This is a genomic window from Mycobacterium sp., from assembly GCF_002863225.1.
GTDB lineage: Bacteria > Actinomycetota > Actinomycetes > Mycobacteriales > Mycobacteriaceae > Mycobacterium.
On record NZ_PKEK01000040.1, the window covers coordinates 1 to 330967 of the forward strand.

Genomic DNA, 330967 nt, shown 5'->3' on the forward strand with positions numbered 1-330967 from the left:
CTCAAGACGCGATCGGCCATTGGTTACCACTCCTCTTAATGTCTTCTCATTAGCTGGCGCCCTGATCAACGTCGGGCCCGGCAGGGTAATTCCCGGTCGTGCGGGTGACCCAACGGTCCATGATACCGGGATTCACCGGGCACCCCGACTAAAGTCGGCCCCGTGACACGCCGTGCCCACCCACAGCCGTGCCGCTGGTGCGGCCGCGACGTCGCCGACAGCGGGCTGGGGCGGCGCCGGCAGTATTGCCGCCGGTCGTGCCGACAGCGGGCTTACGAGCAGCGAGCGTCGATCAGCGGAGCCAAGGGCGCGGTGCTGCCCGCCGATGCCGTGGTGCTGTCCGCCGACGAGGCCGCCGACCTGTCCGACCGGGTCTACCAGGTGCGATGCGCGGCCGAGGACGTCGCTACTGCCCTGGACGAGGGTGCGGGGACCTCCGAGCTCCGCGAGCTGTGCGACGCCCTGATGCGGGCTGCCGCGGCGGCCGACGGATGGCGCTGACCGGGCTTAGGCTCGGCTGACTTGTGGCGGGTACAGTCTCGCCATGGATCGCTGGGCACCGGGATCAGGTGCGGAGCCAGGCCATGGGCGGGGTGGGCGAGTCGGCGCCCGCCGACGATGTTCGCGGGCCGAAGGGCAGTTGAGTCGCCATTCGTGCGGCGAGTGACTCTGTCCCTTATCCAGGGCCGCATTTCTGAGTTGAGCGACGACCGACGTTAGGCGAGGGGTAACGACATGGCTGACCAACTTCAGCATGCAACCGAGGCGTTGCGTAAGGCGCTGGTCCAGGTCGAGCGGCTGAAGACCAAGAACCGCGCGCTGCTGGAGCGCTCCGGTGAGCCGATCGCCATCGTCGGTATGTCGTGCCGGTTCCCCGGCGGAGTCGATTCGCCGGACAGCTTGTGGGACATGGTCGCTGACAAGCGGGACGTGATGTCGGAATTCCCCACCGACCGCGGCTGGGATCTGGACGGACTGTTCGACGACGACCCCGACGCTCCGCACAAGTGCTACGCCCGTTCCGGTGGCTTCGTCGACGACGTGGCCGGTTTCGACGCCGGATTCTTCGGGGTGGCCCCCAGCGAGGCGCTGGCTACCGACCCGCAGCATCGCATGCTGCTGGAGCTGTCGTGGGAAGCGTTGGAGCGGGGCGGAATCGACCCGACGTCGTTGCGCGGCAGCGCCACCGGAGTTTTCGCCGGCATCATCGTGCAGGGCTACGGCATGCTCGCCGAAGAGATCGAGGGTTACCGGCTGACGGGCATGACCTCGAGCGTGGCCACCGGCCGGGTGGCTTATGTGCTGGGGCTGGAGGGCCCGGCGGTGTCGGTGGACACCGCGTGCTCGTCGTCGCTGGTCGCCCTGCACATGGCGGTGCAGTCGCTGCGGTCCGGGGAGTGCGACCTCGCGCTGGCCGGCGGCGCGACGGTGAACGCCACCCCGACGGTGTTCGTCGAATTCAGCAGGCACCGCGGGCTGTCGCCGGACGGCCGCTGCAAGCCGTTCTCGGGCGCGGCCGATGGCGTCGGCTGGTCCGAGGGCGGCGGAATGCTGGTGGTGGAACGACTTTCCGACGCTCAGCGGCTGGGCCACCGGGTGCTTGCGGTGGTGCGCGGTACGGCGGTCAACCAGGACGGCGCCTCCAACGGGCTGACCGCTCCCAACGGCCCTTCCCAGCAGCGGGTGGTACGCACCGCGCTGGCCAACGCCGGATTGAGCGCAGCCGATGTGGACGTGGTCGAAGGCCACGGCACCGGAACGACTTTGGGCGATCCGATCGAAGCCCAGGCGCTACTGGCCACCTATGGCCAGGACCGGGCCGGCGCACCGCTGTGGCTGGGCTCGATCAAGTCGAACATGGGTCACACGCAGGCGGCCGCGGGAGTGGCGGGCGTGATCAAGATGGTGCAGGCCATGCGCCACGAGACGCTGCCGGCGACGTTGCATGTCGATGTGCCCAGCCCCCATGTGGATTGGACGGCCGGGTCGGTATCGCTGCTCACCGAGGAACAGCCATGGTCGGCCAATGGGCATGCCCGTCGCGCGGCGGTGTCGTCGTTCGGAATCAGCGGCACCAACGCCCACGTGATCATCGAGGAGTCCCCGTCGGTCGAGCCGACCGAGAGCGCGGAGCCGCAACCGTCCGTGCTGCCGTGGGTGCTGTCGGCCAAGAGCGCCGCGGCACTTCAGTCGCAGGCTCAGCGTCTCGCTGAATTTGCCGGCAGCCGTGCTCAATTGGCTGCTGGTGACGTGGCCTGGTCACTGGGCGGGCGGTCGACTTTCGAGCACCGGGCCGTCGTTCTCGGCGACACCCGCGACCAGCTGCTGACCGGTCTGGGTGAATTGGCGCAGGGGGTGCCGGGCGGATCGGTGATCACCGGCCGGGCAGTACCGACCGGCAAGACCGTGTTCGTATTTCCCGGCCAGGGCTCGCAGTGGATCGGCATGGGTGTCGAACTGCTCGACACCGCAACGGTTTTCGCCGAGCACATCAACGCCTGCGCGCAGGCCTTCGACGAATTCGTCGACTGGTCGTTGATCGACGTCTTGCGTGGTGCACCGGGTGCACCGGGACTGGACCGCGTCGACGTCGTGCAGCCCTTGCTGTTCGCGGTGATGGTCTCGCTGGCCGAGCTGTGGCGATCGATCGGGGTCCGCCCGGACGCGGTCATCGGGCATTCCCAGGGTGAGATCGCCGCCGCCTACGTCGCCGGTGCGCTGTCGCTGCGCGACGCGGCGCGGGTGGTGACGCTGCGCAGCAAGCTGCTATTGGCGCTGTCCGGTCGCGGCGGAATGGCGTCGCTGGCCTGCGGAGCCGACGAAGCGCGAGACCTGTTGGCGCCGTATGGCGATCGGGTCAGCATCGCCGCCGTCAACGGCCGGTCGGCCGTCGTCCTCTCCGGCGAGGAAGCCGCACTCGACGAGATCGTCGCGCTGTGCGTCGAGCGCGAAACCCGCGCCCGTCGCATCGACGTCGACTACGCGTCGCATTCGATCGCTGTCGACGAGATTCGCGATGAGCTCACCGAGGCGCTGCGCGGTATCGATCCGCAATCGGCGCGCACCGTGTTCTTCTCCACCGTGACCGGCGCCGTCCAGGACACCGCAGATCTCAACGCCGACTACTGGTTCCGCAACATCCGTCAGACCGTGGAGTTCGACCAGGCGGTGCGCACCGCCGCGCAGAGCGGCTACCGGACCTTCATCGAAACCAGCCCGCACCCCGCGCTGATCGCCGGCATCGAAGACACCGCCACCGACGGGGGAGCGGAGGCGGTCGTCGTCCCGACCCTCGGCCGCGACGACGGTGGCCTGCGGCGCTTCCTCAGCTCGGCCGCCCAGGCCTTCGTTGCGGGCGTCAAAATCGACTGGCGCGCTACCGTACCGGCGGGCGGTTTCGTCGAATTGCCGACGTATGCCTTTGAGCGCAAACGCTTCTGGCTTTCCGGGGACGGTGCCGCGGTGGACGCCGCCGGCCTCGGCCTCGGCGCCGGCGAGCATGCCCTGCTGGGTGCCGTGGTGGAACTGCCGGACTCCGGCGGCGTGGTGCTGACCGGCCGGCTGTCGTCGGCCACCCACGGCTGGCTGACCGACCACGCTGTCGAGGGCGTTGCCGTATTCCCGGGTGCGGGTTTCGTGGAGTTGGCGATCCGTGCGGGCGACGAGGTCGGCTGCGGGAGTGTCGACGAACTGAACCTGCAGGCGCCGTTGCTGTTACCCGCGTCCGGCTCGGTGTCTGTGCAAGTGGTGGTCGGCACCGCTGACGAATCCGGTCAGCGCAGCATGTCGGTGTTCTCAAGGGAGACCACGGATTCCGCCTGGAGCTGCCATGCGACGGGCATCCTGTCCTCACGCACGGTCGAACCGGTCGCCGACCTGTCGGTGTGGCCACCCGAGGGGTCCCTCGCCGTCGACGTCACCGACGGTTATCAGCGGCTCGCCGAGCGCGGCTACCAATACGGCCCGGCGTTCCAGGGTTTGACCGCGTTGTGGCGGCGCGGCGACGAATACTTCGCCGAAGTGACCCTGCCCCAGTCGGCCGGCGGGGTGAGCGGATTCGGGGTGCACCCCGTGCTGTTGGACGCGGCGCTGCATGCGGCCGCTGTCGCTCACTCCGGCAGTACCGACGTGGTGCTTCCGTTCTCGTGGCAGGGCGTGTCGTTGCACGCGGCGGGGGCGTCCGCGGTGCGGGCACGGATCGCGCCGTCGGGTCCGTCGGCGGTCTCCGTGGAACTGGCCGACGGGCTGGGTCTGCCGGTGCTGACCGTGTCGTCGATGGTGGCGCGACCGATTTCCCAGCAGCAGTTGGCGGCGGCGATCTCCGGCTCCACCGGCGATCGGCTGTTCGAGCTGGTGTGGTCGCCGGCATCGTCGGCATCGCACGCCGAGACTCCGGCCTACGAAGTGTTCGAATCCGCTTCGACCACAAGCGATTCCGTCTCCGCGAGCTACGAACGGGTGCACACCGCGCTGGCGGCGCTGCAATCCTGGCTGGCCGAACACGACTCGGGCGTGTTGCTCGTGTCGACCCGCGGCGCGGTGGGGTTGCCGCGGGAGGACGTCACCGATCTGGCCGGCGCAGCCGTGTGGGGTCTGGTGCGCTCGGCGCAGACCGAGAACCCGGGCCGCATCGTGCTGGTGGATTCCGATGCACCGCTGAGTGATTCGATCATCGCCCAGGTGCTGGCGGTGGGAGAGCCGCAGCTGGTCGTGCGCGGCGAGACGATCTACGCCGCGCGGGTGCGCGGCAGCCGGGCTGTCGACGGCGTGCTGGTGCCACCCTCCGAAGGACCATGGCGCCTGGGCCTCTCCACGGCGGGCACCTTCGAAAATCTGCAACTGGAGCCGGTGCCCAACGCCGACGCGGGCCTGGAAGCCGGGCAGGTCCGGGTCGCCCTGCGATCCATCTCCACCAACTTCCGCGACATCATGATCACGTTGGGCATGTTCACCCATGACGCGCTGATCGGCGGTGAGGGCGCCGGCGTCGTGGTCGAAGTCGGCCCCGGCGTCACCGAATTCGCCGTCGGCGACAACGTCTACGGCTTCTTCCCGGACGGCAGCGGCACGCTGGTCGCCGGCGACATCCGGCTGCTGCTACCGATGCCGTCGGACTGGTCCTACGCCGAAGCCGCCGCGATCTCGGCCGTGTTCACCACCGCCTACTACGCCTTCGTCCACCTTGCCGACGTCAAGCCGGGCCAGCGACTGTTGCTGCACGCCGGGACCGGCGGTGTGGGTATGGCGGCTGCACAACTGGCCCGCCATTTCGGGCTGGAGGTCTTCGCAACCGCCAGCCGACCCAAATGGGACACCCTGCGCGCCATGGGTTTCGACGACGACCACATCGGCGATTCGCGCACCCTGGAATTCGAGGACAAGTTCCGCGCCATCGTCGGCGACCGCGGCTTCGACATCGTGCTCGACTCGCTGGCCGGTGAATTCGTCGACGCCTCGCTGCGCCTGGTGAAGCCCGGCGGGGTGTTCCTCGAGATGGGCAAGACGGACATCCGCGACCCCGGAAAGATTGCCGAGGAGTATCCCGGCGTTCGGTACCGCGCCTTCGACCTGTTCGAGCCCGGCCGCAACCGGATGCACCAGTACATGCTGGAACTCGGTGAACTCTTCGACGCCGGCGTGCTGCGCCCGTTGCCGGTGACCACCTTCGACATCCGGCGCGCACCTGCCGCGCTGCGCTACCTCAGCCAGGCGCGTCACACCGGCAAGGTGGTGCTGAACATGCCGGACGCATGGGCGTCCGGAACCGTGCTCATCACGGGTGGCACGGGTATGGCGGGGTCGGCAGTGGCCCGCCACCTGGTGGCCAACCATGGTGTGCGAAACCTGTTGCTGCTGGGCCGTCGCGGCCCGGATGCGCCGGGTGCGGCCGATCTGACGGCGGAGTTGTCGGCCGCCGGCGCCGAGGTGTCGGTGGTGGCGTGTGACGCCGCTGACCGTGCCGCGCTGGCCAAAGTGATCGCCGATATTCCTGTGCGGCATCCGTTGTCGGCGGTGATTCACGCCGCGGGAGTGCTCGACGACGCGGTGCTGACGTCGCTGACGCCGGAGCGGGTGGACCCGGTGTTGCGGGCCAAGGTCGACGCGGCCTGGAATCTTCATGAGCTGAGCCAGGATTCGAACCTCTCGGCGTTCGTGATGTTCTCCTCGATGGCGGGTCTGGTCGGGTCCTCGGGTCAGGCGAACTACGCCGCGGCCAACAGCTTCCTGGACGGCTTGGCCGCCCACCGCCGGGCGCACGGCTTGCCGGCTACCTCACTGGGCTGGGGCCTGTGGGACCAGGCCAGCGAGATGACCGGCGGACTCGACGACGCCGGCCGGGCCCGCCTGGCCCGCACCGGAGTCAAGGCCCTGGCATCTGCCGACGCGCTGCAGCTTTTCGACACCGCGATGGTCATCGACGAGCCGTTCCTGCTCCCGGCCCACATCGACACCGCCGCACTGCGGGCCAACGCCGCCGTCGTGCCGCCGATGTTCATCGACCTGATCAACGCACCGACCCGCCGCCGGGTCGACGATTCGCTGGCCGCCAGCAAGTCCAAATCCGCTCTGGCGCAACGTATCCACGGCCTGCCCGAGGAGGAGCAGCACGCGGTGCTGCTGGACCTGGTGCGCTCGCACATCGCGACCGTGCTGGGCACCACCACGCCGGAGGCGATCGATCCGGACAAGGCGTTCCAGGAGCTGGGCTTCGACTCGCTGACCGCGGTCGAGATGCGCAACCGGCTCAAGGCTGCCACCGGGTTGGCCCTTTCGCCGACGCTGATCTTCGACTACCCGACACCGAGCCGGCTGGCCTCCTACTTCCGCACCGAGCTCGCCGGCGTTCCGCAAGAGGTCAAGCAGGTGCCCGCGATGCGGATCACCGGCGACGAGCAGATCGCGATCGTCGGCATGGCGTGCCGGTACCCGGGTGGTGTGAACTCGCCGGAAGACCTGTGGGACATGGTCATCCAGGGTCGCGACGTCATCTCCGAGTTCCCGAACGACCGCGGCTGGGACCTGGCGAATCTGTACAACCCCGACCCTGACGTCGCCGAGACCTGCTACACCCGGGTCGGCGGGTTCGTCGAAGACGTCGGCGACTTCGACCCGGCATTCTTCGGCATCGGTCCGTCCGAAGCACTCGCGATGGATCCCCAACAGCGGATGTTCCTCGAGTTGACCTGGGAAGCGTTGGAGCGGGCCGGAATCGAACCGACCACACTGCGGGGCAGCGCCACCGGTGTGTTCGCCGGCCTGATGACACAGGGCTATGGCATGTTCTCCGCGAAACCGGTGGAGGGTTTCCGCCTGACCGGCCAGCTGTCCAGCGTCGCGTCCGGCCGGGTGTCCTACGTCTTGGGACTCGAAGGCCCCGCGGTGTCGGTGGACACCGCCTGCTCGACGTCATTGGTGACCCTGCACATGGCCGCGCAGTCACTGCGGTCGGGAGAGTCGGACCTGGCCCTGGCCGGGGGTGTGACGATCAATGCCACGCCGGACATCTATGTGGAGTTCAGCCGCTGGCGCGGTCTGTCCACCGACGGGCGGTGCAAGGCGTTCGCCGGCGCGGCCGACGGCACCGGATTCTCCGAGGGCGGCGGAATGCTGGTCCTGGAACGACTTTCTGACGCCAGGCGCAACGGCCATCCGGTACTCGCCGTCGTCAGCGGATCGGCGATCAACCAGGACGGCGCCTCGAACGGGTTGACCGCGCCCAACGGTCCCTCCCAGCAGCGGGTGGTGCGCTCGGCGTTGGCCAGCGCGGGCCTGACCGCCGCCGACGTCGACGTCGTCGAGGGCCACGGCACCGGGACCACGCTCGGCGATCCGATTGAGGCGCAGGCGATTCTGGCGACCTACGGACAAGACCGCCACCAGCCGCTGTGGCTGGGGTCGATCAAGTCCAACATGGGCCACACCCAGGCCGCGGCAGGCGTCGCCGGGGTGATGAAGATGATCCTGGCGATGCGCCACGAGGTGCTGCCGGCGACCCTGCATGTGGATGCGCCCAGCCCGCATGTGGATTGGTCGATGGGTTCGGTGCAATTGCTCACAGAGCCACAGCCGTGGCGGGCCGAATCGGCCAACGGCCGGCCACGTCGGGCCGGGGTGTCGTCGTTCGGCATCAGCGGCACCAACGCGCACGTGATCATCGAGTCGGCTCCGCCGATCGATCAGGCCGCCGAGTCGGTGGTCGCGCCACCGGCCGTCGTTCCGTGGGTGCTCAGCGCCAAGTCGACGGCGGCGCTGGAATCTCAGTCCTCGCGATTGGCCCAATTCGTCGGTGCCCGAGACGAATTGACGGCAACCGATGTCGGCTGGTCACTGGCCGGCCGCACCGCATTCGAGCATCGTGCCGTCGCGCTCGGCGCCGGCCGCGACCAACTGCTGGCCGGTCTGGCCGAGCTGGCCGACGGCCGGCCGGGTGGCTCGGTGGTCACCGGCACCTCACTGCCGGGCAAGACCGTCTTCGTCTTCCCCGGCCAAGGCTCGCAATGGCTCGGCATGGGCATGGGACTACACGCCACCTACCCGGTCTTTGCGGAGGCGTTCAACACCGTGGTCGGTGAGCTGGATCGCCACCTGCTGCGCCCGCTGCGCGAAGTGATGTGGGGCCACGACGAAACCCTGTTGAACACCACCGAATTCGCCCAGCCGGCACTATTCGCCGTCGAGGTTGCGCTGTACCGCCTGCTGCAGTCGTGGGGAGTGCGGCCCGACTTCGTGATGGGCCACTCGGTCGGCGAGCTGACCGCGGCGCACGTCGCCGGCGCACTGTCGCTGGAGAACGCCGCGCTGCTGGTGGTGGCGCGCGGCCGCTTCATGCAGGCGCTGCCGTCCGGGGGCGCCATGATCGCCGTGCAGGCCACCGAAGACGAGCTGCGCCCGCTGCTGAGCGATGCAGTCGGTATCGCGGCGGTCAACGGCCCGTCGTCGGTGGTGGTGTCCGGTGACGAGGGTGCGGTGACCGCGATCGGCGAGCAGCTGCGGGCCCAAGGCCGTCGCATCCACCGGCTGGCGGTGTCGCATGCGTTCCACTCGCCGCTGATGGAGCCGATGATCGGCGAATTCAAGGCGGCGGCAAGGGAACTGACGGTCAACCCGGTCAGCATCCCGGTGATCTCCAACGTGACCGGCGAACTCGTCGGCGAGGACTTCGCCTCGGCCGACTACTGGACTCAGCACATCCGCGCCGCGGTCCGATTCGCCGACAGCATCCGCTTCGCCAATTCGGCCGGCGCCACTCGATTCCTGGAAGTGGGACCCGGCGGCGGCCTGACGGCCTCCATCGAGGAGTCGCTTGCCGAGGCCGCCGGAGACGCGGTGGCGTCAGTGCCGTTGCTGCGCAAGGACCGTCCCGAACCCGACAGCCTGATGACCGGCGTGGCGCAGGCATTCGTGTCGGGCATCGGCGTGGATTGGCAGGCCATGCTGCCCGGTGCCGGCTTCGTCGAGTTGCCGACCTATGCGTTCGAGCGACGTCGTTTCTGGCTGTCCGCGGACGACGCCGCGGTCGACGCCGAGGGCCTGGGCCTGTCCGCCGGCGAGCACGCCCTACTGGGTGCGGTGGTGGATCTGCCGACGTCCGGTGGGGTGGTGTTGACCGGTCGGCTCGCCGCGGGGTCCCAGGCGTGGCTGTCCGACCACGCGGTCGGCGGCGTTGTCATCTTCCCGGGAGCCGGCTTCGTCGAGATGGCCATCCGTGCCGGTGACGAGGTCGGCTGCTCGGTCGTCGACGAGCTGACGCTGGCCGCCCCGCTGGTGATCCCCGCGACCGGCTCGGTGGCGGTGCAGGTCGTCGTCGACGCTGCCGACGAGTCGGGCGGGCGTGCGGTGTCGGTGCTTTCGCGCGCCGACGCACACTCGGGCTGGGCGCTGCACGCCGAGGGCATCGTGCGACCCGGCGCGGCAGCGCCGCACGCCGATCTGGCCGCCTGGCCACCGCCCGGTGCGACACCGGTCGACATCGACGGTCTCTATGACCGGTTGGCGGCGAGCGGCTACGGCTACGGCCCGGCGTTCCAGGGTCTTACGGCGATGTGGCGTCGCGGAGACGAGATCTTCGCCGACGTGTCGCTGCCCAGCGACGCCGGAGTGTCGCCGATCGGATTCGGGGTCCACCCCGCGGTTCTCGACGCGGCGCTGCACGCGGTGATCGTTGCGACCGAGGCCGAGCACGACGGCAAAGACGGTGTCCTGGTTCCGTTCTCGTGGCAGGGCGTGTCGTTGCACGCGTCCGGGGCCTCGTCGGTACGGGCACGCATCACGCCCTCGGGCCCGTCGTCGGTGTCACTTGAGCTCGCCGACGCGCTGGGCCTCCCGGTGCTGTCGGTGGCGTCCATGGTGGCGCGGCCGGTGTCGCGGCAGCAGCTGATGGCCGCCGTCTCCGGCTCCGGGCCGGACCGGATCTTCGAGGTGGTCTGGTCGCCGGCGGTATCCGGATCTCACGTCGACACACCGTCCTACGACGTGTTCGAATCTCAGCCCGGTGACGACGATGCGCTGGCGTCCACCTACCTCCGCACGCACGAGGCGCTGGCCGCGTTGCAGACGTGGCTTGCCGAACACGACTCCGGGACTCTGGTGGTGTCGACCCGCGGTGCGGTCGGACGCCCGGGGGAGGACGTCACCGATCTGGCCGGTGCCGCCGTCTGGGGTCTGGTGCGTTCCGCGCAGACGGAGCATCCAGGCCGGATCGTGCTGGCGGATTCCGATGCGCCACTGAGTGATACGACGATCGCCGCATTGCTCGCAGCCGGCGAGCCGCAGGTACTGGTCCGGGACGACACCGTTTACACGGGCCGGGTGCACGGCAGCCGGGCAGTGGACGCCCTGCTGGTGCCGCCGGGTGACGGCGCGTGGCGGCTGGGCATGTCCACCAAGGGCACCTTCGAGAACCTGGTGCTCGAGCCGATCCCCGACGCCGACGCAGCACTGGACGCCGGTCAGGTGCGGGTGGCCGTACGCACCATGCCGGCCAACTTCCGCGACGTCATGATCGCGCTAGGCCTCTATCCGGACGAGGACGCGGTGATGGGTGTCGAGGCATCCGGCGTCGTGATCGAAACTGCTTCGGACGTCACCCGTTTCGCGGTCGGCGACCGGGTCACCGGTTTGTTCCCCGAGGGCACCGGCACCCAAGCCGTCACCGACGCGCGCCTGTTGATGGACATTCCCTCGGGATGGTCCTACACCGAAGCGGCGACCGCCCCGGTGGTGTTCGCGACCGCCTACTACGCGCTGACTGCGCTGGCCGAGGCGAAGGCGGGCCAGACAATCCTGATCCATGCCGGGGCCGGCGGTGTCGGAATGGCCGCGGTGCAGCTGGCCCGCCACTTCGGGCTGGAAGTATTCGCCACCGCCAGCCAGGGCAAGTGGGACACGTTGCGGGCGATGGGATTCGACGACGCTCACATCGGCGACTCCCGCTCGCTGGACTTCGAAGGCAAATTCCGGGCCGCCACGGGTGGTCGCGGTGTGGACGTGGTGTTGGATTCGCTGGCCGGCGATTTCGTGGATGCGTCACTGCGCCTGGTCGCCCCGGGCGGGGTGTTCCTCGAGATGGGCAAGACCGATATCCGTGAGGTCGCGGAGGTCGCCGCGGAGTACAGCGGTGTGCGTTACCGCGCCTTCGACTTGTTCGAGGCGGGCGCCGACCACATCGAGCGGATGCTGACCGAATTGGCAGCGCTGTTCGAGGACGCGACGTTACGACCTTTGCCGGTCACCACTTTCGACGTGCGGCGGGCACCCGCGGCACTGCGGTACCTCAGCCAGGCCCGCCACACCGGCAAGGTCGTCCTGACGATGCCGGACGCGTGGGCGTTGGGCACGGTGGTGATCACCGGTGGTACGGGTATGGCCGGTTCGGCGCTGGCACGTCACGTGGTCGCGAATCACGGCGTGCGCAACCTGGTGCTGATCGGCCGTCGCGGGCCGGACGCGCCGGGCGCCACCGAACTGGCGGCGGAGCTGTCCGCCGGCGGGGCCGAGGTGTCGATCGTCGCGTGCGACACCTCCGACCGGGCGGCGCTGGCCAAGGTGCTGGCCGACATCCCGGTGCAGCATCCGCTGTCGGCGGTCATCCACACCGCAGGTGTCCTGGACGACGCGGTGGTCACATCGCTGACGCCCGAGCGGGTGGACGCGGTACTGCGGGCCAAGGTGGACACGGCGTGGAATCTGCACGAGCTGACCAAGGACACGAACTTGTCGGCGTTCGTGATGTTCTCGTCGATGGCCGGCCTGGTCGGCTCGTCGGGCCAGGCGAACTATGCCGCCGCCAACAGTTTCCTGGACGGCTTGGCGGTGTACCGGCGCAACCGCGGTCTTCCGGCGATCTCGCTGGGCTGGGGTCTGTGGGATCAGACCAGCAGCATGACCGGTGAACTGGGCGCCGTCGACTTCGCCCGGTTCGCGCGAGACGGCATCGTTGCGATGACGTCCACGCAGGCGTTGCAACTGCTCGACACCGCGATGGTGATCGACGAGCCGTTCCTGCTGCCGGCCCACATCGACATCGCCGCGCTGCGAACGAAGTTCGACGGTGGCACCCTGCCGCCGATGTTCGTCGATCTGATCAACGCACCGGCGCGACGTCAGGTCGACGACTCGCTGGCCGCGGCCAAGTCGAAGTCGGCGTTGCTGCAACGCCTTGACGGCTTGCCGGAGGACGAGCAGCAGGCGGTGCTGCTGGATCTGGTGCGCTCGCACATCGCGACAGTGCTGGGCAGCAGTACGCCGGAGGCGATCGATCCGGACAAGGCGTTCCAGGAGTTGGGCTTCGACTCGCTGACCGCGGTCGAGATGCGCAACCGCCTCAAAGCCGCCACCGGGCTACCGCTTTCGCCGACGTTGATCTTCGACTACCCGAACTCCACGGCGCTGGCCGGCTACTTCCGCCAGGAACTGGTCGGGGCCTCGGCCGAAGTGGCGGCCAAAGCCACGCCCGGGGAAGCCGAGATCCAGCGTGTGGTGGCGTCCATCCCGGTCAAGCGGCTACGCCAAGCCGGCGTGCTGGACCTGTTGCTCGGCCTGGCCAACGAGACCGATGGTGCCGAGACGGATCAGGACAAAGAAAAAGACCTGGCGACGATGGATCTCGACGACCTGGTCAATGCCGCGTTCCTCGACGACGACGACTAGCGCATGAGGATTGCTGTCACCGGGGCCAGCGGGGTGATCGGCCGCGGCGTCGTCGGGCGCCTGCTCAGCGCGGGACACGACGTCGCGGGCCTGGCCCGCCATCGGCCCGAAAGTTGGCCCAGTCAGGCGACTTTCGTTCAAGGCGATATCCGTGACGGTACGGCGGTTCGCCGAGCGGTCGCGGGCGCCGAGGTGGTCGTGCATTGCGCGTGGGTCCTCGACCCGGCCGCAGATCGACGCTCGGACGCCGAGGTCACTATCGGTGGCACGCAGAACGTGCTCGACGCCGTCGCGGGCAGCGGCACCCGGCGGCTCGTCTTCGCGTCGTCGGCTCATGTCTACGGTCCCGGCAGGTTGCTGTCCGAAAGCCAACCGCTGCAACCGGTATCGCCGTTCGGCCGGGACAAGGCACGCGCGGAAGACCTGATCGCGAAGTCCGGCGTGGAGTGGGTGACGATCCGCGCTGCGGCGATCGTCGGTCGCGGCGTCGACAACTGGGTGCGGCGAGCCCTCGCCTCAGCGTTGTTTCCCGAGGCGGCGGGTCGCACCCTCCAAGTCGTGCACAGCGACGACGCGCACCGCGTCTTCGTCCGCGCAGCCGTCGACCGGGATGTCGAAAGCGGGGCGGTGAATCTCGCCGCGCCCGGAGAGCTCACCCTCGGCGAGATCGCCGAGACCCTCGGCCGGCCGCTGACGCCGCGGCTACTCCGCAAGCTGAGCGCGACGGCCGAACTCGACCTGTTGCTGAGCGCGCCGTCACTGAATACCGCTCTGCTGCAGGATACCTGGAACGTCGAACCCGGCTGGACCGGACGCGACTGCCTGCACGACGTCGCGCTGGCCGTGCGCGGTCACGTCACCGTCGGCCCCTGGTCGACGGCGCTGCCGTGGCGGTTGACCCATGTCCAGGACATCCCAGCGGTCGACGTCCCGGCAGCCGACGGCGAGGCGACGCAGATGGCCGGCCCGGACGGCGGTAACGGCGAGTTCGACACCCCGATCGACCCACGTTTCCCGACGTATCTGGCCACCAACCTGTCCGAGGCTCTGCCCGGGCCATTCTCGCCGTCGTCGGCGTCGGCGACGGTCAAAGGACTGCGCGCCTCCGGTGCCGTCATCGCCCGACGCCTGCGTCCGGGCGGGCTGATCCAGCGTGAAATGGCCACCCGCACGGTCGGAGTGTTCGGCCACCGGCTCTACGGTGCCATCACCACCGCCCATTACACGGCCGAGGTCGTGCCTTTCGTCAAGCCGGAGACGGTGGTTCGGCAGAGCCAGTTCTTCGGCCCGAGCCTGACCGCCATGCCGATCCACGGCGAGCAGCAGCTTCCGCCCGAGGCGGGCAGCGCCACCGGGCCGTTGCGCACCGTTCGCAATCTCGGCGTCTTCGGTGTCAACCTGGCCGGGTTGGTGATCGGCGCGAATCGCGACACCAGTGACTTCGTCGGCGACATCGCCTGGCTGGAAGAGATTGCCAGCAGCGATCTTTCACAGCTTCCAGAAGCCCGCTTGCAGAGCCTGATCCTGTTGGCCCGGGATCACGTCATCGACGGCTGGGTGCTGGCATCCGGGTCGTTCATGGCGTTCGCGGCGCTCAACACGATCTTGCGCGGATTGAGCGGACGCGACATGGTGTTGCCGGTCGGTCAGGAGCTGGCCAGTGCGGGACTGCTCAGCGCGGTCTACCGCATCGCCGACGCCGCTCGGCGTGATCCCGAGGTCCTGGGAATTCTGGCCACCACCGGCGACCACCTGGATGAGCTGTCGACGAAGACGCCGGAGTTCTACCGGACCCTGCGCACCGAACTGGCAGCGTTCGGACACCGCGGTCCGGCCGAGCTGGAAATGCGATCGTCGAGCTATGCCGACGACCCGGAGTTGCTGCTCCGCATGGTGGCGAAAGCTGTTGACACGCCGTTGCGTTCAGAGACGCGCCGCCTGAAGATCCCGTTGCAGGCACGCCCCCTGGCCGCTCTCGTCGCCCACCAGGTCCGCGACCGCGAAATCCGTCGTGACCGCCTGGTGCGGGCAAACTGGCTGCTGCGCAACCTACTTCGCGAGCTCGGTCGCCGACTGGTGGATGCGGGAACGCTCGAGACCGTCGACGACGTTTTCTACCTCCTGGTCGACGAACTCGACGCGCTGCCCGCCGACGTTGCAGAGGTGGTGGCTCGCCGTCGCGCCGACCAGGTCCGGCTCGCCGACGTCCTGCCGCCCGCGGTCTTCAGCGGCGACTGGCAGCCGACGTCGGTCGCGGCGGCCGCGCTGTCGCCCGGGCAGACCCTGACCGGCGCCGGGGTCAGTGCCGGCCGGGTCCGCGGCCGGGTCCGCATCGTCCGGCCGCAGACCATCGACGACCTGCAAGCCGGAGAGATCCTGGTCGCCGAGGTCACCGACGTCGGATACACCGCCGCGTTCTCCTACGCGGGCGCGGTCGTCACCGAACTCGGCGGGCCGATGTCACACGCGGCGGTGGTGGCGCGCGAATTCGGCATTCCCTGCGTGGTCGACGTGCACGACGCGACACGGCGGCTGCCGCCCGGTGCGCTGGTCGAGGTCGACGGCACGACAGGGACGATCGTGGTCCTCGAGACGGACCTGCCGAGCGTCACCTCCTGACGTTCGCTAACGTCAGGTAGATGCACGAACACACGGTCCGCGTGACTACCGCCGCCGGCACCGTCGAAGGCTTCACCCGCGACGGCGTTCACCGCTGGCGATCCATCCCGTATGCCAAGCCGCCGGTGGGGCCGCTGCGATTCCGGGCACCCGAGCCGGCCCAGCCCTGGCGGGGTGTGCGTTATTGCCACGGTTTCACCAAATGCTCCCCGCAGGAGCATCGCTACGCCATGCTCGGCGTCGGCAAGTACCAGGCGATGGGGGAGGACTGCCTCACCCTGAACGTCACGGCACCGGAGACGCCACGTTCGGAGCCGTTGCCGGTGATGGTGTTCGTGCACGGCGGCGGATACATCATGGGCAGCTCGGCCACACCGATCTACGACGGTGTCGCGCTGGCCAAGCGGGGCTGCGTCTATGTCTCGGTGAACTACCGGCTGGGCGCGCTCGGCTGCCTCGACCTGTCCTCGTTGTCGACACCGGACGTGACCATCGACAGCAACCTCTATCTCCGCGATTTGATCCTGGCGCTGCGCTGGGTGAAGGACAACGCGGCCGTATTCGGCGGCGACCCCGCCAACGTCACGATCTTCGGCGAGAGCGCCGGGGCCCACGCCGTCGGCGCACTGCTGACCGCGCCCGATGCCGAAGGGCTGTTCGCGCAAGCGATTTCGGAGAGCCCCGCCAGCGGCATGACCCGGTCCACCGACATCGCGGCGGAGTTCGCCAAGCGCTACGCCACCCTGCTGGGCGCCGATGCGAGCAATGCCACCGAGAAATTGATGACGGCAACGCCGGCGGAGCTGGTCGCGGCGCAGAACCGGCTGATCAACGACGGTGTGCGGGAAATGTTGGGCGCGTTCCCGATTGGCCCGGTGTTCGGCGACGACGTGTTGCCGCTGGATCCCATCGGCGCCATGCAGCAGGGCAAAGCGCACCGGGTTCCCCTGATCGTCGGGACCAACGCCGACGAGGGGCGTCTGTTCACCCGCTTCCTGCAGTTGCTTCCGACGAATGAGCCGATGATCGAGGCACTCCTGGCCGAGGTCGAGCCGGCCGCGCGGGATCGCATCACCGAGGCCTACCCGGACTACCCCGAGCGCTCAGCCTGCATCCGACTGGGCGGCGACTTCGCTTTCGGCTCCGCGGCGTGGGGGATGGCCGAAGCCCACGGCCGCTACGCACCGACGTACCTGTACCGGTACGACTACGCGCCACGGGCGTTGCGTTGGTCGGGTCTGGGGGCCACCCACGCGACGGAACTGTTGGCCGTTTTCGGTTTCTACCGCACCAGAGTCGGCGCTTTGCTGACAGCGCCGGTCGATCGACGTTCGGCACTGCGCGTCACTCGCGAAGTGCAAAGGCGCTGGCGGTCATTCAGCCGCACAGGCAACCCCGGCGACGACTGGCCCGCCTACACCGAGGCCGACCGCGCGGTCCTGGTATTCGACCGCAAGTCTCATCTCGAGTACGACCCGCATCCCGAACGGCGGCGGGCCTGGGAAGGCTTTTCGCTAGCGCGATGACGGTGGATGTGATTTCGTGAACGAGTCATGACACTGCACCCCGACAACGTCGTCGAGCGGCCCGCTGACCTCACCGCTGCGTGGCTGACCGCTGCCCTCGGCGCCGGCACCGTCACCGACTTCAGCACCCAACGAATCGGCACCGGCCAGATGAGCGAGTGCTACCGGGTTGAGCTGACGTATGCCGACAACGCGGCGGCCGACCGTCCGAAATCGGTGGTGCTCAAGGTCGCGGCCACCGATCAGATGAGCCGCCAAACCGGGCTGACGCTGGGCCTCTACGAGCGTGAAGTGTGCTTCTATCGCGACATCGCTCCGCGCCTGCACGGGCCCGTTGCGCCTTGCTATCACAATGCTTTCGATGCGGCGTCCGGGATCTTCGACGTGTTGCTCGGTGACGCTGACCCCGCGGTGGTCGGTGACGAGATCCGCGGCGCGACGACCGCGCAGGCGCATACCGCCGTCACCGAACTCGGCCGTCTGCAAGGCCCGTTACTGGGCGACCCCGCGCTGGCCGACGCCGCCTGGCTCAACCGCGATACGCCGGTCAACCAGGGGCTGATCGCCGCGCTGTTCGCCGGCTTCGTCGACCGCTACGGCGAGCAGATCTCCCCGGAACATCGCACGGTGTGTGAGCGGTTGGTCGGTGGGTTCGACGACTACCTGTCGGCCGAGGCAACCGAAGACCGCATCCACGGACTGGTCCACGGTGACTACCGCCTGGACAACATGCTGTTCGGCGCCGAGGGTGCCGATCGCCCACTCACCGTTGTCGATTGGCAGACGGTGACGTGGGGTCCGGCGATGACCGACCTGGCCTACTTCCTCGGTTGCGCGCTGCCGGTGGCGGATCGGCGCGAGCACTATGACGTGCTGCTCGACGGCTACCATCGCGCGCTCGGCCCGGACGCGCCGATCAGCCTCGCCGATGTTCGCGAAGGCGTACGCCGGCAGAGTTTCTTCGGGGTGATGATGGCGATCGTCTCGTCGATGCTGGTGGAGCGCACCGAGCGCGGCGACGCGATGTTCATGACCATGCTGGCGCGGCACTGCGAGCATGTACTGGACACCGACGCACTGGCAATCCTGCCGGAGCCGACCGCGGGCGACTCGATTCGCCCGTCGGCGGACGACGAGTCGGCGCACAGCCCGACCGAGGAGCCACTGTGGAATGAAAGCTGGTACGCCGACTTCGTCGACGCCGCACAGGGACTCGGCGGCTGGCTACGGCTCGGTCTGATCCCGAACCAGCAGACGGCCTGGTTGCATGCCGTGTTCTGCGGTCCGGGCCTGCCCACCGTCGCCGTGGTGGACTTCGAGGTTCCGTCGCCCGCCGATGCATGGCAGGTGCGCACCAAGGCAATCGATTTCACGCACTCGGTCGACAACCCGCTGCACACCTATCGCGTGGCGCTGACCGGACGTGGTCAGTCCTACCTCGACCCGGCGGCGTTACTGCGGGGTGAGCAGGGCGAGCCGGCGGAGGTCACACTCGAGCTCGAATGGGTCACCGACGGGACGCCGTATCAGTACCGGGTCGCAACTCGTTACGAGATCCCCTGCACGGTAACAGGATCGGTGACCGTCGACGGCCGGCGGTATACCCTCGATGCGGTGCCCGGGCAACGGGACCACTCATGGGGAGTGCGGGACTGGTGGAGCATGGACTGGCTCTGGAGTGCGCTGCATCTCGACGACGGCACGCATGTACACGGGGTGGACCTCAAGATTCCGGGTGTTCCGACGATGTGTGTCGGATACGTCCAGGATCGCAGCGGCGCGGTCACCGAATTGGAAACCATCTCTCCGATTCAGACATTCGACGCCGACGGGCTTCCGATCGCCGCGACGCTGGCCGTCAACCCAAGTGGGATCACTGCGACCATCGACGTGCTCGGGCACGGGCCACTACGCCTGGTCTCCAAAGACGGTCGGGTCAGCCAATTTCCGCGGGTCTGGGCGACGGTGAGCACCGCAGATGGCCGGGCCGGTGTGGGCTGGCTGGAATGGAACCGCAATCTGCCCGGTGCCTGACGAAAAGCGTTGTGCAGCAGGCACGCCCATCGTAGTGATGGGCGTGTCCGGTTCCGGCAAGTCGACCGTGGGCGCGGCGCTCGCCGGTCGCCTCGGTGTACCATTCGCCGACGCCGACACCTTTCACCCGGCGGCCAACCTGGCGAAGATGTCAGCCGGTTCGCCGCTCGACGACGACGACCGATATCCATGGTTGGCCGCGGTGGGCCAGTGGCTGGCCGACCACGACGGCTGCGTCATGAGTTGTTCGGCGCTCAGACGCCGATACCGCGACCAATTACGTTCGCACCGAACGAATATCGAATTCCTGCATCTGGCCGGTTCCGCAGAGCTGATCAGTCACCGGCAAGCCGGGCGGGCCGCGCACTTCATGCCGTCGTCGCTAATGTTGTCGCAGTTCGAGGCGCTGGAACCCCTCGAGGATGACGAACGCGGCCTGACCGTCGACGTCGGGCAAAGCGTCGACGCCGTCGTCGACTCGTTCGTGCGGTATCTGTCGGCTAAGACCTGACCACCTGAGTGCCGCCGGCCAACTCGTCGTGCTTGCCCTGCTTGGTGGCACTGCCGCTGATCGTGGCGGCGATCACGACGTAGGCGATGAAAGCCAGCAGCGGACCGAGATAGGGCACCACCGACAACAAGGTGAACGAGTTGCGGATGGCCGACTGGGTGACGTCGGGTCTGGGAGCACCGCCTGGCCCGTGGACGGACAAGCCCAGCAGCCGCTTGCCCGGACTGGCGCCCTGGCTGACTTCGAACAGGACGAAGTACCCGAACATCAGCACACCGGAGAACAAACCGGTGACCAGCCACCAGTAGTCGCCGTCGAGGAGAAGCAGGGACGCCAGGAATACGACGACGTTGACCAGAACGCCGTCGATCAGCCGGGCGAAAAATCGTGCGCCGAGCCCACCGGCCCGGACGCCCGATGCCTGCGAGGGGTAGCTGAAATTGTGGTCGAAATCAGCTGATGTCATGACGGACTCCTAGCGGCGGTGGCCGCCAATGTACCCGGGTCGATCCAGTCCGTCGATCGCGCCGATCAACTCCAGCGGCGCGCTTTTTTCCGTCCACGCTGAGCGAGTTCTTCGCCGCGTTCGCGTGCCACGTCAGCGAACTCGCTGCCGCGTTCGCGTGCGACCTCCGCCAGTTCGCTGCCGCGCTCGCGGGCAACTTCAGCGAGTTCGCTGCCGCGCTCGTAAGCGCGTTCACCGATTTCGGCGCCACGGTCACGGGCGATGTCCGCCCATTCGCTGCTGCGGTCGCGGACAGTCTCGGCGAGTTCCTCGCCGCGTTTACGCGCGCGCTTACGGGCCTTCTTGACCACCGGCTTGCTCTTCTTGGCGGCGGTCTGGGCCCAGTCGGCACCTCGCTCGGCGGCGGTGCTCGCGAGATCGGCGCTGCGATCGGCGGCCGTGCTGGCCAGTTCTTCACCGCGTTTGCGGGCTGCCTCGACCACCGGCGCACTGCGCTCGGCCGCCGCACTGGCTAGTTCCCGTCCGCGCTCGGCGGCCGTGCTGGCCAGTTCTTCACCGCGTTTGCGGGCTGCCTCGACCACCGGCGCACTGCGCTCGGCCGCCGCACTGGCTAGTTCGCGTCCGCGCTCGGCGCCTGCGTGTAGACCGTGCGAGATCCGCTCGGCAAATTCGGAATCGAGCAGCGAGTCGTCGGACCCGGTCAGCGGCAGAGCCGAGGACACCGCCTCGGTCAGCCGGCTGGCGGCGCGCCGCCCACGCCATCCCAGGGACGGCTTGCCGGCGGTGTCGGCCGACGCGATGATCAGACCGCCCAGCAGGCTCAAATCGGTGAGCAGGGCACGGCGTTTCTCGGTCTTGCGTTGCGGGTCACTCTCGGTCCAAAACAGATGTCCGCCAAGGCTGCCCGGGATGACAGTGATTGCGAGCGCCGCGGACGCGATCCGCGGCAGCTTTCCGGTGGCCAGAAGCACTCCGCCGCCGACCTGGACGGCGGCGTTGATCCGCGCAGCCGTTTCGGGGTTCGACGGGACCTTGTCGCCGTACGGCTCCGGAAGGTTGCGCAGCGCCGCGACGGTCGGCTCCGTTGCCTCGAGGGTGATCGATGGGTTGCGCAGCGTCTCGATGCCCTGGCCGATGAAGACTGCGGACAGCAAAGGACGCGCGATTCTACGGATCAACATGGCGGGCTTGTTCCCAGATTCGGCTGACGGCAAACCGCGATATTGAACGGATTTACGACCCCGGTGGCGGCGCGTGGCGTCGCGCCCAGAGCGGCAGTAACACCCAGAATCCGAGTTGCCCGGCGATCGCGAAGGCACCGGCGACGACGCCGGCGCTCACGCCGGCCACCGCACCGAAAATGATCACCGTCACGCCGGTCAGCGCCAAGCCCATCAGCAGCAATCCCGCGTAGGCGAACCGGTGTGCCGCGGAGACCAGGAACTGGGTTCGGTGCCGGCGAAACAGCATGCGATGCATGCCGACCGGTGCCTCCAGCAGCACCGTAGCGCCGACCGAGCAGCCCACCGTCGCCAGATACACCACCCGCATCATGGTGCTCAAGACGTCGAAGCGGGGCTGGAACGGCAGCGTCAACAGGAAGCCGGTGAGCAACTGGACGCCGGTCTGGACGACTCGCAACTCCTGCAGCAGGCTCAGCCAATTGCGGTCCAACCGTTGGGTTTCGGTCTCCGATCGCGCCGTGCTGTCCCAGGCCTGATCGCGTTCAGGGTGGTCGACGACGTCCATGACCGTCGATCATGCCAGCCCCGGGGGTTTCCCTATGGCTTCTGGGCCGGCAGCAGGAGGCGCGCCGATGCCTCCAACGTGTCGGCGATCTCCGAATAGGACGCGTAGCCCATGCCGGCTCGCACCAGCGCCCCCGCGTACAGCAACTCCAGTGATTCGACGAGCTCGGCGTTGTGTCCCGCACCCAGGGCGGTGACCAGACGCTGATGTATCTCGCGCCCGACTCGGAGCCGCAGATGCTCGACCTCGGGGTCGGTGCTGAGCAATGCGTTGGTGACCGCACCGGCCAGCGCCGGCTCGTCAGCGACCAGCAGCGCAATCTGGCGCAGCACGGCGATCACCCGCACCGACGGATCAGGCGAGTCGGTCGGCGAGACGGCACTGGATGCCAGCCGCCGCCAGAACACCTCCGCCACCAAGTGCTCTTTGGATGAGAAATAGGTGTATGCCGTGGCCGCACCCACACCCGCCTCTGCGGCAACCATGCGAATCGTCAAGCCGGAGAAGCCTTCTCGGCTCAACACATCAATTGCGGCGTTACCCAGCCGGTCGACGGTATCGGCCTGCTTGGCGGTCAGGCGCCGTCTGGTCGATTCCCGAGACACCGGGTTGGACACGTGTCCGGACACTACTACACCGGGGTGAACGCGGCAACGCGTGCCGAGACGCTGATTCTGGGCCGCGACAGCACTGCCGCAAGGGTTCGACTACGGCCGAGTCGAGGGAGCGAGAAGTCCGGTCAGACGCACTCGAGTAGGCCGAGGCGGTTGCGGAATTCGGCGGCTCCCGCGACAAGGGGTGAGCCGGCAATTTCCAACCAGGCCTCGCGCATGCCTTGGCCGTAGCTGATGTCGTCGAACAACACCAGGCCGCCCGGCGCCATCAGCGGCTGCAGGATCTTCCACTGATTGATCACGAAGTCATAGGTGTGGATGCCGTCGACGAACGCCAGGTCGATCCGGCCCGGGATGTCGCGGATGTGGTCTTCGAAGGCGCCCCGCGTCAGGGTGAAGCGCTGCGACACCTCGCCGATGGCGCTTTCGGCGATCTGCGCCCAGTCCTCGTTGATCTCGTAGCTGTACAGGTGCCCGAACTGGTTTTCCTCGAGGCCGGCCGCGAAGTACATCCCGGACACCCCGAAGCCCGCGCCGAATTCGACGATCGTCTCCGGCCGCCGCTGCGTCACCAGCCATGCGTACAGGTCGCCCTGGAATGACGGCGAGCTGACATCGCGCGGGCTGAACCTGGCGTCCGGCAGATCGTATTCGGCGGCTATCGGTTGCCGGCCGAGACGCTCGTGGTTGGCCGCCAGAATGGCCTCGATCCGGTCCTTTTGCGGCGCGGGTGGATATCGGCGGCGCAAATTCTCGATCCAGCCACCGCGTGAGACCCATTTAAACGAGCGGGTGAACATCACCGAAGTCTAACGGTGAAAACGACGTATCCGCGATTGCGTTAACCTTCACGCGATGACGCCTTCTCCGAATAGTGCAGCCGCCGACCAGATCACCAGCCGATTGTTCGCGCTGGCCGACCGGGTCACCGGCTTCATGCCCGCCGACGAGGGCCAAGTGCTGTACGACGTGGCGACCCGCTACCTCGACAACGGTGTCGGCGTGGAGATCGGGACCTACTGCGGCAAGTCGACCGTGCTGCTGGGTGCGGCGGCACGCGCGCGCGGCAGTGTGCTTTACACGATCGACCATCACCACGGTTCCGAGGAGCATCAGTCCGGGTGGGAGTACCACGACGCGTCCCTGGTCGACCCCGTCACCGGACTCTTCGACACGTTGCCGTCGCTGCGGCACACGCTCGACGAGGCGTCGCTGGACGACAACGTGGTGGCGGTGGTCGGCAAGTCGAGTGTGGTGGCGCTGGGCTGGCGCTCGCCGCTGCAATTTCTGTTCATCGACGGCGGTCATAGCGAGGAAGCGGCCCGCAAGGATTACGACGGATGGGCCAGATGGGTCGGCGCCGGAGGCGCGCTCGTCATTCACGATGTCTTCCCGGATCCGCGTGACGGCGGGCGACCTCCGTACGAGATCTATTGCCGCGCACTGGAAAGCGGCGCATTCACGGAGCGGTCCGCGACCGGGTCGATGCGGGTGCTCGAGCGCACCGGCGGTGACGCGGGGGAGCCGGTTTAGCGATCCGACTGGCTCGCGGCGCACTCGCAGTCGTAGTCGCTTTCCAGGCCGCGCGGCAGATCGGCGCCACGGAAGATGCCGTTGCCGGCGGTGGTGCGCGACAGCGCGTCGGCGGCGAGAATGACAGCGGCGCCGGTCCAGCTGGTGCGCTCGACCGGCCAGCGCTTTCCGTCGCTGAACACCAGCCCGGTCCAGTACGAACCGTCCTTCTCCCGAAGGTGTTGCATGGCGGCGAATTGCGTCATGGCCGCCTCGCGGTCACCCATCGCGTCGAGCGCCAGCACCAGTTCGCAGGTCTCCGCACCGGTCACCCACGGCCGGTCGTCGACGCACCTGATGCCCAGTCCGTCGACGACGAAATCGCCCCAGCGGTCGGCGATCCGGGCCGATGCCGCGGTGCCGCGCAGTGCCCCACCGAGGATGGGGTAGTACCAATCCATCGAATGGTGCGGCTTCTCGGTGAACGCCGACGGATGCACCGCGATCGCATGGCCCAGGCGGCCCAGGGCGAGCTCCCACTCCGGCTGCGGCGAGTTGACCAGATTCGCCAGTGCCAGCGCACATCGAACGCTGTGGAAGATGCTCGCGCAGCCGGTGAGCAGAGCCTCCGGTAGCGGACCGGAAGGGCTTCGTGCCCAACAGATTTCACCACCCTCGAGCTGCAGGTCCAACACGAAGTCGATGGCCGCGCGAACGGTCGGCCACATGCTGGCCGCAAACGCCGGGTCGCCGGTCACCAGCACGTGATGCCAGACGCCGACCGCCACATAGGCGCAGAAGTTGGTGTCGCTGTTGGCGTCCTCGACCACCCCGGCGCGTAACTGAATCGGCCAGGACCCGTCGGCGCGCTGGCGGCGGCGACACCAGTCGAGGGCACGTCGCGCGGGCTCGATCAAGCCCGCCGCGGTGAGCGCCATCGCGCATTCCACGTGGTCCCACGGATCGGTGTGGCCACCTTCGGACCAGGGAATCTCGCCGGACGGATACTGCAGCGCTGCAATGGATTCCGCCGTCTGACGGCATTGCTCGGGAGTGAGGACGCCGTCGACGCCCGGAATTTCAGACCAGCTCAACGGCAGACACCGGCTTCTCGAAGTACAGCGCGACGCTTTTGCCGATCAGTGGGTTCAGCGTCGACTCGGCCAGCCTGGTTAGCAGTGGCCGTTGCATCATGTCCCACACCAGCACCTTGTGGTAGGCGGCGACGGCGGGATGATCCGACTTATCCACTCCGACAGCACATTTCAGCCACCAGAAGGGGGCGTGCAACGCGTGTGCGTGGTGGGTGTGGGTGAAAGTCATCCCGCGATCGGTGATCTTGCCGCGCAACTCGTTCGCCCGGTAGATCCGGATGTGGCCACCCTCGTTGCTGTGGTAGTCGTCGGAGAGCAACCAGCAGACCTGTTCGGGCAGCCAGCGCGGCACGGTGACGGCCAGCTTGCCACCGACCTTGAGCACCCGGATCAACTCCGCGATGACGGCGTCGTCGGCCGGGATGTGTTCCAGGATCTCCGAGGCGATCACGCAGTCGAAGGTCTGGTCGGGGTAGGGCAGCGACCGTGCATCGCCGACGACGGCTTCCGCCCGGCCTGACGCCGGCACCTCGCCGGCCTCAGCCATGCCGCGGAACATCGTGGCGACATCGCTGATCTCGCCGGCGTCCTGGTCGAATGCCACCACGTCGGCGCCCCGCCGATACGCTCCGAAGCTGTGCCGACCGGCGCCGCAACCGACGTCGATCACCTTGCTTCCCGGCCCGACGCCGAGCCGATCGAAATCGACTGTCAGCACAGCTCGCCCACCGCCGCACCGGGGTCGCGGACGGTTCCGCCGCGGGCGATGGCCTGCTGATAGACGCGCACAGTCTGGGCAGCCACCGATTCCCAGCTGAAGACTTCCACCGCGCGACGCCGACCGGCCGCTCCGAGTCGTTCGAGCTCGTCGGGAGAGCCCAGCAGCTCGCCCAGGACGCGGGTCAGTTCGGCCGCATCACCGGGCGGAACCAGTCTGGCGCAGCCCCCGTCGGCGCCCAGCACTTCGGGCAATGCGCCCGCCCGGCTCGCCACGATGGGTGTACCGCTCGCCATCGCCTCGACGGCGGGAAGCGAAAAACCTTCGTAAAGCGAAGGGATGCAAGCAATTTGGGCGGATGCGAACAGCCCGGCCAATTCGCCGTCGGAAAGGCCGCTGGAGATCCGGACGATGTCCGAGATGCCCAGCTCGGCGATCAGCTTCTCGGTGGGGCCGTTGGGCTCCAGCTTGGCGACCAGTTGCAGCTCCACGTCGTGGTGATGACGCAGCTTCGCGACCGCGTGCAGGAGGTGCCCGACGCCCTTGAGCGGTACGTCGGCACTCGCGATCGCGATGATGCGACCGGGCACTCGCGGTGCGGCCACCGGTGCGAACAGCTCCGTGTCGACACCCAGCGGCACCACGTGCAGCTGTTCGGGACGCACGCCGAAGTCCGTCGAGATATCGGTGGCCGACGACGTCGACACGGTCAGCAGCTCGGGGATGCTGCGAGCCACCCGCTCCTGCATCGCCAGGAAGCCGTACCACCGGCGCAACGTGGGCTTGCGCCACCAGCGTGCGGCGGCCAGATCCACCACCCGGTCGCGGGTGATCGGGTGGTGCACCGTCGCCACGACCGGCAGGCCCTGCGCGGCGATCTTGAGCAGACCGACACCCAGGCTCTGGTTGTCGTGCACGACGTCGAAATCGTCGTGCCGATCGGCCAGCAGTCGCGCGGCCCGCAGGCTGAAGGTGCGTGGCTCGGGAAAGCCGGCGGTCCACACACCGGCCAGTTCGAGCAGGTCGATGCGGTCCCGGATTTCCCGGGGATGCGGGATGCGGAATGGATCCGGCTCGCGGTACATGTCGAGGCTGGGTACCTCCGTGAGCACCACCCGCGGGTCGAGTTCCTCAGGGTAGGGCTGGCCGGAGAACACCTCGACGTGGTGTCCGAGGTCGACCAGGCTCCGGCTGAGGTGCCGTACGTATACGCCCTGGCCACCGCAGTGCGGCTTGCTGCGATACGACAACAGCGCAATCCGCATACTCACGCCCGATCTGGTGTCGAGGTGCCGACAACGGGCACGGGGAAAAGTTCGGGCGACGCGTCAACGGACTTTCTGGACACGTGTCTGGACTATAGTTTGACAAACTACCTGATGCAACGCGCTGCTGGCGGCGCTGATCCAGCCGATCCTACCCAGCTGAATCGTCGCAGTGACACGGGCACCAGACCGGTCGGCGATAACGTGGTGGCATGCGCGCGCTGGTCGTCGTCGACGTTCAGAGAGACTTCTGCGAGGGTGGCTCGGTGGCCGTCACCGGCGGGGCCGGTCTGGCGAGCGCCATCGCCGGTTATCTGGCCGATGGTGCCGATTACCACCACGTGGTGGCGACGCGGGATCTGCACATCGACCCGGGCGACCATTTTTCTGCTCACCCGGATTACATCTCGTCCTGGCCGCCGCACTGCCGCGCCGGCAGTGTCGGCGCCGAATTCCATTCCCCGCTCGACGCCGGCCAGTTCGAGGCGGTGTTCGACAAAGGCGCCTACGACGCCGGCTACAGCGGGTTCAGCGGCCACGACGACGGCGGGACGCCGCTGGCCGATTGGCTGCGCAGCAGAGACGTCCATCAGGTCGACGTGGTGGGCATCGCCGCCGATTACTGCGTGCGACGCACCGCCGAAGACGCGGCGGAGCAGGGCTTCACCACCAGGGTGCTGGCTGACCTGACGGTGGGTGTGGGGCAGGAGTCCACCGCGGCGGCGTTCGACGCCCTGCGCGCCGCGGGCGTCGCGATTGTGCCCGGCCGGTGACCGGCCCGACGGAGTCGGCATTGCTGGCCGCGGTGGAGCAATCGCCGGCGGCGGCCGCCGCACACGACCGCGCCGGCTGGGTGGGCCTGTTCAGTCGTGACGGTCGTGTCGAAGATCCAGTCGGCTCGAGGCCGCACACCGGACCGAACGAGGTCGGCGCGTTCTACGACACCTTCATCGGGCCGCGCGATATCGGGTTCCATCGAGACCTCGACATCGTCCGCGGTACGTCGGTGATCCGCGATCTCGAACTCGAGGTCCGTATGAGCTCGGCCGTCACGATGAGAATCCCCGCATTCCTGCGTTATGACCTGAGCCAGGTCGACGGTGACTGGAAGATCGCGCTGCTGCGCGCCTACTGGGAGTTGCCGGCAATGGTCGTGCAGTTCGCGCGCAACGGCGCATCGGCGCTGCCGGCCGGTATTCAACTGGCCCGTGGCCTGATGCGCAATCAGCGCCTTCGCGGCGCGATCGGTTTCGGCGAAGGTTTCCGGCGCGTGGGTTCGCGGCAGAAAACGCTGGTCGACACGTTCGTCAACGCAGTGGGACGAGGTGACAGCTTCGCCGCCCTGCAGTCATTGTTGTCCGGTGCGACAATCACTTTCGGCGACGACGAGGCTGCCGACGTGGCCGCGCTCATCGACCGATGTCCGGGAGCGACGGCGACGAAAGTGATCGCCTCCGGCACGACCGTCGTCGCGTCAGTCGGGGCAGGGCACTGGCGCGGTGTCCTGTTCGCCGATGTGGCCAGGCGTGGCACCGGAATTCGGCAGGTGCGCTATTTCCCGCAGTGACACCCCCTGCGGGCGCCGCCTGCGCCAGCGCCACCTGTGAACCAGGCATCCATCACTGCGAGCCGGAGAGACACCACGAACACCACCCTTGGTCGCGGTAGACCTTTCGATCGGCGGACCCTGCTGCGCGGTGCCGGCGCGATCGGCGCGGCGTCGCTGGCGGCGATTCCGACCGCCTGCAGTCCGGACGATGACGCGTTGACCTTTTTCTTCGCGGCCAATCCCGAGGAGGCGGACGCCAGGCTGCGTGTTGTCGACGCCTTCCAGCGCAGTCACCCCGACATCAAAGTGCGGACGTTGCTGTCCGGTCCGGATGCGTTGCAGCACGTGTCGATCTACTGTGCCGGCGGAAAGTGTCCCGATGTGCTGATGGCGTGGGAGTTCACCTACTCCGGATTGGCCGAGCGGGGCGTACTGCTCGACCTCAACACGATGCTGGCGCGCGACAAGATGTTCGCCACCGAACTCAAAGCCGACAGCGTGCCATCGCTGTATGAGACGTTCACCTACAACGGGGGGCAGTACGCATTCCCGGAGCAGTGGTCGGGAAATTTCCTCTACTACAACAAAACCCTGTTTGCGCAGGCCGGTGTGCGCCCACCGCCCGGCCGGTGGGACGAGCCGTGGAGCTTTGGTGAGTTTCTCGACGCGGCCAAGGCTCTCACCAGGCGGGACCACTCCGGCCGAGGCACGCAGTGGGGGTTCGTCGACACCTGGGCTCCGTACTACACGGCCCTGATCTTCGGTATGAACAACGGTGTCCCGTGGTCGAATCCGCGGATCAACCCGACGCACCTCAATTTCGACGAGTCCGCGTTCATCGAGGGCATTCAGTTCTACGCCGATCTGGCCAACCGCCACCGGGTCGCACCGACCGCGTCGGAAGCGCAGTCGATGGCCACCACGGACCTGTTCACCTCAGGGCACGCGGCGATGGCATTCGGTGGGCATTGGCGATACCAGACCCTCGACCGGGCCAAGGGCCTGGATTTCGACATCGGCGTGTTGCCGATCGGGCCGAAAGGCCGTGCTGCTCATACCAACATCGGGACCACCGGGCTCGCGATCGCCTCGAGCAGCTCACGGAAGGAGCAGGCTTGGAAGTTCGTCAAGTTCGCCACCGGGCCGGTCGGTCAAGCGGTGATCGCCGACTCGGGCTTGTTCGTTCCGGTGCTCAAATCGGCGATTCACTCTGCTGGTTTCGCGAAGGCGCACAAGCGGATCGGTAATATCAGCGTGCTGACCGGTGGGCCGGGTCATGCCGCGGGTCTCCCGGTAACCCCCGCATGGCCGAAGATCGCCGCGCTGTTGGACCGAAACGTCAGCCCCGTTCTGCGCGGTGCGCGCCCCGCGACGACATTGTCCGACGGGCTGTCCCGCCACATCGACGAGGTGCTCCGAACGCCATGAGCCAGCTCGACACAGCCGCCGCCCCGCCCGTGCCAGAACGCCGGCCATCGGCCCGACGCGCCCGGGCCGGGCGTTTGTTCGTCGCGCCGAACCTGGCTGCGGTCGCGGTGTTCATGGTGTTCCCGCTCGGATTCTCGCTCTACATGAGCCTGCACAACTGGGACATGTTCACCCCGGCAAAATTCGTCGGATCAGCCAACTACCGAAGCCTTTTCACCGAGGACCCGCTGTTCAGCATCGCGATGCGCAACACCGTGGTGTACGTCGTGGGCACGGTCGTTCCGACGGTACTGATCAGCCTCGCGGTGGCCGGCGTGCTCAACCGAAAAATCAAGGGCATAGCCATCTTTCGGACCATCATCTTTCTGCCTCTGGCGGTGTCGTCGGTGGTGATCGCCGTCGTCTGGCAGTTCGTCTTCAACACCAACAACGGTCTACTGAACATCATCCTCGGCTGGGTCGGCATCAGCCCCATCCCGTGGTTGGTGGATCCGAAGTGGGCCATGACGTCGCTGTGCATCGTGAGCGTCTGGCGCAGTGTGCCTTTCGCGACCGTCATCTTGCTGGCCGCCATGCAAGGCGTGCCGGAGAACCTCTACGAGGCGGCCCGGCTCGACGGCGCGGGGGAGTTCCGCCAGTTCGTGTCGATCACCGTGCCGTTGATCCGGGCAGCGGTGTCGTTCGTCGTCGTCATCTCCGTCATCCACGCGTTTCAGGCCTTCGATCTGGTCTACGTCCTCACCGGGCGCTACGGGGGGCCGGAGACGGCAACGTATGTCCTCGGCATCATGCTGTTCCAGCACGCTTTCGCGTTCCTGGAATTCGGATACGCCTCCGCTCTGGCGTGGGTGATGTTCGCCATCCTGCTGGTGCTGACCGTGGTGCAGCTGCGGCTGGGACGTCGTCGCGCGGCCCAGGAGGAGAAGTCATGGGCGTAGCCGGACGGGCAATCAGACCCGGTGTTCTACGCGCTGTCGCGGTGTACACCGCGTTGACCGTGATCGCCACCTGCGCGCTATTCCCGATCCTGTGGGCGGTGTCCGGTTCGTTGAAGCGAAGCGGTGAGATAGCCACGCCGACACTGTTTCCCGCAGATCCGCAGTGGTCGAACTATCGTGAGGTCTTCGCCGTCATGCCGTTCTGGCGGATGTTCTTCAACTCGGTGCTGTATGCCGGCTGTATCAGCGCGGGGCAGGTCTTCTTCTGCTCGCTGGCCGGGTATGCGTTCGCGCGGTTGCGATTTCGGGGACGCGACACCTTGTTCGTCCTCTACCTGGGCACCTTGATGGTTCCGCTGACGGTCACAGTGATTCCGCAGTTCATCTTGATGCGTATCGCGGGATTGACCGACACACCGTGGGCGATGATCGTGCCGGGCCTGTTCGGCAGTGCGTTCGGCACGTATTTGATGCGGCAGTTCTTCCGTACCCTGCCCGACGAACTCGAAGAGGCGGCGATCCTTGACGGCTGTACACCGTGGCAGATCTATTGGCGGATACTGCTCCCGCACGCCAAGCCCGCGGTGATGGTGCTGGCGGTGCTCACCTGGGTCAATGTCTGGAACGATTTTCTGTGGCCGCTACTGATGATCCAGCGCAGCAGTATCGCGACGCTCACGCTGGGCCTGGTCCGGATGCAGGGTGAATACGTGTCGCGATGGCCGGTGCTGATGGCCGCGTCCATCCTGATTCTGCTGCCCCTGCTGCTGGTGTATGCAATTGCCCAGCGCGCCTTCATTCGCGGTATCGCCGTGACCGGGCTGGGCGGATAACGCATGGCCCCGGTGACATTCGAGCAGGCGACGCGACGGTTCGCCGGTACCGACCGGCCCGCTGTCGACCGACTGGACCTCAGCGTTGGTGATGGCGAGTTCGTCGTGCTGGTCGGACCTTCCGGGTGCGGCAAGACCACGTCGTTGCGGATGATCGCGGGGCTGGAAGCGGTGGACACCGGGCGGATCCTGATCGGCGACCATGACGTCACCGATGACGATCCAAAGGACCGTGACGTCGCGATGGTCTTTCAGAACTACGCGTTGTACCCGCATATGACGGTCGCGCAGAACATGGGTTTCGCGCTGAAGATCGCCGGTGTGCCCAAGCGCGAGATCCGGCAGCGGGTGGTGACCGCGGCTCGACTACTCGACCTCGAGCCGTACCTGGATCGGAAGCCGAAAGAGCTTTCCGGAGGCCAGCGTCAGCGGGTGGCAATGGGTCGCGCGATCGTCCGTCGGCCCCAGGTCTTCCTGATGGACGAGCCGCTGTCCAACCTGGACGCGAAATTGCGGGTGCAGACCCGCAATCAGATCGCCGGACTGCAGCGCAGGCTCGGCGTCACCACTGTCTATGTCACGCACGACCAGGTCGAGGCGATGACGATGGGCGATCGCGTCGCGGTATTGCGTGACGGCGTCCTGCAACAATGCGCAGCACCTCGCGAGCTGTACCGGAACCCGGCCAACGTGTTCGTCGCGGAGTTCATCGGATCACCGGCGATGAATCTTCTGACCGTTCCGGTAGCCGATCACCGTATCGCGCTGGGACCATGGTCTACCCCGGTGCCGCGCGGAATCGACAGTGCGACAGGTGAACTCGTGATCGGAATTCGACCGGAGCATCTGCGGATCGGTGCGACCGGGGTTGAGATGGAGGTAGACCTCGTCGAGGAACTCGGCGCCGATGCCTATTTGTACGGTCGAATCTCCGGTGACGACAACGTATTTGATCATCAGATCGTCGCCCGGACCGACGGTCAGGACCCGCCGCAGCGGGGCGCCCGGATTCGTCTGGAACCGCAGCCGGGGCACGTTCACTTCTTCGGCCTCGACGGTCGCCGGCTGTCGTGACGCCGGCGACCGTGACGGCGCTCTAGGCGGGAATCAGGGTCCCGATTCGGTCCAAGATGGTGGGCACGCCGGCGCCGGTGTCGCCACGCTGGCACACCCGGGCCGCGTAGATCACGTTGTTCTTGACCCGTGCGCCGTGTGAGCATCCCCAGCCGTCGGCGTTGTTGTTCGTCAACTCGGTGTTGTGCCAGTTCGCGCTGGCGGGATCGCCGTTCTGGACCTGGAATTGCCATGTGGTGGCGGCATTGTCGGTAGGCCGGTGCACTGTCACGTTGTTGCACTGGTCCACGGACTTGAACGCGTTCTGGAACGCCGCCGTCGCGGTCGCAGCGTCTGCGTAGGTGGCTATCTCCTGCTCCACGACGTGCGTGAAGTTGTCTTTGCTCTCCTGCTGGCGCAGTGCGCGGAAAGTGGTGAAGTCGTTGCCGACCGCCGTCGTGTTGAGCCCGAACAGTGCGGCACACCTCGATTGGTTGCCCAGGGCATACGGTTGTAACGGGGTCTTGAACTTCTGCTCGTAATTCAGTGTCGCACTGAGGATTCCACCGGTCTCGTCGAGAGGTAGCAGCAGTGCGTCCACCTTGCCGGGCACGACAATCGCCGGCGGGGCAGGGGTGGCCGGAGCCGGTGTGGACGACGGCGCCGCTGCCGGTGCGGTGGGGTCACCCGCTGCCGCCTGCTGCGAGGTGGCTGTCGGCGCCGGCTTGTTGACCGTCGGATCGATGGTGTCTTCGTCGTGCTTGGGGTGGCAGCCCACGGCGGTCAGCACAATGAGGCCCGCACACGCGGAGGCAAGTTTGACCCGCTTCATTGAATTCGCCCTTTCGTTTCGTTCACGCTCTGCGTTCGGGGGTTGACTACGTCGCATCTCAAGACGGGAGTCCGCCCACTATTTGGTCCATCATTTGGCTGACCGCCGGCCCCGCATTGCCCATTTGGCAGACCTGGGCCCGCAGGATCGAGTTCTCGGCAGCATGCAGATCGACGTAGCAGTTCCACCCGACCGGATCGCCTTGGTACAACTGGCCTTGATGCCATTTCGCGTCGTCGCCGGAGACCTTCGGCGGGAAGAGCTGCCACGACGGCTTACTGGGACTGTCCGTGACAACCACGACCGAATTGCAACCGGCGGCTTGTTCGATCCCTTTGCTGAATACGCTCCGCGCGGTTTGGGCGTCCGGAAAAGTCGCCACGGATTGGAGCACGATGTAGTCCGGGGACTCCTTGTCGTCCTCGAACATGGTGATACGGAACAGATTCAGATCCGAACCGTAGAATTTGGTGCCTTGGGTGATGAGTGGGGCGCACTCTTGGTGTTGGTCGAGCTGGACTTCTTTGGAAGGGCGCTTGCCCTTGAGTTGGATCGGCAGATTGGTACCCAGAATGTCGCCCGCGGTGTCGGCCGACAGCAATACCGAGTCGATGTTGGATCCGGTCACTTGGGCGGCTGACGAATCAGCTACTGCTGCCGGTGTCGCACCTATCAGCACGGTGAGCGCGGCACAGCCGAGTGTGAAAAGTTCGCGTTTCATCGAGATACTTACCTCCTTTGATCTCAAACCCTAACGTCCGCGCGCGCCGACCTGACGCACTAATTCCGAGGCGCTGCGCCACGGAGCCTAGCGACCGTTTACGCAGCTCGCGGGCACACCGAGCGAAACCTTCGCCTAATCAACAACTCTGAGACACCCGCCGCGCGGCGGTGGTCTCACGGCTATGGACTATTTGGGGATCGAGCCGGCAATCTCGTCGGCAACCTGCCGGGCGACGTCCGCCGGGTTGCCGTATTGGCAGACTTTGGCGGCCAGCAACACGTTGCTCTGCGCGCGGAAATCGACGGCGCAGCGCCACGTGTCAGGTTGGCCCTTGTTCAACTCGATGACCGCCCACTGCGCACTGTTGCCGTTGATGGACGGGTTGGGCAGTTGCCACTGCTTGTCGGGTTGGGGGGTGGGGACCCGAGCGCCATCGCAACCGACCAGACCCTTCAGCGCGTTCTGGAAAGCCGCTGATGCCGCGCCGGCCCCCACATAGGTGGCGACCTTCTGGTCGACGATGTGCTGGAAACTGTCCTTGGACTCTCGGGAGTCGGTCTCGCGAAATGCGGTGTAGTCGACGTTGGCTCCGAACGACGACGTATCGAGGCCCACGAGGGGACTGCAATGCGACTTGTCTCCGTAGTCCAGCGGGTCCGGCGGGTAATAGAATGTGCCCGTCTCGCCCAAATTCGCACCGAGGATCTTGCTGACCTGCGGAACGCCCACGATGACGGACTTGATTTTATCCGGACCGAGAAAGTCCGACGGCGCCTTGGGAGCCGGCTTGTCCGGGGGTGGGATTCGAGCGCTGATTTGATCTACGGCCGCCGCAGCCGCTGGGCTGCCATTCGCCCATGCGCACAAAAACGCTTCGATGATGACATTGTTCTTGACCCGCGCCTGGTGGTCACAGCGCCACCCGTAATTCTGTTGCTGGTCGGTCTGCTGGAGTTCACCGAACGTCACCACGTCGCCGTCGAATGAGCCGGCAGCCATCAGCTTCCACACGGTGGGTTTGGACTTGTGCGAGATCGTTGTTCCGTTGCATTTGCCCAGCGACTTGTAGGCATTGTGAAACAATTCGCTGGCTTTGGCCGCGGTCTCGAATGTGGCGACGTGCTGGGTGAACGATCCGATCAGGCTGTCGCCCTTGATGCCTTCGCTGCGTGCTCCGCGGTACGCGGTGAACTCGCCCTCTCCGAGAGCATCCTTGGTGATCCCCATGACCAGGGCGCAGTCCGGTTTGTCGTAGTCGCTCGACGCCATCCCCGGCGACGCGAATTCCGTTCGCTTGTCGAGCGGCAGCCCGGCTAATTCCACCACGTCTTCGGTGGACAACTGCAGGTTCTTGATGCTGTTGGCGGACAACGGCTTTGGAGGAGGTGCCGGACTCTCGGGTGCGGCGTCCGGGGAGTGCTCCCCAGTGACCTTCTTCGCCTGCACCGGAACGCCGGCCGTCGTGTGAGTGCCACAAGCCGCGAGCCCCAGCACGATTGCCGCAGCACTGGTCACCGCCAGGAAGCGACGCCGTCGTTCAAGCAACATCGGTGCGGTCCTCTCGTCGTACCAAGCGGGGAGCAGGCTGATGTTAGCCTGCTGAACAAATTTGTGGGATTCATATGACGTTGCTCGCGGTAGCGTAAACGGCAGGGCGTGAGCAAAATTCACCGAATCCGCGCTGAGGCGGTTTGGATGTGAAGTACTTTTGCCGATGGCCGGCACGCATGCCCGATCATTAGTCGAGGGAGTAGCGGTGATTCGACTGTCGCGCTCAGCCGGCGCCCCGGTGAATCTCGTCAATCGCTTTGCCGGCCGCGTGGGCCCGCGTCTAACGGCACTGTCGGTCGTGGTGTACCTGGTCTTGGCCATCGGAGCCGGGCCGGTCACAGCCACCTACCCGAGAGTGATCTCGGGACCGATGACATGGCTGCTGAGTGCCTCCAGCGACTTGGGCCCGGCGCACCAGCAGCGCATCACGCTGGCCGCGTCACTCCAGCACGCGGCGCGCCCCGACACATTGATCGGCTGGACGCAGCACCATCACCTGGACGTGCGGTGGCAGCCGGGCGCCAGCTGGGCCTACATCGAGGGTCGGCCGGCCGACCTCGGGACCGCGTTCGACGTGGCGGTCCATGACTACCGCAGCCGCAGCGGCCAGGTCTTCTACGCGGCGGCGCAGGAGCCGTCGATTCCCGCCGCGCTGACCGGCGAGGTCAGCGAACTGGGCAGCATCCTGGGTTACCAGCTGATGCACCGTGCGCAACCGCCGCACATCCCCACCGATGTTCCGCGCGGCGGGCTGCGGCCGCCGGCGTTGCTGCGCACGTACAACGCCGAGCCGCTGGCCCGCTCCGGGTTCACCGGCACGGGGCAAACCATCGTCTTCTTCGAGATCGACGGCTTCAAGCAGGCCGATCTGGATCAATGGGCCGACAAGCTGGGCTCGCCGCGATTCACGCCGGTGCTCATCGGTGGACAACCGGGCAAGGTTCTCGGTGAAACCGAGATGGACCTCGAGGTCGTCCATGCCATTGCGCCCGACGCCAAGCTGGTGGTCGTCAACGCGTTGGCATTCGGTGGTTCGACCAGTTACGCGCAGGCGGGCCAGATGTATCAGCTTGCCGACCGGCAGTTCCCCGGCGCGGTATGGAGTACCTCGCTCGGCATCGGGTGTGACCGGATGGCCACCGCCGCCGACCTTGCGCCGGTTCAGGCCGCGGTTCAGATCGCGGAGTCGCACGGCACATCGGCGTTCATGTCCAGCGGTGACTCCGGCGGCCTGGAATGTGCTGATTTCAACGGTGATTGGTCGACACCGCCGGGGGAGAACGATCAGGGGGTCAACGCCGTCGGGTCGGTTCCGGCGATGACCGATGTCGGGGGAACCACACTGAGCACCGACGCCGCGGGCGCCTGGGTATCCGAAGCCAGTTGGTTCGACTCGCCGATGTCGCAAGGCACCGGCGGGGGAGTATCGCGCTTGTTCCCCCGGCCCTCGTGGCAGAAGAGCGTCTCCTCGGCGTGGGACTCCACCCACCGATTGACCCCCGACGTCGCCGCCGACGCCGACCCCTACAGCGGTGTCAGCATCCTGGTCGACGGCCGCTGGATGGCCGGTGGAGGAACGTCGCAATCGGCGCCGATCTGGGCGGCCTTGACCGCGCTGATCAACCAATTTCTGCAGGCCAACGGCGGTCAGGCGGTGGGTGACATCAACCCGCTGCTCTACCGTGTGGCCGCGGGCGCCGCGCGCCCGGCCTTCCATGACGTCGTGATCGGCGGAAACGCCGTCCACATCGCGGTCCCGGGCTACGACCTGGTCACCGGGCTAGGCACCCCCGACACCGACAACTTGGCGCACGACATTCTCGACATTCAGAAGGGTGCGCCCCAATGACGACGAGTAATGTTGCTGCCCTACAGCATTCAGAAATTGTGCGATGCAGGGTGTGTCAGAGCGACGTTCCCGACGGTGCGTTCTGCGGTTACTGCGGCGCCCACCTCTACCAGCAGCCCGGCAATGGTTCCGACCGTTTGCGTCCCGATGCGTACGCGGCCGAACCCAACGAACAACTGGTCCGGCTGTCGTTGATCAGCACGCTTTTTCCGCACCTTCTGCCGCGATCACGGACGGCATTCCGGATAGCGTTGAGCCTGCTGATCGCGGCGTTGATCGTGGTCGCGCTCCTGCGTTGGCAAGCCGCGCTGGTCGCGATCAGCGTCTTCGGTGTTCCGGTGCTTTTCATCGCCTATCTCCGACAAACCGGTGTCCGCGGCGACCTCGGAATACGAACCACCGCAATGACATCGGTGACCGGGCTGGGGCTCGGAGCGGGCTGGGCATATCTGACAGGCCGGCTCTTGGCCGATTCGTACCTCAACGTGCTGGGGCCCGGTCACAGTGGTGTGCGGCTGCTCGCGCAGGGCTTGAGCATCCCGGTGCTCGGGGCGATCTTGATGGTCGTTCCGGTGGTTCTCGCGCGCTTCCTGCAACCCGCGAGTCGAGAGTCTCTCGACGGCTACGCAATTGGGGCGCGGGCGGCCTTGTTCTTCACGGCGGCCGCCGTCGCCGTTCGCGCCGCCCCCCAGCTCTCCAACGGGCTCGTGGCGCGCCACAAACCTGTCGCGGTCCTGCTCATGCAGGCCGGGGTCCAAGGGGTCGCAATGCCCTTGACCGCAGCGGCCGTCGGGGGTCTGATCGGCGTTGCACTGTGGTTCAGCCGGCGCGGTCAGCCGCAGTCCGGGCCGCAGCGACCGGCGGTCCTCGCCGCGTCGGCCGTCGGCGCCGTCGTCTATGCGGTCCTCGGGGTCGTCGACGTCGCGAATCTGGCGCCCACGGTCCAGCTTGGACTGCACCTGATCGTCGCGGCTATTGCGTTGGTGTTGCTCAGAATTGGCCTGCATGCTGCGCTGCTGCATGAGCAGCCCGACGCGGCGCACGGCCAGGCCGCGTTGTGTTTCCACTGTCGCCACGCGGTGCCAGACATGCCCTTCTGCCCGAATTGCGGCGCCGCGACGCGTGCCGCGAGCCGGGCCGCGCGCAGTGCCCGCGGTGCGGCGCTCGACGCGTCCGCCGGACGGCCGGCGGGCGGGCTTTATCCCGGTTACGGCGTGCCGCCCGGTGCCTACAGCGCACCCGCGCCGCGGGTGACGTCACCGGTGGGGTTGACCGCTGTGGTGGCCGCGACGCTGGCCGTAGCAGTCGCCGCCGTCTCGGCCATTTCCGTGACGGTGACTCCGGCCGCAGCGCACTACGCCTGTCCACCGGATTGCGGAAGGCCGCCGATCGGCCTACCGGTCGGAGCTGATCCGGACCAGGGCCCGGCACCGGAGCCACCGGCCCTGACGCCGCCGAGCCAACGGCCGGTGGCAGTGCAGACCTACCCTCGATTCACTTCCAAAGACGGCGCGTTCTCAGTGGCCTACCTTCCAGGTGCCGACGTGACGAAAAGCGATGACGGCATCACGTTGACCTTCGGCCGGTTGGACGGCGAGATCCGGCTGTTCGGAACGCCGGCGAACAATCGCACGCCGCGTCAGATCGTCGAGCAGTACATCCAGAAGAATTACCGAACCGCGCAGACGGCCTACCAGATTCCCAACGCAATGGTCGGTTACGAGCCGGGCTACGGTGAGGTGGATGACTTTTCGCTGGAGAACCCAAACGCGGTATCCAACCGCGGTCGACTTCTCGTCATGACCGCAGTCAAGAACGGATTGGCTCTCGTCGCAGTCGCCGAGGGTCCGATGGTCCGGTTCACGCCGCGCACCTCGGCGCACCCGTCGGCGGTCAACATGATGATCGCGCAACTGCTGGGCAATTCGGTCAACAGTTTCACCTGGAACAAGCCGGCCGCCCAGTGAGCCGCTACCTCCGACGGGTTGCCGCATTCGCTGCAGTGGTTCTCGCCTGCGTTGCCGCACCGGGATGTGCGCGCTCCGTCGACGGCACGCCGGTGAGCCCGTCCGATGCCGCCACCGCGTTTCCACCGTCGTTGCCGACGCAGAAAAGCCCCCCGCCACCGCGATCCACCTACTACGACATCACCCGGCTGAGCCAGCTGGAAGGCCAGTTTCCACCGGGATTCGACCGCGTGCAGAACACGACGATAGCCACCCTGGGGCCTGACGCCGACAAGTTCTTCGCCGTCGGGGTCGGCGACATCGTGAAGATCGACCCGCCCTTGTGCCGGTCGGTCCTCCAACCGGTGAGACCGCCGCAGGATGCTCAGTACACGATGATCGGCGGGCTCGGGCAGGGGGCGATCCTTGTCGGTGCCGTGAGTTCTCCCAAGTCGCTGGGCAAAGCCGTCGTCCCGAAGGGATGTGAGCAGGTCGCCGTCACCCAGCGGGTGCAGGGACGGCTGGTGGTTTCCAACGTCACCCGGCAACCTGGGCCTCCGATCGACGGCGTCGTCACCACCGAGTCGATCGCTACGACCGCAGAAGGCACCGCAAAGTCCTTCGTCTTCTCGGCCTTCCTCAGCGAGACCGTGGCCGTCACCGCTGAGGGTATTCTTCCCGGAAATCCCGACGCGGAAGATCTACTGAGCGGCATGCTGGTCAAGGCCGTGAACATCATCCGAGCGGCCTAACGGAATGACGGTGGATTGGTCGTGACGCCCGCGCACTTCACGCTGGTCGAGGGTGGCGGGTACGAGCCGACGCCGTTCGCGGGAAGTCATTGGGGTGACGACCACCTGAGCGGACCCGCCGTCGTGGGGTTGGCGGCACATGTGCTCGAAAGTCATTGTGGATCAGATGCTTCATGCCCAGCCGACTGACCGTGGATTTGTTCCGGGCAGCTCGAGGTATCGCGACCGCAGTCAACGTCCGGGTGGTGCGGGACGGCAGACGAGTACGCAGCGCGGAGTGCGAGGTCGTCCAGGACGGCCGGCTGGTCGCCCGCGCCGGCCTGCTGCAATACCGGCGGTCGCAGGCGCCGCCGGGACGACTGTGGAGCGTGCCGACGGTGCTTCCGTTTCCGCCGGACATCGAAGACGGCGCGCAAACGGCGCTGCACAGCGACACCGCCGATTGGAGTCGGTCGCCGGGTGAACATCAGAACGATTCGCGAAAGCGCTTCTACAACAGCGCCATTGACGTCGTGGCGGGACAACCCAACTCGCAGTTCACTCGCGCCGTGATGGTTGCGGAGGCGACGAGCCTGGTGACGAATCTGGGGACCCGCGGGGTGGGCTACATCAACGGCGATTTGACCGTGGGATTGGCGAGGCTGCCGGTCGGGGAATGGATCGGCGTGCAGGCCGATTCACACTGGGCGGCAGACGGCGTGGCGGTCGGCACGGCGACGCTGTACGACACAACCGGTGCGTTCGGGTCCGGCATGACGACCGCCGTCGCCAATCCCGACGCCCAGATCGACTTCGCCAATGACCCGTTCCCCTTGAAGATTCCCTAGAGCGCTCAGTCGCAGGAGGTTGCCGTGACCGGTCAGCGGACAATTTTCAACCATGTCGGGCTGTGCGTATCCGACACCGCACGCTCGCGCCGCTTCTACGAGGGTCTGCTGGATTTCACCTTCTGGTGGGAACTCGCGCCGCCCGACGAGGGTACCGGTCAACTGCTGCAACTGAATCCGCCGATCGGATTGCATGCCACATATCTCGTTCGCGACGGTCTGGTGCTCGAACTGCTGGCGTACTCCCACCGGAACCTGCGGGCCGGATCGCATCGAGTGCTGGATCAAGTCGGCCTCACTCATCTGTCGCTGTCGGTGTCAGACCTCGGCGCGGTCTTGGCGAACGTCGATGAATACGGCGGATCCGTTGTGGCCGACAGTATCTCCGACCAGTCGGCCATGATCCGCGACCCGGACGGTCAACTGCTCGAATTGCTGTCGGACTCCTGGCTTGCCGTGCTGCCCCCACGTCCGAAGTAGCCGCAACGGGTGCGCGAGGCACGGTCGACCGATCCCGGTCAGCCGCGCTGTGACAACTCCAGGGCGGCGGCAACGATCGGCCGCGCCCACTGCGGGGTCGACGAAAGGTCCTGCGGCGCAACAACTTGGCCGCCGCGCAAGTGCAGCACCAGGATCGGGGTCGGTGCCTGCCCCGCGGCGGGATCCGCGGTCGCTGAGTTGTCGTAGATCCGCAGTTCGGTCAGCACCGGCAGCAGCCTGATCAGATTGATCCGGCTGTGCCGGTAGCGGCGTCGGATCGCGGCCTCGGGGATGTCGTGGCCGCCGCCGCGGACGCGCTGGAGGACCCGCTGGATATGGGCCTCCGGGGTGTCCAGACCGACGAAGACGAGCCGGACTTCGATGCCGCGCCCTGCAGCCTCGGCGAGCAGTGCCGGCATCGTGTTGCCGCCCAGGGTGGTCTCGAAGGTGAAGTCGAGCCCGTCGTCGATAGCGCGTTGCAGCAGCGCGCGGCCCTGTTCCCAAGCCGCTGCGTTGGCTTCGGTCTGGCTCAGCTCCGGGCGGGTCTCGAGGATCGCCCGGGCAGCCTCGTCGGGGTTGTAGTACTCACCGCCCTTGTCGCGGATCGTGGCGCCGACGACGCTGCTCTTGCCGGCGCCATTGACGCCGGCCAACACGTAGATCTGCGATGGCGCTCGGGGAGGGCCGGGCACGGGCTGCGCTGATCTGCCGCGGCTACGCGGTACGCGCCGCCTTTACCGCCGCGGCACCCATTTCCTCCGGCGAGGCGTCGAACGCCGCCGCGACCCCCGCCTTGGCCTTCGGCGTCTGCATGGTGGCGAGCAGGTCGTCAAAGCGCCCGCTCAGCTCGTCGAGCGCGGGAGCGGCCGACGCAGTCAAGGCCTCGAACTCGGCGTAGGACAGCAGCACTGCTCGCGGGGTGTCGTGCTTGGTGATCACCACTGCACCGTCGACCGCGGCCTGCTCGAAGACGCTGCCGAACTCGTTTCTCAGGCGACTCGCCGACACTGTCGGGACGTCGACCAGCTTGCCGTCACGGTTGCGGAACGAAACGGTCATAGCGCCCTCCTAGCCGATGAGTATGTCCGTCAGCTTAGACCTTTTGTTCAATTTGTGTGTTTTGTACATTTCAGGCGGCACCGGCGTTGGTCCGCGACAGGCTTGCGTTTTTGCGATCATCGCCGCCGGCTCGCGCCCGTACTGCTTTTGACGCTGCTGGCCTCCGGATGGACGTCCATCCAGCAGGATGCGTGCTGGTTATTCTGATGCCCACGCCCGTCTCGATTGATATCGCAAGGAGTCTCGATGCCGAGAACCCAATGGTCTGCTCGTCTGTCCCAACGGCTGTTAGAGACTCGTCGCTCGACGGTATTCGTTTTCGGCGCCTTGACAACGCTCATCAGCGTCTTGACCTTGGGATGTTCGGCATCCGGTCCATCCGGTGGAACTCCAGGCGCCAACAAGCCCGCCGAATCGAACGCCCCGCAGGGGACTAACGTAAACAGCTTCAGCGGACCAATCGTTTCGCACTGCGCAGTACATTCCAAATCCACTTCCATCGGCAAATTGAATGTCGACACAGGCGAACTCGTCGATATCGCAACGTTTCCCATCGCCTGCTCGTCAGGCGGCAGCCAACTGCGCAAGCTCGAGTTCAGCCAGGATTACCGCAAGGCGGCACTGCCCACCGAGGCGTTCGAAAGACACGCAAAGTATTACGACTCCGGCAGCAAGAGCGTCGTCGACGTCACCAACATAATCGCGCCGCCATCCCGGGGCGACTTTGGCGATCAGCAACAGCCCGACCATCGCAACGCACAGTTCGACGATCAAGGTTTGTTCGTCTTTTACGACGCCAGAGCAGATGAGTTCGACTTCTTCGACACCGCTGCAAAGAAAGTCGTTCGCACCAGTAAGAGCTACATTCCTCGATTCGTTGAGTCGATCGCGGACGACCCGCGCAACGTCCCCCCTGAAGGTCGACAGCCCAACGGGGAACACTATCGACTCTGCCAACCATGGTTGTGGGTTATCGACAACACGCGGTATCTCCGGGCGGTTAGCGAAAACAGCAACCACTACCTCGTGATCGATGCCAAACCAGGCCCCGGCACCACGCCGCTGCAGTGCAATTCGTCCGCAGGCCAGCGGATCACACCGCCGAGCACCGAGATTTCGGATGCGGCAGCTGACCCCACTGGGTCGACCGTTTTATTCATGGTTTTCAGCAAAACCAATATGAAGGCGTGGAATCTCTATCAAGCGAACCTGAGTGACCCCGCACAACCGAAGCAGATCAAGATTCCGGGCGGCATCCTGGAACACGCAAGATATGACGGTGGTCAGAGCGTCTCGATGATTGACTGGAAGTGAGCCCCGCTACGGGCTAAAAATGCTGTCCGACAGTTGGTTCGCGCCTAGCTGCAGTCAGCGTTACGGGGTGAAATCTACGCGTTTGTGCGGCCGCCGCTTGCCGGGGAGGAAAGCCGGGGGAGATGGGGGTTCGCGGCGAGCATTACGACTCCAGCTGATCGAACATCAGCAGCGGGTCGATCCCGAGCTGCTTGGCGATATGTCCGGTGTCCCAGTACTCGCGCCAGCAAGAAATCAACCCGTCTGTCACCTCGAAAATAGCCGCGACATTGAACGTCACCGGCTTTCCGCCGATCATGTTCACGTCGACCCGCTCCACGACCACGGTGTCGCCGGAGGAAACGACTGCACGGATTTCGCTGCCGTCGACCATTCCGGAGGACAATCCGGACTGCTGCTGTAGGGCTGCCCGGGCGGCGTCACGGCCCCGGACGACGGGTGACAACGGGACGTTGAGTTGCCAGACGAAGTCTTCATGCAGCTTGGCTGTCATCGCATCGACGTTCATGGTCTCGCCGTAGGCGGCGTGTACGAAGTCCAGGACCAGTTGCTCGTTCTGATTGAGCGAACGATCGATACTTGCCGTCATTCGGGTCCCTCCGGGTCCGGCGGCCGCGGCACTCCGCAGGCACTGACCCGATTAAATCAGGCAATTTACAATCCGTCTCAGCGATGCGCCGACCGAATAGCCATGCGAGAAAAGAACTTTCGTCACAGTGACGTATTTACGTCAGCCCCGGCGGTGGCGTGACGGGGAAGTGTTCTATCCCGGTGCTTGTGTGCAGAGGGTGCCGCGGGCGAGGTGTACTACCGCTGCGGCCTGATCCGGGTTCACCCCGGCCTGCGCGGCGACCGTGCCGATAGCGCCTTGCACGCCTTGCCCGGTGTAGAGCGCGCGGCACGCTTGCATACCTGCTTGCAGCACGGCGTCATCGTCGCCGGGAAATCCTGCACCGCGCGCTTGGTTGATGAACCGCTGTTGTTCCGGTGTGATCGGGATCGGCCATCCTGATGCGGTACCGGCAGCGGCGGCCATCAGCACGCCGGCCCCGAGTGTGGCTGCCGCCAGTCGAACGACTTTGTTGGTCACCGTGGCCATGGAACGTCCCCGTCTCTCTGTCACGGCGGCATGCCCGACATCACATTCACACTAACCGGAAGATCGCACCGGTCGACGCGGCAATTACCGGCACGGAGGTTGTGTACACGTTGCGCCGCAGAACAATTCGTCACAGTGACGTATTAATGGTCGCGCCTGTGCTGCTCGGGGTACCGGTCGCGAAGCGCGATCCGAACGCTGACACGCAGTCACGTTGCGCGTCGGGACGGCCATCGCGAAGCCGTCGTGTGCGCCAGCGTGTCGTGGAGTGGAGTTACGAAAGTTGAGGGCTCCACAGCGCCGGGGTGTGGTGGGCGGGCGAAAAGTCCGACAACTGGCGGAAGTTCACTCGCGGGCTGACGGCGTGAACTGCACTGCATTGTGCCGATAAGCGACATTATGTCAACTCAACTACTGCAAAATGCGGCTGATGGATCCTCGTCCGTCCCCCTGCGACTACGGCGCTGCCCGCCGCTACCGAGCGACCGGCCACCGCGCCGCTCACAGATTGAGAACGACGCGTAGAGCCGCATCGACGCGATACGCACGGATTGAATATCGAGGATTACCGGTGAACAGCTCCGTATGCGTCGATGTTTCAGCGACGGAGCCAGCCTGGCATTGAGTCGGCATCGGCGCCCTTCAATCGGACCGCCTTGGTCCCGACGCACGAGAAGGCGGACGCGATCGAAGCCGCTATAGTAAATGCATATACCTTTTGAGTTTACGGGAGTCATCGAGGAGGCATCAACCATGACCGACACCAAGCTCGACATCGCGTTCTGGGATTACGACCGCACGCGGGCACTCGTCGACGGCACGGCGCACATCGACGGCGTCGACGCCACCTTCCACAGTGGGCGCATCGTGACCGAGATCTTCGAGAAGATGATCCGCGACCGGGCGTACGACGTCTCCGAACTGGGCATGACGTACTTCCTGCGCACGATGGAATTCGACGACCCACCCTTCCTGGCGATACCGGTGTTCCCCGTTCGTTCCTTCCGGCACTCGGCGATCTACGTCAACACCGCCAAGGGCATCACTCGGCCGCAGGACCTGGCGGGCAAGACCATCGGAGAACTCGCCATCTACGGCCACGACGCCGGGATCATGCCCAAGGGCATCCTGTCCGATGAATTCGGGTTGACCCCGCAGCAGTGTCGCTGGGTGATCGGGGGCATCGACTTCCCGCTCAATCCAATCGACTTCATCCCTCAACCCCACCCCGCCGACGTCCAGGTGAGCCGAGCCGCCCCCGGCGCCGATCTGGGGGCGATGCTCGAGGCCGGTGAGATCGACGCGCTGATCTCCGCCGACGCCCCAGCGGCCCTGCTGAGCCACTCGCCCACCGTCGGCCGCCTGTTCCCCGACTACGACGAGGTGGAACGCGACTATTACCGGCGCACGGGCATCTTCCCCATCATGCATACCGTCGTCGTGCGCAAGGAGTTGGCGCTCGCGCGGCCGGATCTGATGCGCGCCGTTTATGACGGTTTCCAGGCTGCCAAGGAGGCGATGTCGGACAAGCTGGTCGCCGGCATGACGTTCAACAACATGCAGACGATGATCCCGTGGCTGAGCAAGCTCATCACGGAGGACCGCAGCCTGCTCGGCGAGGACTGGTGGCCCTACGGCATCGCGGCCAATCGCGCCGCACTCGACGCCATTTTGCGGTACCACCACGAGCAGGGCATCACTGCCCGTCGATTCACCGTCGACGAGGTGTTCGTCGCGGGCCTGCTAGACACCTGACGGGAGTGAGATACATGAAAGTCGTTGCCTTAGAGGAACACTTCGCGACACCCGAGATCATCGACGCGTGGCAATCAGTGCCACCCGAGGTGCGCGACTACGCCGTCGAGATGTCTGGAGGGGTCGACACGCGGCGCCGACTCATCGATCTCGCCGATGAGCGGATCGCCCACATGGACGACGCCGGCATCGACGTGCAGGTGCTCTCGGTGACCACCACCGGGGTACAGCACCTCGACCCGACCAGCGCGATCCCGCTGGCCCGCGCCGCCAACGACCTGATGGCCGAAACCGTTCGCGCCCGCCCCGATCGGTTCCAAGGGTTCGCGACGCTGCCGACCAGCGCCCCGGCCGACGCCGCCAACGAATTACGAAGGGCCATAACCGAACTCGGGCTGAACGGCGCGATGGTATTCGGTCGCCACGACGAACGCAACATCGATCACCCGGACTTCCTGCCGATCCTCGAAGTCGCCGCCGATCTGCGATGCCCGCTCTACCTGCACCCGCAGTCACCCCCTCCGCCGGTGCGCCGGGCGTACTACGAGGGCTTCGACCACGGGTTCGTCACCGCGTTCGCGACCGGCGGAATCGGTTGGCACTACGAGACGGGCCTCCAAGCCCTGCGTCTTATCCTGTCGGGCGCTATCGAGCGCCTGCCCGACCTGCAACTCATCCTCGGGCACTGGGGCGAAGTCGTGCTGTTCTACCTCGACCGCATCGACATCCTCACCGGGCCGGCAGGGTTGCCGCGCAAGGTATCCGAGTACTTCACCACGAACGTCTCGGTAACCCCCAGCGGAATCTTCAGCCAGCGTTACCTGCGGTGGGCGATCGACATCTTGGGTGTCGACCGGGTGTTGTTCTCCACCGACTATCCGTTTCAACTCAGCCCGGACGGTGCCGCGCGGCAATTCCTCGACGACGCCGACCTGAGCCCGGCCGACCGCGAGAAGATCGCCAGCGGCAACTGGGACCACCTCTGCTCGGAAATTCAACGGCTGTGACCGCGTTCGGCACGTCCACCACCTGGGCGGAGCAATTACGACCGATCCCCGCCACCGATCGTACGGTTGCCACATGAGCGCAGATGCCGATGCAATCTCAGAGCTGTTCGACGAGATCTCCCTGGGGGCGCCCGAGCGGGCCGTGGGTTTTGTCCTGTGGCGCGTGTTGCATCGCTACGTCCGCGAGGTCAACCGGGCGTTGGCCTCGCTTCAGCTGACCCATCTTCAGTTCCAAACGCTGGCTCTCACCGCATGGCTCGGCCGCTCGGGTGCTCCAGCCAGCCAGGCTGAGATCGCGAGGGCGGGCGACGTTCAAAAGATGCAGATCTCGAACATGATGAAGGCACTCGAACAGCGCGGACTCGTCACCCGACCGCGCAGTTCGGTGGATGTGCGCGCCAGGAGCGTCGCTGTGAGCCCGGCCGGACTCGTCGCACTGCGCGCGGCACTTCCCCGGGTCATCGACGTTCAGCGTCGGCTCTTCGGTGAGGACGGCCTGCCCGACGGAGAGCTGTTGCGAGCGCTGCTGCGCGCCGAGCAGAAGGCGACCGACGAAGACGCACCCCGTTAAAACTGCTGGCACCTGCCTGGTATCGGCACACAGGATCGTTTCTCGACGAGGACCCGAACATGCTGCTCCCCCGCTTCGCCCTGGAGGATTGGTTCGCCCGACACAAGCCCGGCTGCGCCGTGAACATGGGCAGCTCGGACGTTGAACCGATCTCCGTCGCCGACCTGCTCGACCACGGAGCCCGCCTCGACGACATACCGCTCGGCTACGGCGGACCAATCGGCTCCGCCGAACTGCGAGAGCAGGTCGCCGCCCTCCATCCCGGCGCCGACGCATCCGACGTGCAGTGCACGGCGGGCGCGACCGAAGCAGTCTTCGCCCTCTACGCCGCGCTGCTCCGCCCCGGCGACCATGTCGTCGTGATCACCCCCGCCTACCAGTTGCTGGTCGACCTGCCGGCGACGCTCGGCGCGTCAGTCTCCGCGGTAGCACTGGCCCGCGACGGTGACCGTTGGGTGCTGCCGTCGGCGGCAGTTGCGGGCGCCGTCCGCGACACCACCCGCGCCGTCGTCGTGAACTCGCCGAACAACCCGACGGGTTGGACCGCCACCGACGCGCAACTGACCGAGCTGGCCAACCTCGCGCACGACGCCGGCGCAGTCCTTGTCAGCGACGAGGTCTACCGCGGCATCGGGCCGGCGACGTCCACCGCGGTGCAGTTGCACAGCAGCGCCGTCGTCGTAGGGTCGGTGTCGAAGACCTACGGCACCGCCGGGCTGCGGGTGGGGTGGTTGATCGCTCGGGACGAAGAGCTGCGCGACCGACTGCGCACCGTCCGCTACTGGACCACCCTGTCGTCTTCGCCGGTGAACGATGCGCTGGCCGTCCAAACCCTGCGCGCCGCAACGAGACTGCAGGCCCGCGCCACCGACATCGTCGCCGGCAACGTCGCCCTCGTAGGCGACTTCATCGACGGCAGGGACGACATCGACCACGCCCCGCCTCAGGGTGGCACCACCGCCTGGGTCGAGCTACTCACCCACGACGCCGAGGTCGTCGCCCGGCGCCTCGCCGTCGAGCAACAGGTCTTCGCGGTGCCTTCGAGCGCCCTGCGTACACCGGGACACCACCTCCGCATCGCCTTGGGCCGCACCGAACTCGAGCGCGGACTGCACGCACTCAATCGCGTACTCGACGACACTCTGGCTCGTCGTTGATCGGGCATTGCCCGGTTGGGTCAGCTGCGACGCCGGCGAGGATGTCGGCGACCCAGGTCGCCGATGGTGTTCGACCCCGCTGGCGCGCCTTGCACTGGCCCCCAGAACATCACGCCCAGTTCGGCTTAGGGCTACCAGTTATGGGTTGATCGTGTTGTCGCCCACCTGCCGGCCCAAGACGTATTCGACGGCAAACGGCGATCCCGTGTCGATGTGGTTGTAGGGAGCCAGGCTGTTGCCGGTGTCCACGACCAGGGTCGGCCCGGTGGGACGGATTGATCGACACTGTGATGAGCAGCCGTCCACACACGGCAGACTGTTGACGGCCTCAATGCAAGGCCTGGCCCCCCGGATGAGTGGTCTGCCAGATCTGACCACCAGAGTGATCTTGCTCCGGGCACAACGAGTGCATGGCGTCCGCGACGAACACCGCCGATTGGTTGTCATCGAGACTGGTTTGCTCGTGCACGGCCGAATCGACTTGATCCCCGTTCATGGTGGCGAGCAAATCGCACGCACTATGTGCCGACTTGAGCAGGACGTCGTCAGACGGACCCGCAATACCGTCCACCTTCAGCTGACGCAGTAGGTCGTCATCGGGTGTAGCGCCCGCGACGGGAGCGAACATAAGCGCCACCCCAGTCAAAGCCCCTGCCCATGCGAGCTTCAACTGCGGTCTCCGTCTCTGGATCATGGCGTATTCCTAGCACGTCTTATTTCGTTCCCGGGCTGCTTCGAGCCCCGGGAGTGCTGGCGGCTTACTGTGCAACTCGTCGCCAATGGAAGCCGGCCCGCGGTCAGTCCGACAACCAGCGGGCAGCCGCCTCGGCGGTGTCTTCTGGCGCCGTGTTGAACGCAATCGGTGTATCGGGCGCGGTCTTGCGCACGGCGTTGACCACCACCTCGAGCAGCCAGGTGCTCCTCGGTGGAAGCCGGATGCCGCCACCGATCACCACGCAGTCATAGTGCGCGGCGGCTAAGCGCTGCTCCAACATGAGGCCGCCGGCTTCGTCGGGTGAGATCATGCACGGCTCCCCTTGCCAGCCCCGCTCCCCGATCTTGGCGAGGCCGACTGAAATGCCGGCGTTGATTTTCTCGGCGTCGAGACCCGGCGGAAGGGCGGGATCGGTGTAGTCCACCGTTTCCGGTAGTTGCCCGACAAACAACACTCGTTTCATCCCTGTTGCTCCTTGTGTTTGATCCGCGCAGACGTCCCACTCGATGCAGTTGACATATCAACCCGTCTCACCCTAAACGTGCGAGTTGAGATGTCAACCCGTGGGATACCATCGGTCGCATGGTGAAGCGTGCGGGCCTCTCAGGTGACGAGTTGGCGGCGTGGCGCACCTTCGTCGAGATGTACCACCTTCTCGAACGCCATCTCGGCGCCCACCTTCAACGCGAATTCGGCTTGTCCAACGCCGATTTCGAAGTTCTCGTCAATCTTTCGGAGGCGCCCGACGGGCGGATGCGCGCGTTTCAGCTGGGCCGGACCACTCAGTGGGAGAAGAGCCGGCTGTCCCATCAGCTCACCCGCATGGAAAAGCGTGGTTTGGTGCGGCGCGAGGCGACCACCGCTCGCTACCCCGAGATCGTGCTCACCACCGAGGGCCGAGCCGCGATCGCGGCCAGCGCGCCGGCCAACGCTGCCCGCGTCCGGGAGCTGCTCATCGACGTGCTCGGCCCGGATCGCCTCGCGACGTTGGGTCAGACATCACAAGACGTGCTTGCGGCGATGAGTCGGCACATGTCCACCGACTGCACGCTGCGACGCTGCTAAAGCCTTGGCGCGCATGAAATTTGCGCGTGAGCGTCTAGTACGTCCAGCTCCCCTGCGGGGCGACCACGAACCCGTGCTCGGCGTAGTGCCGATCGGGAGGATCAGGAGTGTCAGCAGCCCACGTCGCCGGTCTGCTGGCTCGACAAGCGAACGAGTCCGTGGTCAGAACGGCACAGACGACGCCGTTATCGGTGGCGAGTTTGCTTCCCACCGGCAGAGTCGGGTACGAGATTGGCTGCGCGTCGATCTCCGTGGTGGTCCGATCGAGTGTCCCCTGCTTGGTCAACGACACAGAGATGGTGTTCGACCCCGCTGGCGCGCCTTGCATTGGGCCCCAGCACATCACGCCCAGTTCGGCGATCATGCTGTCCTGGCAACGTTGCCCGCCAGGTGTGGAAAAGGCCCAACCTGACGAACTTGGGTGCGCGCCTTGGACTCGATAATCTGCTGCCACGACCGGGTGACGAGCATCGACGTCGGGGAATGCCGTCGGCGACGCGAGCGCCGGTCCTTCGACGGCCACACCCAGCGTCCACAGCGACAACGCCGACACCAGAGTCATTCGACGCATGCGAAGACCGTACGCCGTGAGACGCCTTGTCGTGCTCGTAAGGCGGCGGTAGGCCCCCGCAAGGTGCCGGGGTCCGCGGCAGTGGTCAGGCGAGTGAAAGGAACAGCTTTTCGAGTTCGTCCTCGGTGAGACGCGGGCCGGAGCCTTTGCCGGTGATGCAGTGACGCATGCCAGAGGCGACGATTTTGAAGCCGGCTCGATCGAGCGCTTTGGACACCGCGGCGAGTTGGGTGACGACGTCTTTGCAGTCACGGCCTTGCTCGATCATGGTGATCACGCCAGAGAGTTGTCCCTGGGCTCGGCGTAGTCGGCTTAGCACCGCGTCGATGCGTTCAGTGTCGTCAATCATGTAGGCCTCCAACAAGGTAGGGATCCCACTGTACCCCGGGGGGTATAACGTCGGGCGGCGCCGTGAGGCCCGTTGCCGTTCCAACTTACTAGATATACGGTAGGGGGTATGGTATCAACTTGCAACCGGGCGGGAAGAGAGTCGTCGGAACGAGCGATGCAGCTATAGCGAAATAGATGGTCAATCAGAGGATTTCAGTCAGTCTTGCAATCTGGTAGCGAGGAGCAATGATGATCGACACAGAATCAAGAGATGGCGTTGACGATGTGGTGACGCTGTGGCTTGACCCGGTGTGCCCGTTTTCTTGGAACACCGCTCGTTGGTTGACAGACGCCGCCGACAAGGTCGGGTTCGGCGTCGACTTGCAGTTGATGAATCTGGCTGTTCTCAACGAAGGTCGCCAGCTGCCGCCTCCCCAGCAGGCACGCATGAACGATTCGCGCGTGGTGGGGCGATTGATGGCCGCGGTGCGCGAGGAGGTCCCCGCGTCCGCTCTGGCCGCGGCATATTTCACGTTCGGCCAGCTGTACTTCGACCAGTCAGCGCCCGTCGATGGTCGTCTCGTCCAGGAAGTGGCGAGTGCAGCGGGCGCCCAGCGTATCGCCGGCACCGTCCTTGATGACGCCGCTTGGGACAGCGCGGTCCGGTTTGCCCACGAAGCCAGCCAGAGCGCGCTCGGAGACGTCGGTGGCAGCCCGTTGATCACGATCGGCGGGCATACCGTGTTCGGTCCGGTCTTGAGCGCAGTACCCGACCCCGACCGCACACTGCCGGTGTTTGAGGCAGTAGCGGCGCTGGTGGCCACGCCACAGTTCGCCCAACTGCAGCGGCCGCGCACCCACCCCTAGATCAGGTGACCGCTCGTCGCCGCCGCACCACAGGCTAATTCGACGGTGACGAGTCAGAAGACCCGTGAAAGTAAAGGAGCGGACATGAGCAAGAAACTGTTGATCCTCGGCGCCGGTATCGGCGGATTGAGCGTCATCAAGGAGATCTGGGAGTCCGGCGTGAGTCTCGACGACCTCGACATCACGGTCGTTGACGAAGATTTCGCCCACTTCCTGGGTTTCACGTTGCCTTGGGTGATGCGCGGGTGGCGCGACCGTGACAGCGTGCCCATCCGACCCAGCGCCACCGCATTGGCAAGGGTTCGGAAGGTCACCGGAACCGTGCAAGCGATCCACCCCGAACGGCGCACTGTCACGTTGGCAGGGCGAACCGAGCTGGGTTTCGACGCGCTCGTAATCGCGACCGGAGCGCGAAACGCGATCGACGCCGTTCCGGGTCTGAGCGACGCCATGGCCGCCGGCACCGCGGTGCACTACTACACCGCCGATGCGGCAACGCGCGCCAATCAGGCGCTTCGCGGCTTCACCGGCGGTGACCTTGTTTTCCTGGTCACCTCGCAGCCTTACCGCTGCCCGGTCGCACCCTATGAAGGTTCGTTGCTGGCCGCAGACTTGCTTCGCGACAACGGAATACGTTCGCACACAGCGATATCGGTGTACAGCCCGGAAAAGTACCCCATGCCGTCGGCCGGCCCTTTCGCCGGACCAGAACTTGTCGAACTGCTCAACCGCCACGGCATCGCGTTCTTCGGCGACCATGCTGTCGACCGGATCGATCCGGACCGTCGACAGATCCACTTCCAGCACGGCGGCACAAAAGTCTACGACCTGCTGGTTTTCATCCCGCCACACGAACCCGCTGTCACGCTTGACGGGCCGGGATGGATCAGCGTCGACGCCATCACCATGCAAACCCACCACCCCGGCATCTTCGCCATTGGCGACGCCACTGCCATCGCCTCCCCCTCCGGGCGGCCGCTGCCCAAGGCGGCGATCTTCGCCAAAAACGGCGCCAGAGCCGCGGCGCGCAACGCGCTGCACCACCTCGGCCTGACCGAGAGCGTTACCGCGCTGTCAGGAAAGGGCTATTGCTACGTCGACACCGGCGAGGGCAATTCCGCTCTCGGACAGGGTGACTTCTTCACGATGCCCCACCCTGCAATCCACCTCAGCCCACCGTCAGAAACCCTGCACCACGACAAGCAGGACGAGGAACGTGACTGGCGAGCAGTGTGGGAAGGTGAACACAGCGTCGCCTAACCCGATGCCAGTAGGGCCCAACCAGTGCGCAAGGCGCTCGGGTGCACAGTCGATGGCTCGCGCCGTTCACACAACCCGGCGTTTCGCTTGCGGCTCAGGCGATTCGGTCGACCGGCTCCGCGGAGATACTTGATGTGTCGGACTCCGGTTTAAGGTGCCGCCACCAGCATTCGATGTAGATGAGCATCGCTATCGCCAGTGCGACAATCACCCACAGCACGACTGCGACATCAACCCATGCGCCGAACGGCGGCGCCCCGGGCAGGGCGTTTCGCAGCGGCATGACCGCAAAGAGCATCGCCGCGAGCCAGGTTGTCATGGGTGGCTGGAATTTCCGCCGGTCTCGCGCCGTCTGAATCGCAACGATCAACGCCAACGCGGCAAGTGTGAGGAGCACGGTCACGACCACCACGGCAACGACCACGTGGCTCAGCGAGCGTCGCACCGTCAATCGGTAGGCCTTCTGGCCGGGGATCTGGCTGGCGCTGACGATCAGACCCGGCACGTGGTCGATGAACGTTATCGGTACGAGTTCGGTTGCGTTCCGCCCGGCGTCGTCGTGTATCACTTGCACTTCGATTGGCCCGGAATGGTATTGATCAAACGGCCAGCGTTCGGGGTGCCCGGCAAGGGTCAAGGGAACCGGGAAGACGCCAGGGAGGGTGCCCCGCGCAAAATCGCGGCGGTTGGGCTGCGCTGCGGATCTAATGGCGAGAACGAGGTCTTCTTTGAGTCGGTGGGTGTGCGGATCCAGGATCTCGGTTCCGGGGGTGACGGCCAGGTTGGCGACGACGCCACCATTGGTCGGTTGCATCTCCTCAGCGGTGAAGGTCGCAACGGTCTGGTCGCTGTTCTCCGTGGTATCTGCGAGGTTGTTTGCCGCGACATTCTGCACCGTGCCGGCATAGAGGTGGATCGACGTGACGTATATGCAAACGATGAGCACGACCAGACCCGCGATGCTGTACTTCGTGAGACGCTTTCGGCGCATTGTCGTTCTCCCCCAACGGAACACGGATACTCAGAGTTATTCGCTTCCGAGCGGCACTCCCGCCAGAAATGTAATTCAACAGTCGCGTGTGCGCGCGGTAAAAGGCGCTACAGCCCGGACGGCACGACCTTTCCGTTGACCGTCACCTCGACCTGGCCGCTCTTGGTGTCGTACTCGATTCGGCCGTGTTCGAAATCAGACACCAGCAGATCGCCCTTGGCGACCACGTCGCTGACGGGAAAGCCCAGCGGACCTGCCGAGCCGTTTTCGCCGGTGACCTCGGGGGCGCCGTCCGGGGCGCGCTGGATGTTCCAGGCCTCCCGAATCCTGCCTGTGGTGATGTACGCCGGCGTGCCGGCCTTGTCGTCCTTGGCGGTGATCACGCCGCCCTGGAACTGCTGGAACACCAACCCGCTCTCCCGTGTCCCCGCGTTACGGTCACCGGTGAGGGGCTTGCCCAGCGCGTCTTTCTGATTCTCGGTTGCCGACGAGTATTTGGCGGCGATCGGCCCGGTCAGGGTCACCTCGACGTTGCTCTCGCCCATGATCTTGACCGCGGTGGGCTGTGCCGGGGTTGTCGATGTTGTGGCGACGTTGGTCCCGGCCTGGGGCGGCGCCGACGCGTCGACGTCCTTGCCATGGCCGCAACCGGAAGCGATCAGCACAACGGCGGTCAGGCCGACTGCGGCGTGACGATATGCGGCTGTTCTCAATGAACTTCCTCTCGCGTGGTGCGGTGGTCCGCGTCTGACGAGCCGCTGACCGGCACGCTCACGGGCTTTGGTTGCTCCGAACCAACTTACGACGCGGCATACCCGGCGAGGCGGCGCACCACCCGGACCTACTGGAAGATCGTCACCCGGTGACGTCCGCGCCCGATGCGACGGCACTGTTCGATCCGACCCACCCCGGAGTGCGCACATGGCGCCCGGTCGAGGCATTCCACGTCAGGTACTCCGACATGTCCTCGTGGCGTCCCATCATGGTGGTCGTCGCTTCGAGGACCGTCTCGCCGTGCTCGTCCGTGCAGACACTTCGTGTCGTGACGATGTCAGCACCGAATCGTTCGTTGACAGACTCCACGTACATCGTTCCGCGGAGAACATCGCCGGCCACGATCGGTCGGTGATAACGAAAGCTCTGGTCGACCTGGATCATCTGGATCTCATCCATGCCCAGGTCGACGTTACTCAGAAAGTGCCGTTGGATCAGCGCCGCGAAGATCGCCGGGAACGTCGGTGAGGCGACGACTGCTGAATAGCCCAATTCCGCCGCGGCGGCGTCATCGTGGCTGGCGGGGTCGGTCGCCTTCACCGCCGCCGCAAAGACGCGGACGTCCTCCCGGCCAACGACGAACGGATGGGGGTATGGCCACGCCATGCCTCGAATATCGGTTTTCAGGGCCATTGGCACGACCCTACGGCGCTCGGCGCTGAATAGCTGCTGGACACGATTTATTGCGGTCGAACACGCGGGCTCGTCGGGCTCGGCATGCCTGGGCCTAGACCGGGTGGGTCACCGGGTGATGAGGGCGGAGTGGAAGTTGGTTGCCCACGCCTGCTCGAAAACGGCGATCGGAACATGTTCATCACGCCCGCTGCTGATGCCGCTGTCGTTGAGGTGGACGACGCCGGATCGGCTGTCAATCCCGGTCACCACGACGAAGTGATCCCCCCATTTTCTGTCACCGGGTCGGTTCCACAGAATCTCTGCATTGACGACGGCGATGATCTTGCCGCCCATCCCGAGCGTCCGCTTCAGAGTATCGAGATCGGTCTGTGTGCTCTTGACTCCAATCCCGTAGTGTTTCAGCAGAATTGGAAGGTCTCGGACGTCTGTGAAGCCTGACGGCTGCCAGATCGGGCCGGAATGCGTTGTGCTCGGGATGCTTTGGGCCAACTCGTCGACCTGCTGTTCGGTCGGTTGGCGCCCGGTGATTTCACCCACCACATCGGCTACCGCAACCTCACCACAGTCGAGACCGTGCTGCCGATGCCAATGGGCCGCCGCGGCGGCGGGGTCGCCGTACAGCCCTGCTGCTCGATTGGCGTTGAGAACGAGATCGCCGAAGCTAGGCGAGACCGCAGCGGGTGATGCCCCGGGCGAAATAGCCGCGATGGCGTACAGCAGCGGCATGAATGCGAGCGCGCGCACGGCGGCAAAGAGTGTCGTCCGGACACCGTTCAGCGAACTCGCCATCGTCGTTCCCCGTCACGTTCTGCTCAGTTGCCAGACCGTTCTCCGCATCGGAAAACCGGTGTAGCTGCGCAGAAGTGTGGCCAATCCCCCGGCGCAGCGATACAGGGATTTCCCTTGCACTTCCTGCGGAGAATAAGCGGGGTCTCGCCGTCGACGGTGTCGACACACCGAGAAGACCCGTCACGACCCCGCTGGACTGAACGCCCAGCCTCGGCTTCGCGACGGATCAGCTCATGCGCACACGGCGGTCGGACAGCGCAGCGCTAGCCGGCCTCAGGACGGGCCGTCTCCCCCGGATCCCAGCCGCTGGGAATCATCGGGATGGTGGGCCCGCCGCCGAACTCACTGCGGGCCAAGGTGGTCAGACCGGACGCTGCGGCCGTTTCCTTGGTCGCGACGCCGGCGAACCCCACGGTCCCTGCCCCGTGTTGGGACGCCTCTGCCCTCGGCGCCGCCCAATCCGGATCTACGCCGACATTCATATCCATGAACTCGTCGCCATGGTCTGACTGGCGCGCTCGCTGCCGCCGCCGGGTCCGGCCGGCCTGGCGGGTAGCGGCCGCAGCGGTGGCAGCGGTCGAATCAGGCTCTTTCGCACTCCTTTTCGCACCAGCGGCAGCACCCGCGCCCATGCCTGAACCGAACCCGATGCTGGGTGGCGCAACGGCGAACGGAGGAATGAACGGCGACGCGCCGACAGCGGGCTGGGCAGTCGGCAACGTGCTCGCGACCGTGCCGGACGACGGTGTCGGTGCAGGCGTCGACGCCGGAGCAGCACCGGGTGCCGTCACGGGGGCCGCCCCGATAGACGCGACCGGGCTGAGCGGGACCGGCGCCGGCGCACCGGCCGGTACACCTGAGGGCGCGGGCGGGGGCGCGAGTCCGGCCAGACCCGCGAATCCGCTCAGTGCGCCCAACGGAGCGACGGCGAGCAGCGCCGGCACCAGGTACAACCCGGGCTGCGCCGGAAGCAGACTGGTGAGCTGCGCAATGTGAGTGGGCCAGTCGAGCAGCGTGACTTCGGCGATGAATTGGAAAGCGGCCGTTGGATTTTCGGCCAACAGCGACCCGAACTGCTGAAAGTCCGAAGACACCTCGAGTGAGCGAACGACCCACCACAGCGGATCCGCCGCGTTGGTGTATTCGTCAAAAGGCACGCCGTTGAGCGTCCCCTCGAGCGGGTCGTATTCGAGGTCGACCAATCGCAGTAGCTGGGCGATGAGCCGGTTGAACGGGCTGTCGAACCCGTGGTCGTGGTCGTGGTGGTCGTCGTCGCCACCGTGGTCGTGGTCGCCGTCGCCATCATGGTCATGGTCGTCGTCGTGTTCGTGTTCGTGGTCGTCGGCTTCGGCCTTCATGATGGGTGGCGCCGGCTCGGCTTCCGGTGTGGACGCCACGGCTGCGCTCGAAACGGCTTGATACGTGGTCATGGTGGCGGCGGCCTGGACCCACATCCGTACATAGTCGGCCTCGTTGACCGCGATCGGAATCGTATTGATACCAAAGAAATTCGTAGCGAGAAGTGCACCGTGGACGATGTGGTTGGTCGCCAGTTCCGGCAAGGTCGGCATCGCGGCGACGGCGGCGGTGTACGCCGATGCCGCCGTCTCGTGCTGAGTGGCCGCGACCGCGCTCTGTGCGCTCGCCTCTGTCAACCACGCCAGGTACGGGGCGTGTGCGGCCACGTAGCTTTCAGCGCTCGGCCCCTGCCACGCCCCGGCCTGCGTCGAGGCCAGGACGGCGCTGAGTTCTTCTGCGATCGAGGCGTATTCGGCACTCATCGTGGTCCATGCCTCGGCGGCGGTCAGCAACGAAGCCGGCCCCGCGCCGCTGCTGAGCAGCGCTGAGTGCACCTCCGGTGGCGAGGCCATCCAGACCGGTGCGGTCATCGTCGGAAGTCCGCACTCCGCGCGGCGATCAACGCGGCTCCGGTCGGCAACGTCATGTCCGGCAGCTCCTGGGCTGGGAGGGTCCACTGGTCGCCGAAACGATAAATGACAATGGTTGTCGTTATCAATGACCTGGACGGTCCTCATGCCAAAGGCATAGATATGGCCTATGTGCGGGACCTGAGCGCCGGTTGTCTCTGTTGACCAGCGCAATCACCGGCCGCCTCACCGAAATTCGGCAAGTTGCGCACTATTCGGGCTCTGCCACCACGGTCTGCCAGCGGGCACGCCGCTGATCATCGGTCTGGTCCCACCACGGCGGGGTGCCGCGCTCCCCCAACGCGACCTTCGTGGCGTTCACTCCCGCCCGTGCTGAGGACTCGTCCGGCGTCCCCCGCGCACGGCGCACCTCGCGCCGCCAGGCCATCAATATGCGGACGAGTTCGGTTCGCCGATCCTCCGGAATCGAGGGATCGGTGGCCCGCCACTTGCGACCGTTGACGACGATGTAGCGCCCGTCGTCGGTCCTCGCCGGCTCGGCCATCAGTCAGCCGCCCGCGGTGGCTCAGTCGACCCCGCGCCCGCTGGTCTTCTGCAGTTCATCGATCAAGCTCGATGCCTCGGCTTTGGTCAGCCCGTCCGGGATCTCCCGTCCGGCCTCTTGGCCCAGCGTGTTCAGATAACTCCGCTGCGCACCGGTCATCGGCTCGTCGCCGGTGACCCAGTCGGCCGGATCCTTCTCCGCGTTCTCTTTCGGTGCCTGTTGTGCGTCGTCGCTCATTTCGCGATCACCTCCGACCTCGGGATAACCGTCGCACACACGTTCGAAACATCGGAAAATTCGTGGACGTCCGCTCGGACCCGTTGATGGTTACCCTGACGACATGGCGGCATCGTGGAGCAATCGGATCAAGTTCGCGCTGGCGGGCGAGGTTCTCGAAGCGGCCAACCCGCTCCTGCCGGGACGCCCGCACCGTCGCGTTGTCGACATGGTGGCAGATTCCGGTTCGTCACTCGACGTACTGGAATTGTGCGCGGGTACCGGTTTCGCTTCGCGACTCTTGTCTCAATTGCGGCCCACTGATTCGATTGTCGGAGTAGATATCTCGCCGGAGATGGTCAAGGTGGGCCGTAAGAAGCTGCGGGCGGCCGGCGCATCGAACGTGACCTTGACCGTTGGCGACGTCTCCGAACTGCCATTTCCCGATGCATCATTCGATGCGGTGATGTCGGTGTTCGGCCTGCACGAGGTGCCCGAGCCTGCCCGCAGTTCGGCGATAGCGGAGTCGATGCGGGTACTTCGTCCCGGCGGCCTGTTCGCCACCGTCGATCTCGACCAGCCTCCGTTCCCGGCCAATCTGCTCAGCTTCGCTTACCTGACTGTGATGGAGCCCCGGCACGCGAAAGGTGTTTGCGGCGAGGGCCTTTCCCGATCGCTGACATCGGCCGGATTCAGGATTCAGCGACATCGGTCAGCCCGTGGTTTCGGGATGGCCCAAACACTGCTGGCGACAAGCTAATCGATGGGCCCGTCATCGGTGCGAGCGGTCGCACGCATTCTCCTCGGCGCATGCCTGATCTTCGCCGGGATCAGCCACCTGAGCTTCGCGCGCAACACTTTTCGCGCACAAGTGCCGCCCTGGTTGCCGCTCGACGCTGACTTCGTCATCATCGCCTCGGGCGTCGTCGAGATCCTGCTCGGAGCCGGCCTGATAGCACTGACGCGGTGGCGGGTGCCGGTCGGCTGGATTGTCGCTGTCTTCTTTGTTCTGGTGTTCCCCGGCAATATCTCTCAATTCGTCACTCACACAAATGCTTTCGGACTGGACTCCGACCTCGCCCGGGGCATTCGTCTGGTGTTTCAGCCACTGTTGGTGGTGTGGGCGCTGTGGTCTACCGGGGCATGGGCGGCCTGGCGTGAGCGCAGATCGCGAACAGCAACCAGCGGACCAACGCACCCTGATCGGTGACGTCACGCGGCCCGCGGTCGACAACGAGATGCACCTCAACCGCTGGGTCGACGAGGCGTTCGCCCGCCCGGATGTAACGTGACCACCGTGAATGTCTCCCGGATGTATTCCTCGGCTGGGCTCGCGGCCTGCGCCGCAGCGGCCGTCATGGCCGTCGCCGCATGCAGTTCGGACAAACCGGCATCGTCGCCGAGCACGTCGTCTCATGGCGCACCTGCCATGACCGCTGCCGAATCACCGCCCGCGACCGCCGACTCGGGCTGCCCCACCCAGGCGCCCGCCGAAGAGGGCAACCCGGAGTGGTCGTTCAGCGGCGCAACCGGCAGCGTCGGAGTGACCGGGTCCACCGACAAGGCCGCCCCACGGATCACCGTGACCCAACCGTTCAGCGTGACCGAGACCGAGGTGCACACCCTGCGCGCCGGAGACGGCCCCGTCGTAGCGCCGACGGCTACCGTTCTGGTCTGCTACATGGGTGTCGACGGGCGCGACGGCAAAGTGTTCGACAGTGCGTATGAACGTGGCACCCCGGCCCAGTTCCCGCTGGACGGCGTCGTGCCGGGCTTCCAGAAGGCGATCGCCGGGCAAAAGGTCGGTTCCACTGTCGCTGTGGCGATGAGCCCGGGTGACGGCTACCCCGAGGGTCAACCGCAGGTCGGAATACAAAAGGGTGACAGCCTGATTTTCGCGATCAAGATTCTCACCGCCGGCAGCTGAACTCCGGCGCGTCGAGACGCTGTTCGAGGACGGGCGACGGCTACGGTCTGCGGGTAGATCGGTTCACTGTGGGTGGGCCGCAAGGTATTCCGCGGCCGGGATCGGTGATGCGGCGGCATATCCGATGGGCAGCAACACATCTCCGGCAGTGGTCCGACAGTAGACGTCCCACCGGTAATAGCCGCCGAACGCGGCGGGATCGCTGCCGATCAGTGCCGCATACTGGTTGACCGCGCGCACGTAGTCGCTCGAATGGTTGTAGCGGTAGAGAGCGTGATCCCGGTCGGCGGTGAAATTGTTCGCGGCCAGATAACGGCCGGCGGCGATGATGCTGTCGTGCGGTGAGTGGATGTCGCCGCCCTGTCCATACGCAGCGAAGGTCGAGGGCAGGAACTGCATGGGGCCCTGGGCGTCAGCGGTGCTCACGCCGTCGATGCTGCCCAGTCGCGTTTCGACCAGATTGATCGCGGCCAGATAATTCCAGGCCACCCCGGTTTCCGATTCCGCTTGGTGATAGAAGCCCAGCAACTGGTCGGCGGGAGCGGGAGCCACTATGCGCCAGGCCGGCAATGTCGTGCGGGCCGGGGTGATCGCGTTGAGTGCACGTCGGGCGTCGACATTGCGGTCGTAGACGTCGAGCAGTGCGGCGGGAATGCGCGGTCGGGTGGTGGCGTCCCAGTCGGGGTGCAACCCGATCGCACGGTAGGCGGCTTGCTGGCGATGCGCGGCCGCATCGAGCGTGGCCTCCCCCGACGACGGATCGCGCAACGCGTGCTCGTCGCTCACCAGATCGTCGGCCACCTGTGCGGGACTCGACGCCAGCCGCGGCTGTGCACCGTCGGGCGGCTTCGGGGCTGCCGCGATCGTCATGGTGGTCGGCGGATTCGGATCCGCCGCGGCACGTGGCGCCGGTGGCCCGGGCGGATGTGCACAGCCGGCCAATACGAACAGGATGACGCCGAGCATCGGCAGCGCGATCGTGCGGTGACGGCCCATCATGTGCTTCCTGGCTAGACAACCGCTGACAGTGCGGCACTGCAAATCAAATCACGGATCACACGGACGCCGCGGCGAGAACCCCGTCGATGTCTGCACCTGGACCGCTTCGCCGGCCCCATGCACCGATAGCTGGATATAGTCTAATATATCCAGCATGACGTCACCGCTGCCGCGCCGCCTTGCCGAGCACCCGACTGTTCGAAAAGTGATCGCCGACCGAGCCGATCGACCGCAACGAAGCGAAGTTCTCGACGCCGACTGGCTCAAGTCCACCTGCTTGGCAGCCGGTGCCGACGACGTGGCGTTCGCGTCAGTGGACAATCCCGACCTGGCCTCCGAAGTTCCCCATGTCCAGCAGGCACTCCCCGGCGCGCGAAGCTATATCTCGTTGGTAGTCAAGATGAATCGCGAGAACGTCCGGTCGACGGCGCGCAGCGTGGCCAATCAGGAGTTCCACCGTAGCGGTGAGATTCTCAACGAGGCGGCGCGCGAGATCACCCGCATCCTGGAGGATCGGCGTTACCGCGCGCTGAACCCGTCGGCCACTTCCCCGATGGAGATGGACCGGTTTCCGGGCCGCATCTGGGTGGTGGCTCACAAACCTGTCGCCGTTGCCGCCGGGCTCGGAGTCATGGGGATCCACCGCAACGTCATCCACCCGAGGTTCGGCAACTTCGTTCTGCTCGGCACCATCCTCGTCGACGCCGAGATCAGCTCTTACGGTCAACCGCTCGACTACTCGCCCTGCCTCGAGTGCAAGCTGTGCGTGGCGGCCTGTCCCGTCGGGGCAATCGGCAAAGACGGCGCATTCGATTTCTTCGCCTGCTCGACGCACAACTACCGAGAGTTCATGGGCGGCTTCACCGACTGGGCGCAGACGATCGCCGACAGCGCCGACGCTGAAGACTTCCGGACCAAGGTCACCGATTCCGAGAATGCCTCGATGTGGCAGAGCCTGTCGTTCAAGCCCAACTACAAAGCCGCCTATTGCCTTGCCGTGTGCCCAGCCGGCGAAGACGTCATCGAGCCGTACCTCGACGACCGCAAGGAATTCATGGACCGCGTCCTCAAACCCCTGCAGGACAAACGGGAAACGCTTTACGTCCTACCGAACTCAGCCGCCAAGGAGTACGCGGAGAAACGTTTCCCGCACAAGCCGGTGAAGGTCGTCGACGGCGGAGTCGCCGGTCGCAGCCAACGGTAGTCGGCTCAGGGCACGTCAGGCGGCGGCCAGTGCGAGCCTGGGGACACGTCGCCCGGCTCGCCATGTTCGCCGCGGGCCAGCGGCACCCACTGCTCGGTCGGAGCGGGCTGCTCCGACGACGGGAAGTCGCGCAGCATGCCGGAGGGTTGAGCGTCCCATTTCGCGAACGTCAACGGTGTCTGCAGCCATGCGTGAAGGAGGTTGTATGTCGCTTCGAGGGACTCGATATGGGTGCGCTCCCAGCCGTGACTGCCGTCGAGACCGAAACCGACCAGCGCGGCACGGGTGCCCGCACCTGCCTCGATTGCGGCCGCCGCATCGGACCGGTAGTAGCGGAAAACGTCTCGCGCGTAAGGGATTTTATGTTCCTCGGCGAGACGGCACAGCTTACGGGTCAGGTGATAGTCGAATGGGCCGTGCAGGTCGGCCATCGGAATCGTCACGCCGTCCTCAATGGAGTGCTGGCCCGGGGCGCAGACGGCGTTGTCGACCGAGACGAGCTCGGCGACGTCGGCCGGAAGCCCGTCGCTGGCACCGTGGCCGACTTCTTCGGTGATCGTGACCATGATCGTGGTGCGGTGCGGGAGCACCACTTTTCGTTCGGAGAAGTTTCGTGCCAGAGCCAGCGCGACCGCAACACCGGCCTTTCCGTCCAGGTGACGCGAGACGATGAAACCGTCGGCGGCCAGCTCGGGGCTGGTGATCAAACCGACGAAGTCCCCCACCGCCAGGCCGAGCTTGACAAGATCTTTTCGCGAGGAGACCTTGCGGTCGATGCGGACCTCGACGTGCTCCCAGTCGGTCGGCTGAGTGTCGATCTCGTCGCCGAAGGCGTGGCCGCTGGCCTTGAGCGGCATCACCGTGCCGGTGATGAACTCATCCGGGTCGTCGCTGAAGATGCGCACGCGGGCGCCGGTGGCGAAGCGGGCCGAAAAGGTGCCGACGGGGATCAGCTCGAGCCGCCCGTTGTCCTTAAGCGCGCGCACCATGCAACCGATGGTGTCGGCATGGACGACGATGGCGCGGTCAGTGGTCTCCGACTTTCCGGGAAGCTCGGCGATCAGCGCGCCGCGGCGGGTCAACGAGAAGGGCACACCGAAGTCGTTGAAGATGTCGCCGATCAGTTGCATCACGGCGTCGGTACGCCCGGACGGGCTCGGTGTTTGCAGAAGAGCCAGCAGCGTGTCGATCATCCACGAGCGGTCGGACTCGGGCATGGCCGCGGTTTTGCCCACGTTGTCTCCCTTGTGCTTGTTCGGGATTTACTTCCAATCAGCACCGTTGCTGGAGAGTCGGGTCCGTCCTACTACCCCGACACTTACCGTCGAACGTAGTGGTCAGGTTTCGAGACCAACCTGTCGGGTGGAAGCCCGACGACCCGGCGTGCCGGACGTGGCCGAGCAGCTCCGCCCGTCGATCCGGCGGACACAGGAAGCAGCGATACGCCTTCGAGGGCTGATCTTCGACCGCAGGTGTGTGGCTGGCACTATGGCGACATGGCTGTCACCGAATCTCGCGAGGTTGTCATCGAGGCGTCGCCCGACGAAATCCTGGACGTGCTGTTCGACCTCGAGGCATTGACCGAGTGGTCGTCGACTCATCAGCAGGTCGAAATACTCGAGCGTGACGAGCAGGGGCGTCCGACCAAGTCGCGTCAGGTGGTCAAGATCGTCGGCGTCACCGACGAGCAGGTGTTGGACTACTCGGTTCACGAAGACGGAGTCAGCTGGACGCTGGTCAGCTCCAAGCAGCAGCGCGCGCAGCAGGGTCGTTACACCCTGAGTCCCAACGGGGATTCCACCAAGGTCAGTTTCGAGCTGACCGTCGACCCGACCATTCCACTCCCGGGATTCCTGATCAAAAAGGGTGCCAAAGGTCTGATGGAGACGGCTACCGATGGGCTGCGGAAACGGGTTCTCGCGGTCAAGCGCCGCGACGCCTAACTTGGTGGCCCGAACCACCTGTTGAGCGCGCCGACGAGTTCGGGCTCGCCGTCACTGCCTGCCCACGCCACATGACCGTCGGGCCGCACCAGCACCGACGTCGGGTTGCCGACCACGCCGAACGCCGGAATATCCCACACGCCATCGTATTTCGCGTCGACGACGACCACCTGGTCGCTCCAGCCGGGAGCGTCCAGACGACCCGGCTCGCCGAAGTTGATCAGGGCTGGGCGACCGCCCTGGAGAAGTGTGAATACCCGCAACGGGCCGTCGGCGGTGACGACGTCCAGATCCGGCATCCGGCGCCCGACCAGGGGATGTTCAGAGCCCAGGTCGTAGCGGATATCGAGCCCTGACATCATCGCGGCGAAACGCCGACGCGGCTCCTCCATCGAAAACAGATCAGACATGATGCCGTGCAACGCTTTTGCGCGGTCGTCGGTGGGGTGACGTAGCAGCTGCATCTGAGCCATCGTGTTGCGCAGCACCCGCGCGGCGATCGGATGCCGTTCGGCGTGATAGGTGTCCAGCAGACTGTCCGGCGCCGACCCGCCGGCGACCAGGGCCAATTTCCACCCGAGATTCACCGCGTCCTGGACGCCGGTGTTCAAACCCTGGCCGCCGATCGGATGATGCACATGTGCGGCGTCACCCGCGAGGAGGATCCGGCCGTCTCGATACGCCGTAGCCTGCCGGGCCATATCTGTCGACCTGGAAATCCAAGCGGCACTGTGTATTGCGTAATGCGGCCCGTATATCGCCGTCACCGCCTCGCGCAGCTCCGCCAAGGTCGGATCGCCGGCGCCGAGGTGTTCTTCGGTCACCATCACCCGAACGGGTCCCCCGTCGGTCGGTTCGCTGAGTGCGTGGACTCCCACCGCGTCGTGACGAATCCCCCACTCGGGGTCGCCATCGGCGTCGAAGGTCATCTCGACCTCGGCGAGCAGATAGCTCATCGTCGGGTCCCACCCGGGAAAGTCGATGCCCGTCGACTTTCGTACGACGCTGCGCCCGCCGTCGCAGCCTGCCAGGTAACCGGCTCGCAGTCGTCGCCCGTCGGACAGTCGAATTTCGACCCCGTCGTGGCCCTGCCTGGCACCGGTGATCTCGCATCGGCGGTAGATCGGGACGCTCAACTCACCGACCCAGTCGGCAAGGATGCGCTCGATCTCGTTCTGCCACAACGCAAGTCCGTAGGGATGCCGGGTTGGAAAGTCGCTCATGTCCAGCCGGATCTGAGCGAACCCGGTGAGCTGCGCCGGTTTACCTGACGCCAGAAACCGATCGGCGATCCCGCGCTGGTCCAGAATTTCGATGGTGCGTGAATGTAATCCGCCCGCGCGCGAGCCGACCAACTCCTGATCGGCCCGCCTTTCGACAATGGCCGCATCGATGCCGGCCAACGCCAATTCTCCCGCCAGCATCAGCCCGGTCGGTCCTCCCCCGGCAACGATTACGGCATGTTCCGGGCCTGCGTCGACGCTCACTGGCAATCTCCTCAACGTGCGAGTTTCGGCTTCGGCCAGCCATTTTGGAGTACAACCCCGGTCTTGCGGCAAGCCCACGGGTGCGCTATATGTTGAAGGTGAGGGCGAAAGCCCTTTTTTCATGTGCGCGTGGTGCGCTAATCGGTCTGCTTAATTCTTGACCAACTCCAGATCAGGTCTTGACTGACTCCAGACAAGCGCGGCATATTTGGGTTCGTGTCGTCGACGTCGACGGATTACCCGGCACAGCTTCGGCTGGCCGATCTGCGAGTGACCAGACCCCGGGTCGCTGTGCTCGAAGCTGTGCATGATCATCCGCACGCCGACACCGAGACGATTCTGTCGGCGGTTCGCGAAGGACTGCCCGACGTCTCTCGCCAAGCGGTGTACGACGTTCTCAACGCGCTGACCGCCGTCGGTCTGGTTCGACGAATTCAACCGTTGGGCATGGTGGCCCGGTACGAATCGCGCGTCGGCGACAATCACCATCACGTCGTGTGCCGATCCTGCGGCGTCATCAACGACATCGACTGCGCCGTCGGCGAAGCGCCGTGCCTGACTCCGTCGGACGACGACAACGTCTTGGAAGGCTTCGTTCTCGATGAGGCCGAAGTCATCTACTGGGGCTTGTGCCCCAACTGTTCGACAGCTTCTCCCCGATCACACCCGTGATCACAGCCCGTCACACCCACCGCTGAAAGGAAAACTGTGTCATCTGACGTAACCCACAAGGGCAGCGAAAGCGAGAACCCGGCACTGTCCGCACCAGAGCCGAAATCGCATGCACCACTGACGAACCAGGACTGGTGGCCGGATCAGGTCGATGTGTCGAGGCTGCATCCCCAGGTGGCGCAGGCAAATCCCTTCGGTGACGGATTCGACTACGCCGAGGCGTTCGCCGGTCTCGACGTCGACGCGCTCAAGGCCGACCTGATCTCGGTGCTGACCACGTCGCAGGACTGGTGGCCGGCGGACTACGGCCACTACGGGGGCTTCTTCATCCGGATGAGCTGGCACGCCGCGGGCACCTACCGCATCTACGACGGCCGTGGCGGCGGCGGTCAGGGTCTGCAGCGTTTCGCCCCGCTGAACAGCTGGCCGGACAACGGGAACCTGGACAAGGCGCGGCGCCTGCTGTGGCCGGTCAAGAAGAAGTACGGCAACAAGGTCTCCTGGGCTGACCTGCTGGTGCTCGCGGGCAATGTCGCCCTGGAGTCGATGGGCTTCAAGACCTTCGGGTTCGCCTTCGGGCGCGAGGACGTGTGGGAGCCCGAAGAGATCCACTTCGGTGAAGAGGGCGAGTGGCTGGGCACCGACAAGCGCTACTCCGGAAAGCGGGATCTGGCCCAGCCCTATGGTGCGACCACTATGGGTTTGATCTACGTCAATCCCGAAGGGCCGGAAGGCAAGCCGGATCCCGTCGCGGCCGCGGTCGACATCCGCGAAACGTTCGGCCGGATGGCGATGAACGACGAGGAGACCGCCGCGCTGATCGTCGGTGGACACACCTTCGGTAAGACGCACGGTGCCGGCGATGCCGAATTGGTCGGGCCTGAGCCTGAGGGCGCTCCGATCGAGCAGCAGGGGTTGGGCTGGAAGAGCTCCTACGGCAGCGGTAAAGCCGAGGACGCCATCACCAGCGGCCTCGAGGTGGTGTGGACTCCTACACCGACCAAGTGGGACAACACCTACCTCGAGACGCTGTACGGCTACGAGTGGGAGCTGACCAAGAGCCCCGCCGGCGCCTGGCAGTTCACCGCGAAAGACGGCGCCGGTGCGGGCACCATCCCCGACCCGTTCGGTGGGCCGGGTCGCGCCCCGACGATGCTGGTCACCGACGTCTCGATGCGCGAGGACCCGATCTACCGCGAGATCACCAGGCGGTGGCTGGATCACCCCGACGAGCTGGCGGATGCTTTCGCCAAGGCCTGGTACAAACTGCTGCACCGTGACCTGGGACCGATCTCCCGATACCTCGGCCCCTGGGTGCCGGAGCCGCAGCTGTGGCAGGACCCGGTGCCGGCCGTGGACCATGAACTGGTCGACGACAACGACGTCGCGGACCTGAAGAAGAAGGTCCTCGACTCGGGTCTGTCGGTGCCGCAGTTGGTGAAGGCCGCGTGGTCGTCGGCGGGCAGCTACCGCAACACCGACAAGCGCGGCGGCGCCAACGGTGCCCGCATTCGCCTTGAGCCGCAGAAGAATTGGGAAGTCAACGAGCCCTCCGAGCTGAGCAAGGCGTTGGCGACGCTGGAGCAGATCCAACACGACTTCAACGGCTCCGCCAGCGGCGGCAAGAAGATCTCGCTGGCCGACCTGATCGTGTTGGCCGGGTCTGCGGCGGTCGAGAAGGCGGCCAAGGATGCCGGTTACGAGATCGCGGTGCACTTTGCGCCCGGTCGTACCGACGCCTCGCAGGAGCAGACCGACGTGGAGTCGTTCGCGGTGCTGGAACCGCGCGCCGACGGGTTCCGCAACTACGCGCGGGCCGGCGAGAAGGCGCCATTGGAGCAGCTCTTGGTCGAACGGGCGTACCTGCTCGGTGTGACCGGTCCGGAGCTGACCGTGCTGATCGGTGGCCTGCGGGCACTCGGCGCCAACCACGGCGGCAGCAAGCACGGTGTGTTCACCGACAAGACGGGTGTGTTGACCAACGACTTCTTCGTCAACCTGCTCGACATGAACACCGAGTGGAAGCCTTCGGAGTCCGCGGAGAACGTCTACGAGGGTCACGACCGGTCGTCGGGTGCGCTGAAGTGGACCGCGACCGCCAATGACCTTGTGTTCGGCTCGAACTCGGTGCTGCGCGCGCTGGCCGAGGTCTACGCCCAAGACGACAACAAGGGGAAGTTCGTGGAGGACTTCGTCGCCGCGTGGGTCAAGGTGATGAACAACGATCGGTTCGACCTGAAGTAGATGCCGGACCGTTCAGCACGGCGCTGCGCCCCGCGAGCTTCGGTTCGCGGGGCGCAGTCCTGTCGCGCTCCACACCAGCGCCGACGGGTCCCGGATCCTGCGGTGGCATTATGAGACCGTGAGCCTGCTGGCACGGAACAACGTGCGGATCGCCGGGGTCGAGGGCGGTCCCGCGATCATGCTCGCGCACGGCTTCGGGTGTGATCAGAAGCTGTGGCGACTGGTCGAAGCCCGGCTGGCACCGAGCTTCCAGCTGATTCTGTTCGATCACGTCGGTTGCGGTGCATCAGACCCGTCGGCCTGGAACCCGAAGCGTTACGAGGATTTGCAGGGATACGCCGACGACATCCTCGGTATCGTCGACGAGCTGGACGCGCGTGACGTGACATTCGTCGGTCACTCGGTGGCCGCGATGATGGGGGTGCTCGCCGTCGCGACCGATCCGACCCGCTTCGCCCGGCTGGTCCTGCTCACTCCCTCGCCCTGCTACCTCGATCAGGGTGACTATCGTGGCGGCTTCTCCCGCACCGACATCGACGACCTCCTGGACTCCCTCGAGAGCAACTATCTGGGGTGGTCCAGGTCGATGGCGCCGGTCATCATGGGTACACCGGACCGGCCTGAGCTTGTCGACGAGCTCACTGACAGCTTCTGTCGCACCGACCCGGCCTGCGCCCGGGTGTTCGCGAGGACCACTTTTCTGTCCGACAACAGAGCTGACCTCCCTCGAGTAACGTTGCCCACGTTGGTGATTGAATGCGCGCAGGACACGTTGGCGCCCCGCGAGGTCGGCGCGTACGTCCAGCAACGGATCGACGGCAGCAAGTTGGTCACACTCGATGCCGTCGGCCACTGTCCACAGCTCAGTGCTCCGGACGCTACTGCTGACGCCATCGCCGCATTCGCCGGTGCGACGTGACGACAGAGCCGGTCCTGAGTGAAAGCGCCGGGGACCTCTACGAGAACGCGCCTTGCGGCTACGTGGTGGCGGGTCCCGATCGACGCATCGTCAATGTCAACACCACGCTATTGACCTGGCTCGGATACGAGCGAAACGCGTTGATCGGCAAGCCTTTCACCGATCTCCTCGCGGTCGGCAGCCTGATTCACTACGAGACGCATTTCGCGCCGCTGCTGCAGCTGCAAGGGCAGCTCGCCGGTGTGACCGTGGATTTGAAGACCGCTGACGGTAGTCGACTTCCGGTGTTCGTCACGGCCAACGTGAAGTCCGACGGTGACGGCCGGCCGGTCTTGCTACGCATCACGTTTCACGACGCCGGCATCCGACGCTCGTACGAGCGAGAGCTCCTCGACGAGCGTCAGCGGGTCGAGCGCGAACGTGCGCGGGTCCAGATCTTCGCCCGGACTCTGCAGCGAACGTTGTTGCCGCCCTTGCTTTCACCCCCGCAGGGACTGGATGCGTCAGCCCTTTACCACGCCGCCTCGGTCGACGACGTCGGCGGAGATTTCTACGACCTGTTTCCCCTGGCGCAAGACAAATGGGCCTTTTTCATCGGTGACGTCAGCGGCAAGGGCGCCGGCGCCGCTGCGGTGACCTCGCTGACCCGTTACACACTGCGGGCCGCAGCGGCGTTCGACGCCGATCCGATCGAGGTGCTGCAGAACCTGCACACGGTGCTCAGCCAGGAGTTCCGTGACACCGTAAACCAATTCGCCACAGTGGTTTTCGGTGTCCTCACGCCACGCGACGGCGAATTCGACGTCCAGCTCGCCAGCGGTGGCCATCTGCCTCCGCTGGTGCTCGGCGCGAACGGTGAGGCGCGCTACACCGACACCGTCGGCGGACATCCCGTCGGGATACCCATGGAGCCGCGGTTTGTGGCCACTCGGATCCGCCTCGGGGCGGGTGACACTTTGGTCCTGTACACCGATGGATTGACGGAGGCGCGGGTCGGCAGCGGCACCGAGCGTTACGACTTCCACGGAGCACTGTTGGAGTTCGCCGCCGAGCACGCGCCGGCCACCGCCTCGGCGATTGTGGCGGAGATCCAGTCGTTGCTGGACGGCTTCGGTTCAGGTCTGGAGGATGACGTCGCCGTGTTGGCGCTGGGCGTTCCGCGATGAAGTGTGTGCTGGCAGCCTACGGAAGCCGGGGTGACGTCGAGCCGTGCGCCGTGGTCGGTCGGGAGTTGCAGCGTCGCGGTCACGACGTCCACATCGCGGTCCCGCCCAACCTGCTCGCTTTTGTCGAATCGGCTGGGCTCTCCGCTGTCGGCTACGGGCCTGACTCGCACGCGCAACTCGACAGCGCGGCCGGCTTCTTCGGAGGCCACGTCGGCAACCCCTACGGCGCGTTGCCCGAGATCGTGGAACGGGTCAGCCAGGTCTGGTTGGACAAAGGCACGGCGCTGGCGTCGCTCGCCGACAACGCCGACGTGATCGTTGCCGGGATGAATGAACAGCGGCTCGCCACCAATATTGCTGAATACCAGCAAATCCCGTTGGTAGCGCTGCACTTCTTTCCGTCGCGCATTCATCCGGCCGGAGTGCTGCGGTCGCAGCTGGCCGCGCGCTGCGAGCAGCCCCTGCGTCGGTCGTTGAGCTTGCCCGAGACGTCGGAGCCGATGGCGCCGCTGCTCGAGATCCAGGCCTACGACGAGCGCTGCCTGCCCGGTCAACCGGCCCAATGGGCCGAACCCGGCAAGCCGTTCGCCGGGGCGCTCACCCTGGAAGCGCCGGCCGATGACGACGCTGGGGTGTCGTCGTGGATCGCCGAGGGTACGGCTCCGGTCTACTTCGGGCTCGGCAGCACGCCGATCTCACCTCCCGCCGACATCGTCGAGAAAATGATCGCGGCCTGCGCTGAACTTAACGAGCGGCTACTGGTCTGCTCAGGGCCCAACGAGCTGTCCGAATACGACCACTTCGACCACGTGAAATTCGTCAGCGCGGTAAATCACGCGGCGATCCTGCCCGCGTGCCGGGCGGCGGTGCACCATGGCGGCGCGGGAACGACGGCGGCCGCGATGCGCGCCGGGGTACCGTCGCTGATCCTGTGGCTGTGGCTCGACCAACCGGTGTGGGCGGCCGGGGTCGAGCAACTGAAAATTGGCGCGTCGCAGAGTTTTTCGGAGGCTACGGTGGATTCGCTGATCGTGAATCTGTCGTCCATTCTCAACCCAGATTGCATCGCCCGCGCCCGCAACATCGCCACCCAGATGATGACACCGCACGAAAGCGCCTCGTGCGCGGCTGATCTCGTCGAGAGCGTCGCGCACGCCGCCTAACTCACCGATCCAGATCCCACTGACCATAATCGGGGGCCAGCACTTCGTCGACGTCGATGTGTATGCCACCAAGCAGCGGTCCTGGATTGGACGCGCTGTTGACGATCTCCTGGTAGAGCACCGCGCCGGGCTCACGTTGGCCATGCGACCACGTTCTGGTCTGCCACGCCCACCAATGTCCCGGGGTGCTCGAACGGCCGATCACACCGTCGTTGATCGACCAGCGGCAAACCTGTGCGTGGCCGTAGATGCCGGTCCGCTGCGGCCCCAGCACCGAGTTGATGCCCCGAAACCAGTTGACTGCCAGGTTGTTCCACGTATCTACGTTGATGTCGTCGTCGACGCTGAAGAATATCGGCGCCGAATTGCTGCCGCCGGCCGCGTTGTGAAGTCCCAACGCGGTATGTGCATCGGCGACGCCACCGTCGAATCCACGGGTGAAGTCGGACGGCGCCGTCCCGCCAGGTTTGCCGTACTGGAAATTGCTGACGATGTGTAAACCAGCCCCGCACAGCGCATCCGCGTACCCGCGGGTCAGAGGCTTGGCCTCGAAGTGGGCGCCCGGTCGCGGCTCGGACACATAGTTCACCACCCCGATGTATCCGGCGGATTTGATCTCCTCCGGTGCTATGCGGCGCTCAGCGAAGTCGATCAGCCGGGGATTGTCGGCGCGGGCCGTCGGCACGCCGAGGGTTACGCCGAGCGGAGCCATACTCAGCGCCGCAGCGTATTTGGCGAAATCGCGCCGCGAGAACATCGCCGGCCGCCTAGTGCGTGAGCAAGGCGGCCGCGCTCCACGGTCGCTTGCCTGGGTGTCGTGGATCGGGTTGGGGTCCCCACGCGGCCGGCCGCATGAAGAACGGCAGACGGCGGAATCGATTGGCCGCCAACAGCAGTGACTCGGCCTCCAGCACCTGCCAGCCGAGGTCCTCGAAGTAGGCCAGTCCGTTCTCCGGCGCGAATTTGAACGGCGCGTTCTGCAGCATTCCGGACATCTTCTTGTTCATCATCTGCTTCAACCGGGCGCCGCCGAAGTCCAGCATCCACCACTTCACCTCGGCGCGTTGGAACGAGGTCGAAAGCGCCGCCACGTCTTCGGCATCCAGATAGTGCAACAGGCCTTCGGTGAGCACTAGAGCTTTCTGGACGCCGTCGAGGGCTTCGTCGAGGAACGCTTGTCGGGCCACCGGGTCGGCCAGATCGACGGCCGTCCGGGTCAACTGGCACCGCGGCGTCTGGTCGGCGAGCAAATCCGTCTTCTCATCCAGTAGCGGCGCGAGGTCGGCTTCGATCCAGGGGAAGTTCGACGGCAGATCCAACCGGTACGGGCGAGTGTCCAGGCCGGCGGCCAAGTTCAGCACCCGGTCGCACCCGTCGGCGATGGCCGCGGCGATGGCGTCGTCGATCAGCTTGGTCCGCGCGACCAGCCACCAGCCGCTGCGACTCGTCATCGGCGTCTCGGCGACGATCGCGCGACCCTGCTCCCCCGCAAGGCGCTCGGCGAGCGGATCGTTGAAGAGCGCGTCGCGCCGCGCCGATTCGGTCGCGCGGTACAGGGCGGTCCACCTGGCCGTGTCGGAAACGTGAGTGATCAAATGTCCGGCGTCTGCCATACGTTGCGTTATAGCACTCGGTTGCTGGTGGAATCCGGGTCGGGTCGTGTACAAGGGTTGGATGGACGTTCCGGCTGACGGGGCCGCCGATGCGTCCGCGCTGCGCGAGGCGATGGTCCGCCGGTTGCATCGTCGAGCGGTGGTGACGGCGCAGATCACGGTGCCCGCGGTACCGAGCCTGATCGACGAGTACATCAAGATGTGCGACAACATCTTTGCCGCCTCAGGTGTGCACTACACCGCCGAGCAATCCGCACAGTTGCGCTCGGTGCTGACCGCCGAGTTACTCAAGGCGTACACGGCCTCGTCGCGTTCGAACATCGTGATCTCATTTCACGCCCCGTTCGGCGTGGGGATGAACTACCGGGTCACAACGGAATCCGTCACATTGGGCGGCGCTTACGACGGTTGGGTGGACACCCGTGAAGGGCCGCTGTTCGGTACCGAGCCGGACGCCAGGGTGTGGGCGCTGGCCGGCGAGCTGGCCGATTCCGGTCGCCATCCGGTGCTCGACATCGGTGCCGGAACAGGCCGCAACGCGTTGGCGTTGGGGCGGCGTGGTCATCCGGTCGATGCGGTCGAGATGAGCCCGAAGTTCGCCGAGATCATCCGGGCCGCGGCCGATCGCGAGTCGCTGCCGGTGCGGGTGCTGCACGGCGACGTCTTCGAGACGATGCACGGGGTGCGCCACGACTATCAGCTCGTCATCCTGGCCGAAGTTGTCCCGGACTTCCGGACCACCGGCGAACTGCGCGGAATCTTCGAGCTCGCCGCGGACTGCCTGGCGCAGGGAGGGCGCCTGGTGTTCAACGCTTTCCTGGCGCGTGAGGGCTACCAACCGGACGACGCGGCGCGTGAACTCGGGCAGCAGTGCAACACCATGATTTTCACTCGAGATGAATTAGCCTCCGCGACAACCGCTTTGCCGCTCTCGCTGGTCGACGACGTCTCGGCCTATGACTACGAGAAAGCCCACCTGCCCGACAGCGCCTGGCCGCCTACCAGCTGGTTCGACGGGTGGGCCAACGGCCTCGATGTGTTCGACGTCAGGCGGGAAGAGTCACCCATCGAGTTGCGCTGGCTCGTCTACCGAAGAGGGTGACGCGCACACGAGACAGAAGTCAGGGCTGCGTTCGAGACCGGAGCGACGACGTTGGCTTCTGTTTCGCGGCTCAGACCGCGCTCGAGGCAGCCAACGCCGCCGCTGCTAAGGTGCTGTGCCTATGCCGGAGATGGATCGTCGCGCCCTGCTGTTGATGACGGGAGTCGGTGTCCTGGCAGCCGCCGTTCCCGTTCCGGAGGCGCGTGCCCACCCCCGTCTGCCGGCAGCGCCCGCGGGCGGCTACATCTTCTCCGACGAGTTCGACGGCCCAGCGGGCTCGGCGCCCGACCCGTCGAAGTGGGCGGTGGCCAAGGCCCGCGAGACGATCAAAGATCCGACGCACTGGGAGCTGCCGGAGAACATCGGCCAGTACCGCGACGACCGCCGGAATGTGTTCGTCGACGGCAAGTCGAACCTGGTCCTCAAAGCCGCCAAAGACGGGCCCACCTTCTACAGCGGCAAAGTTCAGAGCCACTGGCGGGGCGGTGTCGGCCACACCTGGGAGGCGCGGATCAAGTTCGACTGCCTGACCGCCGGCAGTTGGCCCGCTTATTGGCTGGGCAACGACGACCAGGGCGAGATCGACATCGTCGAGTGGTACGGCAACGGGAATTGGCTGCCGGCCACCACCGTGCACGCCAAAGCCAACGGCGGCGAGCATGTATCCGAGAGGATTGCGGTCGACAGCGCGTGGCACACCTGGCGCTGCCAGTGGGATGCAACCGGCATCCGGTTCTGGAAGGACTACAGCGAGGGCGCGGCGCCGTATTTCTCGGCGCCTGCGGATGCGCTGCCGGACTGGCCGTTCAACGGACCCGGCTACACCGTCTACCCCGTGTTCAACCTTGCGGTCGCCGGGTCCGGCGGCGGCGATCCCGGCCCGGGCAGCTATCCGTCGCAGATGCTGGTCGACTACATCCGGGTCTGGTAGCGGGTCTCAGGCAACGAAAACGGGGCGAACCCGAAGGTCCGCCCCGCCATCGATTGAGATCAGAAGCCGTTGCAGGTGGCCGCGACGTTGTTGAGTACTCCGTAGGCCGCCGGCGCCTGAACTGGGTGTTTGGCCGCTTCTTGGTCAGCCAGAGTGCGGCGGGTGTCGGGTGCCGACGCAAGGTAGTTGCGCAAGAAGCTCTGCGCGTCAGGACTCTTGTCGAGCAGACTTGCATAGCCCGGGTTCTGCTGTAACAGCGCTGCGTGTACCTGGTTGTAGTTGCACGTGGTGTTGATCGCCTGCTCCGACAGCCCGTCGGCGGACGCGATCCCCGCGCCTACGAGCGCCGACAAGGCCAGACCGCCGACTACACCAGCCAGTTTGCTCATTGAACGCGTGACCATATGTGGAACACCTTCCGGATTACGAACCGCCGAACCTCGGCGTCGAGATCCTCAGTTTACCGGAAGGATTCGCACACCAACCTCCTCGAGTGTTGGACTCATAAACCTCACAGGTCACACTTAGCTTCGCTTAGTCCAGGTACTTTTCGAATATGACCGATGCCCCGGCCCGCAATCTGGCGGTCGACTTCTACCGCGTGTGCGGGGTGATCCTGATCGTGCTGGGTCACTGGCTGGCCGGATCGGTGACGTATCGCGACGGATCATTCGGTCGGCAGAATCCGCTGGAGGATCAGCCGTGGACACAATGGCTCACCTGGATATTCCAGGCGGTGCCCACGTTCTTCGTGGTCGCCGGCTACGCCGCCGCAGTCTCGTGGAGCCATCGGCGGGCCGACGGTGCCATGTCGGGGCGCAGTTGGGTGCGGCATCGCCTCGCCCGGGTATTGGGCCCGTCGGCGGTCTACGTCGCGGCGGTGTCGGTGATCGTGGTGGCCTTCGAGATCACCGGCACGGCGGGGACGCTCCTGGAATACGCCGGCTGGGCAGTGGCCATGCATCTGTGGTTCCTCGCCGTATACCTGGTGTTGGTGCTGCTCACACCGACAGCCATTGCGGCACAACATCGCTGGGGACTTCGGGTGCCGCTTGCGCTCGGGGTGGGCCTCGTCGCCGTCGACACCGCTGCCCTGGCCGGCCACGTCCCGTATCTGAACTGGCTCAATTACCTGCTCTGCTGGGGGCTGCTCTACACACTCGGAATCGCCTGGCGGAGCGGGTTTTTGGCCGGTCTCAGGCCGCTGCTTCTGGCGGTCGGATCGGCGTGCGCGCTGTGGCTGCTGATCTGGATCGGTCCCTACCCGGTCAGCATGATCGGGGTCCCTGGGCAAACCGTGCAGAACACCGAGCCGCCTTCGACCGCGATGCTGGCGTTCGGCTGTGCGCAGGCCGGGCTGGTCATCGGCCTCGCGCCCGCGGTCAACCGCGTGCTGCGAACGGCGGCTATTCAGCGAGTGTTAGCGCCCGCCAACGACAACGTGATGGCTCTGTATCTGTGGCACATGATTCCGGTGGTGCTGGTGGCGATCGTCGCCTACCCGGCTGGGTTGTTGCCGCAACCGGCCGAAGGCGGCGTCGACTGGTGGCTCGGCCGACTGGAATGGGTGACCATCCTGGGCGTGGTGACCGCCGCCGAGCTGGCGTTGTTGTGGTGGGGTCGACGCATCTTCGCCGCTCCCCTTCCCGTCCTTGCTACCGCCGACCGGCGCTTGGCCGCACCGCTGCTGCCGGCCGGCGCGCTGATGGCCGCCTACGGCCTCGGGGTGTTGGCGGCGCAAGGCTTCGCGCCGGACGGGCATTTCCCGTGGCTGACCGCAGGGGTGTTCGCCGCCGGAGCTCTGCTGGTCGCAGTGTCCTCGCACGACCGGACCGCCGTCGCGGCAGTTCAGTTGCGGCAGTGAAACTTTGGCGGCTACCCCGCTGACACGAGGTAGCCGCCGTCCGATTCAGGACGAAGCTTTGAGCGCTTCCAGTGCCGCGTCGTAGTTCGGCTCCTGGGCGATCTCGGGCACCAGTTCCTCGTAAGCGACGTTTCCGTCGGCTCCGATGACCACGACGGCACGGGCGAGCAGACCGGCGAACGGTCCGTCGGCGATGGTTACGCCGTAATCCTGACCGAAGCTGTCCCGGAATGCCGAAGCGCTCTGAACATTCTCGATGCCCTCTGCGCCGCAGAACCGCGCCTGCGCGAACGGCAGGTCGTTGGAGACGTTCACCACCGACACACCGCCGGCGGCCGCACTCTCGTTGAACTTGCGAACACTGGTGGCGCACACCGGGGTGTCGACTGATGGAAAGATGTTCAGCAACACCGGCTTACCCTGGAACTGCTCGCTGTTGACCGCGCCGAGATCGGATCCGGTCAAATTGAAAGCGGGGGCCGGGGCTCCGACCGCCGGCAGGTCACCGACGGTGTTGATGGTGTTTCCGCGCAAAGTTATCTGTGCCATGCGCACAGTCTGCCAACCACCGCGAAGAGGTGTCGGGTCGGGGCCGATCCAACGACGTCGAACCGGCCGCGCGCCACGCGGGTTGGGCTGCAGGTTCCGGGGTCGTCTCTATATATTGTCTGACTGTGCCAGAGATGAATCGACGCAACGTCATGATGACGTTGGGGGCCGGCGCGCTCGCCGCCGCCATCCCCGCTCCCCAGGCCCGCGCTTACACTTCCCCGCGGGTGCCAGCACCGACCGCACCTGCGCCCGGGGCGCAACCCGGCGCCTACCTGTTCCACGACGAGTTCGACGGCCCCGCCGGTTCGGCCCCCGACCCGTCGAAGTGGGCGGTGTCTTCTCACCGGACGCCGATCAAGAATCCGGTCGGTTTCGACCGGCCTGAGTTCTGGGGCCAGTACCGCAACAGCCGGGAGAACGTCTTCGTCGACGGCAACTCCAACCTGGTTCTGCGTGGCACCAGGGAGGGCAACAAGTTCTTCGGCGGTCTGATCAGTGGTAACTGGCGCGGTGGCATCGGCACCACGTGGGAGGCCCGGATCAAGCTGAACTGCCTCACCGGTGGCGCCTGGCCGGCGTGGTGGTTGTCCAACGACTTCCCCGGCCGCGAGGGTGAGGTCGACCTGCTCGAGTGGTACGGCAACGGCGAGTGGCCGGCCGGCACCACCGTTCATGCCGATCCGTTCGGCACCGCCTTCGAGACCCACCCGATCGGGGTGGACGGCGGCTGGCACACCTGGCGCGTGACCTGGAACCAGGGTGGTTTCTACTTCTGGCAGGACTACGCCGACGGTATGGAGCCCTACTTCACCGTTCCCGCGACCGGCATCGAGGATCTCAACGACCCGATCCGCAAATGGCCGTTCAACGACCCGGACTACAACCTGTTCCCGGTGCTGAACCTCGCGGTCGGCGGCTCGGGCGGCGGCGATCCCGCGTCCGGTAGCTACCCGACCGAGATGCTGGTCGACTGGGTGCGCGTCTTCTGACCCGTGCCGGTCAGCGCCGTGACTGTCGCACCTTGTACGTCGACGGCCACGAATGGCGGGTCTCGTCGCCGACCAGCGCCGTCCCCTTGCCTCCGACTTTGACGGCGTACGCCTCTTCGCCCGCGCCAACTTCACGGTTGGCGTGCTCTTGGGCCAGGTAGTACAGCTCGTCGATGGTGGCTTCGTGATACGCGACGAACGTGGTCTTGCGTTCGATGTCACCCGCCGCGGCGGTCATCCAGTCAGGCAGGATGCGGGTGGCCAGCGCCCCTAGGCCCAACAGCGTGAACGGCACCACCCAGTAGCCGAGGTACGCCACGGGAGTGCGCGCATCCAGCGTCGAGGCGTCGGCGGCCACGATCGGTGGAACCGCTGAAGACACCGTCGCGCCCGCGAACACCGCGGTCCAGATCCAGGTCAGCCGGGTGGTGATCTGGCTGAACACATCGCTGTTGACCACGGCAGGCGGCTGATTCGCCGCCGCATACTCGTGCGGGAACGAGGCCCCGAACTGCCGCCCGGCCAGGGTGACCAGCAAGATCCCCGCGAAACTCAACGGCAGCGCCCAGCCCTGCATTACCGGCCGGCTCGCCAGCAGGGTTGCCAGCGTGATGATCAGAAACGTTGTGCCAGAGCCAATTTCCAGCGAGCGTCGAGGTGTGCGGGTGAGGTATCCGGCGACCAGGCCGGCGATGGCGATCGCGAAGGCGACCACAGCCGCAACGAGCAGCGGTGCATTGCCGACCAGTACCCAGTAGACGATCCACGGCGCGAAACCCAACAGAATGCCCACGATCAGCCAGTGTATGAGCGGACGGGCATCAACGGGTGTGTCGGGGTGGCCGAGCGGCCAATATGTTGCGGCCTGCGCTCGGTGGCGTTTTGAAAGCCGTTCAGGTGGTGAGCTTTTGCGCCAGCTCCCACGCCGTGTCAGCCATCTGACGGTAGCGCTGGCGATATTCGTCGGTGCCTGCCCGAGAATCCGCCGCATTGCCGTCCAGGCCCCGGCGCCACACCCCGGCGGTGATCGACGCCAACCGGAACATCGAGAACACCACGAAGACATCCAGCGATTCCGGCAGCGGCCGGCCGGCGTGCGCGCAGTAGCTCTCCAGGAATTCTCGCTGGTCGGGAAGTCCTGTGCCGGACAGGTCTTCACCGAGGACGCCGCTCAGTCCGCCGGGTCCGCCGGGCACGTGATAGGTCACGCAGAAATATCCGAGATCGGCCAGCGGATCACCGATCGTCGACAGCTCCCAGTCCAGCACCGCGACCACCCGCGGTTCGGTCGGATGCAGCAGCACGTTGCCCAAGCGATAGTCGCCGTGCGCGATGCAGGCCGGTTCGTCGTCCGGCGGCAAGTGGTCGGGAAGCCACGACGCCAGCAGATCCATAGCCGGCATGTCTTCCATCCGCGCGGCTTCCCACTGCCGCGTCCACAGCGCCACTTGGCGCCGCATGTAGCCCTCCGGCCGACCGAAACCTTCGAGTCCGACGGCCCGCCAATCGACGCTGTGCAAGGCCGCCAGGACCCGCGCCAGATCCTCGTAGACCGCGGCGCGGTGCGCGGGAGTCTCGTCACGCAGCACCCGATCGGGAAAGACCCGTCCTGGAACATGATCCATGACGAAAAATGTTGTGCCCAAGATGGATTCGTCATCGCACAGCAGGCGCATGCGCGGTACTGGGACGTTCGTCTCGGCCAAGGCGGCCATCACCCGATGCTCGCGCTCCACTTCGTGGGCACGAGGCAGCAGCTTGCCGGGCGGCTTCTTCCGGAGCACGTACTCGCCGCCCGCGGTGCGCAGGTGAAAGGTGGGATTGCTCTGGCCGCCCTGAAACTGGCGCACCTCCAGTCGGCCGTCGAACTCGGGCAATCGACCGCGTAGATAGCGGCCCAGCGCCGCTTCGTCGAAGCGATGGGCGGGCAGCACCGGCACCAGCTCAGCGACACCCGCCATTCGTCACCCCTTCGATCACGGCTGCGAGAACCCTACCGAGGAGGGAGAAATACCTTGACCCGTTTCCGGCACCGAGTCATCGTCGACGCTACCTTCTGGCGGTTCGCTCTGGATTAGGGTCCGGCTATGGATATCTCATGCGCCTTCGCCACCTCATCCGACACTCCGGCGCACGTGGAACTCGCGGAAAGCCTCGGCTACCGACGCGCCTGGCTCTACGACTCCCCCGCGCTGTATCCCGATGTGTGGATGATCCTGACGCGATGTGCCGAGCGCACATCGCGGATCGGACTGGGGCCGGGCGTGCTCGTCCCGAGCCTGCGGCACCCGATGGTCAACGCGGCCGCGATCGCCGAGCTCGTCGCGGAGGCGCCCGGTCGCGTTGCAGTGGCCGTCGGGTCCGGCTTCACCGACCGCTTCTCGTTGGGCAAGCGTCCGCTCCCGTGGCGACAGGTCGCCGACTACGTCCGCTGCCTGAAATCGCTCCTTGCCGGCGAGACCGTCGAATGGGACGGCGCCAAGATCCGGATGATGCAGCCGGCCGGCTACGGTGCCGAGCGACCGGTCGATGTTCCGTTTCTGATCGGCGCGGACGGGCCGAAAGGCCTCGCCGTGGCTGCCGAGCTGGGCGACGGCGTGTTCTCGGCGGCGGTGCCGCAACCCGACGCGGTCCACGCGGCGGACTGGCGTGCACTGCTGTCCTTCGGGACTGTCCTCGACGAGGGCGAGGACGTGACGTCAGCGCGCGTGGCCGACGCGGCGGGACCCGGCGCGGTGGTGATGTATCACGCCATCTACGAACGCGGCGGCGCAGCCGCGGTCGACGGGCTGCCGGGTGGGCAAGGATGGCGGGCGGCGATCGAGGCCCAGCCGGCAGACGAACGGCATCTCGCGATTCACGAAGGACACCTGGTCCGGGCCAACGCGCGCGACGAACCCCATGTCGCAGACCTCATTCCGATGGCCAGCGCGGCATCGCTGACCGGCACGCCCGACCAGGTCGCCGCCTGGGTGCAGGACCTCGCCGCTGTCGGCGTGACCGAAATCGCTTACCAGCCGGCGGGATCCGATATCGAGCGCGAGTTGCGCGCCTTCGCCTCCGCTGCCGGCATCTCCGGCTGAGCGCCACATCTGGCCTCGGCCGAGCGGCTAATCCGACCGGATCTCGTCCTCGTACTTCTTGGCCATGTGTGCCACCGCGTCGATCTGGGACTGCGCGAGGCCTTCGCGAACCTCGCTGGCGCGCGCCGCGGCATCCAGGGTTGGCTGTGCCTGACCCTGGAAATGCGGCATCACCTCGGCGGCGAACAATTCGGCCGAACGCCTGGTCGCCGACGGGTTCGCCCACTCGTGACCCATCTGCAGCATGCAGCCGAAACCACCCGACTGGTCCCACATCCGCTGAACCTGTTCGCGCGCCCGCTCGGGTGTTCCGATCACGCCGGCCCCGTTGTCGTTGATCACATCGATCATCTCGTCGATCTGTTCGCCCGGCATGGTCATCTGCGGGAAGGCCGCAACTTTTTGGAAGTAGTTGAACCACGGCGCCAGACCGAATTTCACGTCTTCGCGTGCCTGCTTGTCCGTCTCGGCAATGTGAAACGGCCCGACCAGGCTCCAGTTCTTGCGGTCGACGGCCGTGCCGAAAGCGGCGGCGCGCTCCTCGACGATGTCCCAGTGATATTGCAGGGCATTGAAGCCGTCGACGGTCAGTGTCGCCCCGATCGACAACAGGCCGATACCGTGCTTGCCGGCCAGTCGGGCACCGGTCGGCGAAGCTACGGCGGCGACCGCCAGGGGGACGCCGCCTTCGGAGTACGGGGCGAGTTGCAGGCGGGCGTCGTGCAGCTCGTGGGTGGGCGTTTTCGCCGACACCGTCTCACCGCGCAGCAGCCGCACAAGAATGTCGAGGTTGGTGTCGAGCAATTCGCGGGTGTCGGTCGGGGTCAAACCGATCATCGCCGAGTCACTGGGCAGTGACCCCGGCCCGACCCCACCGATCACCCGTCCGTGGGTGAGGTGATCAAGCATCATCAAGCGATCGGCGACCCACAACGGGTTGTGGTACGCGAGCGATAAGACGCCCGTGCACAACGTGATCCACTTGGTCCGCTCCGCCGCGGCGGCGATGAAGATCTCGGGTGACGCGATGATCTCGCTACCCGCCGAGTGGTGTTCGCCGATCCAGGCCTCGTCGAAGCCGAGCGCGTCGAGGTGCTCGATGAATTCGAGGTCTCGCTGCATGGCCAGCGTGGGGTTGGTGCCTGCGCGGTGGAATGGCGCGATGAAATACCCGAACCTGAGCTTGGCCATGAGCGGTCCCCTAGCAGTCGCGTTGCTCCGACCTTAGTCCCGTCCGAGCGTCGGGACTAAGGACTCGGAGCCGCGATTTGCCGAATCAGACCGGGCGAGCGTCAGGGGATGTGGACGTTGACGCTGGGTCCGCCCGGGATGCTGCCGCCGCCGCCACCGGGGCCGCCGCCACCGGTCGGTCCGCCGGGGATGCTGCCGCCGCCGCCACCGGGGCCGCCGCTACCAGTGGGTCCGCCGGGGATGCTGCCGCCGCCGCCGTTGGGTCCGCCACCGCCGGTCGGTCCACCGGGGACGCTGCCGCCGCCTCCGTTGGGTCCGCCGCCACCGGTACCACCCTCGGTGCCCCCGCCGCCGCCGGGTGCTCCGGTCGGGGCAACACTCGACGACGGTGTCGTGGTCGTCGTCGTGGTGCTCGACGGCCCACCCTTGTCGTGGTCGCCACCGCATCCGACCGCCAACGTGAGTATGGCAGCGCCGGAGAACAGCGTCATGGACATCCGCGCAGACTTCATGTGCAATCCCAACTGTCGACTTGTGCCCCCCGAGGTACCCGTGACCGCGGTGCTCGAAACGCCCCGATTTCGTGCGGCGATCAGCCTCTGCGGGACAGCTGGGCATGGATCAGCGGGGCGATTTTCTCCGCCATGTAGGCGTGTCCGGCGTCGTTGGGGTGCACGCCATCCGGGCCGATCAACTCGGGCCGGCCGACGAACCAGCCGTCGCTGATCGGGTCGATGAACGTCGCGCCGAAGTCGTGGGCCTGGCCGCTGAGAATGTCGCGTATATAGAGGACGTCGGGCGGCGGGTCCGAGTCCGTCCACGGCGGTCCGATCACCAGCAACTTCGCCGAGGGCGCGATCCGTCGGGCCGCGTCGAGCGTGTCGTGCGCCATGGCCGTCATCTGCATCGGGTCGACACCGTGATCGTTGCGTGAACCGAAGAACACCACCAGCGCGTCATCGGGGTGGACGGCGCGGTTGGTCAGGTCCTCGAAGACGCTGCCGTGGTCGCCGCGGACCACGTAGCCCGCCCTGCCCTCGGAGGCGACTTCGGGCGCCACCTGAACGCCTTGGCGAGCGAGCGTCGACCACGTGCGATTGGTCCAGGTATTGGCTCCCCAGCCGCCTTCGTCGGTTCCGGTGGTGTAGGAATCACCGATCACCGCGACGTGGTCGATCGGAGTCCCGCGGGCGACGGTCTCGAGTTCGCGCGGTGCGGCCGGACCGTGGGTGACCATCCCTGCCGCGAGAGCGGCGACGACAACTGAGGCCAGCGGACCGACCGTTACCTGCACTGCCCCACCACCTCGGCCGCGTGTCACATCCGTACAAGCGGAATCGTAAAACCTGACGCTGGAATTCGCTGTCGACGCGCTGGCATCCGACCGGGCACCGCGTGGATGCCGTTCAGCTGACTGAGCCCTGTCATGTCGACGGAGCGCGGGACGCCAACGTCCTCGCGCCACGGGAATCGTACTCGATCGTCGTGTGGCGCAGTATCGCTCGCGTTACTGCGGCCTCAGCCGGCACGCGCCGACATGGTTTTCGGGCGGCCTTCGTGGGACCCGTCGACGGACTGCAACTTGCCACCTGCGAGTTGGGCGGCGGCGTCGGTCCCGGTCTGGGGTTTCCCGTCGCCGACCATTCTGCGCATCCACCGGCGCCCTGGTTCCTCGACGGCGTGGTACAGCAACGCTGCGGCGATGAAGGTGATCGCCAGCACCGCGGCCAGCAGGAGTTTGCCGCCGGTGCCGAACAGCGTCAGCTCGAATTGCTCGGCGGTCCACGTCCATGAGGTGTGCGCCAGTTCGTGAACCATGTACAGGCAGAACGAGATCTGCCCGCCGTACACGAAGGGCCGGGTGGACAGCAGCGCGGGCAAGCTGCCGGTGCCGATCGCCAGCGTCATGACCAATGGCACGAACAGGATGTCGACCAGGCCGCCGGTGTCGGTGACGCCGTGCAACGGGTGCGCGTCGGACCAGTAGAGGAAACCCACCACACCGGCGATGAGCAGCACGGAGGCGTAACCGGCGGCGCGGCGACCACGATCCGTCGGTCGCAGTCGGCTGACCGCGGCGGCGACCAGCGCTCCGGCGGTGAACTGCATGACGATGCGCGGCAGCCAACTCCAGGGCGTGTAGAACTGGCCCGTCACCAGCAGCGACACCACCGGCGGCAACGAGGCGGCGATCGCCAGCCACATCAGGCTGCGGGCCCGCGTCGCCCGCGCCATCCGGAAGACCACCAGCACCAGGAGGCCGAACAAGAGGTAGGCCAACCATTCGGCGCTGATCGACCACGCGGGCCCGTCCCAGCTGGAGTTGTCGAAAAACGGCTGGAACCACAACTGGACCATCAGAACCTGGCGCACGTAGCTGATCGCGGTGAACCGGTAGATCTCCTGGGACGGCACGTGGCCGACGTGCAGCGTGAAGATGACCCAGAGCGCGGCCAGGTGCAGGGTGACCAGATACACCGGCCAAACCCTGGCCAGGCGCAGCCAGAGGAAGTGCAGGGTGGCGCGCGTCGACCAGGACCCACCCATCCGGTCGAGGTAATTCCAGGTCAGCACGAACCCGCTGAGAATGAAGAACAGATCGACACCTTGAGCCCCGCAGTTGAGCACCGGTGTCAGTGCGTCACGGAACCCGGGAACGGCATCGCGCAGCAACGGGCGGAAGTGAAACAGCACGACCCAGACGGCGGCGACGATGCGAAGTCCGGTGAGGGCCTTGATTTCTCCGCTGCGCACAACAATCTTTCCGTGAGACCACAAGCTTTTCGTTCGCCGCTGCGCCGGTTACTACGGCGTTGGCAGGTTATCAGTGCACCAGGGCGATCGCGAGTCGCCCGCCCGGTGCGCCTCGAAGCGAATACGCAGGCAGAGACGTGGAAGGGACCATTCCCCGGATGCGTTGACACGGCTAGCGTCAGCACCGAGTCCATCGTTCCAGCCCACAGGAGAAGCTGTGCCACTGTCATCCGTCGACCGGACCGAAGGCCGAGCATGAGGATGCGCCGCACCGAACAGTTCGGCATCGAGCACCCGGTTGTGTCGGCTCCGATGGCGCTGATCTCGGTCGGCAGGCTCGCTGCGAGCGTCGTCGCCGACATCGTCGCGCGCGCCGCGCTTGTCCTGGGCCGGGCCGCCGACGTCACCAAGAAAGGTTGAACCACGATGGATCTCGCATCGGTCGACGAACTGCTGACCACCACCCGCTCGGTGCGTCGACGTCTCGACCTGACCCGGCCGGTCAGTCGGGAAGTGATCATGGAATGCCTGCAGATCGCGATGCAGGCGCCGACGTCGAGCAACGCGCAGGACTGGCGGTGGCTCGTGATCACCGACGCCGGCAAGCGGGCGGCGATCGCCGAGATCTACCGGAGTATCGGCGAGCACTACCTGCCGCGGCTGGCGGCGTCGGAGTCTGATCCACAGACTCAGCGGGTGCTGCGCAGCGCACTGAGCCTCACCGAGACACTCGCCGACGTGCCGGTGCACGTTATTCCCTGTCTGCAGCGGCGATTCGACGGCAACGATCTCGTCGTCGCCTCCTCGGCCTGGGCGTCGATCATTCCGGCCGGATGGAGCTTTCTGCTCGCCCTGCGCTCCCGTGGTCTCGGATCGGTCTGGACCACAATGCATTTGGGCAGAGAACGGGAAGTGGCCGAGCTACTGGGCATTCCCGACACGGTCACCCAGGCTGCGCTGTTCCCCGTCGCCTACACGATCGGCCGTGAATTCCGGCCGGCGTCGCGGCCGCCCGCGGAGACCGTGACGTTCTGGGATGGCTGGGGCGAAAGCTGACTTAGCCCGGTTATGTTGCGGGCGGGTGAAATCGTTTCTTAGCAAAGTATTAAAGCCTGCACCCAGTGACCTTAGAGTAGGCAATTAGCGTCTCAAATAGATCGGGGTCGTCGCTGATCCTGACAATGCAGTAGCAGTATTTGGGATGGGGGAAGTTTTCATGAAGGACCCGATTATCACGCCAGCTTCGTATTTGGCGCCGCGACACGCCCACCTTCCTGTGAACTGCAGTGGCGCCGCTGTGCGCGCCCAATGCCGCCACCTCGCGACTGTGGTCACCATCACCGGTGCCGTGGATGCCAGCAACGTCGAGCAGGTCATCGATTACGCCCAGCGCTTCAACCTTCCGGACAAGCCGTTCGTTCTCGATCTGACGGGCCTCGAGTCTTTCGGGCCGCAAGCCGTGCGACTGCTGTACGCGGTCGACGACGCCTGTGCCGCCGCCGGATTGGAATGGGCGGTCATTCCCAGCCAGGCAGTCAGCCTGACCCTGCTGGTGACCCACGAGGACGTCAGCTTTCCAACCGCGGCAACGGTCCACGAGGCATTGCAGTACTTCGCCGACGCCACCAGTGCTCGGCGTCGTCTACTCCTGCCGCTCTTCAACAAGACCGCTTAGTCACGCGTTCGCGCGGCGACGTACGTACCGCAGAGTCCGTATGCTGCTATCTGTGACGTCTAAGTCGACTCTTGCCACTGCCTCGGTGCTGACCGCTCTGGCATGGGCCGCGTCGGTGGGCACGGCCGTCGCCGACCCCACGCCCGCACCCCCGGGACCTTCCCCGGCTCCCGCGCACCCGGCCGCGCCGGCCGCCGCTCCAGCCGCCGCGAAGACGACGATCGATCACGACGGCGTGTACAACGTCGGCACCGACATCGTGCCCGGTGTCTACACCTCGGCCGGTCCGGTCCCGAACGGTGTCTGCTACTGGAAGCGGCTCGGCGAGGACGCCAAGCAGCCGTTGGACAACGCGATGAGCAAGAAGCCGCAGATCGTGCGGATCGAAGCCACCGACAAGACGTTCAAGACGAGCGGCTGCCAGGCCTGGCAGAAGAACGACGCCGCCGTCCCCGACCCGGGTAAATCCCCGGAGCAGGCCGGGTTGGGCCTGGGCATTCTGAACTCGTTGATCGGCGGCGGAAACACGTCGCCGCCGGCGAATCCCACACCCTCGACCCCGCCGAAGTAGTTCGGGGCCGGTCCAGAGCGTATGCAGACCGTCGAGTACACCGCCGGTCGGCTGGCGGACATTTTCGGCGATCCTTCGCAGCCCACAGTGCTGCTCTGGCATGGGCAGCAAGCCGACGCTCGCTCGTCGGTGCGGTCTCTCGCGGAACTGATTGCCGCCCGCGGCCGCTGTGTCGTCGCCGCCGACTGGAACTCCCACGCCGCCGATGGCGGCCGGGCCGATCTGCTGGCCTCGCTCCACTACACCCGGGATCGCGCTGCCGAGCCCGATGATCTGGTGCTCGTCGGATGGTCGATGGGCGGTCTCGCCGCGGCGGCGCTGACGATCCGGGCATCCGAACTCGGCGTCACGCTCGCGCACACCGTCTGTCTGGCCGGCGCCTTCATGGTGCCCGACCCCATTTTCCACGAGCTTCCGGCAGCTCAACTCCGGGACACCGAGCGTCCAACCCCGTTCACACTGCTGCACGGATCAGCCGACCGCGTCATCCCCGTCTCGGTGGCCGACGACTTCGCCGCGGCGCTGCGGGCCACCAACTGGCCGGTGAGTGTGGTCGAGTTGGCCGCCGATCACGGGTCGATCGCCGGCGCCGCTTACGACCCGGACGCCGAGCGCTACCACGCCGCGACCGACGCGCAGTCGCTAGCCGTCGCCGCCGACGTGGCGGCGCGTATCGCCGACGCCGGCCGGCAGAGCGACTGACTGCGACAGCCAGGCACGCAGCTTGGCGTAGACCAGCGGGTGGTTGAGCAGGTCGAAGTGATTCAACCCGGTCAGAATCAACCCCTGCTCCGCCGCAAACGGGACGAGTCGCGTTTTGCCAACGCCCGTAGCGCTTTTCGTTCGAACGAGATGGTCGCCGGCGAGCAACCCGAGCAGCCGCGGCGACACGGTGGTCGACACGTAGTGGTATGTGGCGTGCGGCAGGAACGGCGCCTCGCCGCAGCGGTCGCGGAGGAATTCGTCGGGGTCGGCGTCCAGCCAGTCCTCGTCCAGGCAGGCGCCGAAGCGCAAATCCTTCACCCCGTCGCTGCGGGCGTTCAAGAAGTCCGCGATGGCCCGGGTTTCGGGTAGCTTCGCCAGCGCCCACGCTGCGATGTTGACACCTTTTTCCAGGTCGGCGCCGAGGTGCGGCGACCCCAGGCACACCACCCGCGTCACATCGTCGGTCCAGGCATGCTCCTGCTCCGTGCCGTAGTGGCATGCGCTGCGCGCGACCAGTCCGCCCATCGAGTGGCCCACCAGTACAAGCTCGGTGACGGGGACCGGCCAGTGAGCGTGCAGGAGCTCCAGAATGTCGGCCATCGTTCGGCCGTTGACGGAGATGTGTAGTCCGCTGTTGTAGCGCAACAGTATTGGGCTGTAACCGAGCTCTTCGTGCAACCGCTCCCCGTAGCTGCGGCCGTCGTCGGTTTCGCGTGGTGCACGCGACCACGCCCGCTCGGTCATGCACCAGCCGTGCACGAAGACGACCACCCGCCCAGTCGCAGCCGGATACGCCGCCGCCAGTGCCTCGCTCGTCAGAGCCACCGATCTGCCGTCGTGGCGGACCACCATCGCGCCGGCCAACGGATTCTCGTGATCGGCCAACTCGTCGCCGTAGATGCCGTTGACCGCGGCCAGGAACGCGCCGACGGAGTCGCTGCGTGACTCCAGTGGCTCGTCGACCTCGTTGCCCCAGATCTCGCTGGCCACCAGCCCCGCCACGCGGCTCGCGCCACGCAACCCCCGATCCACGCCGGTGTAGATCGCGCCGGAAATTCCGTCGTGGATCGTCCTGGTCGGTGCCGCGGACGGTCCGATCGAATTGAAGACGCGGGTGGCGATGCCGGAGTGCATTCCGCGTACCAACGCCGTCAGCACCGTCGAGGCCTCCCCTGCCAGTTCGCCGACAGCACGGATATCGCTGCGTTGCATATGGCCCCCTCCGGGGTCGACAGATGTCAAGATGGCCTGGCAACCTCGCTAGCTGCTCGAATCCCGTCCTGGATTCTCCCCTGAGCTGCCAGTTTGTTGAGTCAGTATACAAACGTTTACTGTATTTACCAGTGGCTGAACTCGTTGGCCGTGACCTGGATGCGGCGCAACGCCTGATAGGAGCCTGATGGACGCGACCTTTTCGCTGGAATTGCCCGACGAAGTGGTGGAAGTCCGCGACTGGGTGCACGAGTTCGCCGACACGGTGATCCGGCCCGCGGCCGCCGAGTGGGACGAGCGGGAAGAGACTCCGTGGCCGATCATTCAAGAGGCCGCCAAGGTCGGGCTCTACACCCCGGACCTGTTCGCGCAGATGGCCGGCGAGGCCAGTGGGTTGGGTATGCCGACGGTCTTCGAGGAGATGTTCTGGGGTGACGCGGGTATCGCGTTGTCCATCATGGCCACCGGGTTGGCGGCGGCCGCCCTGGCCGCCAACGGAACCCCGCAACAGATCGGCGAGTGGCTGCCCCAGATGTTCGGCAGCCCCGGCGATCCTCAACTGGCGGCGTTCTGTTCCTCAGAACCCGGCGCCGGCTCGGACGTCGGTGCGGTTCGCACCCGGGCCAAGTACGACGAAGCCTCCGACCAGTGGATCCTCAACGGAACCAAGACGTGGGCGACCAACGGCGGAATCGCCAACGTCCACGTCGTGGTGGCGTCGGTCGAACCCGAGTTGGGCACCCGGGGTCAGGCGACGTTCATCGTGCCGCCCGGAACGAAAGGCCTGTCGCAGGGCCAGAAGTTCAAAAAGCACGGCATCAGGGCATCGCACACCGCCGAGGTGGTGCTCGACGACGTCCGCTTGCCCGGTGAGCTGATTCTCGGCGGCCGCGAGAAATTCGAGGGCCGGATCGCCAGGATCAAGGAAGGGCATCGCACCTCGAGTCAGGCCGCGATGATGACCTTCGAGCGGACCCGTCCTACCGTGGGTGCGATGGCTCTGGGCATTGCCCGCGCCGCCTACGAGTACGCGCTCGAATACTCCGGTCAGCGCGAGCAGTTCGGTCGCAAGATCGCCGAATTCCAGGCTGTCGCTTTCAAATTGGCGGACATGAAGAGCCGTATCGACGCATCCCGGATGCTGGTGTGGCGGGCCAGCTGGATGCAGCGCAACAACAAGGCGTTCACATCAGCCGAGGGATCGATGGCGAAGCTCTACGCCAGTGAGACCGCGGTGTACGTCACCGATGAGGCCATTCAGATTCTCGGTGGCAACGGTTACACCCGCGACTACCCGGTCGAGCGGATGCACCGAGATGCCAAGATCTTCACGATCTTTGAGGGCACCAGCGAAATTCAGCGACTGGTGATCGGCCGGGCGCTGACTGGTCTGCCGATCCGCTGACACCGGCCCCTAGTGAGCGGCGTGCGCCTCGTCGGCGGCGCCGTTGAGGGCCAGCCCTTCGTCCCAGTCGGTGCCGTCGTGGCCGTCGACATGCTCCTCGGCGGCCGGCGGCCCGGCCTCGAACTCACCTTCGTCCAGCCCTGCCACCACCCGGATCGCCGCGATCAACTGTTCGACCAGCGGCGTCTCCGCGGCGGTGGGCGTACCGCCCTGCTCGAGCTCGTCGGGCAGTTCACGCCGCAGCCCGAAACCGTTGGCCGCCTCGTGCGCGGACAGCTTCGCGTGTACGCGGGCGTTGTAAAGCTGTTGTCCCAGAGTTGATCCGGGCGCGTCGGCCGCGCGCTCCATCAGATCGTCGTAGCGGCGACGGACGTCGCTGAGCGCCATCATCACGGTGGGAGACGGCCTGCTGTGGCTTGCCGCCTCGGTCAGCGCGGCGCGTAGCTTGCGCATACCGGAGAGCACGATCTCGGCCCGCTTGTGGAATTTCTTGTCTTCGGGAAACGGCAGCGAGTCGATGGCCGCCCGGTACATGTGCATCGCCGCGTCGGCAAGGTTCACGATGGTCTGCGCTTCACCTTCGTGCTGATCGAATTCGCCCATAACCCCTCAACTCGTTGATGGTGTCGGCTCAGTCCGCGACAGGCCGCCAACACTTCCGCTCCGACAGCTGCTCGGAAGAGGTTATGGGTAACAGCGTCGACTCGACAACAGTAGTGCGCTCCCGGTTGATCGGCAGCCCTGTCTTCGTCGTGCCAGAACGCGGGTAACCCGCGTCCGCGCCACGGGCCCGTGTAACACTGCCGTAATGGCATATTCGATTGCTCGCCCCAAGCTGGAGGGCAACATCGCGGTCGGCGAAGACCGTCAGCTGGGTTTCGCGGAATTCGGCGATCCGCAGGGGCGCCCGATCTTCTGGCTGCACGGCACTCCCGGCGCTCGTCGGCAGATTCCGGCCGAGGCCCGCGCCTACGCCGAGGACCATCACATTCGCCTGATCGGAATCGACCGGCCGGGTATCGGATCGTCGACCCCCCATCAATACGAAAACGTCCTTGCTTTCGCCGACGATCTGCGGACGGCCGCCGACACGCTGGGCATCGACAAGATGATCGTGATCGGGTTGTCCGGGGGCGGTCCCTACACGCTGGCCTGCGCCGCCGCGATGCCCGAGCGGGTGATCGCCGTCGGAGTGCTGGGCGGGGTGGCGCCGACCGTCGGTCCCGAAGCCATCGGCGGCGGACTGATGGCACTCGGCTCCTACGTTGCGCCGCTGTTGTCCGTTGCCGGGCTTCCGATCCGGCTGGCGGCGGCCGGTTTCATCCGGCTGCTGAAGCCGGTCGCCGAGCCGGCGCTGTACCTGTATGCCGGGGTGTCCCCCGAGGGTGATCGCCGGCTGCTGGTACGGCCGGAGTTCAAGGCGATGTTCCTCGACGATCTGCTCAACGGGTCGCGTAAACAGTTGGCGGCGCCGTTCGCCGACATCGTCGTGTTCGCCAAGGACTGGGGCTTTCGACTCGACGAGGTGAAAATCCCGGTCCGCTGGTGGCACGGCGACCGCGACCACATCGTCCCGTTCGCCCACGGGCAGCATGTCGTCAGCGGGCTGCCCGACGCGGAGCTCTACACGCTGCCCGGTGAAAGTCATCTCGCCGGTCTCGGTTTCGCCGAAGAAATCCTGCGCACGATGATCGAGTTGTGGGACAGCATCGAAGAGAAGTGAATTCCGGTGTGCGACCAACACCGTCGCACGCCATGTGGTAAACGGTGCGAGTGCCTGCAAACCAGCCGCTCACCAAAGATCAGCGCAACTCTTTCATCGCCGCACTGCTGGGCTGGACGATGGACGCCTTCGACTACTTCCTCGTGGTCCTCGTCTATGCCGACATCGCAAAAACGTTCCACCACACCAAGGCCGAAGTCGCGTTCCTGACCACCGCGACATTGCTGATGCGCCCGGTGGGTGCGTTGCTGTTCGGACTCTGGGCCGACCGGGTCGGTCGGCGCCTCCCGCTGATGGTCGACGTGATCTTCTACTCGGTGGTCGGATTCCTGTGCGCCTTCGCGCCGAACTTCACCGTGTTGGTCGTCCTGCGACTGCTGTACGGGATCGGAATGGGCGGCGAATGGGGTTTGGGCGCAGCGCTTGCGATGGAAAAGGTCCCGGTGGAACGCCGGGGATTCTTCTCCGGCTTGCTGCAGGAGGGCTACGCCTTCGGCTATCTGCTGGCAACGGTCGCGTCGCTGCTCGTGGTCGATCAGCTCGGGCTGTCCTGGCGCTGGCTGTTCGGCCTGAGCGTCATTCCGGCGTTCATCAGCCTGATCATCCGCTACCGCGTGCAGGAATCCGAGGTCTGGGAAGCCGAGCAAGCCCGAATGAAGTTGACGCGCACCCGGATTCGCGATGTCCTGCGGGACGCCGCTGTTGTCCGGCGGTTCGTCTACCTGGTGCTGCTGATGGCGGCGTTCAACTGGATGAGTCACGGCACCCAGGACGTCTATCCGACGTTTCTGTCGGCCACCCACGACGCGGGGGCTGGGCTGTCGCACGCGACCGCGAAATGGATTGTGGTGACCTACAACATCGGTGCGATCGCGGGCGGGCTGATCTTCGGATCGCTGTCCCAGCGTTACGGTCGACGCCACACCGTGGTGTTCTGCGCGGTGCTGGGCTTGCCGATCGTGCCGCTGTTCGCCTACTCGCATTCGGCGGCGATGCTGTGCCTGGGCTCGTTTCTGATGCAGTTCGCCGTGCAGGGCGCCTGGGGTGTCATCCCCGCGCACCTGACCGAGATGTCGCCGGATGCCATTCGCGGCTTCTATCCCGGTGTCACCTACCAGCTGGGAAACCTGCTGGCGGCGTTCAACCTGCCGATTCAGGAGCGGCTGGCCGAGACCCGCGGCTACCCCTTCGCGTTGGCCGCGACCATCGGTCCCGTGCTGATAGCGGTCGCCGTGTTGACGGCGATCGGCAAAGACGCCACCGGAATCCGCTTCGGCAGTAGCGAAAGTAGTGCGACCGGCGTGGTGGACGGCCGATAGGCTCAGCGGTATGTCCGGCGGCCTCAAAGGCTTCATTCGCGGCGAACTGGCTCAGCTGAAACTTCCGCAGCTGTGGCACCTGGTCGCGGGCGCGATCATCGCGGTGGCCGCACTGTTCGGCGGCCTGGATGACGTGGACGCCAAACCGGTCGTGTTCAACGTCGGCCAGCCCTACAGCGACGGCGAATTCACCCTCACCGTCAAGAGGGCGCTGCTGTTCGACGAGATTCGTGCGGGCAAACACGTGGTCGCCGCGGCCAAGCCCGGATACGACTACCTCGCGGTGGCGAGCACCGTCCGCAACGACGGACCGATCCGTGGCGGACTGAGCATGGGCGCGCGCGACGAAGAGTTCGACCTGCGGGAGCCGCACAAGGAGTACGTCGGAGCATTTCGGATCGCCGACGCGTCGATCGTCTCGTCGCTGGGCCCCAAGATATCCGACGATCTGTTGTTCGTCTGGAAGCTGCCGAACGGTGAGGTCAAGCCCGGTTCCCTTGTGACGCTGCGGGTTTGGAAGAAAGAACTGCGGGAGATGATCGTGACGTACGGCAAGGACTGGCTGTCCAGCGAGACCAGCTCCGCGCAGATCACCTTGCCGGTGGTGAAGCGATGAGCAGCGTTCGCGACAGGCTCGCGCGTCGCGCAGTCTTGCCGCTGACGGCGGTGCTGGTCGCCGCTGCCGCGATGTTGTGGCACCATCTGCCGGTTCCGACCCAGATCTACGCGCCGTTCGACGTACACGGCAAGCTGGGTAGCCAGGTGCGGGGGCGCGCACTGGCCGTCACAGCCACCGGGGTTCGGATTGCACCGAAGGCCAAATTCCCTCTCGGCCCGCATTCCACGAGCACGATGTCGGCGGCGGGACTGTGGCTGGTGGTCGAGGCAACGGTCTCGGCGGACAAGTCGTCGACGCTGGTGTCGGCCGATCTGGTGCTGGGCACCAACACTTATCTGGTGTCCCTGCGCCCCGCGCCTGGCTTCGCTGTCCGGATCGACCCGGGCCTGCCGCAGCACGGCTACTGGGTGTTCGACGTGGCGCCCGAGCTGATCCAGCCGTCAGTTGCCAAGCCGTTTCAACTGCGAGTGTGGCCCAACGCCGAGGAACGGCTGACCAGTCGCATCGTGGTCGATCTCGACAGCCAACCCCCGGCGCGCGCTGACTTCGTCACCGTGAAGCCCTCCGTGATCGGTCCGGCCGAATGAGCCGACTCTGGGTCCGGAACCTGATCGGTCTCGCGGTCGTCGTCGCCGCGCTGGTCGTGCTGTGCGTGGTCGAGCTGTACCCGGAGTGGTCGTCGTATCGGCGAACCGTCGAGCCGGAGCGCGTCATCGGACGCGGCGGCAGCGCGGAACTGTCCGGGCAGTCCTGGCATCTCGGCGCGGTCCACCGCACCGGCACTCTGCCGAAAAGCCCCTACCGGCCGTCGATACCGAAAGGCGCGGTGCTAACCGTCGTCACCATCGAGCGGACGGGTAGCCCCGGCCCCCAACTGTGCGTCGGTTTCCTCACCGACGGGCGGCGGCGGTGGAGAGACCAGACGAACTCCGGGACCTCCTACCCCGTCAGCCGAGGTGCCACTCCATTCTGTAGCCAGCCCGGCCCGGTGCAGTTCAACTTCCTGCTGCCCAGCGACGCCACCCCCACCGCCGTCGACATCACCGACGCGAACTCCGCCATCCTGCTGCGCATCGCCCTCTAGGCGCGCGTTCTGCTCGGCCAGCTGCGCCCGGGTGGCATGGGTCCAGCAGTAGCCGAACGCGGTGGCAATCAGAGCTATGCGCAGCGGCACCACAATGAGTTGGGATATCAGGTCGAGCGTCGGCATGAACGACGTCCAGAAACCCCAGTCCTGCGGGCCGATCACCCATTCCATACCGCGGACCAGGTAGCCGTGATTGTTCGACGGGCCGTAAAAGCTGCCCACCACGTCGAGCCAAGCCAGCACCACATACGCGAGTACATAGCACGCCAGCGCGACCGGACCGCCGTGCAGGATCAGCTTGGCCGAGTCGACGATCGGCTGATACCGCCCGGTCTTCGACTTCGCGTAGTCGGACACTTTGCCGCGCAGCGACGTCGGCATCACCGACCAACTCCGCTCGAACCGTCGCGCCGGCAACAACTTTTCGAGAAATACCGCGCTGCGCTCGCCCACCGTTCGGCGCGCCGCGGCGCGCCAGTCGGCCTGCGTCGAGACCCCGTAGACGATGCCGATGACGGCAAGCCACATCAGCGGCACCCCCGCACCGCCGAACACCGTCTTCACCGTCCACGTCAGGCCGTGCCAGCCGACCTGCAGGGGCTTGACGTGGCTGAACAGCTCGGCGCGAGTGCTGGTGAACCACACCACGATTCGACGTTTGGCCAGCCAGCCGGCCGGGTTGACCAGAAACGTGAATCCGGCCGACAGCGAATAGCTCAGCACCAGGAAGATCCAGAGCGAGTCGATGTAGATGCGTACCGCGGTCAGCCATCGCGGTAGCCGGCCGGCGAAGTAGCGCAACGGGTAGCGGATGATCAGCGCTCCGCCGATGACGAAAAAGGTGGTCTTTGGCACCTGCAGTGCATGGGTGGCCGCGCCGCTGAACGCCTCTTCGATCTGGTAATCCAGCGAACGCGCCATGTAGGCCAGCCAGTCCTCCTTGAACAGCTGCCACGCCAGGTAGATCGCAAAAAACGGCGCGACGATCGAAGAGAACAGGTCGGCGCTGCGAAGCGAAGGCGTCGGCAGGTCGGCCAACACCGGCACCCCCGGGCGGACCACCAGGAACATCGCCACGTAAGACCCCAGCGTGGCCAGCCCGGCGAACGGCATGATCATCGCGGCCCAGAAGGCGTGGTCGTGGCCGACGTAGGCGGCCCACTCCACCGCACCCTTCCGGGCCAGCATCCCTACCAGGTAGCACGCCGCTATCTGCGGCCAGTAACGCCACGCCAACGCAAATGGCCGAAGCAGGTAGGACACCCGGGTCATGTTATCGGTGGTTGGCGGCCGCGCTCAGCGCTTCTCTCAGTAGGTGCATGGCGACCGTCGTCGATCGTTCCCGGATGTCGGTACGGTTTCCGGGCAGCCGAATTGTCCGGGTCGAGGGTGCGCCGCCCGCCAGCGCGACGGTGAAACAGACGGTGCCGACCGGCTTGTCCGCCGTTCCCCCACCCGGCCCGGCGATCCCGGTGATCGCCACAGCCGTGTCGGCACCGAAGCGGTGCAGCGCCCCGGCGGCCATCGCTTCGGCCACCGGTTCGGATACCGCGCCGTGTGCCTCGATCAGTGCCGGGTCCACCCCGAGCAACTCGGCTTTCGCGTCGTTGGCGTAGGCCACCAGTCCCCCGGCCACATACGCCGACGAGCCGGGTCGTTCGGTGAGTCGAGCCGCCAGCAGGCCGCCGGTGCACGACTCGGCTGTCGCGATCCGGCGTCCGGTCAGCAGCTGCGCGATCTGGTCGTCGACCCGCGAGCCGTCGTCGGAGAAGATTTGCGCGCTGTGGCGCTCCCGCAGCAGCTCGGTCAACTCCCGATAGGTGTCGGCGGCGCCGGGTTCGTAACGGGTGACCATTTCGACCTCACCCCGGCGCAGACAGGTGGTGATCTCCAGCGCGTCGAATCCCGGCACGTCGTGCTCGGCCTGCCGCAGAGTCTCGGCCAGCCCGGATTCAGGTAGTCCGAACATCCTGATGGTGTCCTGCCGGTACACCGTGCGGCCGGCGATCGCCTGCTGCACTTCGGGGACCTGCACGGCTGTTTTCCACATCGGCTGTAGTTCGCGCGGCGGACCCGGCAGGACGACGATGGTCGGCTTACCGGGAACGACGACGCCGGGCGCGGTGCCGACCGGTTTCATCACCACGGCCCCGACGGGGACCATCGCCTGCTTCCTATTGGCGGCGCGGATCGACTCGAAATCGCCGGAACCCAGGCGCGACATCAGTTTCTTCAAGATCTCGGCGATGGTGTTTTCCAGCTCGACGTCCAGCGCGAGTTCGCGTCCGCTGAATTGCGCGACGATGGCGACCGTCATGTCGTCGGCGGTCGGTCCGAGCCCGCCACTGGTGACGATCAGGTCGACACCCTCGTCGGCCAGGAAGCGCAGCTGGGCCTCGATGTCGGAAGCGCGGTCGCCGCAGATCGTGATGTGGGCGAGTTCGACGCCCAGCTCCAGCAGCTGTTCGGCCAGCCACGGACCGTTGAGGTCGGCCACCCGCCCGGTCAAGACTTCGGTGCCGGTGACGACAATGCCTGCGCGTGCGCTCACTGCTACGACCTTAGGCGCGAGTGTCCGGCTCCGTGGACAGGTGCCGCTCGACCGACGCGGTCTTGCTCGTCATCGCGTCACTGACGCCGGATCGCCAGTCCGCCTTGATCACGACGCTGACCCGATCGGCCCGCGCCTTTACCGCCTCGACGGCACGCTCCACCACCGCCATCACCTCACCCCAGGTGTCACCCTCGATCACGGTGAACATCGCGTCGGTCTTGTTCCGCAGCCCGGAGGCCCGGACCACCCGGACGGCTTCGGCCACGATCTCGCCGACACCGTCGCCGACTCCGAGCGGCGTGACCGAGAACGCGACCAGCACTGACATCTAGCGAGCGTACCCACGGCCCCGCGGCGTCGGCGCCATGGCAGCATCGGGCCATGCGGGTTCTGGTGCAACGGGTCGCATCGGCAGCGGTGTCGGTGGACGGCCGGGTGGTCGGCGCGATCCAGCCCGCCACCCAGGGCCTGCTGGCACTCGTCGGGGTGACCCACGACGACGACGCGGTCAAGGCTCGACGGCTCGCTGAAAAGCTCTGGCAACTCAGGATTCTCGATGACGAGCGCTCCGCCTCCGACATCGGCGCGCCGATCCTGGTGGTCAGTCAGTTCACCCTCTACGCCGACACCGCCAAGGGGCGGCGGCCATCGTGGAATGCCGCCGCGCCGGGCGCGTTGGCCGAGCCGCTGGTCGAGGAGTTCGCGCAGACGCTGCGGGGCCTGGGCGCGCACGTCGAGACCGGGCTCTTCGGCGCCGACATGCGCGTCGAACTCGTCAATGACGGCCCGGTGACCGTTCTTCTCGAACTGTGACAAGGAGATTCGATGACTGACAAGTGGGCGGGCGACCGAACCGACGACGACACCTGGGACATCGTCACCAGCGTGGGCTACACCGCTTTACTGGTCGCGGGTTGGCGAGCATTGCATGCGGCGGGTGATCAACCTCTGGTGCGCGATGACTACGCCAGGCATTTCATTGTGGCTTCCGGCGACCCGTTTCTGAACAACGCTCTGGCCGCCCCTGGTGCAACCGAGGGCGCGGCGACCTTTCCCCGGTTGTACGGCGTCCAGACGCGGTTCTTCGACGAATTCTTCGTCGCCGCTGCGGGTCAAGGCATCCGTCAGGCGGTTATCGTGGCGGCCGGTCTTGATTCACGGGCCTATCGACTCGAATGGGCTAGCGGCACAACCGTATTCGAGATAGACCAGCCGAGGGTCCTGGAGTTCAAGACCGCGGTGATGAAGGAGCATGGGGCAAGCCCCGCTGCCGAGCGGCGTGACGTTGCCGCGGATCTGCGCGGCGACTGGTCAATACCGTTGCGGGCGCAGGGTTTCGACCCTGCACAGCCGAGCGCCTGGTCGGTGGAGGGCATCTTGCCGTACTTGACCGGCGAGGCGCAGGACACGCTGCTGCGCCGGATCACCGAACTCTCGGCGCCGGGCAGCCGGCTGGCGATCGGGGCACTGGGCTCCTGTCTCGACCAGGAACGGCTCACGGCGCTGGAGGCGAGCTACCCCGGGCTCAACGTGTCCGGCGAGGTGAACTTCTCCACCCTGACCTACGACGACGCCACGAAAACCAGTCCCGCACAATCGCTTGCCGCTCAGGGCTGGGCGGTCGATCCGGTACGGACCAACCCGGAACTGCAGCGCGAATACGGCCGGGCGCCGTCGCGGGTCGACATGCAAATCGACGAGATCATGCATTCGCAGTACATCAGTGCGACGCGGTCAGCCCCGAAGGGGGCCTGATGCAATTCTGGTCCGGCACACCGTTCATGGACACCGTCGACGCGCTGGCGATCGCCCGCATGCTCGACGAGTCCGGCTACGACGGGGTGATCTGTGCCGATCACCTGATCTACCCGCGCAACCTGACGTCGCCGTACCCGTCACCGGCCGGGGTGCCGCCGTGGCAGCCCGAAACGGCGTGGCCCGATTCGTGGATCATGATCGGTGCGATGGCGTCGACCACCCGGCAATTGCGGTTCTCCAACGCCATCTACGTCGCGCCGTCCAGACCACTGGTCGAAGTGGCGAAACAGGTGGCCACCGCATCGGTGATCTCCGGAGGCCGGGTGTCGCTGGCCGTCGGCGCCGGCTGGATGCGTGAGGAATTCGACCTGCTGGGGCAGGATTTCGGCAACCGGGGCAGACGGCTCGACGAGATGATCCCGGCGCTGAGGGCGCTGTGGCAGGGCGGCTGGGTGTCCTGGAGCGGTCGTTACTACCAGGTGCCCGAGCTGATGCTCGAGCCCCATCCACCGTCTCCGGTGCCGATCCTGTGCGGCGGCGAATCGGAGACGGCGCTGCGCCGCGCCGCGCGGTTGTGCGACGGCTGGGTCGGCACCGCGTACGGGTGGGACGACGCGGTTCGCTACGTCCGGAAGCTGACGGCATTACGGCACGAATACGGCCGCGCCAGTGAGCCTTTCGAGATCATGCTGGCACTGCTCGAGGTGCCGTCGGTCGACCTGTTCCGGCGCGCCGAAGATCTCGGCATCACCGCGGTGATGTGTGCGCCGTGGATGCGCGACGGCGTCGAACCGGGCAACCGGGACGGCTGCCGCGCCGCCATCGAGCGGTTCGCCGAAACCGTGATCGCGAAGTGCCGCTAGCGGCGAAGCGCGTCGGCGGTCAGAACTTGTGCGGGACGTCGTTGACCAGTCCGCCGTCCATGACGAACTCGGCGCCGGTGGAATACGACGACTCGTCGCTGGCCAGGAACAGGACGAAGCTGGCCACTTCCTCGGAGACACCGGGACGGCCGAGCGGCACGGTGACCATGTCGTCCGGGAAGTGCTTGGTCATCGGGGTGCGGATGAATCCGGGGTGGATCGAGTTGACCCGGATGTTCTGCGACGCCAATTCCAGGGCGGCGGATTTGGTCAGCCCCCGGACGGCCCATTTGGACGCGACGTAGGGGTGCACCATGACGGCGCCGCGCAGTCCCTCGATCGACGAGACGTTGATGATCGAGCCACCGCCCGCGGCCTTCATCGGCTCGACGACGGCCTGGATGCCGTGGAAGGTGCCGTTGAGGTTGACGTCGATGACTTTGTTCCACTTGTCCACGTTGAACTGACCCAGCTGGCCGAGCGCGACGATGCCGGCGTTGTTGACCAGCACGTTGAGCTTGCCGAAATCGTTAACCGCGGTGGCCACCGCGGCTTCCCACTCGTCGGGCTGGGTGACGTCGAGGTGGACGTAGCGGGCGGCCTCCCCGATCTCGTCGGCGAGTTTCTTGCCGTCATCGTCGAGAATGTCGCCGACGACGACCTTGGCGCCTTCGGCCACCAGGGCCCGGGCGTGGGCGGCGCCCATCCCCCGAGCGCCACCGCTGATCAGTGCAACTTTTCCGTCCACGCGTCCCATGCCGCGTCACGCTACAGCAGTAGATTCCGCGGTTAGAACCTGTTCCACCTTCGGCCCGCGGGGCCCCGCAAATTGCGCACTTTCACCCGGGTGGTCCAGCATGCCTGTTCCGTACTAAACTAGAACACGTTCCAGTTCGCCTACGCCGCTGTAAGCAACCAGGTAAAGGATCTCGCGCATGCACACTTCCATCTGCGACGAACTCGGCATCGAGTTTCCGATCTTCGCGTTCACGCACTGTCGCGATGTCGTCGTCGCGGTGAGCAAGGCCGGCGGCTTCGGCGTGCTGGGGGCGGTCGGGTTCACTCCCGAGCAACTGGAGATCGAGCTCAAGTGGATCGACGAGAACATCGGCGACCACCCGTACGGTGTCGACATCGTCATTCCGAACAAATACGAGGGCATGGACTCCCAACTGTCCGCCGAGGACCTGGCCGAGTCGCTGCGCAAGATGGTGCCGCAGGATCACCTGGACTTCGGCAAGAAGATCCTCGCCGACCACGGTGTGCCGGTCGAGGACAGCGACGGCGACAGCTTGCAGCTGCTGGGCTGGACCGAGGCGACGGCCACCCCCCAGGTCGAGGTGGCGCTGACGCACCCCAAGGTGAAGATGATCGCCAACGCGCTGGGCACCCCGCCGCCGGACATGATCAAGCACATTCACGAAGCCGGGCTCAAGGTCGCGGCGCTGTGCGGCTCGCCCTCGCAGGCGAAGAAGCACGCCGACGCCGGCGTCGACATCATCATCGCGCAGGGCGGTGAAGCCGGCGGTCACTGCGGCGAGGTGGGCTCGATTGTGTTGTGGCCGCAGGTCGTCAAGGAGGTCGCACCGGTCCCGGTGCTGGGCGCGGGCGGTATCGGCAGCGGCCAGCAGATCGCCGCGGCGCTGGCGCTGGGCTGCCAAGGGGCCTGGACCGGGTCGCAGTGGCTGATGGTCGAGGAATCGTCGAACACCCCGGTGCAGCAGCAGGCCTACGTCAAGGCCGGCAGCCGCGACACCGTGCGCAGCCGCTCGTTCACCGGCAAGCCGGCCCGGATGTTGCGCAACGACTGGACCGAAGCGTGGGAGGCGCCGGACAACCCGAAGCCGCTCGGAATGCCGTTGCAGTACATGGTTTCCGGTATGGCGGTGCGCGCGACGAACCGCTACCCCAACGAGTCCGTGGACGTGGCGTTCAACCCGGTTGGACAGGTCGTCGGGCAGTTCTCCAAGGTCGAGAAGACCGCGACCGTCATCGAGCGCTGGGTGCAGGAATACCTCGAAGCGACCAACAAGCTCGACGAGCTGAACGAGGCCGCGTCGGTCTGATCACTCGTCGTCGACGGCGCCGGTGATGACTTCTTTGGTGCGCTCCACCGCGTAGGTGGCGATGTCGATCGAGTTGTGCACGATGTCGCCCGCGCCACCGGCGATGTCGCCCTTGATGATGTGGCCGGCGTTCTCGACGATGTCCGCGGACCGCTCGACCGCGTTCGTGACGATGTCGCGGGCGGCGTCAATTGCGTCTTTCGGCCTGAAGGCCATGGCTGTCTCCTGAGTCTTTAGGGGAAGTGCGTGATGCTGGTGTCGGACGGGAACCCGCCACCTTGGCCGTTCGGGGCTCCGCCGCCAGTCAGCTGACCGATCTGCCAACCATGCTCTGTACAGAGCATCGGCTGCCCGTCGGGGCTCTGAGCCGAGGACCCGCGCGGGTTCTCGCACTTGGCGCCGACCTGTTGCACCCCGTAGAGCGGGTAGGTGATCACCCAGTACCCCGTCTGCGCCGCCGGGAACTGGTTGATGATGAAGTGGCACGCCTCGGCCTGACCGCCGGGGCCGCGCCCGAAGATGAACCGCTCGTAGTTGTCGCAGGGCGCGCCGAGCGATGCGTCGTAATTCATCCCCGGCACGTCGCCGTCGAAGTGCCCGTTGTCGGCCAGGGCAACCGGCGCCATGCCGACAGTGGCGCCGGTGATCGCAGCGGCGACGAACAGTTCGCGAATCATGACCCACCTTCGATGTTGCGTCACCGGGCCACTCTGTGAGCCCGCGACTGGAGGCAAGCATAGTCAGTACCCCGGGTGCCACAAGGCTGTTTCGCCCGACGGTCCGCTCAGTGCCGAGCGGGCCGGTAGGTGCAGATCAGGACGCCGGTGGCGGTGGTGGTCGCCGAAACCAGCTCGAGCGCGTGGACGGCACCGTCGTCGGGGAAGAGCCGCTTGCCGCCACCCAGCAGGATCGGTTCGATCATCAGCCGGTACTCGTCGACCAGGTTGTGGGACACCAATTGCGCGGCCAGTGACGGGCTGCCCATCACCTGCATCACCTTGCCGTCGCGCGCCCGCAGGTCGCGGACAGCTCCGATCGCGTCGTCGGACGAAAGCAGCGTCGAATTGGGCCAGCTCAGGTCCTCTTCGCTCAACGTTCGGGACGCGACGTACTTCGGGATCTCGTTCATCCGGTCGGCGAACGGGTCACCCGCCCGGTCCGGCCACGCCGCCGCCATCGCCTGCCAGGTGCGTCGGCCGAACACCAGCGCCTCGGTGGCGTCCATCAGCTCGCCGACTGCCGGCCCCATGGTGTCCGGGTCGAAGTACGGCATCGACCACCGGCCATGCCGGAAGCCGCCGTCGTCGTCTTCGCCCTGACCGCCGGGCGCCTGCACTACTCCGTCGAGGCTGATGAAGTCACTGACGACAATGCGCATGGGTGAGGCCTTTCGTGGTTGGTAGCCGGCAGTAGTCCAGACCGCGGATCGCGCCGAAACTCATCGCAGAATGCCGCGAGAACACGTTCCATTTCGTCCCTCGGCAATCGGCTGAAGGCCGTTCCGTCTCGGCTGTCGCGGTGCTTTACTGAGCCAGAACGCCTCGTATTGCAAGCCGTTCCCACCCTAGGAGTGCCACCGATGCCGACTCCGAATCTTCCACACGGATTCGATTTCACCGATCCCGATGTCCACGCCGAACGCCTCCCGGTCGAGGAGCTCGCCGAGCTGAGACGGACCGCGCCGATCTGGTGGAACGAGCAACCGCTGGGCGCGGGCGGATTCGACGACGGCGGCTACTGGGTGGTGTCCAAACACAAAGACGTCAAAGAGATCTCGCGACGAAGCGACGTGTTCTCCAGCCTGCAGAAGACCGCGCTGCCGCGCTACAAGGACGGCACCGTCGGCGAGCAGATCGAGCGGGGCAAGTTCGTCCTGCTCAACATGGACGCCCCGCAGCACACCCATCTGCGCAAGATCATCTCGCGCGGCTTCACACCCCGGGCTGTCGAACAACTCCGCGACGACCTGCGCGAGCGGGCCCGCCACATCGTGGCGAACGCGGCGGCACACGGGTCCGGCGATTTCGTCGAGCAGGTGTCATGCGAGCTGCCGCTGCAGGCCATCGCCGGGTTACTGGGTGTGCCGCAGGAGGACCGGATGAAGCTGTTCCATTGGTCCAATCAGATGGTGGGCGACCAGGATCCGGAATTCGAAACCAACGATGCCATCACCGCGTCGGTCGACTTGATCATGTACGCCATGCAGATGGCCGCCGACCGTGCCCAGAACCCCGGCGAGGACATCGTCACCAAGTTGATCGAGGCCGACGTCGACGGCCACAAGCTCTCCGACGACGAGTTCGGATTCTTCGTCATCCTGCTCTCTGTTGCCGGTAATGAGACAACGCGCAACTCGATCACCCAGGGCATGATGGCCTTCACCGACTTCCCCGACCAGTGGGAGCTCTACAAGAAGGAACGTCCCGCGACCGCCGCCGACGAGATCGTTCGATGGGCCACCCCGGTCACCTCGTTCCAGCGGACCGCGCTGCAGGACTACGAGCTGTCCGGAGTGCAGATCAAGAAGGGTCAGCGGGTTGTAATGGTCTACCGGTCAGCCAATTTCGACGAAGAAGTGTTCGACGACCCGTTCACGTTCAACATCCTGCGGGACCCCAACCCCCACGTCGGCTTCGGCGGGACCGGTGCGCACTACTGCATCGGGGCCAACCTGGCGCGAATGACGATCGACCTGATGTTCAACGCGATCGCCGACGCGATGCCCAATCTGGAGTCGGTCGGCACACCGGAGCGGTTGCGCTCGGGCTGGCTCAACGGCATCAAACACTGGCAGGTCGACTACCACAGCGATGCCGCGGCCAAACACCCTGTCGCGCACTAGGCTGCGAATATGCCGTCACACAAAGCAGTTCACGTTAAGTCCGCGGGCGCAGCGTTGGAGCTCGCGGATGTCGAGACGACACCGCCGGGTCACGGAGAGGTGCGCATCAGCGTCAAAGCCTGCGGTATCTGCGGGACCGACGCCCACTTTGTGTCCGGTGACTTTCCGGGTCTGTCCTGGCCGCTCACCCTGGGACACGAGATTGCCGGCACCATCGCCGAAATCGGGCCGGGTGTCGAGGAATTCGCCGTCGGCGACCGGGTGGCTGTCGGCTGGTTCGGCGGAAACTGCAACCACTGCGCCCAGTGTCGCAAGGGTCAGTTCATCACCTGTTTGAACGGCAAGGTGCCGAGCTGGCACTACCCCGGGGGCTATGCGGAATCGGCGACGGTTCCCGCCACGGCGCTGGCCCGCATCCCCGCGGAGCTCTCCGACGCCGAGGCCGCGCCGATGGGCTGCGCGGGCGTGACGACCTACAACGCGCTGCGACACACCAAGGCGCTGCCCGGCGACCGGGTGGCGATCCTCGGTGTCGGCGGTCTCGGCCACCTGGGAATCCAATTCGCCCGGGCAATGGGTTTCGAGACCATCGCGATCAACCGCGGCACCGCCAAGAAGGAGGACGCCCTCGAACTCGGAGCGCACCACTACGTCGACGCGAGCGACGGTGATGTTGCCGAGGCGCTCAACGACCTCGGCGGCGTGGCGGTGGTACTGGGCACCGCCGGAGCCTCGAAGGCGATGGCTGCCACCGTCGGCGGGCTACTCCCCTTCGGCGAGCTCATCACCATCGGTGTCACGCCCGAGCCGTTGCCAATCAGCCCGCTGCAGCTGATCACGCCGGGGCTCAGCGTCGTCGGTCACCCGTCGGGCACTGCCAGCGAGATCGAGGACACGATGCATTTCGCGGTGCAGACCGGGGTGCGGGCCTGGATCCAAGAGCTTCCGCTGTCTCAGGCCGCGGAGGGTTATGCGGCGCTGGAAGAGGGTCGCGCCCACTACCGCACTGTGTTGACGGTTTGACCCGAGGCATCCCCACCGCCGAATGGAGCCTCGACGGCTCCGATGGTGACCTGCTGATCCACACCGGCGTCGTCGGCCCGGCCGCCGCGATCGGACATCGGCTGACGCTGGCGATGCGGCACTGGCGAGCGACGGCGCGGTGGGCGGCCGACGAGCTCGTGGGGGCGGAATTGACCGTCGAGACCGCATCACTGGAGGTCGTCCGTGGCAAGGGCGGCGTCACCCCGCTCTCCGGACCGGAGAAGATCCTGGTGCGCAGGAACGCGCTGAGGACGATGGACGCGAAGCGCCATCCCCGAATCGCGTTCGAGGCCAACACTATTGACAAGACCGAAGATGGTTACCGGTTGACCGGCACGCTGACGATCCACGGCTCGTCCCGGGACCAGGTCGTCGACGTGCGCACCGACGACCAGGGAGCCAACTGGTGGTTGTCCAGCGAGACCACGGTCTGCCAGTCGGATTTCGGCATCAAGCCGTACTCGCAACTACTGGGCTCGCTCAAGGTCGCCGATGACGTCGTGGTGAGCCTCACCGCGAAACGCGCCAAGCGGGCCTGACGGAGGGATCACGATGCGGATCGGCGTGGTGTTCCCGCAGACCGAGATCGGCGCCGACGCGGGCGCTGTCAGGGCATACGCCGAGCAGGTCGAGGGGCTCGGGTTCGCGCACCTGCTCGCCTACGACCACGTGGTGGGTGCCGACACGTCGATACACGCCGGCTGGACCGGCCCGTACGACATGCACGACACCTTCCACGAGCCATTGGTGACGTTCGGTTACCTGGCGGCGGTCACCAGAACTCTCGAGCTGGTCACCGGAGTCGTGATCGTGCCGCAGCGTCAGACCGTGCTGGTTGCCAAGCAGGCCGCCGAGGTCGACCTGCTCAGCAGCGGACGACTGCGCCTCGGAGTCGGCCTCGGCTGGAACAAGGTCGAGTATGAGGCTCTGGGAGAAGACTTTTCGACCCGCGGCAAGCGCTGCGACGAGCAGGTCGAGTTGATGCGCAAGCTCTGGACCGAGCCGAGCGTCACCTTCGACGGCCGCTATCACCGGGTGACCGGCGCCGGCATCGCGCCACTGCCGGTCCAGCGGCCGATTCCGGTGTGGTTCGGAGCGTCCTCACCCCCCGCGTTCCAGCGGGTCGGCCGACTCGGCGACGGCTGGTTTCCGATGGTAGGTCCGGGACCCAAGCTCGAGCGGGCCCGGCAGCTGGTGGCGCAGGCGGCAACCGCGGCGGGCCGGGATCCGGCCCTCATCGGTATGCAGGGTCAGGTCTCGTGGACCGGCAGCACCGACGATCTCGCCGAGGGTCTGCGGACCTGGGCCGACGCGCGCGCGTCACACGTTTCGGTCAACACCATGAATGCCGGGCTGGCCTCGGTCGACCAGCATCTCGCCGTGCTCACCGTCGCGGCCGAAATCGCACGGGATATCGCAGGTTAGGGGGCCGGCGCTCCGGGTGGCGGAGGCGGCGGCTGCTGGTCGGGGTCCTGCCCGTGCAGGCGTTGCAGCAGCTTGGTGAGCAGGGGATGCGGGTTGGGCTGCTCGGGCGGTGGCGGCGGTGCGACCGGAGGGGGCGGCACGGGCGCAACCGGAGCCGCTGCCGGGACAGGGACCGGCGCCTGCGCCACGACCGGTTGCTCGACGATCGGCTCCTGAACGGGTGCCGGCTTCGGCGCCGGACGGGCCGCGGGTTTGGGGGGTGCGGCCGGTGGCGGAGCCGGAGCCTCGGCGATCGGCGCGCGGGCGGCGATGTGCGCCACCGGGCGGGCTGGTTCTGAGGCATGGACGGGCACCAGATGCTGGCCCAGCGCCAGCGAGAGCGACGCCACGAACGTGACCGCGCCGGCGGCCAACATGGTGACCGCACCGGCATAGGAGCGACGCTGGCCCGCCTCGTGGTCCTGCCGCCAGTTGTTGACGGTCTCGAGCATCTCGGTGTCGGTGAACTCGGTGCTCTGCGCCGATACGAGCGCGGCTCCCCGCGCCAGTGCCAGCTCCGCGCCCACTTGGGTGATCACCGGGACGGGCAACGACTGCAGCTGCGCAGACAGCGCGCCGACCTCGTCGGCGGCGCCGACGATCACGACGCCACCCGGCTGCCAGGAACTACGGTCGAACAACGCGGTCAGCCAGAGGATCAGATGCCCGGGCCCGCCGGCCAGCTGCTTGACAGCCGTCTGGGGCTCGCCGTCTTCGGCGTCGACCATCACCACGATCGTCGAATCGCCGTCGAGTACGCACACTGCGGCCTGGTCATACCCGACGACCGGGGCGATGGCACGGGCCAGCATGTCGCACGCATCGTGCAGGCGGACGGGGACGATGTTGTCGAATCCAGCGTCCGTCAGCGACTCCACCAGCAACGCCGCTTCGGCGGCTGATGCATCACTCCACGTGACGCCGACGACGTGCAGGTGTTGATCGAACCCGGCAGCCGCGGACTGCGCGTCCAACACCGCTGCGCTGGCCTGTTCGGAGGTGTACACCGCCTGCAAGCCGGCGGTGGGGTCGACGTCGAAGTCGTCGTGGTCGAGGATGGCGCCGTCGGCTTCGTGGCCGTCCACCAGCACCCATCCGACTGACGTCGATGTCAGCGACAGTCCAACTACCGTGTCCAAGTCTGCACCTCAATCGCGACCCTGAGCCCGTGCGCCGCAACCGGCGACCAGGTGAGTAGATGCGCTGGTTCGCGGGCGGCGGAAGGACCGGGACTGCGTGGTCTCGTCGGTCTACCTCGGGTGACCCTACGCGGTCATCGCGACCAATTGCGACCCGGGGACGAGCGGCTCACCCGGGCTGCCGACCCCCGAAGTTTTGCCAGAATCAGCCGAGAGTTGCCTCTGGCAAGGGCTCCGCGCAGGTCGTGTGCGTTGCTGCGAATTCGCCACACCTTTGCGTCTTAATCGACATATGGACAGCCGCACTGTAAATTTTGCCGTAGTGCGTGACGCCGTCGACAAGGGGCCTGATATGGCATATGTAAGCGACAAGATGCGCGGCTGGGCGCGGCGACTTATGGTCGCCGGCGCAACAGCAGCCGCCCTACCAGGGCTGATTGGCCTTGTCGGTGGAGCGCCGACAGCCAATGCATTCTCCCGGCCCGGGCTTCCTGTCGAGTACCTGCAGGTCCCGTCGGCGTCGATGGGTCGCAGTATCAAAGTCCAGTTCCAGAGCGGCGGCAGCGGTTCACCGGCGGTGTACCTGCTGGACGGCCTGCGGGCCCAGGACGACTACAACGGCTGGGACATCAACACCCCGGCCTTCGAGTGGTACTACAACTCCGGCCTGTCGATCGTCATGCCGGTAGGTGGTCAGTCGAGCTTCTACACCGACTGGTACAACCCGGCGTGTGGCAAGGCCGGTTGTTCGACCTACAAGTGGGAGACGTTCCTGACCAGCGAACTGCCGGGCTATCTGTCCGCGCAGAAGAGCGTGAAGGCCAACGGCAGTGCCGCGGTCGGCATCTCGATGGCGGGGTCGTCGGCAATGAACCTGGCGATCTACCACCCGGGGCAGTTCGTCTACGCCGGTTCGCTGTCCGGATACCTCAGCCCGTCCACCGGGCAGGGCGCGATCGGTCTTGCGATGGGCGACGCCGGTGGCTACAAGAAGGAAGACATGTGGGGGCCCGACAGCGACCCCGCGTGGCAGCGCAACGACCCCACCGTCAACGTCGGCCAGCTGGTCGCCCACAACACCCGGCTCTGGGTGTACTGCGGCAACGGCACACCGAACGAACTGGGTGGCGACAACCTGCCGGCTAAGTTCCTGGAGAGCAACTTCATGATCGGTGGCAACAAGAAGTTCCAGGACGCCTACACCGCGGCCGGCGGTCACAACGCCGTCTTCAACTTCCCGCCCTCCGGCACACACAGCTGGGAGTACTGGGGCCAGCAGTTGAACGCCATGAAGGGTGATCTGCAGGGCACGCTCGGCGCGCACTCCAGCTAGACATCTGAAAAAGACTGCGCCCGACGGTGATCCGTCGGGCGCAGTCTTTTTGTCGGGGGCCGGCTCAGTGCAGCCGGTCGGTGATGTCGACCCACCCTGCTTTGGCGCCGCGATGGTCGGTCACGTCGCGGCACTGGCCGTAGATGCGGGCCACACCCTGGGTCGGTGTGTCGGCATCGAAATACAGGACCGCGTTGACCCCGTCCTTCGACAGGTTTCGCTCGACGAGGTGTTGATTGGACGGCAATCCCTCCCGCCAGCCCCGCGCGGCCAAGGCGGCGGATGCGTCGCGCAGGTACTGCTCGGCGGTGATGTCGGACGGCAGCTGAAAGTTCATGTACACGGCGCCCTGATACGGCGGATCGTCTCGGTTCTTGCACGACATCAGTAGGTAGCCCGCGGTGGGCCGGCGCAGTCGGGCGACAGCGACGATGTCGCGAGCCTGCTCGACGACCTCGGATTGAGTCCGCGCGTCGTCGGCCGGCGGGCCGGGGTGCTCGACGGCGTCGTTCGCCGAGGCATGCAGCCGGTCGATCGCCAGATACACACCGCCGACGAGCACGGCCGTCGACACCAGGGCGACGGTCAGTGCCCGCACCGCCGGCGAGCGCGGCTCCGACGACGGGTCAGGCATGGGTGATCCCGCACCGGGCGAGCGCTGAGGCGTCAGCCCCCGAGCGCCGCGAGCAGCTCTTTGATCCGGGCCGCTTCTTCGTCGGTCGGGGTCTCCTCGGCCTCGATGGCGTCGAGAAGCTCCGGCGTGAGCCCGGCGCCGTTGGCGGTCTCCTGCGCCGACAGCTTCGAGCGCCGCCGGACGACGTAGAGCTGCTGACCCAAGGTCGCCCCCGGCGCTTCGGAAGCCAGCGCCATCAGGTCGTCGTAACGGGTCCGAACTCCGCTGAGCGACACGATGACCGACGGTGTCGCGCGACCGCGCGTCGCCGCCTTGGTCAGTGCGGTCTGCAGTTTGCGCAGACCAGACAGGATCACATTCGCTCGACCCGAGAACTCCGGGTCGCTGGTGTCGGGCAGTGCGTCAATGGCGGCGGAGAACATCTGCATCGCCGCTTCGACCAAGCTGACGATGACGGGTGCTTCACCGTCATCCGGGCCGCCGTCGTTCTTGGACCGCTTCGTGCTGTGGTAATCGTCGATGGTGATCACTCCGTCTGAACGGTGATTGTGAACGCTTCGAAACGCTAGAACGCTAGCGCGGATCGATCTTCCGGACAAGGTTTTGCCCTGTCACAACACCCTGACCGGAAGATGGGACCAGCCGGCTTCGTGTGACGAATTCACCCGAACGCAGTCGTCCCAGCTGACTTGGTAGCGCGGCATGAAGTCCAGAAGGTGGTCGAGCGCGACCGCGGTTTCCAGTCGCGCCAGAGCGGCGCCCAGGCAACTGTGCACGCCGTATCCGAGGCCCAGATGCTGGGCCCGTGTGCTGTCGCGGTCGATGTCGAACAGATCCGGGTCGGCGAAGGCCTCCGGATCCCGGTTGGCCGAGGCGTTGCACAGCAGCACGGGTTTGTTCGGCGGGATCGTCACCCCGTGCAGCGTCACCTCGTTGAGCGTGCACCTGACGTTGTAGAGGATGGGGCCGTCGAATCTGAGCGCTTCCTCTACTGCTGCAACGATTTTCGTGCGGTCGTCGAGCAGTCGCTGCCATTGGTCGGTATGTTTTGCCAGGAGCGCAATCGTGCTGCCGATGAGCTTGGTGACGGTCACCGCGCCGGCGCCGCCCAACAGCATGATGAAGCTCGCGATCTCGAGGTCGTCGAGATTGCTCACCTCGCCGTTGTCTCGCGTCACCTCGGCGCCGATCAGGGTGCTGATCATGTCGTCGCCCGGTCGCAGCCGGCGTTCTGCACCAGATTGTGGTAGAAGCCGAAGACCTCGAGCAGCGTTGTCGTGAAGTCGTCGTCGCCCGCCCGCGAACTCATCGTCTGTTCGGCCTGCTTGCGCACCCGCTGCGCCGACTCGGCCGGGACCCCGGCCATCTGGGTGATGACTTCCGCGGGGAACGGGGCCGAGAAGTCCTGCACCACGTCGAATCGGCCGGGTTCTGCCGCACCGAGGTATTTGCGCACGATGCCGACCACTGTTTCGCGCAGATTCGAGATTGCTCTCGGGGTGAATGCGCGGCTGACCAGCGCACGCATTCGACGGTGGTCCGGTGGATCCATGAACAAGATCAGGTTGGGCGGCACCTCACCTGATTTCACCATGGCGAGGTCGTAGCCGCGCGCCGACGAGTAGGTGCTGTGATCGCGGTAGGCCTCCGCTACATCGGCATGCCGGGTGAGCGCGTAGAAGTCGAGTTCGGCGTTGTAATACACCGGCGAGTCGTCGCGCAGCTGCCGGTAGACCCTGTGCGGGTCGGCCAGAAACTCATCGGAGTACGGGTCGAAGTCCAACTCGCACTTCCCATCTCACTCGCCGGCGGTTGTCAGTCATGGACAGTGGCATTGCGCAGCGATCCGTGTCGCGGCAGACCGAGCGAAAGCCGGCCGACCTGATGCAGCAGCGGTACGGGCAGTAGTCGGTTGACGATCAGATTCGTCCGGGCATCGAGGCCGACGCCGTGCCGTGCGAACGGAGCGCGCTCGGTGAGGGCGGTGGCCAGCCGTGGTGCGAATCGCCGAGGGTGCCGTTTGAGTAGTCGGACCGCCCGACGGCCGTTCCGGTCGATCCGGGCGTGCAGGTCGGCATAGGGTCCGGTTTCGTCGCGGTACACCGGACTCTCGTCGGTGATCATGTCGGTGTCGAACGTTCCGGCCACCAACACCGTCACACCCAGCCCGAACGGGGCGATCTCGTTCGCGAGCCCCTCGGCCCAGCGTTCCAGTGCGCTCTTGGCGGCCGAGTACGGCGTGGTCTCCGGCAGCCCGCGGGCGCCGGCCTGACTCGAGACCACGACGATGCGGCCACGTCCTGCCGAGCGCATCCCCGGCAGCAACTCGTTGGTCAGCGCGACCGGCCCGAACACGTGCGTGGCGAACATCTGCTTCCACACATCCATCGGCAGTTCCTCAGAGCAACCCGCGGCGGCGATGCCCGCGTTGTGGACGAGGCCGTCCGGCGATCCCACCGCCGCTTCGATGGCCCGGGCGGCGGACACGATGGTCGAGGCGTCGGTCAGATCCAGGCGGATGGCGATCATGCGCGGATCGTCGGTGAGTGCGCCGGTCGCAGTTCGCAAAGCCGCGAGTGCGGTATCCGGTGAGCGGACCGCGGCCACAACACGCCAGCCCAGCTGATACATGTGTGCGGCGCAGGCCAGGCCGATGCCACGCGACGCGCCCGTGATGACGACGCTCGGCGGTTGACTCATCGCCCGAAGCATACTTCGATTGGTAGTCGGACTAGCCTTTTGTCGGAATACCCGGGGGTGGTGAACGTGGGTCATGGCATCGCGACCGATCCGGCCCGCCTCCCGGCGGGTCCCGGAGCGCCAAAGATGTTGCAGGGCCTGGTCTTCGTGACGGGGAGGCAGAAGGCGCTGGCGGCGGCGCACCGACGGTACGGTCCGTGCTTTTCGGCCAACGTGCCCGTATGGGGCAAGGTCCTCGTGCTCGGTGAGGGCAAGCTGATCAAGGAACTGCTGTCCATCAACAGCGAGCTGGTCGACAATTCGTCCGGTCTGGACACGGTGCTGCCGGCCGGTTCGATGGTGCGGCTCTACGGAGCCGAGCATCGCCGGCGTCGCAAACTGCTGGCCCCTTCGTTCAACGGCCGCCGCATGCGCAACCACGAGGCCATGATCGAGGAGGAGGTGCTGCGTGAGATTGCCGGCTGGCCGGAAGGCCGCGAATTCGCCTGTGCGCCCTCGATCAGGCGGCTGACACTGAATGCGTTGTTGCGCGCCGTCTTCCACGCAGAAGGGGGCGACCTCAACGAGCTCAGGGAGATCATCCCCCGGATGTCGCTGTGGACGTCGCGTCTTGCGGTCATGCCACCGGCCGTCCGCAAAGACCTCGGTCCGCGCAGCCCCTGGGGCCGTTTGCAAAGGGACAAGAGGCGTTACGAGGAGATCATCGCGTCGCTGACCGCATCGGCTCGTCGCGACCCCGACCTGGCTGAGCGCAGCGACGTGCTCGGCACCTTGCTGCAAGCGCGCTACGAGGACGGCACGCCCATCGACGACGCGCACATCGCCGACGAACTCTTCGCGCTGCTCGGTGCCGGCCACGAGACCACCTCGGCGTCGATCTCCTGGGCGGTCGAGCGGCTGCGCCGGCACCCGGACGTGCTGGCCCGACTGGTGGCCGAAGAGGACTCCGGCGGCCACGAGTTGCGCCAGGCGACGATCTGGGAGGTGCAGCGGACCCGTCCGGTGATCGAGATGATCGCCCGCACTACGATGAGTCCGATCACGTTGGGCGAGTGGGTGATTCCGGAGAATTCGATGATCTTGGTGGACATCGCGGGCGCACACGCTGCCGAGCAGAGTTTTACCGATGCCGACAAGTTCGACCCGGATCGGTTCGTCGGCAACCCGCCGGAAAGCGCTTCGTGGCTGGCGTACGGTGCCGGAATCCGGCGCTGTGTGGGGGCGGTGTTCGCCAACATGCACCAGAACGTCACACTGCGGGTCTTGTTGCGTGAGATCGACATTCGCGCCTCCATCGCACCGGATGAAGGTCGTCGCTATCGCGGGATCACCCCGGAACCGCGCCGCGGCGCGCTGATGGTGATGGAGCGTCGCCGCGCATGAAGACGACGACGCAGCGACTCAGCGGCTTCGACGCCAGCCTGCTGCACCTCGAAACACCGGACGTACCGATGAACGTCGCCGGGGCCATCGAGGTGGACACCTCGACGATGAAGGACGGGTACAGCTTCGAGCGATTCCGGGACCACCTGAGGCGTCAACTCACGGCGATGCCCGAGTTACGCGCGAAACTCGCCGACAGCAGGCTGAACCTCGACACCCCGGTGTGGGTCGAGGACGACGCGTTCGACATCGACAACCACCTACGGCGCGCGCGCATCCCCTCGCCCGGCTCCCGGTGCGAAATATCCGATCTTGCAGGCGAACTCATCGCCACCCAGATGGATCGCGACAAACCGCTGTGGCGCATGTGGGTGCTGGAGGGGGTCTCGGAGGTCGACCCGCGTGACGGCGGTGCGATCGTGGTGCTGTTCGAAATGCAGCATTCCGTTCTCGATGGGACCAGCGGGCCGGCAATGTGGTTGCGGCTCAGCAGCGACCAGATCGATGCACCCGAACCGCAGCCCCTGCCCGGGTTTCCCCACGTCAGCCGACGTGACATCGTCCTCGATGGTCTGCTGAGGTTCCTGCTGCGACCCTGGCACCTGCTGACCAAGGTGTTGCCCGCACACTTTCGGGTTGCCGCGCAAGCCATTCGCCGCACCGCGTCGGGAAGAGCGATGCCGCGCACGTTCACCGCGCCGAAGGCCTCGTTCAACGGCAAGGTGCACGGCCCCCGCAACGTCGGCTACGTCAAGCTGGACCTCGCGGAGGTCAAGTCCGTCAAGAATGCGTTCGGGGTCACCGTCAACGACGTGGCGATGGCGCTGGTCTCGGGAGCGGTCCGCAAGTACCTCGTCGATCGCGGCGCGCTGCCCGAGCAGTCATTGATCGCGATGGCGCCCATCGCAGCGGTTCTGGAAACGGCCGACGACATGGGCCGCAACAACATGACCGCGATGTTCACCCCGTTGCACACCGAGATCGCCGATCCGGCACACCGGTTGAAGGCGATCGCCGAGGCCGCCTCGATCGGAAAGGAGCACGGCGCGGAACGCCGCACCACCCTGCTGCAGGACTGGGCTAACTACGTCGCGCCGGGCGTTCTCGGGACGGTCATGGGCCTCTACGCGCGCAGTGCACTCAGCGAGCGTCGGCCCCCGTACAACATGTCGATCTCGAACGTGCCGCTGTCACCTGTTCAGCGATATCTGATGGGCGGGAAGATCATCGCGATGTACCCGCTGGGGCCACCGTTCAACGGAGTCGGGCTGAACGTCAGCATGATGTCGCTCAACGGCAGCCTCGACATCGGGTTGGTGTGCTGCCCGCACCTGCTCCCCGACATCTGGGAGCTGGCCGACAACGTGCCGGTGGCATTGGCGGAATTGCTCGCGGCGACCCGCTGAACATCGCCGTTTCCGCGCACCGGCCGCCCGCGGGCGTGCTTTGATCAGCCCATGCAGGGATCTGCGACAGTTCACATGGCGGCACCGGCGGACCAGATCTGGGACCTGATCACCGACGTCCACAGCATCGGCCGCTACTCCCCCGAAGTGTTCGAAGCCGAGTGGCTGGATGGGGCCGGCGGACCGGCGCTGGGCGCCCGCTTCCGCGGCCATGTGAAGCGCAACGAGCTCGGCCCGGTGTATTGGACGGTCTGCCGTGTCACCGCGTGCGAGCCGGGCCGCGAATTCGGTTTCGAGGTGCTCGTCGGAGACCGCGCCGTCAACAACTGGCACTACCGGCTTGCGCCTGCCGGTGACGGGACCGACGTCACCGAGTCGTTCCGGATGTCGTCCTCGCCGTTCGTCGGCGTCTACTTCTGGCTGTTCGGTGGCTGGCTCAGGCAGCGGCGCAACGTCCGCGACATGACCAAGACGTTGAACCGGATCAAGGAGGTGGCGGAGGCATGAGCGGACAGTGGTCGCGCGAGGAGATCGACTCGGCGTTCGAGCTCCACAAGCAGGTCGTCGTCGAGATCGGCTCCAGCTGGGACTGGTCGCGGTTCGCCGATCAGTTCACCGAGGACGCAACCTACGTCGAGCACACCTACGGCACGCTGCACGGCCGTGAGCAGATTCGCGACTGGATCGTCTCGACGATGAGTGTCTTTCCCGGCAGCGAGATGCCGTTCTACCCGACGTCCTGGCACTCGGTCGATGTCGACCGCGGCTGGGTGTTCTGCGAATTCCAGAACCGGATGCGCGATCCCGGCGACGGCAGCGTTCACCAGGCGGCCAATCTGTCAGTGCTCAAGTACGCCGGTGACAACCTCTGGAGTTACGAGGAAGACGCCTACAACCCGATGAACTTTCTGCCGATGGTGCGCTCGTATGTCGAGCGCAGTCACGCAATGGGCACCGCATCCGAGGACGCGCTGGCGTTCGCGAGCAACATGAAGTGGGAGCTGGGCTGACAGCGCACCGCCGGAGCGGGTCGTAGGCTGGGCGCCAGCACTGCCCAAACGATGTGGAGGCCTGATCGGTGGCAATCGAACTGAAGCACAGGTTGCACTGGTTGTCGTTGCACGGCTTCGTCCGCGGTGCCGCGTCGCTCGGTGCGCGGCGGGGTGATCTGCAGGCCCGATTGATCGCCGACCCGTCGGTCAAGGCGAATCCCGTGCCGTTCTACGAGGAGGTGCGGTCGCGCGGCGCGCTGGTGCGGACCCGCCTCGGTCACATCACCGCGGACCACGCGATCGGGCACGAACTGCTGCGATCCGACGAATTCCGGGTGGTCTCGATCGGGTCGAATCTGCCCACGCCGCTGAGCTGGCTCGAGCTGCGGACCCGCGACCAACTGTTGCACCCGCTGCGTCCGCCGTCCCTGCTGGCTGTCGAGCCGCCCGACCACACCCGCTACCGCAAGACGGTGTCCTCGGTGTTCACCCATCGCGCGGTTGGCGCGCTGAGGGACGGGGTCGAGAAGACTGCGGAGTCGTTGCTGAACGAGCTGTCTCGCGAGCCGGGTGTCGTCGACATCGTCGACCGGTATTGCTCGCAGTTGCCGGTGGCGATCATCAGCGACATCCTGGGAGTGCCGGAGGTCGATCGGCAGCGCATTCTCGAATTCGGTGAACTCGCCGCGCCCAGTTTGGATTTCGGACTCCCCTGGCCGCAGTACCGCAGTGTGCAGCGTGGGCTCGCCGGCTTCAACTTCTGGCTGGACACCCATCTGGACAAACTGCGCCGGGATCCCGGCGACGACCTGATGAGCCAGCTCATCCGCAAAGCGGAAAGTGGTTCGACGGAAACATATCTCGACCGCGACGAGCTCCGGGCGGTCGCCGGGCTGGTGTTGGCGGCGGGTTTCGAGACCACGGTGAATCTGCTGGGCAACGGAATCCGAATGCTGCTCGACAAGCCTGAACACCTACGCACGCTCAGCGAGCGCCCCGAGCTATGGCCGACCGCCGTCGAGGAGATCCTGCGGTTGGAGTCCCCCGTCCAGCTCACAGCGCGAATAGCGCTGAGCGACACCGAGGTTGCGGGCCAACCGGTTGGCCGGGGGGAGCTGGTGATCATCTACGTCGCCGCGGCCAACCGCGACCCGGCCGTCTTTCCCGATCCCAACACGTTCGACATCGAACGTGACAACGCCGGCAAGCACCTGGCGTTCTCCGGCGGTCGGCACTTCTGTCTGGGTGCGGCCTTGGCGCGCGCCGAAGGCGAAGTGGGACTGCGGGCGTTTTTCGACCGCTTCCCCGATGTGCGCTCCGCCGGGGCGGGCAGTCGCCGCGACACCCGCGTGCTGCACGGCTGGTCGGCTCTGCCGGTCGCGCTGGGGCAGGCCAGGTCGATGGCCGCGCGCTAGCCGCTCTTCTTGCCGCCGAAATAGCATTCCAGCGTCGTGGTGCACACCAGCTGACCGTTGCGGTTGAACATGGTCCCTTGCGCCAACCCGCGACCACCGATACCGCTGGGTGAATGCTGTTCGTAGAGAAGCCAATCCGACAGATCGGGCGGATGGTGAAACCACATCGCCAGATCCATCAGGGCCGAGAAGCCCGGTCCGAGCGGCGTGGTGCGGCGCGCGATCATCGCCGACTCCAACAGCGTGCGGCCAGCGACGAAGGCGGCCAGACAGTCGGCGATCACCGGATCGGCGGGGGCAACGCCGTTGGGGCGCCACCACATTCGCAGGCGTGCGGGCGGTGGTTCGTCGATGTCCGCGGCGAGGCGGGCTGACGGATCGACATATCGATAGTCGATCGGCTGCTCGCGGACCCACCAGCCGTCGCGCTCGTCTGCGATACCGCGGTGCTGCTCGGCGAAGTTCGGCACCGATTCAGGGTCTGGGAGCTCCGGCGGAAGCTGCTGGTAGACAATGCTTTCGACGGATCTGCTGAACGACATGACCCCCTCCAGCAGGATCGAACCGAACTGGCGCGCGGTCACCCGCCGCGCCGAGAACGTGCCACCGTCGTGCAACGTGGTGACCTCGAAGTCGACCGGCCGGCGGGCGTCACCGGCCCGCAGGAAGTACATGTGCATGCTGTGCGGTAAGCGGTCGGTCGCTGTTCGCGCGGCCGCCATCAAGGCCTGCGCAGCGATGTGACCGCCGGAGATGTGGTGCGCGATTTCGTCGAGTTGCCGGCCGACGAAGAACTCCGCGTTGACTTGGTCGAGATCGAACGAGTCGAGGATTTGGCGCAGCGTGATGACGGGCGGCGGAGAGGTCACGCACGCATCATGCCGCTAAGACAGATAGCGACCAAACCAGTCCAGCACCCGATGCCAGGCATCGGCGGCCGCGGCCGCGTTGTAGCGCGGTCCGCCGTCGTTGAAAAAAGCGTGGTCGGCGTCCGGTTCGATGACGATGTCGTGGATCAGGCCGGCACGCTCGAGCGCGGCTCGCGCCGACGGCTCCGAATCGGTGACGCGTTTGTCTCGGGCGCCGTAGAACGCCAGCACCGCGGTGGCCTTGTCGCCACTGAAGTCGGGGTTGTCCGGCAACGGGCCGTAGAACGGGACCGCCGCCGACAGGCGGGCATTGTGGGAGGCCAGTAGCTGCCACACCAGCCCCCCGCCAAAGCAGAAGCCGACGACCGCGATCTTGCCGCCCGGCACGCGGTTCTGTAGTTCGGTGATGCCGGAGTTCAGGTCGGCGAGAAACCGGTCCTGCGGCGCGGCGGCCAGCGCGGCGGTGGCTTTGGCCGGGTCGCTGAACGTGCCGGTGCCACCTTCTTCGGAGAGCAGGTCGACGGCCAGCGCCGAGTAACCGGCGCCGGCGAACCGTTCGGCCACCGAGCGGACCCAGTCGGTGAGGCCCTTGTTCTCGTGGATCACCAAGACCCCGCGGCGGGCGTTGTGGGATTGCGCCCACGCGCCCTGCAGTTCTCCGCGGGGTCCGCCCCAGGTGATCGGCTCGGTGGGCAGCGCCTGCTTCGCGCCGGGTGGCTCGATACCCTCGCCGGCACTGGAGTGCAGCGGTCGGGTTTCGTGGTCGGTGCAGCCGGCGATCAATGCGGCCGCGGCACCGCTGCCGAGCCCGAGCAGGGTCAGCCGGCGCATGGCTTCGCGTCTGGTCAGCAATCCATCGACGTGGTCGGTGGCGATCTCTTCGGCGATGTATCGCTGTAAGGACGTCATCAACGCGAGTATGCGCCAAAACCCGCCGTTGTGCGCGGATGACGCTGCCGCACTGGGTCAGTCGAAGCTGCTGGGGTCGGCAACCGGGATGAGCAGATGCGACGGCGTCGCGCCGCCTTGGTGCAGTCGGTAGGTGCCTCCCGCCAGAGCGCGGCGCGCGGGCACGGTCGGCACGAGGTGCGGAAAGTCGAAGGTGGTGACGGTCAGCCGCAACCGGTGGCCGGAGTCGAGCATGGCTGCGGTCGGGAAGACCTCGATGTCGTATTGCGTGAGCTCCCCCGGCACGACCGGCTTGACCGCGGCGCGAGTGCTGGTGTGATGCGGCTTGAGGACGGTGCCGTCGGGCAGATACCACGTGCGCTCCGGGTCCAGTTTCCGATGCGAGCCCAGCAGCGCCCCCTGGGTCAGCGGTCGCGACGAGCCGTCCGGTGCGACGTCGTCGATGTGGGCCACCCACAACGATTCACTGGTGTCGGCGGTGGCGTGCAGCGTCAGGGTGATCGGCCCGGCGATCAGCGTCGGCGTCGCGAAGGCCTCGGTGGTGTAGGTCAGCGCACCGCGCTGCAACCGCCGGTTGTCCTGGTCGTAGCGGATGTTCTTTCCGCGCTGACTGCGGATGAAGCTGGTCATCCCGAGTGTCCACTGCTCCACGCTTCGACCGGCCACCGGGCCGCGGCCCACGTATTTCACTGTGGCCGTTGAGGTTTCCGCGGAACTGTCGGCGGTGAGGTGACCCCCCTCGGACAGGTAGAACCGGGTCGGGGTCGCTTGGTCCAACGGATAGTTGCGGGCGTGGAACCAGCGCGCGCTACCGACGGGCTGAAAGGTGAAGGGATCCCCGGAGATCGCCGCATCGTCGTGGTCGTTCAACCAGTGATCGAACCAGCGCAGCTGAATCGACTGAAGGTGCAGCCCACCGTAATTGGAGACGTGATACCAGGGGCCCATCAGCAGCCGCAGATTCTCCGAGACCGGCTGGCCGGGTTGCATCGGCTGCTCGTCCGGCTGGCCCGCGAAGGCGCGCTGCAGTGCGGCGTAATTCAGCGGAACACCGCGCTGGAAAGCGTCATGCCAACCGCCGACCAAGAACACCGCCACGTTGTTGGCGACGATCTGCGGGAGCACCATGGCGGGGCGCAACGCCTCCCAGAATTTCTCGTCGAACGCTGTCTCTCCGCCCGCCACCGCGTCGGCGATCAGCGGGCGGAAGTAGCCGCGCTGTGCTCGCCCGCGCTGGCGAACCCCGGCAATGCCACCGGCGCGGGGCCGGGCGTGCTTGCCACGATTGATCACCTCCAACGCCGGGTTGACGACATTCAGCAGGCGGTACACCCCGCCGTACGCCCGCACAGTGCGCAGGTGCGGTGCTCCGCCCATGGCGGCGGCGTCGCGGTAGAAATCACGTGCGGCCATCACCGGGAAGATCGCTTTGAGCGGCGAATCCGGACCGACAGCGGCTGCGGTGAACAGCTGATTGATCCCCAGGTAGGACACCCCGAACATGCCGACCCGTCCGTTGGCGTTGGGCAGCTTGGCGGCCCATTCGACCAGCTCTACCCCGTCCTGCGTCTGGCGCTCGCCGAACATCTGGAATGCACCCTCGGAGACACCGCACCCGCGGACGTCGACCATCACCTCGATGTAGCCCCGCTTGATCAAAAACGGGGTCGGGCCGCCGCCGATCTGCGCGGCCGGCGGCGGAGCCTTCTTGCCGTACGGCGTCAACGACATCAGCACCGGGAAGGGTCCGGGCGCGGGCTCACCGGAGTCGCGGTCGGTGGGGTAATGAATGTCCACCCTCAGCTGCACACCGTCGCTCATCTTCACTGCGACGTTGTGGTGAATGCCCACGCCGTATTGCGCCGCTCTGGGTGTCCAGTCCGGCAAGAACGGCGATGCACTGGTCTCGCGGGCTCGTGTGCGTCGTGATCGCAGCTTGAGCATCCCTGTCCTCCTGGCGCGCCTCGTTGCCTGGGCAGACTGTAAAGAAGCGCGGACCTTGCCCGGCACGGGGGTTGCCTGTCAGCCTTAGTCCATGTCAGTCGACGAAACGGTGCTCGGTTTGTGGAAGGCCCTGTCGGGCCGCGACTGGGAGGGTGTCAAACGGTTCTTGTCCTACGACTGCGTCTATGTCGACATGCCGGTGGGGCCGACCTTGGCTGCGCGCGGACCCGACGACATCGTCAAGCGACTCAAGGTCGGGCTCGAACCGCTGGCCGGCTATGAGAACCACGACGGGGTGCTGCTGTCCAACGGCTCCGACGTGATGTACGAGCATTCCGAGACGTGGAACTGGACGAGCGGGGAAACCGCTGTGCTGCAATTTGTTTCGGTGCACCGCGTCGACGGCGGCAAGGTGACGCTGTGGAAGGACTACTGGGACATGGGCGGTCTGACCAACCACGCCCCGGCGACGTGGATGGAAGACCTCGCGAAAGCGGACACGTCGTGGATTTTCGACGCGACCGGGCTGATCTGACCTTCGGTGCCGTGTTGAAGGTTTATGGGTGTGTGACGCAATAGGTTTCGTTCTTCAAACCATCGGCGAGATCTTCGATCCTGAATGGCCGATCGAGCCGCGCGTGTAGGGCGGCGGGATCTATCAAGAGGCTGATTTCAGCGGTCTGGCGTGCGAAAAGCCTTCCGATGTAGGGGTATATCCGGCGCATTGCGGCTCGCTCCGCAGCGGTGCAGCGTGAGGCGCAGTAGCCCACGTGCCCGATTTCGTCGGTGAGGATCTCGCTGTAGAGCAGTTCGATGCGTTCGGAGACCACTGGCTCGTCGGCGAAAAGGCGGATACCAACCCGTCGCAACTCGTCGAACATGATGCAGCCGGCCATCTCTGCGGCTCCGACAAATAGAAAGCCCAGGCGCGGCGGCATAAACACGCCTGTCTTGACGAACTGTCGCATCACGAAGGGTGGCGGCACCACCTGAAAAGTCAGATCGAAAACGTCGAGGGCGTACGCGAGCAGACGGGTGTGGTAGTGCTCCTCGAGCTCCAGATAGACGTTCTCCGGCGGCAGATTCTCATCACTGTTACGCCCGTAGGTCTCGCCGAGCCCCACTCCGAATCGTTCGGCCTGGTTCAACTTCGCCGTCGCCAGCAAGAACAGCATCTTGTCGTCCAAGCCGGGTTCCGGCCGGCGCCGGCGCAAATTACGTAGGAATACGTCCCGGTCCGCAGGATGGGCGGAACGAACAGGGTTCACCTCGAGGTCGTGAAAGAACTCCTCGCGGTTGGCGAGCTGCCTGTTCAGTAGGTCGGCTTTGCCATCGCGTTGGGCGAGAAACTCCCGGTAACCTTCGACCGTGCCATTCATCGGTTCTCCATTCCTTTGACAATCGTTGTCACGTAACGACTCAACAGCGCAGCGTCCTCGACGCCGGTAGCCAGTAATGCGAATAATCCGGTGAGAAAGAACGTCGCCAGTTCTGCTGCGTCAGCCCCCGCGTCGATTTGGTCGATCGATTGTGCGCGGTCGAAGATTTCGATCAGGTACTCGGCAAGTGGATGCTGTGTCAGCTGGTCCCCGACTGGATGCGACGACGAAAAATGCAGGCCGAGCATGTCTCGAAATATCTTCGCGCCCAACCGTTTCTGAGCATCAAGCACGTGCTCTACCAGCTGCGACAGCACCGACTCCAGGTCGGCGTCGGCCTCGCGGAGCTCGGCGACGATCCGAGCCTCCTCGTTGCGTTCCAACTCGACCAGTACGTGCACTTTGGTCGGGAAATGGAAATAAAACGTTCCTCTGACCACGCCGGCAGCAGCCGCAATGGCCGCCACGTCGGCCATTGCCAATCCGCGTCGGGCGATCTCGGCGAGCGCAGCATCGAAGAGGCGGCTCCGGGTTTCGAGTCGGCGCGCCTCGCGGACGCTCGTCGTGCCGGGCGACTGGGCCGCGGGGGGTGCGTCCGTCGAGGGCATGTCGACACGTTACGCCCACTAATTGACGATCGTCAATGACGGTCGTCAACGATTGCCACGAGTTCTGCGACAGCGTTTAACGCGAGATCAGCGAACTTCTCGGCCTCAACCGCCCAGTTCGGCGATCTGCTTGAGTCGCTTGAGCGTTTCGCCGACGATCCGGTTCACCTGTCCCACCGCGACCCGGTCGGCGATGTAACCCCAGATCCCACCGGGCGCCTGGTAGGACAACCGGAATATCACCTTTGTCTGACCATTCCCCGCGTCGCGCAACCGAATTCGGCCGCGCAGCGTGATTCCGGTGATGCCGACCCAGGCGAGGTCCCGTCGCTCGTCGAACTCCACGACTTCCATCAGGCCGCCGACGGGCACGGAGCCGATCTTCCAATGCACGTGGTAGCGGGCGCCGACGCCGAGCGCCTGATCGTTGGCGCTCTCCCAGCGTTCCAGCCGGGACATGAACGACGGATAGCGGTCCGGATCGCTGACGATCTTCCACACCACGTCGCGGTCGGCAGCGATGACGCTGCTGCGGTCGACGCGCATCAGCCGATCACCGGGAATCGCCGCCGCGAGGCGAGCCGGTCCACGCCGCCCTGCAGGCTGGCCATCACCTTGTCGTGCACCGCCTGATCGTCACCGTCCACCTCGATGGGGTGCTGCACTTCGATCGCGATTTTCGTCGGCAGCGGGATGTGCCCGGCCAGGTCGCTGATGTTCAAGCCCCACGGGAACGCCAACGAGATCGGAATGCTCTTGAGCCGCAACAACTTGTCCGCCATCAGCAGCTTCGCCAACCACTGCCCGCGGGAGATGAACAACGCAGCCTCCTGGCCGCCGACGCTGGCCACCGGCACGATAGGGACGCCGGCTTCCCGGGCCAGCTTGACGTAGCCCATCCGGCCGTCGAAATCGACCTTGTGGCGCTCCCACGACGGTCGAAAGACCTCGTAGTCACCGCCGGGATAGACGAGCAGTGCCGCCCCGGATTCCAGCGCGAGTCGGGCGTTGTCGGGGTTGGCGGCGACGGTGCCGAACTTGCGGAGCCATCCCAGCGGCGGCGCTGAGACCACCAGATTGTGCGCCAGTTGATAGAACGGTCGCTCGACACCGAAGTAGGAGCAGAACGCCAGGGTGAAGACGAAAGTATCCGGCGGAACGTTGCCGCCGCTGTGGTTGCCGACGAGAAGGACGGGACCTTCGGCGGGGATCCGGTTCAGGTGCTGGACGTCGGCGCGGAAGTACAGCGAGGCCAGCAGCCAGGTTCGGGGTAGCTGGTCGCGGATGTAGTCGGGGTCGCGCTGGTCCAGATCGGCTTTGGGGACGCGCGAAGCGACCTGCTCTCGCACCCAGTCCTTGATCCCGCCCAGCGTCGTCGCCATAGCGCCGCTGTACCCGGATTTGACCTGCGTCACACCTCGTTCAGCCGGTAGATGCGGGCCGACGTTTCGTGGGCGATCAGGTCGACCACCCGAACGGCGTCGGACAGGCTCCAGTGACCGTTCTCGACGAAGCCGCGCAGCACGTGGTGAATTCCGCTGCGCCACAATGCTGCACCGAGATAGTGCAGCTCGGCCGGGCCGAAGCCGTCCGAGGAGTACACGATCTTGCGGAATGGGGCGAGTTCCAGCAGTCGTGCGATGAGTTCCGGTGCGCGTGCGCCCAGGTGGTTGACGCTCAGACCGGCGTCGACGTAGACGTTGTTGAACGCTTGGGCCAGGTAACCTGCCTCGCGCTCGTAGGGATAACAGTGCAGCAAGACGATCGGCGTCTGGCCGGAGCACTGCAGAAACGGCTGCAGATGCAGCGGATTGGCGCCACGCAGATCGCATTCCCGGTCGCCGAAGCCGACGTGGAACTGCAACGGCTTGCCCACCCGCAGCGCCTGATGCAGGCCGAAGCGCAGCAGCACCCGGTCGGTGAGTCGCGTGCCGCCACTGTCTCGCCACCTCGCGGCGGCGGTCGCGACCTCAGCACTCGTCGGCTCGCTCAGGTCGCCGGGGAACCCGCCGCGGTAGGCCAGAATCGACTTGGTGCCGACCGCGCCGGCCGACCGCCGGGTCAGGATGTCTTCGAACGACGACGCGTAATCGCCCGGTGAAGCGGCGGCTTGCTCGGCCACCTGTTCCAGCCGGACGATTTCGTGGGCACGGTTGCCGGACCACTGGGAGACCTGCGCGACGCCGGCGACGCCCGCCGCGTAACCGGTGTCGACCAGCCAGTCGCCGACACCTGCCGCGCCCAGGAACAACTGGGCCAGCTCGACTTCTGTGTGCTCACTTCGACGGCGCCAGTAGTCCTGCGGCTCAGCGTGTTTCGGCAGTCCGAGCAGCGGCGCGCAGTGCGCGCGGACGGCGAAGCCGAGTTGCGTGTCGAATCCGGAGTCGAACTCGGCCATTTGGTCGGTGTTGGCCTCGTTGAGGGCGTTCTCGAACCGGCGACGGTCCCCTGCCGACGTCCAGCAACCGTGCATGTGCTGGTCGATCAGCGTCACCGCAGCGATATGCCGCGCCAATGCCGAGTCCACTACAGGCTCCACGCCATCCGGAACTTGTCGGCCAGCTGTTCGCGGTTGAGGTGGGCGTAGCGCTCGCGCTCGAAGCGGCGCACCGCGACGGTGGCGTCGACGGCGGGATCGCCGAGGATGTCGCGCAGCCGTTGCGATTGATCCAGTGCTGCAATGCTTTTTGCTTGAGACGTCGACAGCGACGCGATGCCGGCCCGCCGCCGATCGGCTTCGCTCAGGGTTGCCGGGTCGATGTTGACCTCGGTCGGCAGCGACGCCGTGTCCCGGATTCCGTCCAACGCCAATCCCAGGATGGCGGCGGTTGCGAAGTACGGGTTGGCCGACGGGTCGACAGCCTTGACCTCGACGTTGCTGCCGTGCGGATTGGCCGGACCGCCGACGACGAACCGCACCGCCGCTTCCCTGTTCTCGGTGCCCCAGCAGAGGTAGCTGCCGGCCCAATTGCCGGGACGTAACCGCAGTCCGGACACGATCGAACCGCACAGCACGCCTTGGGCTTCGGCCAGGCCACGAATCAAACCGGCGACCGCGGCCTCACCCATGCTGGTCATCCCGCGGGCGCCCGCGCCGTCGGAGAATACCGGCCCGGCTGCAGTGGTCAGCGAGAAGTGTTGATGGGCACCGCATCCGGCGTCGTCGACGAACGGCGCCGGCGAGAAACTGACCCGCATCCCGTAGCGCCGCGCGACACGGCTGACGACGATCTTGGTGAGGATCAACTGGTCGACCGAGGCGACCGGTGGTTGCGGCCCCAGCGAGATCTCGAACTGGTTGGTCCCGTATTCGGGGTGTAGTTGCTCGAGCGCGATGCCGGACACCGACGTCGCGGCGATGACGTCACGGACGAAGGCCTCGTATTCGAGCACACCGGCCAGACCGTACTGCGACCAGACCGTAGCCGGCAGCGGGTGGCCGTTCGGTGCGACGAGCAGGAACTCGATCTCGTGGCCGACCATCGCCTCGATGCCCGCCGCTGCGAGGGCGGTTTCGATGCGGTGCAACGTTCCCCGGCTGCACGCCGGCACTCCGGTGCCGTTCTGATCGAAGAACGAGCCCGGTGCCCACGCCAGGCCATCGCCGAGAATACGAAGAGCGGACAGGTCGATGCGGATGCGCTGATCGCCGACGACACCGAACTGATCGGTCACCGCGATACCGGTCTGGTCGATCGCGAAGGCATGCCAGACCGGGCTGGCGCCCAGACCCGGATCGGCGAAGGCGTTGGTGCGGCGGATCGGCACGGTCTTGGCCTGGGTGAGGCCGGCCGGATTGACCACCGTGCCGATGACGGTGCTGACTCCTTCGGCCTCGAGCTTGGCGATCGCCGCCGCGGCCAGCGGTGTGGTGGTCATCTGCCGTGTGACGGATGGGCCCCGGGCTATCGACGTCGGTTGGTCATACCCGACTGGGCAGGGTCAGCTTGCAGGATTGGCCGATGTCCAAGGTGCGCAGGACGCGGCCCATGCCCACCCACATCGCGCAGGACAGTGCCAGGTCGGCGAGCAGCTCCTCGGAGAAGTGCGCACCGGCCCGGGCCCAGAAATCCTCGTCATCGCGTAGCGCTGTGTGCTCGGTGGCGAACCGGTAAGCGAACTCGGCGGCGATACGCTCCTGGTCGCTGTAGCCCGGCCAGGTTCGCCACTGGTCGGCGTGGTCGTAGAGATCTTCGTCGACTCCGTTGGCCAGACCGTCGCCGTCGCGGGTGTTCACGCAGACTTCACACTCGTTGCTGTGCGCGATCACAATCCGGGCCAGTTCCCTTGTGCGCATTGGCAATCGGTTGCGGTTGTAGACCGCGTCGCTGAAGCCGGCCATCGCGCCGCCCAGTTCGGGTGACTTCAGGATCCAGCCGGCAAGGTCGTCATCTGGGAAGGTTCCGATTCGGCTCATGGGTGGATGCTACGCCGGGGCGCGGTCGGGGAAGTCCGACCGGAAGTTTCTGGGTAGCAAGCTCAGAAATGTGGGACGCGTCGTCGTCCCAGTCGGGTTGCGTGACGATCCGGTGGGTGATCCGATTCAGCGCCGCCTCGACCTGTGCCCGGTCGGGGCGGATCTCGAAATTCGTCGAACGGGTGAGCTTGTCGACGATCCAGTCCTGGAGCAGCGACGAGACGAAGTCGACCTCGCGGCTGCCGGCCGGGGTGAGCCACAGCCGATCGATGTCGCGTTGCGCGTACCCGCCGCGGACCAGCCGGTCGAAGGTGGGTTCGAGCACTTCGTAGGGGATGCCGAGCTGCTCGCCGATGTCGGTGATCCGGGCGATGCCGAAAGCGCGCTGGTAGCGGTTGATCCGCAGTAATGCCCACAGCTCGGCCACGTCCAGCCGACAGTCGGGCCGCAGTGCGACGCTGCGCAACCGCATGCCCGGCTGGCCCCGGGTGAGGCGCCCGATTGCGTTTTCCAGCAACTCCTCCGGCGTCTGTGTGGTCGGCATGGCGAACCCGTCGCCGAGGTCGGCGGCGTTCTGGCCGATGTCACGCAGCGGCACCTCGCGCAGGAACAGTGCCAGCACGAGTCCGACCAGTGCGACGGGGATCGCCCAGAAGAACACCTCGGTGAGCGACGCGGCGTAGGCATCGACGATCGGCGCGGCCTGGGCGCGGGACAGTAGGTGCAGTGCCTCGGGCGAATTCGCCGCCGCCGCAGGGGCTCCCGCCGCCGCCAACGCCGGACCGATGCGGCCGTGCAGGAAGTTGGTGAACAGCGAGCCGAAGATCGCCGCGCCGAAGGAGCTGCCGATGGTCCTGAAGAAGGTGACCCCTGAGGTGGCGACGCCGAGGTCCTCGAATTCGGACGTGTTCTGCACGATCAGAACCAGGACCTGCATGCACGAACCGATTCCCGCCCCGAGGATCAGGAGGTAGATCGATTGCAGCAGTGTCGATGTCGACGGGTCCATCCGCGACATCAGCAGGAACGCGAGTGCCATCACTGCGGTGCCGGCGACGGGGAAGATCTTGTAGCGGCCGGTGCGTCCGACCACGACACCGCTGCCCATCGACGTCGACAGCATGCCCGCGACCATCGGCAACGTCCGCAGGCCCGATGTGGTCGCCGAGACCCCGTTGACGAACTGCATGTAGGTCGGCAGGAAGGTCAGCGCACCCAGCATGGCGAACCCGACCACGAACGAGAGCACGCAGCACACCGTGAACACCGGGTTGGCGAACAGTCGGGTCGGCAGGATCGGCGCGGAATCAGGCCCGGACGAACGGCTTTCGACCCACACGAATACCCCGAGTGACGCCGCGGAGGCGACGAACAGCCCGATGATCGTCACCGATCCCCAGGCGTACGTGGTGCCACCCCAGCTGGTGGCGAGTGTCAGACCGGTCGCCCCGAGGCCGACGAACACGATGCCCGCGTAGTCGATCACCGGCTTGGCTCGGGCCGCCAGTGACGGAATCGCCGCCGTCGCAACGACAAAGACCACCACCGAGACGGGCACGTTGATCCAGAACGCCCAGCGCCACGTCAGATGATCGGTGAAAAAGCCGCCGAGCAGCGGGCCGATCACTGTCGTCACACCGAACACCGCGCCCAGCGCCCCCTGATAGCGGCCGCGATCCCGCAGCGGGATTACCTCGCCGATCAGCGCGGTGGCCGTCACCGCGATGGCGCCGCCACCGATGCCTTGCAGGGCCCGGGCACCGACCAGCATGGTCATCGACTGCGCCAGCCCGCACAGCACCGAGCCGGCGACGAAGAACAGCACTGCCGCTTGGAATATCGTTTTGCGGCCGAACAGGTCACCGAGCCGGCCGACCAGGGCGGTCACGATCGTCGAGGCCAACAGGTAGCTGGTGACAACCCAGGACTGATGCCCCGCTCCGCCCAGATCGGCGACGATCGTCGGCAGCGCGGTCGCGACGACGGTCTGGTCGAGCGCAGCGAGCAGCATTCCCAGCACGATCGCCAGGAAAACGAAGTTGCGCCGCTGCGGGCTGACCAGCCCACCAGTGAGCTCCTGGCCCGGTGGGACTGCTGTCTGTGCGCTAGTCATACACGGCGGCTATACCCGCTCAACCGCCGGCTTGACCCGTCGACGGCGGACGCGAGACGCACTGGGCCGAGTAGAGCTCCTCGCCGAGCTTGTCCATCAGTTCGAGTTGAGTCTCGAGGTAATCGACGTGGTTTTCCTCGTCGGCGATGATGCCTTCCAGCAGCGTGGCACTGGTCGAGTCCTGCTTCTCGCGGCACATGACGACACCCGGTCGCAGCCGGTTCAGCACGTCGTACTCGATGGCCAGGTCGGCTTCGAACTGCTCGCGCAGCGTCTGGCCGATGCGCAACGAGAAGAGTCGCTGGTAGTTCGGCAGCCCGTCGAGCAGCAGGATGCGATCGGTGATCGCCTCGGCGTGCCGCATCTCGTCGAAGGATTCGGCGCGGGTGTGACCCGCCAATTCGGTGAAACCCCAATTCTCCTGCATCTTGGAGTGCAGAAAGTACTGGTTGATCGCGGTGAGTTCGCTGGTCAGCTGTTCGTTCAGAAGGCGCAAAACGTCGGGATCACCTTGCACGGTCGCTCCTTAATTCTCCCCTGGGCACGCTTCGAGTCGCGGCGAATGGCGGTGGAGTTGGGCTGTAACGCCACCGCCCGCCACGTCGAATCTAGTCGAAATCGCCGACATCGGCGCGTTGATTTGGACCGCGTTTTAACTAAAAGTGCTGGTCAGAGGCTATCCTAAGTAAGGATAGCCTTCGCGAACTAAGTTAGGTTAGACTTGCCTACATGCGAGCGGCGCGGTCACCGAAGACCCATAGCGACGGGGTTCGCTGATGTACGTCTGTCTCTGTGAAGGTGTCACCAGCCAGGTGGTGTCCGACGCGGTCGCCGAAGGCGCATCGACGTCGAAAGAAGTGGCCGCGAAGTGCGGCGCGGGTCTGGACTGCGGTCGTTGCCGGCGCACGGTGCGGGCGATCATCGAGGCCGCCGCGCAGTTGCAGCCGACCGGCAGCTAGTCGTCACCCGCCCCGCTTGGCGGTGAAGTCCGCCAACGCCGCCGCATTCGCCTGACCGCCCAAGAGCTGTGCGAAATGCGCATTCTCGCGCTCCGTTGCTGCGGCGATGTCAGGCTGGATCGGTTCGGCGATCGATTGCTTGACCGCGATCAGGCTCGGAATCGACCGGGCGGAGAGAATTTCCGCGTGCCGACGGGCTTCGGTCAGCAGTTCCTCGGGCTCGCACACCTTCCAGACCATGCCCATGGCCAGTGCTTCCTGCGCACTCAGCCATTCCGAGGACATCAGCAGCCAGGCCGCGTTCTGGCGGCCGATCAATTGCGGGAGCAGATACGACGACGCGGCCTCGGGTGCGACACCCAGGCTGGTGAAGGGGCACTTCAGCCGTGCCGTCGACGACATGAAGGCAAGATCGGCATATCCCAGGATCGTGGCGCCAATTCCGACGCCGACCCCGTTGACCGCGCAGATCAACGGCTTGGGGAACCGGGTGAGCGCGTCGATCATCGCGGTGAAATGGGAGCCTTGGTTGGCCATCGCGGGGTCGGTGATGCGCGCCTGCATCTCCTTGAGGTCGTTGCCGGCGCTGAAGGCGCGGCCTGCCCCGGTCAGTAACACCACGGCGATCTCAGGGTCCTCGGCAGCCTGCTGCAGGGCCACGGCGGTCGCTTCGTAAAGCGCCTCGTTGAACGCGTTGAGCACGTCAGGCCGATTCAGGGTAAGGGTGCGCACCCGGTTCTGGTCGTCGATCTGGAGTATCACCGGTCTCCTCAGGTTTGGAAGGGTGTCTTGAGCACGTAGCGGCTGGTGGGCACGGTGTCGATGTTCTCGTTGGCGCCGAACGCCGACGTGCTGGCGACCATCCGGGACAATCGCTGCTGCAGATCAGCGTCGTCGGCGGCGCCGAAGAACGCCCGCAGGTCGGTCACCGCCTCGATCGGAAACAGCTCCTCGACGATGCCCGCCAGTGGCGGCGCGTCCGGGGTCAGGGCACGAACGACCGCGTTCTGGGTGTACCCGAACGTCGACTGAGTCTCGATTGCCACCGGCGTGTGGTCGTGCTGCCAACGGTGCAACCAGGTCGGGTAATCCAGCTCGGCCGGCCGGCGTAGCAGTGCGACATTCGCCAAACCTGCTGTGCGCCGGCCTAGTTCGGCCGGAGCGAGCAGTGGGGTCGATTCGGTGACCAGATATGCGGCGAGCTGATCGCATTCGGCCGCCAGCAGCCGCAACGCTGCAGCGACGTGATCGCCGTAGCACTGCGGGGTCCAGATGCCGACGACGGCGCACGCGGGCGGGTCGAGCGTCGTCAACGTCATCAGCGACTTGCTGACCGCCGCGTCGCGAACGTTGACGGTCAAGCCGGCGACTCCGAGCGCCAGGACCGCGTCGGCGACCGAACCCCGCTGTCGCTCGCACCAGGCCTCGTCCCGGTCGGTCGCCCGCAGGACCGCGATTACCTTTTCCACAGTCGCAACTTATTCGGAGCGCTCGCGCGCCCAGCGCGGCTGAATGAATACGCCTTCTGCTTCGACGGTGATCCCCTCGGCGTCGGCGAGGTGGCCGACCGCGTAGGTCTTCACCCCTTCGGTGCGGGTGATCCTCGCCTCGGCATGCAGGTCGCCGAGCCGGGTGGCCCGTACGTAGCGAAAGCTGATCGTGCCGGTCAGGCGCGGATTGATGCCGTCGCTGGCGGCCTCCCCCAGCAGGTGGTCGAGCAACAGCGCGGCGACGCCACCGTGAACGTGACCGGGCGGCCCCTCGTAGGCGGCGCCCAGGTGGAAATCGCAGACCGATGTGCCGTCGGCCGCGCGGTGGATCTGCACCGGAGGGGCAATCGGGTTCCGAATGCCGATGACGGCGTTGCCCCAAGCCATCCGCTCGCCCGAGGCCAGGTAGCGCACCCCGAAGCTGCCATCGGTTTGCTTCTGTCGCAAACGTGCTGTGGCCGAGTCGATTTCGGCCTTTGCGGCGGCGACGGCGGTCGCCTCCACCTCGGTCCGGACCGTCGCGTCGATCAACTCCCGAACGGATTCGGCCAACGGCTGGTAGATCGCCCGCAGCCGCTCGACCTCCTCGGCGCTGATGTTCTCCAGCGTGAAGTCCAACATCAAGCGAAACTAGAACACGTTCATTTCGGCCGGTGTGCTGGGGTGCCCGTGGCTAGTGCACAGGCCGTACCTGCTGGTCGTCGGCGAGCAGCTGGCCGATCTCGGCGGCCAAATGCCGATAGGGGCCTTCGCGTCTGCTCGACGAGCGGAACACCAGCCCGATCCGGCGACCCGGCCGGGGCGAGGCGAAGTACGCCAGCTCCAAGTGGCTGCGCACGCTCTCGACGGACACCGCGCTCTGCGGGATCAGCGTCACGCCCAGCCCGCCGGCGACGCATTGCACCGCCGTGGCCAGCGATGCGGCGCGGGTGTCGGCCAAATCGGCGTGCACGCCCGCTTTGCGGCAGACATCGAGCGCCTGATCGCGCAAGCAGTGGCCGTCATCGAGCAGCAGCAGGGGCAATTCGGCCAGTGCGGTCGGCGGGACTCGGCGCTTCCCGGCCAGCGGGTGGCCCGGTGGCAGCGCCAGCACAAAATCCTCGTCATAGATCGGGATCTCGGTCATGCCGCCGGCGTCGGAGGGCAGTGCGACGAGCGCCGCGTCGACCGACCCCTCACGCAGCCCGTTCAGCAGTCGTTCGGTCTGGTCTTCGATCACCCGCAGGGTCAGGCCGGGCAGTCGGTCGGCCAATCCGGCGAGCAGGGTGGGCAACACGTACGGTGCGACGGTCGGAATCAGGCCCAACCGGATGCTGCCCTGCAGTGGGTCGGCCGAACCTGCCGCGGCCGCGCTGAACGCGGTCGCGGCCTCGATCACCGCCTGGGCTTGTGGCAGCAGTGCGTGGCCTTCCTCGGTCAGAAAAACGCGTCGCGTCGATCGTTCGACGAGCTGTACTCCGATGCCGGTCTCCAGCGCCGACAATGCCTGCGAAAGAGTGGACTGGCTGACACCGAGAGTTGTTGCAGCACTGCCGAAATGTTGCTTCTCGGCAATAGCGACAAACGCCCGCATGCCGGCAATCGTCGGCTGATAACTCTTATCGGTCATGCCTATGAGTGTAGTGGGAAAAATCACCTTTCATTCAAAGTGTGGTTCGGGCAGGATGGAAACAACGGAAAACTTGACTAAATCCAATAAGACTTAAGGAGCGACATGGCACTGCTGACCATCGGCGACCAGTTCCCGGCCTACGAGTTGACGGCATTGATCGGTGGCGACCTGTCCAAGGTCAATGCGCAGCAACCCGAGGACTACTTCACCACCATCTCCAGCAACGACTTCGCGGGCAAGTGGCGCGTGGTGTTCTTCTGGCCGAAGGACTTCACGTTCGTCTGCCCGACCGAAATCGCCGCCTTCGGCAAGCTGAACGACGAATTCATCGACCGCGACACCCAGGTGCTCGGCGTGTCGGTCGACAACGAGTTCGTGCACTTCCAGTGGCGTGCCCAGCACGATGACCTGAAAAAGCTCCCGTTCCCGATGCTTTCGGACCTCAAGCGCGAACTGGTCGAGGCCACCGGCGCGCTCAACGCCGACGGTGTCGCGGACCGCGTCACCTACATCGTCGACCCGAACAACGAAATTCAGTTCGTCTCGGTCACAGCCGGCTCGGTCGGCCGCAACGTCGACGAGGTGCTGCGTGTGCTCGACGCGCTGCAATCCGATGAGCTGTGCGCATGCAACTGGAAGAAGGGCGACCCCACCCTGGACGCCGGCGAACTGCTCAAGGCGTCGGCCTGATCGTGGGCCGCGCTGCCGACGATGCAGAGTGACGCGATGAGGAGGAGGAGCGCATGAGGCCGCGCCTCCGACGATGCAGAGTGAAGCGATGAGGAGGAGGAGCGCATGAGTATCGACAATCTGAAAGAAGCGCTGCCGGAGTACGCCAAGGATCTCAAGCTCAACCTCGGTTCGATCAGCCGGAGCACAGTGCTCAACACCGAGCAGCTCTGGGGCACATTGCTGGCCAGCGCGGCTGCGACGCGAAACCCGCAGGTGCTGAGCGAGATCGGTGCCGAGGCGGCTGACGAGCTGTCCGCCGAGGCCTACCAGGCAGCGCTGGGCGCCGCATCGATCATGGGCATGAACAACGTGTTCTACCGCGGTCGCGGGTTCCTGGACGGCAAGTACGACGATCTGCGCCCGGGCTTGCGGATGAACATCATCGGCAACCCCGGTGTGGCCAAGGCCAACTTCGAGTTGTGGTCGTTCGCGGTGTCGTCGATCAACGGCTGTGGGCATTGCGTGACCGCCCACGAGCACACCCTGCGCGAAGCCGGCGTCGACCGCGACGCGATCCTCGAGGCCCTGAAGGTCGCGGCGATCGTGACCGGGGTCGCCCAAGCGATCACGACTGCCCAAACGCTGGCGACCGCGGGTTAGCTCGCGCCCGTACACTTCGGGCTTGTGGTCGTCACCGATGTCGATCTGGCGCACTTGCGGCGCTGCGTCGAACTTGCCCGCACCGCCCTGGAAGCCGGACACGGTCCTTTCGGTGCGGTGCTGGTGGGCGGCGGTGGCCGGGTGCTGCGTGAGGATCACAATCGCGTGACCGAGCACGATCAGACGCTGCATGCCGAAACCGGTGTCATCCGCTGGGCGGTGGCGAATCTGGCTCCGGTGCAACGGATTCGCACCACCTTGTACACGTCGTGTGAGCATTGTCCGATGTGTGCGGCCACCCATGCGTGGGCCGGGCTGGGACGAATCGTCTATGCGACCTCAAACGCGCAACTGACCGGCTGGCTGACCGAATGGCGCACAATGACACCTCCGGTGGCGATGCTGCCGATCGCAACGGTGGTTCCGCGAGCCGTGTTCGATGGCCCCGCGCCCGAACTCGAGGAAGAGATGAAAGCCCTGTACGAGGCCAGGTTTCGACGATGAGCTGGGTAGAGCATGTGATCTGGTGGCAGGTCTATCCGCTGGGGTTCGTGGGCGCGTTCCCCTCGGATGCTCCGCCCGCCGCCGATGAACACCGGTTGCGCCGCGTCGTCGACTGGTTCGACCACGCGATCGCGCTCGGCGCCTCCGGAATCGCGCTCGGGCCGATCTTCGACTCGCGCACCCACGGGTACGACACCACCGATCACTACCGCATCGACCCGCGACTCGGTGATGATGATGACTTCGACCACCTGATCGCCGAGGCGCGCCGGCGTGGCCTGCGGGTGCTTCTCGACGGGGTGTTCAACCACGTCGGCGCCGATTTTTCGCGCCATCGAGACGCCCAGGAGGACGACGCCGCCGCGCGTTGGTTCCGCGGTCGGCCGGGCCGGTTTCACACCTTCGAGGGCCACGACGGTTTGCTGACGTTGAACCACGATAATCCCGAGGTCGCCGACTACGTGGCCGACGTGATGACGCACTGGCTGGGCCGTGGTGCCGACGGCTGGCGACTGGACGCCGCTTATGCTGTGCCGCAACATTTTTGGGGATCAGTCCTGCCGAGGGTCCGTCAGGAGTATCCGGATTCGTGGTTTGTCGGCGAGCTGATCCACGGCGACTACGCCGCGACGGTCCGCGAGACCGGGTTCGACTCCGCTACCCAGTACGAGCTGTGGAAGGCGATCTGGAGCGGACTGAACGACGCCAACTTCTTCGAGCTCGACCATGCACTGCAGCGCCACGACGAATTCCGGAAATCCTTCGCGCCGCTGACCTTCATCGGCAACCACGATGTCACCCGCATCGCCAGTCAGCTTGACCACGCGGAACACCTGGCTCACGCGCTGGTCGTGCTGATGACGGTCGGCGGAGTGCCCAGCATCTACGCCGGCGACGAGCTGGGTTTCCGGGGCGTCAAAGAGGAACGGTACGGTGGCGACGATGCGGTGCGGCCTGAATTCGCTTCTCCCCCAATCGACCTCGATGAGCACGGCGTCGAGATATGGTCGCTGCATCAATACCTCGTCGGTCTGCGCCGCCGCCACCCGTGGCTGTACGCCGCATCGACGACGGCGCTGCGACTGGAGAACACGCAGTACGTCTACGAGACCCGGCATGGCGACGACGCATTGACGGTGGCGCTGAACATCGGCGACACGCCCCTGCGCGTGCGGCTGGACACCGGACGCGCGGAGATCATCGCGGGCAGCGGAGCGCCGCCGCCGGAGATCGTCGACTCGGTGACCGTCGAGCCGCACGGCTGGCGGATCCTGCGGCAGGTCTAGCCGAGGCGCTGCAGCGTCAGGGGGTCCTGCTCGCCGTCGTAGTAGCGGGTCAACAACTCGACGAAATCGCCGTTGTCGCTGCTCGCATGAGCGAACAGCGTCATCGACGAGCGGACCTTCATGTCGTCGGGTGAGCCGAAGATCTCGCCGATCGAGCGGTCCGGCACGGCGTTGACCAGTCGGGTGCATTCGTGCAGCCGCGGCCCAGGACGTCGTGGTTGAGATAGGCGCGGGCCTCGTCGAGCGACACGATCGCATACCGGGCGGCGGTTGGGCTGCTGCCCAGCCCGGCGATCTGCGGGAAGATGAACCAGATCCAGTGGCTGCGCTTGCGGCCGGCCCGAAGCTCGTCGAGGACGCGCGGATAGGCGCCCGCCTGCGCGTCGACGAACCGTTGCAGATCGAAGGGTTCGCTTGCGGATTCCATATGTCCTACGGTGGCACAGTGGTCAAACGGCGGATGCCGAAGGCGCGGGATCTCGCGCCGCTGATCGGTTTTCGCAAGCCCCGACTCGACCGCGGGCAGCGCCGGCTCGACGATGCGCTGACGATCGACGATCTGCGGCTGCTGGCCAGGCGCCGAACCCCGCGGGCGGCGTTCGACTACGCCGACGGCGCGGCCGAGGACGAAATCTCGATTCGGCGCGCGCGGCAGGCGTTTCGCGACATCGAGTTTCATCCGACGATCTTGCGCGACGTCAGCAGCACCCGGACGGATTGGCAGGTGCTCGGCGGACCGGTTGCGCTCCCGCTGGCCATCGCGCCGACGGGCTTCACCCGGCTGATGCATACCGAAGGTGAACTCGCCGGGGTCCGGGTGGCCGCCGCGGCGGGTATCCCGTTTTCGCTGTCGACTCTGGGAACCGCGTCCATCGAAGACGTGGCGACCGCGGCGCCGCAGTGCCGACGATGGTTTCAGCTGTACATGTGGCGTGACCGAGAGCGGTCGATGGCGTTGGTTCGACGGGCCGCTGACGCCGGTTTCGACACCCTGCTGGCCACCGTCGATGTGCCGGTCGCGGGAGCACGACTGCGCGATGTCCGCAACGGGATGTCGATTCCGCCGGCGTTGACGTTGCGCACCGCATTCGACGCCGCGCTGCGGCCACGCTGGTGGTTCGACCTGTTGACCACCGAGCCGCTGTCGTTCGCGTCGTTGGATCGCTGGTCGGGCACCGTCGGTGAGTATCTGGATTCGATGTTCGACCCGAGCCTGACCTTCGACGATCTGGCGTGGATCAAAGCGCAGTGGCCGGGCAAGCTCGTCGTCAAGGGCATTCAGACGCTCGACGATGCCCGGGCCGTGGTGGATCTGGGGGTCGACGGCATCGTGCTGTCCAATCATGGTGGCCGCCAACTGGATCGAGCTCCGGTGCCGTTCCACCTGCTGCCCACCGTGGCGCGTGAGCTCGGTGCCCACACCGAGATCCTGGTTGACACCGGCATCATGTCCGGCGCGGACGTCGTCGCCGCGGTCGCGCTGGGCGCCCGTAGCGCTCTGATCGGTCGCGCCTACCTCTACGGGTTGATGGCCGGCGGCCAGGCCGGGGTACGCCGCGCCGTCGACATCCTGTCGGCGGAACTGGTCCGCACGATGAAGTTGCTCGGCGTCACATGCCTGGAGGAACTCTCGCCGAAGCACGTCACGCAGCTACGCCGGCTTGTTCCTAGTGCCGGGTCGACATGAAGAGGTAGTAGCTGACGTAGACGACGACGAACCCTGCGACCAGGATGGCGGAGGTGGCTCGCTGACTGTTCGTCTGCGCGCGGTGGTTGGGTGCACACGTCGTCACTGGAAAACCAAGCGCGGTAAGGATTTCCGCAGCTGGCCCCGGACCGCCGGGGTCGATGTTGACCTGACCGCGGCCGCGCACCAGAAGTTCGATGGTCAAGGGGTACGAGGGTAGATCTGCGTCGTAGCCGGCCGATCCGGCCCCGCCGTGGTTCGCGTGACGGCTGGCCAGTGCTGGCCTGATGTAGGCATGCTCGATGTCCCCGCGCTGCGCGAGCATTGTGTCGCCGGCGTAGATGCCGTTGTGGTCGACGTACAGATCAACGGGGGCTCGCTGCGGCGTCAGGGCGCAGGACAAGGCGCGCGGGTAAATGGTGATGAACCCGACGAGAATGACCGCAGCGGCAATGAGCTTCGTCGAACCGGGCAGCAGGGCGATAGCGGCGACCAGCAGAAGCGAGGCGGCCACCGACCCGCCGAACACCGATTTCACGCGGGCATTCGCCTGCATGAGAGTCACCCGTCCGCGAAACATGAACTCTGAATCTACGCGCCACGACCACGGCTTTTGCGGATTTGATGACTCAGACCTGAGCCGGGATTTCGGCATCTCGCCGTGACGAGGCGGCCGCGGTGTCGGCACGCTGCGCATCGGCCAGACGGCGCCACGCATGGATGGCCTGACCGGCGAACGCGGTGATCGTGCCGGCTCTGGTTTCCGTGCCGGACGCCATCGCGTGGGCGTTCTCCGCGTGCGCGATCACCCGGTCCAATGACGTGACAAGCTCACCGTCGACGAACCTGGTGGACTCGAAAGCAGCGCGGACAGCCCGATTTCCAGCGCCGTTCAGCGTTGTGGCCAGCGCGAGGGCGGCCCGGGCGGCGGCGTCCCACTGTTCCACCGACGGCGTCTCCCCCGCCGCCGCGGAACGGTGCAGCGCGGCGATGTCGCGGATCGCTGTGTGCGCCGTGAGCTTGGCGAACCGCAGCAGTCCCCAGTTGTCGTCGGTCAGCAACTCCGCCAACCAGCTGTGCACCACCGACTCCGGGACGTCGGCGGTGCCGACCGTCAGCCAGGCCAGGTCGAGGGCGAGCACGCTGTGCTCTGGTGACAGGTAGCCATCCGGGGCGGCGAGCAGATCGTTGGCCGATTGGACCAGCAGGCTCAGCGGCCGCGCCGAGCCGGCCGGGAAATCGGTGACGTGTTGGTCGCCGTTGATGTAAGAGATGACGTTCATTGCGCACCCTTTGCCCGAGCCCGGTTGGTGCGATCCTCTGGCCAACCTCAGCGGGTGGGTGATGCGGTCGAGGTCCATGTCATCGGCTCCTTCTGCCTTCGATACCTGCTGACACCCGAGTGGGCCTGCTGGTTTCTCGTCTGTGCGTGTAACCATTTCGACCGGTTACTTATTGCCGCCTCCGGTGAAACCTGTCAAAGTGGTTACTCGTGACATTCGTGTACCTGGGGGGCCGGCGATGCCTGAACTTCGCTGGGACCATGAAGCGGCGGGACAGTGCCCGCGAGGAACTGCTGAGCGAGCCGGAGTCCTTGTCGGACTGGGCGGTTGAGGCGGGGTTGCTGGATTCGGCTATCGACGTCACGGCCGACGACCTGGCGGCCGCGATCGACCTGCGCGAGGCGATCTACCGAACGGTGGTTGCCCGGCTCGACGGTCGACGGCCCCGGCCCGCAGATGTCGACCTGCTCAACGAATGGGCCGCCGAACCTCAGCTCACGCCGCGGTTACTGCGGACCGGAGGCACCCGGCGCGCGGGCACCCCTGCCCAACTGTTGGCCGGCGTGGCCGCAGACCTTCTCGATTTGTTGGGCGGTGCGGACATCGAGAACGTCAAGCGCTGCGCGCACGAAAACTGCACTCGTCTTTACGTCGACTCGTCGAGGGCGAAGAACCGCCACTGGTGCGGGATGGGTACGTGTGGCAATAGAGCCAAGGTCCGGGCGTTCCGGGAGCGGCGGCGGGCCGCGGCGACCGGGTAGCTATTGCCGCTGCGCCGTACTGCGCAGCACGATGTCGACCGCGGCGTTTATCACGTCGTCGTCCGGCACGGTGCCGAACATGATGGATGGGCAGGCCACCACGCCTGTGAGCATGGACAGGGCCGCCTCGAGTTCGGCCCCGTCAAGGAATTCTCCGAGCATGGCGCGCATCTGTCCCTGGCCGGAGTTGTTGATCTTGTCGCGGATCTCGCGCATCTCGTCGAATGACGCCCACTGGGCCATGCCGGTCAGGATGCGGTCGAGCCGCATGTCGGTGATGCCCCCGCGGAAGGCCCAGAGCTCGCCGATGATGTCGCTACGAAGGTCGCCGGTCCGTTCGAAGTGCGGTAGATCGCCGAGGGCATCAAGTGCAAGCGCGACCAGATCCACCCGGGACGGCCAGTGTGTGTACAGGGTCGTCTTCGAGTAACCGGCCAGTTCGGCGACCCGTGCGTGCGTGACGGCGTCGGAGCCCTCGTCGGTCAGCACGCCGAGAGCAGCGCGCGCGACGTCTGCGCGGGTACGAGCCACCCGCGCGTCCTCGCCGGTGCCGGACGCTTTATCGCCCGAGCCGGGTGTCATCTCTGCACTCCACCTTTGCGCTGGCCTTGCTTGAGTCGAGCCGCCCAAAAGAAGTTAGCCGATGATGAACTGTTTCTGTAATGGAAGATCCCGTCACTAATGTACGTTTAGACCAATAGTGTACTGGGAAGTGGTTACCGTACCGGTTGGCCAGATGGCCGATCCGGCCCGACTGCCCACTTCGTGAGAAGGAATTTCATGTCTGCCATCCTTTTCGGTTCGATCAGCACCCTTGTCGACAGCTCCGAACTCCAGCGCCGCGCGTTCAACGAGTCCTTCGAAGCCCATGGTCTCGATTGGCAGTGGTCGCAGCCGGATTACGTCGCGATGCTGGACTCCAACGGCGGGGCGCAGCGAATCGCCGATTACGCCGAGTCGCGCGGTGACGATGTCGACGCCGAGGCGGTTCACGCCACCAAGTCGCAGATCTTCCAGGACCTGCTGTCATCTGCCGGGCTCAAGGCGCGGCCTGGGGTGATCGAGACGGTCAACGAAGCCAAGCGCCGCGACATCAAACTCGGATTTGTCACGACCACGTCGCCGGAGAACATCTCCGCTCTCCTCGAGACGCTCAGCCCGGACATCGATGCCGAGACGTTCGACCTGATCGTCGACCGCGACTCGGTGGCAAACCCGAAGCCCGACGCCGCCGCGTACCTCTATGCCTTGGAGCAGCTCGGCGAGACCACCGACTCCGTGGTGGCGATCGAAGACAACGTCGGAGGCGTCACCGCGGCCTCCGCTGCCGGCGTCAAGTGCATCGCATTTCCGAACGACAACACCTCGGACGGTGACTTCAGCGGGGCTGACGACACCGTCGACTCGCTCAATGCGGAGCGCTTGGTGGAGCTCGTCGCCTAGCCCTGCACCCGCGTCCGTCTCCCACTCGTTCGACTAGCAAGGACATCAAAAACATGAGTGATCTGCAAGCACGAGTTATCAGTAGCCCCAGGGCGTTTCACGTCGAAGGTTACGAGAAGATCCAGTACGACTTGATCTACGTCGACGGCGTATTCAGCCGCGACAACCCGGAACTCGCCGAAACCTACGGTCCCTACGGCCGCACCCTGATGGTGGTGGACGAAACCGTCTACGACCTGTACCGGGAAGAGATCCACGCGTACTTCGACCACCACGAGATCGCGCTCACCGTTGTGCCGGTGCAGATCCGGGAGACGGCCAAATCGCTGGAGACGTTCGAGCGGATTGTCAGTGAATTCAACAACTACGGACTGGTACGTACCGAGCCCGTACTTGTCGTAGGTGGCGGCTTGACCACCGACGTCGCGGGATTCGCCTGCGCGAGCTATCGGCGCAACACCCCTTACATCCGCATCCCGACCACCCTGATCGGTCTGATCGACGCCAGCGTCTCGATCAAGGTTGCCGTCAACCACGGCAAGCACAAGAACCGACTGGGTGCTTATCACGCCTCGCAGAAGGTGCTGCTCGACTTCTCCTTCCTCAAGACGCTGCCGGAGGACCAGGTCCGTAACGGAATGGCCGAGCTGATCAAGATCTCGGTGGTCGGCAACACCGAGATCTTCGAACTCCTCGAGAAGCACGGCGAAGAACTCCTGCACACCCGATTCGGTTACCTGGACGGGACACCGCAATTGCGTTCTGCCGGTGAGAGACTCACTCACCAGGCCATCGCAACGATGCTCGAACTCGAGGTTCCGAATCTGCACGAGCTCAACCTCGACCGGGTGATCGCCTTCGGACACACCTGGAGTCCGACGCTGGAGTTGAGCCCTCCGGATCCTTTCTTTCACGGCCACGCCATCAACATCGACATGGCTCTGTCGACCACGTTGGCCGAACAGCGCGGGCTGCTCTCGGTCGACGAGCGAGATCGGGTACTCGGACTGATGAGCAACCTCGGTCTCGCTCTCGACAGCGAGCACCTGACCCCGGAACTGCTGGCCGCGGCCACGGCGGCGATTCTAAAGACCCGCGACGGGATTCTGCGCGCAGCTGTTCCGGCACCGATCGGAACCTGCCTGTTTCTCAACGACGTCACTGTCGAAGAGCTCGCCGAAACCCTTGTGCTGCACCGGAAGCTTTGCCTGAGCTACCCGCGCAACGGCGACGGCGTCGACATGTTCACCTCAGCGGCGTAGGCACCGGCGATGCACGAGGTTGTACCGCTGCGTAGTTCGTCGCCAGGCGGCGACAGCTACGCAGCGGCATGGCCGGAACGTCGGCACCGGGCGAATGCGTTCCGAACGCTCAGCACGCTGATCGGGTTGCTGATCACGCTGCCGGTCGATGCGATGCTGGTGGCGATGGCCCTGATCCGCAGGCCGCAGCCGCCGAGAGCCACGCTGCCCGGGGCGTCCCGTCGCACCGTGTTGCTCACCGGCGGCAAGATGACCAAGGCGCTGCAACTGGCCCGCTCATTCCACTGCGCGGGCCATCGGGTGATCTTGGCGGAGACCGCCAGGTACCGGCACACCGGCCACAAGTTCTCCAACGCCGTGGACGAGTTCTACTGCATTCCCGAACCGGGTGAACCCGGCTACGAAGACGCGCTGTACGAAATCATCCGCTATGAGGCGGTCGACACGTTGATCCCGGTGTCGAGCCCGGCCGCGAGCGTGCATGACGCGCGGGCGCGCTACATCCTCGACGGGTACTGCGACGTCGTGCACGCCACCGAAGACATCGTGCGCATGCTGGACGACAAGGCCGAGTTCTCCAAAGTCGCCGTCGCACTCGGGCTTCGGGTTCCCGACTGGGTGCGGATCACCGACCCCCGGCAGATCGTCGATTTCGAATTCCCTCAGGGCCGTAGCTACATCCTGAAGCGGATCGCCTACAACCCGGTTGGCCGCTTGGATCTTCCCCGGTTGTCCAAGAAGACACCGCAGCGCAATGCCGCACTGGCGCAATGGCTTCCGATCTCCGAAAGTGACCCCTGGATCCTGCAGGAATTCATCGAAGGTCGCGAGTACTGCACCCATGGCACCGCCATCAATGGGCAGCTGCAAGTGCACGTCTGCTGCGAGTCGTCGGCTTCTCAGCTCAACTACGGCATGGTCGACAAGCCCGAGATCAGGTCCTGGGTAGAACACTTCGTGGACGCGTTGGGTGTCACCGGACAATTCTCGTTCGACTTCATCGAGGCGGCTGACGGCAAGGTCTACGCCATCGAATGCAATCCCCGTACCCACTCGGCGATCACGACGTTCCACAACCACCCGCAGCTGGCATCGGCCTACCTGAAGGACGGCCACCCGACCATCACACCGCTGGCCGGTGCCCGACCGACGTACTGGATCTACCACGAACTGTGGCGCCTGCTCACCCAGCGAGGCCGGCTGGCGCGGGTGAAGAGCATTCTGAGCGGCAAGGACGCCATCTTCACCTGGTGGGATCCGTTGCCGTACTTGATGGTTCATCATCTGCAGATCCCCGCACTGCTGATCGACAATCTGAAGAGCCGACGAGGCTGGGCGAAGATCGACTTCAACATCGGCAAGCTGGTCGAACCGGACGGCGATTGAGTGTCTCTCGACAGTTCGCTCAGGCTCCTGCATCTGGTCGGCTCCCCCTCGGACGACTTCCACGCCGAGCTGTCCCGGCTCTACGCGGGCGCGTGCCTGGATGCGCTGGCCGGCGGAAAACACGTCAATCAGATCGCCTGGGTTTCCCCGGGTGGATCTTGGCGGTTCCCGGACGCGCTGAGCGTCAGTGCGCTCGAACGTGCACCGGCGCTGAACCTCTCGGACGCGGTCAGCCACATCTGCACGCTCGGAGTCGACGCGGTGATTCCGCAGATGTTCTGTATCCCGGGCATGACGACCTACCGCGCGCTGTTCGACGAACTGGGCATCCCTTACCTGGGTAACCCGGCCGACGTGATGGCTCTCGGCGTTGACAAAGCCCGGGCGCGCGTCACGGTCGCTGCCGCCGGGGTCGACGTGCCCGCGGGCGAGGTGCTGAACGCCGGTGAACGACCCACACTGTCCTACCCGGTAGTGGTCAAGCCCCTCGACACCGACAACTCGGTTGGGGTTTCGCTCGCACGCACACCGGGCGAGTACGACATCGCCGCCCGGTCAGCGCTGGTTCACAGCGACGCCATTCTGGTGGAGTCATACGTCGAGCTCGGCCGAGAAGTTCGCTGCGGCATCATCGTTCGCGACGACGAGCTGATCTGCCTGCCGCTCGAAGAGTACGCGATGGACCCAGCGAGCAAACCCATCCGAACCGGCGAGGACAAGCTGGCCCGAACCGACAGCGGCGATCTGTACCTCGTCGCCAAAGATCCCGAACGCGCGTGGATCGTCAGCGACGACGACGTGTTGACCGAGCGCGTCTGGGCCGCGGCACGGCAGTGTCATCGGGCCCTGGGCTGCCGGCACTACAGCCTGTTCGATTTCCGCGTCGACCCGTCCGGCCGGCCGTGGTTTCTCGAAGCGGGCCTGTACTGCTCGTACTCACCGGGCAGCGTGATCGCGGTCATGGCATCGGCCATCGGTCTCGACGTGCCTCAACTGCTCGACATCGGATTGGCCGAGTTGAAACGCGAAGGGGCGCAATGCTTGACATCATCAGGATGAAGCCCGTCGGTGCCCGGGTGACCGGACTGCGCGTCGACGCGCTCGACGAAGCCACCGTAACCGACGTCCGACGTCTCCTGGCCGAGCACGGCGTGCTGGTACTGCCCGGCCAGTACGCGGACGACACGGCGTTCCTGCGATTCCTCCGCAGCTTCGGGCCGATCATGTTCACCGTCGGTGAAACTCCGGTGCCCGAACACCCCGACCTCAACGTCGTGAGCAATCTGGGCAGGTCGGGTCCTGGAAAGCGGGCGCCACGATCGACATTCCACACCGACACCAGCTATGTGCGTCGGCCGCCGGCATTCACCGCCTTGCGGGCGGTGACGGTGCCGGACCGGGGCGGCCACACCATGTTCACCAATCAATACGCGGCTTACGCCACGCTGCCGGACGACGTTCGCCAGCAGCTGAACGGACGCGAGATCACGCATGTGATGACCGGCCTGCAGCTCTCGCCCGACGCTGAGACCTCGGCTACTCATCCGGTGTTCGGAGTCCATCCGATATCGGGGCGGACGTACCTGTATCTCTCCACCCCGGAGCGATGCGTGCACGTCAGCGGCATGTCACCGGAGCACGCCGCCGAGACCGTCGAGTTCCTCTTCGCCCACTCGACCCGCGCGGACAACGTGTACCGGCACACCTGGTCTCCCGGGGACGTGGTGATCTGGGACAACCGGTGCGTGCTGCACAAAGCCGACCACAGCGGGGTGCTCGGCGACCGTGTCATGCACCGCGGCATGGTCGCCGACGAGAGCCGGGGAACAAATCAGATGGGGTCCAGGTTGAGCGCATCAGGCTTAACTTTGGAGGAATGATGGCTGAAGCCAAATCAGTGCCGGTGTTGTTCGTCAGCGACCCGGTTGTTCTGCCCGGAATGGTCGTGCCGATCGCGTTGGACGACGCCGCCCGTGCCGCCGTCGATGCCGCACGTGCCACCGAATCCGGCACGCTGCTCATCGCTCCCCGGCTCGACGACCGCTACCCGTCCTACGGCGTGCTCGCCACGATCGTCCAGGTCGGCCGGATACCCGGCGGCGGCACCGCGGCGGTCGTGCGCGGTGAGCGCCGGGCCCACATCGGCGTCGGCGCCAGCGGACCTGGTGCCGCGCTGTGGGTCGAGGTGACCGAGATCGCCGACCCCGAACCCACCGATGAAACCCGCACCCTCGCAGGCGAATACAAGAAGCTGCTATTGGCCATGCTGCAGCGTCGCGAGGCATGGGAACTGGTCGACGTCGTCAACAAACTGACCGACCCGTCGGCGCTGGCCGACATGGCCGGCTACGCGTCGTATCTCACCGACGTGCAGAAGCGGCAACTGCTGGAGACCGAAGACGTCAGCGCGCGGTTGCAGGCGCTGATCGAGTGGACCGGCGAACACCTCGCCGAGGTCGAGGTCAACGACAAGATTGCCGGCGACGTCCGCGATGGTATGGAGAAGCAGCAGAAGGAATTCCTGCTGCGCCAGCAGCTGGCCGCGATCCGCAAGGAACTCGGCGAAGGTGAACCCGAAGGTTCCGACGACTACCGGGCCCGCGTCGAGGCGGCCGAGCTGCCGGACAAGGTCCGCGAGGCCGCACTGCGCGAGGTCGCGAAGCTGGAACGCTCCAGCGACCAGAGCCCGGAGGGTGGCTGGATCCGCACCTGGCTGGACACCGTCCTCGACCTGCCGTGGAACACCCGCACCGAGGACTCGACGGACCTGAAGGCGGCACGCGAAATCCTGGACGCCGATCACCACGGATTGGACGACGTCAAGGACCGCATCGTCGAGTACCTGGCGGTGCGTGCCCGTCGCGCCCAACGTGGACTGCAGGTCGTGGGCGGCCGCGGTTCCGGTGCCGTGATGGTGCTGGCCGGTCCCCCCGGGGTCGGCAAGACCTCGCTGGGCGAGAGCGTCGCCCGCGCCCTGGGCCGCAAGTTCGTCCGCGTCGCTCTGGGTGGTGTGCGCGACGAGGCCGAGATCCGCGGTCACCGTCGCACCTACGTCGGTGCGCTGCCGGGCCGGATCGTGCGTGCCATCGGCGAGGCCGAATCGATGAATCCCGTTGTGCTGCTGGACGAAATCGACAAGGTCGGCTCGGACTTCCGCGGCGACCCGAGTGCGGCGCTGCTGGAGGTGCTGGACCCGGCGCAGAACCACACCTTCCGCGACCACTACCTCGACTTGGATCTGGACCTGTCCGACGTGGTGTTCCTGGCCACCGCCAACGTGATCGAGAACATCCCGTCGGCGCTGCTGGACCGGATGGAGCTGGTGCAGATCGACGGATACACCGAGGACGACAAAGTCGCCATCGCGCGGGACTTCCTGTTGCCCCGCCAACGTGATCGCGCCGGTCTGACCGGCGACGAGGTCAGCGTCAGCGACGCAGCGCTGCGCAAGATCGCCGCCGACTACACCCGCGAGCCCGGCATGCGGCAGTTCGAACGGCTGCTGGCCAAGGCGCTGCGCAAGGTGACCACCAAGATCGCCGACGAGCCGCTGACGATCGATGAGCCGGACCTGGTCGAATACCTGGGCCGGCCGCGGTTCACGCCGGAGTCCGCCGAGCGCACGGCGGTGCCCGGGGTCGCCACCGGCCTTGCGGTGACCGGGCTCGGAGGCGACGTCCTCTACATCGAGGCCGGCGCCAATGACGGCGAGCCGGGTCTGCAACTGACCGGTCAGCTGGGCGACGTGATGAAGGAGTCCGCTCAGATCGCGCTCTCCTACGTGCGGGCGCACGCTGCGGAGTTGGGCGTCGACCCGGCCGCGCTGAACCGGCGGATCCACGTGCACGTGCCGGCCGGCGCCGTTCCGAAAGACGGCCCGTCAGCCGGTGTCACGATGGTCACCGCGCTGGTGTCGATGGCCACCGGGCGACAGGTCCGCGCCGACGTCGGCATGACCGGTGAGGTGACCCTGAATGGCCGGGTGCTGCCGATCGGCGGCGTCAAGCAGAAGCTGCTGGCCGCGCAGCGGGCCGGACTCACGACGGTGTTCATCCCGCAGCGCAACGAGCCCGACCTGGACGATGTGCCCGGCGAGGTGCTCGACGCTGTCGACGTCAGGCCGATGACCGACGTCGCCGAGATCGTCGCGCAGGCTCTGGAGCCGGTGGCGCACGAGGTGACCGCGGCGGCCTGATCTGAGTTAGCCTGCGGTCATGCCTGATCTGCAGCAACTCAAACGGAGTGTTGTTCACACGGCCCAACGCCTGGTGGTCAATCCCATCGGTCGTCGTTCACCGATGACCATGTTGGAGACCACCGGGCGTAAGTCGGGCCAACCTCGACGCACCGCGATCGGCGGCCGGTTGATCGGCGACGAGTTCTGGCTGGTGTCCGAGCACGGCGAGCATTCCCACTACGTGCTCAACATCAAGGCGAATCCGGTGGTACGGCTTCGTCTGCACGGCCAGTGGCGCACGGGAACCGCCCATCTGCTGCCCGACGACGACGTCAACGCGCGTCTCAAGGGTCTACCGGGCGTCAACAGCGCGCTGGTCCGGCTGATGGGCAGTGACCTGCTCACGATCCGGGTCGACCTGGACTAGGCATGGCCTACGACACCGAACTGGCCGATCGCGTCCGCGAGCTGCTCGGGCCGATTCGGGGCGTCGACGAGAAGCGAATGTTCGGCGGCCTGGCGTTCCTGATCAACGGCAACCTGGCCGTGGCGGTCAGCGGGCAGGGCGGACTCATGGTCCGGGTGCCGCCCGCGGAGACCGACAAGCTGGTAGCCCGAGCACACGCGAACCCCATGGTCATGGCCGGTCGCGAAACCCGAGGGTGGGTGCGCGTGGACGCCGGCGGCCTCACCACGAAACGGCAGCTGACGCAGTGGGTGACCCGCGGGGCCGACTACGCCCGGGAGTTGCCGCCGAAGTAGCCGCCGTGGTTTGCGCACCCCGAAAATGCGGGTACGCCCTGGCCCGTGGCCGGGCACAAGCGGGTGGTTCGCCAACCGCTGGATGCTGCGCGCACCACGTTCGCCGATAAGGCGGGCGTCCGGTTGAGCGACCCGCCCACGCCGCTGTTCCAGCTCCTGCTCCCCCGGGTGCCGACGCCCGGTTGGCGGCGGCTCTGGTCCGGGCAGCGCTCGACGCCGACCTGCGCCGGCAGGTGGCGAACAGATAGGAGCAATTGTGGCTGACTCGAAAACCTTTGTCATCGTGGGCGGCGGGCTCGCCGGAGCCAAGGCGGCTGAAGCGTTGCGGGAGAAGGGTTTCAGCGGCAAGATCGTCCTGCTGGCCGACGAGGATCACCTCCCCTACGAGCGACCGCCGCTCTCCAAGGACTTCCTGGCCGGCAAGAAGTCGCTCGGCGATTTCACCGTGCACGATTCAGACTGGTACCGCGAGAACAAGATCGAGCTCAGGACCAGCACCGAGGCCGTCTCGATCGACGCGACCGCTCACACGGTGACGCTCTCCGACGAGACCACCCTCAACTACGACAAACTGCTACTGGCCACGGGATCGCGTTCGCGATGGCTGACCATTCCGGGCGCCGAATCCACTGGCGTGCACTACTTGCGGAAGTTCGACGACGCATCCAACCTGGACACCACCCTCAAGGAGGGGTCCTCGCTGGCTGTCATCGGAGCCGGGTGGATCGGGCTGGAGGTGGCGGCGAGCGCCCGCGCGCGCGGAGTCGACGTCACCGTCGTCGAGACCGCCAAGGTCCCACTGAGCGCCGCAGTCGGCGAAGAGATCGGCAAGGTGTTCGCGCAGCTGCATCGTGACCACGGCGTCGATCTGCGCCTCGACACCGAGGTCAAGGAGGTCACCACCGAGGACGGCAGGGCCACCGGCCTCAAGTTGGGCGACGGATCGACGATCACCGCCGACCGCGTGCTGATAGCCGTCGGCGCACAGCCCAACATCGAGTTGGCGGAGCGAGCCGGTCTGGCGACCGAAGACGGCGGCGTACTCGTCGATGCGGCGCTGCGCACCAGCTCGCCGGACATCTTCGCGGTCGGTGACATCGCTGCCGCCGAGCACCCGCTGTTCGAGGAACGAATCCGCACCGAACACTGGGCGAACGCGCTCAAGCAACCCGAGATCGCCGCGTCCGGAATGCTGGGCGACCCGGGCGAATACAAAGAACTGCCGTACTTCTTCACCGACCAATACGACCTGGGCATGGAATACGCCGGCTACGCGCCCGACTACCAGCGGGTGGTGTTTCGGGGCGACAAAAACAGCCGCGAATTCATCGCCTTCTGGCTCGATCGCGAGAACCGCGTGTTGGCCGGAATGCAGGTCAACATCTGGGATGCGCTCGACGACATCAAGAACCTGATCCGTAGGAGGTCGCCGGTCGATCCGGACAAGCTCGCCGATCCCGAGGTGTCGTTGAGCGACGCGCTCAGCTGACCGTGACGACGTCTGGAAGGCGCAGGCTCTGAAACCGTTCCCGCTCGGCGCGCCGACGCTTGATGCGCAGCCGTGCATCAGCAGGTAGCGTGACGACCTCGTCGCTCGTCAGGTAGAAGATTTCGCCGGCCACATCGATGAGTTCAGCCGCGACAAAGCGAGATCCCAACTCGCGCAACGTTACTCGAAGCTCATGGGTGAAGCGGATGGTGGTGTCGTAGGCCAGTTCGCGTGAGGCTCGTGCGCTGGCCGCCAGCCGCTCGGACAATTTTTCACCCGATCCGGAATGCGGCATTCGCGTCGTCGGCTCGATCGCCGCCCGGCCGGCCGCGGCAAGCAGGGTGGACGGGTCGTCACCGATCATCAAGTTGGCCAGCTCGACCTCGGCGGGTCCGCGATGCGCGATCCGGTCGACGGCCGCCGCGAAGGCGGCTCCCACGGTTTCCGATCGGGCGATGATGCCGGGCAGGTCCCCGTCGATGGCCGACGCACACATCTGCGCGTCGTTGCGGATCAGCGATGCCAGCGAGGAAGTCTCGGCGCCAACGGCGTCGCTGTCCAGCAGGGCGCCCAGACCGGCGACGGCGATGCACACCCCGCGGCGCTCCACCGTCGCAGCGGTGACGCCGCTGTCGATGAGCCACAGTCCGGTCAAGGCCCAGCCTTGCTGGATCCGGTCACGCAGCAGCCGGACGCGTGCCTGGAGTTCAGCATCCGACAACGAATTCAACTGTGCCGCACCGATGTGTTCGGACTCGGCAGCCGCGACGTACGCCTGGGATTCGCTCTTCAGGTGTCGCAGCACGGCCAACGCGCGTTTGAGCACCACCGCTTTGGCGGTGGCGGATCCGAGCAGCCCGCCTTGCGGCGGCCGGCCCAGCGGGAACAGCGAATCCACTGAAGTGTCGCTCGACGACGTCCGTACCAATTCGTCGACGTCCCAGCCGGGTAGCTGTTCGGCGGCCAACACCCCGGCCGACACGCCGAGGTAGGGCCGGTGGCCGAACACCGCAACTGCCCTGCTGTTCCATTCGGCTGCGGTGACGTCGCCGCACGCCAGCACCGAGCCGATCGTCCGTGCCGCGGCACGCAGGCCGCTGATCTGCACGTCGAGGGTCATCGGGGTCAACGGACCGGGGAGCTTCTCGCCCAGCGGGACGGCGCTGAACACCGGAAAGCGCGGGTCGACCCGGTCGTCGAACTCACCTTCCTTCTCGTCCGACGATGCTGTCGCCAGCGGCGCGCCGTCCACGGGTTCGGTGGGCAGGGCAACCTCGACCGGCAACGGCGAATGCCCGGCCAGTGTCGTGGCGCCGCTGGTCGCCAGCTTGCGGCCGGACAAGCCGCGAGCGGTGTCGGCGATGGCATCGTTTGTCGGCCAGGCGAATTCAAATCGCCACCCGTCGCCCAACGCGGTGAGATCGAGATCGGGTGTCAGTCGATCCCAGACTGGCGGACGCGGGCGCCGTGGCCACTGGCCCGCAGCCCGCAACATGCTGCGGGCGGTGGCCACATCGATGGCGTCAGGACTTGCCAGGTCGACGATTCCGGTGCGGTTGGTGGACACCGCGAGCACCAGAAACCGAAGTAGGTCGTCGAAATGAACCACCCGAATCGGGTCGACAGCAGCGCTGCTGTGCTGCAGGGAGGCGACTGTTCGGCAGATCATCCAATCGAGTTGGCGGCCGACCGGCGGGGCGATTCGCACCACGAGGCTCGGTGCCCAGCCGCTGGCCACCAGCGTCTCGGCGTGCTCGTAGAGCGCCGGCGAGCCCGCTGCCGCGGATACGTAGATCAGCCGGGCGCCGGCGCGTGCCGCCGTGTGCGATACCCGGACCAACCCGTCGATCCCGGCGCTGCCGGGCACGCCAGGCTCGATCGACGCGAGGTGCAACACGACATCGGCGGCGTTGGCCAGCCGCTGCAGTATCGGGTCGCCGAGCGACGCGCTGACGAAATCGACGTCGGGATGCAGGTTCTCGTGCGGATGCGCTGCGATGCCGGTAACGGTATGGCCGGCAGCAATCAGTTGCCGGGCCACCGCGCGCCCCAGTAGACCGGTGACGTCGGTCAGCAGAATGCGCATGCCCGAGCACCTCCCCGGCGCGTCTAGTCGATTGAAAGACAATAGTCTCGCGGGGCACTTCCCGGTAGCCTTCAGCTAACCCGGTTAACTCATTGCAACGTGGCGGAACCGTCGGCGTGGACGGTCACCTTTGCTCCGCCGATGTCCTCATTCACGGTCTGCGCGGCCGCCGACGGGTCGTCGATCAACGCCAGCGTCCGGCGTTCGTCGGGCGTGCGGACCGACAGGAATGCCTTCTCGGGCTTACCATCCCGGTCGAACGGGGTCGTCCAGGCCTCCACAGTGCCGACGCCTTCCCACTCCACCGCCGCCGTCCGGGTCGGCTCCCGGTCGACGGCCGATTGGACGTCCTCCCAACGGAATTCCGACTTCGGCGGCTCGGTGCCGTACACGCCGAAGCTGTGCTTGGTGAGGTAACCGCCGTTGGCGGTGATCAGACCGCGGCGGCCCGGGTTGGACGTCAAGAGTTCGGCCATGGTGGCGATGGAGTGGGCGACGTAGTTGTTCCACGGCCCGCCCGCAAAGGTGAGCCCGCCGGTGACGGTGAGCGGCCGGGCCGGGTCGTCGACCGGGAGCCCGAGTTCGTTGGCCGCGACCTGCACCGCGGACGGAAAGCACGAGTACAGGTCGACGTAGTCGATGTCGTCGATGCCCAATCCGGCCAGCTCCAGCGCGCGTGCCCCGCCGATCCGGATGGACGGCGACCGGTGCAGTTCGGCTCGTTCGCTGATCGAGTAGGTGTCGTGTGCGTCGGTGCCGGCGTAGGGGTAGACCCATTTCTCGGAGGGGATCTGCAGGCGAGTCGCGGCCTCCACGGACGTCAAGATCAACGCGGCGCCCTGGTCCACCATGTTGTTGGAGTTCATCAGCTTGGTGTACGGCCAGCTGATCATCCGGTTCGACGGGCCGGGCCGCGAAATTTCTTCAGCGGTAATCGGTTGACGAATCCACGCGTGCGGATTCTGCACCGCGACCTCGTTGAAACGAGCCCACAGCTCACCGATACGGCGCCGGTGATCGTCGACCGACTCTCCCGTGCTGACGCGCAGCGCCTGCTCGAAGATCGGGTAGATGTAGGCCGGGCGGTCGAGTTTGATTCGGATCTCGGAATCGCCGGCCATCGGCACGTTCTCGTCACTGCCCTCCGGCAGTGGAATCGCGTTGTCCTGCTCGGTGGAGGTCAGCCGCTCTCCGTCAGCGCGCCGTTGCGTGCGAGTCCGCCACATCTCCGCACCGGCCACCAGCACCACGTCGGCGCGGCCCTGTTGAATGTCCGCGCACGCCCGGTTGACCAGGGTCTGCGGGACGTTCCCCCCGATGCCGCTGTACTTGGTGGTGAATTTCGCGGCACCGATGCGCTCGCCGAGCAGTAGCGCCGGGTCCCGGTAGTACACGGACAACAGGTTGACCACCCGGATCGAGTCGATCGCCTCGAGCACTCGAGGGTCGGCGGCTTCGCGTGCCGCCGCTGCCATCAGGTCGACCGGTTCGAGGGTGTTGTCCTGGGCCGCCACTCGGTGGTTGATCTGACCGTGCGCGACGAGAACAGGCGTTCTGGGGTTGACGGCCATCACGTGGAACCTTCCGCGGAATCGGTGGATGCGAACAGCACCCCGTCATGAATCAACTGCTCGGTTTCCTCACTACTCATGCCGAGGATCTTCAGGCAGATTTCCCGGGTGTCCTGCCCGGGCAGCGGGGCCGGGCGCTGCGGTGCCACCGGAATGTGCCGAAACGGGGCCGGGCCCGTCTCGGCCGGCAGGACATTGTCGAACAACGGATGACGCATGTCGCTGAACAACTTTCGTGCACCCAGCTGCGGATCTTCGAGGATGTCCGGCGGGCGACTCATCTGCCCGGCCGGCACGCCGACGCTCTGCAGCGCGTCCGCGACCTGTTCTGGCGTGCGGCTGACGGTCCGCGCCGACACCAGCTCGACCAATTCGACGCGATGCGCGGTTCGTGCGGAACCCGACGCGAACCGCGGGTCGTCGGCCAGCTCCGGCAGCCCCAATGCCGCACTGGCCGAACGCCAGTCAACGTCGTCTCGAATCGAGACCACGCACCACTCGTCGTCACCCGCACACGGGAAGACCTCGTGGACGCTGGTGTCGTCGCTCAGCTGAGCCGCGTCGTCCTCGCGCGCCGTGTCGGTGACGTAGCGGGCGTCGAGTTGGTTGACGACGGCTTCCGCTTGCGATACGTGGACGCGAGCCCCGGTGTCGGTGCGGTCGCGATGGATCAGCGCGGCCAGCGCTCCGATCGCGGTGATGCGTCCGACCACGTGGTCGGGGAAGACCGTCGTCGCGTCGTAATAGCTGTGCCGAGTGTCGGATTCGTCCGATTGCGAATGTGGGTCGGTCCACAGCTTGCTGACACCCGCGGTGGCGCGCACCAGCGGTCCGTACCCCAGCCGGTTGCTCCACGGCCCGCGATCGCCGAAGGCGCTGCTCTCGGCCAACACCACGCGGCGATTCAGTGACTGCAGGACGTCATGAGGAAAGCCAAGTGCGACAAGCGTTCCCGGTTTGAAGTTGGCGAAGACCGCATCGGCGTCGGCGACCAGCCGGCTGAAAACCCGCTTACCCTGCTCGCTGCGCAGGTCGAGACCGAGCGCCAGGTTGTTGCGATGTGTCCAGGCGAACGACTCGCTCATGGCGTCGCCGACACGGGCTTGCCGCAGCCCGTCCGGGTAGGCCGCGCTTTCGACCTTGATCACCTCGGCGCCGAGATCGCCGAACAGCCGGCTGAGTTCCCCGCCCGCGACGATGATGCCGAGGTCGATGATCCGCAGTCCGTCGAACGGACGTGGCCCGGCCTTTGCGGGCGCAACGATGGTCGCCGGGTCCGCGGCCCAGCGCGGCTCATGGGCGCCCGCGCGTGGAGCGGGTGCACGAAACCCGATGTGCCGGCCGTCGACCGAGTAGTAGCCGGTCGGGATGGTGCCCTGCACGCCGGGAACGAGTTCGGCACTGGTGACGGCGCCGACGGTCTCGAAGTGTTCGGAGGCCAGAATCTGCGCCGGATCCAGTACCGCGGAGATCGCGACGCCGTGCGATTGGCCTTGTGCAACAAGCTCTTTCATTGTCTGCTCGGCGAAGAGCCGCTGGACCAGCAGGCCGATCTGCGGCCAGGCCTTGAATCGTGCGGCGATGACGTCGTATTCGGGGTCCTGGAATTCCGCCGGCTCCCCCAGCCAGCGACGCAGTCCGTGCCACTGCCGGGGGGACATCACGCACAGCCGAACGTGACCGTCGCGGCACGCATAGATCGGGTAGGCATCTTGATTCTTGGGGCGTCCGCGCCACCGGTCGGGCCGGCGGACGCCCGCGGCGGCCTGGCCATGCGCACCGAACGCGGGATCGAGCGCCATCACGACCGCTTCGAAACGCGAGAAGTCGATGTAGTCGCCTGTGCCGCAACGTAATTTGTTGTAGTACGCGACCAGTGCGGCCCAGGTTGCCTGCACCGCGGCGGTGGCTGAGGCGATGCCGTCCGGCGGCGAAACCGGTGTGCCGGTGGTAGGACCCGAGCGGGACAACGCGCCGGACAGCGCGTACAGGACCTGGTCGGTCGCTCGCCAGTTTGCGCGTGGCCCCGTCCGGCCGAAGTCCGTGATCGACAGTGCGACCAGCTGTGGAAAACGGTCGGCCAGCTCCTCACACGAGGTCCCGTACCCGGCCGCCTGCCCCGGCGATCCACTGTCGACGACGATGTCGGCGCTTCCGGCGAGCCCGATCAGCCGCTCGCGGTCCTGCGGGCTCGACGGGTCGAGGACCGTACTGCGCTTGTTTGCGTTGTGCAGGGCGAAGCGCACCCCGGTGCCGCGCAATGTCGGTCGGCGGGTGCGCGCGGGGCTGCCGCCCGGCGGCTCCACCTTCAAGACATCCGCGCCGAGGTCGGCCAACAGCCGGGTGACAGCATCGCCGTCGTCGTCGCACAGGTCGAGCACCCGTAGCGACGCAAGCAGGTCGTCAGGCATCAGGTCAGCGTAGTTGGCAGGTGTCAACTTTGATCAGCTGCCCGGCGGCCGCCGGTAGCCTGGTGAGATGTCTGGCTACGAGAGCGCCGCGGTGGAACCGCACCCGCTGCTGGCGCAGCTCTCGGCGCTGCACCAGTTCCGTATTCAGGTCGACGTCGCGGTCGTCATTGTCGTGCTCGCGCTGACGAATCTGATCGCGCACTTCACCACTCCCTGGGCGAGCGTCGTGACCGTCCCGGTCGCCGCGGTCGGGCTGGTCGCCTGGTTGCGCGTCACCGGACTCGGCTGGGCCGAGCTCGGGCTGGGCCGTGAACATTGGAAGTCGGGTGCCGCGTACGCGCTGGGTGCCATCGTCCTGGTGGTTGCGGCGATCGCAGTGGGTGCGTGGTTGCCGCTCACCCGGCCGATGTTCATGAATCACCATTACGCGACGATCTCCGGCGCGCTGATGGCCTCGATGATCATCATTCCCTTGCAGACCGTCATTCCCGAGGAGCTGGCGTTTCGCGGTGTGCTGCACGGGACGCTCAACCGGGCGTGGGGGTTTCGCGGGGTGGCGGTGGCCGGCTCACTGTTGTTCGGCCTCTGGCATATCGCCACGTCGCTGGGATTGACCTACAGCAATGTCGGCTTCACCCGGGTGTTGGGCGGTGGCTTCCTCGGCATGTTGGCCGGGGTGGTGCTGGCCGTGATCGCAACCGCGGCCGCCGGTTTCGTCTTCAGTTGGCTCCGGCGGCGCAGCGGCAGCCTGCTGGCGCCGATCGCGCTGCACTGGTCGCTCAACGGGCTGGGCGCGCTAGCCGCCGCCTTGGTCTGGCAGGCGTCCAGCTGACTCAGACGGGACTGGGGCGGGCGATCTGCCGGGCGTGCAACGCGGCGCGAGTCATCTGACCCGGCGCAGTCGCGCTGTCAGGTGCGCGACTTGGCCGCTTTGTAGATGAACAGCAGCAGCACGGCGCCGACCAGTGCTCCGAGGAACGAGTGATTGATCGGCGGAGTGACGGTGAACTTGTGTGGCGGAAAGACGAGACTGCCCAATGTGCCACCGACGTAAGCACCCACGATGCCGAGCAGAGAGGTTGCAATCAGTCCGAGTGGCTGACTGCCGGGAACGATCAATCGTGCAATCAGGCCGACGATCAGGCCGAGGATGAGCATCCAGATGATGTGCAGAATCACGACCGGCTCCTTGCGTATTGATTTGTGTTCAGCCCACTGCCGGACTGTCTGGGGTGTGCCCGAGAAGCCTAACGAGCCGATGGCTGGCTAGGGAATCTTCGCCCACCGTGCGATCAGGTCGATACCGCGCCCGGGGCGGGGTTCACCCCGTTTCCTCCGGCCGGCTGAGGTCCCGCGGGCGCGGGGCCGGCCGGAGCGGGACCGGCTGGGCCAGGACCGACCGGTGCAGGACCGGCGGGAGCGGGAACGCCGGGGCCGGCGGGTGCAGGACCGGCGGGAGCGGGAACGCCGGGGCCGGCGGGAGCAGGACCGCCGGGACCGGGTGCCGGACCGGTCGGACCGGGACCGGCCGGCGCAGGTGCCCCCGGGCCCGGCGCGACCACCAGTGGACGGACCGATTCGGCCAGCGTCTTCGCACCGGCCTTGTCGACCGGGTTGTTGCCGGTTCCGAGCCACACCACGAACCAGCGCTGAGGCGCCGCGCCTGCCGGGCCCGGCGCGCTGACCACGCCCGCCCAGATCTGACCGTTCGGCTTGGTCGTGTCGCTGAACTTGACCTCGTAGAACGACGCCCCACCGGCGGCGCCGTTGGCGCCGAGCGGAATGGTCTCCTGGTTCACCCGGGTGCCGGGATAGGGCATGAAGAACTCGCCCATGTCCGACGCGAGCCTGGCCGCTGCCTTGGTGTTGTCGGCCTCGGCACTGGCATAGAGCTTCTGGTCCAATTTCCCGAGGACCACGCGGGTGTCGTTGGCGACCGGTGGCGGCTGACCGGGGTTGGGTGCTCCGGAAATCTTGCTGAGTAGCGCCGATCCGTAATCGAGGTGCGTCGCGTCGGATTCCACCCATCCGGCGGGCAGGACGAAGCTGAATCCGCCTACCGGGTTGTCGATTCGGCCCGCGTTCGGGTCGACCGGAACCGGATTTGCGGGATCCGTCGCCGCCGGGCCGGGGACCGGGCCGATGCCCTGCGGCGCGGGACCGCCGGGACCGGGCACCGCATCCGCCGCGGGTATTCCCGGCGCGGGCGCAGCTGGCGCCCCCGGGTTGGGTCCCACGGGGGCGGGTCCGGCGGGGGCCGGTCCGGCGGGAGCGGGTGCGGCTGGACCGGGAGGCGGGGTCGCCGGATCGGCACCGGCGGCCGCGGGCAGTGCGAGGGTGATGGCACCAGCACCGCCGACTGCGGCGATGACCCGCATCATCCAGCGCATTTTGGTCCGTGACGAATAGCGCTCTGCCTCGTTCATGACGAAAAAGCTACCGTGTTACACCCGTGACGCAAGGGTGAATAGCAGTCGTTTCGCCTGGTTTTTCTGATCTGTCGGCGGCCGCGCGACCTACGCGCAGCTCATTGGTTGGACGATGTCGGGATAGGCCTCCGGGTGACAATTCGCTAACGCACGCGCCGCCGGGCGCGTCACTGTTCACGGACCGGCGAATCCGGCCTCAAGTAGCACCTGGCGGCCGGTCGGACCGACGACCAGATCGACGAATTTCTGCGCCAGCGCCGACTGGGCCGCATTCCTGAGGACGACGATCGGATAGGCGTTCACCGCGTCGGCGGATTCCGGAAATCTGACGGTGTCGACCGTGTCGCCGGCGTTGTGCGCGTCGTTCATGTAGACCAAGCCGGCGTCGGCGTCGCCGGCGGTGACGCTGGCCAGCACCGCGGACCCGATCGGCTCCTCGCGCACCGGGCTGGGGTGTACGCCGGTGTTGTCCTCGATGTGCTGTACCCCCGCCCCGCACGGTGCCGACGCTTGACAGACCGCGACGCGCACGTCAGGTCTGCCGAGGTCTGCGAAGGATCGAATCTGCTTGGGGTTGCCCGGGGCGGTGAGGATCACCAGGGTGTTGGACGCGAAGTCGACCGGTTCGCTGCTTGTCAGGTCCGCCTTGACCACTGTGTCCATTTGCGCACTGTCGGCCGAGGCGAAGACGTCGGCCCGACTGCCCTGGGTCAGCTTGTCGGCGAGCTCGGCAGACGTCGCAAACACGAAATCGACAGTCGCGCCGGGATTTTCGGTCTGAAACTTGCCGGCCAGCAACGTGAAGGCCGGCCTGAGGGGCAGGGCGGCGAACACCTTGACCGGGGTGGCCGGCGCGCGCGCCGACGACGAGACCGCCGGTGTCGGCGGTCGAGACGGCTGCCCGCATCCGGCCAGGCTCGTCAGCACTGCACACGTCAACAGCCATGCCATCGCGGACCGGCGCGCAGTGCCGCGGGATGACGTCACAGTGCTCAGCGTTGTCCAAATGGTGACCTCGCCGTGCCGGATTTGGAGTTTCATATCTAGCTACCGTCCAGTAACATAAGGAAACGTTAATGCCACACACGCCCTGAAATCCCAGGGACCGGCGTTGCGGTGTGCCACCATCGAAGCATCGGAAGACCGTTGCTCTAGGCGGACGCCGCGGCTGCTCACGACGAGCCGGCACCTGGATTCAATGCTGAATACAAGGAGGTCATGGCGATGGAGGTACTGGTCACCGGCGGCGACACCGAACTGGGTCGCGCTGTTGCTGAGGGGTTCCACAACGAGGGCCACACGGTCACGCTGCTCGGCGCCCGCCGCGACGACCTCGAGGTAGCCGCCAAGGAGATCGAGGCGGACGCGATCGTCTGCGACAACACCGACCCCGCCGCTCTCGCGGAGGTCCGCCACCTGTTCCCGCACCACCTGGACACCATCGTCAACATTCCGGCACCCCGCTGGGACTCCGGTGACCCGCGTGCGTACTCGCTGTCCGAGTTGGCCGGCGCATGGCGCCGCTCGCTCGACGACACGGTGCTGTCCTCCGTACTCACCCTCGAGACCGTGGGCGACCACCTGCGTTCGGGTGGGTCGATCATCAGCGTCGTGCCGGAGAACCCCCGCCCCGGCAGCGCCGAGGCCGCCGTCAAGGCCGCCCTCGCCAGCTGGGTGGCCGGCCAGGCGACCGTGTTCGGCACCCGTGGGATCACCGTGAACGCCGTCGCGACCGGGCGCAGTGCCCAGCCGGGTTACGAAGGCCTGTCGAGCACGCCGCCGTCGGTGGCCGCCGAAGTCGCGCGGATGTCGCTGTTCCTGACCAGCCCGGCCGCCCGCCACATCACCGGGCAGACACTGCATGTCAGCCACGGCGCGCTGGCGCAGTTCGCCTAACGCGTAGTTCGCGTCGGCGACCGTTGCAGCCACGCGTCGGTCACCAGGGTGGGTTTTGTGACCATTCGACTTGGCTTCCAAATCCCCAACTTTTCCTACGGCACCGGTGTCGAACAATTTTTTTCCCACCGTAATCGCGCAGGCGCGTGAGGCCGAATCAGCGGGCTATGACGCGCTTTTCGTGATGGAGCACTTCTATCAGCTGCCGATGCTCGGCTCCCCCGATCAACCGACGCTCGAGGCGTACACCGCTCTTGGCGCGTTGGCACCGATTCGGCGTTCGCCGAACCGCGCTGTCGCGAACGCACTCCGATCCTCATCGGTGGCAGCGGCGAGAAGAAGACGTTCTCCATCGCGGCTCGTTACGCCGACCACCTCAACATCATTGCCGGCGTCGGCATCGACGGCGTGGTGATCAACATGCCGCGCTACACCCCGGGAGGGATCGCAGCGGTCGCCGAGGCTCTGCGGCCCGTTGCCGCCTGACGCCAGCGACCTGCGTCACGTGCGAGGTCGCGGGTGTGGGCGATCACAGCTGCTTACATCGAAAATTGCAGGTCCGGGGGGCTATCGTAGAGCCTGAACCCTGTCGCCGCTGAGGAGCAATGACGCCATGAACGCCCAGCTCGAAGACACTGCACTGAACCGTCGACACCGGGTAGTGGTCATCGGCTCGGGATTCGGCGGCTTGAACGCGGTCAAGAAGCTGAAGAGGGCCGACGTCGACATCAAGTTGATCGCCCGCACCACCCACCACCTCTTCCAGCCGATGCTGTACCAAGTGGCGACCGGAATCGTCGCCGAAGGTGCGATCGCTCCCCCGACCCGAATGATCCTGCGCGGGCAGCACAACGCCCAGGTCTTGCTCGGCGACGTCACGCACATCGATCTCAAGGGCAAGTTCGTCGTCTCGGAGTTGCTCGGCCACAGCTACGAAACCCCGTTCGACAGCTTGATCATCGCCGCCGGCGCCGGACAGTCGTACTTCGGAAACGACCACTTCGCCGAATACGCACCCGGGATGAAGTCCATCGACGACGCGCTGGAACTGCGCGGTCGCATCATGAGCGCGTTCGAGGCGGCCGAGCGGTCCAGTGATCCCGAGCGGCGCAAGAAGCTCCTCACGTTCACCGTCGTCGGCGCAGGGCCGACCGGTGTGGAAATGGCCGGCCAGATCGCCGAACTCGCCGACTTCACGCTCAAAGGCACGTACCGCCACATCGATTCGACGAAGGCGCGGGTGATCCTGCTCGACGCCGCGCCCGCGGTACTTCCGCAAATGGGCGAGAAGCTCGGCAAGAAGGCCGCTGCGCGTCTGGTGAAGATGGGTGTCGAGATCCAGCTGGGCGCGATGGTCACCGACGTCGACCGCGACGGCATCACCGTCAAGGATGGCGACGGCACTCTCCGCCGTATCGAGTCCTCGTGCAAGGTGTGGTCGGCCGGTGTCTCCGCGAGCCCGCTGGGCCGCGACCTGGCCCGCCAGTCGGGTGTGGAACTCGACCGCGCCGGACGGGTGAAAGTACTACCTGACCTGTCGATTCCCGGGCATTCCCACGTTTTCGTGGTCGGCGACATGGCAGCCGTCGACGGGGTGCCGGGCGTCGCTCAAGGCGCGATCCAGGGCGGCAAGTACGCCGCCAAGGCGATCAAGGCCGAGCTGGCCGGGGCCGACCCCGCGCAGCGCGAACCCTTCCAGTACTTCGACAAGGGCTCGATGGCCACGATCTCGCGGTTCTCGGCCGTTGCGCAGGTCGGTCCGGTCGAGTTCGGCGGAGTCATCGCATGGTTTGCCTGGCTGCTGCTGCACCTGGTCTACCTGATCGGCTTCAAGAACAAGGTCACCACAGTCCTGTCGTGGCTGGTGACGTTCTTGAGTGGCCGACGTGGTCAGCTCACGATCACCGAGCAGCAGGCCTTTGCCCGCACCCGGCTCGAACAACTGGCGGTTTTGGCCGCCGAGGCGCATCAGGACGAGACGGCGAAAGCCGCCAGTTAGCTCTCGGCTTCGAGGTTCTGGAGCCGTACCTGGCCTCGCGCCACCAAACGCTCGTCCGAGTCGACGATGGTGACCAGCCAGAGCTGCTGACGCCGTCCACGGTGGATCGGCGTCGCGGTGCCGTAGACCGTCCCGCTGCGGATAGCGCGCAGGAAGTCGGTGTTGTTGTTGACACCCACGACCGAGCCACCGCCGTTGGCGTCGATCCAGGTGTAGGCGGCCACGCTGGCCAGGCTCTCCACCATCGAGCACCACACGCCGCCGTGCACGATTCCCATGGGCTGCAGCAGTTTTGGCGCGACTTCGAGGTGCGCGCGGGTGCGGTCGGGGCTGATTTCGGTGAAGGCAAGTCCCAATTCCTTGTCGAACGGTGCCTCAGCTAGCGGCTGCATGGTTCCCCTTCCGTTGCCCTACGAGCCCACCGGGCCCAAGCCAACTATTGCGCGGTATGTTAACGGGACTGTATGATTCTTTTTGAATGTAAAACACTTTTGAACATACTTATGGAAGGCTCAGCATGGCCACGGCGACGATGGACCCAGTGCGGCTGCCGCCGGGTTCGCGTATTCCGAAGCTGATCCAGACCACCGCCTTCTTGATGTCGAGCCACGACATGTTCGCGGCGCTCGCTCGACGCTACGGCAGCGACGTTGTCCGGGTGAACCTGCCGCGCAACAACGATGCGGTTGTCATCTGCGATCCGCTGTTGGCCAAAGATCTGTTCAGCACCGGCACTGATCTCGTCGAGCGAGCCCCGTCTGGTGCCGGTGCGATCGGCGCGGTCTTCGGTCCCGGCTCGACGTTCAGTTTGGCCAGCGACGAGCATCGCGCGCGCCGGAAACTGCTCACCCCGCCGTTCCGCGGGAAACGTATGCGCGGCTACGAGCGCATCATCGAAGAAGAGGTGCTGCGCGAGATCGCGCACTGGAAGGACGGTCGCGAGTTCTCCGCGTTCGAGCCGATGCTTCGGATCACTCTCGGTGCGATCCTGCGCGCGGTCTTCGGCGCCGACGGTCCTGCGTTGAAGGAATTGCGCGAAATAGTGCCCCCGATGGTCACGCTGGGTTCGATGCTCGCCGTCTGCCCGCCGGTCGTGCACAAGGACCTCGGCCCGTGGAGTCCGTGGGGCAGGTTCCTGCGGGCACGCCGACGGTTCGACGCGATCATCGCCTCGTTGATCTCCGAAGCTCGCGCCGATCCCGCGATAGACGAGCGAGCCGACGTTCTGGCGCTCCTGCTGCAGGCCCGCTACGAAGACGGCGAGGGTATTTCAGACCAGCACATCGCCGACGAGCTGCTCACGTTGCTGGCGTCCGGTCACGAGACCACCGCCGCCTCGCTGGCTTGGGCATTGGAGCGACTGAGTCGCCACCCGGAACTGCTCTCCGAGTTGACCGAGGAAGCCGACGCCGGTGGCTCCACGCTGCGGCAAGCCACGATTTGGGAAGTACAGCGCACCCGGCCCGTGCTGGACGGCACCACAAGGCGGACCAAGACCCGAATCCGGCTGGGCGAGTGGGTCCTTCCGGAAGGCACGAACATCATCATCAGCATCAAGCTTGCGCACGAATCCGAAGACGACTTCACCGAGGCGCACTCGTTCAACCCGTACCGATACCTGGAAACGGGGATCAAGCCGGCTGCCTGGATCCCGTTCGGCGGCGGGGTCAACCGCTGCGTCGGTGCGGCGTTCGCCAACATGGAGCTGGACGTCGTGCTGCGGACGCTGCTGCGTGAATTCCGTTTCGCCACCACCGATGCGCCGGATGAGAAGGCCAGGTGGCGCGGTTTGGCGACGGTGCCGGCGCGAGGCGCGAGGTCGATGGTCTACCGGCGGAGTGACGGTGTACCTGAGGGCGTGGGCTCGCTGTCCGCGGCAGGCCAACGATGACCGGCACCGGCGTGCGCCCCGCCGCGACGGGCGGTCGCCGCTACGTGAAGCCCCTCGGCAGTTACGCCTGGTTCAAGAAGGCGATCAACAAGTACTGGTATCCCTTCGTCACGCGCAAATGGGATCAGGACGACGTCGTCTTCCTCAACTGGGGCTACGAAGAAGACCCGCCGATGCGCCTGCCGCTGTCTGCCGAGGACGAGAAAAACCGGTACGGCATCCAGCTCTACCACCGCACGGCAACGCAGATCGACCTCGGCGGCAAGACCGTGCTGGAGGCCAGCTGCGGGCACGGCGGTGGTGCCGCCTACCTGACGAAGACACTGGGGCCCGCGTCCTACACCGGCCTCGACTTCAACCCGCGCGGGGTGGAATTCGCCCAGCGCCGGCATCGCCTGCCGGGGCTGAACTTTGTGCACGGCGACGCCGAGGATCTGCCGTTTCCCGCCGATTCTTTCGACGTGGTGCTCAACGTCGAGGCGTCCCACGCCTACCCGCGCTTCGACCGCTTTCTCGACGAGGTGGTTCGGGTCCTGCGTCCGGGTGGACACTTCCTATACGTCGACTTCCGCGGATTTCTCGAGTACGACGAGTGGGACGCGGCCCTGGCCGGCCTGCCGTTGCGGATGGAGTCCAAGAGTGAGATCAACGCCGACGTCCTTCGCGGGCTCGACAACAACGCGGCCCACCACGTGGAATTGATCAACAGACGGCTACCCCTCGTCGTGCGTCCGTTCGGGAAGTTGTTCGCCGGTGCGCCGGACACGTTGATGTACAAGGAACTGCAACGTGGGCGGCTGTCCTACCGGCTGCATCACTTCGTCAAAGACTGACCCGCCACACTTCGTTCTCTCGCCTCGGGTGCCGCCCGAGTGCGACCGCATACCGTATAGAGTCCAGTTAATCGGACTTCAGGGCTGAAACGACGCTCAAACGATTGCGGCCGGTACTCTGAGATTCCGGCGCGGAAGCCATGCCAGTGCCGAAGCGGGGAGGGAACGAAATGCTCACGCCGACAACCGAGCCGGTGCGGCTACCGCCGGGCACGCGGCTACCGAAAGCGGTTCAGGGCCTGTGGTTCCTGCGCGAGTACCACCACATGTACGGCGCTCTCAGTCGGCGGCACGGCCCGGTTTTCCGGGTGAACATGCCGCGCCTGGGCCGCGCTGTCGTGGTCAGAGACGCGGCCTTGGTCAAGGAAGTGTTGAACACCAGCACCGATCTACTGGAACGCGCGACAACGGGGACCGCCAGCCTGGGCGACGGCTTCGGCGCGGGGTCGACGTTCGCCCTTGCCGGCGATGAACTCCTCGAGCGCCGCAAGCTCATACTCCCCCAGTTTCACGGCAAGCGGATGCGCAGCTACGAGCCCGTCATCGAAGAAGAGGTGTTGCGCGAGATCGCGAAATGGCCGGAAGGGCAGGAGTTCGAGACGCTGCCGTCGATGACGACGATGACCCTCGGTGCCATCCTGCGCGCGGTGTTCGGTGCCGAGGGCGACACCCTCGACGAACTGTACGACCTGATTCCGCCCATGGCCGACATCGTCGGGGTGTACCTGACGCTGCCGACGACCCTGCGGCGTGACCTGGGGCGGTGGAGTCTCGGGGGTCGCTACATGCGGTACCGGCGCCGTTTCGACGCCGCGATCTTCTCGCTGATCGCGGACGCCCGGGTCGATCCCACGCTGGAAGAGCGCAGCGACGTGCTGGCGCTGCTGGTGCGGGCACGCTACGAGAACGGCGAACCGATCACCGATCAGCACATCGCCGACGAGATGCTGACCTTGCTGGTGTCCGGCCACGAGACCACGGCCGGATCGCTGGGCTGGGCGGTGGAGCGGATGACCCGCAATCCGGATTTGTTGAAGCGGCTGGCCGAGGAGGTCGACGCCGGCGGATCGGAATTGCGCCAGGCCACGATCGCGGAAGTGCAGCGCACGCGGACCGTTCTCGACTCCACCGTCCGCTGCACCAAAGCGCGTCTTCGCCTGGGTGAGTGGGTTATTCCGGAGAACACCAGGATCGTCCTGAGCCTCGCCCTGGTCCACGATTCCGATGACGTCTTCGCAGACGCGATGTCGTTCAACCCGGATCGATTCCTCGGCAGTGCCGCGAAGCCGAAGGGGTGGGTTCCGTTCGGCGGCGGCGTCAACCGTTGCGTCGGTGCCGCGCTGGCCACCATGGAGATGGACATTACCCTGCGCCTGATATTGCGCGAATTCCATTTCACGCCAACCGATGCGCCGGACGAGCGACCACACTGGCGCGGCATCGCCTACCAGCCGGCGCGAGGCGCACGAGCGACGGTCCGCCGGCGAACCGCGACGGCGTCGCACGATGCCAACTCGGCCCTGGTGGCCGATCGCACCAGTTCGTAGTAAAGCCTGGCATACTCGCCGCTGTGCCAAACACACTCCAGCGATACCTCAAGCCCGTCGACCCGCTGCCATGGCTGAAGCTGGCCATGAACAAGTACTGGTACCCCTTGATCACCCGACGGTGGGAAAGCGACGACATCGTCTTTCTCAACTGGGGCTACGAGGAAGACCCGCCGCTGGGACTGCAGCTGGCGGCCGAGGACGAGCCGAATCGATACTCCATCCAGCTCTACCACACCACCGCCGGTCAAGCGGATCTCAGCGGGAAGAAAGTTCTCGAGATCAGCAGTGGCCACGGGGGTGGCGCCGCGTACGTGACGCGCACCTTCCAGCCGGGCTCCTACACCGGCCTCGACTTCAACCCGGACGGTGTCGCGTTCGCCAAGAAACGCCACAACCTGCCGGGGCTGGACTTCGTCGAGGGCAACGCCGAGAGCCTGCCCTTCGCCGATGAGTCCTTCGACGCGATCGTCAACGTCGAGGCCTCGCACACCTATCCGCACTTCGACCGGTTCCTTCCCGAAGTGGCGCGGGTGCTGCGCCCGGGCGGTCATTTCCTGTACGCCGATTTCCGCGGGTACCTCGAATACGACGACTGGGACGCCGCTCTGGCCGCGATGCCGATGGAGATGGCCTCGAAGCGCGACATCAGCAAAGAGGTGCTGCGCGCCCGGGACAAGAGTGCCGAGGTCTTCCTGGACTTGAACACCCGCCACATCCCGAAGTTCCTGCAGGGTTTCGGCAAGATGTTCGCCGGCGCGCCCGGAACGCTGGCATACCGCCAGATGCAGACCGGCAAGGCGTCCTACCGGGTGTACCACTTCGTCAAGAACTGACCCCGACGCCGCGCGTCCCCCAGATAGCAGCGAGCCCCGTGCGTAATGCACGGGGCTCGCCGTATCGAGAGACCGGGGGTCACTGCAGCCCTCAGGACACCGTCTCGGTCATTCAACGCTCGATGCCAGAAGCATAGGCAAGGCTGTCCTAATTTCGCAAGAGGTCCCTCGCGCGCGTGTCCGCGCCGCCGACAGCCCGCGAACCGGCAGGCCGAACCCGACCAGCGCGTCCAGCACGGCCTGACCGCGTCGCATCGCGGCCAGCTCGTCGGTGCCCGCCAGCTGGGGCACCTGGGTCGCGGACGCCACCACCATCGAGCCGACGATGTTCCACATCGCCGCGACCGACAGCGCTCCCCCGCTGACCGCATGCAGCCTCGCGAACAGCGGATCCAGGGTGCGGTGGCAGCGATGGGCCACCCAGGTCGTCAGCGCCGCCTCGCTCGGCAGGCGAACCACGCCGTCGCTCAGCGCGTCCGCGGCGCACGGGTCATCGGGCAGCACGCGGACCGTGGCGTCGACCACGCCGGCCCAGTCGATGACGCCGTCGGAGTCGACGTGTACCCACAAGTTCTCCAGCCCGGTGTCCCACGCCCTGGCCTCCAGCACGACCAGCGCCACCACTCGGCCGATCACGGTGTGGACCAGCGTCGCCGCCAATTGCCTTGCGGCGCTTCGCCGATCCATGTCGACCGCGGCGGCGTCGAACATCGTCTGCAATCGATCGGTGCTGAGCGCCGAGGTCAACGGCCACCAACGGCGCACCGACACATCGCCCAACACCGCGACGCCGTAGACCCGTGGGCATTGGGGATACAACTCGCGTAACCGCCTGCTGGACTCGTGCAGCGGCAGCACCCGGTCAATGGACATCGCCGCGATCAGCGGGTCGTCGATCATTATCGTCACGGTCACCTCCGGTTGTAAGGTTAGCCTAACCATATGATTGACTTCGAATCTGTGGGGACCCTCACAAGGACCTGCTGCGCCGCCGCCGGCACCAGAGGGTTTGACGGCCGTCGGACCGCTTCCGGCAGGTGAGGTACGACAGTCAGTAGTAAGCGCGGGTACGCTAGCGGCATTGCCAAGGAGATGAGCAAACATGGCTAAGCTGACGCGGCTCGGGGATCTCGAGCGCGCGGTGATGGATCACCTCTGGTCCGCTCCCCAACCGCAAACCGTCCGCCAGGTGCACGAAGCGCTTTCCGAGCAGCGCGATCTGGCCTACACGACGGTGATGACCGTGCTGCAACGGCTGGCCAAGAAGAATCTCGTGTCGCAAATCCGCGACGACCGCGCTCACCAATATGCCCCGGTGCACGGCCGGGACGAACTGGTTGCCGGCCTGATGGTGGATGCACTCGACCAGGCCGCCGACACCGGCAGCCGCCATGCCGTTCTCGTGCACTTTGTCGAGCGCGTCGGTGCCGACGAGGCCGAGGCGCTGCGGCGCGCCCTCGACGAATTGGAATCCGGTCATCGGAAAACCTCGTCTGGTGGCGCGCGGCCGGAGGACTGAGAGACACTGGGACCATGTCCGGGCTGGCTTTCACCGTTCTTGCGGTGATGCTGGTCGGCCCGGTGCCCGCTTTGCTGGCCCGAGCCACCTGGCCGTTGCGCGCTCCCCGGGCAGCGATGGTGCTGTGGCAGGCGATCGCCGTCGCAGCTGTGCTGTCAGCATTCAGTGCGGGTATCGCCATCGCCAGCCGCTTGTTCGTTCCGGGCGCCAACGGTCGCCCGACCGCCAGCCCCGCCGCGGAGATCGGCCGCCTCGGTTGGCCGCTGTGGCTTCTCGACGTCGCGGTCCTGGGGCTCACTCTGCTGATCGGGGCCAGGTTGTTCGTGGCCGTCGTGCGGGGTGCGGTCGCCACCCGTAGGCGACGAGCCCATCACCGCATGCTCGTCGACCTGCTCGGCCTGTCGCCTGATCTGGTGGCCGCTCGGGCCAGCGCCCGCGGCCGCGACCTGCGCGTTCTGGAAGTGGCTCAGCCGCTGGCCTATTGCCTTCCCGGCGTGCGGAGCCGGGTGGTGGTCAGCGAGGGCACGCTGGACTCGCTGACCGACGACGAAGTCGCCGCGATCCTCTGTCACGAGCGCGCACACCTGCGGGCCCGCCACGACCTGGTGCTCGAGGCCTTCACCGCCGCCCACGCCGCGTTCCCCCGATTCGTCCGTAGCGCAAGCGCTTTGGACGCGGTGCAGTTGCTGGCCGAGCTGTTGGCCGACGACGCCGCGGTCCGGGTGGCCGGCCGCGCTCCGCTGGCCCGGGCGCTGGTCGCCTGCGCGTCCGGACGCGCTCCCCTGGGTGCGCTGGCCGCCGGCGGCGCGCACACTCTGCTGCGGGTGCGACGGCTTTCCGGCAGCGGCAACAGCTTCTGGCTGTCGGTGGCGGCCTATCTCGCCGCTGCAGCGGTTCTGGTGGTTCCGACGGTCGCGCTCGCCATTCCCTGGCTCACCGAACTGCACCGGCTGTTCACCGCTGCCTGACCCGGCGACCGGTGCGGCATTGGACAATGGCGATACTTTGCACGGGCATGAATCCTGCTGTGCCACAGTGTTCGGTGCAGGGCCACTAGCCACGAATCGAGAAGGGCATTCCCATGAGCTCGTCGAAGTCAACGACCGGAACCGCGCAGATCGGCGTGACAGGTCTGGCGGTGATGGGCTCGAATCTCGCCCGCAACTTCGCCAGTCACGGATACACCGTGGCGCTGCACAATCGGTCGGTCGCCAAGACCGACGCCCTGCTGAAGGAACACGGCGACGAGGGCAAATTCGTCCGGTCGGAGACCATCGCAGAATTTCTGGACGCGCTCGAGAAGCCGCGACGGGTGGTCATCATGGTCAAGGCGGGCGAGCCGACCGATGCCGTCATCAACGAGCTCGCCGATGCGATGGAAGACGGCGACATCATCATCGACGGCGGTAACGCGCTCTACACCGACACCATTCGCCGTGAAAAGGCCATTCGCGAGCGCGGACTGCACTTCGTCGGCGCCGGCATCTCCGGCGGTGAAGAGGGCGCGCTCAAAGGTCCGTCGATCATGCCGGGCGGACCTGCCGAGTCGTACGAGTCGCTGGGCCCGCTGCTGGAAGAGATCTCGGCCCATGTCGACGGGGTCCCCTGCTGCACCCACATCGGCCCCGACGGCGCCGGTCACTTCGTGAAAATGGTGCACAACGGCATCGAGTACTCCGACATGCAGCTCATCGGCGAGGCGTACCAGCTCCTGCGTGACGGCCTCGGCAAGAGCGCGCCGGAGATCGCCGACGTGTTCTCCGAGTGGAACTCCGGTGACCTGGACAGCTTCCTGATCGAGATCACCGCCGAGGTACTACGCCAGACCGATGCCAAGACCGGTAAGCCGCTCGTCGACGTCATCGTCGACGAGGCCGAGCAGAAGGGCACCGGGCGCTGGACGGTCAAGTCGGCGCTCGACCTGGGTGTGCCGGTGACCGGTATCGCCGAGGCGGTGTTCGCCCGGGCGCTGTCCGGCTCGGTGGCCCAGCGCAAGGCCACCACCGGACTGGCCTCCGGTGACCTCGGGCAAAAGCCAAGCGACGCAGCGCAATTCATTGATGACGTCAGCAAAGCGCTGTATGCGTCGAAGATCATCGCCTACGCGCAGGGCTTCAACCAGATCCAGGCCGGCAGCGCCGAATACGACTGGGGAATCACTCCGGGCGACATGGCCACCATCTGGCGCGGCGGCTGCATCATCCGGGCCAAATTCCTCAACCGGATCAAAGACGCGTTCGACGAAGACCCCGACCTGCCCACGCTGATCGCCGCACCGTACTTCCGCAGTGCCATCGAGGCGGCCGTCGACAGTTGGCGCCGCGTAGTGGTGACAGCCACCCAATTGGGTATCCCCGTCCCGGGCTTCGCCTCGGCGCTCTCGTACTACGACGCGCTGCGCACCGAGCGACTGCCCGCCGCACTCACCCAGGGACTGCGGGACTTTTTCGGCGCACACACCTACGGACGGACTGATGAGGACTCGAGCAAGAAGTTCCACACGCTGTGGAGTGGAGACCGCAGCGAAGTGCCTGCCTAGCGGGGCGCGATGAAGTTCCTGGACGGGCAGCGCCCCGCGTACGACCTGACCTACGACGACGTCTTCATCGTGCCGAACCATTCGGACGTGGCGTCGCGGTTCGACGTCGACCTGTCGACCGCCGACGGCTCCGGCACCACCATCCCAGTGGTCGTCGCCAACATGACCGCGGTGGCCGGCCGACGGATGGCCGAAACGATTGCTCGTCGTGGCGGCATTGTCGTTCTGCCGCAAGACCTTCCGGTGACCGCGGTCCAGCAGATGGTGGATTTCGTCAAAAGCCGCGACCTGGTGGTCGACACCCCGGTCACGCTGGAGCCCGACGACTCGGTCTCCGATGCATTGGCGCTGATCTCCAAGCGGGCGCACGGGGCAGCGGTGGTGACGTTCGAGGGACGACCGATCGGCCTGATCACCGAATCTTCCTGCGAGGGAGTCGACCGATTCGCCCGGGTGCGCGACATCGCGATCACCGACTTCGTCAAAGCAGCGGTGGGAACGGATCCGCGAAAGGTTTTCGATCTGCTCGAGCATGCCTCGGTCGATGTCGCGGTGATGACCGCCGACGACGGCACCCTGGCCGGCGTGCTGACCCGGACCGGCGCCATCCGTGCCGGCATCTACTCCCCGGCGGTCGACGCCGCCGGAAGGCTGCGCATCGGAGCAGCCGTCGGGATCAACGGCGACGTCGTCGCCAAGGCGCAGGCGGTCGCCGAGGCCGGGGCCGATCTGGTCGTCGTCGACACCGCACACGGTCACCAGGTGAAAGCGCTGGACGCGATCAAGTCGATCGCGTCACTGGACCTGGGTGTGCCGCTGGTCGCGGGCAACGTGGTCTCGGCGGAGGGCACCCGCGATCTGGTCGACGCCGGTGCGTCGATCGTCAAGGTCGGGGTGGGCCCGGGGGCGATGTGCACCACCCGGATGATGACCGGGGTGGGCCGGCCGCAGTTCTCCGCCGTCCTCGAATGTGCAACGGCGGCAAAGCAACTCGGTGCGCACGTGTGGGCTGACGGCGGTGTGCGGCACCCGCGTGATGTGGCGTTGGCGCTGGCTGCCGGCGCATCCAACGTGATGATCGGGTCGTGGTTCGCCGGCACTTACGAGTCCCCCGGCGACCTGCTGCGCGATCGCGACAACAAGCCGTACAAAGAGAGTTACGGCATGGCCTCCAAGCGTGCCGTGGTGGCGCGCACCGCCGCCGACAGCGCTTTCGAGCGGGCCCGCAAGGCGCTGTTCGAGGAGGGCATCTCGACCTCGCGGATGGCGCTGGATCCGGCGCGTGGTGGCGTCGAGGATCTGCTCGATCACATCACCTCCGGGGTGCGCAGCACCTGCACCTACGTCGGTGCGTCGACGCTGGCCGAACTGCACGAGCGGGTGGTGGTCGGCATTCAGTCCGCCGCCGGCTTCGCCGAGGGGCATCCGCTGCCCTTCGGGTGGTAAGCCGGGCGTGTCGGCACGGCAACGAGGACTCGGGCGCGTCGCTCCTTCGCTACCATCGGTGTTCACTCATCAGTGGATACGTCGAAGAAGGGGTCCCCGTGCCGCAGGCACCCGCGCCGACCGGCGTGTGTGACGCCGACTCCGAGGAGCCTCCTTCTTCGGGGTGGCCCCGATGAATGTGCTCGTCATCCTGCTCAGCCTGCTGGCGATTGTCCTGCTCACCGCAGGTACGGCCGTGTTTGTCGCGGCTGAATTCTCGCTGACCACCCTGGAACGCAGCACCGTCGAATCCAACGCCCGCACGGGTGGCCGTCGCGACCGTTACGTTCAGCGCGCGCACCGCAGCCTGTCGTTTCAGCTCTCGGGGGCGCAGCTGGGCATTTCGATCACCACCCTGATCACCGGGTACCTGATCGAACCGCTGGTGGCTCAACTGCCTCATCCGGCCATGGATGCGCTCGGGATGCCCAACCGGATCGCCGACGCGGTGATCACCTTCGTGACGCTGCTGATCGTCACCTCGCTGTCGATGATCTTCGGTGAACTGGTCCCGAAGAACCTCGCGGTGGCACATCCGCCGGCGACCGCGCGGGCTGTCGCCGGCATCCAGTTGCTGTTCTCGTGGGCGATGACTTGGCCGATCCGCCTGACCAACGGCGTGGCCAACTGGATTCTGCGCAAGCTCGGCGTTGAACCCGCCGAGGAGCTGCGTTCAGCCCGTTCCTCCCAGGAGCTGGTTTCGCTGGTCCGCAGTTCGGCCCGCAGCGGCTCGCTGGATCCGACGACCGCTGCCCTGCTGGACCGGTCGCTGCAGTTCGGTGAGCTGACCGCCGAGGAGTTGATGACCCCGCGGTCGAAAATCGTTGCGCTGCAAGTGGATGACACCGTCGCGGATTTGGTCGAAGCCGCGGTGGAGAGCGGTTTCTCCCGCTTTCCGGTGATCGACGGCGACCTCGACGAGACGGTCGGCATCGTGCACGTCAAACAGGTCTTCGGAGTGCCGCCGGCAGACCGGGAGGCGATGCTGGTCACCGCCGTCGCACGGCCCGTCGCGAAAGTTCCCTCCACGCTCGACGGCGACGCTCTGATGGGACAGATCCGGGCCAACGACCTGCAGACCGCGATGGTCGTCGACGAATACGGCGGCACCGCCGGAATGGTGACCGTCGAGGATCTGATCGAAGAGATCGTCGGCGACGTGCGCGACGAGCACGACGACGCCACCCAGGACGTGGTCGCCGTCGACAGCGGCTGGCGGGTGTCCGGTTTGCTGCGTATCGACGAGGTCGCTGCCGCGACCGGCTACCACGCACCCGAGGGTGAGTACGAGACCATCGGCGGGCTGGTGCTCCAGCAGCTCGGCCGCATCCCGGTGATCGGCGACGAGGTGCGCCTGAGCGGACACGAAAACGACGGCGTCCCGCACGCTTCCGACTGGCGAGCCCGAGTCCTGCGGATGGACGGCCGCCGCATCGACCTGCTCGAACTGACTCAACTGTCCGACCGCGCCGAATCCCCCGCGACGCGAGGCCGCTGATGGGCGACGTGTTCAAGTTGCTGGCGACCTTCTTCCTGGTCGCCGTGAACGCCTTTTTCGTGGCCGCGGAGTTCTCGCTGATCTCGGCGCGGCGCGACCGCTTGGAGGCGCTTGCCGAACAGGGCAGATCGGGTGCGGTGACCGTGATCCGGGCCGGCGAGCAACTGCCCCTGATGTTCGCCGGAGCGCAGCTCGGTGTCACCGTGGCGTCGATACTGCTCGGACGTATCGGCGAACCCGCGGTGGCCGACCTGCTGCGCCAGCCACTCGGCCTGCTCGATGCCTCCCCCACGCTGTTGCACACGTCGTCGCTGCTGGTGGCGCTGGCGATTGTGGTGTCGCTGCACCTGCTGCTCGGCGAGATCGTCCCGAAGAACATCGCGATGGCCGGCCCGGAACGCGCGGCGATCCTGCTCCTTCCGGCCTACCTGCTCTACGTGCGCGCGGTTCGGCCCGTGATCAACTTCTACAACCGGTGCAACAAAGCCATCCTGCGGCTGCTGAGGGTGAGCCCCCGCGACGAGCTCGACGTGACGGTCTCCACCGTCGAGCTCAGCGAGATGATCGCTGAGTCGGTGTCGGAGGGGCTGCTGGATCCCGAAGAGCACACGCGGCTCACCCGAGCGCTGCAGATCCGCAACCGTTCGGTCGCCGACATCGCGGTTCCGCTCGCCGACATCCGTGCCGTGCCAGTGTCGGCAGCGGGCTGCGGCCCGACAGTCGATGCCCTCGAAAAGGCTTTGGCGGCAACAGGTTACTCGCGGTTCCCGGTGGTCGACGTCGACAATGTCTTCATCGGTTATCTGCACATCAAAGACGTGCTGTCGCTGGCGGACGACCCGCACGCCGTGATCGATCTGGCCAGAGTCCGCCCGCTGCCCCGCATTCCGGCCTCGCTGGGTGTTCCCGACGCGCTGTCCCGGATGCGCCGCAGCAACAGCCACCTGGCATTGGTGACCGCGCGGGACGGCGCCTCCGTGGTGGCCATGGTCGCCCTCGAGGACCTGGTGCGGGATCTGGTCGGCGTCGTGCGCGACGGGACAGGGCGTGCTTGACGCCGAGCGGCGACTCCGGCGGCCGGCGCAGCTGGGCGATCGCACGACCGTCCGGCTGGAGGCCGCGCAGTGGAAAGCTCGCGCCCACGACCACGCCGTGCGGGTCGACGGGTTCATCACGCCGCATGCGGAGCGGGCTCGCGCAGGTCAGTCCCACCCCGTGTGGGATTTCCTGTTCAGTTACTACAGCCTGAAGCCCGGTCAATTGCGCTGCTGGCATCCCGGTTTCGGGGTGGTGCTGGCCGGCGACGACGCGGTCCGCCGCTACCGCGATCGGCGCGGCTACGGCGTCGTCGACGCGGCCGGCGTCACGGTCAGCCGCGACCACCTTCTCAGCCGGCTGGAGACCATCTCGTTCATCGCGCGGCTGCTGCGCGCAACCGCGGAACGGCCCGCCCAGCTGAACTGTTTCGGCCTGCATGAGTGGGCCATGGTCTATCGCAGCGGCGAGGTCCGTCACGACCGGGTCCCGCTGCGCCTGGGCGCCGCCGGAACCGACGCCGTGGTCGACGACGAGATCGCAGGGCCGTTGCGCTGCAGCCACTTTGACGCGTTCCGGTTTTTCAGTGCCGAAGCCGCACCGCGTAATGCCGGGTCGCCAAGCCGTGCCGCCCAACACGACTGGGAGCAGCCCGGCTGCCTGCACGCCAATATGGACCTGTACAAATGGTCGTACAAGTTGAGCCCGCTGATCGATTCCGAGACGCTGCTCGACTGTCTGGAACTGGCGGCGGCCGCGCGTGAGATCGACATGCGAGCCAGCCCGTACGACCTCAGCGACTACGGGTACACACCGATCACCGTCGAAGACGCGGCGGGCCGCGCCGAGTATGTGCGATGCCAGAAGGCCATCACCGCCCGCGCCCAGCCGTTGCGGGCGGCGTTGCTGGCGCGGTGTGACCTGCTGCTGCAGGTTGCCGGTTGCCAGTAGGCGGGCCGCTGGCCGGTAGGCTGAGATGTGGTTTTGACAGGTGAGTGCGGAGGAAAAGATGACTGATCGCGTGTCGGTGGGGAACCTGCGCGTTGCCCAAGTGCTGTACGACTTCGTCAACAACGAGGCTCTGCCAGGCACCGACATCGACCCTGACAGCTTCTGGGCCGGTGTCGACAAGGTCGTCACCGACCTGCAGCCACAGAACCAGGACCTGTTGGCGCGCCGCGACCAACTACAGGCGCAGATCGACAAGTACCACCGCCAGCACGTCATCGAGCCGCTGGACCCCGAGGGATATCGCGAGTTCCTGACCGAAATCGGTTACCTGCAGCCCGAACCCGCCGACTTCGCGATCACCACGGCCGGCGTCGACGACGAGATCACCACGACCGCAGGCCCGCAGCTGGTGGTGCCGGTGCTCAACGCACGGTTCGCGCTGAACGCGGCCAACGCCCGCTGGGGCTCGCTGTATGACGCGCTGTACGGCACCGATGTCATCCCGGAGGACGACGGCGCCGAGAAGGGCACCAGCTACAACCGGGTCCGCGGCGACAAGGTGATCGCCTATGCGCGCAAGTTCCTCGACGAGGCGGTCCCGCTGTCGTCGGGCTCGTGGTCCGAGGCGACCGGGCTCAGCGTGGAGGACGACCAGCTGAAGATCGCGACCGCCGACGGCTCGCTCGAGCTGGCCAGCCCGGAGAAGTTCATCGGGTACACCGGTGAACTCGGCTCCCCCAACTGGTCGGTGTTGCTCGTCAACCACGGGCTGCACATCGAGGTCTTGGTCGACCCGGAGTCGCCGGTCGGCAAGACCGACGCCGCCGGCATCAAGGACGTCGTGCTGGAATCGGCGATCACCACGATCATGGACTTCGAGGACTCGGTCGCCGCGGTCGACGCCGACGACAAGGTGCTGGGCTACCGCAACTGGCTCGGACTGAACCGGGGTGACCTGTCCGAAGAGGTCGACAAGGGCGGCAAGACCATCCACCGGGTGCTCAACCAGGACCGCACTTACAAGACGCCCGACGGCGGTGAGCTGACCCTGCCGGGGCGCAGCCTGCTGTTCGTGCGCAACGTCGGTCACCTGATGACCAACGACGCCATCGTGTGGAGCGAAGGTGACGAAGAAAAAGAGGTGTTCGAGGGCATCCAGGACGCGCTGTTCACCGGCTTGACCGCGATTCACGGACTCAAGACCGGCGACGGAAACGGTCCGTTGACCAACAGCCGCACCGGATCGGTCTACATCGTCAAGCCCAAGATGCACGGCCCGGAAGAGGTCGCGTTCACCTGCGAGCTGTTCAGCCGCGTCGAGGACGTTCTCGGCTTGCCGCAGGGGACGCTGAAGGTCGGCATCATGGACGAGGAACGTCGCACCACGGTCAACCTCAAGGCGTGCATCAAGGCCGCGGCAGACCGGGTGGTGTTCATCAACACCGGCTTCCTGGACCGCACCGGCGACGAGATCCACACGTCGATGGAAGCGGGGCCGATGATCCGCAAGGGTGCGATGAAGAGCACCACCTGGATCAAGGCCTACGAGGACAACAACGTCGACACCGGTTTGGCGGCCGGCTTCAAAGGCAAGGCGCAGATCGGTAAGGGTATGTGGGCCATGACCGAGCTGATGGCCGACATGATGGAGCAGAAGATCGGCCAGCCCAAAGCCGGTGCCACCACCGCGTGGGTGCCGTCGCCGACGGCAGCCACGCTGCACGCGATGCACTACCACTACGTCGACGTCGCTTCGGTGCAGGAAGAGCTCGAAGGCAAGAAGCGCGCCACCATCGACGAGTTGCTGACCGTGCCGCTGGCCAAGGAACTGGCCTGGGCTCCGGAGGAGATCCGCGAAGAGGTCGACAACAACTGCCAGTCGATCCTGGGCTATGTCGTGCGCTGGATCGACGCCGGGGTCGGTTGCTCGAAAGTCCCTGACATCCACAATGTCGCGTTGATGGAAGACCGTGCCACGCTGCGGATTTCCAGCCAGCTGCTGGCCAACTGGCTACGGCATGGCGTCATCACCGAAGAGGATGTGCGCGCTAGCCTGGAGCGGATGGCTCCGCTGGTGGACGAACAGAACGCCGGTGACTCCGGTTACCTGCCGATGGCTCCCAACTTCGACGACAGCATCGCGTTCCTGGCCGCCCAGGAGCTGATCCTGCAGGGCACCCAACAGCCCAGCGGCTACACCGAGCCGATCCTGCATCGGCGCCGGCGCGAGTTCAAGGCTCGCGCTCAAGGGTGACATCGGTTCGGGATCCCTGGGCCACACCGATGACCAGCGGTAGCGGACACCTCCGGCGCTCAGGAGAGGACCGGCATGGGTAGGCACAGAGCTCCCGACGACGACGAGGAGCCGATCGACGACGAGCCGATCGACGAGCCGTCGGACGACTTTCCCGAGTCAGACGACTTCGGAGCCACCGTCGGTGATCGCGAGCCTCCGAGCTTTGCAACCGATGAGCCCCCCTACCCGGGATCCTTCTCCGCGCCGCGCTATCCGAGCCGACCGTCTGACGAATTTGGCGACGAGTTCGCCGACGACGCAGGGTTTTTCGGCTTCGACGAACCGGAAGCCCGCCCGGGTGGTTTCTCGACCCCTGAGCCTCCGCAACGGGACTTCCCCCCGGCGGACATCGAGGCGCCGGACGACTTCCCCGACTTTCCGCGGCGCGACCCGGAACCGCCGACCCCGCCGCCGTCCGACCCACCGACCGGCGGGCACCGCGGCCTGCCCGGTTTCAGCGGTGGCCACCGCGACGAGGGTGCACGCCGCGGCGTCAGCATCGGCGTGGTCGCGGCCTTGGTCTCGGTCGTCGTGGTGGTGGGCGTGGTCATTCTGTGGCGCTTCTTCGGAGACGCGCTCTCCGACCGCTCGCACAGCGCGCGATGCGTGGGCGAGAAGCAGCCGGTCGCCGTTATCGCCGATTCCTCCATCTCCGACGAGGTCCAGCATCTCGCCGAGCGATTCAACGCCATCGCCGCTCCGGTCGGGGATCACTGCGTCGCGATCGGGGTGAAGTCGGCCGGCTCCGACGCCGTCGTCGACGGCTTCATCGGCAAGTGGCCCGCCGAGCTCGGTCAGCGTCCCGCGCTGTGGATACCCGGTAGCTCGGTGTCAGCGGCCCGCCTCACCGCCGCAGCCGGCAAAGAAACGGTGACCGACAGCCGGTCACTGGTCACGTCTCCGGTGGTGCTCGCCGTCCGGCCCGAACTCCAGAAGGCCCTCGGCGACCAGAAGTGGGCGAATCTGCCCGATCTGCAGGTCAAGCCGGACTCGCTGGCCGGTCTGCGGTTGCCGGCATGGGGCTCGTTGAGGTTGGCGTTGCCGCTGGCCGGCAACAGCGACGCGGCATTCCTCGCGGGTGAGGCGGTGGCCGCCGCGTCGGTGCCGCCCGGGGCGCCGCCGACCGACGGCAGCGGTGCGGTGCGCACACTGATCGGCGGGCAGCCGAAGCTGGCCGACAATTCGCTCGGTGAGGCGATGAACGCGCTGCTCAAGGGCGGCGACCCGGCAACCGCGCCGGTGCACGCGGTGGTCACGACCGAGCAGCAGGTGTTTGCCCGCGGACAGTCGCAAACCGATGCCGGAAACACGCTGAGCGCGTGGCTGCCGCCGGGTGCCGCAGCGGTCGCCGACTACCCCACGGTGCTGCTCAGCGGATCGTGGTTGTCACAGGAGCAGGTAACGGCGGCCAGCGAGTTCGCCCGTTTCATGCACAAGCCCGACCAGCTCGCCGAGCTTGCCAAGGCCGGCTTCCGCGCCGAGGGCACCAAGCCGCCGAAGAGCGATGTGGCCGGATTCCCCGCGCTGCCGTCGACGCTGTCGGTCGGTGACGACGGCACCCGTGCCGCGCTGGCCAATGCGGTATCGGCACCCGCCAGCGCGCCTGCGACGACCATCATGCTCGAGCAGTCGATGACCACCGACGAAGGCGGCAAGACCCGGCTGGGCAACGTAGTCGGTGCCCTCGACGACCGGATCAAAGCGCTGGCCCCCAACGCCGTGATCGGGTTGTGGACCTTCGACGGTAAAGAGGGACGGTCGGAGGTGCCGGCAGGCCCGCTGGGCGACCAGATCGACGGCAAACCACGCGCCGAAGCGCTGGCGGCGGCACTGGATCGACAGCACGCGACGTCGGGCGGGGCGGTGTCTTTCACCACGCTGCGGCTGATCTACCAGAGTGCCCAGGCCAATTTTCATGCCGGACAGACCAATTCGGTCTTGGTGATCACATCAGGACCGCATACCGACCAGAGTCTCGGCGGCCAGGGCCTGCAGGACTTCATCAAGCAGAGCGCCGACCCGGCCAAGCCGGTCGCCGTCAACGTCATCGATTTCGGCTCCGACTCGGACCGGGAAACGTGGGAAGCGGTCGCCAAGCTCTCCGGTGGTAGCTACCAGAACCTGTCGACATCCGCGTCGCCCGAACTCACGACAGCGGTGACCAATTTCCTGAGCTGAACGGCCAAGAAGTCCAGCCGGTCAGACACGGGCAGCGCCGTGCGACACGTAAGGCTCTGTTCGACGCCCGACCGGGGTGGGATTTTCGGCCGAATCGTCCGATGTCTCAGACTGCACTCAGCTAAAATTCGAGCTCGTTCGATTTTTTCGCATGACAGTGCGACGCGAAGCTGTGAAAAGAATGTGATGTCAATAGGCGAACCAGCTCGCTACCTGTGACGACACTCAATTTCTGCTGAGGCGTTGTACTTGCGTGCAACGCTTTCCGTAGTTAATGTCCAGTCAAAAGTTGTGGTGCGAGTCACAGTCGACCCGTTGTCTTGAAGGAGTTGGGGGCCATGCAACAGGTACTTCGCCCGTACGCCACCGCCGGGATTGCACTGGTCGGGGCCAGCATGATCGCCGTCACCCCGGTCGTCGTGCCGCTGCCGGAGATCCAGACGCACTCGGTGAAGTTGGTCGATGCCTGGTCGGATCTGCTCACCGACACGACTGCCAACCTCGCCAACATCTCCGCCAACACCGACCTGACGGCCATCACGGGCGTCTTTCAGGCGCTCCTCAGTAATCCGCTCGGCGTTTTTCAGGCACTGACGGATCTGTCCCCGACCGTTGATGCGAGCGTCGGCACCCTGCCCGCGACAGTGAACATCGACCTGCCGCCGGGGCTCGAATTGCTTCTCGCCCAGATCGGTGCCGAAGGTGCCGCGCTCAACGCGGTCAACGATGTGGTCGCGCAGCTCGCCACCAACCCGTCCGGCGCGTTCACCACGCTGCTCGAAGCGCCGGCCGTCATCGCGAACGCCTTCCTCAACGGCACCGACAACATCAGCCTGCTGGGCGGGCTGATCAACATCGCCGGCTTCAACGGCATCTTGGCGCCGCTGCAGGACGTCAGCGTCAACCTCAACCTGGCCAACCTGCTGGACACGCTGGGCGTGGGAGACATCAGCCTCAGCAGCCTCGGGATCAATTTGACCGACCTGCTGAACCAGATCGGCCTGGGCAATCTGGATCTGGGCGGACTGTTCACCGCCTTGGGAATCGGCGACGACGGGTTGGGCACACTACTTGGCAACCCGACACTGAGCGGATTGCTGGGTGACCTCGGCCTCGGCGGCCTTGGGCTGGGCAGCTTCAGCCTGACCGACTTTTTGAGCGACCTGGGCTTGAACACCAATGTCGACCTCAACAGCCTCAGCCTTGACAGTGTGCTGAACCTCTTCGGGATCGACCCGACGGTCAACATCGGGCTCGCCGGACTGTTGGACAACCTCGGGTTCGGCTCCTTCCTTGACACGGGCTTGGGCACCGGACTGTCGAACCTGGGCCTGCTGGCGCCCCTCTTCAACTCCCTGAACGGCGTACTGAGTGGTGTGCTCGGGCCGGTCGCCGGACTCCTGAACCCGATCCTCGGGACCATCGGCTTGAACACCAGCAACCTGCTCAGCCTCAGCTCTCTGACATCGGAGCTGAACGACATCAGCATCGGACAGTTGCTGGGTGGTCAGACGTTGAACGACAGCCTCGCGAATATCCTCGGGGCCCTCGGGGTCAGCGACATCACGCCGACCGACTTGTCCGTCGCGGACCTGCTCGAGGGCCTGGGCTTCCCGGCAACTACGGGTGACCTGTCCCTCACTGGCCTGCTGGACAACCTGGGTGCCGGTGGATTGCAGATCACCGACCTGCTCAACACCATCGATCTGAACACGCTGCTGGGCGACCTTGGACTTTCCGACTATGCGCTGGATCTGAGCAACCTCGGCGACCTGACCAACCTGACCATCGGTGGGCTGCTCGGCGACTTGGGCCTCGGCGACATCGCCACCATCGACATCGATGGCTTCGGCGGGCTGATCACTCAGCTTGTCGACACCATCCCGCAGCAGATCCTGGCCGCGCTCAGCGGCTAGGTCTGATTGCCGGACTCCTCCGCATCGCGCTGCGCGCTCTGCATCGTCACCCGGCTAGGCCTGATTGCCGGGCTCCTCCGCATCGCGCTGCGCGCTCTGCGTCGTCGCTCGGCTAGGCGTACGACTCCACCGGCGGGCACGAGCACACCAGGTTGCGGTCGCCGTAGGCGCCGTCGATGCGGCGCACCGGCGGCCACACCTTCGGCCGGTAACCCTTGCCCAGCGGGTACGCGGCAACCTCGCGGGTGTAGGGGTGCTCCCACTTGTCGACCAGCAGGCACTCGGCGGTGTGCGGTGCACCGCGCAGCGGGTTGTCCTCCACCGGCCACTCCCCGGCGCCGACCTTGTCGATCTCACCGCGGATAGCGATCATCGCCTCGCAGAACGCGTCGACCTCGGCAAGGCTCTCGCTTTCGGTCGGCTCGACCATCAGCGTGCCGGCCACCGGGAAGCTCATCGTCGGAGCGTGAAAGCCGTAGTCCGCCAACCGCTTTGCGACGTCGTCGACGGTCACGCCGGTCGACTTGGTGATCGGCCGCAGGTCCAGGATGCACTCGTGGGCCACCATGCCGTTCTCGCCGGTGTAGAGCACCGGGTAGTACTCGTCGAGACGTCGGGCGATGTAGTTCGCCGAGGCGATCGCGGTCAACGACGCGGCGCGCAATCCCGGTGCGCCCATCATCCGGATGTAGGCCCAGCTGATCGGCAGGATGGACGCCGAACCGTAGGGCGCCGCCGAGACGGGCGGACCGGACGGCAACTCGGGTGCGTACGGATGGCCGGGCAGGAAAGGCGCCAGGTGCGACCGCGCCGCGACTGGTCCGACACCGGGACCGCCGCCGCCGTGCGGGATGCAGAAGGTCTTGTGCAGATTCAGATGGCTGACGTCGCCGCCGAACTTGCCCGGACGCGCCAATCCGACCAGCGCGTTCAGGTTGGCGCCGTCGATGTACACCTGGCCACCGGCGTCGTGCACGGCGGCGCAGACCTCCTCGACGTCCTGCTCGTACACTCCGTGCGTCGACGGGTAGGTGATCATCAGCGTCGACAACCGATCCGCGTGCTCGGTGACCTTCGCGCGCAGGTCGTCGAGGTCGACGTCGCCGTTCGATCGGCAGGCCACCACGACGACTTTCATGCCGGCCAGTGCGGCGGACGCGGCATTGGTGCCGTGGGCGCTGGACGGGATCAGGCAGATGTTGCGCTCTGACTCGCCGCGGCTCGCGTGGTAGGCGTGGATGGCCAGCAGGCCGGCGTACTCCCCCTGCGATCCGGCGTTGGGCTGCAACGACACCGCGTCATAGCCGGTCAGTTGCACCAGCCAGGTTTCCAGGTCGGCGATCAGCCGACGCAAGCCCTGGCTGTCGGAGGCCGGGGCGAACGGATGCTGACGCGCGAACTCCGGCCAGGTGACCGGCTCCATCTCGGCCGCCGCGTTGAGCTTCATCGTGCACGAGCCCAGCGGAATCATCGTGCGGTCCAACGCAAGATCCTTGTCCGCCAACGCGCGCAGGTATCGCATCATCGACGTCTCGGTGCGGTAGTTGACGAAGGCCGGGTGGGTCAGGAATTCCGATGTGCGCGTGGCGATGTCACTCGACGAGGTTTCGGCTGCATCGATGCCGAACGCATTCAGCACCGCTGCGACATGGGCGTCGGTGGTCACCTCGTCGCATGTCACCGACACGTGATCGTCGTCGATGCGCCACAGGTTGATACCGCTGGCCTTGGCGGCCGCGATCACCTCGTCGGCCCGGCCCGGGACCTTACCCACGACGGTGTCAAAGAACTTGTCGTGCACCAACTTATCGCCAAGAGCGGCGGCAATCGCTCGGGCGTGGCTGTGCACGCGTTGCGCGATACCGGTCAGCCCGTCGGCACCGTGGTAGCTGGCGTACATGGCGGCCATCACCGACAGGAGCACCTGGGCGGTACAGATGTTGCTGGTCGCCTTGTCGCGGCGGATGTGCTGCTCGCGGGTCTGGAGCGCCAACCGGAACGCGGGCGAGCCGTCGGCATCGACGGACACCCCCACCAGCCGGCCCGGCAACTGGCGGGCATGCTTTTGGTGCACCACCAGGTAGCCGGCGTGCGGTCCGCCGAATCCCATTGGCACACCGAAACGTTGAGTGTTGCCGAAGGCGACGTCGGCCCCGATCTCTCCCGGAGGCGTGATCACGGTGAGCGCCAGCAGGTCGGCGCCCACGGCCACCAGCGCGCCGCGGTCGTGTGCTTCGGAGATCAGCGCCGACCAGTCGGTGACCCGGCCGCTGGCGCCGGGCAGCTGGGCGATCACCCCGAAGAATTCCCCGTCCGGCAGGCCGTCCCGCAGGTCGGCGGTGACGATCTCGATGCCCAGCGGCTCGGCGCGAGTGGCGAGAATCGCGGCGGACTGGGCGAAGACGTCCACGTCGACCGCCAGCCGGTTCGCGTTACCGCGCACGGCCCGGTGCATCAGCGTCATCGCTTCGGCGGCCGCGGTGCCCTCGTCGAGCATCGACGCGTTGGCCACCTCGAGGCCGGTCAGGTCGGCGACCATGGTCTGGAAGTTCAGCAGCGCTTCAAGCCGGCCCTGGCTGATCTCCGGCTGGTACGGCGTGTAGGCGGTGTACCAGGCGGGGTTCTCCAGGATGTTGCGCAGCAGAACCGGCGGTGTGTAGGTGTCGTAGTAACCCTGGCCGATCATCGACACCGCGGTGGTGTTCTGATCCGCCAGCGACCGCAACTCGGCCAAGGCCTCCGCCTCGCTGGCCGCCGGCGGCAACTGGTCCAGTCCGGGCGCGTCGCCCGACTCGGTCAGCGCGTCGAGGATTCCGGCCGGCAGCGCACGCCGGGCCAGCGCGTCGAGCGAGTCGACGCCGATGACCTCGAGCATCGTCGCGATGGCGGCACTGTCTGGGCCGATGTGTCGGTCGGCGAAGCGCGGGTTGGTGTAGTCGGACATGGGCGGACTCCAGACACGAGGGCAGGTCCTCCCCCTCTGTCGTCGGCGCCTGAGAGATTCGACATCGAGATGTCTTTCCCCATGGGCGGGTGACCAGAGGTCACCACTTTCCAGAGGCATCGGGGTCCGGCGCGGTCCGGGTGCCTGAGAGGTTGACGGAGAGGTATTGCTCCTTCGGCGCCCGTGGCTGGCGGCCACGGAACTCTCCCGCGCAAGAACGATGCGTTGCCAGCTTACTAGGCCGCGAGCGTGCGTGTTCGTACGGCGACACACCGATTCCAGCGTGCCACTGCGCACGCTCGCGGTGAGTGAGGAGTTCGGATCAGCCGATCTTGCGGTCGCGATGCTTGCGCCGCGACGCCAGCTCGTCTTCCGGCGCGGCAATCGACTCGCCGCCGTCGGCGCGCTCGCCCGGGAAATCGGCGATGGCTCCGGTCAGTTCGCGCATCGCGCCGGAGACCGCGATGCCGAACACGCCCTGACCGCCCTGCAGCAGGTCGACGACCTCCTCGGCGGACGTGCACTCGTACACCGTGGTGCCGTCGGAGAACAGCGTGATGTTGGCCAGGTCCTGCACCCCGCGCTGGCGGAGGTGGTCGACCGCGACGCGAATGTTGTGCAGCGAGATACCGGTGTCGAGCAGGCGCTTGACGATCTTGAGCACCAGGATGTCTTTGAACGAGTACAGGCGCTGGCTGCCCGAACCGGCGGCGCCGCGAATCGATGGCACCACCAGCGAGGTCCGGGCCCAGTAGTCGAGCTGCCGATAGGTGATGCCGGCGATCTGGCATGCGCTGGGGCCGCGATAGCCGACCAGTTCGTCGGGCACCGAATCGTCGGGAAACAGGCCGCCCTGCACGGGTTCGGCCGACACGTGGATCGCTGGATCGGGCTGAGCCGCCGCACTGTCGTCGAGCGTAGTCACGGACTCGAGATCCAGTTGATCCTGACGTGGCTGATCTCCCACGGGGGCATCCTCTCGCCGATCGCGCTCGTTACGGGCTGCAGGTTTCCGCGTTTGCTCAATCGAGTGCCTGTGAGCATACGCTTTTCGACCCGTTGCCGTGTTTGTAGAACTGTTCAGTCGAAGGAAAGTATGGCGGTGGCAGCCGGTACTCGACGCTATCCGCCGGGCGTGTCGAGGTCGAACTCGCAGATGAGACGGATCCGTGATGTTGCCGATTCAGATCTGCATTGCGCAATCGCGGCACGCCGCAAAAATGTGCCGGCCCCCGCCGGTCAGCGTGCTAAGTGGCTTTGAAATCGTCGGGCGAGACGCTGTCCAAAAACTCCTTGAACTTCTCGACTTCGTCTTCGCGGACGGTCGTGGACGGCTCGTCGTCGCTCTCGTCGGGGATCAGCAGGCCGGCCTCGGCCAGCACCGCCTCTTCGACGAAGATCGGCACGCCCACCCGCAACGCGATGGCCACCGAATCGGACGGTCGCGCCGAGACGGTGATGTTGCGGTCGAAAATCAGGTCGGCGTAGAAGGTGCCTTCCTGCAGGTCGACGATTCTGACTTCTTTGAGCGAATGGCCAAGCGCACCAATGAGATCGCGGATCAGATCGTGAGTCAGCGGGCGCGGCGGCTCGACTCCCTGCTGCTCGAGGGCGATCGCGGCGGCTTCGGACTGGCCGATCCAGATGGGCAGGTAACGGTCGCCGTTGGCCTCGCGCAGCAAAAGCACCGGCTGGTTCTGCGGCTGCTCGACGCGAATGCCGACGACGCGAACTTCACCCATCTGTGTCTGCCCTCCGCACGTGCTGCCGTTACGACTCAGACCTGCGTAGGCGTCGCGTTGCAAACACCAAGCCGCCGTACACAAGCTGTGGTTCTGAAGTCTAGTCCTTCAGCGGTGGAGAACGTCGCGCACTGCGGACTTGATCAGTGAGGTGTGCAGCGTGATGGCGAGGGCAGCGACCTCGCGCGCCAGGTCGTCTGCGCGGTCGCGAGAACCCGCTTTGCCGGCCTTTCCGAGGGGTCCGGCGATCTGCGCGATCAGGTCGGATTGTCGATCGGCGGCCGAGCGGAATGCCCGTAGGTGGCGCGGTTCGACTCCGTAGTCAGCCAGCGCGCGAGCGCACTGCAGGATCACCACGGCGTGCTCGTCGAAGAATCCGCCCGGGCCGGTGGTGATCACGCCCGCTTTGAGCAGCGAGGTCAGCAGATCTTCGTCCACTCCCGAGCGATCCAGCAGGTCTTCGCGGCTGAGCCGGACACCGGCAGCGGTGACTGACACCGGGTCCGCTTCGGCCGGCGTCACTTCGCCGACCGTCACCAATCGCGGTACACCGTAAGGCGATCCGGCAAGTGGCAGCTCGCCGTCCGGTTGGGCGTCCAGCTGGGCCTTGATCACTTTCAGCGGCAGGTACTGATCACGCTGCGCGGTCAGAATGAAACGCAGCCGAGCGCAGTCGTAGGCGGTGAACCGGCGATAGCCCGACGCCGCGCGCTGCGGCGTTACGAGACCCTCGGCCTCCAAGAATCGAATCTTGGAGATCGTCACATCCGGGAAGTCCGGCCGCAGCAGGTCGAGGACCGCTCCGATCGACATCCCGCTCAGTGCGGAGGTCTCGGGCGCGGTCACTAGCTTCCGGGCCCTCCGTCTTCACCAACCTTGGGCCCAGTCAGGAAGACCAAACGGAATTTGCCGATCTGGACCTCGTCGCCGTTGGCCAGCACGGCCGAGTCGACCGGCTCGCGGTTGACGTAGGTGCCGTTGAGGCTGCCGACGTCCACGACGTGGAACTCGTCGGTTTCCAAACGGAATTCGGCGTGCCGCCGGCTCACCGTGACGTCGTCGAGAAAGATGTCGCTGTCCGGGTGCCGACCGGCCGACGTGGTCGGTTGATCGAGCAGGAAGCGGGAGCCGGCGTTCGGCCCCCGTTTGACGACCAGCAACGCTGAACCGGCCGGCAGCCCCTCCACGCCGGACACCGAGGTATCGGCGCCCTTCTGTGCGGGAGCGTCCAGCTCATTGAGAAAGTCGGCGCGGAAAACCGATGTCGTTTCCACGGTGACTTCATCAGAATTCAAGTCGTTGTCCTTGTCCGTCACCCGCTGCTCCTCACTAGCCACTTCTGCGTTGTCCGGTTGGGTCCGGTCGACCGGCTTCCCACCCGCAGTGACCGTCGATGTGACGACCGTACCGCGCACGGGAGCCCGATGTGCCGTCCCCCGCCGGATCGGCGGCTACATCTGATAGCCGCGCGACTTCCGCCCCGGTGCGGCCCGCGTTGTCGCCGGGCGCAGGGAACGATAACAGGGTCATTCGGCCAGCGAGCTACGGTACGTCTCCGCGTCCAGCAGCTCGCCGAAACTCTTGTCCAGGGCGGCACTGTCAACCTGGAGGTCAACGAGCCAGCCGCCACCATATGGCTCGGAGTTGACCAGATCGGGGCTGCCATCCAGATCCTCGTTGACTGCAACGACTTTCGCCGACACCGGCGCGTACAGGTCCGATACGGACTTGGTGGACTCCACCTCGCCGAAAGCTTCACCCGCGTTCAGCTTGTCGCCCACGTCGGGCAGCCGGACGTACACGACGTCGCCGAGGGCCGATTGCGCGAAGTCCGTGATGCCCACCCGGACGGTGTCGTCACCGGTGCGCCGAACCCACTCGTGGTCGGTGGTGTAGTGCAAATCGGGCGGGATTTCGCTCACGGTGTTCCTGTTCTGGTCGCTGACTATTTGACTGGCTGAGCGTATTGGCGCGGTTTTGGTTGCCGCAAGGCGGTGATGCTCACCTTGTCCGCCTGCTGCACCGTCATGGTTCCGCCGACGCGTTTGACGCTGTCCACCGCCCCGCCAGGAATGTTCATCGCCGCTGCCAGGGTGGGTGGATCACCAATGGCGACAACGGAATACGGTTGCGTCAGAGTCTTGCCGTCTACGGTGAGAGCCCCGGGAGCGCCGACGATCCAGGTGTCGACGCCGGTTCGCACCGCGTCGCGTCGATCGCTGATCTGGATGGCCTCGGCTCCGGCTGCCCGCAGCTCGTCGAGCACGTCGAGCAACGCCTGCGGCGCCACCCCCGGTCCGGGATCGTCGATCCGGACGTTGACACCGGGCCCGGTGGCGCCGACGGTGCCGATCAGGATCGACAGCGCCGCCAGCCGGGCCTGGGCGTTCTGAATGGCGGTCTGGTCGTTGCTGCCCGAGGCCTGCAAAGCGTTCAAGGAGCGTTGCAGTTCGGCGACCTCGGTGCTCAGCGTGGCTTCGCGTTGGCGCAGCGAATCCAGGAGCACCAACAGGTCCGCCGGACGGGCGGTGTCCAGGGAGTCGCCGGTCGTGGTCTGGCGCACCTGAGTTGCGATTGCCACGCCCAACAGCAGGCAGAGCATCAGCGCCAGCGTGCCGAACACGGTGCGGCCACGCCGGAGAAAACCCCGCGGCTGCAACTCGCCGATGGCCGGTTTCGGCTCGTGCGGCGCCAATTCGTGTCGTCCGTGGTGGTCGTCGTCGTCGGGTGACGCCTGCTCGAGCTTCTGTGTCGCCTCGTCGTCGGCGACGTGCTCCAGCTTCTGGGTCGCGTCGTCGGGATCGGTGCCGGTGTCGCTCATGTCGGCCTCATACCCGCTACGCCCCGAACAGCCTGCGGCGCAGCGCGGCGGCGTTGCCGAAGATCCGAATGCCCAGGACGACGATGATCGCGGTCGACAGCTGCGTGCCGACACCCAACTGGTCACCGACGTAGACCACCAGCGCCGCTACCAGGACGTTGAACACGAACGACACCACGAAGACCTTCGGATCGAAAATCCGCTCCAGGTAAGCCCGCAGCCCGCCGAACACCGCGTCCAGGGCGGCGACCACCGCGATCGGCAGATACGGCTGCACGATCTCCGGCACGTTCGGGTGGAAGACCAAGCCGAGCACGATGCCGACGGCCAGGGCTGCGATACCGATCATCGATGCCTCACTTCTACGACCTCAACCTTTCGCTTGTGTCGCATTACGACGGGCCAATCTGTTTGGCGAACTTCACGTTTCGTACCGCCCCGGCGGGCAGCGTGAGGTTGTCTTTCGCGCTGACGTTGACGCCGACCCCGTACGAGGTCTCCAGGAGTCGCAGACGACGCAGCGCCGGGCTGTTGTCGAACACATCCTGCATGGCATGCGGCGGCCCCACCGCGATAACGGCATACGGGCTGCTCGTCGGGTTGTTGTCGACAAGGATTGCGCCGCCCGCCTGCCGGATCGTCACATTCGGCCCGATCCGTACTCCGCCGACCGAGATGGCCTCAGCGCCGCTGGCCCACAACGAGTTGACCACCAACTGCAGGTCGCGGTCGAGGATGATCTGCTGACTGCCGGCCACCCGCTGTTTGGACACATCCGACAGGTTCGGTCCGACGCCGGGGTCGGTCACCGTCACGCTCAGGCCCGGACCGGTGACCGGTGTGCTGGCGGCCGCCAGGCTGAGCCGGTCGAGGCTGGCGAGCAACTTCCGGCCCGCGGCGTCCTCGGCCAACGCCTGCCGTTGCACCTCATCACGTTGCGCCGCAAGCGTATTGCGCTGCCGGGTGAGCTGCCCGGTGGTCTTTTCCTCCGAGCGCACACCGCTGGCGAGCACCCGCTGCGCCGCGCTGACACCGGGTGCTACCAACCGGGCCTGGGCGACCGCGGCAGCGAACACCGCCGCTACCAGCAACGCAGCCAGCGCCTGCCAGAACCAACCCTGGATGCGCGCGCGCCCTGTCGGCTTCTCGTCACCGGCCCGATTGGCCGCCGCGGCCGCGTAACCCGGATCGAGGTGCTCGGAGAGCAGCGCGCGCAGCAGCGACGGCACCGGAATGCGCTGCACCCGACCGGCCTCGTGGGCGCTGAGCCCCGCGTACGGTTCGTAGCCGCCCAGCGCCTGGTCAGGCATGGCCGACCCGCACCGGAGGCATCCGGCGTAACACGATGATCACCTGCCAGGCGTACACCACGAACGACCACAGGTACATGTAGGTGCCCCACACCAAAAAGGCCCAGCCGCAAGCCAATACGGCGCGACTCCACTGCTCGTCCCCCTGGCCGAGCAGGATCAGCGGAAACGCCGACATCAACGCGAACGTCGCCGCCTTGCCGATGTAGATCACCGGCAACGCGGTGATGCCGCGGGTGCGCAGCAGCGGCAACTCGGCCGCCAGCAGCACGTCGCGGCCCAGCAGCACGGCGACGATCCACCACGGGATGATGTGGTCGAGCCCGAACGTGATCGGCACCGTCACCATGTACAGCCGGTCGACGAACGGGTCGAGATAGGCGCCCAGCTTCGAGGACTGGTTCATCAGCCGGGCGATCTTGCCGTCGGCCCAGTCCGACGCGCCACTGAACATCAGGATGGCGACCGCGAGTGCGTCCGCGTGCGCGAACAGCAGCAGGTAGACGAAGACCGGAATGAGCGCCAGACGGAGCCCGCTGAGCACGTTGGGCACCGTGAGGAGCCTGTCGTGGGCGGGCGGCTGGGCGGTCGTCATCTGAAGATGCCGGGCAGGCTCAGCGCGGACAGTGAGTCGTCGGACAGCGGGTTGTCGTGCACCATGTACGTCCACGTCGAGGTCGGACGGGCCAGTTTCGACAGATCGACGCCCGGCTCGTTCTCGATCGCCGGTGAGGTCTCGAAGGTCTGTTGGGCGGCTTCGATCGCGTCGGCGGCCAGCGACGCGAACGCATCGACGGCCATCCGGTGGAATTCGTCGAGCGGGTTCTGCCGCCCCAGGGCGCGCAGGTGGATGCTCTCCCGGATGTCGGCCAGGTAGGCGAGATGGTCCGCCCAGCCCCGGTCGAGGTGGTACAGCATGATCAGCCGGCAGATTTTCTCCAGCTGTTCCTCGGAAAGCTGTTCGGACAGTTCGTCGTAACGGTCGGGGGCCAACTCGGCCAGCTCTTCACGGGCAGCGGCGGTGCTGAGCAGCGTGTTCCGCCGCTCCACGATGATGGCGCGCTGCTGAGCGGTCAGCTGGTTGTAGCGCCAGGTGTTGGCGTGCACGTCGAGCAGGCGGCCCTCGGCGACGCGCTGGGCGTGCTCGAGTAGGCCCGCGACCTTGTTGCTGACGACACGACCCTCGTCGTCGGTCTGGGTGGGCAGCTTGTTGGGCTCCAGGTTGGCCGCGGCGACGTCGTCCTCCCAGCTGGAGAAGAACACCGACGACCCGGGATCGCCCTGACGACCGGCCCGGCCGCGCAGCTGATTGTCCAGTCGCTCGGTGTGGTGCCGGCCGGTGCCGACCACGTGCAGACCGCCGAGCTCGACCACCTTGTCATGGTCGGCCTCGTCCGAGCCGCCGAGCCGGATGTCGGTGCCGCGGCCGGCCATCTGCGTGGACACGGTGACCGCGCCGAGCTTTCCGGCCTCGGCGATCACCTGTGCCTCCTCGGCGTCGTTCTTGGCGTTGAGCACCACCGCCGGGACACCGCGACGCTGCAAACGCTCATGCAGCTCTTCGGATTCGGCGACGTCGTGGGTGCCGACCAGAACGGGCTGCCCGGTCGCGTGCACATCGCTGATGTGGGCGAGGATCGCGTCGATCTTGGCTGCGGCGGTGATGTAGACCCGGTCGGTCTCGTCCTCGCGGACGTTGGGCGTGTTCGGCGCGATCGGCGACACCCCGAGCTTGTAGAACTGACGCAGCTGTTCGCCTGCGGCCAAGGCGGTTCCGGTCATGCCGCAGACCGTCGGGTAGCGGTTGACCAACGCCTGGACGGTGATGGTGTCGAGCACCTCGCCGGTCTCGGTGGTCTCGATGCCCTCTTTGGCCTCGACCGCCGCCTGCAGGCCGTCGGGCCAGCGCTGCAGCTGGGCGATCCGGCCGCGGGACGAGTTGATCAGGTGCACCGCGTCGTCGCGGACGATGTAGTGCACGTCGCGGTGCAGCAGCACATGCGCGTGCAGGGCAACGTTGACCTCGGTGAGCGTCGTGCCGACGTGCTCTTCGGAGTACAGATCGATGCCGCCGAGCTGCTTTTCGAGTTTGTGGGCGCCGGCATCGGTCAAGTGGACGTTGCGGCTGTCGGAGTCGGTGTCGAAATCCTCGCCGGCCTGCAATCGGCCCACCAGGGAGATGATCTCCAGCCGGGGCTGCTCGCGGTGGCTGGTGCCGGCCAGCACCAGCGGCACCAACGCCTCATCGACGAGCACCGAGTCGGCCTCGTCGATCAGCGCGACGTCCGGGTTGGGCGATACCAGGTCGTCGACGTCGGTGACCAGCTGATCGCGCAGCACGTCGAAGCCGATCTCGTTGATCGAGGCGTAGGTGACATTGCTCTGGTAGGCCGCGCGTCGCTCCTCGGCGGTTGACTCGCCGGTGACCCAGCCGACGGTGACGCCCAGCGACTCCAGCAGCGGCCCCATCCACTCTGCGTCGCGGCGGGCCAGGTAGTCGTTGATGGTCACGACATGTACGTGCCGGCCACCCAGTGCGTAACCGGCGGCGGCGATCGCACCGGCCAGCGTCTTACCCTCACCGGTGGCCATTTCGACCACATCACCGGCCAGCATCCGCAGCGCGCCCAGCAGCTGCACATCGAAAGGCCTCAGCCCGGTGGCGCGGTCGGCCGCCTCGCGCGCGATGGCCAGGAATTGCGGAATGTCGTCGGCGTCGGCCAAATCGGCCAGGTCGAGCAGGCCGGCGGCTTTGCGCAGCTGCTCGTCGTCGAGCCCGGCCGCTTTCTTCTGGTACTCCGCCGACGCGGTCACCTGGGCCAGCGAGCGCCCCTGGTTCTTTTCGGTGCTGGCGCCGAGCAGGCGCCAAAAGCGGCCGCTCAGGCGCCCGGACGAGGAGCTTGTGGTCTTTGGCACAGGTCAACGGTACTAGCCGCCGGTTATCCCGTCGCGAGTGTGCGTGTCTGGACACCACACGCCGACGGTCGGCGTCCATCCGCGCACGGTCGCGGTCGGCTACGCCAGATTCGACCGACGCGGATAGGCGATGTCGGGATCGGTCAGGACGTTGACGACGGCGGGCAGACCACTGTCGAAGGCGCGCGTCAACGCCGGGCGGAGTTCGGCCGGCGTCGAGACCAGCTCGCCGTGCCCGCCGAGGGCACGCACCACCTCGTCGTAGCGGGTCTCGGGCCGCAGTTCGGCCACCACCGAATAGCCGTAGAGGGCCTTCATCGGGTGATGTTCCAGCCCCCAGATGCCGTTGTTGCCGATCACCGAAACGACCGGAATGTTGTGCCGTACCAGCGTGTCCCACTCCATCCCGCTGAATCCGAATGCGCCGTCGCCCTGCAGCAGAACGACCTGACGCTGCGGGCGGGCCAGCTTCGCGGCCAGCGCGTAACCCGGTCCCGAGCCGAGGCAGCCGAACGGGCCGCTGTCCAGCCAGGCGCCCGGGACGTAGCTGTCGATCACCCGGCCCGCGTAGGACCCGAAGTCGCCGGCGTCGACGACCACGATCGCGTCGCGGTCCAGCATCGGAGCGAGTTCGGCGTAGACCCGCATCGGGTGCAGCGGGCTGCGATCGTCGGCCAGCTCACCCTGCTCGCGGTCGCGAGCGGCGGACTCGGTCGCCCGCAATTCGGCGACCCACTCCTCGTGGCCCGTCATCTCGGTGCGCGGAGTCTCGCTCAGGACCGTCAGCGTCGCCGACAGATCGCCGTAGAGCCCGGCCGCGATCGACCGCGGGTGGTCGCGTTCGGGCTGCACGCGATCGGCGACGATGAGCGCGGTGTCCTGGCCGAACACGCCGCCGAATCCCAGCCGGAAATCCATCGGCACTCCGACCACGATCGCGACATCGGCCTCCCCCAAAGCTTTTGAGCGGGCCCGCGAGAACGCCAGCGGGTGATCGGCGGGCACGGTGCCACGGGCCATGCCGTTCATCAGCACCGGGATGCGGCGCTGTTCGGCAAGCCGCAACAGCGCCTGCTCGGCGTGGCCCCACCACACGTTGGTTCCGGCCATGATGACCGGTCGCTGCGCGTCGGCGAGCAGGCTGACGGCGCGGTCCAAGGCATCGCCGTCGGGCAGCGTGGGGGCGGGTGACGTGGTCAGCGCCCCAGGACCGCCGGTGTCGGCAGCAACGGAAAACGCGTGGTCCATCGGGATATCGATGAACGCCACTCCCGATGGAGCGTCCACCGTGGCCCGCAGCGCCTCGTCGATCAGTCCGCTGACGGCGTCGGCCGACGGCGCGGTGGCGGCGAATCGGGTAAGCGGTGCCACGAACGGAACGTGGTCGATCTCCTGTAGCGAGCCCATCCCCCACCGCCCGGCGGGTGCGCGGCCGCCGAGAACCAGCAGCGGCGACGAATTCTGTTGCGCGGCGGCCATCGGGCTCATCCCGTTCGTGACGCCCGGCCCGGCGGTCAGCGCTGCGACACCCGGCTGCCGTGTCACTTTCGACCAGCCTTCGGCGGCGAACGCGGCGGTCTGCTCGTGGCGGGTGTCGATCAGCCGGATGCCCTCGCTGCGGCAGCCGTCGTAGAGCGAGAACAGGTGGCCACCCGACAGCGTGAAGATGGTGTCGATTCCGCTGACTCTCAAGCGCCGGGCAATCAGTCGTCCGGCGTGAAAGGCTTCGTTAGCTGCGTCGTCGGAGCTCATCCCGGCAGCTTATCCATCACACCGTGAGGAGACGCCGTGCCTGTTCTGCAGCCGTTCACCCCCTCGATCGATTGGAGCCGGGCGGCGCCCGAGTCGATGGAGTGGATCGCCCGGGCGTGGCTGATCAGCGCCGTGAGCGTGCTCGCCGTCTGCGTGCTCCTCTGGCTCACCACCGAATGGGGACGCCAGTATTGGCGGATCACCGGTGGCTATTTCTCCGGTAGACAATCGGCCAGAGTGTGGCTGACGCTCAGCGCCCTGCTGTTGTTGGTGGTCACCACCGTCCGGGTCAACGTGTTGTTCAGCTTTTTCAGCAAAGACCTCTACAACGCGCTGGAGACAGCATTCACCGGCTCAGGAGCACAGAATGATGTTGTCAAACAGTCTGGGATACATGGCTTTTGGATGGCACTAACGGTGTTCTGCATCCTGGCCACCATCTTCATCGCCTTGGCGATGGTCGACCTCTACTTGATGCAGCGCTTCATCATCGCCTGGCGGGTGTGGCTGACCGAGCACCTCACCGCCGACTGGCTGACCGGACACGCTTACTACCGTTCCCGATTCATCGACGAAACCATCGACAACCCGGACCAACGGATTCAGCAGGACGTCGATGTCTTCACTGCCGGAGCCGGCGCAACCGCGAACGTCCCGACGATCGGCACCAATCAAACCTTGGTGTTCGGCGCGGTGCATGCGGTGGTGTCGGTGATTTCCTTCGCCGCCATCTTGTGGAATCTGTCCGGCCCGCTGACGGTTCCCCTTCTGCACGTTGACATTCCACGCGCGATGTTCTGGAGCGTCTTCGTCTTCGTGCTGACGGCGAGCAGCGTCACGTTCTGGATCGGTCACCCCTTGATCGCGCTGAGTTTCGCCAACGAAAGGCTCAATGCCGCGTTCCGCTACGCCTTGGTGCGCCTGCGCGATGCAGCCGAAGCCGTGGGTTTCTATCACGGTGAAAACGCCGAACGGTTGCGACTGGGGCAGCGCTTCACGCCGATCATCAGCAATTACCGCCGCTACGTCAGCCGCACCATCGGGTATTTCGGGTGGAATGTGTCGGTCACGCAGACGATGGTGCCGTTGCCCTGGCTGATCCAGGCACCGCGGCTGTTCGACGGCAAAATCGGCCTGGGCGGCGTGGCGCAGACCGCAGCCGCGTTCGGCACGATCCAGGATTCGCTGTCGTTTTTCCGCAACCGCTACAACGAATTCGCGGCATTTCGCGCGTCGATCCTCCGGTTGCACGGCTTGATCGACGCCAACGCACGGGGCCGGGAACTACCCGAGGTGTCCGTGGTCGCGAGCGAGCAGGGATCCGTGGAGATGGCAGCCGTCGAGGTGCGCGCGCCTAGCGGCGAGCAACTGATCGACCCGCTCGACGTCCGCCTCCGCAGCGGCGAAGCGCTCGTGGTCATCGGACGGTCGGGGGCGGGCAAGACCACATTGTTGCGCAGCCTGGCGCAGTTGTGGCCCTATGCGTCCGGCACCTTGAGCCGGCCCGCGGGCGAACACGAAACCATGTTCCTGTCGCAGCTGCCCTACGTACCGCTGGGCGATCTTCGTGGCGTGGTCTGCTACCCGAATTCGTCGGCAGACATCGCCGACACCGCGGTGCGGGAGGCGTTGACCAAGGTCTCGCTGGCCCCGCTGGCTGCTCGGCTCGACGAAGAGCGGGATTGGGCCAAGGTGCTGTCCCCCGGCGAGCAGCAGCGCGTCGCGTTCGCCCGTGTCCTGCTGGCCAGGCCTCGGGCGGTGTTTCTGGACGAGGCGACGTCCGCGCTCGACGAGGGGCTGGAATTCGCGCTCTACCAGCTACTGCGTACCGACCTGCCGAACTGTGTCGTGGTCAGCGTCAGTCATCGCCCCACGGTCGAGCAGCATCACGATCGCGTGCTCGAACTGCTCGGCGACGGCAAATGGGAACTGCGGCCGGTCGCACCGGAGCCGGCCAACGCGTGAGCGGCCACCGAGCTTCCGCGTGCCGGCCTTCGTTTCAATGGCAAGATCGGGCCCAACAGCCCAGACACCATGCTGGCGCGGTGTCCAGGTAGCTTCGCGGAAGGTCTTTCGGGCCGGGCGGTCAGTCACGCCAGGCCGAGCAAGTTGCAATCTAAGGGAGTAGGCGCACGGTGGAAGTGTTCAAGCCGTCTATCGAGTGGGGTCACGCGCTGACCGAATCGGTGTCCTGGATCGCCACGGCCTGGCTGATCAGCGCGGTGTGCCTGCTCGTCGTACTCCTGGCGCTCCGTCTTCTCACGCCCTGGGGTCGCCAGTTCTGGCGGATCACCGACGACTATTTCACCGGTCGGAGCAGCGCGCGGGTGTGGCTCATGCTCGGAGTGCTGTTGCTGTCGGTCGTGATCGGCGTGCGGCTGTCAGTACTGCTCAGCTACCAGGCCAACGATTTGAACTCGTCCATCCAGACCGCGGTACAGGGCATGGCAACTCGCGACGACGTCGTCAAAGCCTCTGGCGTACACGGTTTTTGGATGTCCATCTTCCACTTCTCGATCATGGCGGCGATTTTCATCGCGCGCATCGTGCTCGATGTCTATCTGACGCAACGGTTTATCGTTGCGTGGCGGATCTGGCTCACCGATCGGTTCACCGGCGACTGGCTGGAGGGGCGCGCTTACTACCGCGCTCGATTCATCGACGGCACCATCGACAACCCCGACCAGCGTATCCAGCAAGACATCGACCTCTTGACCGCCGGAGTGGGAGGCACCCCCAACGTGCCCTCGAACGGCACCGGCAATCTGCTGGTGTTCGGCGCTGTGCAGTCGGTGTTGTCGGTGGTCTCGTTCACCGCCATCCTGTGGAACCTGTCGGGCACGCTGACGCTGCTCGGTGTGAGCATCCCCCGGGCGATGTTCTGGATCCTGATCGTTTACGTATTGGTGGCCACCATCGGTGGGTTCTGGATCGGCCGCCCGCTGATCCGGCTCAGCTTCCGCAATGAGCTGACGAACGCCGCCTTCCGGTACGCACTGGTCCGGGTGCGTGACGCCGCCGAGGCGGTCGGTTTCTATCGCGGCGAGAGCGCTGAACGCGTGCAGCTGACCAGGCGTTTTCGGTTGATCATCGACAACTATCTGCACTACGTGAACCGCACCATCGGCTGGTTCGGCTTCAACATCTCGATGAGCCAGTTGATCGTCCCGCTGCCCTGGGTGCTTCAGGCCCCCCGGTTGTTCGCCGGACAGATCAAGTTCGGCAGCGTCACGCAGACCGCGGCGGCATTCAACGAGATTTCCGACGGACTGTCGTTCTTCCGCAACGTCTACGACCAGTTCGCCAGTTACCGCGCCGCGATCATCCGATTGCACGGCCTGGTGGTGGCTGACGAGCGGGCTCGCGAGCTGCCGGAGTTGCTGGTCCGGCCCAGCGTCGACGGCGCGGTCGACATCGAAGGTGTGGAAGTGCGCACGCCCGATGGTGACCAGCTGATCGACTCCCTCGATCTGCATCTGTCCGAGGGTGACGCGTTGGTGATCACCGGCCCGTCCGGCAGCGGCAAGACCACGCTGCTGCGAAGCCTCGCCCAGCTGTGGCCCTACGGGTCAGGAACCCTGCGATGCCCGGAGGGTCCGAACCAGACGATGTTTCTTTCTCAGTTGCCCTACATTCCGCTGGGCGATCTGCGCGCGGTGGTGTCCTACCCGGCGGCTTCCGGTGACATCACCGACGACGACCTGCGCGAGGCGTTGACGAAGGTGATGCTGCCGCATCTGCTCGACCAGCTCGACGAGGAAAAGGACTGGGTGAAGGTGCTGTCACCCGGTGAGCAGCAGCGGGTGGCCTTCGCGCGCGTGCTGCTGACCAGGCCCAAGGCGGTATTCGTCGACGAGGCCACCTCAGCGATGGACGAGGGGCTGGAGTTGACGATGTATCGACTACTTCGCGCGGAGTTGCCCAACACCGTCCTGGTCAGCGTCAGTCACCGCAGCACCGTCGAGTCGCATCACCAACAGCGACTTCAACTGCTCGGCGAAGGCCGGTGGCAGCTGGGCCCGGTGGGCCAGCAGCCGGTCGAGGTCTAGAGCGCCTGCGCGGCAACGGCTTTGGTGGCGGCGTGCGTCCCGGCGCGGCGCCCGAAGAACGAACCTTCGCCGAGTTGGGTGCCGCTGGCATAGCCTTTGCCGTCCTGAGCAATGTTGGACGCGCACGCGCCCACCGCGTACAGGCCGGCAATCACGCTGCCGTCGTCGCGCTTGACCTCGCCGTCGACGGTGACCGCCAGACCGCCCATGGTGAAACCGGAGTACATCGCCCGCCCGAGTGACAGATCGAATACGGCCCACGGTCCATTGTCCTGCGGCGCAACATAATCCGACTGCTTATGGAAGTCCGGATCTTCCCCCTTGGCGGCGTACTCGTTGTAGCGATCCAGTGTCGCGGCGACGTTTCCGGCCGGGATGCCAAGAGCTTCTTCGAGTTCGGCGATCGTCTCGTAGCCGTCGAGGAACATGATCAACGGCATGGCCGGCATCTCGGTATGCGCTTCGTCGACGATCAGGTAGGCGGTCTGCTCCGGCTGCTCGAGCACGAACGCCGATGTGCGCGAATGATACGAGTCCTCGGCGACGAATCGCTTGCCCTCCTTGTTGACGATCACACCCGTCAGCAAGACCTCCGGCGGGTACGCCGCCGCGGTGATGAATTTCTCGTTGATGTTCTCGGCAACGCCGCCGGCCGATACGCCCATTCTCAGGCCGAGTCCGTCGTCGTGGGGATTGCCCAGGATGTAAGGCGCCACCAGCCCGTGGTGTTTGGTGCGTCGCGGCTGGCCCAGCTCGGGAGTGTGTTCGGCGACCATCTCCGGGTTCATCGCGAAACCACCGGCCGCGATGACGACCGACTTGGCTTGTACCGCACCGGTTTCGGTGAAGTGCTTCCACGCGACGCCGACCACGGCGCCGTCGTTGTCCAGGATCAGGTTCGTTGCGCCGGTCTCGTAGCGGAACCGCACACCCAGCTCGTCGGCGCGTTTGACCAGCAGATCGATGACCATGGCTGCGCCGCCGAGCTCACCCGGCACCGGGACCGAGTGTCCGCGCGGTGACGGGACGGCCTGCTCACAGAAGGGCCACACTTTCTCGTTTCCGGTGTAGCTCAACCCTTCCGTGCCCGGCGGAACCACCACCTTGCCCGGGTAGAAGCTGCGTTCGAACTCAAAACCCAAGTCTTCCAACCAGTTGAAGTGGTCGACGCTGCCCTCGCTGTAGGCGCGGATCTTCTCGTGATCGGGGTCGCGCGACACCGCCACCAGGTACTTGTACATTTCCTCGGCTGAGTCGGGGTGCCCGGTCGCTTCCTGCACCGCGGTGCCGCCACCGAGGTAGAAGTGGCCCCCGGCCATCGAGGTGGTGCCGCCGGCGGCCGCGGCCCGTTCGAGCACAAGCACCCGGGCGCCGGCGGCGGCCGCGCTGACGGCTGCACATCCACCCCCGATGCCGAAGCCGAGCACGACGACGTCCACGTCGTCGGACCATGCCGTCACGTCGTCCACGCTCAAAGTTGGTGGGATGTCAGTTGACATGACGCCACTCCTCTTCCTGCTCGTGCTTGATGTAGTCGAAGAACTGGCGCATCTCGGCCGAGAAATGCGCGATCTCCACGAAGGGAACCCCGTATTGCGGTGCGGACAGGTACGCGAATCGCAGGCCACCGGGCATCGTGCCCTGCTGCGGCACCGTGGCTCCCTGCGCGGCCGCTGCGGCCAGCGCGGCGTCGAAGTCCTCGAGGGTTTCGGCCTCGACGCAGATGTGGTGCAGACCCGGGCCGCTGCCCTGCAAAAAGTCACTATAGATATTAGCTCCGCGGACCGGCTGGATCAGTTCGAGCTGCATGTCGCCGAGATAGCTCAGCGAGATGCCGGCGACGAAGTCGGCAGGGGCGTCGCGGTAACTGCACGCGTCGGGTGCGAAGTGCACATCAGGCAGGCGTACCCACTTCTTCACCCCTAACAGGCCGGTGAGAGCTTTTTCCGTGCTGTCCAGGTCGCGCGTCACCCAGGCGGTTTGAACCGGCGATCCGAAGGAGAGGCTCATCGCATCGCAGAATAACCCAGTGCCAGCCCAGCCTGAAACTGTTGGATTGATGTTGCCGTCATCCGACGCGAACGGCACCCCGGCACGCGGGTGAACATGTTCTAATTCGACCCGCCTGGCCGGGATGACTCCAGGCCACCGTCTGGAGGAGTCACCACCGCGCGGCGGGGGGTGTCCCCTAGATCGCCGGGCCGCCGACGCCGACGTCCTGGCGGATCTGCTGGTTGGTCGACTGCCATGACACCGCCGCCGGGAAGTTGCCCCACACGCTGTTGAAGATGCCGACGATTCGAGCCGGTCCGGGGCCGTTGGTGAGGTACACCGGTCCGCCGGAGTCGCCCTGTTGGCTGACCGCGCCGTGGCCCATCGTGAACCAGCCGTTGTTGACGGCCTCGACAGTCCCGCAGCTTTCACCGCTGACCACGCCGAAATGGCAGATCGGTTCGCCGGGCGTGACGACCAACCCCGGGTCGGATTGCAGGACGCGTCCGACCGGCAGGACGTCATTCACCGTGACGTCGGGAGCCAGCGCGATCGATTCATAGTCGGCGATCTGCTGGTCGGTGTTGACGAATGCGCCGTTCGGCGTGTTGTCGCGGAATGTGGCGACCGTGCCGATGACCTTGTTGTCCTTGTCGAGCACCGGGCCGTCGCTGTGGCAGTGGCCCGCGCTGAACGCCACCCGCAACGCGGGGTCGACGTAGCCCAGCGTGCACAGATGGGGGCCTTGGTGAATCTCCATCCCGGGGAACACCAGAACGGGGTCGGCTTTTGCGCCGATCGGGTAGCACACTGCGGCAACGACGGCAGTGACTACCGCGCCCACAGCACGAATTGCCGAACCCCCCACCGGTCGACTCCGATCCATCGAGGCCGGCGCCCCACCGGCCGGCCTTTAGATTACCTAGCCGATGTTAAGCGAAATTGCGCAGGAAGCGGATCGAAAGAGAAACGCGCCGACCGTATTCCCGGCCGGCGCGCTTCCCGTTGCGATCAAGGAATGGTCAGCACCTGTCCGGGCTGAATCAAATCCGGGTTGGAAATTCCACTGGCGTCAGCGATGATCTGGTACTTGTTTCCGTCGCCGTAGAACTGCTCGGCGATCGCCCACAGAGTGTCGCCGGACTCGACGGTGTAAGTCCGGGCGGCCGGCTCAGGCTCGGGCGCCGGGGTCGGGTCCTGCTCGGCAGCGTTCTCGGCGTGCGCCTCTTCTTCTGCCGGTGCGGCGGCTTCGGGTTCGGGCGGCGGCGGCGCGTCGGTCTCGGTCTTGGTCGACCATGCGGCACCGTCGGCCGCGTAGAGCACCAGGTTGCGGTCGTCCTGGAGAACGAGACGAACGTTCTTCTTGCCCTTGGTTTCGGTGTGCCACACCGGCTTGTCGCCGGTGTAGAGGACGAAGTTGCCATCGCTCTGAACCTCAGCGCGCACAACGTCTTCGCCGTTGGTGCCCGACGACCAGATTGCATGTCCGCGTGATGCCAGGACCAGGTTGCCGTCGTCCTGCAGCGTCAGGGTGTAGGCCCCATTGCTCGACGTCAGCGATTCACCTTTGACGAGCTTTTGCCCCTCGGTGAGAGTGTCTCCCACAGCAATTCCCTTCTCGTGGTGACGGCAGGCGGATACCGGCCTCGCAATCGAACTTACTGATCGTGGCTCCGCAGTGGGGGCTTTCGGCTCGCCGCAATCAAAACGGCGGGTGAACAAGGGCAGATCGCTGCGCCGGCGACTAGTGCGAAGGCGTCAGCGGGGCCGACACGTCACGTCGAACGGCTGACGCGGGTTGCCATCCGGGCGGACCGAAGACGAAGCCGAGCCGATCGCGCAGGCGCGTTGCGGAGCGGAAATCCCTGGCAATAGCCAGGTATTCGTGCGTCTGGAGTTTCCAGACATTGAAGGTGTTCACCTGTTTGGTGAGCCCGTAGTGCGGCCGAAATGTCTCCTGCCGGAAGGTGCCGAACAGACGGTCCCAGACGATGAAGATTCCGCCGTAGTTCTTGTCCAGATATTCGGTGTCCATACCGTGGTGCACGCGATGATGCGAGGGCGTGTTGAAGACGAATTCGAAAGGCGCCCACATCTTGCCGATTCGCTCGGTGTGCACCCAGAATTGGTAGATCAGATTGAGCGAGAAACTGCAGAAAACCACCCAAGGTGGAATTCCCAAGAGCGGCAACGGAATCCACATGAGGATCTCGCCGCTGTTGTTCCACTTCTGACGTAGCGCGGTGGCGAAGTTGAAATACTGGCTCGAGTGGTGAGCCTGGTGGGTGGCCCACATCAACCGAATGCGGTGTGCGCTGCGGTGATAGAAGTAGTACAGCAGGTCGACACCGAGGATCGCGGCCACCCAGGTGTACCAACGCGTCGCCGCCAGGTGCCAGGGCGCCACGTATGCGTAGATCGCGGCGTAGCCGAGCAGCGCGATGAATTTCCAGCCCGCGGTGGTGGCCACCGAGATGAGACCCATCCGGATGCTGGCCCACGAATCGGCCTTCAGGTACGCGCCCGAGCCCGGGCGGTCTTGCACACCGACTTCGCGCTCGAGGGATTCGAGCTTGCGGGCCGCGGTCCACTCCACGATCAGCAGCAAGAGGAAGAACGGGACCGCGAACAATACCGGGTCTCGCATCTGCGCAGGCAGGACGGAGAGGAATTCGGCGATCGCGTTCACATCCCACACCCTACGACGACGGTTCAATGCGCCGGCGGCATCCGGTCATCTTGGTCGCCGGCATACCAGTGCACCGCCTGGACACCTTCCTGCAGGGACAATTCGGCGACCAATTGCTCCAGCCTCGACGGCGCGTGACCGTCGCTCAGCAGATAGGCGGTCAACGTGACGCTGTCGTCGGCGTTGCGACCGGTGTGAATTCCGCGCAACAGCAGACGGTCTCCACCGAATCCGGTGCGCTGCACGATCTGCGCACGGGCGTATTTCTGCGACTTGGGCCGGCAAATCAACTGCAGTTGATACGGCTGGTCGTCCTCGTCCTCTTCGACCACGTTGTCACGGTCGATCAGATGTCCCACCGGGCGTCCCAGCAGATGGATCATCACGATGGTCCCGGTGGCGATCAGAGCGAACACCAGGTGCCCGCCGGCGGCGAGTACGCCCACCGCCGCCGAGCACCACAACGTCGCCGCGGTGTTGAGCCCGCGGACATTGAATCCTTCACGCAGGATCACTCCACCGCCGAGGAAGCCGACCCCGGAGACGACGTAGGACGCCACGCGGGTGGGGCTGGTGTCGTTGGTGGCCACGGAGTACAGCACGAACAGCGTTGCGCCGGTGGCGACCAGCGCGTTGGTGCGCAGCCCGGCCCGTCGCGCCTGCCACTGCCGCTCGATCCCGATGAGGGCACCGCAGCCGACGCCCACGCCGAGCCGCAGCGTGAATTCCGCGATCGTCAGCGTCTGCATGAGACGTCTCCTTTCCCCGGGCCGAGGTGTTCACCAGTGTGGACGATGCGCTGGCCGGTCGACGGGCGCGACTCTAAATGGTTGTCCTGCTTACCCGACCGCGGCCCACGACGGGACCATCGGGGGGCGGGTCAGGAAGCGGTTGTCCATGATGCCGCCGGATGCTCCGGCCCGAGCGCCGATGCCGGCGCCGGCCGGGGCGACACCGGGAACGCCGGCCGCGACTTCCGGCGGCGCGGCCAGCGGTGTGCCGCCCAGCGCCGAGGCGGTCGGTGCCGTCGCCGTGGGAGTCGCGGACGTCCAGCCTGGCGGCACCGACAACTGCCCGATGGATGGCGCCTGACCGACCCCGGCCGACATCGAAGAGCCGGCCGCGCCGAGTCCGGCGACTCCGGACATTCCCTGCGTCCCCGAGCCGAGGCCGGCGGCCATGCCGATCGGCGAAAGTCCGCCCAGGCCTTCGCCGCCCGTCATCGCGCCGGCGGCACTGGGGCCGAGAAAGCTGGCGCTGGTGACGATCTGCGCCGCCTGCAGCGGGTTGGCCGCCCCGGTGGAGGTCAGCGTGTTCCAGAAGTTCGCGTTGGGTCCCCATGCGCTCCAGAAGCTGTCGAGCTGGGAGTTGCCGGACGATCCGCCGCTCAGCAGGCCCTCGAGTTCGGAGAGGAACGACGTCGACGACGACGTCGTGGAAGTCGCGGCCGGCGAAGCCATCCCCTGCAACGTATTGGGCAGCACGGACGTCAACTGAGACAAGGCTGCCTGCGTGCTGGCGCCGGTGGCCTGACCGGTGGCGGCGGCTTGTCCGGCGAGCGCACCGGGAGCCGTGGTCTGTGGTGCCGCGGTGAACGACGGCACCTTGGTGGCTGCCGATGCCTGCGCGGCATAGCCGTACATCGCCGCAGCGTCCTGTGCCCACATCTGGCCGTAGTGGGCTTCGGTAGCCGCGATCGCCGGACCGTTCTGCCCCAGCAGATTCGTCGCTACCAACGCCGCCAGCTGGGTCCGGTTGGCCACGATCACCGGTGGCGGCACGGTCATCGCATATGCCGCCTCGTAGGCGGCGGCGGCGGCGGTGGCCTGTCCGGCCGTCTGCTCGGCCTGCGCCGCCGTCGTGTCCATCCAGGCGGTGTACGGCGCGGCGGCGGCCGCCATCGCCGTCGAGGCCCTGCCCTGCCAGCCATCGGTGGTCAGGTTCGTGACGACGGAACGGTAATTTGCTGCCTGAGAACGTAATTCGGCTGCCAATCCGTTCCAGGCCGAGGCCGCAGACATCATCGATGCCGATCCGGGACCGGCATACATCTTGGCGGAGTTGATCTCTGGCGGGAAAGCGCCGAAGTCGAATGCTGCAGTCATCGGTTGCTCCTTCACGAGGGCAGCGGAGCGCGCCGCGTCAGGGCACGTCAAGGGGACGCGGGCACGAAAAATCAAGCGCGCGTTGATAATCGAATCGGCGTGAGCCGGTTCAGAGAGTGAAGCGGGTGCCGGGGCCGGATAACGACGAAACGGTCACCGGTCTCGGATATGGACCGTCGCTGGGACTCACTTCGCCTCACCTCCTCGCGGCCAGGGCACACGGGGGTGCCGACACGGTGCACGCGGGACGTAGCGAATCCGGCCAGGTCAGCCGGTCGCTGCACCCCTCTCGACAGAGCTTTGGCACTGCACGGCGTATCCGGGCTCGCATTTCTCATGCGGGCACTGGAAGCCACTTGGGCTCAACCCTTAAGCCGGGAGGAGCTGTCCTGACCCTGGGCGTCTTTCGACATTTGAGGTCAGTGGCCTGTATCCGTGCAGACGCCTCACCTAGCGAGGTGCTTGCTCCGGTCATAGTTCCACCAAGATCGGCCGGAGTCAACTCGCTACTGGGGAAATTCAAATGTGCGGCGAGCCAAACTTTCGAGGTAGCCGCGGTTCAATTTCGGTTCTCGCCCAACAGATTTGGCGCCTCTACTTCGAAAGATGTTTCACGCCAACGGTTTTAGTCGCTCTTCTTTTCGGCTACCGCCGCGCTGAGCCCTTCGGCGAGGTCGTCGCGGGTCAATTCTTTGAATCGGCGCAGCTGATCGTCGCTGAACTCGTCGAAGTCGCTCGCCAGCACCGCATCGAGGTCCTCGTCGTCGAGGCGGAAGCTGCGGTGATCTCGAGCCTTCTCCACCACGTTGCGCACGAATCCGGCATTTCCCAGGGTGTCGATACCACGGATCAGGTCACCGTCCTGGGAGATCGACTCGTCCTCGTAGAACCTGGTGTAGGACGGCAGCAACCCTTCGACGGCGTCGTCGGTGATGATGTCCTCGTTTTCTTTGCCCATCAGCTGGGTCAGCGCGACGAGCTCTTTGGGGTTGTAGCTGAAGAACTCGATGACGGTGGAGAAACGGCGTCGCAGACCCTGGTTGACCTCGAGCATCTTGTCCATGGCTTTGGCGTATCCGGCGCCGAAGACCACCAGCTCGTCGCGGTGGTTCTCCATGTACAGCAGCAAGGTGTTGATGATGGCGTTTCCGTAGGCGTCACCGGTGGAGTAGCCGCTCTCGTGCAGGTTGTGCATCTCGTCGAAGAAGACGGCCCCGCCCCGCGCTTCCTCGAGCATCTCCTCGGTGTTCTTCTCCGCGTCGGCCATGTAACGGCCCAACAACTTCGCGCGACTCGTCTCCACGACCAGCGGCTTGCGCAGCACCGTCAGACCGCACAGTTGTTTCGAAAATGCCCGTGCCACAGATGTTTTGCCGGTCCCGGGAGGGCCGAGCAGCAATGTGTGCCGTGATGTCACCGGTACCGGAAGGCCCATCTTCGCGCGAGCGAGGTTCACCTTGGTGGTCGACTTGATCAGCTTGATTTCCCGCTTGGCCGCGTCCATGCCGAGCATCGCGTTGAGCGCGGCGTCGCCTTCGTCGAGATACTTCTTGGCCATCTCGGCATGCCGGGCGGCCTCGGCCTGCTCGCGGGTGGGTGCGCTGTCGGCGTCCCACGGATCCGTCCGGGCCTCAATGGTTTCCGGGTCGGTCAGCACCAACCGGTAGTTGGGGTTGTCCAAGGCTTCCCGCGCCGGAGTGAATTTGGCGTCGCGTGAGTAGACCCGGCGCAGGCTCTCGACGGCGTCCTCTTCACGGCCGAGGTGCCGGTAGCACATGCCCTGGGTGTACATCGCGACGTTGGCCGCGCTGGGCACCCGGTCGCCCTCGATCGCCTCCTGGGCGCGACGGGTGGCCTCCTCGAAGACGCCCAGCGACGCCAGCGCGGTGGTCGCCATTGCGGCGCCGGCGGCTTTCAGCTCGGGGTGCCGCCAGCCGGCCCCGGGCGGGAATTGCGTCAATACGTCCGACCAGCGCCCGGTGCGGAAATGCAGGAGTCCACGGACGTACTTGACCAGCTCCTCGTCGGAGGCATGGCGCGGCGTGATCGAATCCAGCAGATCGGCCGCTTCGGCGTACCGCTTGGCTTCGGTGAGGGCGGCCGCGTAACCGGCCGCCAGCGACTCGACGCTGGTGACCGCGAGCTTCAGGAACATCCCGTCGGAAATCTCGGGGCGGAATTCCAGCTCGGTGAGGCCCAGTCGGCGCATCTCCCAGCCGAATGTCTTCACCGAATTCCATGCGCCGCTGAGCACCTCGATGCTCTGCTCGCCGGCCAGCACGCGGGCCAGCCAGGCATCGCACATTTGTGGGTCGAGGCTGGTGGCCGTCGCGAACATCCGTTGGGCGACCTGCGGATTGTGGCTGGGCTGAAGGCCGTTGACCGATATTCCAGACGCGAGCAGTCCTGCGACCATCGCGTTGCGGGAGTCCGGCGCGTTGGTCTGCGGTCGCGTCATTCTTTCATCGTAAGGCTTGGAAACCGCTCAGCTATTGCCCAGCCACCGCGCCGACCGGAACCAGGATGTCCTCGGTGTGGCCCAGTGTGCGGCTCGGCATCGGCAGCGGACGGCGCGACGTCGGCGCCGGGAGGCTGGCCGCCACTGCGCCGAGTTGACGACCGGTGAGCCGGTTCAGGCCGCTGAACGCCTCCTTACGAAGGCGCTTGTCGCTGTGGTACCGGACCCACACCGACACGTCGGCGTCGTGGCCCTCGGCGATGATGCGGATCGTCATCACGGTGGTGTCGGCGTCGGTGAGCCACAGCTCTTCCAGCGTCTCGCTGGTGATGTCGCCGGGTGAGACCCAGAAGCTGGTCACGAAGCCGTCCGGGGTCTTCAGGTAGCGCCAGAACGGCCGGACGTGCGCCGGCTGCAGTCCGGCCAGCACGGCATCGTCGACGTCGATGATCTCGTCGGCGGTCAGCGGCCGCGCGACGCAGCTGCGCCCGTCGAGGTCGTTCGCCAGCCGCTCGGTGGCGGCGGCCAGTGTGCAGGCCACCGAGTCACGCGCGGCGACCGCACTGACGTTGTGCTGCGGGTCCATCCGCAGCACCAGCCAGGTGTGGCGCTCCTCGATGGGCCGGCGCTCGCCACCGAAGTCGTCGCGGGCCGCGGCCTGGACGCCCTTGCTGGCGTTACGGGTGCCGACCGAGATGATGTCGACGCTGTCGAGGCGAACGTCGAACTGTCGCAACGACGAGATGACCGCCTCGAGCGGGATGGTGGTCGCGAGCGCGTCGCGGTGGCGGTGCCGGCCGGCCTCGCCGGCGCCGTCGACAGCGATCACGGCGATCAATTTCCCGTCGTGCTCGCGGATTCCCACCGTCTCGCGGCTGAACTGCCGCCGATGATCGATCGCCGGGGTGCATCCGACGGTCAGCGCTTCGGGGTCGGCATACCAGTTCCGGACCCGGGCAATCGGGGCCGATGACACCGGTACTCCCCCGTTGGTCAGCAGGGCGACGACGGTGAGGATCACCGCCAGCCCGACACCGATCCAGAAGGTGAGGTTGCGGCCGGCCTGCCAGGAATCAGGAAGACGGCTCGCGACCACCAGCAGCGCAACGTCGATCAGGAACACCGTGGTGACTCGTGCCCACGAGAGGGAAAGCCCGTACTCCCGTTGTGCCTTCATTCCTGTCTCCCTGTTGTTTTTCTCATCAAGACGGCTCCGCCGAAGACGAGACCGGCTATCAGCGCTGCGGCACCCATACCGGCGGCGGCGACCCATACCGGCGTCATGTTGCGCGGTGCGGGGGCCGGGGGCAGCTTCAGCGGCTTGGCCGAATCCTTCGGCAGGACAGATCCATCGGGTACATCCCAGGTCAGCGCCGCGACCGGGTCGACGACCCCGTAGCCGATCTGGTTGTCGACGCCACGAGCAGGTGCGCGCGCGGTACGAGTCAGGCGGTTGATGATCTGGTGTGCGGATAATTGCGGGTACTTGGCCCGCACGAGCGCGGCCACCCCGGACACGATCGCGGTGGAGAAGCTGGTTCCGGCCGGCACCAGCAACGAGTTGTCCGGACCGTCAATTGCGTTGACGAGACTGTCATCTCGCGGCGAGAGGCCGATCACGTCGGTACCGGGCGCGGCGATGGACACCCAGGGCCCGGCCACGCTCAGCTTGTCCATCGGCGTGCCGGAGGAGTCCACCGCGCCGACGGTCAGGACGTAGTCGCTGTACCAGGAGGGTGTGACCACCGTGGTGACCCCACCCCAGTCGCGAGAGTCGTTGGGGTGCAACGGATCAACCAGAGGATTCTCTTTGCAGTCGCGCTGACTGGTGTCGCCCGCGGCGGCGACGATCACGGCATCCTTGTCGACCGCGGCGTAACGCACCGCGGCACCCAGGTCGGGCGCGTCGATGAGGCTCCGTGCGCTCATGCACATCACCTGCGAGATGTTGATGACCTTCGCGCCCAGGTTGGCCGCGTGGACGATCGCGCGCGCCATGGTGAAGATGTTGTCCCGCTTCTGCCGGGTCTGCGGATCCTCGTCGCCGGTGTAGGCGTCCTTGAGTCCGAAAGCCTGGCTGGACTGGCGGATTGAGATCAGGTCGACATCGGGTGCCACGCCGCTGTACGCGTCGCTTGGTGCGGGTGCGGGCGGCGGGTCCAACGGCACCCGCGGTGCAGCGGGGCGGGGGTAGTCCACCGAGACCACTTGACCGTGCCGGCTGCCGGGGAGGCCAGGCAGCACGAATTTTCCGTGGTCGTGGCTGGCGGCTGGGCCGGCCTTGTTGCTCGGGGGGCACCACGGGCACGCCGGAGCGTCCTCTTGCTGCGGTGGTGCCGGCGGGACCAAGGTGATGGTCTGCGGCGGCGGCGGGGCCACGCTGATGGTCTGCGGTGGCGGAGCTTGGGGCGGTGGTTCCCTGGTGGGAACGGGCGGTGGCCGCCGCGGTCCCGGTGCTTCGAGGCCGCCGGCCGACCCTGGCGCCGCGGCGATCATCGACGCCACCAGCGTGCCGTGGGCGTCACAGTCGGAGAGCCCGTCGCCGCCGCCCATCACGTAGTCGCCGCCTGGAATCAGATGCGGCAACCTCGGGTGTGGGGTCACACCGGTGTCGATGACGGCGACCCGTACTCCCGCGCCGCGGCCGAACTTCCACGCCTCGGACAGGTTCAGCATGTCCATGTACTTCGGCTGCACCCGAAAGTCGCTGCCCGGCAACACCCCAACCTCGGTGCAGTATGAATTCTGCTTCATCGACTGGGAGGGCCCGGGTGCGCTGTCCGGCGGTGTCGCCCCCGGGTCGATGCCCGGGGGGTTGATGGCGTACGCCGGTGAGCCGGGCAGGGCTACCGACGCCACGATCAGAGTGGCGGCAGTGACTGCGGCCGCACGAAGCGGCCGCAGTCGCTTGCTACCGATAACGGATCGCTGCATAGACATTCATCAACCACAATGCCAGCGGGAAGATCGGCATCAGGCAGAGGTACTCAACCCACTCGACGAGCTTGCGGAACAGCGGGCTGTAAATCGTGTTGGGAACCGTCACCGCTGCGGTGAGTCCGGCAGCGGGCAGCAGCACCGCCAGGCCTGCCGTCACTGACACGGCCGCAGTCGAGGACAGCACCAGCGAGTAGCGCACCACCACGGCTGCGACGATCAGCACCGAGGTCACCGCGAGAGTGATTGCCTGCCAACGGTCCACGTAGGACCGGCCGCGCAGCATCAAGAAGCCTGCGGTGGACGCGACCAACAGCAGGGGCAGCCAGCGGTCATGCGTGCGGGGGTCCGACACCCCGGCCAGCGAGACGATCGTGAGAACGCCGAAGCCGACCAGCAGTCCGGTCAGGAACGAGCGGGCCCGCTCCGCGCGCAGCACCACGTCCTGGATGGACGCGGGGCCCTCCAAGGTCGGGCGGCCGCCGTCGACGCCGTGCGTCACGGTGGTGGGCAGGTCGGGACGGGCCTCGAAGACCCAGCGGCTGGTGGCCGACGGGAAGACCGGCAACCGGATGCCGGACAACCAGCGCGACATCGCCGGAGCGCTGTGGTAGCCGAAGACGCAGACCAGCAAGGTGGTGGTCAGCAGCGTCACCGCTCCGGTGTCGAAAGCCATCCGGGCCAGGCTGCCGATGGTCGCAACCAACGCGATGGTCACGATCGCGGTACCGGTGCCCAGTCGGCGCCCGGTGAAACGCATGATCAGCAGCGCGGCGACGGTGGTCACCGCGAAACCCAGCAGCGCATGCGGCGAGCCGACCGGCCCGGGAGGCGCGGACGCCGCGGAAACTGCCAGCGGCGCGAGACCGCTCCAGAGCAGCATGTCGCCGGCGCGGCGGTTCTGCACGGTGTGGGATCGGCCCAGAATGACCAGCGCCACGGTGAACACCAGCACGGCGATGATCGCGGCGTAGGGCGCGGGGACCCACGAGTCGTGGTGCCAGCGGAACCAACCGAGCAGGAACGCGCCCAGCACCACACCCGCGCCGACCATTCCGGCGCCGACCTGGACTGCCACCGTCGGGTTGACCGAGGAGAACCGCTTGCTGAGATTGACCGATACGGCGGTCGAGATGTGCTCGATCACCTGGGAGCGGTGCTCGGTGTCGTCGACAAACCTCAGCCACAGCCGGTCGCCGTCGTAGACGTCCTGCTCGGTGAGCGACTGGGTGGCGCGCAACGGGGTGCCGTCAACCAGGCAGAGAGCCCACCGGCCGCGCTGCTTTGCTTCCAGCGCCGACAGTCCCAGCTCCCGCAACCGGACGTTGACCACCTTCAGCAGGGGGTCGACCATCACCGAGACCGGGGCGTTGGCGTCGAGCAGGACACCGATCTGCACGCCCTCGCCGGCGATGATGCCGATCACGGCGGATTGAGGCGACGAAAGCGCCTCTGTGCCTGGCTGTGACGCCTCAGCTACTGCGGTCATCGCTGCACCCCTCTATCGACGAATTGTGGGTCCATCTGTCTAGCCTCGCTATGTGTAATTGCGACGTCGCGTCGCAATTGTTGAGCAGATTCTAAAAGCAACCAGCGGCATCCGCATCTTTGCTAAATGCTGCATCGTAAATCCCTGGCGCGCGCGGTATCTGCGTGAAGATTGGTTAAACTCTGCTGTGCGTCTTCCACTCTCCGTAGGGGAGGGTCTCCAGGACGGTCTTCACGCCGACCTGTACCAACTGCGGAGTGGCTGGGCAGATCGCGAGCCAGGCCTCGTTCGAGCCCGCTGTGCGCGCCTGCTGATACATGGCGATTCGGCCGCCTGATCCGTCTTTGAGGGACAGCACCGAGGCGCTCGGCGCCTTGTCGTCATCGCGGTACTGGCGGGCGTAGACCGCAGCTTCAGCGGCCGGGTCTGAGAGCGCTTGGCCGAGTGCGGCCACCGTTGCTGCGCTGATGCCCAGCCGGCGCAGATCGCCGCCGGAGAAGACGTTGAACCCGGAACTCTGCCAGGCCTTTGTGATTTCAAGCATTTCGTCGAGCGGCACGTTGACCGCGTTGATCGCGGCGGGCTCGGCGTGGTGGATCGACTCGAGTGCATCGAACACCAGGGTCGCGATCGATGTGGTGTCGGCGATGGCGACGTCGTCGACGGTGATCTCGTCCCCGACTCGAACCGCCGATACCCAGTGCTGGCCGCGACGGGCCAGCAGAACCCGGAACTCGTTGTCCGGAATGTCACGGGAGCCGACCTGTTCCTCTTCGCCGGTCTCGTCTTTTTCTTTGACGCCGTAGAGCAATTTCCCGCGTGACAACAACGACACGATCTCGAGGTCGGGCGCGGCCAGCACACGCATTCGGGCCGCGATCGCCTCGTTGACCGTCTCGCCTTCCACGATGCCCTGTTCGCGCATCACCGCCATGCCGGGATGTTCGTTGAGCCAGTCCATGGAATCGGTGGACACGAATGGCCGACATCGCAATTCCGGCGCGACATGTCGAATGTCCAGCAACGCCTGCAACATCCAGAAACCCTCGACATTGACGGTGATGTCTGTGCGTGTGCTCTGATCCATCGCTTCTCTCGTGTCTCGGGTTTTTCTCGGCTATCGCACAACGCGGCAGCACACCTGAATCGGTGTGCTGCCGCGCCCTGCGTTGACTGTCAGGCCCAGCTGGAGCCGACGGCGGAGTCGGTGCTCGACATGTTGTTGCCGGCGGTCTGCACCTTCTGGCCGTGGCTGTTGGCCTGCTCGTAGATCACCTGGAAGTTACGTCCCAACGAGGTGATGAACTCTTGGCAGGCCACTGAACCCGAGCCGCCCCAGAAGTCACCGGCAGCCAGCACATCGCGAACGATGGCCTGGTGCTCGGCCTCCAGGGAAGCGGCCTGGGCGCGGATCAGCGCGCCGTGGGCGTCGACATCACCGAACTGGTAGTTGATCGACATCTATCTGTCCTCCTGTGTGTGAAAGCTTACGCTGGTCAGCGAGCTAGCTGCTCAGAATCTGCTGAGATGCCTGCTCTTGGCTCTCGTAGTTGTTGGCGTCCCGGATCAGACCGTCGCGCACCCCGTGCAGCATGTTGACGATGTTGCGGAAGGCCGTGTTCATCTGGCCCATGGTGTCGTACGAGGTGGCCTGAGCAGTACCGCTCCAGCTCGCACCGGCGATGTTCTGGCTCGACGCCCACATCTTGCGGGCCTCGTCCTCAACGGTCTGCGCGTGCACGTCGAAACGGCCCGCCATTGCCCGCATCTCGTGCGGGTCGGTCATAAAACGCGTAGGCACTTACCTGTCTCCTTGTATTGAGTGGTTACTGACTGGAATGAACGTGGTAGTCGGATCGGTTACCCGGGGTAACCGCCGACTTGCAACACACGGCTGTTCCCCCCTTCCCCGCGTGATGGCTGCCACCGGCTGTGGCGCCACAGTGGGATGGCTTTCATCGGCGACACTCAGCCCGCAGCGGCTGCGTTGGCAGCCTCGGTGGCTGCGTAGGAACCGGCGCTGGTGCCCAATGTGTTGACGAACGCCTCGTGAATCGCTGCCGCCTGGGCGCTCACTGCCTGGTAAAGCTGTGCGTGGGCCGCGAACTGGGCGACGGTCAGGGCCGAGACCTCGTCGGCCGCAGCCGGGATGACGCCTGTCGTCGGAGCCGCCGCAGCCGCGTTCTGGGCGGTCATTGCTGAACCGATCCCCTGAAGGCTGGTGGCTGCCGCCGACAAAGCCTCCGGCTGGGTGGTCACGAACGACATTCCAGCGTCCTCCTTTAGCGTTCCTGGCAAACTGTTCGTGCACGAGAATAGACGTGAGCACCGCTCCACGCCTCGGCTGAAGCTGCGAGTTTGCAACTGTTCACCCGACAGCAACAACTGTTCATCTTGCGTAACAGCCGGGTAACAGCAGCGGCCGCGGAGCGCCGCTGTTCCAGTTCTCGGAGGCGGCTGACGTGCGAAAATATCGAGGCGTGGGCCGGGCCCCCGCCGCTACGCCTATCGCGTCGGCGCGCGTCGCAGATGGACCGGCGATGGTGTGAAAGTTGTGTGAGTTGAAAAAATCTAGTCGCAATTAACGTTTTCGGCGAGTTCGATATATGGGCCTCAACTGCGGGTTTACCGCCGGGTGGGGTCATGGCCGGAGCCTGGCCGGGTGACGCCGGGCGGGTGGCGGCGGCCGCCGGTCTCGTGGGGTGCCTACCAGCCGCATGCGTGGTTAATATCTGCCCATGCCGGTGACCAGCGGCTCTACTTTCAAGGGATACAGCGTCCTGCGTTTCCTGGGCCGCGGCCACACCGGCGAGGTGTTTCTCGCGCAGCATCCCCGGCTGCCGCACTGGAACGCATTGAAGGTCCTGTCTGCGGCGTTGACCGACGACGACGAGTTCCGCGACCGGTTCATGCGCGAGACGCCGGTCGCCACCAGCCTGTACCACCCGCACATCGTCGGTGTGGAATACCGCGGTGAGTTCGACGGCCGGCTATGGGTCGCCATGGATTACGTCAACGGCAGCGATGCGGGCGCGTTGATCGAGAGTCGTTATCCGAGTGGGCTGCCACCGGGCGAGGTGCTGGCGATCGTGACCGCTGTCGCGGATGCGCTCGACTACGCCCACGGCCGAGGCATGCTGCATCGCAACGTCAAGCCGGCCAACATACTGTTCACCAATCCAGCGGACGGCGAGCAACAGATACTGCTGACCGATTTCGGGCTCGCGCGTCAACTCGGCGATCCCGATGGGCCGGGTTCGCCCGAGCTGACCGCCGAGGCGGTGGCCTACGCCTCCCCCGAGCAGCTGACGGGCTCGGACATCGATGGACGAGCCGACCAGTACTCGCTGGCCGCGACTGCTTACTACCTGCTGACCGGGCGGCCGCCGTTCCAGCAATCGAACCCGGTCGCGGTGATCAGTCAACATCTGACTGCTCCGCCGCCGAGCTTGCGCACCCAGCGCCCCGAGGTCGCCCGCCTCGACGGCGTGTTCGCCGTGGCACTGGCCAAACACCCTCATGATCGCTTTGCGGATTGCCGGGCGTTCGCGGACGCACTCAGTCACGGTGCCGGTGCCTGGAGCGGTGACCGAAGTCCGGAGGCCTACCTGACGGTCGTCGACTATCCCGAGGACCCCGATGCGCCGGTGCCCAGGCTTGCATCGGCCGGGGAAACGGCTTCCTTCTTTCCGACGTGGGCGAAAACGGTGCGGGGCTTGGCGAAGCACCATCAGGAGACCGCGGAGAAGTCGGTCGACGAAGTCCCGACCACCTCGTCGAAGTCCCGCCGCAACCGGTGGCCGTGGGTCATCGGGCTGGGCGCGGCAGCCGCTTCGCTCGGTCTGGGCCTGGTTGCCGTCGGCGTGATCATCGGCCGCGACGACAACACCGGCGCCCCGCATGCGTCGGGACCGCTGGCCCCCGTGCAGGGTCCGGCGCCGAAAGCGGCCCCCCCGGCCGCCAAACACGACTTCCCCGGGCCGGGCGAGGCGCTGGACGGCGCGTACCGCATCGATGTCAACCGCGAACAGCAGACCTACAACGGCAGCCCTGATCCGCAGCCGCCGAATGTCAATACCTGGTGGGCATTTCGGACGGCGTGCACGCCGGCATCGTGTGTTGCCACCGGCGCCATGCTGGACGAAACCGGCCACCTTCAACTCGGCGAGTCCGGTGGCAGCAAAACCGTCGTCATGGATTTTCGCAACGGTGGGTGGCACTCGCGGCCGGACACGCTGCTGTTCGCCTGCGTCGGTCCTGACAATGCGCCAGCGAAACAGACTACGACGCAAGCGCTTTCGTTGCAGAAGGATCACGGTGACTTCCGAGGCACGATGACGGTCACGGTGGAGAGCAATGAGTGCAGGCAGCAGGGCGCGACGATCGAGATCCCGACGGTCGCTGCCCGGGTCGCCGAGGTCCCGCCGGGCGTCGAGGTACCGACCGTGCCGAGCGCTCCTCCCCCGGCACCCGTTCCGTCGGGTCCGCCCCGCTGACCGGGTGCCGCTTCAGAACCGCAGCGGCAATTCCGTCAAGGCGAAGGTCTTGCTGGGGAACTTGATGACGGGCTCGTAGTCCGGCGCAGTTTCGAAGTCGGGAATTCGCTTGAGCCATTCGTCGACGATCACCGTCAGCTCCATCCGCGCCAGATGCGAGCCCAGGCAGCGATGCGGACCACCACCGAATCCCCAGTGCCGGTGTACTTTACCGTCCATTACGAGGTCGTTGGTGGATGTCGGGTCACTGTCGTCGCGATTGACCGCGGCCATGCACAGGAACACCGGAGATCCGGCGGGCAAGGTCATGCCGCCGACGACAGTGGTCTCGGTCAGTACGCGCGGAGCCACCGGGGCCGACGGCTCCAGGCGTACGATCTCCTCGATGAAAACCCGTATCTGCCTTGAATCTTTGCGTAGCTGAGTGCGCAACTCCGGTCGCCGGGCCAACTCCAGCAGCGCGAAACCGATTGCGGCAGTGACGGTGTCCAATCCGGCCAGGATGAGTAGGTGGCTCATTCCGAGTAGCTCGATGTCGGAGAAGTCGCCATCGCTGGCCATCACCGCCGAGAGCATGTCGTCGCCGGGCGTGGCTCGGCGTTGCTGGATCGCGTCGGTGAGGTACTCGTACAGGTCGCGCGACGCCGCTGCGTCGGCTTCTGTGACGTACGGTTTGTCCGCCATCACGGAGTCTTTCCAGCCGATCAGACGATCGCGGTCCTCCAGCGGCAGGCCGTAGAGATCGACGAAAACCTGGAACGGATAGAGCCGCGCCAGATCTCGCATCGCGTCGCACTCACCGCGTCCGGCGATCGCGTCGATCATGTCGGCGGCATGGCGGACCAGTACGGGCCGTGATTTGCTCAAGCCGTAGGGACTGAAGAACGGTTGCAGGATGCGGCGGTACCGGGTGTGCTCCGGGGGATCGAATGCCAACGGCAGCACCGGGATCGGGCTACCAGGAGGCTGAAGTGCCAACCTGGACGAGAACACCGTTGGATTGCGTAACGCCGCCAGCACGTCCTCGCGGCGGGTGACGTAGTAGTAGCCGTTCATGTAGACGATAGGTCCCGCCTCGCGCAGCACCTTCCATCCGGCGCCGCGGTCCGCAGTCATCGGCAGCTTCGTGTACTCGAGCCGGGGAAGGTGAAAGCCGGTGCCGTACAGGCTTTCATCGATGATGCCCATGCCCGCGTTCTTTCCCTGTCAGATCGTCTGTTTCACCAGCGACGCCGCCCGCCGGTGTCGATGTCCATGGTAGGTGTCCCGTCGTAATGAGACTGCATCGGTTCACCGCGCATCCGCGACGATGTTCGCTGCGTCTTCTAGAATCGGCGATGTGTGCAGTCGTCGTAGAGTCATCCGATGAAGGTCCGATTGGAGCAGTCGCGGTGCGTGGGGCACGCGCAGTGTTATGCCGTCGATCCGGACCTATTTCCGATCGACGAGGCCGGCAATTCCATCATGGAGGACCACGAAGTTGCGCCCGAGGAGGCGCAGGTGACCCGGGACGGCGTCGCGTCGTGTCCGGAGATGGCGCTGATCCTCGAGGACGGATAGCCTCGCAAATGGCCTGCAAGGCAGGCTAATTGATGTGCGCTATCGCCCGGGGTCAGATGCGGAGTCGGGAAAGCGGCCCTGGAGCGCTCGAAGCAGCCTGCGAATCTCACCGAGTCGGACGCGGACCTGCGCCAGCTCATCCCCTGGCTCGGCGGCCTCCGATTCGGCCGGACGGTCGGCGGTACGGGCGATGCGATGGGCGAGTTCTTCCAGTTCGGTGCGCTCAGCCCGCAGCAGCCTTTCGAACACCCGCGCCTGGGCGATCTCGGCGGACTGGGCCGGGTCCAATGCGGCTGCCGTGCGCAGCGTCCGGCGATCGTCAGCCGTTTGTGAGGCTGTGCCGGCACCGTTACCCAGTCGCGGTGACAGCGCGAGCGCGCCCGATACGCCAGTCTCTTGCGCCATGCCGCCGCTCCCGCCCGAACACCCTACTGTTCACCAAGAGGTAACCTACGCCAGGACTTTCGGGCAGCTCCAGGCGTTTTCGAGGTGAACCAATTGTTCATGTGGAAGACGCCCAACATTCACTGAACTTCAGGGCGCGCCACCCGCGGTCCCCTGCACACGCTTGGGGCGCCACGCGACCGCGCGGCGTCCCAAGGCGTGAGTGGTTATCCGATGATCAGCCGGCGAACGGCGGGCGTGCCATCACCGTCGGCTTGAAACCGTAACGGGGTCCTGCGCCGCCACCGAAGCCCCCGGCCCCGGCCCCGGCCAACGGCATACCGCCGAGCAGGTTGCCGCTACCGGACTCCGGGGCGGCACTGACGCTGCTGACCGGCAAAGGCGCGTGCGGCGCCGCCAGCGGGGCCCCACCGATCCAGGACGGCGGTACCGCCAACTTGCCGACCGCGCCCGCGCCGCCCAGGTTGGCGGCAATTCCACTGGGCGCGGACGCAGCTGCGCTGCCGCCACCCAGCATGCCGCCCAGTCCACCGAGGCCACCGGTTGCGGCACCGGCACCGGCCGCGGCAGGAGCAGCGCCGTTGAGTACCCCGAGGGTCTTCGCGATCTGGACGAAGTTGTTGCCCATACCGATGCTGAAGTACGGCAGACCCTCGGTGTTGTAGAGGAAACCCGCGTAGGGCGAGTAGGCGTTGACGAACGCCTGCAGGTTGGTCGGCAGCACGGAGCTCCCGAAGAAGAATCCGTACAGCGTGGACTCGAGCGACGCCGGACTGCCGAACGCGCTGTTGAATCCCGCCGGCGTGAACCAGGACTGAATGTTGCTGGGCAACAAGGCAAGCAGCTGCTGCAGAATGTCCTGCGAGTTGGTCGCTGCGGAGGTACCCGTTGCCTGACCGACCGCAGCCGCCTGGGCCGCCGGACCTTCGGCGGTGGTGCTCGATCCCGGCGCCGCGAACGGCGTCACTTTGGCGGCGGCCGCCGACTGACCGGCGTAGCCGTACATGGCCGCGGCGTCTTGCGCCCACATCTGGCTGTACTGCGCCTCGAGTTGGGCGATCAGTGGCGTGTACTGACCGAAGACGTTGGCCTGGGTAGCCGCTGCGGTCTCCGCACGGTTCGCCGCGATGAGGGGCGGCGGCACGGTGGCCGCGAACGCCTGCTCGTAGGCCGCGGCTGCCGCCCGGGCCTGGGTCGCGGCCTGCTCGGCCTGCGCAGCCGTCTCCTGCATCCAGGTCACGTAGGGCTGGGCAGCGCTCGCCATCTGCGCCGAGGCCGGTCCCATCCACTCGTCGCTGGAGAGTTGAGTGATGACCGTCTCGTATCCCTGGGCGGCCGATTGGAGCTCGGCGGAGAGCGAGTTCCACGCCGACGCGGCCGCCTGCAGCGACGACCCACCGGGGCCTGCGTACATACGGGCCGAGTTGATCTCAGGCGGTAACGCCCCAAAATCCACCATGAAAAATCCTCCTAGCCGGCCGCAGCCGCGTTGGCGGCTTCGGTGGCTGCGTAGGAACCGGCGCTGGTGCCCAACGTGTTGACGAATGCTTCGTGGATTGCAGCTGCCTGCGCGCTGACCGACTGGTAGAGCTGAGCGTGCGCGACGAACTGGGCCGCCGTCAGCGCCGAAACCTCGTCGGCGGCAGCGGGAACCACTCCGGTGGTCGGTGCCACCGCGGCGGCGTTCTGGGCGTTCACCGAAGACCCGATCCCCTGCAGGCTGGTGGCCGCGGCCGACAGTGCCTCCGGCTGCGTGGTTACGAACGACATCCGGTTTCCTCCTCAATAACCGTAAGCGTTTTCGACCTTGGGCAAGGTCGTCGATAAAAGGTTAGATGGTCACGCGGGCGTAACGCCCCTGCCGAGCCAACTGTTCATGCCTGATCGGTGAGAGTTCATCCCTCGATATCCGTTGTTCACCAAGCGTTTTACTTTTCTTCCAGCGTTGGTCATCTGACGACCTCCGCCCGCAGGTGGCTCACTGATCACCGTTGATCGACAGCGCTGAGCCCACATTGCTTGCACTGCAACATTTTTCGAAATCCAAGGCCACTAACCCGCCGAAGGTGGCCGCGGCATCACTGCGTGCCGGAAGCCGTACTTGACGACGTAGCCGGCACTGCGTCGGCCGGTGGTGGCGGCGTTGGCCATCGGCATGCCGTTGAGCATCGCGTTCTCAGTCGGTGCCGCGATAGGCCGGAAGGTGCTGGCAAGCTCGGCCTCCTCCATCGCCGCCGGCGTCGCTCCCGGCCAGTTCCCCGGCACGGAGAGCCGACCGAGCGTGCTGGCCTGTCCGATCCCCGCCGACACCGGCGCGCCTCCGGTCTGGCCGAGAGCCAGCCCGGCGAACTGCGGTGTCGGGTACCAGGCGCCACCCGAACCCGCCGTCGTTCCGGTACCGAATGTCAGCTGCTGCGCGATCGAGGCACTGAACTGGCCCAGGCCCACGCCGAAATAGGCCTGCAACGTCTGCTTCAGCACCGCGGTCAACGTGGCGGTGTTGAACCCGAGGCCCAGACCGCCATTGGGATAGGCGTTGTAGGTGTTGTAGATCAACTCCTCGAGCCAGGCGAACGGACCGGTGAACGTGGGCGGCGTCGCGGCTGTGCCCACACCCGTCCCGGTTGTCGCCGCGGGCACCGTGGTGGCCTGCGTCGAGGTGGGCGCAGAAGCGACAGCGTTCTGCACCGCGGTCGCGGCCTGGCTGGCCGGTGTCGCGGCGGCCTTGGCCACCGCGTCGGCCTGGTTGGCCGTTCCCTCGTCGGATGCGGTCTGTGGCGGTGCGGCGAACGGCGTCACCTGGGACGCGGCCGCCGAGGCGCCCGCATATCCGTACATCGCTGCCGCGTCTTGGGCCCACATCTCGGCGTAGAGAGCTTCGGTCGCCATGATCGCCGGGGTGTTCTGGCCGAAGAAGTTGGTCGCAATCAGCGCCATCAACAGCGCGCGGTTGGCCGCGATCGCCGGGGGCGGCACGGTCATGGCGAAGGCCGCCTCGTACGCGGCGACCGCGGCACGCGCCTGGTTCGCAGTCTCCTCCGCCTGCGCGGCGGTCGTGGCGAGCCAGTTCACGTACGGGGTGACCGCGGCCATCATCGCCAGCGACGTGGGACCGATCCACGTACCACTGGTCAATTCCGCCAGCGTTGCCCCGTAACCGGACGATGCAAAGCCCAGGTCGGCGGCCAGCCCATCCCACGCCTCCGCGGCGGCCAGCATCGGCCCCGGTCCGGGACCGGTGTACATCCGGCCGGAGTTGACCTCCGGTGGCAACAGCCCGAAATCCAGCACTAAACCCCTCCGTCAACAAGCCGGAATCGCATTGGCCGCACCGCTCGCCATGTCGATTGGGCGGCGTGCAGCACTGTCGGTGTCGTCGCGAGCTGATCGGCAATCCGTGCGCCCAAGCGGTGTGCGGTCACAGACGAAGTGCTTTCTTCCCTCGGTAACGCAGGCGCATCAACAACATTGAGCTTCGGTGCTCATCGCTGAGCAGTCGCTGACTGAGACATTAGAGGGCGCCGCGGGCGATCTGAAACGAAGACGCCCACTATTCATTCGCTTTGAGGCAGTGTTCATCCGCCATCAACTGCTGTTCACTCGGAGTTGGGTTTTTCGCCACCCGGGCGACGGCTAACCGCCGGCCGGACTGAACGGCACCACGGTCGAGCGCAGCTCGAAGCGAGGGGCTGCTTGAGCACCCGGTCGGCCGCCCATCGAGGTGATCGGCATCATCGGCGGCATGCCGGCATGTGCCGGTGCCGCGGCGACGGCGGCACTGGCCGGGAACGCCGCCGTGGGGCTCGCGGCCGGTGTCAGGCCGGTCCAGGCGGTCGGCACCGACAACGCGCCGACCGTCGTGGCGTGACCCATCCCGGCCGAGATGGCCGGTGCGCCGCCGGTGCCGAGTCCGCTGAGGCCGGACAGCGTCAATACTTTTGCGCCGGAACCCATTCCGGCTGACTGAACGGCGCCCAGCTCGTTGGCAGCGGTCGTTGCCGCCTTGGCGGCGGTGGCGGTGCTGCCCGCGGTGAACAGCTTGGACAGCATGCTCATCGGCATCGAGGCGAACTTCATCGGCATGCTGAGTGCGTTGATCAGCGACGAGGTGGAGGAACTGGTCGACCCCGACGACGAATCGGTCGCGGTCGACGCGATCCCGCTCACAGCCTGCGGGGACGCCAGACTCTGCAACGCCTGCGGCATGCCGGAGATGAGTTGCGGGCCGGACGACATGACCGTCTCGGCATCGGTCCCGCCCGAGGCGCCGGCGGCCTGCGCGGCAGCGGCCATCTGGGTGCCCAGGCCGCCGGGGTTGGTGGTCTGCGGCGGCGCGGTGAACGGTGTCACCTGGGATGCGGTTGACGATGCGCCGGCGTAGCCGTACATGGCGGCGGCGTCTTGGGCCCACATCTCGGCGTAGAGCGCTTCGGTGGCGGCGATCGCCGGTGTGTTCTGCCCTAGGACGTTCGTCGCGACCAGCGTCGCCAGCAGACTCCGATTGGCGTCGATCAGCGGCGGCGGAACTGTCGCGGCATAGGCCGTCTCGTAGGCGCCGACGGCGGCGCCTGCCTGCGCGGCGGCTTGCTGAGCTTGGTCGCCGGTCGCGCTCAACCACGTCACGTACGGCGCGGCGGCAGCGGCCATCGACGTCGAACTCGCACCCGTCCAGGGTCCGCTCGTCAGTGTCGACAGAATCGAACCATAGCTTGCCGCAACAGAACTCAGCTCATCGGCCAACGACTGCCAAGCCGTTGCGGCGGCCAGCATCGAACTCGGTCCCGGGCCGGCATACATTCGGCTGGAATTGATTTCGGGCGGCAGGGCGGCAAAATCCAACATGTTCGCGACCGCCTGCCTAGCCGGCCGCAGCCGCGTTGGCGGCCTCGGTGGCCGCGTAGGAACCAGCGCTTGCGCGCAGAGTGCTGACGAACAACTCGTGAATCGCCGCCGCCTGGGCGCTGACGATCTGATACATCTGTGCGTGCGTGGCGAACTGTGCCGCTGTCATCGCGGAGACCTCGTCTGCGGCAGCGGGCACCACACCGGTCGTCGGCGGCGCCGACGCGGCGTTCTGCGCCGTCATCGTCGACCCGATCCCCTGCAGGTTCTCCGCGGCGGCCGTCAGCTCGGCCGGCTGAGCGCTGACAAACGACATCTGGCACTCCCTTCACAACAAGACCCACCTGTCACTAGTTAGAGACGTTAACTAGGAAAGATGGGCTGCCGACATGCCGAAGCTATGCGCTGGCTATGAAAGGTCTGGCAGCTCGTTGCGGTGCGATACACCTGCCCTCGGACGCGAAAAAGTCCCCCTGCCATCGGGCAGGGGGACTTTTTCGAGATCGGGCTAGCGCCGCAGTTCGGTCGCCGCGACCTGGACGAACACTCCGGTGTCCTCGGCCATCAGCAGACCACGACCCCGGGGCAGTGGCCCACCCTTCATCTTGCCGCGGATGAAGCCTTCGTCGGGGTCGGCGTCCATGACCAGCAACGGCGCATTTGCCTGGGCCAGCGCCCGCAGCATCGGGTCGCTGCCGGCCGACGACCAGCCACCGAAGGTGCGGGTGACAATCACGTGCAGGCCGACATCGGCTGCCCGGGTGACCCACGGTGCCGCCTTCTGCAGCGGCGAGTCGAAACCGGGCGGCAGCTGCTGGACGTCGTCGATGATCAAGAAGATCTCGGGTCCGGTCCACCATGCGCGGGACAGCAGCTCTTCGGCCGACAGTCCCGGCGGCGGCTCGCGCCGAGCCAGCACCTGACCGAGCTCGTCCATCATGGCCGCGACTCCGTCGAGGTTGTAAGCGAACCTCTCGACGTAGTCCGTGCCCAGCGTCGTCAGCAGCTGACGACGTGGGTCGGCCAGCCAGACCTGCGCCGACGGTCGGGACGTCGGTTGCGCGATGCTCGCACCCGGCTCGTAGACCCGGCCGATCTCGGCCATGATGGTCGCCAGCGTCGTGGTACGCCCGCACTCGCGTCGACCGGTCACCATCAGGTGCGCGTTCTCGGCGAAGTTGAGGTACACCGGCTGCAGGTCCAATTCGTTGATGGCCCAAGCGATCCCGCCGGCACCGACGTTCTGGCGCTGATCTGCCTGCGCCAGCGCCCGCACCTGCTCGAGGCCGAACTTCGCCGGGAGCCTGCGCACCGGAGGCGCGTTGCCGACCGCGATCTGACTGACGGCCGCCGCGACGCTGTCCGAAGAGAAGACGTTGTCCGGAGTGCTGGCCATCGCCGGCCGGGCCACCAGTGTGTGCAGGCCCGATTGCGGGTCGCTGTCCAGGCGGACGTAGTTGACCGCGACCATGCCGCGGCCCGGCTTGACCGGCACGTCCTTCGCGAACCGCGATCGCACCAGCTTGGCGTCTTCGACGGCGGCCAGCCGGAGCTCGATGCGGGATCCGAAACCGCTTCGCACCGGTGGACGCAGTTCCGACTCGCGATCCGCCGTGGCCATCACGTGGATACCGAACGACGGACCCTGGTTGATGATCTGGTTGACCTGCTCGATGAGGACTTCGTTCTCCTCGGCGAGCGCACGGTAGTTGTCGATCACCAGGAAGACGTCGCCGAAGCCGTCGTTGGGCACCCGGCCGGCTTCGCCACCGAACTTGCGTCGACGGAAGACCTCCATCGACGGCACGTCGTATTCCAGGAAGGTGTGCTTGCGCTGACGGAGCAACGCCAGCAGTTCTGCCACCGTGCGGCGGACACCGTAGGGGTCGGTCGGACCGACGACCTCACCGACGTGCGGCAGCCGGGCCACTGTCGTCAGCGCGGTGCTGCTGTACCCCAGGACATAGAACTGCACCTGCTCGGGCGTGTGAGTCAGGGCGGCCGAGGTGATCAGTGTCTGCAGGGCGGTGGTCTTGCCGGACCCGCCGGCACCCAGGATCAACACGTTGGAGCCGGGCCCCGAGGTGTCCACCGTCCACGGCGGCTGATCGTGCTTGAACGGCCGGTCGATGATGCCGACCGGGAAGATCAGGTCGGTGCTCGCCCCGTACTGCTCCTGCCACGGCTGGTTGAGGAAGCGATTGACCAGGTCTTCGATCGACACAGGCCGGTCGAGCGGCGGCTGCCACAACCGATACGGCTGGAAGTCGATTCGGCGGAGCTGGTCGATGATCACGGTACCGACCTTCGGCGTCCGGATCGCCTCCTCTTCCTCTTCCTCCTCCACCACGTCGGCGCCCAGGCTTCCGAAGACCTCGCCGTTGCCGCTGTCGCCGTTGGTCAGAGCTGCGAAATCGTCGGGCCCTGTCACGTCGACCTCGATGGGCGTGAACCCGGTCGTGAACAGTTGCGGCCGAATGTAATCGACCGAGTGGGTCAGCATCGCCGGCCCGCCGTCATCGAGCGAGACCCCGCGGCGATAGTCGCGCCAGAGGAACTCGGCCTGGAACCGGACGATTTCGTCGAGGCTCTTGCGGAAGTAACCCAGACCGGCCTGCGCGGGCAGGTTGACGGCGTTGGGCACACCGGCCGCCTGGGCCGCACCGGCGGTGCGCGCCTTCAGCACCAACCGGTAACCCATGTTCTCCATGAGCTTTTCGGCCCGGCTCTCGATCGTCTGCGAGGCCATCATCAGGTGGATCCAGTAGGCGCGACCCTGACGACCGATGGAGTCCAGCACGTCGACCGCGGTCGGCATGATCCGGAACCACTCGTAGAACTCGTCGATCACGACCACCAGCATCGGCAGCGGCGGGATGTCCTGACCGCGTGCGCGCATCCGGGAGCGCATCTCGTTGTATTCCTTGGCGTCGTCGACACCGGCGTTGTCGCAGACCGCCTTTCGGCGCGCGATCTCACCCCACAGCGAGTCCAGGAAGCGCTCCATCAGCGCCTGGTCCTCTTCGAGGTCGGTGATGATGCGCGAGACGTGCGGCACGCCGCCGAACGGCTTGACCGCGGACCCACCCTTGAGGTCGGCGAGCACGAACTGCAGCTCGTCCGGCGGATGCGACAGCATCAGCGACTCGAGCACGGTACGCACCAGGGTCGACTTACCCGAACCGGTCGTTCCCGACATGACCCCGTGTGGGCCATCGCCACCCTCGTCGAGGGACTTCATGTCGAGGAACAGCAGCTCGCCGTTGTCGGAGCGGTTTCCGAACGGGATCCGGAGCCGGGAGCGACTGGTCAGCGCGTCCCGCCGGCTGCTCCACAGTGCCTCGAAATCGATTTCGGACGGATCGTCGATCCCGTAGTACGACAGGATGTCTCGGGCGCCGATCTGGGCGACCCGCTGACCGATCTCTTCGTAGGCCTCAGCCAGCCGCCAGCGGGCGACCCGCTGGGCGAACTGCTCGGCTTCGGGCTCGGTGACGTTGTCGGCCAGCGCGAAGAACCACCGGTTGTCGTCGATCACCATCCAGGTGTCGCGGTCGCGGGGCAGCGCCTCGATCACACCGACGTCGTTGGTGAACTTCAGGACCCGCTCCGGGTTCCCGGTCCACAGTGCAGACCCGGTGAGGTCGAAGAACGTCACCCCGTCGACGCCGTCGACGCTGATGACGTACTCCCACTGGGCGTCGTCGACATCGGCGATGATCACGTGGTGCGGGGTGGGCGTCTCGGCCGATGAGCTCGCGTGCCGGGGCGTGAAAGATCCACGCCCAGCGAACAATTCAGCCTGGTCGGCAGCGAATTCGCGCACCGAGGCGTACACCATCCGCGCGTTGCCGGCGGCGTCGCGGCGGCGCGGGTCACCGAAGTGCGGCAGCCACTTGACCCAGTCCCACTTACTCATGTCCGACGTGACCACGATCATCTGCAGATGGTCGGGTCCGTGCGAGAAGGCCAACTGGCAGATGATCGCGCGCATCATGCCCAGCGTCTGCTCACGGTTGCCGATCAGCGCGTACCAAGGCTCGACCAGCAGCGAGATCATCTTGGGCAGGTTGTAAACGACGCTCTGGTAGCGCCCGAATTCCTGCAGCGCCTTACCGGTCACCGGCTCGAGCTCGATGTCCGTCGGCATGTTCTGGGGCTCACCCCAGGTCACCTCGGGACGCGTCATACCGACCCCGATCCGGGCGACACCGAAGTTGAGGTCCTTGCCGTCCGGCTTGCGCTCCCACATCCGGGGCGAGCCCACCGCGGCGGCAAGCGTCGTCGGCTCGGGGTGGAACCACCGGTAGTTGGCGTCCATGCTGTCGGCGGACTCGTTTGCGGTCTCCCGCAGCATGTCCAGCATCAGCATGAACTGGGCGCGCATCGCGTCCAGCTTCGGGCGACTCATCTGCTGTTGGCCACCGAATCGGCCACCGAACATCATCATCGCGACGCCGCCGATCATGAAGATCGGGAAGATCGAGCCGGCGCCCAGGAACATCCGCGAGCCGTTGGCGACGGTCATGCCGACCATGCCGACCAGCAGGCCGACGACCAGCACGCCGACCACGATCAACCACCACGGCTTGCCTTCGGGCGGCGGAACACTCAGCGGTGTCGGTAGGACGATGTTCTCCGGCCGGACGGCCGGGGCGCGCTCGGGCGTCGGGCGTGCGAAACCTTGCTTCACTTGGGTACCACCAACTCTGCGGGGTTCATATCGGTCGGAAGGGTGTCGTGACGCACCAACGCGTCGGCACGGGACAGGGCCGGGCCGGGCGCCAGCAGACGCAGGGCAACCCACGGCGCCGGTGACGGCTCAGTGGTCAGCCCCAGTGCGGATCGGGAGTCGCGGGTGTTCTCGACGCCGAATCGGGCACCTGAACTGGTGAGCCACCACAGCGACTCGGACGTGCTCGATCCCGGGTCGTTTCCGGTGACGACCACCCAGTTGCCGGATTCGGGGCCGAAGTAGACGTGGTCAGCTTCCCGGCCCGACGTGTCGGCTTTGACCAGCGACACCACCTTGTCGGTGGAGCTGTTGGGCACCGGGATCGTCGGTCCGGAGATCACCTGAATGCGGGCGCGCTCCTCGCCGGCGGTCTTCTGCCACCACCAGCATGTCGCGGGGTTCTCCTTCAGGTCCACCGGGCTGAGCGGAGCTTCGGGGTAGGCCGACAGGTCCAGTCCGTTGACCACCGGCATCTTCGCCAGCGAGGCCGGCGCCACCACCACCGGCGAGTTGCCGGCCGGGGTGCCGGCGTTCTGCAGGATCTGGGCCACCACCGGGTTGACCGTCTGGACACCGTCGCCGAGCACCACTGAATACTGTTGTGGCCCGCTGATTTGCGGGGTCACGATCACGGTGCCGATCGGTCCGGGCGCGTTGGCGAACTCGGCCGGCTTGCCGGCATCCGGCACCTTCGGCACCGACAGCTCGGGGCCGACGGGCAGTGAGTCGTACAACGCCCGGCTCATCGGGTGGGCCTGGCTGACGTTTTCCGGGGTCAGGCCCAGCGGGAGCAGCACGGCACGGTTGGTCGAGTCGATCCGGGACCGGCGGCTCTGCCGGATCACGTAGGTGTCCTTCTCGTACTTCAGCACGATGGCGTCGGATCCGTTGAGCACGCGGCGACGGTTCGACAGGTCGGGCGTGCCGTCGATGACGGTGACCGTCACCGGTGACACCGCACCCACGCCCACGGTCGGCGTCACCGAGTCGCACACCAGCCACGACGATGTCGCGGGCGTGGTCGGCGAGAACTCCGACGGCGCTCCCGGGATGCCGACCAGCGGTCCGTGCGGCTGCTGGGCGATCTGGCTTCCGCGCACCTTGTGCGGGTTGTCCGCGCGTCCGGCGATCAGCCGGGCCGACGCCAGGTTCAGCGCGGGGTACAGCTTGTCGCCGACGCGGACGTAGAGCGCGCCGGAGTCGCGGTCGGCAATGATGGGCGACTCGTTCAACTGTCCGGAGGGGCTGATGAACGAGTACAGCAAGGCGCCCAGGCAGCACACCAAGGCGGCGGACACCGAGGCCACCACGGCCAGCGTCTGGCGCCGGCCGGGCTCGATTTCCATCCGCACCCGCCAGCGCGTCAGCGCCATCGCCGTCCGGCGGGCCAGGAACTGGTAACCGGTTACCTGGGTCCGGGTGGACAGTCCGAGGCCGTAACCCGAACCCCGCTGCTGGTCACCGGCCATGTTTGCTCACACTCCAGTCAGACGCAGAGACCGAGGCATGCGTAGTCCCACGATTCACAGGGATAACGGTAGGGCACCCCGCGCGACCTCGCCACGCGAATGTTTGACCATGGGCGAAGTTCGTGTCTGCGCCGATTGTGGTTTGAGCCACAGTGCTGTCACCTGCCAGTTAGTAGGAGGGAGATGTTTGGTAGGAGGAAGATGTGCGGGACATCTTCATTGCGCATGGTACGGCCACGAGCAAACTGGGCCCGCCGATAAGACGACAGCGAGGTGAACACTCGGGTCGCATCTTCGTCATCTCGCCAAGCAAGATGTCGGTATGAGCCTGATGGCCCCGTCGCTGGTTGAACTTGCGCGTCGATTCGGCGTCGCCACCGACTACGAGGACTGGAGTGGTCGCCGGATCGACGTCCCGGAAAGCACGTTGGTGGCCGTTCTGGGTGCGCTCGGGGTCAGGGCCGCCGACGAGGCCGAACGCAACGCGGCGCTGACCGCCCAGGAGCGCAGCCATTGGTCGCGGCCGCTGCCGCCGACCATCCTGACCCAGGCGGGCGCATCGACGAAGTTCTGGGTGCACGTCACGCATGGTCAACCGGCCGAGGTCACGCTCGAGCTGGAAGACGGAACCATTCGCACCGGGGTACGGCAGGTGGACAACTTCACTCCGCCCTTCGACCTGGACGGACGACGGATCGGGGAAGCCAGCTTCGTGCTGCCCGATGATCTGCCGCTCGGTTATCACCGCGTCCGGTTGCGCTCGGAGAGCGACGAGGCCAGCGCCGCCCTGATCGTGACCCCGGCATGGCTCGGGGTGCCCGAACGTCTCGGCGCACGTCGCATCTGGGGGCTGGCCACTCAGCTCTACAGCGTCCGGTCCAAACAATCGTGGGGTATCGGCGACCTCGCTGATCTGGTGGATCTCGCGGTGTGGTCGGCGTCGCTGCACGGAGCCGGATACGTCCTGGTCAATCCGCTGCACGCGGCGGAGCCGACGTCGCCCATCGAGCCCTCGCCGTACCTGCCGACCTCACGCCGGTTCGTCAACCCCCTCTACCTGAGGGTGGAGGCCATCCCGGAGTTCGCGCAGCTGGCCAAGCGCGGTCGCGCTCAGCGGCTGCGTGACGGCATCCAGAAACATGCGGCCGCGCGGGATGCAATCGACCGCGACAGTGCGTGGGCGGCGAAGCGGGAAGCGCTGGAGCTGGTCTACGCGGTCCCCCGCACCGCAGGCCGCGAACTGGCCTTCGCGGCGTACCGCGCTCGCGAGGGTGCGGCTCTCGACGACTTCGCCGCCTGGTGCGCGCTGGCTGAGAAGCACGGCAGTGATTGGCGTCGATGGCCCAAGGCGGTGCGCCATCCGAATGCCGACGGGGTCGCCAAGTTCGTCGAAAAGCATTCGGCGACAGTGGATTTCCACCGGTGGCTGCAATGGCAGCTCGACGAGCAGTTGGCCGCCGCGCAGACCCGCGCGCGATCGGCCGGGATGCCGCTGGGCATCGTGCATGACCTGGCCGTCGGCGTGCACCCCAGTGGAGCGGATTCCTGGGCGATGCAGGACACGCTGGCACTGGGGGTTTCGGCCGGTGCGCCCCCCGACGAGTTCAATCAACTCGGTCAGGACTGGTCGCAGCCGCCGTGGCGGCCGGATCGCCTCGACGAACAGGAATACCGGCCATTTCGCGCCCTGATCCGAAGCGTGTTGCGGCATGCCGGCGGGGTTCGGATCGACCACATCATCGGCTTGTTCCGGCTCTGGTGGATTCCGCAGGGCGAGTTGCCGACGCAGGGCACCTATGTGCGTTACGACCACGAGGCGATGATCGGCATCGTCGCGTTGGAGGCCTATCGCGCCGGGGCGCTGGTCGTCGGCGAGGACCTCGGCACGGTCCAACCATGGGTCCGCGACTACCTGCGCGCCCGGGGAGTGCTGGGTACGTCGATTCTGTGGTTCGAACTCGATCGCGACGGTTCCGGCGGCCCACTTCCGGCCGATCGGTGGCGTGAATACTGCCTGTCGTCGGTCACTACTCACGATCTGCCACCCACCGCGGGATACCTGGCGAATGAGCATGTGCGACTGCGTGATTCGCTGGGCTTGCTGACCCGGCCCGTCGACCAGGAACTCGCGGCCGCCGAAAAGGAACGTGCCGCGTGGCTGGCTGAATTACGCCGGGTCGGGCTGCTGTCCAAACACGCCGATGAAGAGCAGACCATATTGGCCCTGTACTCGTATCTCGGCCGCACTCCGTCCCGGTTGCTCGGTCTCGCGCTCACGGACGCGGTCGGCGACAAGCGAACGCAGAACCAGCCCGGCACCACCGACGAATACCCGAACTGGCGCGTCCCGTTGAGCGGACCCGATGGTCGACCGATCCTGCTGGAGGACGTTTTCACCGACCACCGCGCCGCCGCGCTCGCCGAGGTTCTGCGCGTGCAGACAGCCGGTGGGCCAACCGAGAACTCCTGTTAGCTTCGGTTTGCCATGAAGACACTGAAATTCGGTGTGGTCGCACCGGTCGCCGCCGGGGTCACTGCGGATCCACATTGGATGGCGGCCTTCGCGCGGCACGTCGAATCGTGTGGCTTCGAGTCGATCGTCGCCGTCGAACACACCGTGCTCGCGACTCACTACGACAGTGTGTATCCCTACGACCCGTCGGGACGGGTGGAGCTGGAGCCGGACTGTCCGGTCCCGGATCCCCTTGACCTGCTGTCGTTTCTGGCCGCGCACACAGATCGTCTCGAGTTGGCGACCGGCGTGCTGGTGCTGCCCAACCACCATCCCGTTGTGCTCGCCAAACGGGCAGCCACGGTCGATGCGCTGTCAAACGGGAGGCTCCGGCTGTGTGTCGGTGTCGGTTGGCTGCGGGAGGAGATCGAAGCCTGCGGCACCGACTTCTCCTCGCGAGGCCGACGCGCCGACGAGCAGTTGGCGGTGCTGCGGGCGTTGTGGGGTGAAAGTCCCGACGGTGTCACCCACCGCGGTGAGTTCTTCCAGTTCTCCAACGTGGTCTGCAACCCGAAACCGGATGCGGCAAGGCATCTTCCGTTGCATATCGGCGGACACAGCAAGGCGGCGGCTCGGCGGGCCGGGCAGCTGGGCGACGGCTTCCAGCCGCTGGGCGTGGCCGGCGCACAGCTGGCCGAACTGCTCGCGTTGATGCGCGACGAAGCGCTCGCGGCCGGACGGGATCCGGCCGGTATCGAACTGACGCTGGGCCATTCGGTCAGCAAGATCGACGCCGGGCGCGCCGAGCGGCTGGCTGCCCAGGGCGCGGACCGGGTGGTCCTGGCGATGCCACCGGTGCAAGACCTCGACGAGGCCAGGGACGAGCTGTCGGCGTGCGCGCAACGGCTGTCGCTGTCCACGTGACGCTCACCGGAGTCGATCGGGCAGCTCTCAGCGAGCTGGTGCATCGTTACGCCGCCGCCGTCGACGATCGTCAATTCAACGCCGTCGCAGCCCTTTTCACCGCGGACGCTGAACTGTGGCTACCCGATCCCCCGGCGACTCTGGAGCCGACTGGCTGCCACCGCGGCCACACCGAAATCAGCGAAGCGGTCGCCGCCGTCGCCGCCACGCTGCGAACTCAGCACGCGATCGTCGGTGAGGTGTACGACGCGACGTCGCAGCCCGGCACCGCCCGCGGCCGCATCGCCGGCGTCGCGCACCACTGGATCCGTCACGGCGACCAGATCCGCGATGTGATCTGGTATCTGCGCTACGACGACGAGTATCGACAAGTGTCGAGCAGGCAATGGCGAATTCACCGCCGAGCCTTGGCAATCGACGCGATCGACACCACCACGATCAAGCAGGTTCGCCCCGCCGACGAGCAGTGAGACGTCAGTTCTAGCAGCCGAGCATCGCTGCGTCTTCGAGCAGATCAGCGGCCCGTCGGAGACTTTCGGCCGGAGCGGTCACCAGTTCGGCGACCTCCCTGGCTCGGACGGCGTACCGCGGCTCGAGGATGGCGTGCAGGTCGGCAACGAGTGAATCCAGAGTCGACTCCAGAAAGCGGCGTCCGAAACCGGTTTCGAGGTGTGCCACCGACGCTGCCCACACCGGCTGGTCGAGCCCGTTCCACAGCACCAGGGCGGGGACCCCGGCACGCAAGACCGCCGCCGTGGTCCCGGCTCCGCCGTGGTGAACAATTGCGCGACATGCGGGAAAGACGGCGGAGTGGTTCACGTCGCGGACGACTTTGACCCGATCGTTATCCGGGGTGTCGTCAAAATAGTTGGGGCCCAAGCAGATCAACGCACGCACGTCGAGCCGCGCGCATGCCGCGCCGATCACGGTGACCATGTCCTTCGGCCCCGGTACCGGCATGCTGCCGAAGCCGAAGTACACCGGTGGTGCGCCGGACGATATCCACGACAGGACGTCCGCATCGGCGTCGGCCGGCAGCTGCAGGGTCAGGGCTCCGACGAACGGTCGCCGGCCGGCGCTCCCCGCCCACGAGGCGGCCAGGTCGGGTACGCAGATCTCGTCGTAAGCCTGAATCTCCAACGACCCCAGGGGCGACGGCTCTCGGCGTTGTGGCTGATCCGGCGATGGCCGTGACGGCAGGATCTCGGACGGGAAGAAGTGCAGAGCGGCGAGCGGAATACGTTGGTGCTCAGCGACATTGGCGGCAGTCTCCTGCTCGGTCATCCCGGCCACCAGCAGGTTCGCGCCGGCCGCCAGCGAAGTCAGGGTTGCCGTCTTTTCCGCCCCGACCTGAGCGACGTATTCGACCGCCTGCGGAATCGCGCCGAGCGGGTCCCGCAGCATGCGGGTGAAGTCCTCGTCGCCCAGCAACTCCTGCCAGTGCCGTCCGTATGGCTGGACGGCCAAGCCCTTCGACTCGACGTAGGCACGCATCTCGGGGGGCACTGTCATGGCCGTCACCACGTCGTGGCCGCGGCGCTGCAACTCCTCAGCGACGGCGATACACGGCTCGGTGTCGCCGCGACTGCCGTACGCGGCGAGGACGAACTTCACCGGCACAACCTATCTCGCGAGGAAGCGTCCCGCCCGCGTGGTGCCCGGGGGTGTTGGCGTCAACCGGCTTCCGGCAGCGGAATGCCTTCGCTGGTGGAGAACTCCGCATCGTTGTAGGAGGCCAATCCCAACGACACCACCGAACGGGCGAACACCGCGTCGGTCAGATAGGCAAGCGTGACGGCCCAGCGGTTGACTCCGCGCGGGATCGCATACAGGTGGTAGGCACGGGCGACCACTTTCGCCGGGAAGCCGGAAAGCGGGATCTTCAAGGGGTTCGCGACCGCTTTGTGCGGCCCCAGGTCGACGACCAGTCCCATGTCGTGGTGTTTGTATTCGCGAGTCTTGCCGTGCCCGAGGCTGGCTGCGACGTTCTTGGCGAGTGTCTTACCCTGCCGCGTCGCGTGCTGCGCGGTGGGTGGCGTGATTTTTCCCGGCTGCGTCAAGTCGGGCACCGCGGCCGCGTCGCCGGCGGAGAAGACGTCGGGATGACCCGCGACGGAGAGATCGGTCTGCACCTTCAGCCGGCCCTTCTCGGTGGGCAGGCCCAGCGTCCCGATCAGAGGCGCGGCGGTCACGCCCGTCACCCAGGCGACGGTGTGAGTGTCGACTCGCGAATCATCGCTCAGCACAACGTGGTCCGGGTGAACTTCGTTGAGGGTCAGCCCGAGCCGGACGTCGACGCCGCGCTGCCGGAGCACCTTCCTCGCGCGTTCCCCCAGCTTCGGCCCGACCTCCGGCATCACCTGTTCGGCCAAGTCGAGCAGGAGAAACTTCATCGACGCCGGATCGAAGTTCATCTGCTTGGCCGCGGCGTGGGCCAGCGCACGAAGCTGTAGGACGAGCTCGGTGCCGGAATACGAGGCGCCCACGACAACTATGGTCCTTCGCGCCTGCGCCACGGCCGGGTCCTCCTCCAGGGACGCCAGCTCCAGCTGCTCGAGAAAATGATCACGAAGATAAAGCGCCTCTGCGGTCGACTTCAATCCCCTGGCGTACCGCGACAATCCGGGGATGTCGAACAGCCGGGTCACCGAACCGGGCGTGAGCACCAGCCGGTCCCAGGACAGTTCACGGGTGCGCTGTTCGAGGTCGGTGAATTGCAGGCGATGCCCGTCGAGATCCACCTGGTCGACCCGGCCGCGGATCGCTCGGACGCCTTTCAGCGTCCCAGCCAACGGGATGGCGACAAAGCGCGCGTCGACCACTCCGCCGGCCACATCCGGCAGCAGCGGGGTGTAGAGCATGTAGTCGACGGGCGAGATGATGGTCACATCCACATCGGTCTTGCGCAGCTTGCGGGCCAGCCGCCGCGCGCACTCGAACCCGGTGAATCCACTACCGACTACCACTACCGACGTCACCCTGTGTCTGTAGCCATCGGCCCGCGCGCTAAAACCGTTCGCCACTCGCTCTGTTTTCGCTGCAAGCCATCTGGGTAGCCGGGGCTGATGGGAGAAACGGCAACGGACACCGTCGAAGCGGATCGGTCCGCACAGCCCTCCGTCGCCGCGGCGGCAAGGGTTTCGACGACCGGCCTGGTCTTGTCCGTGACAGTCGCAGTGTCCTTTGTCATCTGCCTAATCGGCTTTGCCACCAGGCGGATCGGCGTCGGACTCGACGCGGCGTGCGTGATGCTCCTAGCCAGCGGCCTGACCTTGTCGTGGCTGACTTCGGAGTCGCGGCGTATTCGGGACGCTCAGCGCAGATTGCGTCGCCGCGTCCCTCGTTGAGCCGCGCCGGGGTCATTCCATAACGGCGAGATTGCCCACCGATTTGCGGACGTCCGACTTGATGACTTTGGCCACCAGCTTTCCGAGCGGCCCGTTGAGTAGACCACCGTTCAGATCGGCGGTGAGGTCGAAGGTCGAGCCGGGCTGATTGTCCTTTACGGACATGGCGACCGTTATGCCTACTCCCCCGCGCCCGCGGCCGGTCAGTTCGATCTGGTGGGGCTCGTCGTACTTGGTCACTTCCCAGTGGATGACGTTCCGGAACCCCTTGACCTTGATCAACGACGACACGCGGGTGCCCTCCTTGATGGTCGAGGGAATCTCACCGCGCCAGCCGCCGAAAATCGTCATCCAGTCGCCGAAACGCCCCAAATCCGACGCGAGTTTCCAGGCCGACTCCGGCGAAAGGTTCGACGTCGTCGAGACATTGACTTGTGCCACGTCGGCTGACTCCCTATCGCGATGACTCCCGTGTGTCGGCTGAACATACCCTGACCTGCCGACGGGACAAACCGGCTCAAATACCCGTCCAGGTCTGATCGAGCTGCTCGGCGACGTCGATTACTTGCGCGGCTTGCGATTCTGGTGCGTCGATTTCTTCGCTGACGTACTGCGCGATGAAGCGCCGGATCTCGGCGTCGACGCCACCGATGATTCGCACGATTTCGCCGCGGATGCTCTTTGACGACACGTGCACGGCGATGTCCGACGAACGCGGCTTGGCGACGTCCACAATCAGCAGCAGCGGCTGGGCGGCCCGCGCGGTCGCGCTCAGCGCGATGTCTCCGTCGACGGTGAATCGTTGTTTGTCGATTCGCAAGTCGACCAACAGGTCGATCAGCAACGGGATGTGGATGTCAAACGTGATGCTATCGGCAACATTCCGGGTGACCTTGGGCTGCTTGATGGTGACGGCGGCGCTGACTCTGGCGAGTTTGCCCGGTCCCTGGGCCATCGGCGGCATCTCGAATTGACTGCCGGCAATTGCGGCGAAGGCAGCGCCGACCCGCTCTTCGGTCACCGCCACCTCGAAGAAGCGCCGCCCAAAAGTCTCGTAGCTGACGTACTCAAAGCCCTGCATGAGTAAATACCGTCTCATGCCGACTCGTGTGACGACGCCTGATCCGGCCGTGTCGCGCAGGCGTCGGCGTTACTGATATTCGTCGTCTGGGTAACCGCCAGCCGATGAATATGCAGCGAATTCGACGCGTGGAGCAGCCGGTCGGCTTCCCGTATGTGTGCCGTGGTGATGCGCTGCGATGAGGCTCCGCAAGAGCACGGTCGGCGGGCCCGGGCTGCACCGGGTCCGCAGGGGTCGGGGATTCTCCTACGTCGACGACGACGAGTGTCGTATTGCCGACGATGAAGTGCTGGCGAGGATCGAGGCCTTGGTGATCCCGCCGGCATGGAAAAAAGTGTGGATCTCTCCGCACCCGAACGGCCACATCCAGGCGGTGGGCACCGATGCGGCCGGTCGCTGCCAGTACATCTATCACGAGCGATGGCAGGCCGAGCGCTCAGAGGAAAAGTACGAGCGCACGATAAATCTGGCCAAGCATCTGCCGGGGTGGCGGCTCAACCTGCTGACCGACCTGCGCGGTCGCGGACTGGCGCGCGACCGCGTGTTGGCGCTGGCTCAGCACATGATCGACCAAGGATATTTCCGGGCCGGTGGTGAAGAGTACGTGGAGGAGAACGGCAGCTACGGACTCTCGACGCTGCTACGCGAACACGTGCACCTGCACCGCGACGCTGTCGAGTTCGACTATCCCGCGAAAAGCGGTGTGCGCCGGACGATTTCCCTGGAGGACCCGTTGGTGCTCAGCGCGGTTCGTTCGCTGCTGCGCGCCGATACGACTAGTCCGCGCCTGCTGGTGTTCCGCACCTCGGACGGCTGGTCCGAGGTGCACGCCGACGACATCAACCTGCGATTCCGGGAATTGGTCGGTGACGAGTACAGCGTCAAAGACTTGCGGACGTGGCACGGCACGGTGCTGGCTGCCGAGGCGTTCGCCATTGCACGTGAACCGTCGTCGAAGACGGCGCGTCGGCGCGAAGAAGCGGCCGTCATGCGCGCGGTATCCGATCAGTTGGGCAACACGCCGGCTGTGGCACGGCGGTCCTACGTCGACCCCCGTGTGGTCTTGGCTTATGAACAGGGCCTGACCATCGCTCCGGCGTTACGGCACGCCGCACGCAAACGAAGCCCGGAGGCGCGGCGCGAATCGATCGAGCGGGCAACGGTGCGGATGATCAGACGAATCAGTCGAAAGTAGTTGTCCGTCAGCATTGCTCAACTATTGCTGCTCAATGTCACTGACTCACAGCATTTTTGGCGTCAGCGAGTTTCCTGCCGCGAGGGTCGATCACTTGTCGGCGCGCGGGTGCGAGTCTCGAACAGTGGCTGGAGAACCGATGAATAACCCGCTCCCACTGCCACGTTAGCGATGCATCTGACGTAAAACACCGCGCTCCAAAGCGGTTTTACCCCGGTGACGAATAACACTTTGCTAAACAGGGCTTTTGGCCTAAAGTTGCTGCATCTGAGGCTTTATCGGGCGAAAAGTCAAGAACGAGTTACTCTTCCACGCGTGTCGAATTGACTTTGTGTCACCCCTTTCACCAGCGCTTATTCCTGGTGAATGAGATCCACGTCATGCCATCTGCGCAAAAGTGATGGGCTGCACAAAGTTTGGTTGTCTATTGATTCGATCAGTACCGTCCCGGCTCATGTTTGTTTTAGCGACGCTGATGACCCTGCTCCAGCAGATGTCAGGCACGCCGTACATCACCGGAGGAAACTCCCCGGCGGGAACGGACTGTTCGGGCCTGGCGTCTTTGGTATCGAACGTGGCAACCGATCGACCGGCTTTCAGTGGCCGGTTCAACACCGGTGACGAAGAGTCCGCTCTGCTGGCCCGCGGCTTCAGGCACGGCACTGCCCCGGGCGCGCTGGTGATCGGCTGGAACGGTGGTCACACGGCCGTGACGCTGCCCGACGGCACTCCGGTGTCCAGTGGCGAAGGCGGCGGCGTGCGGATCGGCGGCGGCGGCGCTTACCAACCGCAGTTCAACCACCACATGTATCTGCCGGTCGACCCCGAGGGTCCCCCGGACGCCCCGCCCATCCTGGTCAACGCGGTTACCCCGGAACCGCCACCGCCGGGTCCCGCACCCGAGGAGCCCGCTCCGCCCGCACCGGCGCCCGAAGCGGCCCCGGCCGGCGATGTAACTGCCGACGCACCCGTTCCACCGCAAGCAGCCTGACAACCGTCAGACCGAGAAGCGTTCCCGATACCGGGTGTACCGGATGGGCAGCTCGTGTTCGTCGAGGCCGAACATCTCCGCCGACGTCGCGATGCTGCCCATTCGCCCGCGCTGGTGACTTTCCAGATATCCGACCATCGCGCCGCGCGCCGGGTCCGTGAGCGGTTCGCCGGCGAGGTGATAGATCCGCTCGACGGTGCCGATTTCGTCAGCCATGAAGTCGTCGAAGCGGACGTCGATCGATCGTTCCGGCGGTATGAGGTCCCGATCCCGAATCAGGGCCCGCAACATCAGTGCAAGACGCTGCGACCACGATTCAGCGATGTCGTGCACCGGCACCGGTGAGCGGTGCATTCGTGCCGTGTAGGCGAGCATTGCGAGCATTGACAACACCACCGGCACCGGGTCGCGGTGGGTGAACACCACGACGACACCGGGAAAGACCGCGTCTAGAACCGGCAGTTGTTCGAGGTGCTGAGGCGACTTCAGCAGCCAGCGTCGGCCACCGCGGAGGAATTGCAGCGCCTTCAGTTGCAATTTCAGATGCTCGTAGGACGACGTCTGATCGTGGCCCAGGTAGTAGTCGCGCCAGCGCGGGACATGAGCGAGTGTCTCGAAGAGCATCGTGGAGAAGTCGTTGGCCAGCAGCTGGATCTCTTCGTGGGCATGCTCAGTGGTCATCTCGTGCATCAGCGGGAAGTGCGGCATCGCCGCATTCATGAAGTCGACCGCGGCATCCATCCGTCCTCGGCGCGGATCCGGTTCGATTCCCCGCTCGGCCGGCAAGGGGAACGGCTCCACACTCTCCCAGTACGGAAGGGATCTGAAGGTAGGCCCGGCCGCGAGCAAATTGTGCAGGTGGGTGGTGCCGGTGCGGGGCAGGCCGGCGATGACGACCGGTGGCAGCAACTCGATCTGGTGGATCTCGGGATGACGCGCCAACAGGTCGTTGAGCAGCAGCCGATTTTTGAGCGACTGCAGCACCTGGGCATGGAAGTTGACGATCCCGGCGCCGTGCAGGCCGCCGATCTCACCCAAGGCGGCCAGGTAGACCTCGAGGCGCTCCCGATAATCGTCCGGTCCGAAGTCCGTCAGCCCCGTCTCGACCGCGGCCTTGGCGTGCAGTGTCGCGCTGTCCAGTGGGCACTCGGCGGCCATACCGGCCATCAGCTGGTGGAGTTGATCGATCTCGGGGCTGAACCGCGGTGCGTCCAGGTCATCGAGATGCACCGGCGGCGGTGCCGTATTGGTCATGGCGAATTATGTTACTCTGAGTTTCGTAATGACGACGGAACTTGGGCGGCCACGCGACAAGCGCATCGACGGCGCGGTGCTCCGCTCGACGGTCGACCTGCTCGCCGAGACCGGATACGCCGCCCTTTCGGTTGACGCCATCGCGCGCCGGGCCGGCACCAGCAAGCCCGCCATTTACCGGCGCTGGGCCAGCAAGGCACACCTGGTCCACGAGGCGGTCTTTCCCATCGATGACGCCACGGCGCTGCCGGACACCGGTTCGCTGGCCGGAGATGTTCGCGAGATGGTCCGCCGGACCGCGGCTGTGCTCACGACTCCAGCTGCTCGGGCGGCGCTGCCCGGACTGGTCGGCGAGATGGCTGCCGACCTGACTTTGCACGGGGTCCTGCTGGAGCGGTTCGGCGACATCCTTTCGCGCGGGTTGACCGACCGGCTTGCCGATGCCGTCGTGCGCGGCGAGGTTCGGCCCGACGTCACGGCCGCCGACGTCGTCGAGGTCGTCGCCGGCACCACCTTTCTGGCCCTGCTCACCCGCGGCGACACTCTGGGCGACGCGTGGGTGCGCCGCACCGCCGACTTCATCACGAGAGGAATCCGCGGATGACCGACGTCCAGCATGAATCCACTGCCGCATGGCATGAACTGCTGGCGACCCTGGGCGGTTTGGACCGGTCGTTCCTCGACGGAGAGCGCGCCGTCACCGACGACCGGCAGATCGCTGACGGCTACCGGATGCTCGCCACCACGTTGGGGGTGGCCTTCGACACCTATCTGTTCGCAGAGCCGAGTCGCCCGGATTTCGTGGCGGTCAACACTCCCTTCCGGCGGGACCGCCGCTGGGGAGGAGACAACACCGATGCCTACTACTACATCTGCCCGGTGGACCCCCGTCGCCGCTATCGCATCAGCGGCAACCGGGGTGACAGCGTCTACTTCTCCCTTACCGCCTACAACGAGCCGGCGCCGGGAGCCTGGTCGGACCGCATCGTGGCCATCGCGCGCGACGACGACCTCGAGTTCGATGCCGACGGCAACTTCTCGTTCGACTTCGGGCCGACACCCGATGCCGCAGTGTTGATGACCCGCGACTACCAGGCCGACCCACGGACCGGACGCCGGGTCCGCTGGCACATCGAGTCGCTCGACGAACCCGCGGACGTTCGGCATGGCGATGCCGAGACGGCGGCGAAGCTTCGCGCCGCGGCAGCCTGGATGCGCACCATGTTCGCGATCATCCCGCTGGCGGTGGGTGCCAGGGTCGATGACACGCATGCCCTCGGCCACGAGATCGTCCACGCAGCAAACCAATTCGCGGAGCCCTACCAGGTGCCCGACGCCAACTTCGGCTGGTCGGCCCGCGATGCCTGTTACTCCTACGGCAGCTTCGAGCTCGACGACGACGAAGCGCTGGTCATCACCCACCGGCCGCCCGCCTGCCGCTTCTGGAACCTGGTGGTGTGGAACCAGTTCATGGCAACGCACGGTGTCAGTGACGGCCGTTGTTCATTGAATGGCCACAGCGCGGTACCCAACGCCGACGGATCGGTGACGATTGTGCTCAGTCGGGGCCTGACGGCACATCCGAATTCGCTGACCACACTTGACTATCCCCGCGGTAACCTCGCGTTTCGCTGGTTTCTGGCCGATCAGGTGCCGGCCCTGCCCCGCGCGCAACTGGTGAAAGTGGCTGATGCGCCGACCGGTATCGACGGCCCGTGTTGAATCAGTCTGCAGCGCTACCCAACTGATAGCGACCTGTCGGGTCGGGCGCCGTCGGCCTGCAGAAAGTGCCACAGGCTACGCCCAGAGAATTCTTAGTTTGGCCAAGCTTTTGTATGGGAACCTTCTGCGTCATGAATGCGCGTCGAGTCAATCGTTCAGTTGGTGCCGCACTGATCGCAGCGTGGGGGCTGGGCGCCTCCGCTCTCCCCGTCGGCATAGTCCCCTCGGCATCCGCCCAGCCGTGTCCCGACACCCAGGTGGTATTCGCCCGCGGCACCGGCGAAGAGCCGGGTGTGGGGCCGACCGGACAGGCCTTCATCGACGCGCTCCGCGGCCGCCTGGGCAACAAGTCGCTGGAGGTCTACCCGGTGAACTATCCAGCGAGCGACCAATGGTCGACCGGTCTGGATGGCATCCGGGACGCCGGAGCGCACGTGGTGTCGGAGGCCAAGACGTGCCCCAACACCAAGATGGTGCTCGGCGGCTACTCACAGGGCGCGGCGGTCGCAGGCTTCGTGACGTCTCCCGCGGTTCCGGACTCGGTGCCGAAAGACGTCGATCCGGCGACCATCCCGAAGCCGCTGGACCCAGCCTTGGCTGATCACGTCGCGGCAGTCGTGCTGTTCGGTACGCCCAACGTCCGGGCAATGGACTTCCTCGGCCAACCCCAGCTGGTGATCGGGCCGCTGTACCAGGCCAAGACCATCGAGGTTTGTGCGGTCGAAGATCCGGTCTGCTCGGAGGGCGTGAACTTCTCCGCGCACAACAGTTACGTCGACGACGGCAGTGTGATCGCGCAGGGAGCCGACTTCGCCGCCAATCGTCTGCAAGGACCCGGCGGATCACCGGCAGCCCGGACGGCTCAGCACGGCGGCTTCGGCAGCTGAACCAGCCTGCTCCGGCACCGCTCCTGAGCCCATCCGGTGGGTCGTCATCAGTTTGGCGCTCAACCTGATTCGGTTGGACTCGCGGCGCCGCGACATTTCCGTACGGCGCAAAACGCGATTCGTCGCGCCTGCGATTCTGCGTGGGCTAGCGTCGAGGTCGGTCTGTTGCCGCATGCCGAACGGAGAACATCGATGACGATACGTGTCGCCCACGTCGGTACCGGGAATGTCGGTCGGCTGGCGTTGATCGAGCTGATCGAGAACCCACAGTTCGAGCTCACCGGAGTCTGCGTCTCGACGCCCGCGAAGGTCGGCAGAGACGCCGGTGAACTCGCCGGCTTGGCGGTCGTGACCGGAATCGCCGCGGTCGACAACCTCGATGCCCTGCTGGCCGCCGAACCGGATTGCGTCGTGTACTGCGCGATGGGCGACACGCGTCTGCCCGAAGCGATGGCCGACGTCATGCGGATTCTCGCCGCCGGCGTCAATGTGGTCGGGTCGTCGCCCGGGTTGCTGCAGTATCCCTGGGGTGTGATGCCGGACAAGTACATTCAACGTGTCGAAGATGCTGCGGTGCAGGGGAATTCGAGTCTTTTCATCTCCGGCGTCGACCCGGGGTTCGTCAACGACCTGATCCCGTTCGCGCTGGCCGGCACGTGTCAGCGTATCGAGCAGGTCCGCTGCATGGAGATCCACGATTATGCGTCCTACGACGGTGCAGAGGTCATGCACTACATGGGTTTCGCGCGGCCCCTGGACGAGATTCCGATGCTGCTGCAGCCGGGTGTGCTCAGCATCGCGTGGGGCACTGCGATCCGGCAGTTGGCCGCGGGTCTGGGCATCGAAGTGGACGAAATCACCGAGTCCTACCAACGCGAGCCGGCGCCCGAGGACTTCGACATCGCGGTCGGTCACGTGGCCAAAGGAACGTTGGCGGTGTTGCAGTTCGAAATCCGCGGCATGGTCAACGGCCACCCGGCGATCGTCATCGAGCACATCACCCGGTTGCGTCCGGATTTGCGACCCGACTTACCGCAGCCCGCCGCGGGCGGTGGCTCGTACCGCATCGAGATCACCGGCGAGCCTTCCTACGCGGTCGACATCGTGCCGAGCAGTCGGTACGGGGACCACAACCAGGCCGCGATCTGCGGCGCGGCCGGCCGCATCGTCAACGCTATTCCGGCAGTGGTCGCGGCCGCACCGGGCATCAGGTCGACGCTGGACCTCCCGCTAGTCACCGGTCGAGCGTTGTACGCCCGTGACGAGGTCGCCGCCCGCTAGTTTCGAAAACTACTCTCTCACTGAAGTTTCGGGGATCTGAGTCCACGCATCGGATGCTCAGCGTCGTGTGCTTCGGCAACGGTGGTTGACGCGAGCGGCTTTCAGATCAGTCGCTGCCTTCGGCGCGTGCGCCGCGAGAGCACTGTTTCAGGAGTACTGCCGCCGGTCGCCGATGAGATACGGTTTCCGTCACAGGAGTCAAAGGAGAGCGGTCGATGAGAATTCCCCCGGCAGTGGCAGCCGCCGCGGTGATCACGGCGACTCTGGTGGGAGTGTCGGCCTGCGGGAACGACTCCCAATCGGCCAAGCCGGAGTCGAGTTCGAGCACCACTCCCCGCCCGGTGATCACGGACTACACCACGCTGCTGATCAAGGCCGGCGACATCAAAGCACCCGATGCCTTCACCGCGGGCCCGGCGACGAAAAACCCGAACGGTGAGCAGGGTGCGACGGTCACGTTCACCGACCAAGATCACAGCCACGCCATTGTCGACACCATCCACGTCTTGCCGGACATCCAAGCCGCAGCCGGCGCCCTGGAATCGGCGAAGGCCACTCACCGTGAAACTCTTCTCGCCAAGTCGCTGAACGCCGAGGTCGGCGTCAGCGGCGCGACGATATCGGGATTGTCGCCGGACCACTCCAAAGGGGTGACGGTGCTGGTGTTCACCCGGGACAGGGTGTTGGTCACGCTGGAATTCGACGGTCCCTCGTTTGCCTTGGCCCCGCAGGAGTTCATCACCCAGGTCGGCCAGAAGCAGGACGAGGCGGTCAAAGCGGCTTTCGGCGGCTGACCGCCAAGATCCACGGCAATTCGCAATCAACGGGCTGTTCGCCGATGGCCTCAGAACGCTTCCGGATTCTGTTGCACGTCGACGGGGACCGGGTGGTTGTAGAGCCGTGAAGCGTTCTCCCAGGTGAACTTTCGAATCAGGTGTGGGGATAGGTCGCCGATCTGCTCGTGCACGGTTTCCTGCGTGTGCGGCCATGTCGAGTCGCAATGCGGGTAGTCGGCTTCCAGCATGATGTTGTCGGCGCCGATACGGTCGTGCTGCACGAAGGACGACTTGTCTTCCACTGCGCAGAACCAGAAGTTGCGGGTGAACACCTCGGCCGGCGTGAGCCTCTCACCCAGCGCCGCCCACGTGCCATACATCTCGTGATAGCTGAGCATGTGGTCGAGCCGGTCCAATAGCCCAGCGACCCAACCGATTCCGCCCTCGGACAGACAGATCTTCAGATCGGGAAATCTGCTGGGCAGCCCTGAGTACAGCCAATCGACCGCCGCTGAGATGGCGTAGGCGAAGAACAGCACGCCCTGTACATCCGGTGGCGCGTCCTCGGTCGTCGACGGCGACGAGCCCGAAGATCCGATGTGCAGGTTCACCACGGTCCCGGTGTCGGCGCAGGCAGCCATCATCGGATCCCAGTGGCCCGAGTGGATGCTCGGCAATCCCAGCATCGACGGGTTCTCGCTGAACGTCACGGCGTGAAAGCCGCGCCCGGCGTTCTCCCGGATCATCTGGGCGCCGAGGTCGGGATCGAGCAGCCACGGCAGCTGGCACGGAATGATCCGTCCGGGGTAGGAACCGGCCCACACTTCGTGGTGCCAGTCGTTCCAAGCCCGCACCGAGGCCAACGCAAGGTCGCGATCGTTGGTCACCTGCTGGAGGCGCTGGCCGGCGAAGCCCGGCAGAAATGAGGGGAAATTCAACGACGCGTAGACGCCATTGAGGTTCATGTCGTTGACCCGCTCGTGGATGTCCCATGCGCCCCTACGCATTTCGTCGAAACGAACCGGCTCGAAACCGTACTCGGACACCGGCCGCCCGACGACGGCATTGAAGCCTACATTCGGCAGTGCCTGGTTGTCGTAGACCCAGGTCTGACCACCGTCGGCCGTGTCGACGACCTTGGGGGCGCGGTCAGCGAGGCGCTGTGGAAGGCGTCCGGTGAAGGTGTCCGGCGGTTCGACGATGTGGTCATCCACGGAGATCAGCGTGTAGCGGCGGTGCGCCCGGGGCGGATCCGGCAGGAAGGTCACCGATCGGTCTTCTCCGGTCTTGGCGGTGGTGAAGTTCAGGTCGGCAGCCAAGTCGTCGATCGATTTCATCGCCACCCCTTCAGTCCAGCACCGCGGGATCGGTTTTGACGGTGAGCGTCAGGAACGTCCATCGTCGGTCTCCATCCTGACCTGAACATCTTCGCGCAGTACACCTTTGGCGATCTTGCCACCCGACGATCGCGGCAGTTCATCCATCACGATAAGCCGCTCGGGCAACAGCTCTTTCGAAACTCCGGCCGCCAGGAGGTAGTCGGTGAGGTCGGGCAGGCTGATCGTCTGCGAATCGACCAGTTCGGTATAGAGACAAACCTTTTCACCGAAAACCGGGTCGGCCATCGCTACCGCCGCGGCGACCGCGATCGCGGGGTGCATGGTCGCAGCGTCCTCGACCTGGGCGGCGCTGATGTTCTTGCCGCCGCGCAGGATGAAATCCGACGTGCGACCGGTGACGCTCAGATATCCATCGGCGTCGATCTCGCAGATGTCACCCATCCGCATCCAGCCGTCGCGGGTGAACAGCTTGTCGTGGCCGGTGCCGCCCAGGTAGCCCAGACTGGTGGCGGGACCCCGACAGGCCGGCTGCCCACGGCCGATGTCGGTGACATCCCGATCGCCGTCGAACAGTCGCACCGACATCTCCGGCACTATCCGGCCCCCTGTCCGCAGCCGGCGGGGCTGCGAATCGTCCACCGTGGTGGCGCTCAGCATGCCGGTCTCGTTCGAGCCGTAGAACTGGAGAATCGTTGCCCCGGTCAACTTCTCGAACTCTGCGGCAGGCCGGTACGGCAGCGCCTCGCCGCCGGTGAACACCACCCGCAACGAGCTCAGGTCGTACTCCTTCGACGCGCTGTCCGCAATGAGCATTGTCAATTGCGTACTGACGCAACACAGCACGGTGACGCGATGCTCGGCAATCGCCTCACACGTCGCCCTGGCGCTGAAGCGTTCCAGCAGGACGGCGGTGGCACCCAGGAATATCGGCGTGGTGTGACTGGTCCAAAGCCCGAATCCGAATGGCGTGGGAATGACGGGCAGGAAAACGTCGTCCGGTATCAGGCGACCGTTCGCGAGGGCCTTCTGATGGAAGTAGTACCAACGGTTCTGGGTGTGGACCACGCATTTGGGCAGTCCTGTGGTGCCGGACGTGGAGTTGATCAGGAAGGGGTCGTCGGAGCCGATCGGCTCGCCTGCCGGCAATCCGATCGGCGGGGCTTGGAGATCCAGGCGCGATCCGGGCGTGAGTGACACCACCGGTACGGAAGCGTCGACCAGGCCGGCCGCGGCGCGGACCGCGTCGTCTTTGCGTGGTGCGTCGCAGATCAACATGTCCGGCCGCGAGCTGTGCAGTATCGAGGTCACCTCTCGGGTGCCGGCTCGTGCGCCGATACCGACGACGATCCCGCCGCAGCGCTCGATGGCGACCAACAGCACGTGGATATTTGCGGAGTCGCCGTGCCATACCGCGATCCGGTCTCCTCGCGACACGCCGGCGCCGGCCAGTTGTTCAGCCAAACTAGTTGCAATGCCATCGAATTCGTGCCACGTCAACGACGGGCCGTGGTGGTCGATGTAGGCCGGGCGGTCTGGACTCTGCTCGGCGTTACGGCTGACCGCGGCGGAAAGCGTCAGGTCGGACCACCAGCCCGCAGCGCGATAGCGGGCTGATTCCTCGTCGGTGAAGGCCGGCGAGCCCACCGTGTCCAGGCCGCCGGTGCTCATCACCCGATGATATGGCGACGGGCCGCCCGGCAGACCGGCATTGGTTGATCAGGTCGGCTGACGCAGTGGCAGCCCGGCCGCGCGGTAGATCGCGTCGATGACCGCCATGTTCTCGATGGCGTCCTCGGGCGTGGTTCGCACAGGTTCCCCTCGCAGTACCGCCGCGGCGAACGCGTCGAGCTGATACGCGTAGGACGGGCGGCGGGAAAAGCGCTCGACCCGCCTCCCCTCAGGTACGCGAACGGCCAGCCGGTGGACGTAGTGCGGCGTCACCGGGTTGAACAGCGACAACTCGCCTCGATCGCCGATCACCCGAGTGCTGGTCTCGAGCAGCCGCGCCGACCATATCGAGCAGCGCACACGACCGGTGTGCCCCTCGGCAAACGTCAACTCGGCCGTCATCGCGCGGGCGTCGACCCACCGAAGGTGCGGACCATGTGGACGGCGTAGCACCCCGCATCCATCAACGCACCACCGGCAAGCGGGTAGCTGTAGCGGATGTCGGAGAACACCGGCAGCGGGAAACACAATGTCGCCTCGACCCGCTGGAGTTTGCCCAACGCGCCCGACGCGATGATCTGCTCGGTGCGCAGCGCCAGCGGGTGGTAGCGGTAGTGGAAAGCCTCCATCACCACCCGATCCGACTTCGCAGCCGCGTCGGCGATCTCTGTTGCCTCGGCGGCGTTGGCGGTGAACGGCTTTTCGCACAACACGTGCTTGCCGGCGTCGAGCGCGGCACGAGTCCATTTGCCGTGCAAGCCGTTCGGAAGTGGGTTGTAGACGGCATCCACCTCTGGGTCGTCGATCAGCGCCTGGTAGCTGTCGTGCACTCGCGCGATGCCGTGCTTGGCCGCAAATGCCCGGGCACGGCCGACGTCGCGCGCGGCTACTGCAGCGACCACGACCTCGGCGTTGTCGCGTGCGGGCTTGATCACTGCGGCCGGGGCGATACGGGCCGCGCCGAGCACGCCGAGACGTAACGGCTTTTCCTGTGCGGGCACGCAGGAAAGCTAGCACCTCGCCACACGGGTAACCCGCGAAACATAGGAATGCTCAATTTCTTTCACACTCGGCTTGCGGCGCGACGGTCGCATCGAGCTGACGTTTTCTCAGCGAGTCCATCTGATTTCTTAATGCCGCGCGCAGGGACGGCGCCTACATTCCCCGTATGCCCGCGGTCGGTGACTCGATGCACGTCTCTCCGGCGTACGGGACGCCACCGCTGCACTGTTGCCGCGACTGGCAGGTAGGTTCTTGCAGCCGGCGTCGGAGCCGGCGATGTAATTGTCGTGCAACGTATTCCGGCGGCGAATAACCAATGTCCGCCACACGCCCGGCCGCTCAGACGATGACGTGTGCGCAGGCTGGGACGTGAACGCGATGTCAATGTCTCGTAAATACAGCCCGCGCCATCTCGCCGATCGGCTAGCGAGCTGCGTACATTTTCCTAATCAGATTGTCGGGCTCGCAGTCCGACCCGCGCGAGGGAGAACGCCATGATCCCTGTTCAGTCCCGCCTCGAAGACGAGCTCCGTAATTGTGCTGTCGAGTTGCGTCAGCTCGCCTACACCTTCCAGAACGGCATCGGCGAACACGATCTGCTTCGAATGTCGGAGCGGATGCGGGCCGCCGCCGACGCGGTTGTGCGGGGTGGAGCTTAATTCCCCACTGCACCAGGCGGTTTCGGAGGGCGGCCTTCGCCGGTCAGGTACTTCGGGCAATACTCCCCGGCCGCCAGCGTGATGAACTCGGCCGCACCGTTGCCGGTGAATGACGGGTTGCGAAGCTTCAGGTTCTTCTCGATGTCGGTGTCGGGTGTTCCCTTGTCGACCAGCTTGCACACCTCTTTGGCGACGGTGACAGCTTGGGCAGGATCCTGATAGGTGAGTCCGGCCGCGGTGAGTTGTTTGAGGAAATCTGCGTCGTTGTTGGGAGGCGGATCGGCGTGCGCCGGGGCAGACCCGACGAGCATTCCGGCGACGCCAAGCGTGATCAGCAGACTCCTCATGAGGTCCGAGTCTTGCAAAGTGCCGAGCTGACCGCAGCCTCCCCCGGGCGTTCTCCGCCGCAGATTCCCACGAATTCAGCGCGTGTTCACGCGGTGGTGGCTCGCGTGTTGCCTGTCAGCGCTCGCCGGCCTCGTGATCGCTCTCGGCGTCCGCCACTGTCAGGGGAAGGGCGAGCTCCTCGAGCGGACGCTGCTCGGCATCGATTCCCAGCCACAGCTCGACCAGGCCTGCCAAGGCCATGACGGCCGCCCCGATGAGGAACGACCACATCACCTGGCTGCGCTCCCCCGACGCGATCAGTTGGCCGAACAACAAGGGTCCACTGATTCCGCCGATCGCAGTGCCGACCGCGTAGAAGAACGCGATGGCCAGCGCCCTGGTCTCCATCGGAAAGATCTCGCTGACAGTCAGATACGCGGCGCTCGCGCCGGCTGATGCGAGAAAGAACGTGACGGCCAGTACGACGATGAACGCCCAGACGCCGCCGGTCTGGTTCAGGAACAGGATTGCGAGCCCGACCGCCACTACCGCCGAGCCGACGTAGGAGATGGTGATCATCGTTTTGCGGCCGATGGTGTCGAAGAAGCGGCCGAGGATCAGCGGACCGGCGAAGTTGCTCAGCGCCCACAGCACATAGAACTGCGGGACCTTTCCCGCGTCAACGCCGTAGAAACCGCTGAGCAACGTGCCCAGGTTGAACGTGACGCCGTTGTAGAGAAACGCCTGACCGATGAACAAGGCCAAGCCGAGAACGGCGCGCCGTGGATAGAGCTTGAACGCCACTCGCGCGATTTCGACGAACGAAATCGTCTCGCGCTGGCGGACTTTGAGAGCTTTGCCGTGCGGTTCGGGAAGGGGCTCGCCCGTCTCACGCTCGACGTCCGCTTCGATCTCCCCGACGATCTTCTCGGCTTCGCCGTTACGTCCGTGGATGAAGAGCCAGCGCGGACTTTCTGGAACGTTGCGCCGGACCAGAAGCACGAATATCCCGAAGATGGCACCGATCCCGAACGACAGGCGCCAGCCGATGTCGGTCGGGAAGTTCGACGTGTTCAGCAGAATGAGCGCCGCGCCGGCGCCCGCGGCCGATCCCAGCCAGTAGGTCCCGTTGATGATGAGATCGACCCGACCACGCACCCGAGCGGGGATCAATTCGTCGATGGCCGAGTTGATCGCCGCGTACTCGCCGCCGATACCGGCCCCGGTGAAGAATCGGGTGAGGAAGAAGTACCAACGGGGCGAAAGCGAATGCGGTGGCCACACTTGCGGTCAGATATACGGCAAGCGTCAGGATGAACAGATTGCGCCGCCCGAAGCGGTCCGTGAGGTGGCCGAAGAACAACGCGCCGAGGCATGCCCCGGCGATGTAGAACGCCGCGGCGGTGCCGATATCCGCTGCGGTGAGCGCGATTCCACTGCCCCGCTCGGTGAGGCGCGACGACACGTTGCCGACCATCGTCACCTCGAGCCCGTCCAGCACCCACACGCCACCCAGGCCGATCACAACGCGCCAGTGAAACCGTGACCACGGCAGTCGGTCCAGACGCGCCGGGACGCGTGTGGTGATGGTTCCGGTTTGGGCGCTCATGGCGCCAGTCTTCCAGTCCCGCAGACCCGCCGGTGCCACCTCGCGGTGTTAAGTTCGATTTGCGAAGCAAAGGAGTTGGGTGTGAGTACGTATTTCTGGGGACTGCTGGCGTTGATCGCGTTGGCGGTGACGTTTCTTTTGCTGACGATCGCCACCATCTACGTACGTCGCCTGGAGAGCACGCCCACGCTTCCGTTCAGCGAGGAGATCGGCGCGGCGCCGCACGTCATCAAGAAACTGCGTAAACGAGAATCCATGACGCCGGAGGAGTTCGAGTACGCGCAGCGCATCGTCGCGATCCGTGGCAACCCCATGGCCTTCTGCATCCCCTTCACCTTGTTTGCGTTGTCGACGTACTACGTCTTCGGATGTCTGGAATATCTGCAGGGCGCCACGCCGTCCGAGCGAACGTTCATCGGCGTGATCCCGATGTTCACCTCGTCGAACCTCGCCATCCAGTTGCTGCGCGCCAAGCGGCTCAAAGGCCGCCTACGCACCACCGAAGTGGTGGCCGAGGCGCCGCAATTCCGCGCTGCTGAGCACGTGGGCTAGTGATAACGTTCCGCAAGTTGTAGTCGTTAGCGTTCTGTACTGGTAACGTCATAACGCACTCATATCAATCTAATTGATATGAGTGGTCCGACGATGGAGTCGGGTCCAGTGCACAAGGTCCGGGGAAACGCGTTCCGAAAGGTGATCGAGTGAGTCCTCGTTCAAGGGGGCGGACTGTCCTGTCGAAAATCTGGATGCCGCTGGTCGCCGTGGTCGCCGTGAGCGTCGGCCTGGTGTGCATGTACAAGGTGCACCAGTTCTCCGAGCCGGAGCCGGTCATCACGGTCAACGGTCCGCAGGCGCCGGAGCAATTCAACGTCAAACGGCTCACGTATCAGGTTTTCGGCCCCGTCGGACGAGCCGCGAAGATCGTCTACGTCGATATCGAAGGGCACCCGCACCCGGTCGACGTGACCTTCACCAGGGACCCCTGGACGCATGATGAGACCACCACGCTGACGGTGGCGTCCGGCGCCATCTCCGTGCACGTCCACGGCGGTCCGCTGCGCTGCCGCATGCTGGTGAACGGCATGCCGCCACCCCCGGAGTCCGGCGTCCCCGAGGCGTCGGACAACCATCCGGACGCCGACGTCGAGTGCAGGGTGAAATCCGCGTGAGCGAACACCGGCTCGATGAACCCCGGGTCAAACGCCCGTTCCTGCCCCGAATGGTGCGTAGATTCGCGATCCCACTCATCTTCTTCTGGGGATTTTCCGCGGTCACGATGACCGCGTTCACCCCCAAGGTCGAGGACGTCGCGGAGGAACTCGCCGGCCCGATGGTCCCGCACTACGCGCCGTCGCAGCGGGCGCTGCTGCACATCGGCGAGAAGTTCCACGAGTCTGACTCGACGAACCTGACCATGGTGGTGTTCGAGGCGCAAAACCGTCGACTGGGCGACCAGGATCACGCGTACTACGACGATCTGGTCAAGCGCCTCAAACATGACACCACCCACGTGCAGTACGTGATGGACCTGTGGGGACAGCCCTTCACCGCGGCCGGTGCACAAAGTGTGGACGGCAAGTCCACCTATGTGTTGCTGCGACTGGCCGGGGACATCGGGCAGATGCAGGCCAACGAGTCGGTCAACACGGTCCGCGACATCATCGCCAAAGATCCGCCACCGCAAGGACTCAAGGCGTTCGTGAGCGGTGCCGCGCCACTGGCCTCAGACACCTTGAGCATCGCCAACTCGAGCCTGAACAACGTCACGATCATCACGATCCTCCTGATCCTGGTGATGCTGATGTTCGTCTACCGCTCTCCACCCACACTGCTGCCCGTGTTGCTCGGCGTCCTCATCGAGATGCTGTTCGCCAAGGGGCTCATCTCGTTCCTCGGTCATCACGGATGGCTCGAATTGTCCTCGTTCGCAGTGAACATCGTCATCGCGCTGACCCTGGGGGCCGGGACCGACTACGGCATCTTCTTGATGGGTCGCTATCACGAGGCACGGCAAGCCGGCGAGAGCCGGGAGGACAGCTTCTACATCGCCTACAAGGGTGTCACGCCGATCATCATCGGCTCGGGTCTGACGATCGCCGGCGCGTGTTACTGCCTGACGTTCGCGCGCTTGAACTACTTCCACACCATGGGCCCCGCTGTCGCGCTCACCATGCTCTTCACCATCGTCGCAGCGCTGACTCTCGGTCCCGCGATCTTGACGGTGGGCAGCCTGTTCGGGATGTTCGATCCGCGACAGGCCGCCAAGGCGCACGTCTACCGGCGGATCGGCGCGAGCGTGGTGCGCTGGCCGGTGCCGATCCTGGTCGCCAGTTCGGCCATCGTCATGCTGGGCGCGATCTTCGTGCCGAGCTATCGACAGAACTACGATGATCGGCAGTATCAGCCGCACGACTCGCCGTCGAACCTGGGTTTCCAAGCCGCCGACCGACATTTCCCCAAGAGCAAGTTGTTCTCCGAAATGATCATGGTTGAAAGCGACCACGACATGCGCAACTCGGCGGACTTCATCTCGTTGGACCGAGTCAACAGAGCGCTGATCCGCCTGAACGGTGTCGCGATGGTGCAGGGTATGACCAGACCCCTGGGCCGACCGCTCGAGCACGCCAGCATTCCCTACTTGTTCACCACGCAGGGCAGCGGCAACGGTCAACAGCTGCCGTTCAACCGGGAGCAGAACACCAACACCGACGAGCAGGCGAAAATCCAGGCGGACTCAGTCACGGTTCTGCGCAAAGAGATCACGTTTTTCCAGAAGGTCTCCGACGAATTGCACAAGACGGTTCTCACCGTCGAGGATCTGCAAAAGGTCAGCGAAGACGTGCGTGACGACGTCTCGAATCTCGACGACTTCTTCCGGCCCATCAAGAGCTATTTCTATTGGGAGAAGCACTGTTACGACATCCCGATCTGCTGGACGTTCCGGTCGGTATTCGACACGGTCGACCAGATCGACAAGCTGGCCGAGGACATCAACTTCGCCAGGATCTCGCTCGCCGAGGTCGACAAGACCTTCCCGAAGATCATCGAGCAATTGAAAGCCACCGCCGACGACACCGAGGCGCTGAAAGCGAAGCTGGTCAACTCCTACGGCTCGGCCGACCTTCAGTCCCTCGCGACCGAGCAGACCTACGACGACTCGATCAACGTCGGCAATGACTGGGACAAGTCCCGTAGCGACGACTTCTTCTACATCCCGCACGAGGGTTTCGACAACGAAGACGTCAAGACCGGTGAGAAGTTGATGATGTCCCCGGACGGCAAAGCCGCCCGCTTCATCGTCACCCACGAGGGCGACGCGATGGGTCCCGAAGGGGTCGAGCACGTCGAAATGTTCCCCGAGGCGATCAAGACGATTCTGAAGGAGACGTCGCTGGCGGGCGCCCGCGTCTACATCGGCGGTTCGGGAGCCACCGACAAGGACATCAAGGGATATGCCGCATCGGATCTGCTCATCGCGGCGATCGCTGCCTTCGTGCTGATCTTTTTGATCATGATGTTTATTACGCGAAGTCTGGTGGCCGCGTTGGTGATTCCCGCCACGGTGGCGTTTTCGTACGCCGGCGCGTTCGGGTTGTCGGTCCTGCTCTGGCAGCACCTGATCGGGCTGCCGTTGCACTGGCTGATCCTGCCGCTGACGTTCATCATCCTGGTTGCGGTGGGTTCGGACTACAACCTGCTGTTGATCAATCGGGTCAAGGAAGAACTGCACGGTGGACTGCACACCGGTCTGATTCGCGCACTCGGCAGCACTGGTGGCGTCGTCACGTCGGCCGGACTGGTGTTCGCGTTCACCATGCTCGCCATGCTCACCAGCGGTCTGCGAACCATCGGTCAGATGGGTTCGACCGTCTGCATCGGTCTGCTGCTCGACACTCTGATCGTGCGTTCGTTCGTCGTGCCGTCAATTCTCACCATCCTGGGTCCGTGGTTCTGGTGGCCGACGGTGGTGCGCCGTCGGCCGGGGGATCCGCTTCCCGTCAGCACCTAGTCGTCACCTCCTCGTAAGAATTGCTGGGCAGAATTAGAAGCTATGCCGACGCCATCTAGCCGGGTGCTCCAATTGCGGGCAGTCGATCTCACCAACCGCTTGCCGGGTTATCTACTCCGCGAGCAAGGCGAAGGCGACAACGCGTGGAAGCGGGTCAAGACCCGGGTGGTCTCGGAATTGGCCCCGCACGACGGCACGTTTCTGCCGGAAGTGTGCACGGTGCAGTTCACCGACGGAACCGAGCGCTATTTCAATCCCAGTGACCAGGTGGAAATCAGGCCGTAATCGACCGGTCGGGAATCGTGACGGCATAAACGCTGTGGGTCCCTTGCAGGCCCTTGAGTTCAGCCGCACGGGGCGCGCCGAACTCAATCCCGGCTGCCCCGTCGACGGCGTCGCGCACCGCTTCACTGATCAGTATCTCGCCGCCCTCCGCCTCCCCGGCGATGCGGGCGGCCATCACGACGTTGCGCCCGAACAGATCGTCACCGCGGCGGACCGACGGACCGATGTGGATGCCGATCCGGACGCGAATCCCGCCCCATTGTTCTGCCTTGTCGAGTAACGCCCGCTGAACGCCGATCCCGCACGACACGGCCTGTTCGGCATCGGCGAACGCGATCATGAAACCGTCACCCTGGGTCTTGATGACGTGCCCGCCGTGCTGGGTGACGAGTTTTTCGATGAGCCGGTTGTGGCGCTCCAAGAGCTTGACCCAGTCCTTGTCCCCCAGCTCCTCGTTGTGCAGTGTGGAGTCTTCGATGTCGGAGAAGACGATCACGACATCTCCGTTTGCGGTGAGCCGTGCCAGATCGGGACGTTCGACTTGCGCCCAGCCGGCCAGATCCTCCACCGAGTTACGGACAGTCGCGCCAATGCCTTTGGTCATCAGCGAGTCGGCTGTTCGCCACGCTGTCCTGATGGCGAACGGGGCCAGCCCGGGACGCCGTCGGCGTCGGTCGGTGCGGGGTTGCCGAGCGCGTTCGAGCTGCGCTCTGGTGTCTTTCAGTTGGTGGCGGGACACCGTCAGCAGTACGCCCAGGGCGATCAGCCCGCAGAGTTCGATGAGGGCAACACCGAACGTCAGGGCGGCCGCATTCATCGACGGCCCGATGGTGACTTCACGGCTCGATTATCCTCAGGTGCCTCAAAGTAACGTCACCTACCCTGATTGCTGTTGACACTCAGGAGGATTGACCAATGGCTCGTGCCCGCGTCCTGATCGCTGCCGGCGCCGTTCTGATCGTGTTGTCCTTGTTCGTGAACGTGCCGCTGCACGGGGCGGTCGGTCTGGCGGCCACTGCGGTGGCGTCCATGGCGTTGCTGATTGCGGGTGTGGCTGCAGCGGCCAACGGCGCGGTTCAGTTGCGCCGGTACAAAGGCCATTAGGCAGTGTCATCGACTGTTTCGGCCCGGGTCGGAGGGCGCCGACTCGACCGTTGCGATGTCGCTGAGGCCGGTGATCGACAACACGCGCACCAGTAGCGGGTGCACGATCAGATGCAGGCTTTCGATGGCGTCGGCGTGTTTGAACAAGACGTTGACGCCTGCGCTGTCCAGATATTTCACCGCGCTCATATCGACGGTGATCGGTTTGCTGTTGCCCTCGCTGGCCGTCGTCAATGCCTCGGTGAACACGTGAATGTTGCTGATGTCGATCTCGCCCGCCGCCGTCACCCGCGGCGTCCCGTCGACGCCGGTGTCGGTGTTCAGGGTGAGCGGGGTCATCATCACGTGATCCTTGCGTACATATGAACGGTAGTACCTGCCTCACTGGAGTGAATGCTCAAGTCGTGGACCAAACATCGCATGAGGGTCAGGCCGCGGCCGCGGTATTCGCTGGCCACCTGTCGCGGAATTTTCCACACGCCGCTGTCGACGACGCTCACGTGTAGACCGTCCACCACCGCGGTCGCACGCAGCGAAATGATGCCCTCGGGACGGGTGCGGTGACCGTGTTCGATCGCATTGGCCACAGCTTCGCCGGTCGCGACGAGCATGTCTTGAATTTGCTCGGGATCGACGCCCACGTCCGTCAGCCAGCTTCGCAGCGCCGCCCGACTCGGCTCGAGATTCCGCACGTCGGCGGGGAAATCCATTTTCAGGGGCGCCGGCTGTCGGTACAGCAGGATGGCGACGTCGTCGGGATAGCCTCCGGTGGGCTCGAGACCGGTCATCAAATCGTCGGCAAGCTCGTCGAGTTCCCGCGACCGGCCACCACCGACGAGGTCGGCGGCGCGCGCCATGCCGTCTTCGATCGAGTCGCCGCGACGTTCGACCAAACCGTCGGTGTAGAGCAGCAGCGTCGAGCGGGCCGGGATGGTGGCATGACCTTCGGGCCGGGTTTGATTCGGACGAATTGTCAGCGGAAATCCCTGCCCGCCCTCCAACACCTGGGTGGCGCCGTCGGCATGCACGATGATCGCCGGCGGATGGCCCGCACTGGAGTACACCACTTCGCCGGTGGCCACCGTGAGCACCGCGCAGAACGCGGTCGTGCAATCGGCTCCAGGCAGCCGCGCCGCGAAACGGTCGAGCCCCGCGAGAACTTCGCTCGGGCTTGACTTTTCGAGCAGTAGGGCGCGGCAGGCACTCCGCAGCTGTCCCATCACAGTGGCGGCAGCCAACCCGTGGCCGACGCAGTCACCGACGATCAGCGCGACGCGGCCCGCATCCAGGGTGACGGCGTCATACCAGTCGCCGCCGACCTGCAGAGGCCGACTCGCCGGCCGATACCGGACGGCGAAACCACCCGGTAAGTGCTCCGGACCGAGCATGGCGTGTTGCAGCGCGACAGCGGTTTCGCGCTGCTCGTCCACCTCGTGAACACGTTGCAAACCCTGGCCCAGACGTCCCGCGAGCACCGTCAGCAGCGTGTGGTCTTCGGGGGTGAAAGGTCGCTTCTCGGCTAGTTCGACCCAGAACACCGACGTTCCGCGAGCGTGGTGCAGGGTGATGCCGGCGGCTCCCGGCTCCTCGGCGACGGTGGTCAGAACGTCGGCTTCGCGCAGCGACTCGATCAGATGCCGTTGGCGCGTGGGCAACTCAGCCCAACGCACCGGATCGCCCGCACAGATCACATCCGGCGCTGCGGATTCATCGTCGCCGGCGAACGTCACGGCCAGGACGCGGTGCGCCAGCCAGACGCGCCGCAGCTCCTGGGCCGCTCCGCGCAAGGCGGCATCGACCGTATCTGCTTGAGCCAGTTGCTGATTCAGCGCAGCGAGCGCTGCCTGACGCTGCACGGCGTAGTGCTCGGCCGTCACGTCTCGCATCGTGCCGACCATCATCTGCTGCCCGGTCTTGGGGTCCTCCGCATGGCTGAAGGTGGCCGCAACCCAGATCCGGTGTCCATCCTGGTGGTTGACCGGAACGGTGAAGCTGCCCTGCGTGTTGCCGAGCATGTCCGCGAGCGCTTCTTCCACCAGCCGATGAGCCTCGGGGTCGGAAACGGCGTCAGGCCACCACGGGTGGGGGGCCGGATAGGGCAGACGATCGGCCCCGTAACCCAGTATCTCGGTGAAGGCGTGGTTGATCTCGACGACGGCGCCGCTTTGGTCGCAGACGAAGAACGCCTCCTGCAGTGATTCGACCATGGCGCTACGCCAGCGCGCCTGGTGATTCCGGAGCCGCGCCATCTCGATGTTGGCACGCACTCGCGCCAGCAATTCCGCCGCCGCAAAAGGCTTCACCAAGTAATCGTCGGCACCGGCCTCCAGACCTTCGATCGACGCTTCTTGGCCGGCACGGGCGGAAAGCAACAGGACCGGCACGGCCGCTGTCCGCGAGTCGGCGCGCAACGCCGCGACGAGTTCCAAGCCGTCCATTTCCGGCATCATCACGTCGCTGATGACTAGGTCGGGCAGGTCCGCGCGAACCTCGTCGAGCGCCTGCTGTCCGTCGGTGACAACGGCAACGTCATAACCGGAGTTGCGTAGAAGATTGGTCAGGTACTCGCGCATGTCGGCGTTGTCGTCGGCGATGAGCACGCGTGCGCTGTCCCCGGTGCCGGCAGCCGGTGTCAGGCCAGCGGTGGTGGCCTCGGCCGGCGTGGTCGACCCGCGTTCACCGGGCAGCCAGCGCAGCGCCTCCTGCACATACGGGTCCGCCGTCACCGCCGTGCCCGGGCGGTTGCTCGGCACGGGCAGATCGGCCAGCGGGTACGCGGCCTCCAACGGCAACCGCACGACGAACGTCGTACCGGTGCCTTCCTGGCTGTCGGCGGTGATGGTGCCGCCGTGCATGCCGACCAGTTCCTTGACCAAGGCCAACCCGATCCCACTGCCCTCGGTGGATCGGGCCCGAGCCGTCTCGACGCGGTGGAACCGCTCGAACAACCGCGGCATCTCCGCCGCAGGTATGCCGATACCGGTGTCGGCGACGGTGACCACGGCATCGGTGCCGTCGCGGTCGACCTTGACGGTGATGGAGCCGTCGAAGGTGAACTTCAGGGCGTTGGAGAGCAGGTTCAGCATCACCTTCTCCCACATCTCCCGGTCCAGATGCACCGGACGGTCGAACGGCGGACAGTCCACCGTGAAGGTCAGGCCGGCCCGCTCGATCGCCGAGCGGAACACGCTGGCCAGTTCTGCTGTGGCCGAGGGCAAATCGGTCGGCTCGAAGCGAGCCTGCATGCGACCGGCCTGAATGCGCGAGAAATCGAGCAGCGTGTTGACCAGTTTGGTCAGCCGCAGACCGTTGCGCTGGACGAGCTCCAACTCCTGGCGGGCCCGCTGGTCGATGCCCGACTGCTGGCCCAGCAATTCGTTGACCGGCCCCAGGATCAGCGTGAGCGGTGTGCGGAATTCGTGGCTGACGCTGGAGAAGAAGGTGGTTTTCGCCTGATCGAGTTCGGCCAGGGCCTCGGCTCGTTGTTGCTGGGCCTGATAGCTGCGCGTGGTCGCGACTCCGGCGGCGATGTAACCGGCAACGAGTTCGACGAAGCCGCGGTAGGCATCGTCGAAGGGGCGATACCGATTCAACGCCGCCACGAAGAACCCCTGCGGAGCGGCGCCCTGCTGTAACAAGGGCACGACAAGCGCACGCTGCGGCGGTTGCTCCCAGGCGCCGTTGGGCAGGTCCGCCATCCCGTCGAGATCGACCAATTCGGATTCACCTGCAGCAGCCTTCTCCAACGGCCACCGCGAAAATGCACCGCGCGCGAGGGTCGGTGGTGCCGCCGGATGCCCGGGCGCGATACCACTAGCGCCGGCGAGGTGTGCGTCGCCGTCATCGCCGAACAGGTACGTCAGCGTGAAGGGCAGGTCGTAGGGGTTGCGGGCGAGTTGTTCGGCGGCGAAGTCGAGCATCTGTCGCTCGGTGCGCACCACGCTGGGGTCCGAGCCGAGGTTGCGCAACGTCGTCATCCGGCGTTCGCCGACCACGCGGTCGGTGTCCTCGCTGACGACGCACAGCATCCCGACAACCTGGGTTTCTTCGTCGTGGAGCGGGCTGTAGGAGAAGGTGTGGAAGGTCTCTTCGCGGTACCCGGAACGCTCCAGAAGAAGCATCAGCGCGTCGTCCCAGGTCGCCGTGCCGGTTGAGAGCACGCTGTCGACCCGAGGTCCGACTTCGGGCCAGATCTCGGACCACACCTCGTCGGCGGGACGCCCCAACGCCCATGGGTACTTGTCCCGCAGCGAGTCGCGACGGTAGGCGGCATTGCAAAAAAAGGTCAGCTGGGGACCCCACGCCATCCACATGGGAAACCGCGACGCCAACAGAATGTCAACGGCAGTGCGGAGGCTCTGCGGCCATCCGTCGACCGGGCCGAGAGGAGTCGATTCCCAATCGACAGCAGCAAGATCCCGACCGATCTCAGGGTCTGCGCGGAAGACCACTGGCATCCTTTCAACCGGTGTGACGCGTCCTCAGAACATGCACGTTTCGTGTCGCCCTGCTCAGACAACCGTTCCTTCAGACCTTGACGCCAGTCTCAGCCGCAACACCGAGCCCGCGCCGTCAAGCTCAGCCGAGCGGGCGTCCCGTCTCGAAGGACGCGGATTCCCACTTTGATTCAGATCTATGCCGGCGGTTCCGTCACAGGGTTTCAACCGCCCGGATCGTGGCAATGTGGCTGTGGTCGCGCTGCTGCAGACGGATCACCGTGTGTGCCCGCAGGCGCACCCCAGCGTTTCGGGCTAAGGAGCAGGCCGTGGCCGAGGATGCCGTCGACGTGTTGATCATCGGCGCGGGCTTGGCCGGGCTGCGCTGCGCCGGCCTGGTCGCCGCTGCGGGACGCGACGTCCGTATCTGGGAGCAGGACGACGAGGTCGGCGGTCGAGTCCGTACCGATGCGGTCGACGGGTTCCTGTGCGATCGGGGTTTCCAGGTCCTGAATCCGGCGTATTCGGAGTTGAAGCGCGCCCTCGACGTGACCGCGCTCGATCTCCAGCCGTTCGCCGCCGGAGTCTCGGTGCGGCGGCAGTCCTCGTCAGTGGTGCTGGCCCATCCGCTCCGCGAACCGACGCGAGTGCCGAAGATGCTGGCCTCCGGGGCGATTCGATCGGGCGACATCGTCGCCGTCCTACGATGGATCCTTCCGGCGCTGCGTCCCGGTGCGCTCAAATCCCATGCGGCCGACGATGTCACGATGAAAGCGGCGCTGGACCACGCCGGCGTGGGCGGCGAGCTGCGGCGAGTGATCGATCGCTTCCTCGCCGGGGTGGTCCTCGAAGACACCGGGAGCACGTCCAACGCCTTCGCCCTGCTGCTGGCTCGCGTATTCGTGCTGGGGGTACCGGCGTTACCCGCTGCAGGCATGCAGGCACTCCCGCGACTGCTGGCCGAGCGACTGAATGGCCGGATCGCGTTGAACAGTCCGGTGAGCCGGATCGAGCGCGCGGGGTCGGGTTGGCAGGTGTCGGGGCCGGGCGGCAGCGTGCGGGCGAGGGACGTCGTCGTGGCAACCGATCCGGTGGCGGCCGCCGCGCTGATCGACTCGACTCCTCCAGCCACCCACGGCGTGGTCACCGAATGGTGGTCCGCCGATGAGGCGCCCAGTTCGGAACCGATTCTGTGGGTGGATGGTCGCGACCCCGCACCGGGCCCGGTGCTCAACACCGCGGTGATCAGCGCCGCGGCGCCGAGCTATGCCCCGCGGGGGCGGCATCTGATCGCCGCGTCGGCTCTCCTGAGCTCCGACGGGTCGGCCCCACCGGAGAGCGAAACGCGCAGGCACGCGGCCGACATCCTGGGCGCTGACGGCAGGCCGTGGAAACTGTTGACGCGCAACATCATCCACCATGCGCTTCCCGCCCAGCCGGCACCACTGCGAGTACGCCAGTCAGTAGCCATCGGTGACGGCCTGTGGTGGTGCGGCGATCACCGGGACACCGCCTCCATCCAGGGCGCTTTGGTGAGCGGCCGACGGGCGGCCGAACAGCTGCTGTCGCCCCGGTCCTGATATCAGCGGCGGTCTGACCACCGGAAGACCGCGAGGCAGGCCGCGAGACCGCCGATGGTCCATGCGGTCAGCACGAAGAAGATGTTCCAGTGTTCCCAGGTGCCGGCCGGCTCGAAGGCGGCCATCTTCGACGGCAGCAGGACCGATCGAAAGCCCTGAGCCATCCACTTCACCGGAAATATCGACCCGATGACCAACATCCAGGTCGGCAGCACGACGAGCGGGACGTAGGTGCCGGACACGAACTGCAAGCCCACCGCGGGTCCGTTGGTGACGACGGCGGCCGCGACCGCGTTACTGGCCAGGTTGCTGATGAAGATGCCCAGCAACGAGCAACTCACGGTGCCCAGCAGAAACACCCAGGTCAACGTGAACCATCCGAAAAGTGTTGTCGGCAGGTGTAAATCGAAGAACAGCAATCCCACGGTCACCAGCAGGAAGGCCTCGGCGAGGCTCACGATCGCCACCAGGCAGATCTTCCCGACGAAATACGACAGTGCGGTGGTGGGAGTCCCCCGGAGTCGTCGCAGCGCACCGCTGTCACGATCGGCGGCAATGCTGATGCCGAGGTTGATGAACGAGGTCGACAGAATTCCGTACGCCAGCATGCTGGCCGCGATCACGGCGCCCGTGCTGGTTTCGGTGTTGGGCAGCTTCGTCGAAAAAATCGAGCCGAGCAGGACGCAGATCACCGCCGGCAGCGAGAAGGTCAGCACTACCTGCTCAGGACGGCGGTAGAACATCTTCAGTTCTGGGACAACTCGCGAGAGACCGATCCGCAGCGGTGTCGGGAGCGGCGGACCCGGCTGGGCGTGTCGTCGACGGGGCTGCGCGGCGACGCGGTCGGCGCTCATCAGCTCAGCCCGATCAGTTGGAGGTAAGCGTCTTCCAGCGTCGGTCGAGAGACCGTCAACTCGGTGAGTTCGGCGCCGTCCGTGGACATCTGCCTGATCAGTTCGGTCGGACGGTCGGTGACCCGCGTCTGGACCTCACCGCCGGCGCGCCACCGGACGGTCGCCGATGAACTCACGTATCTGATCAGGTTGTGCGGCGAGTCGACCGCCATGACTCGGCCGCCGGCGATGACGGCTACCCGATTGGCCAGCGCTGACGCCTCTTCGAGATAGTGAGTGGTGAGCAGGATCGTTGTGCCGCCGGCGGCCAGGAGTCGGATGAGCTCCCAAAACTGCAGTCTCGCTTCGGGATCGAACCCGGTCGTCGGTTCGTCGAGAAAAAGCAGCTTCGGGACATTGATGATGCCGAGCGCGACGTCGAGCCGACGCCGCTGGCCCCCGGACAGCGTCCTCACTTTGGATTCGGCCACCGAGCCGAGTCCGACAAGCGCCAGTACCTCCTCCGGATTTCGCGCCGCTCCATAGCATTTGGCGAACATGCGGGTGGTCTCGGCGACCGTCAGCATCCCGGCGTCGCTGACCTCTTGCAGAACGATGCCGATGTCGGCGCGCCAACGTCGGCCCGCGGTTCCCGGGTCTTGCCCGAGCACGCTCACGTGGCCGGAGTCGCGCTTCCGATGGCCTTCGAGGATCTCGATGATCGTCGTTTTGCCTGCTCCGTTGGGGCCGAGAATCGCGAATACCTCGCCGTGTCCGACATCGAGATCCACATTCTGCACGGCCGGAAGCCGGCCGTAGGATTTCGCCAGACCGCGAACGTGAACCGCCAAGGTCACGACTGGGCCCCGCCCTGTTTCTCTAGCTCGGCCAGCATTTCGCGTAGCTCGGCTTCGGACAGCTGGTCGATCACGCTGTCGATGTCACCGTCAGCGTCGGTCGACGTCGGTTCCGCATCGGCGGCCGCCGGCTCGGCGCTGGCCAGGTGCAGATCGCTGAGGATCCGGACCGCGAGCGTATTCACGCTGACACCGCGAAGGAGTTCGAGCAGCGGAAGATCGATCGCGAACACCGCATTGACCCGGAGACGAAACTCCATGGCCATCAGGGAGTCCAGGCCGATGTCGTCGAGGGTGTCGTCCAGGCTGATGTCATCGACCGCGAGCTCGAAGACCGCGGCGGCGATCTGTCGGACGTGACCGGTGACCACCGCGAGCCGGTCTGCTTCCGGGCACGCCGCTAGATGATCGAGCATCGAGGAGTCTGAATCCGCTGCGTCAGCAGACGTCTCGGAGGCGCCCAGTTCGGAGAACATCGGCGGCAATTGGCCGGTGAGGCCGGCGCGGCGGGCTTTGATCCAGTCGGCGCTGATTGCGATGACGTGCGGCGCCTTCTGGCGGATCAGCCGGTCGAGGATGCGTGCGCCGGCGGCCGGCGTGATCAGCTCGATTCCCCGCTGTGCGTAGGTCTTCTCCAGTTTGAGTTCCTCGACCATGCCCACCGACCACGGGCCCCAACCGATGGTGAGGGCGGGCAAGCCCTGGGCCTGCCGGTAATGCGCGAAGACGTCGAGGACCGCGTTCGCGGCGGCGTAATTGCCCTGTCCGGGGGACGCGACGACTGACCCCGCGGACCCGAACATCACGAAGAACTCCAAGTCCGTTTCGCGGAAGGCGTTGTGTAGCACTCGCGCACCGTCGACTTTCGGCGACAGCACTGTGGTGAAGTCGTCTTCGGTCATGTTCACCAGAAGGCGGTCTTCGACGGATCCTGCGGCGTGAATGATGCCGCTTACCGGACGACTTCCTGCGCGCTCGAGGTCGGTCAGCCAGTCTTGCACCTGACCGGGATCGGTGATGTCGACGCTCGCGGTGGTCACCTGGGCGCCGAGTTGTTCGATCGTGCGGATGGTGGCGACGGTCGCATGATGCCGGTGATCTTCGGGCAGCGTCGACCATCGATCCCTCGGCGGGATCTCACTTCGCGACAGCAGGGCGATGTGACGGGCACCGCGTTGGGCGAGGTACAAGGCAACGACCCGGCCGAGCGCGCCCGTTCCACCGGTCACGACGTAGGTCGCATTGGGCGTGAGTTTGGTCGGGAAGGCTTGCGTCAGGCTGCTGGCCTGGCGGAGACGCGGCACAAACACGGTGCCGCCACGGATGGCGATCTGATCCTCCGAGTCGGCGGCCAGGATATGGTCGCAGACACGTGCAGCGGTCTCGACATGGTCGGCGGCGCTGTCGATGTCGATCAGCCCGCCCCATCGGTCGGCGAACTCCTGGTGGCCGACGACCCGACCGAGGCCCCATACGGCGGCCTGTTCGACGGTGAGCGGCTCGGTGCCAGATGCGGGTTGGGCATTGCCGGTTAGCAGGTAGAGCCGGGCCGCGGTGTCATTCTGCGCGAACGCTTTTGCGAGATGCAGGACCGGGAAAACGCCGAGGTATTCGCTTCCCTCGCCATCGAGCCGGGCATCCTGGCCGACGGATTCGGTGCCGATGTCCAGTGGCCAGCAGTTGATGATGCCGGCGAGGTCACCCTCGTTGGCGAGGTGTGTTTCGATCAGCTGCTGCAGGTGCTCGGGGTGTCGCGGGTTCACCGCATATCCGCCGTCGACCTTTGTCAGCTCGGCGACTGATTGGTAGAGGACTGCCCGGACGCGTTGGCCGCTGCGCCGGAGCTGGTCTGCGAGTGCCGCCCCGACGCCACCGGTATCGAGAAACACCAACCAGGACAGGCTTTCTGGTGGAGCCGTAATTTCAGCCTGCTCGGCCGGCAGGTCGCGAGCGACCCAGTCGATCTCGTAGAGTCCCTTGTCCACCCGCTCCGGGGACATGCGCGACGAGGCGCCCAGCGATTGCAATGTGAAACCAGTGAAGACGGCCAGCGGCTCTCCATCGGCGCCGAAGAGGGTGACGTTGCTTTCGATCTCGTCTTTGGTGGCCGACACCACCGTGATTCGGGCGGTCATGTGCTGTTCGGGTGCGCGGTAGATCGCGCTGCGCCGAACTCGGCTGGGCAGGTATGCGTCTTCTTCGCGATCGTCGGTGAAAAGAGTTGTCCCGATCAGCGTTTGGAAGGCGCCGTCGATGAGCGCCGGGTGGAATCGGTATTGGTCGACGTCGTGGTCGATCGGCGCCGGGATGGTGATGTCCGCTGTCGCCCAGCCATCGCCGGAGGTGATGCCCGCAATACTCTGGAAGGCCTCGCCGTAGTCGAACCCGACCGCGCGGGCGCGGGTGTAGAACTCGTCCCGGTCGATGGTGGTCTGAGATTTCGCGTGCCGTGGAGTGTGGGCAGGCGCCGGTGCCGGCGCCAGGATGTTGAGTTCGGCGGTCGCCGTCACGGTCCATTTCACCTCGCCTCCGGAAGTGGCGGTCAGGGAGGCGAATTCAAGGCTCCCTGTCTCGCGGTGGAGGGTGGTCCGCAGAACCGGATCGCACGTCTCGTCGAGGATGACGGCACGGACGAGCGCCAGCTCATCGACGCTGTAGTCGGTGGACCCGTACACCACTTTCGCTGCCGCCAAGGCCATTTCGACGTACACCGCGCCGGGTACCAGGACGCTGCCCTGCACCCGATGGTCGGCAAGGAAGGGTGCGGTGGCGGCGTTCAATTCGACTTCCCAGGCCGGGTGTATGCCGCTGACCGGTTGCCCGAGCAGCGGGTGTATCGGCTTGTAGTGCAGATCCTCGGCGGCTTCCTGGGTTTCGTTCCAGTACCGCTTGGATTGCCACGGATACGACGGAAGCTTGACCAGTCTCGCTGCTCGGCGCGGATAGAGCGCGTCCCACGAGATCTGGTGGCCGTGGCAGTGCAGGGCACCGAGGCAGTTCATCAGGGTGCGGGCGTCGTCGTCGTCGCGTCGCTGAGTCGCCAGCACCACTGATTCCGTCTGATGGCCGGCGGCCACCTCGTACAGTGACGCGGCGAGAACCGGATGCGGCCCCAATTCGACGAGATGCGTGTAGCCATCGTCGAGCATTCGGCGCACCGCCGGCTCGAACAGGACGGTCGCGCGGGTGTTCTGCCACCAATATCCACTGCCGTCGCCGTAACCGTCCAGCCGTTCACCGGTCACGGTGGAATAGAGCGGGACGGTCGCGGAACTTGGCGTCAGACCCATTAGGGCACAAGTCAACTCGTCGCGGATCGCGTCCATGTAGTGGGTGTGATACGGCACCCGTCCGTTGAGGAATCGATTGAAGATCTGACGATCGTCGAGTTGGCGGGCGATGTCGGCGAGCACGTCGCTGTCGCCGGCGACGGTGACCGTCGACGGGCCGTTGATCGCGGCGATCGAAACCCGGTCCCCCATCGCAGCATGTGTTCGGGGATCGATGGTGTGCATGAACGATTCGGCACTGAGGCCGACGGCCAGCATGCGACCGAGTCCGCTCGTGCGCTGTTGGAGCCGGCTTCGGTGATACGTGACCAGAATCGCCTGCTCGAAGGTGAGTACGCCGGCGAGGTAGTGGGCGGCCACTTCGCCGGCGCTGTGCCCGATCACCCCGTCCGGGGTGATCCCGAACTCCTTCAGTTGCTCGGCCAGTGCGACCTGGATGGCGAAGTTGGCGGGTTGCGCGAACTCGGTTTCGTCCATCCGAGAGTGGGTTTCGTCGGCGCGTAGTTCTTCGATCAGTGACCAGTTGGTGTAGCGGGACAGCTCGCGGTCACTTCGCCGGATGCTTTCGGTGAACACCGGATACACGTCGAGCAGGCCGCGGCACATCCGCCACCACTGTGGCCCCATTCCGGTGCAGACGAAGGCCAGCTTGGCTGCGGACGGGCTGGTGCGGCTCGCGGAGAGGGAACTGCTGTCGGCGAGAGCCTGAAGTTGTTGTCGGGCATCGGCAATGCTGTCGACGACCAATGCGCGGCGGTAGGACAGATGAGAGCGGCGCTGTCCGAGCGTGTAGCCCAGATCGAGCAGTGTGCAGTCCTCGTTTGCGCTCAGATGGTCGGCCAGCTGGCGGGCGGTCGCCACGAGCGCGTCCTCGGCGCGCGCCGATATCGGCAGCAGGGCGGGCACGAGCTGCGGCACGTGACCTTCAGCGTCGGTGACGGGTGAGGCGGGCGGCTCCGCGAGCACGACGTGGGCATTGGTGCCGCCGAAGCCGAATGAGTTGACGCCGGCGATGCGTCGATCGCTGTCCGGGAACGCGCGCCCGGTTCGGGGGATGTCGATAGCCAAGTCCCCCAGCGGAATCTGGTCACTGGGTTCGCGGAGATGCAAGTTCGCCGGAATGTAGCCGTGCTTGACCACCAGTGCTGCCTTGATGAGTCCGGCCACGCCGGCGCCGGCCTCGAGGTGGCCGATGTTGGTTTTCGCCGAACCGATCAGCAAGGGGTGCGTTGCCGAACGGTCTGCGGCGAGTGCGCCCGCCAGGGCCTGGACTTCGACCGGATCGCCGACAGGGGTGCCGGTTCCGTGCGCCTCGACGTAGCCGACGTCGTTGGGGTGAATGCCGGCTCGGCGCAACGCATTCGTGATCGCGGACTGTTGCGCGTCGGCACTCGGCACGGTGATGCCGTCGGTGTGGCCGTCCTGGGACACCGCTGTGCCGAGGATCTGGGCGTATATGTCGTCGCCGTCGCGCAGCGCCTGCTCCAGGGTCTTGATGACGACGATTCCGCCGCCCTCTCCCCGCGCGTATCCGTCGGCGGATTGATCGAAAGCCTTACATCGTCCGTCCGGGGCAAGGAAGCCGCTCTTGGATTCCGCGATCGCGGTGTTCGGGCCGATCATGATGTTGACGCCGCCGGCCAGTGCCAGATCGCACTCGCCGTTCCAGATGCTCTGCGCGGCAAGGTGTACCGCGACCAGCGAACTCGAGCACGCGGTGTCGATCGTCATGCTGGGCCCGCGGAAATCGAACGCATAGGAGATGCGGTTGGCCAGCATCGTCATCATCATCCCGGTCGCGGAATGGGTCTTGAAGCGATAGCGGCTGGTGCGGCCCTGGTTTTGCAGCAGTTGATAGTCGAGGGTGAAGCCGCCGACGAATACCCCGACATCGGTGCCGGCCAGACTCTCGGCGGAGATGCCGCCGTCCTCCAGCGCCTCCCACGTGGTCCGGAGCAACAGGCGTTGCTGAGGATCGATGAGATTGGCCTCCCGCGGTGAGATACCGAAGAACTGAGGATCGAATTGATCGATCTCGCGGAGGAACCCGCCCCGGCGGGTCACCATCTTTCCGACCTTCTTTGGGTTCGTGTCGTGATATTTGTCCGCGTTCCAGCGTGTTTCGGGGACTTCGCAGGTCGCGTCGACGCCGTTGCGCAGCAATTCCCAGTAGCCGGCCGGCGTCAGAGCGCCACCCGGAAAGTGGCAGCCGACACCGATGATCGCCAGCGGCTGCTGTGTGCCTGGTCCCACCGGCAGGTTCATCGGCGCGCCTCAATGACCTGTGGTGCGAAAGAGCGCAGGCCGTTCACCAACTCTGATCCGTGCGTGCTCAACTGAATTCGAGTGCAGGTGCGGTCCGGACGATCCACTCCTGGCTGAGCGGGTCGGCATCGTGCCGCCCCTGCCGGTAGACGGATCGGAGTTCTTGCAGGAACGAGTCCCGTTGCCAGGCTTGCACCTGATGGACGACGCCGTCGTCTGAAAAATCCGCGCACTTGTCGGTGAGAATCGTCTCGATCAGCTGGCCGGCCAGTTGACGGAGCAGCAGGACGTTCGCATCGAACTGGGTGGCGAAGTCCGGAACTTTGCCCATCATCGCGGTGTGCAGCGTCACCATGAAGTTGTGCTGCGAGTACAGGTCGACGAAACGCGAAGAAGGACGGGCGGTCTCGACCGTGGCCCACTCGCGAAAGAACTGCTGCATGCGATTGCTCAGCTCGATGAGACCCTCCAGGTGCGGGACCACCCCGGGGTCGTCGGCGACACTGACGAATCGGCCGTTGCTGTACATCAGACCCAGGAAGCCCCAATAAAAAGCGATGTCCCAGATGACTTTCGCCGACATGACCACGGGCGAGCCCATCAGCGTGTACTGATCGCAATAGATGTTGAGCCACATATCGGTGAGCGAGCGGAACAGCGAATCGTCTATCGCGGACCGTGCGACGACATTCTCACCGTCGAGCTCACGGGTGATCATGTCGGTGATGAGGCCGTTTCCGATCGCGACGAGATCCAGCCCGGATGAGTACAGCGGATCGAGGAAGACGCCGGAGTCGCCGGTCAGGCACCAACGGTTCTGTGCGTCATAGACTTTGGTGGCGCTGTGGCTGTACTTCTTCATCACCCGGAAGTCTTGGATGAGGTGTTCACTCTGTTCCAGCACGGCGGCGCATTGTGGCTCGTGCTCGGCCAGCCAGGTCTGGGCCTTGGCCAGGGTGTTGAAACCGTCGAAGTCGTGGAAGGCGGGGTCGGCGACGATTCCGACGCTGGTCGATCCGGACGCGAGCCGGATCAGCCAGACCCAATAGCCTTCGCCCATAAGGTGATTGGTGGACATCGCCCGATCACCTTCGCGAAGTCGCGCCTGCCAATCGGGATCGTCACTCCACTGGCCGATGTCAATTTCGGTCGCGACGCGAAGCCAGACGGCGTTGCAGTGGTGTTCGTTGGAACGCTTCAAATCCAACTGGCGTGGCAGCGTCCGGTTGCGCCCGGATGCGTCGACCACCCAGCGGGCGGTGGTAACGCTGGTGTCGTCGTCGTGCTGGATGGAGATCGTATGGGGATGCCCGCCCTGACCGAGTTCGACGGCGGTCACGCGGCCGGCGGTGATCTCGACACCGTCGGCCAGACATCGCCGGTTCAGCTCGTTTTCGAGCCTGCCGCGGTCGATCTGATAAGTGACTTGTGGGGTGAACGACGAGCTACCCAGCTCCATCCGCTGGGAGATGTCGGTGTTCGCGCCGTGCGTGAAGAACATCCGCAGCCCCATCTTGCGGAGCTGAGCGGTGTTCAGGTGGTCGGCCATGTCGAGGCGATCGCGCAGGTACTGCGCAGCGATCTCCACCGTCGACTCACCGACCGTGTGGGTGACTTCGGGCACCGGATGCGCGCGTGGCTCGACGATGAGGACTCGGGTGTCCGGTCGCGCGCTACGCAATTCCATCGCCAGGGTCAGTGCAGCTATGCCCCCACCGACGATGGCGACGTCGTGCGCCGGGCCGTCGCTGTCGCTGTCCACCAACCGCGTCTTGATCTTCTGCATCAGCGCGGCCCGCGCATCCGGGCTCAGTTGTGACAGCTGTGCTTGCACATCCATGAGTCCGCTCCCGCTGTTCGGATAGGACAGTTACTTAACATTTAAAAAGCTACACTAAAGCTGGTTTCTGGCAAGCCGAAAACGAGGGGCCGCAAAGGGGCTGCCGCTGCTCAAGCATGGCACAAATTGACCGGCCCCGAAGCAGGAGCCAGCGACCCAACGCTTTACTCCTCTACCTCGTTAAGGATGTCGGCATGCCCGCAGCAACCGCGGTCCATTTCATCCTCGAACTGGCGGTCATCCTGCTCGCCTGCCGGCTGACCGGGTTGGCGGCTCAGCGGATCGGGCAGGCGCCCGTCGTCGGCGAGATGATCGCCGGTGTTCTGCTGGGCCCGTCGCTACTCGGCCGCATCGCGCCCGATCTCCAACACCACCTGTTCCCCCATGGACCGGCCAACATCGTGCTGTACACGACGGCTCAACTCGGACTGGTGCTCTACATGTTCCTGGTCGGGCTGAATTTCGACGTCGATCTGATCAAACACCGCCTCGGCACCGCGGCAGCCGTGTCGGCGGCAGGCATCTTTGCGCCACTGACGATGGGCGCGCTCATCGCGGTGCCTCTGTTGTCCAGCGGCATCTTTTTCGACAAGAGCGTCACCCTGATCATGGCAATGATGTTCCTGGGCGCTTCGATCGCGACGACCGCGTTCCCGATGCTCGCCCGGATCATCTACGAAAGACAGCTCTCCGGAACAACTTTGGGCACGCTTGCATTGGCGTGCGGCGCGGCTGACGACGCGCTGTCCTGGTGCATCCTGGCGACGGTGCTCGCCATCCACCGCGGTAGCGCCTCGGTGGCGGTGATTGCGATTGTCGGCGGGATTCTCTACGCGACGTTCATTCTCACATTGGGGCGCAGGGCATTTCGCATCTTCGGGACGCTGTCGGAGCGTCGTCAGGCGATTACGCCCCCGGTGCTCAGCACGGTGTTGATTCTGCTGATGACGTGCGCCTGGTTCACCGACACCATCGGCATCTACGCCATCTTCGGTGCTTTCATCCTCGGCGTGGCCATGCCGGGCGGATTCTTCGCCGAGCGTCTGACGGTCAACCTCGAACCGCTCGTCACCACGTTCCTGCTGCCGCTGTTCTTCGTCTACTCGGGCCTGAACACGCAGATCGGGCTGGTCAACACACCTGCGTTGTGGGGTGTGACGATCGGGATCCTGTTCGTCTCGATCGCGGGTAAGGGAATCGCGTGCGCAGTGGCGGCCCGGCTCAACAAGGTCCCACGCCGCGAATCCATCGCCTTGGGGGCGTTGATGAACGCCCGCGGCCTGATCGAGCTCATTCTGCTCAACATCGGGCTCGAGGCGGGCATCATCACCCCGACGCTGTTCACCATTCTCGTTCTGGTTGCGATCGTCACCACGCTGATGGCGACTCCGGTGTTCGAACTGGCTTACGGGCGACACCGGAAAACGTTGGAAAACGGCATGCATGAGCCCGATCCCGCGACGGCAGTCACCCAGTCTGAGAGCATTCCGGCCACCTGATTATCCGCGGTCACATTGAGTGAACACTTGTGCACCGTTATAGTGAGGTCGGTCCGGCGCAGGCGGACGCACAGCGTCAACGGTGATGGGAGTGGAGAGCGTGGCTGATTACAAGGTCATCCTGGTGGGAACCGACGGGTCCGAGACGTCGCTTCGAGCGGTGGACGAAGCCGGCGCGATCGCCGCAAAATCGGGCGCGAAGTTGATCGTGGCGTCGGCTCATCTGCCGGCCAACTCCAGCGAGGGCGGGCCCGATCCCGATCAAGCATCCGACGAGGGCTACCGGACCGAAGGCAACGCGCCGGTGTACGAGATGCTCCGCGATGCGAGCGGGCGGGCCAAAAACGCCGGCGCGCACGACGTCGAGGAAAGGGCGATCGAAGGTGCCCCGGTGGACGCCTTGGTGGAGCTGGCGGAGGACGTGAACGCCGATCTCATCGTGGTCGGCAATGTCGGGATGAACTCTGTGGTCGGGCGACTGATCGGATCGGTTCCGCGCGCTATTCGCAATCGCGCAAAGACCGAGGTGCTGGTCGTCGATACGAAATAGCGGTCATTGCCGCTGCTCGATCGGGCGGGCGGAATGTGATCCGTTCTGCGGCAGTACAACTGGGGCAGATCCCCGCTCAATGCCAGACCGATCCGCCATTTCGTGACCTTCTTAAACTAAACCGTCACACGCCCATTGCCCTCGAGTCGACGCGCTCGAGCAGCCCGTTGACAAAAATGAGATCGGTGACTGTCTGACCGGGCAGGCCCGGCTCGTCGGCGTGATTCTGCAGCAGACCGTCAATGAATCGGAATTTGTTTTCGTTGTCGTTGCTCATCGTCGTTTCAGCATCCCATGCTCGCGGAGAGAGGCCCGTCCCAAGGAGAGAACGGGGCGGGCCTTGCCTGCCAGAAGGTATTTGTCGATTGCGGTTCCTCAGGCAGGCAACGTGTCTGGGCAAAGTTCGTGCTGTGCAGTGTCGACAGCTGCGTCAGGCACCAGGCCGCGGTCGAGGAAGTTCATACCTGCGCGAGGATCGGCACCGGCCCGCAGGTTGTCGCAAACCATCCGACCAGCCTGCAACTGAATGGCCGGAGAGTTCACCCCGATGCCGATGCCGTGATCGTTGAGGAAGCGAATGTAACTCTGGTCGTCGGCATGAGCGGGTGCGGCAACAGCAACGGCAACCAGAACGACGGAAGCGGCTAATTTCATCGGTGCAACGTATCCGGGCACAACTCATGCTGCGCGGCGTCGGCGATCCCCCGACCGTCACTAACCGGCGACGCACCCGCGATCGCATCAATCGACATCCCATTTCGAAGCATCCCGCACGCTTGGTACCCGTAAGCGATCCGAGTTTCATCGTTAAATGCCATCACCCGCGTCCCATGGTCGTTCAGGAAGCGCAGATAGCTTTGGTCGTCGGCATGTGCAGGAGCAGCGAATGCGATCGTAGCGACCGAGGCCACTAGCAGTCTTTTCATCGTTACCTCCGCGCCATTGGAATCAATGGCGACAGTAGACATCGCTCGACGGGGTTCGGTTGGCTTGTTCGCCAAACACACAGCTGGGTCCGCGCAGAGCAGAGATCGGGGCGAGAGTCGATTGCTGTCTGTGGCCATCCTGTTCCGGCCCGTAGCAGCCGCCGAATTCGTTGAGCGACTGGGTGCCTTCTAGTAGCGCCATCGCGATCTGTCGGACGTGGGTAGCGCTCATGGCCAATTCCGGTGATCAGGGCCGCGCGAGAGCCAGTTGCAGGAACATCGCAAGGATTGGCACCGTGCTTTTCAAATGGTCGGGCTGACAGGATTTGAACCTGCGACCACTTGACCCCCAGTCGGAGATCTGGCGATTTCGGCTGTCGTGCAACGTGTCTGAAAGTTTCTAGACCAGCGGGAAGTGTGTCGGGTCGTCTCCCACTGATTCGCGGCATCTGCGGCCACTTGTGACAACGTCGTGACAACGTTCGCGCCGACGGTGTCCGGACGAACGGCAACTCGAGTGGTTTGCTGGCTCAATTTTCGGACTCACACTGCCAGTGTGAAAGCGGGTCTTCGAGGCGGTTTTACACTGTCTCGGGAATGGCGATCTTCACAGCTAGATAAGTGATTCTGATGCCGACACGTCTCGTGTGTTCCGGTGGGTGGTCGTGAGTTTTAGGACATCGCTAGGACGCGCGAGGTCTGGTTGCGTCGAGGGTGGGGAGGCCATCATGCCGTTAGCCGTCGGTCACGGTTTCGACGAGGCCGGTGGACACGTCGTAGACCATGCCGAGGCACCGCATGTCCTCGGGGAGGTCGTCGGCGGCGTGCAGGACGGCGACGTCGACTCGGACGGCGGCGTAGGGGTCGTTCAGCTTCTTGTTATCGAGGCCGGCTTCGACGACGTCAAAGAAGGCAGCCAGCCGCGCGCGTTCGCCTTGCATGCGCAAGATTCCACAGTCGGTGTGCTGGAGGACGACGAACGTCCATCCCTGGTTGAAGTCACCACCGGCGGCCTGGGTCAGCTTGCGCAGCAGTGTCAGTTCGTCGAGCACCGATGCCGTAACGCGGCCGCCGATGTTGCGGATCACCGCTGCCTCGCCCAGGTCGAGCCCAAGGATCTTCGACGGATCGACTCGGGGGTCGACACAGCCAATGAGAAAGACCTTCAACGAGGGAATGATGGTGAGTCCCGACTCGAAGCGGTGCGTCGCGAACCCAGCGTTGCCCTGAATCAATTTCTGCACCGGATCGGTCATCTCGGTCTCTCCTTCTTAGCTAGCTGCCGGGTCGCTAGGCCAAAGCGTTCGTGACTGCTCCTACAGTGCACCGAGCGTGCCGAGGAGAAAAAGCAGCAATCCCCTATCGGACTGATCGTGTGCGTCAATGAATCGGCGGGTCACCGGATCTGCGCTTATGGTGCCTGCATGGAGTTCCGGCAGCTCGAGGCGTTCGTGGTGTTGGCCACCGAACTGCACTTTGGTCGGGCCGCGGAGAAACTGCACATGTCTCAGCCCACGCTGAGTGAACTGATTCGTCGCTTGGAACGCGAGATCGGCACGCCGCTGCTGACCCGCACGACTCGCCGCGTCGCACTCACCGGCGCCGGAGTAGAGCTCATGGCGCGCGCCGAGGCCATCGTCAACGACGTGTCAGCGGCATCCGAGGCGGTGCGTCGCGTGGCGACGGGCGAAATCGGGACCGTCCGGTTGGGCGTGGTACCCAACGCCGAGCCCGTCCTGGCGCCCCACATCATCGACGCGATGCGCCGGCACGCACCCGAGATCACCGTGGACATTCACCGAATGTGGCCACCAGACTTGCTGCACGCCGTCTCCGAAGGCACGGTGGATGCGGCCATCACCTGCGGTTACGTCGCAGACCCACCCAGCATCGCCGGAGAGGTATTCTGCGGCGAAGGTGTTCTGGTCGCGCTTCGCTCCACGCACCGTCTTGCCGACCGATCCGCGGTGACATGGCCCGAATTAACCAAGGAATGCCTCGGTCTGCCCAGTCGTTCCCTGTTCCCCGACTGGCATGCCGCCCAACAGCGCGTGCTCGAGAAGGCCCGCATCAATCCGCCGACGGCCGAACTCGAGACCATTGACGTCGGGGCGACCGGGTGGGCCCGACAAAGCGTCGTGCAGTGGGTCATGACCGGGGCAGATCTGCACGCCCCCGACGACGACGTGCGGGTGCTGCCGATGTCTCCCACCGAGGCATTCGTCTACAAACTGCAGTGGAACACCGCCCGGACCCAGACCGCGGCCCTTGCCCGCTTCGTTCAACTGGTCCTCACGGTCGACGTCCCCCCGGGCTGGCTCGTGCAGCCTGGCCATCTGCGTTTCGCCGCCGACCCGCCACCCACCAGAAGCGAGCAGCCGTGACCACGACATCGGAACTGGCCCAACGCAATGCCGTCTTCGCGGCGAGTGGCCACGACAGCGGACTGACCATCAACCCACGAGGCAACATGATGATCGTCGGATGCGTGGATCCGAGGGTCGACCCCGCCCACGTACTGGGCCTGAGCAACGGCGAAGCGGCCATCATCCGCAACGTGGGGGGCCGCATCACCCCCGCGACCCTGCGGACCATGACCATGCTGGGCAAGGTGGGGCAAGCCAACGCTGATACCCACGTCCCCGGCACCTGGAATCTCGTCATCATGCACCACACCGATTGCGGCATGACCGATTTGGCCCCCTATCCGGAACTGCTTGCCGCCTACTTCGAGGTCGACGAGGACCAACTGCCCGGCAAGTGGATCACCGATCCGCACAGCTCGATCCGCGTCGACGTCGCAGTCATTCTCGCCGCCCTCACCGGTAGCGACTTTCTGGTGTCCGGATTGGTGTACGACGTGGCGACCGGCCGCGTCGAGGTCGTCGAGCCGCCTACTCCGCTGCGCTCGACCTGATTGCCGACACCGTCTCCAGCCCAGCGTCCTCGGCGCCAGTGCTCTCAGTACAGCGATCAGGGGCGACGGTGCCCCGGCCTTGTGCGCATTGATAGGCACGGCCAATCACTGCCCTCAGCGATTCGGTCTTTATGCCAGCATCCGTCGGCGGCATCGTGGACCTCGTCCACCGCACGGCTCCCGCGGAGCATGCGATACGCCAAGTCGTACCGGAGCCAACATGACCCGACCCTCCACGCCGAAGACCGTCCTCGTTTGCGGTGCCACCGGTGACACCGGCCGGGCGGCCGTAGCGGAATCCGCCGCCCTCGGACTGAAGGTGCGCGCGCTGGTGCACCGCGCCGACGACCGCTCAGCTGCTCTGTGCGACCTCGGCGCCGAGATCGTCACGGGCGACCTCCTCGACATCAACAGTGTGCGCCCGGCAATGGATGGTGTCGCCGCGGCCTACCTGGTCTGGCCCGTCGCGCCGGGTCTCATCCACGCCACGGTGAACTTCGCGCAGGCGGCGCGCGAAGCGCACCTCGACACCGTGATCAATCAGTCGCAGCGTTCCGCCGACCGGTGGTCGACCAGCGACTCGTGCCGCGACACCTTCATCGCGGAGCAGGTCCTCGACTGGTCTGGCCTCGATGTCGTCCACCTGCGCCCGACGTATTTCCTGGAATGGCTCCTCTACCCCTGGCAGCTGCCCTACCTGCGGCAAGGAGTGCTGCGCATCCCGGCCGGCAGGGGGCGGCATTCCCCGATCGCCGCGGCCGATCAAGGACGCGTCATCGCCGCACTCCTGCAAGAGGCTCACGCGCACATCGGCACCACCATCCCGATCTCAGGGCCCGTGGAGATGGACCACGAGCAGATGGCGGCCGAGCTATCCGAAGCGTTGGGCCGCTCGATCGTCTATCAGGATCTGCCCGTCGCGGAGTACGTGACGTCGCTGCGGGAGATGAACGTTTCGCCGTACATTGTGCAGCACCTCAGTGGCGCCATGGTGGATTATCAGAATGGGCACATGGCAGGCGCCGATGACAACGTCGAGAAGATCACCGGCCAGCCACCGATGACCGTCGGGGACTTCGCGCGAGCGCACCTCGACACCCTCAATGGCGCGTGAGGGCGCGGCAGAGAAACCATGCTCGGCCCGCTCGTCCCACGCGCCGGCGGATCGCGAAGGAGTTTGTCTCCGAAGCGCTTCGACACGGAATTCGCGACGGTCGCACTGCGCGCGGGCTAACGAAGTGTTGAGGTAAGCCCGTGAGGCTGAAGCCGTGAATCCTGGTGACGCAGGTGCGCCGACAGCGTGCACCAGCCCGCCGGCACGGCCGTGGTGAGCGCCAGGTGCACGAAGCGGGCCACTGCGGCAGTCTGCGCGCGGTCGGGGTTCCACTGCAGCTTGTGCGGCATCAACGCCGCCGGATCCAACGGCAGGACAGCCGAATCCGGCGCCGCCGCCGCGAGCACCGCGGTGGTGATGAACCAATCCACCTCCGGCATCGCCTTCCATCCCAACAAGGCCAAGTCGGCGACCGCGAGCTCGGTCACCTGAGGGGCGACACCGGCATCTTCGAGGGCCTGCTGCTGCGCTTGCTGCCAGGCCGGAAACAAAGCTGCGCACGGCATCCCAAGGCGTTCGTCACGCAAATCGGCGAATGCCACACGATCCCTGCCCGCAAGCCGATGATTCCCACGAACCACAACGAACAACGGTTCGGCACAAAACGACTCGCCAACGATGCCAGGGGGGTCGACGATGCGACCGCACCCAATGGCGACGTCCACCGCACCGTCCGACATGGCCGCGGCTAAATCACGCGACCACATCCGCCGGGTAACGAGATTCACCTCGGGTGCGCTCGAGGCCAACGCATCAGCCAGGTGTGGGGCCAGCACCGGCGCCACCGGTGGTGTGATACCTAGTTGCACCGTTCCGGCGTCCCCGCGGGCAACCCGTCGCACCGCTGCTTTGGCCTCCGCCACGTCACCGAGAATTACCCTCGCCCGCTCGATCAACTCAATACCCGCCCCGGTGAGGGCGACCCGCCGCGTTGTCCGGCTGAGCAGGGGCGTACCCACCTCGCGTTCGAGTCGGCGCACCATCTCGCTAAGCGTCGGTTGCGAGACGTGAAGCGATTCCGCTGCACGCCCGAAATGAAGCTCGGTCGCGACGGCGACGAACGCTTCGAGCTGCCGCACCTCCACCACCTGAAGGCTAGGCGATAGCCGACGGCTGCGGCAGGTGTCATTGATCGCTAGGCCTGATCAGTACGCGAAAGGATCACCCCTTTTTCGGACCTCTCCTTTGGCGCATCGTCTAATCAAGCCGAGCCGGTGTACTCACGCGGCGTCCAAACCAACCTGGGCGCAGCCATATTGAACTCGAAGGAGCAGTCCCATGACCACAGCCACCAAGACCCACCCCGTCATCTTCATCCACGGTCTGTGGATCCACTCGAGCGCATGGCAGCCCTGGATCGAACTCTTCGAAGCTCACGGGTACAGCGCATCGGCGCCCGGCTGGCCCGGTGACGGCCCCACCGTGGCCGCCACCCGCGAGAACCCCGACGCGCTCAACGACATGGGCATTCCGCAGATGGTCGATCACTACACCCAACTCATCGGCACCCCCGTGGTGAAACCCGTCGTTGTCGGGCACTCCTTCGGCGGCCTCATCGCCCAGGAACTGTTGGCCAACGGCACCGTCGCCGCCGCCGTGGCTATCGACCCCGCCGCCATCAAGGGCGTCAAGGCATTGCCGCTCGCGCAACTCAAGTCCGCGTTTCCCGTGCTCGGCAATCCGGCGAATCTCCATCGCACCGTGTCGCTGACGGCCAAGCAATTCCACTACGCCTTCGGCGACACGCTGACTGAGGAGGAATCCGACGCTCTGCACGACGCGTGGACCATCCCCGGCGCCGGCCTGCCACTGTTTCAGGACGCCGCGGCGAACTTCTTTCCGCATTCACCGGCCAAGGTCGACACCCACCTGGCCGACCGTGGGCCGCTGCTGCTGACCTCAGGCACCGAGGACCACACCGTGCCACTCAAGGTGACCAAGGAGGTGTTCAAGATGTATTCAAAGGGGCCTGCCGACACCGAGTTTCACGTGTTCGAAGGCAAGGGCCACTCCCTGACGATCGACGCTGGCTGGAAGGATGTCGCCGACGTCACGTTGAACTGGCTTGCTTCCAAGGGCTTCTGACGTTTCTGCCCGCCGCTCACGCCCAGAGGAGCGAGCCCGCGTACAGCGGCCAACACCAAAAGTTCACGGCGAGAGGAAGAAAGGCGATGCCAACAACAATTCTGGTCACCACCGCCAACGGCGACACCGGCCGACCCATGATCGATTACCTGACCGCCGAAGGATTTAACGTGCGAGCCATGGTCCGCACCGACGACGCCCGCGCACAAACACTGCGCGACAAAGGAGTCGACGTCGTGCTCGGTGATCTCTTGAACTTTCGCGACGTCCGCGGCGCCCTTGACGGCGTGCAGCGGGCCTACTTCAACTACCCCGTGGGCGAAGGACTCGTCGAGGCGGCCGTCATGTTCGCCCAAGCCGCCAAGGAGCAGGACCTCGAACTTATCGTCAACATGTCACACATCCAGTCAAGACCCTACGCACGCAGCAAGGCCACGCAGAACCACTGGCTCTCCGAGCAAGTCTTCGGCTGGTCCGGTGTGCCGACCACGCACCTGAGGATCACGTTCTTCATGCAGTGGCTGCTCTACGTATCCGACCTCATCCGCTACGGCCGCTACGCCATGCCCTACAACGCCGACAGCCGGTTCGCCCCCATCGCCGCCAGTGACATCGCCCTAACCGCAGCCAAGATCTTCGCTGACCCCCAGGAGCACGGTCGTCACACCTACACGTTGACCGGCCCAACGGAGTACAGCCACCAAGAGCTCGCCGCTGAGGTCAATCGCGTTCTCGGCACCGACTTGCCCTACGAGCACGTCACCGTCACCACGTTCCTCGAACTCATCGGCCAACCCGACGACAAAGCGAAACTCAAACACTTTGAGGCCGTCACCATCGACCAACAAGAGGGTCGGCTTGCCGGCGTCGACGACGCCGCGCGAAAGATCATCGGTCAACCGCTCATTACCGTCGAAGAATTCATCAACGACAACCGAGCCCTATTCACACTCGACTACGCGACGAACTCCGCCACCTCAGCTGGCCACGCCGAAACCCCGACCGCGTAGGGTGGCCACACCCGCGCGCCAGCAGCTGGCGCGTTGAAAGTCCTTGGGCTCTCCACTCCAGCGAACCGCTTCGAAACCGTCCGGCAACGACGACGAACACGCACCACCGGAGCGCTGGCTATCGTCGCTCCAATCGACATATCGAATTCGTCCTGGCAAGCCGTCCTCGTGGACCGAGCTTACGATCTACGGATTACCGATCCTCTGATCCTGACGATTCCTGCTATTGCCAGTTTCGCAGTGTGCAACAAACAGATTCACGATCGTCGACCACCGATGCTATCCGGGCAATTCCGGTCGCTTCCGGGTCATTGCCGGTCAATAAACGGTGACCGCTGCGGTGCAATTGCTGTTCGTCCTGTGCGGGGTTCGTTCGTGTGCGTGTTACTTCATTTGAGTCAGGCTCGCTTGGCTGTGGTGGCCTTAACCGAGTGCGGCGCCGAAGAGGTGGCCGATGGTGTAGGTCAGGGCCATGCCGGCGGCGCCGCCGAGGACGACGCGCAGTACCGCGCGCGTGGTGCTGGCCCGGCCGATTTGTGCGCTGAGCGCGCCGGTGATGCCGAGGGCGGTAAGGACGGCGATGAATGTCACCGGGAGGCGCCAGGACGGCGCCGGGAGCAGGATCGCGGCGAACGGCAACATCGCTCCTACCGTGAAGGAGGCAGCGGATGCGGTCGCGGCTTGCCATGGGTTGGTGAGCTCGTCGGGGTCGATGCCGAGTTCGGCGTGGGCGTGTGCGGTGAGCGCGTCGTGGGCGGTCAGTTCGCGGGCGACTTGGGCGGCGGTCGTGCGTGAGAGGCCTCGCCGTTGATAGATCGCGGTGAGTTCGGCCAGTTCGGCGTCGGGCATCTGCCGGAGTTCGCGTTGTTCGGTTGTCAGCTGGGCGGTTTCGCTGTCACGTTGGCTGGAGACTGACACGAATTCGCCGAGGGCCATCGACACCGCGCCAGCAACTAAAGCCGCTAGTCCCGCGGTGAAGATCGGGCCGCGCAGCGTTGAGGCACCGGCGACCCCGACGACGACACCGGCGACGGAGACGATGCCGTCGTTGGCGCCGAGGACCGCGGCGCGCAGCCAGTTCAGTCGTCGTGTCAGACGATCATTGTGGGGTTCGGCGCTGTGGGTGAACGCGTGATCGTCGGTCATGTCGGATAGTCAACTGCACGCGCGTCGGCAGCGCCAGCAAGGACAGCCTTGTCAAATGAGCGCCGCAACATGGGATTAACGCGCGTTGGGTCGGCTGCCGTCCTTCGGTCAACGGGCTGTTCGGGGTCCATGCGCAAGTGACACCGGGCCCTCTGCGTTTCTCTGCGGGCGGGCCGCATCGGATCGTGCCTGTGCTCGACGCGTTCGGGCTGTGCCCGTGTGAACGCGCTGCGCGACGTATTACGTACTGCCCGGTGCTACACGAATCTTTGGAATGCGTTCCGGCAGCTACGAGATCTGCCGGTCGCGAGTCGCACTCCACCGCCGGCAGGCTCGTCGCTGTCCGCGACCGGATGTGTGGCTAATCAGTCCCGTGGAGACGGCCGTTGATCTCATGCCCTAGGCCAGGGAGAGAAAGAGCTTTTCGAGCTCGTCTTCGGTTAGCCGCGGTGTCGTGCCTGATTCGCTGTCGGTGATGCAATGGCGCATACCAGAGGCGACTATTTTGAAGCCGGCGCGGTCGAGGGCTCGGGAGACGGCGGCGAGTTGGGTGACGACGTCTTTGCAGTCGCGGCCGGCTTCGATCATGGTAATGACACCGGCGAGTTGGCCTTGGGCGCGGCGCAGTCTGCTGAGCACTGCATCGATGCGGTCGGCGTCGTCAATCATGGTTCCTCCAGCGGGATCAGGTGTGTTCATTCTACCCCGGGGGGTATCGGGGTGGGTTGCTCTGCGTCGGGGGTTGGCTGGTGTTGGCGCGGCGGCGTGCCGGGTTGGGGTGTAGTGGGCGGGTGTTGAACGCTGTGTCGTGTGGCCGGGCGCGGACGTGGCAGCAGGCGTTGGGGCCACCAGAACCAGCGTCCGAGCAGGGCGGCGATGGAGGGGGTCATCAGGGAGCGCACGATGAGGGTGTCGAAGAGCAGGCCGATGCCGATGGTGGTGCCGGCTTGGCCGATGGAGCGTAGGTCGCTGGCGATCATGGACATCATGGTGAACGCGAAGACCAGCCCCGCTGAGGTGACGACCCCCCCGGTGTGGCCCATGGATCGGATGATTCCGGTGTGCAGGCCGGCGCGGTTTTCTTCTTGGAAACGCGAGACTAGGAGCAGGTTGTAGTCCGATCCGACCGCGAGCAGGATGATGAGCCCGAAGACGGGGGCGATCCAGTTGAGGTCGAGGCCGAAGATGTGTTGCCACACTAAAACGGAGAGTCCGAAGGCGGCGCCCAGGGAGAGCAGGACGGTGCCGACGATGACCAGGGATGCAATTAGTGCGCGGGTGATGATGATCATGACGGCAAAGATCAGGGTCAGGGCGGCGATGCCGACGATGAGCAGGTCGTAGTGGGCGCCGGATTGGATGTCGCGGTAGATCGCGGCGGTGCCGGCGAGATAAAAGTGGGCCTCCGTCAGGGTGGTGCCTTTGACGGCGTGTTGTGCGGCGGTGAGTTCGGGTGTGACCGCGGCGATGCCGCCTGGGGTGGCGGGGTCGGTGTCGTGGGTGATGATGAAGCGGGCGGCCTTGCCGTCCGGGGACAGGAATAGTTTCAGGCCACGTTGGAAGTCGGAGTTGGCGAAAGCTTCGGGTGGCAGGTAAAAGTAGTCGCCGCTTTTGGAGGCGTCAAAGGCCTGGCCCATGGCTGCGGCGGTGTCGGTCATACGTGAGATCTGTTGCAGCAGACTCGAAAAGCTGCTGTGCATGGTGAGCAACGTGGTTTGCATCGAGTGGGCGACGGCGATGATCGGGGGCAGCTGCGCCCTCATCTGTGGGATCACGGTATCGACGTCGCCGATGTCGGTGAGCAGGCCGGTCATGGCGGCGCTGAAAGCATCGACTCCGTCGAGGGCCTCGAACACCGATCGGGCTCCCCAACACACGGGGATGTTGAAGCAGTGCTGTTCCCAGTACAGGTAGCTGCGCACGGGGCGGGCGACGTCGTCGAAATCGGCGAGGTGATCCCGGATCTCGTCGACGGTGGCTTTCATGGTCGTGACGTCGGCGCGCATGCGATGGGTGGTATCGGCCATGCGGCCCATCAGGTCATAGAGGTGCTGCACCGAGTTGGTCATCGACCCGAGATCGTCGCTCATCGTCAGCATGTCCGCGGCGCGGTCTTGCATGAAGTGCAGGTTCTCCCGGATCGGGATGGATTGGGCGCTGATCTGGAACGGGATCGAGGTGTGGTCGATGGGTCCGCCCAGTGGGCGGGTGATGCTTTGGACCATGGCGATGCCGGGGGCGCGGAAGACATCTTTGGCGATGCGGTCGAGGATGATCATGTCGGCCGGGGTGCGCATGTCGTGATCGGCCTCGATCATGAGGATGTCAGGGTTCATGGTGGCCGCGCTGAAATGTCTTTCGGCGGCGGCATATCCGACGTTGGAGGGCAGTGCGGCAGGGATGTAGAAGCGATCGTTGTAGCTGACTTTCATGCTGGGCATGACCGCGATGCCGACCACCGCCAGAGACACGGCGGCCGCCAACACCGGGGCGGGCCAGCGCACCGTCGCGGTGCCGATGCGCCGCCAACGGCGCGCATTGACAGCGTGTTTGGGGTCGAGCAGCCCGAAGCGGCTGGCGACGGCGACGATCGCCGGTGCTGCGGTCAGGGCGCCGGCAACGACGATGAGCAGCCCAAGTGCCGAGGGAACGCCCAGGGCTTTGAAATACGACAGCCGGGCCAGGTGCAGGCACAGGGTGGCCCCGGCGATGGTCAGCCCGGAGCCCACGATGATGTGCGCGGTCCCGGCGAACATGGTGTAGTAGGCGGTTTCTGGGTCCTGGCCGGCGGCGCGGGCTTCGCGATAGCGGCCGATGAGGAAGATCGCATAGTCAGTGCCGGCCGCGATCGCCAGCGAAGACAACATGGCCACGACGAAGGTGGAAAAGCCGAGCAGATCATAGTTCCCGAGGATGGCCACCACGCCACGCGCGGTGCCCATTTCCACTCCGACCATGGCCAGCACGAGCAGCACGGTGCTGATCGCGCGGTACGCGATCGACAGCATGATGATGATGATGACGCCAGTGACGCCCATCATCGTGATCATGCTCTTGTCGGCGGCCTGGTTCATGTCGGTGCTCAGCGCTGCCGGGCCGGTGAGGTAGGCCGAGACATCGTGCGGGGCGGGGGTGGAATCGATGAGTGCGCGGACGGCGTCGACGGACTCGTTGCCCTGTGTGCTGCCCTGGTCACCGGCTAGGTTGAGCTCGACATAGGCCGCTTTGCCGTCTCTGCTTTGCACACCCGCCGCGGTCAGGGGATCTCCCCATACGTTCTGCACGTGCTGCACGTGGCGGTGATCGGCGGCCAGTCTGGTCACGAGGTCGTCGTAGTAGCGGTGCGCGTCTGCCCCCAGCGGGTGCTGGCCTTCGATCACGATCATCGCGATGCTGTCGGAATCGGACTCGTGAAAGGTCGCGCCGATGCGTGTGGCGGCGATCATCGCCGGCGCATCCTGCGGCGACATCGTCACAGCATGGTGTCGGGCCACCGATTCGATCGGCGGCACCAGCACGTTGACCGCGACGGTCACCAACACCCACGCCACGATGATCGGCACCGCGAATCGCCGCACGAAACGCGCCAAGCGGGAACGGGTCTCGGCCGTGGCGCTCATGCGGCCTTCACCAAACAAAACGTCTGCGCGTGCTCTCCGGCCGCGGTCTGCTCGTCGTGGATGACCCCGTTGACCGCGATCCGGCACTGCAACTGGTCGGCGTCGGATTGGGCGACCACACTGGCGATCACCACCGGTTGGGTCGTCGAAATCGTCACGTGCCATGGCAACGCACCGAAGACGGCCTGGCGGGTCTGCGCTGTCTCGTCGAGGTAACTAACGCTGCCGCTCGCCTGCGGCGGCCCGTCCACGTCGTAGGTCACCGTTTTGACGACGAACGGCGTCAGCGGCGCCGCGGCGCTGCCGGTCGCGGAAAAGATGCCCTCCGACCCGAACACACCGCGAAGCCGCATCACCGCCACCCCACCGAGCACGACCGCCACCACCACAACCACCGGAACCCACAGACCTGCGGCACGTTTTGCCATCGATGTCTGACGCATCACCGTTTCCTCATTTCTGCTTGCACCGCAACTCAACTCGCCGCGACACACTAAGCGACAATACCCCCAGGGGTATTATTCCGAACGTGCCATCCCTCCGTTTGTGAAGAACTAGACATTGCACTGCCCCGTTCTGCATTATACGGTAGGGGGTATGGTATTTAGAGTGCAACATCGCGCTCCGGCGACCACCGGTTATATGCCCGGCAGGCGCTCGCCTGCCGGGCTGCCAGGACCGACGGCGGCCGCTTTCCGCGATGTCAACGATGAGGAGTGCTAATGACCGATCAACATGCACCAGCCGTGGGACACGATGTGGTGACGCTATGGCTGGACCCGGTGTGTCCGTTTTCGTGGAACACCGCGCGCTGGCTGCGAGCCGCCGCGGACAAAGCCGGCTTCTCCCTCGAGATACGGCCGATGAATCTGGCGGTACTCAACGAGGGACGCGAACTCCCCCCACCCCAGCAGGCGCGAATGAACGACTCGCGAACCGTTGGTCGGCTCATGGCCGCCCTGCGCGACGAACTCGGCGCCGATGCGTTCAGCGACGCCTACTTCGCCTTCGGGCAGCTCTACTTTGACCAGTCGGCGCCCGTCGACGACGACCTGGCAACGTCGCTGCTGCGGTCCGCCGGTGCAAGCCGCACCACCGCCGCGGCAATGACCGACCCGAGCTGGGATCCCGCGGTCCGCCTCGCCCACAAGGCCAGTCAAAGCGCGCTGGGCGACATCGGAGGCAGCCCGCTCGTCACGATAGGCGGGCACACCGTGTTCGGTCCGGTGCTCAGCGCGCCACCCGCGCCCGACCGCACCCTGGCGGTCTTCGACGCGCTCGTCGCGTTAGTGGCGACCCCGCAGTTCCATCAGCTCCAGCGTCCCCGCACCCACTGAGGCCGCCGGCGCCGCACACCGCTGCACCACAACAACATTCACCGGCCTTCAATCGACAACACGACAACTCTGAACGGGAGTCCCATGAACAAGAACCTGGTCATCCTCGGCGCCGGCATCGGTGGACTGAGCGTCGTCAACGAGCTCTCCACATCCGGGGTGAACCTCGACGGTGTCGACATCACCGTGATCGACACCGATTTCTCGCACTTTTTAGGCTTCACCCTGCCGTGGGTCATGCGCGGCTGGCGCGACCGCGACAGCGTGCCCATCCGGCCCACCGCCGACGCGCTAGCCGGCGTCCGCACCATCACCGGCACGGTTGAAAGCGTCGACCCGCAGCAGCGCACCGTGACGCTGACCGATGCCACCGATGTCGCCTTCGACGCGCTGATCATCGCGACCGGCGCCCGCAACGCCATCGAGAACATTCCCGGCCTGCGCAAAGCCGCTGACGCCGGCACCGCGGTGCATTACTACAGCGCCGACGCCGCCGCACGCGCCCACGACACGCTCGACAAATTCGCCGGCGGTAAGTTGGTCTTCCTGGTCACATCTCAGCCCTTCCGCTGCCCCGTCGCGCCCTACGAGGGATCACTTCTGGCAGCAGACCTCCTGCGCGACAACGGAACCCGCGACAACACCCAGATCTCGGTCTACAGCCCCGAAAAACAGCCGATGCCCTCAGCGGGCCCCTACGCCGGGCCCGAGCTCATCACACTGCTCAACGACAACGGAATCCAATTCTTCGGCGAGCACGCCGTCGAACGAATCGACCCCGACCGCAACGAGATCCACTTCCACAACGGCGCCACCACCACCTTCGACCTGCTCGTGTTCATCCCACCCCACGAACCCGCAGTCACCCTCGACGAACCCGGCTGGATCAGCGTCGACGCCACCACCATGCAAACTCGCCACCCCGGCATCTTCGCCATCGGTGACACCACCGCAATCACCTCCCCGTCAGGCCGGCCACTACCCAAAGCGGCGATCTTCGCCAAAAACGGCGCTAAAGCCGCCGCGCTCAACGCCCTGCACCACCTCGGACTCGCCAACACCGACACCGCACTGTCTGGCCAGGGCTACTGCTACGTCGACACCGGCAACGGCCACTCCGCGCTCGGGCAAGGAGACTTCTTCACCATGCCCCACCCCGCCATCCACCTAAGCCCACCCACGCAAGATCTGCACCACGACAAGCAGGACGAGGAAACCGACTGGCGGGCAATCTGGGAATGCGAACGATCCAACGCCGGATAACGCCGCGCTGCGGCGATCCCGAATCTCCCCGGTCCACTTGCCTGATTCGGCTCTTCCGTGGGCCAGATGCCAACGACCAGACACGCCGCCGCTGAACAATATGTGGCACAACGTGCTTAGTCGACGCGACGACCATCTGCGGTGGGTCCAGGAGCACTTCGGTCTCACCCGCGCCGATGTCGTCACAGGGGAGCGCGGCTAGTCACTCTCGGCTGAGGACCGCGTGTCGCACCGGGTAGCTTGCTGGAAGGTGGCTCTACGCTCCACCACCCGTTAGCTCTGCTCCAGTTGGGTGCTCTGTCTCGTCTTGGGTCACCGGCTCTACGAATGCTTCGCCGATCACGCCGTCGAGATCGGGCGTCGGGTCGTCCTTCAGGCGACTGGCTATTTACCGGACGCATCGACATCGCGCACCGGGGCAACTGACTGACCTGGATCCACCAGCTTCTCATTCTTGGTGTCCGTAAGTGTATACTTACCGTTTGTGGTCACTGACGAAGCGGTCGATCCTTGGGGCGCACTCGCGGACGGGACCAGGCGAGCGATATTCAAACGGCTTGCCGCTGGGCCAATGGCGGTGGGCGAGTTGGCCGCGGGTTTGCCCGTCAGCAGACCAGCGGTATCGCAGCATCTGAAAAAGCTCAAGTGCGCCGGGTTGGTGGCCGATCGCGCCGCTGGCACGCGCCGTCTATACCAAATTGATCCCAGGGGCGTCGAGGCGCTGCGGGCCGAGTTGGACGTGTTCTGGGGTCAAGCATTGGACGCATTCAAATCGATCGCCGATGCGGAAGGAAAAGGCGAATGAGGCCATCAGCAATAGAGCCGATACGCAAGAGCGTCATCGTGAACATTGGCCTCGAGAGGGCATTCGCGTTGTTCATCGACAGATTCGATGCTGTCAAGCCGCGTGAACACAACCTGCTTGCGGTCCCGATTGCCGAAACAGTTTTCGAGCCGAAGGTGGGCGGACACATCTACGACGTCGGGACAGACGGCAGTCGGTGCGAATGGTCGCGCGTTCTTGTCTTCGAACCACCGCAGCGCATCGTCTTCTCTTGGGACATCGGCCCGACCTGGCGACTGGAAACTGATCTCAGTAAGACCAGCGAAGTCGAAGTGCGCTTCATCCCTGAGACCGACGACCGCACTCGAGTGGAGCTGGAGCACCGGCTACTCAAGCGCCACGGCGACAACTGGCATTCCATCGCCAATGGCGTTGATGGTGATGAAGGTTGGCCGCTATACCTCAACCGGTATTTGGAGTTGGCGACATCATGAGCACGGTCGAGGAGTCACTGATGGACATGGCTCAGGACGAGCGGTCCGACCTGGCCGCGTTTCTCGACACGCTGTCACCGCAGGAGTGGAGCGCACCCAGCCTGTGCCAGTCGTGGACCGTGAAAGACGTGGTCGCGCACGTCGTCAGCTATGAAGAACTGACCGCGTTCGGGTTGATGAAACGGATCGCCAAGGGTCGCGTCGTGAATGCCAACGATGTTGGCGTTCAGGAGTTCTCGCCGATGTCACCCGAAGAATTGAAGGGCTTCCTTGGCCGGCATCTACGCCCTCGCGGGCTGACCGCCGCGTTCGGCGGCATGATCGGGCTCATCGACGGGACAGTCCATCACCAGGACATTCGTCGAGCGCTTGGCCATCCGCGCGTGGTGCCCGTCCAGCGGTTGACGCGGATTCTGCCGCTGGTGCCTCGAAACCCGCGCTTGGGCGCAGGACGGCGCATCAAAGGACTTCGTCTTGTCGCGACCGATCTCGACTGGCAACACGGCGACGGCCCCGAGGTTAGAGGAACCGGAGAAGCACTGCTGCTGGCTATGACTGGAAGGCCGGCGGTCATTTCCGAACTGGCAGGACCGGGGCAATCCACACTGGCCGAGCGGCTATCACAGCACGCGTGACGGCCACCTTCCGCTTGATTGCGTTCTTGCTCTTCGGATTAGGCGCCGGCCAGGCAGCGTGGCACGTAGCGGCGATCACCTTCGGCAACAGCGCCGACAATATCGGTGTCTAAGTTCCGATCTTTGCCGTCTCGTCTGTCACGGTGGTGTCGGTGTTCGCGGTCGTCTTTCTGATCGGAGCGGCGATCCTTTGTGCTTCGGGACGGTATGTGGCGACACATCCCGTGATCGCGAAGGTACTTACCCGCTGGGACCACGTCATCCTTCCAGTCGCGCTCATCGCCATTGGGATCTCAATCCTGATACAGGGGCGGGCCTATGGGATGTGAGTAGTCAATCATTCTCGAGCCGACGAATGCCGATTGCCGGCACTGGAAGTCAAGTACAGGACAACACACGCCCCGAACTGCTCCTCGTTCTTCAGCCGGGGATTGGTCCGCGGCTACAGTTCGAGCCCGTCACCGATCGAGCGGCCTGTCCCCATGTTTCGGCCGAGAGTTCCGCCGTTGACCATGGCCACATTGGCGCGCCACCGACCGTAGGCGGCACCGCGGCCGCGCACTGATTGCGCTCGGCCAGCGACAGCAACGCGGACGCTCGCGGGCAATAAATCAACTGCGCTCTCCGCCGCGTTTTCGTGGGCGGTCATTGCGTGTACATCGTTGCCGATGATGCCGCGCAGCAGTTTCGTTGAGTACTGGACGCGACCGCGATTGACGCGACGTGTGACTTCTGCCGAACCGTCGCGCTGTTCGTGCTCAGTAGCGTGTTCGTACAGGTAGGCGATATTTGTCTCTCGACCGCGAGTGAGGCCGACGTAGGCCAGTGCGCGAGTGGCGGTTTCACTAAGAATGGCGTGGGTGGTGTCGGCGGTGGCGCCTTGGGCGGAGTGCACTGTGAGGGCGTAGCCGTGGGTGATGTGTTGGCGGACATAGTCGCCTGAAAAGGCGCCCAACGTGTGGTCGTCGAGGCGGCGTGCGATGAGGCGGTTGTTGTCGGGATTGATCTGGGTCACTCGCCAGCGCTGACCGTTGCGCACCGGAGTTTCTTCGGCATGAATGTCTTCGCCATTGCGCAGTGCGACGGAGACGTCGTTGTAACGGGTCAGGATGAGGTCGCCGACCGCGAGTCGGTGTCCTCGAGCGCCGGAAAGGGTGGGCGCGCTGGAATCGATGGTGTCGTGGTGGAGGCGTTGGTTAAGGGCGTCAGCCATCTCGGCGGTGTCACATAGCAGTAGTGCATCTTTGCCGGCGGCGATATCTTTCTTGTACGCGGCGAAGGCGTCGGCGGCCATGGTGATCTCGTCCCCGCAGTGCAGCCGGTCGTGAGTGGCGTACCAACGGATTGCTCGGCGGATTGATGCCGGTCCCCCGTCGCGTAGTGCGAGGGAGGCGGTGCGTTCCTCGGGGTCGCGCATCCGCCATACCGCCGACAGGCATTGTGTCCAAGGCAGATCGGCACAAAGTTGGGCGAACATGCCGCCGCGGGCTTTGACCGGGGCTAGCTGGTGCTGGTCCCCCACCAACACACTTTTGACACCCGACCGGGTCGTGGCGGTTAACAGTTGGAGCAGGTCGCCGGTGCCGACCATGGCGGCCTCATCGACAATGACGAGGGTCTGGGGGCCGAGTTGTAAGTGGTTGTCTCGCAACAGCTGTACGGCTTTAGCGATCGTGTAGCCGATGTCGCCGGCACCCTCGCGGACGGCGACGTCGACGGCCTTTCCGGTCGGCGCGAGGACAATGACAGTGCCGCCGCGGCGGCGGGTGGCGGCGGCGCGCAGAGCGCGCATCGAAGTGGTCTTGCCCGCACCCGCGGGCGCGGACAGTGGCTGCACCAGCCACGGTGAGCGGCCGATGTTCTCGACCGCGCGCGCCTGGTCCGCGGACAGGTGCGCGGTGTCCTCTTTCTTGACCCAGAGCATGGCGCGGTTGTTACGCGTGTCGACTAGATCGAGCACCGCGGCTTCTTCGCGCAGTATCGCGTCGAGGGTGTAGCGCTCATGTCCTTCGCGTTGGTGTGCGGCTCGGGGCGCGGTCAGGCGCACCGCGATCTCGTCTATGGCGAATTCGAGCAGTTCGCGGGGTGTGCGCTCGGTGTGCACCGGCAGGTGTGCGCCGAGGATTTCGATGAGGTCGGCGCGGGTGAACGCGGCTTTGTCGATCTGCTCGGCCGCGGCCAGGATCCGCGCGGTGTTGAATCCGGTGCGCGTTGATGCGCGCCGCGCTGCGCGCGCGGTGTTGAAGGCGGCGCGATCCAGTTTTAGTCCGCGCGGGTCGGTGCGCCACTGTGCCACGAGTTGCGCCCAGGAGAGTTCTTCGGGCTTCGAAGGGCGGGTGGCTTTTTGCGCCGCTGCCAGCTGCGCGGCGGTCAACGGCTGGTCGACGAGCACCAGGTTGTGGGCGGCCCACTCGCGAAGTTGGGTGGAGCGGCGCGACCAGGCGGTGATGGTGTTGCGGTCGACGCCTGCCAACTCGGCCATACCGGTGGATGGGTCGATGGGCTCCCACTCGAGGCCGAGGGAGTTGTAGAGTTCACGTCGCAGGGTGGCCTGATAGATCACCCCTGCTGCCCGCGCTTCGTGATAGAGCGAGGTCCCGTCGATCGAGACCATCGCGCCGTCGGCGCGGGCCTGGCGGTTCGGAACGATCACGTGGGTATGTAGGTGAGGATCGCCGCTTCGTGAGGTCTCATGCTGATAGGCGATCGCTGCCAGGCCAGGGAGTCGCATGAGGTCTTTTTCTCCGCTGTGCGAGTTGTGAACTCGCGTGTAGCCCGCATGCGTGCTGAGGTATTCCATAGCCTCTGCGATCGCAGCGCCGTGGGCGTCGGCGATCGCCTTCGATAACACGTCATCATCGCCGCGCAGCGCCCGCACCAGGGACACACTTTTCGGGGCGCAGAAGGTGAGATCGAAGCCGTACACCCCGTGCTGCCCGAACGCGCGCCCCCGCGCGCCATTTGGGGCGATGCCGTCGTCGAGCCACCGCGCCACCATTTCGGCGCTGGCTTCACCACCGGCACGCTGAGCGTCGGTGAGGCCCACCAACATGGCGACGGCGTGAGGATTGCCGGTGAGTAGCCATGTCGGCGTCCGGGTTTCGTGCTCGGAGTAATACTCCCCCAGCCCGCCACCGACACTGGCCATATCGCGGCTGGCGGTCTCTGCGGTGCGGGCGGTGTCGATGTAGTAGTTGATCGACCACCGCTTCAGCTTGGAGATCGTCAACACCTGAACCACCCACTGACGGTGAATGCATTGCAACCGGGTCAGCGACTGCGGCTGCGGCACTTGCTGCGCCACAACCATTCTCGCACCCTTGTGCAAATGTGCCAGACGCTTATTTGGGAGCGGCCAGGGTGAAGCTGAGCTGGAAGGTGTTGCGGTGCTGATGGATTGGATTTGCATTTACTGTTGGCGCAAGGGGGTTAAGGATGAGATGCGCTGAGATACAGAGGATCTAGACTATTTGGTAATCCTGAGCAAAGTGCGATACGCGATCCGCTCACGTCGAGTTACACCCCGTTGAGATTGGCTGGGCCGGCCCCGCGTTCCGGGCACTGGCCTAGGTGCCCAGCTGGGCTTCTCAGCGGCTCCACCCGTCACTGCGTTCGGAACGGCGGATTCGATCTGTGGAATCGGTCGAGGTCAAGCACTGCGCGGCGGAGCGCGCGAAGATCCTGCTCAGGTACCTCGATAGTTGATGTGCCAGCATCATCCGAATCGTCGTCGGACTCAATTTCTTCCGCTTCAAACAAGGCTAGCTCTTGCGGTGAGTTCTGCGTGTTTATGAGGTCGACGTAGGCGCCAAAGTCAATCAGATAAACGTCGTAACGCTCGCCCGGCTGATCCTGGGCGGAGTAGCCACGTCGGACCAGGTGAAGGACGCGAGCATCGAAGAGTTCGTTGAGCAGTGGATCGCTAGAATATCGTTGGCTGAGTCTGCGATTCTGATAGTTCGGCTCCAGCCTGCGCCGAGGCGCCAAGGCTCGCGGCTGAAATCTTAGCTTTCGCAGACGCTTTCGCCGATGACGATGCCTCAGTTTCAGTCTCAGTCGTCGCTTCTGTTTGGCCCTCGAATCTGATGTTGCGAAGCGAGGCCAACAAGTCATCAAGCGCACTCACGAATGACTTGTCGTCGATGAGGCTGTTGTCATCCAGTGCTGCATACATGATCGCGTCGTGGATCTCCGTGAGGAGATCAATCAGAAGTCTGGCAGTTCGCTCAAGCGGTGTCAGTTGCTCGGAATCGAATATGCCCTCGGCCGATCCTATGGTCCGCAGGTCGATGTAGACGCCGATGTCGCCCGCTTCACCGCGAATGGCCGCCAGATATCGGAATGCGTGCGTCTTGCCGGTGCCTCGTCGCCCGTAAAGAACTTGATGGTCGACTGATTCCAGGGCAGTCGCCACGCCCAAATCTACGAACGTTGCACGCAGCAACGTAGAGACCCGGGCCTCGGCCCGGCGAGGCACCTTGTTGAAAGCTCTATTTATTCCACTAAGCCCGGCCACGAGTGAACACCCTAGAGCGTGATCATTCCCGATTGGTGGCGATCGAGCGCGGTAGCGCTCACTCCGATCCGTTTCACGGTTGCGACCACTGGCGCCAGTTAGCGGGCCTGGGCTCCACTGGGTCGGCAATCAAGGTCGACGTTGTCGCGTTCGCCGGTCCGGCTGTCTTCTCACGCAATTAGGTGTCCTGCTGCGACTGGCGCGGTCTAGGCGATCCGTTCGATAGCGTCCAGCTGAGTCGCAATATGGTCGCGGGCAATCTCGGCGTCGAAGTGGGCCTGCATGTTAATCCAGAACATATCGCTCACTCCCAATGCTCGCGAGAGCCGCAACGCGGTGTCGGCGCTGATTCCCCGCTTGCCGTGCACGATCTCGTTGATGCGTCGCGGCGGTACATCAATGGCCTTGGCAATGCGGTATTGCGAGATCCCCATCGGCTCAAGGAACTCGGCGAGGAGGATCTCGCCTGGGTGGGTGGGTGCGAAGTCTGCCATCGATTTCTCCTTCTAGTGGTAGTCGACTAGTTCGACGTTTCCGGCGCCAGCTGTGCTCCAGGTGAAGCAGATGCGCCACTGGTCGTTGACGCGGACGCTGTACTGGCCGGCGCGACCGCCGCTCAACTTCTCCAGCCTGTTACCTGGCGGCACGCGCAGGTCGTTGATGCTCTCGGCAGCGTTGATGAGAGCGAGCTTGTTGTACGTGAGCTTGCTGAGCTCCGGGCTGAGCTTCTTGACGTAACGACGGCGCCATACCGCCTCTGTGTCCTTGTCCCGGAACGAGCGGATCACTGATTAATAGTAACGCGATTCGTTATTAACGCCAAGCGTTACTAATGAAGGGGCACAAAAAGTGTGCATGAAGTAGTCACTGGGGCGAATTACAGTGGTGGAACAGTACTCACCACGAGGGGATCCCATGAACCAGATGCACTCCCCGGACCCGATGCAGCATAGGCCGTTCGTCGGGCGCCCGATCGACGGCAGACTTCTTCTGACAGTGTCGGAAGCCGCAGCAGCTCTGCGGATCTCGCGCTCATCGATCTATCGACTGTTCGATGGCGGCGGACTTGCTTGGGTTCAGATCGGGTCGTCTCGGCGAGTCACATCCGCCGAGATCCATCGCTTCATCGCGGCCCACACCGAAGCCGCGTCTTAACGCCCAGGCGCATATGGCTGAACGCCGGCAGCTTCCACCGCAGATCCGACGCGTCGAGCTAGCTCGACGCGCGGGGAGCAAGGCTGTCGTGCGCTATCAGCTGACCGTCGACACAGGCTCGTCTGACGGAAAGCGCAAACAGCTACGGCGCCGCTATCGCACGGAGAAAGAAGCCCGGACGGCTCTGGCAGAGATCCAAGGTCAGGTAAACGCAGGCACCTATGTCCAGCCGTCGACGCTCACGGTAGACGACGCTTGTGCGGATTGGCTGAAGTCTCGCCATAAGATCCGGCCCACCACAGCTGTGGGCTATGAGTACGTCCTGCAGCCGGTGCGCAGCGAGCTTGGAGACCTCGGTGTTCAAGATCTGACACGCCGGCACATCGACGAACTGATCGTGCAGTTGCGCGACGGAACTCTCGAGCGACCAGGAGGTCGGCCGCGGAAAGCTTGGAGCGCGCGGTCATGCAATTACATGCTGGGAGCACTTTCGCAGGTCCTCGCGCAGCTGGTCGCCGAGGGCCGTTTAGCGAGAAATGTTGCAGGACTGGTCGATCGGGTTCCGGGCAAGGCCAGAAAATTCGAGACGTTCACTGCCGACCAGGTGCGCACCGTCTTAAGGGGCATCGCCAGTGATCGCAACCGACATGCGTGGCACCTCGCTCTGGCCGGCTTACGACGCGGGGAGATCGCTGGTTTGCGTTGGGAAGACGTGGATCTCGACCGGCGGACAGTGCTGATTGAAAAGACCCGCGTGGATGTCGGGGGCCGCGCGCTTGACCAAGATGACCCGAAAACGGCATCAGCTAGCCGAGTGCTACCACTGCCCGACGCATTGCTCGCCGAACTCAACGCAGCGAAAGCCCGCCAGGCGGCAGAAAGGCTGTCACTCGGAGAGGCCTACGCCGGCAAAAACTATGTCGTCTGCAACGAGGCGGGCGAGCCTTACCACCCGTCGACGCTCTCAACCATGTGGCATGGAGCCATCAAGAGTCTCGCCGTGCCGCAGGTGCGGTTGCATGACGCCCGACATACCTGCGCGACACTCATGCATCTTCAGGGCGTTCCCATTGCGTTGGTGGCGGCCTGGCTGGGCCACGCCGACGTGTCGTTCACTCTTCGCACCTATGTACATGCGCAGCCTGACGCTCTCGAGATAGCAGCACGCAGCTTTGCTCCGCCGGCATCCCGCGCCGGCGACTGACGCAGTCGCACACGCGTGCGGTGACACCAAATAATCGACTGTGACAATCTGTGACAATTTCCGAACTTGTCGAACGCGTGTGCACTCCGCAAAGAGGGAAAAGCGCTGTTCAAACGATTTTTTATGGTCGGGCTGACAGGATTTGAACCTGCGACCACTTGACCCCCAGTCAAGTGCGCTACCAAACTGCGCCACAGCCCGAAGCCGCCGTCCTGATGACCGGCAGCAGGTGAAGAGCCTACAGGAGACCGAAGAGGCGGCCGCAAGCCAAGCCGTCAGGTCGTCGTCGGCTCGCTCAGCTTGACCAGCATCTTGCCGATGTTCGCTCCGGTGAAGAGCCCGTTGAGCGCGTCGACGCAGGACTCGATGCCGTCAAAGATGGTCTGGCGGGACTTGATTCGGCCCTCATGGCCCCACTGCCGTAGCGCGGCCGAGGCCTCGTCGAAGCGGCCCCACTGGTCGAGTGCGTTGAAGCCCTGCATGGTCGCCGTCTTGGACAGCAGGTTGACGTAGTTGACCGGGCCGGGGTGATCGCCGCTGAGGTAGCTGGAGATGATGCCGCAGAGCACGACTCGGGCGTTCATGGCCAACCGGCCCAGCACCGCGTCGAGGATCGGACCGCCGACATTGTCGAAGTACACGTTCACCCGATCGGGACAATGCTGTTTGAGGGCGGCCGGCAGATCGTCGTTCTTGTAGTCGATGCAGGCGTCAAAACCGAAGTCCTCGACCACCGCCCGGCACTTCTCCGGGCCGCCCGCAATGCCCACCACCCGCGCCCCGGCGATCTTGGCGATCTGCCCGGCGATCGAACCGGTGGCGCCCGCGGCAGCCGACACGACAACGGTGTCGCCGGCCTGCGGCTTGCCGACGTCGGTCATCCCGATATAAGCGGTCGCGCCGGTCGGTCCGTAGACCGACATGATTGCCAGCTGATCGCTCTCACCGGGGATGGGCGTGCTGAACACGTCGTCACGGATGATCACGTACTCCTGAAAACCGGTGAGCGTGGTGATCACGTCGCCGACCGCGTAGGCATCGCACCGGGACGACACCACCTCGCCGATCCCGGCCGCTCGGATCACCTCGCCCAGTCCGACCGGCGGCAGATAGCCCTGCTGATCGTTGAGCCAGGTCCGCACTGCGGCGTCGAGGCCGACGTAGGTGGTGCGCACCAGCGCCTCCCCCTCGGCCGGCTGCGGCGCCGCGGTGGTCACGAGTTCGGTGTCTCCCGGCTCGACCAGCCCGCTCGGGCGGCGACGCAGCAGGACCTGGCGATTGGCTAACTCGGGCACGCACCAGAAACTACCGAATGCGAATGCCCCGTCAGCGATGTTCGTGGTATGCGAGCATCGATCAATGAAATCCGAGGATGATCCAGAAGCCCGTATCCGGGAACTGGAACAGCCACTGGCCGAGGCGGCACGCGCCTCCGAGGCCGCGGCGGATCAGTCGCCTAGCAAGTGGGCGCCGCCGTCCGGTCCCCCGGTGCCGCCGCCGCTCCCCCTGGCCTACAGCGGACCGTTTTCCGGTCCCAGCGCCGCAACGCCCGCGCGTGGGCAGCTTCGCTGGATTCTGGTCGCGCTCTTCGTGATTGGCGTGATGTGCCTGCCCGTGGCCATCTTCCTCTTCGGCAAACACCAGGTCTCGCGCAGCGCCTTGCCCTCCATGGCGCCCATTCCCAGCGTGTCGTCGAAGAGTCCCACCGCGTCGCGGACGATTCCGAGCACGCCGGGTCCGGCGACACCGGGTACTTCGGTGACGACAGCGCCGGCGGGTGAGAACGTCACCGTCTCCGGCATCAACGAAGTCCGGACCATCCGTTGCGACGGGAGGCGGCGTCAGCATCAGCGGAATCACCAACATCGTGACCGTCACCGGCCACTGTGCGAGCGTCAATGTCTCAGGTATCCAGAACCAACTCACCCTCGACGTGGCCGACTCGATCCAAGCCTCAGGCTCGGGTAACCGGGTCACGTTCCACACCGGAACTCCGAAAATCGCCAAGTCCGGCTTCGACAACGTCGTCCAGAAGGGCTGAGGCTCAGGGGGCCAGCAGCCGGTACAAGCCGATCAGCCCGACCGCGACGATCGTGGCACGCAGCGCGTTCGGCGACAGCCGACGACCGTAGTGCGCGCCCAGCCAGCCGCCGATCAGCGAGCCACCGGCGATGAGCCCAGCCGCTGCCCAGCTCACCCGGTCGAAGGCGGTTACGGTATACGCAAGCGCCGCAACAATATTGACGATCAACGCCAACAAGTTCTTGGCGGCGTTGGTGCGCTGCACCGGTTCGGGAAGCAGTGCTCCCATCGCACCGATGAGCATGATCCCCTGCGCTGCAGTGAAATAGCCGCCGTAGATGCCGATGAGGAAGGTGCTCACCACCAGGGCGGCCATCCGGCGCGGCGAGACGTGGTCAGCCGACTGGCCTGACTTCTCAGCCCGCTGACGCGCCCACGACTGTATTCGCGGTCCGACCACCACCAGGATCAGTGCCGCGACGAGCAACACCGGCACCACCTGGGTGAAGACCCGGTCGGGCAGGTGTAACAGCAGCCAGGCGCCCAACGCGGCACCGACGATCGACGCGGGTATCTGCCAGCGCAGCCGATCCCACTGGCCGCGCAATTCGCGGCGATAACCCCACGTTCCCGATACGCTGCCGGCCACCAGGCCGACCGCATTCGACATCGTCGCTGTCACCGGCGGGTAGCCCATGGCAACGAGCGTGGGGAAAGTGATCAACGTGCCCGAGCCGACGACGGCGTTGATGGCGCCTGCGCCCAGACCGGCGAGAAGAATCAGGATTGCGTGGCTCGACGACACTGAATTGACTGTAGTTGGCCCGGTTTCGGCGCCTGCGTCACAGTCAGCGGGATTTGGGTTTGCGCTTCTCGCGCATCCGCACGTTGATCCGGATTGGACTGCCCTCGAAGCCGAAGGTCTCGCGCAGGCGACGTTCGAGGAACCGGCGGTAGCCGGCCTCCAAGAAGCCACTGGTGAACAGCACGAAGGTCGGCGGGCGGGCGGTGGCCTGGGTGGCGAACAGGATCCGCGGCTGCTTGCCGCCTCGCACCGGCGGCGGAGTGGCCGCGACGACTTCCTTGATCCAGGTGTTCAACCGGCCGGTGCTGATTCGGGTGTCCCAGGCTGCCAGCGCACTTTCCAGGGCCGGGACCAGTTTCTGCACGGCGCGACCGGTCTTGGCCGAGATGTTCACCCGCTGCGCCCAACGGATCTGGACCAGTTCGCGATCGATCTCTTTCTCCAGCGAATACCGTCGATCTTCGTCGACCAGGTCCCATTTGTTGTACGCCAGCACCAAGGCCCGGCCGGCCTCGATTACCATCGACAGGATCCGCAGGTCCTGTTCGGTCAGCGGCGCCGATCCGTCGATCAACACGATCACCACTTCGGCGGCGTCGATCGCACCGTGGGTGCGAACCGAGGCGTAGAACTCATGGCCGCTGGCCTGACCGACCTTGCGTCGCAGACCGGCCGTATCGACGAATCTCCAGATCTTGCCATCCAATTCGATCAGCGAGTCGACCGGATCCACGGTAGTGCCGGCGACGTCGTGCACCACCGACCGCTGATCGCCCGCCAGCCGATTCATCAGCGAGCTCTTGCCGACGTTGGGCTTGCCCACCAGCGCGACCCGCCGCGGACCGCCCTTGCCGGACGCCGCTTCGGCCACCTCAGGAAGTGCGTCGACGACCGCGTCGAGCAGATCTCCGACGCCACGCCCGTGCATCGCGCTGATCGCATGCGGCTCACCGATTCCCAGCGACCACAGCGCGGCGGCGTCGGACTCCGCTTTGTCACTGTCGACCTTGTTGGCGGCCAGGAACACCGGCTTGCCCGAGCGGCGCAGGATGCGTGCCGCGGCCTCGTCACCGGTGGTCGCGCCGGTGATCGCGTCCACCACCAGGATCACCGCGTCCGCGGTGCGCATGGCCACCGAGGCCTGCTCGGCAACCAGTTGCTGCAGACCCTTGGCATCGGGTTCCCATCCGCCGGTGTCCTGCACGACGAAACGGCGCCCGGTCCACAAAGCGTCATAGGAGACACGGTCCCGGGTCACCCCCGGGATGTCCTGCACCACCGCTTCCCGGCGACCCAGAATTCGGTTGACCAGAGTGGACTTGCCGACGTTGGGGCGGCCCACCACCGCCACCACCGGCGGCGGTCCCGCGTCCAGCTCATCGAAGACTTCTTCGAATTCCGCTGATTCCCAGTCGCTTTCGTCGACCCAGGTGCCGTCCTCACTCATCTGACCGACTCGCTTCGCTGCTGGACCAGATTCAACAGGTGATCGATCACCTGGGATTCGGTCATCTCGCTGGTATCGACGATCACCGCGTCGTCGGCGGCCCGCAGTGGCGACACGGCGCGGGTGGAGTCGATGTGATCACGGCGCCGGACGTCGGCGAGCACGCCGTCGTAATCGTCGGGAAGACCGGCGGCGACGTTCTGGTCGTTGCGGCGCCGCGCGCGGGTCTCGGCCGAGGCCGTCAAGAACACCTTGAGGTCGGCCTTCGGCAACACCACGGTTCCGATGTCACGCCCCTCGACCACGACATTGCCTGGCCCGTCGGCCAGAGCGCGCTGCAGATCGACGAGCCGAGTGCGCACCGCGGGCACCGAGGACACCGCCGAGACGGCTTTGGTGACCTCGTCGCCGCGGATCTCCGACGAGACGTCTTGACTGTTGAGGTAACTGCGGCTGTCGTCAGGATCGTGGCCCACCGACATGTCCGCCGTCGATGCAACGTCCCGGACGGCGGCCTGGTCGTCAAGGTCGACTCCGGCACGCAGCACCGCTAGCGTGGCGATGCGGTACATGGCGCCGGTGTCGAGGTAGCGGGCATGCAGCAGTCGCGCCAAACCTCTTGACACCGAAGACTTTCCGGTGCCGGCCGGACCGTCGATGGCGACAACCGTACCGTTTGCCGCGCTCACAATCCGACCGCTTTGTAGAGTTCCCCGATTTCACTACGGCGCAACGCCCTGATGCTGCCCGGCCGTTGATCGCCGAGCGTGACCGCGCCGATGTCGGTGCGCACCAAAGTCTGTACCGGGAAACCGGCGGCCTTGAGCATCCGGCGCACGATTCGCTTGCGCCCCTCGTGCAGCGTGACCCGGATCATGGACTTACCCGGGATCGCGTCCACCACCGCGAAATCGTCGACGGCGATCGGGCCGTCCTCCAATTCGATGCCGGTGCGCAGTTTCTTGCCGAGGCCGCGTGGTACCGCGCCGTTGACAGTGGCGACATAGGTCTTGGGTATCTCGTACGACGGGTGCATCAAGCGGTGTGCGAGTTCGCCGTCGTTGGTGAGCAGGATCAGCCCCTCGGTGTCGGCGTCCAGACGTCCGACGTGAAAGAGCTTCTTGTTGCCCCGGACTCGATGTTCAACCAGGTCGCCGATGCACGGTCGCCCGCGATCGTCCGACATCGTGGAATGCATGCCCCGTGGCTTGTTCAGTGCCAGATACACCATCGACTCGTCGAGTATCACCCGCGCACCGTCGACGCGGATGTCCGACGCGTCGGGGTCGACCCGGGTGCCCAGCTCGGTCACCACCTGTCCGTCGATCTCGACACGGCCGTCGGTGATCATTCGTTCGGCAACACGGCGCGACGCAATTCCGGCCTGGGACAACACTTTTTGAAGGCGAACCCCATCGGGCTCGCCGGCTGTTGCCATCATTCGTGATCCACGTCGAACGACAACGGCTGGTCGTTGGCGACCGGACCGCCCGCAAGCTTCGCGAAACGTGGTTCAGCGTCCAGAGATTCGCTGAGATCGTCGATCATGTCGACGTCGGGAAGCAGTGGTGCGATGTCCGGGAGATCGGCCAGTGATGACAACCCGAGGCGTTCCAGGAACAACTCGGTGGTGGAGAACGTCACCGCGCCGGTGTCAGCGTCGGTGCCGGCCTCGGTGATCAGGCCGCGCGCCAGCAGGGTGCGCATCACCGCGTCGACGTTGACCCCGCGGACCGCGCTCACCCGCGCGCGGGTAACCGGCTGTCGGTAGGCCACCACGGCCAAGGTCTCCAGCGCGGCCCGGGTCAGCTTCGAACGCGATCCGTCCAGCAGCAGTCGCTCCACGTAGGGCGCAAACCGGGCCCGCGTGTACAACCGCCACCCGCCGCCCGCTTCGCGGAGATCGATGCCGCTGTCCTTTTCGGTGAGCTCGTCGGCCATCTGGCGGAGCTTGGCGGCGATCCGGTAAACGGGCTGCTCGGTGGCCGCGCCCAGCTGTTCCACCGTCACCGGGGTGTCGACGACCAACAGCAGAGCTTCGAGGACCGCCCCCAGCTCGCCGTCTTCGAGCTCGGGTGCGGTGGCGACGTCGATACCCAAGTTCGTCTCGGCCGCGTCGTTCTCGGCCACGTCGACGCTCAGGTCTGCATCGAGCGGTTCGCTCATGAGTATTCGTCCCGCAATTCTGCGCTGGTCGGCTGTTCTCCGGTCCACGAAACCTGGAGCACACCAAGCGGTTCTGACTGGTCGAATGCTACCGCTCGGGAGCGATACAGCTCGAGCAGAGCCAGGAAGCGGCCCACGATCTCGATGGGTTCGCATTCGGCGACGAGGTCGGAGAACGACGCCCACTGCCCAACTCCACGCTGTTCCAGGAACCACAGCAACCGTTTGGCTTGCTCGGGCACCGATACGTAGATCTGGTGAAGATGCTCGGTGCCGACCGTGGGCACCGGCCGCGGCGTGAAAGCGGTTGCGGCGATCTCCGCGAAAGTCTGGGCGTCGACGCCGAGCATCACCTCGGGCAGCAGGTCGGCGAACTGCTCCTCCAGCGAGACAGCGCGCGGGTAGCTGCGCAGCGCGGCGGCTTCGAGCTCGCCGAACATCATCGCGACGTGCTTGAACGCCCGGTACTGCAGTAGCCGCGCGAACAGCAGGTCGCGGACCTCCAACAGCGCCAGGTCTTCTTCGTCGCTCACCTGGCCGGACGGCAGCAGCCGGGCCGCCTTCAGGTCGAGCAACGTCGCGGCGACCACCAGGAATGCCGTGGTCTCGTCGAGCTCCAGTGCCCGGCCGATGGCTTTGGTGTAGCCGATGAAATCGTCGGTGACCTGGTGCAGCGCCACCTCGGTCACGTCCAGCCGGTGAGCGAAAATGAGCTGCAACAGTAGGTCGAAAGGGCCCTCGAAATTCGTCAGCCTGACCTGGAAGCCGTTTTTGGGTGGTTCCTCGCAGGTCGCGGGGGCGTTCACGCGCCGAACCGGTCGATCACCTCGCGGGCCAGCGACCGGTAGGCAACCGCGCCGCCGGATTTCGGTGCCCACGAGGTGATCGGCTCGCCGGCGACACTGGTCTCCGGAAAGCGGACGGTACGGGTGATGACGGTGTCGAACACCAGGTCGCCGAAGCGCTCCACCACCCGGGCCATCACCTCGCGGGAGTTCACCGTTCGCGGGTCGTAGCGGGTGATCAGGATGCCGCTGATGTCCAGCTTCGGGTTGAGCCGGTCGCGCACCTTCTCGACGGTGTCGGTCAGCAGGGCCAGACCGCGAAGCGAGAAGAACTCGCACTCAGTCGGGATGACGACGCCGTCGGAGCACGCCAACCCGTTGACCGTGAGCAAGCCCAGCGAGGGTTGGCAGTCGATCAGCACATAGTCGTAGCGGTCCAGCACCGGATGCAGCGCGCGAGACAGCGTCTGCTCTCGGCCCACCTCATTGACCAGCTGGATCTCTGCCGCGGACAGGTCGATGTTGCTGGGCACCAGATCGAGGTTCTTGACCCTGGTGTGCATCAGCACGTGGTCGAGCGACACCCGCGGCTCGACCAGCAGGTTGTGGATCGTGTGTTCCAGCTCGTAATGCGGCACGCCGAGTCCCGCCGAGAGAGCGCCCTGTGGATCCAGGTCGACCAGCAACACCCGGCGGCCGTATTCGGCCAGGGCGGCACCCAGGTTGATCGTCGACGTGGTTTTTCCCACGCCGCCTTTCTGGTTGCACATCGCAATGACCTTGGCCGGCCCATGCGAGCTGCGCGGCTTGGGTTCGGGAATCGTCCGCGGCAGACGCCCGGTCAGGCCGACCTCGGTGCCATCGGCATCGTCACTCATCTGCGCCGCTCCTCGGCATCGCTGCGCTCTGCATCGTCGCCGGCGGTGGACATGATTGCCCCTCGTACGGCGATCGGGCAGCGGCGGGCATGGCTCGAAAGTCTAACGGGTATGTGCGCCCGCGCCGGAAGACCCGCAACAACGTCACCTGCGAATTTGAGGGCGCCAGTTGCGTCGCGCGGCGGTCTAGTGTGGCGGCATGAGTCTGAAGCAGCGCATCCCCTTGCTGCGGTGGTCGTTCTGGCGGATGGCGGCCGGCGTGCGAAATATCACCACGACGGGCCAGATCGGCGACGGGCGTGAAGCGGCTGCGGTCGAGTACGTACTGAAGCACGCCCGCGCGGGCGATATCGACGACGTCCTCGCAGCGATCGACCGGTTCGCCTACGAGAAATCGCTGCTGATCAATGTCGGCGACGAGAAAGGCGCTCTGCTCGACGCCGCGGTGGGGCGTGCCGACCCGAAACTGGCGCTCGAGCTCGGCACCTACTGCGGATACAGCGCGCTGCGTATCGCCCGGTCCGCGCCTGGTGCCCACGTCTATTCCGTGGAGCTTGCCGAGGCCAACGCCGACAACGCCCGCCGGATCTGGGCGCACGCAGGCGTCGCCGACCGGATCACCTGCGTGGTCGGCACCCTCGGCGACGGCGGACGTACTCTCGACGCATTGGGCGGCGCGGCTGAGTTCGGTTCTGGCGCTTTGGATTTCGTCTTCATCGACCACGACAAGGATGCTTATCTCGTCGATCTGCAGAGCATCCTCGACCGGGGCTGGCTGCACACCGGTTCGATTGTGGTCGCCGACAACGTCAAGATGCCGGGCGCACCGGAGTACCGCGAATACATGCGCAGGCAACAGGGCACGCTCTGGAACACGACCGAGCACAAAACGCACGTCGAATACCAGAGCCTGCTGTCGGATCTGGTGCTGGAGTCGGAGTACCTGGGCGGCTAACGCGCCCGCGGGTGGGCTTCGGCCCAGACTTCGCGCAGGGCGTGGACGGTGACCATCGTGTAGATCTGCGTGGTGGTCACCGATGCGTGTCCCAGTAACTCCTGGACGACGCGGACGTCGGCGCCGCCTTCGAGCAGATGTGTTGCGAACGAATGTCGCAACGTGTGCGGGGAGACGCCTGAGGTGATGCCGGCCCGGTCCGCAGCATCCTGCAACACCTGCCACGCGCTCTGCCGCGACAAGCGCCCGCCGCGAGCGTTGAGAAAGATCGCCGGTGTACCTCGGCCGCGACGTGCCAATTCGGTGCGCCCGCGAACCAGGTAGGCGTCCAACGCCTGGACGGCGGGACGTCCGATCGGAACCAGTCGCTGCTTGCCGCCTTTTCCGCGCAGCAGCACCGACCGGGCTTCGGTGTCGACATCGTCGACGTCGAGACCGACCGCTTCGGAGATTCGCGCCCCGGTGGAATACAGCAGCTCGAGCAGCGCGCGATTGCGTAGCGTCAGCGGCCCGTCGGACGGACTGTCGCCGCCCGCGCCGGCCAGCAACGCAAGCACCTGATCGAGGCTGAGGCTCTTGGGCAGTCGCCGGCCCGGCGTCGGTGGTTTGACGGCCTGTGCGACGTCGAACTCAGCCAGGCCTTCGGCGGCGGCGAATCGGTGGAAGCCACGCACCGCGATCAGGGTTCGCGCGGCCGAGACCGCGGACAACGGTGAGATGCCGGCGTCGGGGTCTCCTCGGCGCAGTGCCACCAGGAATTCGCTGACGTCGTCTTCGGCGACGTTGGCCAGGTCGTCGACGCCGCGGGTGGTCAGGTGCTCGAAGTACCGCCGCAGATCTCGCCGGTAGGAGCTCAACGTGTTCGCCGCGACGCCGCGCTCGATCGTCAGATGATCGAGGTATCCCTGCAGTTGGCCCTCCAACGGCAGCGCCAGCGTCGTCACCGGGCACCGTCCGATCGCCCGACTCCCCCGCGGGACTTCCGCGCGCGGAACGCCGTCGGCCGGTCGATCCACGGCGCATCCACCGGCCGCGTTCGCGCGACGCCCTCGGTGACCGCATGGGCCGCCAGAATCCCGCTCACCGCAAGGGAATTCGTGATCTCACCGCTGAAGATCCGTTGCACGGCGTCGGCGAGCGGGTACCACTGCATCGTCATGTCCGCTTCTTCGTCGTGCGCCGCGGGCCGCTCGACTTCGGTCAACCCGGTGGCCAGAAACACCCGCACCGACTCGTCACTGAAGCCGGGCGCGGAATCGAGGTCCGCCAGCACCTCCCAGTTTTCGGCGTGCAGCCCGGCTTCCTCCTGGAGTTCGCGTGCCGCGCTCAGCTCCGGTGCCTCGCCCTCGATGTCGAGTAGCCCGGCGGGCAACTCCCACAGCCGACGGCCGAACGGGTGGCGGTACTGGTAGACCAGCGGAATCTGGCCGTCGTCATTCAACGCCACTATCGCGACCGCGCCGAAATTCTCGACGACCTCCCGGGTGGCGACACCGCCGCCGGGCATCCGCACCCGGTCGACCCGCAACGCGAAAATCTTTCCGCTGTGCAGTGTTTCGGACGACATCGTCTCGAAGACGTGCTCACCCACGGGTGACGGGCTCGGGCTCAGGCAGTGTCGACTCGGACCCCTCGTGCTGCTCGCTGCCGTTGGCGCGCCGCTCCGGCATCTCGAGGGAAAGCCGCTCGGCCGCCTTGTACTCGATGGCCGCGCCGATGAAGCCGGTGAACAGCGGATGCGGTCGGGTCGGTCGGCTCTTGAGCTCGGGGTGCGCCTGGGTGCCGACGACAAACGAGTGCATCTCCGGTGGATACTCGACGAACTCGACCAGATGCCCGTCCGGCGAGGTGCCGGAGAACTTCAGCCCGCTCTCGGCGATCCGGTCCCGGTAGGCGTTGTTGACCTCGTAGCGATGCCGATGCCGTTCGGATACCTCGGTTGCCTGATAAGCCTGGGCGACAATGGAATCGGGCTCCAGCACCGCGGGGTAAGCACCCAGCCGCATGGTTCCGCCGAGATCAGCTTCGCCGGCGACGATCTCTTCCTGATCGGCCATCGTGGAGATGACGGGATCTGAGGTGTCCGGGTCGAACTCGGCGGAGTTGGCCCCGGACAGGCCGACCGAGCGCGCGGCTTCGATCACGATGCACTGCATGCCCAGGCAGAGGCCCAGTACAGGCAGCCCACGGGCCCGGGCGTGCGAGATCGCGCCGATCTTGCCCTCGATGCCGCGGATGCCGAACCCACCGGGGATGAGCACGCCGTGGACGTCCTCGAGTACGGCGGCCGCGCCACCCGCGGTCTCGCAGTCATCGGAACCCACCCAGCGGATCTCGACCTTCGCGCGGTGCTTGAAACCGGCCGCCCGCAGCGCCTCGCTGACCGACAGGTAGGCATCCGAGAGGTCGATGTATTTGCCCACCAGCGCAATTCGCACCGTCTCCTGCGGGTCGTGCACCCGGCGCAGCAGGTCGTCCCATTCGGTCCAGTCGACGTCGCGGAACGGCAGGTTGAGCCGGCGCACCACGTAGGCGTCCAGCTCCTCGCGATGCAGCACCTTCGGGATGTCATAGATCGACGGTGCGTCGGGAGTGGAGATGATGCCGTCGATGTCGACGTCGCACATCAGCGCGATCTTGTTCTTCAGCGGTTCGGGAACAGCGCGGTCGCAGCGCAGGATCAACGCGTCGGGGGTGATACCGATGCTGCGCAGTGCGTTCACCGAGTGCTGGGTGGGCTTGGTCTTCAGCTCGCCCGACGGTGCCAGATACGGGATCAGCGACACGTGCAGGAAGAAGACGTTCTCCCGGCCGATGTCGTGGCGCACCTGGCGGGCCGCTTCGAGGAAAGGCTGCGACTCGATGTCGCCGACGGTGCCGCCGATCTCGGTGATGACGACATCGGGACGCTTGCCGTCGGCGTCCGGCTCGGCCATCGCCAGGATCCGGCTCTTGATCTCGTCGGTGATGTGCGGGATCACCTGAACCGTGTCGCCGAGGTACTCCCCGCGCCGCTCCTTGGCGATGACCGTTGAATACACCTGTCCGGTGGTGACATTCGCCGAACCGGACAGATCGCGGTCCAGGAAGCGTTCGTAGTGGCCGACGTCGAGGTCCGTTTCGGCGCCGTCCTCGGTGACAAAGACTTCGCCGTGCTGAAACGGGTTCATCGTGCCCGGGTCGACGTTGAGATAGGGATCCAGCTTCTGCATCGTCACCTGCAGCCCGCGGGCGGTAAGCAACTGACCCAAGCTGCTCGCGGTCAGTCCCTTACCCAGTGACGAGACGACCCCGCCGCTGACGAAGAGATGCTTGGTGGCGGTCTGCGGATGCTTTCGCAATGTGGCGACCTCCGTGAAGACGGCGCAGGGCTAGCCTCTGATGAGGGCTGTTTTCCAGCTTGGGGGCCTGCCGACCCACGGAAACTTACCCTAACAAACACTGCGCCAACCCGTCGCTAACACGCCCGGCGACGAGACCACGACGATGCCCGCGGGCTAGGTCGCGACGGTGAGGCCCGTGCTGCGGTGGCCCGTTCCGTACTGACCTGTACGACCGCCGTTGATCAGATCGGCCACTCCGAGGACCACCGTCACCCGGCCGGCTTCGGCGCCGAGATTGTCGACGGTGCTGATCACCGGGGTGACCCCGGCGTCGGCACGGGCCACTCCCACCGCGGCGGGTCCGTCCGACGAGCCGTCACGCCCAGCGAGCAGCACCCCGGTGCCGTGCGGCGCGAGCGCAGCGGCGAAACGCGCCACGCTGACCCCCTGATTACCGGCGTCGTTGCTCAGCGCGCCGCCGGTGATCACGACCGCGGCATTGGATGCACCGAGGTGCTGGTTGCCGTACCCGATGAATCCGGTGTCGCGCAGCGCGGCCAGCACGGTGTCTCGTTGCGCGTCGTCGACCGGCGGGACGGCGGGGTCGCGGTTGATCAACAGCGCGATGCCCAGCAGGTCGCCGGCCTGCGATCCCTGATCGACCTGTTTGGTGCTCAGTTGCGCCCCGGCGGGCAGCACCGACGAGTTCACCACCGAATGCAACTTCTCCGCAGAGTTCGCATCGACGAATTCCTGGGTCAGTGACACCGTCCCGGTGACCCCTCCGCCTGCCTGGGCGACGACCTTCGACACCGCGTCGACGTCCTCGTCCTTGGCGTCGGGGGCGCGGAAGATGACCAGGGACTTGCCGTTCAGCGCGTCGTGGACCATCCGGCCGGCCATTTGCGTGTCGAAAGCGTTGGCGGAGTTGAGCTTTGCATTCAAGCTGGTCTTGTCGCCGTTGAGCTCGTCGACTTGGCGGTGCAGGCTGCGGGCCTCGTCACGCAATCCGGACATCATCGTGTTCGACAGGAAACCCGAGCCGAGGATGACTCCCACCGCCAGGGCCAGGAACACCGCGGCCAGCGAGATCGCATGCTGACGAAGAGATATCACGTCGCCACCGTCCTAATGGATCCAGTGTTGAAACCAGAGGATGAAGTGATTCCAGTAGGTGGCGGCCCAGTGCAGTACCACCGTGTCGGTGCGCGACACCCACAGTGCGGCGATGATGGAGACCAGCATCGTCATGATCAGCAACGCGATCGCGCCGCCGGAGATCCGGTTGTGATACAGCGTCGCAACGGCTTTGGCGTCCACCACCTTTTCGCCGACTCGCAGCCGGGTGAGGAACGTCGACGGGTTGCTGTGCTGGCGGGTCCGGTCGAAGAACGTCTCGATGTTGGCGCGGTGTCCCGCGGTCACCAGCAGCGCGGCGCCATGGTGGTCGGCCAACAGCAGTGCCAGGTCGGCGGGGGAACCCGCGGCGGGGAACGTCATGGCACCGACACCGAGGTCCTGGATCCGCTCCAGGCCGGGGGCATGTCCGTCGGCGTCGGCCGGTAGAACCACCTGGGCCCCGCACTTGAGCACCTCGGTGCTCAGTTCGCTGGGGTCGCCGACGATCAACTGCGGGCGATAACCGGCCTTGCGCAACACATCTGCGCCGGAGCCGACCCCGATCAGGACCGGCTGGTACTCCTTGATGAACGGCTTGAGTCGCTTGAGGTCGTCGGCGGCGTCTTCTTCGTCGGCCACCACGACGACGTGGCGACGACGCAACTCGATGTCGACGTCGGGAATGCCGATGCCGTCGATCAGCAGCGGGCTCTCGCTGCGGATGAACTCAATGGTGTTGCCGGCGAACGCTTCCAGGTGGGCGACCAGCCCGCTCTTGGCTTCCTGCATCAGGTCGGCGATTTCTTCGTCGGTGCGTTCGGTGCCGCGAATCAGCCGGCGGTCTCCGATGTAGACGCCGCCGTTGTAGAGGCGGACCTTCGACCCGTCTTTGATCTTCTTGAAGACGTCGGTCCCGGTCTCGTCGATCAGCGTGACACCGTTGGCCAGCAGCACCTCGGGTCCCAGATTGGGGTAGCGACCCGACACCGACGGGGACGCGTTGATCACGGCGGCGATCTCGGCGTCGACCAGCGCGTCGGCGGTGATTCGATCGAGGTCCAACACATCGAGGACCGCGATGTCGCCCGGGCACACCCGGCGCAGCAGCCGGTCGATGTCGCGGTCGACACGGGCGGTTCCGATGAGCCCGGGCCGCGAGGTGTTGCGGGACAACAGTGAGGACAAGGTGGTGGTCACGCTCATGGAGGCGATTCTGTCGGTGAACCCGAGAACGAGCGGGGAGGCGCGCCGTAACAAAAGCCTCAGAAGTTATATCGTGTCACACCTGTCACAGGCCTCGTCGCGCTTTTCAGGTCGCAATACGGTCACAGTCCGCGGCGTCGAGCAGTTCGCGGGCGTGCGCGCGTGCGGTGTCCGAATCACCCAGTCCGGCCAGCATTCTGGCGAGTTCGGCGACCCGGTCGTCGCCGTCGAGGCGGCGGACTCCACTGGCGCCGTTCTTTCCGTTGGTGTCGACCATCAGGTGGATGTCGGCGTAGGCGGCCACCTGCGGTAGATGGGTCACCACAATGACCTGCCGGTTGCGGGCCAGGCGCGCCAGTCGCCGGCCGATCTGCACCGCCGCGCGGCCGCCGACACCGGCGTCGACTTCGTCGAACACCATCGTGGTGCCGGTGGTCGACGCAGCCAGGACCACCTCGAGGGCGAGCATGACTCGGGACAGTTCCCCACCCGAGGCACTCTTGGCCAGCGGCAGCACAGTCATGCCGCGGTGCGCGGCGAAGCCGAATTCGACCACGTCGACGCCGTCACCCCCGGCGTGGGCCTGTGCGCCGGAGGCAAGGGTGAGTGCCGCGGGATCGTCAGCGGTGGCCGGCATCATCGACACGGTAATGGTGAACTCGGCGTCCGCCATGGCCAGACCGGACAGCTCGCCGGTGACTTCCTTGGCAAGCCGTTTAGCGGCCTGGGTCCGTACCTTGCTGAGTTCTGCTGCAGCAGATGCTAATTGGACGGCCAACTCATCGACCCGTCGCTGCAGGCCGGCCAATGCCTCTTCGGAGACGTCGAGCTGCGCCAGCCGGTCGCGGGCTTCACGCGCCCACAGCAACACGCCGTCGATGTCGGCGGCATACTTGCGGGTGAGGGTACGCAGCTCCGCTTGCCGGGCCAGCTTCCCGTCCAATGTGCTGGCATCCGAGGGCAATTCACTCAGGTAGCCGCTCAGTTCACGAGAGGCATCGCCGACCACCGCGAGGGCCTCCTCGAGTTGCGCGGCCAATGCCCGCAGCGTCGAATCCTCGGTCGACTCCAGCGCCGCCTTGGCCCGTGCCAGGCAGTCCGCAGCGGAAGCGATCTGCGCGGACGGGTCGGCGGTTGCCTCATCCCTCGCCCCGGTCAACGCACTGCGCGCGTCAGATGCGGCCTCGCGCAGTGCATCCAACTCAGAGAGCCGACGAATGTCGCCGACCAGTGACTCGTCTTCACCGGGGGCGGGATCGACGCTGTCGATCTCGTTCAAAGCGAACTTCAACCGGTCGGCCTCCTGGGCCAGTTCGCGCGCCCGGTTGCTGCGGTCGATGAAGTCACGCTTGGCGATCTGCCACGCCTCACGCACCTTGCGGTACTTCTCCAGTCGAGAGTCGACCCCGGCGAACCGGTCGAGTGCGCCGCGCTGTTCGTCGGGCCGCATCAACCGCAACTGGTCGTTCTGCCCGTGCAGGGTGAGCAACTCCGCGGTGAACCCGCTCAGTGATTTGGCCGGCACGCTCCGGCCGCCGAGGTAGGCCCGCGACGGACCCTCCCGGCTGACCGATCGCAAAGCGATGATGCTGCCGTCCTCGTCACGTTCGGCTCCAGACCCGTCCAGCAACTCGTCGAGCAGGGCGGCGGCCTTGTCGTCGAGGTCCGCTGTGGTGAACCGACCCTCGACCACGGCTCGTTCGGCGCCCGAGCGCACCCGATTCGCGTCGGCGCGGGCTCCGCCGAGCAGATGCAGACTCGTCACCACCATCGTCTTGCCGGTGCCGGTCTCCCCCGTCAAAACGGTTAAGCCGCTGCCGAATTCGGCTGTCGCGACACTGATTGCACCTAGCGACTCGATCCGAATCTCGGAAAGCACCGCTACCGTCCGCGCCAGCCGGTGACAGGGAGCCGGAATTTGCGCACCAACCGGTCGGTGAACGGCGCGCTGTCCAGCCGGGCCCACTTCACCGATGCGTCGCAGCGTTGGATCTCCAGCCGCGCCCCGGCCGGCACCCGCATCTCGCGTCGGCCGTCGCAGAACACCAGGGCATCGTGCCCGTCGCCCTCGATTTCGATGGCGATGCGGGCATCGGGGCTGGTCACCATCGGACGGGCGAACAGTGCATGCGCGTTGTTGGGCACCACCAGTAGTGCCTCCAGGTCGGGCCACAGGATCGGGCCGCCGGCGGAGAAGGCGTAGGCGGTGGATCCGGTGGGCGTCGACACCAGAACACCGTCGCAGCCGAATGTCGACACCGGGCGTCCGTCAACCTCGAGGACCACGCCCAGCACTCCGAGCCGAGGGCCTTTCTCCAGGCTGGCCTCGTTGAGCGCCCACCCGCGCGAAACTTCTTCGTCTTTGACCCGGACGGTGATGTCCAGCGTCAGCCGCTCCTCGAGTCGATAGCTGCGCGCCACCACATGCTCGAGCACGGTGTCGATGGCCTCGGTCTCGGCCTCGGCGAGAAAGCCGATGCGGCCCAGATTGATGCCGAGCACCGGCACGTTGGCGTTGCGGGCCAGCTCGGCAGCCCGCAAAAAGGTGCCGTCGCCGCCTAGGCCGATGACCAGCTCGCAGCCCTGCGCGGCATCGGGATCGGCGTCGACGAGCTCGATGTCGACACCCAGGGCGCGGCCATCGTCGGGTCCCAGCGGAACAGGTCCGCGATCGACGGCTTCAGCCGACAACACGCGAAGGTGAATGTTGTTGTCGTTCAATACTTTTTCGATCCGGCACGCGGTTTCGGTCGCCTCTTCACGCCCGGTGTGGACCACCAGCAGGACGGTGCGCTCACTCGTCATTGCGGGCCTGCCTCGACCGCGTTGCGGACCGCGAATTCCAGCTCATCTCCAGACAAACCCCGATCGGTTTCGGCGCGTAACCACAGAAAGTATTCAACGTTGCCCGACGGACCCGGCAGCGGGCTGGCGGTGACGCCGACGCCGTGCCAACCCAGCTCGCCGGCGCGGCGGGCGACGCTGAGGACCGCGCTGACGCGCAGCTCCGGGTCGTGGACGACCCCACCTGCGCCGACCTGCCCCTTACCCACTTCGAACTGCGGCTTCACCATGGGAACGATATCCGCGCCGGGCAGGGCGCATCCAGTCAGCGCGGGCAGCACCGTGGTCAGCGAGATGAAGGACAGATCGGCGACAACCGTCTCGGCTTTGCCGCCGATCGCCTCCGGCGTGAGTTCTCGCACATTGGTTCGTTCGATGACCGCCACCCGGGCGTCGGAGCGCAGCGACCAGGCCAGTTGTCCATAGCCGACGTCGACGGCGACGACTTCGCGGGCACCACGATCCAGCAGGACCTCGGTGAATCCGCCCGTCGATGCTCCTGCGTCCAGACAGCGCCGGCTCTCGACGTCGATGCCGAAGGTGTCCAGCGCACCGATCAGCTTGTGCGCGCCGCGTGACACCCAGCGACGTTCGGCGTCCTCGGCGACCTTCAGCGCGGCGGTGGCCGCGACAGCGGTGCCGGGTTTGACCGCGGGCATCCCATCGATGCTCACCTTGCCGGCGCCGATCAACTCCGCGGCCTGCTGCCGTGATCGGGCCAGCCCGCGACGGACCAGCTCGGCGTCGACACGCGTGCGCCGCGGCACCGCGGCCTCAGGCTCTCTCCGCCGACTCCAGCGCCCGCACGAGCATGTCGTGTGCCTCGGAAAGCTGGCGGGCGAGCTCCTCGAGGTCGGCCTCGGCGGGCATCTTGTCGGGGTTCGCAGGATCTGGCAGCTCGGCGAGGATGGCGTTGATCCGTGCGCGGATCTCGTCAGGGTCGGTGTTGATGGCGCCACTCCTCCTCATCGCGTTGCTCTGCATCGTCGTCGGCGCGACTCATCGCTGTTCTACGCTACGGGATTTAGGTCAACGACCACCGTTCAAGGGCCGCGTGTGCGGTGTCGTCGCCGGCCTCGACCCCGGTGGCCTGCGTCGACCACACCGCATGGGCGACGGCCCGAACGATCGAAAGCCCGTCGCCGTAGTCGTCTTTGACGCTGCTGACCGTGACTGTGCTGTTTCCGGAGTCGACTTTCCAGGCCTCCTGCGGGCCGACGGCGAGCTCTTCGGCCTCTTGGTGCAGCGACCGAAGGTCGTGGCCGATGAAGGTCGGGCGTTCCTCGGCACCGGCGAACACGGCGTCGCGTGCTGAATTGACGCCGGTCAGCACCATCAGGCTGGGTAGCTCGGCGGCGCCGGCGCCGGCGATGTCGGTGTTCAGCCGGTCACCGACCACCAGTGGTGTCCGAAAGTCGCCGCGTGCCAATGCATCTCGCAGCAATGTCGGCGCAGGCTTACCCGCGACCTGCGGTTCGGCGTCGGTCGCAGCCCGCAACGCGGCCACCATCGACCCGTTGCCGGGTAGCAGACCTCGTTCAGTCGGCAGGGTGGCGTCGACGTTGGCGGCCACCCACAGCGCGCCTGCCCGGATCGCCAGCGCCGCCTCGGCCAGCATGGCCCAGCAGGTGTCCGGCGAATGACCCTGCACCACGGCGTCGGGGTTCTCGTCGTAGCTGCGGACCGGTGTCAACCCGGCCGCAGTGATCTCGGCGGCCAGCGACTCCGTGCCTATCACCAACACCCGAGATTGCGGCGACAATTGGCCGGCCAGAAGATGAGCCGCGCTTTGAGCGCTGGTGACGACGTCCTCGGCGACAGCCCGCAGACCGAGATCAGTCAGGTGGTGAGCGACCTCCTCGGCGCTTCGCGAGGCGTTGTTGGTGACGTACAGCGCCCGGCCCGACGCCTCGTCCAGCGCTTCGATGGCGCCCTCGGTCAACTCATGGCCGCGAAAAACCGTGCCATCGAGGTCGAGGAGCAGGCAATCATGTTCCCGGGCAAGCGTTCCCACGTCAGCCGAGCTCGCTCACGCGGTCTTCGGCGTCGGTGGCCCCGTGGATGTCGGCTTCGGCGGCGTGCAAGAACCACTGCAGCGCCTCGTCACCGCGATCCAGCGCCAGCAGCGTCTCGGCATAGGCATAGAACAACCTGGCCGAGATCGTGCCAGTGCGGCTCGGGTCCAGCTGCGGGGTGGACAGCACGGTGAGGGCCTGCTCCAGCTGACCCAGGTCGGCGCGGGCGCCGGCGGTGACGATGCGCATCTCGTCGGCTTCGTCTCCGGTGAGTTTGCCGGCCTCCTCGCCGCGGGCCAGCTCGAGCGCCCGTTCGGGTCGGCCCAGGCCTCGTTCGCAGTCCGCGATCAACGGAAGTAGCGGCGACTTGCTGCCCATCCTGCGGGCAGCCCGTAACTCGGCGATAGCCTGCGCCCAATCCCCACACTGATAGGCGGCGATTCCGACCGCTTCACGGACAGCGGCGATTCGCCCGGAGCGGGCCCGCGCGGCCCGGGCGTGGTTGAGCGCAGCCTCAGGATCTTCGTCGAGCAACTCGCCCGCGGCGACCAGGTGACGTGCGACAGCATCTGCGTTGGCTTTGTCCAGTGTGCTGAGCTCTCGCCGAACGTCGGGCGCGAGCTGCTTCGCCTCGATCTCTTTGGGAATCGGCGGCTCGTCGCGGTCGTTGTCGGCGCCGTTCCGTGGTGGCGGTTGACGGTCACGGCCCGGGCCGGATGAGCGGCCGTCGGGACGCCCGTCCCGTCGCTGCGGTCCGCGTGGGCCGTCTGCGCCTCTGCCGCGAGACGGGCGGCGATCACCACCTGTTCTGTTGTCGACCACGGAAACCTTTCGCCACGAAACCTCGTGTCAGGATACGGGCAGCGTCGGTTCGCCCGGTAATCCCGACCCTCCGGGTCAGAGCACGGCGTCAGCCAGCCGGTCCACCTGATCCAGCGACGCGACCGCCGGGTGAAAGAGCAGCCGATCGAAGCCCAAGTCGCGATAGACCCGGACCGTGTGGCGCGCATCCTGCGCCGTGGTGATGATGTCGTCGACATTGAGCTTGGCGTAGTCCGGCTTGAATCCGTAGTAGTGCGCAAGGTGCGCGCGACCCGCGTCGGCGGTGCCATTGCCGCCGATGGCGACGTTCACCGACGCGTGATTGGTCGGCTCTCCGGCGCGTCCGGCGGCTTGCCATCCCTGCCGGACCCGGTCGATGAACTCGGCTTGAGCCTTGTAGTCGCGCAGCGCTCCGGCGACCCAGCCGTCGCCGATCATGGTCGCGCGTCGCAGCGTCGCCTTCGACTTTCCACCGAAGAGCAGCGGAACGTTTACCGGCCGAGGCACCAACGGGCTCTCCCCGACCAGCGGCTTGCCCCGCCAGACCTCCCACATGGCGGTCACTTCCTGGTCGAGCAACCGGCCTCGCTTGTCGAAGTCGACACCCGCGGCGGTGTAGTCGTCTTCACGCGCGCCGACAGCGATACCAACCGCCAGGCGATCGCCCGCGGCCAGCGCGAGGCTGGCGAGCTGCTTAGCCAGAATCGCCGGCGGATACAGCGGCGCCAGAAGGATATTGGTCACCAGCGCAAGGTGGGTGGTGGCTCCGGCAGCCAACGCCAGGGCGATGACGGAGTCGATGCTGGGGTAGATCAGCCGGTCGATCGTGGTAATCGACTCGAAGCCACGTTCCTCGGCTCGGCGGGACCATTCCACCATGAGCGGCCCTGGCACTCCGGCGACATTGTTGGGCAGTCCGATTCCGATGTCCATGAAAGTTCCCTTCTCACTTGCCGTCAGCGGCGGCTGTGTCAGACCCACGGGTTGAACGTCGGGTCAGGATTGACGACGGCGAACTGCTCCGCGTACTCCCCGTTGCGCTCCGCGTCACGCAAATCGCGAGCAGCGGTCACGATCACCTCGTCGGAGTCTGGATTGGCCACCATCAGGCCGAGCATCTCGTCGATGAAATCGTCGACGGTCATCGTGAAGGAGTCCCCGAGACCGTCCATCTCGGTCTCGATTCGCGGCGGCGCGACCTCGACGACGCGAACCTGGCTGTCCCGCAGCAGGAAACGTAGTGCCTCCGTGTAGGCGTGCAACCCCGCCTTGGTGGCGCTGTAGGTCGGCGCGATCGCCATCGGGACGAACGCCAGCGCAGAGGTGACATTGACGACCGCCGCAGTCGGCTGGGACTTCAGTCCGGGGATCAGCAAGGAGGTCAACGTGATCGGACCGAGCAGGTTGGTCGCGACGACTGCCGACGCGCTGTCGGGATCGGGTGCATCCACATTCTCCAGCGCCATGACGCCGGCGTTGTTGATCACCACATTGAGGTCGGGATACTGCCGTTCGACCTCAGTGACGAAGCGCAAGATCGACTGCCCGTCGGTCAAATCCAGCCGCAGGTAGCCGATGCCCGGACATTCATCGGCGGCGGCGCGTAACGCGTCGGTACGGCGGCCCGCGATGACGACACGATTGCCGGCTTTACGCAGTGCAATGGCCAGGCCGCGGCCGATCCCGCTGCCGCCGCCGGTCACCAGAATGGTGTTGTCCGTCAATCGCATTGGGCCCGCCTTCTTTCCGCTCGGGTGGTGATTCATTCGCCTTCGAGAGTCGGCCCTGACGGGGTCTTTCGGCCAGCACCACCACATAACTGTCGACAAATAGGCAGCAGGTGAGCATCAGACGTAATGTTTTCGCTGTGTTGGACGCTCTGACGGCCAGATTATTCATGCGCTTCAGCTATCGCCGCGGGTGTCGTTCCGCCGGGTCGCTGACGTCATCGGCGCGCCTGAGCAGGTGGTAGCCCGTCGTTACCGGAAACTGCACCGTAGCGGCGCGGTTCGCGTGATCGGACTGGTGAACCCCCAGGTCTACGGCGATTGCCAGTGGGTGGTACGGGTGCGAGCCAAGCCGGATGACGTGCCACGGCTGGCTACTGCGCTTGCACGGCGGCCCGAAGTCACCCATGCCAACGTGCTTTCGGGGTGGACCGAATTCGTCTGCATCATCCGGGCACCACTTGGCGAAACGAAAGACAGTATCCTGCAGCGCCTTCCGCGGACATCGACAGTGCTGGCCCTGGAAGTCGATCTGGTTCTGCGGGTGTTCGGTGAGCCGGCCAACGCCCAGTGGACCGCCTACGGTCACACCCTCGACTCGACCCAGGCTGACCTGATCAGAGAGGAGAACGCGGGACCGGCGGATCAACCGGCCGGTCCGGCGATTCCGGGCGAGCCGGATCAGCCCCTGCTCGATGCGCTGTCCGCCGACGGGCGTGCACCGCACGCCCGTCTCGCCGCCGACACCGGGTGGTCACCTGCGCGGGTGAAACGGCGCATTGCCGCCCTCGAGACAGCAGGCACCCTGACATTCGACGTCGACCTACTGCCGGCGCAGCTCGGCTTTGACGTCAACGCCATGTTGTGGCTGACCACATCGCCCAGGCACCTCGCCAGCGTCGCCGACCAAATCGCCGCGCATGACGAGGTCGCCTCGGTGATCGCGGTCAGCGGACGCAACAACCTGATGGCGGTCGTCATCTGCCGCGACGTCGACCACCTCTACCGGTACGTCGCTGAGCGACTGGCCCGCATCGAGCACGTCCACAGCTACGACATGAGCATTCGTGCCCAACGCCTCAAGCAGGCCGGCTCGCTGGTTGCGCACGGCCGGCTGGTCCGACCGGGCTCGTAAATCTGTGACGGATCGGCCGTCCCTCGCCAACGGCCGGTAGCCTCGCGACCGTGCTGGATTGGGATCACAACGCCTACTACCACCGGATGCTGCTCCGGTCATCGCCGCCGCGAAGCCAACGTGTGCTCGACGTCGGTTGCGGTGCCGGAACATTCGCGTCTCGGCTGGCGCAGCATGTGGAGCGAGTGGACGCGATCGATCGTTCGGCGGCGATGATCGATCTCGCCCGCCGGCGCACACCCGGCAACGTGACATGCATCCTGGACGACGTCATGACGTGCGATCTGCCTGCGAACGGCTATGACGCGATCTTCTCGATCTGCGCTGTGCACCATCTCGACCTGGAACAGGCACTGCGGCGCTGCGCGGAGCTGCTGCGGCCCGGCGGCACGCTGGCCATCATCGCCTTGCCTCGCAAGGACCTGCGCCACGAGCTGGGCGCGGAAATCATTGCCGCACTGGGGCATCGATTGTTCGGTGCGATATTTGTGATCGCCCGCGCGGTTGGTCGCGACGATTGGTTCGCGAAGGATTCGACGCATTCGTTGATGCCTGTCGTGCTGGCCCCGGAGCTGTCGATGCGCGAAGTGGCCGAGCGGGCGGCTGAGGCTTTGCCCGGTGTGCGGGTGCGCCGACTCGTGTTCTGGCGCTACTCATTGCATTGGGAGAAACCTACGTAGTCGTCTAGGTGCACAAATGCCCGTGCCCCCCAGGGTTTTTGGGGGGCACGGGTGTGTTGTGTGTGTTCGGCGGTGTCCTACTTTTCCACCCGGGTGGGTAGTATCATCGGCGCTGGCAGGCTTAGCTTCCGGG

Annotated in this window: 301 protein-coding genes, 1 tRNA gene, 9 pseudogenes and 2 riboswitches; of the genes and pseudogenes, 140 read left to right on the forward strand and 171 right to left on the reverse strand. The window is 65.8% G+C overall.

Annotated features, from left to right (window positions below; genetic code table 11):
* Window positions 1-162 precede the first annotated feature (162 nt).
* From CYU59_RS10915 to CYU59_RS10940, 6 genes are all read left to right on the forward strand, one after another.
* The gene (locus tag CYU59_RS10915) at window positions 163-501 is read left to right on the forward strand and encodes a hypothetical protein (protein ID WP_292989089.1); all 339 of its coding nucleotides are present in this window, start codon (window positions 163-165) and stop codon (window positions 499-501) included.
* Between the two features lie 234 nt (window positions 502-735).
* Window positions 736-13149 carry a type I polyketide synthase gene (locus CYU59_RS10920; RefSeq protein WP_292989091.1) on the forward strand — a complete coding sequence of 4138 codons (12414 nt, stop codon included), beginning with the start codon at window positions 736-738 and terminating at the stop codon, window positions 13147-13149.
* A 3-nt stretch (window positions 13150-13152) separates the two neighbouring features.
* Entirely contained in the window at window positions 13153-15768 is a 2616-nt protein-coding gene (locus CYU59_RS10925; RefSeq protein ID WP_292989092.1) for an NAD-dependent epimerase/dehydratase family protein, read from the forward strand.
* A gap of 20 nt (window positions 15769-15788) precedes the next feature.
* Complete coding sequence (locus CYU59_RS10930) at window positions 15789-17294, forward strand: carboxylesterase/lipase family protein (RefSeq protein WP_292989094.1); 1506 nt, start codon at window positions 15789-15791, stop codon at window positions 17292-17294.
* A gap of 27 nt (window positions 17295-17321) precedes the next feature.
* Complete coding sequence (locus CYU59_RS10935) at window positions 17322-19328, forward strand: phosphotransferase (RefSeq protein ID WP_292989096.1); 2007 nt, start codon at window positions 17322-17324, stop codon at window positions 19326-19328.
* Window positions 19329-19365: 37 nt separating this feature from the next.
* Entirely contained in the window at window positions 19366-19839 is a 474-nt protein-coding gene (locus CYU59_RS10940) for a gluconokinase (protein WP_292989098.1), read from the forward strand.
* Here the strand turns inward: CYU59_RS10940 and CYU59_RS10945 are convergent.
* From CYU59_RS10945 to CYU59_RS10965, 5 genes are all read right to left on the reverse strand, one after another.
* Window positions 19829-20305, reverse strand: coding sequence for an RDD family protein (locus tag CYU59_RS10945; protein ID WP_292989100.1), 477 nt, complete (start codon window positions 20303-20305; stop codon window positions 19829-19831). The genes CYU59_RS10940 and CYU59_RS10945 overlap by 11 nt on opposite strands.
* A gap of 65 nt (window positions 20306-20370) precedes the next feature.
* On the reverse strand, window positions 20371-21486 hold the full coding sequence (locus tag CYU59_RS10950; RefSeq protein WP_292989102.1) for a DoxX family membrane protein: 1116 nt from the start codon (window positions 21484-21486) through the stop codon (window positions 20371-20373).
* 52 nt (window positions 21487-21538) lie between these two features.
* Window positions 21539-22054 (reverse strand): DUF6328 family protein, encoded by a 516-nt coding sequence (locus CYU59_RS10955; protein ID WP_292989104.1) that lies wholly within the window; start codon window positions 22052-22054, stop codon window positions 21539-21541.
* Between the two features lie 32 nt (window positions 22055-22086).
* Complete coding sequence (locus CYU59_RS10960; protein ID WP_292989106.1) at window positions 22087-22671, reverse strand: TetR family transcriptional regulator; 585 nt, start codon at window positions 22669-22671, stop codon at window positions 22087-22089.
* Between the two features lie 122 nt (window positions 22672-22793).
* Window positions 22794-23468 carry a class I SAM-dependent methyltransferase gene (locus tag CYU59_RS10965; RefSeq protein WP_292989108.1) on the reverse strand — a complete coding sequence of 225 codons (675 nt, stop codon included), beginning with the start codon at window positions 23466-23468 and terminating at the stop codon, window positions 22794-22796.
* Window positions 23469-23523: 55 nt separating this feature from the next.
* Between CYU59_RS10965 and CYU59_RS10970 the strand changes: the two genes are divergently transcribed.
* Window positions 23524-24201 carry a class I SAM-dependent methyltransferase gene (locus CYU59_RS10970; RefSeq protein WP_292989110.1) on the forward strand — a complete coding sequence of 226 codons (678 nt, stop codon included), beginning with the start codon at window positions 23524-23526 and terminating at the stop codon, window positions 24199-24201.
* On the opposite strand, the gene CYU59_RS10975 is transcribed toward CYU59_RS10970, so the two are convergent.
* Genes CYU59_RS10975 through CYU59_RS10985 form a run of 3 tightly spaced genes read right to left on the reverse strand, consistent with a single transcriptional unit; the run spans window position 24198 to window position 27257 of the window.
* On the reverse strand, window positions 24198-25274 hold the full coding sequence (locus CYU59_RS10975) for a prenyltransferase (RefSeq protein ID WP_292989112.1): 1077 nt from the start codon (window positions 25272-25274) through the stop codon (window positions 24198-24200). The genes CYU59_RS10970 and CYU59_RS10975 overlap by 4 nt on opposite strands.
* Window positions 25261-25992, reverse strand: a complete 732-nt coding sequence (locus CYU59_RS10980; RefSeq protein WP_292989114.1) for a class I SAM-dependent methyltransferase — start codon at window positions 25990-25992, stop codon at window positions 25261-25263. Before CYU59_RS10980 ends, CYU59_RS10975 begins: the two co-directional genes overlap by 14 nt.
* Window positions 25986-27257, reverse strand: a complete 1272-nt coding sequence (locus tag CYU59_RS10985) for a glycosyltransferase family 4 protein (RefSeq protein WP_292989726.1) — start codon at window positions 27255-27257, stop codon at window positions 25986-25988. Before CYU59_RS10985 ends, CYU59_RS10980 begins: the two co-directional genes overlap by 7 nt.
* 212 nt (window positions 27258-27469) lie before the next feature.
* On the opposite strand from CYU59_RS10985, the gene CYU59_RS10990 reads away from it, so the two are divergent.
* From CYU59_RS10990 to ugpC, 6 genes are read left to right on the forward strand one after another with little or no spacing between them, the layout of a single operon-like run.
* Complete coding sequence (locus CYU59_RS10990; RefSeq protein ID WP_292989116.1) at window positions 27470-28030, forward strand: isochorismatase family protein; 561 nt, start codon at window positions 27470-27472, stop codon at window positions 28028-28030.
* Complete coding sequence (locus CYU59_RS10995; protein WP_292989118.1) at window positions 28027-28824, forward strand: ketosteroid isomerase family protein; 798 nt, start codon at window positions 28027-28029, stop codon at window positions 28822-28824. Before CYU59_RS10990 ends, CYU59_RS10995 begins: the two co-directional genes overlap by 4 nt.
* Window positions 28825-28875: 51 nt before the next feature.
* Window positions 28876-30234, forward strand: a complete 1359-nt coding sequence (locus CYU59_RS11000) for a sugar ABC transporter substrate-binding protein (RefSeq protein ID WP_292989728.1) — start codon at window positions 28876-28878, stop codon at window positions 30232-30234.
* Window positions 30231-31172, forward strand: coding sequence for a sugar ABC transporter permease (locus CYU59_RS11005; protein ID WP_292989120.1), 942 nt, complete (start codon window positions 30231-30233; stop codon window positions 31170-31172). The genes CYU59_RS11000 and CYU59_RS11005 overlap by 4 nt, the downstream gene beginning before the upstream one ends.
* Window positions 31163-32005, forward strand: a complete 843-nt coding sequence (locus CYU59_RS11010) for a carbohydrate ABC transporter permease (protein ID WP_292989122.1) — start codon at window positions 31163-31165, stop codon at window positions 32003-32005. Before CYU59_RS11005 ends, CYU59_RS11010 begins: the two co-directional genes overlap by 10 nt.
* A gap of 3 nt (window positions 32006-32008) precedes the next feature.
* Window positions 32009-33079, forward strand: coding sequence for a sn-glycerol-3-phosphate ABC transporter ATP-binding protein UgpC (ugpC, locus tag CYU59_RS11015; RefSeq protein WP_292989125.1), 1071 nt, complete (start codon window positions 32009-32011; stop codon window positions 33077-33079).
* 22 nt (window positions 33080-33101) lie between these two features.
* Here the strand turns inward: ugpC and CYU59_RS11020 are convergent, their stop codons facing one another.
* The 3 genes from CYU59_RS11020 to CYU59_RS11030 all read right to left on the reverse strand — a co-directional run bounded on the left by CYU59_RS11020 (window position 33102) and on the right by CYU59_RS11030 (window position 36162).
* Entirely contained in the window at window positions 33102-33890 is a 789-nt protein-coding gene (locus CYU59_RS11020; protein WP_292989127.1) for a sensor domain-containing protein, read from the reverse strand.
* 58 nt (window positions 33891-33948) lie between these two features.
* Window positions 33949-34611 carry a sensor domain-containing protein gene (locus tag CYU59_RS11025; protein WP_292989130.1) on the reverse strand — a complete coding sequence of 221 codons (663 nt, stop codon included), beginning with the start codon at window positions 34609-34611 and terminating at the stop codon, window positions 33949-33951.
* 189 nt (window positions 34612-34800) lie between these two features.
* Window positions 34801-36162: a sensor domain-containing protein gene (locus CYU59_RS11030; protein WP_292989132.1), complete on the reverse strand. Its 1362-nt coding sequence runs from the start codon at window positions 36160-36162 to the stop codon at window positions 34801-34803.
* 208 nt (window positions 36163-36370) lie between these two features.
* Here CYU59_RS11030 and CYU59_RS11035 point away from each other — a divergent pair, with 208 nt between their 5' ends.
* The 5 genes and pseudogenes from CYU59_RS11035 (at window position 36371) to CYU59_RS11055 (ending at window position 42019) form a co-directional block, all read left to right on the forward strand.
* Window positions 36371-38014 carry a S53 family peptidase gene (locus tag CYU59_RS11035; RefSeq protein ID WP_292989135.1) on the forward strand — a complete coding sequence of 548 codons (1644 nt, stop codon included), beginning with the start codon at window positions 36371-36373 and terminating at the stop codon, window positions 38012-38014.
* A 50-nt stretch (window positions 38015-38064) separates the two neighbouring features.
* Window positions 38065-39981 (forward strand): zinc ribbon domain-containing protein, encoded by a 1917-nt coding sequence (locus CYU59_RS11040; protein ID WP_292989137.1) that lies wholly within the window; start codon window positions 38065-38067, stop codon window positions 39979-39981.
* Window positions 39978-40712: a DUF5642 family protein gene (locus tag CYU59_RS11045; RefSeq protein ID WP_292989139.1), complete on the forward strand. Its 735-nt coding sequence runs from the start codon at window positions 39978-39980 to the stop codon at window positions 40710-40712. Before CYU59_RS11040 ends, CYU59_RS11045 begins: the two co-directional genes overlap by 4 nt.
* Before the next feature lie 15 nt (window positions 40713-40727).
* A pseudogene (locus tag CYU59_RS11050) lies at window positions 40728-41539 on the forward strand (acyl-CoA thioesterase domain-containing protein).
* Between the two features lie 24 nt (window positions 41540-41563).
* On the forward strand, window positions 41564-42019 hold the full coding sequence (locus CYU59_RS11055) for a VOC family protein (RefSeq protein ID WP_292989141.1): 456 nt from the start codon (window positions 41564-41566) through the stop codon (window positions 42017-42019).
* 38 nt (window positions 42020-42057) lie between these two features.
* Here the strand turns inward: CYU59_RS11055 and CYU59_RS11060 are convergent, their stop codons facing one another.
* The gene (locus CYU59_RS11060) at window positions 42058-42711 is read right to left on the reverse strand and encodes a zeta toxin family protein (protein WP_292989144.1); all 654 of its coding nucleotides are present in this window, start codon (window positions 42709-42711) and stop codon (window positions 42058-42060) included.
* Between the two features lie 22 nt (window positions 42712-42733).
* The gene (locus CYU59_RS11065) at window positions 42734-43078 is read right to left on the reverse strand and encodes a type II toxin-antitoxin system Phd/YefM family antitoxin (protein ID WP_292989146.1); all 345 of its coding nucleotides are present in this window, start codon (window positions 43076-43078) and stop codon (window positions 42734-42736) included.
* Between the two features lie 246 nt (window positions 43079-43324).
* Here CYU59_RS11065 and CYU59_RS11070 point away from each other — a divergent pair, with 246 nt between their 5' ends.
* Window positions 43325-44392, forward strand: a complete 1068-nt coding sequence (locus CYU59_RS11070) for a hypothetical protein (protein ID WP_292989148.1) — start codon at window positions 43325-43327, stop codon at window positions 44390-44392.
* A gap of 142 nt (window positions 44393-44534) precedes the next feature.
* Here CYU59_RS11070 and CYU59_RS11075 read toward each other — a convergent pair whose 3' ends face one another.
* Window positions 44535-44981, reverse strand: coding sequence for a nuclear transport factor 2 family protein (locus CYU59_RS11075; protein ID WP_292989150.1), 447 nt, complete (start codon window positions 44979-44981; stop codon window positions 44535-44537).
* Between the two features lie 174 nt (window positions 44982-45155).
* Entirely contained in the window at window positions 45156-45482 is a 327-nt protein-coding gene (locus CYU59_RS11080; RefSeq protein WP_292989152.1) for a DUF732 domain-containing protein, read from the reverse strand.
* A 762-nt stretch (window positions 45483-46244) separates the two neighbouring features.
* Between CYU59_RS11080 and CYU59_RS11085 the strand changes: the two genes are divergently transcribed.
* The 4 genes from CYU59_RS11085 (at window position 46245) to CYU59_RS11100 (ending at window position 49981) form a co-directional block, all read left to right on the forward strand.
* Window positions 46245-47246, forward strand: a complete 1002-nt coding sequence (locus CYU59_RS11085) for a 4,5-dihydroxyphthalate decarboxylase (RefSeq protein ID WP_292989154.1) — start codon at window positions 46245-46247, stop codon at window positions 47244-47246.
* Between the two features lie 14 nt (window positions 47247-47260).
* Window positions 47261-48253 (forward strand): amidohydrolase family protein, encoded by a 993-nt coding sequence (locus tag CYU59_RS11090; protein ID WP_292989157.1) that lies wholly within the window; start codon window positions 47261-47263, stop codon window positions 48251-48253.
* A gap of 73 nt (window positions 48254-48326) precedes the next feature.
* Window positions 48327-48824, forward strand: a complete 498-nt coding sequence (locus tag CYU59_RS11095) for a MarR family winged helix-turn-helix transcriptional regulator (protein WP_292989160.1) — start codon at window positions 48327-48329, stop codon at window positions 48822-48824.
* Window positions 48825-48883: 59 nt separating this feature from the next.
* Window positions 48884-49981 carry an aminotransferase class I/II-fold pyridoxal phosphate-dependent enzyme gene (locus CYU59_RS11100; RefSeq protein ID WP_292989163.1) on the forward strand — a complete coding sequence of 366 codons (1098 nt, stop codon included), beginning with the start codon at window positions 48884-48886 and terminating at the stop codon, window positions 49979-49981.
* A 138-nt stretch (window positions 49982-50119) separates the two neighbouring features.
* On the opposite strand, the pseudogene CYU59_RS11105 reads toward CYU59_RS11100, so the two are convergent.
* From CYU59_RS11105 to CYU59_RS11115, 3 genes and pseudogenes are all read right to left on the reverse strand, one after another.
* Window positions 50120-50242, reverse strand: a pseudogene (locus CYU59_RS11105) (hypothetical protein); the annotation flags it as partial.
* A gap of 67 nt (window positions 50243-50309) precedes the next feature.
* Entirely contained in the window at window positions 50310-50651 is a 342-nt protein-coding gene (locus CYU59_RS11110) for a DUF732 domain-containing protein (protein ID WP_292989166.1), read from the reverse strand.
* Window positions 50652-50778: 127 nt separating this feature from the next.
* A complete protein-coding gene (locus CYU59_RS11115; RefSeq protein WP_292989168.1) occupies window positions 50779-51159 on the reverse strand; it encodes a hypothetical protein in 381 nt (126 codons plus the stop codon).
* Window positions 51160-51278: 119 nt separating this feature from the next.
* Between CYU59_RS11115 and CYU59_RS11120 the strand changes: the two genes are divergently transcribed.
* Window positions 51279-51761 (forward strand): MarR family winged helix-turn-helix transcriptional regulator, encoded by a 483-nt coding sequence (locus CYU59_RS11120; RefSeq protein ID WP_292989170.1) that lies wholly within the window; start codon window positions 51279-51281, stop codon window positions 51759-51761.
* Between the two features lie 34 nt (window positions 51762-51795).
* On the opposite strand, the gene CYU59_RS11125 is transcribed toward CYU59_RS11120, so the two are convergent.
* Both CYU59_RS11125 and CYU59_RS11130 read right to left on the reverse strand, forming a co-directional pair.
* Window positions 51796-52332, reverse strand: coding sequence for a hypothetical protein (locus CYU59_RS11125; protein ID WP_292989173.1), 537 nt, complete (start codon window positions 52330-52332; stop codon window positions 51796-51798).
* Window positions 52333-52417: 85 nt separating this feature from the next.
* Window positions 52418-52681 (reverse strand): metal-sensitive transcriptional regulator, encoded by a 264-nt coding sequence (locus tag CYU59_RS11130; protein ID WP_292989175.1) that lies wholly within the window; start codon window positions 52679-52681, stop codon window positions 52418-52420.
* Between the two features lie 230 nt (window positions 52682-52911).
* On the opposite strand from CYU59_RS11130, the gene CYU59_RS11135 reads away from it, so the two are divergent.
* A complete protein-coding gene (locus tag CYU59_RS11135; protein WP_292989178.1) occupies window positions 52912-53529 on the forward strand; it encodes a hypothetical protein in 618 nt (205 codons plus the stop codon).
* Between the two features lie 84 nt (window positions 53530-53613).
* Window positions 53614-54789, forward strand: coding sequence for an FAD/NAD(P)-binding oxidoreductase (locus tag CYU59_RS11140; RefSeq protein WP_292989180.1), 1176 nt, complete (start codon window positions 53614-53616; stop codon window positions 54787-54789).
* Between the two features lie 94 nt (window positions 54790-54883).
* Here CYU59_RS11140 and CYU59_RS11145 read toward each other — a convergent pair whose 3' ends face one another.
* The 7 genes from CYU59_RS11145 to CYU59_RS11175 form a co-directional block, all read right to left on the reverse strand.
* On the reverse strand, window positions 54884-55780 hold the full coding sequence (locus CYU59_RS11145) for a DUF4436 domain-containing protein (protein ID WP_292989183.1): 897 nt from the start codon (window positions 55778-55780) through the stop codon (window positions 54884-54886).
* A 107-nt stretch (window positions 55781-55887) separates the two neighbouring features.
* Entirely contained in the window at window positions 55888-56493 is a 606-nt protein-coding gene (locus CYU59_RS11150; protein ID WP_292989185.1) for a hypothetical protein, read from the reverse strand.
* 142 nt (window positions 56494-56635) lie between these two features.
* A complete protein-coding gene (hadC, locus tag CYU59_RS11155; RefSeq protein WP_292989187.1) occupies window positions 56636-57187 on the reverse strand; it encodes a (3R)-hydroxyacyl-ACP dehydratase subunit HadC in 552 nt (183 codons plus the stop codon).
* 108 nt (window positions 57188-57295) lie between these two features.
* Window positions 57296-57979 carry a C39 family peptidase gene (locus tag CYU59_RS11160; protein WP_292989189.1) on the reverse strand — a complete coding sequence of 228 codons (684 nt, stop codon included), beginning with the start codon at window positions 57977-57979 and terminating at the stop codon, window positions 57296-57298.
* Window positions 57980-58242: 263 nt separating this feature from the next.
* Window positions 58243-59868 (reverse strand): PPE family protein, encoded by a 1626-nt coding sequence (locus CYU59_RS11165; protein ID WP_292989191.1) that lies wholly within the window; start codon window positions 59866-59868, stop codon window positions 58243-58245.
* A 250-nt stretch (window positions 59869-60118) separates the two neighbouring features.
* Window positions 60119-60412: a hypothetical protein gene (locus CYU59_RS11170; RefSeq protein WP_292989194.1), complete on the reverse strand. Its 294-nt coding sequence runs from the start codon at window positions 60410-60412 to the stop codon at window positions 60119-60121.
* A 21-nt stretch (window positions 60413-60433) separates the two neighbouring features.
* Window positions 60434-60649 carry a DUF3072 domain-containing protein gene (locus tag CYU59_RS11175; protein ID WP_292989196.1) on the reverse strand — a complete coding sequence of 72 codons (216 nt, stop codon included), beginning with the start codon at window positions 60647-60649 and terminating at the stop codon, window positions 60434-60436.
* Between the two features lie 103 nt (window positions 60650-60752).
* On the opposite strand from CYU59_RS11175, the gene CYU59_RS11180 reads away from it, so the two are divergent.
* The 3 genes from CYU59_RS11180 to CYU59_RS11190 all read left to right on the forward strand — a co-directional run bounded on the left by CYU59_RS11180 (window position 60753) and on the right by CYU59_RS11190 (window position 62555).
* Window positions 60753-61388 carry a methyltransferase domain-containing protein gene (locus tag CYU59_RS11180; RefSeq protein ID WP_292989198.1) on the forward strand — a complete coding sequence of 212 codons (636 nt, stop codon included), beginning with the start codon at window positions 60753-60755 and terminating at the stop codon, window positions 61386-61388.
* A gap of 3 nt (window positions 61389-61391) precedes the next feature.
* Window positions 61392-61838 carry a hypothetical protein gene (locus CYU59_RS11185; protein WP_292989200.1) on the forward strand — a complete coding sequence of 149 codons (447 nt, stop codon included), beginning with the start codon at window positions 61392-61394 and terminating at the stop codon, window positions 61836-61838.
* Window positions 61839-61925: 87 nt separating this feature from the next.
* Window positions 61926-62555, forward strand: a complete 630-nt coding sequence (locus CYU59_RS11190; protein ID WP_292989730.1) for an FKBP-type peptidyl-prolyl cis-trans isomerase — start codon at window positions 61926-61928, stop codon at window positions 62553-62555.
* 63 nt (window positions 62556-62618) lie between these two features.
* Here CYU59_RS11190 and CYU59_RS11195 read toward each other — a convergent pair whose 3' ends face one another.
* Window positions 62619-63551, reverse strand: a complete 933-nt coding sequence (locus CYU59_RS11195; RefSeq protein ID WP_292989202.1) for a lytic transglycosylase domain-containing protein — start codon at window positions 63549-63551, stop codon at window positions 62619-62621.
* A gap of 157 nt (window positions 63552-63708) precedes the next feature.
* Here CYU59_RS11195 and CYU59_RS11200 point away from each other — a divergent pair, with 157 nt between their 5' ends.
* Complete coding sequence (locus CYU59_RS11200; protein WP_292989204.1) at window positions 63709-64758, forward strand: 4Fe-4S binding protein; 1050 nt, start codon at window positions 63709-63711, stop codon at window positions 64756-64758.
* A gap of 5 nt (window positions 64759-64763) precedes the next feature.
* Here the strand turns inward: CYU59_RS11200 and CYU59_RS11205 are convergent, their stop codons facing one another.
* Window positions 64764-65993 carry an osmoprotectant NAGGN system M42 family peptidase gene (locus CYU59_RS11205; RefSeq protein WP_292989206.1) on the reverse strand — a complete coding sequence of 410 codons (1230 nt, stop codon included), beginning with the start codon at window positions 65991-65993 and terminating at the stop codon, window positions 64764-64766.
* A gap of 261 nt (window positions 65994-66254) precedes the next feature.
* Here CYU59_RS11205 and CYU59_RS11210 point away from each other — a divergent pair, with 261 nt between their 5' ends.
* Window positions 66255-66701: an SRPBCC family protein gene (locus tag CYU59_RS11210; protein ID WP_292989208.1), complete on the forward strand. Its 447-nt coding sequence runs from the start codon at window positions 66255-66257 to the stop codon at window positions 66699-66701.
* Here the strand turns inward: CYU59_RS11210 and CYU59_RS11215 are convergent.
* Window positions 66698-68188, reverse strand: a complete 1491-nt coding sequence (locus tag CYU59_RS11215) for an FAD-dependent monooxygenase (RefSeq protein ID WP_292989211.1) — start codon at window positions 68186-68188, stop codon at window positions 66698-66700. The two genes, CYU59_RS11210 and CYU59_RS11215, sit on opposite strands and share 4 nt — an antisense overlap.
* 216 nt (window positions 68189-68404) lie before the next feature.
* Between CYU59_RS11215 and CYU59_RS11220 the strand changes: the two genes are divergently transcribed.
* From CYU59_RS11220 to CYU59_RS11240, 5 genes are all read left to right on the forward strand, one after another.
* Window positions 68405-68860: a Fur family transcriptional regulator gene (locus CYU59_RS11220; protein ID WP_292989214.1), complete on the forward strand. Its 456-nt coding sequence runs from the start codon at window positions 68405-68407 to the stop codon at window positions 68858-68860.
* Window positions 68861-68896: 36 nt separating this feature from the next.
* Entirely contained in the window at window positions 68897-71104 is a 2208-nt protein-coding gene (gene katG / locus CYU59_RS11225) for a catalase/peroxidase HPI (RefSeq protein WP_292989217.1), read from the forward strand.
* A 118-nt stretch (window positions 71105-71222) separates the two neighbouring features.
* Window positions 71223-72023 carry an alpha/beta hydrolase gene (locus tag CYU59_RS11230; RefSeq protein WP_292989219.1) on the forward strand — a complete coding sequence of 267 codons (801 nt, stop codon included), beginning with the start codon at window positions 71223-71225 and terminating at the stop codon, window positions 72021-72023.
* Entirely contained in the window at window positions 72020-73189 is a 1170-nt protein-coding gene (locus CYU59_RS11235) for a SpoIIE family protein phosphatase (protein WP_292989221.1), read from the forward strand. Before CYU59_RS11230 ends, CYU59_RS11235 begins: the two co-directional genes overlap by 4 nt.
* Entirely contained in the window at window positions 73186-74352 is a 1167-nt protein-coding gene (locus CYU59_RS11240) for a glycosyltransferase (RefSeq protein ID WP_292989224.1), read from the forward strand. The genes CYU59_RS11235 and CYU59_RS11240 overlap by 4 nt, the downstream gene beginning before the upstream one ends.
* A gap of 1 nt (window position 74353) precedes the next feature.
* Here CYU59_RS11240 and CYU59_RS11245 read toward each other — a convergent pair whose 3' ends face one another.
* Both CYU59_RS11245 and CYU59_RS11250 read right to left on the reverse strand, forming a co-directional pair.
* A complete protein-coding gene (locus CYU59_RS11245) occupies window positions 74354-75064 on the reverse strand; it encodes a DUF1906 domain-containing protein (protein WP_292989732.1) in 711 nt (236 codons plus the stop codon).
* Window positions 75065-75119: 55 nt separating this feature from the next.
* Window positions 75120-75965: an SAM-dependent methyltransferase gene (locus CYU59_RS11250; RefSeq protein ID WP_292989226.1), complete on the reverse strand. Its 846-nt coding sequence runs from the start codon at window positions 75963-75965 to the stop codon at window positions 75120-75122.
* Between the two features lie 61 nt (window positions 75966-76026).
* Here CYU59_RS11250 and CYU59_RS11255 point away from each other — a divergent pair, with 61 nt between their 5' ends.
* Both CYU59_RS11255 and CYU59_RS11260 read left to right on the forward strand, forming a co-directional pair.
* Window positions 76027-77067, forward strand: coding sequence for a class I SAM-dependent methyltransferase (locus tag CYU59_RS11255; RefSeq protein ID WP_292989229.1), 1041 nt, complete (start codon window positions 76027-76029; stop codon window positions 77065-77067).
* Window positions 77068-77188: 121 nt separating this feature from the next.
* Window positions 77189-77998: a glycoside hydrolase family 16 protein gene (locus CYU59_RS11260; protein WP_292989231.1), complete on the forward strand. Its 810-nt coding sequence runs from the start codon at window positions 77189-77191 to the stop codon at window positions 77996-77998.
* 59 nt (window positions 77999-78057) lie between these two features.
* Here CYU59_RS11260 and CYU59_RS11265 read toward each other — a convergent pair whose 3' ends face one another.
* Window positions 78058-78387, reverse strand: coding sequence for a hemophore-related protein (locus CYU59_RS11265; RefSeq protein ID WP_292989233.1), 330 nt, complete (start codon window positions 78385-78387; stop codon window positions 78058-78060).
* Between the two features lie 167 nt (window positions 78388-78554).
* On the opposite strand from CYU59_RS11265, the gene CYU59_RS11270 reads away from it, so the two are divergent.
* Window positions 78555-79862, forward strand: coding sequence for an acyltransferase (locus CYU59_RS11270; protein ID WP_292989235.1), 1308 nt, complete (start codon window positions 78555-78557; stop codon window positions 79860-79862).
* Window positions 79863-79907: 45 nt separating this feature from the next.
* On the opposite strand, the gene tpx is transcribed toward CYU59_RS11270, so the two are convergent.
* Window positions 79908-80411: a thiol peroxidase gene (gene tpx, locus CYU59_RS11275; RefSeq protein ID WP_292989236.1), complete on the reverse strand. Its 504-nt coding sequence runs from the start codon at window positions 80409-80411 to the stop codon at window positions 79908-79910.
* A 119-nt stretch (window positions 80412-80530) separates the two neighbouring features.
* Here tpx and CYU59_RS11280 point away from each other — a divergent pair, with 119 nt between their 5' ends.
* The gene (locus CYU59_RS11280) at window positions 80531-81403 is read left to right on the forward strand and encodes a family 16 glycosylhydrolase (RefSeq protein ID WP_292989734.1); all 873 of its coding nucleotides are present in this window, start codon (window positions 80531-80533) and stop codon (window positions 81401-81403) included.
* Between the two features lie 10 nt (window positions 81404-81413).
* Here the strand turns inward: CYU59_RS11280 and CYU59_RS11285 are convergent, their stop codons facing one another.
* Window positions 81414-82196 carry a hypothetical protein gene (locus CYU59_RS11285; RefSeq protein ID WP_292989238.1) on the reverse strand — a complete coding sequence of 261 codons (783 nt, stop codon included), beginning with the start codon at window positions 82194-82196 and terminating at the stop codon, window positions 81414-81416.
* Window positions 82197-82296: 100 nt separating this feature from the next.
* A complete protein-coding gene (locus CYU59_RS11290; RefSeq protein ID WP_292989241.1) occupies window positions 82297-83364 on the reverse strand; it encodes a phosphotransferase family protein in 1068 nt (355 codons plus the stop codon).
* 126 nt (window positions 83365-83490) lie between these two features.
* On the opposite strand from CYU59_RS11290, the gene CYU59_RS11295 reads away from it, so the two are divergent.
* Window positions 83491-84486, forward strand: a complete 996-nt coding sequence (locus CYU59_RS11295) for an LLM class flavin-dependent oxidoreductase (RefSeq protein WP_292989244.1) — start codon at window positions 83491-83493, stop codon at window positions 84484-84486.
* 27 nt (window positions 84487-84513) lie between these two features.
* Here CYU59_RS11295 and CYU59_RS11300 read toward each other — a convergent pair whose 3' ends face one another.
* The 4 genes and pseudogenes from CYU59_RS11300 to CYU59_RS11315 all read right to left on the reverse strand — a co-directional run.
* A complete protein-coding gene (locus tag CYU59_RS11300) occupies window positions 84514-85677 on the reverse strand; it encodes an LLM class flavin-dependent oxidoreductase (RefSeq protein WP_292989246.1) in 1164 nt (387 codons plus the stop codon).
* A 101-nt stretch (window positions 85678-85778) separates the two neighbouring features.
* Window positions 85779-86189 carry a hypothetical protein gene (locus CYU59_RS11305; RefSeq protein ID WP_292989249.1) on the reverse strand — a complete coding sequence of 137 codons (411 nt, stop codon included), beginning with the start codon at window positions 86187-86189 and terminating at the stop codon, window positions 85779-85781.
* Between the two features lie 80 nt (window positions 86190-86269).
* A complete protein-coding gene (locus CYU59_RS11310) occupies window positions 86270-86971 on the reverse strand; it encodes a GDSL lipase (RefSeq protein WP_363114392.1) in 702 nt (233 codons plus the stop codon).
* 329 nt (window positions 86972-87300) lie between these two features.
* Window positions 87301-88431 (reverse strand): annotated as a pseudogene (locus CYU59_RS11315) (acyltransferase); the annotation flags it as partial.
* 261 nt (window positions 88432-88692) lie between these two features.
* Here CYU59_RS11315 and CYU59_RS11320 point away from each other — a divergent pair.
* The 5 genes from CYU59_RS11320 (at window position 88693) to CYU59_RS11340 (ending at window position 91379) form a co-directional block, all read left to right on the forward strand.
* On the forward strand, window positions 88693-88851 hold the full coding sequence (locus CYU59_RS11320) for a hypothetical protein (protein ID WP_292989251.1): 159 nt from the start codon (window positions 88693-88695) through the stop codon (window positions 88849-88851).
* 6 nt (window positions 88852-88857) lie between these two features.
* Window positions 88858-89487, forward strand: coding sequence for a nitroreductase family protein (locus CYU59_RS11325; RefSeq protein ID WP_292989253.1), 630 nt, complete (start codon window positions 88858-88860; stop codon window positions 89485-89487).
* A gap of 160 nt (window positions 89488-89647) precedes the next feature.
* Window positions 89648-90106 carry an STAS domain-containing protein gene (locus tag CYU59_RS11330; RefSeq protein WP_292989255.1) on the forward strand — a complete coding sequence of 153 codons (459 nt, stop codon included), beginning with the start codon at window positions 89648-89650 and terminating at the stop codon, window positions 90104-90106.
* 52 nt (window positions 90107-90158) lie between these two features.
* Complete coding sequence (locus CYU59_RS11335) at window positions 90159-90677, forward strand: hypothetical protein (protein ID WP_292989257.1); 519 nt, start codon at window positions 90159-90161, stop codon at window positions 90675-90677.
* A gap of 21 nt (window positions 90678-90698) precedes the next feature.
* Window positions 90699-91379, forward strand: a complete 681-nt coding sequence (locus CYU59_RS11340) for an alpha/beta fold hydrolase (protein ID WP_292989259.1) — start codon at window positions 90699-90701, stop codon at window positions 91377-91379.
* On the opposite strand, the gene CYU59_RS11345 is transcribed toward CYU59_RS11340, so the two are convergent.
* Complete coding sequence (locus CYU59_RS11345) at window positions 91320-92594, reverse strand: alpha/beta hydrolase (protein WP_292989261.1); 1275 nt, start codon at window positions 92592-92594, stop codon at window positions 91320-91322. The two genes, CYU59_RS11340 and CYU59_RS11345, sit on opposite strands and share 60 nt — an antisense overlap.
* Window positions 92595-92781: 187 nt before the next feature.
* Here CYU59_RS11345 and CYU59_RS11350 point away from each other — a divergent pair, with 187 nt between their 5' ends.
* Window positions 92782-93999: an acyl-CoA dehydrogenase family protein gene (locus tag CYU59_RS11350; protein ID WP_292989263.1), complete on the forward strand. Its 1218-nt coding sequence runs from the start codon at window positions 92782-92784 to the stop codon at window positions 93997-93999.
* A gap of 9 nt (window positions 94000-94008) precedes the next feature.
* Here CYU59_RS11350 and CYU59_RS11355 read toward each other — a convergent pair whose 3' ends face one another.
* Window positions 94009-94602 (reverse strand): XRE family transcriptional regulator, encoded by a 594-nt coding sequence (locus CYU59_RS11355; protein ID WP_292989265.1) that lies wholly within the window; start codon window positions 94600-94602, stop codon window positions 94009-94011.
* 205 nt (window positions 94603-94807) lie between these two features.
* Here CYU59_RS11355 and CYU59_RS11360 point away from each other — a divergent pair, with 205 nt between their 5' ends.
* Genes CYU59_RS11360 through CYU59_RS11375 form a run of 4 tightly spaced genes read left to right on the forward strand, consistent with a single transcriptional unit; the run spans window position 94808 to window position 98247 of the window.
* Entirely contained in the window at window positions 94808-95722 is a 915-nt protein-coding gene (locus CYU59_RS11360; protein ID WP_292989268.1) for an alpha/beta hydrolase, read from the forward strand.
* Window positions 95723-95772: 50 nt separating this feature from the next.
* A complete protein-coding gene (locus CYU59_RS11365; RefSeq protein WP_363114396.1) occupies window positions 95773-97041 on the forward strand; it encodes an MFS transporter in 1269 nt (422 codons plus the stop codon).
* Window positions 97042-97051: 10 nt separating this feature from the next.
* Window positions 97052-97657, forward strand: a complete 606-nt coding sequence (locus tag CYU59_RS11370) for a hypothetical protein (protein ID WP_292989270.1) — start codon at window positions 97052-97054, stop codon at window positions 97655-97657.
* Window positions 97654-98247, forward strand: coding sequence for a hypothetical protein (locus CYU59_RS11375; protein WP_292989272.1), 594 nt, complete (start codon window positions 97654-97656; stop codon window positions 98245-98247). The genes CYU59_RS11370 and CYU59_RS11375 overlap by 4 nt, the downstream gene beginning before the upstream one ends.
* Window positions 98248-98489: 242 nt before the next feature.
* On the opposite strand, the gene CYU59_RS11380 is transcribed toward CYU59_RS11375, so the two are convergent.
* From CYU59_RS11380 to CYU59_RS11390, 3 genes are read right to left on the reverse strand one after another with little or no spacing between them, the layout of a single operon-like run.
* Window positions 98490-100019 carry a hypothetical protein gene (locus CYU59_RS11380; RefSeq protein ID WP_292989274.1) on the reverse strand — a complete coding sequence of 510 codons (1530 nt, stop codon included), beginning with the start codon at window positions 100017-100019 and terminating at the stop codon, window positions 98490-98492.
* Between the two features lies 1 nt (window position 100020).
* Window positions 100021-101298 (reverse strand): competence/damage-inducible protein A, encoded by a 1278-nt coding sequence (locus CYU59_RS11385; RefSeq protein WP_292989276.1) that lies wholly within the window; start codon window positions 101296-101298, stop codon window positions 100021-100023.
* 10 nt (window positions 101299-101308) lie between these two features.
* The gene (locus CYU59_RS11390; protein WP_292989279.1) at window positions 101309-101629 is read right to left on the reverse strand and encodes an MTH1187 family thiamine-binding protein; all 321 of its coding nucleotides are present in this window, start codon (window positions 101627-101629) and stop codon (window positions 101309-101311) included.
* A 53-nt stretch (window positions 101630-101682) separates the two neighbouring features.
* Here CYU59_RS11390 and dtd point away from each other — a divergent pair, with 53 nt between their 5' ends.
* The 3 genes from dtd to CYU59_RS11405 are packed head-to-tail and all read left to right on the forward strand — an operon-like array spanning window position 101683 to window position 103922.
* Window positions 101683-102114 (forward strand): D-aminoacyl-tRNA deacylase, encoded by a 432-nt coding sequence (gene dtd / locus CYU59_RS11395; protein WP_292989281.1) that lies wholly within the window; start codon window positions 101683-101685, stop codon window positions 102112-102114.
* A 12-nt stretch (window positions 102115-102126) separates the two neighbouring features.
* Entirely contained in the window at window positions 102127-103056 is a 930-nt protein-coding gene (locus CYU59_RS11400) for a class I SAM-dependent methyltransferase (protein ID WP_292989283.1), read from the forward strand.
* Window positions 103056-103922 carry a TIGR03619 family F420-dependent LLM class oxidoreductase gene (locus CYU59_RS11405; RefSeq protein ID WP_292989285.1) on the forward strand — a complete coding sequence of 289 codons (867 nt, stop codon included), beginning with the start codon at window positions 103056-103058 and terminating at the stop codon, window positions 103920-103922. The genes CYU59_RS11400 and CYU59_RS11405 overlap by 1 nt, the downstream gene beginning before the upstream one ends.
* A gap of 19 nt (window positions 103923-103941) precedes the next feature.
* Here CYU59_RS11405 and CYU59_RS11410 read toward each other — a convergent pair whose 3' ends face one another.
* The gene (locus tag CYU59_RS11410; RefSeq protein WP_292989287.1) at window positions 103942-104679 is read right to left on the reverse strand and encodes a glucose 1-dehydrogenase; all 738 of its coding nucleotides are present in this window, start codon (window positions 104677-104679) and stop codon (window positions 103942-103944) included.
* A 178-nt stretch (window positions 104680-104857) separates the two neighbouring features.
* Between CYU59_RS11410 and CYU59_RS11415 the strand changes: the two genes are divergently transcribed.
* Window positions 104858-105988: a nitronate monooxygenase family protein gene (locus CYU59_RS11415; protein ID WP_292989289.1), complete on the forward strand. Its 1131-nt coding sequence runs from the start codon at window positions 104858-104860 to the stop codon at window positions 105986-105988.
* Here the strand turns inward: CYU59_RS11415 and CYU59_RS11420 are convergent, their stop codons facing one another.
* From CYU59_RS11420 to CYU59_RS11430, 3 genes are all read right to left on the reverse strand, one after another.
* Window positions 105989-106204: a hypothetical protein gene (locus CYU59_RS11420; RefSeq protein WP_292989291.1), complete on the reverse strand. Its 216-nt coding sequence runs from the start codon at window positions 106202-106204 to the stop codon at window positions 105989-105991. It abuts the gene before it with no gap.
* A gap of 17 nt (window positions 106205-106221) precedes the next feature.
* Window positions 106222-106665, reverse strand: coding sequence for a hypothetical protein (locus CYU59_RS11425; protein ID WP_292989293.1), 444 nt, complete (start codon window positions 106663-106665; stop codon window positions 106222-106224).
* A gap of 107 nt (window positions 106666-106772) precedes the next feature.
* Window positions 106773-107366 (reverse strand): dihydrofolate reductase family protein, encoded by a 594-nt coding sequence (locus CYU59_RS11430; protein WP_292989295.1) that lies wholly within the window; start codon window positions 107364-107366, stop codon window positions 106773-106775.
* Window positions 107367-107567: 201 nt separating this feature from the next.
* Here CYU59_RS11430 and CYU59_RS11435 point away from each other — a divergent pair, with 201 nt between their 5' ends.
* The 4 genes from CYU59_RS11435 to CYU59_RS11450 are packed head-to-tail and all read left to right on the forward strand — an operon-like array spanning window position 107568 to window position 111299.
* Window positions 107568-108830, forward strand: a complete 1263-nt coding sequence (locus CYU59_RS11435; protein ID WP_292989296.1) for a cytochrome P450 — start codon at window positions 107568-107570, stop codon at window positions 108828-108830.
* 9 nt (window positions 108831-108839) lie between these two features.
* Complete coding sequence (locus CYU59_RS11440; protein WP_292989297.1) at window positions 108840-109853, forward strand: alcohol dehydrogenase catalytic domain-containing protein; 1014 nt, start codon at window positions 108840-108842, stop codon at window positions 109851-109853.
* Window positions 109854-109861: 8 nt separating this feature from the next.
* Window positions 109862-110413, forward strand: coding sequence for a YceI family protein (locus tag CYU59_RS11445; protein ID WP_292989743.1), 552 nt, complete (start codon window positions 109862-109864; stop codon window positions 110411-110413).
* Window positions 110414-110426: 13 nt separating this feature from the next.
* A complete protein-coding gene (locus CYU59_RS11450) occupies window positions 110427-111299 on the forward strand; it encodes an LLM class F420-dependent oxidoreductase (protein ID WP_292989298.1) in 873 nt (290 codons plus the stop codon).
* On the opposite strand, the gene CYU59_RS11455 is transcribed toward CYU59_RS11450, so the two are convergent.
* Window positions 111296-112477, reverse strand: coding sequence for a hypothetical protein (locus CYU59_RS11455; protein WP_292989300.1), 1182 nt, complete (start codon window positions 112475-112477; stop codon window positions 111296-111298). The two genes, CYU59_RS11450 and CYU59_RS11455, sit on opposite strands and share 4 nt — an antisense overlap.
* Before the next feature lie 352 nt (window positions 112478-112829).
* On the opposite strand from CYU59_RS11455, the gene CYU59_RS11460 reads away from it, so the two are divergent.
* Window positions 112830-113810, forward strand: coding sequence for an alpha/beta hydrolase family protein (locus CYU59_RS11460; RefSeq protein WP_292989301.1), 981 nt, complete (start codon window positions 112830-112832; stop codon window positions 113808-113810).
* Window positions 113811-113874: 64 nt separating this feature from the next.
* On the opposite strand, the gene CYU59_RS11465 is transcribed toward CYU59_RS11460, so the two are convergent.
* The 4 genes and pseudogenes from CYU59_RS11465 to CYU59_RS11480 all read right to left on the reverse strand — a co-directional run bounded on the left by CYU59_RS11465 (window position 113875) and on the right by CYU59_RS11480 (window position 117144).
* Complete coding sequence (locus CYU59_RS11465; RefSeq protein WP_292989303.1) at window positions 113875-114444, reverse strand: hypothetical protein; 570 nt, start codon at window positions 114442-114444, stop codon at window positions 113875-113877.
* Between the two features lie 32 nt (window positions 114445-114476).
* Complete coding sequence (locus CYU59_RS11470; RefSeq protein WP_363114448.1) at window positions 114477-114872, reverse strand: hypothetical protein; 396 nt, start codon at window positions 114870-114872, stop codon at window positions 114477-114479.
* A 183-nt stretch (window positions 114873-115055) separates the two neighbouring features.
* Window positions 115056-116227, reverse strand: a pseudogene (locus CYU59_RS11475) (cytochrome P450).
* Between the two features lie 32 nt (window positions 116228-116259).
* The gene (locus CYU59_RS11480; protein WP_292989306.1) at window positions 116260-117144 is read right to left on the reverse strand and encodes an SDR family NAD(P)-dependent oxidoreductase; all 885 of its coding nucleotides are present in this window, start codon (window positions 117142-117144) and stop codon (window positions 116260-116262) included.
* A gap of 66 nt (window positions 117145-117210) precedes the next feature.
* Between CYU59_RS11480 and CYU59_RS11485 the strand changes: the two genes are divergently transcribed.
* The 5 genes from CYU59_RS11485 to CYU59_RS11505 all read left to right on the forward strand — a co-directional run bounded on the left by CYU59_RS11485 (window position 117211) and on the right by CYU59_RS11505 (window position 122340).
* On the forward strand, window positions 117211-118527 hold the full coding sequence (locus CYU59_RS11485) for a cytochrome P450 (RefSeq protein ID WP_292989308.1): 1317 nt from the start codon (window positions 117211-117213) through the stop codon (window positions 118525-118527).
* The gene (locus tag CYU59_RS11490; RefSeq protein ID WP_292989309.1) at window positions 118524-119933 is read left to right on the forward strand and encodes a wax ester/triacylglycerol synthase family O-acyltransferase; all 1410 of its coding nucleotides are present in this window, start codon (window positions 118524-118526) and stop codon (window positions 119931-119933) included. Before CYU59_RS11485 ends, CYU59_RS11490 begins: the two co-directional genes overlap by 4 nt.
* Window positions 119934-119984: 51 nt before the next feature.
* A complete protein-coding gene (locus tag CYU59_RS11495; RefSeq protein WP_292989311.1) occupies window positions 119985-120440 on the forward strand; it encodes an SRPBCC family protein in 456 nt (151 codons plus the stop codon).
* Window positions 120437-120943 carry a nuclear transport factor 2 family protein gene (locus CYU59_RS11500; protein WP_292989313.1) on the forward strand — a complete coding sequence of 169 codons (507 nt, stop codon included), beginning with the start codon at window positions 120437-120439 and terminating at the stop codon, window positions 120941-120943. The genes CYU59_RS11495 and CYU59_RS11500 overlap by 4 nt, the downstream gene beginning before the upstream one ends.
* Window positions 120944-121023: 80 nt before the next feature.
* Window positions 121024-122340: a cytochrome P450 gene (locus tag CYU59_RS11505; RefSeq protein ID WP_292989745.1), complete on the forward strand. Its 1317-nt coding sequence runs from the start codon at window positions 121024-121026 to the stop codon at window positions 122338-122340.
* On the opposite strand, the gene CYU59_RS11510 is transcribed toward CYU59_RS11505, so the two are convergent.
* Genes CYU59_RS11510 through CYU59_RS11520 form a run of 3 tightly spaced genes read right to left on the reverse strand, consistent with a single transcriptional unit; the run spans window position 122337 to window position 125969 of the window.
* Window positions 122337-123209 carry an acyl-CoA thioesterase domain-containing protein gene (locus CYU59_RS11510; RefSeq protein WP_292989315.1) on the reverse strand — a complete coding sequence of 291 codons (873 nt, stop codon included), beginning with the start codon at window positions 123207-123209 and terminating at the stop codon, window positions 122337-122339. The two genes, CYU59_RS11505 and CYU59_RS11510, sit on opposite strands and share 4 nt — an antisense overlap.
* A 15-nt stretch (window positions 123210-123224) precedes the next feature.
* Window positions 123225-124118 carry a dienelactone hydrolase family protein gene (locus CYU59_RS11515; protein WP_292989317.1) on the reverse strand — a complete coding sequence of 298 codons (894 nt, stop codon included), beginning with the start codon at window positions 124116-124118 and terminating at the stop codon, window positions 123225-123227.
* A gap of 57 nt (window positions 124119-124175) precedes the next feature.
* The gene (locus CYU59_RS11520; protein ID WP_292989748.1) at window positions 124176-125969 is read right to left on the reverse strand and encodes a CocE/NonD family hydrolase; all 1794 of its coding nucleotides are present in this window, start codon (window positions 125967-125969) and stop codon (window positions 124176-124178) included.
* Between the two features lie 184 nt (window positions 125970-126153).
* Between CYU59_RS11520 and CYU59_RS11525 the strand changes: the two genes are divergently transcribed.
* Entirely contained in the window at window positions 126154-126597 is a 444-nt protein-coding gene (locus CYU59_RS11525) for a nuclear transport factor 2 family protein (RefSeq protein WP_292989318.1), read from the forward strand.
* Between the two features lie 22 nt (window positions 126598-126619).
* Here the strand turns inward: CYU59_RS11525 and CYU59_RS11530 are convergent, their stop codons facing one another.
* From CYU59_RS11530 to bfr, 9 genes are all read right to left on the reverse strand, one after another.
* On the reverse strand, window positions 126620-127441 hold the full coding sequence (locus tag CYU59_RS11530; protein ID WP_292989320.1) for a hypothetical protein: 822 nt from the start codon (window positions 127439-127441) through the stop codon (window positions 126620-126622).
* Window positions 127438-128049, reverse strand: a complete 612-nt coding sequence (locus CYU59_RS11535) for a TetR/AcrR family transcriptional regulator (protein WP_292989322.1) — start codon at window positions 128047-128049, stop codon at window positions 127438-127440. Before CYU59_RS11535 ends, CYU59_RS11530 begins: the two co-directional genes overlap by 4 nt.
* A gap of 105 nt (window positions 128050-128154) precedes the next feature.
* Complete coding sequence (locus CYU59_RS11540) at window positions 128155-128595, reverse strand: SRPBCC family protein (RefSeq protein ID WP_292989324.1); 441 nt, start codon at window positions 128593-128595, stop codon at window positions 128155-128157.
* The gene (locus CYU59_RS11545; RefSeq protein ID WP_292989326.1) at window positions 128595-129431 is read right to left on the reverse strand and encodes a lysophospholipid acyltransferase family protein; all 837 of its coding nucleotides are present in this window, start codon (window positions 129429-129431) and stop codon (window positions 128595-128597) included. The genes CYU59_RS11540 and CYU59_RS11545 overlap by 1 nt, the downstream gene beginning before the upstream one ends.
* A 29-nt stretch (window positions 129432-129460) precedes the next feature.
* Window positions 129461-130522, reverse strand: a complete 1062-nt coding sequence (locus CYU59_RS11550; RefSeq protein ID WP_292989750.1) for an amidohydrolase family protein — start codon at window positions 130520-130522, stop codon at window positions 129461-129463.
* A 53-nt stretch (window positions 130523-130575) separates the two neighbouring features.
* Window positions 130576-131928 carry a glutamine synthetase family protein gene (locus CYU59_RS11555; RefSeq protein WP_292989328.1) on the reverse strand — a complete coding sequence of 451 codons (1353 nt, stop codon included), beginning with the start codon at window positions 131926-131928 and terminating at the stop codon, window positions 130576-130578.
* A gap of 43 nt (window positions 131929-131971) precedes the next feature.
* Window positions 131972-132466, reverse strand: a complete 495-nt coding sequence (locus CYU59_RS11560) for a carboxymuconolactone decarboxylase family protein (RefSeq protein WP_292989331.1) — start codon at window positions 132464-132466, stop codon at window positions 131972-131974.
* Window positions 132438-134579: an MDR family MFS transporter gene (locus tag CYU59_RS11565; protein ID WP_292989334.1), complete on the reverse strand. Its 2142-nt coding sequence runs from the start codon at window positions 134577-134579 to the stop codon at window positions 132438-132440. The genes CYU59_RS11560 and CYU59_RS11565 overlap by 29 nt, the downstream gene beginning before the upstream one ends.
* Before the next feature lie 19 nt (window positions 134580-134598).
* Window positions 134599-135096, reverse strand: coding sequence for a bacterioferritin (gene bfr / locus CYU59_RS11570; RefSeq protein ID WP_292989337.1), 498 nt, complete (start codon window positions 135094-135096; stop codon window positions 134599-134601).
* 259 nt (window positions 135097-135355) lie between these two features.
* Here bfr and CYU59_RS11575 point away from each other — a divergent pair, with 259 nt between their 5' ends.
* Window positions 135356-135538, forward strand: a complete 183-nt coding sequence (locus CYU59_RS11575) for a (2Fe-2S)-binding protein (protein WP_292989339.1) — start codon at window positions 135356-135358, stop codon at window positions 135536-135538.
* Between the two features lie 3 nt (window positions 135539-135541).
* Here the strand turns inward: CYU59_RS11575 and CYU59_RS11580 are convergent, their stop codons facing one another.
* The 4 genes from CYU59_RS11580 to CYU59_RS11595 are packed head-to-tail and all read right to left on the reverse strand — an operon-like array spanning window position 135542 to window position 138637.
* Complete coding sequence (locus CYU59_RS11580; protein WP_292989341.1) at window positions 135542-136300, reverse strand: enoyl-CoA hydratase-related protein; 759 nt, start codon at window positions 136298-136300, stop codon at window positions 135542-135544.
* 8 nt (window positions 136301-136308) lie between these two features.
* A complete protein-coding gene (locus CYU59_RS11585; protein ID WP_292989344.1) occupies window positions 136309-137007 on the reverse strand; it encodes an EthD domain-containing protein in 699 nt (232 codons plus the stop codon).
* A 9-nt stretch (window positions 137008-137016) separates the two neighbouring features.
* Window positions 137017-137649, reverse strand: a complete 633-nt coding sequence (locus tag CYU59_RS11590; RefSeq protein WP_292989347.1) for a PaaI family thioesterase — start codon at window positions 137647-137649, stop codon at window positions 137017-137019.
* 52 nt (window positions 137650-137701) lie between these two features.
* Window positions 137702-138637 (reverse strand): hydrogen peroxide-inducible genes activator, encoded by a 936-nt coding sequence (locus CYU59_RS11595; RefSeq protein ID WP_292989349.1) that lies wholly within the window; start codon window positions 138635-138637, stop codon window positions 137702-137704.
* 105 nt (window positions 138638-138742) lie between these two features.
* On the opposite strand from CYU59_RS11595, the gene CYU59_RS11600 reads away from it, so the two are divergent.
* From CYU59_RS11600 to CYU59_RS11615, 4 genes are all read left to right on the forward strand, one after another.
* The gene (locus CYU59_RS11600; RefSeq protein WP_292989352.1) at window positions 138743-139330 is read left to right on the forward strand and encodes a peroxiredoxin; all 588 of its coding nucleotides are present in this window, start codon (window positions 138743-138745) and stop codon (window positions 139328-139330) included.
* Between the two features lie 105 nt (window positions 139331-139435).
* Window positions 139436-139972 (forward strand): alkyl hydroperoxide reductase, encoded by a 537-nt coding sequence (locus CYU59_RS11605; protein ID WP_292989354.1) that lies wholly within the window; start codon window positions 139436-139438, stop codon window positions 139970-139972.
* Window positions 139973-139996: 24 nt separating this feature from the next.
* A complete protein-coding gene (locus tag CYU59_RS11610; protein WP_292989357.1) occupies window positions 139997-140476 on the forward strand; it encodes a nucleoside deaminase in 480 nt (159 codons plus the stop codon).
* On the forward strand, window positions 140473-141762 hold the full coding sequence (locus CYU59_RS11615) for an alpha-amylase family protein (RefSeq protein WP_292989359.1): 1290 nt from the start codon (window positions 140473-140475) through the stop codon (window positions 141760-141762). The genes CYU59_RS11610 and CYU59_RS11615 overlap by 4 nt, the downstream gene beginning before the upstream one ends.
* Here CYU59_RS11615 and CYU59_RS11620 read toward each other — a convergent pair.
* Window positions 141759-142189 (reverse strand): annotated as a pseudogene (locus tag CYU59_RS11620) (DUF1810 domain-containing protein). The gene CYU59_RS11615 and the pseudogene CYU59_RS11620 sit on opposite strands and share 4 nt — an antisense overlap.
* Between CYU59_RS11620 and CYU59_RS11625 the strand changes: the two are divergent.
* A complete protein-coding gene (locus tag CYU59_RS11625; RefSeq protein WP_292989361.1) occupies window positions 142190-143449 on the forward strand; it encodes an alpha-hydroxy acid oxidase in 1260 nt (419 codons plus the stop codon).
* Here the strand turns inward: CYU59_RS11625 and CYU59_RS11630 are convergent.
* Window positions 143430-144029, reverse strand: coding sequence for a hypothetical protein (locus tag CYU59_RS11630; RefSeq protein ID WP_292989363.1), 600 nt, complete (start codon window positions 144027-144029; stop codon window positions 143430-143432). The genes CYU59_RS11625 and CYU59_RS11630 overlap by 20 nt on opposite strands.
* Before the next feature lie 49 nt (window positions 144030-144078).
* Window positions 144079-144810, reverse strand: coding sequence for a hypothetical protein (locus CYU59_RS11635; RefSeq protein WP_292989365.1), 732 nt, complete (start codon window positions 144808-144810; stop codon window positions 144079-144081).
* A 140-nt stretch (window positions 144811-144950) separates the two neighbouring features.
* On the opposite strand from CYU59_RS11635, the gene CYU59_RS11640 reads away from it, so the two are divergent.
* Window positions 144951-145493 carry an ABATE domain-containing protein gene (locus tag CYU59_RS11640; protein ID WP_292989753.1) on the forward strand — a complete coding sequence of 181 codons (543 nt, stop codon included), beginning with the start codon at window positions 144951-144953 and terminating at the stop codon, window positions 145491-145493.
* Here the strand turns inward: CYU59_RS11640 and CYU59_RS11645 are convergent, their stop codons facing one another.
* Complete coding sequence (locus tag CYU59_RS11645; protein ID WP_292989367.1) at window positions 145494-146075, reverse strand: TetR/AcrR family transcriptional regulator; 582 nt, start codon at window positions 146073-146075, stop codon at window positions 145494-145496. It abuts the gene before it with no gap.
* 198 nt (window positions 146076-146273) lie between these two features.
* Here CYU59_RS11645 and CYU59_RS11650 point away from each other — a divergent pair, with 198 nt between their 5' ends.
* From CYU59_RS11650 to CYU59_RS11690, 9 genes are all read left to right on the forward strand, one after another.
* Window positions 146274-146936: an HAD-IA family hydrolase gene (locus CYU59_RS11650; protein WP_292989369.1), complete on the forward strand. Its 663-nt coding sequence runs from the start codon at window positions 146274-146276 to the stop codon at window positions 146934-146936.
* Between the two features lie 53 nt (window positions 146937-146989).
* Entirely contained in the window at window positions 146990-148198 is a 1209-nt protein-coding gene (locus CYU59_RS11655; RefSeq protein WP_292989370.1) for a sedoheptulose 7-phosphate cyclase, read from the forward strand.
* Window positions 148199-148207: 9 nt separating this feature from the next.
* Window positions 148208-149584, forward strand: coding sequence for an ATP-grasp enzyme (locus CYU59_RS11660; protein ID WP_292989372.1), 1377 nt, complete (start codon window positions 148208-148210; stop codon window positions 149582-149584).
* Window positions 149585-150643: a D-alanine--D-alanine ligase gene (locus CYU59_RS11665; protein WP_292989374.1), complete on the forward strand. Its 1059-nt coding sequence runs from the start codon at window positions 149585-149587 to the stop codon at window positions 150641-150643.
* Window positions 150640-151464 (forward strand): TauD/TfdA family dioxygenase, encoded by an 825-nt coding sequence (locus CYU59_RS11670; RefSeq protein ID WP_292989376.1) that lies wholly within the window; start codon window positions 150640-150642, stop codon window positions 151462-151464. The genes CYU59_RS11665 and CYU59_RS11670 overlap by 4 nt, the downstream gene beginning before the upstream one ends.
* Complete coding sequence (gene lon / locus CYU59_RS11675) at window positions 151464-153779, forward strand: endopeptidase La (protein ID WP_292989379.1); 2316 nt, start codon at window positions 151464-151466, stop codon at window positions 153777-153779. The genes CYU59_RS11670 and lon overlap by 1 nt, the downstream gene beginning before the upstream one ends.
* A gap of 19 nt (window positions 153780-153798) precedes the next feature.
* On the forward strand, window positions 153799-154188 hold the full coding sequence (locus CYU59_RS11680) for a nitroreductase/quinone reductase family protein (RefSeq protein WP_292989382.1): 390 nt from the start codon (window positions 153799-153801) through the stop codon (window positions 154186-154188).
* Between the two features lie 2 nt (window positions 154189-154190).
* A complete protein-coding gene (locus CYU59_RS11685) occupies window positions 154191-154523 on the forward strand; it encodes a TfoX/Sxy family protein (RefSeq protein ID WP_292989385.1) in 333 nt (110 codons plus the stop codon).
* A gap of 256 nt (window positions 154524-154779) precedes the next feature.
* Window positions 154780-156012 carry an FAD-dependent oxidoreductase gene (locus tag CYU59_RS11690; RefSeq protein ID WP_292989388.1) on the forward strand — a complete coding sequence of 411 codons (1233 nt, stop codon included), beginning with the start codon at window positions 154780-154782 and terminating at the stop codon, window positions 156010-156012.
* On the opposite strand, the gene CYU59_RS11695 is transcribed toward CYU59_RS11690, so the two are convergent.
* The 3 genes from CYU59_RS11695 to CYU59_RS11705 all read right to left on the reverse strand — a co-directional run bounded on the left by CYU59_RS11695 (window position 156005) and on the right by CYU59_RS11705 (window position 162080).
* A complete protein-coding gene (locus CYU59_RS11695; RefSeq protein ID WP_292989390.1) occupies window positions 156005-158098 on the reverse strand; it encodes an NAD-dependent epimerase/dehydratase family protein in 2094 nt (697 codons plus the stop codon). The genes CYU59_RS11690 and CYU59_RS11695 overlap by 8 nt on opposite strands.
* Before the next feature lie 89 nt (window positions 158099-158187).
* On the reverse strand, window positions 158188-159669 hold the full coding sequence (locus CYU59_RS11700) for an acetyl-CoA acetyltransferase (protein ID WP_292989392.1): 1482 nt from the start codon (window positions 159667-159669) through the stop codon (window positions 158188-158190).
* Window positions 159669-162080, reverse strand: coding sequence for a CoA transferase (locus CYU59_RS11705; protein ID WP_292989394.1), 2412 nt, complete (start codon window positions 162078-162080; stop codon window positions 159669-159671). The genes CYU59_RS11700 and CYU59_RS11705 overlap by 1 nt, the downstream gene beginning before the upstream one ends.
* A 67-nt stretch (window positions 162081-162147) precedes the next feature.
* Here CYU59_RS11705 and CYU59_RS11710 point away from each other — a divergent pair, with 67 nt between their 5' ends.
* Window positions 162148-162912, forward strand: a complete 765-nt coding sequence (locus tag CYU59_RS11710) for a CPBP family intramembrane glutamic endopeptidase (protein WP_292989397.1) — start codon at window positions 162148-162150, stop codon at window positions 162910-162912.
* A gap of 77 nt (window positions 162913-162989) precedes the next feature.
* Here CYU59_RS11710 and CYU59_RS11715 read toward each other — a convergent pair whose 3' ends face one another.
* From CYU59_RS11715 to modA, 3 genes are all read right to left on the reverse strand, one after another.
* Window positions 162990-163259, reverse strand: a complete 270-nt coding sequence (locus CYU59_RS11715) for a GlsB/YeaQ/YmgE family stress response membrane protein (protein WP_292989400.1) — start codon at window positions 163257-163259, stop codon at window positions 162990-162992.
* 113 nt (window positions 163260-163372) lie between these two features.
* Window positions 163373-164506, reverse strand: coding sequence for an APA family fibronectin-binding glycoprotein (locus CYU59_RS11720; protein ID WP_292989403.1), 1134 nt, complete (start codon window positions 164504-164506; stop codon window positions 163373-163375).
* A gap of 177 nt (window positions 164507-164683) precedes the next feature.
* On the reverse strand, window positions 164684-165460 hold the full coding sequence (gene modA / locus CYU59_RS11725; protein ID WP_292989756.1) for a molybdate ABC transporter substrate-binding protein: 777 nt from the start codon (window positions 165458-165460) through the stop codon (window positions 164684-164686).
* Between the two features lie 267 nt (window positions 165461-165727).
* Between modA and CYU59_RS11730 the strand changes: the two genes are divergently transcribed.
* From CYU59_RS11730 to CYU59_RS11740, 3 genes and pseudogenes are all read left to right on the forward strand, one after another.
* A complete protein-coding gene (locus CYU59_RS11730; protein WP_292989406.1) occupies window positions 165728-166405 on the forward strand; it encodes an SDR family oxidoreductase in 678 nt (225 codons plus the stop codon).
* A 57-nt stretch (window positions 166406-166462) separates the two neighbouring features.
* Window positions 166463-166801 (forward strand): annotated as a pseudogene (locus CYU59_RS11735) (hypothetical protein); the annotation flags it as partial.
* Window positions 166802-167018: 217 nt separating this feature from the next.
* Window positions 167019-168404, forward strand: a complete 1386-nt coding sequence (locus CYU59_RS11740) for an NAD(P)/FAD-dependent oxidoreductase (RefSeq protein WP_292989409.1) — start codon at window positions 167019-167021, stop codon at window positions 168402-168404.
* Here CYU59_RS11740 and CYU59_RS11745 read toward each other — a convergent pair.
* Window positions 168401-168796, reverse strand: a complete 396-nt coding sequence (locus tag CYU59_RS11745) for a PaaI family thioesterase (RefSeq protein WP_292989412.1) — start codon at window positions 168794-168796, stop codon at window positions 168401-168403. The genes CYU59_RS11740 and CYU59_RS11745 overlap by 4 nt on opposite strands.
* A gap of 125 nt (window positions 168797-168921) precedes the next feature.
* Here CYU59_RS11745 and CYU59_RS11750 point away from each other — a divergent pair, with 125 nt between their 5' ends.
* The 4 genes from CYU59_RS11750 to CYU59_RS11765 all read left to right on the forward strand — a co-directional run bounded on the left by CYU59_RS11750 (window position 168922) and on the right by CYU59_RS11765 (window position 173511).
* A complete protein-coding gene (locus CYU59_RS11750) occupies window positions 168922-170295 on the forward strand; it encodes a cytochrome P450 (RefSeq protein ID WP_292989415.1) in 1374 nt (457 codons plus the stop codon).
* A complete protein-coding gene (locus CYU59_RS11755) occupies window positions 170292-171128 on the forward strand; it encodes a phthiotriol/phenolphthiotriol dimycocerosates methyltransferase (protein ID WP_292989417.1) in 837 nt (278 codons plus the stop codon). The genes CYU59_RS11750 and CYU59_RS11755 overlap by 4 nt, the downstream gene beginning before the upstream one ends.
* Window positions 171129-171298: 170 nt before the next feature.
* Window positions 171299-172675 (forward strand): cytochrome P450, encoded by a 1377-nt coding sequence (locus CYU59_RS11760; protein ID WP_292989420.1) that lies wholly within the window; start codon window positions 171299-171301, stop codon window positions 172673-172675.
* 23 nt (window positions 172676-172698) lie between these two features.
* Window positions 172699-173511 (forward strand): phthiotriol/phenolphthiotriol dimycocerosates methyltransferase, encoded by an 813-nt coding sequence (locus tag CYU59_RS11765; RefSeq protein WP_292989422.1) that lies wholly within the window; start codon window positions 172699-172701, stop codon window positions 173509-173511.
* A 108-nt stretch (window positions 173512-173619) separates the two neighbouring features.
* Here CYU59_RS11765 and CYU59_RS11770 read toward each other — a convergent pair whose 3' ends face one another.
* The gene (locus CYU59_RS11770; RefSeq protein WP_292989424.1) at window positions 173620-174420 is read right to left on the reverse strand and encodes an iron reductase; all 801 of its coding nucleotides are present in this window, start codon (window positions 174418-174420) and stop codon (window positions 173620-173622) included.
* Between the two features lie 193 nt (window positions 174421-174613).
* Between CYU59_RS11770 and CYU59_RS11775 the strand changes: the two genes are divergently transcribed.
* The 10 genes from CYU59_RS11775 to CYU59_RS11820 all read left to right on the forward strand — a co-directional run bounded on the left by CYU59_RS11775 (window position 174614) and on the right by CYU59_RS11820 (window position 188928).
* The gene (locus CYU59_RS11775) at window positions 174614-175030 is read left to right on the forward strand and encodes a BlaI/MecI/CopY family transcriptional regulator (protein WP_292989427.1); all 417 of its coding nucleotides are present in this window, start codon (window positions 174614-174616) and stop codon (window positions 175028-175030) included.
* A gap of 14 nt (window positions 175031-175044) precedes the next feature.
* Window positions 175045-175998, forward strand: a complete 954-nt coding sequence (locus CYU59_RS11780; RefSeq protein WP_292989429.1) for a M56 family metallopeptidase — start codon at window positions 175045-175047, stop codon at window positions 175996-175998.
* A 113-nt stretch (window positions 175999-176111) separates the two neighbouring features.
* Complete coding sequence (gndA, locus tag CYU59_RS11785; protein ID WP_292989432.1) at window positions 176112-177569, forward strand: NADP-dependent phosphogluconate dehydrogenase; 1458 nt, start codon at window positions 176112-176114, stop codon at window positions 177567-177569.
* A gap of 9 nt (window positions 177570-177578) precedes the next feature.
* The gene (locus CYU59_RS11790) at window positions 177579-179015 is read left to right on the forward strand and encodes a GuaB1 family IMP dehydrogenase-related protein (protein WP_292989435.1); all 1437 of its coding nucleotides are present in this window, start codon (window positions 177579-177581) and stop codon (window positions 179013-179015) included.
* A gap of 172 nt (window positions 179016-179187) precedes the next feature.
* Entirely contained in the window at window positions 179188-180552 is a 1365-nt protein-coding gene (locus CYU59_RS11795) for a hemolysin family protein (protein WP_292989438.1), read from the forward strand.
* Window positions 180552-181607, forward strand: coding sequence for a hemolysin family protein (locus tag CYU59_RS11800; protein WP_292989440.1), 1056 nt, complete (start codon window positions 180552-180554; stop codon window positions 181605-181607). The genes CYU59_RS11795 and CYU59_RS11800 overlap by 1 nt, the downstream gene beginning before the upstream one ends.
* Window positions 181608-181662: 55 nt before the next feature.
* A complete protein-coding gene (locus tag CYU59_RS11805) occupies window positions 181663-182538 on the forward strand; it encodes a 3-methyladenine DNA glycosylase (RefSeq protein WP_292989758.1) in 876 nt (291 codons plus the stop codon).
* A 58-nt stretch (window positions 182539-182596) separates the two neighbouring features.
* Complete coding sequence (locus CYU59_RS11810; RefSeq protein WP_292989443.1) at window positions 182597-184792, forward strand: malate synthase G; 2196 nt, start codon at window positions 182597-182599, stop codon at window positions 184790-184792.
* 75 nt (window positions 184793-184867) lie between these two features.
* Window positions 184868-187012, forward strand: a complete 2145-nt coding sequence (locus tag CYU59_RS11815) for a substrate-binding domain-containing protein (protein ID WP_292989445.1) — start codon at window positions 184868-184870, stop codon at window positions 187010-187012.
* A gap of 338 nt (window positions 187013-187350) precedes the next feature.
* Window positions 187351-188928 (forward strand): hypothetical protein, encoded by a 1578-nt coding sequence (locus CYU59_RS11820; protein WP_292989448.1) that lies wholly within the window; start codon window positions 187351-187353, stop codon window positions 188926-188928.
* 112 nt (window positions 188929-189040) lie between these two features.
* Here the strand turns inward: CYU59_RS11820 and gcvP are convergent, their stop codons facing one another.
* The 12 genes from gcvP to CYU59_RS11880 form a co-directional block, all read right to left on the reverse strand.
* Window positions 189041-191872 (reverse strand): aminomethyl-transferring glycine dehydrogenase, encoded by a 2832-nt coding sequence (gcvP, locus tag CYU59_RS11825; protein ID WP_292989449.1) that lies wholly within the window; start codon window positions 191870-191872, stop codon window positions 189041-189043.
* A 122-nt stretch (window positions 191873-191994) separates the two neighbouring features.
* Window positions 191995-192092, reverse strand: a riboswitch (glycine riboswitch).
* 102 nt (window positions 192093-192194) lie between these two features.
* Window positions 192195-192839, reverse strand: coding sequence for a MerR family transcriptional regulator (locus CYU59_RS11830; RefSeq protein ID WP_292989451.1), 645 nt, complete (start codon window positions 192837-192839; stop codon window positions 192195-192197).
* Between the two features lie 280 nt (window positions 192840-193119).
* Window positions 193120-193614, reverse strand: a complete 495-nt coding sequence (locus CYU59_RS11835; protein WP_292989453.1) for a bifunctional nuclease family protein — start codon at window positions 193612-193614, stop codon at window positions 193120-193122.
* A gap of 108 nt (window positions 193615-193722) precedes the next feature.
* Window positions 193723-194460 (reverse strand): MerR family transcriptional regulator, encoded by a 738-nt coding sequence (locus CYU59_RS11840; RefSeq protein WP_292989455.1) that lies wholly within the window; start codon window positions 194458-194460, stop codon window positions 193723-193725.
* Window positions 194460-194930: a glycogen accumulation regulator GarA gene (gene garA, locus CYU59_RS11845; RefSeq protein WP_292989457.1), complete on the reverse strand. Its 471-nt coding sequence runs from the start codon at window positions 194928-194930 to the stop codon at window positions 194460-194462. The genes CYU59_RS11840 and garA overlap by 1 nt, the downstream gene beginning before the upstream one ends.
* Before the next feature lie 210 nt (window positions 194931-195140).
* Window positions 195141-195536 (reverse strand): glycine cleavage system protein GcvH, encoded by a 396-nt coding sequence (gene gcvH, locus CYU59_RS11850; RefSeq protein ID WP_292989458.1) that lies wholly within the window; start codon window positions 195534-195536, stop codon window positions 195141-195143.
* 23 nt (window positions 195537-195559) lie between these two features.
* Window positions 195560-196435 (reverse strand): DUF881 domain-containing protein, encoded by an 876-nt coding sequence (locus CYU59_RS11855; RefSeq protein ID WP_292989460.1) that lies wholly within the window; start codon window positions 196433-196435, stop codon window positions 195560-195562.
* 16 nt (window positions 196436-196451) lie between these two features.
* Complete coding sequence (locus CYU59_RS11860; protein ID WP_285189451.1) at window positions 196452-196784, reverse strand: DUF1290 domain-containing protein; 333 nt, start codon at window positions 196782-196784, stop codon at window positions 196452-196454.
* 43 nt (window positions 196785-196827) lie between these two features.
* Complete coding sequence (locus tag CYU59_RS11865; protein WP_292989470.1) at window positions 196828-197745, reverse strand: DUF881 domain-containing protein; 918 nt, start codon at window positions 197743-197745, stop codon at window positions 196828-196830.
* Window positions 197738-198340, reverse strand: a complete 603-nt coding sequence (locus CYU59_RS11870) for a CDP-alcohol phosphatidyltransferase family protein (protein ID WP_292989472.1) — start codon at window positions 198338-198340, stop codon at window positions 197738-197740. Before CYU59_RS11870 ends, CYU59_RS11865 begins: the two co-directional genes overlap by 8 nt.
* A complete protein-coding gene (gene secA2, locus CYU59_RS11875) occupies window positions 198337-200661 on the reverse strand; it encodes an accessory Sec system translocase SecA2 (protein ID WP_292989474.1) in 2325 nt (774 codons plus the stop codon). Before secA2 ends, CYU59_RS11870 begins: the two co-directional genes overlap by 4 nt.
* Before the next feature lie 99 nt (window positions 200662-200760).
* Window positions 200761-202413: an acetolactate synthase gene (locus CYU59_RS11880; protein WP_292989477.1), complete on the reverse strand. Its 1653-nt coding sequence runs from the start codon at window positions 202411-202413 to the stop codon at window positions 200761-200763.
* 96 nt (window positions 202414-202509) lie between these two features.
* On the opposite strand from CYU59_RS11880, the gene CYU59_RS11885 reads away from it, so the two are divergent.
* Both CYU59_RS11885 and CYU59_RS11890 read left to right on the forward strand, forming a co-directional pair.
* Window positions 202510-204378 carry an ABC transporter ATP-binding protein/permease gene (locus CYU59_RS11885; RefSeq protein WP_292989760.1) on the forward strand — a complete coding sequence of 623 codons (1869 nt, stop codon included), beginning with the start codon at window positions 202510-202512 and terminating at the stop codon, window positions 204376-204378.
* Window positions 204379-204548: 170 nt separating this feature from the next.
* Window positions 204549-206462: an ABC transporter ATP-binding protein/permease gene (locus CYU59_RS11890; RefSeq protein ID WP_292989480.1), complete on the forward strand. Its 1914-nt coding sequence runs from the start codon at window positions 204549-204551 to the stop codon at window positions 206460-206462.
* Here CYU59_RS11890 and CYU59_RS11895 read toward each other — a convergent pair.
* The 15 genes from CYU59_RS11895 to CYU59_RS11965 form a co-directional block, all read right to left on the reverse strand.
* Window positions 206459-207961 (reverse strand): FAD-binding protein, encoded by a 1503-nt coding sequence (locus CYU59_RS11895; protein WP_292989483.1) that lies wholly within the window; start codon window positions 207959-207961, stop codon window positions 206459-206461. The genes CYU59_RS11890 and CYU59_RS11895 overlap by 4 nt on opposite strands.
* The gene (locus CYU59_RS11900) at window positions 207951-208472 is read right to left on the reverse strand and encodes a VOC family protein (protein ID WP_292989485.1); all 522 of its coding nucleotides are present in this window, start codon (window positions 208470-208472) and stop codon (window positions 207951-207953) included. The genes CYU59_RS11895 and CYU59_RS11900 overlap by 11 nt, the downstream gene beginning before the upstream one ends.
* Before the next feature lie 178 nt (window positions 208473-208650).
* Window positions 208651-209340, reverse strand: coding sequence for a hypothetical protein (locus CYU59_RS11905; protein WP_292989487.1), 690 nt, complete (start codon window positions 209338-209340; stop codon window positions 208651-208653).
* A gap of 125 nt (window positions 209341-209465) precedes the next feature.
* Window positions 209466-210059, reverse strand: a complete 594-nt coding sequence (locus tag CYU59_RS11910; RefSeq protein WP_292989489.1) for a LysM peptidoglycan-binding domain-containing protein — start codon at window positions 210057-210059, stop codon at window positions 209466-209468.
* Window positions 210060-210198: 139 nt separating this feature from the next.
* Entirely contained in the window at window positions 210199-211143 is a 945-nt protein-coding gene (locus CYU59_RS11915) for a sterol desaturase family protein (protein WP_292989491.1), read from the reverse strand.
* A gap of 23 nt (window positions 211144-211166) precedes the next feature.
* Entirely contained in the window at window positions 211167-211892 is a 726-nt protein-coding gene (locus CYU59_RS11920) for an MgtC/SapB family protein (RefSeq protein ID WP_292989494.1), read from the reverse strand.
* 90 nt (window positions 211893-211982) lie between these two features.
* Window positions 211983-213248 carry a PPE family protein gene (locus tag CYU59_RS11925; protein WP_292989496.1) on the reverse strand — a complete coding sequence of 422 codons (1266 nt, stop codon included), beginning with the start codon at window positions 213246-213248 and terminating at the stop codon, window positions 211983-211985.
* A gap of 277 nt (window positions 213249-213525) precedes the next feature.
* A riboswitch (M-box (ykoK) riboswitch) is annotated at window positions 213526-213713 on the reverse strand.
* A gap of 160 nt (window positions 213714-213873) precedes the next feature.
* Window positions 213874-215706: a type VII secretion AAA-ATPase EccA gene (gene eccA, locus CYU59_RS11930; RefSeq protein WP_292989499.1), complete on the reverse strand. Its 1833-nt coding sequence runs from the start codon at window positions 215704-215706 to the stop codon at window positions 213874-213876.
* A gap of 31 nt (window positions 215707-215737) precedes the next feature.
* On the reverse strand, window positions 215738-216883 hold the full coding sequence (eccE, locus tag CYU59_RS11935) for a type VII secretion protein EccE (protein WP_292989502.1): 1146 nt from the start codon (window positions 216881-216883) through the stop codon (window positions 215738-215740).
* On the reverse strand, window positions 216880-218640 hold the full coding sequence (gene mycP, locus CYU59_RS11940; RefSeq protein WP_292989505.1) for a type VII secretion-associated serine protease mycosin: 1761 nt from the start codon (window positions 218638-218640) through the stop codon (window positions 216880-216882). The genes eccE and mycP overlap by 4 nt, the downstream gene beginning before the upstream one ends.
* Complete coding sequence (eccD, locus tag CYU59_RS11945; protein ID WP_292989508.1) at window positions 218618-220132, reverse strand: type VII secretion integral membrane protein EccD; 1515 nt, start codon at window positions 220130-220132, stop codon at window positions 218618-218620. The genes mycP and eccD overlap by 23 nt, the downstream gene beginning before the upstream one ends.
* 175 nt (window positions 220133-220307) lie before the next feature.
* Window positions 220308-221219, reverse strand: a complete 912-nt coding sequence (locus CYU59_RS11950; RefSeq protein ID WP_292989510.1) for an ESX secretion-associated protein EspG — start codon at window positions 221217-221219, stop codon at window positions 220308-220310.
* 89 nt (window positions 221220-221308) lie between these two features.
* Entirely contained in the window at window positions 221309-221593 is a 285-nt protein-coding gene (locus CYU59_RS11955; RefSeq protein WP_292989513.1) for a WXG100 family type VII secretion target, read from the reverse strand.
* Window positions 221594-221636: 43 nt separating this feature from the next.
* On the reverse strand, window positions 221637-221933 hold the full coding sequence (locus CYU59_RS11960) for a WXG100 family type VII secretion target (RefSeq protein ID WP_292989515.1): 297 nt from the start codon (window positions 221931-221933) through the stop codon (window positions 221637-221639).
* Window positions 221934-222100: 167 nt separating this feature from the next.
* A complete protein-coding gene (locus tag CYU59_RS11965) occupies window positions 222101-222400 on the reverse strand; it encodes a PE family protein (RefSeq protein ID WP_292989517.1) in 300 nt (99 codons plus the stop codon).
* A 470-nt stretch (window positions 222401-222870) separates the two neighbouring features.
* Here CYU59_RS11965 and CYU59_RS11970 point away from each other — a divergent pair, with 470 nt between their 5' ends.
* On the forward strand, window positions 222871-224628 hold the full coding sequence (locus CYU59_RS11970; protein ID WP_292989519.1) for a serine/threonine-protein kinase: 1758 nt from the start codon (window positions 222871-222873) through the stop codon (window positions 224626-224628).
* 12 nt (window positions 224629-224640) lie between these two features.
* Here the strand turns inward: CYU59_RS11970 and CYU59_RS11975 are convergent, their stop codons facing one another.
* The gene (locus CYU59_RS11975; protein WP_292989521.1) at window positions 224641-225816 is read right to left on the reverse strand and encodes a cytochrome P450; all 1176 of its coding nucleotides are present in this window, start codon (window positions 225814-225816) and stop codon (window positions 224641-224643) included.
* A gap of 177 nt (window positions 225817-225993) precedes the next feature.
* Between CYU59_RS11975 and CYU59_RS11980 the strand changes: the two genes are divergently transcribed.
* Window positions 225994-226188, forward strand: coding sequence for a ferredoxin (locus tag CYU59_RS11980; protein ID WP_292989523.1), 195 nt, complete (start codon window positions 225994-225996; stop codon window positions 226186-226188).
* A 39-nt stretch (window positions 226189-226227) separates the two neighbouring features.
* On the opposite strand, the gene CYU59_RS11985 is transcribed toward CYU59_RS11980, so the two are convergent.
* From CYU59_RS11985 to eccB, 8 genes are all read right to left on the reverse strand, one after another.
* Entirely contained in the window at window positions 226228-226593 is a 366-nt protein-coding gene (locus tag CYU59_RS11985) for a hypothetical protein (protein WP_292989526.1), read from the reverse strand.
* A gap of 217 nt (window positions 226594-226810) precedes the next feature.
* Window positions 226811-228049, reverse strand: coding sequence for a PPE family protein (locus CYU59_RS11990; RefSeq protein WP_292989763.1), 1239 nt, complete (start codon window positions 228047-228049; stop codon window positions 226811-226813).
* Between the two features lie 14 nt (window positions 228050-228063).
* Window positions 228064-228363, reverse strand: a complete 300-nt coding sequence (locus tag CYU59_RS11995) for a PE family protein (RefSeq protein ID WP_292989528.1) — start codon at window positions 228361-228363, stop codon at window positions 228064-228066.
* 282 nt (window positions 228364-228645) lie between these two features.
* Window positions 228646-229884: a PPE family protein gene (locus tag CYU59_RS12000; protein ID WP_292989530.1), complete on the reverse strand. Its 1239-nt coding sequence runs from the start codon at window positions 229882-229884 to the stop codon at window positions 228646-228648.
* A 342-nt stretch (window positions 229885-230226) separates the two neighbouring features.
* A complete protein-coding gene (locus CYU59_RS12005; RefSeq protein ID WP_363114425.1) occupies window positions 230227-231435 on the reverse strand; it encodes a PPE family protein in 1209 nt (402 codons plus the stop codon).
* 16 nt (window positions 231436-231451) lie between these two features.
* The gene (locus CYU59_RS12010; RefSeq protein ID WP_292989533.1) at window positions 231452-231751 is read right to left on the reverse strand and encodes a PE family protein; all 300 of its coding nucleotides are present in this window, start codon (window positions 231749-231751) and stop codon (window positions 231452-231454) included.
* Window positions 231752-231943: 192 nt separating this feature from the next.
* Window positions 231944-236128, reverse strand: coding sequence for a type VII secretion protein EccCa (eccCa, locus tag CYU59_RS12015; RefSeq protein ID WP_292989535.1), 4185 nt, complete (start codon window positions 236126-236128; stop codon window positions 231944-231946).
* Complete coding sequence (gene eccB / locus CYU59_RS12020; protein ID WP_292989537.1) at window positions 236125-237639, reverse strand: type VII secretion protein EccB; 1515 nt, start codon at window positions 237637-237639, stop codon at window positions 236125-236127. The genes eccCa and eccB overlap by 4 nt, the downstream gene beginning before the upstream one ends.
* Window positions 237640-237961: 322 nt before the next feature.
* Here eccB and malQ point away from each other — a divergent pair, with 322 nt between their 5' ends.
* The 3 genes from malQ to CYU59_RS12035 are packed head-to-tail and all read left to right on the forward strand — an operon-like array spanning window position 237962 to window position 241485.
* Entirely contained in the window at window positions 237962-240112 is a 2151-nt protein-coding gene (malQ, locus tag CYU59_RS12025) for a 4-alpha-glucanotransferase (protein ID WP_292989540.1), read from the forward strand.
* Between the two features lie 21 nt (window positions 240113-240133).
* Window positions 240134-241015: an LLM class F420-dependent oxidoreductase gene (locus tag CYU59_RS12030; protein ID WP_292989768.1), complete on the forward strand. Its 882-nt coding sequence runs from the start codon at window positions 240134-240136 to the stop codon at window positions 241013-241015.
* Window positions 241012-241485, forward strand: coding sequence for a nuclear transport factor 2 family protein (locus CYU59_RS12035; protein ID WP_292989542.1), 474 nt, complete (start codon window positions 241012-241014; stop codon window positions 241483-241485). Before CYU59_RS12030 ends, CYU59_RS12035 begins: the two co-directional genes overlap by 4 nt.
* Window positions 241486-241495: 10 nt before the next feature.
* Here CYU59_RS12035 and CYU59_RS12040 read toward each other — a convergent pair whose 3' ends face one another.
* The 4 genes from CYU59_RS12040 to CYU59_RS12055 form a co-directional block, all read right to left on the reverse strand.
* Window positions 241496-242629 (reverse strand): nucleotide disphospho-sugar-binding domain-containing protein, encoded by a 1134-nt coding sequence (locus CYU59_RS12040; RefSeq protein WP_292989544.1) that lies wholly within the window; start codon window positions 242627-242629, stop codon window positions 241496-241498.
* 59 nt (window positions 242630-242688) lie between these two features.
* Entirely contained in the window at window positions 242689-243993 is a 1305-nt protein-coding gene (locus tag CYU59_RS12045) for an NAD(P)/FAD-dependent oxidoreductase (protein WP_292989546.1), read from the reverse strand.
* Between the two features lie 381 nt (window positions 243994-244374).
* Complete coding sequence (locus tag CYU59_RS12050) at window positions 244375-244803, reverse strand: SRPBCC family protein (RefSeq protein WP_292989548.1); 429 nt, start codon at window positions 244801-244803, stop codon at window positions 244375-244377.
* A gap of 76 nt (window positions 244804-244879) precedes the next feature.
* Complete coding sequence (locus tag CYU59_RS12055; RefSeq protein ID WP_292989550.1) at window positions 244880-245443, reverse strand: hypothetical protein; 564 nt, start codon at window positions 245441-245443, stop codon at window positions 244880-244882.
* Window positions 245444-245621: 178 nt separating this feature from the next.
* Between CYU59_RS12055 and CYU59_RS12060 the strand changes: the two genes are divergently transcribed.
* A complete protein-coding gene (locus CYU59_RS12060; protein ID WP_292989553.1) occupies window positions 245622-246638 on the forward strand; it encodes a DNA topoisomerase IB in 1017 nt (338 codons plus the stop codon).
* Window positions 246639-247092: 454 nt separating this feature from the next.
* A pseudogene (locus CYU59_RS12065) lies at window positions 247093-247461 on the forward strand (peptidoglycan endopeptidase); the annotation flags it as partial.
* Window positions 247462-247635: 174 nt separating this feature from the next.
* Here the strand turns inward: CYU59_RS12065 and CYU59_RS12070 are convergent.
* A complete protein-coding gene (locus tag CYU59_RS12070; RefSeq protein WP_292989556.1) occupies window positions 247636-248883 on the reverse strand; it encodes a sulfotransferase in 1248 nt (415 codons plus the stop codon).
* Between the two features lie 28 nt (window positions 248884-248911).
* On the opposite strand from CYU59_RS12070, the gene CYU59_RS12075 reads away from it, so the two are divergent.
* The 5 genes from CYU59_RS12075 to CYU59_RS12095 all read left to right on the forward strand — a co-directional run bounded on the left by CYU59_RS12075 (window position 248912) and on the right by CYU59_RS12095 (window position 253567).
* Window positions 248912-249487, forward strand: a complete 576-nt coding sequence (locus CYU59_RS12075; RefSeq protein ID WP_292989558.1) for a TetR/AcrR family transcriptional regulator — start codon at window positions 248912-248914, stop codon at window positions 249485-249487.
* Window positions 249484-250605: a DUF1214 domain-containing protein gene (locus CYU59_RS12080; protein ID WP_292989560.1), complete on the forward strand. Its 1122-nt coding sequence runs from the start codon at window positions 249484-249486 to the stop codon at window positions 250603-250605. The genes CYU59_RS12075 and CYU59_RS12080 overlap by 4 nt, the downstream gene beginning before the upstream one ends.
* A gap of 113 nt (window positions 250606-250718) precedes the next feature.
* The gene (locus CYU59_RS12085) at window positions 250719-251492 is read left to right on the forward strand and encodes a cutinase family protein (RefSeq protein WP_292989563.1); all 774 of its coding nucleotides are present in this window, start codon (window positions 250719-250721) and stop codon (window positions 251490-251492) included.
* Window positions 251493-251684: 192 nt separating this feature from the next.
* Complete coding sequence (locus CYU59_RS12090) at window positions 251685-252773, forward strand: diacylglycerol kinase (RefSeq protein ID WP_292989566.1); 1089 nt, start codon at window positions 251685-251687, stop codon at window positions 252771-252773.
* 215 nt (window positions 252774-252988) lie between these two features.
* Complete coding sequence (locus CYU59_RS12095) at window positions 252989-253567, forward strand: hypothetical protein (RefSeq protein WP_292989568.1); 579 nt, start codon at window positions 252989-252991, stop codon at window positions 253565-253567.
* A 50-nt stretch (window positions 253568-253617) separates the two neighbouring features.
* Here the strand turns inward: CYU59_RS12095 and CYU59_RS12100 are convergent, their stop codons facing one another.
* The 3 genes and pseudogenes from CYU59_RS12100 to CYU59_RS12110 form a co-directional block, all read right to left on the reverse strand.
* Complete coding sequence (locus CYU59_RS12100; RefSeq protein WP_292989570.1) at window positions 253618-254886, reverse strand: amidohydrolase family protein; 1269 nt, start codon at window positions 254884-254886, stop codon at window positions 253618-253620.
* 48 nt (window positions 254887-254934) lie between these two features.
* Window positions 254935-256557, reverse strand: a complete 1623-nt coding sequence (locus CYU59_RS12105) for a class I adenylate-forming enzyme family protein (RefSeq protein WP_292989572.1) — start codon at window positions 256555-256557, stop codon at window positions 254935-254937.
* A gap of 48 nt (window positions 256558-256605) precedes the next feature.
* Window positions 256606-257558: pseudogene (locus tag CYU59_RS12110) on the reverse strand (Gfo/Idh/MocA family oxidoreductase).
* Window positions 257559-258053: 495 nt separating this feature from the next.
* On the opposite strand from CYU59_RS12110, the gene CYU59_RS12115 reads away from it, so the two are divergent.
* A complete protein-coding gene (locus tag CYU59_RS12115) occupies window positions 258054-258218 on the forward strand; it encodes a hypothetical protein (protein WP_292989574.1) in 165 nt (54 codons plus the stop codon).
* Here CYU59_RS12115 and CYU59_RS12120 read toward each other — a convergent pair.
* On the reverse strand, window positions 258215-258565 hold the full coding sequence (locus CYU59_RS12120; protein ID WP_292989576.1) for a DUF732 domain-containing protein: 351 nt from the start codon (window positions 258563-258565) through the stop codon (window positions 258215-258217). The two genes, CYU59_RS12115 and CYU59_RS12120, sit on opposite strands and share 4 nt — an antisense overlap.
* A 115-nt stretch (window positions 258566-258680) precedes the next feature.
* Window positions 258681-260154 (reverse strand): annotated as a pseudogene (locus tag CYU59_RS12125) (MFS transporter).
* Window positions 260155-260235: 81 nt separating this feature from the next.
* Between CYU59_RS12125 and CYU59_RS12130 the strand changes: the two are divergent.
* The 4 genes from CYU59_RS12130 (at window position 260236) to CYU59_RS12145 (ending at window position 264448) form a co-directional block, all read left to right on the forward strand.
* Entirely contained in the window at window positions 260236-260706 is a 471-nt protein-coding gene (locus CYU59_RS12130; RefSeq protein ID WP_292989578.1) for a hypothetical protein, read from the forward strand.
* 194 nt (window positions 260707-260900) lie between these two features.
* On the forward strand, window positions 260901-261323 hold the full coding sequence (locus tag CYU59_RS12135) for an MmpS family transport accessory protein (RefSeq protein ID WP_292989770.1): 423 nt from the start codon (window positions 260901-260903) through the stop codon (window positions 261321-261323).
* 50 nt (window positions 261324-261373) lie between these two features.
* Window positions 261374-264163, forward strand: a complete 2790-nt coding sequence (locus tag CYU59_RS12140) for an RND family transporter (RefSeq protein ID WP_292989773.1) — start codon at window positions 261374-261376, stop codon at window positions 264161-264163.
* A gap of 42 nt (window positions 264164-264205) precedes the next feature.
* Entirely contained in the window at window positions 264206-264448 is a 243-nt protein-coding gene (locus tag CYU59_RS12145) for a hypothetical protein (RefSeq protein ID WP_292989581.1), read from the forward strand.
* On the opposite strand, the gene CYU59_RS12150 is transcribed toward CYU59_RS12145, so the two are convergent.
* Window positions 264438-265265 carry an adenylate/guanylate cyclase domain-containing protein gene (locus CYU59_RS12150; RefSeq protein ID WP_292989583.1) on the reverse strand — a complete coding sequence of 276 codons (828 nt, stop codon included), beginning with the start codon at window positions 265263-265265 and terminating at the stop codon, window positions 264438-264440. The two genes, CYU59_RS12145 and CYU59_RS12150, sit on opposite strands and share 11 nt — an antisense overlap.
* A gap of 98 nt (window positions 265266-265363) precedes the next feature.
* Here CYU59_RS12150 and CYU59_RS12155 point away from each other — a divergent pair, with 98 nt between their 5' ends.
* Window positions 265364-265552, forward strand: a complete 189-nt coding sequence (locus tag CYU59_RS12155) for a hypothetical protein (protein ID WP_292989586.1) — start codon at window positions 265364-265366, stop codon at window positions 265550-265552.
* 6 nt (window positions 265553-265558) lie between these two features.
* On the opposite strand, the gene CYU59_RS12160 is transcribed toward CYU59_RS12155, so the two are convergent.
* Complete coding sequence (locus tag CYU59_RS12160; RefSeq protein ID WP_292989588.1) at window positions 265559-265894, reverse strand: STAS domain-containing protein; 336 nt, start codon at window positions 265892-265894, stop codon at window positions 265559-265561.
* Complete coding sequence (locus CYU59_RS12165; protein ID WP_292989591.1) at window positions 265894-270009, reverse strand: SpoIIE family protein phosphatase; 4116 nt, start codon at window positions 270007-270009, stop codon at window positions 265894-265896. Before CYU59_RS12165 ends, CYU59_RS12160 begins: the two co-directional genes overlap by 1 nt.
* Before the next feature lie 308 nt (window positions 270010-270317).
* Here CYU59_RS12165 and CYU59_RS12170 point away from each other — a divergent pair, with 308 nt between their 5' ends.
* Window positions 270318-271568, forward strand: a complete 1251-nt coding sequence (locus CYU59_RS12170; protein ID WP_292989594.1) for an FAD-dependent oxidoreductase — start codon at window positions 270318-270320, stop codon at window positions 271566-271568.
* Window positions 271569-271570: 2 nt separating this feature from the next.
* Here the strand turns inward: CYU59_RS12170 and CYU59_RS12175 are convergent, their stop codons facing one another.
* From CYU59_RS12175 to CYU59_RS12190, 4 genes are all read right to left on the reverse strand, one after another.
* Complete coding sequence (locus CYU59_RS12175) at window positions 271571-272422, reverse strand: ABC transporter permease (protein ID WP_292989597.1); 852 nt, start codon at window positions 272420-272422, stop codon at window positions 271571-271573.
* The gene (locus CYU59_RS12180) at window positions 272422-273258 is read right to left on the reverse strand and encodes an ABC transporter ATP-binding protein (protein ID WP_292989599.1); all 837 of its coding nucleotides are present in this window, start codon (window positions 273256-273258) and stop codon (window positions 272422-272424) included. The genes CYU59_RS12175 and CYU59_RS12180 overlap by 1 nt, the downstream gene beginning before the upstream one ends.
* Window positions 273255-278813: a type I polyketide synthase gene (locus CYU59_RS12185; protein ID WP_292989602.1), complete on the reverse strand. Its 5559-nt coding sequence runs from the start codon at window positions 278811-278813 to the stop codon at window positions 273255-273257. Before CYU59_RS12185 ends, CYU59_RS12180 begins: the two co-directional genes overlap by 4 nt.
* A gap of 67 nt (window positions 278814-278880) precedes the next feature.
* Window positions 278881-280653, reverse strand: coding sequence for a tryptophan 7-halogenase (locus CYU59_RS12190; RefSeq protein WP_292989604.1), 1773 nt, complete (start codon window positions 280651-280653; stop codon window positions 278881-278883).
* A gap of 194 nt (window positions 280654-280847) precedes the next feature.
* On the opposite strand from CYU59_RS12190, the gene CYU59_RS12195 reads away from it, so the two are divergent.
* Both CYU59_RS12195 and CYU59_RS12200 read left to right on the forward strand, forming a co-directional pair.
* Window positions 280848-282152: a cation:proton antiporter gene (locus tag CYU59_RS12195; RefSeq protein ID WP_292989607.1), complete on the forward strand. Its 1305-nt coding sequence runs from the start codon at window positions 280848-280850 to the stop codon at window positions 282150-282152.
* 100 nt (window positions 282153-282252) lie between these two features.
* Window positions 282253-282702, forward strand: a complete 450-nt coding sequence (locus CYU59_RS12200) for a universal stress protein (RefSeq protein WP_292989610.1) — start codon at window positions 282253-282255, stop codon at window positions 282700-282702.
* 124 nt (window positions 282703-282826) lie between these two features.
* Here the strand turns inward: CYU59_RS12200 and CYU59_RS12205 are convergent, their stop codons facing one another.
* The 4 genes from CYU59_RS12205 to CYU59_RS12215 form a co-directional block, all read right to left on the reverse strand.
* Entirely contained in the window at window positions 282827-282979 is a 153-nt protein-coding gene (locus CYU59_RS12205; RefSeq protein WP_292989613.1) for a hypothetical protein, read from the reverse strand.
* A gap of 98 nt (window positions 282980-283077) precedes the next feature.
* Entirely contained in the window at window positions 283078-283377 is a 300-nt protein-coding gene (locus tag CYU59_RS12210; protein ID WP_292989616.1) for a DUF732 domain-containing protein, read from the reverse strand.
* Window positions 283353-283766: a DUF732 domain-containing protein gene (locus CYU59_RS29000; RefSeq protein WP_363114435.1), complete on the reverse strand. Its 414-nt coding sequence runs from the start codon at window positions 283764-283766 to the stop codon at window positions 283353-283355. The genes CYU59_RS12210 and CYU59_RS29000 overlap by 25 nt, the downstream gene beginning before the upstream one ends.
* A 596-nt stretch (window positions 283767-284362) precedes the next feature.
* The gene (locus CYU59_RS12215; RefSeq protein ID WP_292989619.1) at window positions 284363-284884 is read right to left on the reverse strand and encodes a carbonic anhydrase; all 522 of its coding nucleotides are present in this window, start codon (window positions 284882-284884) and stop codon (window positions 284363-284365) included.
* 168 nt (window positions 284885-285052) lie between these two features.
* On the opposite strand from CYU59_RS12215, the gene CYU59_RS12220 reads away from it, so the two are divergent.
* The 3 genes from CYU59_RS12220 (at window position 285053) to CYU59_RS12230 (ending at window position 287659) form a co-directional block, all read left to right on the forward strand.
* Window positions 285053-286012, forward strand: coding sequence for a LysR family transcriptional regulator (locus tag CYU59_RS12220; protein WP_292989622.1), 960 nt, complete (start codon window positions 285053-285055; stop codon window positions 286010-286012).
* The gene (locus CYU59_RS12225) at window positions 286009-286545 is read left to right on the forward strand and encodes a carbonic anhydrase (RefSeq protein WP_292989626.1); all 537 of its coding nucleotides are present in this window, start codon (window positions 286009-286011) and stop codon (window positions 286543-286545) included. The genes CYU59_RS12220 and CYU59_RS12225 overlap by 4 nt, the downstream gene beginning before the upstream one ends.
* Before the next feature lie 220 nt (window positions 286546-286765).
* Window positions 286766-287659 carry an NAD(P)H-binding protein gene (locus tag CYU59_RS12230; protein ID WP_292989628.1) on the forward strand — a complete coding sequence of 298 codons (894 nt, stop codon included), beginning with the start codon at window positions 286766-286768 and terminating at the stop codon, window positions 287657-287659.
* 116 nt (window positions 287660-287775) lie between these two features.
* Here the strand turns inward: CYU59_RS12230 and CYU59_RS12235 are convergent, their stop codons facing one another.
* Window positions 287776-288744: a LysR substrate-binding domain-containing protein gene (locus tag CYU59_RS12235; protein WP_292989630.1), complete on the reverse strand. Its 969-nt coding sequence runs from the start codon at window positions 288742-288744 to the stop codon at window positions 287776-287778.
* Between the two features lie 193 nt (window positions 288745-288937).
* Between CYU59_RS12235 and CYU59_RS12240 the strand changes: the two genes are divergently transcribed.
* Together CYU59_RS12240 and CYU59_RS12245 are read left to right on the forward strand one after the other, a co-directional pair.
* Window positions 288938-289744, forward strand: coding sequence for an alpha/beta hydrolase (locus tag CYU59_RS12240; RefSeq protein ID WP_292989633.1), 807 nt, complete (start codon window positions 288938-288940; stop codon window positions 289742-289744).
* A gap of 86 nt (window positions 289745-289830) precedes the next feature.
* Window positions 289831-290754, forward strand: coding sequence for an NmrA family NAD(P)-binding protein (locus tag CYU59_RS12245; RefSeq protein WP_292989636.1), 924 nt, complete (start codon window positions 289831-289833; stop codon window positions 290752-290754).
* A 423-nt stretch (window positions 290755-291177) separates the two neighbouring features.
* On the opposite strand, the gene CYU59_RS12250 is transcribed toward CYU59_RS12245, so the two are convergent.
* The 4 genes from CYU59_RS12250 to CYU59_RS12265 all read right to left on the reverse strand — a co-directional run bounded on the left by CYU59_RS12250 (window position 291178) and on the right by CYU59_RS12265 (window position 295963).
* Entirely contained in the window at window positions 291178-291900 is a 723-nt protein-coding gene (locus CYU59_RS12250; RefSeq protein WP_292989638.1) for a VIT family protein, read from the reverse strand.
* Window positions 291901-292299: 399 nt separating this feature from the next.
* On the reverse strand, window positions 292300-292569 hold the full coding sequence (locus CYU59_RS12255; protein ID WP_292989641.1) for a metal-sensitive transcriptional regulator: 270 nt from the start codon (window positions 292567-292569) through the stop codon (window positions 292300-292302).
* Window positions 292570-292595: 26 nt separating this feature from the next.
* The gene (locus tag CYU59_RS12260) at window positions 292596-295520 is read right to left on the reverse strand and encodes an MMPL family transporter (protein ID WP_292989644.1); all 2925 of its coding nucleotides are present in this window, start codon (window positions 295518-295520) and stop codon (window positions 292596-292598) included.
* Window positions 295517-295963, reverse strand: coding sequence for an MmpS family transport accessory protein (locus tag CYU59_RS12265; protein WP_292989647.1), 447 nt, complete (start codon window positions 295961-295963; stop codon window positions 295517-295519). Before CYU59_RS12265 ends, CYU59_RS12260 begins: the two co-directional genes overlap by 4 nt.
* A 279-nt stretch (window positions 295964-296242) precedes the next feature.
* On the opposite strand from CYU59_RS12265, the gene CYU59_RS12270 reads away from it, so the two are divergent.
* The 6 genes from CYU59_RS12270 to CYU59_RS12295 all read left to right on the forward strand — a co-directional run bounded on the left by CYU59_RS12270 (window position 296243) and on the right by CYU59_RS12295 (window position 300362).
* Entirely contained in the window at window positions 296243-296857 is a 615-nt protein-coding gene (locus CYU59_RS12270; RefSeq protein WP_292989649.1) for a DsbA family protein, read from the forward strand.
* 84 nt (window positions 296858-296941) lie between these two features.
* A complete protein-coding gene (locus tag CYU59_RS12275; RefSeq protein WP_292989651.1) occupies window positions 296942-298120 on the forward strand; it encodes an FAD/NAD(P)-binding oxidoreductase in 1179 nt (392 codons plus the stop codon).
* Between the two features lie 484 nt (window positions 298121-298604).
* The gene (locus tag CYU59_RS12280) at window positions 298605-298925 is read left to right on the forward strand and encodes a metalloregulator ArsR/SmtB family transcription factor (RefSeq protein ID WP_292989652.1); all 321 of its coding nucleotides are present in this window, start codon (window positions 298605-298607) and stop codon (window positions 298923-298925) included.
* Window positions 298922-299398, forward strand: a complete 477-nt coding sequence (locus tag CYU59_RS12285; protein ID WP_292989654.1) for an SRPBCC family protein — start codon at window positions 298922-298924, stop codon at window positions 299396-299398. Before CYU59_RS12280 ends, CYU59_RS12285 begins: the two co-directional genes overlap by 4 nt.
* Window positions 299395-300033: a maleylpyruvate isomerase family mycothiol-dependent enzyme gene (locus CYU59_RS12290; RefSeq protein WP_292989656.1), complete on the forward strand. Its 639-nt coding sequence runs from the start codon at window positions 299395-299397 to the stop codon at window positions 300031-300033. The genes CYU59_RS12285 and CYU59_RS12290 overlap by 4 nt, the downstream gene beginning before the upstream one ends.
* A gap of 119 nt (window positions 300034-300152) precedes the next feature.
* Window positions 300153-300362, forward strand: a complete 210-nt coding sequence (locus CYU59_RS12295) for a cadmium resistance transporter (protein WP_292989776.1) — start codon at window positions 300153-300155, stop codon at window positions 300360-300362.
* 113 nt (window positions 300363-300475) lie between these two features.
* On the opposite strand, the gene mobF is transcribed toward CYU59_RS12295, so the two are convergent.
* The 4 genes from mobF to CYU59_RS12315 form a co-directional block, all read right to left on the reverse strand.
* Window positions 300476-303265 (reverse strand): MobF family relaxase, encoded by a 2790-nt coding sequence (gene mobF / locus CYU59_RS12300; protein ID WP_292989778.1) that lies wholly within the window; start codon window positions 303263-303265, stop codon window positions 300476-300478.
* Between the two features lie 690 nt (window positions 303266-303955).
* Window positions 303956-304447, reverse strand: a complete 492-nt coding sequence (locus CYU59_RS12305; protein WP_292989659.1) for a hypothetical protein — start codon at window positions 304445-304447, stop codon at window positions 303956-303958.
* A gap of 308 nt (window positions 304448-304755) precedes the next feature.
* Window positions 304756-305043 (reverse strand): HigA family addiction module antitoxin, encoded by a 288-nt coding sequence (locus tag CYU59_RS12310; RefSeq protein WP_292989662.1) that lies wholly within the window; start codon window positions 305041-305043, stop codon window positions 304756-304758.
* Between the two features lie 12 nt (window positions 305044-305055).
* Window positions 305056-305337, reverse strand: a complete 282-nt coding sequence (locus tag CYU59_RS12315) for a type II toxin-antitoxin system RelE/ParE family toxin (RefSeq protein WP_292989665.1) — start codon at window positions 305335-305337, stop codon at window positions 305056-305058.
* A gap of 154 nt (window positions 305338-305491) precedes the next feature.
* Here CYU59_RS12315 and CYU59_RS29005 point away from each other — a divergent pair, with 154 nt between their 5' ends.
* Together CYU59_RS29005 and CYU59_RS12320 are read left to right on the forward strand one after the other, a co-directional pair.
* On the forward strand, window positions 305492-305704 hold the full coding sequence (locus tag CYU59_RS29005; protein WP_363114455.1) for a helix-turn-helix domain-containing protein: 213 nt from the start codon (window positions 305492-305494) through the stop codon (window positions 305702-305704).
* Between the two features lie 88 nt (window positions 305705-305792).
* Window positions 305793-306908, forward strand: coding sequence for a site-specific integrase (locus CYU59_RS12320; RefSeq protein WP_292989667.1), 1116 nt, complete (start codon window positions 305793-305795; stop codon window positions 306906-306908).
* Window positions 306909-307032: 124 nt separating this feature from the next.
* On the opposite strand, the gene CYU59_RS12325 is transcribed toward CYU59_RS12320, so the two are convergent.
* The 3 genes from CYU59_RS12325 to CYU59_RS12335 all read right to left on the reverse strand — a co-directional run bounded on the left by CYU59_RS12325 (window position 307033) and on the right by CYU59_RS12335 (window position 308728).
* A tRNA-Pro gene (locus CYU59_RS12325) sits at window positions 307033-307109 on the reverse strand.
* Between the two features lie 74 nt (window positions 307110-307183).
* Window positions 307184-308203: an NADP-dependent oxidoreductase gene (locus tag CYU59_RS12330; protein ID WP_292989670.1), complete on the reverse strand. Its 1020-nt coding sequence runs from the start codon at window positions 308201-308203 to the stop codon at window positions 307184-307186.
* Between the two features lie 216 nt (window positions 308204-308419).
* Window positions 308420-308728 (reverse strand): hypothetical protein, encoded by a 309-nt coding sequence (locus tag CYU59_RS12335; protein ID WP_292989783.1) that lies wholly within the window; start codon window positions 308726-308728, stop codon window positions 308420-308422.
* On the opposite strand from CYU59_RS12335, the gene CYU59_RS12340 reads away from it, so the two are divergent.
* Window positions 308686-308949: a DUF3060 domain-containing protein gene (locus CYU59_RS12340; protein ID WP_292989672.1), complete on the forward strand. Its 264-nt coding sequence runs from the start codon at window positions 308686-308688 to the stop codon at window positions 308947-308949. The two genes, CYU59_RS12335 and CYU59_RS12340, sit on opposite strands and share 43 nt — an antisense overlap.
* A 3-nt stretch (window positions 308950-308952) precedes the next feature.
* On the opposite strand, the gene CYU59_RS12345 is transcribed toward CYU59_RS12340, so the two are convergent.
* Genes CYU59_RS12345 through CYU59_RS12375 form a run of 7 tightly spaced genes read right to left on the reverse strand, consistent with a single transcriptional unit; the run spans window position 308953 to window position 315011 of the window.
* Window positions 308953-309735 (reverse strand): sulfite exporter TauE/SafE family protein, encoded by a 783-nt coding sequence (locus CYU59_RS12345; RefSeq protein WP_292989674.1) that lies wholly within the window; start codon window positions 309733-309735, stop codon window positions 308953-308955.
* Between the two features lie 43 nt (window positions 309736-309778).
* Window positions 309779-311182 carry a ribosome biogenesis GTPase Der gene (der, locus tag CYU59_RS12350; RefSeq protein ID WP_292989676.1) on the reverse strand — a complete coding sequence of 468 codons (1404 nt, stop codon included), beginning with the start codon at window positions 311180-311182 and terminating at the stop codon, window positions 309779-309781.
* Entirely contained in the window at window positions 311179-311871 is a 693-nt protein-coding gene (gene cmk, locus CYU59_RS12355) for a (d)CMP kinase (protein ID WP_292989679.1), read from the reverse strand. The genes der and cmk overlap by 4 nt, the downstream gene beginning before the upstream one ends.
* Window positions 311868-312623: a pseudouridine synthase gene (locus tag CYU59_RS12360; protein ID WP_292989682.1), complete on the reverse strand. Its 756-nt coding sequence runs from the start codon at window positions 312621-312623 to the stop codon at window positions 311868-311870. The genes cmk and CYU59_RS12360 overlap by 4 nt, the downstream gene beginning before the upstream one ends.
* Window positions 312620-313348 (reverse strand): SMC-Scp complex subunit ScpB, encoded by a 729-nt coding sequence (scpB, locus tag CYU59_RS12365; RefSeq protein WP_292989685.1) that lies wholly within the window; start codon window positions 313346-313348, stop codon window positions 312620-312622. The genes CYU59_RS12360 and scpB overlap by 4 nt, the downstream gene beginning before the upstream one ends.
* The gene (locus CYU59_RS12370) at window positions 313345-314154 is read right to left on the reverse strand and encodes a segregation/condensation protein A (RefSeq protein WP_292989687.1); all 810 of its coding nucleotides are present in this window, start codon (window positions 314152-314154) and stop codon (window positions 313345-313347) included. The genes scpB and CYU59_RS12370 overlap by 4 nt, the downstream gene beginning before the upstream one ends.
* Entirely contained in the window at window positions 314151-315011 is an 861-nt protein-coding gene (locus tag CYU59_RS12375) for a ParA family protein (protein WP_292989689.1), read from the reverse strand. Before CYU59_RS12375 ends, CYU59_RS12370 begins: the two co-directional genes overlap by 4 nt.
* A 199-nt stretch (window positions 315012-315210) precedes the next feature.
* Here CYU59_RS12375 and CYU59_RS12380 point away from each other — a divergent pair, with 199 nt between their 5' ends.
* Complete coding sequence (locus tag CYU59_RS12380; RefSeq protein WP_292989692.1) at window positions 315211-315966, forward strand: O-methyltransferase; 756 nt, start codon at window positions 315211-315213, stop codon at window positions 315964-315966.
* Here the strand turns inward: CYU59_RS12380 and xerD are convergent.
* The 13 genes from xerD to CYU59_RS12445 all read right to left on the reverse strand — a co-directional run bounded on the left by xerD (window position 315963) and on the right by CYU59_RS12445 (window position 329022).
* Window positions 315963-316910 (reverse strand): site-specific tyrosine recombinase XerD, encoded by a 948-nt coding sequence (gene xerD / locus CYU59_RS12385; RefSeq protein WP_292989694.1) that lies wholly within the window; start codon window positions 316908-316910, stop codon window positions 315963-315965. The genes CYU59_RS12380 and xerD overlap by 4 nt on opposite strands.
* Window positions 316907-317557, reverse strand: coding sequence for an NUDIX hydrolase (locus tag CYU59_RS12390; RefSeq protein WP_292989697.1), 651 nt, complete (start codon window positions 317555-317557; stop codon window positions 316907-316909). Before CYU59_RS12390 ends, xerD begins: the two co-directional genes overlap by 4 nt.
* Entirely contained in the window at window positions 317550-319307 is a 1758-nt protein-coding gene (locus tag CYU59_RS12395; protein ID WP_292989699.1) for a CTP synthase, read from the reverse strand. Before CYU59_RS12395 ends, CYU59_RS12390 begins: the two co-directional genes overlap by 8 nt.
* A gap of 156 nt (window positions 319308-319463) precedes the next feature.
* Window positions 319464-320405 carry a copper transporter gene (locus CYU59_RS12400; protein ID WP_292989702.1) on the reverse strand — a complete coding sequence of 314 codons (942 nt, stop codon included), beginning with the start codon at window positions 320403-320405 and terminating at the stop codon, window positions 319464-319466.
* 12 nt (window positions 320406-320417) lie between these two features.
* Window positions 320418-321611, reverse strand: coding sequence for a putative cytokinetic ring protein SteA (steA, locus tag CYU59_RS12405; RefSeq protein ID WP_292989704.1), 1194 nt, complete (start codon window positions 321609-321611; stop codon window positions 320418-320420).
* 106 nt (window positions 321612-321717) lie between these two features.
* Complete coding sequence (recN, locus tag CYU59_RS12410; RefSeq protein WP_292989706.1) at window positions 321718-323490, reverse strand: DNA repair protein RecN; 1773 nt, start codon at window positions 323488-323490, stop codon at window positions 321718-321720.
* Between the two features lie 2 nt (window positions 323491-323492).
* The gene (locus CYU59_RS12415) at window positions 323493-324416 is read right to left on the reverse strand and encodes an NAD kinase (protein WP_292989708.1); all 924 of its coding nucleotides are present in this window, start codon (window positions 324414-324416) and stop codon (window positions 323493-323495) included.
* Window positions 324413-325222, reverse strand: a complete 810-nt coding sequence (locus tag CYU59_RS12420; protein ID WP_292989710.1) for a TlyA family RNA methyltransferase — start codon at window positions 325220-325222, stop codon at window positions 324413-324415. The genes CYU59_RS12415 and CYU59_RS12420 overlap by 4 nt, the downstream gene beginning before the upstream one ends.
* Before the next feature lie 7 nt (window positions 325223-325229).
* Window positions 325230-325406 carry a hypothetical protein gene (locus CYU59_RS12425; protein ID WP_292989780.1) on the reverse strand — a complete coding sequence of 59 codons (177 nt, stop codon included), beginning with the start codon at window positions 325404-325406 and terminating at the stop codon, window positions 325230-325232.
* Between the two features lie 73 nt (window positions 325407-325479).
* Window positions 325480-326469 carry an HAD-IIA family hydrolase gene (locus tag CYU59_RS12430; RefSeq protein ID WP_292989712.1) on the reverse strand — a complete coding sequence of 330 codons (990 nt, stop codon included), beginning with the start codon at window positions 326467-326469 and terminating at the stop codon, window positions 325480-325482.
* 1 nt (window position 326470) lies between these two features.
* Window positions 326471-327292, reverse strand: coding sequence for a tetratricopeptide repeat protein (locus CYU59_RS12435; RefSeq protein ID WP_292989714.1), 822 nt, complete (start codon window positions 327290-327292; stop codon window positions 326471-326473).
* A gap of 75 nt (window positions 327293-327367) precedes the next feature.
* On the reverse strand, window positions 327368-328225 hold the full coding sequence (locus tag CYU59_RS12440) for an LLM class flavin-dependent oxidoreductase (protein ID WP_292989717.1): 858 nt from the start codon (window positions 328223-328225) through the stop codon (window positions 327368-327370).
* 38 nt (window positions 328226-328263) lie between these two features.
* Complete coding sequence (locus CYU59_RS12445) at window positions 328264-329022, reverse strand: SDR family NAD(P)-dependent oxidoreductase (RefSeq protein ID WP_292989720.1); 759 nt, start codon at window positions 329020-329022, stop codon at window positions 328264-328266.
* Between the two features lie 190 nt (window positions 329023-329212).
* Here CYU59_RS12445 and CYU59_RS12450 point away from each other — a divergent pair, with 190 nt between their 5' ends.
* Both CYU59_RS12450 and CYU59_RS12455 read left to right on the forward strand, forming a co-directional pair.
* Window positions 329213-330154, forward strand: a complete 942-nt coding sequence (locus CYU59_RS12450; RefSeq protein ID WP_292989723.1) for an Lrp/AsnC family transcriptional regulator — start codon at window positions 329213-329215, stop codon at window positions 330152-330154.
* 50 nt (window positions 330155-330204) lie between these two features.
* Entirely contained in the window at window positions 330205-330834 is a 630-nt protein-coding gene (locus CYU59_RS12455; RefSeq protein WP_292989725.1) for a class I SAM-dependent methyltransferase, read from the forward strand.
* The last annotated feature ends 133 nt before the right edge of the window (window positions 330835-330967 follow it).

Coding starts and splice junctions, on each gene's coding strand:
- CYU59_RS10920 (WP_292989091.1), top strand. CDS start 736: ATGGCTGACCAACTTCAGCATGCAACCGAGGCGTTGCGTAAGGCGCTG.
- CYU59_RS10925 (WP_292989092.1), top strand. CDS start 13,153: ATGAGGATTGCTGTCACCGGGGCCAGCGGGGTGATCGGCCGCGGCGTC.
- CYU59_RS10930 (WP_292989094.1), top strand. CDS start 15,789: ATGCACGAACACACGGTCCGCGTGACTACCGCCGCCGGCACCGTCGAA.
- CYU59_RS10935 (WP_292989096.1), top strand. CDS start 17,322: ATGACACTGCACCCCGACAACGTCGTCGAGCGGCCCGCTGACCTCACC.
- CYU59_RS10940 (WP_292989098.1), top strand. CDS start 19,366: ATGGGCGTGTCCGGTTCCGGCAAGTCGACCGTGGGCGCGGCGCTCGCC.
- CYU59_RS10945 (WP_292989100.1), bottom strand. CDS start 20,305: ATGACATCAGCTGATTTCGACCACAATTTCAGCTACCCCTCGCAGGCA.
- CYU59_RS10950 (WP_292989102.1), bottom strand. CDS start 21,486: ATGTTGATCCGTAGAATCGCGCGTCCTTTGCTGTCCGCAGTCTTCATC.
- CYU59_RS10955 (WP_292989104.1), bottom strand. CDS start 22,054: ATGGACGTCGTCGACCACCCTGAACGCGATCAGGCCTGGGACAGCACG.
- CYU59_RS10965 (WP_292989108.1), bottom strand. CDS start 23,468: ATGTTCACCCGCTCGTTTAAATGGGTCTCACGCGGTGGCTGGATCGAG.
- CYU59_RS10970 (WP_292989110.1), top strand. CDS start 23,524: ATGACGCCTTCTCCGAATAGTGCAGCCGCCGACCAGATCACCAGCCGA.
- CYU59_RS10985 (WP_292989726.1), bottom strand. CDS start 27,257: ATGCGGATTGCGCTGTTGTCGTATCGCAGCAAGCCGCACTGCGGTGGC.
- CYU59_RS10990 (WP_292989116.1), top strand. CDS start 27,470: ATGCGCGCGCTGGTCGTCGTCGACGTTCAGAGAGACTTCTGCGAGGGT.
- CYU59_RS11005 (WP_292989120.1), top strand. CDS start 30,231: ATGAGCCAGCTCGACACAGCCGCCGCCCCGCCCGTGCCAGAACGCCGG.
- CYU59_RS11010 (WP_292989122.1), top strand. CDS start 31,163: ATGGGCGTAGCCGGACGGGCAATCAGACCCGGTGTTCTACGCGCTGTC.
- ugpC (WP_292989125.1), top strand. CDS start 32,009: ATGGCCCCGGTGACATTCGAGCAGGCGACGCGACGGTTCGCCGGTACC.
- CYU59_RS11020 (WP_292989127.1), bottom strand. CDS start 33,890: ATGAAGCGGGTCAAACTTGCCTCCGCGTGTGCGGGCCTCATTGTGCTG.
- CYU59_RS11025 (WP_292989130.1), bottom strand. CDS start 34,611: ATGAAACGCGAACTTTTCACACTCGGCTGTGCCGCGCTCACCGTGCTG.
- CYU59_RS11030 (WP_292989132.1), bottom strand. CDS start 36,162: ATGTTGCTTGAACGACGGCGTCGCTTCCTGGCGGTGACCAGTGCTGCG.
- CYU59_RS11065 (WP_292989146.1), bottom strand. CDS start 43,078: ATGACCGTTTCGTTCCGCAACCGTGACGGCAAGCTGGTCGACGTCCCG.
- CYU59_RS11070 (WP_292989148.1), top strand. CDS start 43,325: ATGCCGAGAACCCAATGGTCTGCTCGTCTGTCCCAACGGCTGTTAGAG.
- CYU59_RS11075 (WP_292989150.1), bottom strand. CDS start 44,981: ATGACGGCAAGTATCGATCGTTCGCTCAATCAGAACGAGCAACTGGTC.
- CYU59_RS11085 (WP_292989154.1), top strand. CDS start 46,245: ATGACCGACACCAAGCTCGACATCGCGTTCTGGGATTACGACCGCACG.
- CYU59_RS11090 (WP_292989157.1), top strand. CDS start 47,261: ATGAAAGTCGTTGCCTTAGAGGAACACTTCGCGACACCCGAGATCATC.
- CYU59_RS11095 (WP_292989160.1), top strand. CDS start 48,327: ATGAGCGCAGATGCCGATGCAATCTCAGAGCTGTTCGACGAGATCTCC.
- CYU59_RS11100 (WP_292989163.1), top strand. CDS start 48,884: ATGCTGCTCCCCCGCTTCGCCCTGGAGGATTGGTTCGCCCGACACAAG.
- CYU59_RS11115 (WP_292989168.1), bottom strand. CDS start 51,159: ATGAAACGAGTGTTGTTTGTCGGGCAACTACCGGAAACGGTGGACTAC.
- CYU59_RS11120 (WP_292989170.1), top strand. CDS start 51,279: ATGGTGAAGCGTGCGGGCCTCTCAGGTGACGAGTTGGCGGCGTGGCGC.
- CYU59_RS11125 (WP_292989173.1), bottom strand. CDS start 52,332: ATGCGTCGAATGACTCTGGTGTCGGCGTTGTCGCTGTGGACGCTGGGT.
- CYU59_RS11130 (WP_292989175.1), bottom strand. CDS start 52,681: ATGATTGACGACACTGAACGCATCGACGCGGTGCTAAGCCGACTACGC.
- CYU59_RS11135 (WP_292989178.1), top strand. CDS start 52,912: ATGATCGACACAGAATCAAGAGATGGCGTTGACGATGTGGTGACGCTG.
- CYU59_RS11140 (WP_292989180.1), top strand. CDS start 53,614: ATGAGCAAGAAACTGTTGATCCTCGGCGCCGGTATCGGCGGATTGAGC.
- CYU59_RS11145 (WP_292989183.1), bottom strand. CDS start 55,780: ATGCGCCGAAAGCGTCTCACGAAGTACAGCATCGCGGGTCTGGTCGTG.
- hadC (WP_292989187.1), bottom strand. CDS start 57,187: ATGGCCCTGAAAACCGATATTCGAGGCATGGCGTGGCCATACCCCCAT.
- CYU59_RS11160 (WP_292989189.1), bottom strand. CDS start 57,979: ATGGCGAGTTCGCTGAACGGTGTCCGGACGACACTCTTTGCCGCCGTG.
- CYU59_RS11165 (WP_292989191.1), bottom strand. CDS start 59,868: ATGACCGCACCGGTCTGGATGGCCTCGCCACCGGAGGTGCACTCAGCG.
- CYU59_RS11170 (WP_292989194.1), bottom strand. CDS start 60,412: ATGGCCGAGCCGGCGAGGACCGACGACGGGCGCTACATCGTCGTCAAC.
- CYU59_RS11175 (WP_292989196.1), bottom strand. CDS start 60,649: ATGAGCGACGACGCACAACAGGCACCGAAAGAGAACGCGGAGAAGGAT.
- CYU59_RS11180 (WP_292989198.1), top strand. CDS start 60,753: ATGGCGGCATCGTGGAGCAATCGGATCAAGTTCGCGCTGGCGGGCGAG.
- CYU59_RS11185 (WP_292989200.1), top strand. CDS start 61,392: ATGGGCCCGTCATCGGTGCGAGCGGTCGCACGCATTCTCCTCGGCGCA.
- CYU59_RS11195 (WP_292989202.1), bottom strand. CDS start 63,551: ATGGGCCGTCACCGCACGATCGCGCTGCCGATGCTCGGCGTCATCCTG.
- CYU59_RS11200 (WP_292989204.1), top strand. CDS start 63,709: ATGACGTCACCGCTGCCGCGCCGCCTTGCCGAGCACCCGACTGTTCGA.
- CYU59_RS11210 (WP_292989208.1), top strand. CDS start 66,255: ATGGCTGTCACCGAATCTCGCGAGGTTGTCATCGAGGCGTCGCCCGAC.
- CYU59_RS11240 (WP_292989224.1), top strand. CDS start 73,186: ATGAAGTGTGTGCTGGCAGCCTACGGAAGCCGGGGTGACGTCGAGCCG.
- CYU59_RS11245 (WP_292989732.1), bottom strand. CDS start 75,064: ATGGCTCCGCTCGGCGTAACCCTCGGCGTGCCGACGGCCCGCGCCGAC.
- CYU59_RS11250 (WP_292989226.1), bottom strand. CDS start 75,965: ATGGCAGACGCCGGACATTTGATCACTCACGTTTCCGACACGGCCAGG.
- CYU59_RS11255 (WP_292989229.1), top strand. CDS start 76,027: ATGGACGTTCCGGCTGACGGGGCCGCCGATGCGTCCGCGCTGCGCGAG.
- CYU59_RS11260 (WP_292989231.1), top strand. CDS start 77,189: ATGCCGGAGATGGATCGTCGCGCCCTGCTGTTGATGACGGGAGTCGGT.
- CYU59_RS11265 (WP_292989233.1), bottom strand. CDS start 78,387: ATGAGCAAACTGGCTGGTGTAGTCGGCGGTCTGGCCTTGTCGGCGCTC.
- CYU59_RS11270 (WP_292989235.1), top strand. CDS start 78,555: ATGACCGATGCCCCGGCCCGCAATCTGGCGGTCGACTTCTACCGCGTG.
- tpx (WP_292989236.1), bottom strand. CDS start 80,411: ATGGCACAGATAACTTTGCGCGGAAACACCATCAACACCGTCGGTGAC.
- CYU59_RS11290 (WP_292989241.1), bottom strand. CDS start 83,364: ATGGCGGGTGTCGCTGAGCTGGTGCCGGTGCTGCCCGCCCATCGCTTC.
- CYU59_RS11295 (WP_292989244.1), top strand. CDS start 83,491: ATGGATATCTCATGCGCCTTCGCCACCTCATCCGACACTCCGGCGCAC.
- CYU59_RS11300 (WP_292989246.1), bottom strand. CDS start 85,677: ATGGCCAAGCTCAGGTTCGGGTATTTCATCGCGCCATTCCACCGCGCA.
- CYU59_RS11305 (WP_292989249.1), bottom strand. CDS start 86,189: ATGAAGTCTGCGCGGATGTCCATGACGCTGTTCTCCGGCGCTGCCATA.
- CYU59_RS11320 (WP_292989251.1), top strand. CDS start 88,693: ATGCGCCGCACCGAACAGTTCGGCATCGAGCACCCGGTTGTGTCGGCT.
- CYU59_RS11325 (WP_292989253.1), top strand. CDS start 88,858: ATGGATCTCGCATCGGTCGACGAACTGCTGACCACCACCCGCTCGGTG.
- CYU59_RS11330 (WP_292989255.1), top strand. CDS start 89,648: ATGAAGGACCCGATTATCACGCCAGCTTCGTATTTGGCGCCGCGACAC.
- CYU59_RS11340 (WP_292989259.1), top strand. CDS start 90,699: ATGCAGACCGTCGAGTACACCGCCGGTCGGCTGGCGGACATTTTCGGC.
- CYU59_RS11345 (WP_292989261.1), bottom strand. CDS start 92,594: ATGCAACGCAGCGATATCCGTGCTGTCGGCGAACTGGCAGGGGAGGCC.
- CYU59_RS11350 (WP_292989263.1), top strand. CDS start 92,782: ATGGACGCGACCTTTTCGCTGGAATTGCCCGACGAAGTGGTGGAAGTC.
- CYU59_RS11355 (WP_292989265.1), bottom strand. CDS start 94,602: ATGGGCGAATTCGATCAGCACGAAGGTGAAGCGCAGACCATCGTGAAC.
- CYU59_RS11360 (WP_292989268.1), top strand. CDS start 94,808: ATGGCATATTCGATTGCTCGCCCCAAGCTGGAGGGCAACATCGCGGTC.
- CYU59_RS11370 (WP_292989270.1), top strand. CDS start 97,052: ATGTCCGGCGGCCTCAAAGGCTTCATTCGCGGCGAACTGGCTCAGCTG.
- CYU59_RS11375 (WP_292989272.1), top strand. CDS start 97,654: ATGAGCAGCGTTCGCGACAGGCTCGCGCGTCGCGCAGTCTTGCCGCTG.
- CYU59_RS11380 (WP_292989274.1), bottom strand. CDS start 100,019: ATGACCCGGGTGTCCTACCTGCTTCGGCCATTTGCGTTGGCGTGGCGT.
- CYU59_RS11390 (WP_292989279.1), bottom strand. CDS start 101,629: ATGTCAGTGCTGGTCGCGTTCTCGGTCACGCCGCTCGGAGTCGGCGAC.
- dtd (WP_292989281.1), top strand. CDS start 101,683: ATGCGGGTTCTGGTGCAACGGGTCGCATCGGCAGCGGTGTCGGTGGAC.
- CYU59_RS11400 (WP_292989283.1), top strand. CDS start 102,127: ATGACTGACAAGTGGGCGGGCGACCGAACCGACGACGACACCTGGGAC.
- CYU59_RS11405 (WP_292989285.1), top strand. CDS start 103,056: ATGCAATTCTGGTCCGGCACACCGTTCATGGACACCGTCGACGCGCTG.
- CYU59_RS11410 (WP_292989287.1), bottom strand. CDS start 104,679: ATGGGACGCGTGGACGGAAAAGTTGCACTGATCAGCGGTGGCGCTCGG.
- CYU59_RS11415 (WP_292989289.1), top strand. CDS start 104,858: ATGCACACTTCCATCTGCGACGAACTCGGCATCGAGTTTCCGATCTTC.
- CYU59_RS11420 (WP_292989291.1), bottom strand. CDS start 106,204: ATGGCCTTCAGGCCGAAAGACGCAATTGACGCCGCCCGCGACATCGTC.
- CYU59_RS11425 (WP_292989293.1), bottom strand. CDS start 106,665: ATGATTCGCGAACTGTTCGTCGCCGCTGCGATCACCGGCGCCACTGTC.
- CYU59_RS11430 (WP_292989295.1), bottom strand. CDS start 107,366: ATGCGCATTGTCGTCAGTGACTTCATCAGCCTCGACGGAGTAGTGCAG.
- CYU59_RS11435 (WP_292989296.1), top strand. CDS start 107,568: ATGCCGACTCCGAATCTTCCACACGGATTCGATTTCACCGATCCCGAT.
- CYU59_RS11440 (WP_292989297.1), top strand. CDS start 108,840: ATGCCGTCACACAAAGCAGTTCACGTTAAGTCCGCGGGCGCAGCGTTG.
- CYU59_RS11450 (WP_292989298.1), top strand. CDS start 110,427: ATGCGGATCGGCGTGGTGTTCCCGCAGACCGAGATCGGCGCCGACGCG.
- CYU59_RS11460 (WP_292989301.1), top strand. CDS start 112,830: ATGGCATATGTAAGCGACAAGATGCGCGGCTGGGCGCGGCGACTTATG.
- CYU59_RS11465 (WP_292989303.1), bottom strand. CDS start 114,444: ATGCCTGACCCGTCGTCGGAGCCGCGCTCGCCGGCGGTGCGGGCACTG.
- CYU59_RS11470 (WP_363114448.1), bottom strand. CDS start 114,872: ATGCAGATGTTCTCCGCCGCCATTGACGCACTGCCCGACACCAGCGAC.
- CYU59_RS11480 (WP_292989306.1), bottom strand. CDS start 117,144: ATGAGTCAACCGCCGAGCGTCGTCATCACGGGCGCGTCGCGTGGCATC.
- CYU59_RS11490 (WP_292989309.1), top strand. CDS start 118,524: ATGAAGACGACGACGCAGCGACTCAGCGGCTTCGACGCCAGCCTGCTG.
- CYU59_RS11495 (WP_292989311.1), top strand. CDS start 119,985: ATGCAGGGATCTGCGACAGTTCACATGGCGGCACCGGCGGACCAGATC.
- CYU59_RS11500 (WP_292989313.1), top strand. CDS start 120,437: ATGAGCGGACAGTGGTCGCGCGAGGAGATCGACTCGGCGTTCGAGCTC.
- CYU59_RS11515 (WP_292989317.1), bottom strand. CDS start 124,118: ATGACGTCCTTACAGCGATACATCGCCGAAGAGATCGCCACCGACCAC.
- CYU59_RS11525 (WP_292989318.1), top strand. CDS start 126,154: ATGTCAGTCGACGAAACGGTGCTCGGTTTGTGGAAGGCCCTGTCGGGC.
- CYU59_RS11530 (WP_292989320.1), bottom strand. CDS start 127,441: ATGAATGGCACGGTCGAAGGTTACCGGGAGTTTCTCGCCCAACGCGAT.
- CYU59_RS11535 (WP_292989322.1), bottom strand. CDS start 128,049: ATGCCCTCGACGGACGCACCCCCCGCGGCCCAGTCGCCCGGCACGACG.
- CYU59_RS11540 (WP_292989324.1), bottom strand. CDS start 128,595: ATGCGCGTCGACCGCAGCAGCGTCATCGCTGCCGACCGCGACGTGGTG.
- CYU59_RS11545 (WP_292989326.1), bottom strand. CDS start 129,431: ATGGCGACGACGCTGGGCGGGATCAAGGACTGGGTGCGAGAGCAGGTC.
- CYU59_RS11550 (WP_292989750.1), bottom strand. CDS start 130,522: ATGCACGGTTGCTGGACGTCGGCAGGGGACCGTCGCCGGTTCGAGAAC.
- CYU59_RS11555 (WP_292989328.1), bottom strand. CDS start 131,928: ATGACCACCACACCGCTGGCCGCGGCGGCGATCGCCAAGCTCGAGGCC.
- CYU59_RS11560 (WP_292989331.1), bottom strand. CDS start 132,466: ATGAGCCGAATCGGAACCTTCCCAGATGACGACCTTGCCGGCTGGATC.
- CYU59_RS11565 (WP_292989334.1), bottom strand. CDS start 134,579: ATGACTAGCGCACAGACAGCAGTCCCACCGGGCCAGGAGCTCACTGGT.
- CYU59_RS11575 (WP_292989339.1), top strand. CDS start 135,356: ATGTACGTCTGTCTCTGTGAAGGTGTCACCAGCCAGGTGGTGTCCGAC.
- CYU59_RS11590 (WP_292989347.1), bottom strand. CDS start 137,649: ATGTTGGACTTCACGCTGGAGAACATCAGCGCCGAGGAGGTCGAGCGG.
- CYU59_RS11595 (WP_292989349.1), bottom strand. CDS start 138,637: ATGACCGATAAGAGTTATCAGCCGACGATTGCCGGCATGCGGGCGTTT.
- CYU59_RS11600 (WP_292989352.1), top strand. CDS start 138,743: ATGGCACTGCTGACCATCGGCGACCAGTTCCCGGCCTACGAGTTGACG.
- CYU59_RS11605 (WP_292989354.1), top strand. CDS start 139,436: ATGAGTATCGACAATCTGAAAGAAGCGCTGCCGGAGTACGCCAAGGAT.
- CYU59_RS11615 (WP_292989359.1), top strand. CDS start 140,473: ATGAGCTGGGTAGAGCATGTGATCTGGTGGCAGGTCTATCCGCTGGGG.
- CYU59_RS11625 (WP_292989361.1), top strand. CDS start 142,190: ATGTCCTACGGTGGCACAGTGGTCAAACGGCGGATGCCGAAGGCGCGG.
- CYU59_RS11630 (WP_292989363.1), bottom strand. CDS start 144,029: ATGTTTCGCGGACGGGTGACTCTCATGCAGGCGAATGCCCGCGTGAAA.
- CYU59_RS11635 (WP_292989365.1), bottom strand. CDS start 144,810: ATGGACCTCGACCGCATCACCCACCCGCTGAGGTTGGCCAGAGGATCG.
- CYU59_RS11645 (WP_292989367.1), bottom strand. CDS start 146,075: ATGACACCCGGCTCGGGCGATAAAGCGTCCGGCACCGGCGAGGACGCG.
- CYU59_RS11650 (WP_292989369.1), top strand. CDS start 146,274: ATGTCTGCCATCCTTTTCGGTTCGATCAGCACCCTTGTCGACAGCTCC.
- CYU59_RS11655 (WP_292989370.1), top strand. CDS start 146,990: ATGAGTGATCTGCAAGCACGAGTTATCAGTAGCCCCAGGGCGTTTCAC.
- CYU59_RS11660 (WP_292989372.1), top strand. CDS start 148,208: ATGCACGAGGTTGTACCGCTGCGTAGTTCGTCGCCAGGCGGCGACAGC.
- CYU59_RS11670 (WP_292989376.1), top strand. CDS start 150,640: ATGAAGCCCGTCGGTGCCCGGGTGACCGGACTGCGCGTCGACGCGCTC.
- lon (WP_292989379.1), top strand. CDS start 151,464: ATGGCTGAAGCCAAATCAGTGCCGGTGTTGTTCGTCAGCGACCCGGTT.
- CYU59_RS11680 (WP_292989382.1), top strand. CDS start 153,799: ATGCCTGATCTGCAGCAACTCAAACGGAGTGTTGTTCACACGGCCCAA.
- CYU59_RS11685 (WP_292989385.1), top strand. CDS start 154,191: ATGGCCTACGACACCGAACTGGCCGATCGCGTCCGCGAGCTGCTCGGG.
- CYU59_RS11695 (WP_292989390.1), bottom strand. CDS start 158,098: ATGCGCATTCTGCTGACCGACGTCACCGGTCTACTGGGGCGCGCGGTG.
- CYU59_RS11700 (WP_292989392.1), bottom strand. CDS start 159,669: ATGGCCGTCAACCCCAGAACGCCTGTTCTCGTCGCGCACGGTCAGATC.
- CYU59_RS11705 (WP_292989394.1), bottom strand. CDS start 162,080: ATGCCTGACGACCTGCTTGCGTCGCTACGGGTGCTCGACCTGTGCGAC.
- CYU59_RS11710 (WP_292989397.1), top strand. CDS start 162,148: ATGTCTGGCTACGAGAGCGCCGCGGTGGAACCGCACCCGCTGCTGGCG.
- CYU59_RS11720 (WP_292989403.1), bottom strand. CDS start 164,506: ATGAACGAGGCAGAGCGCTATTCGTCACGGACCAAAATGCGCTGGATG.
- modA (WP_292989756.1), bottom strand. CDS start 165,460: ATGGCATGGCTGTTGACGTGTGCAGTGCTGACGAGCCTGGCCGGATGC.
- CYU59_RS11730 (WP_292989406.1), top strand. CDS start 165,728: ATGGCGATGGAGGTACTGGTCACCGGCGGCGACACCGAACTGGGTCGC.
- CYU59_RS11740 (WP_292989409.1), top strand. CDS start 167,019: ATGAACGCCCAGCTCGAAGACACTGCACTGAACCGTCGACACCGGGTA.
- CYU59_RS11745 (WP_292989412.1), bottom strand. CDS start 168,796: ATGCAGCCGCTAGCTGAGGCACCGTTCGACAAGGAATTGGGACTTGCC.
- CYU59_RS11750 (WP_292989415.1), top strand. CDS start 168,922: ATGGCCACGGCGACGATGGACCCAGTGCGGCTGCCGCCGGGTTCGCGT.
- CYU59_RS11755 (WP_292989417.1), top strand. CDS start 170,292: ATGACCGGCACCGGCGTGCGCCCCGCCGCGACGGGCGGTCGCCGCTAC.
- CYU59_RS11760 (WP_292989420.1), top strand. CDS start 171,299: ATGCTCACGCCGACAACCGAGCCGGTGCGGCTACCGCCGGGCACGCGG.
- CYU59_RS11775 (WP_292989427.1), top strand. CDS start 174,614: ATGGCTAAGCTGACGCGGCTCGGGGATCTCGAGCGCGCGGTGATGGAT.
- CYU59_RS11780 (WP_292989429.1), top strand. CDS start 175,045: ATGTCCGGGCTGGCTTTCACCGTTCTTGCGGTGATGCTGGTCGGCCCG.
- gndA (WP_292989432.1), top strand. CDS start 176,112: ATGAGCTCGTCGAAGTCAACGACCGGAACCGCGCAGATCGGCGTGACA.
- CYU59_RS11790 (WP_292989435.1), top strand. CDS start 177,579: ATGAAGTTCCTGGACGGGCAGCGCCCCGCGTACGACCTGACCTACGAC.
- CYU59_RS11795 (WP_292989438.1), top strand. CDS start 179,188: ATGAATGTGCTCGTCATCCTGCTCAGCCTGCTGGCGATTGTCCTGCTC.
- CYU59_RS11800 (WP_292989440.1), top strand. CDS start 180,552: ATGGGCGACGTGTTCAAGTTGCTGGCGACCTTCTTCCTGGTCGCCGTG.
- CYU59_RS11810 (WP_292989443.1), top strand. CDS start 182,597: ATGACTGATCGCGTGTCGGTGGGGAACCTGCGCGTTGCCCAAGTGCTG.
- CYU59_RS11815 (WP_292989445.1), top strand. CDS start 184,868: ATGGGTAGGCACAGAGCTCCCGACGACGACGAGGAGCCGATCGACGAC.
- CYU59_RS11820 (WP_292989448.1), top strand. CDS start 187,351: ATGCAACAGGTACTTCGCCCGTACGCCACCGCCGGGATTGCACTGGTC.
- gcvP (WP_292989449.1), bottom strand. CDS start 191,872: ATGTCCGACTACACCAACCCGCGCTTCGCCGACCGACACATCGGCCCA.
- CYU59_RS11835 (WP_292989453.1), bottom strand. CDS start 193,614: ATGGGTGAAGTTCGCGTCGTCGGCATTCGCGTCGAGCAGCCGCAGAAC.
- CYU59_RS11855 (WP_292989460.1), bottom strand. CDS start 196,435: ATGAGCGACACCGGCACCGATCCCGACGACGCGACCCAGAAGCTGGAG.
- CYU59_RS11860 (WP_285189451.1), bottom strand. CDS start 196,784: ATGATCGGTATCGCAGCCCTGGCCGTCGGCATCGTGCTCGGCTTGGTC.
- CYU59_RS11865 (WP_292989470.1), bottom strand. CDS start 197,745: ATGCCTGACCAGGCGCTGGGCGGCTACGAACCGTACGCGGGGCTCAGC.
- CYU59_RS11870 (WP_292989472.1), bottom strand. CDS start 198,340: ATGACGACCGCCCAGCCGCCCGCCCACGACAGGCTCCTCACGGTGCCC.
- CYU59_RS11880 (WP_292989477.1), bottom strand. CDS start 202,413: ATGAGCTCCGACGACGCAGCTAACGAAGCCTTTCACGCCGGACGACTG.
- CYU59_RS11885 (WP_292989760.1), top strand. CDS start 202,510: ATGGAGTGGATCGCCCGGGCGTGGCTGATCAGCGCCGTGAGCGTGCTC.
- CYU59_RS11895 (WP_292989483.1), bottom strand. CDS start 207,961: ATGTCAACTGACATCCCACCAACTTTGAGCGTGGACGACGTGACGGCA.
- CYU59_RS11900 (WP_292989485.1), bottom strand. CDS start 208,472: ATGAGCCTCTCCTTCGGATCGCCGGTTCAAACCGCCTGGGTGACGCGC.
- CYU59_RS11905 (WP_292989487.1), bottom strand. CDS start 209,340: ATGGATCGGAGTCGACCGGTGGGGGGTTCGGCAATTCGTGCTGTGGGC.
- CYU59_RS11920 (WP_292989494.1), bottom strand. CDS start 211,892: ATGCAGACGCTGACGATCGCGGAATTCACGCTGCGGCTCGGCGTGGGC.
- CYU59_RS11925 (WP_292989496.1), bottom strand. CDS start 213,248: ATGACTGCAGCATTCGACTTCGGCGCTTTCCCGCCAGAGATCAACTCC.
- eccA (WP_292989499.1), bottom strand. CDS start 215,706: ATGACGCGACCGCAGACCAACGCGCCGGACTCCCGCAACGCGATGGTC.
- eccE (WP_292989502.1), bottom strand. CDS start 216,883: ATGAAGGCACAACGGGAGTACGGGCTTTCCCTCTCGTGGGCACGAGTC.
- mycP (WP_292989505.1), bottom strand. CDS start 218,640: ATGCAGCGATCCGTTATCGGTAGCAAGCGACTGCGGCCGCTTCGTGCG.
- eccD (WP_292989508.1), bottom strand. CDS start 220,132: ATGACCGCAGTAGCTGAGGCGTCACAGCCAGGCACAGAGGCGCTTTCG.
- CYU59_RS11950 (WP_292989510.1), bottom strand. CDS start 221,219: ATGGATCAGAGCACACGCACAGACATCACCGTCAATGTCGAGGGTTTC.
- CYU59_RS11955 (WP_292989513.1), bottom strand. CDS start 221,593: ATGTCGATCAACTACCAGTTCGGTGATGTCGACGCCCACGGCGCGCTG.
- CYU59_RS11965 (WP_292989517.1), bottom strand. CDS start 222,400: ATGTCGTTCGTGACCACCCAGCCGGAGGCTTTGTCGGCGGCAGCCACC.
- CYU59_RS11970 (WP_292989519.1), top strand. CDS start 222,871: ATGCCGGTGACCAGCGGCTCTACTTTCAAGGGATACAGCGTCCTGCGT.
- CYU59_RS11975 (WP_292989521.1), bottom strand. CDS start 225,816: ATGGGCATCATCGATGAAAGCCTGTACGGCACCGGCTTTCACCTTCCC.
- CYU59_RS11980 (WP_292989523.1), top strand. CDS start 225,994: ATGAAGGTCCGATTGGAGCAGTCGCGGTGCGTGGGGCACGCGCAGTGT.
- CYU59_RS11985 (WP_292989526.1), bottom strand. CDS start 226,593: ATGGCGCAAGAGACTGGCGTATCGGGCGCGCTCGCGCTGTCACCGCGA.
- CYU59_RS11995 (WP_292989528.1), bottom strand. CDS start 228,363: ATGTCGTTCGTAACCACGCAGCCGGAGGCACTGTCGGCCGCGGCCACC.
- CYU59_RS12005 (WP_363114425.1), bottom strand. CDS start 231,435: ATGTTGGATTTTGCCGCCCTGCCGCCCGAAATCAATTCCAGCCGAATG.
- CYU59_RS12010 (WP_292989533.1), bottom strand. CDS start 231,751: ATGTCGTTTGTCAGCGCTCAGCCGGCCGAGCTGACGGCCGCCGCGGAG.
- eccB (WP_292989537.1), bottom strand. CDS start 237,639: ATGGCCGGTGACCAGCAGCGGGGTTCGGGTTACGGCCTCGGACTGTCC.
- malQ (WP_292989540.1), top strand. CDS start 237,962: ATGAGCCTGATGGCCCCGTCGCTGGTTGAACTTGCGCGTCGATTCGGC.
- CYU59_RS12055 (WP_292989550.1), bottom strand. CDS start 245,443: ATGCAGGGCTTTGAGTACGTCAGCTACGAGACTTTTGGGCGGCGCTTC.
- CYU59_RS12060 (WP_292989553.1), top strand. CDS start 245,622: ATGAGGCTCCGCAAGAGCACGGTCGGCGGGCCCGGGCTGCACCGGGTC.
- CYU59_RS12070 (WP_292989556.1), bottom strand. CDS start 248,883: ATGACCAATACGGCACCGCCGCCGGTGCATCTCGATGACCTGGACGCA.
- CYU59_RS12075 (WP_292989558.1), top strand. CDS start 248,912: ATGACGACGGAACTTGGGCGGCCACGCGACAAGCGCATCGACGGCGCG.
- CYU59_RS12080 (WP_292989560.1), top strand. CDS start 249,484: ATGACCGACGTCCAGCATGAATCCACTGCCGCATGGCATGAACTGCTG.
- CYU59_RS12085 (WP_292989563.1), top strand. CDS start 250,719: ATGGGAACCTTCTGCGTCATGAATGCGCGTCGAGTCAATCGTTCAGTT.
- CYU59_RS12090 (WP_292989566.1), top strand. CDS start 251,685: ATGACGATACGTGTCGCCCACGTCGGTACCGGGAATGTCGGTCGGCTG.
- CYU59_RS12095 (WP_292989568.1), top strand. CDS start 252,989: ATGAGAATTCCCCCGGCAGTGGCAGCCGCCGCGGTGATCACGGCGACT.
- CYU59_RS12100 (WP_292989570.1), bottom strand. CDS start 254,886: ATGAAATCGATCGACGACTTGGCTGCCGACCTGAACTTCACCACCGCC.
- CYU59_RS12105 (WP_292989572.1), bottom strand. CDS start 256,557: ATGAGCACCGGCGGCCTGGACACGGTGGGCTCGCCGGCCTTCACCGAC.
- CYU59_RS12115 (WP_292989574.1), top strand. CDS start 258,054: ATGATCCCTGTTCAGTCCCGCCTCGAAGACGAGCTCCGTAATTGTGCT.
- CYU59_RS12120 (WP_292989576.1), bottom strand. CDS start 258,565: ATGAGGAGTCTGCTGATCACGCTTGGCGTCGCCGGAATGCTCGTCGGG.
- CYU59_RS12135 (WP_292989770.1), top strand. CDS start 260,901: ATGCCGCTGGTCGCCGTGGTCGCCGTGAGCGTCGGCCTGGTGTGCATG.
- CYU59_RS12140 (WP_292989773.1), top strand. CDS start 261,374: ATGGTGCGTAGATTCGCGATCCCACTCATCTTCTTCTGGGGATTTTCC.
- CYU59_RS12145 (WP_292989581.1), top strand. CDS start 264,206: ATGCCGACGCCATCTAGCCGGGTGCTCCAATTGCGGGCAGTCGATCTC.
- CYU59_RS12150 (WP_292989583.1), bottom strand. CDS start 265,265: ATGAATGCGGCCGCCCTGACGTTCGGTGTTGCCCTCATCGAACTCTGC.
- CYU59_RS12155 (WP_292989586.1), top strand. CDS start 265,364: ATGGCTCGTGCCCGCGTCCTGATCGCTGCCGGCGCCGTTCTGATCGTG.
- CYU59_RS12160 (WP_292989588.1), bottom strand. CDS start 265,894: ATGATGACCCCGCTCACCCTGAACACCGACACCGGCGTCGACGGGACG.
- CYU59_RS12165 (WP_292989591.1), bottom strand. CDS start 270,009: ATGCCAGTGGTCTTCCGCGCAGACCCTGAGATCGGTCGGGATCTTGCT.
- CYU59_RS12175 (WP_292989597.1), bottom strand. CDS start 272,422: ATGAGCGCCGACCGCGTCGCCGCGCAGCCCCGTCGACGACACGCCCAG.
- CYU59_RS12185 (WP_292989602.1), bottom strand. CDS start 278,813: ATGAACCTGCCGGTGGGACCAGGCACACAGCAGCCGCTGGCGATCATC.
- CYU59_RS12190 (WP_292989604.1), bottom strand. CDS start 280,653: ATGGATGTGCAAGCACAGCTGTCACAACTGAGCCCGGATGCGCGGGCC.
- CYU59_RS12195 (WP_292989607.1), top strand. CDS start 280,848: ATGCCCGCAGCAACCGCGGTCCATTTCATCCTCGAACTGGCGGTCATC.
- CYU59_RS12205 (WP_292989613.1), bottom strand. CDS start 282,979: ATGAGCAACGACAACGAAAACAAATTCCGATTCATTGACGGTCTGCTG.
- CYU59_RS29000 (WP_363114435.1), bottom strand. CDS start 283,766: ATGGCCACAGACAGCAATCGACTCTCGCCCCGATCTCTGCTCTGCGCG.
- CYU59_RS12215 (WP_292989619.1), bottom strand. CDS start 284,884: ATGACCGATCCGGTGCAGAAATTGATTCAGGGCAACGCTGGGTTCGCG.
- CYU59_RS12220 (WP_292989622.1), top strand. CDS start 285,053: ATGGAGTTCCGGCAGCTCGAGGCGTTCGTGGTGTTGGCCACCGAACTG.
- CYU59_RS12230 (WP_292989628.1), top strand. CDS start 286,766: ATGACCCGACCCTCCACGCCGAAGACCGTCCTCGTTTGCGGTGCCACC.
- CYU59_RS12240 (WP_292989633.1), top strand. CDS start 288,938: ATGACCACAGCCACCAAGACCCACCCCGTCATCTTCATCCACGGTCTG.
- CYU59_RS12245 (WP_292989636.1), top strand. CDS start 289,831: ATGCCAACAACAATTCTGGTCACCACCGCCAACGGCGACACCGGCCGA.
- CYU59_RS12250 (WP_292989638.1), bottom strand. CDS start 291,900: ATGACCGACGATCACGCGTTCACCCACAGCGCCGAACCCCACAATGAT.
- CYU59_RS12255 (WP_292989641.1), bottom strand. CDS start 292,569: ATGATTGACGACGCCGACCGCATCGATGCAGTGCTCAGCAGACTGCGC.
- CYU59_RS12260 (WP_292989644.1), bottom strand. CDS start 295,520: ATGAGCGCCACGGCCGAGACCCGTTCCCGCTTGGCGCGTTTCGTGCGG.
- CYU59_RS12265 (WP_292989647.1), bottom strand. CDS start 295,963: ATGCGTCAGACATCGATGGCAAAACGTGCCGCAGGTCTGTGGGTTCCG.
- CYU59_RS12270 (WP_292989649.1), top strand. CDS start 296,243: ATGACCGATCAACATGCACCAGCCGTGGGACACGATGTGGTGACGCTA.
- CYU59_RS12275 (WP_292989651.1), top strand. CDS start 296,942: ATGAACAAGAACCTGGTCATCCTCGGCGCCGGCATCGGTGGACTGAGC.
- CYU59_RS12285 (WP_292989654.1), top strand. CDS start 298,922: ATGAGGCCATCAGCAATAGAGCCGATACGCAAGAGCGTCATCGTGAAC.
- CYU59_RS12290 (WP_292989656.1), top strand. CDS start 299,395: ATGAGCACGGTCGAGGAGTCACTGATGGACATGGCTCAGGACGAGCGG.
- CYU59_RS12310 (WP_292989662.1), bottom strand. CDS start 305,043: ATGGCAGACTTCGCACCCACCCACCCAGGCGAGATCCTCCTCGCCGAG.
- CYU59_RS29005 (WP_363114455.1), top strand. CDS start 305,492: ATGCAGCATAGGCCGTTCGTCGGGCGCCCGATCGACGGCAGACTTCTT.
- CYU59_RS12335 (WP_292989783.1), bottom strand. CDS start 308,728: ATGGTCCGGACTTCGTTGATGCCGGAGACGGTGACGTTCTCACCCGCC.
- der (WP_292989676.1), bottom strand. CDS start 311,182: ATGAGTGAGGACGGCACCTGGGTCGACGAAAGCGACTGGGAATCAGCG.
- CYU59_RS12360 (WP_292989682.1), bottom strand. CDS start 312,623: ATGATGGCAACAGCCGGCGAGCCCGATGGGGTTCGCCTTCAAAAAGTG.
- scpB (WP_292989685.1), bottom strand. CDS start 313,348: ATGAGCGAACCGCTCGATGCAGACCTGAGCGTCGACGTGGCCGAGAAC.
- CYU59_RS12375 (WP_292989689.1), bottom strand. CDS start 315,011: ATGAGTGACGATGCCGATGGCACCGAGGTCGGCCTGACCGGGCGTCTG.
- CYU59_RS12380 (WP_292989692.1), top strand. CDS start 315,211: ATGAGTCTGAAGCAGCGCATCCCCTTGCTGCGGTGGTCGTTCTGGCGG.
- steA (WP_292989704.1), bottom strand. CDS start 321,611: ATGAGCGTGACCACCACCTTGTCCTCACTGTTGTCCCGCAACACCTCG.
- CYU59_RS12415 (WP_292989708.1), bottom strand. CDS start 324,416: ATGACGAGTGAGCGCACCGTCCTGCTGGTGGTCCACACCGGGCGTGAA.
- CYU59_RS12440 (WP_292989717.1), bottom strand. CDS start 328,225: ATGGACATCGGAATCGGACTGCCCAACAATGTCGCCGGAGTGCCAGGG.
- CYU59_RS12445 (WP_292989720.1), bottom strand. CDS start 329,022: ATGCGATTGACGGACAACACCATTCTGGTGACCGGCGGCGGCAGCGGG.